This window comes from Prosthecobacter vanneervenii (genome assembly GCF_014203095.1).
In the GTDB taxonomy this organism is placed as follows: Bacteria; Verrucomicrobiota; Verrucomicrobiia; order Verrucomicrobiales; family Verrucomicrobiaceae; genus Prosthecobacter; species Prosthecobacter vanneervenii.
The window spans coordinates 1-461,373 of record NZ_JACHIG010000005.1 but is presented as its reverse complement, the minus strand read 5'-3'; the positions used below and the strand labels follow the sequence as shown (position 1 = coordinate 461,373).

Here is a 461,373-nt window from a genome sequence, read left to right as displayed (position 1 = left end):
AGTGTGCGTGCCATCAATCATTTTGCCATCGGTGGCACGCTGCCTGCCCTGACGCTGCTGCTCGACATGGACAGCACCATCGCACGGCAGCGCATTCACCAGGCGGGACGCGCCTTGGATCGTATCGAAAGCCAGCCGATGGAGTTCTTTGAAAAGGTCCGCCAAGGCTACCTTGATCTGGCGCGTGCCGAGCCGGGTCGCATCCGCATCATCGATGCAGCGGTTGCGCCGGAGGCCGTGCACGAAAACATCTGGCAGATCATCACCGCGCAAACCCATGCCGTTTAAGAGCGACCATGCCCTAGAGCTCCTCGGCCGTGCCCGTGACAACGGCCGTCTGGGACACGCCTACCTGATCACTGGGCCGAAGGCGGCGCAGCATGAAGTTTTTGCCGCCAGAGCCTTGGATCTCCTGGTGGGCACCAAGATGGGCTCCCTGGAAGGTTGGGAAGGGCAGGGGGCTGTAGTCCTCCGCCCGCAGAGCAAATCCCGCCGCATCACCATCGGCGATGATGGCGACGATCCCGGCACCATCCGCTTTCTGGAAAAGATGATTCACCAGACCGCCGCGCCCAACGGCTGGAAGCTGGCCGTGATCGTGGATGCCGAGCGCATGAACGTGCAGGCGCAGAACGCCTTTCTCAAGACGCTGGAGGAGCCGCCGCCGAACACACTGCTCCTGCTGCTGACCACGCAGCCCGAGCAGCTGCTGCCCACCATCCAGTCTCGTGTGATCGAGATCTCTCTGCTGCCACCGGATGGCGCGCGCATCTTTACCGAGCACGAGGGCAGGCTGCTCTATGTGCTCAAGCGCATGGCCTCCAAGCAGGGCGGCAGCATCGCGGAGGCGCTTTCGCTCAAGAAGGATTTTGAAGACATTCTCGAAAGCCTGCACGACTCCATCAAAAAGGAGCAGGAGGCTGAGTTTGAGCGTGAGCAGGAGCATTACGCCAAGACCACCGATGGAACTTGGTTGAAGCAACGCGAAGAGCAGGTGGAGGCGCAGATCGAGGCCGAGTATCTGCAGCAGCGCACCTCGCTGATGGAGCTGCTGCTTTCATGGATGGGTGATGTGGCGCGTCAGCAGGCTGGGGCCGTGAATCTGGATCTGCCAAAATTTCAAGATGCCACCGCCGCCCTGGCTGCACGCTGGCAGCCCGGAGATGTGACCAAGCGAATCCGCGTGCTGCGTCAGCTGGAAAGCCACCTGCATACCAATGTGAATGAAGGGCTGGCGCTGGAGGTGTGCTTCATTGAGGCGTTTGGAGCCTAGGGTTCTTCACACCGTCTCGCCACGTCGCAGGTCTGGCATCAGTCTCGCGGGCTTGGTGCTGGTGTGGCCGGTCTGCGCAAGTTGCAGCACCAGTTTTGCGAGACGACGGGCAAATTTGGCGGCATCGGCGGAGTAACGTGTCACCTTTGGCGAGACATGGTCTAGGAAGGCGTCGTCATCGCGGGAGACGACAGCAAAGTCTCGCGGCAGGCGGTGGCCGAGGCGAAGCAGATGCGTCACCACTGTGAGTGCATGGATGGAGCGCGCGACGAGAAAAGCCGTGGGGGCCGGTTTGCGCTTGAGTGCTTCACTGAGTGTCGCGATCACCTGTTCGGCTGTTTCATGGTGAGGCAGTACGCAGGGCTCGGCATCGCGGGTGGCAAAGGCTTCACGAAATCCCAGCGCGCTGTCCACATCGCCGCCATGAGAGGAGTCAGGCAGCAGCAGCGCGATACGGCGGTGCCCTTTTTGCATCAACATCGTGGCGGCGTGGCGGCAGGTGGCGCGGTAGTCCAGATCCACGGAGGGAAGAGAAAGCCCCTCGGCGCATGAGCCTGCGATGACCACAGGCATCTGCTGCTCGGCAAACCAGCGCTGCATGACAGGAGTGGATCGGAAAAGCACCCATGCTGCGGCCGGTGCGCGTTGTGTCAGTTTTTTCAAGCCACCTGCCGGCTTGGCTGTGAAGCAGTGCGTGCTCACATGCACCTCCAGCTGATAGCCTGCCTCTGCGAGGAGCTCGCGCAGGGAGTCCATCCAGAACAGCACAAACGGAGGCATGGCCTGCTGCGGGACGGGTGATAAAAGCGCTATCAGATGCGAGGCGGCGGGCTTTCCACTTGAGCTGGCGGATGGCGCGAGGATCTGCCGCCGCTTGTTCACCACGGGCCCGATCACACCTTCCTGTTCCAGTTGTGAGAGCACCGCGCGCAGTGTGGGGCGGCTGATGCGCAGGCGCGTGCAGAGCATGCGCTCAGATGGCAGCACGTCCTGCCATTCTCCGCGCAGCAGGGCTTCGCGGAGAAAGTCGGCGCTGTGTGTCACGAGTGAAGGGCGGGGCGGTACGGCGTGCATGGCAGGAGTGTTACATGATGCCGTGGTCAGCTGAAATGACCACAGAGAATTCGCGTGCCGCTGCGTTCATGAAGGGCCAACCTTCATCCTCATGCTTCCTCATTCCGAACTCCTCCAACTCAAGCGCTGGAACACACCCACCATCTACAATGGCTGGGAGCAGATCACCAAGCGCGATCCTGCGGCCGACGGCTTCAACCTGGAAGAAGTCCGCGACTTCATGCCGCAGATGGGGCCGATGGTTGGCTACGCCGTCACCGTGGTGGTGGAGCCGAGCAACAAGGCGCACCGCGAGGCCAACGCGAACGCCTGGAATGAGTACCGCCGCTACGTGGCCAGTATCCCCGGGCCCAAGATCGTCTGTGTGCAGGATCTCGACAAGCCGCGCACCATCGGCTCCTTCTGGGGCGAGGTGAACAGCAACATGCACCGCGCACTGGGTTGCGTGGGCACCATCGTTGACGGTGCGATCCGTGATGTGGATGAAATGAACAATGCAGGGTTCAAAGCCCTGGCACGCCGCATGTGCGTGGGCCATGCGCATGTGCATCCCGTGCGCTGGAACTGCGAAGTGGAAGTTTTTGGGCGCAAGGTCAACCCCGGTGACTTGATTCATGCCGACAAGCACGGCTTCCTCGTGATTGAGCCTGAGGCGCAGCCGCAGATCCTCGAAGCCTCACGCTTCATGGATGCCAATGAATGCCAGACCGTCATCCCTGCTGCACGTGGCAGTGCGGGTTTGAGCAGCGACGAGGTTCTGGCCAATCTGGCCGCCGCTGGCGCGCAGTTTGGCAAAAACGCCAGGGCCAAATTCCAGCGGGAAGGGGAGTGGTAGCCGCCCTCTGAGACCCGCAAACTGTGATCCTTTACCATACAGCCACCTAACCATGACAACCATGAAACATCTCGCCTCACTCCTGCTGCTTTGCAGCACGCTCGCTGCCGCCGAACCCTTCATCGAAAAACAGGATCTTTTCATCGTCGGAGACAATCCCGCCTATCAGCTCTATCACATTCCCGGAATTGTAGTGACAGCCAAGGGCACGGTGCTGACCTGGTGTGAGGCGCGTAAACGTGCCGCCGGTGTCAGCGACTGGGATGACATCCGCATCCTGCTCCGTCGCAGCACGGATGAAGGCAAGACCTGGAGTTCACCTCAAAGTATTGCCAATGTGGAGGGACCAAAGGAGAAAAACCCTTTCGCGCTCAAAATGAAGAACGTTGATCCCAATGACGTGACCTACAACAACCCTGTGCTCATCTCTGACAAAGACGGTACGGTGCACATGCTCTTCTGCCTGGAGTACGAGCGCTGCTTCTACCAGCACAGCGTGGACGATGGTCTCACCTGGAGCAAGCCCGTCGAGATCACAGCCGCCTTTGACGCCTTCAAGAAAGACTATGACTGGAAGGTGCTGGCCACCGGGCCGGACCACAGCATCCAGCTCAAGAGCGGCCGTCTCGTTGTCCCTGTGTGGCTTTCCACCGGCACGGGTGGAAACGCACATCGCCCCAGTGTCACCGCCACCATCTACAGCGATGACCAGGGCAAAACCTGGAAGGCTGGCGATATCGCCGTGCCCTGCACAGAAGAGTGGATCAATCCGAATGAAACCGTGGCCGTCGAACTTAACGACGGCAGCGTCATGCTGAATGTGCGCAGTGAGTCCAAGGCGCACCGTCGCCTCATCACGATCAGCAAGGATGGTGCCACAGGCTGGAGCACGCCAAAGTTTGATGACGCGCTGCTGGAGCCCATCTGCATGGGCGGTATTGTGCGCTACGATCACGACGGACAAAGCCTCATTCTTTTCTCCAATCCGCACAATCTGGAGAAAGCAAAAGGCAAAGCAGAACCCGGCAAAAACCGCGACCGCAAAAATGTCAGCGTGAAGCTCAGCCGCGACGAGGGCCAGACCTGGCCGGTGAGCAAGTCCATCGAACCTGGGCCGAGCATGTACTCAGACATCGCGGTGACCAAGAGTGGTACCATCCTCTGCTTCTACGGCCGCAGCGGTGACGGCTCTGTGCTGGCCCACTTTGCCGGAGGTCGCCTGACTTTGGCCCGCTTCAATCTGGAGTGGCTCACGGCTGCCCAGTGAGGGCAAGGCAGCGCCTCACAATCCGCGAAGTGTATTTCGAGAGTGGCTCGGAGGTACCCCTATGCTGAAGACCAAACGAGAAAACATGAACGGTGAAAAACCGGCTGACAAAGCTGTCTTTCTCCCGTTCATGAACTCCTTAACTTATTCATCATGCGGTTGTTTGCCATTGGAGACATTCATGGCTGTGCCGATGCCCTGCGGCGTCTGGACCAGGAGCTGAAGTTTGACGCCTCAGACACGGTGGTGACTCTGGGGGACTACGTTAATCGCGGGCCAGCCACGCATGCAGTCATTGAGCATCTGCTGGAGCTGCGGAACCGCTGTCGGCTGGTGACGCTGCGAGGAAACCATGAGGTGATGATGTTGCGGGCACGTGATGACAGTTCTTTTCTGTCCAAGTGGCTTACCTATGGCGGCACCGAAACGCTGGACTCCTATGCTGCCACTACTTTTGCGGACATTCCGGATGTGCACTGGAATTTTCTAGAATCCACGGCGCTTTATCACGAGGAGGCGAATGATTTTTTTGTCCATGCGAATGTCGTGCCGGAGCTGCCGATGGCTGAGCAGTCTGAGAAGACGCTGCTTTGGGCGCACTTCAGTGCAAAGCATCCGCATGTTTCCGGACGACGCATGATCTGCGGCCACTCAGCTCAGAAAAGCGGCAGACCGTTGAATTGTGGACATGCCGTTTGCATCGACACCTACGCTTACGGCGGCGGGTGGCTCACCTGCCTGGATGTGGAGGCAAACGTTTGCTGGCAGGCTTCACGAGACGGTGAGTTCAGGCAGGAGCCGCTGGCTGAGCCAGAGTGTGGTGAATAGAGCGGGGCTCACTCTCCGTGCTCACGCCGCCATGCTTTGAGAATGGCGTCCAGCAGGCCAGGAAAGCGGCTATCCAGCTCTTTCCGGCGCACCTTGCTGGTGAGCTCCACGCCACGGCGCTCGCTGTGGATGATGCCGGACTCGCGCAAAATACGGTAGTGCTGAGAGCAGGTGGACTTGGGCATGGTGCACTTCAGACGTCCGGTGGTTTCCACGCAGTTCAGGCCCTCCTCGGCCTTGCGCAGCTCGGCTACAATGCTGAGACGCACCGGGTCTGACAGGGCATGAAGGATGCCCGCGACGGTGAAACTTTCGGCTGGAGGATGGTGGAGGGGTCTGATGTGCGGAAGCTACATTAATTTCACTTGCAGTTCAATAATTCTATTGTTCGGTATTTATGAACAAAGGAACTAACTGTTTATGCCTACTCTCTTTGACCCCCTCCAGCTCGGCTCTCTGACCCTTGCCAACCGCATTTTCCTGGCCCCTCTGACCCGTGCACGAGCCGGGCAGCAGCGTGTGCCGAACTCCCTCATGGCCGAGTACTACCGCCAGCGTGCTGGCGCTGGACTCATCCTCACCGAGGCCACCTCTGTGACCCCAATGGGCGTCGGTTATGCAAATACACCTGGCATCTGGTCGGAGGAGCAGGTGACTGGCTGGAAGCTCGTGACCCAGGCCGTGCATGAGGCCGGAGGGCGCATTTTTCTCCAGCTCTGGCATGTGGGGCGTATTTCGGACCCAATGTTCCTGAATGGCGCTCTGCCTGTGGCCCCCAGTGCCATCGCAGCCGCAGGGCATGTGAGCCTGGTGCGGCCTGAGAAGCCTTTTGTAACACCGCGTGCTTTGGAACTCGCCGAAATCCCGGGCATCGTCGAAGCTTTCCGCAAAGGCGCTGAAAACGCAAAGCTAGCCGGGTTCGACGGTGTCGAGATCCACGGTGCGAATGGTTACCTGCTGGATCAGTTTCTTCAGTCCAAGACTAATCTGCGCACGGATGAGTACGGCGGCACAGTGGAAAACCGTGCGCGGCTGATGCTGGAGGTCGCAGATGCGGTGATCTCCGTCTGGGGCGCTGACCGTGTGGGTATGCACCTGGCGCCGCGAGGAGATGCGCACGACATGGGCGATGCGAACCCTCTGGAAACTTTTGGCTATGTAGCGCGTGAGCTTGGCCGTCGCAAGATCGCCTTCATCGCGGCGCGTGAGCATCAGGCACCCGACAGCATCGGCCCAGCGCTCAAGAAGGCCTTTGGCGGCGTGTATGTGGCCAACGAGAAGTTCACTCTGGAGTCTGGGAATGCGATCCTTGCTGCTGGAGATGCAGATGCCGTGGCCTTTGGGGTGCCCTTCCTGGCCAATCCCGACCTCCCGAAACGCTTTGCTTCAGGTGCCGCCCTGAACTCTCCTGATCCCTCCACCTTTTATGGAGACGGGGCCAAAGGCTACACCGATTACCCTGCGTTATGAATGCGCATGACGGCCTCCTTTACTCCGTGCTGGATCTTTCCCCGATACTGGAGGGAGAGACTGCGGCGCAGTCCTTTCGCCACTCGCTGAGTCTGGCGCAGCATACGGAAAAGTTGGGCTATCACCGCTACTGGGTGGCGGAGCATCACAACATCCCCGGTGTGGCCAGCGCGGCCACGTCGGTGGTCATCGGGCACATTGCAGGCGGCACATCCACCATCCGCGTGGGCTCCGGCGGCATCATGCTGCCTAATCACGCGCCGCTGGTGATTGCCGAGCAGTTTGGCACCCTGGAGTCGTTATATCCCGGCCGCATTGATCTCGGGCTTGGTCGTGCGCCGGGCGGGGATCAACTCACTGCCCGCGCGCTAAGGCGCGGTCTCGGCAGCAGTGGCGATACCTTCCCGGCGGATGTGCAGGAACTGCTGGGCTTTCTAGGCCCACCGGTGCCGGGGCAGAGAGTGCAGGCTGTGCCAGGTCAGGGGCTGAATGTGCCTCTTTACCTTCTCGGCAGCAGCACCTTCAGCGCCACGCTGGCAGCGGAGCTGGGGCTGCCGTTTGCTTTTGCCTCTCATTTTGCGCCGGAGCTGCTGCATCAGGCGCTGGACATCTACCGCAGCCATTTTCAGCCCTCCAAGGTGCTGGAAAAGCCACATGTGATGATCGGCGTGAACATCTTTGCTGCAGATACAGATGAGGAGGCACGGAGACTATTTACCTCATTGCAGCAGGTGTTTCTCAATCTCGTGCGCGGTAGACCGCGACAGCTCCAGCCGCCTGTGGATGACATGGGGCGTCTGTGGACTCCCACGGAGGCTGCGCAGGTGGACCGCATGACACGCTGCTCTGCCATAGGCGGACCGGCCGCTTTCCGACGACAGATCGAGATGCTGCTCAATGACACGGGGGCTGATGAGATCATCGCCACCGCGCACATTTACGATCAGCAGGCCAGGCTGCGCTCGTTTGAGATTGCAGCGGGCGTTTTTAAAGAACTGCGGCAGTTCAATTCATAAGCTTCTTGGCTCCTTTTCACCCCAAACTCACACACCTATGGAATACAGACAACTCGGCGGCTCCGGCTTCAAAGTGCCGGCTCTCACTCTCGGCACCGGCACCTTTGGCGGCGGCACGGAATTCTTCAAAGAATGGGGCGCGTCTGATGTCGCGGAAGCCTCCCGCCTCATCGACATCTGCCTGGAGCATGGGCTGACGATGTTTGATTCAGCAGACATTTATTCGAATGGTCTGGCGGAGGAGATTCTGGGGCAGGCCATCAAAGGTCGTCGCGACCAGGTGCTCATCTCCACCAAGGGCACCTTCCGCTTTGGCGAGGGGCCGAATAACGTCGGCTCCTCCCGCTGGCATCTCATCCGCTCCGTGGAGGGCAGCCTGAAGCGCCTGGGGACCGACTACATCGACCTCTATCAACTTCACGGCTTTGATGCCATGACTCCAGTGGAGGAGGTCGTCGGTACCCTGGACGATCTCGTGCGTGCAGGAAAGATCCGCTACATCGGCGTCTCAAACTTCTCCGGCTGGCATCTCATGAAATCTCTGGCGCATGCCGACAAGTTTGGTCTGACGAAGTATGTGGCCAATCAGACCTACTACTCGCTGATCGGTCGTGAGTATGAGTGGGAGCTGATGCCGCTGGGACTGGACCAGAAAGTTGGCGCGGTCGTCTGGAGCCCGCTCGGCTGGGGCCGCCTGACAGGCAAGATCCGCCGCAATCAGCCACGCCCAGAGACGAGCCGCCTGAACCACAAACTTAGCGCCTCAGCAGGACCTCAGGTGGATGATGAATACCTCTACAAAGTAGTGGATGCCCTGGATGAAGTGGCCGCCGAAACCGGCAAGACCGTGCCACAGGTGGCGCTGAACTGGCTGCTCCAGCGGCCTACCGTTTCCTCGCTTATTATTGGCGCGCGCAATGAGGAGCAGCTACGCCAAAACCTCGGTGCCGTGGGCTGGAACCTCACAGCCGAGCAGGTGGCCAAACTGGACGCCGCCAGCGACAAGCCAAAGATCTACCCCTACTGGCATCAGGCGGGCTTTGACGAGAGGAACCCGTTTCCGACGAAGTAAGCCAGGGCATTGATAGATTCCATGTGGCAGCCATCTCAGCGTATGAGGTGGCTGTTTTTTTGTTTGATGGCTGCCCGCAGCAGAGAGGTTGCAATCTGTGTCGTGCCAAAGACATTCGGAAAAGACCAGAGACGACGCCATTGCAGCTGCATGAAGAATAATCCCCGATTTGAAAAACCATCTCAAAGAGCCGGCGTCACAAGGCGTGATTGTCTCAAGGCCGCAGCGGTCCTGCCATGGATGACTGGAGCAGCAGAGATACCACGTGGCGCGCCGCGCGTGCTCTACAGCAATGACCTGACCAACATCACCTCCTGCGTCAGCCCTTTTCACCGAGCACGGGAGCCGTTTCGGACGGAGATGCTGGAGGCTACGGTGGACGAGGTGGCGGGGCTGGTGGATGCGCATTTGCTGCAGCCCGGCCTGGGCATGGTGCCCCTCTGGCCCAGCAAGGCGCTGCCTCTGGCGGAGCACTACGCATGGATCAGGCAGCGCTACGGCCAGAAGCCCGATTCCTTCGGACAGTTTGTGCTGGATGGTGGAGATGTGGTGCAGGTCTTCATCGACCGTTGTCGGCAGAAGCAGCAGGCGGCGTTTATCTCGCTGCGCATGAATGATGCGCATCACAAGGAGTTCAGCGATCCCAAGCCTGGAGACAAACCTGGCAGCAGCATCGGCATGAGTGTGACGAAATTTTACGTCGAGCATCCTGAATACCGTCTCAAGCCCGGCTCTCTGCGAGGTGCCGACCTCGTTCAAAACTGGGCTGTGCCGGAGGTGCGTGCGCAGAAGATGGCGCTCATTCGTGAACTGTGTGAGAACTACGATCTCAACGGTCTGGAACTCGATTTCCTTCGCTTCTACAGCTACTTCCGCCCTGAAGAGACGTCACTTGAGCAGCGCCGTGCCATCATGACAGCCTTTGTGCGCGAGGTGCGCACCTTGATGAATCAGACGGCGAGGATTGGGAAGCGCCGCTGGCTCTGCGCGCGTGTGCCCTGTCACCTGCCCGCGCTGGATGTACTGGGACTTGATCTGAAAGCCCTCGTCGCTGCGGGCCTCGATATGGTGAATGCCTCCGAGCATTACTTCACCACGCAGCAGCATGATCTTGCTGCCATCCGCACGCAGACGAAAGGAGCGGCGCTTTACTTTGAACTCTGCCACACGATCTGGAAGGGCGACAAAGTTCTGAAAGGCTACGATGTCTTTCCCTTCCGCCGAGCGACGCGGGAGCACCTGCACACCGCCGCGCATCTGGCTTATGCACGCGGTGCCGATGGCATCAGCCTCTTCAATTTTGCCTACTATCGCCAGCATGGCCAGGGTGAGGGACGCGGAGTGTTTGGTGAGCCACCTTTTGAGGCGCTGAAAGCTGTGCGCGATCCCCAGGCGCTCGCGCAGGGGCCGCAGCACTGGTTCATCGCCCAGGGCTGGCGTGCTCCCGGCATGAAGCCGTTGCCCGTGCCGCGCAAGATCGAGGTGGGCAAAGCGGCCAAGTTCATTTTTGATCTCGCCCCGCCTAGCGGCGGCTGGAGGCAGGGGGCGCGTGTGCGAATTCAGGCGGACAAGGCGCTCGGCGCCAGCGAGTGGGCCGCCACATTCAATGGCGAGCCCGTTGTAGCGACAGACGATGTCTCGGAGCCTTTCCGCGTTCACTACCCATCCATGCTCGGCAAGCCGGAGGAACTGCGCGCGTGGACCCTTCCGCAGTCACTTCTGCGTGCGGGCAAAAACAGCCTGGAGGTCACGCTCAAGGCGGGAGAGCCTGTGGCGGTGATCTTTGTGGATCTGGTCGTTGGTCAGACTTCCTGACCAGCAAGGAGTGCGGCATTGCATCGTCTGCTTTCAGATAACCCATGAAGTCCTTTCTGCTTGCTCTTGCCTTGTCTTCGTCTTTTGTCACCGCCGCTGTGGTGGAAGCCGATGTGTGTGTCTATGGCGGCACCAGTGGTGGTGTAGCGGCTGCAGTGCAGGCGGCGCGCATGGGAAAGAGTGTGGTGATTGCCGAGCCTGGTCGTCATCTCGGCGGCATGACCAGCGGCGGTCTCAGCGCCGTGGACATCGGCGATCCACGCTCCGTCGGTGGCATCGCGCGCGAGTATTTTACCAAGCTGGCTGCGACCGTGGGAGTGACACTGGCCTGGGACAGGCCCTTTGAGAGCAAGGGCGGCGGCCCAGCCACCGGTGGCGCGTATGCAATCGAGCCGCACAAGGCGGAGCAGGTTTTCAACGACCTGACTCGCGAGGCCGGAGTGAAGGTGCACTTCGGCGCGCGCCTGGCCTCTGTGAAAAAGAACGGGTCGCACATCACGGAGTTCGTCTGTGAAGACGGCACCGTGTTTCGCGCAAAAGTTTTCATCGACACCACCTATGAGGGCGATCTGATGGCAAAGTCGGGCGTGGCTTATACCCTGATGCGCGAAGGCAATGCGAAGTATGGAGAAACCTACAATGGCATCCACTACGCGGAAAAGTTTCTGCCCCACACCAGCTACGCACAGCCCGGAGAGAGCGGGCGGCTCAAAGGTGGCCAAGGCGTGTGGGATCGGGATTTTCCACTCGATCCCTACGTGGTGAAGGGAGATCCCCAAAGCGGTCTGCTGCCTCTCATTCAGCCCGGAGAGCCTGGTGCCCCCGGCGAACCTGCACCTGGCGTGCAGGCCTATTGCTATCGACTCTGCCTCACCACGAACCCGGCCAACATGATTCCCATCACGCCGCCTTCGGATTACGATCCTAAACGTTACGAGATCGTGGTGCGCTTTATCGAAGCCTGTATCGCCAATGGGGATGACATGGACCTGCGCTGGTTCTCCAAGCATGACGCGCTGCCGAATGACAAGTGGGACTTCAACACCGCGACTTTTGGCGGCAATCTGCCCGGTGCCTCGCACGCATGGCCTGAGGCCAGCTACGCGCAGCGCGGGAAGATCGGAAAAGAACATGAAAACTACCACCGCGGCCTGCTGCACTTCCTGGCTACTGATCTGCGCGTTCCGGAGAAGGTGCGCAAGGACATGCAGCGTTTTGGCCTGCCCAAGGATGAGTTCATCGACAACGGCGGCTGGCCGCACCAGATTTATGTGCGCGAGGCCCGGCGCATGATCAGCGAGCTGGTGATGACCGAACATCACACCTTTGGGCGGCTGGTGGCGCCCAAGCCTGTCAGCCTTGGCAGCTACGGCACGGACACGCACGAGATCCGCCGCATCGTGAAAGAAGGAGTGGTCGTGCGTGAGGGCAAGACCGCTGGCGGTCGTGATGGCGCGCCACCTTATGGCATCGGCTATGCGGCCATTGTTCCCAGGCAGGGCGAGTGCGACAATCTCCTCGTCACCTTCGCGCTGAGTGCCAGCCATACCGCCTACAGCAGCATCCGTATGGAGCCCGTCTTCATGTGCACCAGCCAGAGCGCGGGCACCGCTGCTTGTATGGCCGTGAATGACAAGACCCCGGTGCAGCAGGTGGATTATGCGAAGCTGAAAATACGGCTGGAGCAGGACGGGCAGGTCATTGAGTGGAAGCACCCAGCCACTAAGAAAAGAACCGCGCATTGAAGCGGCGAAACCTCTTGCCGAGCCACGGGCGGCGGGGATGTATCCTGCCACGAATGGAACGCGACAATCTGCCTCTCGACCGCCGCCTGCGTCAGGAAATCCTCTTTGCGCGAGAGCGCGTGTATCGCTTTGGTCAGCCCACGCCGATGGAACGGCTCATCCTGCCCGGTGCCGAGCCCGGGCCTGAGATCTGGGTGAAGCGCGAGGATCTATCCCCCGTGAAATGCTACAAATGGCGCGGTGCATGCAATGCCATGACGGAGCTCACGCCGGAACAGCGCACGTGTGGCGTCGTCACCGCCTCTGCTGGAAATCACGCACAGGGTGTGGCGCTGGCGGCGCGTACGCTCGGCATTCATGCGCGCATCTACATGCCGCGCTCCACACCCCGGGTGAAGCAAAACGCCGTGCTGCATCATGGTGGCGAATTTGTCCGCATCGTACTGGCCGGAGACAGCTATGATGAAGCCGTGCAATCGGCGCGTGAAGACGAACGCACGAGCGGCGCCACCTACGTGCATGCGTACGATAACCTCAAGGTCATGGCTGGGCAGGGGACTCTGGCGGACGAGGTGGTGCTCTCCGGGCATGGCCCCTTTGATGCCGCGTTTCTGCAGATCGGCGGCGGTGGCATGGCCTCGGCTGTGTCCTGCTGGCTGGAGACTTATTGGCCGGGCATCGAGATCATCGGTGTGGAAGGCGTGGGACAGGCTTCCATGAAAGCCGCGCTCGCTGCAGAAAAGCCCGTGGAGCTGCATGACGTGGACATCTTCTGTGATGGCACCGCCGTGCGCAAAGCCGGGGCGCTGCCCTTTGCCATCTGCCAGCAGACGTTTGACCGCGTGGAAACTGTCACCAATGCCGAGGTCAGCGCAGCCATCCGCGTACTATGGGAGACGCTGCGCTGTGTCTCGGAGCCATCTGGTGCCATGGGGCTGGCTGCTGTGCTGAAAAATCGTGCAGCCATGGTAGGGAAAAAAGTGCTCATTGTCATCACTGGGGCCAACATCGACTTCCTTCAGCTCGGTCTCATCGCGCAGTCGGAGGGCTCCGGCAATGCGGTTTCGCGAGCCCTGCGTGTGCGCATCCCTGAGCGGCCCGGCGCCATGCTCGCGCTGCTGGATTCGTGTTTCGAGGGGCTCAATATCGCCGATTTCCAGTACGGCCTGCATCGTCCGGACGAGGCTTGGCCGGTTTTCTCCGTGACGTCTGACAGTGTCGAAAAGCTGGCCGCGTTGCCTGCACGACTTGATGCAGGTGGCTATGTCTGGGAAGATATGACCGGCGCTGTGGATGTGGCCTTCCGTGCCATCCCCCTCCGAGGCGATCTGCTGGCGCATCCGGTGTTTCTGCGGCTGGATTTTTATGAACGTTCCGGTGCGTTGCACGACTTCCTCTCCCGCCTCATCCGTGACCGCGCCAGTCTCTGTTACTTCAACTATCGCCAGTCTGGCGAGCGCATCGGACGTGCGCTGATCGGGCTCGATTTTCAAAGTGCTGATGCTCGTGCAGCCTTCCTTGCAGAGCTGCCCGAGCACGGCGAAGGCTACCGCTCGTGCAAGCCGGTGGAGCATGAAGTGATGGCGCGCATGACGGCTTGAGAACTCGATGGATCCCGGAAGCCTGGCGACGAGCGGAATCTTGGAGCGGGTGATGGGAATCGAACCCACGTATCAAGCTTGGGAAGCTCGTGTTCTACCATTGAACTACACCCGCGACTCGCGGTTGGCGGTGCGTGAGACGGAGTGTGGCTGGCGGTGGCGGAGTTGTCAAATGCGCCGCGCTCAGATTGTGGGGGGCATCGGGGGCATGAGCTGGGCTTTGTTGATGCCGCCGCGTCCGTAACTGGAGAAGGGGGCTGCAAGCATGGAGTTGCGCTTGGCGGAGTAGATGTAATAAAGCCGGGCGTACGTGCGCGAGAGGCGTTGACGCAGGTCGGAGCCCTCTCCGGTTTTGGGCAGCTTGCGCACATTTCGACGCAGGTAGTACATGGCCTGCTCCATGTTTACAAAGCGGATGTCCGGACCTTCGGTCGGGGGCGTGATGCGGGTGGATGCAAAGCGAGTGACGACCTGCGTGTCCTTCCCCCTGGGGCCAAGCAGGCGGGTGGCCATGGGCTCGGGCCCAAAGTCGTCATACGCAAAAGTCATCTCCGGTGTGATGTAGAAGGCATCGCTGCAGGAAGAGAGAAGCAGGAGCGAGAGACCGCAGGCGAGAAACAAAGCGAGGGCAGAGAGCTTTTTCATGCGGCTCTGGTGTTATCACACCCAGGCGCAAAAGCGAACGCTGGTATTCAGAATCGTTCGGTGCAGGAGAAATAAAAAGGCGGATGGTGCTGCCACCATCCGCCGAGAGCAAACCACGATCAGTTCGCGCCGGGCAGGGACGCGCGCTGTTTGGTCAGCATGCCCATGAGGGCATCGAGCACGCCGCTGGTGTTCTGGCCGCTATTCACCAGCACGTCAGGTACTACGCGGAGATTTTTTTCCGCGATGATCTGGAAGGCTTGCAGCATGCCGTAAACATCAGGGCCGAGCGCGTTGACGCCGGCTTGATAGGCATCGGCCTTAGCCTGGCCGGTGGCGCGGATGGCCTCGGCCTCACCGCTGGCGCGCAGGCGTGTGGAGGCGGCCTCGCCCTCGCTCTTTTTCACGGAGGCGGTGGCGTGCAGTTCAGCAATGTTGACCCCCTGCTCCGCGCTGACCACCTGGTTCTGGATGTCGGCGAGGGAGGTCTGGCGCACGAGCTGCTGGCGCTGCTTTTCGGCGGCTTCCTGCATCTCGTAGGTTTTGCGGCTTTCCTCCGCCAGCTTGCGGTCGGTCTGGGTTTTCATCAGGGATTCCGGCGGTGTGATGTCGCCGATGAGCGTGTCGATTCCCTCCACGTCATACTCGCGCAGCGCCGCCTCGATGTGGCTGGCGGCTTCGCCCTGCCGCTGGCTGCGCGCGCTCAGGAAGTCCAGCACGGTGTAGTCCTGTGCGGAGTTGCGGAAGTAGTTGCCAACGATGGGCTGCAGCACGTGGTCGATGAGGTTCTGCAGCGAGCCCGCGCGGCTGATGACCTTGGGGGCTTCGTTGGCGCCGATATGAATGATCTGCGACACGTCGAGATTGAAGGCAAAGCCATCGCGTGAGCGCACGGTGATGCTGCTGAGCTTGGCGTCAAAGTGGTGGGCCTCGGTGCGGGTGGCCCAGTTCAGCACGATGTTGGTGGTGGGCACCAGCTCCACGCGCATGATGCGTGTATTAATGGGGTGCTTGCCGGGCAGCAGAGGCTTGCCCCACACGCCTTTGTGGCCCACATCCACGAGGTCGCCGTGCTTGAATTCCGGACCACTGATGTCCAGGTGCGCCTTGCCGACGTAGGAAATGACCACACCGACATGGCCGATGGGAATCTCAAACATGGGCACCTGCTCGATCTGGGCAAACCACGGGTTGATGTTCCACTGGCCGCTGAGCAGCACCTGCTCCTGCAGGCCGCGGCAGCCGCCTGCGTCCAGAAAGGCTTGCGAATTCTGGAAGTTGTCATGCCCGGTCACCACGGGGCCAGCGATCTCATTGGCCTCGATGGGAATGCCGTCGAGAGTGGTCACAATGCCGACGAGATCAGGGTCTACATGCTGGATGCGCAGCAGGCGCGGGTCCAGCCCATGCTGGGGAGCGCTTTCCGAGGTGATGACAGTGAAGAGCGCTGGATTGATGCGGTAGGAGCCTGCGGTGATGACGCCCAGCTGGCGGCCCTTTTCACCGCCATTTTTGAGGAAGGCGCGGGCGTCCTGAAAGTGGTCACACACGACAGTGCGGGCCAGGATGCGGCCTGGCGGAATGGCGGCTCCGGTTTTGGCCACGATAAGAGCCAGCTCTCCCTGCGGGACGCGGACCATGGGCACTTTCTCGATGTGGTACTGCACGATCCAGAAGCCAAAGTGCAGGCCCGGGGCCAGGGTGTCGGCCTGGTAGCCAGCCTCGCCATTGAGGGCGATGATTTCTCCTGGAGGCAGGTTCTTGAACGCAAAGCGTTTGACCACGACGCCGACTTTGCTCTCAGGGATGTAAACGCATGAGACAAAGTAGAGCACTAGCACTCCCAGGACTGAGAGCGTGATGAGCCAGTGCTCGATGGCGAAATGAAGAAGAGTGTTCATGATGATTGCAAAAAGAGTTTCTGATTTGGATAAAGCATTGGTGACGGTGTTCAGTATCAGGCGTGGAGGCGGTCGCTGACAGCGCGTACGAAGGCCTCTGGATCGTCAGGAGAGAGCACGGCGGTGCGGTTTCTCAGGCGCACGACCACCGTGCGATTCAGGTCCGTGACGTAGGCGCGAAAGTGCCCAAGCTGCCTGTTCCAGTAAAAGCCTGTGAAAGAGTAGAGGCCGCCGTTTCCGCAGGTGCGGAAGCTGTGGCTCAGAGCGTGCGGCTCCACCTCCACGGAGAGCATGTCGGCAAAGGGCAGCACGGTGTTCCACCACAGGCGTCGGATGAGGATGCCGTCTTTGGTCAGGACGTAGCCGCGAATGACAAATGGCAGGGCACCCAGTGGAATGAGAAGCACGGCAGATGTCACGATACCGAATCCATCAGCCCGCACAGGCAGGCTGATGAAATCTGGCAGCTGGCGGCCAAGGAGAAGCATGCATGCCACGCCACCCATAAGCAGCGTGATGAACATGGAGACAATGAGCAGGGTGCGGCCCCAGGGGGCGCGGAAGTGTTGATGAGTCATGGGAGTGTCGGGAGTGGGAGATTGGGTTTCTATCGGGTTCATGAGGCGTGGCGGAGGCGGGCGCATTCTTCTGAGTCGGCGTCCATGAGGTGATCATCGTTGTTTTCCTCTGTGCTGAGGTCCGCCTGGTAGATGACATTGAGCCAGTGCAGAGGGGTGAATACTGGCAGCGCTGGTGCGCACCAGAAGGAGGGATGGGCCAGGCTCTCAGTCTCGGAGACCGGTCCTTTGTGGCAGTTCATGGGTATGGTTCTCGGTGCCCCCGGGGAGTGAGGACGGTTTCCCGTCCACACGCGGGTGCGGTGGTTCTGGGGAGACCATGGTCCCGGAGCACTCGCGCCGGGCATAGGATCGCCCTTCCAATGTCGCCTGCGAGGTTAGCTGTCGGACTGGTCCTTGGAAGTGGACTGGTCGGTGGTTGCCCACCTTCCTTCGCCCCGCCCTGGGTCTTTCGACTCAGGGTTTTTGGGTCCCCCGCGCCACCGCTCTGGAAGGAGCGGCAGCTTCGGCTGCGGTATTATTCACGCATGGGAGAGGGGTTTTGTCAAAACGGCGGACCAAGATATACTGCTTGACAGAGGAGGTGAATTTTCTGCCCCTAGGATAAAGGAGGGTCTCGTAGCTTGGGGGAACTAGGGGCTCCGCCAATTTGCTGCGCCCCTGCATTTTGATGGTTGAGACGGCTTCTGCCGGACGTAATCTCTTTTCCCATATGAAGCGCGCGTCCCTTCCCATTCTCCTAGCCGGGCTTTTTTCCGTTTTGATGTCTCCTGTTCTGGTCGTACACGCGCAGCAGGGGCAGGGTGGAGATGAAAAAGAACTGCGCGAATGGGCTGACCGTGGCGATGCCGATGCTCAGTTTGAGCTGGGGCTGCGCATGATCACCGGCGAAGGGGTGAAGAAGAATCTGGAACAGGGGGTGAAGAACCTCGAAAAGGCCGCCAAGCAGAAGCATCTGCGTGCTCAGCATGTGCTGGCCACCCTCTATGAAGATGGCGTGGGCGTGAAGAAAGACCTCTCCAAGGCTGCTGAATGGTACCGCTCAGCGGCTGACATGGGATTTGCGCTTTCCCAGCACAGCCTGGCTGCGCTCTATGAGGAAGGAAAAGGCGTGAAGAAAGACACCGCCAAGGCCACCGAGTGGTTCAAGAAAGCCGCTGATCAGGGGAATCCGCCTTCGCAGACGGCGTATGCCTCCAAGCTGGAGCGTGGTGATGGTGTGACCAAGAGCACTGCCAAAGCTGCCCTGTGGTACCTAAAGGCAGCCCAGCAGGACTTTGTGCCCGCCATGACGCGCCTCGCCAATCTCTATTACACCGGCCAGGGCGTGCCGGTGGATTTCCGCCGTGCGGGAGCTTGGTACCGCCGGGCTGCACGTTCGGAGGATCCCTGGGCTTCGAACAACCTGGCTTGGTTCCTGGCCACCTGCCCTGAGGACAACATGCACAATGGTGAGAACGCCGTGCTGCTGGCCCGCCGTGCGCTCAAACTCGTGGCCGAAGTGGTGCAGAGCGACGAGCAGCCGTATGAAATGATCGACACCATGGCCGCGGCACTGGCTCGCAATGGCGAATTCAAGGAGGCGGAGCTGTGGCAAAAGCGCTGCATCACGCTTTTCAACGAGGACAAAGACCTCTCCGAAGAGGAGCGCAAAAAGCTCAAGGATGAGTTCGACGGCCGGCTCAAGCTTTACCAGAAATCCACCCCCTTTGCCGAGCCCGAGCCCAAAGGTGAGGAAGGCTCCGAGCCTCTGCCGCAGGATACGATTCTCCAGGATGAGGGCCTGCCCGAAACCTCCCCCAAGAAAGGATCATCCAAGGGAGGGAAAGGCACAGTGGTCTGACTCTGGTTTGATCTGCCGACAAGGTCCTTCCCACTCCACTTGATTGCTCTAGCAGCGCAAGATTCGCACAATTCATCGCAATATCCGCAAGACCAAGCCCTTCCTGTACGGTTAAAGCGCTTAGTTCTCTTCTCAGGCCCACCGCCACACTTCGTATTATTTTCTCATGTCTGCCGTCGTCCGTTCTGCCGCCCTGCCGCCGCCCATCCCTGGCCTGAACCGCCGTATCCGTCAGCCCAAAAAGAACATCCCGCAGACGAAGCAGGACCGGGATCAGATCTTGGGTTGGGTGCGTGCCTACGCCGAGGAGCAGAAGCTCGTGCCCCCGGTGCCGCTCGCAGATCTGCAGGAGCACACAGACAAAATCCTGACCATCCACGCCATCGACAAAATTCATCGTGACTATGTGGGTGTGCTGCTGGCCAACGAAACGTGGCGGGAATCCCTGGCCACCGTGCCGTTTGAGAAGCGCCTGCTGCTCATGCCCAAGTGCCTCCGTGTGGAGAGCAAGTGTCCGGCGCCCTTTGATGAATTTGGCCTGCTCTGCAAGCAGTGCGGCCTCTGCTCCATCCAGGACTTCCAGAACGAAGCAGAAAAGCTTGGTTACGCCGTGCTGGTGGCCGAGGGCAGCGCCATCGTCATGTCTCTGATCCAGACTGGCAAGATCGAGGCCATCGTGGGCATCTCCTGCCTGCCGGTGCTGGAGCGCACCTTCCCCTATGTGGAGGCCGCAGCCATCCCCGCCGTAGCTGTGCCCCTGCTGCAGGATGACTGCATTGACACCCTCGTGGATATCGACTGGGTCTGGGATTACATTCACCTGACGAGCGATGACAAAACACGCCGTCTCAATCTGAATGCGCTGCATGACGAGGTGAAAACCTGGTTCACCGTGGAGTCTCTCAATGCGCTCATGGGGCCATCACGCGGCCATAGCGATGACATTGCCCGCGAGTGGCTGGCCCGTGCGGGCAAGCGCTGGCGCCCCTTCCTGACCGTAGCTGCCTACCAGGCACTGCGTGAGGATCCGGAAGGCCCGATTTCAGACACCGTCAAAAAAGCTGCCATTGCCGTCGAAATTTTCCACAAGGCCTCGCTTGTGCATGACGACATCGAGGACGGAGACGCCGAACGCTATGGCGAAACAACCCTGCACACCGAGCACGGCGTGCCTGTGGCGCTCAACATCGGCGACCTTCTCATCGGCGAGGGCTATCGCCTGCTTGCCGACAATGATGCTGCAGCCCATGTCCGCAGCGCTGCCATCCTGGTGGCCGCCGAGGGGCAGCGGGAACTTTGCATTGGCCAGGGTGCCGAACTGCTCTGGACGCGCCACCCCGTGGCCCTCAGCAGCACGCAGGTGCTGGAAATCTTTCGCAGCAAAACCGCGCCTGCCTTTGAGGTGGCCCTCAAGGTGGGGGCTGCGCTCGCAGGCCGTCTGGATGAATGCGCCGACGCATTGCACACTTACAGCGAGAATCTCGGCATCGCCTACCAGATCCGCGATGACCTGGATGATCTGGGAGAGGATTCCGCCGCAGGCAATGAATGGAACATGCGTCCGAGCATTGTGCTCTCCCTCCTGCGAGAGAAGGGCAAGGGCGAGGTCAAAGACCAGATGGAGGCGCTCTGGAATGGAGCCGCCAAGACGAAGCCTGACAACGCCACGATCCGCGAATGGGCGATGGACAGCGGCGCGCATGAAAAGGCCATGACGTTGCTGGAAAGCTACAAGGAGGCTGCCATCCGTTCGCTGCAGGAGGTGGAACTGCCCAACCTGAAAGGACTGCTGCGCCGCGTGATCGGCAAAATTTTCAACGAGTTGGAGATCAAAGGCTGGTGCCGCGAGTTTGAGCAGAAGAACCTCAATCCAGAGCTGCGTGCAGAGGCTGCCAAGGCGGCCGAGCATCTGGTGCCGAAGGTGGCATCCTGAATCAGGATAGGGTATTTCTTTGCCTCTGCTTTCCGCTGCTATTTCATCGGTGTGGGCTCCGTTTTGTTGGCCCAGCCATGAAGTTGCTACGAATCTTTACCGCACTCCTTTTTTCCCTGCCGATCCTTCATGCCGCAGATTCGCGGCCCAATGTGCTCTTCATCGCCATCGATGACCAAAACGACTGGATTGGGTGCATGGGAGGACACCCACAGGTCAAGACACCGGCGATCGATGCCCTGGCCAAAAGCGGTACGCTGTTTGCCAGTGCGCATTGCCAGGCACCCCTATGCAATCCATCCCGCAGTTCGCTTCTCACCGGACTGCGTCCGTCCAGCACAGGCATTTATGGCTTGGCTCCAGGCATTCGTGAGGTGGAGCAGACCAAGCAGCACGTGACTCTGCCGCAGACCTTCACCCAGGCGGGTTATTACACCTTCAACAGCGGCAAAATCTACCACGATGGCTCCATGCGTGGGGGAGATCAGAAGGCGGAGTTCACTGAATGGGGGAATCGCGGCCCCATGCCCAAGCCGAAGACGCCTATCGCCAATCTTCCCGGACCGGATCGTCATCCCGCCATGGATTGGGGCGTATTTCCTGAAAAGGATGAGGACAATGCCGACTGGAAGATCGCCGACTCCGCCATCGATGCACTGAAGCGCGCGCCTGCGGACAAACCGTTCTTTGTAGCCGCAGGTTTTCGCCTGCCGCATGTGCCATGCTTTGCATCACAAAAGTGGTTTGATCTCTATCCAGATGCCACCCTGAAGATGCCGCCGGTAAAGGAAGATGACCGCGATGACCTGCCAAAGTTTGCCGATTTTCTGCACTGGAAACTGCCAGAGCCACGCCTGAGCACGCTGCGGAAATACAACGAGTGGCGTCCTCTGGTCCGCGCCTATCTGGCCTGTGTCAGCTTCATGGACAGTCAGGTGGGCCGCCTGATGCAGGCGCTCAAAGAGACAGGTCGTGCAGAAAACACCATCATTGTTCTCTGGGGAGATCACGGCTGGCATTTGGGGGAAAAACTCATGACCGGGAAAAACACTCTGTGGGAGCGCAGCACACGCGTGCCTCTCATCTTCGCCGGGCCGGGCATCAAGGCCGGACAGGTGTGCGAAAGCCCTGTGGAACTGCTCGATATTTTCCCCTCGTTGCTGGCACTTTCCAAAATGCCTGCCCGCAAGGATCTTGAAGGCCACAGCCTGGTGCCGCAGTTGCAGGACGCCTCTGCACCGCGCGAGTGGCCAGCCATCACAACCCACAATCAGGGCAACCATGCCATTCGTGCCAAGGACTGGCGCTACATCCGCTACGCCGATGGCAGCGAGGAGCTTTACGACCTGAAAGGCGACCCCAACGAATGGACCAACCTCGCCAAGGATGCGCGCTACGTCGGTAAAAAAGCCGAGCTGGCCAGGTGGCTGCCGAAGATAGACAAGGGACCCGTGCCCGGCAGCAAGAGCCGGGTTCTGACCTACGATCCTGCGACCAAGGAGGCGATCTGGGAAGACAAGCCGATTGATAAAAGCGCTCCTCTGCCTGAACCGTAGGCAGTGTCCGCCTCTCCTCACAAGCTCCGCCTCAGCCTGGGCCTCGGCTTCCTCGCCTTTATTATAGCAGGATCCCTGCTGCTGCTGGCGTGGCTGCGCCAGCGCGAGCGCGAAGAGTCGAACCGCCTGTTTCTCGCCCTTGCGAAGGCCGACGCCGAGTCTGTGCGGCACATGAACCTGCCTCGTAGTGAGAAGCTGGCCAGGAGCCTGGAGGAGCTGCTGGGAATGCGCATTGTGTTCCTGGACCGCACCCTCATGCTTCCTGCGGTGGATGAATTGATTCAGTCTGATATTCAGAGCGGCCTGGTCGAAGACACGAACGACCACCAGCAGTCGGTGGTCGTGGAGCTCGATAAAAATCACTACATGCGCTTTTCCAGGGACACGCCTGCCTCGTCTCTGTCATTGCGCGATCCCGCCACGCGGAATGCCTTTCTCGCCTTCTGGCTGGTGTCGGGCTTGATCGGCTGGCTGCTGGTGCGGGAAAGGCTCAAAAGAGCCCAATCGGAACGCCTGGCCATGCTGGGGCGTGTGGCCACCAGTCTGGCGCATGACATCAAAAACCCGCTGGCCTCGATCCAGCTGCACGCACAGCTCATGACGCCGCAGAACGAGGAGGATCAGCAGGCGGTCAAGATCATCGAGAATGAATCCGAGGTGATCTCAGGTTTGGTGAACCAGTGGCTTCATCTGGCGAATCCTCTGCCGCCGCGGCTGGTGAAGCTGGATGCGACGGAGTGCATCCAAGGCGTGGTTAGAAACACGGAGGCGCAGGCCCGGCACGCCGGAGTGGAGGTGCACATGGATCTGCCCAGTCCGGCATGGATCATGGGAGATGCGCAGCGGCTGGCGCAGGCGGTGCGGAATCTGATCATCAATGCCATCCAGGCCATGCCGCATGGCGGCCTGCTGAGGCTTCAGGGACGGAAGACAGGCGAAAAGCTGGAACTGCTGTTTGCCGATGCGGGCTCCGGTTTCTCGGATGAAGCGCTGGCCCGTGGCACAGAGCTCTTTTTCACCGAAAAAGAAGGAGGCATGGGGGTGGGGCTCAATATTGTGTCCGGCATCATTGCTGCGCATGGTGGGACGATCCTTTTTCAAAATGACCCCAAGGGCGGGGCGCATATCACCGTGACGCTCCCCTTACTTCCCGCATGAATTCCGCCATCCTCATCATCGAAGACGAATACGCCCTGGCCGCCGCTCTCTCCACCGTGGTGCGCCGCTGTGAGGCCACGCCGGTGGTGGCAGCTTCCGGGCAGGGGGGCATCGAAAAGCTGACAGCCCAGGAATACGTGCTCATCATCCTGGACGTGGGGCTGCCTGATATAAGTGGTCTGAAGGTGCTCGAAAAAATCCAGACGCTGCCTCAACCGCCACCGGTCATGATCATCACGGCGCACGGCACGCTGGACACAGCCCTGGAGGCGCGGCGGCTGGGAGCCCGCGAATATTTCCTCAAGCCGCTGAACCTGGCTGACATGCAGCGGGCGATTCGCGAAGTGCTCACCCCGGTGAAGAATCTGCCACGGGCCGAGACCACCATGATCGGGAACAGCGAGCCCATGCAGCGTGCGTTTGCCATCATCGCCCAGGCAAGCAGCGGCGATGCTCCGGTACTGCTGCAGGGACCACCTGGCAGCGGCAAGAGCCTGGCCGGGCAGGTGATCCACCGCCACAGCGCCCGCGCGGAAAAGCCGATGGTCGAATTCCGCGCCGATGAATGGCAGGCAGACCGTGTGGAGGCAGCGCTGGATGAGGCCATCGCCAAAGCAGGAGACGGGGTGCTGTTTCTCGATGAAATCAGCGCCTGGTCCAAGCCGCTGCAGGCTGCACTCATGCATCGCTTGAACGCCGGTACGGTGAAAGCGCGGCTTTTCAGCGCAGCCAGCACGGAGGCCGCGCCACATCTGCGAGAAGATCTCTTTTATGCCCTGGCCGTGCTGCAAATTCACCTGCCCTCACTGTGTGATCGCACAGCAGACATTCCGCAGCTGGCAGCCGCATTCCTCGGAGAGCAGGTGCTTTCCGCCGAGGCTCTGGCCGTGCTGAAGGCCCACAGCTGGTCAGGCAATGTGCGTGAACTGAAGGCGGCCATGGCCCATGCCGCCGCCGTGTGCGGAGGCAGCACCATCCTGCCTCATCACCTGCCTGCCAGCATGGTGAAGCCGGATCAGGCAAGTCATCTTGAAGAAACGATGAAGCGCAGCCTGGCCGCGTGGCTGGATCAGAAAACCACAGGCGCTGACGAGACCATGCCCATCTACGACCATCTGCTGGAGACGGTGGAGGCCACCATGCTGGAGACGCTGCTCAAGCGCTTTGACAACAAACCTACGCGCATGGCGGCGGCGCTGCGAATGAACCGCGCCACCCTGCGCAGGAAACTGCGGGAGGAGTGATCATCATTTCCCCTCTGCGCTGCCCGGTACACGCGGATCATGCGCTGGGAAGAAGAGCTGCCTGCCCGCGTCAAAGCTGATCGCCTGGCAGGCACCGAAGCTCTCAGATTCGGCGAGTTTGTGGCCGAACGCCCTGACCTGCGCCAGTGTCTCGGCACCAAAAGTCTTTTCGATTTTGAGTTCATCCGGATTCCACTGATGGTGAAAGCGTGGCTGAGCCAGCGCCTCTTCCGGGAGCATGCCGTCATCAATGATGTGTGTAAGCAGCAGCAGTGCCTGCGTGATGATGGTGGGGCCGCCGGCGGCTCCGGTGACGATGACTGGTTTGCCATCTTTGAGCACGATGGTGGGGCTCATGCTGGAGAGTGGGCGCTTGCCGGGAGCAACGGCGTTTGCCTCAGCACCGACGAGTTTGAAGGCGTTCGGCACCCCGGGCTGCACGGCGAAGTCGTCCATTTCATCATTCAGCAGCACGCCTGTGCCTGGAATGACGACTTTGCTGCCAAAGGCGGTGTTGATCGTCTGATTGAGCGCCACCCAGTTGCCCTCGGCGTCAGCAGTGCATAGAAAGGTGGTGTGCTTGCCAAAGATGTCCCCCTCCCAGTGCGGAGGCATGTTGTGGGAGGGCACGGCGGTGGTGTGGTCGAGATCGATTTTCTTCGCCAGTTCTGCCGCATAGGCGGGATCCACCAGACCACGCGGCACCGGAGCAAAGTCGGGGTCTCCCAGCCAGTAAGCACGGTCGGCAAAGGCCAGCTTCATGGCTTCTGTGATGACATGCACGCGGCTGCTGGCGCGGAAGTGTCGGATGGGGAAGTGCTCCAGAATATTCAGGATCTGCGCCACATGCACACCGCCCGAACTTGGAGGTGGCATGGTGATAAGGTCATAGCCACGGTATTTGGAGCGGATGGCCGCACGTTCAGGGGCTTTGTAGCCGGCGAAGTCCTCCACCGTCATGATGCCTCCATTGGCCTGCATCCATTCGGCAGTTTTACGGGCATACTCTCCGCCGTAAAACCACCCGATGCCGTTTTTGGCCACTTCGCGGTAGGTATTGGCCAGGTCGGTCTGGATGAGCTGCTGGCCCTTTTGCAACGGTTTGCCATCCTTGAGGAAAATCGCAGCGCTGGCGGGGAACCTGGCGAGTTTGGACGCTGTTGCGGCGAGCTTGCGTGCGTACACTTCATCTATCGGGAAGCCTTTTTCAGCGATCTCCGCAGCTGGGAGCAATACATCCGCGAGCTTGAGCCTGCCGTGCTTGCTCTGTGCTGTCTGGCAGGCCTTGAGGTACCCCGGGATGCCGGAGGCCAGGGAGCCTGTTTTACTGGCCTCATTATCGAGCTTTCCGTTGATGATGTACATGTCGCGATGTGCCTTGGCTGGGGCCATTTCCCGACCATCGATGCAAGTGACAGTGCCGTCGGCCGCATGGATGACGAAAAAGCAGCCGCCACCAATGCCTGAGTTGTGCCCATCCACCACCCCGAGAGTCAGTCCGGCCGCTATGGCGGCGTCGATGGCATTGCCACCTTTTTCAAAGGCCTGCATCCCAGCCTGGGTGGCCAGCGGGTGCACGGTGGCGATCGCATGCTTTGGAAAGGAGGCATCGGCTGCGAGCAGTGCCGAGGGTAGGAGAAGGACGAGGATGGCCAGGACTTTCATGACACAGATGCTAGCCAAGGCATCTGAGGCGTCGAATCAAAACGGCTCGCTAGAATAGGCGGGAGGAGGAGGTCTCAGGCGGCGCGTTTCCAGCTTAGCCAGGCACGGCGGTAGGTGAACGCCATGGCCATGATTCCGGCAAACAAAAGAAGTGCGCGACTAGGCTCCGGCACCGGGGCGATGCTGCTCACGACGGCACCTGTCAGCGTAAGATCTGCGGTGGGTTCACTGGCGCCCACGGCAATGGCTGCAGCCACGCTGCACGCGAACCAGTAGCTAAAGGAGCGGATAAACATCGAATTAGAAAAAAACCTATCAGATTCGGGCTGGGGTAAACAAGACATTTCTTGTGCCGATCTTGACGCAGTCTCCTGATTTTGAGCAGTCAGCCGATGACGTTGATTGTTGAGTAACTTTCTCAATAACATCCTTCCCACTTGCGAGTTTCTCTCAACACCGCCATGACTACGGCCCTTCAAGTCAGGCCCCACATCCATCATGTCCTCCGTCAGTTCTCCTCGCGTCATCAACATAGGTTTGGCCGGTTTAGGCAATGTGGGGGCTGGAGTGTTCAAGAATCTGGAAAAGAATCGCTCCCTCATCAGTCAGCGCATAGGGGCGGAATTAAGGGTCACAAAGGTGGCTGTGCGTGATCTCTCCCGTCCTCGCGACGTGGAGGTGCCTGCCGCCATGCTCACCACCGACTGGAAAGAGCTGGTCAATGATCCCGCCATCCCGGTGATTGTGGAGCTCATCGGCGGGACGATCACCGCCTATGATATGGTGGCTTCCGCACTGCGCGCCAAAAAGATTGTGGTGACGGGGAACAAGGCCCTGCTGGCAGAGCGCGGCAAGGAGCTCTTTGCCCTGGCCGAAGAGTGCGGTGTGCCGATCTATTTTGAAGCCGCCGTCGCCGGGGGCATACCGATCATCCAGGTGCTACAGGAGGGGCTGGTGGGGAACCACATCCGCTCCATCCATGGTATCATCAACGGCACCTGCAACTATATCCTCACCCGGATGTCCCAGGCCGGGCTGAGCTACAAGGACGCATTGCAGGAGGCTCAGGAAAAGGGCTACGCCGAGGCCGACCCCACGCTGGATGTAAGCGGCTGGGATGCCGCACACAAGGCCATCATCCTGGCCTCCCTGAGCTATGGTTTCTGGATCCCGCAGGACAAGGTGTATGTGGAGGGGGTGGACCGTGTCAGCATCACAGATTTCCGCTTTGCCGAGCGCCTGGGCTACACGATCAAGCTGCTCTCCGTGATTCGAGCGGATGAAAACGGCCTCGTCGAGGTGCGCACCCAGCCCACGCTGGTGCCGCTTTCCCATGTGCTGGCAAACGTCAGTGGTGCCTTCAATGCCGTGCTGGTGAATGGAGACGTGGTGGGGGAAACCCTGTTCTACGGACGCGGAGCCGGCCAGGACCCCACCAGCAGCAGCGTCATCAGCGACATCTGCGAAGCTGCCGCCGTGCTGATGCATGGGGCTCGTAACAGCGGATTCGTGCCGCATGGCCTTTATGGCAAATCCAAGCCGGTGGAAGACACCGTTTCCCACTACTACCTGCGGCTGACTGTGGACGACGTGCCCGGAGTTCTGGCCCAGGTGGCCACGGTGCTGGGAGAGCGCGGCATCGGCATCTCCTCCATGATCCAGCCTGAAGACTTGGAAGACACCAGCGGTGAGACTTCACTCGTGCTCATGATTCACGATGCTCGTCTTGGCGACATGACGGCAGCGCTGACAGCCATCAGCCAGCTTGATTGTGTGCGTGGAGAGCCCAGCTGGATGCGAGTGGAAACGCTGCAGGGCTAGCGAGGCTAGATCCAACCAAAATGCGTCTGTGAAAGCCGGCGTGGAAACCAAAACACCCGCCACAGACCATGCCCCTTATGAAAATTTCCCTGACCGACCTCGCAGCTCTAGTTGGGGGGACAGTCCTGTGTGGCGATCCTGCCGGACAGATCACAGGCTTTGCCTCCCTCAAGGAAGCCATTGCAGGAGACCTGAGCTTCTTTCATGACTCCCGCTACAACGAGCGCCTGGTGAATACCAAGGCCAGCGCCGTGCTGGTACCACTGGGATGGACGGAGCTGCCGCAGCATGTGGCCTGCATTTCCGTGGCAGACCCTTCACGCTCGTTTGAGCAGATTGTGGAGACCTACGGATTCCAGCCGGAGCCGTTTACCCCCGGTGTGCATGCCTCGGCCGTCGTGTCGGATGGTGTCAGGTATAACCCCGGGCACGTAGCCATCGGAGCCAATGCGGTGGTGGAAGCGGGAGCGGAGCTGGGGGACGATGTTGATATCGGCCCCGGCTGCTTTGTCGGGCGTAATGTCATTATTGGAAAAGGGGCCAAGCTGCATGCCAACTGCACGGTACATGCCGAGTGTCTTTTGGGAGACAGGGTGTCTCTGCATTCAGGTGTGGTCGTTGGTGCCGATGGTTTTGGCTATGAATTCAGCCAGGGACGCCACCGCAAGGTGCGTCAGGCAGGCATCGTCCAGATCGACAACGACGTGGAAATCGGAGCTGGCAGCACGGTGGACCGCGCGCGTTTTGGTCGCACATGGATTGGTCAGGGAACTAAAATCGACAACCTCGTGCAGATCGGTCACAATGTGGTGATCGGCAGGCATTGCATCATCGTGGCGTGTACTGCCATCGCGGGCAGCGCCGTCATTGGAGACTATGTGGTGATCGCTGCGCAGGTGGGTATTGCCGGGCATGTGCATGTGGGGTCACAGAGCACGCTGGCCGCTCGCTGCGGGGTCACCCGTGATTTGCCTGCGGGCGGGAAGTATCTGGGATTTCCCGCCAATCCAGCAGGGGAGGAAAAGCGCCGTATGGCAGGCATTAACCGCCTGCCGCAGCTGCTTGCCCGTGTTAAGGAGCTTGAGGCGCAGATTGCTGCTCAAAAAGAAGATTGATCCCTCACCAGAAGCCCCACTGTTGGGTCTTCATCACATAAAGGCCTAGGGCTAGGTTGCCCACAGCGTGCATGAACACGCAGGCTCCCAGGCTCTTGGTGCGCACCGCCACGAGATACATCAGAGCGCCCCAGACGAAGGCGCCCAGGTAGTCTTCGCTATTATGGATCAGCATCACCGCCAGGGTGACGATCCAAAACACCCTCCAGCGGTGTATGCCAAAGGCCACGCGCTCAAACCGCCCGTCTTCTGTCATCAAGTAGCGCATAAGAAAGCCGCGCCAGAAGAGCTCCTCGACAAACGGCACCACCAGCACCATGCGCGCAAACCGCATGCCCACCACGAGGCTGAACCACAGCGGTGAATCCTGCGCGATGGTTGGATCAAAGCCCTTGAGCCGCTCAGCCAGCCCCAGCCACGGCCACCAGAAGGCAGCTTCATGGCCGTGCCTGATCAGGGATTCACGCAGCAGCGCAGGAGCCACCCAGATGGCGATGCTCACAATACCCAGCACGAAGGCAAGCCCCAGGCCGCGCCATGGCTTGAACGCATAATGACGGCGGAAGAAGAGCAGCACGGCGGCACAGAGGATCGTCTGCAGCGGATACACCCAGTGCTCCGGTGCACGCACATGCCAGGGCAGCTCCGAGTTGTTGATGCGGAACATGCCCGGCAGCGAGCCCATCAGGGTGAAGAGCAGCAGCGGCAGCACATACGCAGCCGTGGCCGAGGAACGCAGGCGGGAGAGCATTAGGTCAGGTATGTTTGGGCAGAGCCAGATCCTGCGCACGGCCAGGGATCAGCAGCCATTTGGAGCAGCATTTGAGATACATCCGGCTGAAGGTGGACGCCGTCGTCGCACCGGAGGCCATGAGTGCCAGGATCCGGGAGCTCATGCGCTCCATCATGTTGCTAAAGGCGCCGGGATGATCTGCCTTGAGCTTGGTGCCGCGCTCATAGAAGGCCACGATGCGGCCATCGTAGAAATACTCGATGAATTCATGCCAGGCCTCATGCCAGCCGCGCTGGCGCTGCTCATACCGCCCCAGCTCCTGCTGCAGTTTTTGCGGCTGATCCAGCAGCTTCTCCCCGTGGCGGGCAAACATGGCATTCAGAGACTCAGCTGCATCCAGCGCCAGAAAGACACCGGGGGACAGCATGGGGTCCACAAACCCGAAGGCGTCTCCGGCGGACACCCAGCCGGGGCCGTGAGCGCGGTCGGAAATGAGCTGGTAATTGGTGTAGGTGTAGGCCTCGCTCACACGCTTACGATGGGCGGTCAGAGGCGCGAGCGTGGGATCTGTGGCCAGCACCTGGTCGAGCCGTTCTTCAGCACTGGCTCCGAATTCCGAAAGCGACTTCGGATGCATCACCATGCCAAAGCTCAGGCTGTCCGGCAGCGGGATGCGCCAGCTCCAGCCCCAAGGGTGGTAGGTGATCACGATCTGCCCTGCGGGGTAAGGATGATCAATGCCGGTAAAGTGGGCGAAGTGCGCCGTGTCCCTGCGCGGTCCTGTCTCTGCACCGATGCCTAGCAGTCGTGCCGAGGTGCGCGAGCGTCCGCTGCAGTCGATGATCAGATCCGGTTTGCAGCCGTCTGGATAGCCACCAGCTGCGAGCGCTGCGGCATCCAGTTCCAGCTCTGGAGTGCCGCCTGGGTGTGCCACCAGCCCGGCGCGATGTTTGACAAAACGCACACCCAGCGCCCTGGCGTGGTCTTTGATCACATCGTCAAACGTGGGGCGCGGCACATTGTAGGCATAAGGGGGCAGACGGCCGGTCACCGTGCGGAAATCAAAATGCATCTGCGTGCCACGATGATGGATGAAACTGGCTCCGGGTTTGAACTGTGCGATGGCCGCCACCTTGTCCTCGATGCCCATGCGCTGCAGGATCTGGACGATGCCGGGAATCAGTGACTCGCCCACGAGCATTTCCGGGCGCTTCTCATCATCATAAACGAGTGCTTGGATATCTTGGCGGGCGAGCATGGCGGCCAGTGCGCACCCGGCGGGGCCTGCTCCGAGAATGGCGATGCGTGGATTCTGGCTCATGAGTGGATTCAGTATCTGCGGAGCTTGCCGCTGGCGGTCAGGGGCAGTTCGGTGACAAAGGTGTAAAACAGCGGCACTTTGTAGGCGGAGAGGCGCTCCTGGCAAAGTTTTCTCAGCTCGACCACAGGCGGAGGTGAGCTTGCATCCTGGGGGATGATGTCTGCCGCAGGCATGGCTCCCAGAGCGGGGTGTGCACGTGCGGACACGCGTGCAGCCTTGACTCCGGGATGGCTGCACAGCACGGCCTCCACCTCCTCAGGGAAGCATTTCAGCCCTCCTACATTGATCACGCTGCGTACCCGGCCTCGGAGGTAGTAGCAGCCGTCTTCGTCCGCTTCGGCAATGTCTCCTGTGGCAAACCAGCCTTCTTTCAGCACCGCCTCGCGTGGCTGCCAGGGGGTTAGGTAGGCGTCAAAGATGCCTGGGCCGCGCAGCATCAGTTCGCCATCGTCCAGCTTGACTTCAAAGGCTGGCAGTGGCTGGCCGATGGAGGTTGGTTTGTCCTTGGCGTGCTGCAGGTTCAGAATCGGCAGGCCGGCTTCGATGATGCCCATGCCCTGGGTGAGGTGCAGGCCGGTTTTTGTGGCAAAGAGATCCGCCACTTCCTGAGTGAGCGCAAAGGCTGTGGAAACCGCCAGCCGCAAAGTGCCGAGGCGGGCTGCGTCTGGCTGGCCGGAGAGCATCGTGTAGTGGTAGGGCGAGCCGTACATGACCGTGGCTGTTTGCTCGTGCATCATCTCAATCATCACCTTGGGATCGCTCGCCGGTGCGAGGATGGTGGTGGCTCCGTAGTAGAGATAGAGAATGATGGACACCGCAAAGTGGTGCGCCATGGGCAGCACCCAGAGCACGCGATCGTCCGGACCGATGCGCAATCCCTCGTTGGCCGCCGTGATGCGGGCCAGCAGCGTTTCGTGAGAGATGACAATGCCTTTGGAGGCTCCCGTGGTGCCGCTGCTGAAGCGGATGAAGGCCGGGTTCAGCGCGGCCAGCGCAGCCTCATCAAAGGCCGGAGGTGCCTCGTGTGTCACGGACTCGATGCGCCACTCCTCGGCATTTTGCGCATGCACAATGGCGTCCAGCGCCGTGGATCTGGCCAGCTGCGCACGCTCGGCGGTCGTCAGTTCATTCGGAATGGGCACAAAGCAGGCGTTTTGCTGCAGGATAGACAGCGCTACAACGATGTAATCCGCACTGCTGGGCGCGTTCAGGCCGATGCGCGGGCGCTCTTTCTGCGGCCAGCTGGCGTCTTCGCTCAGGCGCTTCGCATAGGCATTCATGCGTGTTTGCAGATCGCCGTAAGTCAGTTGCAGTTCTGGGCTGACCACGGCTGGATGCGTGGCATTGCTGCGTGCAAAGATGAGATCGACAATGTTCACGAGGCTGTTTCCAATTGGCTCAAAAAACTGCGCACCTGCCATGCCAGTGCTGTGGTGTCTTGATCCGGCAGTGATGCGGCGATTCCGGCGGCCTGTCCGGTAGCCAGAGCGGTGCCCATGACGCGCGTGCTAGCCTGGGCGCGGTGGGTGGCTGAGAGGCAGCGCCCTGCAAGAAAAACATTCTTCAGATCACGCGCTCGCAGTGCGCCCAGTGGGATGCCGCATGCTTTCGGCTCTCGAGGGTAGAGCAGGCGTGGGCCGCGTGCAGTTTCGCGCAGTTCGATGGGCCATGTGGCATTGGCCACCGCTGTTTCATCGCTGCGGCTTTCCAGGATGTCCTCCTCAGTCACGATGTCTTCGCCCATCCACCGGCGGCTCTCACGGATGCCCGCACGCACGGGCAATGTGGTGACTCGCGCTTGGGCAAAGCCTTCCATGCTGGCTTTCAGATGATCAACAATGGCCGAGGTGACTTCACGTCCTTGCATTTCGATCCAGGTCAAGCTGCGTGGGTCAGTAGAGTCAAAGGGGCGCTCGGACGAGTCGCCGGGAAGATCGAGCGTCAGGAAGACTTCCTGCAAAGCCGGGCTGGCGCGGAAATGAGCTCCGGCGGCTGTAGCAGGCAGTTTTTTCTCCTGAATGGCACGTGCCAGGCATCCGGCGATTTTCAGCGGACCATCGCCCGTGAGCGCAGACGCTTCGACACCACCCATGCCGACGATGTAGGCCGGACGCTGCAGTTCATCGGCTGGGCTCATTTCAAAGGCATGGCCGGTCAGTGCCGCCAGTTCGGCATCTCCACTGGCATCCACCAGTGTGCGTGGGCGCACTTTCCATGAACTGCCACGGCATTGCAGAGTCACTTCCACGATGCGACTGCTATCCACGACGCAGCCGATGGCTTCAGTGTGCAGCATCACCTCCAGACTGGGCTCCTTGCGGCACCAGTGATCGAAGAAAACAGCCAGCCGCTGTGGCTGATGCATCAGGACATCGACTCTGCCCATGCGCACCGGGCCATGGGCGATGCCATGGGTCAGAAGCTGCCGCTCAAGCTCGACCGGCAGTCCTGGATTTGCCACCCGTGGTGCTGCATCTGGTGTGAGCTGCAGATCATACAATCCGCAAAACGAATGCACCAGCGAGGCCGTGCCCGCACCGCCCAGAACTCCATGGCGCTCCACCAGCAGCGTCTTGGCGCCCCGGCGTGCGGAAGCCAGAGCTGCCGCCACACCTGCGCTGCCACCACCGATGATAAGGACGTCGGGATTCATGAACATATCATTCACCGAGAAGATCAGAACGCCAGCGCTCACGCATCAGTTCGGTTTCCGCTTCGCTGAGGCAGGTGTCGAGATAGCTCACGGTCACTGTCAACTGGTCCCGGCATTCAGAGACAAACAGCCCGCTCCCAGGAGGGGCGTTGACCGTGGGCATGTGGATGGCGTTGAGGATTTCGCCGCCGCAGAAGGAGGTCATGCCTTCGCCGAAGCTGCCCGTGTAAGCATGGTAGCAGGAGGCGATCTCTCCACGCTGCGCCAGCCGCACAAGGTCCAGCATGGTTTTTCCTGGCATGTGGCGCGTGAGAAGCTGCATCGAGTTGAAGGACAGATGCCGCTTGAGCTTCAGGTGCTCCATGTGCTGCTTCATCAGCGCTTTGCTCGCTATGGCCAGATTAGTCAGGTCGGCATCCTTCAGGATGTAGAAAAACATCGACATGTGGTTCTGAAAGATCGCTGTGAGTCCGTTGCCGTCCTTCGGGCGCTGCTGCACCGGCATGGGCACGGCGTAGGGAATGCCCAGCTGTCCACGCGACTGAAACACGGCCTGGTGGCAGCGAGCCGCCAGACCCGCATAGAAGAACGTGCGCATCATGTCTCCGCCTATCTTTCCGAGCGTGAGTCTGATCCGTGCCGTTTCCTCCTTGGAGAAAGTTTCCCACAGGCAACAGCGGCGACCGCTGGCGACTCTACCTCGACTGGAGGACACAAATGGCTCAGCTCCCAGGTTCATGAGATGGGTGCCGCAGCTCTCGCTTTCCTGAAACAGCTTCCACCAAGGCTTGTCATGGCGCACCATGGGCTGCTGTGGGGAGGCTGCCTGCGGATCATGCCATAGCTCATCCATGTGCTTGAAGAGCAGCTCCACTCCCGTGCCATCCAGCAGCAGATGGGACCAGTTCATGAGCATGGTCCATGTTTGATCGCTCGTGCGCACCACATCCAGCCTGATGTGTGGCGGGCCCAGCGAGGTGCGCTTGCGGCCTTGCATGCGAAGTCTTCGCAAAGCAGACATGGATTCGACCACGGAGTTTTCTTCGCCTTCAACACCTGCGACGCGATGAAACTCGATGGGGATGGGCGCAGCCTCGCCCGAGAATTCCCAATAAGGCACTCCGAAGACACTGTCCTTGCGCAGGGTGGCATGCAGCAACGGCATGCGTTGGGGTAGCTCGGCCGCCAGCCAGCGCAGGCGTTCTGCGTTTGACTGCCCGCACACTTGAATCTCGCTCAGGGCATCCAGGCCCCGGCCATCAGCGGAGCGCGCTAGGTAATCCAGAGCCGCCACGAAGCCATCGGTGCCCGTGAGGGGAAATTGACAGATGGATGAATCGCTGGAGCTCATGCACCTTTCGCTTGGCCCATCACCAGCGCCGCCATGGCCTGCCCGCTGCGAAAGTTGGCGCGGCTTAGCTCAGAGGGCTCGACTTTCTTGCCAAAGCGCTCCTCTAGGTACATTACCAGCTGCATTACTCCCATGGAGTCGAGTCCTGCTTCAAAGAAATCAGCCTCAGGGCTGAATTCAGCAGGCAGGTCTGGCAGCACGGTTTCACGCACGAGTTCTATCATGGCGCCGGGGGATAGGTCGGAGGCAGGCAGCATGAGGGTCTATGAACTCGGCAGGGCTGGAACGCAAATTGCCGCTTAGGGATACTCGTGCCCCAGGTTGTCATCCGTAATGATTTTCGTGGTGCCCCAGGCGGCCTGCATGGCGGGGCGGCGACACCAGTGCCACATGTCGCCGGGCACGGGCAGGGTTTCGCCTTTGAGGAAATCGAGCACGCCTTCGATTTGATCGGGGGCGATGACGGGCTGGCCGTCGATATGATAGGTGGAGAGAATTTTCTGCCAGCGGTCGCGGTCTGGTTCCATCGGCATGTTGCTGGCCAGAGAGTGGTTCATGACCATCATTGTGTGTGGAAAGACCTCCATGCCGGTGCGTGCGGCACGTGGCGACTCGGTGCAGTTCCAGAAAGCGAGGCCCTCTGGCTTGAGGTGGGCTTTGACCTCCGTCAAAAACTCACGCGAGAGCAGGGCTGAGGCAAACTCACGCCAGTGGTGCGTGGTGTTCATCACGATGGCGTCAAAGCGCGCATCGGGATGCTGCCGCAGCCAGCGGCGGCCGTCGTCGATGACGAGTTCGAGCTTGGGATTGGTAAGCAGGCTAGAGACCTCCGGGCGTGCGCGGATGAGATCAAGGTAACCGTGGCTCAGCTCGATGGCGGTGACCTTTTTAACCTGCGGATGATTGGCGAGAATCTGTGTCCACGATCCGCTGGCCACGCCTATGACGAGCACGTTTTCAATGCGGTCCCGCACCGCAGAAAGGAAGTAGGGCCGTACCAGCCAAGACTTCGGCTCCAGCTTGGTGCCGATCATGCCATCGTAGGCTCCATTGCCATAAACAGCATTGCTGGTGTCCACCGTGATCACGCCGTGGCGCGACTCGATGATCTGCGCGAAGCGCATGCCGGGTTTGAATTCGTGCTTGTACTGCAAGCGCTCGTAGAAACCCTGAGACTGGCTCAAAGTAATGATAACTATGCTCAGCAGTTGCCAGCGTGTTACGGGGGGCAATTGGAAACGGCCAATCGATTCGGCCCACAGCCATGACGCACCCAGCAGCAGGACGCTTAGCTGCTGCAGGCTCAGCCACTCCATGAAGGCAAAGCCGGTGAGCAGGCTGCCTGCACCAGAACCGATGATGTTGGCGAGATAGAGCAGCGAGAGCTGGCTGCCGGTGTCGTTGCCGGGAGGTATCGCTGCATGACAGAGCAGCGGAAACGTGAGGCCGAGCAGCGCCCCGGCGATGATGACAAAATAGTAACCGCATTCCCAAAACATCTGCGTGGCAGCGATTGCGGTGAGTGGCGCGACAAAAAAAGCAGCCAAACTCGAAAACATCACCCAGCGCGTGAGTTTGCTGCGCAGTTGGCTTCCTTGCTTCAATAAGCGTGGACTCAGGAGTGAGCCGATCGCGAGTCCCAGTAGATAGCTGCCCAGCATGTAGCCAAAAACAGGGGCGAGGGAGGCGCTGGCAAAATTGAAAACACGCGACCAGATGATCTCCCAAGAAAGGGCCAGGAAGCCAGAGAGCGCGGACCAGAGCAGGGCGGTGCGAAAGGGGATCTCGCATGGCGCGGCATTCGTCACGGTAACGGGTGTTTCCGCTGTTTCTGCGGGAGGTTTTCTCAGCACCACCAGCACGATGAAAGCCGCCGTGGCATTCAGTGCGGCTGCGATGTGAATGGTGCCGCTCATGCCAAAGCCTCCGAGCAGCCAGCGCGCGGCGAGGTAGGCCCCAAGGGCGGCCCCGAGCGTGTTTACGAAATACAGGCGGCTCACACTGTGGCCCACATGCGCAGTATCCCGCACTTGATGCGCCACCAGCAGCGGCAGTGTGGCGCCCATCAGAAGGGTGGGAAGAAACACGAGCAAAAAGACCAGTGCACCCGTGGTGAGGCCGTGGGCCTGCACAGAGGTCACTGCACCCACGACATCAAAGAGCTTGAGCGAAATGAGTCCGTAAGCTCCTACGCCGAGCTCCGCCAGACCAAAGAGCAGCACCAGTGGAGCACGGGCGGACTTGGAAATCCATCCACCCACGATGCTGCCAATGCCCAGTCCCGCCAGGAAGGCCGCCACCACCATCGCCACGGACTCGACATTGCTGCCGTAGATCGTCAGCAGCGCACGCTGCCATACAAGCTGGTAGATCAGCGCCGATATGCCAGAGAGGATGAAGACGCCATGTAGAACCAGGGCGTGGAGGCGGCGTGACATGAGATCACTCGAAGCCGTTGGCGCGCAGGTACTTCAGGCTTTGAGGAATCTGCTCCAGAGAGGTGGAGGATTCGTCTTCGATGAAGTAGTGCTGAATGCCGTTTTTACGTGCGGCGGCGAAGATGCTGGCCCAGTCCATCTGGCCGGTGCCGAGCGTGACGTCGTTTTCCACATCCGTCTTGCCGGTGAGGAAGCCGGTGGCCACACCCTTTTTCAGGTCCTTGAGATGCATCAGCTTCCAGCGGCCGCTGTACTGATTCAGCAGTTTCACCGGATCCTGGCCGGGGAAGATGATCCAGAGGATGTCCATCTGCATGGAGACAAATTCAGGCTTGGTCTCGCGCAGGAAGAGATCGAGCAGGGTGCCGTCGCCATAGGGCTCAAACTCAAATCCGTGGGCGTGGTAAAACATGGTGATGCCTTCCTTGGCCAATGCCTCACCTGCTTTGTTGAAGACCGCGATGGCGTCACGGCACTCGGCTTCGTCGAACTTGTCCTTGTGGTCGATCCAGGCGCAGCCTGCATATTTCAGGCCGAGGGTCTTGGCCTCTTTCACAACGTTGTCGAGATCGTTCTTGTAGCGGGCGTAGGGAAAGTGGCTGCTGATGGCCTTGAGACCACGCTGCTCCAGCTCTGCTTTGAACTGCTCAGCGGTCAGATCATAAGTGCCTGCTAGCTCCACCTCCTTGACTCCAAACTGCTTCACCTGATCCAGCGTCCACGGCACTCCACGCAGTTTGAACTGGCTGCGCAGGCTGTAGAGCTGCAGGCCGGCGGTATTAGGGGAGTCGGCAGCAAAGGCAGGAGCCACGAACGCCAGGGCGAGGAGGAGGGAGGTGAATTTCATGGGAGGTGAGATTGTTGAAGAAGGGAAGGGGGGATGTCACGCACGAACTTCACACCCGTCGGATCGCTGCCGCGAAGGCGCCATCCATCTGGTCCTCGGGTGGAAAGCTGCGGCGGGTGGAGACGAACTCGTAGCCAGGCGTTGATTCAAGCACGCACTCCACAAGCCGCTCATTCTCGGCAGGCTCGATGCTGCACGTACTATAAACAAGGGTGCCGCCAAGTTTGAGAACACGGAGGCAGTTCTTCAAGAGCTGAGCCTGGGTTTCCATCTGCGCAGTGATGTCTTCAGGCTGCAGCCGCCAGCGTACATCCACGCGGCGGCGCATCACGCCGGTGTTGGAGCAGGGGACATCGAGCAGGATGCGGTCAAACCCCGCTTCGGCAAAGGCGGGCACCTGCGGGTCTGCCCAGTCGTGCAGCTCAATCTGGGCATTCGTCACATGGAGGCGCCGGAGATTGCCCTCGAGGCGGCGTAGGCGGGCGGGTGAAACGTCACAGGCGATGATCTCACCTGTGTTTCCCATGAGCTGGGCCAGCAGCGCGGTCTTGCCGCCAGGGGCTGCGCAGGCATCCAGCACGCGCTCTCCGGGCTGCGGGGCCAGCAGGCGAGGGGCCAGCGCGGTGCTGGGGTCCTGCATGTAAACTTTGCCGTCACTCAGTTCCTCACGCGGCAGCTGCTCACAGACGATGAAATCATCCGCCGAAGCGGCCATCTCAGGGTGCAGGTGATTCACCCGGGCGCACATCGGGGCTGGGATCTGATTCCACTCGCATAAGGCGGTGGTTTTGGCCTCGCCATGCAGGCCTAGCCAATGCTGGATGAGCCACTTGGGGTGGGAGGTGCGCGTCTCCAGCGGCAGGGTGGCAGGCATGGCCAGCAGGGACTCGGTTTCCCGGCAGGCCCGGCGCAGCACGGCATTGATGAGGCTGCGCGCACGGCCGGTGGCGGCCACCGTTTCATTCACTGCTGCATGCTCTGACACCTTGAGAATCAATATCTGGCATAGGCCGATGCGCAGCCCCCAGCGGCTCCGGTGGTCCAGGTGCTTGTCCTCGGTGAGCACGGCGATCCAGTGGTCAAGCAGCGAGAGATTGCGCAGGGTGGTCAGCACGATGTCCCGCAAAAAGGCGGCGTCTGGCTGGCTGAGGTAGTTCTCCCGCTGCATGCGGTCCATGAGGTCGGCGGCAAAGCGGTCCCCCGCAGCCCATTCTCCCAGCACATCCAGCGCCATGCCTCGGATGGGGACGGCTGACTGACGGGCGGAGGTGGGTTTGGGGCGTGACTGATTCATGGACTGCATGACTAAAACGGCCCTGCGCTGCGCACAAGCCGCCCTTTGGCGGTGGTGGGAGGAATGATTGACAAACATCCCGCCCCCGCCTTTATAGACCGCCCCCAGCTTTTTCACCCGTTCAACCACCTCTGACCATGGATTTTATTGCCAAGAACATCGCCGAAGTAGCCCCTTCAATGACCCTGTCCATCACCGCCCAGGCGAAGGCATTGAAGAAGCAGGGCGTGGACGTGCTGAGCTTTGGTGCCGGTGAGCCCGACTTCAACACCCCCGCCCCCATCATCGCCGCCGCCACTGAGGCTCTGAATTCCGGCAAGACCCGCTACACCGAGAGCGCCGGCATCCTGGAACTGCGCGAATCCATCGCCGCCAAGCTCATGGTGGACAACAATGTGCAGTACGACCCCTCCCAGATCAGCGTCAACTGCGGTGCCAAGCATTCCTGCTACAACGCCATTCTGGCTTGCGTGAATCCCGGAGACGAGGTCATCATCCCCGCCCCCTACTGGACCAGCTACCCTGAAATGGTGCGCATCGTCGGCGGAATCCCCGTGATCGTGGAAACCAAGCGCGAAAACGGCTGGAAGCTTACCCCCGAGGAGTTCGAGGACGCCATGTCCCCGATGACCAAGATGATCATCCTTAACACCCCTGGCAACCCCACCGGTTCCATCTACAGCCGTGAAGAGCTCAAGGCTCTGGCCGAGATCGCTGTGGGCGAGGGCATCGTGATCCTCTCTGACGAAATCTATGAGAAGCTGGTGTATGGCGGCCACGAGCATGTCAGCATCGCCTCCCTCAGCAAGGAGATCTACGATCACACCATTACCATCAATGGCTTCTCCAAGGCCTACGCCATGACCGGCTGGCGCCTCGGCTACACCGCCGCTCCCAAGAAGATCGCCGACGCCATCGACACCATCCAGAGCCACACCACCAGCAACCCGACCAGCTTTGCCCAGTATGGTGCTCTGGCCGCCCTGCAGATGGATCAGCAGATCGTCAGCGACATGCGCGATGAGTTCGACGTCCGCCGTCAGTACATGCTGGGCCGTCTGAACAACATCAAGAACATCCGTGTGGTGGAGCCCATGGGAGCATTCTACTTCCTGGTGGACATCGAGCCTACACAGATCAAGAGCGTGAACTTCTGTGAGAAGCTCCTGAGCAAGCAGAAAGTCGCCATCGTTCCTGGCGTGGCCTTTGGTGCCGAGCACACCGTGCGCTTCAGCTACGCCACCGGTCTCGACGTCATCAACGCCGGCATGGATCGCTTCGAAGAATTCTGCAACCAGCACTAATCTCGTACAGCCGCCGGCTTTTCCGGTCACGTTTCCACCGCTAACTCCAAACTCATCATGGGCATCTACAACAACATCGTCGAAACCGTCGGCAAAACACCGCTGGTGAAGCTGAACAAAGTGACTGCTGGCCTCAATGCTACGATCGCTCTGAAGTGCGAGTTCTTCAATCCGCTCGGCAGCGTGAAAGACCGTATCGGCATGGCCATGATCGAGGACGCAGAAAAGCGCGGCATCCTGACACCGGACACCATCATCGTCGAGCCTACCAGCGGCAACACCGGTATCGCTCTTGCGTTTGTCGCCGCCGCCAAAGGCTACAAGCTCATCCTGACCATGCCTGAGACGATGTCTCTGGAGCGCCGCACGCTGCTCGCCCTGCTGGGTGCTGAGCTCGTGCTCACCCCAGGTGCCCAGGGCATGAAGGGCGCCATCGCCAAGGCTACCGAGCTCGTGGCCAGCACTCCCAATGCCTGGATGCCGCAGCAGTTTGAAAACCCCGCCAATCCGGCCATCCACTCCAAGACCACTGCCGAAGAGCTGTGGGCCGACACCGATGGCAAGATCGACATCCTCGTGGCCGCTGTGGGCACGGGTGGCACGATCACCGGTGTGACGGAAGTCATCAAGCCCCGCAAGCCCAGCTTCACCGCCATCGCTGTGGAGCCTGAAGCCTCCCCGGTCATCAATCAGACGCTGGCAGGCCAGCCTGTGCAGCCCGGACCGCACAAGATCCAAGGCACCGGCGCAGGCTTCGTCCCTGCCAACCTGCACCTGAAGGACAGTGCTGGAAACGCACAGATCACCGAGTGTATCAAAGTCAGCAATGATGATGCCTTTGCCATGGCCCGTCGTCTGGCCAAGGAAGAGGGTATCCTCGTCGGTATCAGCACCGGTGCCAACGTCTGCGCCGCCATCGAGGTGGCCAAGCGTCCGGAAAATGCCGGCAAGCTGATCGTCACCGTCGCCTGCTCCACCGGCGAGCGCTACCTCTCCACCGCTCTGGCTGACGAAGCCCGTGCGAAAGTGGGTGCGTAAGCGCCGTTACGACAAAAGTCGAATGAAGAGAGGCCCGGAGGCGGAATCCTTGAGCTGCCACCCCAGCCCTCGTCATTCAATGTTTGTCCCCCTTTGAGCCTTTCGCTCACCCGATTCTCCCCAACCTATCTTCTATGTCTCAACTCGACTACGCTTCCCAAGAACTTCCGGCCACCGGTATGGAAAAGTTCATGGAGGACAACCTCCGCAAGATCGTCTGGCTCTTCATCATCGTGGTGGCTGGGATCATCGCCTTTGGATTCATCAAGCATCAGGGCACTCTCAAGGCGAACGAAGCGGCCGAGGCCTTTACGGCAGCCAAGACAGTTGAGGACTGTGATCTCGTGATCTCCCGCTACCCCGGCACCAATGCCGCTGCCAACGCTCTGCTGCTGAAGGCGGACCTGCTGTGGGACCAGAACAAGAAATCCTCCGCGGTGGAAGCTCTCAAGGAGTTCACCTCCAAGAATGCCAGCCACCCGCTCGCTGTCTTCGCCCTTCTGGGCCTCGGCACAAAGCTGGATGCCATGGGCGAAAGCAATGAGGCGCAGGCCGTCTTTGAGCGCATCGTGAACGAATCTGCTTCCAGTGAAGCTGCCCCTCTGGCGCAGGTGCGTCTTGGTGATTTGCTCTGGGCACAGGGCAAGGCCGACGAAGCCAAGAAGGCTTACGAAGACCTCGCCGCCAAGTTCCCAGACGCGCAGGAGTACCAGACCATCAGCCAGAATCGCCTCGGCTGGATCGCTGCTTCGCTGCCGACCAAGGAAGTCGATCCTCCCCCGGCTCCGAAGGTGGAGCCCAAGCCTGCTGCGGCTGCTATTCCTGGCGTGCCAAACATCAAGCTGAATGCTGCTGACGGCGGCCTTCGCCCCACCATCGCTCCTCAGGCCGCACCTGCTCCAGCCATGGCTCCTGCACCACAGGCTGCTCCTTCCTTGCAGCCTTCTGCTCCTGCCCCAGTCCCTGCACCTGTGACTCCGGCTCCGCTTCCAGTGCCCTCGGCGCCTGCACCAGCTCCAGCTGCTCCTACAGTACCAGCTCCTTCCGCCGCTGCCCCGGCTGCGCCTGCGGCTCCCGCCGCTCCAGCTCCAGTAAAGCCCTGATTGCGTTCGCTAGGGGCTCGAAATCGAGCCCTTGTAAAATACAGATGTGGGCAAAATGGCCCGCATGAACGAGGTGAGAGGCGAGTGGCTAAAACCGCCCAATGGGATGACTCTGCGAGCCATCTCTGCGTCATCCGTGCCGCTTCTTAGCCTTGGCGATTTTCAGGCCAGCCACTCGTGAATGGCGGCCACCACTTCCAGGCGTTGGGCCTCGGTAAGCTCTCCGTAGATCGGGATGCTCAACACCTCGCCAGCCACGCGATGTGCCACCTCGCAGCCTGAGAGTGACGCCGCTGGCAGATCAGCAAAGCACTTCTGCTGGTCCAGTGTGACGGGGTAGTAGATGTCGCAGCCGATCTTCTTGGATACCAGGTGGTCACGCAGCGAATCACGGCGTCCGCCGAGCACACGGATGGTGAACTGGTTCCAAATGTGCTCGTTGTGCGCGTAGCTCACCGGTAGCACGATCTTGGCATCCTGTGCCACCAGCCATTCGTCCTGGGAGGTCACGCATTTGCAGTGGGCGGGATCCGCCTGCACCACCCCGGGCAGCTTGGTCAGTTCTGAAATGTAGTGGGCCGCATTGCGCTGGCGGTCTGCGGTGTACTGGGCATAGCGCTTCAGCTTCACGCTCAGCAGGGCGCATTGCAGCGTGTCCATGCGGAAATTGCCCCCCACATAGTGGTGGTAGTATTTGGGCTTGCCGCCGTGCACACGCAGTACGCGGGCGTATTCGGCCAGGCCGTCGTCATTCGTCACCAGCATGCCGCCATCGCCGAAGCCGCCGAGGTTCTTGCTGGGGAAGAAGCTGTAGGTGCCAAAGTCTCCCATCGTTCCGCTGCTCGTCCCGCGATACCTAGCTCCGATGGACTGTGCGGCATCTTCGATCACCTTCAGCCCATGCTCCTTGGCCAGGGCCAGGATGGGGATCATGTCAGCGCACTGGCCAAAGAGGTGCACGGGGATGATCGCCTTGGTCTTGGCGGTGATCTTCTTCCGCGCATCGTTCACATCCAGGTTGAAGCAGATCGGGCACACATCAGTGAAAACCGGCACGGCACCCAGACGTGATACCGCTCCCGCCGTGGCAAAGAAGGTGAAAGCAGGGCAGAGCACCTCGTCCCCGGCCTTGATGTCCAGCGCCATGAGGGCCAGCAGCAGAGCATCGGTACCGGAGGAGACCGACAGGGCATGCTTCACGCCCACCATTTCAGCGACTTCCTTTTCAAAGGTCTCCATTTCCGGCCCCATGATGAACCTGCCATGATGCAGCACCTGCGTGAAGGCAGCCTGGAGTTCGGATTCGAGGGGGAGGTTCTGGGCGTTGACGTCGAGAAGTGGGACGGGCATGGCGGGAAATGACGAGGAATGAATGATGAATGACGAATGGCCGGCATGCCAGCGATTCCTTACTCCGTCAGGCTGGGCCAGCCGCCCACCTCATCCTGAGATCGCACGATCTTCTGGAAGCGTTTTGCACGGACATCAGAGATGATGCGCTGATCTACGGCATCGCGTTTGTGGGAGCAGCCGGCGCTCTCCAATACCCCGCGCAGCACCTCCTCGGCTTTTTCAGGCTGGATCGGGGCGGGGGAGGAGAAGACAGGAGCGTGCCGCAGCTGCTTCAAGGCATCCTCCATCAGATTCTCTCTCCCCTTGGTGTCGCTGAGACGCACCTGCTTTGGATCATCCACAAAGGCACGCACCCCGGGGTGTACCCCATGCTTCATCACGGCCGAGATGGCATCGCGCTCCGGATTGCCCGGTACACATTCCCGATGAACTGAAAAGCATAGCCCTTGGGCGTCGCCTCATCCTTGTGGTCTTCCACGCCCGTGGTGAAGCGCGATCCCGATTTCTGGTAGTCAAACATGACGTTGTTCACCGCCTCCATCTGCACCGCGTAGTCATCGCCTTTGCGCATGTCATTGGCTTCAAACTGCGGGCCACGCATCACGTAACGGGCGAAGAGGCAGTGATGCACGCTCATCGTGTCCGCACTGGAGTTGAAGCAGAAGGCGTGGTTGTCGCCATACGGATGCAGCTCGGGATTGCTCAGCGGTTCCGCCAGCAGGCACCACTGCACTGTCACGTTCTGGCAGTGCACCACGCTGAAAAGCTCATCGCAGCTCCAGGAGGTGGAGACATGATCGATGATCGCATCCCGACAGCGGGTGAGGCCGATACAGTCCAGCGCATTCGAATGCTCCGGCCTCTTTAGCTTTCGCTCACGGTTTTTGCGCTTCGTCGTCTCATCGCCCAGCCGCACGCGGATGTTTCTCACGATGATGTCATGCGTGTCCTTGAACTCCAGCGACCCGCCCCGCAGGCACACGCCCATGCCCGGCGCATCTCCCCCGTCGATGGTGATGAACGGCTCCCGGATCTCCACCGCGTCCTGCAGCACAATCGTTCCTGCCACACGAAACTTCACCACCCGCGCACCCTTCTGCAGCACTGCCCAGCGGAAAGAGCCTTCCGGCGGATTTTTCAGATCATCATCCAGCCGGGTGACTTCGATGACTTTTCCTCCTTTGCCACCCTTGGTGAAAGCGCCGAATCCTGCTGCGCCAGGGAAAGCCAGTTCGGGTGTGGCAGCGTGTGACAAGCTGGATAATATGAGCAAGGCGGTGATGAGGCGTAGCATGCCTCGTAAACGAAGCTGCAGAGACGAAGTTCCACATTTCCCCTCAGAGAGGTGAATCAGGAGATACTACCAATTCTCCAGTCTGCGGAAAGAATCGCTGCATTCGCAATCGACTCCTGTTAAGTCTATTTGCAGCTATCTGGCTTTTGAACATAGAGCCGAGCTGGAGTCTGCACCTCGGTTGTCCGCCCTTGGCAGCACGATTAATCGAGGATGTACTGGAAAAACAAGATCTGAAGGCGGTCGTCCTTGGAATCCTGGGGGCGGAAAATCCATATGAGCCTTGCGGTGCCAGGTGACATCGTGACTGCAGAGGTGAGTTTGGAGACAGGAACCTCGATCAGAGGAAAGTCGAGCTTTCTGCCGTGAGTGTCGATCAAGTGTTCCTGTCGTTGAACAGGATCAGTGTCACCAAACTCCAAGGTGAACTCCATGACGGCGGCTTCTTCGTCGGCGCGGATTTTAGGCTCCAAAGTGAGAAGATGCCCATGCTTGCACATTTCCATGATGAATTCAGCACCTTCATTTTCCAAAGGTCGGATGCCCGTGAGCTGTTGTATCTGGCGCACTTGTTCTGATTGTGTTCTGACGCCCCCCTTGGTTTCGACCCGGAGGGTTGTTACATATTTCACCTTTCCTATTTTGGCATCGGTTTGCAGCTTGCTCAGCAGCCCGGAGTGGTCGGCTTGACGTCCCACACTTTGTGCCGCGCTACGTACGTATGATCCGGGGCCTTCAAAAAGATGAGCATGCACAACGACGGTCTGGCTGAGGTGGTCTGCAGTTTTCTTGAGGGCGGCATCGATCTGATCGAGGCACGTACTGGTGGCCTTGACTCGCAGAATGCCAGAATCATTCGATACGTAAACATCCGCTTCTGGATCCATGCTGACGCCAGCAGCTGCGAGTGCTTGCCTGGCTGCTTCTGCGGTGATGGGACCCCACCCCGGTGAAGCTGAAGAAAAAAAGCCCTGGGGCGTCTTAAACACACGAGTTTCTAGTTTGTGTTTGGCGATTTCTCCCTGCTCAGATGTGCTGGAGAAAAGCGGGGTGCGCTTGGATGGGATGTGCGGCACAACTTCGCATGAAATGAATGTAGCCCACAGCACATCAGACTTCACCTCGCCAGTTGGACGGCAGATGGACACAAGTCTGATGCCGCCGGGTGTCATGGAAAAACTGTGGGTGGTCCTGGCTGTGTGCTGGGCCGGCAGTGGCAGCTCAAATGACTGACCTGACGTGGGTTGTTTAAATGCGTGATGGACCATGGTCATCGGTCCGGTCTGCAAGTCATGAGTGAGATGAATTTGAATGTGCTCATCCTGCTCTGGCAGCCATGCCTCCAGTTCGATCATGCTCCCGGTCTCGTGCTTTTCAAAGTCGACTGATACCTGCTCGTCTTTGTTGATGGAAAATTCGCTGATCCATGTGCCTTCGCTTCCTGAATGGTGGAATGAGCGAATACCCGAGTCAGTGGTGATCTGTGTGGTATTGATATACGAAGCCGCTCCTTTTGAAACAGTTGCCTCCAGCGCACGCCATAGTGCCTCATGGTCACCATGCATTGCGTGGGCTCGTGTCAGGTCACGCAGCAGATCGGCTGGCGCCTGAATGGTATTCAAGGTGAAGGTTGCTGTTTTGGGCAGGGAGCGCCTCATTTCACGCAGAATGCCATGGATGCGTTCTATGTTTTCCTGGGTGTTGATGACTTCCAGTTTGGCATCTCTTTCGCAGGCGCTGGCTCCATGGATTTTTTCCAGACCATTGCTTTCCAGCCACCTTTGCAGGTATTCCGGAGTCTGCTCCTTGAGAAAGAACGACAGGAAGCCTTGCGGGAGATCAAAAACAATCTTTTTGAGCACAGCAGCCTGGTGGCTGGAGCCTGTGAGTTCCACGGCTGAAGCAAAAGGCTGCCCGGTAGTTGAGATGCGCTGGCGGCAGACGGTGAGAAAGACTGCCCAAAGCGTATTATTATCCTTTGGGCCCTGAGGTTTGGTCACGGAAACCAGTCGCGTATGTCCTGATTCACAGTTGAGGTAGGTGGCCAAATTTGATTGCCAGATGGAAGTCGCTGGAAATGTGCCTGCCTCGTCTTTCGCCGAGTGGCCGAAGGCCAGCATCTTTGTGGATGGCGGGAGGCTGTTTACTTCGAGAGTGATGCTGATCTCCTGCTCTTCCTGTCCAGTTTCGACTTCAAATTTCAGGCCAGATCCCAGCAAATCCAAGTCGAGGCTCATGCCACTTTTTGACTGGGTTGTTATGCCTGTAGGGATGATGTGTTGCTGAACGCTGGAGAAAGTGGAGCGGTGACCGCTTTCTGATTCGAGAAAGGCATCTCCGACTACGCGTACGTTTGAGCCAGGTTGCTTCGTTGCCGTGAGCAATGTCGAGAGCTGACTGCTGCATTCCTGGGCGTTTACCGCAGCAGCGCTGGCCTGGCGTATGACTTCCCCCGGTGCCTCGATCACCGTGACTAGATAAGAGACATTGAGCGGTAGATCAGGCTCAAATGACTCAAGGAAAAGCCGCGTGTGCTTCAGGTTCTCGGGCGTATTGTGCACAGAAATCAGTCCGCTTTGCGGGTTAAACTCCGCCGTAGCTCCCGGGGGGAAAGGAATGCCTTCGTTAAGCAGCACGGCTTTGGCCGTCTGGCGTGGCGCCGTCGCTCCTACTGCTTCATCTGGATCGATCCCCTCAAATGGTGTCCGAGGATTTTGAAAACCTATGGGGTTTAGTTGCTCAAGCTGGTTGGGGCGGACAAATGTATCTCCGCCGATCAATTCCTTCTTGAGCGGAAAGGTCTGGGTATGCATGCCATCCTTCTGCGCGGAAACAGATGTGGCAAAGAGCACAAAACAGCAGAGCGCACGCATGCGGCGAAGCTACTGGATGCCGCCTGGAAATGTCGAGACCGAAAGCACAAAGAAGAGCTACATCCTCTCCGTCGTCTGAATGCCCAGCAGCCCGAGGCCGGTCTTGAGCACGCGGCCAGTCGCCTCGCAGAGAGTCAGGCGGGTGTTGCGCACGGTGCCTTCGGAGCGCAGCACATTACAGGCCTCGTAAAAGCTGTGGTAGGTGTTGGCCAGTTCGTAAAGGTAGTTGGCCAGCAAGTTCGGGCGATGATCGTCCAGGAGGTCGTGGGCGTTTTCGGCAAACTGCGCCAGCTTCATCGCGAGGGCACGCTCAGCAGGCTCGGTTATTGCGAGGTCGTCAGTCAGAGTCACCTGACCGTCCAGCTTGCGGAAGATGCTGCGGGTGCGCACGTAGGCGTTGATAAGGTAAGGCGCAGTATTGCCCTGCAGGCTCAGCATCTTGTCCCAGCTAAACTTGTAGTCGGTCAGGCGGTTCTGGCTCAGTTCGGCGTACTTGACGGAGCCGCCACCGATGATGCGGGCGATCTCGTCCTTCTCCGCATCGCTGAGACCCTGTTCCTTTTCATCGGCAGCGGCTCGGGCGCGTTCGATGGCTTCATCAATCACTTCCAGCAGGCCCACCGTCTCGCCGCTGCGTGTTTTGAACATCTTGCCGTCCGGCCCCAGGATGCTGCCAAAGGCGATGTGGATCATCTTGGTGGTCACGCCGCGACGTTGTGCGGCGGCGAAGACTTGACGGAAGTGCAGTTGCTGTGGCGCGCCGACGACGTACCAGATTTCGTCGGCCTTCCACTCCTTCACGCGGTAGTCGATGGTGGCTAGGTCGGTGGTGGCATAGAGGAAGCCGCCATCGCCTTTGCGGATGATGCAGGGCGCAGCCTTCCACTCATCTTTCTCACGGATCAGGAAGGGGTCGTTCTCTGGCTTCACGCTGCCATCACTGAAGATCACGGTGGCTCCGTCGCTGATGGTGGCGATGCCTTGATTCAGCATGTCTGCGACCAACGGAGCGAGTGCGTCGTTGTAGAAGCTTTCGCCAAGGTAGTGGTCAAACTTGATGTCTAGCGCACCATACACCTTTTCCAGCTGCTCCAGCGTGAGGCGCACGCACTCCTTCCAGATCGAGAGATTTTCAGCATCGCCCTGTTGCAGCTTCACCAGCTCACCCTTGCAGATTTCGAGCACGGCTTCGTCCGCCTTGGTGGCAGCGTTCACGGCTTTGTAAACACTGACCAGCTCATGGATCGGGTCGGCTTTCAGCTTGGCTTGATCGAGCTGCGTCTTCCAGCCGTGGATGATCATGCCAAACTGCGTGCCCCAGTCGCCCACATGGTTGTCGGTGATGACCTTGTGGCCGATGAAGCGTGCCACACGGGCCAGCGAGTCGCCGATGAAGGTGCTGCGGATGTGGCCCACGTGCATGGGCTTGGCGATGTTCGGGGCGGAAAAGTCCACCACAATGGTCTTTGGCTGTGCTACTGGGGGCACACCCACGTGATCGTCTTTGACGATGACGGAGAGCCTCTGGGCCAGCGCGCCAGCACTGAGCGTCAGATTCAAAAAGCCGGGGCCGTCCACTGTTACCTTTTCACATAAGTCCTCCACCTGCAGCGCCGCCTTGATCTGCTCTGCCAGGGCACGCGGATTCATCTTCAGCTGCTTGGCTAGAATCATCGCCGCATTGCTCTGGTAGTCGCCAAAGCGCGTGTCGGATGCGATGACGACACCAGGGGTGAAGCCCTCCGGCAGGGCGATGCCTGCGGCGGTGAAGGCTGCTTGAAGACGGGACGTGAGTAGAGCGCGGAACATGGGCGGCCAGCCACATAGTCTGAGGTGGCGTGCAGTTCAATCAAGAACACACCCGGCTCGGCTGCGGCCGGGTCAAAAGCGCAGTACTGGCTCCCCCACTGCTGAGAGCTTTTTGTCATAGCATTGGTCCGCCTTAAGCGTCTTCACCAGATCAGGCAGTTTTTCCACACTGGCCGAGGTGGATTTGGTGAAAACGATCTCCCCTTGCGGGCTGAGCACCTGCACCACCCAGCCAGAGTATTTGTAGCCAAACTTGGCCCCGGTGGTGTCATATTGGGTGGTCACAGTGGGCAGCTTGTTTTCAAAGGTCTGCCGGACGGGCAGACTCACGGCAAAATCCACGCGCTGCAGCACCTTGAAGACTTTCATGTCGATGGTGCTTTCTCCCAGGAGCATGAAATTGACTGTGTAGCCGTCGTAGCTTTGGGAAGTGGAATTGTTGGTCAGTTTCACCCGCGGATTCATCACCTGCATTTCATCGTCCAAGTCACCGCCTTCGATCTTCGAGGGCCGTCCGATGGCGACCTCCAGCCGTACATTATTCGCAAAGGGGGCTTTGGGAGCTGACGCAGCGGGTATTGGCACTGTAGGCTGGCGCACAGGCGGCGTCACAGCAGCCACGTTCTTTGGCGCGGCAGGAGCCTTTTCCACGGCGCTCTCTGCCACAGAGACTGGCGCAAAAGCAGAGAAGGATTTAGGCATGGCCAGGCTGGCCAGCAGGGCGGCACAGCGCGCCTGCCCCATTCTGTCTCTGCTCTGCTCACGGCTCGTGGAAAGGGGCTGCACTGCGGCTTCGAGGGATTTGAATGCAGTATTGAGCGCCTCAGAGCGGCGCTGCTCCATTTGTGCAATCTGCTGGCGGTAGATCCCACGCAGGCGCTTATGCTCTCCAGTGGTGGCGGAGTCTGTTGCTGGGCCTGGCACAGATTGGCCAGCTGCGATGGCATCTGCTTCTCTGAGCATGGCCTGCTGGTCATTCGGTGGCGCTGTGGCTGCTGTCCTTTTCAGTGCAGCACCGTATTTGCTGGTGAGATCTTGAATCTGAAGCAGCACCTGCTCGTCATTGGCCAGCGAGTCGCTCGGCACTGCCTTCTTGCGCAAGGCGGCCAGCTCGGGGTCAAACTTTTCCAGCATGGCATTCTGGCGTTTGGCCAGATTGCGAAAACTTTGATCTGAGCCCAGATTGTTCAGCTCCGGCAGACGTATGACGAGCACGTCAAAGTCATTGGGGCCCGGGTTTTTGACATCCATGGGGAAGGCCGAGACCAGCAGCCAGGATTCGTCCTGAGAGATCTTGATCGAGTTGGCGCGCAGCTCGATTTTCAATGAGGCCAGTTCCACTCCTGTCTCCGCCTCGCGGATTCGCAGACTGCCGTCTGAATACGCGGCGATGACCAGGCGACCGGCTGCCGCCCAGGCGCTGGCACTGCAGCCGATATTTCCTGTGACAGGCATCATGAAGCGTGTGGTCAGCGCCGGCACATCCAGAAGAAAAAGACTGCCCTGGCCCGCCAGCACGGTGGTGCCATCGGGAGAGAGGGACATGCGGTTCCGGATGCTTGTGTAATCCGGCAGATCTTTGATGATGCGGTGCCCGGGCTCGGTGAAGAGCGCCGCCCAGGGCTTGTCCATCACGAGAGGCTGGTTGGAGTTGGGGCCCAGGTTGGGATTGGGCTTCATTGTGCTGCCCACCACCAAAAGCTGGGGTTCATTGGCAGGTGGCTGCGCCGGCAGCGTGATGATGGAGTAGGCAGCCCGGGGCCATTCTGAGAACTGCTTCAGCACACCATCCTGGGACAGGTCCCAGACATAGACACCGCCGTTGGGTTTGTTGCAGAGCAGATAAGCGCTCTTCTGGTCTGCCGCCCAGGTGGCGAGGGTCAGACGGTTGTCCGGTGCTTTGATGCTCGCGAGGGTTTTGCCCTCATCGAGATCAAACACCGCCACCTGCTGGGTGCGCATGGAATAAAGCAGGACACGATGGCCATCCGACGCCGCCTCAATGCCATGAATATCTCCCACGGGCGAAGGAAAGCGTTTGATGGCAGCTCCTGTGGCCACATCCCACATGATCAGCGTGTCATCATGTCCTCCCGAAATGGCCCGGCGCTGATCCGGCAACACTGCGCTGGCATAAACCATTTCACGATGACCGGTGAGTCGTTTGAGAACGGAGAAGTCTCCGGCTGGTGGCTTGAAAGGTCCTGCGGGCGAGTCGCTGATCACGCTGGGTGGTACGGCTTTGCCCAAGTTTGCAGATTCCGATGATGCGGCGGAATTTGAAGCCGCCTGTGTCTGTGGTGCGTTCGGCCCAGAGGAAGATTGCTGCTGTTTGACATACCAGCCACCAGCTGCTGCCAGCAGGGCCAGGCAGGCTGCCGCCCATACCCATCCGGGCATACCTCCCTGGCGCATTTGTACCGGCGGGGCGCCTGGCTGGCGGATTCTGGCTTGGAGCTGTGCTGGTGGTGGACGATGCACCGGCGCAGCCGGGGCTGGAGCTTTGGCTGCAATCGTGGCCGCATTCAGGAAAGCCTTGATCTCTCCGCATCTCTGGAATCGCCGTGCAGGGTCTGTCATCATGCACCGGCTCACGATGCTGGCATATTCCGGAGGCAATCCCTGGCCGGCGGCTGCACCAGCGCCTCGTGGCGTGAGCTTGGTGAACATTTCATGAATCACCACTCCGAGGGAATAGATGTCTGCACGGTGGTCCACCTGGGCATCCGGCTGCAGGCGCTCAGGGGCTGCATAGTCAGGAGTGCCGTATTCAGACGCGTCCCCGGTCTCTTGGTTCTTGTCTTTGGCCAGGCCAAAATCCACGATCTTGGGCTGCCAGTTCGAAGTAATAAGAATGTTGGCGGGCTTGATGTCGCGATGAACGATGCCGTGGGTGTGGGCATACTCCAGCGCATCGCATATCTGGGGCACGAGACTTCGGATGCGTTCGGCGGGCAGCTCCTCGCTGTGAATGAGACGGTGCAGGTCCAGCCCATCCACATACTCCATGACGAGATAGAGGTGGCCCTGCGCTGTCTGACCAAAGTCATACACCGCCACGATGTTGGCGTGGCTCAGTCTGGCCATGGAGCGTGCCTCTGTAATGAACCTCTGGGCGTCCTCCTCATTTTGAGCGGCGGAGACAGGAAGCATTTTGATGGCCACCCAGCGGTCCAGAGTCGCCTGGCGTGCGAGGTACACCGCCCCCATGCCACCGACGCCGAGTACGTTGTGAAATTCATACTGGGGCAGCAGTTCCGCCATTTCCTCCAGAGTGGGAAATGCGGGGGGATCAATCATGTTCTCCTCTTCTGGGATTGGGAAGTTTGCGTCATCGCTCATGGGAAAAGAATGCCTGTTGAAGGCTCGCATCCTAAATATGACGCGGCTAAATTCTCAAGTGGGTAATTTAGCAGAGATTGTATTACTAAGAAATAAATCTTAGTATTGTGTGGGTGCCATTCTACGCGCTGGCATCTCTCACCTCTTCAGCGCTGGTTAGCGTGGCGGTTGTGCCGTCCGGCATAGCGATGATGAGATGTCCTTCTTCATTCAGATCCAGCACGCGCCCATGGGTGGGGTGTCCCTCCACACGACAGCGGATCTGTCGGCCAATCAGCCAGCTGCGCTCACGCACCTCGGCGATCGCTGAGGTGTAATCTTCGTCGATGCGTGAAAATTCCGCATGGAGTGCTCCCAGCAGGCGGCAGCCCAGGGCATTGCGGTCGATCTCATGCAGTACTGGGCTGGCAACCGCACGCAGCAGGGAGGTGGCGTTCAACTCAGGCGGGAAATCCAGCGCGTTCACATTCAGGCCGATTCCCAGCACGATTCGCATGCCTTCGCGTGTGGAGACGGTTTCTGCCAGCAGGCCGCTGACCTTGCGGTCTTGTAGATAGATGTCGTTTGGCCATTTGATGCGCGGCTGCAGCGGCAGCTCGGCCTCGATGGCTTTGCAGATTCCAAGTGCAGCCAGTGTGGTGATGCGGGGCCACTTCTCCAGCGGTGCCTCTGGCTTCAGCAGCAGCGAGAACATCAGGTCTTTCCCGCGTGGCGCGATCCAGCGGTTCTCGCGCCTACCTCTACCTGCAGTCTGTGATTCGGTAAATACCACTGTCCCTGTCGGCAGCTCAGACGCATTTTGCTTCAGCCAGTCACTGGTGGAGCCCACCTCATCCAGCACTCGGACATGCCAGGGCAGCCCGGAGGCGTTCAGGGTGCTGGCATCCAGCGGGATCATGCGCGGATGCGGTGAGGGTCGCTGGATTCGCCATGCTGATGAAGCTCATCGTGATCGCCCTGGCATTCCAGATGTGTGGTGATGAGCACGGGGTTGGTCACACTGGCCTGCACGGCAGTTTCGATCTCTGTGGCGATGCGGTGCGCATCGCGCAACATGATGTCGTCGTCAAAAAGTAGGTGCACTTCCACATAGTGCATTTCTCCGGCGTCACGGTGGCGCAGGGCATGGAATTTGAGGCCGTGTTTTTCCGTCTCGCGGCGCAGGGCGGCGTCCAGCGCGGCATTGAGGTTCGCATCTGCGGTATCCATCAGTCCGCCGATGCTCTGGCGCATGAGCCCGTAGCCTGTCCAGATGATGTTGGCAGCCATGAGCAGGCCGCAGATGGAGTCCCAGCTGTGCCAGCCGGTCAGCGCCACCAAGCCCAGTCCTACGATGGCTCCCAGACTTGTCCATACATCCGTCAGCACGTGCTTGCCGTTCGCTTCGAGAATCAGCGAGCCCTGCCTTCTTCCTGTGCGGATCAGGTAGGCGCCCAGCGCCGCATTGATGGCGATCGTGAGCGCTGTCAAAGCCAGGCCCTTGTCCAGATTGGCTGGGGGCAGGTGCAGCAGCAGGCGGCGCACGGACTCATAGATGATGAAGAGGGCGGCCACGATGATCAGTCCCCCCTCGATACCGGCGGAGAAAAACGCGATCTTGCTATGCCCATACGGGTGGTCTTCATCCGCCGGCTTGTTCAGCAGGCCGAGACTGAAGGCGGCAAACATCACTGCCGCCACATGCACCACGGACTCCGCTGCGTCGCCGAGAATGGCTGCCGATCCCGTCAGCACGTAAGCACCTACCTTCAGCACGAGCATCAGGAAGCCCACGGCGAGCGAGAGCCGCATGGCACGCGTGGCGTCTGAGGTGGCGCTCATGAGAAATCAGTCTCGTAGCAGCAGATCCACCGTCGCAGGCACATCGGCAAACGACTCCACGCAGCGCCAGGGATTCAAAGCGCTGAGCTCTGCGTACGAATACTGGCCGGTGGCCACGGCGAGGCACTTGGCCCCAAAAGCTTCGGCACAGCGGATGTCCTTCGGCGTGTCACCGATGACGATGACATCGGTGATGTCATACGTGGTGCCGGTGGCATCCTGCATTCGGCTCAACGCCACGGGACCGAGTTGGTTGCGGTCATGGTGGTCGCTGCCAAAACCGCCTTCAATGAAGTGTTCGTAAAGACCATGGCGCGAGAGCTTGATGACCGCACCGCGTTTCACATTGCCGGTTAGCAGGCCCAGATGCGCTGTGCTTTCGCCGCGCAGGGCTTCCAGCAGCTGAGTCACTCCAGGCAGGGTGTAGCCGGCGAAATCCTCCGCCTGCAGGCGGCGCTGCAGGTGGGACAGATAGCGGTCCAGAAATGCGGTGATCTCTGCTGGGGTGTGCTCACGGTTCATGTGCCCAAAGACGTCCATGGCGATGGCTGGGTCTGTTGACCCTGCCAGATGCAGCGGTGGAAGCTGCTCGCGCTGGATGCCGAAGTGGTCTTCCGCTGCATCAAGAATGGCTGCACCGCCAGCGCCGTTGCTGTCGATCAGTGTACCGTCAATGTCGAAAAGGAGCAGTCGCGCCATCTGGGATCAGTGAGGCTTGGAGGCTGCAGGTGCGTGGCTGGCAGCGCCGGTATTGGAGGGAGCATACTTGGCCACAAGGAAGGCACCACTGGCAGCCATGACGCAGCCGATGATGAAAGGAATCGGCAGAGACTTGAAGCCCCCTTCTGGCGGATGCACCAGCATGGCCGTGATGGTGTTGACGATCGGGGCGCCTGCAAAGACGATGGGCATCACAGCCGCCGCCGCAGCCACGCCGAAGCCGCCGCCACCTTTGATGAGGGGAGTCGCTGCCGCACCCAGGGCGAGCACCAGTGTCAGCGCTCCAAGAGCGCCAGCCATGCCGGCCACGAGGCTGAGCGGGATGCCGTTGCCGGTCTCACCAGTAAAGCTCCAGTTCGTGCCACGGGCTTTCAGCACAAAAGCTGTCACTACTCCGATGAGTGCATAAGCGATGCAGACAAAGAGGAAGGCCTTCAGGCTGGCATTGGGCGTCTCAGCACCCATGGGCATCTTGGAACGTGCGGCGTGGAGAATGACGCCATAAACACCCCAGGAGAGCACGGTGAGGAGAGCATAGATGAGCCAGGTCTGCATGATTTTGGGTTGGGGGCTGGAGTTCACGTTGAGGTGGGAAGTAGGGGAATGAATAGCCTGTGAGAAACGCCTGACACAACGGCTTTGTTCACTTTTTGTCGGCGGGCGAAGCCATCTTCTCAATAGGCGGATGACTGCTGCAAGCCCTCGATTTAACCAGGAATGATTTTCTCCGGCCTTTTCAGCAGTTCCGGTGGCGCGGCTTCGATCTTGTCCACAAAGCGCTGCGGAATGGCCACCGCCTTCATCTGGCCTGTAGTCGGATCTTTGCGCACACAGGCGGCGGTGATGCGGCCTTCGGCGGCCAGGGTGCCGTCCTTTTTCCAGAAGCGGATGAGATGTCGCAGCACTTTGCTGCGCACCTCCTCCACGATGAGCTCGCACTCAAACTCCTCTTCAAACCTCAGCGGCGCCATGTAGTCACAGGAGGCATGCACACGCGGCCAGCCTACGCGCTCCTGCCCTGGCTCCAGCGGGTCCACGATGGAGAAACCCAGGCTGCGGAAAAAGGCATGCTCCACGCGCTCCATGTAGCGAAAGAAATTGGAGAAATGGACGATCCCGGCCATGTCGGTGTCAGAAAACTGGACGCGTTCGGTGCAGGTAAAGCGGTGGGCCATGAGACCGCATGCTTAGCTGCGAAATGAGGCAATCTCAATCCCGCATCTGCGGCATCAAATCTCTGGCGGCGGCAGGGCCGGCAGCATCAGCCTGCGGTCCATGCCGCCAAAGGGCTGAAGAAATGAGCCGTTCAGCGCATTGTTGTAACGTCTGAGCTGCAGCGGGTAAAGCCGGGCATAGGTGGAGCGCAGACGCTGCCGCAGCGGCTCATTGGCGGCTGTGGCAGGCAGGCTGCGCACCTGCTGGCGCAGGTAATTCAGGCTCTGCAGCACATTCACATAGCGCACGTCTTCGGGGCCGGAGGGGGTGATGTTGTTAAAACCATAATGAGCAATGATGGCCGTGTGCGCACCACGAGGCCCCAAAAACGGAGCGGCCATCGTTTCGGGGCCAAAGTCGTCATAGCTCAGTGTGAGCGACTGCCCCGGAAAAGCTTGGCTCAGTCCTCCGGCGGTGCAGCCTGCGAGCAGCAGAGAAACCAGCAGGATCCGCAGCAAGTGAAATTTCATGGCAGTGGATGGTTCAGTGGGAAAGGACGGCAAACTCGCACCCCTGCGCTTCGCGCATTTTGCGGGCGCATTCGATCACGGCATGTGCGGCGGCTTCGGCGTCGGCTTTGGTGTTGAATCGGCTGAAGGAGAAACGCAGCGTGCAGGCGGCATCGCGTGGGCACACCCCCATGGCCTCCAAAACATGGGACGCATGCAGCGTTCCCGTATGACAGGCAGAACCCGCCGAGCAGGCGATTCCCTCCTTGTCCAGAAGGATGAGCATGCCCGCGGCGTCTGTCTCAGGCAGGCAGATGAAGCTGGTGGTGGGCAGGCGGTGCGTGGGGTAGCCGTGCACACGCACTTCCGGCAGGGCGGCATGCACCAGATGCTCAAAGCGGTCGCGCATGGTCTTGATGCGGGCCTTGGTGCCATCTGCCAGATGCTCGGCGGCGAGTGCGGCGGCCTTTCCCAGGGCCACGATGCCGGGCACATTTTCCGTGCCGCCGCGGCGCTCGTTTTCCTGGCCACCGCCCACGAGCAGCGGAGCAAACCGGGCGCGCTGGCTGAGGTAGAGCGCGCCGATGCCTTTCGGCGCATGCAGCTTGTGTCCGCTCAGGCTCAGAAAGTCCACCGGCGTGGCGCGCACATCCAGGTGCATTTTTCCCACAGCCTGTACGGCATCCGTATGAACTAGTGCTCCGGCTCCGTGGGCCAGCGCCACGATTTCATCCATCGGGGCGATGACGCCGGTTTCGTTGTTCGCCCACATGATGGAGACGAGCGCTGTGATACCCGGCCGCACCAGCTTGCGCAGGGCATCGAGATCCACTCGGCCATCTGGATGCACAGGGGCGGTCACCACTCTGCCCCCTTGGGATTCCCAGCGGTTGGCAGATTCCAGGACGGCGGCATGTTCTGTGCCCGTAATGATGAGCTCTGGCTTCTCCGGCCAAAGGGCCCGTACGGAGGCGTGCACTGCATTGATGGACTCCGTGCCGCCGCTGGTGAAGACGATCTCTTCTGCCCCTGCACCCAGCAGCGCAGCCACCTGGCCACGTGCCTGCTCGATGGCACGGCGCACCCGCCGCCCCCCCGCGTAGCTGGCGGAGGGGTTGGCATACTGCTCGCGCAAATACGGCAGCATGGCCTCTAGCACGGCTGGATCGACCGGCGTGGTGGCGTTGGCGTCGAGGTAGATCACAGCCGGAAGGTCGGACTGACATCCCGGCTGTCAATGCCTCCTTCAAGCACTCGACAAATCCATACCTCCCGCTAACCTCCACGCCCCTATGCTCGACATCCGCCTCATTCGTGACAACCCAGATCAGGTCAAACAGCGTCTCGCCAACCGCAGCGGGGACTACGCTTCTGTGGTGGATGAGGTGATATCTATCGACACCCAGCGCCGCGCCGCCGAGACCGAGCGCCAGAAGCTCCAGAGCGACCGCAACCGCATCAGCAAGGAGATCGGGATCGCCAAAAAGAACGGCCAGGACACCAGTGCCATCGAGGCGGAGGTGCGCGGCATCGGCAATCGCATCGAGCAGATCGGCCACGAAGCCGATGCAGCAGATGCCCGCCAGCGCGACCTGCTTCTCAGCCTCCCTAATCTTCCCCACGAAGCCTGCCCTGTGGGCCACAGCGCCGAAGAAAACCCCGAAGTGCGCGTCTGGGGAGAGAAGCCCGTCTTTGCCTTCCAGCCCAAGGATCACACCGCCCTCGGAGCCGCTTTGAACATGATCGACTTTGAAGCCGGTGCCAAGATTTCCGGCAGCGCCTTTGTGGTGTATCGCGGTGCTGGCGCACGTCTGGAGCGCGCCCTCATCAGCTTCCTGCTGGACCTGCACACCACGCAGCATGGCTATGAAGAGATCAGCCCGCCTCTGCTGGTGAAGTCGGAGTGCCTCGTGGGCACCGGTCAGCTTCCGAAGTTTGGCGACCAGGTCTATCACAGCGCCACGGACGACCTCTATCTCATCCCCACCGCCGAGGTGCCGGTGACGAATCTTCACCGCGATGAAATCCTGCCGCTTGAAAAGCTGCCGGTGAATTACGCCGCATACACTCCCTGCTTCCGCCGCGAGGCCGGCAGCGCAGGTCTCGGCACACGCGGCCTCATTCGCATGCACCAGTTTGACAAGGTCGAGCTGGTCAAGATCACCACCCCGGAAACGAGCATGGCCGAGCTGGAAAGCCTCACTGCCAATGCAGAGAAAGTGCTGCAGCTTCTCGGTCTGCACTATCGCGTGATCGAGCTCTGCACCGGAGACATCGGCTTCGGCTCGGCCAAGACTTACGACATCGAAGTCTGGGCGCCGGGGCAGGGGACGTATCTGGAAGTGTCGAGCTGCTCGAATTTTGGCGACTACCAGGCCCGCCGCATGAACCTGCGCTACAAGGATGAAAACGGCAAAAACCGCATCCCGCACACGCTCAACGGCTCCGGCACGGCGTTGGCGCGTCTATTTGTGGCCTTGGTGGAAACCTACCAGCAGGCAGATGGCTCCATCAAAATCCCAGAAGCCCTGCGCGGCCACTTCGGCTCGGAAAAGATTGGCTGATCGCGAGCCATGAAGACCGCCTGCGCTCTTTGGTTTCTGCTGGTCTCCGCCAGCATCGCTGGTGCGCAGGCTCCCGGTGTTCCGGTCTATCCGGAGGGCCGGGGCGCGCGGACTAACGTCTCGATTACTGAGCAGGCGAAGAAGCTGCAGGCCGCCTCCGAGTTGATCTCAGTGACCAAGGCGCTTGAGCAGGCGGAGCGTACGCATTGTGACATCACTCTGCCTCCGGCAGATTCCACGCCCCTTCCGCCACGCGAGCGCTGGCAGCGGGCTCGCAAGGCGCACATTCGCGTGGGGCAGTTTTACCTGTGCTCCAAATGCGACCGCTGGCACCTCGATCTGGCTGGCGGTTACGCCATCACGGCAGACGGCGCTGTTGCCACCTGTGCGCACGTCATTGCGCCGCCGCCCAATATGAAGGAAGGCTGGCTCGTGGCCGCTAACGAGGACGATGTTCTTCTTCCTGTCACAGAGGTGCTGGCCTGCAATCCGGGTACTGACTGCGCCATTCTCAGAGTCAAATCCCCCCAGCCTCTTGTGCCACTGCCGCTCAGCCTGGATGTGAGCCCCGGAGACTCCGTGTGGTGCTTCAGCGACCCTGCAGGCAAGCGCGGCTATTACAGCGAGGGCATGGTCAGCCGCTTCGTGAAGCGCCCCTTCATGAGCAAGAAGGAGGCGGACAAACTGCCCGAAGGTGCCGAAATCCCCAAACCCGTATGGCTTGAAGCGACCACGGACTGGGCGCCCGGCTCCAGCGGTTCCGCTTTGATCGATCAATGTGGCAACGCTGTTGGCCATGTGTCCGAAATCCAGACCGTTCTTGAGGAACCGCTGCCGGCGAGGAAAAAGAAAAACGAAGGCACCGTCATCCAGCAGCTTGGCACACAGATTGTTTTTCATCAGGCCATTGGCGCGGTTGAGGTAAAAGTACTGGTGAAAAAGCCGTAAAACTTTTTTCGCAACTCCGCTTCGTTGGATGGTTGAATGCTTCGCCCCTGAAGCATCATGTCCTCCCTCATTCGCCAGCTCAGCTCCTTGCCCACGCGTGCAGCAGACTCCCAGACTCCTGCAGGGATGTCTCCTTTGGATGATCTGCCGGCGCTGATTGCGCAGACCAACATTCACTTCCAGGCTCTGGTGGAGCGCACTCTCGCGGAGTTGCAGCTGGACAAGTTGTTGCGGCCAGGCATGGCACCGGTGCTCTTTGCACTTTACGAGCAGGACGGCTGCATTATCAAAGATCTCGCCGTGCGCACGCGGCGTTCGGCTGCGGCTTTGAATTCTCTGCTCGGACGTCTGGCCAAATCAGGCGTGGTAACTCTGCGTGCGTGTCCGCAGGACGGGCGCGCCGTGCGTGTGCGTCTTACAGCCAAGGGGCGCAAAATCGAGCCGCGTGTGCGCGAGCTGCATCGCCGTGTTCAGGCGGCTGTGGAGCATGGGCTTGGAGCTGGAGAGGCAGCCCTCGTCTCCACCATGCTGCGCCGCGTCGTCGCTGGGCTTCAGCAAAACGAAACTCTGCAAAACTGATTCTGATTCGGATCCGAGCAACGCCTTGCCTGCATCAAGGGAAGTCAGGAACAGCTCTGTCTTATCAGCGTCCGCTCTGAAGAATCTGAAGGATGTCATCTGTGTGTGAAACTGGCTGCTATCATTTTGACTGTTTGTTGTAGCTGTTTTGGTTATTACAGCGAGCAGCGGTAATACATTGCAGCATGCCTTTCGAAGCATGCCAAAAACCGCGCTTCTGAGTGTGCGAGATTTCGCTTCCCAAGTTTTTTTGAACCATTACCATGCGCTGATAACAAACAGGCCATGCATCAGCACCGATTCCTTTTTGTCGCAGCAGCTCTTATGAGTTCGGTTTTGTGTCCCAAGCTTCGTGCTGACGCAGATATGCATGTCAAAGTGGCTGAGAAACCGAAGGTGGCCATCTACGCTGAAGACGTGACCGTGGACGGCACCCGCCGCCCAGACCTCGGCAGGGCTCTGGCAGACAGCCTCAGCACCAAACTGCTGCGACGCGGACAAATGCGCGTCTTCAATCTTAGCACCGAAGAAACAGAGAGAGGCACCCAGACCCTCGTCATGGCCAAAGATGACAAGAGTGGCGCCCCGGTGCTCGACAAGGACATCGACTATCTCCTGAGCTTCAACCTATTCTCCAATGCCAGCGAGCACCGTCTCACCCTCAAGAAGACGCGGGTCTCCACGTCTGAGCTGCTCGATTCCCACCAGTTCTTCACCTATGGCCGGATGAGCGATGTGTTCGCGCTGGTGAACAAAATCGTGGAGCGCGTGGACCCCATGCCGGTGCGTCATGCTTTTCCGGCTACTCAGTCTCCTGCCGCCATCCGTGCTGCTCAGCCAGACCCTCTCCCCTATCAAGGTTTCTGGGCCGGGGACTATACCAATCCAGGCAGCCCTGCCTATGACCCTTGGCGCGCAAATATGACGGCGCAGTATGATCTCAAGAATGTCCCCAAGGCGCTCGTTTACCGGGAGCTGGGTTCCATCCAGCACATTGACACCACCTGGCGGTTCACCGTCGTCAAGCCAGTGAATGGAGTGCAGCTTAGCCCTCGCGATCCACTCCACGTGCTCTATGACGAAGGGGACGTTTACGCCAACCTGCGCGTGGGCACGGTCGAAAAAGCGGGCGTCATTGCCGACTACGGCGGAACAACGCCTGTGCACCACAAGCTCTTCAATGGGGACAAGGTCTTCGGCTGGTATGCGCCCCCGCAGCAGAAGCCGGCGGTGACGAAGTAGGGTTGATATGACGTAGGCGTGGGCTATTGGCACTGCCGCCAAACCCACCCCTTCCATGCTGCAGCTCTCCCAGGTTCTTCTCCCCGTCGATCATCAGGTTGATGACCTGCGCCGCATGGTGCTCAAGCTCCTGCGCGTGCGAGATGAGGAACTCCTCACTCTCAAGGTCAAACAGCGCGCCATCGATGCCCGGCGTGGCCATGTGGAGTTCAGCTTCACGCTGCTGGCGGAGGTAAAGGATGAGGCTCGAGTCCTCAAGCGCATCGGCAAAAATCCCCGCATCGGTCCTGCGGCTGATGAGACTTATAAAGAGATCGCGCAAAACTTGGCCCATCCCCAGGCCGGGCGTCCGGTCATCGTGGGCACTGGCCCCTGCGGCCTCTTTTGCGGCCTGCTGCTGGCCCGTGCCGGGCTCAAGCCGATTTTGCTCGAGCGTGGCAAGGCAGCGGGTGATCGCGCGCGAGATGTCACCGGCTTCTGGCGCCGCGGCTGGGATTTCAATCCGGAGTCGAATGTGCAGTTTGGCGAAGGCGGTGCGGGCACCTTTTCCGATGGCAAGCTCTACACCCAGATCCGCGACCGCGAGCACCGTATCCCCTGGCTGCTGCGCGAGATGGTGGCTGCCGGTGCTCCCGAAGACATTCTGGTCAAAAGCCGCCCGCACATCGGCACGGACCGGCTCATTAAGGTGGTGCGCCATGTGCGCGAAGAGATCATTGCTCTCGGGGGTGAGGTGCGTTTCGGAGCCCGGGTGGCAGATGTGGTCATTGAAGACGGCGTGATGCGCGCTGTCGTGCTGGCAGACGGGCAGACCATTGAAGGCTCCCGCTTCATTTTCGGTATCGGCCACAGCTCTCGGGACACTTTTTACATGCTGGAGAGGCACGGGGTGCCCTTTGAAGCCAAGCCCTTCTCCATCGGGGTGCGTATCGAACATCCCCAGCAGTTGATCGACCGCAGCCTCTATGGGAAATGGGCTGGGGATGCGCGGCTGGGGTCGGCACCGTACAAATTTGTGGCCCACTGCGGCACGGGCCGGGCAGCCTACAGCTTCTGCATGTGTCCCGGCGGACTCGTCGTCGCCGCCACATCAGAGCCCGGTATGGTGGTGACCAACGGCATGAGCAGCTATGCGCGTGCCGAGGCCAATGCCAACAGCGGCTTCATGGTGGATGTGCGGCCGGAGGACATGCCCTCAGACAGCGTACTCGGAGGGGTGGAGTTTCAGCGCAGGCTGGAGCGTCGCGCCTTTGAGCTCGGTGGCGGCAATTACCACGCGCCCGCGCAGCTTTTGGGAGACTTCCTGGCTGGCCGTGCCTCCAAAGGTCCCGGCAAAGTCCTGCCCTCCTACCAGCCCGGCGTTTTGTGGACGAATTTGTGCGAAATCTTGCCGGAATACACCGTCGAGACGTTGCAGGAAGCCATTCCGCATATCGACAAAAACTTGCCCGGCTTCTCTTTGGAGGACGCCGTGCTCACTGGGGTGGAGACGCGCAGTTCTTCTCCTGTGCGCATCCCGCGTGATACCCAGACCCTAGAGTGCCTCGGGGTGAAGCAGTTCTATCCAGCCGGGGAAGGTGCGGGCTACGCCGGCGGCATTATTTCCGCAGCAGCGGATGGCATGCGCGTGGCGGAGGCGATCCTACGTCAGGGTTGAGCGGATGTGCGCCAGCACACCCCGGCAGCCGTCTTCCAGCAGATCCAGCACCAGCTCAAAACCCTGCGCCCCGCCGTAATAGGGGTCCGGCACCTCGGCTTCTTCGTGCTCGGAGCAGAAGTCGCAGAACAGGCGGATTTTTTCACTAAACTGGCTCGCGCGGTCAATGCTGCTCACATCCCGCAGGTTTTGCTTGTCCATCACCAGCACGAGGTCGTTTTCTCGCAGCGCATCCTCATTCACCTGCCGGGCACGGCTGCTGAGGTCATACCCCCGATTTTGTGCTGCACCGCGCATTCTTTGGTCTGGCAGCTTGCCCGTGTGCCAGCCAGCCGTGCCTGCGGAGCGGATCATGATGCGGTCAGCCAGCCCCTCAGCCTCCACCAGAGCCCGCATGACCCCCTCTGCTGCGGGAGAGCGGCAGATGTTGCCCAGGCAGACAAACAGGACTCGGTAGGGTGCGGTCATGACCGCAGCTAGGCCACGCCCACCCTGCGCACAAATGAAAAACTCCTCCTGTCGGCAGGGGATGGCAGGCATCCCCCGGTGAAAGATTTCTTTTCCTGTGAATGACTCTTTGGTTGAGGCGTAGTTTGAGCACGCTATTTGCTAACCATTCAATAACCCCCACGCCCAATACCCATGTCTGTCGTATCCAAAGGTCTTGAAGGAATCGTTGCTGCTGAAACCCGTCTCGGGGAGGTCAAAGGCGCTGAAGGTGTGCTTTTCTACTGCGGCTACGACATCAATGAGCTGGTCAAGCTGACCTATGAAGAGGTGGTTTACCTGCTTTACTACAACAAGCTCCCCAACCAGCACGAGCTCGACAAGCTCACCACCGCGCTGCGTGCCGAGCGTGAGCTGCCCCAGGGCGTGATCGACTTCCTCAAAACCGCTCCGAAAACCGCCAAGCCCATCGACATCATGCGCACGGCTGTTTCCATGCTAGGCTGCTATGACCTGAGCCGCCACGACATCGAAGTCAGCGAAAATCTGGCCAATGCCATCCGTCTCACCTCCCAGATTGGTGTCATCGCGGCCTACTTCCACCGCGCTCGTCAGGGCCTGGAGCTTCCTCCTGTGCGCAAGGACCTCAGCGAAGCCGCCCACTTCCTCTACCTCATGAACGGCGAAGTGCCGAGCAAGGAAGCCGAACGCACCCTCGACATCGCCTACATCCTGCATGCCGAACACGGCTTCAATGCCTCCACCTTCACCGCCCGTGTGGTGGCCTCCACCCTCAGCGACATGTTCTCCGCCATCAGCGCCGCCATCGGTGCTCTCAAAGGCCCCCTCCACGGTGGTGCCAACGAAGGCGTGATCCACATGCTGGAAGAAATCGGCTCACCTGACAAGGTGGACGCCTGGGTGGCAGACGCCCTGGCCCAGAAGAAGAAGATCATGGGCATCGGTCACCGCGTTTACAAGGTGCTCGACCCCCGTGCCCCCCACCTTCGCGAGATGGCCATCAAGCTCACCAGCGAGCTGGGCGAGTCCAAATGGATCCAGATGTCCGAGCGCATCGCCCAGATCATGCGCGAGCAGAAGGGCCTCAACGCCAACGTCGACTTCTACAGCGCCACGGTTTACTACAGCCTCGGCATTCCGACGGACCTCTTCACACCGATCTTCGCCATCGCCCGCATGAGCGGCTGGACCGCCCACGTGCTGGAGCAGTGGAGCGAAAACCGCCTCTTCCGACCGCTGAGCGAATACGTCGGCAAGCCCTACGGCCAGAAGTACGTGCCAATCAGCGAGCGCTGATCCACCCGTCTGGGAGGGGGCGAATTGATTTTTGCGCACTGCAATAGTGGCAAATCCAAGGATTTGCCACTATCGTAAGAGTTTCATGCGACTCCTCCCAACCATCGGAGCCGTCACTGCGCTGCTTTGTGCGCAGGCGATGGCGCAGCCGGCCACCCGTCTGGTGTGGCAGCCGGTGCAGGAGTATTTCATTCATCGGGATGAAAACCAGCAGGTGCAGGCCGGCACCAAACGCCTGAACTCATTCACGGCTTACACCCACCTCGGCACCGACTTCGGCTTTCACGGCCCGGCGGAGCATGAGATCGAATGGACCACCGATGAGATCGTGGTCCACCTCAGCCAGCAGCCGGAGGCCTGGGCCGGCATGTGGCACAGTCTGGCAGGTCAGGCGCGCAATCCGAAGCGCGTGATGGATTTTACCCACGCTTTTCCTGAGCCCGTCACTCCCAGATACCAGCCACGTGTCACCGGGGTCATGATTGAGGCCGCAGGCCGGGGTCGTCTCAAGCTTGAGATCAAATCACCCACCGACGAGCTGCTCTGGACGCATATGATCGACCTGTCAGAGCCGCAGTACCGCATGTTTGTTCACCCTGTGGCTCCTGAGGCTGTGCGGAATGGCAAGGCCATCGTCTGGACGGCGGAGCCCGGCTCCGATGTCAAGGTCTCCAGCCTCTTCCTCGGCATTGAAATGCCTCATATGGAATGGGACGCTTACACTTTCCTGGCCTCATTTGCCAAAATCGCGCGCTGCTACTCTATCGAGACGGGTTTTGTCAGTGACCGTGCACATATCGACGAAGGTGCCTTTGAGTCCGTCTCCGCCACCGGGATGTATGTGCTGGCCTCGGCTGCCGCTGCCCAGAATGACCTCGGCATCGTCACAAAAGACTACGCACGCTGGGTGCTCACCCGTACGCATGAGGCCATCAAAAAGCTCAAGACTGGCCGTGGCCTGCTGCCTCACTTCGTCCACAGGCACGATGGTGCCTACTGCATCCATCCCAACACCGAGTACAGCACGGTGGACACCGCCATCTACGCGCAGGCCATGCTGCTCGCTGCCATTATGCTAGAGGAGCCCACGGTGGCCGAAGATCTGGTCATGCAGCTCAAAGACATCGACTACAACCTGCTGCATCTCCCTGGCGGGGAGCTCTCGCATGGACTGGCTGATGACGGCGTCACACTGCTGCAGCATGGCTGGCAGGACTGGGGGGGCGAAACCGCCCTCGTCATGCTCATGGAAGGCATAGCCAACCCAGCCCACCGCCCGCCGCCAATGCGCAGTCCGGGCAAGGCCTGGCAGGGCACCGGCTTCATCACCGAGCTCCAGAGCCTGTTTCATCCCGACTTTGACAGCGACGCGCCAGACGCCCATGACGGGGTGCGTTGGCTGAGTGTGCGCCGTGCCATGCTCGGGGCGCAGCGGGCCTACCTCCCCAAGCGCTGGCCTCATTCTCAGGCTGCCCTGAATGGCATCTACGGCCTGTCTGCCGGCGAAAACAAGGTGGGCAACGGCTACTACGTCGGTGGTGTGGAGCTCCCGGACCAGAAACTCGTCCACCCGCACTACATCCTGATGTCTGCCTCGCTGACCCCTCAGACAGATGAGCTCTACCAGTTGCTGGAGCGCATGGAAAAAGCCCGCTACTTCCCTCCATGGGGCATGGTCGAAAATCTCGATGTGGACGGCCGCACCTATCTGCCTATGGACGGAGCCCTGAACGCTGGATTTGAGGCTCTCGGTGCCTATCACCTCTATGCCCGGCACCGTCAGGTCCCAGACGCTATTTATCAGGCCAGCCTGAAATGCCTGCAGATCCGGCGGGCCATGCAGTTGTTCTACCCGTCCGTGGCCAGAGTGTCCTCGGAGGACAAGGAGGCGGCTTCACAGTAGCCACAGCCGCTGAAGCTAGGCCTTGCTCCCGTGCCCATCCCCGGCTAACTGAACCGTCCCATGTTTGTCGATCAAATCAAAGTCCACGCACGCGCCGGAAAAGGTGGCGATGGCAGCGCCCATTTTCATCGCGGAAAGTTTCGTCCCAAAGGCGGCCCTGACGGCGGCGATGGCGGAAACGGCGGCAGCCTCATTTTGCTGGTGGACCCCAGCACCGACAGCCTGCGCAATTATGTCTTCAACAACCGACTCCTGGCCGAGGACGGCGCCAAGGGCGGAGCCCAGCAGTGCACCGGACGCAGCGGCAAGGATGTGGTGTACAAAGTCCCCCCAGGAACTCTGGTCAGCCGCGTCATTCAGGAATACGACAACGAAACCAATGAACTCGTCACCCGCTACGAACCCGTGGCTGACCTGACCGAGACCAACTCCACCTACGTTCTCTGCAAGGGCGGCAAGGGCGGCAAGGGGAACGTGCACTTCAAGACCTCCACCCATCAGGCTCCGCGCGAGTTTACGCCCGGCACCCCCGGTGAGGAGGGCGACTTCCACTTTGAAATGCGCAGCATCGCGGACGCCGGCTTTGTCGGTGTTCCCAATGCTGGCAAATCCACGCTGCTCTCCAAGCTCAGCGCCGCCAAGCCCAAGATCGCCAACTATCCCTTCACCACGCTGCAGCCCATGGTCGGCGTGATCGAGTTTGGCCCCAACCGCCGCGGCAGCCTCGCAGACATTCCCGGTCTCATCGAAGGAGCCCACGCCAACATCGGCCTCGGGCATGATTTCCTCCGCCACATCATGCGCTGCCGTGTGCTGCTCTTTGTGGTGGACACCGCCGGCACCGAAGGCCGCGACCCCGTGTCCGATCTCGAAATCGTGCGCAAAGAAGTCTCCCTCTATTCCAAAGAACTGGCCAAGCGCCCTTGGTGCATCATCGCCAACAAAGTGGACCTGCCCGAAAGTCAGGAGCACCTGGAGAACCTCAAGGAGCGTTTCAAACGCATCAAGATCCACCCCGTCTCCGCCGAAACAGGCGAAGGTCTCGACAAGCTCCGCAAGTGGCTCGACGAGAAGATCGGGCAGGATGTCGAGTGGTGATCGCCATGCGCCTGAACCGTTCCAATCTCTGCTGGCTGGCTCTGGCTTTGATCGCGGTTGGGTACCTCGTTTTCTGGGCGCTCCTTCTCGGAGCCACAGCCACCTACAGCACGCCAGATTCATGGCTGAATGTGCTGCGCTCTGCTGAGATCCGGCATGCGGCGTTTTTGAGTTTGCTGACCTGCACGTTGGCGGCTGCCTTCGCTCTGCTGCTGGCCGTACCAGTAGGCTACCTGATGTCGCGGCTGGAGTTTCGTGGCAAGGCCTGGCTGGATGCGGCGCTGGATGTCCCCATCATTCTGCCACCCCTGGTGGTCGGGCTGTGCCTTCTTATCTTTTTCCAGACCCAGATCGGAAAGATTATCGAGAATGGGGTCAATAAAGGCGATTGGATTTACATCCTGCGTAGTTTGGACGACCACGGTAAGGAGTTGTGGGCATGGAAGTTCCGCGCGCCGTTTTCTATTCCAGGCATCATGCAGTTTACCTATCAGCTTGCAGGTGTGGTGCTGGCACAGTTCGTCGTCGCCGCCGCCTTCGCCATTCGCACCATGCGAGGCACTTTCCAGCATCTGCCTGCCCGGCCGGAGGATGTGGCGCTGACGCTGGGCTGCACGCGCTTTCAGGCGCTCTGGCACGTGGCTTTACCCGCAGCACGGCGTGGCATGGTGGCGGCCTTTTGCATCGCCTGGGCGCGCAGCCTGGGGGAGTTTGGCCCCATTCTGGTCTTTGCCGGTGCCACGCGCATGAAGACAGAGGTGCTGCCCACCACCGTCTGGCTGGAGCTCAGTGTGGGAAATCTCGATGCTGCGGTGGCCGTCAGCCTTTTCATGGTGCTGCTGGCCGTGCTGGTGCTGGTGGCTGTCCGGGCCACGGGGGAAAAAGTATGATTCAACTCGAGCAGCTCACCTGGCAGACCGCAGGCCGCACCATCTTGGAGCAGGTCAGTGTTTCCATTCCCTCCGGTGCCTACGCCACGCTGATGGGGCCTACCGGCTGCGGCAAAACCACACTGCTGGAGATCATCTGCGGCCTTCGCCAGCCTTCTGCGGGCAGGGTCCTGCTGGATGGCAAAGACGTCACCGGTTTGGAGCCTCGTGAGCGCGGCATCGGCTACGTTCCCCAGGATCTGGCGCTCTTTCCAGGGCTGCGTGTGCGCGAGCAGATCGGCTTCGCCCCGCGCCTGCGGGGAGCCAGGCAGGCTGAGGTGGACAGCCAGGTGAACGAACTCGCCGCCCAGTTCGGCATTTCTCACCTGCTGGACCGTCTTCCAGACCTGCTCTCCGGTGGTGAAAAGCAGCGCGTGGCCCTCGCTCGTGCTCTTGCCGCTCGCCCCAGCCTCCTGCTGCTGGACGAGCCGCTTTCTGCGCTGGACGAAGGCATGCGCGCAGAGGCTGTGGCGCTCCTGCAGCGTGTGCAGCAGGAGCTGGCCCTCACCGTTTTGCACGTCACCCACTCCAGCAGCGAGGCCGCTGCCCTTGGCACCCTGCACCTGCGCATGACGGCAGGGAGGATCGAAGTCGTCTGATTCTACACTGTGAGATTGGAATCCTGCCAAAGCTGCGTTTAGTCTGCCGAAAACAACCCCGCATGGATTGGAATGACTGGCAGCGCGTGCTGAAATGGCGCGCACTCGAAGAAGGCGATGCCGATGGCGTTCTCGTCAACGCGGAGCGTCGTCGCGAGGCCACAGCCCACACCCGTGCCGGACTGGCTTCCGAGGAGATCACTGGCGAAGGACTCGATGAACGGTCGCAGTCGTTTCTGGACAAACGTTCCGAGTGGCTGGAGCGCGAGGCCGTAGGCTGGCGCGGCGGGCTCATCCACGTGCTGGAGCTGCTGCGCGTGCCCCAAGGGCGCTGGTCCTGGGCCTTGGTGGGCTGGGCGCTGGCGCTGCTCACCGGCTACTGGCTTTCAGACCTGGGGCAGGTGGGCGAGTTCAACCTTCTGGCTCTGCCGCTGGTCGGGCTGCTGGCCTGGAATGCGGTGGTCATTGTGCTCGGTATTTTTTATGAGCTGATGCCCTCCACCGCTGCGAGCGGACGCGGCGGCTGGGTGGCGGAATTTCTCGCTCACGGCATCTCGCGCATGAGCAAGGCTACCAAAGAGGCGGAAAGCGGCGTGGCCGAGACGGTGCGTGCGCGCTACGAGGAGCTGGCGTGGCCGCTGGCCTGGCGGCGTTTGCAAATGCGCCTGCGCATGTGGCTGCATGTGGCGGCGGCGCTGCTGGCCATCGGCGGTGCTTCCGCACTCTATACTCGTGGCTGGTCGCACGAATATCGCGCTGTCTGGGAGAGTACGCTGCTGGGTAAGGACGACGCTCGCGCCTTCTTTGAAACCTTGTTCAAACCTGCCTCCAAAGTGCTGCACACCTCGGTGCCTCTGGATCAGATCGAGGGAATGCACCGCACTCTGGGCCGGGTGGAGAAACCAGCCCCGGCACTGCCGTGGATCCATTTATACGCTGGCACACTGCTGGTGCTGGTCGTCCTGCCACGTTGTTTGCTCGCAGGGCTCGGCGTGGCGCGTTGCCATCAGGTCATTGGCCGGCAAGTGCGCGCGCTGAGCTGGGGCGGCTATCTGCGTTCCCTGCTGCGCGCCGTGGAAGGGGGCAGCGAGCGCATCCAGGTGCTGGTGCATGCCGTGGAGCCCACCCCGGCTCATCGCGAGGTGTGGGACCGCGGCATCCGCGAGCGCTTTGGCGGCATGGCGCGCGCAGAGTACCTGCGCATACCGGCGGGAGATGAAGATGAGTTTGCCGCCTCCTGGCAGCCCGCAAGCAGCCAGCTCGTGATGCTCTTCAACATGGCCACCACGCCCGAGGCCGAGGTGCAGCGCCGTCTCGTGGCTGATGTTCGTCAGCGCCTGCTCACCCGTCACGCCGAGCCAGAGCTCGTGGTGCTGCTGGACGGCACCAGTCTGGCGGGGCGCTGGTCTCCTGAAAAAATCGCCGGGCGTGAGCAGCTTTGGTCCCAGATGGTCGAAGGCCTTGCCTCTGAAGTGATCGTGGCCGTGCGCAAAGAATCCGCACGCGCAAAGCCTCCTGCTGCGTAATGTTCATGAAGTTTTTGTCCCTAGTGCCTGCTCTTTTCTCCAGAAATAAATCCGCCAGCCCTCCTGACAAACAGGCGGCGGAGCTGAACGTGCGCGATGCCTCTGACATCGTCACTCTGAGCCTCATTTCCCACACCAATGCTGGCAAGACCACACTGGCCCGCACCCTCCTGCGCCGTGATGTGGGCGAGGTGCGTGATGCTCCGCACGTCACCTTGTTTAATGAATCCCACACATTGCTTGAGACGGGCGGCTTCCTGCTCCGTCTCTGGGACACACCCGGCTTTGGCGACAGCGCCCGCCTGATGAAGCGCCTCAAGCGCGAGCGTAGTCCGGTGCTGTGGTTCCTTTCCCAGACTTGGGACCGCATTACCGACCGGCCTCTTTGGTGCAGTCAGCAGGCATTGAAAAATGTGCGTGATGAAGCGGACGTGGTCCTCTACCTCGTCAATGCCGCTGAGCCTCCCGAGGCCGCCGCCTACATCGGTCCTGAGATGGAAATTCTCAGCTGGGTGGAGAAGCCGGTCGTCGTGCTGCTGAATCAGACCGGTCTCCCGGGCGGCTCGCCCATGGAGGAGGCGGAGCTTGCCTCCTGGCGCACGCACCTGCAGCAGTTTGAGATCGTGCGGGAGGTGCTCACGCTCGATGCCTTCGCCCGCTGCTGGGTGCAGGAGGATATTCTCATGGAGTCGCTGGCTCCGCTGATGCTTGGGTCCAAGATCCCCACCTTTCAGCAGATCAAGCGCGCCTGGTCGCGCCGCAATGTGGAGGTGTTTCAGACCTCCGTGCGGCTGATTTCAGAGCAGCTCACCGCCGCGCTCCTGGACGGTGTGGAGGTGCGCTCTGAGACGCTGCTGGAGCGTGTCGGCTGGCAGCGCGACCAGCTTAATAAAGAATACAATGACGCTCGGCAGAAACTGGCCGCGCAGCTCGCACACCGCACTGAGCTGACGACCAATCACCTGATCGAGGCCCACGGACTGCAAGGACAGGCCGGACAAGAGCTTGGCGAGGTGGCGCGCGAGAATTTTCATGTGCCGCAGGTCGTTTCTGAAAACATCTGGGCCGTGCTCGGCAGCTTTGCCGGCGGGGCCATGGGCGGCCTCATTGCCGATCTCAAGCTCGGCGGCATGACCTTCGGCGGTGGTGCTCTTCTCGGCGGTCTGGCCTCCGGCATTGGTGCCTATGCGCTGATCCGCAGCTACAACCTCGTGCGCGGCAGCGATCAGCGCCTTCGCTGGTCACGCGAGCATTTTCGTGAGCAGGTAAAGCTGGCCTTTCTCACCTACCTGGCCGTCTGCCACTTTGGCCGCGGGCGTGGAGAGTGGAAAGAAAGCGAGCAGCCCCAGCTCTGGCGCGAAGCCGTGGATGAAGTGACCAATCTGCACGCCGATGCCCTCGATCATCTTTGGAAATCCGGCGTGCAAAAAGACACCCAGCCCGCCACCCTTTCTCGCCAGTCTCGTCAGCTCACTGGCGACTGCATGGTGGCATTGCTGGAGCGGCTGTACCCAGGCGTGGATTCGGCACTCTGGCGCGCGTGAGTCTCATGCTCCTGCAAGCGCCGTTCCAGCCGTGACTGGAAGCTCTCCCAGCAGCGCGCGGCTCGGCCGCGAAAGGCCGCAGGAGTCACGTCCAGGCTGCGCAGGCAGTCGCGGTGGTCCCAGGACACGACCCAGGCTGTGGCCATGTGAATGGCGCGGAACTGCCAGCGCCACACGCGCTGCATGGCTGGCGTGAGTGTGATCAGGCGCTCGAAGAGGAAGTCTCGCTGAAAGGAGAGATGCCCCATCTCATCTCTCAGCAGCTTGCGGGCTACGGTTTGCACCACGGGATCACTGCAGCGCAGGGAAAGCAGGCCGAAATACACCTCGGCGATGAGTTCTGCGGTGAGCAGTACCTGGATGTTGAATTCCAGATTCACTAGGTTGCGCATCCAGCGGAAGACCGAGTTGCTCCACTGCTTTTTCAGCAGTGTGCCGCGCAGATGCACCACGGTGCGTGCCAGCAGCGCGGCGTGGCTCTGTTCCTCGGCCACAAAGAGATCGACGGCACGCTCGTAGCCCTTCAGCCGTTCCAGTGAGGCGATGCTGCGCGTGTAGCGCCGTAGACGTGTGCCGCCACCACTTTCTCCCAGCTGAAATATGGCGATGGAGCGTGCAAGTGCATCCCGTGCCGCTTCAGGCAGTGCGCACGCTGTGTCCGGCAGTTTCAGTTCGTGGTTGAGGCGTGTGTTCGTCTCAAAGTGTTGGATCCATTTTTGGGTGTTCATGGGTGTCGTTGGGTGTTGGGTTGTCTCAGGCGGCCTGGAGCATGGCTCTCAGAAATTCATGGGCTGGGCTGCTGCGCATCTCGGCGGCGATTTGCCGGAGCCGCTGCATCACAGCATTCACGGTTTCATCCAGCGTGGAGGTTCCGGCAGTAACACCGACATTCCGCGCCCTGCGAAACCACTCGGGGTCGAGTTCATCGGCATGCTCGATCTGCAGCACGGGCAGGCCGAATGCGGCGGCTTTTTGCGCCAGTTGCCGGGTGTTGTTGCTGTTACGCCCTCCAATGACCACGATGTGGTCGCAGTCACGCAGCAGCTCATCCATCGCAGTCTGGCGTTGCTTGGTAGGATGGCAGATGGTGTCGATGAACCGCACCTCGGAGCTGCGGTGGTGGCGCTTGATCGCCTCCACCAGCCGCAGGGCCAGATCCACCGGCTGCGTGGTCTGCGAGATGATGCCGAGCCGTGCATGCGCTGGCACGCGATCGAGATCCGCCTCTTCGAGCACGACGACGGCCGAGGGAAAGTCGCCTATGAGCCCGCGCACCTCCACGTGCTGGCTCTGGCCGATCACCACTGGCTGATAGCCCTCAGCCACCAGCATGGCCAGTGCATGATGGGCCTTCTTGACCAGAGGGCAGGTGGTGTCGATCACCGTGTGGCCTGCATCATGCCATGCCTGGCGATGCTGGTCTGAAGCCCCATGGGCAGTGATGGCCACCTGCTGCGTGGCCGCGCTCTGCAGATCATCCAGCTCTCCTCGCGCCGCGCCGAGAGCTGTCAGATGGCTGTCCACCAGCGGATTATGTACAAGCTGGCCGAGGATGGTCAGTGGTGCGCGCTGTGCTGCTGCATGAGTGGCACGCAGGGCGTCGCGGACGCCGAAGCACATGCCGTGATGTTGAGCGAGGATGATGTTCATGGGTTTCAGTTCTGGGTTCGTGGTTAATTAACTTTGCGGCACAAAGTGAATAGGCAAAAAAGGAGCGCAGGCTCAGCCCTGCTGCGCGGCTTTGACGATCTCTCCGAGCACTTCGACGTAGTCCTTGAAGGCCTTCCGCCCTGCTTCGGTCAGCTCGTAGCTCGTGCGCGGTCGGGTGCCGGACTCATCGCGATTTTCCTTGATGTAGCCGGCGGTGCCGAGCGTGCGCAGGTGGGAGATCAGGTTGCCGTCACTCATGTTCAGCTCCGCCTTCAGCTCCTGAAAAGCCCACTCTCCGCGCGTGGAGAGCAGCGTCATGATGGAGAGGCGGCCCTTCTCGTGAATGAGCTTGTCAATCTGATCAAAGTCGATCATTCCGCATTCACCTCCGCAGGTTTGGCGCTGAAGAAAACGGCTGCGGCATACACCACATGCAGCACACCAAAAGTGAGACCCATCACGAGAGAGGCGGGACCTAGATCGCTCGCCAGCAGCCGTACATCGCTGCAGGCAGCCCAGGCAAAAAAGGCCGCCAGACCGGTGAGCACAAAGGCCCAGCCCAGACGCACCAGCGAACGCGGTGAAAAGCTGGCCGTACTCAGCAGCGCCAGCCCATAGCACAGCGCCCACACCAGCGCAGCGAGAGTGAGATTGTGCAGAAACACGATGAGGCCGATGCCCACACAACCGCCCACAAGAAGGGGAGGGGTGAAGGCGCGCAAAGCCATGCGCATGTCTGCCGAAACGAGCGGCTGACCGCGACGCTTCGCTTCTTTGGCCAGAAGGAGAACATTCAATGCTGACGCGATTCCCAGAATGACCAGCCACATCTGCAGAAAACATGGGTCGCACATCACAGCATCGCCCTGATGAGTGGCCGCATGCCATACCGGCCAGCCGGAGGCGATGAGCGCTAGCACGCCGCCTGTGAGCGCTGCCGGTGCAGAGATGGCCCGGTAGATGTGCGCCTTCTCCATCAGGGAACGGATGATGCGGAGGTGTTCCAGGGCGGCTTCTGTCGTGCTCATGGTGGTTACTTTGTGGGCCAAAGTGAATTATGCAAGCGAAACTTTGCGTGACAAAGTGACTGCTTAAGAGTCGCTGAACGAATCGGACTTGGCATGTGTCTATAATTACTATAATTTAAGATACGTGAATCATTTTTCCCCAGTTCATCCCACCACACGCATCCGCGCATGGCGCGGATGGTGCATGGGCTTGTTCTGCGTGGCGGCATTGCTGCTCTCGCAAGGCTGGGCAGCTGACCCCACGGCTGAGCAGCAGTACATGCTGGAACTGATCAACCGCTTTCGCAGCGATCCACAGAACGAACTGTCCAATCTCGTCAATTTCTCTTCGCCCGGTGTCTGGGACACCCCGAAGTCCAATGACCCCAGCATTGCCTATGCTCTGAATTACTTCGGCACCAGCGCATCGGATCTGGCCGCGCAGTTTGCCAGTCTCACCGCCGCGCCGCCTTTGGCATGGAACAGCGCGCTGAATGTCTCGGCTGCAAATTACTCCAATCTCATGGTGTCCGCAGATCAGCAGTCCCACACACTCGATGGCCTGAGCCTGGACCAGCGTATTCAAAACGGCGGCTATGGTGCCAACTGGCTGCAGGTGGGGGAGAACCTCTTTGCCTCAGCCCAGTCTCCGCTGCATGCGCATGCGGCATTCGTCATTGACTGGGGAGATGGCAACGGCTCGACCGCTGGCTATGGCAATGGCATTCAGAGTCCTGCCGGTCATCGCGATCTGCTGCTGAACTCTGGTATGAAGGAAATCGGCATCGGTTTCCAAAGCGTGTCTATTCCTGGCACAAACGTGAATGCCACCGGCCCCTACGTCGTCACCGAGCATCTGGCCTCCCAGTTCCGCTATGATGGTGTTCATTACATCTCAGACGCCATCCTCACGGGATCGGTCTATCAGGACACCATTGTGCACGATGCCTTTTACGAGCCCGGTGAAGGGCTCGCGGGAAGGGCCATCAATGTTTACAACGACGCCACGGGGATCCTCGTCGCCAGCGGCTTCAGCAACAGCGCCGGTGGTTTCAATATCACACTCACAGGCCTCACCGATGGCGTGGTCTATCGCGTGGAGGCGCCGGACACTGGCCTGGCCGCCAAGACCTTTACTCTCACAGAGCACACCGATGACTACGGCGTGCCGGTGATGATGTATGACAACGTCTATCAATCTTTTGCCGTGGTGCCTGAGCCTGGCAGCCTCTTGCTCTGCCTCGCTGCCGGATTATCGCTATGGCACCGTCGCTCCCGTCGTTTTCCCTGTTGATTGATTTCCCATGAAATCCCTCCTCATCCTCCTGCTGTCCGTTGTTTCCGTTCTGGCCCAGGCCCCAGCCTCACCTCTGGCCACCGAAATCCGCGCCATCATCGATGAATACGAAAACTCCGTGCGCGCCAACACGCAGAAACTCATCGCCGCAGCCACTGAAGAGGAGAAGAACAAATACCGCGCCAGCATTCCCAGCGCCGGTCCCTATGCCACCAAGATGATGAAGCTGGTGCAGGCCAATCTGGACCAGCCCGATGTCGTCAAAGGCGTAAACTGGCTGGTCACAGGGGCGGCGGGCTTTCCGGAAGGCCAGGAGGCGCTGAAGATGCTCGGCAGCACCTTTGTGGACAAGCCCGGCATCGCCGAGGCGGTGAAGCAGCTCGAATATCACGGCCTCCCCGCTGAACCGGTGCTGCAGGCCGTCATCGACAAGAACAAGAACCGTGATGAGCGCGCCTCCGCACTCTATGCCCTCGGTGCCATTCATTTCAAAAACTTCGACGCCTCCGCTGATCGCGCTTCCGCCGAGGCCTCCAAGCCCAAAGCGCTGGAGTGCTTCCAGAAGCTCTATGCCGACTATGCGGACGTGACCATCCAGGGCTTCAAGCTCTCGGACTTCGCCGCCAAGATGTTCTTTGAAATGACCAACCTGCAGCCCGGCTGCGAGGCTCCGGAAATCGAGGGCAAGGACGCCGACGGTGTCAACTTCAAGCTCAGCGACTACCGCGGCAAATACGTCATCGTCATCTTCTGGGGTGGCTGGTGCCACGCCTGCCACGGTACTCTGCCGCTGATGAATCAGGCGGCCGAGCAGCTCAAAGACAAGAACGGCGTGGTCATCGGGGTGAACACCGACATCGAGACCGAGGCCAAAAAAGCGCTGGCTGATTACAAGGTGGGCTTCCGCAACATCCTCGACAACACCAGCAGCGGTCCCAACACCACTCTCTACAATCTGCGCAACTTCCCGACTCTCTACCTCATCGACCCCAAAGGGGTGATCGCCATCAAAAACGGCACTCTGGACTCGATGGTGGCGCAGATTCTTGGGGCACAGGGAACAGCAAAATAGGCATGTTGCATGCAGTCCCAGGTGCTCCCTGGGGCGCATGTTTTTCCAACCGAAGACTGGGGCTCTTGCTGGTCTTCGGTGTGGTGCTCCATACCGGTATTCTTCTGGCCGAGCTGAATGCCTCAATAAGGCTCATTAGGTTACCCCATCACTCTTTTTGTCAGCAAGCTCTTGGAGCCTGATATTACCCTCATTTGGAGGTCTAGGTTAGCGGTCAAATATTGACTTTCAGGGGATATAAATGGTTTGGGGGTATTAAAAACTTGCCATTTCTATAAAAAACCATAAATATATGGTATTATAAGGCTGGATTTAGCCAGCTAGACACATGCTTCCACTCATCGATCAGATCCTGAAAGACTCGGGTTGTGCCGATCTTCCTGCCGTGCGGCAGGCGGTGGAGGAGGCATGCTTCAATCAAACGTCTTTTGTGGATGCCGTGCTGGATTGTGAAGGTGTGCGCGAGCGCGATTTCCTTTCCGCACTGGCCAAGACTCTGAGCCTGCCATGGTGGGAGCCTAAGGAGGAAGAGCAGCCAGCAGAGCAGGGGCTGCGTCGCCTGCTGCCAGCAGAGATAGCCCTTCGCCACCGCCTGCTGCCCATCTTTACCGAAGAAACGAAGAGCGATGATGGAACAGAAGCGGGGCGCACGTTGCACATCGCCACCTTTGATCCGCTCAGCCTAGTGGCGCATCAGCGCGTGGCCGCCAGTCTGACCATGCCCGTTGTCTGGCACGTGGGGCTGCGCACCCGCATCGTGGAAGGTTTGCAAAAACTCTACGGTCTCGGTGCAGATACCTTTGAGAAGATCCTGCGTGGTCGTGCCGACTGGGGTGCGGAAGATCTGCGCGATGAAGTCACCGTGCTGGATGAACCCGAGGACGAGGAGGCCTCGGTGGTCCGTTTTGTGAATCAAATCATCCGCCGTGGTCTGGAGCAGCGCGCCACGGACATTCACGTGGAGCCGCAGCAGAATCACCTGCGCATCCGCTACCGTATCGACGGCCGCCTGGAAGAGCTGCCAGTACCGGAAAACATCAAGTCTCTTCAAGCCTCCGTGATCGCTCGCCTCAAGATAATGGCACGTCTCGACATCGCGGAAAAACGCCTGCCGCAGGATGGGCGCATCAATCTCGAACTCGACGGCATGGCCATCGACGTCCGCGTGGCCACCATCCCGTCTGTGGAAGGCGAGAGCGTCAGCCTGCGTCTGCTGGCCCAGCAGCAGGTCACAGTGAATCGCCTCGGACTCACGGATAACATCCGTCCTGTGGTGGATGAACTGCTCAAGCTGCCCAATGGCATTGTCCTCATCACAGGCCCCACAGGCAGTGGTAAATCGACCACGCTCTACGCCTTCCTCACCGAGCTGAACCAGACCCACCGTCGCATCGTCACCATCGAAGACCCGGTGGAGTACAAGATGCCAGGCATCGTGCAGATCGCGGTCAAACCGGAGATCGGCCTCACCTTCAGCACCGGCTTGCGCAGCATCCTGCGTGGAGACCCCAACGTGGTCATGATCGGGGAAATGCGCGACCTGGAGACCACCGAGATCGCCGTGCGCGCAGCCCTCACCGGTCACCTTGTTTTCAGCACGCTGCACACCAATGACGCCATTGGCGGCATCACCCGTCTCATTGACATGGGGGTGGAGCCCTTCCTCGTCTCCAGCGCGGTGCGTGCCTTCTTTGCCCAGCGCCTGGTGCGTAAGCTCTGCCCCTCTTGCAAGGCCCCAGCAGAGGTGGAGGCGGACTATCTCAAATCCATCGGCTTCCCTTCGCACCTCAAAGGCCAGATCATGCGCGGTGTGGGCTGCGAGGCCTGTCGTGGCAGTGGATTTCAGGGCCGCCTTTCCATCTACGAGGTGTGCCTCGTAACACATGCGCTCCAGCACCTCATCAACAGCCGCGCTCATCCCGCAGAGTTTCTCAAGCAGGCGGTGAAGGATGGCTACATTCCTATGCGCGGCTACGGCTTTCAGAAAGTGCTCAGCGGAGAGACCACCATCGAGGAGGTCCTCAGCGTCACCGCTGCCACTGACCGCAATCACACACCGCAGTCTTCAACCGTGCCTCTGATTCCAGCCCGCCTCGCAGCCTAAGCCATGCCCACCTTCGTTTACAGCGCCCAAGGCCCTTCCGGTGTCATCACCGGGGAGCTGAGCGCGTCTGATCGCAGCGAGGCCTTTGCTCTGCTAGGAAAGAAAAAGATCCAGCCCTTCAAGCTGGAGGCTGCAGGAGAAATGAAGACTGCCGCTGGCAGCTCTGCCAAAGCCAGGCAGACGGCAGCGTCGGTCCCGGAGACGATCTCCGGCCCGATCAAACTGAAGCTGCCGCAGGTCGTGCTCTTCATTGAGGAGCTGGCCGACCTCGTCGGTGCAGGCATCCAGCTGGAGCCCGCTCTGGCCACCATGGAGCGTCGTCGTGAACTCTCCGGCATCAAGACTCTCGCCACCGTGCTGCGTGGCAAGGTGCGTGATGGCATGGCTTTCTCCAAAGCCATCGCTGCCACTAGCCCCAGCTTTGGCAGGCTTTTCTGCGCCCTAGTTTCAGCAGGGGAGGCCAGCGGATCGCTCAGCATTGTCCTGAAACGTCAGGCTCAGTACATGCGCTCCCTGCAGGCGCTGAAGTCCAAGGTGCTCTCCGCGCTGATGTATCCGGCCTTCCTCATCGTCGCTGCCGTGGCGGTGACGCTGCTGTTTGTCGTGTATCTCATTCCCAAGCTCACCGAGATGCTCGACTCCACCGGCGGCTCGCTGCCCATGGCTGCGCAGATCATCCTCAGGTTCAGCGATGCCTTTAAAAGCTATTGGTGGATGGTCCTGCTAGGTGGCACGGCTGCGTTTATTCTCGTCAAGGCCTGGATCTCTCGTCCAGAGTCCGCCATTCCGTGGGCTCGGTTCAAGCTCCGCCTCCCGCTGTTCGGCAGCATCTTTCGCGCCCGCTTTTACGTGCAGTTTCTGGAGACAATGGCCAACCTCCTCGGCAATGGCCTGACCATGGTGCAGGCCATGCAGCTGACCCACGAAGCCACTGACAATCCCCACCTGCGCCGCGAGTTTGAAGGCGTCATGCGTCATGTGGCCGAAGGTGTGGCCCTCTCCCGTGCACTGGATCGCAGCGGCCAGTTTCCGCCTCTTCTCATCGACATGGTGAATGTGGGTGAGCAAACCGGAGACATGTCCGGTGCTTTGTCCCGTGCCGCAGAGCGCTTTGACCGCGAGTTGGGCAAAAAGATCGACACCCTCGCCGCGCTCATCCAACCCGTCATCGTTTGCCTCATGGCCGGCATGGTGGGCACCATGGCCTACCTCATGATGACCACCATCTTCCAGACCATTTCCAGCATCAACAAATAGCCGCTGCCTTTCATCCACACCACCTCATGAAATACACTCAGCTCCAGCCTCGCAATCCGGCTTCCGGTTTCACCCTCGTCGAGATGATCCTCGTGCTCGCCATCGTGGCGCTCCTGGTGGGCGCTGCCATCGTCAACTATGGCGGCGTGCTTGAAGGCGGCAAGAAAACCACCGCCAAGGGAAACATCAGCACTATCACCTCAGCGCTGCGTGCCTATGAAGTGGACAACATGGTGCTGCCCACCACCGACCAGGGCCTCTCCGCACTCGTGGAAAAACCCACCAGCCGCCCAGCTCCCCAGAGCTGGAGCCCCAAGCTCAAAAAGCTGCCCATCGATCCCTGGGGCAATGCCTATCACTACCGCCGTCCCGGCGTCAAAGACAAGACCGGTTTCGATGTCTATTCCGCCGGACCGGACGGCGTCGCTGACAATGCCGACGACATCGGCAGCTGGGACAACTGATGAATGCCAGATGATGACACCCGAATGACCAAGGTCAGAAACATTGCGAATCCGACACCAGCCGTGCTGAATCTTCAGCGCGGCTTTGGTCGTTCGCATCCTGCGGGTTTCACTCTGCTTGAGATCATCGTTGCCATGGCGCTCACGCTGCTGATCATCGGCATTGCTGCTGTCAGCATCTCGGGCGTGCGTGCGGAGGACCAGTTGCGCCGCGCAGCCGCCGTCATTGAAACCACGGCTCGCCAGAATTTGATGCAGGCGCTCAACAGCCAGCAGACTGTGCGCATGGATCTTACCAGCGGTGCTTTTGGGGCAGGGGATGAGTTTGGCGGCATGCTGCTGGTGCGTCGCTATGGCGAATCCGCCTTCCGCAAACCCCGCCGTGGCGAGGCCTGGGAGTTCAGTCCTACCGGCATCTGTGAGCCTATTGAAGTCCGCATCAGCGGACCCGCAGGGCAGATCGAGATCGGCTTCGATCCTCTCACCGCCTGCGCCCGGCGCAAATCCATTCAGGTCAACGGATGAAACACACTCGCACATCCTCCGCTGCGCATGGTTTCGCCCTGTTCGAAATCATCCTCGCACTTGCGCTGTTCTCGCTCGTGGCCGTCAGCATGACTCGCGCCATCGAGGAGATCGCCAAAGCGTCCACCTCCGCGCGCCAGGAGGCGCAGGTGCTGCGCGTGCTGGAATCCGTGCTGGCCGAGGTGGCGCATCAGCCCGAGTTCAAGGCGGCCAGCATCTCCTTCCATCCCACGGCTGACCACATCGACGCCAGCGCCACGATCGAAAAGGTCAAACTCATCACCAAAGACAAGGTCGAGCTCGACCACATGTTTCGCATCCGCGCCGAAGCATGGATCCAAGACGGGCGCACGCGGCGCATGAAACGCAGCATGGAAACCTATGTGTATTCGCCCCGCAGTCCCATCTAAGGCCGCGTTCACGCTGATCGAGGTCATCATGGCCATGGCGCTCATCGGGTTCATTCTGAGCGCCGTCTATGGCGTGGCCAATGCCGCGCTGCAGCTTGGCAAATCCATGAGCACCGCCCGTGTGGCGGAGACGCGTATCAGCAATTTCGTCACCCAGTGGCGCGACTATTTTGAAACCATGGATCCTGGCGTGCAGATCTCTGCAGGCCTGGAGAAGGTGGCCCGTGGTGCTTCGGGAAATCTCTTCATTGCCGGTGGCCACATGCCCTTCGCCTGGCAGCGCCAGCTGTCCCTGGCTGATGCCGTCGAGTTCGGCGTCGTGCGCAATCGGGAGAGTAAAGACCTCAGCCTCATGGTGCGTCATTTCAAGATCAACCCCAAGGCACGCACACCGGGAGAATATGACCTCATCGCTGAGCTGCCGGTTCTCGAAGGGCTCAAGCAGATGCAATGGCAGTTCTATGAGCCGGTGGAAAAGAAGTGGTTCACCAGCTGGGATCCCAAAAAGAACCCGCAGCCTCCTCTCTTCATGAAGCTCAAGTTTGCCTTCAATGCCGATCCCCGTGAGCACGAATACACTTTTTGGATAGCCAATGACCTCGCCCAGGTGAGCACGCCTCAGGCAGCTCCTGCCGGGCCGCAGTGATAAAATAAGAATGACGATAGAACTTCCAATGACCGAAGCCACGACACGCCGATCCACAGGATCAGGCGGCGGCTTTGTCGTTCCTTCGGCATTCGTTATTCGTTATTCATCATCGCAGCGCGGCTCAGCCCTCATCGTGGTTTTCTGGATGATTGCCATCCTCGGCATGGTCATGTTTGCCGGAGCCAAATCGCTGCAGGCGGACTCTCAGTTCACCCGCATGATGCGCGGGCGCATTTTTGCCAAGCGCTACGCCGAGATGGGCATCGAGGTGGCACGCCATCCGGCCATCAAGGAGGACGATCCTCTGCTTCACTTCAGCGCCGACAATGGCGGCGGCTACAACGTCAAGCTCGTGGCCGAGGAGGCTCGGCTGAACATCAATCATCTCATTCAAACCGGTGACAAGGTGCTGCTCCGTCGCCTCTTCACCGCCTGGGGCTTCAAACCCGAATTTGTCTCCGCCCTGTGCGACGCCCTCAAAGACTGGGTGGACGCCGACAGCCATGTGAGTCTCAATGGCGCCGAAAAGCGCGACTACCAGAAGATGGGATACGAAGGCATGCCCTTCAATCGTCCCTTCAAGGAGGTCGAGGAGATGCTGCATGTGCGCGGCATGGACGTCGTCAACATCGAGCGCCCGGACTGGCGCGAGTGGTTCACCGTTTATGGCGACGGCCGGGTCGATGTGAATGACGCACGCCCGGAGCTCATCGCCCTGCTGGCAGATGTACCTATGGAGCGCCTCACCCCGCTGCTGACTCTGCGCGCTGGACGCGATGGCGTGCAGCATACCCAGGACGATGTGCGGCTCAGCAGCGTCCCGCAGGTGGCGCAGCTCTTGGGAGTATTTCATCCACAGACCGTCGAGCAGCTTACCCATTGGATTCAATTCGCAGGCCCCATCCGTCGCATCGAGAGCGTCGGAGCCCTGGGTCCTCTGCAGCGCAAACTCATCCTGATCACGCAGGACGGCAGGGCCGTCTGGCGTGGCGAAATCCCCGCTCATGGCAAAAACACGTAAACCTACCTGTGAACTGCTGATTCCTGGCACACACATCTGGCAGAGCTGGATGGGTGTGGAAGCCGGTGCATGCGTGCTGCAGGCGGAGCACAGCGCCGAGGGCGCCCGTTTTGGCAAGGAAGCCGCGCGTCGCGTGCTGGCTCTGCCTGCCATGCATTTCTGGGCGCTGCCCGCCTGGCTCAAAGGCCAGCCGGAGCATCTGCGCAGCATGGCGCTGCTGCATCTGGAGCGCCTGGGTATCAAGGCCGCTGATGACGAGGCCACCGTGCAGGTGCGTGAGATGCAGGGAAAAGAAGGGGCATACCTCACACGCATCCTGGCGCTCAAAGACCTGCCTGTGCCGCTCTCTGACACGGCGCGTCTTCCAGACGAGGTCACGCTGCACGCCCTGTGCTACCCGCTGGTGCACAACAGCCTCACCATTTTTCGCGAACTCGGCCGCCTCGTCGTGGCCATCACCAGCGGCTCCCAGCTCATCTACTGCACCCCTCTCTCCGCCAGCAAACTCGACACCAACGCGCTCGCGGAGCTTAACAACATCTGCCTCCAACTCGGCTTTCAGGGCGTGCTGGGCAGGCTGGAAAGTCTCGTGCTCTGGATCGATGAAGGCGACACCGCCCAGATCCAGCGCGTCACTGGTCTCACGGCTTATCGCTGCGAGATGCCCGCCCCCACCATGCCCGAGCGTGGCTCCTGCAAGCTCATGCCGCAGGACATCATTGCCGAGCGTCAGAGTCAGACGGGCCGCGCCAAGACCCGCTTCATCGCCCTGGCTGCTGGCACGCTGATCGCCGCAGCCATCGCCGTCGTGGCCACGATGACATCTCTTGTCCTTCAGGAGCGCAACATGCTGCGCGAGAAAGTCGCCAACCTCACGCCTCGCTCCTCAAAGGTCATGGACCACAAAAAGGCATGGCGCGAGGTCTCGCCTGCGGTGGATCCCACTTCATGGCCGCAGCAGATCCTGCTGCACTGCATGGAGCCCGCCGCCTCCAAGGAGGCGTCCATCACTCATTGGGAGTGGACTCCTGATCGCATGAACATTCGCGGGCGCATGCCCAGTGCATCTCTCGCGCTGGAGTACACCCAGGCCCTTAAGGAGACCGAGGCACTCGCATCGTTCGAACTCAACGGCCCGCCTCCCGTCATCGCCAGCGACAACAGCGCCACCTTTGAGCTGAAAGGAGGAGCGGCAGAATGAAGAAGAGCGAGAAAATTCTGCTCGGCGTCTTCGCCTTCCTTTTCCTCGCCATCGTAGGCGGCGGAGGACTCATGTACGCTTTTAATAATTACATGGCCATTCGTGAGGAGAACGACACCTTGCGTGACCGCCTGGGCGAGATGAACCTCGCCATCTCCCAAGGCGCGGACTGGGCGGACAAGTACGGCTGGCTGGAGGAGCACTGCCCCAATTTTGCCAGCCGTCAGGAGGCTTCGGCCAAACTGCTCGAAGCGGTGAGCGCCGAGGCTGAAAAGCTCAGTCTCACCATCGGTGGCAAGGAGTTCATCGAAGAAGCTCGCGTGCTCGGCCCAGACGGCTTGCCGCTGGAGGAAAACCTCGGCTACTTTGACAAGGCCACGGTCAAGATCACCCTGGCCAGTGTTCAGGAGCGGGCCTTCTTCACCTGGCTCCATGCACTCCAGCAGCCCAACAGTTTCATCGGCATCACCCGCATGCAGATCAATCCCAGCGGCACCAACAAAACCATCAATGCCGAGGTCGAGTTCACCCAGTTCTACCGCGAGAAATCCACGCCCAAGGTCAGCAAAGCCCACTAAGCCATGAAACCACTTCACCTTCAGCTTCTGGCATTCGGGACGGCAATGATGGCTGTGTGCGCATCTGCCCAGGAGCCGCAAAAAAAGAACGAACATCCCGTGCCCTTTCCCGCGTTGGAGCACTTCGCTCCGCTTTGGGAGCGCTCCATCTTCACCACCAAGGACCTGCCATCTCCAGATGCCCCCTCAGGTCCAAACTTTGTGGACAATCTCAGCCTCTCCGGCATCTACGAGATCGATGGCGGTGTCGTGGCCGTGTTGGTGGACCGCACCACCTCGCAGGTCATGGAGGCCCGCATCGGTTCCGAAAACGAACTGGGCATCAAGATCCGTGCCGTGAAACCCGGCGAGAGCGTTGAACGCACCAAGATCCAGCTTCAGAAAGGCGACCAGGCCGGATGGGTCAGCTTTGCCGAGCCGGCTGCACAGCCCCCCGAAGTCGTGCAGCGCGCCGTCATCCCCACCCAGCAGGGCGCAGTGCCCAATCAAGCTCCTGGTGGTCAGCAGCGTCGCAATGTCAATGCTGCCCCCGGCGGCCTGCCCCCCAATCCCATCCTTCCCCCTCCTTCTGTAGCTGTTCCAGTTGGAAACCCGAGACCCGCGCCACCCAAGATCAACGACGTGCCGCTCCCGCCACCATGAGGTGCTGATTGGCTTCCCGGCTTGCCAAAGCAGGGAAGTCCGAGAATGAGTGTCTTCATGCCCCACGTCCCAGGTCTTCGCAGCTGTTACGCCAAAGTCGGCCGTTTTATCTACTTCGGCCGCATGCTCGACAAGATCCGCCTGCATGCCGAGGGCCAGCTTCCTGAGGACTATCACGCGCAGCTCGGAGACGGGCAGTTCTACACACTCGATGGCCGCTGCTGCCGCTTTCTCGGCGTGCCGTATGCTGAAGTCAGGGAGCGCACACTGGCAGGTGGCACGGACGAGGAAATTCTCGCCTGGGTGCATTCTCACGGCACCACACGCACAGACGAGGAATGCCATATGTGGAACCGCTTCATCGCCAAACTCGGCTGGCGGGATGAGCGCTCCGCCGTGCTCCCTCAGCGCATTCTCGACAGCGGCCTGACTGGCAAACCAATCGAGACGCTCATCGACCACATCGAATACGATGAAGGCCGCGATCCTGTGGCTGAACGAGCTTGGGAGGGGATATGAAATCTATCACTGCGTTTACTCTCTGGTGATCGTCTCATCCAGATTCAGCATCACACGAGCCACAGCCTGCCATGACTGGGTCTCGCTGGCCTTGGCTTGGCGTTCGCTTTCGAGCAGGCGGGCGATGGCCTTGCGCTCTCGCTCCTGCGGCGCGCGTGAGAGGCAGAGCTGGTAGGCGCGCGTGATCCGTGCGTCGTCGCTTTTGGCTTCCTTGATCAGGCGTGCCGCCAGGGCTTGCGCAAATTCCACATACGCACTGTCATTCAGCAGCGTCAGCGCCTGCAGCGGGGTGTTGCTGCGGATGCGGCGTGTGCAGGTGCTGAATCCATCCGGCGCATCAAAGACGCTCAGCGCAGGTGGTGGCGTGGCGCGAAAGATGAAGGTGTAAAGTCCCCGGCGGTAGCGGTCGCTGCCTTTGCTCAGCGGCCAGGCGCGCTTGACCTGCCCCAGCGACATCACTCCATCCGGGATCGGAGGATACACCGGCGGCCCGCCCATCTTGGCAGAGAGCAGCCCGCTGGTGGCCAGGCACACATCCCGCACCACCTCCGCATCCAGGCGCAGGCGGTTCTGCCGCCATAGCAGGTGGTTGTTGGGATCTGTCTGTGCAGCGGTTTTGTTCCCCTCCACAAAAGAACTCTGTTGATACGTCGCGCTTGTCACAATGAGCTGGTGCAGGTGCTTCAGGCTCCAGCGGTGCTCCATGAAATCCACTGCCAGCCAGTCCAGCAGTTCGGGATGGCTCGGCGGGCGGCCCATGGTGCCAAAGTCGTTGTCCGTCTCCACCAGCCCGCGGCCAAAGTATTGCTGCCACACGCGGTTCACGATCACACGCGCAGTGAGCGGGTTTTTCGGATCGATGAGCCAGCGTGCTAGAGCCAGGCGGTCAGCCTTTGTGCCGGAGGGCAGGGCTGGCAGCACTGCTGGCACACCCGGCTGCACTTCGTCAGAAGGGCGTGTGAAGTCTCCTTTGATATACAGCGTCGTCTTGCGCGGCTGCGGCAGCTCTTTCATCACCAGTGTGGTCGTGCCATTTTTGAAAATGTTCTCCAGTTCCAGGTGGCGGTCATACAGCGGATTAAAGACGCTGTCAGAGGTTCCCGTCATGGCTTTGAAAAGCGCACGCTGGTCCGCAGTGCTGCGCTTGGCCGAAGGCTTGGCCAGGATCTTGGTGGCTTCGGCATCCACCAGCTTGCGCGACTGCTCGCCCAGCGTCTTCTCCCATTCCTGCAGCACAGGAATGCGTTCTTTGATGTGTGCATCGATCTGCTTCAGCAACTTCGCATGTTCCGCCTTCAGCTTGTCGAGGTCCTGCCCCGGATCGGGCACCGGCATCGTGGGTTCGTCCTGGTTGTTTAAAAAGGCAAGGAGCTGGTAGTACTCCCGCTGGCTGATCGGATCAAACTTATGATCATGGCACTGTGCGCAGCCAATCGTGAGCCCCAGCCACACTGTGCCGGTGGTGGCCACCCGGTCAAACACGCTCTCGATGCGGAATTGCTCCTTGTCGATCCCGCCCTCTTGATTGATCTGCGTGTTGCGGTGAAAGCCGGTGGCAATGAGCTGCTCCCGCGTGGGCTTGGGCAGCATGTCTCCTGCGATCTGCTCCAGCGTAAACTCGTCAAACGGCTTGTCCAGGTTCAGGGAGTTCACGACGTAATCCCGATACGGCCACATGCTGCGCGGAGCGTCGATGCTGTAACCGTTGCTGTCGCCATAGCGCGCCTGGTCCAGCCACCACCGTGCCCAGCGTTCGCCATAGTGTTTGGAGGCCAGCAGGCCTTTGATCACATCTGCTTTTTTGGCCTCTGGAGTCTGAATGAAAGCAGCCACTTCGGCAGGCGAAGGCGGCAGGCCGATGAGATCCAGGTAAAGTCGGCGGATGAGCGTGGCTGGCGCTGCCTGTGGGGAAGGGGCTAGTTTTTCCTTCGCAAGTCGTGCGCGGATGAAGGCATCGATGGGGTGTTGGGCATCTCCCTGCGGCAGCGGTGCCTTCACGGGCGCTACGAAGGCCCAGTGCCTGTCGTCGCTGGGCTTCTCATCCGCAGGTGCATTTGCCCCTTCAGCCACCCATTGCTTCACCAGCGCGATCTGCGCCGAGTCCAGCGGACCTCGCTTGTACGGCATCTGCGGTATTTCAGCATGCGTGCCGGACACGACCTGCACGAGCAGATCCGGCAGCGCCGTTCCATGCTTGCCACCAGCGCGCGCAGCATTTGCAGTGTCCAGCTTGAGCCCAGCCTTCTGGGTGTTGGCACCATGGCATTTCACACAGTGCTGCTGCAGCAGCGGCTTGATCTGTGTGGTGTAGTCCACCGCTGCCTGACTCGCGGTGGCACTGAGAAGAAGGTGAATGATCTGGCGTCGTAGCATGAGAAACTGAGACTGCGAAAGGGTACGTTGGCGGGCAGGGGGCTTCTTCCGCATTCTGGCAAGCACAGATGCAAAAAAAAGCCGCACCCACATTGCGCGGGGGCGGCTGGGTTTGGCTGAAAAATCAGCGCTTCAGACGCATCAGGCGTCTTTCTTCTTCTTTGGGGTCAGTTCCTCCACAGTCAGGAAGCCGTCGCTGTTTTTGTCAAACTTGCCAAAGCGCTCGGTGGCCTTGGCTTCGTCCTTCTTGGCCTGCGGAGATGCCAGCCACTCGGCTTTGGAGACTTTGCCGTCCTTGTCGGTGTCCAACTTCTTCAGCAGTTCTTCCGGGTTCATCTTGGGCTTGCCCTTGTCGCCTTCCGGCTTCTTGGGGGCATCGCCATCAGCGGCGAAGGAGGTGACTGCGGAGAGTGCCAGGATGGCGAGGATGGATGTGATAGCTTTCATGGGATCAATGGTGCTTGGTTACGATATGAAAGCGCGGAAATCTGGATGTCCCAGTCCGGCGCGTGGCGTGTTAAACGAAAAGGGGCTCGATTCGTTTCGATAAATTACCTCTGAATTTTTATATCGACAAACGCACCTGTTGAGCATCCAGCCCAGGTGCAAAAACGCCGCACCAGCGCGGAGCAGGTGCGGCGTTTCGGATCAGATCAGCTTAGAGAGGATCAGGCTGCTTTCTTCTTCTTGGGAGCGGCGGTGAATTCCTCCTTGGAAAGAGAGCCGTCTTTGTCCTTGTCCTTCGCGGTGAAGGCTGCTTCGGCCTTGGCGGCGTCTTTGGCGCCCTTCAGGAATTCTTCCTTGCTGAGCTTGCCGTCCTTGTCGGCGTCCTTCTTGGTGAACATCTGCTCTGGAGTCATCTTGGGCTTGCCCTTGTCACCTTCCGGCTTCTTGGGGGCATCGCCATCTGCGGCGAAGGAGGTGACTGCGGAGAGGGCCAGGATGGCGAGGAGAGAGGTGATAACTTTCATTGGAACGATTTGGCTTGGTTATGATTTGTGAAAACGCGGCAGTCTGGTGTTCCAGTTCTGCTCGTGGCCTGTTAAACGGAAAGAGGTCCTTTCCGTTTCAATTTTTCTCGCAGAATTTTTTTCAGGGCCCTTTTCCGAGGAAAACGTCACTCAAACCGTTCCTCACGAACGGTGCCTCCTGCGGAAAGCATTCTTACGACACCTAGGCCCGGCAGCGCATGCCAATCCGCCTTTGAAAAATGGATAGGCAGGCGGCCGGTGCCGGGCCGGACCGGTTCGCGGCCCGGCTCATGAGCTTGTCTGCCGAATTTACAGCAGCTTTGCCGCCGCCTCTGCCAGGGCGCTGCGCTCGCCTTTCACCAGCGGCACGTGCGCTGCAAAGGGCTGGCCACGCATGCGCTGGCGGGTGTAAACGAGACCGTTGCTCCGGCTGTCCACATACGGATTGTCGATCTGTGCGGGGTCGCCCACCAGCACCAGCTTGGAGCCACGGGACATGCGGGTCACGATGGTCTTGGCCTCCAGCGGCGTCAGCTGCTGCGCCTCGTCCAGCACAAAGAAACGATCCGGGATGCTGCGTCCGCGGATGTAGCACAGCGCTTCCACCTCGATCACCCCCTGTTGGATGAGAGGGTCATAGGGTGCCGCTGGCGCGCTCATCTGCTGCTGTGGGTCGGGCATGAAGCGGTTCTTTTTCCTCGCCGGGCCCTGCTGCGTTCCCTCCATCGGGCGCATCAGCAGATCCAGCGCGTCATACACCGGCTGCAGCCAGGGCCTCATCTTTTCCTGCAAGGAGCCGGGCAGGAAGCCCACCGTCTGCCCCATGGCCACAATCGGGCGGCTCACCGTCAGTCCGTGATAGGTGCGGTTGAAAACCTGCTGCAGCGCTGCTGCCACTGCCAGCAGCGTCTTGCCCGTGCCTGCCTGGCCGTAGCATGTCACCAAGCTGATGTCTGGATCCAGCAGCGCATCCAGAAAGCAGGCCTGCCCCAGGTTCATCGGCTTGATCGCACGGCCTTGGCCCACCTTGAGGGATTCCGGCGTGTGGTGCAGCCGCACAAACTCCCCGCTCGCGCTCAGCTTCGCAGGCATGGTGGCCTTGTCTCCGGCGCTCAGCAGCGCGTAGTCATTCACCACCATGTTTGGCAGGCGGCTGTCGGCTACGGTCAGCTTGCCACTGCTGGCAAATCGCTGCAACTCATGCGGCGTCACCTCCACTCGGGCGATGTCAAAGTTGGCTACTTCGCGCGGCTCCACCTTGTCATGCAGGTAGTCCTCGCACTCGATGCCCACGGCGCGTGCCTTGAGCTGCATGTTCAGGTCCTTGCTCACCAGGATCACCGGCGGAGAGACCTGCTCCCTCAGCCACAGCGTGCAGGCCAGGATGCGGTGGTCGGCCTTGTCCAGATCATGGAAAATACGCTCAAAACTCTTCACGCAGGCATGTCTGCGTGCTTCCTCAGGATCATACACCGCCACGCGGATGCTGCCGCCGCCTTCCGTCGGCACGCCCTTCGTTACAGAGTCTCCTTTGTTCGCAAAGATCTTCATCAGCGCCCGATGCACCTCGCGTGCGTTCGATCCCCGCTCCGTCATCTCGTTTTTAAAGCCGTCCAGCTCGCTCAGCACATCCACCGGGATGCAAATATGATGCTCTGCAAAGCGGTGAATGCAGGCCGGGTCATGCAGCAGCACGTTCGTGTCCAGCACGAAGGTCTTGGTGGCTGTCGGGGTGGCGGTGTTCGCTCGGCGGCGGCGGGATGAGGCAGTGGAGGCTGCGGCGGATTGAGAGGGCGGGGGAGAGGAGTTCGTAGAGGCAGGACCAGGATCGGAGATGCGGTTGGAGACGGTGGTGGAGGAAATTACCGATGCTGAATGGTCGTCACGGTCCATGATGGTTTAGTGGTTGTTGGGGTTGCCTGCGTTGAAAACGGCGGGGACAGCTTTTCTTTGGCGCGGGGTAGTGCCAAGCATACCGATCCCGAAGTGTGATTTTTGATATGAATCACGGTAATTAACAAAGAGTGTCAGAGCGTGGAGAAACTGGCAAGAACTTATTCACAAAGACGAACTTTATTCACAATTGACCGCACTTCTCGTCCCTCAGTCCGCATGTTTGCCCGGCCTTCGGGCTCACAGCCTCATGGGTGCGCCGCGAGCGGCACCTCAAAGTACTCCAAAGCCCACTCTCGCATGTAGCGTGCCCGATTTGGCACAAATCGGTAAATAATGAGTTCCGGATTGTCGATGCTGCCCAGATACGCACGCAGCAGCGGATTCGAGTTCCAGATTTCCTCCAGCAGCGGTCGCTCGGTCACCACCTCTGCTGTGGCCGTGATGCGCACCTGGTTGTCCTGCTCATCTTTGTAGCACAGTTCCGCCTTCGCATTGGCAGCCAGTTCCTGCGTTTTGCCATAGCGGCGCAGGTTGGCCACATACACCGTGAAGCCATCCGTGCGCACCGGAGACACCGGGCGCACACGCGGCTGGTCTCCATCCACTGTGGCCAGCATGGGAAACTTGGCCGCACGCATGGTGGCTTGCGCTAGCTGGGGCACTTCAGCGGGATCAACGGGCTTGGGTTGGGGGCGTGACATGATGGGCCATGATACGGTGCGGACAGTCCAAATTGCATCCATTTTTGGAGTATCCAAACTTTGGCCGCACGTTAGTCTGCGCGCCGTTCGCTCCATGAAAAATCTTCCCACTGCATTTCAGCGTCAGGTGTTATGGACTGCCATCACCGCGCTCTCGATCGCTGTCATTGGCTGGTTGGCTGTCACACTGATCGACAAGGTCACGCAGGTCCTCGCTTTTTTGCAGCCTATTCTCGTGCCCTTTGCCGTGGCAGGCGTGCTGGCCTACCTGCTTGAGCCGGGCGTTGAGTGGCTGGAGCGCAAAGGCCTGAGCCGGCATAGATCCGTGCTGCTGGCGTTTGCGGTCTTCACGCTGGCTATTGGCGGCTTGGGCTGGTGGATCGTGGTGAAGCTGGGAGACCCCACTCGCCACCTCGCAGAGCGTGTGCCGGTTTACTACTCCAAGGCCCAGCATGCGGTGGTGAATTTTGCGGCGAAGATCGAAAAAGAATACAGCATCAAACTCCTGCCTGAAGCTGAGCCTGCGTTGGACAAGGCCACTCCTGAAGCGTCCTCAGCAAATACTGCGCCTGCTCCTGCAACCACGGCTCCTCTGGCAGCTGCTACTTCTCAGCCGACCACGACTGCGAACAGCGCTGCGGCCGAAGGTGATTTTGATTTCCAAGCCCTGCTGCGTGGCGACTGGGTTAAGACAAATCTGCCCAAGGTTCCCGGCATCATCTGGGGCTTTGTGCGCACCAGCGTGGGCGGGTTCCTCGGCGTGTTCGGCTTCGTTCTCTCCTTCATCATCGTGCCGCTGTATCTCTACTACTTCCTTATCGAGAGCTCCAAGATCCAGAAACAATGGTCAGATTACCTGCCGCTGCGCGCATCCGCCTTCAAAGACGAGGTGGTCAGCTGCCTCAATGAGATCAACAGCTACCTCGTGGCCTTCTTCCGCGGCCAGCTCTTTGTCAGCGTCATCAATGGCATTGCCACAGGCATCGGCCTGATGATTGTAGGACTGGACTTCGGGCTGCTGATCGGGCTGGCCCTCTGCGTGGCGGGCATCATTCCCTACGTGGGCATTGCCGTCTGCTGGATCCCGGCTGTCGTCATTGCCTCCGTGCAGGGTGGCAGCGCCCTGGTCCCTGCGGACCCTTGGTGGGTCATGCCGCTGGTCGTCACAGGGGTCTTCGCCCTCGTGCAGCAGATTGATGCCCTCTTCATCACCCCGCGCATCGTAGGAGAGGCCGTGGGGCTGCATCCCATGACGGTCATCGCCTCCGTGCTCGTTTGGGGCCTTCTGCTAGGCGGTCTCCTCGGTGCCATCCTGGCGGTGCCCCTCACGGCTTCGGTCAAGGTGCTCTTCCAGCGGTATGTCTGGCGTGCTCGCATCGCCCCGCAGACGATCGGCGGCTCGCGCCGCGAGGAAGAGGTGTCTGTCTAAAGGCCCGCAGATTCTCCGCCGGAAAGGTTGACACCCGGGCTGCATCGCCACCTTGATCAGGCATGAAAAACGTTGTGTTGATCTTCCTTGGCGGGGGCTTCGGCTCGGTGCTTCGCTATTACACCGTGATCGGCATGGCCCGTCTGCTGCCCAAGGCGGCCTTTCCCTGGGGCGTGCTCACCGCCAACCTCTGCGGCAGCTTCATCCTCGGTTTCCTCTTTGCGCTCCCTGCCATGAAGGACAAAGGCAGCGGTCCCTGGCTCTTTGCCGCCACGGGCGTGCTGGGCGGCTACACCACCTTTTCCACACTGGCCAATGACTCCTGGCTGCTGCTGCTCAACCAGCATTCCTGGCTGGCACTATTCAATGCCATTGGCAGCATTCTGCTTGGCATCACCGCCGCCGCCTGCGGTTGGTGGGCGGGCAGTCGGCTGGCTTGAAAAAATTACGCCTCAGTTTGAGGCGTTTCTCCATCCCCGGCGGCTTCCGCATCTTCTTCGCGTGCGGAGCCGACTTTCAGGGAGATTTTGATACCGTGCTTGGCGGCAGCGGTGTTCAGCAGGGAGCGCAGGGCGCTGATGGTCATGCCGTTTTTGCCAATGACATGACGCACATCTTCAGGTGCTAGTTGCACACGATAAGTAACGGCACCGTTGGTATTGGTGCCGATGGCAATCGTCGCCTGCTGAGGGTGGTCGATCAAATTCGCCACCACGTAGGAAAGGAACTCGCGGAGGGCTTCCGGCGCGTCCATGGCAGTTTAAGCCGAGGCTGCGGCGGCGTGCTTGATCAGGCTCTTGACTGTGTCAGAGGGCTTGGCGCCCTGGGAGATCCAGGCGTTTACGCGGTCCAGCTTCACAGTGGCTGCCTTCGGGCCCTTCTGGGGGTCATAGGAGCCAAGCACTTCGAGGAAACGGCCTTCCTTGGGGAAGCGCTGGTCAGCCGCAACGATACGGAAGACGGGACGGCCTTTTTGGCCTTCTTGACGGAGACGGATGACAACTGCCATGGTGCGGGTTCGGGTAAAGAAATCAGGTTTTGGGGACGGTCAAAATGGAGACTCTCACCGGGAAAGCAAACGGTTTTTTCCCGGCTTTCACCGGCTGGGCTCAGGCCAGCACCTGCTTGATCACGTGCCCATGCACATCCGTCAGCCTCCGTTCGATGCCATTGTTGTAGTAGCTCAGGCGCTCGTGATCAATGCCCAGCAGGTGCAAAATCGTGGCATGCAGGTCATAGATGGTGCTCACGTTTTCGGCCGCCTTGTAGCCAAATTCGTCCGTCGCCCCGTAGCTGAAACCCTTTTTCACCCCGGCCCCGGCCAGCCAGACGGTAAAGCCCTTCGGGTTGTGGTCACGCCCGTTCGCCCCCTTCTGAAAGGTGGGCATGCGCCCAAATTCCGTCACAAAGGCCACCAGCGTATCCTGCAGCAGCCCGCGCGCTTTCAGGTCCTTCAGCAGCCCGGCCACCGGCTGATCCAGGATGGGGCCGTGCATCGAGTACTGCTTCTCAATCGTCTTGTGCCCGTCCCAGTTGCCCACTCCTTCGCCCATGGCGTAGGAGCCGTTGAAGAGCTGCACAAATCGCACCCCGCGCTCGATCAGCCGACGCGCCAGCAGGCAGTTTTTGGCAAACCCGGCCTTCGTCTCGTTGCTGTCGTTCACGCCGTAGAGGTCCAGCGTGGCCTTGCTCTCGCCTGTCAGATTTCCCACCTCAGACGCAGCGATCTGCATGCGTGCCGCGAGTTCATAGGAGGAGATGCGTGCCGCCAGGTCACTATCTGCCGGATGCTCCTGCGCCTGCCGCTTGTTCAGCAGATTCACAAACGCCCGCGTGTCACGGTCGGCCGCCTCGCTCACGCTCGTGGGGCGGATCAGATTCGGGATCGGTTTGCTCGCATTAAAGGCGGTGCCCTGAAACGCCGCAGGCAGGAATCCCGAGTTCCAATGCCTCGGCCCGATCTGCGGCACACCGCGCGGATCAGGAATCGCCACAAAGGCTGGCATGTCATCGCACTCCGAGCCCAGCGCATACGTCACCCAGGAGCCGATGCCGGGGAATCCATCCAGAATGTAGCCCGTGCTCATCTGATTCTCCGCCGGGCCGTGCGTGTTCGATTTGGCCGTCATCGAGTGGATGAAGCACATGTCATCCGCAAACTCTGCGATGTTCGGCACCAGGTCGCTGATCATCTTGCCGCTCTGTCCGCGTGGCTTGAAATCCCAGATCGGCTTCACCAGATTTCCCTGTGCGCCTTGAAAGGTGATCAAATCCGCCGCCCCTGGCAGCGGCATGCCGTGGCGCTTCACCAGCTCCGGCTTGTAATCAAACGTGTCCACATGACTCAGCGCTCCTGAGCAGAAAATGACCAGCACATTTTTCGCACGCGGTTCAAAGTGCGGCGGACGCGGCGCATACGGGTGTGCCGGATCAATGCGCGGGCGGATCGGATCATTGGCCAGCAGGCCCTTCTGTGCCAGCAGAGAGGTTAGTGCGATGCCGCTTAGACCGCTGACACTTTGCCCGAGGAAATTCCGGCGTGAGAGAAGATGGTTTTTCATAGCAGGGAATCAATACAGGGTCATGAACTCGCTCGTGTTCAGCAGCGCACGACAGAACATCGCCAGCCCATGCGCAGAGATCAGCTCCACTGCGGCTGTCAGTTCCTCCGCCTGTGGCTCGCGTTGGTAAGCCAGCGCAAAGGCGCGCTTCACCTGCGCATCCGCCTCTTTGCCCGCCTCCTTTTCCAGCCGCGCCGCCAGCAGTTCGCTCTGCTGCATGGCAAAGCTGCTGTTCAGGAAATTCAGTGCCTGCAGCGGTGTGGTGCTCGAAGTGCGTCGTGGTGCTATCTGCCCCGCATCCGGCACATCAAATGCGCCAAAGGTGTCGTCCAGCTGCACGCGTGGCTTGCTCTGGTACACCATGCGCCGGAAAGTGTCGGGGCCAAACTCCTGCTTCGACTGGTACACCTTCACGTAGTTGTCATTCGGCACGAAGAGATCAAAGCCCGGCCCGCCCATCGTCAGATCCAGCACGCCGCTCACCATGAGAATGGTATCACGCAGCGGCTCCGCCTCGATGCGCCGCGTGGGAAAGCGCCACAGCAGCCGCGCGGAGGAATCCGCCTTCAGCCCCGCGTCGTTCGCGGCACTCGACTGCCGGTAAGCCGCCGAGTTCATGATCAGCCGGTGCATCTCCTTCAGGCTCCAGCCATGTTGTATGAACTGTGCCGCCAGCCAGTCGAGCAGCTCCGGGTGCGATGGCTTTCCACCATTGTAGCCCAGATCACTCGGAGTATCGACAATGCCTGCACCGAAATGATAATGCCAGATTCGGTTCACCATCACGCGTGCGGTCAGCGGATTCTGCGGATCGCTCAGCCATTTCGCCAAAGCCACGCGCCGTTCGGCTTCCGGTGTGTCCTTGGCCAGATCCAGCTTGGTGCCGAACTGTGTCAGCGCACCCGGTGTCACCTCTTCCTGCGGTGTCATCGGGTCGCCACGTTGCAGGCGGTAGGTCGGTCCTGGCTGCTCAAACTTGCCGAGATAAGCCATGGGGAAATTTGTCAGCTCTTTCAGCCTGCGCTGCAAAACGGCCCGCTGCTCACTGTGCTTCTTCACCGTGGCCGCATCTTCTGCCGAGACACCGCTCAGCGTGGGGATGTCACGAATGCGGTCCCGATACTCCGCGCCCAGCCTGTCTGCCGAAGATGCCACAGCCTGCCATGTTTGGCCATTCAAGGAAGTCTCGATCACATACTCCGTGGGCAGCCGGTCCTGATACACCTTGCCCTTCTTGCTGTCCCCGCGATCCCGGCTCCACACCACGCTGTTGATCCTTTCTTCGCGTGGAAACTCGATCTGCAGCCAGCCCTTGCCTGCGTTCTTGGAGATCCAGCTCTTCGCATTGCCATACAGCCCGTCATTCGCATGCGCGATCTGATGGATGGGATTCGCGCCATCGCTGAACACATCCGAGGCCGTCACCTTCGCTCCGTTGCGTGCCAGCGCCACATTGCGCGGCTTCGGGCTGGCGGAGAAGACTTCCAGTTCATCAATGCAGGGCTGTGCACCTGCCGTCGCACGAATGGTGAATCGCACAAACTTCGCCTTCACCGCATCAAAACTTTCATGATTGGCCAGATGCGTCACCGGCGCTCGCAGATGGGGCTGTGAAGCAGGCTGATTGCCATCCGCTTCCTCAAACAGCACCGCATCGGCCACGGTAGGACCACCGAGCTTGCCGCTGCGCAAGATGAGGATGGAGTCCTTCGTCAGCGCATGCGTCCCCGCATACTTGAAGCCGCTCCAGCGCTTCTGCCCGGGGATCGCTCCGCTGCCATCGGCGAACTTGCTTTGATCCACGCTGGCGATTTCTTTCTGGTCCTCCTGCGTGTTCGCATCTCCATCCAGATCCAGGATGTAGCGCGCATCCTTCGCATGCGTCGTCCACGCCGCCCAGGAGATCCACACGCGCTGCTTGCCGGTGACACGCGGATTCCATGAAAAGAAGTCCTTTGCCGCTGCATCCTTCTCCGCCTTCCAGTAGCGGTAGCTTTCGCCCAGATTCGGCAGCCGCGTGGAGTCACCGGGATCATTGGCCTGGCCAAACTCGGTGCCCGGCGAGTAGTCGATCGGCTTGCCATTCGTCGGCTGCTCAATCTGCACACAGCCGATGGCGTCCGGCTTTGTGGGCGGTGGCAGATCATCATCCAACAGCACCCGCCGTGTCAGTTGCGCACGTGGCTGGAAACGCGCCAGCGCCTCATCCAGCGCCGCGATCTCCGTCTTCAGTCCTTCCGCTTGTTTGAGGCGCTGCTCCGCATCTGTCGGTTTCAGCTCCCGCTCCGCATGCTGCACGCCCTCAAAGATGGCGCGCACGCGGTAGTAGTCTGTTTGCAGAATGGGATCAAACTTATGGTCATGGCAGCGTGCACAGCCAATCGTCATCCCGAGGAAGGTGCTGCCCGTGGTGCTCACCAGATCATGCATTTCATCCGCGCGCTGGTTGGCTCTCAGCACCGGGTCCGCGCCCTTCACCTGATCCCATGCGCCCGCCACGAGGAATCCTGTGGCAGCATCCGCACCCAGTTGATCTCCGGCAATCTGTTCGCGCACAAACTGATCATACGGCTTGTCTGCATTAAACGCCTGAATGACGTAATCCCGGTAGGGCCACGCATTGGGCCGCGCGCGGTTCATTTCAAAGCCATGGCTTTCCGCAAAGCGCACCACATCCAGCCAGTGCCGCGCCCAGCGCTCGCCATAGCGCGGAGAGGCCAGTAGGCGATCAATTAGCCTTTTGGTGGCACCTGCTTGATCCTGCGCAAATTCCTTCTCAAAAGCCGCTGCTTCTTCGGGCGTGGGTGGGAGTCCGATCAGATCAAAGCTCGCGCGTCGGATGAACGTGCGCGCATCTGCCGCCGGATTCATGGTGAGGTTCTTCTCCTTCAGCTTGGCGTTGATATAGCCATCAATGGAACCTTGTGCCGCAGGCTTCAGCGGCAGCAGCGACCAGTGCGTCACGTCTCCCTTCGGCTTCTCCTTGAGCACGATCTCCGTGGGCCACACTGCGCCCATGTCGATCCAGCGTTTGATCAGGTCCGTTTCTGCCGCTGACAGCGCGGGTTTTTTCTTCGGCATCTCCGGTTTCTCTCCCGCCGTTTCCGGCACGATCATCGTGTAGAGGGACGACTCCGCCGCCTTGCCCGGCACCAGTGCCGGACCATCATCACCACCTTTGAGCACATCCGCCAGCGTGCTCATGTTCAGCCCGCCTTTGGTCGTCACATCATTGTGGCATTCCACACAGTTCTTCACCAAAACCGGTGCGACCTGCTCATGAAACAGCTTTGCGCCGTCTGATTCCACCGCCTGCGTGCTGCTGCCTGCGATCAACAAAATGAGATAGGGAAGGGGCTTCATGTCAGGCGGCTTTCTTGGATTTTTTCGGCAGGGCCAGATCAGCCTCAGCAGTGATCAGGTGTTCGCGCATTGCTTTCGCCGCTGCGGAGGGATCTCGTTTCTCGATGGCGTTGAGCACGGCTGCATGCTGACGCACCGCGTTGTCCGTGGAGGTGCGGCTGTAGCCATGCGTGAGACTGGCCTGCATCAGCTCAGAGAGCGAATGCAGCAGCAGCGTGGCAATCTGATTGCCCGAAGCCGCCGCCAGCTCTCGATGAAACGCCATGTCCGCCTCCACCGCCGTGGAGAAATCCGTGGTTCCTTCCAGCTCTTTCAAAGCCGCGCGCAGCTTGCGAATCTGTGCAGCCGTGGCGTTTTCCGCCGCCAGACGCGCATTCTCCGGCTCCAGCATGAAACGCACCTGCACCAGCTGCCGCAGCCGCTCCGCCTCATCCGGAATCAGCAGCGCCAGCGATCCGTTCAGCGGCTTGTGCAGCTTGTCCACCACCTTGGTTCCTACGCCATGCTTCACCTCCAGCAGCCCCTGCAGTTCCAGCCGCTTCGTCGCCTCTCTCACCACCGGCCGGCTCACGCCCAGCTTCAGTGCCAGATCCCGTTCCGGCGGCAGCCAGCCATCGCCAGTCCCTCCTCCGTCACGAACTTCCGTGGCAATGCGTGCACACACCTCCTCCACGAGGCTGCGCTGAGGTTTGATGGATGAAAAAGCCATGTGGTTAGAGGTCTTACCACTGGCATTACGGGCAGGCTTTGGTGCTTTTTTCAAGAAAGACGCACTTGTGACCAACGAGCCTGCTTTTGATGTGGTGGTCTCTTGCTCTCAGCAGAGATTGATCAGATCATGACAACATGAAATCTCCACTCGTCCTCTTTAAGGCATGCATGGCTGTTCTGATCTTTGGACTGGCGAGCTGTACTTCGAACGAAAACGACCTCGGCAGCATGCTACAGACTCCGGATGAAGTTTTTGTGCATAACGATTTACGAATCAAATCTTGGAAAAGCCCTGCCATCGAAGAGAGAGAGACTCAGCCCAAGCAAAAGCTGGAAATCCTTTTAACCGGCCCCCGACAGCATCCAAGGCGATGGCTCAAACTTTGTCAGGGGGAGTCTTTCGAGGGACTGACCTTGGAAAGTGTGGACATCAGCGGCGACGCCATAGGTGACCCAAAAATAGGGTTGGCTCCTGTGCTTGTAGAAGACTTCAGTTTAAAAATCGTGGATGGAGTGCCGAAGCAGTACCTGATTCTGCGCGACTTCAGCGGGGGAGACGCAGTCGTCTTTTATTCGGACGAAGCACACCCTCCGTTGAAGCATTGAAGTAAATGGAGCTGCAGTTTTAGCTTCAGATCGTCTGCGACGAATAGCCGCCATCCACGACCATTTCATGGCCGGTGATGAAGGAACTGCCAGCGCCTGCCAGCAGCAGGGCTGCGGCGACAAGTTCCTTGGCCTCTCCAAAGCGGTTCATCGGGGTGTGGCCCATGATCTTGGCCACGCGGTCCGGGGTCAACACCTTCTTGTTCTGCTCGGCGGGGAAGAAACCGGGGACGAGGGTGTTTACGCGGATGCCCAGCGGGGCCCACTCACGGGCGAGGTTCTTGCTGAGGTTGTGCACCGCGCCCTTGGACATGGAGTAGGTGAACACGCGGCTCAGCGGCAGCAGGCCGGACATGGAGCCGAGATTGATGATGGAGGCGGGGATTTTGTTCTCCACGAAGTATTTGCCAAACACCTGGCAGGCCAGGAAGACGCCCTTGGTGTTGATGTTCATGATCCGGTCATACTCCTCTTCAGGAATGTCGAGGAACGGCGTGGCAGAATTGACCCCGGCACCGTTGATGAGGATCTGGCAGCCGCCGGAACGCTCCTGCACCTGATCGAGCAGGATTTGAAGGTCGGCTTTGCGGCTGGCGTCCGCGGAGAGGAAGTAGGCGCGACCACCTGCAGCCTGGATCGTTTCCAGACGCTTGTCCGCCTTGGATTGATCACGGCCGACGAGCACGACTTCCGCGCCTGCGGAAGCATAGCCTTCGGCGATGGCGCCGCAGAGTTCGCCGGTGCCGCCAATGATGACAGCGGTTTTGCCTTGGAGAGAGAAGAGTTCGAAAATGGAGGACATGGTCTGGTAGGTGCGCATCTATGGCGTGTCATCCCGCCGCCGCAAGCGGGCTGTCTCGCCACTTTCGTCATCTTGACACCCCGCCTGCAGTGCTCTCCGGTAGGCGCATGCCTTGGGGCCACATCATGACCTTTCTAGCCGGAGCCCTCGTCGGCGCGGCTTCTATCGTGATCTGGAAGCTGCTGCGCTTTGCCGCCGACCTGCGTGCCGCCCGGCACGCGCTTGCCAGCTACGTCTATCCCGAGTGTGGTCTGGCGGACGAAAAGGCGCATGAAGCGGTAGAAGCCTGTAAAAACCGCCTGCGCTGGCAGAAAAACCTCAATCCCGAGTGGCTGCCGCCGTTGGTGGACGAGGTGCCCAAGCTGGTGCGCGAGATCGCGGCCATCTACCACCCCGGCAAGCAGGAGGCGCTGCTGGCCCCAGGTTTGAGCCAGTTTTCCCGCGCCGTGCATCTGGCTGCCATGGATGTGGCTGATTTTCTCCAAACGCGCTCCATCGGCCGCCTCGTGGACGTGAGTGCCAGCACGGCGCTGAAAACGTGGGAAATGACGCATAAGATCGCCACGCACGAGAAAATGCAGACCGCCAACAAATGGTACAAGCGCCTGCTGCCCTGGTGGCAGGTGCTGCGTATCAATTCTCCCATGATGTGGGCCAGCATGGCTGTCTCGAATGTGGCGGCCCGCACCCTCCAGCCTGCCGTGATCGACATCATCGCCAAGCGAGCCATCGACCTCTACAGCGGCCGTCTGGGCAAAGGCTCTAGTGCACCCAGCGTGGCCATCGTCCCAGTGGCAGAGCAGGAAACGCCGCCGGGAGCGATGTGAGAGGGGCCTGGGTGTCACCTTGACCTTGTCAGGCTCTCAGAGAGTAATAGGGGCATGTCCGCGAGAACCATGCTGATTGAGGAACTGGCGCGAGCGCCCGAAGGCGTGGCGCGGGTTCTACTCACGCAATTGCGGCAAATGATGCCTGCAAATGGCACTGCCAACCTGCCCGGGCAGGATCACTTTGAATCTTACTGGAGCCAGTTTTATGGCGCATTTGAAGGTGCGGAATGGAATGAGCCCGCAGAGCTGCCTTTTGAAAAGCGGGAGGCATGGTAATGCCCTGGCTTCTGGATACCAACCACTGGATCTATCTGCTCAAGGGACGGTGCCTTCCCTTGCAGGAGAAGCTCGCAGCGTCTCTCCTGATGAGGTCTGGTTGTGCTCTGTGGTGAAAGAAGAGCTGTATTATGGTGCCGAAGGGTATGACGACAAAGCTGCAAGACTGAGCAAGCTGGAGAATCTTTTTGCACGGCATGCCTCGGCACCGTTTGATGACGAGGCGGCTTCCGTAGCTGGTCGGATCAGAAAGGAGCTGGAGGCGCAGCGGCAGGTCATCGGGCCACACGATATTCAGATAGCTGCGATTGCACTACAGCACGGATGGACGGTTGTGACGAACAACACCGATGAGTTCAAACGTGTCGCAGGTCTCGCCGTTGAAGACTGGACTGTCTGATCCTGGCTTCAGTGGGAGGATGGTGCGCTTTTCTTCCCTGATTTGCCTTTCAATCCAGCCAGATACGCCACGACGTCGCGGATTTGCGGTTTGGTGAGGATGCCGAGCATGGGGGGCATGACGGAGATGGGTGGGGGGAGGGAGGCGATCTGGTCGCGGGGGAAGGTTTGTTTTTTGCCGTCGGGGAGGCGGAGGATGACTTGTTTTGCGTCTTCCTTCTCCAAAACGGCGGCGATGGTTTTGCCGTCCTTGGTGGTGAGGCTGACGAAGCCGTAACCGGGAGCGATTTTGGCGACGGGGTTGAGGAGGGATTCGAGGATGTAGGGGCGGTCTTTCTGGCTGCCGATAGTCTTCAGATTGGGGCCGACCTGGCTGCCTTCCTTGGCTTCGACGGTGTGGCAGGCGAGGCAGTTGGCACCGAGGTTGTTGGTGACGATGTCTTTGCCTCGCGCGGCATCTCCTCCTTCGAGGAGCTCAGATGCACCGAGCTGCAGGGAGGCGAGCCTGGGCTTGAGGGATTCGCGGGTGGAGGCGGCTTCGAGGATGTCGAGCTGGATGGCGGCGGGGGCTTTGCCTTCGGCGAGGCGGTCGAGCCAGCGGGTGATGAGGGTGTCGTCTTTGGAGGTGGAAAGGAGGTTTAATGCGAGCTGCTGCGTGGTGGTGTCGCCTTTTTCCAGGATGGCGGCGGCTTCGGTGATGGCGCGGTCGGGCTGGTGGGTGAAGAGCTGGCGGAGGGCCTCGCGGCGGAGTTCGGCGGGGGAGGTGTCCTTGAGGGCGAGGTCGAGGGTGGTGGCAAACTCGGGGGTGGCGGCGTGCTGCGATGCCATGAGCTTGAGTGCTTCTGAGCGCAGGGTGGCGCGTGCGGTGGTGTCTGAGATGATCTGCTGGAGTACCGGTGCTGGGACTTGCAACTGGAGTTGGGTGAGGAGCTCGACGGCTTTGGCCTTGAGGCCGCCGTCCTGGATGGCGAGAAGTGCATCGAGGTGCGGCTGAACGAGGGCTGCGAAGGCTTTGGTGTCGCGTGGTGCAGCTTCGTGCGCCATGCCGTCGATGCGGTCGAGGCGCGGGGGGGCGGTGAAGGTGAGGAGGACATCCAGTGCCTCTCCCTGCAGCGGGGTGCTCTTAAGTGCAGCCTGGATGACGGGCTCGGCGATGCCGAGGCGGAGGCAGGCATTGAGGCCGCGAGGGGTGGAGCGGGTGGTGAGCTTGGGGAGGGCGGAGGGGATGCCTGTGTCGTCGTGGATGGCGCGCTCGGCTTCGGCGGCATAGGTTTTGTGGGTGAGGAATGCTGCAACGAGTGGCGAGTGGTTGCGTGCAAGTGCAAGGAGACAGCAGAGGGACTGCTTGTCGTTGGTGTGTTTGGCGAGGGTGGCTTCGTCGGCGCAACCGGCGAGGCCGGTGACGATGGCGTGGCGCATGTAGGGATCTGCGCTTTCCTGCGCTGCCATGCCGAGAAGTGCTTTGACGGCGGTGGGTTCTGCGAGCTTGCCGAGGGCGATGGCGGCGTGGAAGCGGACGCGCTGGGAGGAGTGGGTGAGGAGGGGGACGAGAGGGGCTCCGGAGGTCTTTACATCGCTGAGCATTTTGACGGCGGAAATGACGATTTCTGTGTCGGATTCCGCAATCAGGGGCAACAAAGTTGCGGCTTCGACTTTTCCGAAGCGCATGCCCTGGCCGAGGCCCCAGATGGCGTGGATGCGGGCAAGGCGGGGGGCTTTTTTGTCGAGGGCTGTTTTTTGCAGCACAGCATAATCACCCTTTTTGACGAGGGTGAATTGGGCCTGGAGTCGGACGCGCTGGTCGGGGTGTGAGAGGTGGGTGGGGTCGAGGTTTTCGGAAGTGAGGAGTTTTTGGGTTTCCTGGCGCTCGGTGCTGTTTTTGCCGGTGGGGTCGTCGGCGAACCAGATGGCGCCTTTTTCATCGAGGGGGTAGCCGCCGTCCCAGTCGGCGATGATGAGCTCTCCGGTGGGGGCGACGGCGAGGCCGATGCCCATGAGGCCGGAGTGAATGAGGCGCTCGTTCTGCATCTTGAAGGTGCTGCCGGAGGGGACGATCTGGAAGGCGGTCATCTGACCGGAGGGGAACTGGTCGAGGATGAAGTGGCCGCGCAGGGAGGTGCCGAGGGCGGTGCCGGGCTCGTGGATGAAGCCGGCGGGGCCGTTGGAGTAGTTGGCGAGAGGGGGCGTGATGAAGAGGGGCTGGCCGGGATGGGCGGGCTGCCAGATGCCGTCGCGGATCCAGCGGCTGTGCTCTTTCTGGTACTGGTGGCTGCAGCGCCAGCCGGAGTCGCTGAGCTCGGTGATGTAAACGAAACGCTCGCGCTCGCCGGGGAGGTCGGCGTCGTTGTCCACGCCGAACATGTTGCCGTAGTCGTCGAAGGCGATTTCCTGGATGTTGCGGAGGCCGTGGGCGAAGACTTCGAAGTGGGAGCCGTCGGGCTCGCAGCGCATGACGCAGCCTTCGTGGGGGTAGTAGAAGTGTTTCCCCTCTTTGCTGGTGACGTTGACGCCTTTGTCGCCGATGCTCCAGTAGATGCGGCCGTCGGGGCCGATGCGGGGGCCGTGCATGTCGTGGCCGGCGTAGGCGATGTGCATGCCGAAGCCGTGGGCGACGATCTCGCGCTCATCGGCGACGCCGTCGTCATTGGTATCGCGAAGGCGGACGAGGTCGGGGGCGACGGTGACGTAAACCCAGCCGTCGTGGTAGAGGATGCCGGCAGCGATGCCGGTGACGACGCTGTTGAAGCCTTCGGCGAAGGTGGTGATTTTATCGGCGGTGCCGTCGTGGTCGGTGTCGCAGAGCTGGTAGATGCGCTCGGAGTGGACGGTAAGGTCTTTCCAGTCGATGGAGCCGTCTTTGTTGTGGTCGGCGAGGCCGCCGCGAGGGAGGCGTGTTTTGCCGGGGGCGAGCTCGCGTTTGAGGAAGGCTTCTTTTTCTTCGACGCTGGTGAGGGCGACGTCGTCGGGGATCCACTGGGTGTGCTCGCGGATGTCGAGGTCGGCGACTTTGCGGCGGGTGGTGGCGGAGACGTAGATGCGGCCCTGGGGATCGACGGTGACAGCGACGGGGTCGGGGACGTTGAGGGTGCCGGACCAGCGGTGGAGCTCGAGAGGGGATTTGATGGGGGTGGCCTTGGGGGCCTTGGCGGGCTTTTCGTCAGCGGCGAGGCAGGGGAGGGGGAGGAGAAGTGCCAGGGCGAGGTGGCGGAGGTTTTTCATGAAGCGGGGCTGAGGGGGAGGGCGGGGAGTTTACCGTGGTTTACGGTTGGGGAGGGGAATTTATGATTTATGATTTACGATTTATGATTTCAGAGGGTTCGGCTTTGCGGGTCTTGCAGGGCTGGCGTGGATGGCGCAAAGAGGCGGAAGTGTGGAGTGGGATTTTCAAACGCGAATGGGCGCGAAGAGCCGCGAATTTTTTGGAATGAGGGCGAGGGAGCGTTGGTCTTGCACGGCTGGCTTGGGTTGCCGCAAAGAGGCGCAAGAGGGGCGCAAAAATGGGAGGCGGGAAAATTTATGATTTATGATTTACGATTTATGATTTCAGAGGGGTTGGCTTTGCGGGTCTTGCAGGGCTGGCGTGGATGGCGCAAAGAGGCGGAAGTGTGGAGTGGGATTTCAAACGCGAATGGGCGCGAAGGGCCGCGAATTCTTTGGAATGGGGGGATGATGAGGTGTGAAAAAATTGCGGGGGATTTCTTGATAATTGCGCTCAAAAAATGGGGATGGAGCGTTTGTTCTTGCCGCTGCTGCGAGGGGCCTTCAGAGTTGGGGGCTCGTTCGCTGCTGCGAATGGTCACTGAATCCTAATCCAACCACTCCCTTATCCATGAGCCAGATTGTTCCTCTTATCAGCTCCGGCATCGCCGGTCCCCTTGGTGTTCTTCATCTTCCGCGTCTGTGGCAGAAGGCCTCGCTGGCTGCTGCGGGGAAGCTGCACTCTGAGTATCCGGGCGTGGGCTGCGGGTATGACCAGATGACGCTGGATGCGCTGGGCATCAACATCGACACGTTCAAGGCGTTCATCGCGACGAAGCCGAGCTATCCGCAGCTGGAGAGCTGGATCAAGGCGCAGCCGGGCGTGAACCTGACGAAGGGCAACATCTACAAGCACAACCAGGCGATCTCGGGCTACATCCATGCTGATGACACCCGCAAGGCGATCCTGGCGGCAGATGGCATTGCGGATGACGGCAGCGTGAATCCGGGTGCGGTGGATCTGAACAACCTGGACGACTGGCACATTTTCTGGGCGCAGGAGATCAAGTAACGTTTTTTGTTCTCTGTTCGCGGTTCTCTGTTCTCGGTTGTTTTGGCCGAGGGCAGGGAGCGTGGATGGAATGACGAATGAGTAAGCCCGAATGACGAAAAAATGACGAAGGCCGAATGACGGAATGCGCGGGGGTAGTGAGGGGGAACAGGGCCTATGGGGGGAGAGCCGGATTTTAACCGCTGATGAGACGCTGATATGACGCTCATGCTGAATCAGAATTGGCCGAAAGAGGGGAAAGAGGAGGAAAAAGGGATGAGGGTTTGCGACTGGGGGCGGAGGAGAGAGGGGCTGGTCAAAGATTCAGAGGCTGGTTTTAACCGCTGACTTGCACTGACTGACACTGATGGGATTGGGGGGAGTTTGCGGTCCATCTTTCGCTAAAGCTTCGGAGGTTGCATGGTTGGCCGTAGTTGCGGAGGGGAGGGCTGGTAAAAGATGGATGGTAAAAGATTCCGAGGCGGGTTTTAACGATTGATCTGCGCTGGCTGACACGGATGGGAGTGGGGACTGGGCTGGGGATGTTTGAGTTTGTTGCAGAGGAGTGGATGGTGGGAGTCGGTGTTACTGTGTCGTCGATGATGAGAGGATGTTCATGCTAGTGCGCGCTGTGGTGTGGAGGACCGCTGCCGACCACGGTTTGCCCGCTTCTCTTTTTTTGAGTGAAACGAGGCTTGCTTGCAGTCTTGGTTTTTGGTTAAAGGCAGGGGCATTGAAATGATGGATGAGCATGAAACCAGCCTGTTTCTGGCATGCCGTATGCCTGTGCTTTGGTTGATTGTTTGCGTCCTGAGCACGCTTGAGCCGGTGATGTTGTCTGCGGTTCAGGAAGTGCCGTGGACGCCTGCTTTGATCAGGCAGCTCTATGCTGCCGACAGGGCCAAAGCCGAGGCGGAAAACCTGGTTCAGCTGTGGTGGAGGAAATCACCCCAATGAAGTTTCTTCAATTCTTTTTCATCGCCTTAGCGCTGTTGTTGACTTCGGTTAATGCGGCTGAGGATTTGTTTATGCTGCAAAAGCAAATCAGCGACCAAGGCGACATGCTAATTGTTCGCCGCATTCAGAATGGCTTCACATACGGGGTGAAGATGCCGCTGCTCCTTTATTCTTTTGCTTATCGAGACGCTGGCGGTCAGGAGTATGCACTGGGCACTCTGCCGAACTATCCGGCAATTGTGCGGCCAGGCATGTCTGAGTTTGATTTGTCGAAAATACATACTGTGGTGAATAGCCCAGATGGAGGTGTTGGCGTCTATCTTTCTGGAAAAGCCTACTCCGTGCTTCATATCTGCTTTCAAAAGAGCGACCCTGAAAACACTGCTGCGTTGTCATACGTAAAAATATTTGGCCTGCAGCCGAGGCGTGCGGGTTTCAAGCTGGTGGCTCCTGACAGATTTGATCTGACGATGGATGAGGAAGGTTCCAGTGAGCGCAAGACGCACGTTTTGGCTCTAGGTGCCGACCACAAGTGGACATTGGACGGAGCCGAATACTTTGGAAATGCTTGTGTGAGTTATGGCGGCCATCCGATTACTTACACGGAAACGAATGCCGATGCCGCAGGAAAAGCACCCAATGCAAACGAAGGAGCCGTCCTGGCAAAATCCGCAACCGCGCAGAATGCAGATGTCACTTCCGCGCAGAAGCCCAGGGTCACAAACTCCTCCTCTGGCGACCTCGCCTGGGCATTGGCCGCTGCCGGGCTGCCTCTGCTGGCCTGGTTGTGGTATCGGCGGCGCAGTAGACACAAATGACAATGTGCCCGTTGCATCCGAGAATACGCCTGCTCAAGCTTGCCTTGCTGTACCTGATCGTTTCATTCTCATATGCTTTCCCTGCGGAAATCATCGACAGAAAGCCTGTCCCCCACGCGCTCAGGCTGGTTGGCCGTCACCACCCAGCCTGAGTTCCAAGCCTCTGTCACTTCGCAGCGCCCCGAAATCAGGACGTTCCCAACATGCAAGGTGTGTCTATCGCACCTCAGATGCCGGCGGCCATGACTTTCATCCAGCGGGTGCGGAAGGAGGAGTTTTCTTCCATGAGCTGGGAGGCGATGGTGGTGGAGAGCTGGAGGAGGCCATTCAGGCGGGCGAAGGCGGCGGTGTTTTCCTGACGGCGGTAGTAGTCGGTAGAGTCGGTGATCTGGGTGCCGAGGGACTGGGCGATCTCGACGAGGGACTCGGGGGTGAGGCTGGAGAAGGGGAGGGAGAGGGTGCCGCGATCGAGGGTGATGGTGATGGTGGTGCCGGCGGGGTCTGTGGTGATGCGGCCGGTGAGCTGGCCGCCCTCCCGCCGGGTGATGGTGCCGGTCCAGCCTTTGGTGGAGAGGTCGGCGGTGAGCTGGCGGATGAAGTCGCGGGACTGGGTGTAGAGGTAGAGGCGGCCGTCGAGGGCGGTGCGGACGTCGGTGGTCTGCAGCCGGGTGCCGGTGAGCATGTCGATGGCGCGGGTGTAGTCGTAACCCTGGACGAGGGAGGGGACGAGGGCGTTGACCTCGGAGAGGATTTCGAGGTCGGCCTGGCGGTGCTTTTTGTCCTCGTCCATCTGGCGCTGCTGGTCCTGGAGGGTGAGGAGTGAGATCTCGCGCTGGAGGCCGGATTCGAGGCCTTTGATCCAGCTGAGGAAGGCGCCGCTGGTTTTGAGTTTTTTGCGGGTCTGCTGGACGAGGGCGAGGGAGGCGCGGAGCTCGGCGAGGGTGCCGGAGTTTTTGGGTTTGAGGGCGCTGCGGACGAGGGGGAAGTCGGGCTTGTAGCGGTCGACGAGGGTGCTGTAGCGGGTGATCCAGTCGAGGGAGGTGGCGGGGGTGGTGTCTGCGGCTTTTTTGAGGAGGGCGAGGTGCTCCTGGAAGTATTCGAGCTCTTTGGCGCCGAGGAGGGCATCGCCAAAATGCCATTCGGCGAGGCCGTGGAGGAGGTAGCCGAGGATTTCTTCGTTGGTGTCTTTGTAGCCGAGGGTGTCGGGGTTGAGGCCGAGGCCGAAGCCGACGGCCATGCGGTCTTTGATGCGGGTGAAGAAGGGGGCGAGGCCGTTGAGATCGGGGGTGGTGGCGAGCTGGGCGAACTGGGCTGCGGCGTCTTTTTTCTTGTCGAGCATGATGCTGCAGAGGGCAGCATTGAAGCGGGCCCAGTTTTGGGTGGGCTGGATGAGGTCTTTGGATTCGAGGAGCTTGGCGAATTTGTGCTGGGCGGTGGCGAACTGGCGGTCTTCGAGCATGTCCTGGCGGGCTTCGGTGAAGCGCTCGGAGATGGTTTTTTTGCCTGATTTGTCGGCGGTGAGGGTGACGCCGGTGCCGTCGAGGTCGAGCTGGCTGGCGGTGGTGAGCTGGAGTGCGCGTGCCTGGCGGCGCTCTCCGCTTTCGCGGACGAGCCAGCCGATGACGTAGGCGGCGATGATGGCGGCGGCGATGGAGCCGATGAGGCGTGCGCGGCGGGAGACGAGGCGGCGGCGGACGCTGCCGCGATCGAGGAGGCCTTCGGCGAGGCGCATTTCGTCGACGACTTCGGAGTAGTTGGCGAAGCGGTCTTCGGGGGTGAAGGAGAGCATGCCATTGATGACGTGCTCTGTGCGGGGGGAGAAGTGGAGGCCGGACTCTCCGAGGGTGACGCGCTTGGATTTGATGCGGCGGAGGTCTTCGATGGAGGCGGTGTCGGCTTTGTGGGGGGGGCTGCCGGTGAGGGCGTGGTAGATGGTGGCGCCGAGGGAGAAGATGTCGCTGCGGTAGTCTTCTTTGTTTTCGATGACTTTTTCGGGGGCGACATAGTAGGGGGTGGCCCAGATCTCGCCGGACTGATCTCCGCCGCGATCCATGAAGAGTGCGAGGCCGAAGTCTACGACCTTGGCGGTGCCGGTCTCGGTGAAGAGGATGTTGGCGGGTTTGACGTCGCGGTGGATGAGGGTGAGCTGCTGGGCGGCGCGGAGGCCTTCTGCGACTTCGCGGCCGATGCGGAGGGCTTCGGCTTCTTTGAGGTGGCCCTCGCGACGGATGCGCTGCTCGAGGGAGCCGCCGCCGACGAGCTCCATGGCGATGTAGAAGTAACCCTGGTCGTAGCCGACGGAGTAGAGCTTGATGACGTTGGGGTGGGTGACGTTGGCGGTGATGTGGGCTTCGCGCTGGAACTGCTCGAGGCGGACGGAGTCGCGGGAGTACTGGCGGTTGAGGATTTTGAGGGCGACGCGGCGGCCGAGGGTTTCGTCTTCGGCCTCGAAGACGCGGCTCATGCCGCCTTCGCCGATCTGGCGGACGATCATGAACTGATCGAAGCGGCGGCGGACGCGGACCATCTGGCCGCAGAAGGGGCACTGGAGCTTGGTGAAGGGCTCGAGGGAGGTGACATCGATCTGCCGCTGACACACGGGGCAGGTGCTCAGGTAGGACTGTTCTGGGGGGGCGAGAATCAAGGTGTCAGAGCTTGGATGGTAGAGGGACGCAGTGGATATGCCAGAAATTACAGTTTGCCTTATTAATTCGAAACTTGAGTTTGTGGGGTGGACTGGACCATTACTGAAACACTGGATATCGGAGATCGTTTCGACAAGCACCTGGCGCGCAGGCTGCCTGAGATGTCGCGCTCAAGGCTGCAGGACCTGATCAAGGAGGGGCATGCGACGCTGAACGGGAAAGCTGCGAAGGCGGGGGTGGCGCTGAAGAGCGGGGATGTGGTGAGTATCACGATCCCTGAAGTAGCGGAAGTGGAGATCAAGGCCCAGAACATTCCGCTGACGATTTTGTATGAGGATGCGGACATCGTGGTGCTGGACAAGGCGTCGGGGCTGGTGGTGCACCCGGCGGAGGGGAATCCGGACGGGACGCTGGTGAATGCGCTGCTGCACCATATCGAGGACCTGAGCGGGATCGGCGGGGAGATGCGGCCGGGGATTGTGCATCGTCTGGACAAGGACACGAGCGGCTGCATGGTGGTGGCGAAGAATGACACGGCGCACCGGCGGCTGACGGAGGCTTTTTCGGAGCGGAGGATCGCGAAGATCTACCTGGCGGTGGTGAATGGTGTGCCGAAGGAGGAGGGCGGGAGGATTCAAAACTACATCGGCCGGCATGCGGTGGACCGGAAGCGGATGAGCATTTTGCTGGATGGTGCGGGGAAGGAGGCGATCACGGAGTGGAAGCGGCTGGCGGTGGACCAGGGATGCGCGCTGATCCAGTGCCGGCTGCTGACGGGGCGGACGCACCAGATCCGCGTGCATATGCGCGAGGCGCTGCAGTGCGCGATTTTGGGTGACCCGATCTATGCGCAGCCGAACAAGCAGCGGGTGCGGGTGCCGCGGCTGATGCTGCATGCGTGGAAGCTTTCGTTCAACCACCCGATCCATGACCAGCCGATGGCGTTTGAGGCGAAGGTGCCGGCGGAGTTTGAGCCGTGGATGGGGAAGGTGGAATGAAGGTGGCTGAACGTCGTTGACGATGGTTTACGGGTGTTGGCGGCGGGGGCCGTTTCAAGTTTAAGGTTTCAAGTTTAAAGTTCTGGCGGGTGAAGTCGCGGGTAGTCTTTTTGTTTGGCTTTGGTGGTAGCGGGGCTTTTGTGGGGGAGACTGATCTGAGAACCTTTTTTCGTTTTATTTTATGCTCAAAGTTTATGCCTACTCCGGATGCTCGACGTGCAAGAATGCCCTGAAGTGGCTGAAGGGGCGCGGGGTGGCGTATGAGGAGAAGGCGATCCGGGAGACGCCGCCGAGTGTGGCGGAGCTGAAGATGATGCTGAGCGCGTACGCGGGGGATGTGCGGCGGCTTTTTAATGTGTCGGGCATGGATTACCGCAGCCTGGGACTGAAGGACACGCTGCCGGGAATGAGCACGGATGAGGCGCTGGCGCTGCTGGCGGGGAACGGGAATCTGGTGAAGCGGCCCTTTGCGCTGGATGCGAAGGGGAAGGTGTGCCTGGTGGGATTTAAGGAGGCGGAGTGGGAGGCGGCTCTGGGGAAGTGAGGAGGGGAATCTGAATGCCGAGGAGCATGCGATGACTGAGATCGAGGGGCGCTGGCGCTTCTGTCTGCAGCCGGATGGTGGTGAGCATGTGTTTGAATCGGCGTGGCCGGAGATTGTAAAGCGGGTGTGAGAGCGCTTTTGCCCGCTGGTGTGGTTTGCGGGAGCGTTGGGAGAATGAGCTTGGAAGCACGTGCTCATGCTGTGGCGCGGGCTTGGTTTCCTGGCCCATTCTTGCGCAGGCAACTATCCTATTGCCATCTGACCGGGGGGCTGGCTAACCTCGGGCATGAAAATATTTCGTGCGTTTGTTTACCTGGCTGTGCTGCTGGCGGGGCTTACGGCTGGCAGGTTGATTTCGGCCACGGGGGCGGCGTGTTCTGAGGTGGTGAGGGCCTGGCAGCAGCGGGATATGGAGGCCTGCTCTGCGGCGCTTGCCCGTGTGGCCGGGGCGAGCCCGGCGCAAGCTTTTGAGACGCTGCTGAGCCTGGAAGGAGATGAGGCGGTGAGATGGGAGCTGCTGCGGCAGCTGCTCAAAGACTGCCCAGAGGCAGGCCCCGCAGTGATGGATGAGTACCTGAAGCACCCGGAGCTGCATCGTGACTACACCTTGGGCGACGTCTGCTTCTCTGGCTGCGCGCGGGTCGCGCCTGATCGTGCCTGGCAGGCCATGATGGAGCAGCGGGTGCTGTTCATGCCTGCTTTTCTGCCGGGCATCGCGCGGGGCATGGCGCAGAAGGACGCGAAGGGGGCGATGCGCTATGCAGAAAAAATCTCGTGCGCCATGCAGCGGGAGGCCTTTGTGCATGAGCTGCTGCAGGAGTGGTCCGCGCATGATGCGGAGGGCCTGCTGGCATGGCTGCGCGCACAGCCCGATGCTGAAAAACTGGCCCGGCATGTGGGGTGGTTTCAACTCAAGATCAAAGATGCTGCGCAGCTGGCGGTCATTGCAGAGCTGATGCCGGAAAGCTTTGCCACAGAGCGCTCCTCGCTGCATTCCGGAGTGCCAAGACCTGCAGCCGAGGGCAGGTGGATGCAGCAGACCGGCTGGCTGCTGGCCTTTCCAGCAGGGGAGAAGCGCACGATGCTGTGCACTGCCGCCGCGCGGGGGCTGATGCAGATCGATCCTGAGGCTGCGCTCAAGCTGCTGCCGGAAATCAGAAACACAAACGTGCGCCATCAGGTCATGAGCACGGTCTCCGCCTTCCGCGCAGCCGTCTCGCCGCAAGAAGGGCTGGCGTTTGCCAATGCGCTCACGGATGCCGTGGAGCGCCGCAATGCCAAAAACTCTGTCCTTCTGACCTGGGCGCAAAATGATCCTGCCGGTGCTGCGCGGCATGCCGTGGAGTCTGGCGATCCGGACGCAAAGATCATTCTGAGCCAGGCAGCCTTTCAATGGGCCCTGGCCGATCCTGAAAACGCCTGCCGCTTTGCGCTGGAGCATGAGAAGCCGGACGAAGCCAGTGCGGTGAAAAGACATGCCATGCTGAAGTCCGCCGTCAAGATTTGGGCTGGCAAGGAGCCGGTGGCTGCGGCGCGGTGGGCTGAGGCCCTGCCTGCGGGCAGCGCGAAGGACGCGGCCTGGTATGGGGTGGCCACGGCGATGGCTTTGAGGATGCCAGAAGAGGCCCTGCGCCGGGCCCAGGACATTCAGGATGCAGCCGTGCGCAGGCAGGCGCTGCAGCTCTGCCTTATGTCCTGGCTCTACAAGGACAACGAAGGGCCGGTAAAATGGCTGCAGCAGGCCAGTCTGGATGATGAGACACGAAAGGCGCTCGATGCTTATGTGAAAACCAGAGTCGCGGCTACTCGGTCGGGCCATTCAGAAAGCGGCGGATCCTTCTTCATCAGCGATGCGATCTCCATCTTCCACTAACCTCTTTTTGCGATGAAAACTGTCATCTGGTGCACCAGCTTATTTGCATGCGGCCTGCTGGGCGGCGTGCTGTACTCCTACAGGCCGCTTCTCATGCCGGCCGGACCTTCTGCCGCCTTCAGCCGGTGGCAGGAGGCGGCCTCGGGAGGGCGGATGGAGCCTCAAACCCGTGAGAAGCTGCTGCTGCAGATGGCGCAGGGCGACGCACCGCGTGCCTGGCAGGTGCTGACGAAGAGCGGCGTAAAACCGCGCCTGACGGAGATGGAGCTGGTGGCACGTGAATGGGGGCGACAGGACGGGCATGGAGCTGCCGCTTTTGGGCAGGCCATCGAAGATCCGATCGAGCGCCATGCCTTTCTGAGTGTGGCCCTGGCGTGCTGGTTTGGCAGCCAGCCGCAGGTGTTTTTGGAGTGGCTCAAGACGCAGCCAGACAGGGAGCGGATCGTGGGGGACATGTCCTATCTGGAGTATGGAAAGGTCATCAAACCCGAGGTGGCGTCTCTGGACGCCCTGGTGGCGCTTTACGCAGGAGGGCAGGAGCAGCGTGCGCAGATCAGAAATCTTGTCAGCCACGTCTGGCAGCGTGGTGGGCAAAAAGAAGCCGTGCTGGCCTGGCTGCGCCGACAGCCCAAGTTTGAACAGTGTGACTATGCCTGGAGCTCCATCGCCACCGATCTGGCCCCCACGGATGCGCGTGCGGCGGCTGCGCTGGCTGTGGAGGTGGCCTCTCCGAAGATCCGCCGGGGCCTGACCAGCACCGCTGCCGCGTGGATGGCGAAGGCGGATGCTTCCGCTGCGCTGGCCTACGCTGAGAGCCTGCCGGATGAGGAGAGTCGAGATGCCGCGTGGCGCAGCGTGCTGGGTACATGGCTGAAGAATGATCCCGCCGGGGCGCTGGGGTATGTGCGGCAGCATCTCGACACGATCACCACGGACAAGGTGCGCACGGTGCTGGGAAATGAGCCGGCAATCGCGGTGGATGTGATCGGTCTTGTGCGGCTGATGAAAGGGACGGAGGAAAGCCGGGATGCCGTCCTGAGTAGCATCATGACTCAGTGGAAAGATTATTCACGGGAGGATATGAGCCGCTGGCTGGCCAGTCCGGACGCGGCGTGGATGCCTCCGGAGGCACTGAAAAGATACCGGAAGATGGCCGAGCAGCCGTGGCCATTTTCAGCCGGCAACCAGACGATTCAGGGACGGCGTGTTTGGATCAGTGGCTGATGACGAGCCGTGGGGACGCCGCTGAGTGTGGCGGAGCTGGAGATGATGCTGAGCGCGTGTGAGGCGGACTTCCATGAGCGCTTGTTAATTATGCTTGTTTTGGCCGCGTTCTGCCGGGTAACTTCGGGTACATGGTGATGCGCAGGAAGGGTTTCATTTTGCTGGCGCTCGTGGCACTGCTGCCTCTGGGCATGAGAACGCAGGTGGAAGATTACACCGGCGCGCATCGAATCTGCCTGACGTGGGCCTTCATTCGAATCAGCCCTTATCTCGTTGAAGCCCCTACCGAAATGACACGCTGGTTTACCGAAAAGGCTGGGGCTGGAACGCACTCACCTGTTTGGTGCTTTGAGGGGAACAGCATTCTTGGATTCCAAGCCTATCGGCAAGGGCCAGCGCCAGGCCGACACAGACAGCGCTTTCTATTTTACTATATGTATCTGAGCGTCGGAAAAGAGGACAAGGAACGGGTGATTGCCAGTGCTCGTCGTTATCTCGACGCCTCTGATCCAGGGTTGTGCAACGCGATCTTTGCTGAAGCCTACAATGAGTGGGGCCGGCTGATTTATTCCCCCTGAGCAAGGGCCGTGCTCGTGTATGCGCAAGCTGGCGTGCGCGCTGAGGGGGGAGGGGAAGGGTGACCTGCTCGAAAAGCGGTAGCTGCGATGCAGGCTTGCGCCTTGCATCTTCGCGACCGCAGTCCAAAAAGCTGGCGTGCTTGATCACGCGCCTTCGGGCAGGGCGACGTAGGGTTCTTCGTTGAGGACGGGTTTTTTGGCGCCGCTGAGGAGCTTGATCCATTCGCTGAGGCAGCCGATGAAGATGATGGCGACGGCGAAGAGGAAGAAGGCGGTGACGGCGGTGTCCACGTTGAAATTGAACTGCTGCGCGGCCCAGGTTTTCATCTCCACAGGGGTGCCGCCTTTGGCGAGCTTTTCACCGTACATTTTTGCGCCTGCGATGAAGCCCATGCGCGGGTCTTTGTCGAAGAGCTTGATGTAGCCGGCGGCGAAGGTGGCGCTCATGAGGAAGATGAGCGGGATGACGGTGACGAGGAGGTAGCGGGCCTTGCCCATCTTGATGAGGATGGTGGTGCCGAGGCAGAAGGCGATGACGGCGAGGAGCTGATTGGCGATGCCGAAGAGCGGCCAGAGGGTGTTGATGCCGCCGAGGGGATCGACGACGCCCTGATAGAGGAAGTAGCCCCAGGCGGCGACGAGCATGGCGCTGGCAAAGACGTTGGCGGGGAGGCTGCGGGTGTTGCCGAGGGGTTTCCAGATGCCGCCGAGGAAGTCCTGCAGGATGAAGCGGCCCACGCGCGTGCCGGCGTCGATGGTGGTCAGGATGAACAGCGCCTCAAACATGATGGCGAAGTGGTACCAGAAGGACATCCACGCGGGGCCAAAGGCGCGGGCGAACATCTGCGCCATGCCGACGGCAAAGGTGGGGGCTCCGCCGACGCGGCCAAACATGGTTTTTTCGCCGATGTCGGCGGCCAGTTTGTCCATGCCTGCGACGGTGACGGGGAATCCGGCATTGGAGATGACGCCGACGACTTCGGTGGGAGCCATGGTCTTGTTGATGCCAGCATTGATGGCGAAGTATTCGCCGGGCTGAAGGGCGCAGGCGGCGACGAGGGCCATGAGTGCGACGAGCATCTCGGTGATCATGGCACCGTAGGCAACGCTGCGGATGTCGGCTTCGTTGTCGAGCAGCTTGGGGGTGGTGCCGGAGGAGATGAGGGCGTGGAAGCCGGAGATGGCTCCGCAGGCGATGGTGATGAAGACGAAGGGGAAGACGCTGCCGAGGAAGACCAGGCCGGTGCCATCGACGAACTTCGTGAGCTTGGGCATCTGCAAATCGGGGGCGACCCAGATGACGACAACGGCGAGGACGGCGACGGTGCCGATCTTCATGAAGGTGCTGAGGTAGTCACGCGGGGCGAGGAGCATCCAGACGGGGAGCACGGAGGCGGCGAAGCCGTAGATCATGATGGACCAGGCGATGGTTTCGCCCTTGTAGTCGAAGTAGTGCTCGATGCCCCAGGCTTTGAGATTGCTGCCCGCCCAGACGCTGACGAGCAGGCCGATGATGCCGAAGATGGTGACGCTGCGCACGCTGGCACCGAAGATGGTGTGACCAAAGCCCATGATGAAGGCCAGCGGGATGGTCATGACGATGGTGAAGAGACCCCAGGGGCTCTCGGCCAGGGCCTTGACCACGACGAGGCCAAGCACGGCGAGAAGGATGGTCATGATGGCGAGGACGGAGATCATGGCGACGAGGCCGACGATCGGGTTCACTTCCTCCTTGAGCATCTGGCCCACGGATTTGCCGCCACGGCGGATGGAGGCAAACATCACGATCGCATCATGCACGCCACCGCCGAGTGTGGCGCCGATCAAGATCCAAAGCATGCCGGGAAGGTAGCCGAACTGCGCCGCGAGCACGGGGCCCACGAGCGGGCCGGGGCCTGCGATGGCGGCGAAGTGGTGGCCGAAGACGACCCACTTGTTGGTGGGAACGAAGTCCTTGCCGTCCTTGTGCGTGACTGAGGGCGGGGCGCGATGGGCATCGAGCACGAGCACCTTGGTGATGAGCCATTTGCTGTAAAAGCGATAGGCGACGGCAAAGGAGCACAGGCCAGCCACCACGAGCCAGAGCGCATTGATGGTCTCTCCTTTGTGCAATGCGGAGAAGGCGACGGAGCCAGCTCCGAGAAGGGAGACGGCGATCCAGGCGAGGACTTGAAGGGGCTTGGGCATGGTGGTGGAGAGAAGTCATCCAGTCGTGCTGCGACTGGATTTGGACAGGGAATTTGAGAGGGAGGGGGGACGGACTAAACGGTCGAAGAAAGGCTCTCGTTGCGGCGCAACGAAACTACTTTGCAGGAGCGGCGTCGGTCTTGGCGGGCTTGGGCGGCGGCGGGGCCACGTAGGGGGGATTGGTCATGGCGCCGGGGGCGGTTTCCTTGAGGTTTGGGGGCACGTCTGCCTGGACATCTCCCAGCGCCCATTTGATGCCGCCGATCAGGATGTTCTGGAAGGTGGGATTGGTCCACACGTCCTCGCGGTGGCCCATGGCGGTGTACCAGACGCGGCCTGCGCCTTCTTTGCGTGCCCAGGTGCTGGGGTAGGCGGGGCGTTCGTATTCCTTGCCCTCCATGGCGGGGGCGTCGATGACGCTGAGGACGTGGATGTCAGGCGTGAAGTCTTTGAGCGAGTACCACTCCTCCATGAAGCCGTAGGTGGCACCGACCTTTTCAAAGCCGGGGAACTTGGCGTCGGTGACGGTGTTTTTGGCATCCTGCTGCTTGCCGTGCTTGATGAACTCGGCGCCGAGGAAGCGCACGTAGGCGTCGGCTTTGTCGCCGTGGTTCACGTAGCGTTCGGGGCCTTTCAGGGCCTCGTTGTCGGTGTGGAAGGTGTCGCTGGCGGAGTGGGTGCCGATGAAGCCCTTGCCGCTCTTGACGTAGTCAAAGAGGGCCTGCTTGCCCTCGGGGCTCATGGGCGGATTTTTATCGGTGCCTTCGCTGCAGAGGTCTCCGGTGGTGTAGAAGAAGACGGCGTCAAACTGGGCGAGGTAGTCCTTGCTGAACTTGGAGCCGTCTTTGGAGAAGGTGAAGTCCCAGCCGTTTTTTTCGCCGAGCTCCAGCAGCACTTTTTCGGCATAACTGGGCTGCCCATTTTTCCAGGAAATGACGGCATGCTCATAGCCGCTGGATTTGGTGAAGAAGAGGATCTTGTGCTTGGCGGCAGGAGCGGAGAAAGCCACGGCACAAGCAGCGGCGGCCAGCATCAGAGGGGCGGCGAGTTTTCGGATCATGGGGGCGGATTGTGGCAAGTATTTGAAAACAAGGCAAGACGGTGTTGCGCGCCTTGTCATTTCCGAGAGGCTGAATACGATGGGCCAGATGATGCGACTTTTCCCCCTCCTGATGCTCCTGCCTCTGTGCGTGCTGCTCTGCCAGTGCGGATCCAGTGCGGGCTCGCGCTGGGAATACAAGTATGCTCCCGGAAAGACGGCGGTGATCGTAGGCGGGCGGGCCGTGCCACCGGCGAATGCCCCGCCGGAAGTGATGAGGGCCATCTCCGCCGGGAACCGCATCTGCACCAAGCCGTACCGCCGTGGCGGCGGGCATGCGCATTTTGAAGACTGGGCCTATGACTGCTCCGGCACCACCTCGTATGTGCTGCATGCCGCTGGCAGGCTGAGCAAGCCCACGGTCTCCGGGGCCTTCCGCAGCTATGGCAGCAGCGGTCATGGCAAATGGATCACGGTGTATGCCCGCAAGGGGCACGTCTTTCTCGAAGTGGCCGGCCTGCGGCTGGACACCGGCTACAGCGATGCGGACAGCGACGGCCCGCGCTGGAGCAGCCGCTCTCGCCCAACCAAGGGCTACACCATGCGACATCCTTCCGGCCTGTAATGATCCCACCTGAAGCCATCGTCTATCGTCCAAATGTCGCTGCGATTTTGCAGCGTGAGGATGGCTGTATTTTTGTGGCGGAGCGCCTCAACATCAAAAACGCCTGGCAGTTTCCGCAGGGCGGCATTGATGAGGGAGAGGATGCCGAGACGGCGCTGTTTCGCGAACTGGAGGAGGAGATCGGCGTGAAGCGCGAGCAGCTGCAGATTTTGCAAAGGAGGGAGGGCTACCGCTACTCCTTCAGCAAAGGTCGGCTGAAATACGGCTTCTACGGCGGGCAGGAGCAGACCTACTTTCTCTGCCGGTTTGACGGAACGGACGCTGACTTCAATCTGGATGCGACCCACCGCGAATTTTCCACCTTCAAGTGGATCAAGCCGTCTGAGTTTCAGATGGACTGGGTGCCGAAATTCAAGCGCCGCGTGTACCGCCAGGTGATGCACGACTTCTTTGGCGTGGAGCTGGAGTGAGCACAGAACGGAGCTGTCAGTTTAACCCGAAGCTCTGATGACCGCCCAGCCGTGGGCGAAACCAGCGCATTTTGGAGCGGGTCTTGGCTGGCTGAGATTCCTCCGCGTGAGCCTGCAGCACGAGGAGGGAAATTTTGAAGCCGGATGAGCCATCGGCGCGCCGCTGTGGGAGGCCGGCGGCCACCAGGCACTTGAGCATGACCCACTTTGAGGTGGTGTCTGTCATGGCCAGGATGGCGGGGGTGAGTGCGGAGCGCTCCACACGGACCTGGAGCTCGGAGCCGATCTCGAAGCGCTGGCGGGACCAGAAGACAAGACCGCATGAAGTGACCTCGCAGAGCTCGACGACGGCCTGACGTCCTCCACATTCCGGCTTTGAGTCGCCTGCGGAGGTTTCCTGCTGCTGGTGCTGGCCGTGCTTAGCCATACTCGTCGCGGAATGACCGCGAAAAGAGGCGCACGGGGCGGTAAATGTCAAACGACGAAGGTACTGGAACGTGAAAGGGCGGGGGCACATTTCACGTGCAGCCGCTTACTCTTCGTCCGAAGAGGAAGCGGCGGCGGCAGCGGCGGCTCCTTTGGCCGGTGATTTCTCATTGGTGGCGTTCTTCTCCGCCAGCTTGGCCTTCACGGCGGCTTCAATCTCGGCGTAAACGGTGGCGTCGCTGCGCAGCACTTCTTTGGCGGCGTCGCGGCCCTGGGCCAGCTGGGTGCCCTTGTAGCTGATCCACGATCCGCGCTTCTGCAGGATTTCGAAGTCCATGGCCAGATCCAGCAGGGAGCCGACATTGGAGATGCCTTCGTTGTACATGATGTCGAATTCGGCCTCGGTGTAGGGCGGGGCCAGCTTGTTCTTCACCACTTTGACCTTGGTGCGGTTGCCGGTGACGGTGCCGTCGGTGGTCTTGATGGCGCCGATGCGGCGGATGTCGAGACGCACGCTGGCGTAGAATTTCAGGGCCTTGCCGCCAGGGGTGGTTTCGGGGTTGCCAAACATGACGCCGATTTTTTCTCGGATCTGGTTGGTGAAGACGCAGCAGGTACGGGCCTTGGAGATGATGGCGGTGAGCTTGCGGAGCGCGGCGCTCATAAGGCGGGCCTGAGCACCCACGGTGGAGTCGCCGATGTCGCCGTCGAGTTCCTGGCGGGTGACGAGAGCGGCCACGGAGTCGATGACGATGACGTCGAGAGCGTTGGAGCGGACGAGGGTTTCGCAGATGCGCAGGGCTTCTTCACCGGAGCTGGGCTGGGAGACGAGCAGCTCGTCCATCTTGACGCCGAGGCGGCGGGCGTAGCTGGGGTCGAGGGCGTGCTCCACGTCGATGAAGGCGGCCAGGCCGCCGGCCTTCTGGGCCTGGGCGATGACGGTGAGGGTGAGGGTCGTCTTACCGGAGGATTCCGGGCCATAGACCTCCACCACACGGCCGCGGGGGAAGCCGCCGGTGCCGAGTGCTTGGTCGATAAGGAGATTGCCGGTGGGGATGACACTGACGTCGATCTTGGAGCTGTCGTCGCCCATGCGGAGGATGGCGCCTTCGCCGTAGTCTTTCTGAATCTGCTGGATGGCCAGATCGAGATTGCGGCTGCGCGCCTCGGCGATTTTGTCGGTCTTGGCGGAGGAAGTGTCGGCGGATTCTTTGGGAGCGCGGGCCATAATCAGGTGTGGTGTGTGGTTAAAAAAGATGTTCGGGTGAACAGAAAACGCATTTCGAGGGGGCTGTAAAGGACTTTTCGTCGTTTTGGGGCCAAGGACTGAATGAATTTACTCATCGAATAGCCTGTTGCGTTATTATACAGTAATTATGTATGTCGTTCGCTTAAGGTCACGGAACGTGAATTTTGCGGGGCTGTGATATGCTGCTCGTTATGATATGGTTGACAGAGGCTGCTGGTGCCAAGACGACTTGACTGGGGCCCGTATCACGCTGATTGGCGATAAGTCGCATCTCTCGTGCTGAGTAGTCGGAGATATTTCGAACGAATACTCTTTCTTAGCCATTGGCCATATCAGCTGGGTATTTTATTATTCAAGATAGATTCTATGGCTAGCTTTACCATGATCCATTGATATCAAAACGCGAAAATGCAACGCAAGAGTGTTCACCATCTTGATTGCATAAAGTGAGTTTAGGATGCATTTGCTTTGGGGGCATCACAAACCATTGCCTACAAATCTCTATCACATCTTGATGGAGCGGAACTGCAGCGAATTTTTTCAATGTGAATTCTGTAAATTCTGCGCTGCGATCAAGAAAAAAATCGCCGGTTACGAGTAAGTCATTGAGTGCTTTTTTTGCTCTGCTGCGTTTGCATTGCATCATTTTGCAGCCAGGTGTGGGGAAGTTTCGCTCCCTCGCTATCATGGGAAATAAAGGAGTGCTAAAATCAATAATCCAATCATCCGTTTCGATCCAGCAATGAAACCCTCTGTCTGTAGGCACTGAATAATCCATATTCTCATCAGCGAATACCAGGACTGACTTGGGTTCGGTGCTAACGCAGTATGCAGCTATGCCGACAAATGGTTGCGCTTGAATTTTGTAAAATTCATTCAGGAGCACTGCTCCTATGACGTTAGAGCCTGTTATTAACTTTGAAAAGCGCTGTACACCTGTGAGATTCCAAGCCATACGCTTGGAATGGAACCCTCGACCAACAAGCCAAGAGCCGCCTACACCAGTGACGTCAGTGATGCAGAATGGGACTTTTGCCGCCCCTATCTGGTGCTGATGAAGGAAGATGCGCCCCAGAGGGACTATGCATTGCGAGAGCTTTTCAACGCCTTGCGCTACATCGTGCGCTGCGGATGCCAGTGGCGGATGATGCCGCATGACCTGCCGCCATGGCAGAATGTTTACCAGCAGGCTCAGCGCTGGATGAAAGCGTGCTGCTTTGAAGCCATGGCCCATGATTTGCGCGAACTTTCACGTTTGTCCAAGGGGCGAAAGGCCCAGCCCACAGCAGCCATCATGGACGGACGCACCTTGCAGTCCTCGCCTGAAAGTGGAGGGCGGGCAGGATATGATGGCTACAAGCGCCGCAAAGGCAGCAAGGTGCCTATTGCTGTGGACACTCTGGGGCATCTGCTGGCCGTGAGAGTCACGGCAGCCAGCGAGCAGGAGCGGGCACAGGTCGGAGTGCTGGCGGCGCAAATCCAGCAGGCCACTGGAGACAACGTGGAACTTGCCTACGTGGACCAGGGCTACACTGGCGAAGAGCCCGCAGAGGATGCGCAGGCTCACGGCATCCGCCTTGAAGTGGTCAAACTCTCGGAAGCCAAGAAGGGCTTTGTGCTGCTGCCGAAGCGCTGGGTGGTGGAACGCAGTTTTGGCTGGGCCGCACGCTTCAAGCGCCTCTCCAGAGACTACGAGCGTCTGGCCTCGACGCTGACCGGCATGCATTGGCTGGCCTTCGCCACCCTCATGCTCTCTTCTCTATTCGGCAAAAGTTAATAACAGGCTCTAAATGCAACACAAGACCTAGGAAGGTCGGCTTTTACATATAAAAGCACTGAATAAATTGTTCGGAATATCTGCTGATAATCCACCTTTGGAATTAACAGTTTGCCCATTGAGAAGATTAAGTCATCAACTTTAGTGTGATTGGTGCATGAGTTTGTATGATTCAATCTTTTTAGACAAATGCTTCTCTTTAAACTTCTCCATTATCGTTGGTTCTTGTCTCTGCGAGCTTTAGTCGTAACAGTTCTGTCTCGTATACTCTCACAACAAAGTCACATGCCGAATGCAAACGAGTAGATGACTGTCTGCCTTTTTTCTCGGGTGGAGATCCTCTGATTATATCAATTGCCCCAACGCTGCACTGCTTGGTCTTAGCATGGTCAACGCTTGGAATAAAGTCTGCATCGCCTGACATGAGTAAAATTACATCTAGAAACTCGGCATGAGTCGCAACGCCGACGGCAATCCCAGTGTCTAAACCTTTTTCTTCGATATAAGATTTTAAAATGTTTAGCTTCCAGTAACCACACGGAACGACCTGCAAAAAATCACAAGACTCTTGAACTGCATGGTTAAAACTGAGAACGCCTTGAAGTATCCCTTTTCTTTTGGCGTACCAATTTTCTCGGTCTTTCCAATACATTTTCCATGCTTCCAAATGGAGTTCGTCGTTTTGTAGATTTTGGAGCTTTATTCCAGCCTCCCGCATAAAGTGATTTTTAACCTCAGGGGAGCGGTCAAATAGCTCCCGCTGGTTTGCCTGTAGTTTTGGGTCGCTAAAATCCAAATAGTCCATTTCACCTAGTTGGTATAGCATCACCCTATGTAAGCGAGCATCCAAACGAGTCTGGGCGCTGTGGAAAGACTGCGCCCAATGTGAGGCACCTTCTCTGAAAACATACTTATAAAAAGATTCATAATCTGGAATTTTCAGATTAAGCTTTCCAAGTGATCCTGTGAGATTGGAGCCATCGACGAAAATTCCAAATTTGTGCATTTTGTGGTGAAAAATTAAATAGTATGACTATGCAATAGTAGTCTGCATCGTGGATTAAAATTCAAGGTAATTGTCTAAAAAATGTTTGATGAACAACGCTCTGGCGAATGTGGTAAATGAGAGTAAAAATTAGGACGATTAAAATGGTTTAAACTTTTTCCATCGCTAGTGTAAATATTAGTCGACTCACATCCGCTCAATTTCCTTCAGCATCTGACCATAACCGGCCATCAGGCCGATGATGCGCCAGGCCACGTAGAGGACGACGATGCCGTAGGCGATCTTGGGTAGCCACTGGGAGGCGCGCTGGACGGCGTCTCCGGCCTCGATGGTTTCGGCGGCGCTCCAGCGGTTGATCTCGTGGTCGAGGGTGCCGGATTCCTCGGCGGTGGCCACGCCGTGGACGAAGATGAGGGGGAAGCCGTGCACGTCTGCCATGGCACCGGAGATGGTGGCCCCTGCGGCGATGCGCTGGGCGGCATCCTGCGCGGCCTGGCGCAGCAGCCCGCTGTGGGAGGCACGGCCAGCCAGCAGCATGCTCTCGGTGATCTGCATGGAGGCGAGCAGGCAGGCATGAAAGACCTGGCAGAAGCGCGCCAGCGCCCAGTGCCGCCGCACGCTGCCGATGAGCGGCAAGCGCGACAGCCAGAAATCCACCGCAGATGACGTGGCCCCCAGACGCGACAGCCAGCGCCAGAGCAGAAAGAGGGAGAGGATGATGAGCCAGAGGACGGCCAGTGGCAGGAAGACACGATCCATGCCTGCGGGCTTGTCCTCCATGGTGGCCGTGACCATGGTGGGCAGCTCTGGCAGCACGATGCCGAGGTGGGCGAGGAGCAGGGGGTAAATGAGGGCTCCGAGCGCCTGCTTTACGGCGATGTTCCAGGCCTCAAAGTAGCGGGAGAGGTGGCTGAAGGCGTCTCCAAGGCGGCCGCTGCGCTCTCCGGCGTCGATGAGAGCAAACTCCAACTCGTCGGAAAAGGCTCCGCAATTTTCGGTGATGGATGCGGCCACGCCCTTGCCATCCTTCAGCCCAGTCTGCAGGCCTTCGAGCCAGGTGCGGCGGGCGTGGGAGGGGTGCTGCTTGAGCAGGAGATCGAGGGAGCGGTCGAGATGAAAATGGGCACCTACCAGCTTGGCCAGTTCGCGGTAGAGCAGGGCTTTTTCAGACAGTTTCATCGGCAGTGGAAGATTAAGGCCTGCGCATGCGCGGCGGCGAGCACAAAAAGCCTCTGCTCCCTGTGTGTGGCTGTGCATTCTGTGACACTCTTATTGCTTCTCAGAAGCGATTCGCTGCTTATTCTCCGGCCTCTCCCGCATGCCGCCGCCCATCGCCTACAAAGAAACGCCCGACCAGCACTGGATGCACCTGGCCCTGGACCAGGCACAACAAGGAGTGGGGCTGACGAGTCCCAACCCACCCGTGGGCGCTGTCATCGTGGCGCAGGAGAAGGTCATCGGGCGCGGGTACCATCACCGGGCAGGCGAACCGCATGCAGAGGTGGAGGCGATTCGGGATGCGCAGAAGACCCACCCCAAGCTGCTGCGGGGGGCGACGATCTATGTGACGCTGGAGCCGTGCAGCACGCACGGGCGCACGGGGCCGTGCACGGAGGCGATCAAGGCTGCGGGCATCAAGCGCGTGGTCTTCGGTGCGTATGATCCCAACCCGAGCCATCGCGAGCAGTCGCGCAACATTCTCCTGCTGGCTGGCATCGAGGTGACGGCAGGGGTGCTGGAGGAGGAGTGCCGGGCGATCATCCGGCCTTTTTCGAAGTGGATCACGACGGGTATTCCGTATGTGATTGCGAAGGCCGGACAGAGTCTGGACGGACGCATCACCCGTCCGGCGGGAGAGAGCTCATTGATCACGAATGACGCGGCACGTGCGCATGGGCGCAGGCTGCGCATGCGGGTGGACGCCATCATCGTAGGTGCAGAGACCGTGCGCAAAGACAACCCCCAGCTGACCCTGCGGGATGGCAGCGCTGGAAGCGGCAAGGTGCAGCCCTGGCGCGTGGTGATGACCCGCAGCGGTGACCTGCCCCAGCATGCGCATCTTTTTACCGATGAATTCAAGGACCGAACGGTGATTATGAATGACAAAAGCCTGCCGGATGCGCTGGCGATTCTGGGCAAGCATGGAGTCGTGTCTGTGCTGATCGAGGGGGGCGGCATCATTCTAGGGCAGGCTTTCCGCGAGAAGGTGGTGGACGAAGTGTACTGGTACATCGCCCCGCGCCTGTGTGGTGGCGGGCGGCCATCCATCGCAGGGCCGGCGCTGCCGGACTCCATCGAACTGAAGGATGTGGAGCTCCGCACGATGGGGGACAACGTGTGCTTCCATGGGTTTCCGGTGTGGCCGGAGACGGGGGCGCAGGTGGAGCTGCTGCAAAGAGCGGTTTCCATTTGAGGGCAGTGCGGCTATGCGTGCGCACTCATTTCTCCATGCCAGCCGCCCAGCCTCTTCGTCCTGCCGTTTTCTTTGACCGTGATGGTGTCGTGAATGTCTCCCCTGGAGATGGCTATGTGCTGCGCTGGGAGGATTTTCAGTTTGCCCCGGGGATTGTGGAGGCGCTGGCGCTGTGCAAGCAACGTGGGTATGCGACGATTCTAGTGACGAGCCAGCAGGGGGTGGGCAAGGGGCTGATGACGCAGGCTGCGCTGGATGATCTGCACGCGCGCATGCAGGAGCATCTGGCAGGACATGAGGCTACGCTGGATGGCATCTATGCCTGCACACATCTGGCGGGAAGCTGCACGTGCCGGAAGCCGAGTGCGGAGATGATCCTGCGTGCGCGAGATGAGCACGGACTCGATCTAACACGGAGCTGGCTGGTGGGGGATCATGACCGCGACATCCAGATGGCGATCAATGCCGGGGTGCCAAAGACGGTGCGTATCCTGAGCCATCATGAGCCGAAGGTGCAGGCGGATTTTACGCTGGAGGAGACGAGTGAGCTGGCGGGGCTGCTGCGGGAGAAGCTGCCGGTGGTTTGAGGTGGGAGCGCAGCAACTGCTTTCTCACGAGGGAGCAGTGGGAAAGGGGCCTGCGTGAACCGAGGAGGCTCAGAGGGCTGCAGGGTGGGGCATGCTGAAATGGCCAGCGAAAGCGGTAGCTGCGCTCGATCCTCGCTCCGCGACCGCACTCCAAATGGAACGGGATCAGCGCTTGGCCATCGCAGACTCGAGGGCCTTGCGGTAGTTGAGCACGGCATCGCCGATGGCGGCGGAAACCTGCTGGCGGTAGGTGTCTGAGGCGATGAGCTGGCACTCGGGGCCGTTGGTGACGAAGCCGCCTTCAAAGAGGATGCCGGGGCGCTTGCAGCCGGTGAGCACGCTCCACTGGGCGCGCTTGATGCCGCGATCGACAAACTTGAAGCGGCTGATCACGCTGGCGTGCACGGCGGTGGCGAGGGCGATGTTGGCGGAGTCCTGCTTGTTGCCAGTGACGCCGTTGAGATTGTAACCACCGCCGCGGCTGATGGTGGCGGCTGCGTTTTGAGGAGTCAGCGCCCAGGTTTCGATGCCGTTGGCGGAGGTGCTGGCGGAATTGAAGTGCAGGCTGATGAAGATGCTCTTGGGGGTCTGATTGGCGATGGCGACGCGACCACCGAGGGAGATGAAGGTGTCGTTGGCACGGGTGAGGATGACCTTGAAGCCGCGCTGCATGAGGGCTGTGCGCACGGTCATGGCCATCTTGAGGGCGAAGTCCTTTTCGTAGCCGTAAACGCCGCGTGCACCGGCATCGTGGCCGCCGTGGCCTGCATCAACAACCACCGTGTCGAAGTACTCGGCATTCTGGATGTGGCTGGGGTAGAGGACGGGGTCGATGAGCTTGCAGAGATCCAGGCGGGAGAAGAGCACCTTGCCATTGTACTCCTGCACGGGGAAGCTGAGGATGAACTTGATGTTGTTGATCAGCATCTCCTGGGAGCCGATCTGCGCCTTAAGGATGAGCTTGGAGGAGCCGAGCCAGAAGTGCGTGCCCTGAATGCGGAAGGTGGTGAAGCCGTAAACGGGGTTGTAGAAATTGCGGATGCTTTCGGCGGTGACGTAGTCGCGCCCGCCGATCTTGATGATCTCCCAGCCGCCGTTGGCGGGCAGGACTTCCACGGTCTTGGACTTGTCTGCCGGTGCGGGCTTGTCGTCATCGTCCTCCTTGAACTCGCCCTTCATGGCGTTGGAGTCGCCGTCTCTGGCGGCGCTTTTCGTCACATCCTTGATGGGCTCCTCCTTGGGTTGGGGAGCGGGGGTGGACTTGGGAGTCTCCGTCTTGGCGACCTCCTTCTTGGGGGTGCTTTTGGACGGTGTGGATTTCTTGCCGATCTCGACCTTCTTGCCGCCGGTGGTGGTGATGATGACGCGGGGTGCTTTGCCGGTCTCGGCCTTCTTGCTGGAGGTGGTCTTCTCGGGCTCTGGAGCGGGCTTGGCCTTGGGCTTCGGCTTGCTCTCCGTCTCAGGCTTGGGCGCGGGTTTCTTTTCCGGCTCGGGCGGGGTTTCGGTCTTGCTGCCACCGCCGAAGATCTTTTTGAAGAAGCCGGGCTTCTCATCGTCTGCACGCGTCACGTCAAACGGCGTCGTGGCCATGGCGAGTGCCAGGGTGGCGATGACGGCTTTGGGGAAGGTGAGTCTCAGTCCGGAAGTCATGGAGAGAATGACGGCTGTATCGGGGAAAGGGCGGCCTTTTATACCCTCAGTCGGGCCGGAGCGCAAATCTTCTGACGATCCGGGCTGGGGGGAGGGCTGGGATTTAGGCAAGAAATGGTGAGGGTGGTCAAAAGAGTGCTCCTTTTTTAGCCCACCTGGGGGGCGGTGCTGCCACGATGCCGCCCTTGACGCCGCCCCGGCTTTGACCCATTGACCACTTATCCATGACCAAAAAACCTGTTGTTCTGATCATCCGTGACGGCTGGGGCATCAACCCCGGCGGTAAAGCCCAAGCTGAAGCCAATGGCGACGCCACCCTGCTGGCACGCACCCCCTTCCATGATCGCCTGTATGCCACCTACCCGATGGGCACCGTGAGCGCCAGCGGCGAGGACGTGGGCCTGCCTGACGGCCAGATGGGCAACAGCGAAGTGGGCCACCTGAACCTCGGTGCGGGCCGCATCGTCTATCAGGACCTGACCCGCATCAACAAGTGCATCCGCGACGGCGAACTGGCCAAGATGCCGGTGCTGGTGGAGGCCTTTGAAAAAGCCAAGGGCAAGCGCCTGCATTTCCTGGGACTGATCAGCGATGGCGGAGTGCACTCCCACCAGGACCACCTCGTGGCGCTGTGCGATGCCGCCAAGGCCGCAGGCGTGAGTGACCTGATGGTGCATGCGATCACCGACGGCCGCGACACCTCCCCCACCGGTGGTGCTGCCTACATGGCCAAGCTGGAAAAGGACCTGGCCCCCAGCGGTGCCAAGATCGCCACGGTGATCGGCCGCTACTACGCCATGGACCGTGACAAGCGCTGGGAGCGCAACAAGCTGGCATGGGACGCCATCGTGCTCGGCCGTGGTGAAGTGCGCAACGATCTGCCCAGCGAGGCCGTGAAGGCCGCGTATCCGAAAGACCCGCGTGGAGATGAGTTCATGCAGCCCATGATCTTCTCCAACGCGAACGAGCAGCGCATCCGCGATGGCGATGTGATCCTGTGGTTCAACTTCCGCGCCGACCGCGCCCGCCAGCTGAGCGATGCCTTCCTGAAGTCCGGCTTTGACGGCTTTGACCGCGAGGTGACTCCGAAGACCGGCTACTACACGCTGACCGAGTACGACGCCAACTACACCGCGCTGGGCGCACGTGTGATCTTCGGCACTGAGAGCCTGAACAACAACCTGGGCCAGGTGGTGGCCGCCGCAGGGCTGACCCAACTGCGTGCTGCTGAGACGGAGAAGTACCCTCATGTGACCTTCTTCTTCAATAGCGGCGTGGAGGAGCCGAATCCGGGCGAGGACCGTTATCTGGCGATCAGCCCCAAGGAAGTGCCCACCTATGACAAGAAGCCGCAGATGAGCGCACCGGATCTCACCTTTGAAGTGCTGCGCCGTCTGGAGAAGTACGACCTCGTCATCATGAATTACGCCAATCCGGACATGGTGGGCCACACCGGCATCGTCGAGGCGGGCATTCATGCCTGCGAGACCATCGACCTGGGCGTGCGCTTGATCGTGGAAAAGGTGCTGGAACTCGGCGGCAAGCTCTTCATCACCGCCGACCACGGCAACTGCGAGCTGATGCGCAATCCTGATGGCAGCCCCAATACCGCGCACACGACCAACCTCGTGCACGGCATCTATGTCTCGGCTGATTCTGCGGACTACACTGTTGCGAATGGCCGCCTCGCGGACATCGCGCCGACGCTGCTGGACATGCTGGGCGTGAAGCAGCCTGCGGAGATGACGGGGCAGAGTCTGCTGGTGAGGAAGTGAGTCTATCTAGTGCATGTCTTTTCTGCTTTCAGAGAACCGAGAGAACGATTTTCGCGGCTACTGGAAACGTTACGAGGAGTATCTGAAAGCAGAGAGACATCGCATGCCACCGGGGGGCGCTGAAGCTTGCGCTGTCTGCAGAGTGGTATGATTTTTCCATTCATCAGTGTCCACACGATGCGTGGCTTGAGGAATGCCGGATCATTGAATCTGATCCAGGTGCCGAGTCATCTCGATGCTGCAGCCTTGAGATCAGATTGCTCGGTGCTTATCACGATGGCACGATTCATCTTCGCTACCCGCGTCTCTATCGTTACAGCGTGCAGTCTTCGAATTGTGAGAAGGGCATGAATGACTGGCGCTATGATGAGTTTCGCCTCTCAGAGAATGGTCATCTTTTGCACGAGATCGAATGGGCTGGTGGAGACCGCTGGTTGATCGAGGCTGACGATATTGAGTTTGAATGGCGGCCGTTTGAGGCGAAGGCCGGACCATCATGAAAATCCTCTTCCTCTGCTCCCGCAACCAGTGGCGCAGCCCCACGGCGGAGAAGGTGTATCAGAATGATCCGCGGGTGGAGGTGCGGAGTGCTGGCACCAGCGCCTCGGCGCGCTGCCGGGTTTCGGAGAAGCTGCTGCGGTGGGCGGATCTGGTGCTGGTGATGGAGCACGAGCACAAGCGGAGGCTGCGGGAGATGTTTCCGGAGATCGTGCGGGATCTGCGCATCGAGGTACTGGATATACCCGATGATTATCCTTTCATGGATGCGGAGCTGATGAGGCTGATCCGTGAGCGTGTGGAGCCGCTGCTGGAGCCGTAGAACGAACATCCATGGTGGCTGTTCAGGCTCTTGGGGCGTTTCAAGAAACGCGTGGGGATTGATATGGAGTGCGGTCGCGCAGATGCACGGCGCAAGCCTGCATCGGAGCCACCGCTTTCGAGCGTCTCGTTATCTGCATCAAAATGCACCGCCTGCGCGTGCCGGGGGGGCGGATGCTGGCGAGAAGATCTACGGTGTGATGGTGAACCGTCCTGCCAGCGAAAGCGGTAGCTGCGTTCGTTCCTCACTCCGCGACCGCACTCCATATCAGAACAGAGGCTGCGAGACTGCTTTGCTGCGCTATCATAATTCCATTCTCAAGCTGGCGCTGAGGTTCGGAAGCGCATGGTGAAAATCATGATATGGAGACCGAACATGGAGGTTCGTTCTACGCCCTCTTCACCGGCAGCAGCTGCCACAATCCCTGCACGTGCTCCCAGCGGCGGATGCCGGTGTCGATGAGGAAGAGGAAGAGGAGCAAGATGAGAAGGTCGGGCCAGAGCTCCACGTACTGCACGGCCTTGGTGGTTTCCAGGTTTGGCAGGCTTTGGCCGGCGGTCAGGTAGTCGCCGCCGGTGGTGTGGGCGGCTTCCTTGAGCAGGTCTTCATTCACGGTGCCGAGGCTGGATTCGGTGGAGGGATTGTGGATGAGGCCGGTGGTCACCATCTCAGCACCGTTCTGTGCGCGGATGAGGTACACGCCGGGCAGGGTGGGTTTGAAGTCGCCCTCATAGGAGCCCGGGGCATCCTGCCGCAGGGTGAGCTTCTGCACGCTTTTCATCGGTGCACCGAGCGCGTCTGCGGCCACGTGGAAGACCTCGGCGGTGACGGCGGCATTGTTGGCGCGGGTGCCGGCATCAGAGAGCAGATCGACACTGATGTGTGCGTCATCTCCCTGCATGCGGGTGGAGAGATCCATGAGGCGGCCCTGAGGGGCGCGGGCGGTTTCCCGCAGCACCTGGGACCAGAAGCGGCCATAGCCCGGCCAGCGTGCGATCCATAGCGAGGCCCAGCGGCTTTTGGCATCGGAGGTGAAGGCGGTGGCTTTGCCAAGACCAAAGCGCCAGTGTGCCAGCAGCGGGTCTCCGGCTTCGGTGACGAGCGGCACGCGTGCGGAGGTGCGGCGTGTGGTTTTGACGTAACCGAGCAGCGTGGGCGAGTCCCATTTTTCAAAGCCTGCCAGGATGGGATCTTTCTCCTTCAGCTCAGGGATGAAGGGCTCCTCGCGGATCATGCGACCGGTGTGCATGAGGGTGTCCTGCGTGAAGATGCGGGTGATGCTGCTGGCATCCATGGTGGAGTAGGACTGCCCGCCGCCGCTGGAGGCGATGGCCTGCAGCAGCGCCACGTGTGAGCCCTCGCCGATGGCCACGGTGGAAATCGTGAGCCCTTCGCCGCGGCATTGCGTGGCCAGCTGTTCGTACCCGGTGCCGGCAGTCTGGCCGTCGGTCAGGATGATCATGTGTTTCACGCGCGCCTTGGTGTGCAGCAGGGCCTCGCGTCCGAGCTGAAAGGCGGGTTGCAGATTGGTGCCGCCACCAGAAGCCACGGCGGCGATCTGGCCGGAGACTGCATTGGTGGAGGTGAGGCGCGTCATCGGTGCGACGACGTGCGCCTCGGAGTCAAAGGCCCAGACGCCGAGGGAGTCATTGTGCCCCAGCACCTCGGCTGTGGCGATGGCGGCGCTCTTGGCCATCTCCAGCTTTTCACCGGCCATGGAGCCGGAGCGGTCCATCACGATGGCCACGGCGGCGCTTTGTTTTTCCTCTTCATCCGGAGCCTTGAGCCGAACAGGAAGCACCTCCTCGATGGGCGTGCGGTAGTAGCCGCCGACGCCGAAAGAGCCCGGACCGCCGAGCATGATCAAGCCGCCGCCGAGTTTATCGACGTAGTCGTGCAGCGCGTTCATGAGCGGCTCGCCGAGCTGATGGGCGGGTACGTCGGAAAGGATCACGCCATCATAGCCGCCGAGCTGCTCAAAGCTGAGCGCCAGATTGCCGGGCTGGCGCATGTCCAGCTCGATGCCCTCCTTTTCCATGGCCTGCATGAGGTAGCGGCCCTCGGCGGCGTCGGACTCGATGTAGAGCAGGCGCAGGCGGCCGCGCACATCCACGATGGCCAGCGCGCTGTCATTGCCGGGCAGGGTGTCTCCCTGCACGCCTTCGAGCACCGCACGGTACTGGAAGGTGTTGCGGGTGGATGGCGTGCGGTTGAAGACGATCTCTTGTGTAGCTCCGGGCTTGAGGGTGACGGGGCGCTTTTCCACCTCGATGCCGTTTTCGTAGAGCTTCAGAGTGCCGGTGCCTTCCAGCGTGCTCTCAAAGACAGCCTTCAGGCTGAGGCTGGCGCCTTCAAAGAGGCGGGTGCGGTTGGGCGTGAGGGAGAGCAGTCGGGCATCTGGGCGGCGCGGTCCGGCCACGGGCAGGGCGTGCAGCTTGATGCCGGAGACTGCGGCCTCGCGTGCGGCATCCAGCAGGCTGCCGCGTGTCTCGTGCCCGTCGCCGATGAGGAGGATGTTCCGGCTGGCCCCGGGTGGAAAAAGCGCCTCGGCATACTCCACAGCGGCGGCGTAGTGGCTGTCTCCGCCGTGCTGGGTCTGCCAGGCTGACTGCATGTCAGGAGTGCTGCCAGCGGGCATGAGCTCCGGCTCGGAGCCGAGCTGCACCACAAAGGAGTCGATGCCGCCGCCAAGCGACGAGCGCACGCGGTCGGCTTCGGCCAGCGCCTTTTTCAGCCCCTCCTCTCCCATGCTCTGGCTGGCATCCACAATGATGCCCAGGGCCTTGCGGCCCGTTTGCGTCACCCGCGCCGGGCCTGCCAGCGCTGCGAGCGCGAGCATGACGCCGAGCGCGCGCGTGACGAGCAGCAGCCTCTTCCGCAGCGCGGACATGGGATGCGATGAACGCGACTCGATCCACAGCAGCAGTGCGACTGCGGGCAGGATGAGCAGGAGGAGTTTTGGCGATTCCCAGTCCAAGGTGGCGGAGGATAGGCTGGCGGCGAAACAGGGCAAGGGGTGGACGGAAAAAAGGCTGTCTGGAGTAGTGCGGGCAATCTTGCCCGCCGCTGAGCGCCTTCTTCACGGGCAGGATTGCCCGTGCTACTTCAGAGCGCTGCGCAGGGTGGCCAGCAGCTTCTCGATGTCCTCGGCGGTGGTGTAGCCATGCACGGCGATGCGGATGCGCCCCACCTGGTGCATGACGTGGATGTTCTGCGCCAGCAGGGCGTCATTGATGGCGGCGGTGTTTTCGTGTTTGAAAGCCACGATGCCGCTGGAGCAGCCCGGCTGCGCGGCGCTGAGCGCGGTGATGCCCAGCTCCTGCAAGCCCGCATGCACCCGGGCCACGAGTGGGTCGGCGTGGGCGATGATCTTGTCCATGCCCACCTTCTCCAGGTAGCGCAGCGAGGCATTCAGTGCATAGAGTGCGGCAAAGCTGGGCATGCCTACGGAAAAGCTCAGAGCGCCGGGCTTGATCCGGGCGCTTTCAAAGCGGTCGGCATCAAACGCATTGGCGATGTGATACCACCCGCCTGCGCGGGTGGTCAGGCGTGCGGCGGATTTTTTCGGGATGCCGATGACACCGCCACCATGGATGCCGAGCGTCCATTTGTGCGTGCTGGAGATCATGATGTCCGCCTCCTGGCAGTCCAGCGCCACGCGGCCGAGCGCCTGCGTGACATCCACGGCGATGACTGCACGCGGGGCCAGCCTGCGGATCATGTCGCGCAGCGGCGCAAAGGCGATGCGGTGGCCGTTGTAGAAGCTCACGAGGCTTACCTGCACCAGCGCGGTGCGTTCATTGAGCAGCGCAGCGAGGTCTGTGAGGTCCAAGGCACCTTCACGATTTTTCCACAGTCGTGTGACAGGGCGTGAGGCCTCCGGCGCGGTGAGCCAGGGCGTGGCACCGGCGGGGAAATCGAGATCCGTAACGACGACTTCGTCCTTGGGCGTCAGTTGCAGCGCGTTGGCCAGAAGGTTGTAAGCCTCGGAGCTGCAGGAGCAGAAGGACACCTCGTCTGTGGCCAGCCCGAGATGGCGTGCGGTGATCTCCCGGCACTCCTCCACGCGTGGAAAGTGGAAGTCGCGCCCACGCATGCCGAGGGACTTGTGGTGCATGTACTCGGCCACGGCTTCATTGACACAGAGAGGTGGGATGCTCTCGGCGGCGGTGTTGAGGTAATGAATGCCTTTGAGGCTGGGGAAATCGGCGGCGCGGGAGGATTCGGTGAGCATTGCGGGAAACAAACGCAGCTCGCGCGGCTTTTCACGCTTGGTTCTCCTGCTTCATAGGGGCGGGGCAGGAATGCCCCGGTTACTTCTCCTGCTTCAGCGCGGGGGCGTTCTCCGGCAGTTTGATCGTGGGCTCGCCGCCCAGGTAGCCGAGGGAGGTGAGGAACTCGTCCATCTTCTTTGCCGTCACCTGGATCCAGGGCTCTTTGTTGAAAAAGCCGTGGGGCTGGTCTGCGGCGGTCCACATCTCGGCGCGCAGGCCCAGAGCGGTGGCTTTCTTCACATACTCGTCGCCGCCTTCCTTGAGCTTGTCGGCGGTGCCAAAGAAGAGGATGGCGGGCGGCGTGTCTTTGCTGACAAAGTTGTTGGGCGTGATGGCCTCCGCCATCTCCAGCGTCATGGGGCCTTCGCCGGTGCTGCGCTGCTTGAAGAGCGTGGCGATGTTCATGGCCGGATTGAAAAGCACCAGGGCGTTGGGTTTGGCGGAGATGTTTTTGTCATCGCCCTCCGCATCATAGGCCGAGGCAAGCGCCGTGCAGGCCGCGAGGTGTCCGCCTGCCGAGCCACCGCCGGCAATGATCTTGGTGGGGTCGATGCCCAGCTCCGCCGCATGGCCACGCACCCAGCGGATGGCGCTCTTGGCGTCCTCCACCGCCTTGTCCGGCGAAGTCTTGTGCACATTCAGGATGCGGTAGTCCGCGCTGATGGCCACGATGCCGCGGCTGGCCAGATATTCGGACTGTGGCACAAACTGGAGATACGAGCCGCTCTTCCAGCCGCCGCCAAAGAAGAACACCACGCAGGGCCGCAGCACCGCTGCCTGCACCTCGCCTTTGGGAGAGAAGACGTGCAGCTTCAGCTCGCCCTGCGGCGTGGTCTTATAGACGATCTCCCTGGTGGCCACCTCGGTGGTGGTCAGCTTGATGAGGGGCTTGTTTTTCCCAGCCTTCTGGGCGTGCAGCGGCAGGGCGATGGCGAGGAGGACTGGAAGGAGGAGACGCATGGCTGCGGCTGAAACGCAGCGGATGGGGGAAAGTTGCAGCGTCAGACACGGGCATCTGCCCAGCAAGAGCTGGCGTGGTTTGTGCGTAGGTTAAAGCAGTGATGAAATCCTCGTCTCCATTGCCGTCCTTCAGCCGCCGTGAGATGCTGCGCAGTTCCTGCGCGGGCTTTGGCTATCTGGCACTGCAAGGGGTGCTGGGCCTCGAATCTGCCAAGGCCGCCGTGGTGGATCCGCTGGCCCCCAAGCAGCCGCATTTCCCGGCCCGGGCCAAGCGCGTGATCTTTCTCCTGATGAAGGGCGGACCCTCGCAGGTGGACACCTTTGACCCGAAGCCGCTGCTGGACCGTGACAACGGCAAGCCGCCGCCCTTTGCGCTGCCGCGCGTGAAATTTGCCGAGACGGGAAATCTGCTGCGCTCGCCGTGGAAATTCCGCCAGTATGGCCAGAGCGGCCTGCCGGTCAGCGATCTCTTCCCGCATGTGGCCAAGCATGTGGACGACCTCTGCGTCATCCGCTCCATGCATGGCACCAATCCCGCGCACGGAGGCGCGCTGCTAAAGCTGCACACAGGCAGCGACACCTTTGTGCGTCCGAGCATGGGCTCGTGGGTCAGCTACGGGCTGGGCACGGAAAACACCGACCTTCCGGCCTTCATCACCATCTGCCCCACACTGGCCCACGGCGGTGTGAACAACTGGGGCTCCGCCTTCCTGCCCGCCCATTGCCAGGGCACGCCGCTGGGAAACGCCAGCATCCCGGCAGACCAGGCGGTGGTGCGACATATTCACAACAAAATGCTCTCCCCGGAGATGCAGCGCGCGCAGCTGGATCTGGTGTCGCAGATGAACCACGCGCACCTGGAGCAGGCCGGGGCCAATGCGGCGCTGGAGGCTCGCATCAATTCCTTTGAGCTCGCCTACCGCATGCAGTCCACCATGCCGGAGCTGCAGGACATCTCAGGTGAAACCGAGGCCACACGCAAGATGTATGGCCTGGATGACCCGGTGACGGCCAACTTTGGCCGCCAGTGCCTGATGGCGCGGCGCTTCGCCGAGCGCGGCGTGCGCTTTGTGCAGGTGACGCATAGCGACAGCTTTGTGCAGTGGGACCAGCACAGCGATCTTCTCAAAGGGCACACCAAGAATGCGGCGGAGGTGGACAAGCCCATCGCCGGACTTCTGGCAGATCTCAAATCCCGTGGACTGCTGGACGACACGCTCGTGGTATGGGGTGGCGAGTTTGGCCGCACGCCGGTGGCGCAGGGCAGCGATGGCCGCGACCACAACCCGCACGGCTTTACCATGTGGCTGGCCGGTGGCGGCAGCAAGCCCGGGACGGCCTACGGTGCCACGGACGACTACGGCTACTACGCGGCTGTGGATAAGGTGCATATTCACGACCTGCACGCGACGATCCTGCACCTGCTGGGGCTGGATCATTTGAAACTGACCTACCGTTACGCCGGGCGGGATTTCCGCCTCACGGACATTGCGGGAGAGGTGGTGAAGGGCGTGATCGCGTAAAGTAGTCCGGTTGCGCCGCAACCGGAGTTCCCAGACCAGTTGCGGCGCAACTGGGCAACTCACTGAATGAAGAAGAACTGCCTCGTGTTCAGCACGGTCCAGAGGACGTCTCCACGGTCGGTGGCGTCGGCGTTGTCGGCGATGGGCTTGAGCAGGGCGTGTTCCTCGGGGGTGGCTTTGCGGCTGAGCAGGCTGAGATAGACAGTGTCAATAACTGCCTCGGGGCCTTCGGCTTTGGCCCGGTCCATGGCGCGGGCGATGACGGTGTAACGGTTCATCAGGTTGCCGAAGACCTTGCCATTGAGCAGCATGAGGGCCTGGCCCACGCTGGCGTCGTCATTGGCATTTTCCACCAGCTCGCGGTCGCTCTGGCCGAATTCGCGCAGGAAGTGACCGTTGGGCGCAGGACTGCGCAGGTCGGCGGCGCGGAGCATGTAGGTGTCGCGGAAGTTTTCCCAGGCGGTGAGGGAGGCTTTTTCGCTCTTGTCATCGACGGCAAAGCGCTGGGCATCGGCGGCATAGCGGGCCTTGGCCAGTTCGGTGAGCTTGGCGCGGCGCTGCTTGGCCAGAATGGCGAGGGCCTCGTCCATGCTGAGGTCTTCACCTTCCTTTTTCAGCTTGAGCACGGCGGCCACTTCCTTGGCAAAGTCTTCGTCCTTGGTGAACTCGGCCAGCTTGCCTTCGCGGGCCAGTTCGGCAAAGCGCTTGAACCCGGCGTCATAGACCACGGCGTCCACCGCTTCGTCGATGTGCTTGCGCTGGTTCTTGATGAGATCCCGTGCTTTGCGGATGGCGGCCTCGTCCTTGGCCTTGGTGGCGGCCTCCATGCTCTCCTGGGCGGCGCGCACTTCGGCGGCCAGTTCCTTCTGCTTCTGGGCCACTTTGATGGTGCACTCCTGCAGCTGCTGGGGTGTCATGCTTTCCAGCGCACGGTCCAGCCATTCGACGCGGCGCAGGGCCACCTCGGCCTCCACCTTGGTGGCGATGCTGGGCTGGTCGGCGTTGGGTTTATAGAGGGCCACCATGCTGTCCCAGATCTGCTCGGCGCTCATGCGGCGGAGGAGGGGGCCGGGGAAGTGGTAGATCTCGCCGAGTTCGACGTCCTTGGTGTAGGCCTCGCGCTGGTAGGCCTGGGAGTTCAGGATGGCGCGCAGGACCACCTTCATGTCGTAGTTGGCCGCCTTCATGGTGTCCTCCAGGAAGGACATGAGTGCGGGATTGCTCGGCACGGTGCTGTCGGTGATCTCATCGACAGGCTCGATGATGCCCTGGCCCATGAGCTTTTTCCACAGGCGGTTGGCAATCACGGTGGTGAAGCGGGGATTGTCCTTGCTGGTCATCCAGGCGGCGTAGGAGTCCACGGGCTTGACGCCGTCCTTCACGATGCTGCCGTCCTTGCTGAAGGAGGCGGGAATAACGGGGGAGACTTTCTGCTTGGGCTTGGCGTCGGTGTATTGGTAGTCGTGCGGGAGGAAAAGCGGCTTTTTATCTGTCTGATCGAGGACGGTGTTGTAACGCAGCGGGCGTAAGATCTCGGTCATGGCGCGGCCTACATCCTTGCGCTCGATGCCCTTGGGCAGGGGGAATTTGGAAACGGCACCGCCGTAGCGGTTGCTCTTGTTTTTAGCAGCGCCGCCGCCGTAGATGGCCTGGGCCAGCAGCGGGTTGGTGAGGCCGTTGGTGCTGGTCATCCCGTAGGTGTGGGAGGCCATCTGGTAGTAGTCCATCTGGGTCCACTTGTCGAAAGGGTGGTTGTGGCACTGGGCGCAGACCATGCTGGTGCCGAGAAAGATCTGGGTGGTCACCGCCATGTTATCCAGCGGCATGTTGTAGTCGCGGATGTAAAAGCCGATGGCACCATTCTCATAGGATTTGCCGTCGGCGGTCACCACTTCGCGCACCATCTGGTCGTAGGGCTTGTTTTCGCGCAGGCTGTCCTTCAGCCACCGGGAGTAGCCGTAGAAGGCGGGCAGGCTCTGGCCGCCGCCGACCATCTGGCTCTTCATGCGGAGGATGTCGGCCCAGTAGTTGTAGAAGTTCTGCACATAGCCGTCGCTGGCGAGGAGCTTCTCGATGAGCTTGGCGCGCTTGTCGGTGTCGCTGCTTTTGAGAAACTCGGTGGTCTCATGCAGGGTGGGGATGCGGCCGACCACATCCAGATACACACGACGCACAAAGACCTCGTCGCTGGCGGGCTTGTTGGGCTGGATTTTCTCCTTGGCCAGCTTGGCATTGACGAGTTCGTCGATTTTGGCTGCGGTGGCCTGGAGGTCGGGGGCTGCCTGGGCCATGAGAGCCGAGGTGGCGAGCGAGGCAAGGAGGGCGCAGAGGGGATTCAGCTTCATGAGGGCGCGTGGGGGAGGGGGATGGCGCGATAACGACCTGATGAGAAGTGTCTTTCAAGCTGATGCTGCCTTTCAGATTGAATTTAAAACCGATTGGCGGATTTTAGCTTTGACAACCTGACCCACTTTCCGACAGAATCGCCCCTTATTCTATGAAATTGCTCCTGCCCCTTGTTCTGCTTTCCACACTCGCATCCTGCACCTTCGTAAAGACCAATTCTCGTCCTACGGCTGCCGTGCCCTGCATTGCTGCTCCGAACGCAAACCAAGGCCTGTCCTATGTCAGCCAGGGCACCAATCTGGCTGTGAACGGAGTCTCCGACGGCGTGGATGACGTCAGCAACGGCATCGGCAAAGTGGCCGACCGCCAGGCTCGCGACTACACCAACATGGGAGAAAACGTGGTGTTCCGCGCTGATGACGTCGTCTATCGCGAAGCCAACCGCTACACCGACTACGGCATGGACACCATCGACGACGGCGCCACCTTCGGTGCCCGCGCCCTGCGCCGCTGGCCTGACTATGTGACCGGCACTGTGCAGCGTGGCATGGTGGCCACCAAGAAGGTCTATCAGAGCGCCATGTACTCCTACGGAGACGCTGTCAGCCGCGGCCTCTTTGGTGCTGTGGACATCATCACTCCTCCTGAGCCCAAGCCCTACATGGTGGGCAGCCTGAACGAACTGAGCCCCGGCTATGCTCTTCCCGGCTCCAGCTGGCATTGCCGCCTGCCTCAGATCCCCGTCGAGCCTGAGCAGGAAGTCACCGCTGGCAAGAACCCGAAGAATCCGGTCACGGCTTCCAAGTAATTCTATCTGATTTCTCCAGGGGAGCGGCTGCGAAGCCGCTCCCTTTTTTTATGATGTCATGGCACTGAGCACCTTGTTTTTTGATGCGGCAGGCACGCTGATCCGGCCTGCAGAGTCCGTGGGCCAGACCTATGCGCAGCATGCGCAGAAGCTGGGCATCGAGGCTGATCCTGAGACCCTCATGCAGGCCTTCCGCGCAGTGTGGAAGCAGACACCGCCGCCGCTGTACCCGGTGGGGCAGCCGTCTGCGGACGATGACCGCGGATGGTGGCGCACGCTGGTGGGCGATGTCTTTGGCCGGGTGCATGGGGCGCCGCTGCAGGAAAGCGTGCTGGACGAGCTGTTTGACGGGCTTTACCGGCACTTTGCCAAAGCCGAGGCCTGGCACGTGTTTGATGATGTGCTGCCCGCCCTGGAGGATCTGGCACGGGATCACCGGCTGCTGGTGCTGTCCAACTTTGACCGCCGTCTGCACAGCATTCTGGGAGGGCATGACCTGCTGCGCTTTTTTGATGGGGTGGTCATCTCCAGCGAGGTGGGAGCGGCCAAGCCACATGCGCGCATGTTTGAGACAGCGCTGGAGGCTGCGGGCTGCCAGCCGGGGCAGGCGCTGCACATTGGCGATGATGTACGCTGCGATCTCGGAGGGGCGCAAAGCTGCGGCATCCATGCCTTTCAAGTGAAAAGACCTGAAAGCGATCTGGGCGTTTTGGTGCAGAAAGTCCGCTCCGGGGCATATTCTGGCTTGCGCAACCCTGACTTATGAATACATACCCGCCCCCTTATTCAGGGATGCGCAGGTAGCTCAGCGGTAGAGCAGTTGGCTTTTAACCAATTGGTCGAGGGTTCGATCCCCTCCCTGCGCACCACTCTCAAAGAGAGTGGTTTATGAAAAAATAAGGTAACAAACGCTCTCTCTGGGAACATTATGGGAACAGATTCCCCCGTTGTTCGCCATGTTCCATCTTTGTCCAAGCGCTGGCTGCATGGGTTCTTGCCAGGCTTGGGGCAAATCTTCACGGCGGCTAACTCAATGCAATGGCGGTTCAGCCTTTCCGGGGCTATGCAGACCAAAATGGACGAGCTAACCCTATCTCCGCAGCAGACGCTAAGCCTGCGATCTCAGATCCGTTCGCAAAGCTGGGCGGGCGACGGCAGCAGAGGCGCTAGCTAAGGCGCTGCGGATTTACGGCAACTCTTCAGTTCGCCCCCGGCAATGCTTGCTTTGGCGACCGAACACAGGTGGATTATCAACCTGGAAACTATCGCACGACTTCGTGAAAAATATTGAACCATCAAATGCAGTTGCCAATAGCGCTTCAGACGCGGTTACGGCATCGCCGAGTCCGAAGCCTGCCATTTCGGAACCTTCCGATCTGTTGACATTGTCCGAGCTTGATTCCTTGCGGCAGGACATGGATGAGGCCCGTCGGTTCTACCTGGCAAAAACACGCCAGAGCATTGGGAAGGACTTCGCCGTTCACACGCAGCCGCCTACTACCCCTTGACGAAGGCAGGACGGTCCCTTTCATCGTCTGCACAATCCATCAAAGACTCTCAGCGGACATAAAGCGGGTTGACGTCCCATCTCTAGGAACATGAATTTGGACCAAATGGACAAGCTTGCTACAGCACGCCAGCAACAGACTGATTTGCCTCATGAGCGTGTGATCACGATGATGAACTTCAAGATCATGGCTGCCGTTCATGGCAATCACGACATCCCGGAAGGAAAAGGCAAGGTGTATCCCATGACAGCAGGCGGCTTTATCCAGCTCGACAGCCAGTGGGACAGTTGGATACCCTTGGAGAACGAAAACTTCTACGACCAGGTTTTGAGGGTTTCCTTCACACCGGAATTTTTGGACCGGCGAGAAAGATCGAGGCAAAAGCAGATCGAGCTTTATATGCAAAGTCCCTCTTGGCGAAAACGCTGGGAGAAAAATCCACGTTATTTCGATGAGTGGGACCCTCCTGGTGTGTGTTGGATCGAGGAGAAATGAGATCGTGGGTTTATGTCAATGAGACCGGGCCGCAGGCTGTGTAGGCGTGTAATGCCAGGATGCGCTTATTGACTGCGGCCGCGATTTCTTGGGCATCGTGTAAACTTGTGATTTCCCGATGAGGCTGGGGCGACAATTGGTGCCTTGATCCGTCCGCAGCATCCGCAAAACAGCCATCAAATGGTTGCCTTTTGCCGATCCAAGAGCCGCTGGGGTGGCAGTGGTATAGCGAGGATGGCTCTAGGCTCCTAGCAAGCTACTGGCAACCGGCCTGATACCTCCTCGCCGATTTTGCTACCCGATCAGCTTTTTAAGTCAGGGGTTGAAACTGCGACAGCTTTAAATACTGTTCTTTAGAACAGCATGAAATTCCTGCCCAACCTGCAAGTCCTGGCCGTGCTCTGGCACGCCGATACTCACCCCTGGATACGCCAGCAAGTGCCGCTACTAGGCAGCATCATCGCCGGGAGCCCCGAGGTGCAGGAGGGTAGGATTGATACCTGTGTGGACATTGACCCCTCAACCTTCAGCCTGCCGGGGAATGCGCGCACCTTTGCCCTGAAGGTGCGGGGTGACTCGATGCGCAATGCTGCCATTCTGGAGGGTGACATTGTCATCATGGAGTTTAGAGAGCCCAAGCATGGGAATGTGGTGGCTGCGCTGATCGACGGGGAAACCACCTTGAAGCGCTACGTGCTCAAAGATGGCGTGCCGTATCTGCGGGCCGCGAATCCCAAGTACCCCGATCTCATCCCGGCCCGCGAGCTGGTGATTCAGGGGGTGATGGTGGGGCTGCTGCGGCTGCCGAAATGAATCCCGTCTTCGCAACTTCACTCTCTTCTGAAAATGCGAACTATGGCAACTTTTGCCCTCTCATGTTGATGGAGCTTTTGCCCAGCATTGAAGCCCTGAAGAAGCCGTGATTCTGCACTTTGATGCCGATGCCTTCTTTGCTTCTGCCGAGCAGGCAGCGGACAAGCATCTGCGCGGGCGTCCGGTGGCCGTGGGCGGAGAGCGGCGCGGTATCATTGCCTCTGCCAGCTATGAGGCGCGGCGCATGGGCGTCTATACCCCGATGCCCACCGCTAAGGCTAAGAAACTCTGTCCTGGCCTGATCGTGCTGCCGTGCAATTTTGACCTCTACGAGCGCTTTTCGCGGCTGATGTTCAGCTATGCGTATGACTTTACGCCCCTGGTGGAGCAGGCTTCCATAGATGAATGCTACCTGGACCTGAACGGGGCACGGCATATCCGGGCGGGGAGCGCTGCGGAAAAGATGCAGCGGGCGATAGCTCAAAGTCTCAAGCTGTCGGTTTCCGTGGGCGTGGGCAGCAACAAGCTCGTCTCGCAGATTGCGAGCAAGCTGCGCAAGCCGCACTGCTTCATTGAGATTTCACCGGGGCACGAGCAGGGCTTTCTGTGGCCGCTGGAAAACAAATGGCTGCCGTCGGTGGGGCCGCAACTATCCACCACGCTGAACACGGCAGGCCTGCGGCAGATTGAGCACATTGCCAGAACACCCGTGGAGGAGCTGGCGCTGCTGGTGGGCAAAGGAGCCCCCGCCCTGCATGGCTATGCGCTGGGGCTTGATCCCCGCCCCGTTATCTGCGAGCCACCAGAGGCCAAGAGCTACGGCGAGCAGGAAACCTTAAATGCCGACACCACCGATGAAGCCTTCATCCTGGCCCGGCTGCGGGCAATGGCGGATTCTCTCATGCGGCGAGTAAGGAATGACCGGAAGAGCATCCGTAGCGTGACCCTGCGGCTGCGATACAACGACATGGACGAGGTGCAGCGCTCCACCACACTGGAGGAGCCCACGGCGCTGGAAAACGATGTTTATCCCCTCATCACCGGCTTGCTGAAAAGAGCGTGGGAAAGGCGCGTGAGCGTGCGGCTGGTGGGGCTGAAATTCAGCAAGGTGTATGAAGCCAGCCTGCTCTCGGTGCTGCTACTGGAGCCTGCGGACATGGTGCGCTGCCAGTGGTACAAGCTGGCGGGTGTGGTGGATGCTCTGCGGCATGGCGGCCATAGCGTCATGCGCGGGCATGACCTGTGGCTGAAGATGAACGGAAACACGGGGCGCGAACTGCTGCCCAAGACCAAACCTGTGGCAGGCCAGACCGTGCAGACCACGAACCGCGTGCTGCGAGAGCGCCCGAGCACGGACCAGGTCATCGTGCGGACTCCGGCAGACTGCCGGGCCGTTCCTGCGCTGAATGTGCGGAGCTGTTTCAGCTTCATGGATTCGGCTTTGACCATCCCGGCCATCATCGAGACTGCCGCCGCGCATGACGTGCCTGCCGTGGCCATCACTGATCCGGGGCTCTATGCCGCCGTGCCGTTCTTTCAGGCGGCGAGCGCGGCGGGGATCAAGCCCATCATCGGCGCGGAGCTGACCTGCCAGAAGCGCAGAATGCTGGCCTATGCGCAGAATGTGCAGGGGTATCGCAATCTCTGCCGCCTGCTCTCCGCCCCCGTCACACCTGCCGCGCTGCACGAGCACGCGGAGGGGCTGCTTATCGTGCCTGCCGATAGCGAGGCCGTGGCGCTGCCTGAGATCCGATACAGGAGCCGGGAGGACTTGTCCTTTTTCAACGTGCTGCAAAGTATGAAGACGCTCACGCTGCTCAATGAGCGGCACCCGGAGAAGCGGCGCGGAGACTTCGCCTTTCATGTCCCCGGAGAGTGGGGGCAACGCTTCACGCCAGCGGCCATGCAGGCGGCGAGAGACATCGCGGAGCAGTGCGAGTTTGCCTTTGATTTCAAAACCCTACGCTTTCCCCGCTACTTGCCGCGAGATGGCAGCACGCCTGCCGCTATGCTGCACCAGCTGGCGCATGAGGGCCTGCAGCGGCGCTATGGCAGCAAGGCACCAATGCATGAAGCGCAGCTACGTGAAGAACTGGCCATCATCGCGGAGGTGGGGTACGAGGACTACTTTCTGACCGTGTGGGACATGCTGCAAGAATGCCATGCGCAGGGCATCGGCTGGATTACCCGAGGCAGCGCGGCGGATTCGCTGGTGTGCTATGCGCTGGGCATCTCGAATGTCTGCCCCATCCGCTTCGAGCTTTACTTCAAACGCTTTCTCAACCGGGACCGCATGGCGCTGCAAAAGCTGCCAGACATCGACATCGACTTCGCCCATGACCACAAGGACGACGTGGTGCGCCTGTTGCTCTCGCGGCACGGGCCAGAGCACGCGGCCATTGTGGGCGGGTTTAACACCTTTCAGGCGCGGGCCGCCGTGGCGGATGTGGCCAAGGTGCTGGGCGTGGCGGAAAACGAAATCCGCCGCCTTACCGAGCATCTGCCGTGGACAGATGCCAGCCATGTGGCCGATGCGGTGGCGCTCTCCCAGGAGTGCGCAGACCTGCCTTGGCAGGAGGAGCCGCTGCGCACGGCGCTGCTCATGGCGGGTCGGCTGGATGGCTTCCCCCGCTATGCCAAGATGCACCCCTGCGGCGTAGTGCTCTCGCGTGATCCCATCCGGGACCACTCCCCCACCTTCACCAGTGCCAAGGGCTGGCCTACCACGCACTTTGACATGGATGCTGTGGAGGCCGTGGGACTCATCAAGCTGGACATCCTGGCGCAGGGCGGGCTCGCTGTGCTGCGGGACGCACAGGCGGAGCTGCGGGGAACGGCTCAGCATGTCGATCTCGCGGCGCTGGAGGTTGGCGGCATTGGAGGCACCGAATCCCCCGCCCGCACGCACGATGCGGCCCCGTGGAGTGATTCAGGCGTTTGGCAGATGATTGCCAGCGGAAACGCCCGTGGGGTGCATCACATCGAAAGCCCCGCCATGACGAGCCTCGCCTGCATGGCCGGAGTGCGGGACATCGACTGCCTCGTGGCCATCGTGTCGGTGATTCGTCCCGGCGCTGCGAATGGATTGAAGAAAGCGCAGTTTGCCCGCCGTGCGCAGGGCTTGGAGCCTGTGACCTACACGCACGAGAGCCTGGCCCCTGTGCTGCGCTCCACCTTTGGCGTGGTGGCCTATGAGGAGCACATTCTGCAAATCTGCGAAGCGTTCGCGGGTCTGGCTCCGGGGCGGGCCGATGTGCTGCGGCGTGCGCTGGTGAAGCTGGACGCCCGCAAGGTGCAGGAGGTGCGCGCCGAGTTCATCGCCGCAGCGCGAGAGCGAGGGCGCACGGACAAAGCGATTGCCGCCGTGTGGGAACTCGTGGCGGGTTTCCAGGGCTATGCGTTCTGCCGTGCTCACAGCACCGCCTACGCCGTGGAGGCCTATCAAGGGGCCTACATGAAGCACTATCACCCGGCAGAGTTTCTGGCTGCCGTGCTCACCAACGGCAGGGGCTTCTACTCCCCGTTGGTCTATACCCTGGAATGCCGCCGCCTGGGCATCGGGTTTCTGCTGCCTTGCGTCAACATCGCCGGCGATGGCTTCCGTGTGGAAGCATCGGACACTCCGCACGGGACGCCCACCGCATCGCGGGGCAAGGCCATTCGTGTCCCTCTGCGCTGCATCAAGGACTTGAGCGAGGGAATGCTGTTCCGCTGGCGCATGGAGCTGGCGCTGCAGCCTTTTGCGAGTGTGCGGGACTTCTGCGAGCGTGTGCAGCCAGAAGGGCAGGAGGCGCTGAACCTCATCCGCTGCGGAGCGTTTGACGGCTTTGGACCCTCACGCACAGCGCACTTCTGGCATTGCCTGCACAGCACGCATGACCGCAAGGCGGGCGAAGGCTGGCTCTTCAGCCAAGGAGAAGAGCACAAGCTGCGCGCCACCTTCCGCGCAGAGCCGGGCCTGCAACAACGCCTGGACGATGAAGCGGAGCTGCTGGGCTACACCGTCACGGGGCATCCCCTGGACCGCTTCCCGAATGTGGACTGGCGCACCTACTGCCCCATCTCCGAACTACACCACTACAAGTACCAGCGCGTGACTATCTGCGGCCTCATCATCGTCAGCCGCTCCCACCTGCAGCAGGACGGCCAGCCGATGAAGTTCATCTCCATCTGTGACCGCACCGGCATCGTCGAATGCGAAATCTTTGCTGCCGCCTACCGCGCTCATGGCCTGGCTACCGTGCGGCATCCTGTGGTGCAGGTGACTGGCGATGTGAAGCCCTTCGACAACGGCCAGGGCTTTACGCTGGATGTGTGGCGGGTGGCGGGGCCGCGTTTGTTGTAAGGGAAACAAAGAAAGTGCTGACGGCGAGATTGAGGCTGGGCGCTGTCTTCACAAATAAAACGCCTTTGTGGCAAGGAGAGAACCTGGGTGAAATTGCCGCAGCCTCACCAGCTACTCGATGGCCTTGAGTTCGCCCTCGACCTGCACACGCCGGGGTATATAGTAGCACTTCGGACTCAGTCAATGTGGGCAAGATCTCCTTGGCGCTTCGGATCGCGGAGTTGATGCCGGCGATGCTTTTGTCCATTTCTGCCAGCCGTTCTGCGACAATATGTTGATCGCCGGGAACGAAATCAAAGACATAAAGTTGGTTCAGCAGCTTGCGTTCCATTGAGACGCTGATGAGCTGATTGATGAGCAGGTCTCTATTTCCGCTTCCAACTCGCCCAAGTTGATTTGATTCGAAATCTTCTGCCACCGATCCGCCGTCTCCACCGAGTCGAGCGCGAACGAAATATCATCCAGCAGCAGCTTGTCCTTATGCTTCTTTTCGTTGTGACACTCGACGCAGTAGTCTTTGAAAATGAGCTGTGCTTTCCAGCCATCCGCGCCGTCAGGGGCATCGGCGGCGTGCAAAGAAGCGAGCGACGTGAGGAGTTGGAAGATGAAAAAGGTGGGTTTCATGGCAAGGGATATTGATGTTGGATTCATCAACCATTGGGAATGATGGACATCAAAAGAGCAACTTCCCCAGAGCCTTGATTGCCGCGCCATATGGTGCGTCAAGCCAGAGAATGCTCTGCCCATTGCGACCGCGACTAGCGTTGAAGCCCCAATTTTCGCCGGGCTTGGGTGCACCGCCGAGGTCGGTGAAGGGAATCTTGAACCATGCGGTCCAATTGCGGTCGGGGAGCGTGTAGGGTCCCTTTTTGCCGGTGACGCTGAAGCGGACCTGCCAGGTGCCGTTCCAGGCTTTGTCTTCGACGAGGTCGCGTTTACCCGGGGTGAAAACGGCGTCGTAGCGCGAGCCTTCGACGGGGTTCGCGGCGATGCGATACAGCTTGCCTCCGGCACTCGGCGGAGCGATGGCGAGTTCGACATACTCTTGGTCGAAGGTGTCTTTGTCCGGCTCTCGCTGGTAAAGATCCTCCGGGTGCGCGTGCGGATGCAAGCTCTCAATGCGCACATAAAGATGCGTTTGATCACGAAACAACTTCATGCGTGTGGAGATGTTAGCGAAAGGCATGGACTCATGCACGCGGAAGAAGGACTCGGGCACGGTGTCCCAGGCTTTTGAATCAATCGCTGGCTCATTGTCCACGCTGGCGACCTTGAGTTCGTGCTTGTCGGACAAGACACCGGCGCGGATCGCCTTCGTGTCCCAGTTGATACAGGACTTGTTCCACTGCTGCTGGTAGCCTTCGTTCTCCAGCACCGCGTGTGTGTAGAAGTGGCCGCAGAACGGTGTCATTTGAGGCCAATCGGAGAGTGGCTTGAAGGACGAGCGACCACGCCCGCCGGCCATCTTTTCCAAGCCCGCGTGCCATTCATCAATCGCGTCCATGAGCGGATCCAGGTTCACTTGCGAGGGATTCATGGTCCACGCATTCTGAAGATAGAAGATGCGCGAAAGCTGCCTCGCGTAGTTGAATTCAATGCGGATCAAATGCAGCCGCGCGAGCACATCTGCGTCCTTTGTGATGGATTCCGCGCGAGTGAGCAGGCGATCCGCATCGGTGCAGAACTCCGGCGTGTAGAGGTTCATCACGTGCCACTTGCTGTCGTGATACAGCGAGCGCGAATACTTGCGATCCCACGCGGACATGAAGACACCGAAGAAGTCGGAGTAGATCGCCATGTTCGTGTGCAGCAGATTGAAGAAGTCGTTCATCGTTTTCGCTGCGTCGCCGAAGGCTGCTTCGCAAAATTCGTCCTGCAGCGCGCGCCAATCCGCCGCAGGATCATCCATCAAGCGACCATAGACGTAGTAAGCCGGGGCTTGCAGACCTTTGACATAACCCAGCAGACCATCGCGATGCGACCACTTCACCTTGTTGCGCTCAATGGTTCGAACGACTTCCGCCATATGCTCCGGCGTGCGTTCGGCGATGTATGGTCCGGCTTGTCCGAAGCCCGTAAAGGTCTCTTCAAAGCCGCTGATGCCAGCGGGAAACTCCACGCCCGCGAGCTTGTCGAAGTCATGCTGCGAGGCGAACTGGATATCCGGGATCACATTGTCCGGGAATCGCTTGATGATGTCCGCAGAGATGGGCGTGTCTTGGTAGTTCAGCACCACAAAGCGCACGTCTGGATGCTTCGCACGAGCGCGCTCCGCGATGCGGAAGTAGGCTTGCCAGAGCTTGCCACTGGTGCCGCGTGCGCGGACACCATCGAACGATGTGACCTTTGAACCAAAGAGCTTAACGCAGTCATCGCAGTTGCACTGATCGAGCCGGAAGCCATCCATGGATTTCAGGTGAATGAGCTTGTGCCCCTCTGCGATGCGCTTTTCCACCTCCGCGAACATAAGGTCCTGCACGCCACGATTCGTAGGGCAATGCGGCACGAGGTAATCGGATTCGAACCTCAGCTCGCACGCACGCTTCCCTTCGCTTAACAAAGCGAAAAATTCCGGGTTCGAATTCGCATACTTCTCCATCGGCATGACGTGATACCACGATACCTCGCCTCCCTGGAGCGAACCGAGACACGGAAAAAAATTGTTCGCGATGTTGAAGAGCGTCTCGTGCGAGTTGTCGAAGTTCGCCAGCATCAGCGGCACCTTCTTGCGATTCAGATCAGCAGGCAGCGTGATCTTCGTCATTGGCAGGACGGCGATGCTGCGCAGGTCGATCGCCAGCGGTTCTGCGTCCTTCGCGTGCTGCGCTTTCACGTTGTCGCTGGGATACATGTTTGGCTCGGAGTTGATGAAAAGGAACCTCACGCCCATGCGCTCACGCAGAAAGTCGCACACGCCCTTCACCGTGCCGAGCAAGGCCAACGGCATTTCACCGCCATCGCTCTTCCTGGCGGAGTCACGCTTGTCGCGACCCGCGATGATCACATCACGCCCGATCACCTTTTGGAAATACGTCCAGTCCTTAAGCGACTCCAGTGCCACGCCATGCGCCTTCGCGAACTGCGTCGCGCCGAGATACAGCCCGGGCTTGTCCTTCGCCTTTGCGCCTTCGGTCGTGATCGCGATCTCAAAGCCATTCTTCGCGAAGGCCGCCTGCGTCAGCCGCGCCGACAACCTCAGCCATCCGTCCACCAATACATCGCCAGTCGGGTCCGGCACGATGATCTGGTAGTCGCTGACCTTGTGCTCCGCGATGACGAGGTCTTCTGCATACAATGCTGTCGCGAAAAACAACGCGGCGAGGATGAGCAAAATTTTTTTCATGGGTGAGTTTGGAAGTTGATAGTGCTTTTACCCAAGCCGGATCAGGGCAGCGGTCGAAATTTCTGTCGAGTGCATCGCGTTGGTCTTCGAGTCTTCTGGCCACTCCTCGGCGAGCTTTGCCAGCATTTAATCACTGATGACAACATAGCGACCATATGGCAACCGCAGGATGTCAATGGCGCGATTTTTCCCGGTGAGCCATGCCCAGCTCATGAGAATTAAGGTCTGATCAGTCAATTTTTGTTGCCACACTTCCACGACAAGCGGCCATATACACAATGAATGGTCAAGATGACGCCTTCCCCAATTCCAAACGACATCACCCTCGCTAGGCAAGCCGAAACGGGGGACGAAAGCGCATTCCGTCATTTGATGCAGCGGCATTTACAGTCGCTGCGTGCCTTTATTTCGTTACGCGCTCCCATCCCCGATTTAATCGATGAAGTGGCGCATGACGCCTTTGTCTTTGCGTATCAAAACATGAAAGACTTCAAGGAAGGCTCCTTGCAGCCTTGGCTGCGCAGCATCGCTCACAACATATTGCGTGACCGCATGAAAGCCTACGCACGGGACTGCGCCAAACACGAGCGGTATTCTGAGCAGGTCCGCTGGGAAATGGCGCTCGAGGATTCTGACAAACCCGTGAGCGACGAGTCAGACCATCTGGCCACATGCATTGAAAAGCTGCGCTATCATCAGCGAACCGTCCTTGATCTCCGTTACGAGGCGGGACTTAGCAGCGAGGAGATTGCCCGGCGCACCGGGCGCAGCACGCTCGCGGTACGGACCCTGCTGATGCGTGTGCGTCAACAGCTTCGCAAATGCATTGAATCCCAGATGGAGCAAAAACCAGCATGAACAGCGACCTTTCCATCGAAAAGGCCCTGGAAGGAGTGCTTTCTAATGAAGAATGGAGGCTTCTTGCCAGTGACCCTGATACGCTCAAAGAGCTGGAGCAGCAGCTACGCATGGACGCATTGCTGCGTGTGGTGATGGATAATAGTGATGCCTCCGCCGCACTTGAGGATGCCGTGCTTGCCAGCATCAAGCTAGCTCCAGCGAATGATCTAATCCGTGAAATCGAGGCGGCTACGACAGGTCGCCGCAGACACCGTTGGTTCATCCGTATGCCACACTGGGGCGCGGCTGCGGCTGCAGTGTTCGTCGGTTTAATGGCCGGAATGCTGGCGTGGCCGCAGATCTTTCTGTCATTAGATCTTGCTCCTACAGTAGCCGTTCGCACCGGCAGGCGTGTGATATTGAATGGCCGTATCATCGCCACCCCTCTGGATCATCCTGCAGCCCCCCCCAAGCCGGCTCCCACCATTACTGCCCCTCCCGTCATGGCCGAGACGCCGGTCGTAATGGAGAAGAGCCCTGAGCCTATGGCTGCTTCTTCCTCCGCACGAGATCAAGCTCCTGCTCCTGCTTCCCTCGTGGCCATACCCTCGCCCAAAATGGACGCAGCTCCTGTGCCTCCCAAACCCATATCTATGGAAACCGGGGTCGTGCCTGCGATGAATCTGGCATCAAAGCCAGCCGCTGAGGGCGGGCCAGAGGAGATGGCTATTTCATCAAAGATCGATTTTGAGCGGCAGATACTTCCGATTCTGGAACGCTCCTGCTTCGAATGTCATAGCAGCAAGCTGCCAAAGCCCAAAGGGGGCATCCGTCTGGATGACCTCGAAGCCATCCGCGAAAAAAGCCAGACCGACAACCTTGTGCTGCCTCACAAGTCCTCCAAGAGTACATTGATCAAGTCCATCTCGCGCAGTTCTGACGATGAGGATCTCATGCCTCCGCCCAACGAAGGCAAACCGCTGACCAGCGATGAAATCAGGCTTTTTCGTCGCTGGGTCGATGAAGGTGCGAACTTCGGTTCATGGACCTCAATGCGTGCAAAAGAAGTTTCTATAACAACAGTCAACGAAGCCGTCGATTTGACACGACTGCAGCAGGTGGCTGCCCGCATTGATCAGCTCATTGAGCTGGATCTCGCCAAGCATGCGGAAGAGGCTCGTCCGATGGCCGGCGAATTCACCTGGCTGCGTCGTGTTTATCTCGATCTCATCGGACGGATTCCCACCAGTGAGGAAATAGGCCGTTTTATCAACTCCAAGAACCAAGCCAAGCGCGGCCTTCTTATCAACGAGCTGCTGGCCTCCAACGGTCATGTCAGCCACATGTTCAACTATTGGTGCGATCTGCTCCGGGCCAAAGACAAGCTGGCCGAAGGCGTGCAGGGAGACTTTTATCTCGCCTGGATCAAACAGAGCGTGCGAGACAACAAGCCCTATGACCAGTGGGCGCGTGAGCTCCTCAGTCCACAGGGTTATGGCTGGCGCGCACCTGCAGCAGGCTATTACCTGCGCGACGGCGAAAACCGCGCCGCCAATATTGAGAGCACTGCTTCACTCTTCCTTGGCGCTCAGATCTCCTGCGCGCAGTGCCACGACCATCCCTACAATCGCTGGACGCGCAAAGAATACCATCAGTTCCTCGCTTGGACATCCGGCATACACACGGCCACGGAGGAGGATGCCGTGGGAGATGTCGATAAAAAAGCAATCAAAGAAGCTGTCGAGCACTATTCGCATCTGGCTGATGCCAAGAGATCAGATGACTATGAGCGTACGCAAAAATACGCACGCATCAGAGATGCGCTGCTCTCACTTCAGAGAGCGGCCGGTGGCTCAGGCGTAGTCAATGGAGAGGGTGGTCATGCCAGACTGCCGGATGACTACCAGTACCCTGACGGCAAACCGGGAGAGCTTATTCCTGCAGCCACTCTTTACGGGACAACACCTGCCGCCGGCACGCGGCCTGCGGACACACTGGCCGCCTGGGTTACTTCCCCAGACAACACGCGCTTCAGTCTGACACTGGCCAACAGGCTGTGGGCCAGGCTGTTTGGAGCACCTTTCGCAGGCAGAGTCGATCAAGTGCGTGAAATATCCGACTGTGCCAATCCCGATCTGGCCCAATACCTTGTGAATGTGGTACGCGAGACCAAATACGATGTGCGACAGCTCCTGCGCATCTTCTGCCTTACCAAGGCGTACCAGCGTGAAGCGGGGCTTCCGCCACAGGACGCCACCGTTGCATATCGATTTCCTGGACCTGTGGTGCGCCGCCTGACTGCGGAGCAGATCTGGGACTCCATGATGGCTCTGGCTGTTAAAAATCTCGATGCCAGCCTTGATTTCGAAGCCCCTGGTGTTGCCGCACTTGAAGCCGCCGTCGCTGCAAAAAATGTCGGCGATGTGACTGCCGTGGCGCGCAAAATTGCTAGTTTGGAGGAACGCGAAATGCGTGCCGAGGAGCGGCGCTCACGCCTGCGCAAGGAAATGGCCAGGGAGTTTTCAGGAGGAGGATTGGAACGCGCATCCGAACTGCCCCAGCCAACTCCCGACGGCCATTTCCTGCGAATGTTTGGCCAGGGCAGCCGCGAATTTATAGGCGATGGATGGAGCGCCTCCACCGTTCCCCAGGCTCTGCTCATGCTAAACAGTGATTTTTTTGATTACGTCGCGCGTTCCGGTAGTCCTCTCTCGAACAGTCTGCGGGGACTCAATAATATTCACGATGCCGCCCGCGGTTCCTTCCTGGCAGTGCTGACCCGCGAGCCAACCCAGGCAGAACTCGACGAGTGTAAAAAAATCCTCGGCGAGACACGCAGTGCAAAGGCACTCGCGCGCATGCTGCTTTCCACCGCTGAATTCGTTTTCCAAAAATAACCTGCCGCTTTTATGAAGAGCTCATTAAACCGTCTTGATGACATCTCACGCCGTGAATTCATCACCAACATGGCGCGCACCTGCCTGGGAGTCAGCCTGATACCGCCTACGGGACTGGCACGCGCCCTGGAAACCAGCGCGCCAAAGTTCGCCAGCCATGTCATCTATCTCTACATGCGCGGTGGCATGAGCCACATTGATACGTTTGACACCAAACCTGACGCCCCTGCGGGACACCAGGGCCCGGTCAAAACAATCAAGACCAAGGCTGATGGACTGACACTTTCCGGTTATTTACCAAAGCTGGCGGAACACAGTAAAAAGCTGGCCGTTGTGCGTTCAATGCATCACACCCAGGGGGCTCATGAGCCAGGGCTCTACAAGGTGCTGACGGGCTATGAGCTGTCCGCTTCAGTGCGCCATCCTGCCCTTGGTTCCTGGGTGGCCAGGCAGGTTGTCCAGGGAAGCTCCACACTGCCTTCTTACATCCGTCTCGCCGGGCTGGCAGGTCATCCTGGCAGCGGATTTATGGACGCACGATATGCCCCTGTGCCGGTGCTGGACGCCAGCAAAGGCCTTGAGCACACCGCCCTCCAAAATGGCGACTCCATGTCCAGCTTGCGCAAGCGCAGCGGCCTCGCCGAAAAACTGAACCAGGACTTCTTCTCCCGCTACCCCATGGCTGATGTCAAAGCCCATGCAGATGTCTATGCCGATGCCATCAAGCTCATGACAAGCAAGGATCTGGAGGCTTTTGACATCACTCAGGAAAAGAGCCGTCAGTTGGAAGACTATGGAGGCGATGATTTTGGGCGGGGGCTTTTGCTGGCACGAAGGCTCGTTGAGCGTGGCACCAAGTTTGTCGAGATCGAACTCGGCGGGTGGGACACTCATACGGACAATTTTGTGCAGGTCGAATACCTTGCCGGTCGTGTAGATAGTGGAGTGAGCGTCCTGCTGGAAGATCTGGAGTCACGGGGTTTGCTTGAGAGCACATTGGTGGTGCTTACCACGGAATTTGGTCGTGGCCCCAAGATCGAGGGCACCGGACGTGGTCACCATCCCATCGCATTTTCATCCTTCATCGCCGGCGGGGGAGTGAAAGGCGGCCAAGCATACGGCAAGACGGACGAAACCGGCACGCACGTGATCGAAAATCCTGTGACCGTTCTCGACTTCCACGCCACCATTGGTGCCCTGCTGGGGGTCCCACCGCAGGAGATCATCTCCGCAGGAAGCGGAGGAAGTTTCAACATCTACGGCGGTACCGGTGCCAAACGAGGGGTTCCCATTGCCGCGCTGCTTTAACTACAGAATATCTTGGGGCGAAATGGATTGAATCCGTCGCCAAGCTGCGCTGATGTCAGCCTTTGAGTTTTAATTCAAGCAGTTTTCGGTGTTTGGTGACTCGACCGCTGACGCGCTTGCGCCAACAGCGGAAGCTGGAGGATTTCAGCTCTCGCGGTAAGCGACACGCGGTTTGAGCAAAAATGACAGAGGTTTGCGCATTGGGCCACTTTTTACCCGACCCTTGCAAGGCCGGTGCAGGCCTTATGCAGGCCACCAGCCAGCGGGGCATTTCTCGGTCTTGAGCCACCATTTTAGGCTGGTACACCCGCATTTTGGATGCCCGCACCGGCCCAGGCCAGCCCTCGCCTCACTATCCCAGGCAGGGCAGGCCTCGCAGACCATAGCCCGCTTCTGCCGGGTCGTCTCATCCACCAAAGGCAGCCCAGCGGCCAGCCAGCGGCCAAAGGCAGCCATGCCACGCGCCGCGATCTCAGCGGCCGTAGGCAGCTCCAGCCGCGCCAGGAAGGCCGCAAAATCCCCGTCTATCGCTGCGCTTTCGGGCGAGAGCTGCGTCACGCCAGGCTGTAGGCCCCAGGTCGCGCTGCTACCGTCCCACATCGCCCAGACCTCAGGGCTGTGGTAGTGGCCCGGCGCGGGCTTCCAGGAGCCTTGGAAAAGCTGCGAGAGCTGACCAAACGTGACGCTGGTCACCATGCGACAGCCTCCACGGTAAAGGTTGCGGTGATCTGGCCATAGTCGCTGCCTGGATGGGGCAACCGGCCAAAGGTCAGCAGGAGCTGAGTTCCGCAGTGCACGTCCGCCGTACCGTTTGTCGCCCCAGTGAGAGGCCCGGTTGAGCAATAATCGGTCGAACTGCCACCCCCTGGTGATGCCCGACTCACGATCGTAGGTCCGCTCACGACGGCGGCGGTACACGTAGTGGCCAGCACGTTGTATTTATAGCCCGTGCCGCTCACAGTGACTTTGACCTTGCCACATGCTTTGACGGTCAGACGGCATACACCTTGATCTTGAGTGCCCGATCCGCCGCAGGCCCCTTTGCCCACGAGGGTCACGGTAAAAATCCCTGTGCTGCCATTCCACGTGCCTGCCCCGGTGATGTTCGAGACAAAATTGCTGACTTTGAGGCAATCTCCAAATACGTCGGCCATAGGTGTTATGCGGGCGCGGTGCCGAGCAGCTTTGCGGTCATTTGAGTGCCGCCAACACAGATCGTGTAAGAACGAAACATGACAGTCCCTGAGGCGGGCAGATCATTGAGATTGATCGTGACGCTTTTCCCTTCTCCCTCCAAAGAAAGAAATTTCAGGTTTGGGGCGAGTTTAACGGTCACCGTTCCATCAGTGCTCTCAAAGGCTCCATTCTTGGTATTCGTCGTGATCGAGCCTGAATCATCGACATCCTGGCTCTCCTTCACAATGGCATTCCGTCGCACACCGCTGCGGATCGCCGCGATTGGGTGCTTCATCGGGATGCTGCTGTCTCCCCCAGGTATGTTTCCGGTGGCTCGTGTGTCCAGATTCTGGCTTGGCTTCAGCCGCTGAAAGGCCCGCGACATCTCCAGATAATCCTGTGCCGCCATGTGGTTGGGCGGCCCAAAATTAAAAGTCGTGGTGCCGTAGTGCAGCTGATGCGACACGCCCTGGATCTGGGCATTCATCGCAGCCCACTCAGCCCGCTGTCCGGTGATGTTCACCACACGTCCTGGGATCATCGTGAGGTCGCATTCCTCATCGGTCACAGTGATCGCTCCTTGGTAATGGAGCACACCCAGAGCAGCCAGCAGCTTCACCGCGATGCCAGTAGGCATGGCCTCAGGATCAAACGTGCCGCCTGCATAGCCGCCCATCACGAGAGTATTCTCATACGTGTTCGTGACCAGATCAGTCGCCGTGCAGTCCACTTGCACCACCTCTTTGCTGAGCTTGTAGCCCTTCTCGGTATGGTCAGGGTCATTGTAGGTGCGGATGGTCAGATATCCGGTAGCCCGCACATAGCGCAGATGAGCCGACTGATTCATCCAGCTGGGAATGCTCCCCTCCAGGATTTGATTACTGCAGCCGTTGATGTCTGTCAGATCTTCTGCATCAGCATTCTCAGGTGCGTCCGGGTCCAGCTCCAGGGTTGATCCCTCTCCGACCACGACATCAGCAGGATTTGCGTTGATGTTTGCATTCCGCACCCACCATGCGGGATCTTCAATGTCGATCGCTTCCACCGCGATGTACTGCTGCTCTGTGACCGGCTGTTGATAGGTAGGCAGCTCAGTGGGCGGATTCAGCTGTAGCTCAAAGGTGAGCACCCCGGGTCCGGAGGCATCGCCAGCCTGGTCGATCATTCGGGACGGCGTGCCATCGAGCAGATAGCCGCTATAGGTGATCTTCACTCCGGTAAAGAGCAGATCGGGTCGCGCCTGGATTTCCTGACTGATCAGCACACCTGTTCCGAGCGAAACCGTCTGTGCCGTGGCAGCGCTTCGCTGTGTGAAATTCAGCGTGGGAGGATCTGTCGTATAATCAAACCACGGCACCGCATCCGGCACATAGCGCAGCACCTCATGCAGCGCCGTCGCAAAGGTTCCCACCACGTCCACCGGCTGTGGCGTGATCAGAAAGCCCGCGCCATAGCATTCCCCCATCTGCATCTTGTCGCCGAGGTGGAACCGGTTGCAGCTTGCCAGGATCCACGCCAGCGCCGTCCTAGGCGTCATTGGCAGCACTGGCAGGCCCGGCGTGATGCTGGCAAACAATGCCACTGTGGTCGAAGCACGCGGCACGAAAAATTTCAGCGCACTCGTGCCTGAGATGGTGGCCGCATTGTTCAGCGTCACCGTCGTTCCGACGATCGCCGTCACATACGTCAAAGCTGGAATACCCGTGCCGGTGACGCTCATCCCAGCAGACAGGCCGGTCGCAGACACCACCACCACGTCATACGATCCATTGGTGAGAGTGGAAGAGCGGGAAAAAACCGCCACCCGTGAATCAAAGACATTCTGTGTGATGGAGCCCGTATTCAGAAAAAACCACGCATCCTGAAACTGCACCGTGATTCCCTCAGAGATCCCTTCCCCCGTCCGGCGCGGTGCCATCGCATGCCCACGGAATACGACAGCATCATCACGCCGAAGAATGACCTTGTCCTTGTAGCTGAACGGCACATCGGCATCCAGCATGCCCGGGAAATGCAGCGTCAACACCCCGGGCTCAAAACTCGTGAAGGCAAGCGTGGACGAATCATCAGCCCCCCATTCAGCGAGAGTCTGAATTGTTCCTTCATGCTCCAGAGTCCAGGTGGCCACGGCTCAGATCCTCAAGGGGTGATTGTGACGGTGCCGTCCTGATGCACCGTGATGGGCAGAGCTGGACTGCAATACTCATCAGGCAGGAAATCAGACCGCTGCTTTCCCAGCATGGCGGCACATTGTTCGATGTGCGCCACATTCAACGCCGCAAAGGCAAACACCTTGGCCGCGTCCGTGCCCATTTTCTCCAGAATGGCCGCAGGGGTGGCACCCGGGCGCGGATTGCGCCACAGATCATTCCATTTGCCGATGTGGTCAGCAGCTCGGGCCTTGATCTGGTTCACGATGCCCTCGCCCATGGCCTTGGCAGTCAGCTCAGCAGCAGATGGCGGGGTGGAGGTAGAGTCAAAAATCTGAGCCTGCATAGACGATGCAGACAGCATGCAGAAGATGACGATCAGTAGTGTTTTCATAGGAGGGTTGAGTTTGGTTTGAGGTTGGAAAATCAGTGAACAAGCCAGTTGGTCCCATCCGAGATGACTTCGACGAAATAAGACCCGCCACCACTCACGGTGGTGTATGGGGTCCGGCTCGTGGCATCTGTTACACAAGCCTTGCTGCCTGCTCCGCAGGTGCTGGCGCTGGGCAATCCTGCTACCGTATAGCTCTTGATCTTGAGAGGCTGCATTAAATCGGTGGTATTGGCTCCGATCTTGATCTTGTCCGCACCGCCGCGCATCAGGTACATATCACGCGCGGTGCCGCCGCCGCTTCCCACCTGAGTTCCCACATGGCACTCATTCGCCGTAGTCTGCCAATCGGCAACGAAGGCCTCCCAGCTGGTGCCGTTCGACCATGTATTATAGACAGCGAGATTGGCAGAATGCGAATTGCTGAAAACATCGAGCACATAAGATGCCGTGCGCACAGCGTTACTCACCGCACCTGTCTGGCCGGAATACATAAGGCCAAAAGTGACTACGCCGCCATTTTCAAAGGCGAACTGGTTTCCGCCATTGGCTTGATTGCGGCCAATGACTGTATTCGCGTCCCACAAGACACTGTTGTAGGCGTCAGTGCGGAGATAATTCCCGCTGTATCCGAGATGAAGGCCGTAACCGGTGCTGATCGTAATGTCATTCCCAAAGGTATTCACTCCGCTGAAGGTATTGCTGCCGTTAAGCAGCGGGACCGTAGCACCGCTTGTGCCGATGATCCCGTAAGTCAGAAACCCGCTTGCTCCATTCACCGCATTGGCAAGAGCGCCTTTTACGCCACTACCAGGCGTGAGCTTCTGCACCCAGACGCCGTCTGTGATCAGAATGTCATCCGCGCCAGCTCCGCTCGTGGTCGTAGTGCCAATGGTGATCCCATTACTCGGCGTCACCCACACCGGATCAAAGCCAGCTCCCTGCGTCTTCAAATACTGCCCATTGGTACCTGGAGCCAGAGCTACCCATCCGGATGCGCCTCGATAAAGAACCGTGCCACGGGTGCTGCTGATGCTGTCGAAAATGGCACTGGCGGTGACAGATCCACCCAAGGCCACAGTATTACCACCCACAGTCACGTATGGATTCAGCAGCTTGGAGTTAGCGATGTTTCCTTGAAGCATCGTATTCGTCACGGTCCCCGAGTCAGCTGACGTAATCACCGTGGCATTCACGCTGACATTCGGCAGGCTGATGACGCGGTCGGCGCTGATGCTGTTCGGCGGCTGTAGGCGCATTGTATGCCCGTTGTTGAGCCACTGGATATAGCCGGGCTGCAGCTGCGCAGCGGTGCCAGCAATACCCGCGTATGAAATGAATCCAGCCCCTGTAAGCGATCCGTCAGAGGCGAAGATTGTCAGCTTGCCAGCATCCGCTGTCCCTGCGCCGCCCGTTGAGGTGCCACCCAGAGCGCCAAGGAAGACATCAGCACCTGTGATGCTCATGCCGCCCTCAAAGATCAAAGCCCCAGAGCTGTTGATGCGGATGGAATGATTGCCCGTGGCAATATCTTCAATGAGCATGCCGGTATCGGCATCCTTGAAAACGGTGCGTGTGCCTGCATGAGCCAGGCAGGCAGAGATAGCCAGAGCGGTGATGATGAGGAGTCGGATCATGTTCATAGGGAATGGGTCAAACAGCCTTCCAGACTTTGGCATTCGTGCCTGCGTCGTAGTCGAGCGGCCTCACCACAAGCGTGCCTGCGGTGGGATCGGTCTGGGTCGCATCGTTGCCAGCGAAAAGCCGGAAGTGGATCGCCTGGGCAAAGCCGCTGATCTCAGGCACGATCAACATCGTGAAGCCCACGGCAACGTCAGTAGTCGTGTAGCCGTCCAGATTGTTGGGTGCGCCGCCTTCAAGGCCGGTGATAGCGGGCACGTTGGCGATCGATCGATAGTCCATTTGCGCGAGTGTACTGAGGGTTCGGCTGGTCGGATTGACGGCCAGCATGGAGAAGACGAAGCGGTTGCTGACCCCGAAGTTTTCACAGGTCACATTGCGCACCCAGGCCTGTGAGTAGGTGCGCAGCTCGGCATCCCGCTGGCCTGTCAGCACGCCGCCAGTCGGGCATTGCACAGGAATATCCAGCGCCTGCATGGCTGCCTCTTCCAGGGATGCGCAGGGAGGGAAAAACACCGGGATGTCAAAAGACAGCGCACGCGTTGACCGGTCAGGAAAGGCTTTGGGCCACGGTTCGCGCATTGGTTGTGATACCTGCGTGGTCTGCGCCAGCTGGCCTGTCAAGGCACCCGCTGCCTTGTACACGCGGCTGTAGCCATCCGTGATCGGGAAAATCGTATCACCGTCTGTCAGCGTCCAGATCATGCGTTGCCGAGCCTCCCGTTGAGCAGCTGCTGCTTGAGCAGCTGCACTTCCTTGATCACGTCGGCTACCTTTTTATCGCTGCCTTGGAACTTCTCCCGAATGGCGGGGATCAGCTCCATCATGGCCTTGAGCACTCCATCCAGCTCCGCAGGGGTGGCACCGTCCTTGAGCTGCTCGGCCGCCTTCTTCAGATCCTTGCCGGTCTCTCCCAGGTTGTTTGCCAGGTTGCCGGTGCGTTCGCCGATATCTTTGGCCTGCTGCTGCTGCTGATAGCCGGTCTGCCTGCGCTCGCCCTCCATCAGCCGGTCGCGGTTCAGCCGGTCCAGCTCACGGCGCTGCTCGGGGGTGGCATCGGGGCCAAGCTTCAGCCTGGCCGCTTCATTGCGGTTCTTAGCGGCACCGGTGTAGTCGTGATTCTTTTCCGCTTCAGCCGCATCGTTCTCTAGTTTCCGCAGCTGCTCCTCACGGGCTTTCTTTGCAGCCTTCTCCGCCGCCTCACGCTCAGCCTCGGCAGCAGCACCGCCAGCCTTGGCGAACGATTCGGCCTGCTTCAGCGCAGCCGCTTCGACTTTGAGCAATGCCAGCTGGATATCCTTCTCGATTTCCGTGATGCGTTGGCTTGCCTCGGTCTGCTCTGTTTTCGTTTTAACGAGCAGCTCCTCTTGTGCTTTGAGCCGCGCTTCATTTTCTTTCTGCCGGTCCAAGGCCGAACTGAGAGCATTTGCCGGTCCAGTATCACCCGCATCAGCAGCTGTCTTTGCTTCACTCTGCCATTTGTCAAATTTCAGGCCCTGGCCACTTTCCATGGCCTCCCTGTCTGATTTTAGCGATGGCAGTTTGCTATCGCGTTCTTTGACGGCAGCGTCGATTTTAGCAGGGATTCTCTCCAGCTCACCAAGCAGGGCACGCAGATCCTCTTCATCACCGAACTTGTTGCTTTCGATCAGTTCATTAATTTTCCTCTGTCTGGCTTGAAGCTCGAATATTTGACGCTGTGCCGCTTCCGCAGCGGCCACGTTACGGCCCTGATCAGACTGACTTCCATACTCACGCCCAAAATCTTGCAGATCCCGCTTGGCTGTGCCGACTGCGCCTTCAGTGCCGCCCACCTGGTCGCTCACATTGCCAAACTGCTGCTTGAGCAAGTCTAGTTGAGCCCTTTTCGACTCCAGATCAAAGTTTGCTTTGTCCAGTTCATTGCCGCTGTTCAGTGCGGCTTTCCTCGCATCATACTGGCTGTTGATGGCTTTCTTTTGATCAGCGTCCTTGGCGTTAGCCAGCGCGGCCTGGCGCTCCAGTTCCAGCTGGCTGTTAGCAATCTGGTTTTGGATGTCGCGCAGTTCTTTCTGCCGATCAACGATGGCGCTGATCTCGCTCTTGATGTTGCGCCAGCTCGTCGCTGCTTTTTCGACTTCAGCAACGTACTGCGACAGATCCTTTTGGAAGGCCTTGTCAGCGGCTTCTGAAGAACGTTTCAGCGCATCCTCCAGATCCTTCACGGAGCTTGTCACCTTCTCCGTCTCAGCCTTCGCCTCCTTGGCCTGGCCAAACTTTTCCCAGAGCAGATTCAGTGCGACCGCCGCAATGCTGATGGAGCCCGCCAAGCCGCTGCCCATACCAAAGGCCAGGGCCAGCTGCGGAATGTTGTTCATGATGCCCCGCAGGCCATACTGCGCGTCATCCACAAACTGTGCGGCCACGAGGGCTGTATCCCCGATGCTGCGCTTGGCGCCATCAAAGGCCTTGCCCATGGCCTGCGTGCTCTCAACGGCCTCACGCGCCAGGCGCTCCTGACGCAGCCGCGCCATGATCTGCTGTTCCAGCAGCTGCGTCTGCTCTTTCAGGCGGATGCCTTCCAGCTCCATCGCCAGCTGATCTTCTTCACGGCGGATTCGCTTCGTTCGCGCCGCTTCTTCCTCGGCCTCTTTAATCTGAAGCGCATACTCAAAATCCACCTTGCGCTGCTGGATGCGCTTTTCCTCGGCGGCGGCATCCTGCATCAGCCTCTCTTGCAGCTGCGCAATTTTCTGCGCCACCTCATCCCCGCTGGCTCCGGATTCTTTGAGAGACACATTCAGCCGCTCAAATTCATCCACCACATGCCCGATGAATTTCTTGTCCGCTCCGCCTGCTTGCAGCGTGTCTGCAATGCCTTTTTTGAGATCAGCAAAAAGCTCGTCATAGTCATTGCGCGCCTGCTGCACACCCGAGGGGTCGGCAGTAGTGACGATGCTGATTTTGACCTGGCTTTCGTCGGACATGATCGGGGATTGTCCTGGACCTGATTAGTTGGCGGGGGCGGGCGCGGGATCGGCTTTGCCTCCACGCTTGGGTTTTGTGGCAGCCTCGTCTGGCGCGGCATCAGCAGCGGGCGCAGAAGCCGCCTGTGCAGGATTGAGCGCCTGCTCATAACGCTGCACATCTTCAGGCTTCAGCGTGCTGCCCAGAGAGATCAGCAGGCGGTTGGCCGCACTGGCCAGAGCCGCAGGCTCATGGCTGGCATGCCGCGCCAGACTCGTCGCCAGCAGCATGGAGCATAGCTTGGGCAGATCAGCAGACTGCTTGCGCGCCTGCGCTTCGATCTTCTGCCAGCGGGCGTCATCAAACAGAGCTTTGATCTTGGGCAGCGCCGATGCGTCGATCTCATTGAGAGGAGTGGTAGTGTCAGCCATGGTGGGGATGAGTTGAGGTTGCGTGCTTCAAAAGAATCATGCCGGGGCCGAGGTGCCGACGTAGAGCTGGGCCACTTCCTCGCCTCCGCTGAAAGAGCGGATGCTCTGGAGCTTGAGCTTGCCCACGCTGCGCTGCTGAGCGGCAAAGCTGAAATTCTGCCCGGGCACCAGGGCGGCATTGCGCACCGCGATGTAGATGCCCGATGCCTGGGCAATGAAGTCATAGGCGGTCGTACTCTTGCGGCCTCCCAGCGCTGTGCCGTATCCAGCACGGGCCATCACCGCCGCACGTGTGATGTTCATCGGCTCAATATCCACACCCACGCCGTAGTCTGTGAGCACCACGTTTGTCACGCCGATGCCATTCACCTTGTCCTCGTCATACTTCGGTGCTGGCTTGATGGAGAATCCGCTCTCGCCCAGATCCAGGCTGTCCCAGGGCGCACCGCCCCAGGTCACCTGCCAGGCCGGATTGATGATCTCGGCAGTATCAAAGAGGTCATCGCCAGGATAGGCCACGCTCGTTTCGCTGAAGAACGAAGCCAGGCTGTTGGCATTGCCATTGAGCGGGACGACCCCCCAAAACTCCACTTCGCCGATCGGCGTCTTGCGGATGTCACCTCGGATCTCCGGCTCAGCATACACAAACGCATTCGGGATGCGGCAGCGTTTGCCGGTGGTGGTATGGATATCCAGCGTCTCATCCGTGCTGGGCAGCAAAGACGCCCCGCGCTTTTTGGCAGCGAAGGGGAAGAGCTTGGCGATGGCCCCAGCGCTGAACTGCTGAGGAGTTCCTTTGATCTTGATCATGCGACCTACCGGCACACGGTCCAGCTCTCCAAACATCGCCGAAGGGATCGGCACCACCTCTTCGGACATCTCCACTGTCCAGGGAGTTTCAGAATACAAGACGGCAGGAGTGCCAGCGGCATCGAGAACGATGTGACCTGGCTCGCGAAGAATGAGGGTGCGGTTCTGAGACATAACGTGGGTTGCTTATTCGATGGTGATTTCTGCGATGAGATCATTGCTGGCCTGCATGCCATCCTTCTGCGCGCAGACGCGCATTTGATGAATGCCAGACTCAAGGGAGATGGGTGCGGTGTAGAGGCTTGCAGCGGCATTGCCTGAGCCCGGGAAGGTGCCATCCAGCGTGTAGTAAATACTGGCACCGGCAGTGGTGCAGGTGAGAGCAATGGCCGCGCCCTCCTGTGTGACTGTCGGCGTACTGACCTTCACCAGGGCATCAGGAGTCACATGCTGGATCAATGTCAGCTCATGGCAATTCTCGCCATCTGGCAGCGGGATCTCGGTGATCATGCGCTTGAGATCCGGATACAAGGCGGAGCGGCCGCGAAAACTGCGACGGTTCAGCACCTGCAGCAGATGGGTGCACAACAGCGATGCTGTGATGCCCGTTCCTGTGCTGCCCTCATTGACGAGGCGGTTTTCGATCACCCGCACTTTCGCGATCAGCTTCATTGCAGGCGCTGCGCTGTTCACGCTTTCGCCTTCCACATCTGGCAGCATGATCACCACGGCGATCCCGCATTTGCCATTCTTCAGCTCCAGGCCGGAAAGCGCCTTTTTGATCTCTTCTTCGATCATGGAGGTTTGCCCCACAATGGGGTTTCCCTCTTCATCCTTGGCCAGCGGTGTGCGGCTCTGATAGACGGGCACATACAGCATGCCCGGATCGGCGCTTACCGCGCCAAACAGATCATCGTGCAGCTCTTGAATGAAGTCGTCTATCACAGCCGCACTTCACCACAGCCTCAGCATGCAGGCACCCCGCCTTACCCGCCTTTGCCGCACATCATCAGGCCGCTGCTGCCGTGATCTTGCGCAGATAGCCACGTGCCCCAAACTCTGCTGCCTGGGCATACTGAGCCACGGTGGGCAGAAGGCCGGTGTCCTGTGACAGCACCACAATGCTTTTGAGCAGGTAGTAGAGCTGAATCTTCTTTCCTTCTCGGCGGGCCAGAAAGGCCATGCCATTCCCGCGCCTGCTCACATACACAAACAGATTGTCAAACTCACGAGCCCGCTTGCCATAGGCCTCAGCCCGCCAGGGGATCGTCAGCATCTTGGCGGCCACAGGCTTGATCACCACAGGCCCAAAGACGCGGCGAAAGATGGCACCCGTCACAGCCAGCTCCACACCGCTGGCAGAGGCCGTGTAGCTCACCAGCTCGGCCCGCTTGGTCAGGTAGCCTGTGGGGCTGGCTCCGAGCTGCTCAGCCGTCGTATGGCGCTGCTCTGCTGCGCTGCGGATGTGCATCCGGGTGCCTTCGGCTGCCGCTGCGCCGATATAGTCATTGAGCGGCTTCAGATCGCTGAGTTCCTTCAGCAGCTCCTGGAGCACCGGCGTGCTGTCATCCGCCTTGATTTCGATGTTGAGAAGTCCGCTCATGGCTGTAACGTAACGGCATGACACTCGATGAGCTCCAGACACTCAACCCAGAAGCAGATGCAGAGCTGCTTTCCATGGTCGTGGAGTGCTCGCAAGCCGGGGAGGAAGAGCTGCCGCTTCCTGCCGAGGCCTATGAACGGTTCTAAGATCATGCCTCTTCAAGAATGGCTGCAAACGTGTAGCCTGAAGAAGTGCGGATCATGCCCGAGTTTTTCACCTTCAGCTTTGGGCTGGCAAGAAACATCACTTCCTCCTGATGAGAGAATCGCGGCGCTGCCTCATCAGCCAGGGGCCGCATATCCCGCCCGCTTTTGCTGCCACTGATTTGCAGCACTGCCTGAAAAGGCTGGCTTGAGGCAAATTTTACGGCCACTGATTTTTTATGTGAGAAAGCATTAAGCGGCTTGTCCGGCCACTTCCCTGATTTAATGATGGAGGCAAACGAGGTCAGCTCATCCAGGGTGGCAAACCCAAGCCCGCGCCAAAGCGGGCCTGCCACAGGCGTGGGCTGCACACGCTGCAAAAATTTCACTAGCTGCTGAGTTTCCTTTGAGGAGATTTCTTTGTTGAGCCGCTTGTAGCTGCCGTCAAACCAATGACGCAACACCTTGCTCATGTGATGATGCGGTGCCTGGTCAAGTGCATCTGCCGCCTCCTGAGAGGTCAGCATCTCAGCTCCAGACAGCACATCCACAGCTTTGCGGCACACTTTGTCATGGGCGATATATCCCCTCCCGCACCGTTTACCTTTATGATCCTGATGCATGCGCTTGGGCACATGCTCCGCATTGAGGCGTGGATCTTCCAGCAGCATGCTCAGGCTGTCCAAGGCATCACAAAGGCTGTCAGTATTCTTCCGCACTCCATGCGCGTATTTGCCCAGCCAAGCCAGAGGATCTGCGGCAGGGCTGTCCGGCTGCTTCACCTTCCGTGGAGGTGGTGGCGCATTGCCAAACGCAGAGTCCAGCGTGAGCTTTCCATCCTTCGCCTCCGCATTGGCGAGCACTTTCTTCAAGCGCTCCAAGGTGGCAGCGGAAAGCCCGTGGGTGCTGACAGTTTCAGGTGGCAGACTTTTCACTTCAGCAGGCACCTTTACCGGCTTGCCATCCACCTTCAACCCCCACTTGAGTGCTGCTTCACGATCTCTCACCTGCCAGCCCATGCCGCTGTTGAATCGGAAGGGCGGATGACTCACATCCAGCGCATCATTAAAGAGCGCGCTGCTGCCTATCGCTGCCCAGATGGGCGAATTCTTCAGCGCGATCATCCGACCTTCGGCGAAGGCGCTTTTACTCACGCCTTCCCATTCGATGTTCTCAGCTGCTTCCTTCCAGTCCTTAAGCCACTCACGTGGCACGCGGCGGGATTCCAGGCGCACCAGCTCATAGGCGGGGAAGAGATCCAGCGCAGCCTCGCTGAGCCCCTGTTGTTCCTGCCCCTTGCCAGCCATCAGCTGCACCTGCGTATTCAGGATGAGGTTGATTCTTTTGTCGCTGCTCAGGTCTTGCAGGCTGCCTGCACGCGCTGGTGGAATGCCAAGCGATTCATCACCGGGAAATCCTTTCACGGGATCGTATTGCAGCCGCGTCAGGATGTCTTTCAGCTCCAGCCTGAGCTTGCCCATGTCGCCGTCGTAGCCATTGGCAATGAAGCGCTCAATACGCTGCTTCAGCGCATCCAGATAAACAGCATTGGTGGTGCGTGCCGAAAAGACAGCTCGTTCACGGATACCCTTTTCCAGGTCGCGTATCTCCGCCGTCCCCATCCAGGTGGGGAAAAGGCCGCGCTTCTTGGCCAGCGCAAAGGCTGCACTAAAGGTGCTGTCGTAGGGGTTTGGAATCAGCAGAGCCATGCATCAAAACAGCCCCCCAAGCTTTTTCCGCGTGGCCCAGCGTTTAGCCTTGTTCACCACCTGCATGCTGCCACCACCGGCCTGCTGGTCAGGATCGGCGGGCGTGATGGGCTGCACCAGCTTGAAGGTGCCGTTGGACACATCACGCAGTTTGCGCATGGCCTCGTCATATTCTTTGACGCGCAGATCATCCAGCAGCGCCTTCATTTTAGGCAGGCGTGTGAAAACGCGATGGCGGATGATCACCAGCACCGAAGCCCTGAGTTCATCCGGCACCGTGCCTTCGATGCCGAGGATGTTCTCGCTGTTGGCGGCGATGTAGCCGCGTGCTTCTGCCACCGCATTGGCAATCACCTGCGCCACGACTTGAGCACCCGTGACACCATCAGGAAGAGATACCGCTGTGATGCTGGCGTATTCAGAGGCGCTGATGATGCCCTCGTCTTTGAGAGCGTCCGCTGTGATGGAGGTCCAGGCCATAGTGTGGTGTGTATTTGAAGGGAGGCTCAATGCTGCGCTCTTTGCCGTGGCAAAGAGCGCAGAGGTTGAGACACCGCTTAGCCGATGGTGAAGCTGCGAATCGCCAGATTGCTGGTGAGCACCATCTTCTCATAGTGCTCCACAGCGATGATCCACTGCTTCACACCGTGAGGGATGGAATGAACCGCGTAACGAGTGCCCTGATCAGTCGGGCTCCAGAAGTCTTTCACGTTGGAAGGATCTTCGGTGTCCGCATTTTGCAGCGCGGTGAACATCATCACCAGCGTGCCGAGAACCTGAGCCTTGGCGGTGGTAGTGGAGGAATACCGCGCATTGCTGTGCAGCACCTGATCTACACCCAGGAGTCCGGCCAGAGCCTCAGGAGTCATGCCCGCAGAGGCAAAGCCGCCGGCAGAGTTCTGGGCGCGGTGGGACAGGGCGCGCTTACTCCACGCTGTGTCACCATAGCCCACACGATTGGGCTTCATGCCGAGGATGTCGGCGGCAGTCACCAGCTCCAGGATCACGTCCTGGTCGGGATCTTTGCCATCCGTGGTGTCCCACGTCTTGCCAGTGTTGACGTCAGCGGCAGTCAGGAGGGCGATGGCGCGGCGGAGCTTGTTGATCATCAGGCGGCGCTTCAGCTTAGCCACGCGTTTCTGCTCCCAGTTCGGCTCTTCTTTGACCTCATCAAGATCCACCAGGATCATAAGACCACGGTTATCCGTCTTGCCCAGCTCCTTTTTGGAGTTGTACTTCACGCTCTTGAAGTCGGCACCCATGGCGCGCAGATCCTCTTCCGTGCCAGAGAGAAAAGCCTCCCAGTTGATGTTTTCGAGATACTCGAATCGGCGGCCCACTTCGACAGAAGGAGCGAAGAAATCCAGCTCCTGTTGCAGAATGTTGCCGCCATCCTGCCAACCGGTAGCATAGGTGGTCAGCGGCTCGGAGAAGCTGCTCTGCGTGATGAGAGAGGCATTGAGACGAGTCTCTACCTCTTTCTGCCCTGCAAACTCGGGGGCGTAGTTGACCGCCATCGCGGCGGCGACGGCGGCAGTCATGGCCTCAAAGGCCTTCTGGGCGTTGAGGCGGGTGGTGCGTTTGATCATAATAGGATGATGAGGGGTGCGTTGTTGGATTGACTTGGATTTTCAGGGCAGGTTAGGCACCAAGCACGATCACCACGGCTCCGTTGACCATGGCGGCCTGGGTGGTGGCCAGGGTGGCGGCATTGGCCACCACTTTCGTGAGACGCGGTTGGCAGGGCTCAACCTCGATCTCAAGGCCTGCGGTAGATGCGGTGCGGGACTTGCCCACCTTCCAGTAGGTGCCGGTTGCGGCTGGCGTCGTAGTCACCGTGCCGTCACCATAGCTGTACACATCCACATCTGCGGCGATGGTGCCTTGAGCCACCATCAGCACAGTGCGCTTGGCCACGCCCAGAAGGATCACGTCGATGGGATCTTCGGCGGCGTCCGCTTCATCTGGGCATACACCGAGGGGTTCATCGGAAGCAGCCGCCACCACGGCGGCATGATTGGCATCGCTGCCGCGCTTGACGAGATAGTTCTTGGTGCCGATCGGGGCGTCAGCTCGCAGGCTCAGATGAGCATGCGTGCCATCCCCTAGGGCATTGTGGCGCACGCGGCGGCGCGCCGTGGGACTGAAGGCCAGCTTAATCATGGGGATCATGATGGCGGTGACAAAGGCTGCGAGAATGAGGCAGCCCAGAACGAGTTCGATTTTCATTTTGGTTTTCTGACTTGGTTCGGTTTGTTGTGAGCTGCCTCAAAGCGCATGCCGTGAGGCAAAGGGTTGTTTACGCGGCGGCTTTTTTCAGGCGGGCGTCGTGAGCCTTCTGGGCGGCGTGGGCCTCCTCGGCCTGCTTGCGCGTCAGACCGGCGCTCATGCGGCGGCGCACCTCGTGTTCATCCGGGCCGCTCGGGAAAGGCGGCTTTTCCTTGCCGCTGGCGGCGAGGGCTTTTTGCAGCTCATCCACCTTGACGGTGAGAGCTTCATTGTCTGCGCCCAGCTTCAGATTGTCGCTTTCCAGCGTGGCAATCTTTTTGAGCGCGTCTTCAAGCTCGGATTCGAGCTGCTGTTTGGTTTTCTCGGCCATAAGTGTGAGGGTGGTGTGTGTTGGTTTGTGCGTGTGCTGTTCGGTCAGAATGATTGGCGGGTTAGGATTCAGGCTGCTTCATCGCATCAAAGAGAGGCTTCAGCTCCGGGCAGGCCTGGGCGGCTTTGTAAGCGTCGTCATAGCCGACTTTGTTTTTGACCATGTAGTCATCCGTCCACGTGTTGATGCGGGAGCGGCGCTCACTGGCATCCATGATGGCCTCTTTGCTCCGCCCCAGATTCAGGCCTTGATTGTTCAGCCTGCACGGCTTTTGCAGCATCTCTGCCAGCACTTTGTCAGGCTCGGCATTCAGACGCGTGGAGAGTGCATCATCCCCCTGCGCATCGGCCTCGGCCTTGGTGATGCGCCCGCTTTCCACCAGACGGTCAAGGATGGCATTGCAGCGGGCCTTGCGTGCCTCATCACGCTCGGAGGTGAGGGCGTTCACACGCGTTTCAAGACTGGTCTTTTCACCGTTCAGCGCATTGATGCGCGCCAGAGCGGTCTCGATGCCGGAATCAACATCGGTCACATCGCAGTTGAGCGCCGTTTTCATTTTATCGGCGCGGGCCTTTTCCTGGGCGGCCCATTGTTTCTGCTGTCCAATGTTGGCGATCATTTGCCCCACATGGGTTTGAATGACTTCATCGGGATCATCCGCATTGCACAGACCAGCGCCGCAAAGCGCATCTTTGATTTTCTTGATCATGGGTGGTTCGGTTTGGTTTTCAGTTTCGAGTTCGGCTTCAGGTTCAGCACAGGCATTGATGGCGCTCTTCACGCCTTTGATGTTGGGTCGGCTCGTCATGCCCACACTCCACAGCATCACCGGGCGTTCCCGCCCTTCGGATTGATCCTCGGTATCCCAGGCCACACTCGGGAAGGGATTCTTCTTCAGCAGAGCTTGCGCATCCGAGTTCCAGCGCATCCGGCCATTAAGGCCTTTGTCATCAGCACTCAGCTCCAGCACATCGCCTAGCTCCTGACGCTTGGGCCAGATGTCAGGCGCAAAGTCAGGATGCCCCACATAGACCTTGCAGCTGTTGATGCGTGCCAGGCGTGACAGCCTGCGGTGCCAGGCATTGAAGCGTTTTACCAAGGCCTCGGCGTCATCCTTGCCAAAGACCTGCACCGCCTCAGGCGTGCCATCAGCATTCTTTTCGCTGGTGGGCCATTCTCCATAAGGCGCGAGCTGAATCCACTCCGGCAGCTCGGCATTGATGTGGGTGCGCAGACCGGAGGCAAAGACGCGCTGGATCTCGGCGTTCAGACGCACGTTGGAGATCCGGACAAAGAAGGAATGAAGAGCGTGTTTCATGATCGTTAACGGAGAGCCCAGCCATTGACCAGGGCTGAGGCGAGAAGGGTTTCCCAGGCGCTCACCTGGGCTGAGTCCTGGCCGATGCTTTCGGGCAGATGCTCTATAAAGGAGGCCAGCGCATTCAGCCGCGTGGCATCCGGGGCACGCAGCACGTCTTTCATCTGCGCCACCAGATCAGCCCTGTCTTCAGTGGCTGCCTTGGCCAGCAGGCGGCTGGCACCAGCAAGGAATCGTTCCTCTTCAGCATCAGCATTGGCCCGCTGATTCATGAGGCTGCCAAGATCCTGCGGAGCTGGCTTGGCACCGGGATCTTGCAGCAGATCCGCGCCCGCTTTGGGCTGAGCCAGGCCAAAGCGCTCCTGGATGTCTGCCACCGCCATGGGCACACCCATTCCCACCAATGTCTGCACCACCTGCAGCAGAAGCTTCAAGTCCTCGCTCTGTGGCACGATGATTCGGATGTAGGCTTTGGGATTGGCAGCGGCCTTGGGGCCAAAGTGGAAGCCGAGCACGATGCGCTCGATCTCGTTGAGCTTCTCGCTGATGGTCAGGGCATCATCCTGCTCGATGATGTCAGTCTCTCCATCCTGGAGCGATGCGCCCGCGCTGTCCTTCGCACTCAGGGTGCCGAGATCCGCGCCACGCCACAGCGCGGTGAAGCGTCGATCCACCCGCTCCATGATGGCAGGCATGGGCAGAGATCCAGTGCCGCCCTCAGCACGGATGAGCTGGATGGGATCTTTGACCATGCCGTCATCTCCATACAGCACCGCCGCCCAATCCTGCCCAAAAGCCTCCACGGCCTCGGCCATGGCGCGGCCGGCATCGGTATCCTTGCCATGCTTGGTCCGGCCCAGCATGCCAGGCATGCCGAATTTGTCAGAGAAGGCCAGCAGATCTGCCAGCGCATTGCGCTTGGCCAGGTAGCCAATGGAGGCGGCCACCATCAGGCCGTCGCTCACCGTTACCATCCATTCACCCTCTGCCAGGGCGTTGCCTTCATACTCCAGCCCCGTGGGCAGAAAGCGCAGCAGTCCGGTGCGGTTCTCAAAGAACTGGAGGGGCACATACTCAAAGGTGCAGCCGAGCTGCTCACGCGCCGGGCTCCAGACCAGATGATGAGAAGCATACTTGTAGCTGACCGCCTCCATCATCTGCCGGATCAGCAGGGCGATGCCACCCCGGTGATTCATATCATAGGCGTTCACCGCCTTCACATTGCCCCAGAACTGCGTCAGCACGGCCTTCTGTTCCTTGGCCTCGCTGGAGTCATCCACCTGAAGCACCTGCCAGTCTCGGCGCGCCACGGTCTTTTCCCGCTTGGGCTTCACGATGCTGATCGTGTCATCCCTGAGTGCCATGGGCTGCCAGAAGGCGGCAGCCTGGCGGAAATCCCCGCGCTCAAATCCGTCCAGGGCACAGGCAAGCGTTTCGCCGGATAGACCGCGCAGCTGGGCATTGCGGATCTCACGCACATAGCGGAGAAGCTGCTGGGAGAAGATGGAGGTGCCTGCTTTCAATGCAGCCATTCAGCCACACCAGACCCCTTCAATCACCCCGCCTTAGCCGCCTTTACCGCGCCCCAAACGACCCTGCACTCCCACCCCCGCCCCCCGGGCCAAAAACGCCCACGGGTGAAAAATCGGGGTGGCGGCAGCCCACCCCGGGGCCTTTGCAACGCGTTTGCAACGTTTTTGAGCCGCCAAAGAGGCCCGGATGCTGTGATGACAGCACCCCACCCCCCTCAAAACGCCAAAAAACGGGGTTTCCGCGTTTTCGGCTTCACCCCCGCTTCAGAGCCCCAAAAACTGCTTCATGCGGGCCTTGATCCCGGAAGCCGAAGATCCTGACCCCGGCTGCGTATTGACCCGGCTCCAGCCGAAGGCGGCCGCTGGCGCATCAGCAGCCCGCACAGCCAAAGCCAGCGCCGTGCATCGGTCACTATGCCCTTCTTTGGTTCGTGGGCTCCAATAGTTGTACTCTCCATTGGAGATCACCTGCTGCATTTGATGCAGATCCTCACGGATCTCCCGGCTCACAGGCACACGCAGCTTGGTGGGGGCCTCAAACAGACGGCGCATGCGCGGGAAGATCTCGCGCTTGAATCCAGCCGTGAAGGTGCACAGCTCCACTTTTCCCATCTTGTGTTTGGTGGGCTCCCACTCGCCATGCTTCTCCACCACATAGTCCCCCAGTCCGATGCCGGGTCCGGTATAGTCAAAGCAGACGCGGCTCGCTGCTTTGATGCGGTCACTCAGAATGCGCTCTTGATCTGGAGTGGGCACGTTTTTCAGCACCAGCACCTCCCGCGTCCAGAGGATGTCTCCCACGCGTTGCAGCGTCCAGCAGACAGTCGGGTCATTGGTCCGGCCAAAGTCGATTCCTAGATAGGTAGGATTCAGCGTGCCTGCTTCAATCAATGACCAGCTCTCCGTTGCCTCAAAGGATTCAGCCAGGCTGATCACGTCATACGGCAGCAGCACATTACTGCCATCCAGGAATCGGCACTCATACTCCTGACCGAAGCCCTCGTCGTCATCCATTGCGGAACGCAGTTCCTCGATGTTCACCGGCAGCCCCATCAGCACCGCATGATAGATGGTGATGAGATGCTTGCTCCAGACCATCTTGCCCTTGGGCGGCTCATTGAAGATCTTATCAAGCATGCGCCCCTTGCCATTCGGCGTACTCACCACGCGGATTTTCTTCTCGCCACCACGCAGGGGATTGGTGATGCTGGGGAGGATGGCGCGCCAGGTGGCATTGGGATCATCAAAGAAATCAAACTCTGTGAGGATCACGTTCCGGCTTTCACCACGCACGGTGTCAGGCCTTCCAGGCACCGCCATGGCCGAGCTGCCATTGCTGTAGATGATCTCTGAGGACTTCAGCAGGGTCTCTCCGTGAATGCCTTCACGGGTGATCTTTTCATCCTCCATCACCAGGCCAAAGGCCTCAGCCCAGAGTTTCTGTTGATCCAATGAGGACAGACTTTGACGCTCAGACGGAGCCGCGATCATCCAGCCATGCTTGGGATTGATCGTGCAGTCCTCAGCCGCTTCGCCTTCGGAGTTGAAGTCCTTCCCACTCTGACGGCTGGCGCACATGGCCTTGAAGCGGGCCGTGTCATGCCAGTATTCAAAGCCATACTGAAGCAGCTGGCTCTTGGGGTTGGTTTCAGGAAAGGGGTTGCGCCAGCCGTTGGCATTGGCTCCGAGGTTGTGCTGCACGCAGCGTTCTCGCAGCTCTTCCAGCTGCATCTCATGCAGCGGGTTGCCTTTGCGATCGGCAGCCTTGGCCACAGCGGCGACGAACAGTTCAGCTTCCTCTCGCGCCGTGCGTTTGCATACCTTGACCTGCTCATGGAGCTGCTCAATGGCATCGCGCTGACGTTTGTCCGGCTTCATCGTCCAAAGACCTGTTTCCAGCGGGCCACTTTTTCTTCATCGGTCAGCTCCGCGCTTTCCATGGCTTCCTTGGCGGTTCCGACCTTCGACTCAAGCAGGGCCAGCTTGCGCTCCGCCTGCTCCAGCTTCACCGCATCCTGCTTGAGCTTTGCCATCTGGATTTCCTGCTCGCGCATTCGCAGCACATCCTTGGTACTGGTCTCCGGAGACGCAGCATCCTGGAAGATGCGCATGGCCACGAGCTTGCGTGTGGCTTCGTCCATATCCGCGCCATGGCCTTCGAGAAACTCGCGCTCCTGGCGCATGGCCCGCTCCATGGCCCAGGGTCCGCCTCGGCTGGCCTTGTAGCGGCTCAGCGCCCCCAGGCTGGAGCTGATGCTCCACTTCTCCAGCTGCTCCAGCAGATCCGTATAGTGCATCTTCTGATCAAACATCAGCGCCTCAAATTCATCCTGCACCTCCGCTTTTTGGAGGCGCGATAAAAGCGATTCGTTGGTGTCTTGAGCAGGCATAACGGTGGAGATCACAGGCGCTGCTTGGCCGCGAAGGCCTCGCCTTTCTCATCGAGCTGATAATAGGGATCGGCGTCATCCAGCTCGTTCGGAGACTCGATGATGTAGCCTTTGGCGCTGAGATTGGAGAGCGCGTCATCCACCACGGCTTTGAGAGGACGGGGGCGCACGCGCACGTCCACCTGAGCGCGTAGCACACTCAACAGCAGCGGATGCCCCACGGCTTCACGCAGGATGCGGATGATTTCGATTTGCAGGTTCATGGTCGGAGGGATGAGATTAGTTTTTGGCCTTGCTCTTCATGAGATCGTCAAAGCGTTGATGGAGCCGGGAGACGTTGTCATTGAGCGTCCGCTCCAGACTGGCGAGACGCGTTTCGTGGCCCGCCAGCGATGCCTTGTGACCGGCCACGGATTCACTGACAGGATTAAGCCGATCATGCAGACCTTTAACCTCGTTGATCATGAGCTGGGTGAACCTCTTCTCCATGTCATGCACGGCCTGCATTAGTCGCCCTTCGCGCTCTGCACCCGCCTTGGCCACGGAGGCCAGCTCCTCGCTGGTGTGCTGAGCCTGGCGCACGCTCTCGCGGTTCATCGCGTTCAAGGTGTTCTCAAGCTTGTCCAACTCTGACTGAGTCTCCTCTTTGCGTGCATACTCAGTGCGTTTCTTCACCTCCAAAGGCTGAGCCACGTTCAGCGGCTCATCCTTGGTGCCTTTGGCTGCGGTGCCTTTGCGGTAGGCCAGCAAGCCCGTGATCACAAAGCCCACCATGATCATGAAGTACTTCACGAAGTCAGCAGGCACAGAGGAGATATCGGTAGAGGAGGCGAGTGTGATCATGAGCGCGTTAGAAAGAGGGTTAGGCCCACCGCCATTCGGCATCGACAAGAGCAGGCGGCTTGATGCCGTAGAGGAGGCAGGCGGCGGGATTGAGATCAATGCGGCCCCGCTCGCTGATGCGATCACCTACCTTGATCTCTTGGGTCTTGCCTTTGATCCGCACCAGCACCGGCCTGCGAGCCGCCGCATGCACACTGCCCCAGCGCGATATCATGTAGTCCGCATGCACAGCGACGAATGGCGTGAGGGTCTGCGCGGTAACGTCGCCGAACTGACCAATGCCATTGTCTCCGACGCGGGAGCAGGCGATATCAGACTTGCCTGTTTGCTTGCAGGCTTTGAAGCGTGCCACATCGACAGGATCGGCAAAGGTAGAGGCCTTGCCCTTCACCCAGGCCGTTGTGCAGGCCTCACAAGCCGACACAAGAGCATTGAGTGCATTCTGAGACTGCACCCCCCACCAGCCATCCACTGTGACACCGAGGATCTTCTGGATCTTCTTTTTCACCGCCGCAGAGGCTTTGATGAGCGCCTCCTGATCCGTGGGGCTCCACGTTGCGTCATCAGGCACGCCGAGCAGTGCCTGGATGCCTGCGACGATTTGATAGTTCATGGCCATGGGTTCAGCGGGCATAGCGGTTATTGAGTTCATCCACGGCCCGGTCTTCCACCGCATCCCCACGCCACCAATGATAGTAGGCGCATGAAGAGCATGAGATCAGGCAGGCGGCAGCGAAGAGGAATTTCATGGAGTCCTTTCATCCGAGATCCCCCCGCCATGGCCGCATGTGGCAGCATGCTTTCCTATGGCCATGGCAGGGGTTGCGCGGCGTGGGGTGGGTTAATAAATTCATGAGGCAGGCAGCACGCTTGCAGGCGCTTTGCCGGAGGGCTGCACCGGCACCGCTGGCGGCTGCACGGCACTTTGCACGATGGCGCTGGCCTGCTGGATGATCACCGCATCTCCGGGCTGGAGCTTGCCGGTCTGCACCGCCGCCTTGAGGCCCAGCTCTTCGAGCTTGAAAACCTTGCTCACAGTGGAGTCGCTCGGATCGGTGACGACCGCGATGCCCTGCTTCACATTCACCACCTGGCCGGGGCTGATCTTGCCTTTGGCCGCTGCCACATCCAGCCCCAGCTCAGCGAGAGAGACAGTGGCACGCCCGGCGGGAGAGGCCAGCCAGGTCAGCACATTGGCGCAGGAACTAAGCATGAGCACCGATCCCAGAGCCATGGCCTTGAGCGCCGTGGCCACTTCCAGCGGCGTCTGATGCGCGATCTGCTGATGCACGCCATAGCGTGATGCGATCGCATTGATCACGGCCACAGACAGCGCAGCTGGATCATTGGCATCCACTGCATAGTAGGTGCTCGCGAAGGTGATGAGCTGGCTGACAAAAGAACCCAGCGCTGTACGCAGCACCTCCTGGCGCTTCAGCGTCAGCATGGATGGATCAAGATGCAGCAGCTTCGCCACCCATGACCAGACGCACACCGCGCCAAGGATGAGCAGCCCGAGGAGCAGGCTGTGAGAGTTGGGCAAGGTCTCAATGCCATGCGCCGAGATGTAGGCAGCCAGCGCCACAAAGAGATGACGCAGCAGAAGGTTGAGGGATGAGATCATGATCGTGGTGGGGATAAGGATGGAAGCGAGAACTCCAGCCGCCATGCCCCGCCAGAGTGCGCGGCACATCAGCCACCTGGACCGATGTGCCGCACGTCCCCGACCAGGAACACACGGCTTCGTGCACCGCCATTGAGCCACACCCACCCACCATCAGCACCCCGCCTTACCCGCCTTTACCGCACCACACCGGCACAAAAAAGCCGCGCATCTCTGCGCGGCTTTTATCAGGCATCAGACTTTGTGGCTCACTCACTGCATCTTGCGCGGTGCAGTGACGGAAATAAGCCAAAGCATCAGAGCCGTTGCGCCTGCACTAACCGCAAACCACAGGCCGTAAACCCCAACGATAGCCGCCGCCACTAGACCAACTCCCATAGCGATGAATGCAAAGAGGATCGCAAGGTTTTGCAGCCATTCCACCACCACCTCAACCGTGAAGGGGGTAACAGGTGGCACCACTTCAACCGCCTCTTTTTTCTCCGGCTCAGCAGCTGGCTCAGAATCTGACGCGTTTGCTTTTTCTTCATGATGCCGCCTCACAGACATCGCGGCTTCACAGAGCGGCCGATTTTCCAGCTCTGAGTAATCCTGGATCGGCTTCCACTCATCGCTGCCTTCTTTGGCAGCGAGAGTGGCCGTTGTCACCCTCCCACGTTGCAGCATGAGCTTGATGACTGCCGTGGTGTAGGGGCCGATGCTTTGGCTGTTTTGCCAGATGAAAAATTGGAGTGATTTGGACGGCGTCATACTCACATGTCTTTTGTAATTTTAGCCACAGGATAGATCCATGCAAAGTCACCACGGTGAAACTGCATCGGTGGATAGGCCCCATGGTTGTAGGAGCTGAGGGTGATCGTGTCGCCATTGGCTTGGTACACCTTCACCAGTACATCACCACCCTTGTCTTCATTCAGCCTGGCCAGCACCACCTTGCCATTCTTGGGCTGCTGGCTGGGATAGATCAAGGCCACATCTCCAGGCTCTATCCTTGGCATCATGCTGTCACCCGCAAGAGTCACCGCAAATGCCTTGGGATCTTCAGGATTGAACGCCAGAAAACCCTGATGCGTGTAACCTCCATCATCCCAAGCCATATTGGGGCCGCACTGCGCCATGGCCAGCAGCGGCACATACTTGGCCGTCATGCCAGGCGGCAGATGAATGTCTGGCACAGCTCCAAAAGTGCCGACTACAGCGCCGCGTTCGATGGGATGATCTGAACCGCTCATGAGTTCTGATACGTCTAGATCGAGAATTTCTGCTGCTTTGCGTGCCATTTTCTCCCCCATCTGGCTCCGCCCCTCTTCAATGTCGATGTAGGTTCCGACCTGACTATATCCCATGCGCTTTGCCATTTGAGCTGGTGTGTACCCCTTAGCTTCGCGTGCATGCCGGAGCTTTCCACGAGCACCCGTCACATACGATGCCACCTCTTCAGTCGTATGGCCTGCCTGATGCCGCTCTGCCCATTCGCGCTCAATCTTCTCAAAGAGGCCAACCAGCATTGGGGATGGCTCCTCTCCTTTTTCAAGCTGGCTCATCCAGCTTCTACCGATGTGCAGTAACTCTGCAAATGCGGACTGACTGAGCTTCATTTCTCTGCGTAACAACAGCACTCTGTCGGCAAATGTTAATTTTCTGGTCATTTTTATGTTGAAATGTTTAGTGAGTGTGCAATTATCATTTGTGCATAGCGACTGCTTACTCAGTAAACATGAAGCCACAACCTCAAAATTTTAAAACCCTCGTCAAAAAGCGCCTCATCGACCTAGGCATGACCACAACCGGCTTAGCTCGCCGCATCGGCAAAGAGCGCAACACGGTGAGCATTGCCATCAATCACGAGTCGATGTTCCACCCGACCAAAGACCTCATCCGAAAGGAGCTCGGCCTGTCATGAATATCGCGATCCGTCGCATTCGCATTCATGCCTTGGTTGAGGCCGTGCTGCCCCACTTGGCAGACATGCCTCCAATGAAGCGCGCTGATGTCTATGAGGGCATTGCGGAAGCTACCCGCGACACCTCACCGGCTCTGCATGCCAACGCTCAACGGATCGCCTCACAGCTTCGCGACGCTGATCTAGCCCAGATGCAATTCCTCAATCTTTGCAATGAAGAAAGGAGGGAAGCATGAGCCGCCTCAAGTCCATTGATCCTGAGATCACCGTTGATCAACTCAACGAGTTACGACGCGAACTGTTCAACAGTCACCCTGTGCGGCTGGCACTGGCGGCTTCCATCATTGCCAAGATCGCCTCATCAGATGTGGTCGTCTCCTTTTGGGCACCGTCACTCGTCTGCACTGACCGCGACCACCGCGTCCTCAGCACCGCCTTCACGCTCATGATCAATGAAGGTTGGCAGTTCCAATGCCTCACACCCGCTGCGCCGACACGTCCCGCATCCACCATACCCACACTTCGCGCCGCCTGATTTCCCACCCCGACCACCCACCGCCATGAAGCTCACCGTTGATCAGATGTTCCTGCTGCAAGAGGCCTGCACGCTGCGTGCAGAGCAGCTGCTGGAGCGCTCCCATCTTGCCGCCACTGCCAAGGATGGCACCAGCGCCGACTACTGGAAGCAGGAAGCCGCCGCCGCGCATCAGCTCTCCCTGCTCTTCAAGGACGCCATCAAGGTGGAGATCACCACCGCAGCCCTTGAGCCTGCTACTCCAGCCAGTCAGGAGGTGGCACGGGCCGCGCTGCAACGTTCCCAGGCCCGGCTTGAAGCGCAGCTGCAACCACTCCGTCAACGTGCAGCGGCCAAACATCCACTAGCAGCCAGTCAAGAGCCTGCTACTCCAGCCAAGGAGGCACATCCGCAGATAGGCCAGGCACAGGCAGCTTGCCCGCCATCTGCAGCAGCAGCACATCCAGCGCCTTTGGCAGAGAGCCCTGAGGCTCAGGAAGGCGATGCAGCGCGGCATTCCCTGCATAAGCAAGTGCAGCACGCGCTCGCTGAAGGAGACCCCAACGGATCTCTGGAGGGATGGTCTGCTGAAGATCAGGCCCAAGCTTCTTCCGAATCCACAGATCAATCTGCGCCTCTATCCCAGCCGTCACTGGCACCGCAGCGGGGGCCTGCATCCCTGCCTCAGTCTGGCAGCAGCATAGTATCAGCCTCCGCAAAAAGTCAGCAGTCTCAGCCCAGGTCGTCTTCGCATTCATCAGTCCACCCTGCCGAGCCCTGCGGTGACATCAACTGCGACGGCTGCTGCCGCGCTGCCGCCTGAGCCCACCCCATCCACACGCCACCGCCATGAATGCCACCATTGAACGACTGATGGAGATGCCCCGGGAGATGGGCATCGCTCAGGCTGCCTATGTGCTGGGGCGCAGTGAGGACCACATCGCCCGGGCCATCGCAGCAGGCCGCATTGAGGCCCAGGCCGATGAAGGCCGGGGCAGCGGCGCGAAGCGGCGCAACATCACCATCACACGTGAATCGCTGCTCATCTACATCGTGCGCAGCACCACGGGGGACAAGCTCACCCTCATGCGCAGCATCAAGCAGCGCATGCCCGCCAATCTCGTGGCCCTGGCGCAGCTCGTCGCAGCACCACAGCCGCTTTCAGATGCCACCGCCGCGCCTGCACCGCAGACCCAGCGCCGCCCGCGCAACATCATTCCCCATCCGGCTCTCGCTGATCACCCGGAGTTCGATTTCGCGTCCCGCCTCAAAACGGGCGCTTAACCCCAGACCAAACACAGACACCACCCCACACACACGCCATGCACCCGACCCAGCACAGCACCCATACGGCCCGCCGCGCTCCACGCGCCGCCGTGCAGATCCACACCGGCACCATCAGCTGCACCGCAGATGATGTGCTGGACTCCATCGCCCGCCTCGCCAGCAATCAGGCCACAGTCTATGTCCTGATCGCCCACGTCCGCGTGGATCTCGGGCTCACTGACGATGACCTGCCCTGGCTGCAAGAGACACTCAAGCAGCTGGATGAACAGGACCAGATCCGCCTCAGCCCCTATGAGAAGCCGCAGGATCTGGCCCTCTACATCGCGCCCTGGTGTGTGCGCAATGCCAGCGGCATCCCCTGCCACGAGGTCGCGCTGAACGCCGACGCTCCGCCGCGCCACCGCATCGCCCCGCTGATGCGCAAGCACGCGCCCACGCTGCCGCTCTACCCCAAGGCCCAGGAGCGCAGCACGCTCAACCCCATGGTGCGCGCTGTGCGTCAAACGCAGCTCGTCGCCGCGATTGCCAACGACCTGCAAAACATGGGCCGCGCCAGTGCACGCCTGCCTCTCAACCAGCGCCTGGCCAAGCTCTTCACCACCACTCAAACCGGGAGGGCTGCGTAAGTATGACATCACCATCCACACTTATCTGCTTACTCACAGACGCAGAAATAGAGACCATCAATAAAGCGATGATCGACAACATGGAATGCCGCCTTGTGAGACATTCCACGGCAACTGTGATGATCTATGAGCCACTCAAAACCACGAGTGAAGGCTGCACCATCAAGCTTTGTGTCAACCGCACCATCAATGATGCCTGGAAGCTCGCTGAAGCACTCTGGGCAGCCACTAACGAGCCCGGATCATAACCGCCAATCTCACCCATTTTGCCATGAGCCCTCTCCACTACACCGTCCTCAGCGCCTCCTTGGCGCTGCATCTCATCGCGCTGGCGTTCCTCATCCGCCATCTGCGCGCCGAGCGCCGCCGCAGGCTCCCCGGCCTCATCGGCTCCCATCCGCGCCTCACAGAGACGCTGTATCAGCGCCTCAGCCACCGCCAGCCGCAGACCGACTGGCTCAACCCGAACGTCATGCGCCGCAAGGTGCGCGCCTGGCTCAACCGCAACCGCTAATCCCCAACCCCCACACGACTCATCCCATGCAAGACATCACCCCAAATCCCACGCCCCGCGAACGCGCCTCCCAGCTCATCAATGATTACGCCCGCAAACGTGCTGCGCTGATCGCTGTCACCTCTCAGACGCAGGCCGAGATTACGGCGCTGACTGCTGCGCTCAACAAAGTCGCCTCGCCTTACCAGCTGGAGCTTGATCAGCTCGAAGCCGAGGCCAAGCAGCTGGCTTTGGAACATGGCGACGACATCTTCGCCGACGCCCGCACGCTGATCGAGAACGGTTACTGCCTCGGCATCCGCGAAACCAGCGCCGTGCAGGTGGAGGACGAAGAGGTAGCCATCCAGATGCTTCAGCGCGATGTCAAAGTCGCCGAGACCAACAAGGCCACAGAAACAGCCCTGGCATGCAATGCCTGCCTCCGCGTCCATGTGGAGCTTGACCGCGAATACATCGCCCGCCACTACGACGAGGCCCCGGCCTGGTTTGATCAATACGGCATTAAGATGGTGGACAAAGTCAGCGCCAGCCTCAAGCCCGCCCCCAAGCCCCGCGCCAAAAAATCCACTGCAAAGCTTGCCACCAAAGAGGCCGCTGAACTTGCCAGCATGAAGGAGGCCGCATGAGCAATAAACCCGAGCATGCGACTGACTGCCCCGGATGCCCAAGAGGGTGGGTTGTGGGAGCCTTGCTGTGCCCCCTATGCGCCCAGCGCGTGAACACAGCGCATCCAGATCTCTATGACCGCTGGCTGACAGCACGCGGAGAAAAAGACAGGTTTCACCAATCCCCTGAACGCATCGCCACAGAGGCCTATCTGCGCGGCTTCATTGTCGGCACCGCCAAGGCCACCTGGAAACCTTTCTCAAAAGCGAAAGGAGTTCGTAAGGCGTGAACATCAACGATCTGCTCACCTTCGCGCCGCATGGCCGTGACCGTGAAACACTCCCCTGTTTCCCGATCAGCATCGTGGGCAAGCCCATCGAGTGCTCCGACCAGAGCGGCACGATGCGCCTGCTGCCAGGGGATCGCGTGCGCCTTGAAGAGATCCGCAATGACCACGCCCTCGTCTCGCATGTCTCGCTGAAAGGTGGCGTGCTTCTCACCAGCCTGTCTCAGCTCCAGCCCATCGCCGTGGCCAGAGACACCACCCATGATGATGACGCCCTATGAGTGCTGAGGCCACCAAGCTCCGCTCCGAGATCGCCGAGGCCGAGAAGCGCCTCGCTGCACTCGAAAGCCGCCCCGGCCTCACGCCTGTCATTCGGCATCAGATCGAAAAAGCTAAAGAGGGGCTGCGAGACATGCGCATCAAGCTGGCAGGCATGGAGCCACGCAGCACGCCACCATGCCACATCTGCGGCGGCAAGGTGCCTGCTGGCTGGCTGGTGTGCGAGGCTTGTACCCGTGAGGTGCCTGCACGCCTCATGATGATCTGGAAGAGCGCCAGCCACTACCACCACGCCGCCGCCGCCAACAAACAACCCACCATCCAGCTCGCCGAGCGCGAGCGCCTCGCCGCCGAGGCCATCTACAGCCATCTCCGCCAACACAGCTCCGCCATTCTATGAGCAAGAAAACGCCATCCCTTTCCACCCCATCCACAGCCCAAGATGACGCCCTCATGGGACGCCAGCTCACCGAGCAATACAAGCTCGCTACAAGCGGCATGCAGCAGGTCGTCATCTTCGGTGCCATGATGATGCGGCTTCGTGAGCTGCACCCCGAAATGACCCAGCGCGGCGGAGATCGGAAATCAAAGTCCAACGTGGACAATGATCGCCTGACTCTTGCCAAATGGCTCGAAAAATACGCCCCAGAAGTGAAGCGCCCCACCGCTCTGCGCTTCCTCCATGTCACCGAGGCCATCTGCGAGGACTACGCGCAGATCGTCGGGGCCAAGACCGCCAAGCTCATCTCCCTCCCCGACCTCGTCACCACACCAGCCAAGCAGCTGCCCAAAGGCTGCGAAGAGAAGCAGCTCAGCCTCTTTGAGTACATCAACGGCACCAGCCAGAAGAGCTGGCTGGACCGCTTCAGCCCTGAGAGTCCGCAGAAGCGTGGCAGCTCTAGCCGTGGCAATGACAAGCCCCGCGCTAAAACAGCAGCAGAGCTGAAACAGGACGCCGCCAACGAGCTGACCATTTTGCTTAACACCTTCGATGCCTGGTTTGTCGCTGGACACCACACACGCATTGACCCGGATCTGCGCACCACCGCCGACGCCGCCCTCGAAGCAGCCAGGAAGAAACTTCAATCCGTGAAGTAATCATGAGCACTCCCAAAAAAGGCCAGACCTGGATCAATGAAGGTAAGCGCGTGAAGATCACGCGAACGACACGCCATCAAGTTTGGTTTGACTGTGCTGATGGTGGCAAGGGCTGGGCCATGATCCGCTGGTTCCAGGAGAATTTCTGCCAGGTCAAACGCGCTCCTCAAAAGTGATTGCCACCACCATGTCATCTCTTGCCCTCCAGACTTCAGACCACGACGCCATCGGCCAGCTACCGGCCAAATGGCGCGTGCTCTTCAACACGCGCCATCTGACTCTGACGCAGTTTCACAACGGTCAGATCACGAAGCTTGAGGCCATGGATAGGCTGCATGTCAGCCGTGCCACCTTTGATCGTCTCTTGGCGCGTGTGGCAGAGCTTGGCTGGGCTGGATTGGTGCCTCAATACAAGGGCGTCGGCCTGGCAGCTGATAACGGACTGCCCGCTGAGTTCATCAGCTTCTGGAAGCGTTTGGTAGAGAGCTACCAGCGAAAAACCGCCCCGGCCTACAGGCACCTGGTCAGGATCTGGCGCGCCCATCAGCCGTTTGAGCTTCAGGACGAAAAATTCACCCATGTGCCCGGCTATGCAGGCTGGCCAGGCTGGCCCAATCTGCCCGCAGGATGGGGAGGGAAGGGACGCAACCTCTACAGGCATCTGCCAAAGAAGCTGGAGCTGACCGCGCTCCGCCAGGGCCTCGGCGCTGCGCAGGCCCGCTTTGCGCCCAAGGTGCTGAGCACACGCGTCGGTCTCTGGCACATGAGCCATGTGGTGATGGACGATGTGAAGCTCGACTTTAAAGCTCACCTGGTCGATTCCAGCAAGCTCGTGGTGCCGATGCAGCTTGGCGCTCTGGATCTGCTGAGCGGTTCCCGCTTTGCCTATGGCATGAAGCCCCAGCTCTACCGCGCTGATGGTACCAAGGCCGGGATCAATGAAGGGGACATGCGTTTTCTCCTCGCCAATATCCTGACCACCCACGGAATCAGCCAGCGCGGCACCACCTTTGTCATTGAGCACGGCACCGCCGCCATTCGCGGCCCCGTTCGTGACATCCTCACGCGGGCCTTTGGTGACCTGGTACAGTTCAGTGACTCCGGCTTCCGTGGCAAGATTCAGGCGCTGGCAGGCATGACAGATGGGCGCGGCGGCGGTGGCAATCCGAACCATAAAGCCGCCCTGGAAAGCCTGCATAATCTCATTCACAACGAGCTTGCCGCGCTGCCAGCCCAGACCGGCCACGACCGCACCGAGCCCGAATGGCTGGGCGTCATTGAGCGCGCTGATGAGCGCCTCTTGGCACTCGCCCGCCGCCTGCCTCCTGAAGTCATGAAGATGCTGCGATTCCGCACCTTTGAATGGCACTCGCAGCTGGTGCCAATGGTCGCAGCCGTGCTGGACGCGATCAACAAGCGCGATGATCACGACCTGGAAGGATGGGCCGAGCTGGGATTCATCACCCGGCAGTATCGCCTCATGCCCACCAGCTCCGAATGGTGGACCGAATCTCAGCTCATGGAGCTGGCACCGGCCTCCCGCCAGGCCATCCTTGCCCAGGCCGATGCCGACCAGCGCTGCTGGATGCCGCGCCGCCTCAGCCCGCATGAGGTGTTTGAGATGGGCCGTGCCAAGCAGAGCGAGCTGATCAAAGCCCCTGATTCAGTAGTAGCAGAGATCCTTTACTCTGACCTGGCTCAGCCCCGCCGCCTCGGAGACGACGGCATGTTTGAGTTTGAGGACAAGGAGATCGCCCCCGGTGTGCTCACCTTTGAAGGCCGCGTGCTCTGCCCCAATGGCCGCGAGCAGGAGCTGCAATGGGGCGAGACCTACGAGGTCGTCATCAATCCCTTCAATCCCCGCGTGCTCTGGGTGTATTCCGGCACACGCCAGCGCGGCGCATTCCTCGGCATCGCAAAGGCCGTGAAGCGCCACAGCAGGGCTGATGCAGAAGCCGCGAAAGAAGCCTTTAAACGCAGCAATCAGCGCCTTGCCGAGGCCCTCGCTGAAACACGAGACCGCAACTCCCACATCACCCGCCGCGAAACGCAGCGCAACGCGCACAACCGCCGCGTCATCACCGCCCACACCCAGGCCCAGCAGGACTTCACCCGCCGTGCCACGGCCCTGGTGAACGCCTCCACATCCATTCCCGCCCAGGAAACTCAAACCACACACGACCATGAAAACACAGAGCCCGACTGGTAAAGAGGCCGCGCCCAGCGCCGCCACTGCCACCCGCAATGAACAGCTCGCAGCGCGTCTTTTCGCGCTGCAAACACGCCTCAGCCTGTCTGATGACAAGCTGGGCCGCAAACTCGGCTACCAGGCCACCTATGTGAGCCGCTATCGCGGCTACGCCGAGGGTAAATGGCAGGGCAACCTGCAAAACTTTGAAGACGCGATCGCCAATTTCCTCCTGAAGGAAGAGCTGATGCAGGGCGATGACATGCAGCTGGCCGAAGAAGGCTTCTGTGTGAAGTCCGTTTTTGAATACCTCGACTTCATCCACCAGAATCGCCACATCGGCGTCGGCTATGGCCCTGCTGGCAAAGGCAAGACCTGCGCAGCCAAGCTTTACGCCTCCAAGAATCCCACCTGCGTGTACCTGCACATCTGGGACTGGACCACGGGGCGCGACAAGCTCATCAGCGAACTCTGCACCATCGCCCGCGTGCGTTGTGCCAAAGGCGAAAGCAAGGCCGAGGCCCTGGTGCGCACCTTTCGCGATTCCGACCGCCTCATCATCATCGACAATGCCCAGCGTCTGACATCGCGTTCCCGCAAGTTCATCATGGACTTCTTCGACGCCACGCGCACACCCATTGCCCTCTTTGGCAATCCTGAAATCGTGCGCCTCTTTGAGGCCAATGACCAGCACGCCAGCCGCCTGGGCCGCTGCATTGATGTCACCGATGCCGGAGGCGAGGCCCGCTCCGATGTGGACAAGGCCAGCGTGCTGACCCTGCTCAAGGCCTACATGCCTGAAGCCGCCAATGACAAAGGCGCACAGAGCCAGGCTCTGGAGATCCTCCGCGCCAAAGACGGCGGAGCCAGCCGCGCCGTGAAGATGACTCTCAAGCTAGCCGAACGCATCAGCAAAACCGCCACGTCCATCTCTGCCACCGACGCCATCCGGCTGGCCAAGACCCAACTCATTCACCAGGAGGCCGCATGATGAAACTCGCCGGAGCTTATATTGAAGACGATCAGCACCAAAAGCTGTGCGACTTGGCCAAGTCCAAAAATATGACACTGGCAGGTTTTTGCCGTAGACTTTTTGCGGCGGCTTTGGCTGAAGCTGATTCACCTATTCTTGAGCACCCTTCATACGTGCCTGACACCGGTGGCTGCAAAAGCGACTGCGGCCACTCTGAAGAAGAGCATATCGCCTTCGACATGGGACTTTATGACGGTGAACAGGGCAACGAAAAACACCTGCCCCAGCTCATCACCGCCTACACGCCTCGCTGTGTTCTTTTGCTGGAAGCCTGGCACACAGGACACTCTGTCGGAGTAATCAACCGTTCAAAGAGGGAGGGCGCGTAAGCCATGAGCCGCTACTGCACCATTCAGATCAACGGCAAACTGATCCGCATCCGGGTGGATAAAGACGGCGTTCAGCGCCTTCCACGCCTCCGCGCTCTCGACATGCTCTTCTACTGCGGGGCTCTTGATCTCAACAAGCTTGCCACCGCCGTCAAAAGCGAAGGCACCTGCACTGTTGAAACCCGCCGCTGGGTCTATCAGCACCTCGGCTTTTCCGTCTCGGCATACGCCGATGTCTTTCCCCAGGACACCATCATCAACCCTCTCTGGAGCAAATCAAACAAGCCCAAGCCATGAAGTCTCCAAACACCCCATGCCCGCACTGCGGCGACAAATCCCTGATGCCATTCTGTGACTGCCCCATGTCCCAGGACGAACGAGACGGCGCACATTCTACCCATACCATCCAATCATGCGGAGATCCTATTGTTGACCAGGTCAGAGCCAAAATGCTCAGCGGCCCAGATCCAGATGCTGAAGCTGTGGCTGTTGCCCAAAAACTCGCCTAACGCTCCAAAGCTGGGCAGCTCAAATACGGCACCAAGCTCACGCGCACAGACCTGAATCAGCTCGCCTGGCTGATCCACGCCCAGGAAGAAGCCATGGACCTGGCCAATTATCTAGAGGTTCTTATCCAGCGCGCATTGCCTTGGTGCACGAGCTTTGATGAAATGCAGGTGCAGGCTTTGCCATGGCCTGCGAGTTGGAGATGCTCATTCAGAAATGCAGGCCATGAAACAGCCCGAGAGCCATCACTTCCACAACGGCAAAGCGGCCCGCGCTGCTGGCAAACCCTGCCACATCTCCGACGCCCGCATGTCCCACCAGTCACGCACCGAATGGTACGCAGGCTGGAACTATCAGGATGCCGCCATGCGTCCCGCTCCGACTGCTGAAGAGCTGTACCAAAACGAAGGATTCTTCTCTGAACTCAAAGCTTCACTGCGAAAGGCCCCTTGAAATCTACTCAGCCCCCCTCAGACTCACCATGATGAACCAGCCATTTCCATGCGCCAAATGTGGCAAGCTCTCCCGTGAGAGGTATTGCACCGACTGCAGCATGGTCCCCGTCAAGACTTCGGTGTCCATCACCTATGGAGATCTAACTATCCCCTTGGTTCCAGGCTCCAAGATTCATGTGCAGATCACCCAAAAAAAAGTTAGTCTTCACCCATCATTTGTGTGGCGTCACTCGCACCTAAGAACCGGGAATGCAGCTGGCTAAATAACACTTTTCCCACCCACGATGACCTACGATCCACGCACCCGCACTGTTCAATGAGCCCCTCGCAGCGCAAAACCTATTTCGGCACTCTCTGGCCCGATGTATGCCGAGCCCAGGGCTGGAATGTGAAGGACGAAGAGCGCCGCCGCGATGTCACCTTTGCGGCCACCGGCCAGGAGAGCACCAGCAAGCTGAATCAGGATCAAATCACCCTCCTGTGGATCAAGCTCAAATGGCTGGCCGATCCCGCCAACTTTGACAAGGCCTATGCCGACGCCAACCCCGAGATCGCCCTGGCCGAGCACAAGCGCCAGAACGTCATCTGGCGCATTGAGAAGGCTGCCCAGGCCAAGGGCTTGAATGAGGCCTATCTCACCAAAGTCGCGGAGTACAAAGTCGCTCGCCACCGCGTCAAATCCTGGCGCGATTTCCCGCTTCACGAGCTGGTCAATTTCAGCAAGACCATTGCCGCCCGCAAAAAGCATGCAGCCCCTGTGCAGGATAGCTGCACAGAGGCTGCAAAGGACGATAATATTCCGTTCTGATCGCTACGCGGCCAGGAGCTTCCTAGAGGCTGTCTGGCTGCGTTTGATGCGTCTTCGGATGATCACTTCACCAAAGGTCGCATCGGGCCTTATGCGCCGGTTTCCAGCTCCAGAAGGCGTCTCCACGGCCTGGATCTCATGCCCCTTGAAAAGGGCGCGGTTTTCCGGTGCATCGTTCACCGTCACAATCCAGTCCCCTTGCAGGCCGGACACGACACCGGCAAAAGCTGCCATTTCCTCGTGGTTCCAGACCGCGTACATGCCTGTATCCCCAGCGGTATAGGGCGGATCAAAGAACCAGAGCGTGCCTGGGCTGTCGTAGTTCTTCACCAGGCGCTCATACGAGAGGTTTTCCACGGCTACCTTGTCCAGGCGGGCGTTGAAGTCCCGTAGCTTCTCTAGCACCGCAGCCCGGCTGGGCTGGGCATGCTTCCGGCACACCGCAAAAGAGGTGCCGCTGCCGCCAAAGCTCAACCGGTTCCGCAGCAGATACCGGGCGGCCTGCTGGAGCCCTGTCAGACCAGGCTGCTCAATCAAGGCCTCCAGCTCCGCCCGGGCATTGAGCGTGAACTCAACCTCCTGGATCAAGGCGTCCAGGTGATACTGCGCGTGCCGGTAGAGGTTGACCAGCTCGCCGTTGATGTCGTTGATGACTTCTACCTTTGACGGCTCCTTGGCGAGGGTGAGAGCGGCTCCCCCGGCAAAAGCCTCTACAAAGATGGTGTGGGGCCTCAGGAGGGGTAGCAGGTGCGAGAGCAGCCTGGTTTTTCCGCCAGGCCAGCGGATGATGGGTTTGGTATTCATACCCCCCTACTCATACACAGCTCGCTTGCCACCGTTACAAGGCCGTGCAATGTGCCTGTAAGACACCTACAGGCCACTTTCCAGTTGATCGTCCAATGCGCAAACCGCTGTCAAAACGCCTCTTTCAGCCCCAGGACTGCTCAAACCTGCCCTGGGCCGTTAGAATGCCCTGGAACCCTTGATTTTCGGGCCTTTCCGGCGATTTCCGCCCTTTTCCGGCTCTGCTCAAACCCTCTGTCAGATTGCGCTCGGCGCATGAGGTCGATCACCTGACTTTCCACCAAGCCGGTCCGCTCTCGGATCTCTTCAAAACTCGTGCGGTCCTCCCATGCGAGGCGGACGACGAAAGAGGCTTGTTCACTGCTGAGGTGGGTCTTCATGCACGAGTGACGATGGTTTCGATCTGCCATTGGAGGCGGGTGGCATCGTCGATGCCATCAATGTACCTTTGAGGCATCTTTGAAATGCCCACAGCTCCGCCAATTAAAGTGCCTATCACCGCTCCACGATGGCAGTTGTCACCACCCACATTCGCATTGGCGGTGATGCCTTTTTCAAAGTTATCGGCATATTTCCATGCCAGATACAATGATGCGGGGAATGCTTCAGCAATGTAGCAAGCCGGGCTGACACGTCTGCCGATCACGACCTCGTCGGGATCTTTGGACCATTCCAGTGCTTTGCGTTGAGAGAACCAAGCGCTGCCATGGTTGAGTATGGCTTCACGCAGGGGGGTGCCAATGAGCAGGTCACAAGCCATCCTCGCCAGGGCGTCCGCTGCTGCTAGCACCTCAGGAGATTGGTGTGTCAGGCTGACGTGCTCACGAACGGCTTTACGTGTGGCCTCCAGGTCGCCCCGGAAATAGGCGCTCAACACACCGACATGGGCCAGGCCGCCGATGTGGATGTCTGTGCCAGCGCATTTTCGCGGTGCAGTGCCACGCGCATAGGCGGTGAAGAATTTGCGATGACACTCCTCGACGTAAGTGTCCCGATGCTTCCCGGGCGTGAGCATGAAGTCGATGTAGCGCGTAAGGTAGTCATCCGCATCGTAGCCGCCGCTGTGAATCAGGGAGTCCATCAAGACCTTGGCAAGCTGGAGGTTCAGTGTGTTTTCACCGGCCCGCAGGAATTGGTGATAGTGGATGCCACGTTGTCCCCAATACCGCGCTTGATCATGCAGAATGTTCCCGCGCTCGTTGATCGGGGTGTATTCAGAGCGCCAGAGAATGCTGCCAGGATGCGGAGACTTGGGGGCCGTGTAGTCGCGGATGGTGCCGTAGTCATGGTGCAAAGCGGAGCGGTCGTAATACCAATGCACAGGCATTGATATGGCATCACCGATGAAACCGCCCATGGCGAGGCCGGTGAGTGATTCCGCAGCCTTTTCCATGATGATCAATGCGTGATGACTGCGCTCGGCTTGGCGGCCTTGCGGGTCCATTCGACGAGTTTTAAATCACGAGAGGTCAGACCACGATTGCTATCCAGGCCGCGCAGATTCCAATGATGGGCGTGCAGCTTGAATGGGCTGCGGATTCGCTCATCAAAGTCGGTTGGCCAAAGGACACCGTCTATTTTCTTGAAATCACGAAACGTCACATCCACCTCCGCTCCACGGGTGCTGTCCAAGCCGTTGAGTGTGAGGCGCACCCTGCGCAGCAGCTTGCTGCTGCGGTCGATGTGGAGGATCACGCGGTCCTCTTCTGACATGCCCAAACCTGGGCGCAGAATGGCCAGCACCTCATCACACAGAGCCTGATCTACATAGGATTCACCATTCATGGCTAAGACTGTGCCGCTTTGCTGAAAGTAAAATGGGCCAAGCAAAAAGAGTGCGTAGGCATCCGCCACGAGCGCTGCGGCCTGCCCGGTCTCGTCGTCATCAGTGGGCCTGCCATTGTATGCAATGGCGATTTGACCGGGCGAACGCAGCACTTTCTTCACCCCTCCCGGTCCGGTGTGAGATTGCGCGATGATTCTGGGGGAGAGTATCATCCTCTCCTCCGACCCACCACGGAACTTTGAGTCCACTAGCACAGGCTGAAAGCGTGGCCCGATGGAAGCCCACTTGCCTTCATAACGAACACTCAGATCCTTGATACGATCAAAGGCGAATCTTCCATGAGCCTCCTGCGAGGCTGCCACAAGGGCGAGTGCTTCAGGTTCGGAGGTGTTGATGGCACGGGGGCAGATCTGCTTTGAAGCGCAGGAGCTGATGAGCCCCATTAGAAAGATGAGCAGCAGAGTTTTTTGTTTCATGGCATTGGATGTGGGGAAATTGCCATCGTCTTTACGGACGGCGTCACCAGTGTGGACGATGTTAAGCAAAACTTGTCAGAATGGCAGGTCGGGTGGATGCGCCTCGCCAGCTCCGATAGCTGATGCCAAAAGAGTGAAGCATCATGGCCCGCAGTTCCTCAACTCGGCAGGTTGGCGAGCACAATCTCTGCTGCGGCCATTCCCGAGAGCGCCGCACCTTCCACGCGCGGCCCTGCAAAGGCGTCTCCTGCCATCACAAGGGGCGGAGATGCCTGTAACAGGGCGCAGGGATGCATGTCGACTTGAATGGGCTTGCTGTAGCGCCAGCCGTGGACCTGGTAGCTCAGCACCTCGGCGCCCAGCCACGGTTCGGCGGCATCAAGGAGCAGCCGCCCGACCTCCATGCGATCCTCATCCCAGTGCTGGAGACTGAATTCATGATTGGCATGAATCGTGACCGCTGGCTCCGTGGAGATGCCTTTGAGCTGATTGTCGGCGATCCATGAAACCGGTCCTCCAGCTGGCGCAATTCCACCTGGAGGAGGAATTGACGAAAGGCCTTTGAGCACGGCCATGACGGCCAGGCAGCGTTCGTATTGAATGTCTTCAAGACGTTTTTGCATCTCAGGGTCAAGGGCGATTTCACCCGCTGTCAGGAGCCCAAGAGACTGTGGCACCGGTGGCGTGAGCAGCACTGCCCTTGAGGAGTAAATCTCTCCAGTGCTGGTCTCAGCAGAGTAGCAGTCGCCGGTGTTCCTTACCGCTACGACCTGCTTTTCCATCCGTGCTTCCAAGCCCTGTGCCAAATACTTGGCGACAGCCGTCATGGCTGGCTGGCCGCGCCAGCGCGTGTGCCCGTCAGCTGCCGTGGAGAAGCCTTGGCACCATTCCCTTATCATGCCCGCATCCTTGCCCTGTTTGAGGATCTCTTCAAAACGGGCATCTCGGGCGGTGATGAACTGCGCCCCATGATCAAAGGAGGCAGCACCGATGCGACGAGTGGCCAGCCTGCCACCAAGACCGCGTCCTTTATCCAGCAAAACCACGCTGCGGCCAGCGTTTCTTATCTCACGTGCTGCGATTAGGCCTGCAACACCTGTGCCAATGATCAGCACATCAATGATAGGTTCATGAGTCGGCATGGAGATTTTGACAAATTATTAGGTGAATATGGAACTCGATAGTCGCGAGGATATGGAAAAGCCCTTCTTCGAACGCGAGCAGGCCAGCTAGTGAATGAACACTGAGTGGCTGGACATCCGCGAAACTGTGCGAGCTAAAGACTGATTTCAAAAGGCTAACTTGGGTGACTGACTGGCTGTGGAGATGCAATTTACGCCTGAGGCTTGAAAACAGACTTTTGGAACATCTAAACCGAAGTCTTTGCCCCGATTTCAGCAACCCTGCCTTTACCCAGATGTCAATTCATCGTTTGCCGACCGAGTCTACCGACATGTCTTCGAGCAGAGCACTTTTAGTGCTCATGTTGGAATGTTGGCATTGATGATGTGCCAAAACTTAATGCATAAAAAGCCCATACCACACGTTCCCACCACGCGCCCTACACTCCGAACCGCAAGCCCCTTTCCACATGTGGACTGGCGCACCTACTGCCCGATTTCCGAGCTTCACCACTACAAGAACCAGCGCGTGACTATCTGCGGCCTCATCATCGTCAGCCGCTCCCACCTTCAGCAGGACGGCCAGCCGATGAAGTTCATATCCATCTGTGACCGCACCGGCATCGTGGAATGCGAAATCTTTGCTGCCGCTTACCGCGCTCATGGCCTGGCTACCGTGCGGCATCCTGTGGTGCAGGTGACTGGCGATGTGAAGCCCTTCGATAACGGCCAGGGCTTTACGCTGGATGTGTGGAGGGTGGCGGGGCCGCGTGTGTTGTAAGCTCTAATGGCTCTCCAATCTCACGCCGCCGTCTCGTAGAAGTGCTCGAAGACCGCCTCCACCTTCGCCTCGTAGAGGGGCTTGTCGTAGGCTCTGGGCAGACCTTCATCGAGGGTGTCCTTGATCACGTCTTGCAGCTTGGACCGTCCTTGCTGGGTGCCCTTCCACATTGTTCCGAGGAGAGATTGAACTTTGGAGAGCAGTTGCTTCGCCACCTTCTTGACCTCGTCACGCTCGGCATCGCTGAGTTCGGGCGCGGGACGGGTGAGAATGTCGAAGATCACGAGTTCAGCAGGCAGGAGATTCTCCCGCACATGCCGTGTTTGTTCATCGGTGAGTTTTCGGCTTTGCTCCAGCAGGGCCGCAAAGAGCTGATCAATGTTCAGGCTCCCCGCGTTGTAGCTCGCGATGAGTTCCTCGAACTTCTGCTGGTAGTCCGTCCGCAGGGCACGGTGCATGTGGACGATCTTATCCAGGGTGGCGCGGATGGCGGCTTTGAGCTTTTCGATGTCGAGGTTCTTCTGCTTCGACTCCTTGAACTTCTTTGCCAGGGCTTCGAAGTTGATCTTGGAGAGATCAATCACGCCATGCCGGGCTCCCGCCTGGCCCTCGGCAATGGTGAAGCCTTCCGCGCCGATGGAATCGTCGAGCAAATCGTTTAACCTGCCCATGATGGGCGTGATATCGGGCGTTTCGCCCTCTCCAGTCTGCAATTTGATCGAATCCGCCAGTGTCGCGAGCAGCGAGCACATCGGGGCAAACTCAATGGCGGCTTTGTCGGGCTTCACGGCCTGGTAGAGAGCCCGCACGAGCTTCTCGTGGGCGAGGAATTGCTTCCGCAGCTCGTCCGGGGAAATCAGCGCATTCACTGCCTCGCCTAGGAGGTGCAGCTTTTCCATGCCAGATGCCTCATGGATGGCGGTCAGATTCACCGCTTGGCGCTGGCAAAACTCCATCGCTTCCTGCATGGCAGCACGCAGTTGCTCCACCAGTTCCTGTTTGTCACGCACAGGCGTCTTGCCGTCCTTTCCGGCTCCGTAGATGGCCAGGGCTCGCTCCAGCGAGGCAAAGACATTCGCATAATCCACGATCAGGCCGCTCTGCTTGCCGGGATAGACACGGTTTGCACGGGCGATGGTCTGCATCAGCGTGTGGTTCCGCATCGGCTTGTCGAGGTAGATCGTGGAGCAGCTCGGCGCATCGAATCCGGTCAGCCACATGGCACAGACAAAGACGAGCCTTAGCTCTTCCTTCGGGTCTTTGAACAGCTCGTCCAGCTTCTCCTCGTTCATCCGCTTGCGATGCGGCACGATGTCGATGCCCTTCGCCGCCATCTTGGCAACCTCATTTTGTTCGGCGGAAACGATCACTGCCATGTCGGTGTGCTCCAGCAAATCGAGCCGCCTTTGCAGTTCCCGTACCTTCTCGGCGTCGTAGTCGTCTTTGAAATCCCGTTTCGACTGGCCGGGCTTGAGCGGCTTCATCTTTGAGGCCGCCTCCAGTTCTTTCCAGACGCGGGTTTGCTCTGCCACCCAATGCTTCTGCACCTTGGCGTGCATCTTCAGCGCAGTCACTTTGTCGATGCTCACCACCATGGCCTTGCCTTGGAAGCCACGGCCCAGGAAATGGTTCATGATGTCCTTGGCCACCGTTTCCAGCCGGTCGTCGCGGGTGATGAGGTGGTATTGATTGCCCAGCTCCCGTTGCAGCTTTTCCTCGGCCTCCGGGCTCAGTTCCGCTTCCTCGATCAGGGCGTAGATGTCCTCGTTCAGGTTGGGATTGTCCAGGTGCAGCTCAGGTGTGCGGTTTTCATAGAAGAGCGGCACCGTCGCGCCGTCCTGCACGCTTTGCTGAAAGTCGTAGATGGACACGTAATCGCCAAAGACCTCCCGCGTCCGTTCTTCGCCTGCGATCAGGGGTGTGCCGGTGAAGGCCACAAAGATCGCGTTCGGCAGCGCGGCCCGCATGTTCATGGCCAGGGTGTCATACTGGCTGCGGTGCGCCTCATCGGTCAAAACGATCACGTCCCGCCGGTCTGTGAGCAGCTCGTCCGTTTGGAACTTATGCACCAGCGTGAAAACATAGCGGTGATTCCCACGCAGCAGTTCGCGCAGATGTCCGCCGCTGTTGGCGTGGCAGACTTCGCCTTCGGACTCGCTCACAGCGCCGCAGGCTTTGAAGGTGGTGGCGATCTGCTCGTCCAGTTCCACGCGGTCCGTCACGATGACAAAAGTCCAGTCGCCGGGCACTGTGCGCAGGATCTTCTGGGAGTAGAAGACCATGGAGAAGCTCTTGCCACTGCCCTGCGTCTGCCAGAAGACCCCGCCGCGCCCGTGGCCTTCCGTGCGGGCTTTCAGGCTGGCGGCGATGGCGTTGTTCACGCCGAGGAACTGATGGTTCTGCCCCACGATCTTGACCAGCCCGGCCTTGTGCTCGGAGAAGAGGATGAAGTTTTCCACCAGATCCAGCAGGCGCTTTTTGTCGCAGGTGCCGCAGATCATCACCTCCAGCGAAACGCGGCGCGGCTCGTTCTCGCTGGCGATGCGCTTCCACTCAAAGAACCGCTCCCAGTCGGCTGTCAGCGAGCCCACACGGCTGTCCGTGCCATTGCTGGCAATCATGAGCGCATTGCCCCAGAAAAGCTGGGGGATGTCCGCCTTGTAGCAGGTCAGGTTGTCCGTGAAGGCCTGCTGCGCCGGCACGCCCGGCTTCTTGAGTTCCACCACCACCAGCGGCAGCCCATTGACGAAGCCGATCAAATCCGGCCGCCGCAGGTACAGCGGCCCCTGGATGGACATCTGGCTCACGAGGAGGAAATCATTCGCCACCGGGTTCTGCCAGTCGATCACCCGCACCAGCTCCGTCTTCTGCCCGCCATGTTCCTTGTCTGGTACGCTGACCTTGACGCCCTGCTTCAAAAGCTCATGCATTTCCCGGTTCGCCGCTGCCATGCTCATGGCCGAGCGGTTCCGCGTCAGCTCTTCGAGTGCCCCGGTGATTGCCTCCGGCGGCAGCATGGGATTCACTCTTTGCAACGCAGCCTCCAGCCGCTTCGGCAACACCGCCTCCGACTTCGCCAAACGTCCCAGCGTGCCGCCCGCACCCAAGGTTTCCTCCGCTGCCGACAACGTCTGCCAGCCAAGCTCCACAAACAACCCGATGGCGGGCTGCTCGACGAGCTGGTCCTCGGTGTAGGCACTAAAGCTCATTCGGAAGCGGTAGGGCTAGCAGTTTCACACACACCGTCATGCGTTGAGTTTAGCGGCTTAGATTCAATTGCGATATTGGTCTTAATCTCCTGGTTTGAAACTGCTGCCGACTCTATTTCCGGCAAAACCACCTTCTCCTCAACTGCATCGTTCGAATTGGGCTTGTTATCTACTCCCCTTGCATGAGAAGGCGATATTTCAGGTGGTTCGGCAACGCCCTCATCAACAGGGGGTGCATCAACAGGAGAAGCTGGCACTGATGCTGCAATTGGCCAATGACAATCGGGCCAACCTTGTTGGCTGTAGTCAGTTCTAAGACCGCTATATCCAATTAAGTGGAGTACTAGTGAGTAGAGAAGCATTCGAACTTCATCACGAAGTCGAATGACATCCTCAATTTCACGGCCTCCTAAACCTCCACCATGCGCTGCGGCGTTTCGAAGACGACTCCATGATTTATAGAGTGCTGGCGGCAGCTGCTGCTCTGCCAGAAAAATCCGGAGCAAATCTGAATTCCGAATTTTAGTCATCGCATCAAGAGCGCCAATGACTCTTGCTCGAGTTGAATCGGACAAAGAAACTCCAACCAAAGCTTTTTTGACAGCATTTAACTCTTCCGAAATGGCTACCGTGTTGGACACCTGTGCTGATGTGGTAAGGCCGGCCAACCCTTCAACTGCAACGGTTAAAGCCAAAACTTCAGCACCCAGTGATGCAACCGTTGATTCAATTACACTCCCGAGGTGCTGAGAAATTGGATGTGGTTCAGAGCTCGTTGCCGTTATGACTGCGCAAAAATAGCTGGCAAACATCATCCAGAATTGAGACTGTGGATCAATTTTTTGGAATCGAAGAGGGGGCGGGATAGACCCTTTAATTTTAGAATTCGAAGCTGATCGCAGCATGGTCGTCATCTTCCCGTCGCCAATTGTCTCAATGACAAGAAGGTCCAATTCCAGGCCCAAAACAAACTGAAGAGACTCATGAAGCCTCCGAGCCATGACTAATGCATCAGGCCCCTCCTTCATGGAAATTTGTGCAACCGTATGATCACCCTCGGGGTGAATTCGAAACATGAATTTTTCATGTATATACTCCGCAGAATTCAGGTTCCATGAGTTTCCCGCTTCTTTATCGCCTCTCTTGGTAACTGTTTCTGTTCCCTGGTTACATGGGAACGAAATCTTGTCAGGCAGTCTGATTGTTGCTGAAACTGCCTTTGATTCGACCGGAACCGAGCACTCATAAAGTAGTTCGTGAATGGTCCCGTATGCGATTCCGCTGGCCAAACCACCCCGCCTGTTGGGAAAAACAGACTCAGAGGTCCAGACAGGTCCAGAAAACGTCTGTGCCACAAGAGTGAAGCAGTCTTCCTCTTTAACCAACTGCCCAAGAACCCGTTTCGTTCCATTACGGTGTGTGTTCAGGGCTTCGTAATGCTCCTCGGAAACAAATATTTTGAATTGAATGTGTCCATCGTCGTCTTGCCAAAGTTCGCCAGGTCCTCCAATAACCAAAGATCCCTGACCACCTTGCCGCAAAGTGATTTGACTGCACTCAATCTTAAAATTTCGGTCTGCGAATTCGGCCGGTGTTTTCATGTTAATAAGTATCAACTGCACTCGATGCGTGATAGCAGCCTGGGCAGTAGCAGGTCACGGGTGCGGCGGAGGTTTTCGATGCGGCGCTCATATGTTGCAATGGTGGCACTCATTGGCTTAACTATCTCCTCGAAGCGCTGGAGAATTTTTGATGGCGGCGAGAGCACCGGATGAGCCTGGAGCTGGGGTCCGGTCCAGCTTGGGAAGGTCGATCCGCTTGTTTGGCCAAGCAGCCGGGGCAATTCAGAAATAAAGAGAAGGTCAACGTAAGCCTGGTGTTTGCCGCTCATTCCGCATACCCCACGCCCGAGGCAATACGTACCATCACTTTTGACGTATTTGCCAGTCGTTGAACCTCTGACACAAACGACAAGATCGCCTTCGTGACAAAGCTTGGTCGGTGCAGTTGTCCATTTCACCTGCTTCGTAAACCGTTCTCCAAATTCCACAGGACCATTGACCAGAGGTGTCCCGTCTCCGTCTTCATTGTAGGTGTCGCTTTTCGGTGAGAGCCCCATCGTGATGGACGCCACTTCTCCGAGTTTCTTCACCTCCCAGCTCTGCGGGATGTCGCCGAGGGCGGAGGGGATGCGGGGGACGGATTCGTGGCCGGGGAAGCGGAAGTGGACGAACCACTCGCGGTAGAGGGCGCGGGCCATGTTCTCCAGCAGTCGGATGCGCCGCTGGCTGTTCTCGATCAGCTCGTCGTAGGCCGACAGGATGCCCGCGATGCGACGCTGGACGGAGAGCGTGGGGACGTTGATTTCCAGGTTCGGAATGTCACCAAGACGCATATGCTCGACGGTCGATCCAGACCCAAAGCCTTTGATCTGACCTTGGAGATCGGGTGCCATAAGCGCATAAAGCAGGAAATCGGCATCAAGCTTATCGGGATGGGGCCTGAAGTGGTAAAGCCGTTGCCCAAGAAAGATATGATCGTCAGTCCTTAGCTTTCCGACGTCACCTAGCGGGGCTTCACGGGTGAGGATCACATCTCCACGCTTGGGAACTAGACGCCGCGTCCACTTTTTATATGTGGCTTCAGAGACGTAGCGGACGTTCTCTGTGTCGATGTACCCATTCCTCACATTTGTGGTTCGGATCATCTTGAATGGCGTTGGCTCACTAAGCACAGGCGCAGTGCGGTTTACGCAATCCACATGCTTCTCGCACAACTCCACGACAGGCACCCTGCGCCATTTGGCTGCTTCAGCTTTCATCGCTACACATCCAAGAGTTCCGCCACGTTGGCAGCGATGGTTTGCTCCAGGTCGCGGGCCTGGGCGTTGAGGGTTTCGAGTTCTTCGTTCCAGGTGCCAAGCTGGGTCTTGAAGTCTTCATCACTGACTGCCTCCCCAGCGGCGACGCCGACGTAGCGGCCAGGGTTAAGACTCCAGCCTTGCGCTTCGATGTCCTTGAGAGACGAGGCTTTGCACAGGCCAAGCACGTCAGTGAATTTCGGCTTCGAGCCAAAGACCTCCTTGATCTTGGACTCGGCTTCACTGCCGCCGAGGGTGAAATCGAGGGCTTCACCGCGATAGAGGCGGACGAGGTTGGCGAGGAAGCTGATCTGAGCCTCGTTCCAGTCGCGGTGGGCGCGGTCGATCTGGCGGTAGATGTGGCGGGCGTCGATGAAGAGGACGGTGTCGGCACGGGGTGTATGCACCTTCCCTTTGTCGAAGAACCACAGCGTGCAGGGCAGGGTGACGGTGTAGAACATGTTCGGCCCAACGGCGATCATGACATCGACGGCCCTGGACTCGATGAGCTTCTGGCGGATGTCCTGCTCAGAGGAGCGGGCATCGGAGGCGGAATTGGCCATGACGAATCCGGCGCGGCCCTGGTCGTTGAGCGCGGAATAGAAGTCCTGAATCCAGAGGTAATTGGCGTTGTCCGTACGCGGCAGGCCGAAGGGGTAGCGGCGGTTCTTGCCGACTTCTGAAGTGAGGCGTTCCTTGTCCACCTGGCTGACATTGAAGGGAGGATTGGCACAGACGAAGTCGAATCTCCCCACCGTGGAGTGCAGGTCTTCGTAGTAGGTGTTGCCGTGCTTGATGTCGCCCTCCAGGCCGTGGACGGCGAGGTTCATGCGGGCGAGGCGGACGTTTCCATCCACACGCTCCTGGCCGTGGATGCTGAGTTCGGCGCTGGGGCTCTTTTGGTGGGCGGAGACGAAGCGGGCGCTCTGCACAAACATGCCACCCGAGCCGCAGGCGGGATCGAGGATGCGCCCGTGGAAGGGCTCCAAAATCTCTACGATGAGGCGGACGATGCTGGTGGGGGTGAAGAATTCGCCCCCCTTCTGTCCCTCGCTCATGGCAAAGGTGCCGAGGAAGTACTCATAGATCTTCCCGAAGGCGTCTCCCTCCAGATCGGCGGGGATGGTGGAAAGGGTCTTGAGCAGGTTGCTGAGCAGGCGGGAATCAAAGACCTGGTAGCCCTTGGGCAGCACCCCGGCCATCTGCGGATTGTCCCGCTCAATGGTCTTCATGGCCTCGTTCAGCGCTTTCCCAATGTCCGCGCCCTCAGGGAGCTGGAGCAGCTCCGCAAAACAGGCACCTGGTGCTAGAAAGAGCACGCCCTCGGCATGGTAGGCGGTGGGCTCGTCCGCCTTTGAACCGCGCCGCGAGGAAGCGCCCGCCTTTTCCAACACTGCCCTCCGGGCATTGAAGCGCACCTCCGCGAAGCGCAGGAAGATTAGGCCGAGAATGGGCTCGGAGTAGTCCGACTGCTTCAGCCCGGCCCCCGCCCAGAGCTGATTGGCGGCATCCCAAAGTTTTTTCTCCAAGGTGTCGGTGGCTAGATTCTTTTCAGTCGGAGCAGTCCAGAGCATGCGCGGGGGAATGGGCGTAGAGGTTTCGCTGATTAAACGTCGGGAGCCATCTGAAGGCAAGTACCTTGGCCGGTCAACCTTTCCACAACCTCTGACAGTGGTTTTTGCCAGCTATTTATTCCCGCCTGACAGGTGCCACGCCAACCGGCCTGATTTGTGAATAATGGTGTTCTTCGCCGCGCAGGCTATCGCGCATGTCCTTCTGCAACTATGTCCCCTGTCGCAATGCCATATCAGGATAATAGCGGTTTTACGGGCTTACAGTCCGCTGCCTCCTCCGCTCCCAAGTCCTGCGAGAGATGCCCTGCTCAATCCAAGGCCTCATTGCAGTTAGCGTGGGACTCGCTGCCCACCGTTTCAATGCCCTGGCGCGTTGAATTTTGGCAAAGCCTTCGAGGGTGAACTTTTTCCAAACCCATCTGGCCACTGACTGAGTCACGCCACTGATTTCGGCATGTGACAAGCGGACTGGAAAAGTGGCGTTTATAGCCTCCGCCAGCTCATGAAGCATGCATTCAAACTCGTCCCGAGTTCTGCCTTCCTTTGCCGTTCTGAACCAATGCCTGTACGCCCATTTGCTCAACTGCTCGAACAAGGTGGCATTGCGCCCCACGGCTGACATTTCGCGAGCCAACTTTTTTCGTTTGTCTGTCTTGTCGAGATAGTCGTTGAGCGTTTCCAGGCGATACGGTCTCACTGCCTGCCAGTCTGTCTCCCAGCGCGAGCAAAGCGGATTTTTGGAAAGGAACCCTGGGTAAGCGTGATCTGCCCCCAGCCGGTTGGTCATGCCTCTCTCGACGTCCTCAAAGAATTTGATGGCGCGGCGGCTGGATGTGTCAAAAGCCGTGACGGCTGATTCCAACAAGTAGCCTGCATGTCCATGCCCATTGGCCGGATTCAAAGCGATGAAGTTGGGTGGCGGGCAACCGCGAGTCTCCGCCCGTGTGTAGGCATCTTCACCGTCGATGTCGAATACCAACCAATGCCAGACAAGAGGCATGTTGTGCTGGATGTTGGCAAAACCTGCCGCTCTCGCAGCATCAATAATCCGAAGCCTTCGGCCAAGGTGGTTCGTGCAGTACGGGCGTTGGGGAATCGTCTGCAAATAGACTTCACGCATTGCTTGAGTAGCAATCATGGTGCGACGTGGTTATCGCTTGCCAGTGACGCTTCAATGACTACCTTTTGCGGCATCTGAACTCCGCAAAACAGCAGCCAGTATTCCGCCACTGGAAGCGGGTTTGTTGTTTGATGCGGAGAGGTTAGGAAAGTGAGCGGAGGTATTCGCGGATGCTGCTACAGTCGAAGAGTCGGCGGCCTCTTTTGTTCCCTCGCTTGCGAAGACTGACCGAGCGGATTTTGCCCTCAGAGACGAGGTTGTAGAGGGTGCTGCGAGGTAGATTAAAAAGGGCGCGGCAGGTGCGGTGGTCGCCGAACTCTGGCAATGAAGCAACTTCGGCAGATTGAACGATTTGAAGAGATGTGGACATGGTGGTGCAAGGAATGGGGATGCGGGGTGTCCTGACCGCGACGTGACGGCCAGGGGCGGGAATGAGCGTTTCCCAAACAGACACAATGGCCCATTGGTCTGCGGCGGTGACGCTGCTAGGCTGCCAGGAAGGGCACTGCTGTAGTTTGCATCAGAGCGGGCTGGCTATGGATGTTTTGCGCATCTTTTGCCTCCGGCGTTATTCACAGTCCTTGCGGCGAGATGTAAAACTGACCCTTCATGCGTTCTCCACGTCAATCAGGATAGAGAAGGGGGTCAGGGGGAGTCAGTCAAAATGCAAGCAGAAACTTTCTTGGACATCGACAGACCCTCAATTTACCCCTTGGCCTTCTTCAACTTGAGCCCTGGAACGGCATCCACCGCCTTTCGCAGGGCGGAGAGTTCGGCGTGGGTGTAGCTTTCGTTTGTTTTGGCGTCGGCATGACCAACGATCTTCATGCGTAATTCCTGCGAGACGCCGCCATTGAACATGCTGCTGTTGAACGTGTGGCGGGTGCTGTGAAAGGAGCGGGCGTGAGAAGACCTGCCCGCCTTGCCTTCGACATGGTCGCGAGTCTGGCCACGTGATATGCCAGCGTCTTCCATGATGCGCACAAAGCGCGCTGAAAGGCCGTTGTTGCCCGCAATACTGACACGGGAGAGGGAAGTGAAAACGGGTGCCGTCAAATCGGCGGGGAGGTCGATGCCTTGAAAATAACGCACAAGTTCGGCGTGCATGGGCAGGATGATCGCGGCTTTTCGGGCCTCCTTTTTGCGTGCGGTCTTCTGCGGTTTGAAACGAATGACTCTGTCTTGAAGGTCGATGCAGCCACGTGTGATCTGGGCGGCATCGCCCAGACGCATTCCTCCAAAGGTGCCTAGCAAAATTACACCCCGCCAGTCCTCAGAAGGTGCGGCGGCGAGAAGTTTGGCAATTTCAGCAAAGGTGAACGGCTCTCGGCTGGTGGAATCCTCCTCGGGCAGTGGCTCCAGATTTTCAGCGGGAGAGCGCTGGATATGGCCTTCCTTGGCTGCGGCGAGGAGGGCGCTGTTCACGTCTTTGAGGTAGTGGTTGGTGGTCTTGGCCGTGCGTCCCTCGGCTTTGAGCTTGTCGCGGAACTCGCGCAGTTTTCCGATGGTGAGAGAGTCGAGAGGGAGCGCTGCCTGCTCTTCGCCCAAGTAAGTAATAATGGCCTTCATGCTGGCCTTGTAACGCGCCTGTGTGGCGGCTTTGGTGGTGCCTGACTTCTGCTTAAGCCACTCACTGAACCAGCCTGAAATCGTCTTTTCTGCGGGCAGTGCCTCCCCGGTGCTGGCCTCCACCAGCCTGCGGATGAAATCACGTCCAAGGTTTGCGGTGAGGCGCTTCTGTGCGGCAAGATCGCCAGCTTCACGAAGGATTGCGAGGATGCGCTGAGAACCTTTCTCGCCTGCTCCTGCTTCAGTGAATGCGTTCCTTTCAAACTCCAATGCCACCTTGAGCGCTTCCTGCTGGGCTTTCTCCTGCTCCCGAAGGCCCGTTGGAACAGCGATTTTTGTGACCTGCTTCTTTAGCTTCCACACCTTGTTGCCACTGGCATCCTTGGTGGGCAGCCGAAAAGCGGCGTAGTAGAAAAGGGAACCGGGACGGGTAAAGACGCTGGCCATGTGGGAACATTGTGGGAACATCCCGGGATGTCCAGCCATGTTCCCGCAAATCTACTCTCCTAGTGAAATGGGAACAAAAAGGTTAAATACACCCCCTTGTATCGAATCGAGGGTTCGATCCCCTCCCTGCGCACCACTCTCAAAGAGAGTGGTGTTTCAATGGTGGAAGTTCAGCTTCTCATCAACAGTGCACCGTTGCTGCTGCCGACACGCAGGCTCTCTTTGGCCGTGCCCTGGCGGATCATTGCCAGACCTATGCTGCGGCCTGTGACAGGATGTTGGGTGACGCTGGTGACGGTGCCCACGGCTTTCTCGAGCCAGAGCTCGTCTCCGGCCTGCACTGCTGCGGCGGATTCAAAGGAGATCAGCTCGCGGGGCATCTTGCCGGTGGTCTTGATGCGGGAGAGCACCTCCTGGCCGATGTAGCAGCCTTTGGCGAAGTCCATGGCCGTGCTTTCCAGACCGGCCTCAGGAGGGAAGGTCTCGGCATTCAGCTCGTGCGGCCAGCGCGGGATGTGCTGCAGGATGCGCCAGGCTTCGAGATCGTGCGCGCTCAGGACAGGGAGTGCGTCAAAGGTGGGTGCGGCAGCGGAGGCTGGCAGCCAGAGGTCCAGGCCGGGTGCGCCGTAGCGGTTGGTGTGCAGGGCGTGAGTGTGGGCGGCCTCTTGAGAAAGAAGGCCTTCATTGCGGGCAGGAGTGCTCGCATCACTCCAGACATGCCAGAGCTGCCAGTCATCGGTGACGTCGGTCAGCTCCACATCATCGGCCACGATGTAGCGCTCCAGGCGCATGCCGAGGGGCTCGCGTAGGTCGGGCTCGGCATCCAGCAGCAGGGTGTCGTCGTGGGCATGAATGTGGATGTCTGCGGCGATGCGGCCTTTGGCATCCGTCACGCAGGCGTAGAGGGCGGCGTCTGTCTTGGCACGGCGCACATCATTGGTCACCTGGCCATTGAGGTAGCGGGTGCGGTCCGCTCCGGTGAGGCGGAATTTGGCATGCGCGGAAAGATTCACGGCGGCTCCGTGGGCGAGGATCTGCTGGTACAGCTCAGGGGTCATGCGGCATGAATGGGCAGACGCAGCGCCGTCGCAAGCCTGCAAAGCAGCGCCGGGGGGGATCGTATTGACGGGGGCGGAGGGCGCGGCAGTGTGGCGGCACCCTTTATGCGTCTCTGGCTCCTGCTCCTCCCGGTGGTTTGTTTGTTCAGCTTGGCCTCCTCTGCCGCAGCGCAGGCGGTGGAGACTGCAGCCAGCGGCGGAAAGATCCGTGTGGTGACACGCAACCTGGAGCCGTTTTCGTTTGATAAAGGCGGCCGGCGTGCGGGCTATGCGGCGGAGCTGTGGGAGCAGCTGGCACGCGAGATGAAGCTGGACTACGAGGTGCAGGTGGTGGGCAGCGCGCAGGAGGTGATCGATGCGCTCAAGAACAAAACGGCGGATGTGGGCGTGGGGGCCATCAGCGTGACTTCAAAGCGCGAGGAGGTCATCGATTTCTCGCAGCCGTTTTACGAGTCGGGGCTGCAGGTGCTGGTCGCTTCCGCCAGCGGCAGCTTTGCCGACAACATCCTGGCCATCGTCAAAAACTTGTTCAATCTGGAGCTTATCGGCGCGTTTCTGCTGCTGATGGCGGCCATGTTTCTCATCTCCCATCTCGTGTGGAAGTTTGAGCATCGGATCAACAGCGACATGTGGCCCAAGGAGTACAAGTCGGGCATCTGGGAGTCGTTTTGGTGGACGATCAGCACGCTGCTGGTGGGCGGTGCCGACAACAAAGGGCCGGTGGGTGTGGGCGGGCGCATTGTGGCCATCGTTTGGATGCTCTCGGCCACGGTGCTGGTGTCATTGCTCACGGCGTCTTTCACCACCACGCTGACGATCAACACGCTCAAGGGTGACATCAACGGCCCCGCCGATCTGCCCGGGCGCAAGGTGGCCACGGTGAAGGGCAGCACGGCAGAAAACTGGCTCAACATCAAAGGCGCCAAGGTGGTGACTGCGGCCGATGCTGCGGCATGCATCGAGGCGCTGAAGAAAGAAGAGGTGAATGCGGTCGTGTATGACGCGCCGGTGCTCAAATACGAGGCGGGCAAGCTGCACGATGACAAGCTGCAGATGGTGGGACCCATCTTTGAGCGGCAGAACTACGCCTTTGCGCTGCAGCAGGACAGCCCGCTGCGCGAGCGGCTGAACCAGGCGCTGCTGAAGCTGACCGAGCAGGGCGTGGGCGCTGAATTGCGGCAGAGGTTCTTTGGAGAAGAGCCGTAATCATCCTCTCCGCCGTACACTTTTTACTCTCATTCATGTCCGCCCAGCCAGATTCCGCCCCCGGTATTTTTTCCACCATCGGTGCAGTGTTTCGTCAGAATCGCACGCCGTGTCTTGTGCTCAATACCATCGCGGTGGCGCTGGTGGTCAGCTACTACCAGGTGCCGGCGCTGGCGGGCTTTTGGGAATCGCTGGCTGCTTTCAAGACACGGTGGTCCTTTGGCTTTTCGTGCGCCTCCACGATGTTTGCTGCGGCGCTGCTGCCCACGGCCATCCAGTTTTTCATGGGCACGCTGGAGCAGCAGGGCCGTGGAAAGAGGCTGCTGCTGCTCATGCTCTTCTGGGGGTATCGCGGCATGGAGATCGATCTCTTCTACCATCTGCAGACCTGGCTTTTTGGTGGCGGGCATGATGCCGCCACGCTGCTCAAGAAGGTGCTGGTGGACCAGTTTGTGATGAGTCCGGTGTGGTTTGTGCCCACCTACATCATCGCGCTGCGCTGGGTGGAGCTGGGCGGCTCCTGGGCGCGCACGCGGCCCACGCTGGACCGCGAATTCTGGACGCGTACCTGCCCCACGGTGCTGATCACCAACTGGCTGGTATGGATCCCTGCGCTGGCACTGGTTTACAGCCTGCCGCCTGCGCTGCAGTTCCCGCTGTTTTCCGTCGTGATGTGCTTCTTCACCCTCATCATCACGGTGATGACGAAGCGGGGGAAAGCATGAAAACGTTGCTTCGTCGGGTGTATGTCTTACCATGAGCCAGCTTATGAGCCGAACTGTTCAACTCACTGTGCCGATGCCCAGCAAGCTGGCCAACCTGCGTTTCCCCAAGGCGCTGGATGAACGGCTGCAGTTCCTGCTTGATGAGCAAGGCCGCAAAGGGCGGCTCACGTCGGGAGAAAAAAAGGAGGCGGACGCCCTCGTGCAAATGGCCACGACCCTTTCGATCCTGAAACTGGGTGCGCAGGTCAAAACTTTGAAGGATTGACTGCATAGCCGTCCCTGAGAGCCTGCGCAAGCGTGTGGCCCGGCGGGCAAAAAATCGCTGCGAGTACTGCGGGCTTTCGCAGATCGGTCAGGCGGCGACTTTTCATGTGGATCATGTGCTGCCGCAGTCTGCTGGTGGCGAGACATTGATGGAGAATCTCGCACTGGCCTGTATTCACTGTTCGCTTCGGAAAGGTGCACGCGTGCAAGCCAGGGACCCCCAGACCGGCCGCAGCGTGCGGTTGTTTCATCCCCGTGAAGATTCTTGGAACCAGCATTTTCGATGGATGGCGTTCCGCTTGAAGGGCATTACAGCCATTGGGCGGGCCACCATCGATGCACTGAGTGTGAACAGCAGCGAGCATCTGATCATTCGGGGCTTTGAAAAAAAGCTTCGCAGGCATCCGCCGACCGGGCACTTGTGAATTTGTTGTGTCTTTTCATCCATTCCTACCGGGATGATTTCGCAGCAGTTCCACCAGCCGGATGAGGTCGTCCTCGCTGATGTCCACGAAGGAGTCGAGAGAGCGCAGTGCGGCCAGGATGTCTTCGTGTGTGGGTGGCGGAACTACGGCTGCACGTGACTGGGCGGGTTGGTGGAGGGCATTGGGGTAGCGCCGCCAGCGGAAGGCGTAGTTGATCAGCGCGGCCAGCAGCACCATGACGGTGGCATTGGCCAGCACGGGAAAGACCACGAAGCCAAAACCGAGCTGCCGGACGGACTCGCCACCGAGCACGGCGGTGAGTGCGGTGGCGCCTCCGGGCGGATGGAGGCATTTGAGCTGCTGCATGGCTCCGATGGAAAGACCCACGGCGCAGGCTCCGGCAAGGGCGGGATGAGAGATGCCCTGCGCACAGAGGACGCCGATGAGCGCTGAGATGCCATGCCCGGCGAGGACCGGCCACGGCTGGGAGAGCTGCCCGTGTGGCATGCCAAAGAGCAGCACGGCGCTGGCTCCCATGGAGGTGATGATGACAGGCGCACCGCCCGCTGGCAGGGCGCTGGTGGAGATGGCGATCAAGGCCAGGATGGCAAGCGCGCCGCCGAGGGCGGAGACTGCTTTTTCCGTGAGGCTGATCTCGATGAGCTCGATGCCAAGCCAGCGGCGGATAGGAGAGACGGACATGGTGGGTGGAAGACTGCGGAGGCCGGTGAGCGCGTGTCTGGCGCGGGGCTCAGGCCCGGCTGCCATGTGTGGCGGCAGGGCAGGAGGCGTAGTGGTGCCGCCACCAAAGGGCGGCCAGGAGCGCCCCTGTGCTGTAGGCAGCCACGTCTGCCAGATCTCCGGTGCTGCCGGGGATGAGGCGTGGCAGGATCCACTCAAACAGCAGGGACCAGAAGACCAGATGCCCCACGATCTCTGTCATCTGCGGCGGTGCCCCCGGAGTGCGCAGGCCGAGGCGCTGATGCAGCCAGAGCACCGGGGGCAGCACGCAGGGGATGAGCCAAAGGTCATTGAAGTGAAACATCAGGAAGCCGGGCGCAGCATACGGCTTGATGAGGAAGCGGTTGGCGCTGTAGGCGGCGCAGCCCGTCAGAAAGAGCGGATCGCGGAAGCAGCGGAAGGGGCGCGGCTCAGCACAAGGCATAGATGGCACCTCCGGCCATGGCGGCGATGAGGAGCTTCAGAAGCAGGGATTTGATGATGAGCAGCATGATGGGGTGGCGGCTCCTGGGGGTTGATTGCTGCTGGAAATAATATCGTAATGCGATATATGTCAAACGGGGATGGCCTGCTAGGCCCGAAAAATGCTTCAACTGCCATGATGCCCAACCGCAGACCCATCTCCAAATCGCAGTACGAAAGCCTGGCGGCCTTCCGCTTTTCGCTGCGGAAGTTTTTGCGCTTCAGCGAGGAGGCTGCCGGCGCGGCAGGACTGACACCGCAGCAGCATCAGGCGCTGCTGGCCATCAAGGGGTTTCCAGGGCGGGATTATGTGACGATCGGTGAGCTGGCGGAACGCCTGCAGATCAAGCACCACAGCGCGGTGGGGCTGGTGGACCGGCTGGTGCTGGAAAAGCTGGTGCAGCGTGTGGCCTCCGCCGAGGACCGCCGCTGCGTGAACATCCGCCTCACGAGCCGTGGGGAGGCCGTGCTGGAGGAGCTCTCCGCCCTGCACCGCGAGCAGCTGCGCCGCATCGGGCCGGAGCTGAGCACGCTGCTGCAGGGGCTGGGGCAGTGAGGGGCAAAGGATGGCGGCGACATTGTCGATCCTGTGGCTGGGGACTCGGGCCGCAGAATGGCTTCCACAGACCCGTCTGCGGCTGTTACGCAGGAGGATTGCAGCTTGTTCATCAGCATGCTTGCGAGCCGCACAGAGGATTGCCTTCGGCTGGCTTCGCGTTGTGCGGCCCCCTATGCTGGCATTTTCGCCACGCCTACTTCCAGTACTTCTCCACCGCTGCCACCAGCCCGGGGATGCTGTTTTCGGTGGCTTCCACGTCCACCTTGAAGCCGTGGGCTTTGATGGCGGCGCTGGTGATGGGGCCGATGCTGGCGATCTTGATGCCTTCAGGGAGATCGACCTTGAGATTGAGGAAATGCTCGAAGGTGGAGGCGCTGGTAAAGGTGATCATGTCCGCGCCTTCTTCCTTGAGGCGGGCGAGGGCTTCGAGGTTGTCCTCGGTCTCGGCCACGGTGCGGTAGGCGAGGCATTCGTCCACGATGGCACCCATGCCGCTGAGTTCGTTGGCGATGACCTCGCGCGTCTCCGCAGCACGCACCCACAGCACCTTCACGTTTTCCATGTTCTGGTGGTCCTTGAAGGCTTTGACCAGGCCCTCGGCCACGTAGTTCTTTTTGTCGGGCATGAGGTCCACGGCCAGATGGCGGGCCTTGAGCTTTTCCGCCGTGCCGGGTCCGATGCACGCAATGCGCGCCCCACCGATGCTGCGGGCATCGTTGTAGAGCTTGTCAAACATGGTGAAGAAAGCGTCCACGCCGTTCGGGCTGGTGAAGATGATCCAGTCGTAGGTGTGGCAGTCCTGCACCAGCTCGCCAAAGGAATACTGGTCCTCCACCGGGGCGATGCGGATGGTGGGGATCTCGATGACGTCTGCACCGAGCTGGGAGAGCTGACGGCTCAGCACGCTGGCCTGGGCACGGGTGCGGGTGACGACGATCTTTTTGCCAAACAGCGGGCGGTCTTCAAACCAGTTCAGCTCAGGGCGCTCGGTCACCACGTCTCCGACGACGGCGACGGCGGGTGCTTTGAAGCCGACTTCCTTGACCTTGGCGGCCATGGTGGCCAGCGTGGCCACGAGCGTCTGCTGGTGCTTGTGCGTGGCCCAGCGCACGAGGGCCATGGGGGTGTCCGGGCTGGCGCCGTGCTTGATGAATTCGCGCGTGATCTCGTCGATGCGTTCCACGCCCATGAGAAAGACCTTGGTGCCGTCTGCCTGCGCCAGCTTGGCGTAGTCGAGAGAGGTGTCCGGCTTGGTGGGGTCTTCGTGGCCGGTGAAGATGGTGAGCTGGGAGGCGTGGGAGCGGTGTGTGACCGGGATGCCGGCATACGCAGGCCCGGCGATGGCGGAGGTGATGCCGGGGACGATCTCAAACTTCACGCCCGCAGCGCGCAGCTCGGCGGCCTCTTCGGCCCCACGGCCAAAGAGCACGGGGTCGCCGCCCTTCAGGCGCGTGACGGTCTTGCCCTCGGTGGTGAGCTTGACGATGAGGGCGTTGATCTCATCCTGCTTGAGGGTGTGGTCGCCAGCTTTCTTGCCCACGTAGATGCGCTCGGTGCCGGGCTTGGCATGGCGCAGGTGCTCGGGGTTGCAGAGGTAGTCATAGACCAGCACATCGGCGGCCTCGATGCATTCCTTCCCTTTGAGCGTGAGAAGTCCGGGATCGCCGGGACCGGCGCCGACGAGATAACAGATGCCAGGGGTGGTTTGCTTGGTGGCCATGATGGGAAGGGGGCGTGCAAGGTGTCGAAACCACGGCTTACCGCAAGGCTGGATGACATTTCACTTTTTGGTAATCTTTGCTGATGGATTGATGCCGTGAGTTCGTTAAGAATTCCCGCTGTGCCTGAGATCCATCTGAACCTGCCCGCTGCCTGTCATCCTAATGAGCCTGTGATGCTCGCGATTTCTGGCGGGCGAGATTCGGTGGCGCTGCTGCATCTGCTGCGGGACGCCGGGTTTACCGAGCTGATCCTCTGCCACCTGAACCACGGCCTGCGGGGCAAGGAGTCGATCGACGACGCAGCCTTTGTGCGCCGTCTGGCCAAGAAGCTGGGGCTGAAGTGCGAGATCGAGGCCGAGGACGTGGCCGCCGTGGCGGAAAAGAAGCGCATCTCCACCGAGATGGCGGCACGCGAGGCACGGCACGGCTTTCTGCTGCGCATGGCGGAAAAATATGACGTGTGGGTGGTGCTGCTGGCCCATCATGCGGAGGATCAGGCGGAGACGATCCTGGGAAACCTCTGCCGCGGCAGCGGCATGGCGGGGCTGGCGGGCATGCACACGGTGCAGCGGCTGGACTCCGGCCTGCATCTGGTGCGCCCGCTGCTGCACGTGCGGCGCAGCGAGATCGATGCCTACCTCAAGTCCAAGCGCGCCAAGTTCCGCGAGGACTCCAGCAACACCTCGCCCAAATACCGGCGCAACCGACTGCGGCATGAGGCGCTGCCTTTGCTCAATGACATCTGCGCCCGCGATGTGGTGCCGCAGATGCTGCGCCTGGCCACGCTGGCGGAGCAGGATGACGACGCGCTGCAGCGGCAGGCCATGGACTTTCTGACAGCGGAGGGCCGCGTGCTGGAGGACCGCTCCCTGGTCATCTCTCCAGAGCTGCTGGCGCTGCACCCGGCGGTGTCCTCACGCGTGTTTGCCTTCTGGCTGCGCGAGGTGTGGGAGCTGCCAGGCGTCGAGTACGAGGTGATCGATGCCGCGCTGAGCATGCTGGCTGCGGACGGCCCTGCCAAGATCAACCTGCCCGAGGACAAGCACCTGCGCCGCAAGGCCAAGCGGCTGTGGGTGGAGTAGCGGAGAGTGTTGGTTTTTAGCCCACTCTGAGAAGTGGGATGGGTGTGGCGCTAGCCCGCCCGTCCATCAGCGTGCTGCAAATACTGAGGGGCAGGAGCGTCCTCGTGGTCGGGCGGTTTGGCGAGGAGGTGTTCGTGCGATAAAGAGGGGCTTGGACGCCAAACACACCCCAACCTACATGCCGGAAAGCACGCCGCGCTCTCCGAGAACATGTGCTATGCCATTCGCATGCCACATGACCTCTCGCGGCTGGTGTGGAAAGCCAGCCCTGCCTTGAGAGGCCTGTCTTACCAGATGTGGCGGAAGATGCGGCCAACCATGCTGCGGGCGGCGTCGGGCTTGACGTAGCGTGCGCCTTCCTGGGCGGTCATGGTGGGCAGCTGCATGGGGCCTTTTTGATTCACCACCTTGATGGACTTGATCTCGATGCGGGCCACCGGGCAGTCGTTGGCGTCCACCGGCATGAGGGAGATGCGCTTGATGGTTTCCAAGCCTGAGACCACCTGGCCAAAGACGGTGTAATTGCCTTCGAGAGCCTTGTAGTTGCCGAGGGTGATGTAGAACTGCGATCCATTGGAGCGGCGCTCAGGATTGACCTTGTCAGAGCGGCGGGCCATGGCCACGGCTCCGATGCGGTGCGGCAGCTTGATCTCGGCAGGGAGGGTCTTGTCCTCGCCACCGGTGCCCCACTTGGTGCGGGCGGATTCATCGGAGGTCAGCGGGTCTCCGGTCTGGACGATGAAGCCCTCGATGGCACGATGGAAGGCCAAGCCTTTGTAGAAGCCGCTGTCGCATTTGTCGATGAAGTTGTTCACCGTCTGCGGCGCGTCATTGGGAAAGAGCTCGATCATCACGGTCTCCTTGGAGCCGCCCAGTGCCACTTCCATCACCGCGAGCTTGTGCACCGAATCCTTGGCCCAGAGGGAGGGGTCTTCCAGGCGCTGCGCAGGGAGGCGCAGGGGACCGGAGAAGGTGGTCGTGGTGGGGGCTGAGCCTGAGGAGGATTTGTCCACAGACTGGAAGAGGGACTTCTGCGCCTCCTCAGCCAGCTTGTCCACCTCCTGCGTGGTGGAGGGCGCGGCAGCAGGAGCCGCGGCCACCATGTCCTTTTCATCCTTGGCCTTAGCCTCCGCAGGGCGGATGCCGTCGCGCAGGGACTGGGGGGCGTTCAGGGTCTGGGCGTGGAGTGCGGAGTGGCAACCCAGAGCCAGAAGGCAGGTCAGAAGCAGGGGCTTTACGTGACGATCCATTGAGAAAAAGGAAACCTTCCTGTGTTTTTAGCGCAGGCCAGCCGGGGCGACGGGATTGATCGGGGCGGGGGCGGCTGCGGGTGCAGCGGCAGGTGCTGCCGCAGGAGCGGGGGCGAGTGCGGCCGGAGCTGCAGGGGCGGAGCTGGCAGCCTGCTCGGCGCGGGAATTGACCTGATAGCGCAGCTTGGGATTGCCGCGTGCTTTGCGCGCAGGCAGTCCCCAGCTCACGTCATAGGCATCCTGCTGAGAGACGGTGGGGTATTTGGAATCGTAGTGCTCTCCACCGAACCCGCACGATGCGAGGACAATGGATGCAGTCAGAGCAGCAAATGGCAGGCGCAGGAAAGTCATTGTTGGGCGGAATTGGAATTCTCGATGAGCCGCGATACTAGGCGCGGTGGTTCAGGCTGGCAAGATCGAAGTCTCAGACCTCCGGCGCGGGTTTCCGTTCACTCGCCGCGCGTCAGGCGCACGGCCACGTGGTCGGTGCCGGGCAGGATGTGCTTGCGCAGCTCGATGCTGACCCCCGCCGCGCCAAACTCCTCCAGCGCGCACGCGGCCATCTCGGCGGCCAGCGTCTCGATCAGCCTGCGGGGCCGGGCCCCTGCCAGCTCCCGCATGCGCAGCGCTACGGCGGCGTAGTCGATCGTGGCAGCGATGTCGTCCTTCATCTCCTCAAACCGCCGCGCCACCCGCAGGGTGATGTCCGCCTCCAGCACCTGGCTGGCGGCACGCTCCTCCTCCGGCACACCGATGAAGGTGGTCAGGCGCAGGGCGGAGATGCGGATTTCGTCAGGAGAAAGCATGGGGTGGGGCCGATGGGCGTGGAGGAGTACTTAGCGCAAAGAATGACGAATGAGTAAGCCCGAATGACGAAATAATGACGAATGCCGAAACAACGCGTGTGAGGTCTCGGAGCACGGGGGCCGGCCATCCTGCTACGCGGCGCGCTTTGTCATTCGAGCTTCGGCATTATTTCGTCATTCGGATTTCATCATTCGTCATTGTGCCTTTCCCAGCAGCCCTTTCCGCACACACTCATCAATGAGCACCCTCGTGGGGATGTTCAGGTCCATCTCCAGCGCCTCGGCCAGAGGCACCCAGCGGAAGGCCTGCGCCTCCTCATTCAGCACCACCTGCGGCTGCGCCTCGGTGCAGCGGGCGATGTAGTTGAGCAGCAGGAAGTGGGCGGAGCGCTGAAACTCGGGCGGCTCGATGCAGTCCTGCACCATCACAAAGGCGATGTCCTTCAGCGTCAGGGCGGTTTCTTCCTGGATCTCACGGATCAGCGCCTCCTCGCAGGTTTCCCCGCGCTTGATCTTGCCGCCGGGGATGCCCCAGCGGTGACTCCATTTGTGCGTGCGGATCAGCAGCAGCTCGCCTGCCTCATTTAAAATCAGCGCGCCCACCGTGGCCACGGGGTAGGCCTTGTCAGCCGCGCCTAGGCCGCCCAGCAGTGCGGGCAGGCGGGAGAGATCTGGCACCAGCATGTCCGGCCCGGAGGTCAGCAGCTGGGCTGCCGTCTCATACCCCGTGCAGGTGGCGATGCTCACCACCCCGGCGGCGCGTCCGGCATCGATGTCATGGCGCATGTCGCCGATGAAGGCGGTCTCCTCCGGGGCCATGTCCAGGTCTGCCAGCAGGCCGTGGATTTCCTCCCGCTTGTCCACCACACCGCAGCGCAGCAGCTCAAAGGCATCCCGCACACCCAGCGCCTGGGCCTGGGCGGTCACGTGCTCCAGCGGGGCGCTGCTCAGCACCACCATGCGGCGGCCGGTGGCGGCGGCGTACTGGATGAACTCCAGCGCATGCGGCAGCAGGTGCAGGTCCTCATGCGCGTGGGTGAAGTGCTCCAGGTAGAGCTGCTGCAGGCGCTGCAGCGGCACGTCTGGCAGCACCTCGGCAAAGAATTCGGTGTAGGGCAGGCGGAAGCGCGCACGGAATTCCTCCCGCGTCAGCTCCGCCGCACCGGCGGTGCGCAGCATGCCATTCACGGCGGAGATCACTCCCGGCAGGTCATCCACCAGCGTCCCGGACCAGTCGAACAATAGATTCCGAATCATGTGCCGCCCGCCTTAGCCGCTGCCGCCCTGCTTTGCAAACCCATCTACCGTCTGCGCCTGCGCAGCAGCCACAGCCCCGCCGTGCCCAGCAGCAGTGCGCTGCCTGGCTCCGGCACCGGGGAGGTGACGAAGTCGATATTGTACGTGATCTGGTCTGAGCCCTCCTGGATCCAGAAGGTGTAGTTGCCAGCGGGCAGCGGCCCATTGAACCCGATGCCGCCAAAGTCCGGCCCTGCGTCCAGCAGCGCCAGCAGGTCATTGTAGGTATTGCCAAAGCCGTCCGTGGCATAGCCCCAGAGCGCATTGCTCAGGTGCAGGGAGGGGTCGGAGGTATTGATGGTGCCCCCGTTGGCGATGGCCATGAAGGACTCATTGGTGAGACTGCCGCTGGCTGCGGAGTAGCCGTACAGATTGATGCCTGTGAGCGCGTATCCCGGTGCGATGGTGAAATTCCAGATGTCGGCGTCCAGCGGCCCGGTGCCGCCCAGGGAGCCCATGGTGCCGGAGAAGAAATTGTCCCCCGGGTCCAGGGTGCCCACCAGGGTAGGGGAGTTGCCATTGCCAGACAGTTCCCCATTCAGCGTCTCATTCCATGTCAGCGCCTGTGCCGTGCCCAGAGGCAGGGCCAGAGCGGCGAGCAGGGTGAGAAGACGAGGGAAGGGCATGTTATTGTAATTATATTGAATATTGCAAATAATGTCAATGCTGCTGGTTATTTTAGTTTTCTGAAGTTTTGCCCGCATTTCGCGCTCGCTTCGCCCTCCACCCGCCTGCTATCTGGCGGCATGCGCCTCCTGCTCTGCTCACTGGCCCTGCTGCTGCTGCCCAGCTGCATCCACACCTACACCACGCACTACGACTACCAGGCCACCGGCCCCGCTCCCCAGGTGGGCGGCGCGGCCTTCCGGGCAGAATTCATCCCCAAGGGCACCGAGTCCGGCGTGGCCCTCAGCGCCATGGTGGTGGGCGGTGCCCTGATCTCCGAGGTGGGCCCCTACCAGGTGCGCCTGCACGCCTTTGGCCAGCCGGGGGATCAGCAGTGGTTTGAGGTCAAAAGCCTGCGCCTCACCGGCACGGAGGGCTTTGATGCCGCCATGCAGCCCCGTGGCTTCATGGGCCGCCCCACCTTTGCCCCCACCCAGACCGCCACCACCACCCGCGCCACCCTCCTGCTGGGCCCCTACATCAAGCTGGACGACCGCAAGCAGCGCCAGATCACCCTGGAGGCCGAGGTGGCCGTGATGCGCCGCAGCGGCCTCACACGCGGCACCCTGCGCCTGCCGCTCAAGCTCACCAAAACCAAGCGGCACGAGAGCACCAACGTCATCGCCGAGATCGCCCACGACATCCGCCACCGTGACACCCCCGACATCCCCGCCGGACTGCCCCCGCCGCCGGAGGCACCGTGAGGGCTGCGATCGGCACCTCTCAAATCGGCAATCGATTGTTCGACAACGTGTCCTCCGTAGCAGGAACTGCGTAGGATGGATCGTCAATCACGTGCGGCCAGGACGCTCTGGAGCCGGAAAGATTGACGATTGTCGAGCCATCGATTTTTGATTTGGGAAGTTCCAAACCTCCGCCCCCTCTGCCTCTCTGCCCCCCTGCGGCAAAAACGAACGTCCCCACAGCGCCCCTACCTTCGCACTACACGCACCACTTTGCCACTGGACAGTCCGCGCTCGTTCGTCTCCAATGCCGCGCCTCCGGTTTCTTTTCTCTAAAAAACAGGCCGGGGTGATTTCCATCTAGAAACGCAAAATCCAACAACCACACACCACCCATGGGCAAAATCCAATTCGGCTCCGAGGTCTACACCTGGTTCATGCAGGGGACCGGCAAAGGCTACGACAACAAGCTCGACCACATGATCAAGGTCGCCTCAGAAGCAGGCTTCACCGGCATCGAACCGATGGTGCTGGAGATCTCCCAGAGCGCCCTCGGCTGCTCCAAGTACTGGCTTGGCCCGCAGATCGACCCCATCAAAATGAAGGACACCCTGCAGCAGTACAACATGAAGCTCTGCGGCCTGGCCCTCGTCTGCGCCTGGGACGGCGAAACCGAAGCCCCCAACGAGCGTGAAGCCGCCGACTTCACCATCAACTACCTCAAGCACTTCCCCGGCGCCATGCTCGGCACCGTGACTCTGCCCTCCGGCCGCACCAAGGACCTGCAGAAGCGCCGCCTCAACGTGGCCAAAAACATCAACGCCGTCTCCCAGCGCGCGCACGATGCCGGCCTCGTCTGCTCCTACCACCCCAACTCCCCGCCCGCCTCCCTCGTCCGCACTCAGGAAGACTACGACGTCGTCCTCAGCAGCCTCGACCCCAAAGTCACCGGCTGGACCCCCGACGTGGGCCACATCATTCGCGGCGGCATGGACGTCATCGCCACCCTCAACAAGTGGCAGCACTTGGTGAACCACATTCACTACAAGGACTTCTCCGGCAACGGCGCCGAGCCCTGGGCCCAGATGGGTACCGGCAAGCTCGACTTCCACAAGATCACCGAATGGCTCGTCGCCCGCAACTACTCCGGCTGGATCATCTGCGAAGACGAAGCCCACTGCGCCGTGGACGATCCCGATGGCGTGACCAAGCAGAACGGCCAGTGGTGCAAAGACAACCTGCACCCGATTGCGGGGCTGTAAGGTGAAGCGCGAAAGCGCACCATCGAGCCCTCAGGCCAAGGAAGCATCTAGAAACAACGAACGCCTTCTCCGTGATGGGGAAGGCGTTTTTTGTTTTTGTATAAAAACAATTGCCGTGATTGCCAAGCAGTCACTGCAAAATCCCAATTTCGCACATTGTAAATTAAGCAATAAACTTATGATTTAATTTTGTTTGATTGAATCAATTTGCAATCTAATAGCATTAAATCCGAGCAATCATATGACGCCGAAAGTTTTTATTTCTTACAGTTGGGCAAGTCAGTCGCACCAGGAACGAGTAAAAGAATGGGCGGATCGATTACTCGCTGACGGCATCAATGTTGTGCTGGACCTCTATGACCTCAAGGAAGGACAGGACAAATATGCGTTCATGGAACGCATGGTAACAGACGCAGAAGTCACACATGTTCTTGTGATATCTGACAAGTCATATACTGACAAAGCTAACACTCGTCGAAAAGGGGTTGGCACTGAGTCACAGATCATCTCGAAAGAAGTTTACGAGAAAGTCGAACAATCTAAGTTTATTCCCATCGTCTGTGATTTCAAAGATTCCGACAACCCATGCTTGCCTGTGTTTTTGGAAACACGTATTTGGATAGACTTCTCAAGCCCTGAAGCTGTCAACAGTAATTGGGAGAGATTGGTCCGGCTTTTATATGGGAAACCACTTCACGAAAAGCCGCAGCTTGGAAAAGCACCAGCTTTCATTACCCAGGAAAGCAAGGTCCCAAGCACACCCGCCCTCGCTAAATTTTCCACTTTGCGACAAGCAATACTTCAGGGAAAGCCAGGCCTTAGAATGTATCGTTCAGAGTTTCTCGATCAGTGCATCGCATATGCTGACGCAATGCGAGTCAGGAAAGAACCTAACCTGAACAATTTTGGAGAAAAGGTTTTGGAGGATTGTGCCAAACTCATCCCAATTCGTGACCTAATTGTAGATTGGGTCTTACTCGAGGCAGGGACAACTCCATCGAGTGACTTTAGTGAGTCATTAATATATTTGCTTGAACGCCTCCTCGAAATTAAAGCTCGCCCGGAAGAAGTGACAACATGGAACGAAGTATGGTTTGAGGCTGCCAAGCTATTTGTCTATGAGACTTTTCTTTACATAATAGCCTCGCTGATAAAAACTCGCGCTTATAGCGACTTAAACAATATATATACGTCTCATTATCTCCGTCCATCGACGGATCGGTATGGATCCGAACGCTTTAACAAGTTCGACGATTTTTATAGCAGCTCAGGAACCTTAAACGCTGTCTTGGCCCCCAAAGGACATACGCTTTACAGTCCTGCGGCTGCATTAATCAAACGTCACGCAACACGAAAAGATCTCCCATTTTCCGATATCATCCAAGCAGATCTGTTAACTTTGTTAATGGCTTTCATAACACCAGAAACGCAATGGTATCCCCAGTTGATGCACTACGCTGAATTCTCTTCGGAATTCCCATTCTTCATCAGAGCAGCACAACACAAAAACTTTCAAAGTCTTGCTACTATTACGGGAATAGCAGATGCGAAAATATTGCGTGAATCCGTATTAGCCGGCCATAAGCGCTTAGATAGCTCCCGGTGGCACAACTTTTACTCACGTAATTTCTCTGGGCCGATGAATCTTGAGAATCTCGACACAATTAAGTAAATGACAGTGAGATAGGAATGAGTTCAGCTTGCAAATAATTGACAAATTCCTGCCTCGAGAGGTGCCTGCTTTCGCATTGCATTGGCAGATAGGCACGGCGCAGCCCGTCGTCCCAACCGCCCCCCCCCATCCCCCAGCACCAAAGGTGCGGCCTAGCGTAGCCCAGGGCAACGCCCTGGGTTTGCCATCACCCGTTTCCCAGTTCTATTGCGGGAGCCCTGAAGGGGCGGCCTAATTCTATACGTTCCCGGCCCTTCAAAGCGCATCGCCCCCGCCCATGCCGCAATCGCTCGCGAACCTCTACATCCACCTGATTTTCTCCACGAAGGAACGGGTTCCCTGCCTGTCCGCCTCGGTGCGTCCGGATCTGCATGCGTACATGGCCACGGTGCTGGCCAATCTGCACTCCCCGGCGGTGCTCATCAACTCGGTGGCGGACCATGTGCATCTGCTTTTCAACATGGGCCGCACGGTCACGCTGGCGCAGGTGGTGGAGGACGTGAAAAAATCGTCCTCCAAATGGATCAAGACGCAGAATGCAGCACTCGCGGGCTTTGCGTGGCAGGCAGGATACGGCGCGTTCTCAGTGAGCGAATCCAACGTGCCCAAGGTGGCGAATTACATCCGCAATCAGGAGGAGCACCATCGCGTGAAGACGTTTCAGGAAGAGTACCGGGAGTTTCTGGCCAGGCACAAGATGCCGTTTGATGAACGGTATGTGTGGGATTGAGGCAGCGCGTGAGGGGAGGGTTTCGGATGGCCCAGGAGTTAGTCCGCCCTTTCAGGGCTCTCCCTTGAGGAGAGGGATCGTGGGTCTGCACACCCAGGGCGCTGCCCTGGGCTGCGCTAGGCCGCGCCTTTGGCGCTTCGGAGGGCGGCGCCTGGGCGAGTCACGGGCTTGCCGCGACGTCAGAGCGCGCCTCACATGTGCCGCTTGACGAGAAGGCACAATGATGGTCACTGCCACACGCCATGAGTCAGACCACCGCATGAAAACCATCGCCCATCGTGGTGGCATGGGCCGGGGCCTGCAAAACAGCCCTGCCGGGGTGCGCCTCGCTGCACAGCATCAAGCAGACTATGTGGAACTCGACGTGGTGCGTGCTGCTGACGGCGAATTCCACTGCGCGCATTTTGGGTGGAATACGAAGAGCGCGCTGCGCGAGTGCCTGGCGGAAATCGGCCCCCACATGCGCCTCATCGCCCATCTCAAGGGCGATTACACTGAGGCAGATCTCATCTGCGTGACCGAGTATCTGGCAGCGCATCTACCATGGGAAAAGGTGGTCCTGGCTTCGCACAGGAGCCGTGTTTTGTGGAGAATGCGGCAGCTGATACCCGACATCCGTTTGGCCCGCTTTGGCCTCCTGCCCGCCCTGGCGGCGCTCTGGCGGCGGCAGCCGTGGGACTGCTGCATGGTCAATCAACTGGTGCTGACCCGCTGGCTCGTGCAAGCGCTCCAGAGACGCGGCTATGAGGTCGTCTCCAGCTGCGTGTGGGAGCTGCGCTCAAGGCAGAGCGTGCGGCGGCTGGGCGTGGACGGTGCCTTTGTGAATCTGCACGAGGGGCAGACCATGCCGCTTGTAAGCGGCACCCCATGAAGCAGTGCTGTAGCCAGGCCGGGAGAGGGGCAGATCTGTCAGTTCGTTTTCCAGCGAGAGATTTTTCTGCGGGCCGCCGCTTGGGCGCAGAGCATGGGGGCTGGTCCTATGGCAGGAAGACGCATGCCGTGGCAGCAGAGTGCAGCACTCTCCCTGTGATGGAGCGCGGAGGAAAGCGCACCTGGCTGCGACACAAAAAACAGACGCTCAAAAGGTACTGCCAAAACTGCCGAAATACCCAGCCTCGGTAATTTCGGCAGTTTTGGCAGTACGTTTTTGAGTGCAGAATAATTTTTTCAACCCGCCTGTAGGGGGTGGTGATGGGAGGGCAGGGGAGGTTTTGTTGGTTTTGCTGGTTTTGTTGGTTCGTTTTCCAAGGAAGAGTTTTTGTTTTACGCCGCCCGGTGGGCTGCTGCTGCCATCAGAGGGCGTAGAGGGTCAGGCCAGGTGAGAGAAGCACGGTGATTCCATGAAATGGAGACATCATGCGATGATGCATGATGAAATACCATGGTATGCCAACTCCAAGACACCTCCCTTGTCATTCACAAGATGGAATCCAAGGGCATCTTGAGTGATGTTCTACGGGAAGGAAGCACCATCCAGCGCTGGATGGCACCTCATGGCATCCATTCAGAGAGAGTATGCCAAGGATAAAAATTCATATTCCTGGCCCACCTCGGTACCCCATGCCAGAGCATGGCCCACAGGTACTCCACCCCTGGCAGCCACTTCCACCACCCAGATCCCTTCGTGGCGGTCCTCTCATACTACGAGCCGTTGAAAACGGTCTCGGGATCTCGGGGGATAAACGTTATGGCGGAGCGATACCAGCTTGTAGCGAGGGGTTGAGCGTAGCGACACCCCTCGAGATGAGAACCCGCGTACAGCCAAAGAGGGTTGCATCACGGAGTGATGCCAGCACTCTTTCGACACGGCACCGCAGAGGCTGGCATCGCTCCGCGATGCGACCTTGGGTTCACTGGGGGCGACGGATACGAGGGGTGTCGATACGCTCAACCCCTCGCTACAGGCTTTGATGGCTACGCCATCACGGATGCCCAGGTCATCGAGAACAGCCCCGTTTTCCAAGGCCTTTGGTATCATTCGAGAGAATGAAAAACACGTCGTGGCTCTCAAAACAAACCAACAAAACCAACAAAACCCCACCCCTATGCCCCGCCAGCCCACCGACCAGCGGGGCTGGATGAAAACGCTTCCTTGAAAAACGAACCAGCAAAACCAACAAAACCAACAAAACCTCCCTCCAGGCCGTATGCTGACCGCTCCTGGCCGCAGGAAAAAATACGCTCCTCAAAACGTACTGCCAAAACCGCCGAAACCTGGAAGCCATCAAGAAGACGGAAATCGCCACCGCCGCCATGTCCATTCCGAACCGGCGAAAAGCAGCGACAGCCTTTGACGCATCGCCCTGATTTGGGCTCTGAACGGGATCATTGATCCATCCGCCAGGACCTCTGTGGATGGTGACGCCACTGGCTTCATGCACGAAGTCAAGGGTGCCCTCGTGCTCCGAGAATCGACCCATCCCATCATGGGGGGCGGCTTCCTGACGACCGCAGAGTGCGTCGTCAAGGCCCGGGGGGCGCGTCGTGCTTTTCAGCGAATGTCATCACGGTCCTGACATCCGTCTATTGCGGACGGTTCAGAGCGGGTGTTCCTGCCCGCACTGAGATCGTCCTGGGACCTTTGATGCGGGCAGGTGTGCCCGCATCACTGCACTAAGCCGCTCTTTGCTGCAGCTCCATCACCGCATTGAGAATCTTCACACGGTTCATCTCATGCACTTCCAGCTTGGTGCCGATCTCCGGCACCAGGGTCACGGTGAGTTCACCGCCGAGATGCTCGCGGAATTCTTCCAGTCCTTCAAGAATCGCAGGCTCGCCGCTGCGGCCGGTGTTCATCAGATGAGGCGATGAGGTGGCAAAGCCGATGCGCTCGATCAGCCGCAGCACGCGCTCGCAGGTGTCTGCATCCAGGATGCCCTGCATGCGGGAGTACACGAGGTCCACGGCCATGCCGATGGCCACGGCCTCGCCATGGGTGACGGAGAATTTGGAGATCTGCTCCAGCTTGTGTGCGGCCCAGTGGCCAAAGTCCAGCGGGCGGGCGGAGCCCAGCTCAAAGGGATCTCCGCCGGTGGCGATATGCTCCACATGCAGCTCGGCGCTGCGCTGGATGACTTTTTCCAGCGCCTCCTGCTTCAGCGCGGCCAGGTCGTCGGCCATGGCCTCGATCTGCTCAAAGAAGGCGCGGTCGCGAATGAGGGAGACTTTGATGGCCTCGATGATGCCATTGCGGCGTTCGCGCTCGTGCAGGGATTCGAGGAAGGCGAAGTCATTCACCACGGCGTAGGGCACGGAGAAGCTGCCGACCCAGTTCTTTTTGCCAAAGTAGTTCACGCCATTCTTCACGCCCACGCCGCCGTCTCCCTGGCTCAGCGTGGTGGTGGGAAAGCGCACATGGCGGATGCCGCGGTGCGCGGTGCTGGCGGCAAAGCACACGAGGTCCAGCGCAGCGCCGCCGCCGATGACGAAGACGTAGCTGTGGCGGTCCAGCGCGGCTTCGTTGATGGCATCCCAGCAGCACTCGACGAGGCGGAAGTCGTTTTTGCAGGGCTCGCCGCCGGGAATGACGATGGGGTCGTCCACCATGGTAAAGGTGTCGGCGTGCACGTGGCCATAGGCCATGATGTCGTCGATCAGGTCCTGATTGGCGGTGGCGACGGCCTGGTCCACAAAGACGAGCACGCGCGGCAGCTTGTGCGGCTGGTCGAGTTTGAGGAGGTCGCGGATGGTGTGGTTCTTGGGCGCGAAGACTTCTCTCGTGAACAAGATACGGTGGGTGTGCTCGAGCCTGATTTTTTTCTCCAACATTAACGGGGGTCGGTTCTTTGGCCCCAACCGGGTGGGAGGTCAAAGGGAAAGGGGGGACGGAGCATACGTGCTGGGGGGCTGATTTCTAACCTCCTACGCACAGATTTCGCGCCGTGGAGGGCATCTTTTCAGCGGAAAGGTGCGTCATCCGGGCTGCCGGGCACCCTCCTGTGCCGCAGCGTGTGCAATTAGCCTGCTGGGGTGATTGAGAAGGTGCCCCCCGACGAGCCACTGTGGAGGCCAACCATGACCACCTTGCATCCAACCATGCACAGGACAGCCCCGCTTTTACCGCAGTGACTTTTCCCCCGCCACTACGTTTCCTCATCCCTGCCCTGCTGCTGGTCCTGGGGCTGCTCTCCGCATGCCTGGACTATGAGCTGGATCTGCGAAACGACCTGGAGCGCGATTTCAATGACGTGACCACCCAGGCCTCCGCCACCGGCACACGCCTGACGAGCCTGCTGCGCCAGCACCTGGAGGCCGGAGACATGAAGGCGCTGAATGACAGCCTCTCAGGCTGGAAGCACGAGGTCTGGCTGCACCTGGCGGCAGTGGTGGATGCCAAAGGCCTGGTGCTGGCCAGCACCGCCCCGCAGTGGGTGGGGCGCCCGGCAGAGGCGTCTCCCGCAGCCACCGCCTGGCGGCACTCGCGCAAGAAAATCGGCGTGCTGATGGAGTCCGGCACGGTGGATGGTGTGGACTTCATGGTGCAGGCGGCCTTTCCCGTCGAGGTGAAATCCCAGGAGCAGTACTGGCTGCTGCTGGTGTACAACCGCGCCAATGCCGTGCTGCATGCGCATGAGGATGCACGCAAGCGCATGGCGTGGTCCGCATCCGTGATCGCCCTCATGTGCCTCAGCCTGTGGGCCACGCTGCACTTTGGCGTGGCGCGGCGTCTGGAGCGGCTGGCACGGTATGTACGGGAGTTTGGGGAGGGGCGGGCCATCAGCTTCAGCGGGGTGGAGGGAAGAGACGAGGTGCACGAGCTCTCCGTGGCGTTTGGGAAAATGACGCAGAGCCTGGCAGACCGTGAGCGCGAGCGCATCGAGCTGGAGCGCGCCGTGATCGAGTCTGCGGAAAACGAGCGCCGCCGCATCGGGCATGAGCTGCATGACGGCATCGGCCAGCAGCTCACCGCCGTGCTCCTGGCCATGAATGGGCTGAGTGAAGAGCTGCAGACCAAATTTCCCGCCCTGGCTGAGCGTGCGCAGCAGACCAGCCAGAGCCTGCGCGACACCATGGCGGAGGTGCGCGGCCTCTCCCATGGACTGGCGCCCGTGCCCCTGTGGGAGCAGGGCCTGGAACTGGCGATGCAGGCGCTGGCAGAAACCACGACGCGCAGCTCCGGCATCCGCTGTGTGTTTGAGTGCCCCGAGCACATCCCTGAGGTGGATGAAGCCACCGCGTGCAATCTCTACCGCATCGCGCAAGAGGCGGTGAACAATGCCCTGAAACACGCCGACTCCCAGGAGATCCGCATCGGCCTGGAATGCCGCGACGGCACCCTGGCCCTGGAGGTGGACGACGACGGCTGCGGCCTGCCTGAAGGCCTGGCCGAGCGTGGCGGGCTGGGCTTTCGAATCATGCAGCACCGCACCGAAGTCATGGGCGGCAGGATGGAGTACGGCGCTCCTCCGGCTGGTGGCACACGTATCGCCGTACAAATACCGCTCAAATCATGAACACCGTCGAAGCTCCCGCACGCACCTGCCGCATCATGCTGGTGGATGATCATCCCGCCGTGATCAACGGCTACCGCTTCATGCTGCAGGCCTATCCTCAGTATGAAATCTGCGGCACCGCCACCAATGAGGCGGATGCCATCAGCCTCGTGACGCACGAAAAGCCCGACCTCATCATCACCGACCTGAACATGCCCGGACGCGGCGGCCTGGAGCTCATCAAGGACCTCGCAGCCCTGCACCCGGGCGTCAAGATCGTCGTCAGCTCAATGCATGATGAGATGCTCTTTGCCGCGCGTGCGCTGCGTGCCGGAGCCTGCGGCTACGTGAGCAAGGACAGCCCCGGCAACGCGCTGATGGACGCCATCGCCCGCGTGATCGACGGCGGTGTGTACGTGAGCGACAAGCTGGCGGCACATCTCGCGGCCTCCTTTGCCTCTCCGCGTCCGCGCGGCTCCTCGGAGTCTCCGCTGAAAAAACTCAGCGACCGCGAGTTCCAGGTCTTTGAGCTCTTTGGCCACGGCAAGACTGCCAAGGAGATCGCCGCACAGCTTCATCTCAGCCCCAAGACTGTTTCGGTGCACCGCGATCACATCAAAGAGAAGATGGGCTTTGTCACCAGTGCTGAAATGATCCGCCAGGCCGTGCGCTGGGTGGAGACGCAGCGTGAGGTGATCAAATGATGAACGCCACGAGCTTTTAGGCCCGAGGCCTAAACGTAAGAGGACTCGCTGCTGATACCGGAATCTGGTGCATGCGCGCATGATGGTGCTGCCCGATCAACCCATCACGACCATGTAACCGGCAAGACACAACCCCATGTTCATCATCCCAGCCCAGCGCACCTCCACCATGAACTCGTCCCACGTTTACCCTCAGACCAAGACACCAGGCACAGGCAGCACTCACCTGGGTTTTTATGAAGTGCATCAGCACCTGGACGAAGACCTGCATCTTGCTGATGACATGTCCCGGGATGCGGACGCCCGCCCAGTGCACAAATCCGCCGCCGGCCTCCAGCCGAATGCGAAGGTTTTGTTCCAATTCTTTGATGGATGGAGCATGGTTCACTCATGAATGTCCGGCACACCAACCCCCGACCCAGTGCCAGACATGAGCTCCCCCAACCGCATCGTCATCGTGGCTGATAATCCTGAGAGCACCGCCAGCTTTCGCGCTTCGCTGGCCTCGCAGCCAGACCTCTCCTTTGCCGCAGCAGTCACCTGCGCATCATGTTCCTTTGCCGCCGTCTCCCAGCAGCGGCCCGCTCTGGTCCTCATTGATCTTAAGCTGCAGGAGCACCGCCTCCTGGAGCTGGCGCGGGATCTCACCGTGCTGCATCCCAGGCTCAAGATTCTGCTGGTCTCACGCCACGGCCAGGAGCTGGAGTCAGACCGCGTGCTGCGCTCTGGCGCTCATGGCTGCATCAGCACCGGCAGCAGTGTGACCAGCCACCTGGCAGCCGTGCGGCAGGTGCTGCGCGGCACGCCTTTCTTTCCCCCCCAAAACACGGCCCATCCAGAAGCCGCAGCCGCCAGCCTGTGCCAGGCCGCACTGGCGCTGAACTAGGCTCCAGCCTCGAAGGCGGAGCCGGAGATCCACCGCTCCCGGTGCCCCAACCCACCGGGAGCGGCCACGGCAGGGGAGGAAGACTGCAAGGCCTTGCATCGCAGCCAGCAGATCATCCGCTGCATAAAAAAAGTTGCAGGGGCATGCTGCGCTCCGTTCAATGCATCACCGCATGAAGAAAGAGGTCTTGCAGCACCTTTACAAGCTGGTGGAGCCGCATCGTGGCCGCTTCCTGCTGGTGGCTTTCATCACCCTTCTCAGCACCGGCGCGGGACTCATCGAGCCGCTGATCTACCGCGAGGCCATCAACGACATCGCCGGCCTCTTCGTCAAACACGCCAACGACAAGGCCAGGGCCGCTGCTGGAGAGGAGCTGGAGACCAGCGACAATCCGGTGGAGGATTTTCTGCGCCAGAAGATCCACTCCGCGCAGCACCCCAGCACCCACCACCTGCCCGCGCCCACCAAGAAGACGCACGAGAAGAAGCCCCACACCCAGGAGCACGTGGCCGAGCGCACACCGGGAGAGGCCATCTACACCCTGCTCTACGCCGTGCTGCTCATGCTCGGCGTCAATGTCATCAGCTACATCCTCTGGCTCTATGCGGAGAACAAGAAGGCGCAGCTCGACTGCGACATCGAGCAGGAGTTCATCCAAGGGGCCTTTGCCCATGTGCTGAAGCTGCCGCTGGGCTTTTTTGGCAAACGCGCCCCGGCGGCCATCGCCAAGCAGATCGATCAAAGCGAGGAGGTCAGCGCCATCGTTGGTGCCTTCTCCCAGGAGATCCTGCCGGAGTTCATCAGCCTCTTTGGCATCATGGCCATCATGTTCTACCAGAACACCACGCTGGCGCTGATCTCCATCTCCCTCATTCCCATCTATCTCATCATCGCGTGGCGCTCTTCACAAAAACTGGAGACCGGACTCAACACCTACTACGAGCGCTGGGAGGATGTCAGCGCCCGCATCAACACCGCCCTCGAAGGCATCAAAACTGTGAAGCTCAGCGGCGCTGAAACGCGGGAGGTGCAGGAGTACCGCCGCATCTCCAGCGGCGCGTATGACAACTACGTGGAGCGCAGCAAGCTCGCCAACAAGTTCGCCTTCTGGGAGGGCGTGCTCAGCCACCTGGCCACCGCCATGGTGCTGGGCTGCGGCGGCTACCTCGCGCTGGTGCACAAGCTGACGCCTGGAGACGTGGTCATGTTTGTCGCGTATCTGGACCGTCTTTACTCACCCATCGACGAACTATGCAGCCTGTGGGTCAACATGCAGCAGCACATCGCCTCCATCTCCCGCGCCTTCCGCCTGCTGGAAAACAAAAGTGGAGAGAAGCCCGGCCAGCCGCTGCAGATCAGCCAGGGTCGCGTGGAGTTTAAGGACGTGTGCTTCTCCTATGTGGAAGACCATCAGGTGCTCAAGTCCGTCTCCATGACCTTTGCGCCCGGCACCATCACCGCCATCGTGGGCGGCAGTGGCACCGGCAAGACCACGGCGGTGGACCTCCTGCTCAAGCTCTATGCACCGCAGCAGGGAGAGATCCTCATCGACGGCCAGCCTCTCAGCGCCCTGGACTCCTCCAGCGTGCGCGGCCACATCGGCATGGTGGCGGCAGACGGCGCCATCTTCCGCGGCACTCTTGCCTACAATCTGCGCTACAAGCGGCCTGACGCCACGGATGCGGAAGTGATGAAAGTGGTGGAGCAGGCCGGGCTCAAGAACTTGGTCGACCGCCTGCCCGAAGGCCTGCAGACCCAGATCGGCCAGAACGGCATGGGCCTCAGCGTGGGCGAGCGCCAGCGCGTACAGATCGCCCGCGTGCTGCTCAGCCGCCCCAAGATCCTGGTGCTGGACGAAGCCACCGCCAATCTCGACTACAACACCGAGGCAGAGATCCGCCACGCCATCCACCAGATGCGCAGCACCTGCACCATCATCATCATCGCTCACCGGTTCAGCATGGTGCACAATGCCGACCACGTCTATGTGCTGGGCGGTGGCGGCATCCTGGAGCAGGGCACGCCTGAAGAACTCATCGCCGCCGAAGGCTGGTTCGCCGCCTTTGCCCACGCCGTGGAGGAGGATGTCGAAGAAGAGGAAGCTGAGGACGCGGAAGAAAGCGAAGAGGAAGCTGACGAGGAGGAAAGCGAGGAAGAAGAAGCCGAAGAGGACGTTGAAGAAGAAGCTGAGGAGGAAGACTCCAAAGACTGAAGGAGGCTCACCCCATGTCAGACCACCCTGTTTCTCTGAGCAAAAAAGCCTGGCCCTATGTCGCCACGCTCAGCAGCGCCTCAGTCATGCTCCTGGCGTTTTTCATCCCATCCATCCAGGACCAGTATGACCGCTACCAGTCGCGCAAGGTCATCGGCAAATACGTGGCGCTCGGAGACGAGCTCATGGACGAGGAGCGCTACGACATGGCCGAAAAGGCGTATGAAAAAGCATTCGAGCTCTCCCTGCAAAGCCGTCTGGAGATCGAGATGAAACGCCTCAAGGCCCGTGTGCACCGCATGAGCCTGCTGGTGGAGTGGGGTGCCAAGCCCCCCGAAGACCTGGAAGAGGTGGATTTCCAGCTCCTGCTCCACCTGCAAAAAGGCCCCGAAGCTGCCAAAGAACGCAGCTTCACGCTCAACAGCTACGCCTCCTATTTGGCAGGCTCCAAGAAATACCCGGAGGCCGAAGCCGCACTCACTGAGGCCCTGCGCATTGATCCCGCCAGCGCCATGTTTCATCTCAACCTCGGCAACCTGCAGGATCAGCGTGGCAAAAAAGACGAGGCGATGAAGTCCTACCTCAAGGCACGGGAACTCGATCCCAAAAGCCTGAACGTCCACTACAACCTCGGCCTGCTCTACGTCGAGATGGGAAAGAACACGGAAGCGAAGCAGGAGTTTGAAGCCGCCCTGAAAATCTCCCCCGACGACGCCGACACCCAGAAACAGCTCAAGCAGCTGAACAGAAAGACGAACGAAGCGCCGCCGCCGTGATCATGCTTCAAGTCGCCGCCACCCAACGCTGCCACAGGCGCAGCAGGGGAGTCAGCACCACAAAGCCCAGCGCCAATCCCGGAGCCACCGAGGCCACGGCCAGGGCATCCACCACGGCGATGCCTGCCAGCAGCCAGCCCACCGCCTGCCCGATGGCGGGCCCTCCCTTGCGCAGCGTCTGCGTGGCATAGGCCACCAGCATGGCAAACACCCCAAGCACCACGATCTGCAGCGGGCTGCCGCCTGCGGAGGAAAAGCGCATGGCACAGACGATAGCCGGTGTGTAAAGCAGCGCAAAAGCCAGCAGCGAGGCTGGCACCGGCATCTGCTCATTCTTGTGCTCCAGCCGCGCCGCCACCGTGATGCCCACAATGTAGCAACCCAGCGCCAGCGCAAAAGGCAGCACCAGCATGGGCCCTGCCGGGAGAAAGCCCGTCTCATAGCGCCACTCGGCACCGAAGAATGACAGAGCCCCCTTTTGACTGGCCACGGTAAAAGGTGCCACCGCCGATGCCGCCACCATGTAAAGCAGCAGCCTGCAGGCCCCCATGATGATGACCGAGCCCGCCCATCGTTTGTGGTAGAGATCATAAAACACAATGGCCCCCATCATCAGGGCAGTGAGCTGCGGGTTGGCTCCATACCCCACCGCGCTCACCGAGCCCATGAAAAGCATCACGCCGCCCACCACCCATGCTGTGCGCAGCCCCACCTGCCCGCTGGGAATCGGACGCTCTTTGCGGTGCTCCGCATCAAACTTCGCATCCGCCGCATCATTCAGGATCATGCCCCCCGTGTAGAGCAGCGAGCCCGCGATGAGCAGCCACACCAGACGCACATCCGTCAGCGGCCCTCCCGCCAGCAGCCACGCTGCAGTGACATTGGTCCAGACAGTGGGCAGATTGGAAATACGGGCAAGATGAAGCCAGGGGCGCATGCCCCCAGTCTTCCGACAGCAGCAGCCGGTGTCGAACGGTTATTTCAGCATGCTGCGCACATAGGGCAGCATGGAGGAGTACAGCGTGCTGCCATGGAAGCGGGAAAGCAGCTCCGTCACCAGTTCGGCATCGGTGTCCACATCGGCGGGCAGCAGTTCTTCACGCGTCTGCTCGCCGCAGGTGGAGCTCACTTTCACAAAACACGACTCGCACTCACGCCGCACTTCGCCGCGCACGCCCGGGCCTTCCAGCACCAGTCCTTGCAGCGCAGGGCCGGTTTCTTTCTCGATCAGTTCCAGCTTCAGCTCGCCTTTCAGCCGCTGATTGATCCACACCGCCAGCAGCAGCGCCGCAGTGCGCTGGCCTTTGCGATGCGTGATGCGGATGGTCTGAAGCTTGGAGAGATTGTGGCAGGCGGTGGCATCCTGAAAGCAGGTGGCCAGCGCCGTGCGCATGAAGTGGGAGCGCGTCCAGGCCAGATCACGCACATCAAAACCGCCGGTCTCGGAGTTCAGCGCTGCCAGCAGCACATCAAACTGCCGTGCAGGATCCTCCCAGCGGGAGCTGTCGATGATCAGCGTGTCGATGCGGCTGTAGAAGTGCTCCTCAAAATTCTTGGCCAGGTCCGCCTGCCACCAGACGACGAGCGGCAGGTCCGAGTCCAGATTGGCAAAGACGATGTTCTGCACCTGCGTGGCGTCTCCGCCCTCCAGCACAAAGCTGATCTGCTCGCTGCACACCACCTGCTTGCCTTGGTAGGGGCGGCACAGCGCCTGGATCCACGCCCGCGCACGCGGTGGCTGGCTTTCCGGCAGCGCCAGGATGAGCAGCGCCCGGCAGGCATGCTGCGCAGCCACATGGTCCAGCAGCTCATTGTCCGCCATCAGCTGGCAGCTGTCCTCGGTGTAGATGGCCAGATTGGTGATGGACGCACGCGTCTTGGCTTCATCCCCCTCCCAGAGCTGCTTGAGCGCACGATCAATGCGCGAGATGGGCGTCTCAAGCCCAAGGCGGTCGAGTTCGATGTCGTTGAGAGTCACAGGAGGCATGATGATGTTCCTCCAGGATTAGAGCAGCCGCCACTCACGGCCGTCGGCGCGCAGCAGATCATCTGCAGCCTTCGGCCCCCAGCTTCCGGCGGGGTATTCGTGCATCGTCGGCGGTGTGTCGGACTTGTGCCAGGCTTTCTCGATTTCGTCGATGAACTTCCATGCGTTCTCCACCTCGTCGCGGCGGGCAAAGAGCGTGGCGTCTCCGGCCACGGCGTCCAGCAGCAGGCGCTCGTAGGCCTCGGGGCTGGCTTTGCCAAAGCTGGAGGAGTAGCGGAAGTCCATCTTCACCTGCTGCATCCTCATGGCCTGCCCCGGCTGCTTGCACAGGATTCGCAGTGCGATTCCTTCATCCGGCTGAATGCGGATGACGAGCGTGTTTTCGCTGTTCTTGAGCATGCCTGCGGTGGCAAAGGGCACCTGCGGCGGCCTCTTGAAATGCACACTGATCTCCGTGGCCTTCTTGGGCAGCTGCTTGCCCACACGGATGTAAAAAGGCACGCCCTGCCAGCGCCAGGTGTCGATCATCAGACGCAGCGCCACGTACGGCTCGGTCTGCGATTCCGGATTCACACGATCTTCCTGGCGGTAGCCCACACGTGCCACGCCATTCACGCTTCCGGCGGTGTATTGCGCACGCACCACGTTCTTGCCCACGGCTTCGGGGCCCACCAGCGGGCGCAGGGCGCGGATCACCTTCACCTTCTCATCGCGCACGCTGTCGGCGCTCAGGTCGGTGGGCGGCTCCATGGCCACCAGCGTGAGGAGCTGGAAGAGGTGATTCTGCACCATGTCGCGCAGCGCACCGGCGGTGTCGTAGTAGCCGCCGCGTCCGCCTTCCATGCCGAGGTTTTCGGCGCAGGTGATCTGCACGTGGTCGATGTAGCGGCTGTTCCAGTTGGGCTCAAAGATGGAGTTGGCAAAGCGCAGCACCATGATGTTCTGCGCGGTTTCCTTGCCCAGATAATGGTCGATGCGGTAGGTGTCCTTTTCCGCAAAGGTGGCGGCCACCACGGAGTTCAGGCTCTGCGCGGAGGCCAGGTCTTTGCCAAAGGGCTTCTCGCACACCACACGGGCCCACTTGCCGCCTTTCCCTTCATTGAGTCCAGCCGCACGGATCATCTCCAGGATGGGCTTGAAGGCCTCCGGCGCTGCCGCGAGGTAGAAGAGGCGGTTGGCAGGTGCTCCGCGCTCCGCATCAAACTGGTCCAGCAGACGGCCCAGGGCCTTGTAGCCTTCCAGGTCCTCAAACTCGCTGCGGTGGTAGTGGATGCTCTGGGAGAAACTTTTCCACAGCTCATCATTATGGCCCTGGCGGCTGTTCTGGCGGTTGCCCGTCTCCAGCTCAGCGCGGAAGACCTCATCCGTCTTGTCGCGGCGCGCAAAGCCCACCACCTTGAACTGCGGCGGCAGGTCGCCCTCGGCGGCGATGTTATAGAAGGCGGGGATCAGCTTGCGGTGCGTGAGGTCTCCGGTGGCACCAAAGATGACCACGGTGCAGGGTTCCGCACGGTGACGTGAGAGCAGGGTCTCTTGAAAGGGGTTTTCCAGTTCGGACATGACTACGTATGAGCAAAGACTACGCCACAAATGCAGCGCTGGACTGCCAGACTAGCCCACCCCCCGGCGATGGCAACCAACGATGCCGCCGGGGTGTTCCCAAGTCCATGAAATGACTTCATGAATCTCATGAATCGCATAACAACGTTTAAAGGCCCACCCCCGCAAAAAATAAGCGTCTCTTTCGCCGTTTTTCTCTACATAAGCTGGGTTTCAAAGGTTTGACAGCATGGTTCATCCGCAGAGAATCAACCCCCATAATGAGCAAACCGGCACCAGAACCAGACATTCCGATTCCGGAGGACGTGAAGAAAGACAAGGGCTTGTGGGAGAAAACCCGCAAGAGCTTGATCGAGCGTCTCAACAATTGGGAGGATCAGAAGACCTGGAACGAGTTTTATCAGACGTACTGGCGCCTCATCTTCAGCGTGGGCACCAAGGCCGGCCTCACCCGCGAGGAGGCCTTTGACGTCGTGCAGGAGACGGTCATCGCCATCGCCCGTCAGGTGCAGAAGGGCCAGTATGACCCCCGCGCAGGCTCGTTCAAAGCCTGGCTGCTGCAGATGACGCGCTGGCGCATTCTCGACGTCTTCCGCGCCCGCAAGCGCCAGCCCTCCCTGGCCGATCAGGGCAATGCCGACACCGAAGACACCAGCGGTCAGGTCATCGACCGCCTCTCCCAGGACAAGGACAACCTGCTGGAAAACATCTGGGACCGCGAGTGGCGGGACAACATCACCGCCGCCGCCCTTGAGCGCGTGAAAGCCAAGGTTTCCCCGCGTCAGTTTCAGATTTTTGACTGCTATGTGATGAAGGGCTGGGGGGTCAAGAAGACCTCCGAAGCGCTCGGAATCAATGCCGCACAGGTCTATCTGGCCAAGCACCGCGTGGGGGCTTTGGTAAAGAAAGAAGTGCAGGCGCTTGAGAATACGATGCTTTAGTGGGAGAATTCCGGGCGCTGGCTGGCTTTGCCCCATCCAGGACTTTGACGCCCAACCTCCTCCCACGCCAGCCTCATGAGCGATTCCGCTGCTTCGCCTGCCGAAATCCCGCCTCCCTCGGAGAGCGTGGACGAGGCAGACGACATTCACCTGGCTGAAGAAGTGGCGGCCCATGTGCCGGAGTCAGATTCCTTTGAGGTGGACCTGCCCGCCCCGCCCATCGCTGCGCCCACAGCGCAGGAGAAGGTCAAAAGCCGTGAGAAAAACGGCCCGCCCTCCCACCGCGACGACATCGTCATCCCCGACTACACGCTGCTCAAGCGCATCGGTTCCGGTGCCTACGGAGAGGTCTGGCTGGCCCAGAGCGTCACCGGCGCGCTGCGTGCGGTGAAGATCGTCTGGCGCGAGGACTTTGAGCTCACCCGCACCTTTCACCGCGAGTTTCAGGGTATCCAGCAGTTTGAGCCCATCTCCCGCGGCCACCCCTGCCTGGTGCACATCCTGCACGTGGGCTGGAATGAGAAGCGCGGCTTTTACTACTGTGTGATGGAGCTGGCGGACGATGCCGAAGACGGCGCGCACATCAGCGATGTGAAGACCTACGTGCCCCGCACGCTGACCACGGACATGAAGCGCCACGGCAGGCTGGATCCCTTCTTCTGCCGGGATGCGGGCGTGTACCTGGCCGATGCGCTGCACTACATGCACAACCACGGCCTGACGCACCGCGACATCAAGCCCTCCAACATCATCTTTGTGGGCGGCGTGTGCAAACTGGCGGACATCGGCCTCGTGGCAGCCTTTGGCGAGCGCACCTTTGTGGGCACCGAGGGCTTTGTGCCACCGGAAGGCCCCGGCACCCCGCAGGCGGACATCTACAGCCTCGGCAAGGTGCTCTATGAGATGAGCAGCGGCAAAGACCGCATGGAATTCCCCGAGGTGCCAGACAATCTCTCCGACGAGGAATGGCCCTTCTGGCTGGACCTCAACCGCGTGATCTGCCAGGCCTGTGAGGCGGATCTGGAGCGCCGTTTTACCAATGCCTCCGACTTTGCCGAGGCGCTGCAGCATGTGGGCACCGCCCGGCCTGAGAGCTTTGCGCGCCGCTTCAGCCGCGCTGCCATCATCACCACCTTTTCCTCCTTCCTGGTGGCCGGTAGTCTGGTGATGGGCAAGCACCAGCGCGACTGGAGCTACCAGATTCCTCTGCCTGAAAAACCGCTGCCCGTGCTGCCCGCCCGGCCGCAGCAGCCCACGCCCGGCAAGCCCTGGGAAAACTACCGCAAACAGTGGTTCACCTACAAGCAGGACCGCCACGTGGCCGACCTGCCGCTGGATGGCGTGCTCTTCCGCACCTTCCTGGAGGCTACCAACCGTGCCGCTGAGTATGAGGTCATCCCCATCACCCTGCCGGACAAGACGCCCTTCTTCCCCGCTTTGATCCCCGCTGCCGAGGCAGATGCCTTCTGCGCCTGGATGACCGCCGCCGACCGCCAGAGCGGCCGCTTGGACCCGGGGCACGAGTACACCTGGCGCGCCGCCAGCATCCCTCACACCGCTGGCACCTCCAAGCCCAAGCAGGGCCACAGCGCCATCCGTTGCGAGATCGTGCAGGTGAAGTTTGGCAGTCTCAACATCGCCAGCACCCCGGCGGGTGCGGAGATCTATGATGGAGAGCGCCTCGTGGGCCGCACGCCACTGTCCCTCTCCAAGGTGCGCGCAGATACCTTCAGCTACCAGATCATTCTCCCCGGCTACAAGCCCGAGGTGGCCGGCGGCAAACTCAAGGAAGGGCAGAGCATCAGCTTCAATCTCCGCCTCAAGGCCACCGGCGCGGTCGTCTTTGGCAAGCCCTGGCAGAACAGCCTGGGCATCAAGTTTGTGCCGCTCGGCAAGGCCATGCTGGCCAGCATCGAGACACGCCGCAAGGACTTCGCCGAATTTGCCAAGGCCACCAACCAGCCCCCGGTGGATGGCCGCGTGCTGGATGCCGAGCCCGATCTGCCCGTCAATCTCGTCACCCGCTCCGAGGCCGAGCAGTTCTGCCGCTGGCTCACCGACCGCGAGCGTGCCCAGGGCCTGCTGGAGCCCGACCAGGAATACCGCCTGCCCTCGGACGACGAGTGGAGCATGGCCGCCTACCTTTCCCGCGAGATCGGCGACACCCCGGCCGAGCGCAGCCTGCGCATCGAGGGCATCTACCCCTGGGGCTTCATCTGGCCGCCGCCTGCCCGGTCTGGCAACTTCCTCGACAAAGCAGCCGACAAGACCGGCAAGCTGGCCATCCCGAAATACGAAGACGGCTTTGCTGGCCTCGCCCCCGTGGGCTCCTTCCGTGCCGACGGCCGTGGCCTCCATGACCTCTCCGGCAATCTCTGGGAGTGGGTCTCCGACTCCTGGAACACCATGCCTGACCAGGGCGTGCTGCGCGGAGGTGCCTATACCACCGCCGAGCGCCAGGAACTGCTAGCCTCCTACCGCCGCCATGCCACCGCTGCCGAGCGCTACCCCGATGCGGGATTCCGCCTGCTGCTCTGGAACATCGGCCAGATGGCCCGTGAGGACGACGATTGACGCACGCCCTCAACTTTTGCGGGAATACGCAATCTTTGGCCATCCTCTCACGTATCAGCAGCAACCCAACGCCCATGAAACTTCGTATCGCTCTCATCCCCCTCCTCGCCGCCGCCTTCTGCATCTCCCTGGCCGAGGACAAATCCGCCGCCGATTCCCAATCCATGTCCAAGCCCGAAGTCGTGAAATCAGAAGATGAATGGAAAAAGCTCCTCACCCCGGAGCAGTTTCAGGTGACCCGCATGCGCGGCACCGAGCGCCCCAATGGCGCCATCTACCACGAGTTTGAGGCGCAGGGAGAAGGCACCTACTACTGCGTGTGCTGCGGTGCGGAGCTCTTCACCTCCAAGGAGAAATTCCACTCCGGCTGCGGCTGGCCTTCATTCTACGACAGCTCCAAGGCCAAAGGCGTGCTGGAAAAGCCCGACAACAGCCATGGCATGCGCCGCATCGAAACCGTCTGCAAGCGCTGCGACGCCCACCTCGGCCACGTCTTTGAAGGCGAAGGCTTCAAGACCCCCACCGACCGCCGCTTCTGCATCAACGGCATCGCCCTGAAATTCGTCCCCAAAGGCGGCGAAGCCCCCAAGCTCCTCGACCTCGGCTCCGCCGCTGTGCAGCAGAAGAAGGACGAAGTGGCCAAGGAAGGCGGCGTGGAGAAGAAGTAAAAGTGATGCGGGCACTCCTGCCCGCACCTTCAGCTCCCGACTGCAGAAACGAACGCCCATCGCTGGCGAGCACCCGTCGTCTGGTCTGCCGTGACTTCCTGGCGCACCATGAGCGCCAGAAGTGTTGTGCCCCGACCTGTCAATCTGCCGTTTCGGACCTATCTCCAGAAGATCCCGACTAGGAACATCATGATCAATACGATCAATGGATAAACCCAGGTGGCAGGACGAGTCCGGATTTCGGGTGTTTGCAGAATCATGCGCTGATAGTTGCTGGAAAACACCCTCCGCGCACTTTCGCTGAGAAAAAAGCGCAGGATGACCGCCTGGATCAGCAGCTGAACAATACTCCCCGGCAGCTGCATCAGACTGATTAACACCGCTGTAATCATGATAATCCACGCCATCATGCCGGCCCAGCGCTTGAGAAAATAAAGTCCGGAACCAACCGCAAGTTGAAGGCTCAATAGTGAGATCTGAGTCCAAGGCAAAAGACCAGCGCTCAATCCAAACTCCCGGGCAATGATCCTCCTTTGCATTACGACGGCGATGATACCCATCACGCCTCCCGCCAAGACCAAGATACCGCACGCCTTCAGGTGCGCCTCGGTCCGCAGAAATTCATAGCGTGTGCGTGCGGCATCTTCATGATCCAGCACCAGCTGTGCCCGCGGAGCGGCATAGGGATTGAGCTCCGTGTCCATGTGGCTGGAATCGAAGGCTCAGAAACTCACATCTTCCCCGTCTTCACATACTCGATGATCTTGCGGTCATCGTCTCCGGCGGCCCAGGCCACACGGAGGAAGTCGGCGGGGTGCAGCTTGTGCTGGGTGAAGAACATGCGGTCTCCGCCGCAGCCGTACATGGTGTCCGGGTCCATCTCTCCGCGCAGCTTGGCGCGTGCCTTTACGATCAGGCGCGGCAGCCAGGGGATGCCGTCCACCGCAGCGGGCTTGGGCGGCAGATCTCCGGGGGGCACGGTCTTGCCAGTGCGCTGGCTGTTCTGCACCACGCGGAAATAATCCCGGCGCACGGCCGCCACCAGCAGGCTGGTCTCCAGCGAGGGGCCCTCGGCACCGTAGCGGCAGTGGTCGTCCACAAAATCAAAAAACTCCTGCTCTGTGTAGCCGATGCTGTCCAGAAAGGCCTTGTCAGCCGCTGCGTACCAGCCAGCCGCGCGGGTGTCGCCCCCACGGTGAAGTTTGGCGCAGCGCTCGAAGAGTTCGCGGAAGGTCGTGTCCCAAGTTTGGTCGTTCATCATGATCTTCTACGGATAACGACGGCTATTTGAGCGTCAAATATTCGCGCAACCATTCCCGCCCTCCGGTGGTTTACATCGCTCATGACCCTCGCTAGCATGGCGGTCACACTGCCAGCCTACCTCATGCCCGAACCGGAACGGAACGCTCCTCACCAACCGCCGCAGGCTGCTGCCGACGGTGCCGAGGAGTCTGCCGACCAGGAGAGCGTACGCCTCATGCTCCGCGTTAAGGAGGGAGACGTGCAGGCCTTTGAGCGCCTCGTGGAGCTGCACCAGAACGCCGTCGTGGGCACCTGCGCCCGCATGCTCAACAACATCGACGACGCGCACGACATCGCCCAGCAGGTCTTTCTCCGCGTCTGGCGCAGCGCGCCGCGCTATGAGGCCACCGCCAAGTTCACCACCTGGCTCTTCACCATCACCCGCAATCTCGTCTTCAACGAAACCCGCCGCCGCTCCCGCCGCAAGGAGGTCAGCATGGAGCAGGAAAATGAGGACGATCCGCCCAAGCACTTTGTGGACCACAGCACGCCGGGGGCAGACCACCTCACCCAGCAGGCGGAGCTGGAGCAGGCGCTGGACAAAGCCATCGCCGCACTGCCGGAAAAGCAGCGCATCGCCGTCATCATGCGCCGCCACCAGGATCTGCCGTATGAGGACATCTGCAGCGTGCTCAAGATGTCTCTGCCTGCCGTGAAGAGCCTGCTCTTCCGAGCGCGCACGGAGCTGAGAAAGCACCTCGCGGCGTATTTGGGGGAAGACGTGGAGTAGCACGGGCAATCCTGCCCGTGAAGAGAGCGCTCGCTGCGGGCAAGATTGCCCGCACTACTAAGAATTGCCCGCCATCCTCCATTTTTCAGGATTGAAGTTTCCCACGGCCTCAGGCGTACTCTCCGCCCCAACCGCATGAAACTCTTCCTGCTCGCCCTTTTCACGCCAGCGCTTCTCCTCGCCGCACCGAAGCCGCTGTTTCAGTCCAAGCTCATCTCCAATGCCACGCCCGGACACAGCGTGGACATCGACGTCTCGCTGGAAGGGGCCAAGGAGATGTATCTCGTCGTCACCGATGGCGGCAACGGCTATGGCGCTGACTGGGCAGACTGGGCCGAGCCACGCCTCGTCCTGGCAGATGGCAGCGAGAAGAAACTCACCGAGGTGGAATGGAAAGCCGCGCAGAGCGGCTGGGGCAATGTGCGCGTGAATGCGAGTGCTGGCGGCACCGAACTGCGCAGCGCAGGCAAGGCCATCGACTACGGCATCGGCACGCATGCGAACAGCGTCATCGCATTCAATCTCCCTGCGGGAGCCAAACGCTTCAAGGCACGCGGTGCGCTGGATGAAGGCGGCACCAAGCAGGGTGGCGACAGCGTGGAGTTCCGCGTGTACACCGAAAACCCCGGCACGATCGTCGCCAGCGACAACGCCTCGCACGATCCTGAAACCGCCGTCGATTCCCTCGATGTGCACCCCGAGCTGAAGGTGCAGCTCTTTGCCAGCGAGCCCATGATGGCCAGCCCCTCCAGCATCGACATCGACGCACGCGGCCGCGTGTGGGTCTGCGAGGTGGTGAACTACCGCAAGCATCTCGGCGAGCGCGCCGAAGGCGACCGCATCCTCATCCTCGAAGACACGGATGGTGATGCCAAAGCCGACAAGTCCACCGTCTTCCACCAAGGCCACGATGTGGACAGCGCCCACGGCATCTGTGTGCTCGGCAACAAGGCCCTCATCTCCTGCGGCGACGACGTCTTCTGGCTCATCGACGACAACGGCGACGACAAAGCCGACCGCAAAGAACTCATGTTCACCAAAATCGGCGGCGCACAGCACGACCACGGCATCCACGCCTTCCACTTCGGCCCCGATGGCCGTCTCTACTTCAACTTTGGCAACGCTGGCAAGCAGCTCTGCGACAAGGACGGCAAGCTCATCACCGACATCCACGGCGTCAAATGCACCAACCAAAACAACCGCCCCTATCAGCAGGGCATGGTCTTCCGCTGCGAACTGGATGGCAGCAACGTCGAGGTGCTGGCGTGGAACTTCCGCAACAACTGGGAGGTGGCCGTGGATAGCTACGGCACGATGTGGCAGTCCGACAACGACGACGACGGCAACAAAGGCGTGCGCATCAACTACGTCATGGAGTTCGGCAACTACGGCTACTCCGACGAAATGACCGGCGCTGGCTGGCAGACGCCACGCATCGGCTGGGAGAGCGAGATCCCCCTGCGCCACTGGCATCAAAACGACCCCGGCGTCATCCCCAACCTGCTGCAAACCGGCGCCGGCAGCCCCACCGGCATGCAGGTCTATGAAGGTGATCTGCTCCCCAGCATCTTCCACGGCCAACCCATCCATTGCGATGCCGGCCCCAACGTCGTCCGCGCCTACATCACCCAGCCCGACGGTGCAGGCTATAAAGCCGAGATCGTCAACATCCTCGAAGGCACCAAGGACCGCTGGTTCCGCCCCAGTGACGTCGCCGTGGCACCGGATGGGTCATTGATTGTGGCCGACTGGTATGATCCTGGTGTCGGTGGACATGGGATGGGAGATGTGACGCGGGGAAGATTGTTCCGCGTGACAACGAAGGCGGCGGAGAAGTATCAGACCCCGAGTGTGAAGCTGGACACCGTCGAAGGAGCCGTGGCTGCGCTGAAGTCACCGAATGAAGATCAGCGTTATCTTGCATGGAAGAAGCTCGAAGAAATCGGCTCCGAAGCTGAGCCCGAGCTTCACAAGCTCTTCCGCGACACCAAATCTGTCCCACAGCATCGCGCCCGTGCCCTGTGGCTGCTCTCAGCTCATGAGTGGGAGCGCCTCAATCCCGGTTCCGACAAACCCAACCCGCACGACCTGACCCTTCCCGAGTGCCTCACCCAAGCCCTCGCCGACACCGATCCCAACATCCGCATCACCGCCATCCGCGTCGCTCGCCGTCTGCTGCAGCAAGCGCATCCTGAGATGTTGCGCGAGGCGATCGCAAAGGTCGTGAAAGACGCTTCGCCTGCGGTTCGCCGGGAAGCGGCGATTGCATTAAGGTTTGATGGAAGTGAAGCAGCATCCAAACTTTGGGGTGAATGCTCAGATCGCACTCCGTTGGGAGACCGTTGGATGTTGGAAGCTGCCGGAATCGGAGCGAATCAGCACGCAGATGAACGCATAAAAGTGTCCGGAGCGAACACCGAACGAACGTTCAACGCGAGTATCGACACGACTATCGATTTGATGTGGGTGGTTCAATACCGAGCCAAAGCTGAGCAAACCGCAGGCCTGATCACGAAGCTCGCTGGTTTGGGCGATAAAGGAGGCTTGCAAGCATCATTCAATCCGCTCAAACACCTTCGAGCATTGCAATTGATGCAGTATCACCACCGCGAGGAAGTCGCCAAAGCCGCGCTGACCATCTTCCTCAAAGCCGACGCCGAAACCGCCCTCGCCGCCACCGCGCTGCTCGACCGCAACACCATCGCCTCGAATCCCGAGGCCAAGGCGCGACTGGACTCGCTGCTCAAGCCCGTTATCGGCAAACCGGAGTTCATCTCCCTCGTCGAGCGTCTGAACCTCACTGGCTTCGAAAAGGAACTGCTCGACTACATCGTCGCCAATCCGAATGCGCCGGAGTCGGTGAATGCGGCGCGCCTCATCGCCATGAATCGCGATGGCGCGCTGCGTTTCCTCAAGACCGCCGATCCTGCTGCGGCCAAGACACTCGTCACCGCGCTGGGCCGTGTGAGCGACCGCGCCTCGGTGGCCGTTTTGAACCAAGCCTTCTGGCAGGAGAAAGACCTGAGCGTGCGCCATGCCATCATCGACTCCCTCGCGCTCAGCGGCGAAGGCGGGCGCAACATTCTGCGCTGGCACAGCGAAGGCAAACTGCCTGCCGACTTCAAAGACCAGGCCGCGCTGGCGCTCAGCCGCAGCACCGATGCCGGGCTGCGGAGCGAGGCCGCGACAGCTCTGCCACTCCCTGCCGCACAGGGTTTGGAAAACTTCCCCAAGCTGCCCGAACTCGTAAAGCTCAAAGGCGATGCCGCCAAAGGCCCGCAGATGTTCATGCAGGCCGGGTGCATCGCCTGCCACCGCGTCAAAGGCCAGTACATCGACTTCGGCCCCGACCTCTCCTTGATCGGAGCCAAGCTCTCCGCCGAAGGCCTCTTCACCGCCATCATGTATCCCAGCGCCGCCATCGAGCACAGCTTCGTCGGCCGCCAGATCACGATGAAGGAAGGCTACGTCGTCACCGGCTATCCCATCAGCGAAACCGACACCGAACTGACCCTCCGCATCGCCGGCGGAGCCTCCACTCCGGTGAAGAAATCCAGCATCGCCAAAAGCGAAGAGCTCAAGCAGTCCCTCATGCCCCCCGGCCTTGCCGGAGCCATCGGCCCCCAGGGGCTGGCGGATCTCGTCGCGTGGCTGCAAACGTTGAAGTAGCTGCATCAGCCTTCGTATTTCCCCCTCGCAAACCCTGCACACCACGTGCTAGTTTCCGCGATGCCCCGACCAGCACCTACACCGACCTCCACCCGTGAACGACTTGGCTTTGTACGTGTCGCCGCTGTGTCCCCGGAGCTGGTGCTGGGAGATGTGGGCAAAAACGTCGCCATTATCGCCCGCGAGGCGCGCACGCTGGCACAGCGCGGCTGCAGGCTGGCGGTGTTTCCAGAGCTGAGCCTCACCGGCTACTCCTGCGCGGACCTGTTTCACACTTCGGTGTTGCTGGATGCCGCCCTGAAGGGCCTGGGAGATCTCATTCAGGCCACTCAGGATCTGCCCTGTGTGCTCGTGGTGGGCCTGCCGCTGCGTGTGCAGGACCGCCTCTACAACGTGGCCGCCGTGCTGGCCAAGGGCCGCATCCTCGGCCTGGTGCCCAAGACCTTTCTGCCCAATTCAGCGGAGTTCTACGAGCGGCGCTGGTTCTCCCCCGCACACACGCTGACCGCCACCTCACTGCGCCTGCATGATCAGGAGGTGGCCCTCGGCAATCTGCTCTTCGAGGCGCTGGACGTGCCGGGCTTTGTGCTCGGCGTGGAGATTTGCGAGGACTTGTGGACGGTCATCCCGCCTTCCAGCCATCTGGCGCTGGCCGGAGCCGTGCTGCTGGCCAATCCCTCCGCCAGCACGGAGGTGCTGGGAAAGGCCCCCTACCGCCGCCACCTCGTGGCGCAGCAGTCGGCGCGCTGCCTGGCCGCCTACCTCTATGCCGGGGCAGGCGCTGGGGAATCCACCACCGACGTGGTGTACTCGGGGCATGGACTCGTGGCGGAAAACGGCAGCCTGCTGGGCGAGACCGAGCGCTTCTCTTTTGAAACCCGTGCCATCATCACCGATGTGGATGTGCAGCATCTGGCGCATGACCGCCTGAAGAGCACCGCCTTCCGCGATGAGGCGGGCAGCATCGGCTTCCGCCGCGTGGCTTTCAGCCTCGGTGCTGCGCTCGGAGAAGCAGACACTCTTCTGCGACCCGTCACCGCTCATCCGTTTGTGCCCTCGGCCAAAGCGGACCGTGCGGCGGTGTGCGAAGAGATCTTTGCCATCCAGGCCACCGGATTGGCACGCAGGCTCAAGCAGGCGCGGGCCAAGACAGCCGTGCTGGGACTCTCGGGCGGGCTGGACTCCACCCTGGCGCTGCTCGTGGTGCTGGAGGCGCTGCGCCGTGCAGGCATGCCATCTAGTGCGGTGCTGACCATTACGATGCCCGGCTTTGGCACCACCACCCGCACGAAGGGCAATGCCGAAAAGCTGGCCGAGGCGCTGAATGTGGAGCTGCGCACCATCTCCATCAATGAGGCCGTGCATCAGCACTTTGCGGACATCGGCCACTCCGAGCATCAGCACGATGCCACCTATGAAAATTCGCAGGCCCGCGAACGCACGCAGATCCTGATGGACGTGGCCAACAAGACCGGCGGCATCGTCATCGGCACCGGAGACCTCTCCGAGGCGGCGCTGGGCTGGTGCACCTTCAATGGCGACCACATGTCCATGTACCACGTGAACACCGGCGTGCCCAAGACACTGGTGCGCTACCTCATCGAGTGGTGCGCCGCAGGCCCCTTTGCGGAAAAGGCGGGCGAGGTGCTGCGCGACATCGCCGACACCCCCATCACCCCCGAGCTGCTGCCGCTGGCGGCCGATGCCTCCCTGCAGCAGAAGACCGAAGACACCATCGGCCCGTATGAGCTGCATGACTTCTTCCTCTTCCACTTCGTGCGTCATGGCAGTAATGCCGAGAAGATCCGTTGGCTGGCCGCTCAGGCCTTTGCCGGAGTGTATGACGACGCCACCATCTCCAAATGGCTGGCGCTCTTCTTCAGGCGTTTCGCGCAAAATCAGTTCAAGCGCTCCGTCGTGCCCGACGGCCCTAAGGTCGGCTCCGTGGCCCTCTCTCCGCGCGGCGACTGGCGCATGCCCAGCGATTACGCGGGAGAGCTGGGGTAAGAACCAAAAACAAGAACCACTAATCTCACACTAATGGAACACTCATAATTCAGACTCTGGCATTAGTGTCTGATTAGTGTTCGATTAGTGGTTCAAAAAAACCGATTCCTCATGAAGCACCTCCTTTCCGCTTTCTTCCTCTGCCTGCTGCTAAGTGCCTGCTCCCGTGGCAACAAGCTCATCATCGGCACGGATGCCACGTATCCACCCTTTGAGTTCGTGGATGAATCCGGCAACATCACCGGCGTAGACATCGAGGTAGGGCGCGAGATCGCCAAGTCGCTCGGCAAAGAAGTCGAGTTCCGCAACATCAACTTCGACGGCCTCATCACCGCGCTGCGCTCCGGCTCCATCGACCTCGTCATCTCCTCCATGACGGCCACGCCTGAGCGCCGCCAGTCCATCGACTTCTCCGAGCCCTACGTGAAGACCGGGCTGGCCGTGCTCGTGGCCAAAGACTCCACGCTGCAAAACGCCGACGATTTGAAAGCACCGGGCCGCAAGATCGCTGTGCGCCTGGGCACCACGGGAGAGAGCTGGGCACGCGCGAACCTCAAGGAAGCCAAGATCATCGCCCTGGATGCCGATGTATCCTGCGTGATGGAGGTGGTGAATGGCAACGTGGACGCCTGGATCTACGACCAGCTCTCCATCATGAACTACCACGCCAAGCACGCCGCCAAGACCCGCGCCCTGCTGGCCCCGCTGCGCGAGGAAGTCTGGGCCGTGGCGCTGAAACAGGGAAACACCGAGCTCAAAGCCAAGGTCAACGAAGTCCTTTCCCGCATGCGCACCGACGGCACCTTCTCCAAACTGGCCGACCGCTACATGGCCAAGGAAAAAGCCATGATGACCGCCCAGGGCCTGCCGTTTGTGTTTGAGCTGAAGTGACCAGGGAGCTGGCGCTGCCCGGAAAGTAGGTTGGGTGTGTTTGGCGGCGGCAGCTTTCGTTGCTCCAACGCGCTCTACGCCAAACCGCCCGACAATGAGCGTGTTCGCACGCCATGATGCTTGCCGTACGCTGATGGACGGGCGGGCTTACGCCACACCCATCCTACTGCTAGCGCAACGCAGGCCATTCGTAGGTTGGGTGTGTTTGGCGTCGAAGACTTTTCGACGTCTTGAGACGATCTTCGCCAAACCGCCCGACCACCAGGACGACCGTACGCCATGGTGTTTGCCGTACGCTGATGGACGGGCGGGCTTGCGCCAAACCCGTCCTACGAAGGGCGATTTGCATCTTGAATCGACTGGCAAAACCACACGGAGGCTTCATGTGCGGTCAACTTGGCTTTGATGGGATTCTTGGCGATGTAGCGGACGGTGGCCTGATAATGTTCTGCATCACGAATGATGCGGTCAAAGTTTTCATCCTGCCACAGAGGCCCTTTCCGGCCGAGGCTCCGCTGGATGTGCTGGGCGGTGAACCACTTCCATGAGTTGCACACATCCTCCAATCGATACCCGCCTGATAATCGGCACATAACATGGACGTGATTGGGCATCACCGCATAGGAAAGCATTTCGCAGCGCTGGCCTTCGAAATGATGCAGCGCCTCAACCACCACGCGTCGATGCCGCGCCTCTCGTAAGAGGCATTCGCCATGACCTTCATCGAGCAACCGTTCCAGTTTGCGCTGGCGGGTACGTTGAAAATCCTGCCATTCTGCCCGTTCGTCGGCAGACATCGGAATGGAGCGATCAGTCAATTTCTGCCGCCATGATTCAGCCTCACGCTGCATCTCTACCAAGATGGCCTCAGGGATTGAATCAGCGAGCCTGAATGTGACAAAGTAAGCAGCACCCGGCAGCCTCCAGTGCGGGAGATGGCGCTCATACTTGGTGAAGTCTCCTGATGGTATTGAACTGCGCGGATCAAACCCTTTGAAATCAACCGGCAAAGGAATGATGGAGGGAATCGTCCATGGCATAAACGGAGAATTGGATGTCGAATGGCGCAGTGCAAGCCATTCGTAGGTTGGGTGTGTTTGGCGCGCAGGGTGCTCTTCATCACACGAACACTCCTCCGCCAAACCGCCCGACCACCAGGACGACCGTACACCGAGGTGTTTGCCGTACGCTGATGGACGGGCGGGCTGTCGCGACACCCATCCTACTGCTGGAGCGGTGCGCTTCGTCGTAGGTTGGGTGTGTTTGGCGCACAGGATGCTCTTCATCACACGAACACTACTCCGCCAAATCGCCCGACCACCAGGACGACCGTAAGCCATAGTGTTTGCCGTACGCTGATGGACGGGCGGGCTTACGCCACACCCATCCTACGACAGCACACACGCCACGAGACGCTCGGAAGCGGCAGCTTCACTCTTTCGTCGTTGCGAAGCCTCGCTCGAAATCAATCCCTCACTTCCCCATCACAAAGTCATCCGGCTTCAGTCCCTTCTTGAACTCGCCGAAGCCGTACATCGTGGGCTTGTACTCCCCCACGGGGGTCACGTCGGCCTTCTCGGGCACGTTGAGGCCCAAACCCCAGTACACGCCGTTCACCACCATGCGGCGGAGGCCTTCGTTGGTCAGGTCGGTGGCGGCACCCATCGTAGTGGCCAGGATCTTGTTTTCGGTGCCGGCGTCGTTCTTCACCACGCGCAGCCAGGCCACGGGCATCATGGGGCTGTTCACCTCCTGCTCCACCTTGGCGGCGGTGGCTTTGCGGTAGCTGGCGGGGGCGGTGTCGGGCGTCATGCCCTGGAGGATCTGGCCGCGCACCAGGATGATGGAGTCGGCAGGCGGGGCGGCTTCATACACATCCGTGTTGGCAAAGAGATCGCTCACGGCGGTGAGCACGGGATGATTCGCATTGGCAGCTTCGATGACGCCACGAGTGGCCTCGACCTTGTGCTTGCCCCAATGGCTCACCCAGGTCTCGCCGAGGAATTTTTTACCCCAGCCGCCGTTGTTGTTGAAGTTCCACGCGGCATAGGGGCTGTCCTTCGGGTAGCCGTTGAAGGCATGCGTGCTGGTGCGCAGGGCCACGATGGGGATGCCGCGGTTCACCGCAGCTTCAAATTTCTTGGTGGTGGCCTCGTCCCAGTGGCGGAAGCGCAGCAGCATCACGATGGCGTCCGCGCTGTCCAGCGCCTCGGGGTGGGGCAGGCTGGCTCCGTTTTTGGGATCGATGGTGCCGTCTGCGCCCAGGCTGAAAAGCACGGTGCATTTAAAGCCGTGGCGCTGGCTCAGGAGCTTGCCCAGCATGGGCATGGCCTCCTCGCTGCGGTATTCCTCGTCGCCAGAGAGCAGCACGATGTGCTTTCCTTTAGCCGCACCGGCGGGTTCATAGACGACGTGATCAGCGGCCATCAGGCCGGACGCGGCAAGCAGGGAGAGGAGCAGATGTTTCATGAACGTTGGTTGGAAGTGGGCGAGAATGAGACATACGTCGGATAATGCCAGCCATTTCCTCCGACCTGCGACAGGCGTAACTTGCAGCCCCCCCATTCCCTCATGCCCCCCAAATTCCCCCTCATCCTCACGCTGCTGGTAGGCGGTGTCTTCGTCTGGCTATGGAGCACCGATCACGTGTTCCGCTCTGCCAGCATCATGCTGCTGGTGCCGCTGTACCTTCTGCTCATGGCCCTCTGGTGGGCGCTGCACAGGAAGGGCATGCGGCTCCGGCGCCTGGGCGTATTTGCGGTCGGCATCGCCTGCATCTGGGGTTTGTTCAAGTATGTGATCCGCTATGACGGCAGCGCCGATGGCTCGGCCATGCCCAGCCTGGCGTGGCGCTGGCAGAAGCCGGAAGCCCTGCCCGCATTAAAAGCGGCGGCGGCAGACGCAGGTGCGGCCCCCACCCCCATGCCTGCGGGTGCGGCGGACATGCCGCGCTTCTTTGGTCTCAAAGGAGACGGTGCCTACCCCGAGCCTGACTGGCAGACCGACTGGGCCGCGCATCCTCCGCGCGAGGTCTGGCGCATCAAGGTGGGCGATGGCTGGGCGGGCTTTTCTGTGGCAGGCGGTCGTGCCCTGACGCAGGAGCAGCGCGGCGAGGAGGAGTATGTGACCTGCTATGACCTGGCCACCGGCAAGCTGCTCTGGGCCCATGCGGACAAGGCACGCTTTGATGAGCCTATGGGCGGCATCGGCCCGCGCGCCACCCCCACCGTGGATCTGGCGCACAATGCTGTGCTGGCGCTCGGTGCCAAAGGCCTGCTGAACTGCCTGGACCTGACCACCGGCAAGCCGCGCTGGAGCAAGGACGTGCTGAAGGACTGCGAGAGCACCAAGGACCCCGAGTGGGGCAAGAGCACCTCCCCGCTGATCGTGGGGGAAAACGTGATCGCCAGCGGTGGCGACAAGGGCATCACCCTCGCGGCCTACCGCATCGCCGACGGGCAGCTCGTGTGGAAGGCAGGCGAGGACGGCGGCAGCTACAGCTCCCCCGTGCTGGCCACCGTGGCCGGGCGCGAGCAGATCGTGAGTGTGAACGCCAACTCGGTGACCGGGCACGATCCCGCCACAGGTGCGGTGCTGTGGAAGTTCGACTGGCCGGGCTTTTTCCCCAAAGTCTGCCAGCCTGCCCAGGTGTCGCCGGACCGCATTCTCGTGACGAGCAGCTACGGCCTGAAAAGCAACCTGCTGGAGATCAAGGCGGATGCCGCAGGCAAGATGGCCGTCTCCTCCGTTTGGAGCAGCAGCGCGCCGCGCACCAAATTCAGCAGCCCCAGCGTGCTGGGCGGCCATGCCTACGCGCTGGATGAGGGCACCTTCTGCTGCGTGGATCTGGCCACCGGCGAGCGCGTCTGGCGCGATGGGCGCTACGGCTTTGGCCAGCAGATCAAGCTGGGAGATCACTGGCTGCTAGTGCAGGCCGAAAAGGGTTTCGTAGCTCTGGTGAAAGCCAATCCGGCAAAGCTGGAGGAAGTCGCGAAGCTGCAGGCCCTGAGCAGCAAGACCTGGAATCCGCCCACCCTCGCAGGCCGCTGGCTGCTGGTGCGCAATGACAAAGAAGCCGTGTGCTACGAGCTGGCTGCGAAGTGAGGCAGCGAATCAGCCGAAAGCGGGGCATCCATGCACCATGGCGCATGCCGTGCGCTGGCAGGCCTGTCTTCAACGCGAGCTCACTGGTCTTTGCGAGAGCGTGAGGGATCGGGACGATCCCTCTCCTCCAGAGGCTTCGCCAACGGAAGCTTCGTCCCAGCTTCGGAGGGGGATCATCTTGATCCCCACACGAGGCGTGTGTTTACGGAGATGCAGGAACAGCGTGCACCGCAAGGCGGGTGATGCGGGGATTGCAGTGCTGGCGGAGTGCTGCGGGCCCGGAGGCCCGCGCTCCTTTGTCGCCTCAGCCCTCCAGCGTGTGGATGAACAAACCGCTGCGCAGCTTGGGCTCAAACCAGGTGCTCTTAGGCGGCATGATCTGGCCGACGTCTGAGATGGCCATGAGCTGATCCACGGTGGTGGGGTACATGGAAAAGGCCACGGTGTGCTCCTTGCCGTTCACCAGCTTTTCCAGCTCGGCGGTGCCACGGATGCCACCGATGAAGTCGATGCGCTTGCTGGTGCGCGGGTCGTCGATGCCAAGGATGGGCTTGAGCAGGCGGTCCTGCAGAATGCTCACATCGAGCTGGTCGATGGGGCTGGCGTTTTTGTCCGCCTGCCAAGTGAGCTCATACCACTGGTCCTTGAGGTACATGCAGCACTGGCCGGGCTGTGTGGGGGATTTGAGCGTGGTGGGCTTGAGGGTGAAGACTTCGCCGACCTTCTTGATAAACTCCTCGCGGTCATTGCAGTTCAGGTCCTTCACCGCGCGGTTGTAGGGCAGGATTTTGAGCTCGTTGCCGGGGAAGAGCACGCTGAGGAACCAGTTGTAGTTTTCCTGCCCGGTGTGGTTCGGGTTGGCCTCGCGGCGCATCTTGCTGACGCGGAAGGCGCTGGCGGCGCGGTGGTGTCCATCGGCCACGTAGGCGCAGGGCACCTGGCTCTCAAACAGGCCGGTGAGAGAGACGCAGAGGCCCAGGGAGAGGCGCCAGACCTGATGACGCACGCCATCGGGGGCGGTGAAGTCATTGATGGGCTTCTCGTCCTTCATGAAGCTCTCGATGAGGGCGGTGATGCCGGGGCGCTGGCGGTAGGTGAGGAAGATGGGGCCGGTGTTGGCGTCCAGCTTGTCCACCAGATTGGTGCGGTCGTCTTCCTTGTCCTGGCGGGTCTTTTCGTGCTTTTTGATGATGTCCTTCTCGTAGTCCTCGGTGTGGCAGACGGTCACGAGGCCGGTCTGGCTATGGCCGGCGATCACCTGGCGGTAGAGGTACATGCAGGGCTTGCTTTCGCGGACGAGGATGCCGTCCTTTTGCAGGCGGTCAAAGTTCTCACGGGCCTTGGCATAGACGGGGGCGGAATAGGGGTCGATCTCGGGGTCCAGGTCGATCTCGGCACGGTCCACATGCAGGAGGCTGAAGGGCTTGCCTTTGGCAAGGGCGGCTGCCTCCTCGCGGTTCACCACGTCATAGGGGACGGCGGCGACTTCGGGGGCGTTTTTCTGGGTGGGGACGAGACCTTGGAATGTGCGGATGCGCATGGGGCGGGATAGAACGCGGGGGGGCGCTTGTCAAACGGCACTCGTGGGCGGATTTGCTTCATGATTCCGAATAAAGCTGTCGGCTGATCTCGCTGGCACCGAGGTGCTGGTAAAAGTGCCCCTCCGCTGCTATGCATGGCGCGTGGAAGATGATCTGACGCTCTTTGATCGCGAAAAGCCGCGCTACCTGCTGCCTGAGGGCTGCAAGGATCTGTATGATGTCATCCGCCAGCAGGAGCAGGCGGCGGCGGATCTGGCTGCCAAGCGGAAAACCGCGCTGATGCATGCGGATCTGATCACAGCCTGGCTGGAAAAGCATGTCCCAGCACCTCTTTCCGAATCTCTTCCTCCGCTGCCAGCATCGGTGCTCCTGCCAGACCTGCTGACGATTGGAGCCCTGGCGGATCTGCTTCATCTCAAGCCCTACAAGCTCATCTCCATGCTGATCCAGTTGAAGGTCTTTGCCTCCGCCGATGAGGAGATCGGCTTTCCCCTGGCCTGCGCCGTGTGCCGACATCTGGGGGTGGAGGTAGGGAGGGTGGGAGACTGACGAGACGCCTGGCGCGTAACATCGCCCCCCGGTTGGCTCCGCCATCCAGAGCAGATGGCTACGAGAGTCTCGTGTATTGCGCTTTCTGTTTCCACCGCAGGCCCCACCTGCCGCATATCACCCCACTGCGGCCTTCTCCTTCGCCTCATGATTCTCCCGCGCTACTTTGCGCGCTGCGGAGACGACATGCGTGCAGGCTTCAATGCAGAGCAGGGGGATGGCGTTGTCGGCGTGGCTGGGCTGTGTCTTTGAGGCGGCGGCTCCGGCCATGGGCTGGGTGGCGGTGAGGGGCCAGAGGATGCGGCGCAGGCACTTGGTGTTGGCGCAGGTCTTGCCGATCATGGCATGGGCCTGATCGTCGGTGATGTTGTTGGCAAAGCGGTACATGCCGGTCTGGCGACCGAGGAGATCGCGCAGCGGCACGGCGGAGAGTTTTTCCTGCTCAAGCGCACGCGCCATGCCGATGGCGGCGGGGTAGAAGAAATCCAGCGCGAGGCGCAGCTCTTCGAGATCAGCGAGGTCGAGCCGCCAGCCGCGATTCAGCGTGGGCGCGGAGTGCAGAGGGCGGAAGGTGCCAGCAGCGTCGTTGCGGGCGATGTAGAGGGCATCGTGTGCCTCGTGGTGCACCTGCAGGCCGTCTTTGCCACGATCTGCCGTGTGGCAGAGCGAGTAGCTGCCGTCTGTGTTCGTTATGATGGCGATCTCGCCGATCTCATCGATGCCGGAATTGAGCCAGTAGGCGAGGGAGGATTTGATCTCGTCATTGGCCATGCCGGGTGTGTCTTGCACGCCGTGCTTCACGTCGAAGTCGTGCACCTGATCGAGAATGACATCGGCCATCAGAGACTCGGTGCCGATGGCGCCGCTGTAGTAGATGCTGCGGCCCTGGAGCAGGTGCGGGTTCTGGTGGAAGACGCCGCTCTCGCTCAGTGCCTCGCCCACCTCCTCGCGCATGCCGAGGAGCACGGGGATGTCCTGAAAGCTGTGCAGGCCATCGGCGATGAAGAAGGGCACCACGACGACATTGGGCGCGGTGGTGAGCGTGGCCCAGTCCTTCACAAAGGGGGCCTCCTCCATGTAGGCGTCCAGCACTTCGGCAAAGCCATAGTGCCCGGCGCGGATGAGCGCCACCTGGTCTTGGATGGCCTTGGTGGAGTTCTCATTCAAACTGGTGCCATGGCCCACGATGACGAGGCTGGTCTGCTCTCGCGGCACGTGCGGGGCCACCTCGTCGGCGCGCTGCAGCAGCAGGCGCGTCATGTTGGGGTGGATGCCCACGGGGTCGCAGTAGCGGATGGTCTTGCCATCGCGCTGCGTGGTGGGGCCATCGAGCCGGAGCTCGCGCGGGAGCACCTGCTGGCAGAAGTAGCCCTCGCTGATGAAATTGGGCACGATGTAGATGACGTCGCTGTCCACCATCTCATAGACCTCGCGCATGTTGGGCTCCTCTTTCCAGAAGCAGCAGGCCACCTCGCGGAAGAGGCCCCGGCGGCGGATGGTGTCGGCGTGGCGGTGCGTGGGCTCGCTGGAGTCCGGGTTCGTGGTGGAACCATGACCGACGACGATGAGTGCGGCGTGTTTGTGTGAGGTCAAAGCGAAGAAAGTGAGAAGTGATTGATTCGTCCTCGTCCTCCTACTCGAACTCGTCCTCGATCAAAGCGCGAACGCTGGCTGATTCATGATGAGTTGGCCGAAAAAGAGGAAAGAGGAGGAAAAGGAGCAGAATAACGGGCTGGCGTGACACTCTTCTACGTCAGCCGCCCGCAGTTGGGAAACAATTCGTCATGCCGTCTTTCTCACCCGTGCCGGAATCTCACGTCCTTGATCTTGGCATCGGGCAGCTTTTCCTGCAGGCGGCGGAGGATTTTCACCTTTTCCTGCATCAGCGCATGGTGCGCGGTGGGCTGGAGCAGGCGCACGGTCAGCACGCCGCGCTCAAAGGTGTCCGGGCGGGTGAGCTTGAAGAGAAAGGCCCCCACGATCTCCTGCCAGGCGGCCAGGATGTCCTCCAGCTTCACGCGATTGGCCAGCCCGGCCTGGGCTACGATCTGCGCGGCCAGGTTTCCCACCATCAGGGTCGGCAGGTCCATCAGCGGCCCGTCCTCCACCCCCCGCCATTCGGCGATGAGGTTGTGGCGCCGGCGCATGGCGGCGGTGGGCTTGCGGTGGTCCATGGGCGGCATCCTAGACGGCAATCGGCGCATGCTAAATCACAAATTTCAAATCTCGCATTCCTTCGGGGCGTTGTTAATGGTGCCTCTTTCCTACCCGCCCCCCCAACCCCCCGCCGATTTTCCCAGCCATGTCCGTCGCCACCGCCACTCCCCCTGCCGCCGTCCCCACCGAGCACACCGACCCCGTGAACGCCCAGATCCTGGCCGTGAGCGAGGACCGCATCAAGGGCTTCACCCCCACGCCGTTTCAGGACATCGCCGAGGGCTGCGGCCTGCCGCTGGAGACCGTGGTGGAGCGCATCCGCGCCATGCTGCGCGCAGGCGTGATCCGCCGCGTGCGCCAGACCCTGCTGGCCAACAAGCTGGCCGAAGGCGCGCTGGTGGCCTGGAAGGTGCCCACCGAAAAGCTGGAGGCCGCCTTTGAGTTCCTCTTCAAAGAAGACCCCTTCTCCGGCCACGTGGTGCTGCGCTCCACCGACCGCGAGGTCAGCGGCAGCGACTACCGCCTGTGGACCACCCTGAAGGTGCCGCAGGATCGCAACATCAATGACCACTGCGATGTGCTGGCCCGCCTGATCGGCGCGGAAAACTACTACACCATGCAGGCCCACGGCATCTTCGCCCTCGGCGTGGGCCACGTGCGCCGCAAGACCATGGAACCCGGCGAGAAAGCCGACGAGCCCGCCAAGATGATGACCACCAACATCGCCGAGCTGGACGAGGAGGAGTGGAATGTGCTGCTGCATCTCAAAGGCGACCTGACTCCCGAAGAAGTGGGCCCCAACCCCTGGGAAGGCCGCGCCAAGGCCGCCGGTGTCTCGCTGGAAAAATTCTGCGAAGTGGCGAAGCGTCTGGACAAAAAAGGCGTGATCGGCCGCTTCTCCACCTTCCTGGAGCATGTGAAGCCCAGCGCCGCAGGCGTGCGCGTCACGCGCTTCAATGCACTCTTCCACTGGAAGGTGCCCAAGGGCATGGAAGAACGCGCCGGTGGCGAGGTGGGCCGCCACCCCATCATGACCCACTGCTACTGGCGTGAAGGCGGCGACCGCTTTGCCAATGTGAACATCATGGGCGTCATCCACGGCACCGACAAGGAAACCGTGCTGGCGCACAAGGCCGCCATCGACAAGCACCTGGCCGATGTGGGCATCCCCCTGGAATACACCAACGTCTTCTGGGGCGGCCGCAGCGAGATCAAGCCCAGCGAGATCTCCCCCATCGTCTTCAAGGAATGGCACGCCAAGTGGAAGGATGTGGCAGGACCTGTGGTCTAAGTGACACCGCTGCGTTTGATCTCATGAGATGAACCCTGCGCCTGTGCACAGGGTCTGGAGTTGTTTCGCGGGCTGAACATGAAGAGCTTTTAATCTGCTTTCCCGCGTGGTTGCAGATTGATTCATGGCAGGTGATCCATGAAACGAATCCTCTTCCTTTCCGTCTTGCTCCTGCGTGCTGAATGGCCGTCTCTCGCGGAGAATCCCAATGCGGCCGCTGACTTCACCATCAACACCACGGTCGTCACGCAGAGCCCTGACCGCTACGGCACAAACATCGCGATCAACGGCTTTCCAGACTACAACAACAAGGCCATGGACCCGGGCTTTGAGCCGTTCGTGCTGCGCAAGATGGGCACGGCCACGGGCGGCGGTGCGGACTACCTGATCAATGCCGCAAATGCCACGACCACGGTGTATGACCTGCTGGGAGACGGTTTCTTCGACGGTGCAGGCATCCGGGTGTATCGCGTGGTTGGCGGGCAGGTGACGCTGCTGCGCACGGGGACGATCTCGCAATACATCGGCGGCTTCAACCGGCTGATCAGCAACCGGCTCACGAGCACCACCTTTCATGATGGCGGGCTCGTCGCGGGAAAAACGTACTACTACACGGTGCGGGCCTACGATTCGTCCGGCAACACCTCGGGAAACTCCAATGTGCAAAGCATCGTGGCGCTGGCAGGCGGCGGCGTGGCGGATGCGGTGACAGGCACGGTGACACAGACGGTCACGGACTCCACCGCCCCTGCGGCACCGACGGGGCTGGTGGCCACCGCCAATGCCAATGGCACGGTGACGCTGACCTGGAATGCGAACAGCGACCCCGATCTCTATGGCTACTGGGTTTACCGCGCGGAGTCAGATCCGGCGCTGCACAATCGCATCTACCTCAGCGGCAGCGGTGCCACGCTGGCGGCTGGGGATGTTTACATCATCGACTCCAATCCGGACAATGTGCCGATGAACAAGATCAGCCCCCGGGTGCAGAGCTTTTTCAATGGCAATGACACCTGGCGCGAGGTCGGCACAGGGGCGACGAAGATGCGCGACAGCAGCACGACCTGCCCGGAAAACGGAGGCAGGACAAGCATGAAGCTCAGCGCCAGCGGGGCAGGTGAAGTCAGCGTGCGGCAGTTCCGCCTGGCCGCGCCAGATGGCTACTACGGCGCGCTGGCACCTAATACCACCTACTGTGCCGAGGTGTGGCTGAAGCAGCAGGGCGTGCCCGGTGGTGCTGTGACCTTCCGGCTCACGGGCCCCTACAGCGGCATCTCAAACACCTGGACGGGCGTCTCCGGCACCTGGCAGAAGTACAGCTGTCAGTTCACCACGTCGGGCAGCTATCCCATCCAGAGCCAGGGCACCTCGGAGATCGTGCTGGCCTTCACCGGGCCGGGCGATGTGTGGATGGACAACTTCTATCTCTATGACCCGACGAAGCCGAAGTTTGAGCTGCGTGCGGAGGCAAAGCAGCAGCTGGTGGATTTCTCGCCAGGCTGGATCCGCTCCCACACCGGCCACACGGACGCGACGTGGGGATCGACCATGGAGGACTGGACGAATGAAGACGCGCTGGCGCAGAATCAGTTTGCGAACGGTGGTGGCCGCTCGCGCCCGGAGCAGCCCTACCATCTGCCCTTTATGCTGCAGCTGGCCAAGGACAGCGGCGCCAATCCCTGGCTCATCGTGGGCAGCTACATGAGCGAGCAGGAATGGGCCAATCTCATGGAATATCTCGCCGGTCCGGCGGGCACGCCGTATGGGGACAAACGCATCGCCCAGCGCGGCGGCAACACCACGCCGTGGACTGCGGAGTTTCCACGGCTGCGCATCGAGTATGGCAATGAGATGTGGAACCCGGCCTTTGAGTGGGGCCTGGGCGGCGTGGCGAACGGGCAGTTTGCCGAATACTTTTTCAACCAGGCGCGGCAGAGCCCGTACTATGCGGCGATCGCGGGAAAGGTGGATTTTGTGCTGGATGGCCAGCTGGTGTCCGCAGCCACGAATGGCTACGCCGCCTCCGGCATGCAGGTGGCACCGGCAGCAGGCGCGCCGGGCCGCCTGGCCACGTATGCAAACCTCGCGATGTACATCGGCGGCTGGGATGCGAACATCATCATCGGCGGCGGGCAGGTGAATCCCGCAGGCTTTGCCGACTACCTCATGTATTCAGGCACGTATGGAAAGTACTGGTTTGATCAGCAGGCGCAGACGCGGGACACGATCACCGCGCAGGGGCGGGCCTACAGGCTGGGCAACTACGAGTGCGGACCCGGCTACGGTCTGCCCAGCGGGGGCAGTCTTTACAACCCTGTCTCAGAGGCGTATGGCAAGTCTCTCGCCGCCGGCGTGGCCACGCTGGACTGTTTTCTCTATGGCACCTGCAAGCGTGTGGATCCGCAGTGCTACTTCACACTGCAGACAGGCGTGAACTGGGCCTCCCACGCCTACCTGAACAACGGCAACCACCCCTATGCCAGCTGGCTGGCGCTGCAGATGAGAAACCGCTACGCCAGCGGCGACATGATCGCCACCTCGATCAACACGGTGCCCACGCATGACCAGCCTGCGTGGATCAATTCGACCAACGGCGGCGTGGCCGCACCCGCCGCGCCCAGCACGCCGCTCACGGCATGCTACGCCTTTCGCGATGGTGCCAAATACTCCGTCTTTGTGCTCTCACGCAAATACAGCGGCGACACACCCGTGACGCTGCGCCTGCCCTTCAATGCCGTCTCCAGCGCCACGCTCTACAAGCTCACCGGCGCGCCCGACGCACGCAATGACCAGGGAGTGTACAACATCCAGGAGCAGCAGCAGACGGTGACTGACTTTGCGCAAAACTACGCCTTCACCCTGCCCGCGAGCTCCGCGTATCTCTATGTCTTCAATGGCGCGAGCACCGTGACGGAGACGAACCCTGCCTGCACCATCACGCAGGCGCTGGCACAGGCCGACCCCACCTCCACGCAGAGCATTTCTTTCAACGTCCACTTCAGCCAGCCGGTCACCGGCTTCACCGCGAGTGATGTCATCGTGGGTGGCACCGCCGGCGCAAACACCGTGACGGTGACGGAGATCGCGCCGAATCTGGGGACGGATTTTCAGGTGGATGTCATCGGCATGACCAACAGCGGCACTGTGACCATCGATGTGCCGGCCAACGCCGCCTTCAATGCCAGCGCACAGGGCAGCATGGCTGCGTCAGTCATCGACAACAGCGTGCAGTTCAACCTGGCACCGTTCGTCGCGTATGAGGATTTCAATCTTGCGCCATCCAGCGCCCCCACGGCTCCCTTCCTGAATGCCGTGGGCACCGGTGCGGGCTTTGCCGCCGGGTGGCAGGTGACGAACTTTAACGCCGCCACGTATGGGGACGGCTACAAGCTCGCCACCACCACGCCGCTCTCCTATCTCAATCTCCGCCGCACCGGCAGCTATGCCGCAGGCGGCAAGAGCTTTGATGTGGCCGCACGCCAGCTGGATGTGGACAACACCTTCGCCTTTTACAAGATCGGCGGCAGCTCGCCATCCGCCATCGGGCGCAGCGGCACCACGCTGTGGATGAGCGCGCTGTTTCGCAAAGACACCGCTGACAGCAACCGCCTGCTGCTCTTCACCCTGCCCACCACCAGCAACCTCAGCGTGGGCGGCAGCAATCTCGGCCTCGGCTTCTGCGGAGACATCCCGGCGGTGTCCATGGTCGGCAGCACGCGCTACTGGTCCCTGCAGGTGCGCAATGCCGCGAACAACGGCTTTGACTGCGTTCGCAGCAATGTGCCCGTCGTCTCAGGGCAGACCGCGCTGCTGGTGCTGCGGTGCTCGTTTGGTGCCACGGATGCCTTTGATCTCTTCGTCAATCCGGCCTCCCTGGGCGGGGCCGCGCCAGCCACCGCCGATGCCAGCTGGACCACCACTGGCGTGACGAATATCAGCATGGCCATGCTGGGCTACAGCGGCGGCACCACCGGAACGAACCAGTCTGGCATCGACGAGATCCGCTTCGGGCAAAGCTTTGCCGATGTGACTCCGGCCTTCACGCCGGTCGAGTCGTGGCGCATGACGTATTTCGGCGCAGCCGCAGCCAGTGGCAGCGCCGCCGATCTGGCCGATCCCGACAACGACGGTGCGCCCAATCTCCTGGAGTATGCCCTGGGCTCCCTGCCGATGAACTCCAGCGTGCGCAATGCCCCGCTGCCCGCCACCACCGCTGTCAATGGCCAGGATTACCTCACGCTCAGCGTGCCCTGGAACACCGCCGCCACGGATGTGACCTTCACCGTCGAAGTCTCCGGCGATCTCGTCACATGGAATTCCGGCCCCGCCTACACCACGGTCGTCAGCACCGGCAGCAGTCTCATCGTCCGCGACAACACCCCCATGACCGCAGCCGTGAAACGCTTCATGCGGCTGCGGGTCGCGCGGTGAGGAGTGCCGTTTCATGCAGGCTGGTGCGACAGATGGTGGCAGGCTGACTGAAGATCATCATCATTCCTCGCAGAGCCGTGTTTTAATGCACTGTCGTAGGATGGGTGTGGCGACAGCCCGCCCGTCCCTCAGCGCACGGCCACCGCCATGTGCCTGCGAGCGGCCTGTGCACTCCCGTGATGGAGCGTGCTGTCAACGCCATGGCGTACGCGCACGCTCGTGGTCGGGCGGTTTGGCGGAGAGGGCCCGGGAGCCAGGAGAACTCCCGACGCCAAACACACCCCAACCTACTTCCCAGCAAGCCCGCCTGCCTTGCGGGCTCAAGCTCACTCACTCCCCTTTGGCATTCAGATACCGCAACTGCAGCCTCTCGCCTTTCTGCAGCGAACGGAATATCCATTGTTCGAGGCTCTTCCGCTCGCGCAGAGCCTGGAGCACGGCGCGGGCGATGGCGCGGTCATTGCTGCTCTCGGGCAGGAAGTTGTTCCAGAGGGAGGTGCTGCGCTTCAGCGAGAGATTCAAGATTTCCGTCTTCTTCCGGCCATCGACACAGCCGGTCACAGTGGCGTGGACGGGATTGGGCCATGTGTGCGGGATCAGGCCCAGCGTGAGAAACGTGGCAAAGAGGTCCATACCACACTGTGGAATGTGCCTGATGTGATCCACGCTGGAAAGCGTAAAGCCGTCCTCCGTGCAGCCGGTGATGTAGCTGGCCACACGAGCCTCCTCGCTGCCGTCCTTGGGCGTCGGCGCGTGCTTCCTCGGCAGCCTGGGCGCGGAGGAGTTACACACCAGCCGGGTGGCGCACGACGGCATGAGGAGCGGCAGAAGCAGGGAAAGGAGCAGCAGGCGGGGCTTCATGAAGAGGTCTTTGTCGGGTATCCTGCAGCAGTCCTACTTCCTCCCCACCTTCTTCGGAATCGCAATCGTCACGGAATAGGTGTCTGCGCCATTGGGGGCGTCGTCAAAGTAGAGCACGAAGCCGTCGGGCGTGGGCTCCAGGGCCACGAGGTCGCGGCCTTTGCGTTTGGTGATGGTGGCGTGGGGAAGGTCCAGCGAGGCGTATTGGGACCACCGAGCGGGGGTCTTGCGTGGGTTATACCACGGACTGCCATCAAAGACCATGTCATCCGGCTCGGACCAGTGGCGGTGCACCCACTGTACGCCTGCCGGGCTGAAGGTGAATTTTTCGCTGCCGTCGATCAGGCCGGAGATGGTCAGGTACTCATAGTGATCTGCCGGTGGCTGGGGCGTGGTGCAGCAGGAGGTGGAAAAGAGCAGCGCCAGAGCGCATGCGGAGGCGAGGAGGGGCTTCATGGAGTGTGAGGATGAATGGGGTGGGAGGTTACCCTGCGGCTGTTTCCGGAGACACTGGCACAGCGTCTGCCGCAGGGGCTTTCTGCGGGCGTCTTCCCGCGTAGCGGATGCAGGAGGACCACCTCTGGGCTGGCAGTTCCACATACCGCCAGAGCAGCCAGGCTGCACCGATGGACACGGCCAGCGCGGCCAGCATGCCCGGCATGAAAAGAAACAGCCAGTGAAAGAGGTGCTGCTCCGCCAGCAGCAGCACCGCCAGGAATGCCACCGCCGCAAAGGCACGCAGCATGTCCACCACCGGGAGTCTGGGAGGGGTGGAGTTCATGCGTTTCAGGTGGTCACCCTGCAAGACTCACGTGCATCGAGGCATGCGCTTTCTCGCCCTGAACGAATGAAGTCTTTTCTGAACATGACTTAGTCTATTGAGGGGCTTTGAATCCGTGCAACCATTGTACGCAGCACGTTGGATGGCGCGCTCCAGTCAGGCTGGAGTCTTATCTTGGCTCAGCTCGTTGTGCAAGGGAGAGGTATTGTGGCTGCCACTGTCTTACCGAGGACAATCTGTCCCTCACTCCGCGAGCGCATACCAAAAGGGACGCTTCTTACAGCCTCGGCTTCTCGGGCTTGATTGGCGCATCTGCTGAGCGCACGCCTTTCACCTGGGTCTTGCGTTTGAAGACCTTGTCGCCGTTGCAGGCGTAGAGCTCGTCGAAGTTTGAGCCGCCGAAGACCACATTGGCCAGCCACTTGCGCTGGGGCTTGGCGATGATGCCGTTCACGCGCCCGGCCTGGTCGCAGAACTGGATGCCGGCGTGGGTGGTCACGTAGAGGCGGCCTCTGCTGTCCAGCGTCATGCCATCAGCGCCGCTTTCCATCAGGCCATCGACGATGCGGAGGTGGTGGTAGGGCTGCTTGGCGGTAAGCGTGCCGTCAGGTTGGATATGGTAGCTCCACACAAACTGGCCGCGCATGTCGGCCACCAACAGCAGGCTCTGGTCGGGTGAAAGGCGGATGCCATTGGGGAAGGCGATGCCGCTTTTGTCATTGGTGTCCACCACGCTCTTTTCGCCATTGGGCTTGATGAGCCAGACCTGCTTGTGCGGCGGATCGGTCACGTAGAGATTGCCGTTTTGGCCGATGCAGAGGTCGTTGGACTCAATGCCCTCGGCGATGACGCTCATCTTACCGGCTTCATCGTAGGCGACGATCTGCTTGTTCCCGTTCGCGCAGGCGAAGAGGCGGCCATCGGGGCCAAACATGAGGCCATTGGCCTTGCCGGTGTTTTCCGCGAAAACGCTCACCGTGCCGTCCAGCGCCACCTTGTGGATGCGGCTGTTGGGGATGTCGGTGAAGAAGACCTCTCCCTTCGCATTCGCCGCCGGGCCTTCGGTGAAGCCGTAGCCCTCTCCCACGAGCTGCCATTCGCTACCAGCTCCCAGTACTTCCATCACCGGAGCGCGTGAGCCTGTGCCCTTGGTCACCGCCTTGGGCCAGTCCTTCCAAAGCCAGCGCATGGCATCGGGGAAAATAGCGGTGGCATGCTTGCCATTGTGGCCGCCGTCTCCCCACACGTGATTCACTTCATAGCCTGCGAATTCAAAGGCGGAGAGCATCTCCTGGTTGGCCAGGAACCAGTTGCCGCCGGTGCCGTTCGCATCATTGCTGCCGTCTTGCAGAAAGACGCGCAGGGCCTTGGGCTCGGCTTTGCGAATCATCACCGGGTAGTCATTGCCGCCGCGCTGGTCCACGTAGGTGCCGATGCTGCTGAACACGCGGCTGAAGGCCTCGGGGCGCTCCCAGGCAGCGGTGAAGGCGGCGATGGCCCCGCTGCTGCTGCCGCCGATGCTGCGGTCATTGCCATCGTGCGAAAGGCGGATGGGGCGGCCGTCCGGCAGCGTGATCTTTTCCACCTCAGGCAGCAGTTCTTCCAGGATGAAGCGCGCGTAGTTCTCGCCCAGGCCGTCGTATTCCACGCTGCGGTTGTAGCGGTCCAATTGTGTGGCGGGATCTCCCGACGGCACACGGCCATGCATGACGAAGACGCCGATGATGATGGGGATCTCTTTTTTGGCGATGAGATTGTCAAAGACCACAGGCGCGAGGTTTTGGATGCCGTCCTGGTTCACATGCACACAGGCGGGCTTGTCGGGAGTGTATTGCTTGGGCACGTACACCCAGTAATCGCGCACGGTGCCGGGGAAGATTTTGCTGTTTTTGAATTCAAACTTCAGCACATCGCCTTTCGGCACGCCTTCCTGAGGTTTGGAGTCGGGGCCGGGCTGGTAGTCGTCTGCCGCAGAGCAGAGAACCGGGGAGAGAAGGGAAAAAACGAGAGCGAGCAGGCGGGTCGGGTGCATGGCGTGGAGTCTGAAAAATGCGGCGGGTGATGTCAAAGAAACATCCGGGCTGCAAGCGGGCAAAAGTGGGCCATGATATACGCGTGGATTCAGCATCTCCTCTCTTCGACCAACTCATTCTCCATTTTGATCCCGTGCCGCATGACGGCCCCTGGAACATGGCGGCCGATCAGGCCTGGCTGGAGCTCAGCGAGGTGCCCGTGCTGCGGGTGTATCGCTGGACGGAGCCCACGGCGACCATCGGCTACGCGCAGAGTCTGGCAAAGCTGGGCGATTCGCTGCCGCGCTGGCCGGTGGTGCGGCGCTGGACGGGAGGCGGCGTGGTGCTGCATGACAACGACTACACCTACTCGGTCATCGTGCCTGCGGTGCATCCGTGGTCGCAGACCAATCCGCTGGAAAGCTACCGCCTCATCCATGAGTCGCTGGCGCGTGCGCTGTGCGACGGCAGCCGGCTCGCAGGCATGGAGGACCTGATCGAGGCGCCGTTTTGTTTTGTAGCTCCCGCCATGCATGATGTCATCCGTGACAAGGTGAAGGTGGCCGGGGCAGGGCAGCGGCGTGGCAAGCTGGGGCTGCTGCACCAGGGCAGCGTGCAGCAGGTGACGCTGGGCGATGACTTCTGGCCGCGCTGGGCGGCACAACTGGCCAAAAACGTGCTCGTTCATTCCGAGATGACTCCTGCAATGAAAGAGCGAGCCGATGAACTGACGCAGAAGCGCTACAGTCTGCCTTCTTGGCTGAATGAAAGGGAGGATGCGCTGTGAAGACGCTGGTCTTTGTGTACGGCACGCTCAAGCGCGGTGGCAGCAATCACTCGTGGATCGAGAAGCAGCAGTTTGTGGCTGAGGCGCGCACGGCACCGAAGTATCGCATGTATGACCTGGGCGGTTACCCTGGGATGGTGCGGGATGACAACGGCCTCTCCATTGAAGGCGAGGTGTGGAGAGTGGACGAGGCGGGTCTCGCCCACCTGGATGTGCTGGAAGACACTGACGGAGGCGAATACGAACGCGTCAAGATGGAGCTGGCAGGCGAGTGGACAGCCCAGTGGACAGCCCAGTGTGTGGAGGGGTACATCTACCTCCGCAGTGTTGAAGGCAGGCCCGAGGTGGGCGTGTGCTGGTGAAAAGAACGACTGGCACTCCTGCCTGTCGGCGAGAGCGTGCGATATGGGCGAGATTGTCCGTGCTACAGTTGGCTTGGCAGGCGTGATGTATTTCCAAAGTATAGACTGCAGAGCCTGCAAATGACCCAGCGTTGGCGGAGCGGATAGGTAGCGCGGGCAATCTTGCCCGCAGAGAGTGCTCTACACTGGCAAGTTTGCCTGTGTTAAAGCTGACTTCTAAGTGAGCAGTCGTTTTGAGCATTGGAGGCAGGCGCGATATTGAGGGGCGCTGCTACTGAATGCGATGGGCCGGGCTTTACGGGCAGGATTGCCCGTGCTACTTCAGATCATTCATGCTCTCCATCGGCCCGAAAGATTTTGTGCCTTTTGACTGGGATGCTGTCGCTCCGGGTTATCAGAGAAATCTTCCTCATATCACCCAGCCGGGTGTCATTTACTTCATTACATTCCGGCTGGCGGATGCCGTTCCTGCACATGTGGCAGCACGGTGGAGGCAGGAAAGAGATGCCTGGATGCAAAGTCATCCCAAACCGTGGGGTGCGCAGGAGGAAGCCGACTTCAGGCGATTGTTCACCCGCAGGATGGAGCGGTGGATGGACGCCGGGCACGGTTCCTGCCTGCTCCGCCAGCCCATTCACCGCGAAGAGATGCAGCGCTGTCTCCTGCACGGTGATGCAGTGAACTACGTCCTCGGTGATTTCGTCATCATGCCAAATCACGTGCACATGTTGTTAAAACCGAAGTTTTCCGAACAGCTTCAGATCCTCCTACGTCCCATCAAAGGAGTGAGCGCACGTAACATCAATCGAGCCTCGGGCGTTACGGGCACCTTGTGGCAGGGCGAATCCTTCGACCATATCATGCGCAGCTTGGACCAATTGGAGCGTGTGCAGGAATATATCCGCCATAATCCAGTCAAAGCGGGGCTGAGACCGGACGAGTTTACTTATGTCCAGCGCTGGCAGGTCATGAGGTAGTGCGGGCAATCCTGCCCGCAAAGAGCGCGCCCAACACGGGCAGGATTGCCCGTGCTACTACACTCAGCTGGCCCCAAAGAAGCCGCCCAGTTTGCGGATGCGGGTGGGGTGGCGGAGTTTGCGGAGGGCTTTCGCCTCGATCTGGCGGATGCGTTCGCGCGTGACCTGGAACTGCTTGCCGACTTCTTCGAGGGTGCGACCTGCACCGTCTCCGAGGCCAAAGCGCTGCTCCAGCACTTCGCGTTCGCGCGGGCTCAGGGTGTCGAGCACATCGCGCAGCTTGTCGCGCAGCAGGTGCATGGCGGTCAGCTCCATGGGGTTGCTGGCCTCCTTGTCCTCGATGAAGTCGCCAAATTCGGTGTCGCCTTCGCTTTCGCCCACCTTGGCCTGCATGGAGACGGGCTGCTGGGAGAGGCGCAGCACGGCGTTCACACGTTCCACAGGCAGATGGATTTCCTCGGCGATTTCCTCCGGAGTCGGATCGCGGCCCAGCTCCTGCAGCAGCTGCTTGTGCACGCGCATGAGCTTGTTGATCGTTTCGATCATGTGCACCGGGATGCGGATGGTGCGCGCCTGGTCCGCGATGCTGCGGGTGATGGCCTGGCGGATCCACCAGGTGGCGTAGGTGCTGAACTTGTAGCCGCGCTGGTACTCAAATTTTTCCACCGCACGCATGAGGCCCATGTTCCCTTCCTGGATGAGGTCGAGGAAGGACAGGCCGCGATTGGTGTACTTTTTGGCGATGGAGATGACGAGGCGCAGGTTGGCTTCGATCATCTCCGTCTTGGCGCGGGTGGAGTCGGCCACGTGCTTGAGCGTGTCGGTGATGAGCGCGCGGTAGTCGGCGGCGGTCATCCAGGAGTCGAGCTCAAAGCTTTTGATGGCTTCCTGGGCCTCGGTGCTGCGCGGTTTGTCCTTGAGGCTGCGTTCCAGATTGCCGAGTTCGCTCAGCTTCTGCTGCAGCAGCGTGACGAAGTCCTCGCTGATCTTGGTTTTGAAATAAAACTTCTCGCAGGTGCGGAAGAAGGTGGTGCGGAGGGTCTCAAATTCCTCCTGGGCGGCTGGGCGCTTGCGCGGGCCGGCCTCGATCATGGCGGTGAAGGCCTTGGTGGTCTTTTCGTGAATCTCACGCGCCTGATCCAGCAGGGGCTTGAGCTTCTTGAAGTAGGCGTCGCGCTCGTCGGCCTTGCGGTCGCTCACGAGGCGGTCAAAGCGCTCCACGCCGGTGCTGAGCGCCTCGGCAAACTGCAGGTAGGCCTGACCGATGAAGCCGATGGTGTGCAGACATTGGCGGAGGCTGAGGTCCGCCTTCTCGATGCGCTTGGAAATGTGGATTTCCTGCTCGCGGGTGAGCAGGGGCACCTGGCCCATCTGGCGGAGGTACATGCGCACCGGGTCGTCAAAGACGTCCAGCTTGGCGGTGGCGGCCTCGCGCTCGGCGGCGATGCGCTCACGGGCGGCGGACTTGGACGCGATGCCGTCCACGTCGTCGGTGATCTTGATCTCCATCGCGCGGAGGCGCGTGATGAGGGCGTCCATCAAATCCGGGGTGACGAAACCGGCAGGCAGGGCCTCATTGATGTCGTCCCAGGTCAGGTGATCGTGCTCGCGCGCGGTGCGGATGAGGTCGCGCAGGCGGGCCTGCACGTCCGGAGAGTGGATGTCGTCGTGGGTGATGCTGGCCAGCTGGGCCAGACTGCCCGGCTGCCCCCCCTTGGGCGGACGGCCACGGCGGCGCTTGAGAGGCTGGCCATCCGGGCCGATCTGCACGGCGGGCTGCTCTTTGGGCGGGTGAATGCGCGGTCTGCCGCGGCCACGTTTTGCCGGGGCGGCAGCATCGTCAGCAGCCGCAGCGGCAGCCTTGGCGGCGGCGTTGCGAGAATGGGATCCGTTGATAGGGTTTTTGGAGACGGCCATACAAACCTCGGTGGGGGTCCACGCCTGCGGTCAGGGGGCGAAACTATTCGGGGTGGGTTTCGTGCGGTCAAGGCAATCTTTGTGCCGGGCGGTGAGTTCCCGGATCTGCTCCCAGAGGTGGGAAATTTCACTTTCGGAGAGGTTTGGAGCCCTCAATTTGGCGTTCACGCTCTGGAGGCGATTCTGCAGCCGGACCAGCTCCAAGGTGTCCAGCGCCCGTTTGGCATCGGCGAGCCCGGAGGGTTCCGGGGTGCCGGGACGGCGAGAGCGGCTCTGCAGCTGGGCCAGCGCCGCCTCCTGGTGGCGCTCCAGCCCGGCCATAAAGGCCAGTTTTGACGCCTCCTCCACGGGATCATGGCGGCTGCGCACCAGCAGGGCCAGCAGCTCGGTGCCGGGCACCTCATTGAGAAGGTCTCCGCAGTCGGCCTCTTCCCGCAGCCAGTACATCACCTCGGCGTCAGCCAGGGCCATCTGGCAGAGGGTCACGGCGGTGCGGTGCTGGGAGGCGAGGAGTTTTTTGGCCTCATCCACCACATTGGCCTGTGAGGGGGCGGCGTCTTTGGCACCTGCCGGGGCGTTTTTAGCCTCCTTGGCGGCCCGGTTGACCATGGCCGTGAGCTGTTCCTCGGAGATTTCCAGCAGCTTGGCCACCTTGTTCACGGCTGTGATACGCTGGGCCACTCCGCTGAAAATGCTGATGGCGGATGCCACCTGCTCCGCCATGCGCACGCGCTCCACCATGCTGTCAGACTTGGCACTGGCACGCAGGCGGCGGATCTGGTACTCCAAAAAGTCTGTGGCACCACCCAGCACGGTCTGCAGCGCCTCGGTGCCCTGCTTGCGCAGCAGGGAGTCGGGGTCTTCTCCCTGAGGCAGGGCGGCCACCTTCACCGTCAGGCCGATGGGGGAGAGGATCTCGAAGGCGCGCTCGGCCGCTTTGTAGCCCGCGTTGTCGGAGTCGTAGCAGAGCACCACTTCATTGCATACGCGCTTGAGCAGCTTGGCATGCAGCTCCGTGAAGGCGGTGCCTTGTCCGGCCACCACGTTTTGGAATCCGGCCTCATAGACCATGATCATGTCGATCTGCCCTTCGCATACGATGGCCTCGCCAGCCTTGGAGATGGCGCGCTTGGAGCGGTCAAAGCCGAAGAGCACCTTGCTTTTGCTGAAGAGCGGCGTCTCGGGGGAGTTCAGGTACTTGGCGGTCTTGGCGTTCGGGTCCAGCACACGTCCGCTGAAGGCGATGACATCGCCATGGTCATTGCGGATCGGGAACATGAGCCTGTCGCGGAATCGCGGGTAGGTGCCCCGGCGACCGGAGTCTTCATCGGCCTGAACAAAAAGGCCCGCCTCCACCAGCACGCTCTCGGGGATGCGCGCTTGTGAGGCCCACTCGCGGAAAAAGGCGCTGTTTCCTGGTGCGTAGCCCATCTGCCAGTTTTTGGCCACCTGCGATGAAATGCCGCGTGATTTCAGGTAATCGCGCGCTGGAGCGGCGATTTTGTGTTTCATGAGCAGCAGGTGAAACCACTCCGCGATCTCGCGGTGCGCACGCAGCAGCAGGCTGCGGTGCTTGGCCTCGGCCTCGGCGTTGGCATCCCACACTTCCTCCTCAATGCGGATGCCCGCCGCATCTGCCAGGCGCTTCACCGCCTCCACAAAGGAGAGGCCGTCGTGCTCCATGACGAAACGGATCGCGGTGCCGCCCGCACCACAGCCAAAGCAGTGGTAGGTGTTGCGCGAGGGGCTGACATTGAAGGAGGGGCTCTTTTCATTATGGAAAGGGCACAGTCCGATAAAATTCGTTCCCGCCTTGCGCAGCTTCACGGAACGGCCCACCAGCGCCACGATATCCGTGGCGGCAATCACTTGCTGGATGGTTTCTTCCGGGATGCGCGACATGTCTGGGAAAGTGTTGAGCCGGGGCGAGCCCGCAACTGTGGATGCGGTTGTATGCTGAGTTCCAAAGCCCCGCTGAAGTTGCGAGCCATGGCATGACAAGTCATCGGTGCAGAGGCGCTACAGTTATTTCTTTATTCGAATTAAAGTTTCGAGCCAGTCCGGGTTCGGGTCCTGTTTACACAACAACAAGCCATTCGGCAATGGCTCTGAATGAGGGGGTTAGGACAAGATGAAGATCACTTCAGCCAATTAATTGCAGATTTCCCGCCCTGCATTGATCGCGCTCCAACCGCCTCCCGCAGCCCCCATACACTCAACCAACCGATGAAGAAATCCAGCGTGCTCTTGGACACATTGCGTCGTCGTTTTAAGCGTCCTGTCGCCACCGCAATGGCAGTGATTCTTCCTCTCTGGGCCATGCAGGCACAAGGTGCCACGCTCTACTATCAGGGATACGACGGCCCCTGGGATCAGACGACAGCGCAGTGGTCCACCACCAGCAGTCTGCTTGATGCCGTTACGTGGACAAATGGTGATGTGGCCGCATTTTTCAGCCCGCCAGGCGTTGTGACATTAAGCGGACCGCAAACGGCAGGGGGGCTTGTTTTCGGCTCGGATGGTTTTGTCATCACCGGTGATGTGCTGACGCTGAGCTCAGTGGCTGGACTGAATCCTTCTCCGGTCATCTACGTGGCCCCGCAGAAGCGCGCTGAGATTGATTCCGTCATCGCGGGTACATCCGGACTGACAAAAACCGGCAATGGCACGCTGAAGCTGGGAGCTGCCAATACCTTCACGGGAGATGTGGTCATCAACGGTGGTGCTGTTGTCATTACTGACCAGGCTCAGCTTGGTGCGGGCACCAAGGTGATTTCTGTCAATGGTCTGGCCAATACGGGGAATCCGGGCTTCAGCGGCGGCAGCTTGGTGCTGCAAGGAGGCCTGGCTGGCATGACACTCAGCCGCGACATCAGCCTCGCCGGACGTGGTCCAGGCGCAGTGAACAACGGCGGCGCGCTGATCAGCGTGGGCAACAACACGATCTCTGGAAACGTCGTGCTCGGCGGCACAGGATCGCAGGGGAATATTATCTCAGCTTATGGTGTCACGACGATTTCAGGCAGCGTGCAGCTGGGCAACGGCACCACGCAGACCCTGCTTGGCAATGGCAACTTCATCATCTCCGGCCCGGTGACAGGGTATGAAGTGGCCAACGACCGTTTTGCCAAATCGGGCAATGTCTATGGTACGACGCTCTGGCTGCAGAATGCGAACAACAATTTTGGCGAGTCCGTCCGCATTGATTCCGGCACCGTGCGTGTGTCCACCAACACAGCTCTGGGCAACAACACCAGCACCCAGGCTGTGGACCTCAACAACGGCATCCTGGAAGTGCGCACGGACACTCCTGGCGTGGGCAATGCGGACTTCTCGACGAGAAAGATCTTCAACCGTGACAATACGAACACGGGCATCTTTGTCAGCCGTGCCAGCGATGGCAGCGCAATCAACAAAACCGTGACCTTCGGGGAAACACGCGCCACTGGCACCAACACCAACTTCCGCATTACTGGACGAGATGGATTTAACGTGACCCTGCTGGGGCTGAACAACTCCGCCACGGGCATCATGGGGCAGGGCGGTGCCAACAACGCCCTCATTGAAAACAACTCCAACGGCCTGCTCACGCTGGCCACCTCCAGCCTTTGGAACCAGACAGACACCACGGCACGCACTCTGACCATCCAGGGAAATGGAGACACGGTGCTTACAGGTAATCTCACGGCCTCAGGAGCCGCACATGCGGTGACCAAGGCGGGCATCGGAACGCTGACCATCAGGGGGACGGCGAGCAATTTCCTTGGCAGCTTCAATGTCAACGCCGGGACCGTGGCGATCAATTCATTCGGAGCCATCAACAGTGGTGCCAGCGGCGCCCTGCAGCTTAACAGCGGCGCTCTCAGCTACCTGGGGGCTTCCGGCACCGGGGCTGGTGAAATCGTGACCAAGGCGGTCAACCTGACTGGCACGACCGGCTCGGGCATCATTCTGGCCAACCAGTCGGGCTCGGCACCCACAGCGCTGGTGATTGCCAACAACATCGCGGCCACGGGTGGAGGAAGCAAAAACTTCTACCTCGGTGGCACCAGCACCCTGCAAAATGAAATCCAGGGCGTCATTCAGGACAATACCACGACCAACAAAACCTCACTGGTCAAGATCGGCTCCGGTACCTGGCTCTATGATCCTGCTGCCAGCAACTTTGTGACCACGCCAGCAACTGGTGTGACGACGACTGGTGGTGGAGCGGCCCAAAGCAACACCTTCACGGTTTCCAGCACGACGGGTCTGGTGGTGGGACAGACGGTTTCAGGCACCAACATTCCTTCTGGATCCATCATCACGGCGATCAGCGGCAGCACCATCACCATCAACAACACGATCACCACGGCTGTGACATCCAGCACGGCGCTGACATTTGGGGCCGTGACCGGCTTTACAGGCAGCGTCACAGTTGCAGGAGGCACCCTGCAGATCAAAGCGACCGCAGGCAGCGGCAATGGCTCGGATGTAATCAACAATGCGTCTGCGCTTGTTTTCAATGCCGACCCGCTGAACACCAACCAGGTGGCGGGTGGCACCTTTGAATACCTTGGCTTCAGTGGCGGGGCCATCACAGAAACTCTGGGTGCTCTGACCATGACGGCGGGTGCCGGGACCATCAAAATCACCGCTGGTGGTGGTGCCACCGGGCTGATCTTTTCTTCTCTGGCCACACCTTCCATCGGCACGGGCCTGAATGTCATTGGCAACGGCACGGTGACACTGACTGGTGTCGCGACTAGCACCGCCACGACGCTGCCGGGCAATGGGCATATCTATTTCAACGGGTCTGATTTTGCGCGCTCTAACGGCGGGGTGCTGGTGGCACCCGTGTATGGCACGGATGCGGGCTTTGTGATCGCGGGCGCTGGTCTCACGGCCACCAGCCACAACCTCGTCACCGCCAACACCAGCACCGGGGCGCTGACGATCAGTTCCCTGAAGATTCTGGGCAGCCAGACCGTATCGCAGACCGGGCTTCTAACCATCAATGTAGGCAGCAACACCTCCGGGGGCATTTTGCAGACGGGCGGTGCAGGCACGATCAGCGGCACTGGCGTAACGACCAACGGCAACCAGGATCTGGTGGTGCGTGTGGATGGCCTGACGGATTCGCTGCTGATTTCTGCACCGATTACATCCACGACGACCGGCGGTCTGACCAAAAATGGCCAGGGCACTCTGGTGCTGAGCGGTGCGAATGCTGAAACAGGCACCGTCACCGTCAACGAAGGTACTTTGCAGATGGCTGGCTCTGGTCTGCTGGGGGCCACCAACATCAACCTGACCATCCGGCAGGGGGCCACCTTTGACCTCAATGGAGTGAACGTGGGAACCGTGGCCTCTGGCAACAACTCGGTGAATGCGCTCAATGGAGCGGGCATCATCACCAACAGTGCCGCGAGCGGAACGGCCGCCCTGCGCTTTGGCAACAACAACTCCGGCGGCGTTTTCACCGGCCTGATTCAAGATGGTGCCTCGGCGACGGTTTCTCTCGTGAAGGCTGGAAGCGGAACGGTCAGTCTTACAGGCGCTAGCACCTTCAAGGGATCCGTGACGATTCTGGGAGGCAACCTCGACATTCCCAACATCGCTGACATCGGTGTGGCCAGCGGCATCGGCATGGGGGATGCCACCAGTGATGCGACCAACGCCGCCAGCCTTGTCCTCAACGGTGGAGCTCTGCGCTATGTGGGCACCAACTCCGGCGGTGCGGTCACGGCCACGCAGTCGCCTTCGGTAAGCATCAATCGTCTTTTCACCCTGGCAGGGAATGGCACAATCGCATCCTACGGCAGCTATGGAAACCTTTCGGCTTCGCGTGCGAACAACAACGCCACATTGATCTTCAACAACACAGCAGATCTGGCTTTCAGCGGCACAGGGGCCCGCACGCTGACGCTGGATGGTGACTCCCAGGGGGACAATGAGATCGACATCCATCTCATCAACAATCCGAATGGTGGAGGGGCGCTCTCCCTGACCAAGACCAACTCCGGCCTGTGGATTCTCAATCCCGCCACGGCCAACACCTACTCTGGGACGACCTCGATCAACGGCGGTGCGCTACAGGCGGTGGATGGTTTCGGGCTCTCCGGCAGCAGCAATCTCTTGCTCAATGGTGGTGTGTATCAGACCTCCGGGACCTTTAACCGTGCTCTCGGCAGCGGAGCCGGGCAGTTCCAGTTTGCGGCCACGGCCAACGGGGGCTTCTCCTCTGGCTCGTCCAAGCTGACCGTGGACTTTAGCGGGCTGGGCACACCTACCTGGGGCTCGACCGCGGGCTTCCTGGGGGCAGGTGCGCTTATCCTGAACAATGCCACCTCGATCGCCGATGTGGAGATCAAAGGGAATTTCAACCTGGCCCCTGCTGGCAGTGCTGCCTCGCTGACCGTGACGACCACAAACGGCAGCAATGCCATCACTGTCACCACGGGAAACACCACAGGACTGACTGTGGGACAGACGGTGACAGGCACTAATATTCCAGCGGGCTCCTTCATCAGCGCCATCACCGGAACGAGCACCTTTACCATCAGCCAGAATGCAACGGCATCTGGAACGAGCATTACAGCATCAGTGCTGGCGGGTGAATTCCGCCAGATCCAGGTGGATGACAATGGCAGCACCAACCTCGACTTCGCCACCGTCTCAGGAGTGATCGGCGGCACTGGCGGCCTGGGGAAAACGGGCTCCGGCAGCCTCATCCTGGGAGATGCCAATACCTACAGCGGCAAGACCGTCATTCGTCAGGAAGCAGTCTTTGCGACATCCATCGGTGCTGCGGGTGCCACCTCCTCCAGCTTTGGCACCAACGTCTCAGGCGGCGCGCTGCAACTGGGTAACCCGGGCACCAACACCACCGTCAGTCTGATGTATGTGGGGGCAGGTGAGACGACGACACGTGAGATCGATCTGATCGGCACGACCGGCACCCGGCGCATTGATTCCAGCGGCAGCGGTCCGATCATCCTCACCAATGTGGTGAATACGACCGCCACATCCGTGGTGACCACGGGAGGGGACAAGACTCTGGAAATCCGCGGTACGAACACTGATGGCAACATGATTACGTCGGTGCTCGCAGACAATGGTGCGGGGCTGACCACCCCCTTTGGAGGTGTGGGCTCGCTGCGTCTGCTCAAGGCGGATGGAGGTGTCTGGATTTTGAATGCAGCGAATACCTATACGGGCGGCACCCGTGCGGACGGCGGCCTGCTGGGCATTGGGACCTCTGATTCTCTGGGCGCGAACGGCATCGGCGTCTCTGCCGGCCTGGTATCCGCCGCCGTGAGCAACTCCGGCACCATCACGCTTTCCAGCGGTACTACCGCGGGGCTGGTCGTGGGCATGAACGTCAATGGCACCGGCATCGCTTATGGTGACGTCATCACCAGCATTACCAGTGCAACAACCTTCACCATTTCCGCATCCCGCACTATTCCTGCCGGGGCGCAGCTTGTGTTTGGTGGTCTTCTGATGTCCAATGGCGGCATCTTTGCCACTGATCCTGGGGGCTTGACGCTTTCTCAGCCCGTAGTCCTTAACAACAACTCCTCGGCCGTTTTCAGCGGCTCCAATTCCATCACGATCAATAACGATGTGATCAAAAATTCGGGAGGCAATGACCAGACCTTCAGCAACAATCTCGACAGCGGCGCAGTGCTGACCATCAACGGCAACTTCCTCAACTTCCAAAACGGGGCTAATGCCACCCGCACATTCAACGTCCGAGGCAATGGCTCGACGGTGTGGAATGGTGACATCAAGGACAACACCCTTGTGTCCACGTCACTGACGCGTTTCGACATCCGCATCGCAAATACAGCATCATTTACCCTGAATGCCGCGACCACGCTTACTGGCGGCATCTTGCTCGGTCAGGGCACTCTGGTTGTAGGAAATGCCAAGGCTCTTGGGACATCCGCCTCGAACGCCGTTATACTTAATGGCGGCGTCCTCACATCGACCTTGGATCTCACTGGCACCAACAAGGTGATCAATCCGGTGACGATTGCTGGCGACCCCGCCGTCATCAATGGTACGAACAGCATTGAGTTTGGCGCGGCCCTCACGAACAACGGCGGTACGCGTGTGCTGCAGAACGACCTCAGCGGCACAGCAGTGCTGACACTCTCCGGCGGCGTCAATCTTGCGGAGGCGGCCACCAACCGCACCATGGTCATTGCTGGTTCCGGCACGACCAACATCACCAGCGCCATAGTGAACGGCGGCACCGCCACGGCTTCCGCGTTGCAGTTTCAGGGCAATGCGCTGAACCTTTCCGGGACCAACACTTTTGCGGGTGCCTTGACGATCAATCGTGGCACGGTCACCATCAGCGGTAGCAGCGGCAGCGTCAATTCTGCCTCAGGCATTACGTTGAACGCAGGCGGTACGCTGGTGCTGGACAGCAGCGGCGGCAACAATGCCAGCGGCCGCGTGGCCGGGCGTGCGTTCACCTTCAACGGCGGTGCGCTCAACCTTGTGGGCAGCAGCGCCGGCACCACGGAAACGATGGGCAACGCCACGGTGAACAACATCATGGGCACCCTGAGCATGTCAGGTGCGGGCAGCAACACACTGTCCTTTGCCACGGTCAATTTTGCCAACTCAGGCTCCTCCTGGGATCTCAGCGGCATCAGCGGGCTGGGCAGCACGAACAAGGTCAAGATCACCACCTATCAGCAGGGGGGCAGCACCTTCACCAATGCGATTCTGCCGCGCATCTACCTGGCCAACAATTTTGCCGCCTATGACAGCACCAATGGCGTGGTGGTCTTCAGCGCCTACAACAACAGCAACAACCTGAACACCGCCGCCTCCACGGACACGATGAACGTGACGAGCACGGCCAACATCACGGCCTCGCGCACGTTGAACGCCATGAAGATCAATGGCAGCGGCCTCTCCATCACCAGCACTGCCAATAATGTGCTCACTCTGAGCACCGGCTCCGTCATCAGCACCGGCGGTGACAATACGATCGCTGTTTCCCAGCTCAATCTGGGCGGGCAGTCTGGCTACATCCAGGTGCAGGGCGGCACAACTCTGCATCTCACCTCAACCGTGATCAATGGCCAGATCACGAAGGTGGGTGATGGTGTGCTGAGCCTGGAAAGCACCAGCTTCTTCAACAGCACCACCAACGTGATGGGAGGCACTCTGCAACTGAATGCCGGGCTGAACGCCATCTTCCCTGCAGTGAACAGCCTCAACATCGGCATTGGTGCCACGGTGGATCTCAACGGCAGCTCGCAGTATCTGGGAAATCTGACAGGCAGCGGCGTGATGCCGAACACCGCCGGCACCCTGACAAACACCTCTCTGACCGCCAGCACCTTTGTGACAAACGGTGGCGGCACCTTCGGCGGCATCATCTCGGGCGCTATCAACCTCGGACGTGTGGGTGGCAACACGCTGACTTTGGAAACGGCACAGACTTACACTGGCCGCACCTGGCTGCTGGGCGGCACCACGCAGTTGGAAAATGACGCCACGTTGCAAAGCACCTCCGCCATCGACATCAATGGTGCCACCTTGGTCGTCACCAGCAACACCAGCCTGCAGACGCAGAACAATGATCGTATTGGAGACGGCATCGCGATCACCTTGCGGGGTGGTTCCCTGCAAGTGAACGGCCGCGTGAATACAGTGGCCACAGAAACACTGGGAGCCATCACTCTGGCCCAGGGTGCCAACTCCATCCAGGCTGCGACCGGCGGCACCGGCACGGCTGGCGCCTTCTCATCCATAGATCTGACGATTGCCAGCCTGACACGTGCGGCTGGCACGACGGTGAACTTCCAGAACTCCACCGCGCTGGGAAGCATCGGCAATGTGCCGCGAATCGTGTTCACGACGGCGCCGACCACCTATGGTGATGGAGTTCTTGGCGCCTGGGCCATTTCAAATGCGAGCGACTATGCCGCCTACAATGCCACGAATGGCGTAGGCACGGTGGGCAACGGAGGTTTTGCTGGTTATTCGCCGGATTTCGGCAGCGGAAACATCACCGGCATCGGCACGCTGGCCACCGCCCCTCTGACCACGACTCTCTCCGGCACCACGACCACGGGGATGCTGCGCATCGCAGGCAACTTTACCAACAACATCGCATTTACCAACAACTCCAGCGTGCTGAATCTGGAGCTGGGCGGCCTGCTGCGAAGCAACAACGTTTTCGACACCTCCATCGGCACCTCGGCCGTGCGTGGCACACTCACTGCGGGCGGCACAGAGACCAGCGGAACGCGTGAACTGGTGGTGTACCTGAATGCCACGGGCAACCCAACCTTTGGCGGTGGTGCCACGACCAGCGGCTCCGCTGTGATCACCATGAGCTCCACCGTGGGTCTGCAGCCTGGAATGACGATCACCAACGCCGGCCTGCCTGCTGGCACGACGATTGTGTCTGTGGACAGTTTGACCCAGGCGACCGTCAGCATCCCTGCGACAGCGACGGCCACCGGCCAGACCTTCACGGGTGGTTCCTTTGTCAGTGGTGCTACCACGGCTGGTTCTGCCGTCGTCACCATGAACTCCACCACGGGCATCGCCCCGGGAATGACGCTCACCGGGACAGGCATCCCTGCCGGCACCTATGTGGTGTCTGTGGACAGCCCTACTCAAGTGACCCTCAGCCAGGCTGCGACAGCGGCTGGCAGTGCGCTCACCTTTACCGTGGGAGTAAGCAACATGATCATCAATTCGGTCATTGCAGACAATGGCTTTGGCAACAGCGTCTCTCTCGTCAAGTCTGGCACGGGCGTGCTGAACCTCTCTGCCAGCAACACCTACACGGGTGGCACCGTGGTGGATCAGGGAACACTGAATCTGATTGGCAATGGAGTGGTCATCCCGGCTGGTGGGCTGACCATCAATAATGCCGCGGTCACCATGCTGACCAACAGCGGGCAGATTGCCGCAGCGAATGATGTGACGCTGGTGGGCAGCTCCACGCTCACGCTCGCTGGTGGTCTGGGCTTTAACAACACGCTCAAGAGCATCACCTTCAACAACAACGGCGGCTCCGGAACGCCGACGGTCAGCATTCCCACCAACAGCATCCTGACGCTGACATCTTCGACTCCAGTCACGGTGCTCAACAGCAATGCGGCCACGGTGCCGACGATCAGCGGTGGCTTCCTGGCGCTGGCCAGCGGTGCCAATACCTTCAGCGTTCAGGGGCCGACCCTGGATGGCCTGCTTTATACGCAGATCGGTTCTTCACTGAGCATCTCGTCAGTCATCACCGGCACCGGGTCCAGCATACTCAAGACGGACACTGGCCTGCTGCAGCTCAGTGGACAGAACACGTTTGACGGTGGCATGACAGTGCAAAGCGGCGGCCTGATTCTCTCTGCCAACAGCACCTCCACGGTGCCAAACAGTCTGGTCTCGGGCCCTCTTGGCATCGGGTCTGTTTCCTTTGCCAGTGGCACCACACTGCTCGCGGACAACAACAGCCGAACCGTGGCCAATGCCATGAGCTTTGCCGACGCCCCCATCTTTAACAACACCGGCACGAACCTGGTCACTCTGACGCTCAACGGTGCGCTGACTTTTGCCACGCAGACTACAACCGGCTTGGTGGTGAATATTCCGACACCGTTTCTGAATGTGGTGCTCGGTGGCCCGATCGCGAACATCGGCACGATCACCTCTATCGGCGGAACGGGAGCCAACACGATCAGCAAGACCGGCACCGGCAATATCACAGGACTGAACCTGACCGGCCTTGGCAGCACGGTGCCGATCAACATCGGGGCACTTTCCAACGGTGCCTTCTCCATTCTGCATGACGGGGATGGCACGGGCTCCTTCCAGACGATCAATCTGGGCACCATTACCTGGGAGCCTGCAGTGACTGGAACAGCCCTGGCCCTGACCATCGGTCGTGCTGGCACGCAGCTTTATTACCCGCAGGCGGTCAACAAGATCATCGCACCTGCGGCCCTGGTCTCCTCGCAGCTCGGCAATGGCATCAATTTGACCAACAACAACAACTACGGACTGCTCCTGTCAGACAACATCGTCTTCAACACGGTTTCCTCCAATCAGGGACCCACGTTCACTGTGGCCAATGGCAGCACTTCACTGCAGCTTGACGGGCTGATACTCAACGGCCTGCTCACGGGTGGCCCGACTGGCGCGTCTGCTGTGGTGCTGACCAAGGCGGGTTCAGGTGTTCTGACCCTGGGCAACGCGGGCAACTCCTTTGGCGGTGGCGGTTCCATCATCGACATCACTGCAGGCTTGATCGCAGCCTCGTCCGATGGTGCCCTTGGCAATGCTGGCAACATCGTCCGCCTGAGCACCAACAATCTCGGTTTCGGCTTCCGTGCCACTGGGACATTCACCACCTCGCGCACCTTCAACCTCAATTCAGCTGCAGCTGAATTTGAAGTCACGCAGGGCAATACGCTGACGCTGAACACCGCCTTTACTTTTGCCTCGGCCAACAACGCCTTGAGAAAATACGACCTCGGCACGCTCGTGCTCACCCAGCCTGAGACGGGCTGGAATGGCGTCATGTTTGTGCAGCAGGGCATCCTGAGAGTTTCCAACGGCGCGCAGCTGGGCAATGCATCTTCCACCACGGCATCCACCGCCACGACCGGGGCTTCCGGTCAGGCGGTGCTCACGCCCGCCGGCGGCACGGCCAACTACGGGGTCGGTCAGCTGGTCACTGGTGCTGGCATCCCTGCCGACACGATCATCAATTCGATCACGGCAACGACGATCACGCTCAGTCAGAACATCACCTCCGCCAATCCCACCATCACCTCGTCTGCGGGCGGCGTCGTCCTTGGCAATGTGGGTGCCGCCCTTGAGCTGACCGGAGGAGTCACCGCGGCGGATTCGATCTTTGTCAACGCCAGCAACAATGCCACCAGCGCCGGCATCAATGGAGCAGGTGCCATCCGCAGCACAGCGGGTGTGAACACGGTTTCCGGGCAGATCATCATCGCAACCTCGACCGCCGACAATCAGATGCGTGCGGTGACCCTGGCGGCCGATGCAGGCTCCACGTTGAACATCACCGGCGGTGTGCTGGCCCAGGTGGGCACGGCGGGCACCAACCGCCACTCCTGGGTGGGGCTGGGTGGTGCAGGCACCATCAACATCACCACCAACGGATTCACCAACACTGGAACCTTGGGCATCTTCCAGCTCAACAAATACGGCACCGGCACCCTGAATCTTCAGGTGGCCAATGCCTTCTCCGGACGAGATATCATCGTGAAGCAGGGCACGCTTTCCATGAACGGCGCAGGCACCTTTGGTGCCCTGGGCACCGGCCAGGGATCGACACGCGCCGTCATTGTGCATGATGCCGCCACCCTGACCTTGGACAACACGGGCACCAACGTGAGCAACCGTCTGGGTAATGCCACGCTGTCATTCCAGGGCTCTGACTTCGTCTTGCTGGGCAGCAGCAGCGCCACCACCACGGAAAACACCACCGGCACTCTGACCTTCAATGCAGGCGCGACGGTCTTTACCCTCGATGCCGGCACCGGACAGCAGCTGAACTTCACCACGGGTGCCGTCACGCGCAATGCGGGCTCCACGCTGCTCATCCGTGCGGATGGCTTTGGCAGTGCGGCAGGTGCTAATGTGGCCACCATTCAGGGCAGTGGCACCGCCTACGCGTTTACCGGCCAGCTGGGCGGCACGGGTTCCACCAACAAATCAATCCTGCCCTGGGCTTTTGGAAATAATCTCAGCCTCTCTGGTGATGCGTTGGGCTTTGTGACAGCGGACTCTGCCGCTTCCGGTGCCAACACGGGCACCAACCGCCTCCGCCTTCTCAGTGCGTCTGAGCAGGTCACAGGTATCACGGCACCGGTCACACTCAATGCCTTTGAAAACCTGAACCTCTCAACCGCCGTCTCTGGCGCGACCACCTACAACATTCTCAATGCCTGGCAGGTGAACTCCCTGCAGCTCAGCAGCGGCGGCAGCCTCTCCATCGACAGTCATCTGCGAGCCTTCACCATCGAGAGCGGCGGCCTGCTGGCGCTGGCTGGAAACGGTGGCATCAGTGGCAACGGCTACCTGACCACTCTCTCCAACCGCGAACTGATCATCTACAATGCCGGTGATCTGAACATCGGGGTGGCCATTGCAGGAACCAGCGGCGGCCTGACCAAGTCTGGCAGCGGCAAGCTCACTCTGACAGCTGGCAATGTCTTTACCGGAACCGTCACGCTCAATGACGGCACCCTCAAGCTGGACGGCGGAGACCAGACCATCCTGCCCAACCAGGCGCTGCAGCTTCTCGGCGGGTATCTTGACCTCAACGGCAACGTGCAGAATTTCAATTCTGTTCAGGCCCAGACGGGATCACTGGCGGTCAATGACGGCTTTGCTGTAAACACGGGTGGTGTGGTGATCAACACCTCCGCTTCACAGGCCACCCTGGGGATCACCACGGGCAACGTGAGCTTCCGCGGCAGCATCGGAAGCAGCAACCCCGCTGAAAGCAACATCGCCGTGGTGCGCTCTCAGAGCGCTGGTGCCACGACGGACTGGAACCTCTACAGCAACAACACCTACACGGGTCCCACGCTGCTCAATGGCGGTCGCACGCAGCTGATTGACGGAGGTGCGCTCAGCGGCACGTCCTCCATCGAGCTCTCCAATTCTACATTGCTGGTCTCTGCCAGCAACACCAGCACCGAGCCAGTCAGCCTCACCGACCGCATCAATGACGCGGCCATGATCACTCTGAACGGTGCCATGCTGCAGTGGCGCAGCCGTGCGGCGCTCTACACCACGGAGCAGCTCGGCGCAGTCAAGATCGGCTACGCCAGCAGCATCATTGATTTTGCCGAGCCGGGCACAGGTGTGAACCAGTCTGACGTTACCATGGCCAGCCTGATCCAGGTGGCAGGGCAGCACGGTACGGTGCGCTTCCTGAACATCGACGGCAATCTCTCCGCCCTGCAGCGCCTGTTCATCAGCAACATCAATGGAGTGGCCACCACCAACCTCGGTGACGGCCTGACCAACAACATCATCGGCGGCTGGGCCACGTTTGAGCGTGAATTTGCCACCTATACTCCCAGCGAAGGTCTGGCTGGTCTGACCAACAACGGTTATGCAGGCTACTCCCCCAACAGCATCTTTACTGCCACGGCTACAGACAACATCCGCATCCTTCTGCCAGTGGCAGGCTCCACGACGACGCTCACGGCAGACACCACGCTCTATACGCTGAATCTGCAGGCCAACACAGGTGCCACTGGCAACAGCACCCTGGACCTGGGCGGCAAGACTCTGACGGTCGCCAGCGGCGGCCTGATCGCATCCCCCATCGCTACTACGGCCTCGGCCAACAGCATCAGCATCGTCAATGGCAACCTGACGGCCGGCACCACCTCCAGTCCGGCGGACCTCTACCTGCATGCCCTGAGCTGGCTTAACAACCAGGCGGACAATACCGGTAATGCGGACGTCACCTTCTCCGCCAACATCACGAACAACTCCGCTGGTGGTGCAGTGACGCTGGTGATCGATGGCAACAACGGCCGCGGCACTCTTGCGGCCACGAATGATGTTTTTATCACTGGTGTGAACACCTACACGGGGGGTACTTACGTCAATTCCGGCCGTGTGGTGCTCAACACCACGGGCGCGGACGGAGTCAGCACCACCGCCACAGGCACGGGAGATGTAACAATTGCAGGCGGCTACAGCAGCAATCCGGGCGTCTTCTCCGACCGCAACACCCGTGTGGTGCTTGGGGCTGCCAGCCAGATCAAAAACACAGCCACTGTCACGATTATGGGTGGAGCCACGCTGGACCTGAATGGGTTCAACCAGCGCGTGGGAGGCCTCGTCTTCAACAACAACGGTGGTGATTCCCCCACAGTGACCACCGGCACGGGCAACCTCATCCTCGGGGGCAACGTGCAGGCCAGCGGGCAGAACCTGGGCTCCGTAGCCACCATCAGCACCACGGGCTCCGGCAGCATCAATCTCGGCGGCAGCACCCGCACCTTCACCGTGGACCCGGTGCAGTGGAACGGTGAAAGCCTGAACTACCTGCTGCCAAATCTCAATGTCTCAGGAAACGTGGTGGGAACCGGCTCCGAAGGCATCATCAAGGATGGCACAGGGCTGCTGCAGCTCAGCGGCCAGAGCACCTTCACCGGCGGTGTCAATCTCACTGCGGGTGGCATCGCCATCGGTGCCAGCACCAATGTGACCTCCCGCGACTCTGTCACTGGTGTGGCCAGCATCTTCTCCAGCGGGCCGCTCGGCACCGGAGTGCTGACCCTCAGTGCAGGCACCTTCCTGACCTCATCCTCCTCTGCAAACATCGTCAACAATGACTATGTGACTGCTGGGAACTTCTCCATGAAGGGGAACCAGAGCCTGACGCTCAACGGGGCCACGACGCTGCCCAGCGGTGCCACCACTATTACGGTGGACATGTTGCTGACCAACCTGACAATGAACGGCATCATCTCCGGAACAGACAACACCTCCGCGCTTATCAAAGCAGGGCAGGGAACTCTGACCCTGGGGAACAACAACACCTTCCAGGGCGGCATTACCCTCAATGGAGGCAATCTCGTGCTCTCGGGCCTGAATGGCGGCTTTGCCTCGCCGATCCCAGGGGGTGCCGCCTTGATCAACAGCAGCAATGCACTTCTCAGCCTGCTCAACAACGGCGGTGGTAACGGCACCGTCATCACCTACAACAATGACATCACGCTTGCCGGCGCCATCAGCGGAGCTGGTCTGACGATTGGCAACAACGGTGCCAACACCAATAACGTGATGGAAGTGGCCAACCTGAACATCGCAGGCGGGCAGACATTGGATGTCAGCAGCGCAAACGGCTACCAGCTGCGCCTGCTTAATGTCAACACCACGGGCGCTGGCGCCGCACGGCTGAACCCTGCGCTGGGCACGACGATCTACGTCTTCAATTATGGATCGGTCAAACCGGTGAACGTTGGTCTTGGTACGGTCATCTTCCCTGAGATCCCCACCATCAATACCACGACCCCGCTGGCCAATGGCAGCATCCTTACGGGGCTGAATCCGGTGGTGCCGCAGGCAGCCACGCTCAGCACACTTCCGGGAGATTATGTGTCTGGCGGTCTCTCGGCCAGCTACTACCAGTTTGCCACCTCGGTCGCCATCAATTCTGCCATCGCATCAGGCGCCGGCGCCTCCGGCACATTTGCCCAGGTGGGCCTTGGTGACATGGGCGGTTTTGTTCATCCCATCGGAGTCACCAGCACCAACTTCAACGGCGGCATCTCCGTGCAGAACGGCTATCTGCAGATCGTGACGGGTGGCAGCTACACCTTCCGCACGGCGGCTGACGACAGCTCCATCCTTTACATTGATGGCAAGGCCATCATCTCAAACGCCACTGGTGGCGCGGCTGAGTCTGCCACCGGCACCACGGTGTTTCTCAGCGCGGGCTATCACAGCATCGTGTTCAAGCAGCAAAATGCCTCCGGTTCCACCAACGCCGGCGGTTTCCATGTGCTCTACTCCGGACCGGATACGGTGAGTGACCAGGGGGCAAACACCACGATGGGCAATTTCCAGGCCATACCCGCCTCCAGGCTGTATTCTGCGGGACTCAGCCTGGCCACTTCTGGTAACGGCTATCTCACTGCGGCTCAGCTCACCGGCGGCTGGAATCTGGCCGGTGGTGACAGGGCCACCGTGGACACCCTTGGCTCTGTGCTGAACTCCACGATCGACACACTTTCGATCGGTAATGGCAGTGCAGCCACTCCCTCCATCCTCAGCATTGTGAGCGGAACGGGCGGCAGCATTGGCACTGGATGGTTTGGTGTCACAGGCACCACCACCATCGGCTCCAATACGATTCTCAATGTGGGGCTCAATTCCACCAGCGGAGCCGGCATGCTCTACCTCATCGGAGGAGTCAGTGATAGTGGAAATGGATTCGTCAAGACGGGCTCCGGCAGCCTTATCTTGGGGAACAGCAGCGCCTTCTCCGGAGGTCTCACCATCCAGGCGGGCACGCTTGTCGTCGCTGGAGCCAATGCTCTGACCAGCGGCACCACCACCATTGCGAGCAGCAGTGCCACCGTCACTTCTGGAATCACTTCCGGCTCCACTCAGGTGACCATGTCCACCACGGCCGGTCGCAGTGTAGGCGAGCTGGTCATCGGCACTGGCATCCCTCAGGGTGCCTTCATCACACGCATTGTGAATGGCACCACGGTGGAGATTTCAGACGCGGCCACGGCCACCAATGCCTCTTTGAGCGCTGTCTTTGCCACCGGAGCCACGCTGGATCTGAATGGCACCACGGGTGTCACCGGCTCCATCGTTCTCAATGGCACGGGTCAGGTGAATCCGACCACTGGCACCGGCACCTCGCTGACCACGGGTTCCAACGTGAACAACATGCTGGGTGGCGCAAATGCCGCCCTGTGGAACAGCAGCCCCAATGCTGCCAGCGTGGTGGGAGCCATCACCATCAACAGCAACAATGTGCAGATTGGCGGGCAGGGGGATATCACGCTGAGTGGCGCGATCACAGCCAGCGCGTCCAATCCGTTGACCAAGATCAGCGGCAATACGCTGACCCTCACCGCGGACAACTCCACGACACTGCTTGGAGCCATTGCGGTGAATTACGGCACGCTCAAAGTGGGCAATGCCAATGCCCTCGGTGCCACCACTGCAGGAACGACAGTGGCCAGTGGAGCTGTGCTGGATCTCAATGGTTTCTCCATCGCGGAACCGCTTACCGTTTCCGGCACGGGGTTGACCAATTTCGGCCTGGCCGTCAACAGCCTGGGGTCTCTCATCAATACCTCAACCACCGCCGCCACCCTCTCCGGTGCCGTGACACTGGCTGCGAATGCAAGCATCGGCTCAAGCGGATTCAATCCGCTGAGCGGTGTGACCGAAGGGGACATCCAGGTGGATGGCGTGATCAGCGGGAATTTCACCCTTACCAAGGTCGGCACCGCCAAGCTCATCATCACCAACGGCGGCAACACCTTTGATGCCACCAATGTGAATCAAGGCACTGTCATTGTGCGTGGCAATGGACGTCTGGGTGATGCCGGAACCGTCACCATCAACGGCAGCGGCTACAGCTCCGGAGTGATGGGCAGCCAGCTGATCTTGGACAACACCACCACCGCCAGCAGCACCCGTCTGGGCGGGCGTCCTGTGGCGCTGACCGGCGGCCTGCTGGAAATCGACGGCAATTCCACCACGGCGGTGAATGAAACACTGGCCACTGATCAATCGATCTCCATCAACAACCTCTACAACATCATCACGCTCGTGAACAACGGCGCCAATGTGCGTGCCAGCACCACGGGCTCTGGAACGCTGACGCGTGTGTCCAATGGCACTGTGTTTATCCGTGGCACCAATTTGGGATCTGCCGCACCGGCCGCGAACAACACCAACATCATGCTGGCTACGGCACCGACCTTTACCGGCCAGAGCAGCAGCACGAACGGCAGCAAAAACATCCGCGTGCTGAGCTGGGTGGTTGCAGATCCGTCCGCCACTGGAGACGGCACCAGCGCGAACGCCACCTTTGCCACCTACGACGCCACCACGGGTATCCGTCCGCTGAATCTCACCACGGAAATGGACACCACCTTCACTGCGAACAACAACATTCGCCTGATCGGTGCGCTCACCTCGGGTGCTGATGCCACTGTTTTCAGCAACACCCTGGTCAACTCGCTGACCTTTGAAAGCGGCGGCAGCCTGACCATCAACGCCCTGAGAAACGTAACGGTGGACAGCGGCGGTATCCTGGCCAAGGCCAGCGCCACGATTTCTGGCACGGGCTCCCTGACCGCCACCACCGCGAACAACCTCTCCATCTTCACCATGGGCAGCGGCACGATTCTGGAGGTGGACGTTCCATTGGGCGGATTGTATGGCGCTGCCTCCACTGGCGGCCTGACCAAGAGTGGAGACGGTCAGCTGATGCTCAATGCCCAGAACAACTACATCGGCGAAACCCGCCTGAACCTTGGCACGCTTCAGATTGGATCTGCAGCCCCTGCGAATAATCCGCTCTTCTTCCGCTTCACCGAAGCGCCTGCTCCCACCACCACCGCCACCACGTTGCGTGCTGATAACTTTGTGGTGCAGCAGGGGTCTGTCTTCGATCTCAATGGCCATAACCAGGTGGTGGGATCTCTGGCCAGCACTGTCACGCAGCCAGGAGGTGGTGGCATCATCACCAACATGGCTGCTGGCTTTGCCAATTTCCATACTCTGATGACTGCCAGCTTTACCTTTGCCGGAAGCATCAATGACAATCTGAATTTTGTCCGCAGTGGCGGCAATACACTGACCTTGACGTACAACAGCAACTACTCTGGAAGCACCCTGCTCATGGGTGGGGTCACGACTCTGCAGGATCAGGGACGGCTCTCCGGCGGCGGCACCATCACGATCAATCGTGCTGTGCTGCGCTGGGATGACAGCGGCATTCAGGCGCTGAGCAACCGTCTTTCCACCTCGAGCTATGCGATGAATGCAAACTCCAGCAACATCATCCTCAACGGTGGTGCGCTGTATTACGTCGGACGCGGTGGGGCAAATACGGTGGCCACCTTTGGCGATCTCACGCTGGCATCGAATGCGTCCTTTGTGCAGGTCAACGTTGGAAACAGCAACGTGGGAACCGCCACGATGTCTTTTGGCTCTCTGATCCGTCAGGGCACCGCCTCGGTGACTTTCTCCACGGCCAACGGAGGTCTGGGAGACAATCCGTTCATCACCTTCGCCACGGCGCCGACTCTTACCAATGGCATCATTGGAGCCTGGGCCACGGTCATCACTTCCACCCCCAGCAGCGGTGCGGCCTTTGCCACCTACGATCCGGCCACAGGCGTCCGCCCGCTTGCCTCCTACATGCAGACAAGCAGCTTTGCCACCTCCACAGCTAACGACAATCTGCTGCTGCGAGACGGCACTGGCATCGCCGTTACAGCCGGGGGAGCGGCGGTCAATACTCTGACTTGGAACGGTCTCACTGTGGCACGCACCCTGACCTTTACGAATGCCAACGATGTACTGACGCTGACTGCGGGTGGCCTGCTGGGTGGTACTGAAAACTTCAGCAAGACCATCGGCACCACCGCTCTCCCAGGCGTCATCACCACAGGCGCACCGCAGCTCTACATCAGCAATGCTGAAAACTTGCTGCAGATCAATTCCGTCATCACCGGCAATTTTGATCTCATCACCACGGGTCTGGGCCGTGCCGATCTGGCGCCAGAAATCACGTTTGGCAACGCCAATACCTATGTGGGCACCACCTATGTGAATGGTGTCATCCTTAATCTTAGCAACGGCACAGGCAGCGGCAATGCCATCACCGGAAACCTCGTCATCTCTGGCGGCACCACAACAAGCAACGGTGCCTTGTCAGACTCCGCCCCGATCACTGCATCTCGTGTGATTAATCGCGGGTTCAGCGATCAGATCGCAGACAGTGCCACTGTGACCGTCAACGGTGGCGGCATGTGGGCACTGAACGGCTACAATGACACCGTGGCCAATCTCGTTTTCACCAGCGATGGCGGCAGCAATGGCAATGAAGGAGCCCGCGTGGAGACTGGCACAGGCGTGCTCACGCTGACGGGCAATATTTCTGCCAGCAACCTGCAGCAGCTCGGAGTCATTCCTTTGCTCACCGGGAATGTGAACATGACCGGCACCCACACTATCACGGTTGACACGGTGGCAGCCAGCGTGGTCAGCGGCAACAGCCAGATCGGTCTGGCTCTGAACACGAATTTCGTGGGGGGCACCACCAATCTTCAGAAGCTTGGTGCTGGCGTGCTGGCGATCGGCGGGCAGGGCAATCCCAACACCCTCGTCAATGTGGACGTCATCACGGGCACCTTGGTGCTGACAGGAACAACCTCCTACACACGCATGGCCATCACCGTGGAATCCGGCGCTACGCTGGACATGCGCGGCCAGACCAACCTCGCCGTCGGGTCTGTCACTGGTTCAGGTACGATCCGCAACTTCAGCCCCAACTCGGGAGGGACGCTCGTCCTGGGCTTTGACAATACGAATGCCGCATTTGACGGCATATTCACGAGCGACTTCACCAGCGGACTGCTGAACGTCACCAAGGCCGGCTCTGGCAGCTGGACGCTCACGGCGGACAACAGCACTCAGCTCATCGGCAATCTGGCCATCAACGCGGGCAGCGTCATTCTGAGCGGTGTCACTGCCAAGTCCGGATTCAGCGCCGTGCTGCTGGATGAAGGCGGCACTCTCACGCTCGACAACAGTGTCAATGTGCTCAATGACCGTCTCGGTGGAGCCACGGGCATCAGTGGTGGCCGCACGCTGAGTATGCGCGGTGGCGTGCTTAATTACATCGGCAGCAGTGCATCGAATGTCTCAGAAAGCCTGGGCACCGTGACATTCCTTGAAGGCCAGAGCCAGTGGAATCTGACTGGCAGCTCGAACCGCACGGTCATCAACATCTCCGCACTTAGCGTGTCCAACACGGGCAACCGTGGCACGGGGGTCATCAATGCAGGTTCAGCGATTCTTGGCGGTCCGATTGGGGCTGGATCGGTGAATATTGTGCCTGCAGCTGCCAATCTGACTGGTGGCGGTGGCGGCCCAGGCACGGTCACCATGAGCATCCGTCCGGATCTTATCGGCATCGACAGCACAAACACGACCGGCGGCCTCGTCACGAGCGTGACCAGCACCGGAATCCGTCTGCTGACTGCGGCTGAGTACCAGACGCTTCCTAGCACGGGCAGCGGTCTCGGGGCGGTGGTGGCAGGTGTCACCAGCAATGGCAGCAACGTGGTTCAATTCTCAGACATCACCGGTCTTGTCACGGGGCAGAGCCTGGTGGCGGCGGTCAATGGCATCACCGCCAACAGTCTTGTCAATGCCCTGGGAACTAACACACTCACCTTTGGCAGCTCGGCCACCAGCTCGGCGGTGGGTCGCTTTAACTTTAGTGTGCCTGCCACGGCCAACGTCAGGACCGGGGCTTTGACACAGCTCTATCAGGCCACAACGGTCAACAGCCTCACGCTGGACAGTGGCGGCGGGCTGATTTCCAATGGCAACCTCATGAATGGCACCAGCAGCCCGCTGGGCCTTGACTACGGCATTGCTGGCACGCTCAACACACTGACCATCACCAGCGGAGCACTCGTGGCAAACGTTGGCAATGTGGGCATCAGCAATGGCGCGCTCACCGCAGGCGGCTCACTGCTGATCCTGCACACTCTTGGAGACCTTGCCATCAGCAGCTCCATCCTGGGCAGCGGCGGCATTGTCAAAGCAGACGACGGCATGCTGACACTCAGCGGCTACAGCTACAATACCGGAGCTACTTTCGTGAATGCCGGCACACTGAAGCTCAATGCCGGCGCAAACACGCTGCTCGTCGCACCCACGGCCACCGTTGCCACGCTGGCAGATCTCGTGGTCAATGCGGGCACCTTTGACCTCAACGGCTACAACCAGGCCGTGCGGCAGATCACGGTCACGAACAACAACCTCCTGCCTAACTCAGGCGGCTCCATCGTGAACACCAGCGCCACCACGGCCACGCTGTTCACTGCCCAGACCGGCAGCACCACCTTTGCAGGCGTCCTCGGCGGCACTGGCGGCAACAACTTCAATGTGGACAAGACTGGCAATGCCACATGGACGCTCACCAGTGCGGCCACCTACACGGGATCCACCACGGTGCGGGCCGGTACTCTGCAGCTCCAGGACAGCGCCTCCATCCAGAACACCTCGGCCATCAATGTCAATTATTCCACCCTCACGTGGAATGACACCGGCATCTCTTCGGTGCTGAACCGCTTTGGCTCGGCGCCCATCACGCTGACCGGGGGCACCATCTCCATCCTCCCGCGTCAGGAAGGGGAGATCAACAACACCTTTGGCACAATCACTCTGAACGCCGGTGTCAATATCTTCAACTTTGCCACGCCGGAACGCGGCGGCGGTTTCAACATCACCTCCCCAAGCCTGACGCAGCTGAACAGCTCCATCTTCTACGTCGTCAATGGCAGCTTCCAGATCGGCCGCAGCCCGCTGAGCGTGGAAGGGGGCCAGGGACCGACGATGGTTTTCACCACCGCTCCGACCCTGATCAACAGCATCATCGGCGGCTGGGCCATCTACCAAGGCACAGACTACCTGACCTACCTGCCCACACAGGCTGCCGCTGGTGGGCTGGGTGTGGGGGTGCTGGGAGACACGGGTGCAGGCTTTGCCAACTACAACACCAACAGCACCATCACCGCCACGACCAACCTGAGCGGTGCTGGTGCGACCAACAACGTTAAGTACGTCACCACGACCAACAGCATCAATTTCAACATCAGCGCCGCCTACACCGTCAACTCGCTGGTGATCAACAGCACCCAGTCAGCCACCCCGCTGACCTGGACCACTGCCACGGATCTGCTCACGCTCACCAGCGGCGGCTTCCTGAAAACCGGCAATGCCAACTTCTCCCTTGGTGGCACGCTTGATTCCGGACGTGTCACTACAGGCACGGCCTCGCAGACCCTGTATCTCTACAACAATCAGGCTGCGCTCACGCTCAATGCACGTGTGGTTGATAATGGAAATCCAGTCACCCTGGTACTGGCCACGGCCAATGGCGGTACATTCGTTCTACCAAACCCGAATCAGAGCTACACAGGCGGCACTATCATCAACAGCGCCACCACATCCATCACAGCCACCACGGCTGGCACCGTGATCCCGGCGGGCGGTCTTACCATCAACAACGCAGCGGTGAACTTCAGCGGTGGCAGCACCACAGTCTATGGCCTGATTGACTCTTCAAATGTCATCACGCTCAATGGCGGCGCCACGCTGACCTTCCCGAATTACACGGCCAGCGGCACCAACACCTTCAACAGCATTGTCTTCAATGACATGGGCGGCACCACCACGCCTCTGCTTGCACTGGGTGCTCCTGGAGCTGGCACCACCGCCAGGGTTGTCCTGAGTGCAGCCAATGCCATCACAGTGGTGAATGACAACCTGGGCACCACGCCCACGATTAGCGGCACCTACACATCCGGCACGCAGTTTGCGTCCTTGGAATTCAGCAATGCCAATCCGGTGATCAATGTCTCCGGCCTGTCTCCGATGGGACTCATCATCAGCGCCGCCATCACCCAGAATGCGGGCATGACCGGAGCCATCTCCAAGACGGGCTCCGGCTCCCTGGTGCTCAACAGTGGCAGCAGCAACTGGACCACCGGATTCAATCTGAATGCGGGTACTCTCATCCTCGACGCCGCCACCACAGGCACACCTCCCGCCATCACCAGCGGTCCGCTTGGCACGGGCACGCTGACGATTGCGGATGGCACCACCATCCAGGCTGGCACTGCGGCGCGCGTCATTGGAAACGCTGTGACGGTGAATGGAGGCTTCACCTTTGGTGGTACCGCCAGCACGCACAACCTGACCCTCAGCGGCACGGTGAATCTCGGCACGGCAGCACGTACCATCACCGTCTCCAGTCCGCAGGTGACGGCCACCCTCAGCGGCAAGCTCACCAGCGGTGCAGGGTCTGGTCTGACCAAGGCTGGCGATGGCACTCTGGTGCTCTCCGGTGCTGGCAATGACTATACGGGAGCCACAATCGTAAGCGGCGGTCTGCTGAAATATGGAGCCACCAACGCCATTCCGATACTCTCCGCTGTGTCTGTGCTTGCTGGTGCCACACTGGACATCAATGGCGGCGGCAGCACGGTCACCTTTGCCTCTCTCTCCGGCAGCAGCAGCACCACGGGTGGCCTGATCACCACCTCCGCCACCAGCGGCACCGTGACACTCATTATAGGCGATTCCACCAGCACCGCTTTCGGTGGTGCCATCACCAACAACGTGGGCTCCACCCTCAACCTCGTCAAGGTGGGCACGGGCACCCTCACTTTGGGCGGACCCAATAGCTACAGCGGCAGCACTACCATCAATGCGGGCGGCATCACCACGGCGGCCAGCAATGTGATTCCGGACACCACAGCGGTCACCGTGGCTTCCACCACTGCCTCCAGCACCGTGACGCTGGATCTCAATGGCAACAACGACGCCATCGCCTCCCTGACGTATGCAGGTGCCGCTGGCAGCCTGGGTGTGGTGCAGACAGGTGCGGGCACCCTGACCCTGCTTGGCAACGTGACCTATGATGCCACCAGCAATCCCGGTGCCGCGTCTCTCTCCGGCAAGGTGAATCTCGGTGGTGCCACCCGCACCTTTAATGTGGGCGACAGCACGGGCACCACGCAGGAGCTCACCGTCAGCGCCGTCATCTCCGGAACTGCTGACACGGATGGTGTGACGAAAACCGGCGCAGGTACTGTGGTCTTCTCAGGGGCCAACACTTACGCTGGAAAGACGGCGGTAAATGCCGGCACGCTCAGCATCTCGGCAGACAACAACCTTGGTGCAGCTCCGGCTTCTGTGGTGGCGGATCAGCTCTCCATTAACGGGGGAACGCTGCAGACCACAGCTGACGTCAGCATCTCCAGCAACCGCGGCATCACCGCGGGCGCAAGCGGTGCCACATTCGAGACGGCGGCCAGCACCACCACGACCGTCAGCAGCGTCATCACCGGTGCTGGAGACATCAGCAAAACAGGCGCGGGTACGCTGCTGCTGAACGCCATCAACACCAACTCCGGGGCCATCAACGTCAATGCAGGCACGCTGGGTGGCACGGGAGTGGTGGGCGGAAATCTGAACATCAACAGCGGAGGCACATTGGCACCGGGTGTTGCAGTTGAAGGATTGCTCACTGTGGGTGGGAACCTCACCATCAACAGCGGCGGTACCCTGCTCATGCAACTGGGTGGTGCATCACTCAATGATGCTGCTTCCATCCAGGGCAATGAAAGCTCTCTGGATACTCTCAGCCCCTCCATCATCGCCACCTGGGAAAGCGCCAGCACGAGTCTGCATGACCACATCGTTATCAACGGAGCCAATGCGCCGGTGATCGATGGCACGGTCAAGATCGACTCCACCTTCCTGAATGGCTACACACCCGTCTATGGGGATGTGTTTAACCTGCTTGACTGGGCCAGCCTCAGCAGCGCCTCCGGTGCCACCAGCTTTGACTACACCGGTGTGGTCCTCGGGGGCGGACTGGCATTTAATTCCCAGCTTTTTGCCAGCAACGGCATCATCGTGGTGGTGCCTGAACCGGCCCGCCTGCTTCTGCTCATGCTTGGCCTGTTCGGCCTCTGCATGCGCCGCCGCCGTCGCATGGCAGAGGATTGATGGTGCTTTTCACCTGGAGGTCAGGTGCTTGATGTGTGTGCTCCCACGGGTTTGGCAGACTCGTGGGAGTTCTGCGTTCCCATTCCTTCTTCAACACGCTCGTGCCAGGATGTCCTGAATTTCAGCTCCGCGTGGTGTCAGATCTTGGAATGTCTTTTTACTGCTTGGACACAGTGTTTCCGTATCATCCTATGTCGGATGATCTGCACCGTTGTTTTTCGGGGCTGACGACTGCGTTACAGCCCCTGGCTGCATCACCGTTTACTTTTGACGGTCTGAGGTGGTCTTCTGCCCCTCAGCCCAGCGGATGGCAAAGTAGGCCAGCTCTCCGCTCTCGTTCATGCCCAGCTTCGTGCGGATGTTCATCTTGTGCACATCCACAGTCTTGGTGCTGATGCGCAGTGCTTCGGCTATCTGGCCGGTCGTTTTCCCCTGGCCGATGAGCACAAACACCTCAAACTCGCGGTCACTAAGTTCAGAGATGGAATCTTTGGGCTCGGCGGAGTGGCCGGAAGAGAACGCCTTGAGGATTTCTTCGGACATCTCCTCGCTGACGGCAATGCCACCTGCCGCCACACGATGTAGTGCCTGCTCCAGATCTTTCTGAGGCGCACTCTTCATGACGTAGCCCCGTGCTCCGGCCTTGAGGGCGCGTTGCGCGTAGAGTTTCTCATCATGCATGGAGATGGCGATCATGGGCATCTTTGGGCGCAGGAGGCGGAGATCCTTGATCAGTTCCAGTCCTGAGCGGTCTGGCAGTGAGATGTCCACCACCAAAACATCCGGCGTGTCTTCGTCCACTTTGCGCATGGCTTCGGAGGCATCTCCCGCCACCCAGGCAAAGGCGAGATCGGTGGCGTTTTCGACAAAAAGGCGCCAGCCTTCACGCATCATGGTATGGTCATCCACAATGGCTACACGGGTGACGTTCGAGGGCGATTTTACTTTCATGGGCGCGTTGGGTTGGAGGTTTGCTGTGACGCGGTGTTCAAGGATTGTTTAACGGAATGCGCACGATCGCAATCTGGAAATCCTTTGTTCCCGTTTCACTCGTTCTTTCCAGTGTTGCAGATAGGGTACGCAGGCGCTGGCTTAGCAGATGCAACCCCATTCCATTCCCACCCTCGGCAGGCTCGGAAAAGGCGGAGCCATCATGAATGATGCTCAGCACAATGTGGTCATCCTCAGTTCTCACAGTGATGCTGACGACTTGGGGGCTGGAATGTTTGCAGGCATTGACCACCAGTTCCTGTGCGATGCGGAAGAGCAGTTCCTTGGAGCTGTTGGTCAGACTGCTGCTCACATCGGTATAGTCCAGGGAGCAGCGCACGTTGTATGACTTTTCGGCAAATCGGATGATGTTTTCCAGGGCGTCCTTCAGGCCATGTTTTTCGATGCTCACCGGCGCCAGGCCCCAGGCCATGCTGCGTGCGATGACGGTGGATTCAGAGAGCTCGTCAGCCACCTGTCCGGCCAGGCTGGCTATCTTGCCCTCGCTGTCCTTGATCATTCCGCGCATGACCTCGGCTTTCATCTTGGTGGCTGAGAGGCGCTGACAGAGGTCGTCGTGCACATCTTTTCCAATCTTACGTCGCTCCTGCTCGGCCGCCTCCAGCACCATGTTTTCGGCGATGCGCAGCTTTTCCATGGTGCCTGCAAACTCGCGGGAGATCAGCGAGAGTTCGTCTTTTCCTTTCAGCACTTCGGGTGGTCCTTTGCCGCTGCTGGCATCTCGCAGGATGTCCACGACTTTTCTTACCCGGCGTGTCACCAGTTCATCCAGCACAAACCACAGAAGCATGCAGGAGCCGAGCAGCACCGCGGCCTGTCTCACAGACTCGTGCCAGGCCTCCTCGCTGACGCGTTCCAGCGCCAGGGTGGAGTTGTAGCGGATCAGCACCGCCGCCCGGCTGGTGGTCTCGTAGGTCTCAAAAAAGGGCACCATCACAAAGAGGTTTTTCTGCTCGGAGTCCCATTCCACGGCGGGCTCCATCGAGGTGAGCACACTGCTGTGCTGACGCCACTCCTCCGCCAGCGGTGTCTGCTGCACATTCATGTGATACCACTGCATGTGCGTGGCGCATGTCACCTGGCCCTCCTTGTTGCACACCAATCCCAGATCCACATCCGGGGAGAGTGAGACGTAGGACATCTCGAGTTCGGCGGCACGTTCCTGCTGCTTGCGCGAGAGATGCTGCAGCAGGCCCGCCAGACGGCTGCCGGTGTCGGCGGCTTCCTGCGTCATGCGCTCGATCTGGCGCTCTGTCAGCCAGTCCTTGTTTCTCCAGTTGTTAAACAGGATCATCAGCAGGCCGAAGAGCAATACGCTCAGGGTGATTCGGCTTTGAATGGAACGGAAAAAGATCAATGGAATGCCTCCTCGCTGATGGAAGTGTTGATCCATTCGCCCTTGGCGGGCCGCGAGAGGATGACGCCGTCTCTGAGCAGAGACTCCTGCATCTGCTTCGCCATTTCCGGCAGTCTTTGCATCATCGCCTTGTTTTCGTCCTTGCTCACTTTGTGTAGCTTGCTGAGGCATGACTTCAGTTCGCCCGCATCCAGTCGCTCCCGGCGTTGTACCACATCCATGCCCGGAAATGACGACTGAGCCCAGAGTTGTTCCGCCATCTCAGACTGGATTTTGAGCAGGGATACCAGATCCTCCCGGGATCTGGCACAGGCGCGTTCGGAGGCCACCAGGAGGTAGATGATGGGAACTTTCAGCTTGGTGGAGTCATAAAGACTGTGCAGGTCAGAGCGTTGCAGTTTGGTGAGCCATGGTTCTGTGGCCACTGCGGCATCCACCTGTCCGCTCTGCAGCGCCAGCTCCATTTCAGACTGCAACATCGGCACAGGCTCGATGTCCTGCATCGTCAGACCTGCGCTTTCCAGGGCGCTGATGAGGATGTAGATGCCTGAGCTGCGCTCAATGCCCACGCGTTTGCCTTTGAGGTCTGCCAGCTGCTGCATGGGCTCCCGGGTCAGGATGGCATCTGCTCCGACGGACTGATTGAGCACCATGAGCGCCTTGAGCTTCTGCCCGGCAGCCCGCATGCGCATCAGCCCCTCCAGCGTCACCACCACCACGTCCGCTGCCCCGCTGCCAAAAGCCCGCATCACTGCGGACGACCACGGAATTTCCATGATCTGGAAGCGGTCCGGCGGCAGCATCTGCATGTCTCCCGCCAGCAGCAGAGGCTCTGCAGCCGGCCACATGCCTGGTGCGATCCTCAGGCGGTGCTTGTTCTCTTCATACGGAAAAAATGCCGCCACAATGAGCAGCAGCGCACAGATGGGGATCAGCAGGCGCATAAGAAGAGCCTTCGAAATATTCATCGGTTCATCTTGCTATAAATGCGGCGGGGCTGTCCATCTTTGCTTGCACACGAGGCGCGGTTTGTGATTTCTTTCTCGCCTAAGAATGAGCATTCTATAAGCTGTTACTTTATGAGCACTGTCCCCACCGCCTTTACCCGCCGCCGTTTTCTGGTTTCCAGCGCTGCCGCGCTTGGCTTTCCCACCATCATTCCTGCCACAGCTCTCGGCAAAGGCGGACGCCCTGCGCCTTCGGAACGCATTACCGTAGGGGCCATCGGCTGGGGCACGATCGCCAGCGACTGGACGCCTACTTTTCTCAACAACGACAAGTGCCAGGTCATTGCCGTGGCGGATCCCATGAAGGAATACGGCCACTACGGCTACGATGGCAAGAAAACGGGTGGGCGTGAGGCGGGGCGGAAAGTCATCGATGCACACTACTCCCAGTCTGCCAGCAAGCCTGCGAAAGGCTGCGTGGCCTACGCTGATTTTCGCGAGATGATTGAAAAGGAAGATCTGGATGCCGTGCAGGTCTCCACCCCGGACCACTGGCATGCCTACATGGCCATCTACGCCGCACGCAAGGGGCTGCACATCTACGGCCAGAAGCCGCTGGCGCTGAATGTGGCCGAAGGCCGCCGCATGAGCGATGAAGTGGCCAAAGCCGGAGTCACCTGGCAAACGGGCAGCCAGCAGCGCAGCGACCAGTACTTCCGTCTCGCCTGCGAGCTGACTCAGAATGGCCGCATCGGCAAGCTCAAGCGGGTGCGAGTGGGCCTGCCCGGCGGTCACAGCAACTGGAACGGCATGGCCGACCAGATCAACCCCGCGCCTCTGCCTCCCGACTTTGATTATGAAATGTGGCTTGGCCCGGCGGAGCAGATCGATTACCGCCCGGCGCTTCTCCCGCTCAACTGGCGGCACAATTTCAACTTTAGCGGCGGCATGATCACCGACTTTGGCGCGCATCACATCGACATCGCCCAGTGGGGCATGGGCACGCAGCTCACGGGTCCGGTGGAGCTCAGAAATGTCTCCGGTGTCATGGACAAGACCGCGCTCTACAACACCGCCACGGAGTTCTCCTTTGAATGCGTGTATGAAAACGGCGTGGTCATGCATGTGGCCAGCCCCACTCACAAGCTGATGCCTGAAGTGGAGGCAGTCCTGCAAAATCCAAACGCCAAGAAGCCCTTTGACCACGTGGGTGTGATGTTTGAGGGCGACGAGGGCAAGTGGATCTACGTCAACCGCGGCAAGATCACCGCCAGCAATCCCGACATTTTGCGCGAGAAGACCCGTCCTGAAGAGATCCATCTCTACGAGAGCAAGGATCATACGGACAACTTCCTCTCCTGCATCTACGACGGCAAGCCGACGGCCACCCCCATCGAGGTCTCGCACCGCAGCATCAGCATCGCGCATCTGGCCAATGTCGCCCTGCGCAGCGGCAGCACCAGCCTGAAGTGGGATCCGAAAACAGAAACGATCGCAGACAACATGGCGGCCTCAAAACTGCTCTCCAAGGAGTGGCGCAAGCCCTGGGCTCTCTGATCCTGGCGCGATTTGTCACACCCTCATCATATATCCTCGCATGCCCAAATTCTTCCCGACAACTGATTGGCGCGGTCTTGTCCTGGCGGTCACCCTGGCCCTGGGAGCAGCCGTGCCGGTGGGCATGCGGGCGCAGGATACCATCAAGGTAGGCCCTTTGAAGCCGCTGGAGACGCTGCCATCACTGGGTGGGACGGGCGCGGTGCCCAAGCCCTCAGGCGATTTGGGGCTGTCTTCTGCTCCTGTGATGCCGCCGCCCGCTGCCACAGTGCCGGCTCTGGCTCCGGTTCCGGTTCAGGCCGCTGCACCAGCTCCCCAGGCTGCGCCATCCACTGAGGCGCAGGCACCTGCCGCACCGCCTCCGCTGCCCACCAACAGCACGGTCACCATCTCGGGCCCCATCGCGCAGGCCTATCTCTACATCGAGCCGTTTCAGACCCGGTTTGAGGTGATCTTTGATGCCGCCACCGTGATGGACTGGCTGACCCCTGGAGTGGCTCTGCCGGAGGCGCTCGCCCCAGATCAGCAAAAGCAGCTTGCCGACACCATGGTGGCCCGTGCTTCGGCCTGGTGCAGCATGAGCGCCGGAGATCAGCCTCTGCCTGTGCCCCAGCCGCTGGCTTCGGTCATCAAAGGTCTGCCAGGAAACACCCTGCCAATGAAAGAAGGTGACTCCGTGGCCATGAATCAGGCGCTTGTCGGCCTGATGTGGGAGTTTGCCACGCCACCGGGCCCGGAAGAGCTGAATGTCACCTGGAAAGGCTGGATCAAAGGCACCACCAAGCTGCCGCTGCGTGTCTTCTTTGGGTCCCAGAGTGAGAGCGGTGAGCTGCTCGCCGCCCTCAAGAGCTACCGCTGGCGCAATCAGGGGCGCATGCCGCGTCCTGCGCCCTTGGCCGCCGTGCCGCAGATCCTGCTGCAGGAGCCTCTGCTTGTGCCTGCCGGGGGCATTTTTTGGTTTCTGGCCGGCCTGCTCTTTTACATTTTCCTCAAGGTCAAGGATCGCAAGCTCCCCGGCGGCAGCCTGCCTTATGTGTTTGTATGGCTGCTTGGCGCGGTGCTCATGAGCCAGATGCTGGTCATCCCCATCCAGACCGGCTCGGGCTCGGCACCCGCCATCACAGAGGTTTCAGAGGCGCAGAAAATCGTTTCTCCGCTGCTGAGAAATGTTTACCGCGCCTTTGACCACCATGCCGAATCCGAGGTGTATGACGTCCTGGCCCGCAGCGTGGACGGCGAGCTGCTGCGCCGCCTTTACTTGGAAACCATCCAGGCGCTGACTTTGGATGGACGCGAGGGAACGCGTGTGACCATCGCCGAATTTTCCGCCACAGTGGACAAAGTGCTGCCCAATCCCAAAGGGCCTGGCTTCATGGCAGATTGCAACTGGATGGCACGTGGCATCGTCGGCCACTGGGGGCACAGCCACCCTCGGGTGAACATTTACAATGCGCGCATCACCGTCACCCCGATGAAGGAAGAATGGAAGCTCACCGGCCTGGAGGTGCAGGAAGTGCGGCGGCTCTAGTACTGTTTGAGCTGGCTGAGGCTGACGGAGATGATGATGCCGAGAAGGATGATAAAGAGCAGCGCCAGGGCAATCTTCATGACGATGGAAGTCTTTCGCTTCACATGCGGCGTGGCGGCGACGATGCGCTGATATTCCGGCGTCAGGATAAACTTTCCCTGCTTGCCCGCCACCTTCACAAGGATGTAGAGATTGATCAATGTCCCCAGAGGAAAGCCGAGAAGACCGATGCAGGAAAGAATGATGGTGGGTACGCGAGCCCAGCTTTGCAGCCGCCTCAGGCCGTAGGCCGCCACACCCTGGGTGACGCCGATGATGAGGAAGAACAGGCCGAGCAACACGGAGGCCGTTTCCCCGTTCATAAGTGAGCCAAAAAGGGCCATGCCACCCATCAGGGTCAAAACGAATGCGCCGAGGTAGTAGAGAATACCCACAGACTTGAGCGTCGCCTCAGTATTGATGTGCTCCTGACGGATGAGCTCGTCCGAAGAAGTCGCTTGGAGTATCTGGGATTGGGGAGCTGCGTAAGGATTGATTTCCATTTCCATGGGGTTGTATGTGCTTTTTTGTTAAGAAAGTCAATGGGTGTGTGAATGCGCCGACACAAGCTGTGTTTTCGCTGCGTACATGCCCCATGCGCCTGCCGTTTTTTCTCCTTCTTGCCGTCCCCGTCATCGCCGCCGACCTGCCGCCGGACAAGGGCGGCACCATTCCTGAAAGCGGCATGCGGCCTGTCGTCATCTCCGGCAAATCCTCACTCGCTTTGCCCAAGCATGATCTGCCAGAGGGCTATCAGCTGGAAGTCGTAGCCGCCTCTCCGCTCGTCACTCATCCCATCATGGGCTGCCTGGATGACAAGGGCCGCCTCTTCATCGGCGATGCCGTGGGCGTGAACTGGAACAAGGCGCAGCTCGAAGCAAACCCGCCAAACCGCGTGCTGCTGCTGGAAGACACCGACAAGGACGGCAGCTATGACAAGAGCACGGTCTTTGCCGACAAGATGACTTTTCCCCAGGGGGCCTGCTGGCTGAATGGCTCGCTCTATGTCGGCTCGCCACCCGGCATCTGGAAGCTCACGGACACCGATAATGATGGCGTGGCCGATCAGCGCGAGATGATTGTGGGCGGCTTTGATTACACAGGGAACGCCGCTGACATTCACGGTCCCTTCCTGCATCCAAACGGTCGCCTCTACTGGTGCCACGGGCGCAAAGGCCACAAGGTGGTGCAGAAGGACGGCTCGCTGGTGGATGAATCACTCGCCTGCGGCATTTGGAGCTGCAAGCCTGACGGCAGCGATGTGGCCTGGCACTCGCTCGGCTGCGGAGACAATCCGGTGGAAGTCGATTTCACACGCGATGGCGACATCATCGGCGTACAAAATCTCTACTACTCCCAGCCGCGTGGAGACACCATCATCCACTGGCTCTACGGCGGTGTGTATGAGCGCAGCGACCAGCTCAAGGCCATCTCCCACCTGCCACGCACACTGGAAACCATGCCCGTGATGTACAATTTCGGCCACGTGGCGGTCAGCGGTTGCTGCTTCTGGAAGGGTTATCCGACGAAAAACACGAGCGCACAGCAGTTCATGGTCACACATTTCAACACCCAGCGCCTCGTGCGCATGGAGCTGACCCCCAGCGGCAGCACCTACAAGGCCGTGGAGAATGAATTCCTCAAGCTCTACAACCCCGACATCCATCTCACCGATGTCATGGAAGACCCGCGCGACGGCTCTCTCATCCTGCTGGACACCGGCGGCTGGTTCCGCATCGGCTGCCCGTCGAGCCTGATGGCCAAGTCGGATCTGCTGGGTGCGGTGTATCGGATCAAATCGGTGAAGCCTCAGGTGGTAGCACCCAAGCCGTTGGTCATCGAATATCCAGGAGATCTGAAACAGGCTCTCGTGGATCTCCAATCAGCCGACGCACACACGCGGCTGCATGCGCTGGCCGTTGTGGCACGTGCTCCGCATGGAGACAGCGCCGCCAAGTCTGCGCTGCTGAAGCTGATGAATGAGAAACTGGATCCTTCGCTGGAACACGCGGTGATCTATGCGGGAGAAAAACAGAAGGCTGTGAACGTCCAGGCACTAAAAGACTGCACCGAGCCGATGGCGCTGCGACGCATGCTGCAAGGTTTCAATGCCGAAAGCGCGGCGGATCAAGATGCGGCACTGGAGGTGGCCATGAAGGCGCTGGATTCATCGGATGCCGATCTGGCCGCCGCGGCGCTGGCCTTTGCCGTTTCTCAGCCAGATGCTGACAGCAAGGCCGCCGCTCAGATGAACGCGTGGTTGGATGGCGTCCGTCTGACACCGCATCGTCTCAAGGCTCTTTCCGGTTTTTGCTCCATGCTGGTGATGAAGCCAGGCGCGCAAAGTCTCATCACTAAAATGCTGGTGCATGCTTCACCCGAGGTGCGCGGCACCGCCATTGGCATTCTGGCAGTACAGACCACAGGAGCCATCAATGAGGCATGGCTTCCGGCATTGGACAAACTGCTCGCCGAAGCACCTGCACCTGCTGTTTTTGATGCCATCAAGAAACTCAAAACACCGCGTTTCGACGCCGCGCTTCAAGCTATTGCCAACGACACCAAGCGCCCTCTCGCCATCCGGCTCAAGGCGCTGGATGCGGCTAAGTCCGTCAAACTCACCGGCGAAACCTTCACGATGGTCAAAGGGGTGCTGGCAGATGCTGCCTCTTCCTCAGCGGCAAAAATTCAGGCGGCAGGTATGATCGCCAGTGCACCCTTGGCTAAGCCTCAGCTTCTAGAACTCGCGCCGCTGTTTGCCACGCTGGGGCCGGTCGAGCTCAAGGCGCTGCTGGGCATCGTGCGCAAATCGAAGGAACTGGAGGTCGGTCGCGCATTGGCCACTGAGATCGCCAAAAATCCGGTGATCGCCAGTCAGCAGGAAAGCGTGTACCGCACCGCCTTCAGCGATCAGCCGCCGGAGATTTTTGAAACCATCCTCCTGCCTGCCTACAACGCGGCTGTGGCGGCATCTGAGGCCAAAAAGCGTCAGCTTGGACCGCTCGCGGATAAAGTGGTCGCCAGCGGCAATGCGGAGAAAGGGAAGAAAAACTTTGAAATGGGGAAGGGCACCTGCATCGCCTGCCACAAGATCGGCTCCGCGGGCCGCCCCATCGGCCCTGATCTCTCCCACATCGGCGCCATCCGCACGGAGCGCGATCTGCTAGAGAGCATCCTCTTCCCCAGCAACACCCTGGCGCGCGACTACGAGGCGCACATCATCGAAACAAGTGACGGCCAGCAGACACTGGGCGTGATCAAATCTCACACCGCCGAAGGGCTGCTTGTGGTGGACATCGCCGGTCAGGAAAAGACCATCGCTCACCAGACCATCGCTGGCGACACCACGCTCACCACCAGCCTCATGCCCCAGGGCCTGGACCAGACCATGCCCGAAGCCGACTTGCTCGACCTCGTGGCCTGGCTGCGGACTCTGAAGTAGCACGGGCAATCTTGCCCGTAAGCGATGCGGTGTTGTGGCGGGCAGGATTGCCCGCACTACTCTGCCAGTAGCATGCGCTTGGCGGCCTGCAGGTGCTTCTTCTGCTCGGGCGGCAGTTCGGGGTATTTGAGTTTCATGCTCTTCATCTCGGCCAGGATGGCGGCGCTGACGATGAGGCGCATGTTCTTCTTGTCGTCTGCCGGGATGACATACCAGGGGCACTCTTCTGTGGCGGTGACGCGGATGGCATCCTCGTAGGCTTCCATGTATTCTTTCCAGTGGGCGCGCTCCCCCACGTCTCCCTCTTCAAATTTCCAGTTCTTGCTGGGCGTGTTGATGCGGGCCAGAAAGCGCTTCTTCTGCTCGAACTTGGAGACATTCAGGAAGAATTTCAGCACCAGGATGCCGTTGCGCTGGCAGTAGGCTTCAAAGTTGCGGATGTCCTTGAGGCGATCAGCAAAGAGCTTGTCCAGATTCTTCGTCGTGCTCTCCGGCAGGCGCTGGATCTTGGTCACGATCTCCGGGTGCACGCGGCAGATGAGCACCTCCTCGTAGTAGCTGCGGTTGAAAATGCCGATGCGGCCGCGTGCGGGCAGCACGCGGGTGGTGCGCCACATGAAGTCGTGGTCCAGCTCGGCAGAGGTGGGGCGTTTGAAGGCATGCACCTCCACGCCCTGGGTGTTCACGCCGCTCATCACATGCTTGATGGTGCTGTCCTTGCCGGCGGCGTCCATGGCTTGGAAAACAAGCAGCAGCGCCTGCCGGTCCTGCGCATACATTTTCTGCTGCAGGTCGTCGATCTCCGTGCGGAATTCGGCGATGAGGGACTCGTAGTGCGCGTCATCCCGGTAGAGGCTCTTCACCTTCGTCTTCGCCTTCTTGATGCGGAATTCCTTGCCGTCGGGAACGCGGTAATCATCGAGGTCGAGCTTGAGCTTCATAGGGGAAGAAAATGGAATTAAAGTACGATTAAGCGCAATGCGATGCAATGAACAGAGAGAAGTGACTGAAGGTTGGCTGGTCTTGACACATCCCGGTCCGGCCTGCACGCTGCGCAAAGCAGGCGCGCTCTATGCCAAGCTGTGCAGAGAGTCCGCCGCCCGCCTGTGGAAAGTGATGATGTGATGAACGCGCCTCACAAATCCCTTAACTGCACCCATTGCGGCTCGCCGGTACCGGCAGGGCGCGACGATGGGTTTTGCTGCGCTGGCTGCAGCTATGTTTATGACCTCCTGCATCAGCAGGGGCTGGACTACTTCTACAATCTCAAAGGCTCCGCCGCCCTGCCGCCCGTGGCACCGCAGGCTTTGCGGGAGCGTGACTACGAGTGGCTGAACCTGATGCAGACCACGGCCGATAGCACCGGGGAAGGGGACGTCGTGGAGCTGCGCCTTGCCGTGCAGGGGCTCTCCTGCGTGGGCTGCGTCTGGCTCATCGAGAGGCTGTTTTCCCGCCAGCCAGGCGCCCTGCGCGTGATGGTGGACGTGGTGCATGGGGAGATGCGACTCATGTGGCAGCGCGGGCAATTTGATGCCGTGACTCTGGCGCGCGAGCTGCAGAGCTTTGGCTACCTTCTGGGGCCTCCGCTGCAGGATGCCGGGCGCAAGGAATCCTCCGGTCTGGCGCGGCGTATGGGCGTGTGCGGTGCCTTTGCCATGAATGCCATGGCGTTTTCCGTCCCCAGGTATTTCGACATGCCGCCGGACTTTGCCTTCGCGCATTGGTTTGAGCTCATCGCGGCCTTTTCCGCCACGCTGTCCATGGCGGTGGGCGGCAGCTACTTCATCGAGCGCTCCTGGCGCAGCCTGCGTGCGGGCGTGCTGCACATCGACACCCCTATCGCGCTCGGCGTCACCGCCGCTTATGTGGGGTCCATCGGCGGTTGGATCGGTGGCGTGGAGGGGCTGAAGTACTTCGACTTTGTCGCCATCTTCATCTTCCTCATGCTCACGGGCCGCTGGGCGCAGCAGGCTGCTGTGGAGCGCAATCGCCGCCGCCTTATGCGAGACACCTCCATCCCTGAGACGGTAGGCGTTTTGAATGATGAAGGTGCCGAAGAAATGAAGCCAGTGGCGGATCTGCGCGGCGGCATGCCCTTTGTGGTCAAACCCGGACAGACCGTGCCCGTGGCAGCCAAACTGCTCAGCCGGGATGCCTCCGTGAGCCTGGAGTGGATCAATGGCGAGAGCGAGGCGCAGGCCCGCGAAGAAGGTCAGTTGCTGCCCTCTGGCGCGCTCAATATCGGCACCGAGGCCGTGAAAGTGGAAGCAGTCGAAACGTGGGAGGACTCCACCCTGCGGCGTCTGCTGGATGCGCGAAAGGAGGCCGAATTCCGCGATCTCAGGCTGGAGCGGCTGCTGCGGGGCTATCTGGCCGTGGTGGTCGTCGTAGGCGCTGCGGGTGCGCTTTGGTGGTGGTGGCATGGGGCTGCGGTGGCGCAGGCGCTGCAGGTCATGATCTCCATCTTTGTGGTGTCCTGCCCCTGCGCGCTGGGCGTGGCGGTGCCGCTGGCGGAGGAGATGGCTGCCTCTCGTGCCGAAAAGCTGGGCGTCTTTGTGCGCACGCTGGGCCTTTGGAAGCGGCTGCTGCGCGTGAAGCGCGTCGTGTTTGATAAAACCGGCACCCTCACTCTGGAGAATCCGGTGCTGGAAAATCCCGAGGTGCTGCGTGCTCTGGATGCCGAGGCTCGTGCGGCCCTGCGCCATCTGGTGACAGGGAACCTCCATCCGGTCAGCCGCAGCCTGTTTGATGCCGTCGCCTTTGCTGCTGATGCCACCACGCCCATGACGGGCATGGTGAAGGAGACGGTGGGCCACGGGCTCTCGTTTGTGGATGCAGCCGGGTGTGAGTGGCGGTTGGGCAGACCCGAGGTGGCGGGCACCGGAGATGCCGTGCTGACGCGGGCTGGCGCTGTCTGCGCCGCCTTCCGCTTCCGCGACGAGCTGCGTGCGGAGTCTGTGCAGGAGGTGCGCCAGCTCAGGTCGCAGCAGATCGAGGTCTGCGTGCTCAGCGGCGACCGTGCGCACAAGGTGGCTGAAATCGCCCGCAAGCTGGAACTGCCGACTTCCTGCTGGCAGGCCGAGCTGACGCCTGAGGCCAAGGCCGCCTGGCTGCGCGAGCGCAACCGCGATGACACCCTCTATGTGGGAGACGGGGCCAATGACAGCCTGGCCTTTGATGCCGCGCTGTGTGCGGGCAGTCCAGTCACGGGGCGCAGCTTTCTTGAGCAGAAGGCGGATTTCTTCTTCCTGGGCCACAGTCTGCGGTTTGTCAGTGGGCTGCTCACGGTGGCGCGCATGCACCGCGTGGCCACGCGCCGCGTCTTTGCCTTCTCGGTTAGCTACAACATCGCCACCGCCATCGTGGGGCTGGCCGGGCATCTGGACCCGCTGGTGGCGGCGGTGCTCATGCCGCTGAGCTCCCTGTGCACGCTCTCCCTGGTGGCCCTGACTTTCCGCCGGGCCACGGCCCAGGCGCGCAGAGTGGGAAGCCTGCCTGCCGAACTGGAGCCCGTGCCTGCGGCCGCCTGACCGGCGCTGAGATGAAGGCACGAAAAAGGGCGGGTTTGTTCACCCGCCCTTTTAAATGGATTCTTTTCCCTAGGCTGGATTAGACAGCGGCGGTGACGGCAGGAGCTTCAGCAGCACCAGGAGCCTTCGGCATGGTGAAACGGTAGCGGATCTTGCCACGCTTGGCTGCGGCACGGGCCTTGCGCTTGGTGCGCTCCTTGGGGGTCTCATGCGCACGCAGGCGGCGGACTTCTTCAAGGATGCCGTCCATTTCAAGGCGGGTCTTGAGGCGTTTGAGAGCGCGGTCAACGGGCTCGCCTTTACGGATCTGAATTTCGGTCATAGACGGGGTCTGGGTAGGTTTGGGAAAAGGGCCGAGAAAGTAGGGGAATGAGGGCGGACGTCAAATGGAATGTGACCTCAAACGATGAGAGTCTGTTCGCGGTCCGGACCCACGCCAACGAGGGAGATGCGGGCACCGGTCAGCTCCTCCATGCGTTTGAGGTAGGCCTTGGCCAGCGGTGGGAGGTCGGAGAACTTCTTGATGCCGCTGAGATCCTGCTTCCAGCCCTGGTGGGTTTCATACACCGGCACGCAGGCAGCCAGATCGGCGGCGGTGCTGGGCGGATAGTGGATGGTCTTGCCACGCAGGGTATAGGCGGTGCAGATCTGGATGGTGTCCAGACCGTCGAGGCCGTCCAGGTTGGTGATGGCCAGCTCATCCGCGCCATTGAGCATGACGGCGTAGCGCACCAGCACGGCGTCCAGCCAGCCGCAGCGGCGGGCACGGCCGGTGGTGGCGCCAAATTCGCGGCCCATGTTGTGCAGCATGTCGCCGATGTCGTCGTTTTCCGTCACAAAGGGACCGCTGCCCACGCGGGTGGTGTAGGCCTTGCCCACGGCCACCACCTTGTCGATCATGCGCGGAGGCACGCCAGAGCCGGTGCAGGCCCCGCCGGAGGTGGTGTTGGAGGAGGTGACGAAGGGGTAGGTGCCGTGGTCGATGTCCAGGTAGGTGCCCTGCGCGCCTTCAAAAAGCAGGTTTTTACCGGCCTTGATGGCTTCGTGCAGATACACGGTGGTGTTGGTGATGTGCGGGGCCAGCGTGCGGGCTGCTTCGAGCATGACCTTCACGGTTTCCTCCACTGGCACAAGATCGACTCCCAGCTCGGCAAAGGTGGCATTGTGGCGGGCCAGGCGGTCGCGCAGCTCTTCTTCAAAGATCTCCGGCTGGGTCATGAGGACGGTGCGCAGGCCGTCGCGCTCCACCTTGTCGGCGTAGGCCGGGCCGATGCCGCGTCCGGTGGTGCCGATCTTCTTGTCGCCGCGCTTGGCTTCGCGGGCCTTGTCCAGACCACGGTGGTAGGGCATCACCAAGTGGGCGGTTTCGCTGATGAGCAGGTTTTCAGGCGTGATGGACACGCCCTGGCCGCGCAGTTTGGCCATTTCTTCCAGCAGGCCGATGGGGTCCATGACCACGCCGTTGCCGATGACGCAGACCTTGTCCTTCCACAGAATGCCGGAGGGAATGAGGTGCAGGATGTACTTGGTGCCGCCGCTGATCACGGTGTGGCCGGCGTTGTTGCCGCCTGCGGCGCGCACGACGACGTCTGCTCCTTCGGTGAGGTAGTCAACGATTTTACCTTTTCCTTCATCGCCCCACTGGGCGCCGACAATGACTGTATTGGACATGGATTCTTTTTTCAGGGGATGGCGGTGCCTTGGGGAAGGGGCCCGCGAGGGGTTTTTTGTGACGCGCAGGCTGTGCCACGGCGGTGTAATGACCGCTGGAATATCCAGGCGCAAAAAGACCCGGAAAGCGAGCGCGTGCTCAGATGATGTTTACGGATGTTTCGGTCTCAGTTGACTCCCATTTGATTGGCAAAATAAACAGCGGCACCGCATGCCAGAAGGCCCACGACGCCCAGCAGGGTCAGCAAGGCGCCGCCGGGGTTCTTTTCCTTCACCTTCGGGCCAAAGCCCTGGCGCAGCTTTCCGTTGTAGGGCTGGCTGCCGTAGCCGCCGCTGGCTGGTGCGGAGACCATGATCGTGGGGGCGGAATAGGCATCCTCCTCAGCGGCTTCGTCTCCGATAAACACGCAGTTGACGTTTCCGAGCTGGAAGGCACCACCTGCGGTGAGCTGAATGCTTTCCACACGGGAGCCGCCGAGTTTGGTGCCGTTGGTGGAACCGAGGTCGGTGAGGGTCCAGCCGCTGCCGTCGAAGGAGACTTCACCATGATGACTGGAAACGGATTCATCTGCGATCACGAGCTGATTGTCGTCAGCGCGGCCCAGGGACATGCGTTCAGAGTCGAGTTCGAGTGTGCCGGAAGCACCTTCAGGAGTGGTGAATTGAATTCGGGGCATAACAGCGCAGTTCTAGCAGGCCGGGGCTGGAGTGGCAAGAGGGATTCACAGGACCTGGCTGCGGGCTTGCGCGGGGCGGTGTTCTCCGCTAGGGAGGGGGCAACCATCCCCGCCACCACTGTGACCCAAATTTTTGAAATCCTCGGTAAATTCGACACTGAAAGCGACTGCCACAAGCTGCTGTATGCCCCGCATCCGCTGCCGCTGAAGTACCGCGAGGGCCGGGTGTACAAGATCGAGTTTGAAGGAGACGAGGCCGCGCTGAAGGCCTTTGTGGACAAGGTGCTGATCGACTCCATCAGCCAGGAGGCCCGCGTGGGCGGAGAGCCCGCGTTTGCCAAGGCCGCCTTTGTGCTGGAATACGGCATGAAAGGCGCGGCGCTGGACCTGGAGAAGGAGATGATCCTCAACTACTACCGGGGCACGCCAAATCCGGGCTTTGAGATCAAAAAGCTGACGCTGCGCACCCGCATCTACGTCTTTGGCGAAGGCGCGGAACCTGCCCAGTTTGTGCGCGACATCGTGAATCCTGCGATCCACACGCACGAAGTGCTTAAGGCAGCCGCCTGATTTTGAATACCTGAGCCGCGCCCGATAGCAGGCGCGCGCAAGCGGCGTTGGTGGTTCACGCCATGAATCCAACCACCACCAACCAACGACTCCTTTCCCTCGATGCGTTTCGAGGGTTCATCATGCTGCTGATGGCCTCCTCGGGCTTCGGCATTGTGCAGATGGCCTCCGCGCATCCGGGCACCCTCTGGGAGTTCATCAAGCCCCAGTTTGCCCATCAGGACTGGCAGGGCTGTTCGTTGTGGGACCTGATCCAGCCGAGCTTCATGTTCATGGTGGGCATGGCGGTGCCGTTTTCCTACGCCAAGCGGCGCGAGCACGGGCAGTCCTACATTGGCATGGCCTGGCACGCGCTCTCACGCTCCATCCTGCTGGTGGCACTGGGGGTGATGCTGGCCACGCGCTCGGCGGACAAGCACACGGTTTTTGCCTTCACCAATGTGCTGGCGCAGATTGGCCTGGGGTACTTCTTCCTCTTTCTGTTCACCCGCATGGGCTGGGAGTATGTGCTCTCTGCCATCATTCTTATCCTGGCGGGATACACCTGGTTCTTTGTGAATCACCCGCTGCCCTCGGCTCAGGATCTGGCCGCCATCTCCGGCATGAAGGGCACGGAGCGTGCCGTGCTGCAGGGCTTTGCCGGACACTGGAGCATCCACACGAATGCCGCCGCGGCGTTTGACCGCTGGTTCCTCAATTTGCTGCCGCAGGCGCAGCCCTTTCAATACAATGCCGGTGGTTATCAGACGCTGAATTTTATCCCCGCACTGGCCACCATGCTGGGCGGCGCACTGACCGGCAGCTTCCTCATGCGCAGCACCAAGTCTGACAAGAGCAAGTGTGCCACGCTTTTCATTATTGGCATTCTGCTGTTGGTGCTGGGCACCGTGCTGGATGTGCGTGTGCTGCCCTTCGTGGGCCCGCAGCTGGACCAGTACACACTTCTGCCCGTGGTGAAGCGCATCTGGACGCCCTCCTGGGCCGTGCTTAGCGGTGGCTGGGTGCTCATCCTGCTTTCCATTTTTTATCTCGTGGTGGAGATCCTCGGCATGCGGCGGCTGGTGTTTCCACTGGTGGTCGTGGGCATGAACAGCATCATCATCTATCTGCTTCACAGCCTGTGCGCAGGCTGGATCCTGGAGAACCTGCACAAGCACCTGCCAGAGACGGCCTTCCCGGCCTATTGGGCGCCTGTGATTGATCGTTGCGGCGTGCTATTTGTGCTTTGGCTCATCTGCTGGTGGCTGTATAAGCAGAAAGCATTCCTCAAACTGTGACCCTCAGACTCTTCCTCCCACTCTCTGTGTGCGCCTGTCTGGCTGCCTGCCAGAGCAAGCCAGCAGCCTCTGCCACGACTGCGCACAATCCGAACGAGGATCGCTACCATCAGGCGGGTCTGGTCACGGCCACAGATCTGCAGCATGCCGCCGAGTGGGAGAAGCTCATCCATGAGGGCATGGGTGTGCCGGCCAGCAAGATCGAGGTGCAGCCGGGCGTGGGTGTCACCACCCTGACCATTCACGATCTTGCCAACCGCGCCGATGCCGAAAGCGTGGCACAGGAGCTGCGCGCCCTTGCAGAAAAGAAAAAGGATAAATTTGGGGCCACCAAGGTGGAGGTGCGGCTGACCAACGCTCCGGCCACCATCAATCCTTTCGTGCTGCCCACAGAGTCGCCTCCGGTGGTCAATCCAAGCTCGGATCTCCCAACGATTTCATTACCGCCATTCCGCACCGACGGCCGCTGAGCAGCGCGCCGTTGATGGAGACGTTTTCGCACCAGTCGCCGCAGCGGTAGAGGCCGGGCTGGATCACGCTGGAGAGCGGGCCTGTGCCCAGGCGCAGCTGGCGGCTTTCCGGCTGGGCGTGGCGGATCTGGTAGGTGCGCAGGTGGCGCCAGCGGGAGACGACCTTGTCGCCAAACCAGCGGCACATCTGCTCACGTACCACCTGCTCCAGCTCGGTGCTGGAAGGTGCTCCGATGATGGAGGCGGAGATCAGATGCTGTCCGGGCGGAGCATAGTGCGGCGAGACGCGGGAGAGTACCAGCACGCTGTTCACCGGTCCGCGTCCATCGCCGTCCAGATGCAGGATGGCATCTCCGGGCGGCAGCTCATCCGTGGCAAAGTAGAGGCAGGTGGTGGAGCGGCTGGGCAGCAGCGGAGCGCTGTTTTCCTCGGCAGGAAGAAGGCGGCTGGCCACCTCCTCGCCCACGGCCACGATGACGTGGTCTGCCTGCAGCACCTCTCCTGTGTCCAGCGTCACCTCTCCGGCACGCACGGCGGAGACAGGTGCATTCAGCCGCAGGCTGCCGGGAGGCAGGGACATGGCCAGCTGCTCGGGGATGGACTGCATGCCGCGTGCCGGCAGGGCGGTGCCTGCGCGGTCAAACATGGAGAACAAAAACAGCATCATGCGTGCGCTGGTGCGCAGATCCTTCTCCAGAAAGATGCCGCCGAAGAAGGGGCGGAAGAAGCGGTCGATCATGTTCTCCGAGAAGCCGAAATCCCGCAGATAATCCTCCGTCTCCATTTCAGGCAGCTCCAGCGGAGGCTCGCGCATGCCAAAGACCTCCTTGCGCAGCAGCAGCGTGGTCCATTTGTCACGCAGCGTGGCCACTTCCTCGCCCATGTTTTTCAGGGCTGCGAGCGGGTGTGCCAGCGGATCCGCCATGCGGTGGAAGCGGTTCTTCACAAAGACATCGGCACCACGGTAGATGGGCCGCAGGTCCAGTGCCTCGTAGTCGAGCACACGCCGCGCTTCGGGGTAGGCTGGCAGGAAGATCTGAAAGCCACGGTCCAGCAGAAAGCCATCCACCTTGTCCGTGCGCACGCGGCCGCCCACGGCATTGGAGGCTTCCAGAATCATGAAGGGACGACCGGCAGCCGCCAGCACGCGAGCACAGGCCAGCCCCGCAAGGCCGGCGCCGACAATCACGATTCTGGGCTGCACATCACTCATTCTGAACTATGGCGCGCCCATCTATGGAGATGCCTTTTAGCTTTGCAAGCGCCGGAGGCGTGGCAAGCATGGGGCATGCCAGCACCTCGCATCCTCATCCTCGGCGCCACCGGTGGCCTGGGGCGTGCCTTGCAAAGCCACTTTTCACCCAGATTTCAGACCTCCACCCTGGGGCGTGCCGAGCTGGATTTTGAAAAGCCGGACACGGTTTCAGCGGCTCTGGCTGGCCGTGACTTTGATGTGCTGCTCAATGCAGCTGGTATGACCAGCCCTGATGTATGCGAAGTGGAGCCGCAGCGTGCTTTTCTGGCCAATGCCGTGACGCCGCAGGTCCTGGCGGAGTGCTGTCAGAAGCGGGGTGCCCGCATGGTCCACTTCAGCACGGATTACGTCTTCAGCGGCGAGCCTCATGATGTATTGACCGAGCAGGATGAGACACTGCCTGTGAACGTCTATGGCCGCACCAAGCTCGCCGGAGAGCAGGCGGTGCTGCAGGCCTCTCCCCGGGCGCTCGTGGCGCGTGTGTCGTGGCTGTTTGGACATTTCAAGGCCAGCCATCCGGACAACATCATTCAAAAGGCGCTGCAGACCGATGATCTCGCGGCTGTGGTGGACAAAGTTTCCGCGCCGACCAGCAATGCGGACATCTGCCGCTGGGTCGAGCAACTCATCATCAGTCATCCCGATGTCTCCGGGCCGCTGCACCTGTGCAACAGCGGCATCGCCTCCTGGCATTCCTGGGCCGAGGCCGCGCTGGAGATCGCGCACCGCCTGGGGTTGCCGGTGAAGACCACGCGTGTGCAGCCCATCCCGCTGGCCAGCCTGACCCAGCTCAAAGCCCCACGGCCGCTCATGACGCTGATGAGCAATCAGAAGCTGGGCGGCCTGCTTGGAGCAGAGATTCGCAGCTGGTATGATGCGCTGGAGGAATACCTGGTGGAGAAGTATCAGCCGAAATGACAACGCCTGCCTCCGCCATGACCCGCTGCGATGTGCTGCATGAGGATCGCTTTCTCATCGTGGTGAACAAGCCGCATGGAGTGCTCTCCCATCCCAATCCGAAAAGCGGCAAGCCGCAGACTTCGGCCTTTGAGGGCAGCTACGATGCCGACCGGCGCTGCTTCAAAACCGCCGCCGGAGTGGTATGGCTGCTGCACCGTCTGGACCAGGACACCTCGGGCGTGCTGCTGGGGGCCAAGGATGAAAAAACGGCCGCTGCATGTCGTGCTCTCTTTGAAGCCGAGCAGGTGCGCAAAAAATACCTGGCCCTGTGCAGCGGCGGTGGCGCGCTGAAGCCAGAGGGCGTGTGGTTGGATCACCTCGTGACCGCCCACGAACGCAATCAAGTGCGCAGCACTGTGCGTCACGGTCAGCGCCCCAATGCCGAGGCGAAATACCGCGTGCTGGAGCGCAGCGCGCTGCATCGCATCTTGCTGATCGAGGTGGAACTTATCACCGGCAAGACGCACCAGATTCGTGTGCAGGCCGCCTCACGCCAGATCCCGCTGGTGGGGGACGATGTGTACGGCTCCTTTGAGCTCAACCGCAAGCTGCGCAAATCCATCCTGGCCAAGCGGCTCTTTCTCCACGCGCATCAGCTCAGCCTGAAGCATCCCGCCTCAGGCCAGCCGCTCACCATTACTGCGCCGCTGCCCCCAGACCTGAGTGCGGTGCTGGAGGCGGCGGGGATGAAGGCGGTTTAGGAACGCTTCAGCAGGAAATACTCAATGCCATCCACCAGCGCCTTCCAGCTGGCGTCGATGATGTTGAAGCTCACGCCCACGGTGCTCCAGGTGGCGTTGCCGTCGGTGCTGGTGATGAGCACGCGGGTCTTGGCCGCCGTGCCGGTGCCTCCGTCGATGATGCGCACCTTGTAGTCCGCCAGGCGCATGTCCTTCAGCGCGGGGAAGAGAGGCAGCAGGGCTTTGCGCAGCGCATTGTCCAGCGCGTTCACAGGGCCGTCTCCTTCATCCACAGTATAGACGCGGTTGCCGCCTGCCTCGATCTTGATCGTGGCCTCGCAGGTTTCAAAGCCGTGCTCGCCGCCGTGGAAGCGGTGCGTGGAGTGGTATTCGATGAGGTTGAACAGCGGCTGGTACTGGCCGAGCTGCTTGCGGATGAGCATTTCGAAAGAGGCCTCCGCAGCTTCAAATTCATAGCCTTCGCTTTCGAGGCGCTTCACCTCGGCCAGAATGGTCTGCACACGGGCGTCTCCTTTGGCAAACTTGAAGCCCATGCCTTCGGCCTTGATGAGCACATTCGACTGACCGGACATGTCCGAAATGGTGATGACGCGCTGGTTGCCCACCAGGGTGGGGTCCACGTGCTCATAGGTCCGCGCTAGCTTCTGCACCGCGTGCACATGCAGGCCGCCTTTATGCGTGAAGGCCGCCACGCCCACATAGGGCGCACGGATGTCGTGCGGCACATTGGCCAGCTCGTCCACAAAGTGGGCCAGATCACGCAGGTGGGTGAGGTCGAGGCCGAGATCGATGCCCATCTTGATCTGAAGATTCGGCATGATGGTGGTGAGGTTGCAGTTCCCCACGCGCTCGCCGTAGCCATTGATGGTGCCCTGCACCTGGCAGGCGCCGGCGCGCACAGCGGCCAGCGCATTGGCCACGCCCACACCGCCGTCATTGTGCGTGTGGATGCCCACCGGGCGGCCCAGATGGGCGATGACCTGACGCGTGGTCTCTTCGACAAACTCCGGAAGTGCGCCGCCATTGGTCTCGCAGAGCACGATGAGGTCGGCTCCGGCATCCTGTGCGGCCTTGATGGTCTTGAGGGAGTATTCCGGGTTCTCCTTGTAGCTGTCGAAGAAATGCTCCGCATCATACAGCACTTCGCGACCGTGCTTTTTCAGATAGGCAACGGTGTCGGAGATCATGGCCAGGTTTTCCTCCAGCGTGACTTGGAAGACCTCCGTCACGTGCAGCGCCCAGGTCTTGCCCACCACGGTCACGGCGGGGGTCTTGGCATCCAGCAGCATCTTCACCTGCGGATCGTCCTCCACCTTCATTTTGCCACGGCGGGTCATGCCAAAGGCCGTGATCTTGGCCTTTTTCCACGAGCGCTTGGAGGCCTCCTCAAAGAAGGCGGCGTCCTTGGGGTTGGAGCCGGGCCAGCCGCCTTCGATGTAGTGCACGCCAAAGTCATCGAGCTTTTCCGCCACGCGGATTTTGTCGAGGGTGCTGAAGGAGATGCCGGTGCCCTGCGTGCCGTCGCGCAAGGTGGTGTCATAGATGGTAACAGGAGACATGAGGGGAGGGGAAATGAAGTGGGGAAGGGGGAGGTGCAACGAGAAAACAGTCCGGGCCTGTGATGGAGGTGGAATCCCGGGACGCCGGATGCCGGTGGCGCCTGAAAGCGCGGGGCATGCATGACAACGGACTCTTCCGGCGGCGTCAGGCGCGGATGAGTCCGTGGCTAATTCGGATAATCAGGCGGTTGTCAGGGCGGTCTCCCATGAGCAGCGTGCAAAATACGCCGGGCCTGCCCTGCTGGCAAAGAGAACTTTTTAAGGGGGCTGGCTGCCGGTAGACTCCGGCGGCCGGGCCTGCAAAGTCTGAGATATGGGGCTTACTGGCCCAGTTTGCCTTTGTCTCCCGACTGGACTGCCGGAGCGGCCTTGTTCGCGCTGGGACCTCCCTGCTGGTTGCTGGCTGGGAGCGAGGATGAATTGCCAGGCACCTTCATGAGCTTGTCCTGCTGGAGAGGCTTCTGCTGGGGCTTGCTCTTTTCTGCCAGGCGCTCAGGCGGCAAGTCGCTGAGATCCATCTTGGGCACAAAGGGCTTCTCTTGGGCGGCGGGTGCAGCTGTGGTGGCTGCTGTCGCGGAATTCGTTTTTGCGGGCTGTGCGACCATCCACACGCTCACGGCGCACACGGCGGCGGCGGCCATGGCCACGCCCCATTTTGGCACCAGAAGATTTTCCCACCAGGTGCCCACGCGTTCCATGAACAGGGCGAGGGAGGATTTTTGCAGCATCTCAGCGCGCTGGCGCTGATGGAACTGCTCCAGGAACTTCTCAGTGAAACCTTCCTCGGGCTGCTCATAGCGCTTCAGCCGAATCAACCGCTGGATGTCTTCAAACTCACTCATGGCGTGCTGTGGATTGTTGTTTCTACTGTCGTGTTTCAAGGTGCGTTATTTGACAAAGTCTTCGAGGTAGGTCTGGAGCAGGCGATGTGCGTAAAACAATCGTGATCTGACAGTCCCTTCCGAGACTCCGAGCACCTTGCTGATTTCGGCATGCTGGAGACCTTGCACATCGTACAAGGTCACCACCGTGCGATGGTCTTCTGACAGCTTCATCATGGCTGCGTTCAACCTTTTTTGCAGCTCATGGATGCCCACCTCTCGTAAGGTACCAGAATTGGCCGTGGTCACGCGGATAAATTCCGGATCGTTCTCAATGCCTGTATCTACATCGTCAAGACTCACCTTGTGATGACGGCCACGCTTCTTTAAAAAGTTCAGCGTCATGTTCACCGCGATGGAGTAGATCCATGTGTAGAAAGATGACTTGCCCATGAAGCGCTTGATGGAGCGGTAGGCTTTGGCAAACACATCCTGCAGCAGGTCGGCAGTGTCCTCGCGGTTGGAGGTCATGTTATAGATCAGACCATAGAGCTTGGGCGTGTACTTGCGCACCAGATCATCAAAGGCACGTGTGTCGCCCGCCTGAGCTCTGTCCACCAGGGCACGGTCTTCTGCAGAGCTGCTGCCGGCTGGTGGTTGGTTCAGCGATGCGGCGGGAGCCGCTTCGGCGCTGAGGGATGAATCTTCCATTTAGGTAAGAGAAACATTCGTTCCATCAGGAGACAAGCATTTCTTCCCAAGGTGTAAAATTCAATTATTTTTGAACGCTCCAGAGGTGATCGACACAAATCTGCGACCACGTCTCCAGCTGATCGCGCATGGCATGCAGCTCCTCCAGCGTGTGAAAGCGCAGGTCCTGGATGGCGTCTTCATTGGACTTCACATCAGAGCTGCTGAGGTCAAAGAAATGCACCACGCCCAGATGCACGCTGCCGACTTCTGTCGCGTCGTCATTGATCAGGCCGATGACCTTCTGCGTGTGCGTGCCGCCGATGACGAGCTCCTCGGCCATCTCGCGCTCCACGCCGTTGTAGTACATGGTTTCTCCCAGCTCATCCTGGCCTGCATCCACGGGATTGATGTGGCCGCCGATGCCGATGGAGCGTTTGGCCACGAGTCGCTTCTCTCCGGAGCTGCCGCCGCGTGTGTAGCTCAGGTAGCTGCCAGCGTGGTGAAAGATGGCGTAGGGGATGAGCTGCTTGTGCGTGGGGTCCTTCTCAGCGGCCGGGCGCTCCATGAAGTGATTGGCCCCGGGGGCCAGCATGGCATGCAGGTAGCGTGGGGCATCGGGCTGAAAGCCCTGGAAGCTGCCGAGTTGATCAAAAAGCGCGCGGGTGATGACGAGGACGTGTTCCATGAGTGAAGCGCCAGCATGGATGGCGGCGGGGTGCGCGCAACCTCTCACTCAATGAATCAATCCAGCAGCCACACATCTGCTGCTTCTCCCGCCTGCAACTCCTGACCAGCCTCCAGCCGCAGCAGGGCATTGGACCGGCTGAGGGAGAGCAGCGCATGGCTCTGCTGCAGGCCGAAGGGCATGAACTGCCCGCCTGCCAGCACGCCACGCAGGTAGTGCGGGCGGTCGCCGGGATTGGTCAAAGCGGCTCCGGCTTTCGCAGGAATAACACGTGGCTGGATCAGGCTCTCCGCAGCACCCATCAGGCGCAGCAGGGCCGGACGCACAAAGAGCTGGAAGGTGACAAAGGAGGACACCGGATTTCCCGGCAGGCCAAAGATATGGGACTGCGCACTGCGGGCAAAGAGGAAGGGCTTGCCGGGCTTCACCTTCACACGCCAGAGCCCGGGCTCGATGCCGAGCTCTTTCAGGGCGGGCTTGATCTGATCATGATCTCCCACCGACACGCCGCCGCTGATGAGCACCACATCATGCGTGCTCAGCAGGCTGCGCAGAGTTTCGATGGTGGCCTGCAAATCATCGCGGCAGTGCACCTGCGTGCTGCCAGGTATGCCGAGCTGCGCCAGCATGCCGCAGAGCATGGGGCCGTTGGTGTTGTAAATCTGTCCGGCCTTCAACGGGCCTGCGCCCGGCGGTACCAGCTCGTCTCCGGTGCTGAGCACGGCCACGCGCGGCAGCGCATGCGTGGAGATCTGCGCCAGCCCCTGAGATGCCAGCAGCGCCACGCGTCCCGGTGTGAGCTGCTCTCCACGGCGCAGCACAAACTGCCCACGGCACAGATCCTCTCCGGCGCGCCGGATGTTTTCTCCTGGCACGACGGGATCGGTGCACACGATGGTGTCGCCCTCGCGCCGCACATCCTCCTGCATGATGACGGCATCGGCCCCGGCTGGAATGGGCGCCCCGGTAAAAATGCGGATGGCGCAGCCGCTTTGCAGATGCAGCCCGGCATCCAGACCTGCGGCCTGCTCTCCGGCGACGCGCAGTGGCTGGGCTGTGGCACTCTCAGCGGCAAGGATGGCATAGCCATCCATGGCGGACTGATCGAAAGCCGGAATGGGCACGGTGGCCATGGCATCCTGCGCCGCGTAGCAGCCCAGTGCCTCCAGCAGTGTGCTGCTGCGTGGCGGCAGCGGTGCCACCGCAGCCAGAACTCGTGCGCGTGCCTCGCTCTCAGAGATCATCGGATCACAGGCGGCAGTTTGCTCAGGTCGGCGGCAGGTTCCTCAGGCTGCTGAGGCGGGGCTGCAGGTGCCTGGGCGGGGACGGGTGGCATCTGGCGCAGAGGTGGCATCTGCGGCTGCGCAGAGGGCTGCACTGGAGCCATGGGCTGAAAGGGGGCGTTCAGCGGCGGGATCACATCGGCCTGCATGATGGGCGTCAGGGGAGCTGCGGGGCCGGTGGCCGCCGGCGCTGCCTGCTGAGTGGCCACGTTGCTGGAGTCCACTTTGTAAACCACCAGATCGCGCAGCTGCGGGGTGCCTTCCACGATGTCTGCCGTGATGTAGTTGCCCTTGCGCTCAGGAGTCACCTTGAGCTTGCCGTTGGTGCCGTTGACACCTTGGGAAATGATCTCTGTCCCGGCCGGGATGTCCAGCTGCTGCTCACAATTGATCAGCACGTAGTTTTGTTCCGGGTTCACCATCTCGATGACGCCGATCACCTTGGCCTCACGGATGCTCTTATCCAAAGCCGACTTCTGCGATCTCAGCTTCGCGGCAGCATATTTGGAAGCAAGGTAGCTGCAGCTGGACAAGCCCAGCAGCAAAGCGGCGAGGCACAGATGGCGTAGTGACAACATGTCTGTATTGATGCGCATCTGCCGCCGCATGTCCAGCCTGCAACAATGCGGCATTTGGGGCTGGTGCACGCTGCGGGTGTTCGGGTAGAGTGGCTCCGTGAGTCAAGACTCAGCATTCAATCCCTATGCACCGCCGCAGTCGCAGCAGATGGTGGATGAGACATCTCCGGAGTCTGTCCGGCGGGCACACCTCTGGTACGAGGCCGAGATCAAAGGCGTGGGGCTGCTCTATGGGCTGTTTGGCGGGCTCATGCTTATCCCGCTCTTCCAGGCCATAGGAGAGGGGATGATGAGACGAGGGCCTTCTGCCTGGTTCTTTGCCCTCTTGATTTCAGTGGGCGCTCTGATTCTGGGGGCGGGGCTGAGGCGGCTGTCCCCATGGGTGCGAGTTCCGATGGCTGTCATTTCCGGCCTCCTGGGAGTCATTTCCTTTTTCACCATCGTGGGACCGCTGCTCAATGGCTATGTCTTGTGGCTGATGCTTTCTGCAAAGGGGCGCACGGTGATGTCTCCGCAGTATCAGTTGCTCGTGAATCTGACACCTCATGTGAAACAACGCACCTCGTCCACCACGATAGTCTTGACGCTTCTGCTGGTGGTGATCCTCGGTGCCTGGGTCGTGCGGCTGGTGCTGTCATACTCTTCCTTCAGGCAGTGACATGGCGGTGACTGACACATGCCTGCGAGATGCTAATCATCTGCGAATACTTGAAAATGCCACGCCGCTGCTCAACTCAGCGATACAGCGCCCGGTAGAAGCCATGACAACCAAGCAACACTCCATCGATTTTCGCCGCCTCTGGCTCGCTGTAACGCAAGCTCCGCACCATCGCGATCCCTATTCAGCACACGGACCGGACCACTGGCGGCGCGTGGAGCGCAACGGCTGCATCCTGGCTGCGCGGACGGGAGCCAAGGTCCATGTGGTGCGCTTGTTTGCCTTGTTTCACGACAGCCGGCGCGAAAACGAAGGCTGGGACCCAGGGCATGGAGAGCGGGGCGCAGATTTTGCCGACACCTTTCGCGGCCATCTCTTTGATCTCTCAGACTAAGACCACGCGCTTCTTCGCCACGCCTGCATCTGGCACACCGAGGGCGAGCACCATGAAGATCCCACCATCGGCACCTGCTGGGATGCCGACAGGCTGGACCTCGGGCGTGTGGGCATGATCCCGAACGCACGGTTTATGAGCACTGCCTTCGGCAAGGAGATCGCCGATCACGGCGTCATCCACCCCTGGCTGCACCTGGCGGAGCCGTATCTGGGCGATGCGGGCTGAAGCAGATATTGATAGTGGTCCGCACAGTCCTCTGTGCGGCACGCAGGCTCCATTTTTTCACAAACCACGCAGCGCAGAATCCAGCATTCCACTTTAGAGCACGCCGTGCGGCTGGAACTGGTACGCGGAAGTTTGGGTGGAAATTGATTCTGGGTAGCCCGAACCGCACAGAGGATTGCCTTCGGCTGGCTTCGCGTTGTGCGGACCACTATGCAAGCTGGCTGCGCCCGGCAATGCCTTACCCAATGATGCCCAGCTTCTTCAGCGTGGCGGTCAGCTCGGCGACTTTCTCCTTCTCCATGCCCACGAGCGGCAGGCGCAGCTCGTCAGTGCAGTGGCCGGCGAGGGCCATGGCCGTTTTGATCGGGATGGGGTTGGTGGCCAGCTTCAGGAAGGCGGCAAAGAGCGGGTAATACTTGGTGTGGATCTTCAGCGCACTGGCGTAGTCGCCTTTGAGGGCCAGCTGCACCATCTCGCTGATCGGCTTTGGAATCAGGTTGGAAGCCACGCTGACAATGCCCACGCCGCCCACAGACATGAAGGGCAGGGTCAGGCCGTCGTCGCCAGACATGATCTCAAAGTCTGCCGGCAGCAGCTGCTTCATCTGGCTCACGCGCTCGGGGTTGCCACCAGCTTCCTTGATGGAGCGGATGTTCGGGCAGCTTTCTGCGAGGCGCACAAGCACATCCAGGCCGATCTCAATGCCGCAGCGCCCGGGGATGCTGTAGAGCATGAGCGGGAGCTTGGTGTTGTCGGCGATGGCCTTGAAATGCTGATACAGCCCCTCAGGGGTGGGCTTGTTATAATAGGGAGCCACCTGCAGGGACGCCGTGGCACCTGCGGCTTCCGCCTCCTGTGTCAGCTCGATGGCCTCGCGGGTGGAATTCGATCCTGTGCCCGCCATGACCACGCCGCGGCCTTTGGCAAACTCAACAGTCAGCTTAACCACACGGGAGTGCTCTTCATGATCCAGCGTGGGAGACTCGCCCGTGGTGCCGCAGGGCACAACGCCCGTGACACCGTTGTCGAACTGAAAGTCGATCAGCGATTTGAGCGCGGCTTCGTCAATCTGGCCGTTGCGAAAAGGGGTGACGATGGCGGTGTGGGTTCCTGCGAACATGGGGCGGTAGAGGGAAAGGGCGTATACCTTAGAGTTGAACTGTGCCTTGGAAAACGAAATCTGCGGGTCCAAAGAGCGTCACATTGGTGTATTCGCTCTTGTTGGGCTCTTCGAAGCCCACCTTGAGGGTGTCGCCGCCTTTCACCAGCACGCTGATGGGGCCGGGCTCGCCGGTCAGCTCGTGGTAGATCAGGGCGCAGGCCACCATGCCGGTGCCGCAGGCCAGGGTCTCATCCTCCACACCGCGCTCATACGTGCGGATGGCGATGCTGCCGGGGGCCACGACTTTGGAGAAGTTGGCGTTGGTACCTTTGGGCTTGAAGGCTTCATGGTAGCGCAGGGCAGCACCCCACTCGCGCACGGGCACGGTCTCCAGGTCGTCCACCATCACCACGGCGTGGGGCACGCCGGTGTTCACGCTGTGCACGGTCAGCCCGGCGCCAGCCACTTCGAGGTGGTTGGACAGCTTGAGGTTGTGCGGGGTGCTCATGTTGATGCGCACCTGACTGCCCTCAAACTCGGCGGAGATGATGCCGGCCAGGGTCTCAAAGCGGATCTTCGTGAGCTTGTCGCCATGCAGGTGGTTTACAAAACGGCCAAAGCAGCGCGCACCGTTGCCGCACATCTCGGCCTCGCCGCCGTCGGCATTGTAGTAGCGCATTTTGAAGTCGCCGTCCGCCGTGGCGGGCTCCACGCAGAGCAGGCCATCGGCACCGATGCCGCGATGGCGATCGCACAGCTTCTCGATCTGCTCCTTGGTCAGGGAGATGGAAAGATCGCGATTGTCCAGCATGACGAAGTCATTGCCGGCGCCGTTCATTTTGGTGAAGTTCAGAGTCATAAGAGAAAAGTGGTCAAAAAAAGGGGCAAGGAATCAAGACGGTCAGAGCGCGTGGACGGCATCCACCAGCGGTTTGACGAAGGCTTCCACCTTGGCGGCGCAGTCGGGCGCGGTGCCGTTCTGCTCAATGAGTTTTACGATGGCGCTGCCCACCACGACGCCGTCGGCTTTGCTGGCGATCTCGGCGGCCTGGGCGGGGTTCGACACGCCAAAGCCCACGCACACCGGCACATCGGTGGCCGCCTTGATCACCGCCACCTGCTCGGCGATGCCCGTGGCGACCTCCGCCTGCGCGCCGGTCACACCGAGGCGGCTGACGTAATAGACAAAGCCCTCGGCCGATTTGGCTATGCTGGCGATGCGGTCCGCCGGGGAGGTGGGGGCGATGAGCTGGATGTGGCGCAGCTCCGGGGAGGGCTTCAGCTCGGCATTTTGCGCGGCCTCATCCGGCGGCAGGTCCAGAACGAGCACGCCATCGGCTCCGGCAGCAGCGGCATCGATGTGAAAGCGCTCATAGCCGTAGGCATAGACGGGGTTCAGGTAGGTGAAGAGCACCAGCGGGATCTGCGACTTCGTGCGCAGCTGGCGGATCATCTCCAGCACCTTCGGCGTGGTGGCACCGGCCTTCAGCGCGCGGTCCGCCGCCATCTGGTTTACCACTCCGTCTGCCAGAGGGTCAGAGAAGGGCACGCCCAGCTCCACCACATCCGCCCCGGCACGCTCCAGGCCCAGCACGATGTCGATCGTACCCTCCAGCGTGGGGTCCCCGGCGCAGACATAGGCAACGAAAGCCTTCTTCTTCTGGGCACGAAGCTGGGCAAAACGGGCGTCAAGACGGTTGGTGGTGGCAGACATGGGGCGGGGTGTTTAGCATGCAATCCCCTCGCTGTCGACTGGCGGAATGGGCTCCAGAATCCAAAAAAACTGGCTCAGCGGGCCGCCAGATACTTCTTTTGGAATTCGGCGCTGGCGTCCAGACCAGCGGCGATCCAGTTCATTTCGTCTTCCCGAATCGTTTGAAAGTAGGAATTGCCCTCCTTGAGTCCGTACAGAAGCTGACTTTTTACTAAATCCATGCTGAAGTCGGGTGTAAATCGGCCTGCCATCTTGCATTTGGCCTGCATGGCAGCCTTCTTCTCATCATCAGTCGACTGCTGAGCTGCCTGCATGTAGCAAATCGAGGCTAGCTGCGCTGCATTTCTTTTCAGTTCTCCTACGAGAAGCAAATCTCCCATGGCTTCCTGCAGCAGCGGGTTGTCAAAATCTGCAAACCGCATCATGCCTGAGACACCACGTATGGCGGCCAGCGCCTGCTCAGGAGAAAGCGCGAGGTCGGAGTCATAAGACATGGTGTCCATGCCGGATTCTTTGCTGGCCACGAACCGAGCAAAGCCCATCAACGTGTTGTGTGGTGATAATCTTGGTTGGGGTTGGCTGTCATTTTCTCCCCTGGGTTTTTTAAGGTCGATCTGCCATTCGACCAGCCACTTTTGATATTTCTCCCTCCCAAAGTGCGCGTTGGGATTGATGGCCAGCGCCTTGCTGATCCATTTGATGGCTTCTTCGAGTTCACCGGTGTAGATGTAAAAGGTGCCCAGGTTCGAATAGGTCTCATACACACCGGGCTTGAGCTTTTCCTTGGCCAGCATTGTGGCAATGGCTGCCTTGTGATCGCCGAGCTTGTGCTGCGCTACGGAGAGATCGTCATACAAGGCAATAAGGGCCGGGTTTTTGGCCAGCTGTTGCTCGCAAGTTTTTCGCCGCCATTCATAGAACTCCTGCGAATGACGAGGGAAAGCTCCGGTGATGAGCTGAGAGATGCCGGGGAACCGGGCGCTTTCTGCGGCCAGTGTGTCGCTGTCCCAAAGGCATGCCGTGGCAGCTGTGGGCGAAAGTGCCAGTGCTGCAGCCAATAGCAATGTTCTGGCGTCGTTTTTCATGCGCTTTTTTATGCTGGCGGACGGTTCTTGGTCAATGGTATTAAACTGCATTCTTAACCTGCTGGCTTGCCATGAAAGACTCTGAATTAGCCTTCACCGAACAGTCACCTCAGCAGCAAGTCGTTGAGGCGGCATCTGCCATGTTGCGTGGCGAACTGGGCATCATTGAAGGTTCAAGGCTTCTTGCTGGTCTTTGCTGCCGAGTGTCCTCATTGGAGCACGATCCGGACTTCCTTTGCTTCGTCGGTATCGATAGCGAAACCGACCATCTACCCATCGGGGAAATCCGTCAGCATTGGGCGTCAGAGGCTCTGGCGGTCAAAGACGCAGAAATCAGAGCTGCTGAATCATTTCATCGCGATCATGCCATTGCAGCCTGTCAGGTGCTGCTCCGCCGCTTTCACGGGGGAGGGCTCGCTTGACCTCCGGCATGAAATGAAAATATTGTACTTAGCCATGATCTTCCTTTGGGGCCTGCTGATGGCCCTGATGTTCCTCCGCCATTGCTGGAGAACGATTCAGGTGAGGCCGGCCATTCGTCGGCTTTTGGAAGTGGACTCAGTCAAGGTTTTGAAAATCAGCCGAGCTGGTGTGTGGCGTGACTGTGGTTCCATCCGCGCAGCATTCTATGCCAGCTTGACGATCAAAGACTACCATGTGGATTGTGAGGCACCCAATGGCACCAAACATTGCGTGACCGTTGAGGCTCATTATCATCCCGTGTGGGCCACTTTGCTAAATATCAAAATATGGGGCTCCGATGATCAAGTGAAAGGCTGAGATCTTTGTCTTCCCACAGCCATGCCCGGAATCTACATCGCCGCCATTCTGACCAGCCTGATCGCCAGCGCAGGTTTTGGCGCGCTCATTTATAAGCTGCCCAAGCCTGCCAATGGCTGGCTGCTGCTGGCGGCGGTGCTGATCTGTCTGCCGTTGCAGCCACTGGCTTTTTATTTGGTGCGGCTGCCGCTGGATCACTGGCTTGCCGGATGGCTGACGCGGAAGTCCATGGCGTATCAGTGGCTGGCCACGCTGTATGCGCCGCTGACGGAGGAGCCTGCGAAGCTGCTGGTGCTGCTGATTCCGGCGGTCTTTCGCGACATTCGGCCTGAAAACTTCAGCCGCTACGCCCTCGCCATCGGGCTCGGGTTCGCGCTGGGGGAGATGTGGTTCATCGCCGAGCGCGTGTCCACCCAGCCTGCTTTGGCCAAGCTGCCGTTTTATCAGTTTGGCGGCTACATCAACGAGCGGCTGATGACCTGTGTGTTTCACAGTGCTTTCGTGGCCATCACCCTCTCCCGTCTGCGTCGTCGGCTATGGCTTGGGCTTGGCGGGGCCATGGTCGCGCACTGGGCGGCGAACTTTCCGATCAGCCTCATGGCGTGGAATGTGGGCGGCCTGGGTCGCTCGGCGTGGGAGGTGATCGTGGTTCTGTGGCTGGTGGCGCTCTTCGTGGGGGCGCTGGCCTTGCTCACCCGCTACACCACCGGCCGCAAGTTCCCCTGGCACCTCCTCTACGGCATCCGCCACTGCCCGGAGTGCGGCACCGACTTCGAGCCTTCGCCGATGGCGGTTAACATGGGAAGTAAGCGGTATGAAAAATGCCCACATTGCCGCAAGTGGCTGTGGACAGAGAGAAGCTCTACCAAATGACGATGAATAAGCCCACCGACGAAGAGATCCGGAACACGCTCGTTGGCATCATCAGCGATGGCTTCAATTGCTCCATGCTGGCGTTGGAAAAGGAGGGTGCCATCGACCGGACCGAGATGAACAAGCGTTACCGTGGTATCGGCAGCAAGTACTACGACTTGGTTACGGATCAGATGGTTTACACCGCCCGGTATGCGACTCCGGCGATAAGACAGCTTTTTCATGAGGCAGCACAGACTTTAGGTGGTAATCCCGACTCCTTAGGCAACACCACGCGCATTGAGACGCAACGTCAGGAAGCCTACCGCCATCTGCTCTACACAGTCTTGTGTCACCTTCGCTCAGGTCATTGCGATACTGTTTGGTGGAATCCAGTAAGCTGGTGGCGCAGGGCTTCAGACCTGCGGCTGTGCCGAGATGTGGCAGACTGCTTTCATAATTTGGCGCTCTTCTCGGTCTGGAACTTTGAGGGATTTGAGGAGGCGCGATTTTGGCATGACATTGATCGTCTTGGGCAGGCGCATGGAGCGTACTTAGCTGAGCGATACCGAAGGATTTTCGACGGATATCTTTCAGGTCATTCAGCACCAGTCTGGTGACCTATCTGCAATAACACCATAATGAACACTGTTTTCCTCCTTCACCATGTGCACGAGTTTGATGACGGTCACGAAGATGTGAAACTGATCGGTGTTTTTTCGACCGAGGCTTTTGCGCGTGCTGCCCAACAGAAAGTAGCCGACCTGCCGGGATTTAGAGAACGGCCTGCAGGCTTCTCGATCGATGAACACCAAGTGGATGACCACATAGGCTGGCTGGAGGGGTATGTGACCATTCAGCAAGTAGGGGAGTGATCGAGCGTGCAAAGCTCACTCACCCCACCTCATGCCCCAGCCGCTTATCCGGCACGAATCCTGATCATCGGGGGCGACGTTGCCCCACCTGGACGAGTGCTAAATGCCATTGGCGAATATTTGATGGCAGGTGGTCTGCTTGTGCCTGAACAACGATACCCCGATTTTGTTGATGATAGAGATGTGATTTTTTGCCCGATTCAAAACAGACATTTTTACGATTATCTAGGCTGCGCAAACTGGGTCTACCGGCCGCATCCAGACGGGTATCCCGCCTTGCAGTGCCTATGGCCTGATCTGAACGGCGTGTTCCCTCGCGAGGACGGGTTTGACGAACGATTCAAGGGGCTTCAGGTTGACCTCTCAAGCTAGCCAGCTCCGGAAAATGAAACTTTTACGATGTGCATTCTGGACCCTTCTGGTTTTCGGCATCGCCTTTGCCTTGCTTGTGCCTGGTTACATCGGCTGTGGCTCGGCGTGGGTTACCGTTAGCGTGCGAGCTATCGATGCCGTCACAAAGCAGCCCATTGCCGCAGCGACCGTGACCTTGATTTCTGAGCGCCGGGCCAGGGCACCCGAGATGCTTGTTTCCCCTCCAACGGTTCTTACCGCGCTGACTGACAGCGATGGCCAAGCAACCGTCAAAGACAGGTTTGGCGCGGGTTTCGATAATACAGGCACCAGCATCAGCGTTGGTACCTCGACGGTTCGCTGCGAGGCTCCAGGTTACTTGCCAGCCGAGGCCCGCATCGCCTCAAAAGGCCGTTTGCGATTCATTGACTTTCTCATCTACAAGCAACGGCGCATCGTTGATCTGACCCTTCTCTTGACGCGCATGTGACGACATGCCGCATCGTTCAGGACACCTCATCCCCAAGCCGCTTATCCGGCACAAGATACCCCTGCACATAATCCCGCACGGCTTCCGCCAGCGGCGTAATCTCCGTCTTGAATCCTGAGCCGCGCAGCTTTGCGATGTCGGCGCAGGTGTAGTACTGGTACTTCGACTGGAGGTGCTCGGGCATGTCGATGAACTCGATGTTCGGCTCCTTGCCGAGGGCGGTGAAGATGGCGGTGGCGAGTTCGACCCAGGTGTGGGCTTTGCCGGAGCCGAGGTTGAAGAGGCCGCCGGCGCTCGGGGTTTCGGCCAGGTGCAGGGTCATGCGGATGGCGTCCTTTACGTAGAGGAAGTCGCGCATCTGCTCGCCGTGCTTGTAGTCGGGGCGGTGGGACTTGAAGAGCTGCACCTTGTCGGTGGCGAGGATCTGGCCGCAGGCCTTGTGCACGAGGCTGCGCATGTCCGCCTTGTGGTCTTCGTTGGGGCCATAGACGTTGAAGTACTTGAGGCCGACGATGTGGGGCAGCCAGCCTTCGCGCTTGGCGTGCAGGTCAAAGAGGTGCTTGGAGTACCCGTACATGTTCAGCGGGCGCAGGGCGTGCAGGTCGGCCATCTGGTCGTCCATGCCGTGGGCTCCATCACCGTAGGTGGCGGCGGAGGAGGCGTACACAAAGCGGGTCTGGCTGGCGAGGGACCACTGGCAGAGCTGCTTGGTGAACTCGTAGTTGTTCCGCATGAGGTAGTCCGCATCCCGCTCGGTGGTGGCGGAGCAGGCACCTAGGTGCAGGATGTGGTCAAAGCGGCCGATCTTGGCAGGACTGTGCTGCACGGCCTGAAGGAGGTCGTTGCCGTCGATGTAGTCGGCAAATTTCAGCGGGACGAGGTTTTTCCACTTCTCGTCGGTGCTCAGGCGATCGCACACCACGATGTTTTCGCAGCCCCGGCGGTTGAGTTCCCAGACGAGGGCGCTGCCGATGAATCCGGCCCCGCCGGTGATGAGGATGCGACTTTCCGTGTTTTTCATGAGCCCGTCCGGTAACGGGGGATGCGACGGGATTCAAGCCGGAGCTTGCGCCAGCCGCCTTTACGCCGCCACAGCCTCGGGCTGCTGAGGCGTGTGCAGCACGGGGAGCTGCTCGCGCCAGAGGGCAGGGTGCAGGAAGGTGCTGCGGGGATCGCGGTCCCACGTGCCCTGCCAGCCGATCACGGTCTCCATCACCACAGGATTGGGGCACTGTACGGCGGGGTAGAGCCACTGCTGGTCTGCCACCACGAGTTTGGGGATCAATGCGTGGCCGTGGAATTCGATCTCCCAGCCGAGGAGCAGGGGCTCCTCATCGGTAAATCCGGCCAGGCCAAGGGGATGCTCCACCCAGCCGACGAGGCCGCTTTTGTTCAGGGCGTCCCAGACCTCGCGCATCTCCAGGTCCACCTTCACCGCAAAGCCGCTGGTTTTGGCATGGCTGCTGTTGGCGGGGTCCCGGCTGACGATGCCGAAGATGATGCTGTTGGGGCAGTTCTCAGGAACAATGTCCACCTGAAAGCCGAAACGGATGGGGTGGTCTGGCAGCAGCAGGCTACCGTAGCTCTGAGTGTGGAAGCCAGCAAAGGCTGGATCAGCAGCGGCGGTGGAGACAAGTGATTCCATCGGTTTCTAAAAATTTCAGGTTAGTTTATTAAATTTCCACTGAATTATAAAAATTTCAACGATATTATTAAAACGAGTGAAGCTTGTCACGCTTTATCTTAAAAACTTGTGGCGGACAAAAGAAGCCGATCGGATGCCAGTTGCGGCTAGATTTCGTCATTTGTAGAGGAATCCTTACCGCCGCGCTATTGACGAAACTGTCGCCATAGATACCAAGTATGCCTCGTGGCACTTGCTTCATCGATCAACTGCGCCGAAACCGACCTGACGGCCGATTTTCGCGATCAATTTCTACAGACCTTCCAGCACATGATGCTTTCCAGAGTGCTGGAGGAGAAGCTCGGGTCTCTCTACCGTGCCGGCGGGCGTATCGTGGGTGGAGTGTACCTAGGCAAAGGGCAGGAGGCCTTCAGCGCCGCGCTGGGGATCCAACTGCGTAAGGGTAAAGACGTCTATGCTCCGCTGATCCGCGACCAGGCGGGCCGAATCGCCTTTGGCGAACCCATCATCGACACCGTGCGCACCTACCTGGGTGCCGTGACCGGGCCGATGCGCGGGCGGGATGGCAACATCCACCGTGGCCGCCCGAAAGAGGGGCACATGGCCATGATCAGCCACCTGGGCAGCATGCTGGCAGTGGCGTCCGGGGCGCTCTTTGCCCGGCGGCTTGCTGGGACATTGGGCGACAGCGTGGGTGCCACGAGCATCGGCGATGGCGGCACCTCCACCGGGGCTTTTCATGAGGGCTTGAACATGGCCGCCGTGGAAAAGCTGCCCATGATCGTGAGCGTGGCCAACAATCAGTACGCCTACTCCACCCCCAACACCCGCCAGTACGCCTGTGAAAATTTGGTGGACCGCGCTGCGGGCTATGGTGTGGAGGGCGTGACCGTGGATGCCACGGACCTGGCCTCCTGCCTCAAGGCCTTCCGCGCTGCCGTGGCCCGTGCCCGTTCCGGTGGCGGACCGCAGATGGTGGTGGGCACGCTGCTGCGCCTCTCCGGCCACGGCGAGCACGATGACGCCTCCTACATTCCCGACAAAGCGCGCCATGCCCCCAATGCACGCGACTGCCTGCAGGTGGCGGAAGAATTTGCCTGCGCCCATGGCTGGATGACCCCCGCCGAGGTGCGCGAGCTGCATGAAGAGGTGCGCCGCACCGTGGATCAAACCGTTTCCAAAGTGTCCAAAGAACCCACCCCAGACCCCTATAAAGAAAACTGGCAGGCCTTGTCTTGCGCTGAGCTGGTGGAAGGGCAGTACAAGGCATGAGCATCACCTACCTCGAAGCCATTCGGGAGGCCCAGTACGAGGCTTTGCGCAGTGACCCCTCCGTTTTCCTTTACGGGCAGGACATCGCCACCTTTGGCGGTGCCTTCAAGGCCACCAAAAACCTGAGCCGGGAATTCCCCAACCGTGTCTTTGACTCCCCCATCAGCGAGGATGCCATGATCGGCATGGCCGTGGGTGCGGCGGTGGAGGGCGCGCGCCCCATCGTGGAGATGCAGTTTGCGGATTTCTCCTCCATCGGGTTCAACCAGATCATCAATCAGGCGGCCACGCTCTACTGGCGCACCAATGTGCCGTGCCCCATCACCATCCGCATGCCCTCCGGCGGCACGGCTGGCAGCGGCCCCTTCCACAGCCAGTCCATGGAGGCCATCTATGCGCACTATCCCGGCCTGGTGATCGTGACGCCCGCCACCGTGGAGGACGCCTACTGGATGCTGCTGGACAGCGTGGAGATCAATGACCCCGTGGTCTTCTGCGAGCACAAGTTTCTCTACTACCACCTGAAGGCAGACCGCATCGGCGATCGTGAGCTGCCCATCGGCAAGGCACGCATCGCACGCCCGGGCCGCCACGCCACCATCGTGACGTACAGCGCCATGGTGCACGAGGCCCTGCGCGCGGCTGAGGAGCTGCAGCTCGACGGTTACCAGATCGAGGTGGTGGATCTCCGCTCCGTGAAGCCGATGGATACGGACACCATCCTGGCCTCTGTGGCCCGCACCGGCCGCCTGCTGGCGCTGGGAGAGGCATTCCCCTGGGGCGGTGTCACGGCGGAAATCATCGCCCGTGTGACCACCGAGGGCTTCCACCTGCTGGATGCGCCGCCCATGCGGCTGAACTCCAAGGACACGCCCATCCCCTACCACCCCAATCTCTGGAAGGCCCACCGGCCTACCACGGCCACCATCGCGGCCGCACTGCGCACTCTGCTGCGCCATTAATCCCACTTTCAGCCCCGTTTTCTTTTTCAGCATCCAGTCATGCGTACCATTCCCATCCTGATGCCCCAGCTGGGCGAGTCCATCGCTGAAGCCACGATCATCCGCATCTTGGTCGAGCCCGGGAGCGTCGTCGAGGCAGGCTGCGATCTCTTTGAAGTGGAGACCAACAAGGCCACCATGGCCGTGACGGCCCCGTGCGCCGGCAAAGTGGGCCAGATCGTGGCTGCGGCCAAGACCAGCTACGCCGTGGGCGCCACGCTGGCGGCCTTTGAGATCAGCGCCGAGGACGCCCAGCTGCTGGGCCTCAGCGACGAGCCATCTGCCAAGGCCGATGCCCCCAGTCACAGCCACTCGGGCGGAAGCTCCGAGGAGGTGGAAAATCTGCACTTCAAGATCAGCGACAACGACGTGATCTCCACCCGTCAGCCCACCGTGGAGCCGGTGGTGGGCGGCCTGCCGGTGCCTGCGGGTGCGGCTGGGGCCACCTACATCTCTCCGCGCATGCGTGCACGCATGGCCGAGCTGGGGCTGAATGCCTCCGACCTCGCCGGCGTGCCCGGTACAGGTGCGGGCGGCCGTGTCACGGTGGAGGACTTTGAGTCCTTCCTGCGCGGCTTGGAGCAGCACCGCATGACACCGGCCTCGCCCATGCGCATCGCGGTGGCGGATTCCATGCGCCGGAGCTGGACGCGCCCGCTGGCCACCGTGGGCAGCCCCATCATGTTGGACGCCATGCTGGCGCACCGCAAAAAGGCCGACCCCAAGCCCGGCCCCGCGCTCTATGTCATCCGCGCGCTGGCCATCGCGCTCTCTGAAAACACCGCCTTTGCCGGACGCCTGGTGGGCAACCGCATCGTGCATCCGCTGGCCATCGACATCGGCTTTGCCGTGGAGGTGGACGATGGTGTGATGGTGCCCACGCTGCGCGAGGTGGAAAAGACCCCGCTCATGAAGCTGGTGCCCACCTACAACAAGCTGGTGGAGCAGGCCCGCGCACGCCGCCTGCCCAATGATGTGAAGCGCCCGGGCATCGCCACCGTGACCAATTTTGGCACCTTTGGCATCGTGTGGGCCACCCCCATCCCGCTGCCAGAGCAGAATCTCGTGCTGGGCCTCGGTGCCGGCAGCAAGGTGCCGCACTGGAGCGATGAGGTGAACCAGTTCATCCCCGTGACGGAAGCCGAGCTGACCCTCAGCTTTGACCACCGCGTGCTGGATGGCGGCGGCGCCGGACGCCTGCTCAAGCGCGTGGCCGAGCTGCTGCAGAAGCCCGAGCTGCTGTGAAGAAGGTAGCGCGGACACTCCTGTCCGCTCCATTGATCGAAGTGTCATGACAGACAAAGCCACGCTGCGCCAAACTCTGCGCGAGCGCCTGCGTGCGCTGGAGGAACCCACGCGCGCTGATGCCAGTGCCAGGATCTCCACGCAGATCCTGCGCTATGTGGGGAATGATCGCGCTGGCCAGACCTGGGCGCTGTTTGGTGGTCTGCGCAATGAGCCCGATCTCGTGACGCATCTGCTGCCCGGGCTGCTCGCACGCGGTGTGCGCGTGTGCTTTTTCCACATCGAGAAAGAAGAGCTGCAACCGCGTGTGGTGCGCTCAGCGGAGGATCTCAAACGTGGCACGATGAATGTGTGGGAGCCGCAGGAGCATTGCACGCCGGTGCAGGTGGCGGAGCTGGATGTCATTCTGGTGCCCGGGCTGGCATTCACACGCACAGGAGCGCGTCTCGGGCGCGGCGGTGGTTATTACGACCGCCTGCTGGCTCGGCCGGAGTGCCGCGCGCGACGTCTCGCCGTGGCGTTTGAGATGCAGATCATCAATGACATTCCGTGCGAAGCCCACGACCAGCGTGTGGTGCAAATCATCACGGAATCCGGCTTGATCGAGGCCGTGGCGTCTTGATTAGTGCGCAGCGCTTCGGCCTGTGCCGCGTGCCGTTTTGCCTTTGCCCCATCTCCCTCCATGAAGCTCATCCTTGAAATCATCCAGTCCGGCACCGCCTACCTGGAGAAGCGCAAGATCGAGGAAGCCCGGTTGAACATGGAGCACCTGCTGGCCCATGTGCTGCACTGCCGCAGGCTGGATCTGTATCTGCGCTTTGGCGAATCCGTGCCCGAGCCCGATCTGGTAAAACTGCGCGACCTGCTGAAGCGCCGTGGGGAAGGGGAGCCGCTGCAGCACCTGTTGGGCACCGTGGAATTCTGCGGCCACGAATTCGTGAGCGACCACCGTGCGCTCATCCCACGCCCGGAGACGGAGACGCTGGTGGAGATGATTTTGAAAAAATGCCCCAGCGCGCCCGCTCGTGTGCTGGACATGGCCACCGGCTCCGGCTGCATCGGCCTCAGCCTCGCCAAAGCCTGGCCGCTGAGCGAGGTGGTGCTGGCAGACATCAGCGAAGACGCTCTGGATCTCGCCCGGCTCAATGCCTCGCGTCTGGGCTGCAACGTGAAGTTTCTGCGCAGCGATCTCTTTGAAAAAATCACCGGCACCTTTGACGTCATCGCCGCCAATCTGCCCTACATCCCCACCGCTGAAATCCCCACGCTCAGCGCCGAAGTGCAGCGCGATCCCATCCTCGCCCTCGATGGCGGCCCGGACGGCCTGCGCATCGTGGAGCGTTTTCTGAAGGATGCCCTCGCTCATCTCAACACCGGTGCGCTCATCGCCCTCGAATTGGGCCACGATCAAGGTGCTCCCGTGGTCACCCTCTGCACCGAGCTGGGCTACCTGAATGCCAGCACTGCGGCAGATCTGGCAGGCATTCACCGCTTTGTGTTTGCGGTGGCACCGCAGAGGGTGGTGCCAGAAGAGGCAGTTGCCGAGATCGATGAGGTAGCTGGAATAGAGTAAAAGTTAAAGCTGACCCTCACTGCCGCTGGAATCCCAGCTTCATGAGCAGTCTTGAAATGACATCTAGCGCGTAAGCGTGGCCTTCTGGCCGTTTGCTGCCACGCGGACCAGCGACGTTGAGGCTGCTGATATTACGGCTGCGGATGAATCGAAGGGCAAGATCAGAGGCTCTCTCGGCGCTGATTTCTGCTCCATCCACAAGCACGTAAGGGCGATGCAGCTTGATGCACCGATAGAGCGTCTGCTCCGTGCCTCCTTCCAGCTCTTCGAAATACAGAATCAGCGTGCCATCGGCATCACTGAGATTTTGAATGGTTCTCTGCCTGTAGCCCCCTTCCTTCAGCTCCTGCACCGGATAATCTGGAGGAATGACGCCGTCCTCGTCGCGCCTGCCTGCTGGCACCCAGCCGCCACAGGGCACGCCAAAGGCCAGAGCTGCGTCCAGTGCAGCCCGGTCCACCCCTGTTTGAGCGCCGGATATGATTTTGAAACCGGGATGCGTCATTTTTCCTTCCATGGCTGACAGACCTATTTTTGCAGTTTTCAAAACTATTAATCGGTGCGGAGGTAGTAAAAGACACCTTTGTCGCTGTCGATGATGATCATGGGCGTATGGCTTCCGCTGCGGCCCCACATTTCTCCACTGGTCAACTTATCTGGCTCAAACCAGGAAGCACGCGCAGCCTCCGCAACTTGATCACGAACATAATGGCCTATCACGGTGGTTGTCGATTGGTCCAGAGGGATCGGACGAACTGGCAAAGGCGCTTGATTGGATTTTTGGGTCTCGTTGTTCCGTGCATTAAATGCTTGGATCAGCTGGGCGGCATGCTCCCTGCAGACGGAGAGCGGGGCTTCAAAACGCATGCAGTGCATGAATCCACCGTATTCGTAGAAATCAACATACTGAATATGGCGGGCTCCTTGAGGTAGCGGAACTGGACACTTTTTACGAGCTACTGATTCCTCAAAGCCAAGCGGGATGTCTGCCCGCCAGATGGTGTTTGCATCCGTTATGTCGTTGATGGTGTGTGCTGCAGGACGTTCCAACGAGTTGGAAATTGTCGACATCAGCCCGTAGGCAACAAGCAGCATACCCAGTGCGATAAGCGCCGTGATCATGGGCGGACGTATTGAAAACATGGAAATGGACTTCACTGCTCACCATTGCCGCCCTGCTTGATTGATGCATCAAGTGGAGCATGCTGAGGAAGCTATTTGGGAGTCACGGCAAATCCAGGATGCCGTTTTGTTATGCCTTTATCAAATGTTGCCACTGTCTTGCAACCCATGTCGCGACAGCGATCAATGATGAGTTCGTCAGACAAATCTGCACCTTGGCGCATAGCACGCAATGCGGCGCGTATTCTGCCCTCGTTCTCGAAGGTCAGATTGTGCACATTTAGCAGGCGGCCGAATGCTTCAGCGACTTCTTCTGGCGTCCACTCATAGAGTGTGCTGAGCACCCAGTCAGTTTCGACCAAAACGAGATCCGGGACAAAGAAAGTCGCGCCCTTCTTCAGCAGTAAAGTCAGCACGCTTCGTAGCTGGGGCTCGTCATCTTGTGCGAGGTATCGCACAAGGACGTTCGTATCGAGCCCCGTCATTTTACAGCTTTCTTAAAACGTTTTGCAGCACCTTGGGCGACGGCTCTTTTCATGTCTTCAATGCTGATAGGTTTGGTTGCTTTTTTCTTCGGAAAGGTGTCGGCGATGTCCTTGAAAGTCGCAGATTTGGCTGTGAGCAGAACCTTGCCGTCTTCCAGAATTTCATAGGCGAGGATCGATGAAGGCGTGGCGCCTAGCAAATGAACGACGGCCTTGGGCAGGGTGGTCTGATTTTTCGACGTCAAAGTGGAGGAGTATGTCATGCAAGGAATTTTGTTGGATTCCGTGATTTCGTCAAATCACATTCATTACAACTCCCCCATCCCACCCCGCTTGATCCAGTCATTCAGGGGCTCAAACTGGGTCACATCCAGCGTGATGCCGCAGCCGAAGGGGGCTGAGTTGACGGTGGAGACATCGAGCGTGCCGTTCTGGATCTTGAGCGTGGGGAAGCCCTGCGGGTGGCGGTGGTAGAGGCCGGTGTGAGTGCTCAGCACGGCCTCCTGCGTGGCCTGGGAGTGCATGCTAAGGCCGCGGAAGTAGTGGTGGCCATTGCGCTCCACGTGAGTGACGCCCAGCAGAGCCATGACGCTGAGATCCTGCAGCAGGGCCACGGGGCCCACATTGGCCAGGTCCTCGCCACTGAGGATGGGGCCGCCACGGATGACGGGGGTGCGTTTCTTGAGCAGCGCGGCATTGGCCAAGCCTTTGACGATGCCTTTGCAGTTCTTGTGGCTGGTGCCGCGGTAGCCGAGATCCAGCGCGAGTGGCAGGTCGGCCAGGGAGGCATCGCTTTCATCAATGATCATGCCGGGGCCTTCGGTCCAGGTGCTCAGCGTGGCGGCTACATCTTCATTTAATGCCTGGGAGCGGTGCAGCGGCTGCTCGATGAGGAGCAGATTTTGGAACAGCGGGGCCAGGGCGGCATCGGCGCGCAGCGTGGCGTAGAAGTCGCGGAAAGAAGCCAGATCGTAGAACTGCTCGTTGCCATCCAGCGTGGCGTGGAATCCTGAGGGGCAGTTGGCGGTGATGACGCGGGTGATCTCGCGCAGGCGTGGCAGATCCTGCTCTGGCTTGCCGCAGACCTTGATCTTGAAATAGCGCAGGCCGTAGGCGCGGATGGTTTCCTCCAGCGTGTAGGGCAGGCCATCGTCCAGCGTGCCATCGGCGGCGCTGAGGGCATCTCCCAGGCCTACCGTGTGACGTGCGTGGATGCGCGAAAGCGGTGCAGGAGCGATGACGTCCGCCACGCGCATGCCGCGCAGCTCCTCGCGCACAGCGCCGAGGTCGATGCCGAGCACATCGGAGCGCAGCACGGCGTGCAAAGGCTGGCCCAGGGCCTTGCACAGGCCGTCAAGCACGGCGCGCTCGATGAGGCTCACGCCCAGGTTGGCCAACAGCGCGGGCTGTTCCTTGATCTTGGCCCAGCTGGACTGCTCAGCATACAGGTTCTGCCACCACTCAAAAAAGCTCGTGGGTTTCTCCGCGGCCAGCCTGGCGATGCGAGAGGCGTTCTGAATGACCGAGATCATCTCCGCCAGATCGATCTCGAAGGGCGTGTCCGGATTCTTGGTGAACCACTTGGGCGGCAGGCCTTCGCTGGCCAGCCCGCTCACGGCTTTGCCATCCACCACCAGATTCGCCGTGACAAAGAGATGCGGCAGGGCGCTCATGCTGGCGATGCCGTATTTAAACGGAAAGCGCGTGCGCATGGGCAGCACGTGGAACTGGAAAGAAGCGATGGTGAAGGTCATGCGGCGGGGGGATTCGTCCTCTTACTCGTTCTGGCCCTCGATCCTAGCTCATTGTTTCAAGTTTCAGGTGACAAATTCCATGCCATTCATGCTCATGCACCTGCTAACTGCACGAAGGATTCTCGCCTGCATCGCCCTGCTGGCGAGCGTGTGGCTGATGATTGTGGCGCTGAGATCGAGCTGGCTGGCGGCGGCGTTTCCAGTGATCGGGAGCTTGCTGCTGTTTGTCGCATCGGTGATGCTCACGGCACCGGACACGGCGGTGAAGATCGCCGAGTGGATCGCACGGCCGTTTGCGGCGCTGTTTTATCCCGACGATGAGTTTGAGAAGCCGCCGCTTTCCTATGTGCTGGCGCGCAAGTACAGCCAGGAGCGCAAGGTGGACGCCGCAGTGCAGGAGTATGAGAAGATCCTGTTTTACTATCCTGAGGAGCGGGACGCGTATTTGGAACTCATCGAGCTGGCCCAGCGAGTTGGAGATGAGGAGCTGCGGGAGAAGTATGAGGAGGCGATGAGGGAGTGGGAGCTAAAGGCAGACAACGTGGCAAACACGGAGCAGGTGTAAGCGGGCTGCGGATTGGGGGCTCGATAGTGAGTGCACTGTTTCTCATCCTGCAGGGCACGGGAATTATTCACCATTGCTCCTCGTGCTGCTTTTTGTTAAGCCTCGCTGCATGACGAGCACATTCAAGGCGGAGCATCAGATCGTTCGTGTGGACGAACTGGATGGACTCAGAGGTCTGCTTTCCTTGTGGGTGGCCCTGGCGCATGTCTTTTGCTGGACAGGGTTCTGGGATTCTGTCACCGGGCCGCGTCTGCTCACAAGCAGCTGGGCAGGATTTGTCGAGGCTGGTGCGGCGGTGGACACCTTCATCATCCTCAGCGGATTTGCCATTTCGTTTCTGATCGCCCGACGCCAGGAGTCCTACGGGCACTTCATTCGAGGGCGTTTCTTTCGCATTTACCCCGTCTATCTTGTCTGCCTGACCCTGGGCACGGTGGCTGCCATTTTTTGGACTCCCTATGTGCTGAACACTGCCGCGTGGCGGGATGCGACTGTTTATTTCGAGTGGAACCGCAACCTTTCTCTGAGCGAGACCTCCGCGACCGCCCAGCATGCATTCTGGCATTTGACGCTGTTGCACGGTGCCGTTCCGAAATCGGTGCTCAGCGACAGCACCGGGACTCTGCTCGGGCCTGCATGGAGTGTCTCGCTGGAGTGGCAGTATTATCTTGTGGCCTCGCTGCTCGCCAGAGTGGTTCGTTCGGGTGCTGGGGTGCTGTTTCTCGTGGCGCTGAACTGGCTCTGTTTTCGTTTCTACAGCACTGGCAATCCCAATCATGCTTTTCTGCTGCATCAGCTTCCTCTTTTTCTCATCGGGATCGGGAGCTTCCATCTGTATGAGGCTTTTGCCGCCTCCCGGCGTGAACGATCCAGCCTCAACCCCATTCTTGTGGCTGTGGTGCTTTCCCTGGCATTCATGACACGCTGGCACGCAGTCGCGCTCACTCTTTGGGCGCTGGCTTTTGGATGTGTTTTTGCACAGGGAGATGATTTGTTTTCCCGGGTGCTTTCCTCGATTCGTATCTTGCTGCGCCATCGCTGGTTGCAGCGGCTGGGGCAGATTTCTTATCCGCTGTATCTCGTGCACTGGCCCATGATCATCGGCTTTCTGGCCGTGATATTGCATTGGAATCCCCAGGTTTCATCCGGCGACGCCCTGCTCCTCCTGATGTTACTTGGCCTGCCTTTGATCCTGCTTGCGGCGGTGGTGCTGCATCTGGGCATTGAGCGCCCCCTGATGAACTGGGAGCGGCGGATGAATGCCAGGGCATAGAGCCGTCGGCAGGCGTTGGCCTTCCGATGGCGCTTGGAGGAGGGCTGAAGCCTGCGAGTACTCTGGCTACACCAGCACCGCAGGTGTCTGCTCCTCCTGTTCCTCGATGGCGGTCAGGCGGGCCTGTTCCTGGTCGAGGTCTTCCTGGATGGGAGCATTGGCCTCAGGGGCTTCAGCGGCGGATTCGCCTTCGGCGGCAACCTCTGCCTCATCAGCATCAGCCCCCTTCTTCTTGCGCTTGTTCTGGTTCGGCGCTTCGAGGGCCAGCTCCTGCGCGGACTTGGCCAGGGTGCGGGTGTCTTCGGTAGTCATGCGCACGCCGACCGGCTTGCTGACGCCAAATTCCTGCATCGTCACACCGTAGATCACATCGGCGCGGCTCATGGTGCGCTTGTTGTGCGTCACGATGATGAACTGCGAGTTGTCGATGAAGCTGTCCAGCATCTTGAGGAAGCGGCCGATGTTGGTTTCGTCCAGCGGGGCGTCGAGCTCGTCCAGCACGCAGAAGGGGCTGGGCTTCACCTGATAGATGGAGAAGAGCAGGGCTACGGCGGTCATGCTGCGCTCGCCACCGGAGAGGAGGCTGATGGTCTGCAGCTTTTTGCCCGGGGGCTTGGCGATGATTTCGATGCCTGACTCCAGCGGATCGTTTTCATCCACCAGCATGAGGTCGGCCTTGGCAGCGGGGCCGAAGAGCTCGCGGAAGTTGTTGTTAAAGAAGCCGCGCACCTGCTCAAAGGTCTCCACAAACATGGTCTTTGTGGTGTCGTTGATCTTGGCGATGACCTGCAGCAGCTCCTCCTTGGATTTCACGAGGTCGTTGTGCTGGGTGTCGAGGAAGTTGTGGCGCTCTTCGAGTTCTTCAAATTCCTGAATGGCGTCGAGGTTCACCGGGCCGATGCCTTCGAGCTTCTGGCGCAGCTCATAGACCACCTCCATGACAAAGGCCCAGTCGGGCTCGGCCTCCTGGCCGGGGATGACGACGTCGTCGATGTCCACCGCATCGTCGTCGCGGTTGGAGACGGCGCGCACCTGCGTTTCCTCGACTTCCTCGGCTGCGGCTTCGGGCTCGGCAGAGTCATCGGCGACGGCTTCTGCACCTTCGTTCTGGCTGCTGCTGTCCGCTGCGCTGGATGCGCCTTTCTTGCCTCGATTGCGGTTCTTCTTCTGCTCCTCGATGGTGAGCATGAGCACGTGGTAGTCGGGCTCAAAGGCTTCGATGTGGAAGCTGTAGCGCTCCTGCACCTGGCTGATGAGATTTTCCAGACGCAGGTCCACGCGGGTCAGGGTGACCTCGGCGCGGTTGCGCGATTCATTGAGGCCGTTGAAGCTCTGGCGCAGCTGCGTCAGCTGGGCTTCCAGCTGGCTCACCTGTTCAAACAATCCGGCACGCTCTTCGGTCTTGGACTGCAGGTGCTCCTCGATGGCGGCGATGGTGCCGCGCTGGGACTGGATCTGCTCCTCAAAGCGGGCGCTTTCAGCCTCATTCTGCTGGATCCGCATGCGCCAGGTGTTCATCTCCTCCGCAAAGCGGTTGATGCCCGCCTGCAGCTCCTGCAGGCGCATGGCCAGCGGGGCCTTCTGGCGTTCGATGGACTGCAGGGCGCTCTGCTCCAGGGCCAACGCGGTGCGCAGCTCGTTGAGGCGCTCGCTGGACTCCAGCTCGCGGCGCAGGAAGGACTCCATCTCCGTCTCCAGCTCCGCCTCGCGGATGCGGGAGGTTTCCAGCTGCTCCTGGGCGATGACCACGGCCTCGCGCAGCTGCTGGATCTGGCTTTCAGAGCCGCTCATGCGCTCCTGGATCTGGTTCTGGTCCCACTCCACGCTTTCCAGCTTGGCGGTGGCCTGCTGCAGCGCACGCTGCACCACGCTCATCTTGCCCTGGAACTGGGAGAAGCCTTCGCGCGCGCGCTGGGCCTGCTCGCGCAGGGACACTTCCTCGCGCTGCATTTCCTCCAGCTGCGTGCTGGCGGTATTTACAGCGTCCTCCTTCTCCATGTACTGGTATTCCAGCGCCTCCACCTCTGAGCGGAGCTGGCGCACCTCGGCCTCGCGGCGCAGGGTGGAGGAGCCCTCCTCCTTGGTGGCACCACCGGAGATGATACCATCATGGGTGATGAACTCTCCGCGCATGGTGGCGATGGCCAGGTGCGGCATCTCGCGCTTCATGCGCAGGGCGGTGTGCAGGTCGTCCACGATCACCACATTGTGCAGCAGGTGGTCCAGCAGGCTCTGCACGCCGGTTTTCACGCGCACCTTGTCCGTGGCCCAGGTGATGGCACCTGCGGGCAGCAGCTCGCGGTCAGCGGCGTTGCGCAGGTTGCAGAAATCGTGCGGCACCAGTGCGGCGCGGCCCATCTTGTGGTCCGTCAGGCGGTCGATGATCTGCGCGGCCAGCTCGCTCTCGGTGAGCAGCACCGCCTGCAGGTGGTCTTTCAAAGCGGCCTCGATGGGGGTGATGAAGGCGGGCTCCACCTCGATGCTGCTGGCCAGCAGGCCACGCACACCGACGGAGTACACCTCGGGATTGTCCAAGCCGCTGATGACCTTCTGCGTACCGGCTGAGAGGCCCTCGCCTTTCTGCAGCAGCTGCTCGATGATCTCCAGGCGTGACTTGCGCTGCGTCAGGCTGCGCTGCAGTTCGTTCAGCTCATTGCTCAGGGCATCGCGCTGGCGGCGGCGCTCGATGATCTCGCGAGCGCAGTCCTTGGCCTTTTCTTCGAGCTGGTTGCGCGTCTCTTCCAGTTCCTGGATGTTGCGCTGCAGTTCGTCGAATTCGATCTGGCTCGTCTCACGCGCCTGCTGCGCCGTCATGCGGTCATGCGACAGGGATTCAAAGCGCTGGCGGTCACCGGAGATCTGATTGCTGAGAGACTGCGCGCGTGCCTCGCTGGCGGCGATCTGGCCTTCAAACTGGCGGATGGACTCGCGGATGGCGCGGCGGTCGCTTTCCAGGCGGTTGCGCTCTGGCAGGATGTTCTGGTGCTGGCTGGCGTGCTCGTTCACCGCCATCTGGCGCGTCTGGATGTTTTCGGCGATGGCGAGCAGCTGCTCGTCTGCATTCACGAGATCGCGGCGTGCCTGATCCAGCAGCTCTTCATTGGCGGCGATCTGCTCCTCATTCTGGCGCAGGCGGCCTTCCAGCTCCTCATTGCGCTCGCGGTTGAATCCGATGCGGCCTTCCGCGTTCTGCATCTGCGAGCGCAGCTCCTGCGCCTGCTGGCGTGCCTGGCTGATCTGGGATTCCAGAGAGTGGTAGGCCTCGCGCGTTTGTGCAGCCTCGGTCTCGGCGGTTTGCAGTTTGCGCTGCAGTTCCTCGATCTGCTGCGTCATCATGCGCACCGTGTTTTCAGCCTCGGACTTCTCTCCGCTGAACTCGGTGTACTGCTTGTGCGCCAGGTGGGTGTCCAGCAGTCGGGTGTCTTCCAGCAGGGCCTGGTAGCGGCGGGCCTTGGCGGCCTGGCGCTGCAGCGTGCCCATCTGGCGCTTCACTTCGGCGATGATGTCCGCCACGCGCAGGAGATTGGCCTCGGTGTATTCCAGCTTGCGGAGAGCTTCGCGCTTCTGGGATTTGAACTTGGTGATGCCCGCTGCTTCTTCGAAAACGGTACGACGGTCTTCCGGCTTGGAGCTCAGCAGCATGTCGATCTGGCCCTGCGCCATGATGGAGTAGGCAGCACGACCAATGCCGGTGCCCGCGATGAGATCGTGGATGTCTTTGAGGCGGCAGACGGTGTTGTTCAGGCGGTATTCGCTGCGGCCATCGCGGAAGACGCGGCGGGTCAGGGCCACTTCGTTGAAGTCCACGTTCAGGGACTGCTCGCAGTCCGCCATGGTCAGCGTCACTTCAGCGAGGCCCACGGGCTTGCGCTTGTCGGTGCCGTTGAAGATGACGTCGGCCATTTCATCGCCACGCAGCGCCTTGGCGGAGGTTTCCCCCAGCACCCAGCGGATGGCATCCACCACGTTGGACTTTCCGCAGCCGTTCGGCCCCACGATGCCGGTGACGCCTTTGTGGAACTCAAAGTGGGTCTTGTCCGCAAAGGACTTGAAGCCGTGAAGGGTGAGGCTCTTGAGATACATGGCAGGAAGGGCTAAAAACGGAATGACGAAGACGGAACACGAAAGGCACGGCGGGTGCCGGGTGGGACAGAACCATTTCACGCCAGATGCTCGCAAGAATGAAGGCAAAAATCCACGCTATCTTGTGGTTATTTAAGTTGTCTTAAACAAGATGTGGGATTTTTGAGCACGTTTTTCCTGTGAATAATCGTGCCCGCTGTGAACAAGTTTTCGAGGGGGGAAGGAACAGCCACTTGCCATGCGATGGCCGAAGCAAACGAGTCCAAGGCGCAGCGACCTGGAAACCTTCGGGCCTGCTTTTTGAACGAGCCTCGGTGGCTCTTGCATGTGTTGCCAAGGGAAGGCTGGCTGGATGAAACTCACCCACGCCGTAGCCACCCGTTTAACGGTTCCACAACAGCAACCCTTCGCGTCCGGCGGGAATCAGGGCGTGGCCTTGGTGCACAACCACCCGGCCGGGATGGCCTGTGAGATGGAGTTCGGCTGTGAGCTTGGGATTCGCGGCGTCAGACATGTCAAAGGCAGACACATCGCCCAGGAAAGGATCAGCGATGTACAGCGTGGCGTTCGAGAGGCTCGGCTTGCCGGGGAAAATACGGTCTGCAGGCTTGAGCAGGCCTATTTTCTCGGCGGGGCGAGTTTCACCTTCAGCGAGAGTGAAGAAACCCCGGTGCGAAGTGGCGAGCCAGGCGTCTTGCCAGGGGGTGGCTCCGCATTCGGTGTCCATCGCGTGCGGGAAAGTCCAGCTGCCGCGTTTCACGGTGCCGTTTTCGATGATGAACTCGTGCAGCCCGGTCACATGCCATTGCACCAGCACGCGGCGGCCATCGGCGGAGAGCGGCGAGATGGGATCGCGGTAAAACAGACCGGTGTTCATCACTGGAGGCATGACGAGCTCTGTTTTGCCGTCATGGGAGATCTTGATGACGTGCAGTGCATTGGCTCCCACCGCGAGGAAGGCAATGCGCCCTTCATCCGCGAGCACGACCTGATGGATGGACTTGCCGGGCACTTCGTAGGCTCCTAGGCGCTGCAAGCCGCCAGATGGCTGCTTTTGCCAGATGGACAGCCCGCCAAGGGATTCCGCAACGAAAACATGATCGCCCTCAAAGGCCACATCGCGTGCAAACCCTCGTGTGGGGTGCTGCGAGACCGGCTCAAAGCCCGCGCTTGTTTGCCGCACGATATGCCAGCCAGCCGATCCGGCCGCCACCAGCAGCAAGTCGTCTTTCCATGGAACGACGCTGCGAATCGAGCCCTCGACGACGTACTTTGGCAAACCGTGCGCAGAGACTTCGGCGGGTTGTTTGGGCACCTGCAGTCCACCTTCAGTCAAAACGGGTTCAGCATCGCGGATTCCCGTCTCCACGAGATGCAGGTCATCGAAGCCGCCTGCGAGAAAAACTCGACCTTGAGCGACGGCGAGGCCTGCCACGGGGCTGGGATCGCCTTTGATTTTGGGGAGCTGCGTCCAGCCGATGTTTCGCGGCTTCGCGGGATCGCGCACGTCGATGAGGAAGAAGCCGTTGTGCGTGTCATTCACGAAAGCGTGCCCGCCCGCAAGCACCACGCCCCACATGTCCATGCCGAGCCGGTAGAACGGAGGAAACTTCACGCCGGAAAGACGCTGCGGATCTGCGGGATTCGTGATGTCAAAGAACTCCACCCCATGTCCGCTGCCATAAGCTGCACCGCCGGGTTTGGGAATGCCCTTTGTGCGCGCATGATGGCCGGTGGCCACTGCGAGCATGTTGCCGCTGACATCGAGACCATCGCCCTTGCCATCCAGAGGCACCATTTTCACCAGCGCAGGCTTCCACGGATCGCGCGCATCGATCACCGCCACCGTTTTCTCCGACCATGTGCCCGCACAGAGCCACGTGCCATGAAACACGAGCGACTGCACCTCTCCACAGCGGATCGTTGAGAGGTGCCTTGGCTGCTCAGGATGCGAAACATCCAGCAGCTCGATGCCAGCAAACCGGTTCCCAACCGCCGCGACATCTCCCGACACCGCCACTGCCGTGGCCAGCTCCGCTGTGTCATAATGATGGACAAGTCTCGGTCCGGATGGCTCGCGCACATCCACGATGAACATCCCATCCTCGCGAGACGTGATAAACGCGTGTCCGCGAGAGATCGCGATCTGCCGCGTGTTGCCGAGTCCTTCCAGTTTTCCAATCAAGGCCGGTTTGCCCACACGGGCATTCGAGAGGATGCGCAGCTCGCCTTTGCCAATGGCAAACACATGGTCACCCGCAACGGCCACGTCCATCGTGTCACCGAGATGCAATGCCTCGGTCTGCAACTCCTCACCAAATTCCGGCCCCGGTCTCTGAATGGGAGTGGAGGCATGCTGAGCATAAGCCTGTGCGGCCAGAAACATCATCAACAGAAAGCAGAGAGGGCGGGCAAAACAGCGCATAGGAGCCTTTTGAAACGAGAAAACACGTATGAGAGGGGCGGATTGATTTCGCAAAAGCAAATTCAACCAAGCAGCCACTGTGCGAGCATCTCTCCATGGACAGATGCGAGTCACTTTAATACACCGCCCTGCGGTGAAACAAGAAGCTCTCCACCAGCAGCACACCGAGCACCAGCCAGATCAGTCTCTGCGGCCAGGTGCTGAAGGCGCTGGCGGTGATGACGGGCTGTGCAGGCTGGAGGCTGTGTGCGGCGCTGGGGGCAGGCGGGGCGGGCAGGTTCGTCTCGGCGGCGGAGATGAGGGCGCAGGTGCCGCTGCGGTCGGGGGCGGTTTCCCAGCTGCCGATGCGGCTGAGCATGAGCAGGCCGTGGGCGGGATCGTCAGACACATCGGTGAATGTCTCGCCATTCCACGCATGCCATTGCACCAGGCTGTCGGTGTGCAGCAGCTCTCCGGTATGCAGGGTGCGGGTGTCGGTGAGGGCATCGCTGTCTTCAGCACACCAGTAAATGGCATTTCCCAGCAGGAGGGGGAAGGAGGGCAGCAGGGCGAGCTGCTCTGACTGTGCGGGGGAGAAGGCGGTGGCCACGAGGCGCTGGCCATTGTACTCACCGGCGGCCAGCACGGGCTCGGCACCGGCCATCCACAGCGGCTCGATGGAGGCGGGCAGGCTGAGCAGCGTGGTCTGCGTGACGGCAATGCGGCTGCTGCTGGCACGGAAGAGCACGGGGTGGTCTGGCTGCACGCCGCGCACGGCATCGTGCGGCACGCCACGAATGGCACGGGTCTTCAGCGGGCCGGAGCTGCTCTCCGGGGTCAGGGCGATGACGGGCCGGTCGGCGGGCCATTCCTTGGGCAGCCAGTGCTCAAAGATGTACACATCCGGCGTCTCCTTGGACGGCCAGGCGGCGGGTGCGCCTTTCTTCATCTCGATACGGCCGTTTTCGATGAGCGCGGAGAGCGCCAGCTCGGTGAAAGGATCGGGCTTCTCCGCAAAGTAGGCCACCCGCAGCGGCTTCAGCTTGGGCAGTGGTGCGGCGATGCCATCATCCCAGCTGAAGCAGTCTCCGGGTGTCTTGAGGCGAATCTCCAGCAACTGGCCGCGCACGCCCTCCAGCGGCAGGATGAGCGCGCTGCTGTCTCCAGGGGCGAGATCGAGCTCGCGCAGCTGGGCGATGCGGCCCGAGATGCTGACCTCCAGCGTGGCGGTAGTTTTGGCCTTGTTGCTGGCGGCGGCGCTGACCTTCACAAAAGCCTCGTAGCGGTCGCGGGTGAGCGGGCTGTGGCGGATCTGAAAACCGGTGATGCCCACATTGAGCGGCTCGGTGAGCGCGGCGGGGAGCCAGTCGATGGCGGAGGCCTTGGCGCCTTCGGCGGCAGGCGGGGCTGCATCGCTGGCCAGCCAGATGCGGGAGCGGGATTCCAGATCGGCCAGGCGCTGCGCCACAGTCAGCGCGGCCTCGGGTTTGCCTTCCACCGGCAGCGGGGTCAGCTCCTCCAGCAGGCGCAGGCACTCGCGGTGGTTGCGGCTGCGGGAGAGCAGCACGCGGGCGCGTGAATCAAAGGCGATGAGAGATACCACAGTCTGGTCTGGCAGCGAGCGCAGGCGCTCCCGCACACGCAGGCGTGCGGCCTCCAGCCGGGTCTGGCCCTGCACATCTTTTGCGGCCATGGAGGCGGAGCAGTCCACCACCACGACGATGGCGCTGGTGGCGTCTGCGGAAAGATTCCCGCTGGGCCGCGCCAGCGCCAGGATGGCCCCCAGCAGCACCAGCAGCGTGAGGATGAGGGAGAGCCACTTTTTGATGCGCCGCAGCCATGCGGACTCCTGATGCTCCCGCGCGAGCGATTTGAAGAAGAGCAGCGTCGAAACCGGCACCCTGCGCGCCTGCCTCTTGTAAAGCCACAGCGCCAGCGGAATGAGCAGCAGCCAGAGCAGGTGGAGATTGGCGGGTGCTAGGAGGCGCATGGTAGGGGGGGCTGGGATTCGTCCTCGTCCTCCTACTCGAACTCGTCCTCGATCAAGACGCGCCGAATGCAGAACAAGAGATGAATGGCAGGGGATGTGTAACGGCGAAGTTGGTGGGTACTCCATCTCGCGTCATCAAGATTGATGAAAAAATGCGGGCAGTGTCATGGCCGCCGTGAAGGGCGCATGCATGTGGGAAATCTTGAGCAGGCATCCACGCAGAACGCAGAGGAGTTAGGCCGCCCTTTCAGGGCTCGACCTGGAGATCGAGGTGGTTTTGCATCCTACCCAGGGCGTTGCCCTGGGCTTCGCTAGGCCGCGCCCTTGGCGCTCCGGAGGCCGAAGTGTGGACAGGTGCTTTGCGCCTCCCCCGCGCACCTCAGGCCAAGCCCTGACCACTGACCACTGACCACTGACCACTGACCACTGACCACTGACCACTGACCACTGAGGCGGCCACCCCATCCGGCTCGTCACTTCCTCAGCTCATCCAGCGCCTGCTTCAGGTGGCCTTCCATCACATCCTTGCTGACGTAGGCGTCGCCTATCTTGCGGAGGAGGACGAAGCGGATCTTGCCGTTCTCGAATTTCTTGTCGGTGCGGGCGATGCGCATGAGCTCCTCGGTGTCCAGATCATCCGGCAGGCGGGTGGGGAGGTCGCAGAGCTTGAGCAGGGCCACGATGCGTTCGTAGTCGTCGGAGGTGAGGTCGGACACCTGGGCGGAGAGCCAGGCGGCGGCGCGCAGGCCCAGGCTGATGGCCTCTCCGTGCAGCAGCCTGCCGTAGCCTGCAGCGGCCTCGATGGCGTGGCCGAGAGTGTGGCCAAAATTCAGCAGCGCACGCGTGCCGATGGTCTCGTGCTCGTCGGCCTCGACGATGACGGCCTTGATGGCGATGTTCCGCCGGATGAGGCTGACGATGTCTCCCTTGCCGGCGGCGATGTCTTCGATGGCCTTGAACATGGAGGCATCGCGGATGCAGGCGTGCTTGATGATCTCGGCAAAGCCCTCATTCCACTCGCGGGTGGGCAGGGAGTTCAGCGTGTCCAGATCAGCGATGACATGCACGGGCTGGTGAAAGCAGCCGACCATGTTTTTGGCGTCGGGGAGGTTCACACCCGTCTTGCCGCCCACGGAGCTGTCTACCTGGGAGAGCACGGTGGTGGGCACCTGCACATACGGAATGCCGCGCTGGTACACGGAGGCGCAGAAACCGGCCAGATCGCCGATGACGCCGCCACCCAGGGCGACGACGAAGCTCTTGCGGTCCAGCCCGGCGCGCACCATCTCGCCCAGCACGGACTGGCTCCAGGAGAGGGATTTGGAAGACTCGCCTGCAGGCACGGTGATGAGGCAGGGCTTTTTCCCGGCGGCGCGCAGGCTGGCCAGCACCGTCTCGGCATAGAGCGGGCCCACATTGCTGTCTGTCACCACGGCGCATGAGGTGCGGTCGGGCAGCTTTTTGTTCACCTCTTCACCGAGGGTTTTCAGCAGATCACGACCGACCTGGACCAGGTAGCTGCGGGGGCCTAGGTTGACGAAGACGGGGCGGACTGGCTGGACGGGCGGAGGCATGGAAAGAGATCGAGGAGATGGGGGAGCACGCACTGTGCCGTGGGAAGGGAATCGAGGCAAATCGTTTGGAAGCAGCGTTCGCGGCGGAACCAGGTGATCTGGCGCTTGGCGTAGTGGCGGGTGGCCTGCTGGATGGCGGAGATGGTGTCTGGCAGCGTGGTCTGCCCGGCCAGATGGGCGCGCACCTCGCGCACGCCGATGGCCTTTTCTGCCGTGGGGGAGAGCGGTCCCAGCGCGGCCACCTCGGCCACCAGCCCGGCTGCAAACATGTCCAGCGTGCGCTGATTGATGCGGCGGTAGAGCGTCTCGCGGTCCCACTGGAGGATGATGCCATTCACCTCCGGCTCGGCCTGCTCAAAGGAGCGGCGCAGGCCGGACTGCGGGCGGCCGGAGAGCAGGCAGATCTCCAGTGCGCGCTCCACGTAGCGGGGATTGCGCAGATTCACGGTGGTGGCGGCCTCGGGGTCCCGCTGCAGCAGCCACACGATCTTTTCTCCGGGGGAGAGGTGCTGAAACTGGGCGCGAAGCTGCGGAGACGCCGCAGGCAGGGGCGAGAGGCCGTGGGTGAGCGCCTTGATGTACAGCCCAGACCCGCCCACCACGATGGGCACGCGGCCACGCGCGGCGATTTCCTGAATGACAGGGACTGCCAGCGCATGGTAGCGCGCGGCATCGCACGACTCGGAGAGAGGCAGCACGCCGTAGAGATGGTGCGGCACGCTGGCCAGCTCGGCGGCGGAGGGCTTGGCCGTGAGGAGGTCCATCCCGGCGTAGAGCTGGAAGGCATCTGCATTCACGATCTCCCCGCCCACCTGCTGCGCCAGGGCGATGGCAAGCGCCGTCTTTCCCGAGGCCGTGGGCCCGGTGATGAAGAAGGTGCTGTCTGGGAGCATGGCTGTGCCCGGGAGGCCGGGCATCAGAAAGTGTGCTCGATCTTGCGACCGACTTTGGCGATGCCTTCGCCCGTCTTTTCAAAGGCGTGGTCCACGCCACGTCCGGCACGGGTCATGGGGCCGCCGCTGCCACGGCAGGCGGTGATGGAGAAAACGACGACAGCGAGGAAGGAGGCGAAGATTTTCATACAGGGGGCAGAGTAGTGCAGGCGGTGGAAAGAGACAGTGAAAAAGTGAAAAGCGCTCACTCAAAAAACGAAAAGAATCCTGCGATGGAATGGCAAGGCCGCACGTAGGCGCGGCGCTGAGGTCGAGACTGCGCATGCGAAGCCGGGGCCGTTTGCCCGCATTCAGGCGTGGAAACTGTGGCAACTTTTTGAGAGGCAAAAGTTGCCGTCGTCCATGCTTTCAGGGCTCCAAAAGTCTTCCACAGGGTGCGCGCTGCTGCCACGCCATGCCTTTGGGGGCTGGCTCGTGCACAGTCTCAAGCCAGCGTGAAAGAGAAAGTTGCCGAGTTGCCGCACCTATACACGGCAACTTGGCAACTTTTCGGGGGCCTAGGGGGCGGGCAGCGATGGGGCATGCCCTGCGAGTGCGCTATGCGTTTTGGAGTGCGGTCGCGGAGCGAGGAACGAGCGCAGCTACCGCTTTCGCAGGCCGGATGATTTGGCGAGGGGCTCAAGGCAAACGAACACCCCACCACTCACGGCGCACGCCAGCCATGGGAACCTACGCCTGCCACGAGACGCTCGAAAGCGGTGCCGCCGATGCAGGCCTGCGCCGCGCATCTCTGCACCGCATTCCAGGATGCTGGCGCGTGGTGGGCGTACCTGATTTTGTCTGAAGGCCTTGGTGAGTCCGTTCTTGCTGGGCCACTGCAAGTTGCCACCGAGGAGTGCTCATTCTGTGCTACCGCTGAGTTTTTTGATCTCAGCGAAGGCATGTGCCAAGGCTTTGTTGGCCAGAGTTTCAGCCTCGTCTGGGAGGACGGGCTTGTTGTAACGCCTTCGGATTAAGTCCTGTCCTGCAAGATTAAGTGCGTATTGGCTATCATCGAAGGTCATAGTTGCAGTAACTGAGACGTTGAACGGCTGGGGAGCTTTAGTTAAATAACGCAGGAAAACATGCTGCATGCTGAATGAAGATACATGTTCAGTTGCTTGAATCATGAGTTCCAAGGCCTTCACTGGATTGCCTTGAGCGGCAGGCAAATGAGGTTGAATCGTCACACGATGATCTCTGAAAAGAGGGACTAATTTACTGAGCTTCGTCTCCACCCTTTCAACAAACTCACGAAGTCCCAAATCAAAAAGCTGGCGCAAAACCTCCTGGGACCGAAACACAACCTTGTCCTTACTTTCCTGCTGATTCCGCACAAAGATCGCCACTTCCTTTTCCAGATCGCTTGGCTCTTCGATGCTCTCTCCCTTGGCGGCTTTGATGCCGATCTGCATGGACCACTCCAGGCGGCGCTGGAGGTAGGTCATGAGGGCGGAGAGTTCGCCGGCATCGGCCAGGCGAAGTGCGGTAAGGTAGTCTTCTTTCTCCTCGGTGTGGACGATGAGGGGCAGCCAGCCGCCGCGCATGAGCACGTAGTTCACCAGCAGGCGGGCCACACGGCCGTTTCCATCCTCAAAGGGATGAATGATGATAAAGTCGTGATGCAGCTTGGCGATGCATGCTGCGACGGGCAGGGTGGGGGATGTCAGCTCCGCTCGCAGCCATGCCACGAGATCGCTCATGCGTGCAGGTGTTTCCTCCACGCTGGCAAAGCTCAGGATCTCCCCTGTGGCCTGGAGCACGCTGTTGGGGGTGGTCTTGTACTCGCCGGGGATGATCTCCTTGCGAGTGGTCTGGCCGTTTGCGGTTGTTGCTTGTTTCCAGAAGGGCTCCTTGAGGATGATGCGGTTCAGGTCACGGATGTCGCCTTCGGAGATGAGGCGGTCTTTGTCGGCGGCGAGGGTGCGCACGTGCTCGATGCCCACATCGTGGGCTTTCATCTCCAGATACTCGCGATGGCTGTGGTTGCCGTGGGTGCGGTCATGCAGCAGGAGCAGCTCTGTTTCACCGTAGGTCAGCGTATTGCCCTCGATGTGGTTGGAGTGGTAGTTCCACTCCAGGCGCAGCTTTTTCCACAGGCGTGCCTCGTTTTCCGCCGTCAGTGGCTGGAGGGCCCGCCAATCATCCCGCAGGGCTTCGAGGGTCTGGATCTCTGTTTGCATGGGGCAAGGGAAGCCGGAGATGGAAACAGACGCTACTGGAAAAGTAGAAAAAAGGAGGACTTCTACGGGGCTTTAAGAGGGGGCATCGACCGCAAAACCACGGCAACTTTCAGGGGTGCGAAAGTTGCCGTGCATCGGCTTTTCAGAGTGCAATGAGATGTCTCTATTTACCATGAGATACCACGCCATGCTATCCTGTGCTTGTCGATTTGAGGGGGCTGGGAGAAAGTTGCCAAGTTGCCGTGCATAGGTGCGGCAACTCGGCAACTTTGCGTCCGGGCGGGCAGGGAAGGGCGGCTCACGGCGGCAGCACAAAGGTGCCTTCGCAGGCATCGGCGATCTGGTGCAGGAGGGAGAGCTCGCCGGGGGTGGGGCCGGGCTCTTCGCCGATGCTGATGGTGTGGATGCGGACCTTGAACTGGGTGTGGATGCGGCGGGCCAGATCCAGCACCTGGGCGGGGGTGCCGTCGCTGGGCTGGCCGTCGCTGAGAAAGTAGATGGCGTCGATGCCGCCCTCCGGCAGCATGCGGGTCAGGGCGTGGTTCAGCGCCTCGCACATGGGGGTGCCGCCACGGGCCTGCAGGCCTTCCACAAACTGCACGGCCTGTTTGTGGTTTTTGTCATCGTTCACCGAGATGCCGCGCCCGGGAAAGCACGAGTCCACATCCTCTCCAAAGCTGAGAATGCCGTAGCGCAGCTTGCTGGACTTGGTCTGCAGCACGGCCAGGAGGTTGCTCATCTGCGCGTGCAGCTTGCCGATGCGATCGTCGGCGTTCATGCTGCCGCTGACATCCAGGATGAAGAGCGCGCCTTTGCCACGCACCTCCAGGCCGTAGAAGGAGGCCATGTTCATGGCGGGGTCGTCATCCAGCGGCTTGAGCAGCTTTTGCAGCTTCAGGTATTCGGCGTATTCGGAGCGCGGCAGCATCTTCCACGGGATGCCGTCCTGGTGCTCCTTGAGCCAGGTGTCCCACTTGGATAGGTCCTGGCCAAAGTCCTGCCCGGTAAGCTGGAAAAGGGAGGCGCGTGCGGAGTCGCCGATGGCATCGTCTCCCAGGCAGGACAGCAGGGCGCGCAGGCCGGCGGTGCTGCGCATGCCGCCCAGGGCCTCGGCGGCACAGGCGCGGATGACGTGGGGATTGGCCGCATCCAGCAGCGCAGCGATGCGGGCCACCACGTTCTCCGGATTGTCCTGGTAGGGTCCCAGTGCCCGCACGGCCAGAGCCACGCGCGTAGGGTCTTTGAGAGCAGAGAGCGGCGGCTTGGCCTGGGTGATCAGGCTCCAGAAATACCCCCGTGCCTCCATCAGGCGGATGCCTGAGAAAAACATCAGCGCGTCGTCTTCGCAGGCGGGGTGCCTGGCCAGCCATTCCGCCAGCACCTGACGGGCCTCGCCAGCAGGCCACTCGGCCACGATTTCGGCCAGGCGCAGCTTCATCCCGTAGCCCACACGGCGGTCATTGATCAGGCTCAGCACGGCCTCAGCGGCCAGTTTGCCACCGGGGAGGTCTTTCAGCGGCTCCAGCGCCTCTTGTTTGCCGCCGCGCACCTCTTTCACCAGCGCCTTGAGCATCACGGTGGCATCCTCCGCCGCAGGAAGGGCGGCGGTGTGCAGCAGAAGCAGAAAGGCCAGGGCAGGGGAGCGCATGGGGAGGCTGTGAATGACGAAGGGTGTTGTCTAAATAATGGATGGTTAAAACACTATAAGCGAGTGGTTTAGATAATTCGCAGGAAGGTTTTGAGCGTTTGGGCATCAGGGTTGCTACGATAGTTGTTCTACCGTTTTCGTCCTTCTGCATCAGCAACCCCTAAAAACGCTGTTTCATGCCCCAAATGTGCTTTGAGGGCGGAGAAGATCGTTGATTTCTTTCCAAAAGAGTGGAAAAGTCTTTGACAGGCGGGCGTGCTGTCCTAACATCGCGCCACTTTTTCGGTCCAAGGCCGGGGTGCATTGTCTCTTGATGCCAGTTGTCAGAGGCTTGTGTGTCCCGGTTTTCTTGTCGAAAGAGGAGGAGGTCCCTTTGGCGGGCCGCCGCCGGTTACGCTGTTATAGCTCAGTGGTAGAGCACGTCCTTGGTAAGGACGAGGTCGAGGGTTCAAGTCCCTCTAACAGCTCCAGTGGCGTCGCCGTGGGGGTCTTTCGATACAAGACAAACGAATCAGTCAAGCGCACCCCCTCAACTAATCCACCCACATGGCTAAAGAAGCATTCCAACGCAACAAGCCGCACGTCAACATCGGCACCATTGGCCACGTTGACCACGGCAAGACCACCCTGACCGCCGCCATCACGACCGTCCTTTCCAAGAAAGGTTTCGCTCAGGCCAAGGCTTACGATCAAATCGACGCAGCTCCTGAAGAAAAAGAGCGCGGTATCACGATCAACACCGCCCACGTGGAATACGAAACCGACAAGCGCCACTACGCGCACGTCGACTGCCCCGGCCATGCTGACTATGTGAAGAACATGATCACCGGTGCTGCCCAGATGGACGGAGCGATCCTCGTGGTCTCCGCCGCTGACGGCCCGATGCCCCAGACCCGTGAGCACATCCTGCTCGCCCGTCAGGTGGGCGTGCCCGCCCTCGTGGTGTTCATGAACAAGGTGGACATGGTGGACGATCCGGAACTCCTCGACCTCGTCGAAATGGAAGTCCGCGACCTCCTTTCCAAGTATGACTTCCCGGGAGACGAAATCCCGATCGTGAAGGGCTCCGCCCTGAAGGCCGCTGAAGGCGACCCGACCCACGAAGCCAACATCCACAAGCTCATGGACGCTGTGGACAGCTACATCCCCCTTCCTGAGCGTCCGATCGACAAGGACTTCCTCATGCCTGTGGAAGACGTGTTCGCCATCGAAGGTCGCGGTACCGTCTGCACCGGCCGTGTCGAGCGTGGCATCATCAAGAAGATGTCCGAAGTCGAAATCGTCGGCATCCGTCCGACCGTCAAGACCACCGTCACGGACATCGAAATGTTCCGCAAGCTGCTCGACGAAGGTCGTGCAGGCGACAACGTGGGCCTTCTGCTTCGCGGCACCAAGAAGAGCGACATCGAGCGCGGCCAGGTCATCGCCAAGCCCGGCTCTGTGACCCCGCACAAGAAGTTCACCGCTGAAGTGTACGTCCTTTCCAAGGACGAAGGCGGCCGCCACACCCCCTTCTTCAACAACTACCGCCCGCAGTTCTACTTCCGCACCACGGACGTGACCGGCAGCGTGAAGCTTCCTGAAGGCGTGGAAATGGTGATGCCTGGTGACAACGTCTCGATCGAAGTCGAGCTGATCACCCCGATCGCCATGGAAAAGACCATCCGCTTCGCCATCCGTGAAGGTGGCAAGACCGTGGGTGCCGGCCGCGTGGCCAACATCCTCGACTAGTCCCCGCGCAGTTCGTTTGTCTCGAATCCCGCCGGGTCTGGCGCACAGGCCCGGCGGTGATTTCGTCTCCTAAAGTGAGATGAGCGAGGCAATGAACTTGCAGACAGCCCAAGTTTTTGTTAAACATTCCGGGAAGCCTTTCTCGCTTACACAGGTCAGTAGCTCAATTGGTAGAGTAGCGGTCTCCAAAACCGTCGGTTGGGGGTTCGAGTCCCTCCTGGCCTGCCAGCGAAAGTCCCGGAAATCTCCGCAGATCAAGAAACGCTTCACATGAGCCGCATCCGCAAATACATCAGCGAAGTCGCCCTGGAACTCAAAAAGGCCACGTGGCCCTGGGACCCCAAGGAAAAGGGCTTTGCCAAATACCGCGAGCTGAATGAATCCACAGTGGTGGTCTTCATCGCGATGATCCTCCTCGGAGGTTTCGTGGCAGCGTTTGACGTCACCTTCAAGTGGGCCTTTGAGGCCGCTCAGAAGATTGGCATGTAATTTCCCCCCTCAACCACCTTTCTCCTCCGAATCTTATGGGAGCCATCCCCGCACCCCGTGATCAGTGGTTTGTCATCCACGTCCGCTCAGGCCTTGAACAAAAGGTCCGCGACAACATGCTCCGCCGCATCGAAAAAGAGGAGATGGGAGACTTTGTTTACCAGGTGCTCGTCCCGATGGAACGTGTGGCCGAGGTGAAGAAGGGCAAGCGCTCTGAGAGCAACCGCAAGTTTTTCCCCGGTTACGTCATCGCCAACTGCCACCTGCTCGACGAGCACAACCGCCTGGTGGACAAGACCTGGTACTTTGTGAAGGACACCGACGGCGTCCTCAACTTTGCCGGTACCAAGGACCACCCCATTCCGATGCGCGCCAAGGAAGTGGAGGCCATGCTGGCCCAGGTGCGTGACAAAGATGACGGCGCCGTGCCCAAGATCTCCTTCAGCCCCGGCGACACCGTGCGTGTGGCGGACGGTCCCTTCGAAAGCCAGAACGGCGTGGTGGAGGAAATCGATCCCGAACGCGGCACGCTGCGCGTCTCCGTCAACATCTTCGGCCGCTCCACTCCGGTCGATCTCGAATACTGGCAGGTCGAGAAGGCGTAAGCCGCGCACCGCCGCACTGAATCTCATCTTAAGCAAGCAAGGAAAACAAACACATGGCCAAGGAAATCATCAAACTCATCAAGCTCCAGATCAAAGCTGGTGCCGCCAACCCCGCACCGCCCATCGGCCCTGCTCTCGGTCAGGCCGGTGTGAACATCATGGCGTTCTGCAAGGAGTTCAACGCCGCGACCGCCAAGGCCGGTGGTGAAGTGCTGCCCACCGTCATCACGGTGTTCAAGGACAAGAGCTTCACCTTTATCACCAAGCAGCCCCCGGCTTCCAACCTTCTCAAGAAGGTGGCCAACATTGCCAGCGGCTCCAAGGAAGCCAACAAGACGAAGGTCGCCAAGATCACCAAGGCCCAGCTCCTCGAAGCCACCAAGATGAAGCTCGCGGACCTGAACACCACCAATCTGGAGCGCGCCTCCCGCATCATGGCAGGCACCGCCCGCCAGATGGGCATCGAAATCATCGACTAATCACCCTAACCCACAGCAGGAGAACGTCACAGTTCGCCACCACTGCACATCCACCATGCAAAAGAGAAGCAAACGCTACAAGAAGGCCGCCGAGATGGTTCCGGCGGGCAAGGTATTCTCGCTCGAAGAAGCGGCCGAACTCCTGCGCAAGCTGCCCGGCACCAAGTTCAACCAGACCGTCACCCTGTCCTTCCGCATGGGTGTGGATCCGAAGAAGAGCGACCAGATGGTGCGTGGCACCTGCCCTCTGCCCCACGGCTCCGGCAAGACCGTGCGTGTGGCCGTCTTCGCCCAGGGCTCCGCTGCTGAGGCAGCCAAAGCCGCCGGCGCTGACATCGTCGGCAACGAAGACCTCATCGCCAAGGTGAAGGATGGATTCCTCGACTTCGACGTCGCCATCGCCACCCCCGCTGCCATGAATGAAGTGCGTAAGCTGGGTAAGCAGCTCGGACCTCGCGGTTTGATGCCCAATCCTCGTACCGGCACCGTCACCGACGACACCGCTGGTGCTGTGAAGGCTGTGAAGGCCGGCCGTGCCGACTTCAAGCTCGACAAGAACGGCAACATCGCCTCCTCCGTCGGCAAGACCTCCTTTGAAGTCAATCAGATCGCTGAAAACGCCACCTCCCTCATCGAAGCCGTGGTTCGCGCCCGTCCAGCTTCCGCTCGTGGCCGCTACGTCGAAACCATCACGCTGGCCGCGACCATGTCGCCCGCGCTCCGCATCGATGTCTCCAAGTACATCAAACTCTAAACCTCGTAGCAGCACAGCAACATGAAAGAACTCAAAACACTGCTCATTGACGACCTGCTGCAACGGGTCAATGCCTCCCCCTTCCTCTTCGTGGTGGATTACACCGGTCTGAAGGTGGACAAGTTTGCCGAACTGCGCAAGCGCCTCAGCGCCGTCGGATCTGAGATCCACGTTTACAAGAACAACCTGGTGAAGAAAGCCGCTGAAAAGGCAGGCTACCCTGGTGGACTTGGTGATCACCTCACGGGCCAGAGCGCCTTCGTGACCGGTGAGAAGGACGTCTTCGGCGCGGCCAAAATCCTCAAGAATTTCCAGGCTGAATTCGAAAAGCCGGTGATGAAAGTCGGCGTGCTCGACGGCAATCTGCTGGACACTGCGGCCATCAAAGTGCTGGCCGATCTGCCTTCCCGCGAAGTGCTGCTCGCCCAGCTCCTCGGTGTGCTCCAGGCTCCTGCTTCCGCCCTCGCCCGCGTCCTCAAGGCCAAGGCCGACAAGGAAGGTGGCGCTCCTGCTGAGGAAGCCGCTCCGGCTGCCGCTGAAGAAGCTGCCCCCGCTGCCTAATACAACCCATTTGATCAGATGGCCCGTTACACGGCCTGAATACCCCAACACCCAATGGTCCCTCTCCGGGGCGAAAGCTTTCGCTCTTAAATCATCCGATGCTTCGGATCGCGGCGATACCGACAAAATACTATGGCTGACCTTAATAAAATCGTTGAAGAACTGAGTGGCTTGACCGTCCTGCAAGTCGCTGAACTCGTGAAATCCCTCGAAGAGAAGTGGGGCGTTAGCGCCGCTGCTCCTGTCGCTGCCGCCGGTGCTGCTGGTGGTGGTGCTGCTCCTGCAGCCGCTGCGGAAGAAAAGACCGAGTTCGACGTCATCCTGGCCGACGCTGGCTCCAACAAGATCGGCGTCATCAAGGAAGTCCGCGGCGTCGTCGCCGGCCTTGGCCTTGCAGAAGCGAAGAAGCTCGTCGAGAGCGCTCCGCAGACCCTCAAGGAAGGCTGCAAGAAGGAAGAAGCCGAAGAGATCAAGAAGAAATTGGAAGCCGCTGGCGCCAAGGTCACGATCAAGTAATCTCTCGTTCCTCATCTGCTCTTTGCCGCGCGGTGTCTGCTCTCCGCAGCGCCGCGCGGTCAGAAGCTTCCTTTGGTCAGTTTCGTTCGTTCCCTCTGTTCGTTTTCGTTACATAGCAATGCCCGCTCCCGCCCGTGTCTCCCTTCCGAACCTCCGCAGCCTCTGGCACGGTTCTGGGACACACCACGAGAAAAGGCATGCGTCCTGTCATTTTCATGGCCTGAATCCCGGCAAAAACCTGGGTTCCGGCTGCTTCGTTTTCGCGACAATCGCTGGTGTTGCCGGGCTGGCTGCCTGACATCACCCCTTTGCCGCTCCGCGGGCCTCACCTCCCGCACACCTTGCCACGCCCACCGCCCCCTAACCGCCTCATCACTGCCTTATGTCCCAGCGCACCAACTTTGGCAAAATCCACGAAGTCGCCGAGCCCCCGAATCTCATCGAGATCCAGCTCCGCTCATACGAGGAGTTTCTCCAGAAAAACATCCTCCCCTCCAAGCGCAAGGACCTCGGCCTGCAGGCGGTTTTCCGTGAAGTCTTCCCGATCACCAGCTATGACGAGAAGATGACGCTCGATTTCGTGATGTACGAGATCGGCGAGCCCAAGCTCTCCTCCCTCGAAGCCATTCACGAGGCTGAAACCTACAGCGCCCCCCTCTACGTCACCTTTGAGCTCAAGGACGAGCAGGGTGCCAAGCAGGAGCGCGTGTACATGGGCGAAATCCCCCTCATGACCGTGCGCGGCACGTTCGTGATCAACGGTGCCGAGCGCGTCGTCGTCTCCCAGCTTCATCGTTCCCCTGGTATCTGCTTTGAAACCTCCCAGCACCTCAATGGCCGCTGGCTGCACGGCTTCCGCATCATCCCTGACCGCGGCACCTGGCTGGAAGTGCAGTTCGACACCAACGACCTGCTCTATGTCTATCTCGACCGCCGCCGTCGTCGTCGCAAATTCCTCGCCACCACGCTTCTGCGCGTCATCGGCTTCCCCGGAGACGAGGACATCCTCAAGCTCTTCTACGACATCCAGGACCTCAAGCTCAAGGACAGCCTCACGGAAGAAGAAATCTCCTCCAAGATCCTCTTCAAGGACATCCTCGACGGCGAGCTCATCGTGGCCCGTGCCTACGAGCCCCTGACCTCCGGCGTCATCCGCCAGCTGATCCAGCTCGGCCACAAGTCCATCAAAGTGGTCACCGCCTCTCCGGACGACCTCCTCATCACCTCCCTGCGCAAGGACACCGCCAAGGACGAAGACGAAGCCCTCAAGGAAATCTACCGCCGTCTTCGTCCGGGAGATCCGCCCACCACTCCGAACGCCCGCGCGCTCGTCAAGCGCCTGTTCTTTGATCCGAAGCGTTACGACCTCACCCGCGTGGGCCGCTACAAGATCAACCAGAAGCTCTCCCTCAAGATCGACACGGAGACCCGCATCCTCACCGCTGACGATGTCATCTCCGCGCTGCGCTACCTCTTCCACCTGCGTGAAGGTCAGGGCATCCTGGACGATATCGACCATCTCGGCAGCCGCCGCGTGCGCGCCGTGGGCGAACTCCTTGCCAACCAGTGCCGCGTGGGCCTGTCCCGCACCGAGCGTCTGGTGAAGGAGCGCATGACCCTGTTCGACGTGAACATGGACACCATGACTCCCGCCAAGCTCGTCAATCCGAAGGCGCTTTCCGCCGTGGTGCGCGACTTCTTCGGCCGCAGCCAGCTTTCCCAGTTCATGGACCAGATCAATCCTCTGGCCGAACTGACCCACAAGCGCCGTCTGTCCGCTCTCGGGCCTGGTGGTCTGAACCGTGACCGCGCCGGCTTCGAAGTGCGTGACGTTCATCCGTCCCACTATGGCCGTATCTGCCCGATTGAGACTCCTGAAGGTCCGAACATCGGTCTGATCAACTCCCTGGGCAGCTATGCCCGCATCAATGAGTTCGGCTTCATCGAGACGCCATACCGTCCGGTGAAGGACAGCGTGGTGGCCGACAAGATCGACTACCTCACCGCCGACCAGGAAGAGAAGCACTACATCGCTCAGTCGAACAATCCGATCGACGAGAAAGGCCGCTTCAAAGGCGCCAAGGTGACCGTCCGTTACCGTGGTGAATTCATCGAAGTGGAGCCCTCCGTGGTCACCCTCATGGACGTGTCTCCGAAGCAGCTGGTCTCCGTGGCCGCCGCTCTGATTCCCTTCCTCGAGCACGATGACGCCAACCGCGCTCTGATGGGCTCCAACATGCAGCGCCAGGGCGTGCCGCTTCTCGAAGCCGACTCCCCGCTCGTGGGCACCGGCATGGAAGGCAAGGCCGCTCGTGACTCCCGCTCTGTGATCGTCGCTGACGCCAACGGCACCGTGGCCGCCGCCACCGCCGACGTCATCGTCGTGACCAAGGACGGCAACCTGCCTGTCAAGGACGAGAAGTTCCTGGAAAACCAGCTCAAGTCTGTGCAGACGGATGAAGAGAAGGGCACCTACGTGTATCCTCTCCGCAAGTTTGGCCGCAGCAATGCCGGCACCTGCATCAACCAGAAGCCTCTGGTGAAGCGTGGTCAGAAGATCAAGAAGGGCGACGTCATCGCCGACGGTCCTTGCACGGATCAGGGAGAGCTCGCCATCGGAAAGAACATGCTCGTGGCCTTCATGCCCTGGAACGGCTACAACTTCGAAGACGCCATCACCATCAGCCGCCGCGTGGTCAAGGAGGACATCTACACCTCCATCCACATCGAGGACTTTGAAGTCATCGCCCGCGACACCAAGCTCGGGCCTGAAGAAATCACACGCGACATCCCGAACGTGGGTGACGAGGCCCTCAAGAACCTCGACGCCCAGGGCGTGGTGCGAATCGGCGCAGAAGTGAAGCCTGGCGACATCCTCGTCGGCAAGATCACTCCGAAGTCCGAGACCGAGCTGGCTCCTGAAGAGCGCCTCCTGCGCGCCATCTTCGGTGAGAAGGCCGCTGACGTGAAGGACACCTCCCTCCGCGTGCCCTCCGGCTGCACCGGCATCATCATGGATGTCCGCATCGCCCAGCGTGGTGCGAACGGCGACTCCGAGAAGGAGAAGCTCTCCCCCGCCGAGTACAAGAAGCAGATCAAGCAGATCGAAGAGGACTACCGCTCCAAGAAGGAAGACCTCACTGAGCAGCTGACCGAGCGCCTGTCCGACATCCTTCTCAATGAGAAGATCCCGCTGGACATCGTGAACGGCCAGACCGGCGAGCCCCTCGTCGGCGCGAACAAGAAGATCACCAAGACGATGCTTCGTCACGTGGCCGAAAGCTACGACACGATCGAAATCGACCCGAGCCCGATCCGCAACAAGATCTTCGACATCATCCAGACCTTCGAACAGAAGTTCTCCGATGCCGACATGGAACGTGAGCGCAACCTCGACAAGATCGAGTCCAGCGAAGACACCGCCGACAGCGGCGTGGTCAAGCAGGTGCGCGTCTTCCTCGCCTCCAAGCGCAAGCTCTCCGTGGGTGACAAGATGGCCGGACGCCACGGCAACAAGGGTATCGTGGCCAACATCGTCCCTGAAGAAGACATGCCGTTCCTCGAAAACGGAACTCCGGTGGACATCGTGCTCAATCCTCTGGGCGTGCCTTCCCGAATGAACGTCGGTCAGGTGCTTGAGACCCACCTTGGCCTCGCCGCCAAGGCCCTGGGCATGAAGATCGCCACCCCGGTCTTCGACGGCATCCCCGAGACGAAGATCATGGAGTACATCAAGGAGGCCAAGAAGGTCCCAGGCTACGAATGGATGGGCCTCAACGGCAAATCCAGGCTGTTTGACGGCCGCACTGGCGATGCCTTCAATCTCGACGTCGTGGTTGGCTACATCTACATGCTGAAGCTGAACCACCTTGTCGCCGACAAGATCCACGCACGTGCCGTCGGACCTTACTCCCTCGTCACGCAGCAGCCTCTGGGTGGTAAAGCCCAGTATGGTGGCCAGCGCTTCGGTGAAATGGAAGTGTGGGCGCTCGAAGCCTACGGTGCTGCTTACACGCTGCAGGAGCTCCTCACCGTCAAGTCTGACGACGTGCAGGGCCGCACACGCATCTATGAGCAGATCGTCAAGGGCGACCACGCCCTGGAAGCCGGCACGCCGGAATCCTTCAACGTGCTCATCAAGGAAATGCAGTCCCTCGGTCTGGACGTGAAGGTGCACAAGCGCTCCAACGCCAATGCCGACGCTGAAGCTCTCGATGGCTTTGTCTCCACGGTGGGTGCCTAACCTGCCTTCCCCTAGAAACCCAGCGCACAATACTGCCACCCATCTCCACACATCATGAATGCTGACGCGAGCTTGAAAGAAATCTTCGGGGAACCCCAGCACGGCGAGGAGTTCGACTATGTGTCGATCTGCATCGCCTCGGCGGACCGCACCCGCTCCTGGTCCTCCGGCGAAGTCAAGAATCCAGAAACCATCAACTACCGCACCTTCAAGCCTGAAAAAGGCGGCTTGTTCTGCGAGCGTATCTTCGGGCCCACCCGTGACTGGGAGTGCGCCTGCGGCAAATACAAGCGCATCAAGCACAAGGGCGTGGTCTGCGACCGCTGCGGCGTCGAAGTGACGCTGTCCCGCGTGCGCCGCGAGCGCATGGGCCACATCGAGCTGGCCGTGCCTGTGACCCACATCTGGTTCTACAAGTGCATGCCCTCCCGCATCGGCCTGATGCTGGACATGACCGCCCGTTCCCTCGAGCGCGTCATCTACTATGAGGACTACATGGTCGTCGATCCCGGCAACACCCCGCTGCAGCGCGGTCAGCTTCTCACCGAAGTGGACCTTCGCGAAGCCGAGGAACAGTACGGTGCAGACGCCTTCCGCGTGGGCATGGGTGCCCAGGCCATCCGCGACATCTTCTCCCAGATCAACCTGGCTGAAGTGACCAAGGAGCTGGAAGAGGCCATGACGAAGACCCGCTCCAAGCAGATCCGCAAGAAGCTGGCCAAGCGCCTCAAGCTCTGCCAGGGCTTTGCTGAAAGCCACAGCCGTCCTGAGTGGATGATCTTGGAAGTGCTGCCCGTCATTCCGCCGGACCTCCGTCCGCTGGTGCCTCTCGAAGGCGGCCGCTTTGCCACCTCCGACCTGAACGACCTCTACCGTCGTGTCATCAACCGCAACAACCGTCTCAAGAACCTCCTTCAGCTCCGCACGCCGGATGTCATCATCCGCAACGAAAAGCGCATGCTGCAGGAAGCCGTGGACGCCCTGTTCGACAACGGCCGCCATGGCCGCCCGGTGACTGGCGCTGGCAATCGTCCTCTCAAGTCCATGTCCGACATGCTCAAGGGCAAGTCCGGCCGCTTCCGTCAGAACCTGCTCGGCAAGCGCGTGGACTACTCCGGTCGTTCCGTCATCGTGATCGGTCCTGACCTGAACCTGGGTCAGTGCGGTCTGCCGAAGAAGATGGCCCTCGTGCTTTTCGAACCCTTCATCATCCGCCGTCTCAAGGAGATGGGCCTGGTGCACACCGTGCGCAGCGCCAAGAAGATGATCGAGCGCCGCACGCCCGAGGTGTGGGACATTCTGGACGAAGTGACCAAAGGCCACCCCGTCCTCCTCAACCGCGCTCCGACGCTGCATCGTCTGTCCATCCAGGCATTCGAGCCGAAGCTCATCGAAGGTGAGGCCATCCGCGTGCATCCCCTCGTTTGTACGGCCTACAACGCCGACTTCGACGGTGACCAGATGGCCGTGCACGTTCCGCTTTCCATCGAGGCCCAGATGGAGGCCCGCCTGCTCATGCTGGCGCCGAACAACCTCTTCAGCCCAGCCAGCGGCAAGCCGGTGATCAACCCCTCCCAGGACATTCCTCTGGGCTGCTACTTCCTCACCTACCTGCGCGACTTCCCCCAGCACGACGCCAAGGGCAAGAAGGGCGAAGTGGAAGGCCGCGTGCCGGTCTTCAACAGCGCTTCCGAAGTCGAATTCGCCATCGCCGAAGGCGGCCTGAGCGTGAACGACAAGGTGCGCTTCCGCAATCCTGACCACGGCCTGCCCAAGCGCCCCTACGGCGACCCGAGCAAGGCAGTCATCGAGACCACCGCTGGTCGTGTCATCTTCAATGAAATCTGGCCCGAAGGCCTTGGTTTCATCAACACCACCGTGGGCAAGAAGCAGATCTCCGACATCATCTGGCGCTGCTTCCAGACCTTTGGCCAGAAGGAAACCGTCTCTGCTCTGGACCGCCTGAAGCAGCTCGGCTTCCGCGAAGCCACGCGCTCCGGTTGCTCCATCGGTATCACGGACATGGTCATCCCGCAGGCCAAGGCCGGCGGACTGGAAAACGCCTACAAGCAGATCGAGGAAATCGAGAAGCAGTATCGCCGTGGTATCATCACCAATGGTGAGCGCTATCAGAAGATCATCGACATCTGGACGCAGGTGGGTGAAATCGTCGCTGACGAACTCTTCCGCACGCTGGAGCACAACGAAGGCAAGAAGCACCACAACCCGCTCTACGTGATGGTGAACTCCGGTGCCCGAGGCAACCGTACGCAGATCAAGCAGCTCGCCGGCATGCGCGGCCTTATGGCCAAGCCCTCCGGTGAGATCATCGAGCGCCCGATCACCTCGAACTTCCGCGAAGGTCTGAGCGTGCTCGAGTACTTCATCTCCACGCACGGTGCTCGTAAGGGTCTGGCAGACACCGCTCTGAAGACCGCTGACTCCGGTTACATGACCCGTAAGCTGGTCGACGTGTCCCAGGACGTCATCGTCACTGAGGAAGACTGCGGCACTGCCAACGGCATCACGCTTTCCTCCATCTACCAGGGCGACGAAGAAATCGTCGATCTCAAGACCCGCGTCTATGGCCGCGTCTCCTGCGAGACCATCCATGATCCCGTGGACAAGAGCACCATCGTCAAGGCTGGTCAGCTCGTCTCCGAGAAGGAGGCCGCCCACCTGGCAAAGATCGGTGTCGAGAAGCTCAAGATCCGCTCCGTGCTCACCTGCGAAAGCAAGCGCGGCTGCTGCTCCAAGTGCTACGGCCTCCACCTCGGCACGCACCGCATGGCCAAGATCGGCGAAGCGGTCGGCATCGTGGCCGCCCAGTCCATCGGCGAACCCGGAACGCAGCTCACCATGCGTACGTTCCACGTCGGTGGTGCTGCCACCAGCTCCTTCAAGCAGCCCTTCATCAACGTCAAAAACGCCGGTACCGTCAAATACACCGACATGCGTTCGGTGCAGACCATCGAAGGCACCTGGATCGCCCTCACCAAGAACGGCGTCCTGTCCATCCATGACGACGAAGGCCGCGAGCTCGAAAGCCACAAGCTGGTCACGGGTGCCGTTATCGCCGTCGAAGACGGTGGCAAGGTCAAGAAGGGCCAGCAGGTTGTCACCTGGGATCCCTATAACGTGCCGATCATCACCGAGAAGGCCGGTAAGCTGGAATTCCGCGACATGATCTCCGGCATCACGATCACCAAGGAAGTCAACCAGAGCACAGGCAACGAAGAAACCGTTGTCATCGAGCACAAGGAAGACCTCCATCCGCAGGTCGTGGTGGTGGATCCGAAGACGCACGAAGTCCTCGCCAGCTACACCATTCCTGCCGGTGCTCACCTTAGCGTGAAGAACAACGAGAAGGTGGAAGCCGGTACCACGATCGCCAAGACGCCGCGCAAGGCCTCCAAGACCAAGGACATCACCGGTGGTCTTCCCCGTGTGGCCGAGCTCTTCGAAGCCCGCAAGCCCAAGGACGCGTGCGAAATCGCCCGTATCGACGGCACCGTGGAAATCGGCGGCCTCGTCCGTGGCAAGCGCCGCGTGATCGTGACCGACAACAAGACCGGCCAGCAGGAGGAGCACCTCATCCCCCGCAGCAAGCACATCTTGCTGTTCAATGGCGACCACGTCAGCAAGGGCGACCAGATCACCGATGGTCCTGTCGTTCCGCATGACCTCCTCGAAATTCTTGGCCCGCAGGCGCTGCGCGAGCACCTCGTCAACGAAGTGCAGGAAGTGTACCGCGCCCAGGGTGTGGAAATCAATGACAAGCACGTGGAGATCATCATCCGCCAGATGCTGCGCAAGGTTAAGATCACCGACACCGGCGACACCGAGTTCCTCTGGGGCGACCAGATCGACCGCACGGAGTTCGACAAGGAAAACGCCCGTGTGGCCGAAGAGGGTGGCAAGCCTGCGGAAGCAGAGCCTGTGCTCCTCGGCATCACCAAGGCGTCCATCGAGACGGAGTCCTTCATCTCCGCCGCTTCCTTCCAGGACACCACCCGTGTGCTCACCGAGGCCGCCACCCTTGCCAAGTCCGACCTCCTGCGCGGCTTCAAGGAAAACGTCATCATGGGTCACCTCATCCCTGCCGGCACCGGCTTCATCAACAACCGCAACTTCGAGCTGCACGAAACGGAGCGCCCTGTGCTGCCCGCCGGAGCCGACGAAGACGCGGCCTGATCCGCCCCGCCAGCATAGCATCAACCATCACCCGCCTCCTTCGGTGCAAGCCGTCGGAGGCGGTTTTGCGTATGGGCGGATCATGTGACAGTGCCTTGGGTTGCCCTCATTAGGCTGCCAGCTAAAGTTATCAGACTTTTTCATGAAACATCTCCTCACTACAGCCCTGCTCTTTCTGCTGGTTGCAGTCTCTCAGGCAGGCAAGCCTAAGCACTTCATCTTTATTCCCAAGGATGTCTCCGGCGACCTGCCTGTGGCAGTTTGGCTTCATGGTTATCGCGGGTATTCGCCTTTGGGTCCAATGCCAGGAGAGACTGCGGAATCCATGCAGAAACTGGCCGATGCGCTGGGCGCTGTGATCCTCGGTTTTCCCGCTACGACAGACCTTGGAGATGACACTCAGCAGTGGTCCGAGGAGCCGGTGGCTGACCATGCTTACATTCAGGACAGGCTAAAAACTCTGACATCGGATTTGAAGCTGGATTTGAAGCGGGTCGGATTGTTTGGCTTTTCTCAGGGGGCCATGGTGGCGGCTGATCTTGCCACTCTCTATCCCGAGTCCTATCGGGGTGCCATTTTGATGTCACCTGGAGGCATGGGTGCACCAAAGGCTGCTGAGCGAAGGCTGCCACTGCATGCCACGCAGGTTTATTTTTGCTTTTGCGGTGCCGAAGAGCATCCGGGCAATGTCGGCCTCACAAAGGCTTATGCACAGCATCTAGAGCGGGTGCTCGGTGCCCACGTCACCCTGAAGCTCTACGAAGGTGTCTCCAAGCACACGCGGCCGCCGGATTTCATGACCCAGTTTACTTCTTGGATGGGAGCTATCCTCAAGCCGATGGAAAAGAACTGACCGTCTGCCACCGCCTGCCTCACCTCGGCACGATTCCCAGATAATTCCGCACGGTGCTCCAGCCGGGGTAGGAGCGTTCGTGGCCGTCCACGGTGCGGTAGTAGATCGCGGAGGAGTGGCCGCCGTCGAGATTGAGGGCGCGGTGCACGGTGAAGGCGGGCATCAGGCCGGGCGTGGAGAGCAGATCGCCCAGGTCACTGAGGGTGATCTCTTCCGCCGTGCCGATGAGCCACTGCGTGCTGCCATCGTTGGCGATGAACGTGCGCGCACTCTGCTTGCGGTAGTCCAGGCCTGGAACGACCTGGCCGTCATCGACGAGGCGCGGGCCCGCCTGCAGGAACTGGCTGGCTTCGGAGGGGCTGACTTCGTGATTCCACTGGATCTGCGGATGGGTGGTGACGGCGACCGCGCCGGTGAGGAGCGATCCCGTCTGCCATTCACCTGTCTTGCGTCCGTCTGCGATCATGAGGCCCATGGGCTTGAAGTCGCGGGAGAAGAATCCGCCATTCACCCCGGCGATGGCTCCGGCGGCCTGCAGGCTGTCTTTGATATGACTGCCGCCCGCCCAGTCGTTCGGCTGGTCGATCACCTTGAGCTCAAACTGCCGGCTGTCGAAGACCACGACCCGGATCTGATAGGTGTGCCCTTTGTGACCGATCTTGTATTCGATCAGCGAGGCATTGCCAAACAGCGGCTGGCCTTTGAAGTCGGAAATGGCAGTCCATTCGGCGGCCTTGGAGGGCGGAGCCGCAGGCTGGGCTGGCTGAGCTTCTTCCGTGCCTGGTACTGAAAGGCCCGACTCCGATTCCGTCGTGGGTGTCAGCGGGCGTGGCGGTGGCGTCGTGGCGCAGGAGGCCAGCACCAGAGTCAGAATGAATGCCAGTGCGCGTTTCATGGGCTCAGGCGAGGGTGGCGAGCTGCTCCTTCATGGCCGCCAGCGCACGCGCGCGGTGGCTGAGCTGGTTCTTGGTCTCGGCGGAAAGAACACCAAAGGTGTCAGCATAGCCGTCGGGGATGAAAAGGGCATCGTAGCCAAAGCCGCCCTCTCCCACCTCTTGCGTGAGCAGGCGGCCCTCGACACTGCCGTGCGTGATGTGCAACACCTTGCCATCTCGTGCCAGCACCATGCAGCAGTGAAAGCGGCCGGTGAAGGGGACGTCCTGCGGCAGCTTGGAGAGCTCGGTTTTCAGCTTGGCGCGGTTGTCGGCGGAGGTGGCGGTTTCTCCCGCATAGCGTGCGCTGCGCACACCGGGCGCGCCGCCCAAAATGTCCACCTCCAGGCCGGAGTCGTCCGCCAGCACCAGCAGGCCCGGCGCACCACGGCTGCCGCTCACGGCCTTGATGATGGCATTGGCTTCAAAGGTGTCACCAGTCTCCTCATCCAGCGTTACGCCGGGGTGAGCACGGAGATCCGCCACCTGCCAGGCATCTCCGAGGATGGCGGCGACTTCTTCAGTCTTGTGGGCGTTGGAGGTGGCGAAGACGATGGATGGCATTGGGAGGGGAAAGTTTACGGTTGTTGACCGTTGTTTACAGTGGTTGACGGTTGTCTCAATCCACTGTCAACAACCGTAAACAATCGTCAACTACCGTAAACTCCTGCTCAGTGCATCAGCGGCTCCAGCAGCCGCTCTTCAGTGATCAGGCCGAGAGGAAGCTGGCGCTCATCGAGCACGATGGCAAGGCGGCGGCCGGATTTGCGCAGGCGCTGCAGGGCGTGCAGGGCAGACAGGCTGGCGGGCACGGTGTCCAGAGTGCGCATGTGCTGGCGCACGAGGCGGTCGGGCGGGAGCGTGGCTGGCAGGTCGGTGGTGTCCAGCATGCCAATGAAGCTGCCGTTGTCTCCCAGCACGGGCAGCAGGGCGCAGTTCTGCTCGCGTGCGGCGATCAGCGCCGTGCTCAGCGGGATCTCCGCCGCCAGCGCCACACTGCGTGCCAGCGGCTGCATCACATCTGCCGTGCGCAGTTTTTTGTAGTCCAGCACACGCTCGATGAGGTGCGTGGCGTTGGGGGAGAGCTGCTGCTTGGAGGCCAGCTCCTGGGCCAGCGCTTTGAGGTCCTCCCGGCCGCGTGTCTGGCGCGCTTCATTGCTTTCGTCATCAGCTTTGCTGGAGGGCTTTCCGGCTACCGCACGGAAGAGCGGGCGCGCCAGCCCCACCAGATGCACCAGCGGCGAGACACTGCGCAGGGAGCGGAAAGGATAGCTGCGGAAGAGCTTCTTGGGCATCACCTCCAGCCCGATGAGAAACACCGGCAGCACAAAGACAAAAGCCAGCACATAGCCCCACAGGGTGGCATGATGAATGACGGGCAGGGCGATGAGCAGGAACGCGACGAGGTTGGTCAGGTGATTTGCCACCGTGATGCAGCCGATCAGCGCATCGCGGTCCTCCAGCAGCGGCAGCAGCCCGCGTGCGCGGCGGTCTCCGGCGCTGGCGGCGTGCCGCACGCGCACACGGCTCACGGCCATGACTGCGCTTTCCAGTCCGGAGAGCGTGAAGGAAAGCGCGAGGCAGAGGATGAGAAGAAAAGGCGTCATGCAGCAGGTCGTGGTATCGGCTGGCAGCGGGTGGTATTATTCAGCTTCCGGGCTGGGGGCGGGTTTGGGTTTCAGGCGCAGCTCCACCTCCTGGATGCGGGCCCGCACGATGCGGCGCACCTTGATGTCCGCCTCCTCCAGGCCGATGCGCTCTCCGGGCTTGGGCACATGGCCGAGCTGATTGAAGACCAGCCCACCGATGGTGTCGATGCCGTCTTCGTGCAGTTCCACGCCCAGCTCTTCGTGGATGTGGTCCAGCCGCGTGCCGCCATCCAGCAGAAAGCGGCCGTGGCCCAGGTCGCGGATCTCAGAGGCCTCCCCATGCCAGGGCGCGGCCTCATACAGCAGCCAGTCGGCGATCTCGCGGCGGGTGATCATGCCCTCCAGCCCGCCGTATTCATCCGCGATGAGCACCGGTTGCACATCGCCCTGCAGATGATGCTCCAGCGCCTCCAGCACGGGCATGGTCTCCGGCACAAAGGCAGGTGTGCGCATGAGTGTGCGCCAGTCCGGGCGGTTGGCCAGCTTCCATTCGCTGGTGTCGATCACGCCTTCCACAGAGTCGGGGGTCTCGCCATAGACGATGACAAACCTGCTGGCCGCCTTTTCCAGCGTGGCGGTGATTTTATCCGCAGCGTCCTCGCTGCTGATCAGCGCCAGATCCACGCGCGGCACCATGCAGTCGCGCACGGTCAGCGCCTCGATGTCCAGCGCCTCGTGGATCATGGAGCTCTCGTCGCTGTCCAGCAGGCCCTGCTCCTGGCGCATTTCCACCAGGGTCTCAAATTCATCCCGCGTCACGGGCATGCGCATCTTCACATGGCGCGTCACAAATTTCTGCAGCAGCACATCGGTGGTGCGGTCCACCAGAGCGGCCAGAGGATCCAGCACATTGCGCAGCGGGTGCAGCAGACGCAGGCTGCCGAGCAGAACCACGGAGGGATTGCGGGCGGCAAAAAATTTAGGAGCCATATCTCCTAGCAGAACCGTTGCCAAAAATAACACGGATGATGTCAGCCACGCATTCCATCCCAGAGCACGCAGCGGACCCGTCACGATCCAAAGGCCCAGCGCGGCCAGGGCGAGGTTCAGCCCCGCTGAGAGCAGCAATGTGCGATGCAGCTGCGCAAAGGGATTGGCCGTGATGGCGCGCAGCTTTTGCGCCACCGCACCTTCACCGGCAGCCAGCAGCTGCGCCTCGATGTCCCGCGCACTATGGATGGCTGTCTCCGTGGCGGAGATGGTGGCAAGAAGCAGCAGCAGAGCGAGGTAGATGGAAAAAGCGACCAGCAGGGACATCGAAAAACGGAAGGGTTTCAGTGTGGGAGGAGGGGGCGCTCGGGGTCAAGGTTAATTACGGAACAGCATCGCGTCTTCGTTCTTGCCAAGAGCCTGGCATCCTGATAGCACGGGGCTTTATGCGCATATTCCTTGCCACCCTGCTTTGCATCTCCGCCCTCAGCCTGCACGCCGCAGACAAGCTGAAGGTTCTCATCATTGACGGACAGAACAATCACAAATGGGAGATCACCACGCCCGTGCTGCGGAATGCGCTGGAGAGCAGCGGAGCCTTTGCCGTGGAGGTGAGCACCACTCCGCCCAAAGGCTCTCCGCCTGAGGCCTGGCATGCGTTCAAGCCGGTCTTCACCGACTACCAGGCCGTGGTAAGCAACTACAACGGCGAGCCCTGGCCGCAGAATGTGCGAGATGCCTTCACCAAGTATGTGGCCGATGGCGGCGGTTTTGTTTCCATCCATGCAGCGAACAATTCCTTCCCCGAGTGGAAGGAGTACAATGACATGATCGGCGTGGGTGGCTGGGGCGGACGTAATGAAAAGTCCGGCCCCTGGCTTTATGTGAAAGACGGCAAGCTCTTCCGCGACACCTCCGCAGGGAATGGCGGCGCGCACGGTCCGCAGCATGAGTTCATCGTGGAGGTGCAGAATGCGGAGCACCCCATCATGCGTGGTCTGCCCAAGCGCTGGCTGCACGCCAAGGACGAGCTTTACAGCAAGCTGCGCGGTCCTGCTGAAAATGTGGATGTACTGAGCACGGCGGTGTCTGATCTCACCTCCGTCAATGAGCCCAACAACATGGTGCTGGCTTATCATAAAGGCCGTGTCTTTCATACCACGCTCGGCCATGCGGACTACTCCATGCTGGATCGTGGCTTTTACACGATCGTGCAGCGCGGCACCGAGTGGGTGGCCACAGGCAAGGTGGAACGCACGGCAGCCGTGCCGGCAGATTTCCCCACGGAGACGGCTGTCAGTACGGTGAAGCTGGAAGGGTATCCGAAGCAGGAGCCCCCGAAGCCGAAGGCAAAGTAGACCGGTTACGCCAAAACCGGCGAGAAGAGTCCAGTTGCGGCGCGCAACTGGACTACTTTGCCGCCTCAATATCCCGTGCGATCTGCGCCTTCAGCTCTTCCAAGCTGGCAAATTTCATCTCGCTTCGCAGGTGGCGGGTGAAGCGGACTTCCATGTCCTTCCCATAGATGTCGCCGCTCCAGTTCAGGAGGTGTACTTCCAGCGAGGGATCGGCATCTGCTGCCACCGTGGGGCGGCGGCCGAGATTGGCCACGGCGGGCAGCCATTCGGAGCCAATGCGAGCCTCCACGGCGTACACGCCCAGAGGAGGAAGCAGTTCATTTTCCACCGCCACATTGGCCGTTGGAAAGCCGAGCTGGCGGCCGAGCTTCTGTCCTTCGCCCACGGGGCCAAAGACGGAGTAGCCCCGGCCCAGCATTGTGGCGGCGCGGGCAAAGTCGCCGTTTGAGACCGCCTCGCGGATCAGTGTGCTGCTGACCACCTGACCGTCGATTTTCAATGGCGGCACGCCATACACGGCAAAGTCGTGTTCCTGCCCCAGCTCCATGAGGAGGTGAATATTTCCCTCCCGCCCCCGGCCAAAGCTCCAGGTGTAGCCCACGGAGATGCAGCCCAGCGGGCGTGCGGCGCGCACCAGCTGCTGGATGAAATCGCGCGCCGGGGTTTTGGCTGTCTCAGCCGTGAAGGGGCAGGCCAGCAGGCATGAGATGCCGTTTTGCTCCAGGATGAGCTGCTGGTGGCGCGGGCCGCAGAGCAGGCGGGGGGCGGCGCCGGGGCGCAGCACCTGCGCGGGGTGGGGATCAAAGGTGACCACGACGGCGGTGCCGTGGTGCTGCGTGGCGTGCTCCTGGGCCGCGCGGATGACCTCCTGGTGCCCGAGGTGGATGCCGTCAAAAACTCCTACGGCGAGGGCGAGCGGGCCCGGAAGTGAAGAAAGAGAATCAATGGAGCGGAGAACCTGCATGCACGTGGTGGGGAGAATCAGCCATACCAGCGGCCATGCAGAGCGCAAGGCGAAGAGGGCGGAGCGCACGACGCTGTGTGCGGCAGCCCTGTGTAGAGGGGCGGATTACTTCAGGTTGCTCAGGGTGCTCCAGAAGCTCTGCAGCACGCTCTTGGTGCCCACGTTCATGCTGCTCTTCACGTCGGTGTGGGCGGTGCCGATCATGTGGGGCATCACTTCGCCGTAGGTGGGCATTTTGGTCCAGCCGAGAGCGATTTCCTGGGTGGCGGCGGCGGTGGTGGAGGTGTTGTTGGTATTCATATGATTCGTAAGTTTGAGAATTTCGGGGTGATTTAGGCGGTGAGATTCAGTTTTGAATGAAGCTTTGTTTATGGGTGTGAGAATCGAGTCACAAAAATGAGAATTACATGCCAAAAGGATGGCGGGGGAAGAAGCCAGCATAGTTGCGGCCCTTGGTGCGCCAGCGGGGACCTTCGCCGGTATACTGGCCGGAAGTGTCCATGCGAAGACCGCAGATGGTCATGAAAACGTGCTCACCAGGCTTCACCCAGATGGTGATGAAGCGGCCTTCGCCAGGCTGGCCATAGCTGGCGAACTCCTTGCTGGACAGGCAGCGGTTCAGCAATCCTGCCTTGATCAGCACATAAGAAGTGCTGCTGCTGCAGTCATAAGCGCTGTCCTCAATGTTGCGATGGCCGCCGCCCAGGACGTAGGGCTTGTTCTGGAGGGTGTTGGCGGCATAAACGGCATACTGAAGGGCCTGGGGGGCGGTTTGGCCCACGGTGGCAAAGCGGCCGTCAAAGCGGATCTGAGAATTGCCGACGCTGTTGGCAGCCTGCTGAGCTGCAGCGGCGCGCTCGGCGTTGGCCTTGGCTGCGGCCTGGTCGGCGTAGTAGCGGGCCCAACCTTCAGCGTAGGCCTGCTGCTGAGCGTTGTAGGCAGCCCAGGCCTGCGCATTGGCGGCCTGCTGTTCGTAAGCAGCCTGTGCTTGGGGGGCGGCATAGTAGCCGGCGGCATAATAACCATTCTGAGCTTTCGCGGCGGTGGCAACAGCAAGGAGGCTGACGGCAAGTGCGAGGCGGATGATCGTTTTCATGGCTGCGTGAGTGATTCTCGTTTCTTCTGGTATTTATAACAGAAATTAGAATCGTTGCAACAGCCATATCAAATTTTGATCATAAAATTGTAAAATTGATAATTCTCATTGAGAAAAAGCTTCATAAACCATTCATTATCAACGGTTATCAATATTGATAATTTCGCCTTCAGGGCTGATATTTCGGGCTTCTAAATGATAAAAATGGCGAAAAACGTCTAAAAAACCGGCATGTAATCGATATTTTCCGAAATTCCGATCATTCTAGAGAGGGTGGAAAAAATGACTTTCTTCTAATTCTTGCGCATGAGAGTTCTTCTTTGAGAATGCGGGCCGAATGAACCTGCGACATCGCTCACTCATGGTCTTGGAATTGGTGCTGGCTGCGGCCTCGGCGGGCACTCCTGAGCACGCACGTGCTGCGGAGGTGCCGCAGGTGGCGCGCTATTATGATGAGGAGGGCATGCGCTACCTGACGCTGAGAAACAACTCGGCCACGGGTGTGGAGGTGCAGGTGCGCTGGGCCTCGGAGCCAGGAAGCACGGGCACCTGGCTGGGGCAGGGGACCCGCAAGGACAATGTGGTGACCTTTGCCGCCTCGGTGGATGAGGGGCAGGAGCGGGGCACGTATTTCATCGCCAAGGGCGGTGAGTCGAAGATGGAGATCCTTTACAGGCCCGGGCAGAAGATGCCGCAGGATGCAGGATTGCTGGGCCTTTACCGCCGCATCAGCGATGAGAAGCGCCTGCAGCTGGCGCGCAAGGAGGCGCAGGCGGCTGAGGTGCGCCTGACCGAAACGCTGAAAGAGGCCGCTCGCAGCTGGCCTGCGGTGGACAAGGCGGTGCCTGCCGACTGGAAGGCGCGCTGGCCCGGACTGCTGAGCCGGTGGATGAAGATCGCCTACCAGCCACCGGAGGCACCCAAGCCCAAGCCCGGGCAGCCTGCGCTGGCACCGGCTGCGGCCAAGGACGCCGCCTCTCCGGAAAAGGATGCGGAGTACTGGCTCAAGATCGCGCAGGCCACGGCGCTGGGGTTTGGCTTCCTGCAGCAGTTGCCGCCGCTCAAGAGCACCTCATGGGATGGCGAGTATGACGACGGCTTTGGCGGTCATGTGAGCATCCGTGCCACGAAGGAAGGCAAACTTCGCGTGAACCTGAACTGTACCCGCGTGAATGAAAACCAAGGCAGCGACCTCCAGGGGCAGATCCTGCCTGAGGCGCTGAAAAAGCAAGGAGACGAAACCACGGCGCAGGCCGTTTTCATCGAGCCTGATGTGCCAGAAAATGCCAAGGAGGTGAATGTGACCCTGAAGCGCAAAGGCGGCTTCCTCTGGGTGGAGGTCCGCCGCAAGGCCGCCCTTCCCGGCGTCTTCTCCTGGCACGACGGCATCTACCGCTGGGGCCCGGTTCCCACGGAGTGAGGGCGGGGCTTTAAATATGGAGTGCGGTCGCGGAGTGAGGCACGAACGCAGCTACCGCTTTTGAGGGCCGGTAGGTTTGCGTGGAATGTGAAGACCTGCGGGAGGCACACGACTCACGTCATGCGCGGGGCTCATAGCCACAGGCGCATCACGAGACGCTCGAAGGCGGCAGCTCCACTTCCTCCTCCGCTCTCTGAGCTACGAAGGACCGGCCGTTCCTCGTTGCGCAGTCGCACTCCAAATACGCTCTGACGCATTGCGCGCTGCTTACGCCTTCTTCTCCGCCGTCGGCGGTGTCTCAAAGAACGAAGCCAGGGCCAGCAGGATGGCGGCGCTGACGACGCAGGAGTCGGCCACGTTGAAAGAGGGCCAGGGGTGGAAGGGCGGGAAGCCGAAGTCGAATTTCAGGAAGTCCACCACGTAGCCGTCGAAAAGCTTGCCATCCAGTAGGTGGCCGCCGTCGTGGCTGCGGAAGAGGCGGTCGGTCAGGTTTCCAAAGACGCCGGAGACCAGCAGCGCCACGGCCGTGCGACTTAGAGCGCCGGGGAAGTAGCCCTTCACATGCATGTAGCGGATGAAGGCCAGCGCCCCCAGCGACACGGCTGTGAAGACGTAGTTGGCATACTGCGTGCCGTTAAACATGCCAAAGGCCACGCCGGTATTGGCGGCATGGTGCAGCCAGAACACACCGGGGATGACCTCCTGCTCCGTTTCATACAGCCTGAAGTGCTGCACGATCCAGCTCTTGCTGAGCTGGTCGAGGATGTACAAAGGCAGGGAAAGGAGCAGGAAGAGGCGGATCATGGCACTAGGTGGAAAATCACGCGGGCTGCAGCACGACCTTGAGCAGGCCTTCCTTGTTGTCGTAAAGGCGCTTGAACCAGCCGGCACCTTCCTCCAGCGGGGCCACGGCGCTGAGCAGGGGCTCCACCTGAATGCTGCCGTCCTGAATGCGGCGGATCGCCTCGGGGTACTCACCGGCGCAGGAGCAGGAGCCCTTGATGGTGAGCTGGCGGGTCACGACCTCCTGGAGGGGGAAGGGGGTGTTGGGCTGCAGATTGCCAATCAGCACGACCTGCCCGCCCTTGCGCACGCTGCGGATGGCGAGGTCCAGCGGCGCGCCTGCGCCCACGACTTCAAAGCTAGCGTCGGCACCGTCGCCGTCGCAGATCTTGCGGATGTGCATGGCTAGGCCTTCCTGTTTGGCATTGAAGACCTCGTCTGCGCCCAGCTTGCGGGCCAGCTCCAGACGGCCGTCATCCAGATCCACGGCGATCACCTTTTCCCAGCCGCGCGCCTTGAGCGCCTGCACCACGAGCAGGCCGATGAGGCCCGCGCCGACGACCACGGCGGTGCCGCCTTTGGCTTCCTCGCCTTCGCAGTGGCAGTCATGGCCGCACTCCTTGGAGCCGCAGTCTTCTTCTTCCGCAGCCTGGGTGAAGGCCTCTCCCACTTCGATGCCATCGGCCAGATTCACCGCATGCAGGGCGATGGACACGGGCTCGGCAAAGGCGGCCTTCTCATAGGAAAGCTCGTCCGGGATGCGGTAGAGGATGCGGGTGGGCAGCGCGATCTTTTCCGCAAAGCAGCCGTGGCGGCGATACTCGCCGGGGGAGACGCCGAGCACCTTGCGGTTGGGGCAGAGATTCACAAAGCCGGACTGGCACTCGTCGCACTCGCCGCAGTACTCGGTGGAGTCAAAGGTCACGCGGTCGCCGAGGCTCCAGCCCTGCACGCCTTCGCCCAGGCCGATGATTTCGCCTGCAGCCTCATGGCCCATGACGATGGGCATCTGGCGGCGGCCGCTGCGGCCGTCCATGCCGTGGATGTCGCTGCCGCAGATGCCGCAGGCCGCCACCTTCACCAGCACCTCGCCAGCGGCGGGCGTGGGGTCGGGGAACTGGGTGTCGAAGTTGAACTCAGAGGGGGCGGTAAGGACGAGCGCTTTCATGGGAGCGCGGATCATGCCTCGGCTGGGGCGGGAGGCAAGGGGGGAAGTGTGAGTTCGTCCTCGTTCTCGTTCTCCTGCTCGTCCTCGATCATTGCGTGTGCGCAGGGGCTTTGGGGGCAAGCACTGAAAACTGAAAAATGAAAACTAAAAAATGCCGGGGATGGCCTCCGCTCGCTGATAAAGAAAGACGCAGCGTCCAAAAGCCCCATTCGTTATTGGAGATTTGGGTTTATTTCGTCATTCGGACTTTCTCATTCGTCATTTTCCCTCACTCCTCCCCGCTCACCTTGCCACGACCTTCCTTGATCCCCGCGCGGTGCCTCTTTCCGGCCACAAAGCGGCGTTTGAGCCCCCGGGGGCGGGCGCGGGTCTGGCGGCGGACTTTCTCGCGGTCGTTTTGGATCTCCATCTGTGCGGTCTTGAAGGCGGCTTCCAGGCGGTCGCACAGTTCCTGGCGGGCGATCAGGCGGTTCTGCGACTGCGAGCGCTCGCGCTGGCAGCGCACCTCCAGGCCGCTGGGCACGTGGCGCAGCACCACGGTGGAGCTGGTCTTGTTGATCTTTTGCCCGCCTGCCCCGCTGCCACGGATAAAGTCCTCCTCCAGATCCTCCTCGCGGATGCGGAGTCTCTGCATGCGTGCGCGTAGCGCGGGATCATCAGGCAGGTCGGCCATGGAATGAGTATCGGACCGGGTGATGGGGGCTGCAACTGGTGCGTGCATGGGGCGCGGTTAAGGGAACGGCGGTCAAAAATGACGAATGAGTAAATCCGAATGACGAAATAATGGCGAATGACGAAGATCGAAGCAGCGGCCCATATCCGCTACCCCTCCCGGCAAACGCACGCCCTCCGGGCAGCTGAATTCATCATTCGAGCTTCCTCATTTTTTAGACATTAGGATTTACTCATTCGTCATTCCTTGACGCTCCCATCCCGAATGCCGTCCGCGCAACCCGTTTGCATCCCCCGCGCAGCCCGCTATGGCTTGCCGATGGAAGAATACCACCGCCTGCTGCGCAAAGTGCTCGAACACGGAAGCTACCGTGAGGACCGCACCGGCACGGGCGCATACTCCGTCTTTGGCGAGCAGAGCCGCTACGATCTCAGCAGCACCTTCCCGCTCGTCACCACCAAGAAGCTGCACCTGCGCTCCATCATCCATGAGCTGCTGTGGTTTCTCAAAGGCGACACCAACGTCAAATACCTGCAGGACAACAAGGTGACCATCTGGGACGAATGGGCCGACGAAAACGGCGACCTCGGCCCCGTGTACGGCGCGCAGTGGCGACGCTGGCAGGGCGCACCGGAGGCGGAGACGCACGACCAGATCGCCCGGCTGATCCACGGCATCAAAACCAATCCCTACAGCCGCCGCCACATCGTCAGCGCGTGGAACGTGCCGCACATCGAGAAGATGGCGCTGCCACCCTGCCACTGCCTGTTTCAGTTCTTTGTCGATCGCGGCCGCCTGAGCTGCCAGCTCTACCAGCGCAGCGCGGACCTCTTCCTCGGCGTGCCGTTCAACATCGCCAGCTATGCCCTCCTCACGATGATGGTGGCCCAAGTCTGCGATCTCCAGCCCGGCGAATTCGTCCACACCTTCGGTGACCTGCATCTCTACAAGAACCACCTCGATCAGGCCAAGCTCCAGCTCACCCGCGAGTGCCGCGCTCTGCCCGTGATGAAGCTGAATCCCGACGTGAAGGAAATCGACGCCTTCCAGTACGAGGACTTCACGCTGGAAGGCTACGATCCGCATCCGAGCATCAAGGCGGAGATTGCGGTGTAGGTTTGGATCAAGTTAAGGCAGACATCTGCGTGTTGGGGGCTCTAGGCTTAGGAAAATTGCACAATTGCTAGTTGGATGCCCGATTTATTGTGCTCATGTTGGGCATGGCCTCTGAAGCTCGAGATGACAGTGCGCTAAAATTTGATCGCGATGCCTTTCACAAGGAAGTTCGGTCAAAGATCAATCTTCTTCCGCGTGAGGCACAGGTCGCCATTGCGGCACGAGCGGCCTGGCGTGTCGTGCCTCTGATGTTTACTGGTTGGAAAAGTCAAGATCGGCTCATTGAATGGTGGACTAAAAACAGCCATTCCATCCTGAGCGCCCTGATTCTGGCTACTCTTGAAGGCGTGCAAGCCGGTAAAGTTTCACGTGCTTCCGCTTCGGCTTCTTCCGCCTCATCGTCCGCTGCTTCCGCTGCTTCTGCTGCCTCCGCCGCAGCATACGCTGCAGCTTACGCCGCTGCCGCCGCTGCCGCGTACGCCGCCTCCGCGTACGCTGCCGTCGCTTACACCGCCGCCGACGCCGCAGCTGCAGCCGCCGCCTACGCATATGCTTACGCTGCCACCGCAGACGCTGCAGCCGCGGCCGATGCCTATTCTACCGCCGCCGCCACATCCAGAGCTAGACGTGCTCAGTTGGTCCAAGAGATTCGTGAGGATCTGGATTGTGCTGATGCACGGGGGGCATCTTTGATAAATACCCCTCTTTGGCGGAGCTTTTCCATAACAGGGGGTGAATCGATGTTACTCGCGCCGGAGACCATGCGCGGTCAGAAAGAAAAAGACATGTTATCTTCTTGGTACTCGGCCTTGGCGCACGGTGTTCCCCCAATTCAAGAAATGCGGCAGTGGTTCAACGAATGGTGGCTTGGTCATCCAAAAAATACGGAGCATGAACCTGCATTTGAGGACGAGTCATTTGAGCTGCACTCATCTCAAGTTCATGATTTTGGAGAGCCTTCCGTTCTGAGGCGCATCTACAAAGAACCGATTATCTCCAGCTCTTTGGCTAGCGATGGCGCAGCCCCGAAGCTCACGGACACGGCGGAGAAGTGCAAGGAGGCGCTGAGGGCCTTTGTGGCCAGTGGTGAGACGGAGGCTCCTATCACGGTCTCGGTGGAGGCACCTTGGGGCGCTGGGAAAACCTCGTTCCTCCATCATCTGCGCATTGCTTTGGAAGAGAAAGACCGCATCCCCACCGTGTGGTTTAATCCCTGGAAGCACGAGGCCGGGAAGACGCTCTGGGCGGCCTTTGCCGTGGCCTATGAGCGGCAGATGGCAGAGAAGCTTTCCTGGCTGGGGCTCTGGCGACGCAGGCTGTCGCTGAGCTGGCAGCGCCTCTCGACAGCAGAGAGGATTTTGCTGCTGTCTCGGCTGGCCTTGTGGCTGCTGGGACTGGCAGTGCTGGTATGGCTTTGGTGTCATGGCGAGGACTTCGCCAAGGATGCCGAGTCGAAGCTCAACACGCTCCTGGCCAGCAAGCTGCCGCTCGTGGGCATCCCCCTGCTGCTGTGGGGTTTTGTGAAGGACCTCGTGGGCAGCTTCGGCAGTCCGCTGAAGATCGACATGGTCAGTGTCTTCACCCGCAATCAGCATGAGGATGGCGTGGACGACCTGCACCGTTTTCACGAGGACTTTGAGCGTCTGATGTGTGCCTACACGCCTGGCAGCGGACCGCTGGAGCGCTTCATGGCGGACCTGCGCAGCCACACCGACCCGAACTGGCCCGACCAGTGGAGAGCCATCGCGCGGGCGGTAGTCCTGGGCATCTGCCGCTGGGTGCGGCGAGTGCTCTACACCTACAGCACTCCTGCGCCGGAGAAACTGAGCGTGTCTCCACGCCCTCTCTGGAGCCAGAACCGTGTGGTGGTCTTTATTGATGATCTGGACCGCTGTGAGGCACCGAAGGCAGCCGAGGTGCTGCAGAGCCTGCACCTGATGCTGAGCGGTGGCGGCCATGAGCGGCGCAAAAATGCGCCCAAGCCGCCCGGGGTGATCTGCGTCCTGGGCATGGACCGTGAGAAGGTGGCCGCCGCTGTGGCGGCCAAGCATGAGAAGCTGCTGCCCTTTCTGCTGCTGCCGAATGAAAAAGATGGCAAGCTGGCACCGCATCAGGCGCTGGGCTTTGGGCATGAGTTCTTGGAAAAGTTCATCCAGATCACCTTGCATCTGCCGGGGCTGGCGGGGCAGGATCAGGAACAGTACCTACGAATGATCACTGGATGGGAAGGTGAGGAAAATGCCGCTGCCTTCTCACCGGAAACTACACCGGGCAGCGCACAGCCTGCGGCAAATACAACTGCCACAACGCGCTCTGATGGCAAGCGCATGGTCTCCTCAAACCAGGATGAAGCCGAGCGGCTCAAGGCCGAGGAAGCTAAGAGAACACGAACGGCCGTGACAGTGGTGGAAGTTAAATTGAGAGACGGGCAGGCTGCCTTCCTTTGCGCCAGCTATGTGATCGAAGCCCTGGAGCGCAATCCAAGGAGGCTGAAGCAGTTTGTGAATCTCTTTCGCCTGCGCCTCTTCCTTGCCACTGCAATGGAGCTGTTGGACAGAACCTCACTCGATCCACAAGAGAAGCATCGTCATTTCCCCGGAACACTCAGCGTGCATGACATCGCCAAGCTGGTGGCGCTCGATCTTTGCTGCCCGCAGACCATGAGTGGTCTGCGCGAGGAGGCTGGCGTCTCCCTGGAAACAATCAAAGAGCGTGTCAAGAAGGAGCATCCCGAGCCGAGACAGGCGGTCATTTTGAAGATGCTCGACTCAGGTATTAACGGTGATCCTGAATCCAACTCCGCTTATGACCTGAGCAAGGCTCCGCTAGAAATGTACTTCCAGCAGCTTGCCTCAGTGGCGCAAGCGCCTGAGGCTCCGGCTACCAAGTAGCGATTTGGGAATTCTGAGCACCCAAGGTGAGGCCTGCCTTTGGGCGCAAAATAGAAACGGTGGTAAGGGGGCACGAGCATGCGCAAGGATTGTGGTCCGCACAGTCCTCTGTGCGGCTGATGCCACACGGCGCTTCCTTTTTTCCAGATTCTCCACGCGTGTTCTCCATCGCTCCGTCATGAAACGAGCGTTGGGTTTCTGCGCAGGCAGTTCATGGCCCACAGCTCAGGGGGGGGCGAGCCGCACAGAGGATTGCCTTCGGCTGGCTTCGCGTTGTGCGGACCACTGTGGGGGACTGCCTTCAACGAATGTAATCTGCATGGCTGTATACCGCATGACACCCGGCGGAGGCTGGGAGGCAGCCTCCTTGGTTTGCGCTGAGCTGCTGCGTGTTTACCTTCCTGTCTCCACCATGCGTGCGAACTCCGAGAAGAAGTACTTCGCATCGTGCGGGCCGGGGGCGGCTTCGGGGTGGTATTGGACGCTGAGCACGGGGGCCTCGCGGTGGCGCATGCCTTCCACGGTGCCGTCGTTGAGGTTGATGTGTGTCACCTCCACGTTGCTGGGCAGGGAGGAGGGGTCGATGGCAAAGCCGTGGTTCTGGCTGGTGATGGACACCTTGCCATTGCGCAGGTCCTTCACGGGCTGGTTGCCGCCGCGATGGCCGAACTTGAGCTTGAAGGTCTTGCCGCCGTAGGCGTGGCCGAGGATCTGGTGGCCCAGGCAGATGGCAAAGATGGGCTTCTTGCCGATGAGTTCCTTCACTTCCTTGTGGATGTAGTCGAGCGCGGCGGGATCGCCAGGGCCGTTGGAGAGGAAGATGCCGTCCGGATTGCGGGCCAGCACGTCCTTGGCGCTGGTGGTGGCGGGCACCACGTCCACGCGGAAGCCCTGCTGGCGCAGGCGGCGGAGGATGTTGCGCTTTACGCCGAAGTCATAGGCGATGATGTGGTGCTTGGCCTCGGGAAGGGGGTGGCGCACCACGCCATCGGCGCCGGGCTCGCGGTTCTGGGAGGGGCTGGGGATGTCCCAGTCGCCGCTCTCAGTGCTCTCGGGGTCCCAGAGGTAGGGGGCCTTGGTGGTCACTTCCTTGACGAAGTCGCTGCCTTCCATGGGGGGGCTGCTGGCGGCCTGCTTCACGGCTTCCTCCGCCGTGGCGGTGGTGGTGATGACGGCGCGCATGGCGCCGCGGGAGCGCAGGTGGCTGGTGAGGGCGCGGGTGTCCACACCCTGGATGCCGGGGATGCCCCACTGCTTGAGGTAGGCGTCCAGGCTCTGGGTGCTGCGCCAGTTGCTGGGCACTTCGCAGAGCTCCTCGATGACAAAGCCGCGCACGTGGGGCTGGTCGCTCTCCGTATCCAGGGGATTCACGCCGTAGTTCCCGATCATGGGGTAGGTCATGGTCACGATCTGACCACGGTAGGAGGGATCGGTGAGAACCTCCTGATAACCGCTCATGGAGGTGTTAAAGCAGATTTCGCCGGTGTGGGTGGCATCGGCGCCGAACGCCGTGCCTTCAAACACCCGGCCGTCTTCGAGGGCGAGGAGGGCTTTCTTCATCAAGGTTGCTCCCGTGGTCATAGCCAGAAGGGCGGGGGGTGCAAGAGGGAAAGGGCGGCAGGGGGGAAGGGAATCGTCCTCACTCTCTTCCTCGATCCCTGCGCGTCTCTCATGGAAGCCGGGTGGAAAATGACGAATGAGTGAATCCGAATGACGAAATAATGCCGGAAGAGGCATGCGCGGGCGAGTGGCTGCAAAAGCCGTGCAGGGCGCAAAAACGGGCTGGATGCGTTAGCGCTCAAGGCTCCACCCACAGATGATCGCAGGTGATGAAAAGCATCTGCAGGATGTCTTGTTCTTCAAATTCGGGCTTTCCCACGGGCTTCCAGAGGCCGACGAGGTGTGCGGTGCCGCTTGGCATGGTGGGTCCTGTGCTGAGATGGACGACCTGGTAATCTGTGAGAGGCAGCTCCAGTTTATGGTCTTGGGAGTCGATGATCTGCTCGCGATGCTCTTTGGGCTCGGCGGTGTGAAATTCTAACGAGAGGGTGGATTCGATCGCACGATTGTCGGCCCGTCGTTTGGGCTCGATTGAGAGGGTGAGACCGACCTGCCTGATATCCTGGTCAAACTCCGTCACACCTTTGTCATTCACTTTCACAGTGCTCAGGGAGGTGTGCTCACGCGCCTGGGTGGTAGTGGCCTGGGTGCCGAACCGGGTCTCGATGCGCGCTGTGTCGAGCGCCTGCACGGTGCCGGACTGCACCGCAGCCAGCAGGGCATCCAGCTCAGCACGCTGATCGCATTTGACTGCGGCCTGGGCGGTGAGCTGGCGCAGCAGCGGGCCCGGGCCCTGAAAGATCTGGGCGGTGTAGGCCACGGTGCTGGGACTGCGGCTGTCATCGAGGCCTGTCACATAGGCTTCCACGAGGTCGAGGTTTTCCTGAGTGCTGTGCACGATCAAAAGAGCGTGTGCGGGATCGAAAATGGCTGTGGCTCCTCTTGGAAAGCGAATTCCGGCAGCTTCGAGCACAGACTGTGCGGTGGGCTTTTTCTTGCCTTCTACGTTGGCGGAGGAGAGGAAATCAGGCGGGGCTTTGTAGCTCTGTGTGTGCCAGGATTTGGGATCGAGTGGTCTGGTGGGCGCTGCAATGCGCGGGTTGCTTTTGCGCGGCTTTACCTGCGTGACCACATCGCACTTCAGAAATGTGGCCCACAGCATGCCCTCGGCATCGCGTCCGGTGGGAGGGTGCAGGCTCAGCAGCCGGGTGCCGCCCGCAGTCATCACGAGTTTGGTGGTGGTTTGCGTGGCATGAAAATCCGGCACGGGGAGGTCAAAACGCAGCCCGGAGGCGGGATCGCGAAAGGTCTCGCGGCGCATGGCTGGCGGGGCGGGATGAAGCATGCAGGAAAGGATGACATCGAGTGTGCGGCCATCTCCCCGCAGCTCGGGCTCAATCTCAAAAACGGAGCCGACATCGCGATAGGCGATGCCGGGAATGGAGCGGCCTTTGGCATCCAGGCCAAACTCCTGCACGAAAAGGAGTTCGCTGCTGCTGCTGTGTTTGGCACGGACTGCGGATGGAGTCTCGATGAAAGCGGAATTGATGAATCTCCCTTCGCCGCGTGCCACAGCGGCCTCCACCTGGGCCCACATCCCAGCATGGTCGCTGGCTGCTGCAGAGGCGTGGGCGAGATGGCGCAAGAAGGCTGCAGGAGCCTGCACTGTGTGGAGTGTGCAGGCGATGGATTTGGGGGCCGCTTCCAGCGCTTCATCTACGAGCATGACAATACGTTCGATGTTGTCTGGAGTATTAATGAGATGCAGCACGCCGTCTTGCTGCGCCGCGCTGGCACCCTGGATGGCGGGGATTCCTTTTGCCTCCAGCCACTTTTGCAGCGGCTCAGCGGGCTCTCCCCATTCATTCACGAAGACTCCATCTGGCACACGGAGGGAGGCGGCCTGCAGACCTTTTGGGGTGTTTTTGGGGATTGGTGGCGACTGCAGCGGAGCCGCCGGCACGGGCTCCTGCGCATGAATCGTGGTGGTGAGAAAGACGGCCCACAGCAGATCTTGCGGGGCCTCTGCCTGCCCACATGGAGCAGTGACGCCGATCAACTTGGTGCTGCCATTGGCGCTGGAGATTGTCGTGGTAAACTCCGCCTGGGAAAAGCTGGTCGTGGAATATTCGGCGGCATTGCCGGTGCCAGGATCGGTGATGCTGACTGGCCTCAGCTGCGGCGGTGCCAGAGTCAGCTGGAGTCTCAGGGTGGAATCGAGGGCGGTTTTAAGCGCGGTGTCGCCAGAGTGAATGAGGGGTTCTATTTCAAGCTGCATTCCGAGCGGACGCATCTCCCGTTTCAATGTGGCGTGGCTCCTGGCATCAAAGCTCAGTCCCAGGGTGTGGATGCGCTCTTGTGCGGACGTGGATGTGGCACGTGTGCCGGACTGGATCTGCATCCAGTCATCGCTGATCACACGTGCTTTGGAGCCGGGCTGCTGCGCCTGTGCCAGCAGCGAGCCGAGCTCTGCGCCAGAATCTGCTTTGTGTGCGGCGGTTTCATTGATCCGTCGGATGATTTCTCCCGGGCCCTCGATGACCGTGAGCGAGTATACGACGTCGCGGGGGAAGTTTTCTCCTGCGGAATCCGCCAGCACCTGGATGAGGTGGAGCATCTCGGGCGTGTTGTGCACACGCAGAGTTCTGGTGCAGCTGTCATAGAATGCTGTGGCACCTGGCGGAAAGCTGATGCCCATTTGAGATAAAACATTCTGGGAAGTCAGGAGGGGCGGCGGTTTGAGCGGCAGCCCGGGTTGGCTGGCAGGGATGAAGGGATCCTTTGCAGCCGCAGAAGATGGATCTGATCCATCGGCAAGGGGATCGGCAGCTGGCTGACTCGCCGCCAGACTGCGGCTCATGGCGCGGAGGTCGAAATCGAGTTTGAACTCGCGCGTCGTCATTGCCACGGGCTCGGCGCAAAAGACGGAGGCGAATGCGAGTGGCGTGAAGAGACTGCACACACGGAACATTTCACGAGACTACGGGGGGCGGCGATGCGATGTCGAGCCTGGAATGCTGCACTGGGTGGGGGTGCCGAGAATCTGCCAGCTGCTGCATGCCGTGAATGGAATGAATCAAACGCGTTGCAGCCTGCGTTGATGAAAGCCAGCCTCTTATATCCACTTCATGACCACGCTCCGACTTCTCGCCGCTTTCCTCGCCCTCGTCTCCTCCGCTGCTGCGGCGCATCCGTTTCTCTGCTGCGACTATGGCGGCGGCAAGGTGTGTGTGGTTTCCGCTGAAGGAAAAATCGAGTGGCAGTGGGACTGCAAAGCCCCGCAGGACTGCTGGAAGCTGCCGAATGGAAATTACCTCTTCTGCTTTGTCAGCGGCGCGCTGGAGGTGACGCCTGACAAGAAGGTCGTCTGGGAGTACAAGGCTCCCACGGATGTGAAGGTGGAGGTGCATGCCTGCCAGCCGCTGCCGGATGGCAAGGTGATGTTGGTGGAATGCGGAACCAGCCGCATCATCGAGGTGGATCGCGCAGGCAAGGTCGCCAAGGAGATCAAGCTGAGCACCGCGCCGGAGATCAAGCTGCACAACCAGTTCCGTGGCACGCGCAAGCTGGCCAACGGCCACTACCTCGTGACCTTCAAAGGCGAGGGCAAAATCGTCGAGCTGGATGGCGAGGGCAAAGTGCTGCGCCAGATCAAGGTGCCCGGAGATCCGCATGAGGTCGTGCCGCTGCCGGAGGGTCACCTGCTCATCACCTGCGGCGACGGCCACCAGGTGCGCGAGATTGATGCCAAAGAGAACATCGTGTGGGAGCTCGGAGAAAACGACATCCCCGGCTACACCCTGCGCCTCATGGCTGGCTGCCAGCGCCTGCCGAATGGCAACACTGTCTTCTGCGTCTATCTCGGCCACGGCCACATCGGCGAGCAGGCCCAGGTCATCGAAGTCACGCGAGACAAGAAGATCGTCTGGAGCGTGGCTGACCACACGCAGTTCAAGACCATCAATCAGATCATGCTGCTGGACGTGCCCGGAGATGTGGCGAAGGGCGAGATTCTGCGCTGAGGTGCAGGCGCGTGCGCGAAGCGTCTTGGAGTGCGGTGCAAGCCTAGGCGCAGCACCGCTTTCGAGGCGGTGAAGAATGCGCACAGTTCGACAAACGTTTGTCCGGCTGACGAAAGCGGTGTCGTCGATGCACGCTTGCGCCTTGCATCTCTGCCACCGCACTCCACGACGCTGTCGCGAATTTCGTCAGCCTGTGACCTGCCTCAATAACTCCGCGCAAACACCACGCGGCGGGTGCTGGGCTTGCCGGTGAGGAAGCATTTTCCTTCTTCGGCAAACTGATCGCCGTGCGGGATGCAGCGGATGGTGACCTTCATGTCCTTGCTGAGAGTCTCTTCTTCCTCGCTGCTGCCAGCCCAGTGCATGAGTGCAAAGCCGCCTTCGGAGCCTTCGGCAAAGAAGGCTTTGAACTCCTCCAGCGTCTCCAGCTTCTTCATGTTGGCATCCCGCAGCGCGGTGGCGCGTGCGAGCAGGGCGTCCTGGATCTCCTGCAGGCGCTCGGTCACGGACTGGATGAGGTCTTCCTTGGGCACAAATTCCTTGGCCTTCGGTCCCTGGTCGCGGCGGCACACGGCCACGCTGCGGCTGGTGATGTCGCGCGGTCCCATTTCCAGGCGCATCGGCACGCCCTTCTTGATCCATTCCCAGTTCTTCGCGCCGCCCTGCAGGTCGCGTTTGTCCACGTGCACGCGCAGCGGCTCGCCGGCAAAGGTCTGTGTGCGCAGCGTCTGCGCCAGCGCCTCGCAGGCGTCGATGACTTCCTGACGCGTGTCGGGCTTCGGAGTCACAGGCAGGATGACGATCTGCGTGGGGGCCACACGTGGTGGGATGATCACGCCGTCGTCGTCGCCATGCGCCATGATCAGCGTGCCGATCATGCGGGTGCTCACGCCCCAGCTCGTGGTGTAGGCAAGCTGGCGGGTGTTGTCGCGGCCGAGGAACTGGATGTTCGCGGCCTTGGAGAAATTCTGCCCCAGGTAGTGGGAGGTGCCGGCCTGGATGGCCTTCTTGTCCTGCACCATGGCTTCGACGGTGAAGGTCTGCACCGCACCGGGGAAGCGCTCGCGCTCCGTCTTTTCGCCAGGGATCACCGGGATGGCCAGATGATCGCGCAGGAATTCCTCATACACCTTGTGCATGGTGCGGGTTTCCACGATGGCCTCTTCTTCCGTCTCATGCGCGGTGTGGCCTTCCTGCCAGAGGAATTCGGCGGTGCGCAGGAACAGGCGCGGGCGCATCTCCCAGCGCATGACGTTGCACCACTGGTTGATCAGCAGCGGCAGGTCGCGGTAGCTTTCCACCCAGCGGGCGAAAGCAGCACCGATAATTGTCTCGGAAGTCGGGCGAATCACGAAGGGCTCGGCCAGTTCGCCGGTGGGGATCATCTTGGTGGTGCCGTCCGGCTGCTTCTGCGCCTCCAGGCGATGATGCGTGACGACAGCGCACTCCGTGGCGAAGCCTTCCGCATGCTGCGCTTCTTTTTCCAGGTAGCTCAGGGGGATGAGGAGGGGGAAGTAGGCGTTCACATGGCCGGTGGCCTTGAACTTGGCATCGAGCTGGCGCTGAATGCTTTCCCACAGGCCGTAGCCCCAGGGCTTGATGACCATGCAGCCGCGCACCTCGGAGTTCTCCGCCATGTCGGCGGCACGAACGACCTGCTGGTACCATTCGGGAAAGTCTTGGGCACGTGTGGGGGTGATGGCGGTGGCGTTGCTCATGGGAATTGGGGTGCGCAGGATAGAAGCATTCGGCGGGCGGTCAATGGTCTGCTAGCCTTACGTCGAGGACCTTCAGGTGCCGGTCGGCAAAGTCCTCCCAGAAGGCAATCGCATAGCCTGCATGGACGTGCACGTCGAGCCTGCGCCCTGCGGCATCATGTTCTGAATAGTCGGCATAGTTCGCCGGGTAGCTGGTGATTTCCAGGAAGCGTTTGATCAAGCGCTTCCGATCCGCAGCCTTGAGGGAGTCGAGAAACACGATAACCTCATGCGCCACCAGCAGCCGATATTCGATCATGAGTCAGCCGCGTATCGCGCGGCCATCTCCTCCACTGTCACCCAATGCCCAGGCGTGGTGTCATCAATCCTGCGGGCCATCTCTTCAGCAAAGCCCGGCTCGCCCGGCTCCCTAAGCGTGGTCAGAAAGGCCGCCAGACGGCGACGATCCTGAGAGCCCAGCTTGCGGGCTTCTTGCATCAGCGTTTCCAGGCTCATGCTGGAAAGTCTATTCCTCCAAGGGGCGAAGGCAATGGGAACTTTGGTAGGGTGTTCAGTGAAAAAATCATGATTGCCCTGCAAGACTCGGCCCGCATAGACTGACTATCTCGTTTCTCTTATGCGCTCCCTGCTCTCCCTTGCCCTCCTCGTCGCTGCTGGCTCTGCTGCTCTGGCGGCCGATACCCACAAGCTGACACGTGTTTATGAAAAGCTCAAAACGGAGCGCCCCATCGCGGTGGTGGTGCCTGAAGACGGCAGCGGCCGTGAGTTTCTGGCGCTGCAGCGCGGGCAGATTTTGATCCTGCCGAAGGACGAGGCCGGCAGCGAGGCCAAGACCTTCCTCGATCTCTCCCCGCGTGGGATGGAGGCCAAGGACGGCCTGTTTGAAGAAGGGCTCAACGGCCTGGCCTTCCATCCGAAGTTCAAGGACAACGGTCTCTTCTACCTCTGCTACACACTGCAGAAACCCAAGCGCCTCGTCATCACCGAGATGAAGGCCAATGGCGACAAGGCCGATGAAAGCACCGAGCGCTCCCTGCTGGAGATCCCGCTGGTGAACTGGAACCACCACGGCGGCAACATCGTCTTCGGCCCGGATGGCTTCCTCTACATCGGCGTGGGCGACAACTCCAAGCGCAACGGCGAGCTCAAGATGTCTCAGCTCAATGCCACGCTCTACGGCAAGATCCTGCGCATCGACGTGGACAGCCGCGACTACTCCAAGGCCTACGGCATTCCTGCCGACAACCCCTACGCCAGCGGCGTGAATGCCCTGCCGCAGATCTATGCCAATGGCATCCGCAATCCCTGGGGCCTGAGCTTTGATGCAAAGGGCCACCTCTGGTGCGCCGACGTGGGCCAGGACATCTATGAGGAGATCAACTGGATCACCAACGGCGGCAACTACGGCTGGAACTTCCGTGAAGGCCCCGCCGCCTTCCCGCTGATGACCGACACCCCGCCCGCCGACGCCAAGTTCATCGAGCCCATCCACTCCTACACCCACGCCGACGGACTCAGCATCACCGGCGGCATTGTCTATACCGGCAAGTCACTGCCAGAGCTCCAGGGCAAATACGTGTATGGCGACTTCGTGCTCGGAAAGGTCTGGGCGCTCAAGACCGACGACAGCGGCAAGGAGCAGAGCAATGAGCTGCTCTACACCAGTCCGCAGACCCCTGCCGCTGATCCCAAGAAGAAGCCCACCATCCTGGTCAAGCCGACCGCCTTCTGCGCCAATGCCGCCGGAGAAATGCTCGTGCTCGACTGGAACGGAGGGATCTACAAGCTGGGCAAGTAACATCCGCTCCTTCACGCTTTCCGGCGTAGAGCGAATTTCCCCATTCGTTTTACCGCCGGGCTGCAGCGCAGGCTCTCAGGAGCGAGCTGGGGAATCGGCTCTGCGTAGCGGAGCCGCGCTCGTCTTGGCCGAATGATCGTGCAGCGGGCGGCCGTCCATGAGGTTGGCCACGTTGTTGGCCACCATCATCAGGACCACCAGCCCCAGCATGCCCCAGTGCACCACCATCATCAGCAGCTCCATGCAGCACAGCCGGGCCTGGCGTGAGGGCCTGCTGATGAGCTGCCAGCTCAGAAAGGCCAGCAGCGCACACTGGGCCAGCAGCAGGGGGTAAAAGGCCAGCAGCACCGTCTGCTGCAGCCACACGGGATACCCGCCGGCGTACGTCCAGAACCGGGGCTCCTCCCGCAGCCAGACAAAGAGCAGCAGCACCCCGGCCAGCAAAAAAGCCGCCACGTGTTGCAGCGGCCTTAGCGGGGCAAAGGGCCGGGGTCCGTCAGAAATCATCCTGCAAATGAAGCACTGGACCGTGACTTGGAAACTGTCTGCTGAAAAAGATGTACCCCGCTGCCATCGCGCTGGCTGCGCAATGTGTGCTTGAAATCCGGACCCGCAGACGGCATCTGGGCGCAATTTTCACACACCTGCCGCAAGGGAAGGCGCGAAAGGCTTTGAGCCTATGCAGCGTATTTCAGGGCAGTATCCCCAACTATGCTGCCTAAAACCACCCTTTCGCTGACATGCGCGGCCCTCGCCGCCGTGTCTCTTCGTGCCCAGGATTCTGGCGAGAAGATCACGTATCAGGACCACATCCGCCCGCTGCTGGAGAACAAATGCTTCTCCTGCCATAACCCTGATAAGAAGAAGGGCGATCTGGACCTGACGAGCTTTGCCGCGCTGATGGCCGGCGGCGGTGGCGGCTCCGTGGTGGATGCCGGAAACTCCGACAGCAGCCGTCTCTGGACCACCTGCGCCAAGAAAGAAGAGCCCTTCATGCCGCCGGAAGGCGCGCCGCTGGGCCAGAAGGATCTCGACCTCCTCGCCGCATGGATCAAAGGCGGCATCCTGGATACGAAGTCGAGCATCGCCAAAAAATCCAGCAAGCCCAAGGTGGACATGGCTGTGGCCGTCACCGGCGGCAAGCCCGAAGGCCCCATCGCCAAGCCGGAGCACGTGCTGCTGGAGCCCGTCATCGTCACGCAGCACACCACGGCCATCACCGCCATGGCCGCCAGCCCATGGACATCCCTGATGGCATTGGCTGCGCCCAAGCAGATCCTGCTTTACGACACCGATACCAAGCAGCTCGTGGGCATCTTCCCCTACACGGAAGGCTACGCGCACAGCCTGCGCTTCAGCCGCAATGGCTCCCTGCTCGTGATGGGTGGCGGCCGTGCCGGCAAAAACGGCCACGCCATTGTGTGGGACGTGAAGACCGGCAAGCGCATCACCGAAGTGGGCAAGGAGTTTGATCAGGTGATGTCTGCGGACATCAGCCCGGACCACAAGCTGATCGTCATCGGCAGCCCGTCCAAGAAGGTGAAGGCCTACGACACCGCCACCGGCGAAGAGGAGTACGTCATCAACAAGCACACCGAGTGGGTCATGAGCACCGCCTTCAGCCCTGATGGCGTGCTGCTGGCCACCAGTGACCGCAATGGCAACGTGAACGTGTGGGAGGCGGCCAATGGCGGCGAATTCTACATCCTGGGCCAGCACAAGGCCTCCTGCGTGGACGTGGCCTGGCGCGCGGATTCCAACATCCTCGCCTCATGCGCCACCGACGGCACCATCATCACCTGGGAGATGAGCGAGGGCAAGCAGGTGAAAAACTGGACCGCGCACAACGGCGGCGTGCAGTCCGTGTCCTTCACTCCGGACGGCAAGCTCGTCTCTTCTGGCAACGACGGCCTCGTGCGCGTCTGGGACATCAATGGCAACAAGCTGGCCGAAGCCCCGAACCAGGGCGACCTCGTGACCAAGGTGGTGGCGCTCTTTGACTCCAAGTCCGCCATCTCTGCCAACTGGCGCGGTGAGATCAAGCTCTGGAACCTCGGCACCCCTGCGCTCACGGAGGCCGGGCAGCTTAGCAGCAATCCCTCGCTGATCGCGCAGCGCATCGTGCAGACGGAGCAGCGACTGGCTGAGCTGACCGCCAAGCTCCCCTCTCTGAAAACCGCCGCACAGGCCGCCGAGGCCGATGCCAAGGCACGCGAAGAAGCCCTGGCCAAGGTGAAGGCTGAAGTGGCCGCCACCGAAGCCCGCAGCAAGAACCTGCCTGGAGAAATCGCCGCCGATGAAAAGGCGCTGGCCGACCTCAAGGCCGCACGCACCAAGGCAGATGCTGACAAGGCTGCACGCACCGCCGCCATCAAGGCGCATGCGGAAAAGTCCGCCAAGATCGCCGCTCAGGAGAAGGAACTGGCGCCTGTGGCTGCCGAGGCCGCCAAGCTGCCTGCCGCTGACAAGGCCGTGGCAGACACCACCGCCGCACTCGAAGCCGCTCAGAAGGAACTGGCCGCCAAGGCCGGAGACGCCGCCCTCACCGCCAAGGTGAAGGACGCTGAAGGCAAGCTCGCCGCCGCCAAGGCCGAGCAGCAGAAGATTGCCCCCGCCAAGGCCAAGGCCGACCAGCTCGCCGCCGCACTGGCCAAGGCCAAGTCCGAGCTGGGAGCCGCCCCCGCAGCTCCGGCAGATCTGGACAAAATCATCACTGAAACCGACGCCAAGATCAAAGCCACTGCCGATGGAATCGCCGCCAAGAAGGCCGAACTGCCCAAGCTGCCCGCGCTGGTGAAAGCAGGTCCTGATCGCCTCAAAAACGCCGAGTCCAACGCCGTCACCGGCCGCAACAACCTCGCCGCTGCGCAGTTTGCGGTGAAGTCCGCCAGCGACGAGATCGGCGTGCTGCAAAAAGTGCCCACCGCGCTGAAGGCCGCCCAGTTCAACACTGGCGTGCTGGCCGAGAAGGAAAAGCTGGCCAAGCTGGAGGCGGATTTCAACGACTTCACCGAAGCCAAGAAGGACGCCGAAGCCGCCAAGACGTCTGCTGCCGCACGTATCGAGGCTTCCAAGAAAGCCATCGCCGAATCCACCGCCGCACAGCCTGGACTCGAAGCCGCGCTGAAGAAGGCGCAGGGAGAGCAGGCTGGTCTGGAAACCGCCATCAAGCCCACGCGCGATGCCGATGCCGCCGCTGCTGCCAAGGTAAACGAGCAGAAGACCATCATCGCCACCAAGGAGGCCGAGATCGCCGCCGCCACGAAGGCCAAGGACGAAGGCATCGCCGCTGCCAAGAAAGCTGCCGAAGACATCAGCAAGCTCATCGAGAGCAAGAAGAAGAGCCTCGCCGAAGTGGCTGGCAAGCTGGACGCCCCTGAGAAGGCCGTGAAGGCCAAGCAGGATGCTATCGCTCCCAAGGAAGCCGCCGTGGCCGCCGCCAAAAAAGCGCATGCAGACGCCACTGCCGATCTGGCAGCCAAGGCCAAGGCAGACAAGGACGCCGAAGCCGCCCTGGCCGCTGCCAACGCCGCCGAAGATGCGGCTGAAAAAGCCCTCAAGGACACGCGCACCAAGCAGAAGACCGCGGCAGACGCCCTGGCCGCTGCCAAGAAAGAGCTGGCCGCCAAGTCTGGAGACGCCGCTCTCACCGCCAAGGTGGCCGAGGCCGAAAAAGCCGCCGCCGATGTGGCTGCCGCCATCAAGGCTGCTGAAGGAGAGCTGAATGCCAAGCGCACGGCCAAAACCCAGGCCAACTCCGCCAAGAACACCGCTCATGCCGCCAACAATCCGCAGGGCGTGAACAAAGCGCAGAACGCCGTGAAAGCCGCCGAGCAGCAGCTGGAGCAGGCGAAGGGCGAGCTGGCGAATGCTGACAAAAAAGCCGCCCCGCTGCGCGCCCAGCGCGACGCCATTCAGAAGGAGATCGAGGCCCAGGGCAAGGCCCTCGCTGAAAAGCAGGCCGCCCCAGCCGCGCTGGAAAAAGCCCTCGCCGAAAAGGTGGCGCCGCTGAATGCCGCCATTGCCGCCGCCAAGACCGCGCTGCCTCCGCTGGAGCAGGCCTACGCCGCCGCCCATGGCAAGCTGGACGCCGAGCAGAAGGTGCTCGACGCCAAAAAGGCTGAGGTCGCCAAAGCCAGCGCCGACTTTGAAGGCGCCAAGAAGAAGAAAACCGACGCCGAGGCCTCCATCGCCGCCGCCACCAAGGAGATCCCCGAGAAGGAAAAAATTATCGCCGAAGCCACCGCTGAGCTGGCCAAGCTGCAGCCGCAGCTGGAGCCCATGCGCACCAAGGTGAAGCAGATGAACGACCAGTATCTCACCATGCTGCCGAAGTAATCCGTCTGGCAATCGTGTTGCAGTATTCTGACTAAAAACAACTCGACTCCCGTGCCGTGCTCCAGTAAAAAGTGCGCCACGAATGAGCGAATATCTGATCACCCGCGAAGGCAAGGAAGTCGGCACCTACACTCTGCCCCAGATTCAGGATGGACTGAGATCCGGCCACCTGCAGCCCACGGACTGGGGCTGGCAGGAAGGGATGGAAGACTGGAAAGTGCTGGCTGACATCGCCGGTCCTGCACTGCCCCCGCCTGGAGGGCTGCCCAAGCCTGCCAACGCCATTTCATCTCCGCTCAGCGCGCCGATCAAACGAATGGATGTTCGTGCGCCGGATGGGGTCAATCCTTATGCCGCACCGGTGGCCAACATCGACATTACGGGTACCGGTGGTTCCGTGCCCCCGCTGGTGGTGCTGGAGCTGAAGGGCACACGTTTCTGGGTGCGGCTCATCTCCATTTTCATGTGGCTGGGCGTGCTGGCCATGGTGGGCGTGTGTGTGATCAATATTTTGTTCAGCGGAGCCATCGCCCAGGCATCTGGTGCCACGTCTCTGGGCAGCGCCTATGTGATGGGCACCACGGTGGGCTATGGCCTCATGACGCTGCTGTTTCTCTACCCCACGCTGCGGCTGACCAAGTATGCCTCCCGCATCACCTCGCTGGTCAGGACACGCTCCTACCTTGACCTGACCCAGGCTCTGTCTGAGCAGCGCCGCTTCTGGAAGTTTTACGGAGTCATCGCCCTGATCTACATCAGCTGTGTGGTTCTGGCCGTCGTGGTCGCGCTGGTGTTCATGCCCAAGAACTTCAAGCTCCCCACCCCCGGCGGTGGCTCCGCTCCCTCCGCTCAGCAGAGCATGGATCTTCCTGCACGTTGAGTCTTCGCAGGTCAGGCACGGCATAGGAGGCCCCTTGAGCACGGGCGCCGCCCCGCATGCTCGACACACATGCGCTAAAACACGTCACTGTCTGGGCATGCTCGCTGCTCATTGCCCGGCAGCTATGATGTCCTATTTGGTCACGCGTGAAGGTCAGGAACTCGGCACCTTCAAAACCTCCAAGATCGAGAAAGGCCTGAAGACCGGCTTTTTTCGCGTGTCGGATCTGGCCTGGCATGAAGCCTCCGGCTGGCAGGGGCTGTTTGAAATCGTTGGTTCTGACAAAGCTGCAGCGTCTGCCTCCGGTGCATCTCTTCTGAAGTCAGCGGCGCTGGATCTTCCGCTTTCCGCCAGGCACCGCGCTGCCTCCTGCGGTGTGGTGGCTCCCGCCGTGCTGGCAGCGCTTTCCGCCACGCGCCCTTGGGTGCGGTTTATTGCCGCCATGATGGGGATCGGTTGCGGCCTGGTCCTCGCCGCCTGGTTTGCCCTTGTTGCAGAAGGGGCGCATGCTACGGGAAACCGCCTTGCCCTAGGGGCTCTCTCAGCCCTTTTGTCCCTCTATCCGGCGCTGAAGCTGACGCAGTATGCCATGCATATTGAGCGGCTGGTTAAATCGCAGTCCCATGCCGATCTGGCGGCAGCGCTCACGGAGCAGCGGCTCTTTTGGAAGTTTCACGGCATCCTGCTGGTCGTCTTCATGGTGCTGCTTTTTCTGCTCATCGTTGCAGGCTCGGGTTTCATCGGGCAGGGACTTTTCTAAACCCCGGCGACTGCGCTTTCACCCGCACCGGCACTTGAATTGCGCGTGGAAGGGCGGCATGTGGAGGACTGAGCCTGACCATGAAGCCCTACTACATCACCACCGCCATCGACTACACCAACGCGCCGCCGCACATCGGCCACGCTTATGAGAAGGTGCTGGCGGACGTCATGGCCCGCTTTCAGCGGCTCAATGGACGTGAGGTGTACTTTCTCACTGGCGTGGACCAGCACGGGCAGAAGGTGCAGAAGAGCGCCGAAAAGGCTGGGCTGACACCGCAGGCGTTTGTGGATGGCGTGACGCAGCACTTCACCGCACTGTGGGAAAAGCTCAACGTCCGCTACGACGGCTGGGCCGCCACCACCGACATCAAGCACAAGCGCGTGGTGCAGGCCATGCTGCAAAAGCTGCACGACGCCGGCCAGCTCTACAAAAAGAGCTACTCCGGCCACTACAGCGTACGCCAGGAGCAATTCCTCACCGACAAGGAGCGCGGCCCTGATGGCAACTTCGGCGAGGAATGGGGTGAAGTGGAATGGCGTGAGGAAGATGCCTGGTACTTCAAGCTCAGCGAACACACCGAGTGGCTGAAAAACTTCATCCGTGGCAATCCCGAATTCATCTACCCGCCGCACCGCGCCAATGATGTGCTCAACGCTCTGGAGGGCTCCGGCGGCATTGACCTTTGCATCTCGCGCCCCAAGGACCGCCTCAGCTGGGGCATTCCTCTTCCCTTTGATGAAGATTCAGTAAACTTCGTCTGGTTCGACGCGCTCTCCAACTACATCAGCTTCGCCGGTTATCTGGCCGATGAAGTGGGCAACGAAGGCATGCCCGATTTTAAGAAGCTCTGGCCTGCGGATGCCGAGATCATCGGCAAGGACATCCTCATGCCCGCGCATGCCGTCTATTGGCCCATCATGCTGCACGCACTCGGCTTCACCGACGCGGAAATGCCCAAGCTCGTGGTGCACGGCTGGTGGAATGTGAAGGGTGCCAAGATGAGCAAGAGCCTGGGCAATGTGATCGACCCCAACGTGCTCTCCGGCACCTTCACGCCCGATGGTCTGCGCTACTACCTCATGCGCGACATCGCCACCGGCTACGACGCCGACTTCAGCGAGGAGCGCATCATCATGTCCTACAACAAGGAGCTGGCCGGCGGCCTGGGCAATCTGCTCAACCGCTCCATCAACATGGCGCAGAAGTACCGCAACGGCCTGCTCACGCCCGGTGATTACGATGACGAGATCAACCAGGCGCTGCGCCAGACCGTGGCCGAGGCCACGCCGCTGTACCTGGAAAAGATGAACGGCTGGGACATCCACGAAGGCATCGCCGCCGCGTGGAAGATCGTCACGCATGCGAATGCGTTTGTGGACAGCACCAAGCCTTTCACTCTCGCCAAAGACCCCGCGCAGGCCGCCCGCCTGGACAGCGTGCTCTACCACCTGGCCGAGGCGCTCACGCATGTCAGCGTGTTGCTAAGCCCCATCATGCCCACTGCCATGGCCACCGCCCGCGCGCAGATCGGCTGGCAGATGCCCGAGGGCTTCCTGGTCAGCGACCTCAAATGGGGCCTGCTGCCCAGCGGCCACCAGCTCGGTGCGCCCGTGCCGCTCTTTCCGCGTCTGGAGATCGCGGAGGAGAAGTGATGCTGTACACCTGGGCTGCTATCAGCGGATGAAGTAGCTCAGGTTCTCCAGCTCCACGGCCAGATCCACGCTGTTGACCACCACGTTTTCCGGTACGTCGAGCACGGTGGGGGAGAAGTTCAGGATGGCTTGGATGCCATGCTGCACCAGGTCATTGACCACCGACTGCGCGCCGCTGGCGGGCACAGAGAGAATGGCCATCTTGACATGCTGACGGCGGATGAACTCAGCCATGTCTGCCATGTCCAGCACCGGCACATTGACTCCGGGCACCTTGCGTGGCGCGAGGTCAAAGGCGGCGGCGATTTCAAAGCCCTCCTTGCGGAAGCCGCCGTAGCGCAGCAGAGCGGAGCCCAGATTCCCCACGCCCACGAGGATCACGGGCTGCAGTTTGTTCTGCCCCAGCACATCGCCGATGGTGCCGCTGAGGGCGTCCACATTGTAGCCCAGGCCGCGTGTGCCCAGCTGGCCAAAGTAAGCCAGGTCTTTGCGCAGCTGCGTGGACTTCACGCCGGCGGCCTTGGCCAGCGCGGCAGAGGACACCGTGTCCACCTGATTCTCACGCAGACGCTGCAGGCAGCGCTGGTAGATCGACAGGCGGTAGATCGACTTGCGGGGGATGTCTACTTTGGCGGGCATTTTGGGGGAACAATGTGAAAATTCACCCAAACATAACGAATGTCAAACGGGGCTAGGTTACAGGCCTATCACCTCAGGGGTCCAGCCTGAGGATCTGCTGTCTTCCGGACCGGGGCCGCATCGGGAATGCGCTGGGCGGCGGGGATTTGCAGATTTTGCTCCAGCATCTTGAGGTATTCGATCAGCCCCGGGGTGGCCTTTTTCTCATCGTAGAGCTTTTTCAAAATGCTGTAGCCCTTTTGCCAGGAGGCCGTGTCGGTGGACTGCGCATAGGCATAGGCAGCAAAGCGCTGGGTGAAATTCAGCCCGCCGTGCTGGAAGGAGCTCAAATAGGCGTCTCCGGCGGCCTTGAAGTCCTTGCTGCGGTTCCAGTGGATGTCCCCCAGCTTCTGCCACAGGCGCGGATTGTCGGGCAGGAATTTGAGGCCTTCGGTCAGGATGTCGATGCCGCGCTGCACGTGGTCGTGGTAAAGCTGGCCGCGCAGACCGGGCTTCAGGTCTTCGCTGTAGAGGTAGTAGGAGGCGGCATTGTAGGCCATGTGCCAGGAGGCCTCCTCCCAGTAGCGGGCATTGCGCGGCTGGAGGCGTGTCACGAGCTTGTAGTAGCTGTCCACCTGGGCCCAGTTCACATCGGTAAAGGCCACATGCGCACGCAGCTGGAAGATGCTGGCCACCAGGCCGCGCAGCCCGCCCAGCGTGGCGGCCAGGCCCATCTGGCCCATGTTTTCCTCCGTGCCCAGATGCAGGGGCTCGTCCACCAACCGCATGCGGCGCAGATCATGCGTGACGTGCTGCTCCAGCGGGAGCTTCAGCACGCCAAAGACCAGCAGCACAGCGAGGGCCTGGAGTTTTCGTTTCATGAAGGAGGGAAGGGATGGCCGCAAAGAGGCGCAAAAAGGAACAAAAAATCAGAGTTCCTTCTCAACAAAGACGAGGTGGGTGATGAAGAGGTAGGCGGCGAGGTAGAGAGCGGCGATGCCGGTCATGTCATAGACTGCGGTCCAGGGGACGATCTGGCCGTTGGCCACGCTGTCCACGATGTCGAACTGCGAGAGGTCCGGGCAGATGGCGGCGAGGATGAGGGTGGCGGCGCGCTTGGCGGTGCTGCCGAGGTAGGGCTGGAAGAGGAAGTCGCGGATGAGCGATTCGCCATGGCCTATGATGGTGATGCAGAAGGTGATGACGATGGTGAAGAGTGTGGAGCTGGCGATGCAGGAGAGCAGCAGCGCCACGGTGGTGACTACGGCGGCTTTCAGAAAGATAGCCCACACAGCCCAGTGCAGATTCCAGGTGAGCCCCTGTCGGGCCACGATCTCGCGCAACTGCGTCAGCGCCTCGGGGGTGTCCTGCTTGTCCTGGTGCAGCTGTGCGACAGCGGCGTCAAACAAGGAGGCCTGCTGGACCCACAGCACGAGGCTGAGCAGGGCGTCCATGATGACCAGCCCGCTGGCGATGAGCATGAGCACACCGCAGAGCTTTCCCAGCAGGTAGTCAAAGCGCGGCACGGGCTTGGACAGGATGGTGTAGAGCGTGCGGTCCTCCATGTCCTTGGGCAGCAGCAGGGCGGTGGACACCACGCCGATGACGATGCTGAAGATCTGCAGCGCGGCGAGGGACACCGTCTTGAGCTGGCTGAGCTGCTGCTCCGGATTGATGACGGAGAAGCCGAAGCCCACCACGACCACGAGCACGCAGAAGACCAGCAGGAAGGGCAGGATCTTCATGCGCATGAGCTGCGTCATGGTGGCGTGGGCCAGCGTCCATACGCGCGCGGGGGAAAAGCGCACGGTGGGTGTGCTGATGGAGGCGGAAGTCTGTGTGGCGGCCTGGCTCATGGTTTTTTCGGTTCGTTGGTGGCTTCCAGAAACAGGCGCTCCAGCGTAGTGCGCGGGTGGCCGCTGCGCAGCAGCCGGGTGTCTCCGCCCTCGGCCTTCACCAGCGCATCAATCTTGGCCAGCAGGGCGGGGGAGGCGTTTTCCAGCACCATCTCAGTCTGGTTTTCCACGGCGATGAGGTCCTCCAGCCGCCCCTCGCGGACCATGCGTCCGTGGGCCATGATGCCCACGCGGTCGCACACCTCCTGCATCTGCTCCAAGAGATGGGAGGTGACGAGCACGGTGATGCCACGTGCGCGGAATTCGATGATGAGATCGCGGATGATGCGCGAGCCCGCAGGGTCCACACCGGCGGTGGGCTCGTCCAGCACGAGGAGGCGTGGCTCATGGATGAGGGCCTGCGCCAGCCCGAGGCGCTGCAGCATGCCTTTGGAGTAGCCGCCCACACGGCGCGTGGCTGCATCTTCCAGCCCGGTCAGCGCCAGCATTTCATCGGCGCGGGATTTCAAGGCAGCACCGCTCATGCCGCAGAGCCTGCCGTAAAAGAGCAGCGTCTCGCGGCCGTTGAGGTGCTTGTAGAAATACGGGTTCTCAGGCAGGAAGCCCACGCTGTGGCGGCTGGCCACCTCCGTGCTCGGGATGCCGAAGATGCTGGTCTCTCCGGCGGTGGCCTTCAGCAAGCCCAGGATGACCTTCATGGTGGTGGACTTGCCGGAGCCGTTCGGACCGATGAGACCATAAACCTCTCCGGCCTCCACGGTGAGAGACACATCGTGCACGGCACGGAAGGCACCTTTGCCAAGACTGCCTTTGAAGATCTTGGTCAGGTTTTTGACAGAGACTGCAGGCGTGGTGCTCATGCGGGTGGATGGGGCTGGTTTACGCCACGATGGAAAATCCACGCAGTCCGGGCTGCGCGGCAATGGAATTCACTTCTCTTTCTTTGATGTGGGAGCCCAGGCTGCTCGTCTGGATGTCTTCCAGGAAGGCGTCCAGCTCATCGGGCTCAAAGGACTGCGCCAGCATCTCCACGCGGCCATCGGGCAGGTTCTTGACCCAGCCGGTCACGTCAAAGCCGGAGGCGATGCGCTTGGTGCTGTAACGAAAGCCCACGCCCTGGACGCGGCCTGAATAGAAAACATGTTTGGCGGTCATCATTTCATCAAAAGCTTGAGTGCGGCGCGGGCCTCCTCGCTGGCGGTCTCCAGCAGAACGACACCGGCATCGCCGCGGTTGCGCAGCAGGCTCACATGGCGGCCCTGTGCGGTGAATTCATTTTCTCCACTGGTCTTGTAGGTCTCGCGGAGGGAGTTGAGCATGGCCTTGTAGAAGGCGTCGGCGGTGGACTTGTCCATGAAGACGGTCTGCCAGGCGGCGTGGTCGCGCTTGGCACCGCCATCAGCGGCCCAGACCAGCAGGCGGTCAGCTACCAGACCACGTGCACCGAGGGCTGAGTCCTCATCATTGTTGTGCATGCGCAGGGCGGTCACGCAGGCAAATTTGCCCAGGCTGTCGTCCAGGTAGGGCAGCGCGCCTTTGAGCTTCACATCGCCCAGCGTGATCTCCACCGGCGCGGGGCGCTCGGGATCGAGATAGACCTCGGGCTCGATGACCTCCGCCGTGCTGATGGGCGGGCGGCTGTAGGCGGCATTGAGCTGGGGAAAATTGCCCGCGCTGTGCAGCGTCTGCGCAAACTCAAAGCCACGGCTGAAGGGGAAGAGCGCCAGCTCACGCAGATACGCAGGCATGGGCACCTGGTTCAGCGGGTGGTCGGGGTCTTCGGAGGGGAGCTCGTCCTTCGGCGCAGCCGCGGGATTTTGCAGCGAGAAAAGGAAGCGCGTCAGCCCCGCATCTCCGGCGATCAGAGACTCGCGCGCCAGGCGCATGTCCGTCTTGAGCGGGCCGTGCTGCGGCTGAAAGAGCGTGCTGCCGTACTCGCGCAGCAGCTGGCCAAAGGCGATGCCCATTGGCTCATTCGCGGTGACCTCGGGTCCGCTGGCTGTGGTGGGATCGATGGTGAACATGGTCTCCGATTCCGCGTCATACCAGCCGCCCAGCTGGCGTGCCAGCAGCGCCGCGCGCAGCGGCAGGGGATCGACGGCCTCGGGGATCCAGCCCAGTGTGGCCAGACCGCGAGCGAGCTTTTTGGCCTCGTCATTCGGCTGCTGGCGCTTGAGCCAGACGAGGATCACGGCCTCCACCTCCTCCTGGCTCACCTTCGTTGTCACAAGCGGCAGCGCATGCAGCTTTCGCATCTTCATCATGTCCAGGCCCATGCCAACAAAGTCGGGAGCCACATCCTCATCCTTCACGGGCGTGGCGGTCATTTTCTGCGCGTCCTTCACGCCCAGCATGCCCAGCTTCTGGATGAGCTGTGCGTTTTCATCCTTCAGCACATCATTCTGGCCCTGGAGGTACTCGATCTGTCCCTCCAGCAGCACGATCTGCTTTTTCAGGTCTTCCACCAGCGCCACCTCTTCGACAGGCACGTCGCGTTTCCCCACGGGCGTGGATTTCTTGGCGGGCTCGGCCTTCACCGCGATCGGCGGCGTTGCCTCCGGTTTCATCCCCGCCAGATACAAGGCCGCAGCGCCTCCGAGCGAAAGGAGGATGAGCAGCAGGATGGCGGGGTTGGGCTTCATCGGTGCAAATCATGCAGCGGAAAAGCAGCGCGGGCAATATCACCCGCTGCTTTCCCCTCACTTTTCCGCTTGGCGCAGCGCCGATCCACCCCAACATACCCGGCAGCGGGCTCAGCCGCCCGGCATCAACCATGTTCCGCTGGCGATTCGGCAACCACGATCTCGATCTCACCCATCGCGGGCTCATCATGGGCATTGTGAATGTCACGCCCGACAGCTTTTCAGATGGCGGGCGTTTCAACGATCCCGGACGCGCCGTGGAGCATGCCTTCACGCTGCTGGCAGAGGGGGCTGACATTCTGGATGTGGGCGGCGAATCCACCCGCCCAGGTGCTGAGCCAGTGAGCGAGGCCGAGGAGCTGCGCCGCGTGCTGCCGGTCATCCGCGCCGTGCGCTCACAGACGAAGGCGCTTATTTCCATCGACACCATGAAGGCCGTCGTGGCCCGAGCCGCGCTGGATGCCGGGGCCGACATCATCAATGACGTGACCGGCCTGCGCGGAGACGCCGCCATGCCGCGCGTGGCTGCGGAGACCCAGGCGGGCCTCGTGGTCATGCACATGACCGGCACGCCTCAGACCATGCAGCACCAGCCGCAGTACGATGACGTGGTGGCGGCTGTGGGTGACTACTTTGACAACCGCCTGCGCGTGCTGGAAGGCGAGGGCATCGACCCCGAGCGCATTGTTTTGGACCCCGGCTTTGGCTTTGGCAAAACCCTGGAGCACAACCTCTCCCTCATGCGCGCCCTGCCGCAGCTCAGCACCCGGCGCCCGCTGCTGGTGGGCGTGTCCCGCAAATCCATGATCGCCCGCGTCATGCACTCCGACGCCATGGAAGACCGCTTCTGGCCCACGATTGCGCTGAGTGCCTATGCCCGCGAGCATGGTGCGAGGATTGTGCGCGTGCATGATGTGAAGCCGAACTGCGATGCGCTGCGGATGATGGAGGCGATTTTGGGCGGGGTGTGAAAGACGCGACAGCTTTTTTGATGCTTGGATCGACTTAACTATCGTCTGGCATGAATGTTCACCGCATTACGCGCAAAGATCTATATACAAAACTCGACACGCCCTATAACCCGCCTGCTTGCAAGGCAGAGGACGAGTCCGCATGTGAAGAGTTTTTTGAAGAGTGGCATGACGTCCGCAACGGATTGCAGACTGTGCTCGAGCGTTTTGGTGAGCACGACGACTTTGATGATAAAGACTTCAATCTTGGAGACACCGCCATGTTGTCGCGTGGTATCGGAGTGACTTTCACCCGTGAGACGATGTTTAAGTCCCAGGTTCTGGAAGCCGTAGCCGCTTATATGGCTGTTCTTCCAAAAGATTATGAAGTGCACATCACTCTTCAACGAGATGGCGAAGAGGATCATGATCTTTTCGTTTCACGGGATACAGTTATGGCAGAGCTTCCTGAGGATTTGATGCGTAATCTGATGCCTGACACGTGGATGTGACAGTGGCAAAAGTTTGAATTTTGTCGAACATGCTGGACTGTTTTTCCATCACACCCCAAACAACGGAATCCCCAGCTTCTGCGCCACGCGTTTGGGCCGGCGCATTGCTTCGGCCATGCGGGCTGCTTCATCGGCGCCGCGCAGGTCTTTGCAGTCGGGGTGCGCTTCAGGTGACTCGATGAGGCCGAGCTGGTGCAGTACGTGGGCGGTGCTGTGTTTGTAGGGGGAGGCGCTCATGCGGTCGTCGAGGCGGAAGACCATGTCTTCAAAAGACTGGAAGGCCTCGAAGAGCTTGTAGACGCGTGTGTCAAAGCGGCCGGTGCCGGTCTTGAATTTCTTGTCGGCCACGCTGTCCAGCAACCACATGTCGCGGGCGGCGCAGATGAGCGGGCAGGCGCTGACGCCTGCGCCGATGAGCAGCGGCAGGCCGAGCTTGATGGCGGTGGCGATGCCGTAGTCGTCTCCGCTGTGCGGGGAGAAGGGCAGGTTCAGCCCTTTGCACATGGCGGCCCAGTAGTGGAAGTGCGGCTCGTCCAGCGTGCTGACCTTGCCGCCGACATACGCCGGATGCAGCGCGATCTGGTGGAACAGCCACGGATCAAACGGCGTGGCCCAGGGCACAAAGGAGGGCTCCAGCGCATGCGCGATTCCGGGGCGGATGAGGTGCTCGGCGATCTGAAAATAGGCGTCGCGTCGGGGCTCGTTTTCCAGCGTGTTGAGCAGCTTGCTGGTCATGATCATCATCTCGCAGTTGTCGTGCTCTTGCGCGATGTCGAGCAGCGGCCAGTAGCGCTCGGCTTTGAAGGCGGTGTCGTTTTCCGCGCCGCGTGCGGTCACTCCGGCAATGAAGCGCTGCGTGGGAAACTCCGCACGGAAGCGCCGCAGCACCTCGGCGTACAGGTCGTTGCTGAGGTCAAAGATGTAGCCGGTGTCCGCATTGAGCACGAAGACCATCTCCACGCCGTAGTGCTCGCCACACTGCTGCATCCAGCGTACGCTTTTTGTGAAGCCGTCCCAGTCAGGCTTCTTGTCCTTGAAGGGCAGCAGCGTGGCCACGCAGAGGCGCGCCTTGGTGGTATGATCCACCAGCTCCTCCTCGCTGGTGTAGGCCCAGACGGTTTCATTCCAGGCGGTGGAAGGCTGCAAGTCTGCGGGATTCGAAATGAGGGCGCGGTGGTCTGCCATGGGGGCAGTAGAGCACGCACCGCCATGCGCACCAAGACGAAATCCGAATGCCGACTATCTGAAAATGTGATTCAGCGGATGATCTTCAAAGTGCCCGCCTTGCCCGCAGGCCAGGCCGCGCCTTCCTTCACCCACTTGTTGATGATGGCGTATTCATCAGCGGTCAGGCGCTCGCCCACGGCGGGCATGACGCTGACTTTCTGGTGCACGGTCTTCACATTGACCACCATCAGGCTGGTCTCCGGATGGCCGGGGACGATGTAGGTGCCAAGGGCCTTGGTGCGCAGGGCTTCCTTGTGGCTGGCCAGACTGATATGGCCGGGCAGCGCCTGGCGGTTGTGGCACATCACACACTTGGCCTCCAGCACCGGCTTCACATGTGCTGCGAAATCGACAGGGCCATGCCTGGCGGCATGGATGGCTTCTTGGCTCAGCACGTTCTCGCCCAGCGGCTTGGTCTCCGAATCAGGAGGCGTGGCGCAGGAGGCAAGAGCAAGGACGCAGAGCAGGGCAGGGAGGCGGCGGATGTTCATGAGCATACAGGAGTACGGAGCTGGGCCGTGCGCAATACGCATGTCTGCTTCTTTTTTGAGGGATTGCCTTTCAGCCGCTCTTTGCGCTAAAACCATTCAAACATGAACCGCCGCCATTTCATCCGCTCCGCCGCCGCCCTGCCATTCATCTCCGCCATTGCCGCCGAAAAGCCGAAGAGGCTCATCCTGCGCTCGTCGTGGCAGACGGTGAACATTGGCGACATCGGCCACACGCCGGGTGTGCTGGCGCTGCTGGAGAAGCACCTGCCGGAGGTGGAGGTGCGCCTGTGGCCGAGCAAGCTGGACAATGGCGTGGCCGAGATGCTGGCGGCGCGTTTCCCGAAGGTGCAGGTGATCCAGGGAGAGGCGGTGAAGAAGGCCTTTGAGGAATGCGATTTCCTCCTGCACGGCTCCGGCCCCTCGCTGGTGGCGCAGGCGGATGTGGTGAAATGGAGCCAGGCCACGGGCAAGCCCTATGGTGTGTACGGCATCACCTTCTCCGGTCAGCAGAGCTCCAAGAGCAAGACGCAGCCGCAGGTGAAAACGGTGGATGTGCTCAGCGGCGCAAAGTTTGTGTATTTCCGCGATTCCGTTTCCCTGGAGCTGGCAAGGAAGATGGGCTGCACCTGCCCGCGCATGGAGTACGGGCCGGATGGAGCCTTCGCCGTCGACCTGAAGGATGACGCGAAGGCCGAGGCCTTTCTGAAGGAGCACGGACTGGAGCAGGGGAAATTCCTCTGCTGCATCCCGCGTCTGCGCAACACGCCCTACTGGACACTGCCGGAGAAGAAGGCGACCATCGATGAGAAGAAGGACGCACGCAACAAGGCCATGATGGACCACGACGGCAAGCCGCTGCTGGATGCCATCGTGAGCGTGATCAAGAACACCGATCTCAAGATACTGCTCTGCCCGGAGGACAAGACGCAGATGAAGGTGGGCAAGGAGATGCTCTATGACAAGCTGCCGGAAGAAGTGAAGGCGCGCGTGGTATGGCGGGAGAGCTACTGGCTTACGGACGAGGCCATCAGCACCTACCGCCGCAGCGCCGGGCTGTTTGGTCATGAGATGCACAGCCCCATCATGTGCATCGGCAATGGCATCCCTGCCATTGTGTGCCGCTGGGCCGAGCAGACCAGCAAGGGCTACATGTGGCGCGACATTGGCCTGGGTGAGTGGCTCTTTGACCTCGATAAAGAAGATGAGGTGGCAAAGGTGGCTGCCGCCGTGCTCGCGATGGCGAAAGATCCCGAGGGCTCCAAGGCGAAAGCCGCCAAGGCACGCGAGCTGGTGATGGCCAAATTTGCCGCCAGCATGGGCGTGGTGAAGGGATGCTTGTCAGTGGGCTGAGAATCAGATAAGTACGGTATTTTTCGGGAAAATACCGTCATATTCATGCGCATATTGGTGATCGAGGATGAACGTCAGCTGGCCCGGCATATCTGCTCGGCACTGACGAGGAACGGGCATGCCGCCAGCGCTTTGCATGATGGGGCGGAGGGGCTGAAGTTCGCGCTGCTGGATCCGCCCGATCTCATCGTGCTGGATCTGAACCTGCCCACGCTGGACGGCTTCAGCGTGCTGTCGCAGCTGCGGCAGAAACAGTGCCCTGCGCGGGTGCTCATCCTCACGGCACGCGGCGAGGTGGAGTATCGCGTGAAAGGGCTCAAAGCCGGTGCGGATGATTATCTGGGCAAGCCCTTCTCGATGGATGAGCTGGTGGCGCGCGTGGAGGCGCTGGGGCGCAGAGCAGCCACGCCGGAGGCCGGCGATCTGCTGAAGGTGGGCGATCTCCTGCTGGATGTGCACCGCAGACGCGTCACGCGTGCAGGGGAGGAGATTCCGCTTTCGCCGCGCGAGTTTGAGCTGCTGCAGGTGCTGATGGCGGAGCCGGGGCGGGTCTTTTCACGCACCGAGCTGTGCGACCGCGTGTGGCAGCGGGATCATGGCTATGACACGCGCACCGTGGAGATCTTCATCGTGCGGCTGCGCAAGAAGCTGGATGCCGGCTTTGACCATCCCCTCATTCACACCATCCGCGCCGTCGGCTACATGATCAAGGCGCAGGGCTGAAGAAGCCTGATTCATTTTAAAAGCACCCATTTTGAAAACGCATGAACGCTGCAATTTTCTGGCTGGCCTTGTTACTCCTGATGCCCTGCGGCGCGCTGGCTCAATCTGTGGTGGAAGGAAAGGTGGCCCTGCCCAAGACGAGGTCCACGCCGGTGATGAACAAGCGCTACGAGATCGTGACCAGGGGCGGTGTCATGTCCACCAACCCGCCGCTCGCGGTGGTGTACCTCGAAGGCGCTTTTCCCAAACCGGCCGCGCCGCCGGTCAAGCAGGTGATCCAGAAGGACTTCATGTTTTCGCCCACGCTGCTGCCAGTGCAGACAGGCACCAAGGTGGAGTTTCCAAATCTCGATGACACCTACCACAATGTGTTTTCGTTTTCACCGGCCAAGCGTTTCGACCTGGGCCGCTACCGCTCTGACGAGACGCCGATCCCTTCGCAGCTGCTGGACAAGGCAGGACTCATCACGCTGCGCTGCGACATCCATGAGCACATGCGCGGCATCATCCTCGTGCTGGACACGCCCTACTTTGTGGTGAGCGAGGCAGATGGGAGCTTCAAGCTGAGCAACCTGCCCGCAGGGAACTACAAGCTCAAGGCCTGGATCAGCAGCCGCACGACATTGGAGAAACCCATCACCCTCGGCAGCGGAGCTGCGCTGCGAGTGAATTTTCCGTGAGCAAAGCAGCACAGCAGCCAAGGCAGGATGTGGCGGGCTTTCGCTCGCGTCTGCTCGTGGGCATGATGCTGGTGGTGGTGGGGCTCACTGCGGTGGTTTTATATGTCGCAGAGCGCCGGGTGGTGAGCGACACCGAGCAGGCTTCGAGGCTGGCCTATGTCAATGAACTGGCGGCCATGCACCGGCTGCAGGAGCTGAGGCATACGGCGCTGGCGGAACGCTGCAAGACGCTGGTGCACCGTCCGCGCATTCATGCCGCGCTGGAGGACAACGCGCTGGATCTGCTCTACCCGAGCGCTCGCGATGAATTGCGGGACGTCATGGATGCGGCGGATGAGGTGGGCATCTTGCATGCGACCTTTTACCGCTTTCTCGATGCCAGCGGCCAGGTGATCAAACCGCCGCCGGAAGAGAATGTGGGAAGGCTCAGTGAAGAGGAGGAAGCCCGGCTGACGCTCAAGCAGGTGCCAGCGACGCAGCAGACCGGCTATCTGCTGCGCCGTGATGCCGAGGGGGCTGAGACGGTGGATGCCGTGATCGCCGCGCCGGTCATTTCCACGGAGACGCACGAGGTCATTGCGGCGCTGGTGCTGGGCTTCAAACCTTTTGCCGACCAGCCGCAGGATGCGGGCACCCAGCGGGCGATTTGGGTGGATGGGCGGATGAGTCCGGCGCTTGTGGATCCAGCAGGGGCTTCTGCGCTGGCTTGGAAGGTGGCCGAGGCGCTCTCACTGCCAGATGCTGCGATCAGCAGTTTGAAGATCGATGTTCAGGGGGTGCCACATCAGGCGTTTCTCACGCGGCTGAATCCAGGCTCGATGTTTATGCCTGCGTTTGAGGTCAGCCTGCATTCGCTGGCGCCGTCCATGCAGCGCCTGCAGCAGCTGCGCTGGCAGATTCTCACCGCAGGCGGGCTGCTGCTGCTGCTGGGGCTGGCGGCCAGTCATGTCATCGCTGCACGGCTCTCCGTGCCGGTGGAAAAGCTGGCGCTGGATTCTGCGGTGAACTTCGCCGGGCGTGAGCAGGCCGAGGCTGCGCTGGTGATGACGAGTGTGGAGCTGCAGCGCTCGGTGCGTTTTTCAGCGGATGCCTCCCATCAGCTGAAGACACCGGTGACCGTGCTGCGCGCCGGGCTGGAGGAGCTGCTGCAGCAGCCGGGGCTCTCTGCGCAGTCGCGGGAGGAGATCGAGGCGCTGATCCGCCAGACCGTGCGGCTCACCAGCATGATCCATGATCTGCTGCTGCTCTCGCGCATGGATGCGGGCAGGCTGCGGCTGGATATGGAGAGCGTGGATCTCTCGCAGCTCGTCGCTTCACTGGCGGATGACCTGAGCGTGCTGCCAGATGCTGCGGATGTAGAGGTGGAGATGGACGTGCCTGCAGGGCTGCACATCCAGGGGGAGAAGCGCTACACCTCCATCATTCTGCAAAACCTGCTGGAGAACGCCTGGAAGTACAACGAGCGCGGCGGGCGCATCTGCATTGCCGCCAGGGTGGAGCAGACACGAGTATGCCTGAGCGTGGGAAACAGCGGCGACGGCATCCCGCAGCAGGCGCAGCCACATATCTTTGAGCGCTTCCACCGCGCTGCAGCCAATGAGGGCACACCCGGACATGGGCTGGGGTTGGACCTGGCGCGTGAGCTGACGCGATTGCATGGCGGCGAGCTGCGCCTCGTGCGCTCTGCGCCGGGCTGGACCGAATTTGAAGCCACCTTTCTCCTCGCCACTGCGGCGTCATCATCATGAGTCGTTTGCTTGTCATCCTTCTCTCCCTGCTGCTCGTCTGCGGTGCCTGTGCTCATGCCGAGGACATTCTCGATCGCGTGGAGGAGGCCTCGGCGTTCAGCATCCTTGATGGTGACGTGCATGGAAAGATCAGCGGACTGGCCAATCTGGAGGCCTATCGCTTCAGCGGCACGCCGCTGGGTTCGATCTTCACCTCCCGGCGCGACTTCTTCAATCCGCGCCTCATCTTGTTTGCCGATGTGCAGATGGGGGAGCATCTGTATGGCTTTGTGCAGTCACGCTTTGACCGTGGTTTTAATCCACGGGACAACACCACGCAGCTCCGCCTGGATGAATACGCACTGCGCCTCACACCATGGAAAGACGGGCGCTTTAATTTCCAGGTGGGCAAGTTTGCCACCGTGGTGGGCAACTGGGTGGGCCGCCATCTGGCGTGGGAAAATCCGTTCATCAATGCGCCGATGCTGTATGACAACTTCACCGCCATCTATGACGCCGAGATCCCCGCCTCGGCGAAGCAGTTTCTCTCCGGGGCCACGGATGACCGCTACGACTACAACCCGGTCGTGTGGGGACCGTCTTATGCCACAGGGGCGTCTGTTTCTGGCATGCTGGGCAAGTTTGATTATGCGGCGGAGATCAAGAACTCCAGCCTGTCATCGCGTCCCGAATCCTGGGAGCTGCGGAACATGAATTTCGCACATCCCACGCTCAGCGCGCGTATTGGCGTCCGCCCGGATCAGGCATGGAATCTGGGCCTCTCCTACAGTGAGGGCGCTTATCTGGTGGGACATGCGTTTGCCACACAGCCTCCAGGCACAGGGCCGGGGGATTATCACCAGCAGGTGATCGCGCAGGACATCAGCTTTGCGTGGCATCATCTGCAGATCTGGGCGGAGGTCTTTGAGGCACGGTTTCAGGTGCCGAATGCCGGCAATGCCGACACGCTGGGTTATTACATTGAGGCCAAGTACAAGTTTACCCCGCAGCTCTTTGGTGCGCTGCGCTGGAACCAGATGCATTTTTCGAGAATGTCTGACGGAGCAGGCGGCAGCTCGCCGTGGTTTCCAGACATGTGGCGCGTGGATGCCGCCGTGGGCTTCCGCATGACGGCGCACACCCAGCTCAAACTGCAGTACAGCCTGCAGCACGAGAACGTCACCCACGAGCCGCTCTCCCACATGCTGGCAGTGCAGCTCACGGTGCGGTTTTAAGCGCAGCGCTCCTGCGCAAGGAGCAAAGCGTAACAGTTTGGAAGGATGGTAACAGCCACGTTACGGTCATGTGCTTCCGGTTTCGCTGTCGTGGGAATATTAATTCACATGTCATTCATCACCGCGGTTGGTGATGAGAAAAAGTCAGCATTAACACCGAAACCAACAAGCATATGAAACACATCCTCCCCGTTCAGAAGCTGATGGCATGCCTCACGCTCAGCGGCCTGCTCTTCTCCTCCATCGCCCAGGCCAAAAATGGCGCGACAGATCCCATCCCAGGCACCAGCAAAGGAGCCACAAACACAGGTGGTGGCGGCGGTGGTGGCGGCAAAAAATCAACGACGCCTGTGGTGCTGCCTCCGATCCCCAGCACGCCTGTGCAGCCGCTGGTCACCGGCACGCTGACCTTCACCGCCAGCAGCTACAATGGCACCACTCCGAACTGCGGCGGTACCTATCGCATTGATCCCTACTATCCCACGCTCTCTCTGATCACGGTGGATGTTTCGGTGAGCTCTCTGAGCACCACTGACGGCTCGCCTCTCTTCATCGTCGTCAATGGCGCGGGTGGCACCTTCTATCCGTTCCTCGGCGGTTCCATGACTGTGACCGGCGGCAGCGCCACCGGCACCTCTCAGATCTACTGCACCCCTGGCTCCACCATCACCAGCGTCTCGATTGTGGACCTGAATGGAGTGGTCGTGGCCACCGGCAAGTAATCCAACAGCCCAGTGCATCCATCCGCAGAGGTCATGAGGCCTCTGCGGATTTTTTGTGTGCAGATGGGATCCTACGCTGAGGCGGTCTGGCAGATAGGCATAGCGCCCAGGCGTGGAGGATTGATGGAAAAATGTAATCGCCCGTGCGCGGTCGGAGGCTGATACGCGGTTGTGAATCTTGCAAAGTTAGTCTGGACTAATTTTGCAGGCTGTGAAAAAACATCCACCCCAACGCGCCCATGATTGTTTCCTTCCAGGCTTTCCCTGTTCGTCGTCTTGTCATTTTGGCAGCGCTGTCCTGTTGTTGTCCGGGGCATGCTCACCAGGCTCCTGGCTTGCTTGCGCCTGCGGTGAGCCCAGAGGCTGCTGCGGCGGATGTGGAAAACTGGAGCATCCATATGCAGAACACCAATGTGCTGCAGGGGCACACGGGCATCCGCTCGCCCTACGCCGGGCAGGACAGCCTGAACTCCGCACCGCAGATGCGGCAGACGGTTTCGCTGGACCTCCTATTCGGCCTGCGGCTGTGGGAGGGGGCGGAGATGCATCTGGATGGGATGATGTGGCAGGGCTATGGCATGAGCAATGCACTCGGCATGGCGGGCTTTCCGAACGGCGAAGCCTTTCGCAAAGGCACCAGCGAGCCCAATGGCAACATCTCACGCGCTTTCATCCGCCAGACCTTTGGTTTTGGCAGCGAGATGGACGATGCCCCCTCGGGTTCGCTCTTTCTCAAAGGCAGGCAGCACAAGTCCCGCCTCGTGGTCACGCTGGGCCGCTTTGGTGCGAAGGACATTTTTGACGGCAATGCGTATGCCAATGACGCGCGCACGCAGTTCATGAACTGGAGCCTGATGGCGAATGGCGCATGGGACTATCCGGCGGACAGCTTGGGCTTTACCACCGGCGGGGCGGTGGAGCTGTACTTGACGGACTGGGTGCTGCGCTACGGCTTCTTTCAGGTGCCGAATGTGTCCAACGGCATCGCCATGGACCCGCATGTGTTCAAAGCCTGGGCGCAGGTGCTGGAGCTGGAGCACAAGCATCAGCTCGGCGGGCGTCCCGGAGCGGTGCGTCTTCTGATGTATGCCAACCGCGCACACATGGGCAGCTTTCAGCAGACGCTGGCCAATCCCATCCGGCCGGCAGACATCACCAACAGCCGCGCCTATCGCCTGAAGTATGGCGTCTGCCTGAATGCGGATCAGGAGATCGCGGATGGCGTGGGCATCTTCACCCGTCTCGGCTGGAGCAATGGCAAAGATGAGGCCTGGTCCTTCACCGATGTGGACAGCTCAGCCTCCCTGGGCATCAGCGTCAAAGGCAAGTCCTGGAACCGCCCGGCGGACACGCTGGCGATGGCGGGCATCGTCAACGCGATCTCCAGCGTGCATGCGGCCTACCATCAGCAGGGAGGTAATGGCATCCTGGTGGGAGACGGCACGCTGTCCTATGGCGCGGAGAAGATCATCGAAACCTACTACGACATCGCCGTGGCCTCATGGCTGCATCTGGCCTTTGACTACCAGTTTGCCATGAATCCAGCCTACAATCGCGATCGCGGCCCGGTGCATGTGTTTGGGGCGCGCCTGCACTGGGAGTTTTGAGAGGGCCGCAATGGAGAGGGTGGGCTCCAGTTGCGGCGCAACTGGGCAGCTTTACGCGTGGCGTCCTTTGAAGGTCAGTTCGGCGATGCCGGACTTGTCCAGGCCACCGAGGCCGAGAGATACCATCTTCTCATACTGCGCCTTGGTGGCGTCGTTGAGAGGCAGGCTGAGGCCCACGGTCTTGGCCACATCGGCGGCGATGCCGCTGTCCTTGGCGGCGTGCTCGGCGGAGAACCAGCAGTCGTGCTCGCGGGCCACCATGTCGGCGCTGTCGGTTTCCAGCACGCGGGAGTTGGCGCCCGTCTGGCTGAAGACCTCGCGGATCATGTTCAGGTCATGGCCCAGCGCGGCGGCGAGGCCCAGGCCCTCGGCCAGACCGGCGGTATTGATGTTCATGACCATGTTTACCAGCGCCTTTACCTCAGCAGCACGGCCGGGGCCGCCGATGAAGCGGCGGTTCACGCTCATCTGCTCGATCATCGGCTGCACCTGCTGGTAGATGGCCTCGTCTCCTGCGAGCATGAGGTACAGTTTGCCCTCGCGAGCATGGCTGATGGAGGAGGCCATGCAGGCCTCCAGGCTGTGGGCGCCGGCTTTTTCAGCGGCGGCATACACCTCACGGTGGATGGCGGGGGAAAGGGTGGCGCAGTTGATGAAGATCCTGCCCTTGGCGTTGGTCAGCAGGTTGTCTCCGCTGCCGAGGAAGATGGCGCGCATGGCGGCGTCATTCGTCACCACAGTGAAGATGACATCTGCTGCGGCGGTGACTTCTGCGAGGCTGGTGCAGGCTTTGCAGCCGAGCTCGGCGGCCAGTTCGGCGGCGGCCTGGGTGTTCACATCGAGCACGGCGGTGACGCTGTAGCCACAATCTTTGAGACGACGGGCCATGTTGGCCCCCATTTTACCGACTCCGACAAATGCAACGGTCTGGGACATGAGGATGAAAAATAAAGCTTGGGCTGGTTGGTTGGGTTTACTTGAACTCTGGATAGAACGGATTGTGCGCCTTTTCCTCTCCAACGGTCGTCATGGGACCGTGGCCGGGGCAGATGACAGTGTTGTCTGGCAGGGAGAAGATTTCTTTGCGGTTGGTGGCCAGGGCATCCGCATAGGAGACCATGCCGCCACCCATGCTGGAGGCAAAGAGGGCGTCTCCCACCACGGCCACAGTGCGCTTGAGGCCGGTGACGACGTAGGTGATGCCGCCCTTCGAGTGGCCCCGGGTGCTGCGTGGCTCGATGCGCAGGCCGCCGGACTCCCAGGAGTCGGTGTCGCCCAGCTTGAAGGTCTTGGCCCCGGGGCAGGACTCCGCTTCATTCACAAAGACGGTCACGGCACCATCGGCGGAGAGCCTGGCCAGATCGGCAATGTGGTCTGTGTGCGTGTGGGTGATGAAAATGAGGCTGAGGTTGAGCCCCTTTCGCTGGATGAAGTCGATCATCGGCCCGGCATCTGCCCCGGTGTCAAAGGCCACGGCGTTCTTGGTTTCGGAGTCCCACACGAGGTAGGAGTTCACCGTCATGTCGTGATAGGGGGTGTTAAACTGCTCCACGCCGGTCAGCGTCACGGGCAGGGGGCGCCACTCGTTGTGCGCCATGGCCACCAGGGAGAGGCCATCCAGGTGCAGGTGGGGGGCGATCTTGCGCAGCACGCGGTCGTCCACCTTGCCGTTTTTGGCCTCGGCGATTTCCTCGGCGCTGATGCCGGAAAGGGCTGCGAGGTCGGCATCGCTGATGCCCTGGCCGCGCATGGATTTGGCGATTACGTCATTAAATAGGTCTTCGAGGGGGATCTGCATGGGGCGAATTCAAGGCGGTTTGCCATCGGATGGCAAGGCCTATGTGCCACATCAGCAAAGCACAAACTTTGTCAGCGGGGAGTCCTTGCCTCCTGCGGACTCGCTAGTAACATCGGCGCGCCATGACCGATCTCGACATCCGTGAAATCCACTTTCTGCGCGGCCCCAACATCTGGACCAATGACCCCGTGATGGAAGCCTGGGTGGATCTCGGCAGCTTGAAGGACACTTCGTCAGACATCGTCCCCGGATTCTCGGAGCAGATCAAGAAGTGGTTTCCCGGCATGATCGAGCACCGCTGCAGCATCGGCGAACGCGGCGGCTTCTTTCAGCGCCTCGACACCGGCACCTGGCCGGGGCACATCCTGGAGCACGTGACGCTGGAGTTGCAGACGCTGGCGGGCAATACCGTCGGCTTTGGCAAGGCACGCGAAACCTGCGTGGAAGGGTTGTACAAAGTCGTCATCGAATACCTGGACGAAAACGTGGCCGAGGCCTGTCTGCATGAGGCACGTGAGATCCTGCTGGCTGGCTACGCTGGCAAAGACTACGACATCGAGGATGCCGTGGCGCGCATGAAGCGCGTGGTGGACCGCAACGCCCTCGGCCCCAGCACCAATTCCATCATCGCCGCCGCGCAGCAGCGTGGCATCCCTTTCCGTCGCCTACGGGAAGGGCGCAGCCTGGTGCAGTTTGGCCAGGGGGCCAATCAGCGCCGCATCTGGACGGCGGAGACCGACCGCACCGGGGCCATTGCCGAGCACATCGTGCAGGACAAGGACCTGACCCGTCAGCTTCTCAAAAAAGCCGGCGTGCCCGTGCCCGAGGGCCGAGTGGTGGCCAATCCGGAGGACGCCTGGGAGGCGGCTGAGGACATCGGATTCCCCGTGGTGGTGAAGCCGCAGGACGCCAACCATGGACGTGGCGTGTTCATCAATCTGACCACGCGGGAGCAGATCGAGAGCGCCTTCCAGACCGCCGCCAATGAAGGCGAAGGTGTGATGGTGGAGCGCTTCATCCCCGGCAACGATCACCGCCTGCTGGTGGTGGGTGGGCAGCTCATCGCCGCCAGCCGTGGCGACCACGCCGTCGTCGTGGGCAACGGCACCGACACCATCGCTACACTGGTGGAAAACCAGCTTAACACCAATCCGCTGCGTGGCACGAGCGACTACTGCCCCTGGTCCAAGATCGACACCGAGGAGTGGGACGCTGCCATCCTCTCAGAACTGGACAAGCAGGACTACCAGCCGGACTCGATCCCCAAGGACGGTGTGCGCGTGCTGATCTCCCGCTTTGCCAACTGGTCCACGGAGGTCACCGGGCTCGTGCATCCGCGCAATCGCGATCATGTCACCATCGCCGCGCAGGTGGCGGGGCTGGACATCTGCGGCATCGACGTGGTGTGCACAGACATCAGCAAGCCGCTGGAAGAGCAGGGCGGCGCCGTGGTGGAGCTCAATGCCAGCCCTGGGCTCGTGATGCATCTGCGCCCTGCCACCGGAGAGGTGCGCCCGGTGGGAGAGGCCATCATCGACATGATGTTCCCCGCAGGGAAAAACGGCCGCATTCCTGTGATCGGCGTCACCGGCACGCATGGCAAGACCACCACCGTGAAGCTGCTGGCGCATCTGATGAAGGCCACGGGCAAGTTCCTGGGCGTCTGCCACAGCGAGGGGCTGCAGTTTGGCGAGCGCTTTGCCGCCACCAAGACTGGCGACCGCACCAGCGGCACTCGCGGTGTGCTGCTGCACCCGTGGACGGAGCTGGCCATCTGCGAGAGCAGCGCGGAGTCTATCATTCTTGAAGGACTGGGCTATGACCGCTGCCAGATCGGCGTGGTGCTGAATGTGGGCACCGAGCATCTCGGCCTCGGCTACACCGACACCATGGAAAAGATGGTGAAGGTGAAGCGCTGTGTGGTGGATGTGGTGCTGCCGGAAGGCGTGGCCGTGCTGAATGCCGACGACGCCCTGGTGGCGGAGATGGCCGAGAGCGAGCACTGCCTGGCCAGCGTCATGTTCTTCTCCCACGTGGCGGACAATCCCATCATCGCCGCGCATCGTGAGAAAGGCGGCAAGGCCCTCTTTGTGAAAGAGGATTCCATCGTCTTGGCCGAAGGGGACAAGGAGCGCGTGCTCTGCGCGCTCAGCGCCGTGGCTCTGCCGCATACGGGGCATCTGGCGTTCAATCTCCAGAACGTGCTCGCTGCCGTGGGCGCTGCGTGGGCCTATGGCCTGCCAGACCAGACGATCGTCGAAGGTCTGGGCAGCTACGCCTGAGCTTAGATGCCGGAATGACACCGCCAGAGCCCTGGCGGAGCATCGAGCCTACAGTCGGATGTAGATCTTGCGGCGGTACATCCAGAAGGCCACCAGCCAGAAGAGCGCAAAGGTGCAGGCCCCGATGGTGACCGGCTGCAGCTCAGGACCGAAGATCTGGAAAATACGCGTACCAAAGTGCTGCCGCAGCGTGGCGGAGCACCACACATCCAAAGTGTGGCGCATGACATAGAAAGCCAGGGAGTTCACCCCTACCACGAGGAAGGGAAAAGCCCAATCTCGCCGCTGTTTGACATCCACGATCTGATACAAGCCGGAGAGGATCAGCAGGGCGCAGCCACCACTGAAGAAAACCCAGGCCGGAGTCCAGAGCCGCTTCACGATGGGGCAGATGCCGGCGAAGTGCAGGAAAAAGCTGAAAAGCAGGCAGGACAGACCGGCGATCCAAAGCTTCCGGGTCGGGTTTCCACCCTGCTTGAGCCAGGTGCCCGCCATCAGACCCAGGGTGATGGTGGCGATGGTGGGGATGAAATTCAGCGTGGTGTAGCCGCCGAGATAGCCCACATAGGGACGCTCGCGGGGGAACTGGTTGAGCAGCCACATGTCAAAGCTCCAGCCGGCGTTGCGGTTGTGGTTCCAGTGCGCGTAGAATCCGGTGAAGTCGTGCTGCCAGCCCTCGGGCGTGTTGAAGGCCTGCGGGTCCGCATGCGGCGGGATGACGGGATAGAGCGCGTAGATAAGCCAGGTGCCGATGAGGATGATGGAAAACCAGATCCAGCGCGTGCGCTCCGTGCAGTAGGCCAGGGCAAAGACGGCCATGTAGCCCAGCCCCGTCTGCGTCAGTGTTTCATCAAAGGTCCAGTGCGTGATGTCGTGGTCCACGCTGCGCAGGAAGATGCCGATGAGGATCAGCGCCACGGAGCGCCACAGGGCGTGCAGCGTGGTATGCCACTGGGACTGCCCCTTGTTCTTGCGGGATGAAACGGAGAACACCATCGACGCCCCGGTGAGAAAGGCGAAGGACGGATGGATCAGGTCATTGAGCGAGCAGCCGACCCACGGGATGTGGGAAGAATGATGACCGAGAAACTGCCAGACGAAGCTGTCCGGGAAGTTCTTGGCCACCTCGTCCAGCTCCAGCAGGCGCAGTCCCAGCAGGAACATGACGATGCCGCGATAGACATCCAGGGAACCGATACGCGGGGACGTTGCGGGAGAACTCGTGTTCAAGCGGGGGCGTTAATAGTAGTGCTCCAGCTTGCGTTTGCTCACGCGGTCGAGGCTGGGTACGCTCGGAATTAGATAGCGAGTGTTTCGTCTGTCCACTATTACCAGTCTGCCGTGGCCCAGATTTTGGATGCTCTCATCCGTCTCCACTTCAAACGTGGTGTCTCCACGGTCTGTGGTCACATGCCACTGGTGGCCGTCCGCCATGCGCACGATGCGGTGGATCACCTGGATGATGGGCACGAAGTCGCGCCGCGCCAGCGCGCCGAGCAGCAATGAGCGCGAGGGCTCTGGCAGAGTCTGGGGGTCCTCCACACAGAGGATTTCACGTGAGTTTTCAGACTGGATGGAGATCCAGTGATCTTTCTCCGTGAGCGGGAACATCTTGGCGGGATGCACATTGACGTGACGTGTGCCGCCGGGGGCGATGAGGATGAGGCGGCCCAGAGCGTCCTGCTCAAAGGAGATGTCTGGTGGTGGCGTCGTGCTCATGCGTTGTTCACCTCCAGCATGGCCTGGTGCAGGCGGGCATAGCTGCCGCTGCGCTCAAGCAGTTCCTCATGGGTGCCGATTTCCTTGATGCGCCCTTCTTCAATGACCACCAGGCGGTTGGCCTTGCGCAGGGTGCCCAGGCGGTGGGCGATGGCGATGGTCGTGCGGCCTTTCACGAGGTGGTCCAGCGCGGCCTGGATCTCGCGCTCGGTCTCCGTGTCCACGGCGGAGGTGGCTTCATCGAGAATCAGAATGGCGGGGTCCACCAGCAGCGCACGGGCGATGCTGATGCGCTGGCGCTCGCCGCCAGAGAGCGCCTGGCCGCGCTCTCCCACCATGCTGTCGTAGGCATCCGGCAGGCGCATGATGAAGTCGTGCGCACGTGCCGCATGTGCGGCGGCTACGATCTCGGCGCGCGTGGCGTCCGGCTTTCCATAGGCGATGTTTTCGGAGATGGTGCCGTAGAAGAGATAGGGCTCCTGCAGCACGAGGCCGAGGTTCCGGCGGTAGGCCATGACGTCGATCTCGCTCAGATTATGGCCATCCACCAGCACGGCGCCTTCGCTCACCTCAAAGAAGCGGCAGGCCAGGTTTACCAGCGTGGTCTTGCCAGCGCCGCTCGGGCCCACAAAGCCCACCATCTCCCCGGGGGCGATCTTGAGGTTGATGCCGCGAATGATCTCACGTGAGCCATGGCGGAATTTCACCTCCTTGAACTCGATCTCCCCGCGCAGGCGGCCCACCTTGATGGGGTTCAGCTGCGCAGGCACGTCCGGCTTCACATCCAGCACGTCAAAGATGCGGTGCGCACTGGCGGCCGCGCGCTGCATGGAGGCGGTGAAGCGGCTCATGGAGTCCATGCGCTCGTAGAAGCTGCTGATGTAGAGAACAAAGCCCGTCAGCACCCCCACGGTGATGCTGTCATGCGCCACGCTCCAGGCACCCACGGCCCAGACGATGAGCAGGCCGATGTCTGTGAGCAGCTTGATCATGGGCGTGAAGAAGGACCAGGTCTTGTTCACGCGGTCATTGGTGTCAAAGATGTGCTTGTCCGCGATGCGGAAGCGCTCGATCTCCCGCTGCTCCTGCGCAAAGGCCTTCACCACGCGCACGCCGGGGATGGTGTCTGCCAGCACGCTGGTCAGCTGGCTGCCCGCACGGCTGGCGGCGGCAAAGCCACCACGTAGGTACTCGCGCACACGCTGCACCATCCACGCGATGATGGGCACCGGGCCCAGCGCGGCCACGGCCAGCAGGGGATTGATGCTGAAGAGAATGACCGCCGTGAAGAGGAACTGCAGCACATCGCAAAAGAAGTCGATGAAGTTCACCGAGATGAACAGGGAGAGATGCTCCGTGTCCGAGCTGATGCGGGAGATGAGGTCTCCGGTGCGTTTGCGGTTGAAGTAGGTCAGGGAGAGCTTCTGAAGGTGCTCAAAGGTCTCCCGCCGCATGCGGCTGGTCACCAGCTCGGCGATCCGTGCCACCACAAAGGTCTTGCCCCAGTTCAGCGCCCAGGTCAGCAGCGCGGCCAGCGCCAGGGCGGAGATGAACATATAGACCTTGTGCACATGCACATGCTCCGTCTGGCTCTGCAGCGGGATCAGCACATCATCCACGAGGGACATCGTCAGCCAGGGGGCGATCATCTGCGCCCCCGTGCTTGCCATGGTCAGCGTCAGCCCCAGCAGCAGCAGGCGGTACCATGGGCGGCAGAAGGTCAGCAGGCGGAAGAGTGGCTTGGCGGCGGGGATGTTGGCGCTGTCGGAAACTTCAGAGTCAAAAAGCTCTTCTTCCTCCTCTTCGGCTGCTTCGGCGCTTCCGGCCTCTGCACCGGCGTCCTCTCCGCTGAGGATGCGGCATTGCTCGCGGAAGCGTGCCACAAAGGCCTCCGCCTGACGCAGGCAGCCGGAGGTGACTCGCCACTGACCCAGCAGGGTGCCCCCGCCGATGAGGTGCAGAGCGATGGTGGCCCCCATCTCCTCCAGCTTGAACTCCTGCAGGTCCGCGAGCTTCCAGGAAACAAAGCGCGGCTGCTTGGAACCGGAGTCCTCAAAATGCAGCAGGCGCATGTTGGTCAGAACGATCAGCCCATGGCGAAAGTGCAGCCCAGCATCCAGGTCCGTCATCAGACGGGCCACCGTGCGCTCCCCGGATGCCAGTCTTGATTCGGCATGCTGAAGCAGGAGATCGGGAAGGTCTTGGAGGTAGGAAAGGGGCAAGTTTAGGGAGACGGATCGTAAAGCCGCTGAAAGTCCCGTGTTAAGAGAGCTTGTCAAACTGACGCCGTTATTTCCCAAAACGGGTGCAACCAGTCTGATTCTGACTGGTTTAAGGCCGATCTTTCCCTTGACCTTGCGCAGGTCTGGGGACTATTCCGCGTTTTCCATTTTCCTGCTTGCCAAACTCTGCTCCATCCAGCGAACTCCGCTCCACCCAAGTGCGCAAAATCCTGGCTCTGCGCGGCCCCAACCTCTGGGCCCGTGAAACGGTCCTCGAGTGCCGGGTGGAATTCCCCGAACTGACCGACTACGTGCCCAACTGGCGGTCCTGGCTTCTCTCCTGGCTCCCCGCTCTGGAGCCGCAGCTCAGCTCCATCGATGCCACTCCGCAGCCTGAAGCACTGGCTTCTCTGCTGCTGCACATCACGCTCAATCTCCAAAGCCGCTCTGATCTGCTGCTGAGCTTTGGCAAGATCATGCCCACCGCTGAGCCGCGCACGCTTCGCATCATCATCCAGTATGATGAGGAGGCTGTGGCACGCCCCGCCTTTCAGCTTGCTCGTCGGATGCTCGATGCAGCTCTTTACGGACAGACGCTGGATGTGAACGCCGCCATTACGGAGCTGAATGACCTGGCGAATGACATCTGCCTGGGACCGAGCACCCGTGCCATGGCGGACGCCGCGCGCGTGCGGGGCATCCCGGTCACCCGCCTCACAGAGGGCAGCCTGGTGCAGCTGGGCTGGGGCTCCAAGCAGCGGAAAATCCTGGCCGCCGCCACCAGCCACACGAGCGCGATCGCCGAGGACATCGTGCAGGACAAGGACTTCACCCTCAAGCTGCTCAATGAGATCGGCCTGCCGGTGCCGCAGGGCCGTCCGGTGAAAAACGCCGAGGACGCCTGGGCTGCCGCCAATGAGATCGGCCTGCCGGTGGTGGTGAAACCGCAGGACGGCAACCAAGGCCGTGGTGTGGCGCTCAATTTGTACACCCGCGAGCAGGTGGTCACCGCCTATGCCGCCGCACGCGAGGAAAGCCGCTCCGTGATTGTGGAGCAGTTTGCCGAAGGGGAGGACTACCGGGTGCTCGTGATCGGCAAGGAGCTCATCGCCGCCTCCCGCCGCTACCCGGCGCATGTGATCGGGGACGGAGTGCATACCATTCAGGAGCTGGTGGCTGAGAAAAATCGAGACCCGCGCCGAGCCGCCGACCACGCCGCCGCGCTGAGCCGCATCCGCATTGATGCCGTGGCGCTGGCCGTGCTGGCAGAGCAGGGCGTCACGCCTGAGTCGATCCCTGAGAAGGACCGCATGATCCTCATCCGCCGTAATGCGAACCTCAGCACCGGTGGCACTGCCGTGGACTGTACTGCCGAGGTGCATCCCACGATTTGCGCCGCCGCTGTGGAAGCCGCCCAGATGGTCGGGCTGGACATCTGCGGGCTCGACATGATCGCCCCGGACATCACGCAGCCGCTGAGCCCGAAGAACGGAGTCATCATCGAGCTGAACGCACGCCCCGGGCTGCGCATGCATCTTTACCCCTCAGAGGGCGAAGCCCGTCCGGTGGGCAAGGCGGTGATCGACACCATGTTTGCCCCCGGCTGCCGTGGCCGCATCCCCATCGTGGCGGTGACCGGCGTAAACGGCAAGACCACCACCACACGCTTCATCGCGCATCTGCTGACCCAGAATCAATGGTGCGTGGGGATGACGAGCACGGACGGTGTTTTCGTCGGCTCCCGCATGATCGACACCGGCGACTGCAGTGGCCCCAAAAGCGCCCGCAGCATCCTTTCCTATCCGCTGTGCGATGCCGCCGTGCTGGAAACCGCCCGTGGTGGCATCCTGCGCGAAGGCCTGGCCTTTGACCACTGTGACGTGGCCGTGGTGACCAACATCGGCTGTGGCGACCACCTGGGCATCAATGACATCAACACCCCCGAACAGCTCGCGGAGGTGAAGCAGTGCATCGTGGCTGCCGTACCCGCAGACGGCCATGCCGTGCTGAATGCCGCTGACCCGCTGGTGGTGAAGATGTCTGAAACCTACCCGCGCAAGACCATCTTCTTTGCCCTGGATGGCGAGAACGCCGTCATCGTGCGGCACCGCATCAAGGGAGAGCGCGCCATCTTTGTGCGCGACGGCAGCATCGTCCGCGCCTCCGGTCCCAATGAGGATGTCTTCATTTCGCTGAGCGAGGTGCCCCTCACCCACGGTGGGCGCATCGGCTTCCAGGTGGAAAACACGCTGGCCTCTGTGGCCGCAGCCTGGGCGCTGGGCATCGACGACGAACTCATCCGCCAGGGCGTGCGCAGCTTTGTGCCCAGCCTGGATCAGAACGCTGGCCGCTTCAACGTGCTGGACCTCAAGGGCATCACCGTCATCGTGGACTACGGCCACAACGTGGACGCGCTGCGTGCGCTGCTGGATGGCCTGCGCCAGTTTGAAAACAAGCGCCGCATCGTGGTTTACAGCTCTGCGGGAGATCGCCGCGACAGCGACATCGTCGAGCAGGGCCGCATGCTGGCCTCTGAATTTGACGAGGCCTGGCTCTACGAGGGCGACTATGTGCGCGGCCGTGAGTCTGGCGAGATCATGCGCCTCCTGGCCCAGGGGCTGGAGAACGCCCCGCGCACCCGGCGCGTGGAGTCCATCATCGGTCACCTGAAATCGGTGGATCTGGCCATGGAGTCCGCACAGGCGGGAGATTTGGTGATGATCCAGGCGGATACGGCGGATGAAACCGTGCAGTATCTCAAGGAGAAGTACGGCGCGTGCTGAGGTGAGTGGTTTCCGATTCGATGAATCGCTTGCCACAGCACGCAGAATTCGGCTACTAGGGGCGTTGATTTCAACCCATGACCACGACCACTGCCATCATCCTTAGCATTGCCTCCGGTTATCTCTGCGGCTCGGTGCCGTTTGGCTACCTCGCAGGAAAGCTCAAGGGAATCGACATACGTCAGCATGGCAGCGGCAATATTGGTGCCACCAATGCCATCCGCGTGCTGGGGAAGGGGATCGGCATCCCGGTGTTTATCCTGGACATGGTTAAAGGCTGGCTGCCGGTGTGGCTGGCGGCGGGCTGGATCGCCCAGACCGGAGCTACGGTGGAGGTGATCTCCATCGGCAAGGTGCTGGCAGGTTTTGCTGCCGTGCTCGGCCACATGTTCACCTTCTGGCTGGGCTTTAAAGGCGGCAAAGGCATCGCCACCACGGGTGGTGTGCTCTTTGGTATTTCCAAGGCGGGCATGCTTGGCGGCTGGATCGGCTTCCTGACCTTTCTCTTTGCCTTCCGCTATGTGTCGCTCGGCTCGCTGGCGGCGGCGGTGGGCGTGCCCACGGCCATGGCCATCCAGATGTATCGTGAGGGACAGTGGGACTTTGTCATGCTGGGCTTTGGCATCGTGGTCATGATCCTCGCCTTTGTGCGTCACCGCTCCAACATCCAGCGCCTGCTCGCAGGCACGGAGAGCAAAGCCTTCACCAAAAAGAAGCCGCAGCCATGATCCAGAGCGCCACCGTCATCGGTGCCGGGAGCTGGGGCACCGCACTTGCTGCTTTGCTGTCCTGGCGTGGCCTGGACGTGCAGTTCTGGGGCCGCGATGCCGAGCTGATGGCTCAGCTCCGCGACACCCGCCGCAGCTCACGCTACCTGCCAGATCTGGAGTTGCCGAAGCAGGTGCGGGTCACGTCTGATCTTGCTGCGCTCCAGCCTGCAGACATGCTGGTCTTTGTGGTACCTTCCAAAGCCATGCTCGGCACGGCGAAGCTCGTGGCGCAGTGTGGCGCGGCGTCTCGCGCCAAGGTGCTGGTATCATGCTCCAAGGGCATCGAGCTGGAAACCGGCCGCCGTATGACGGAGCTGATCGGCTCCGCCATCCCCGGCGTGCCGCTGGCCGTGCTCACCGGGCCGAATCATGCGGAGGAAGTGGCACGCCAGATGGCCACCGCTGCCGTGGTGGCCTGCGCAGATGCCGAGATGGCCAAGGCGGTGCAGGCCTGCTTTACGCTGCCATTTTTCCGCAGCTATACGACGGATGACATCGTGGGTGCTGAATGGGCTGGCGCGATGAAGAACCCCTACGCCATCGCGGCGGGCATCGCCCAAGGACTGAAGATGGGGGACAACACCCTCGCCGCCCTCGTCACCCGCGCACTGGCGGAAATGGTGCGCCTCGGCGTGGCTGAAGGCGGCAAGGTGGAGACTTTCTATGGCCTCAGCGGTGTGGGTGATCTCATGGGCACCTGCTACTCCGAGCACAGCCGCAACCACCGCGTGGGCATGATGCTGGGGCAGGGCCGCCCGCTGGATGAGATCATCTCCAGCACACGCATGGTGGCCGAGGGCGTGCTGAACACCGCCAGCCTGCACCGTGCGGCCCAGGCACGCGGCGTGCGCATGCCGCTGCTGGACGAGATCAACGCGGTGCTGCATCAGGGCAAATCCCCCATTGAGGGTATGCGCGCCCTCTTCTCACGAGATCCCCGCCCTGAGGCGGACTGACTACCTTTCCATGGCTGATACTAACGGTTACGAACTCCTCGACAGCGGCTCTTTCCAGAAGCTGGAGCGCTTTGGCAATGTGGTGCTCTCACGCCCCTGTGCGCAGGCCGTCTGGCGGCAGACGCGGCCCAAGGCGGACTGGCAGCAGGTGACCGCCACCTTTTTCCGCGACGGCGGCAACCAGTGGCGTGGCCGTGACAAACTGCCGGAGACCTGGGCCATCGAGGTGGACGGCACCAAGTTCCAGCTCAGCTCCACCGACTTTGGCCATCTGGGCATCTTTCCCGAGCAGCGCGACCAATGGCAGCGCATCCGCGCCGTGTGCACGGAATACGCCAAAAAGCACAACCGCCCGGCGCGGGTGCTGAACCTCTTTGCCTACTCCGGCGGCAGCACGCTGGCCGCTGCGCATGCCGGGGCGGAAGTCTGTCATGTGGATGCCTCCAAGGGCATGGTGGACTGGGCGCGCAAAAACGCCGCGATCAACGGCCTGGAGGAAAAGCCGGTGCGCTGGATCGTGGATGATGTGACGAAGTTTCTGGAGCGCGAGCTGCGGCGCGAGCGGCAGTACGACCTGCTGATCCTCGACCCGCCCAGCTACGGGCGCGGCGCCAAAGGCGAAGTCTTCAAGATCGAAAACGACCTGCCTCCGCTGCTCACGCTGCTGGGGAAGCTCATCTCCCCCGAGCCGCTCGGAGTGCTGCTCTCCTGCCACACGCCTGAGCTCACGCCCATCTCTCTGCATCATCTGCTGCTGCAGCAGTTTGGCCGCAGCGGCGGCAAGGTGGAGCAGGGTGAGATGCAGCTGCGCGGCGGCCCTGGTGTGCTGCCCGTGCCCAGCGGCAGCTACGCCTGGTGGCTGGCCTGATTGAGCATTCGACATTCTGCCTCCGTCATCCGACATTGCTTTGATGACTGCGTTTCTCCTCCGCCGCGCCTTCAGCAGCGTGATCGTGATCTTCTGCGTGATCTCGATCACCTTCGTGCTGGCGCGGATCACGCCCGGGGGCCCCTTTGACAGGGAGAAGGAGCCCCCCAAGCACGTGAAGGAGGCGCTGGAAAAAAAGTACAAGCTCAGCGGCACCCTGTGGCAGCAGTACACCTCCTATGTCTCCTCCCTGGTGCATCTGGACCTGGGGCTTTCCACCAAGTACCGTGACTGGAGCGTGGCCGAGCTGCTGAAGCAGAAGATGCCCAATTCCTTTGCGCTGGGCGCGCTGGCCTTTGTGATCGCGAGCTGTGCCGGCGTCACGCTCGGCAGTCTGGCGGCGATGAAGCGCGAAACTTGGATCGATCGCTCGGCGATGTTCGCTGCACTGCTGACCATCTCCATCCCTTCCTTTGTCAGCGGGCCGTTTTTGATCGCCCTCTTCGCGCTAGGGCTGGGCTGGCTGCCGGTGGGCGGCTGGGGCACGGTGCAGCAGATGATCCTGCCCGGGCTCTGCCTCGCCGCGCCCTACATCGCCTACGTGGCGCGGCTGATGCGCAACAGCCTGCTGGACGTGCTGAAGAGCGACTTTCTGCGCACCGCGCGCGCCAAGGGGCTGAGCGAGACGCAGGCCGTGGTGCGGCATGCGGTCAAGGTGGCCATCCTGCCGGTGATCACCTTTCTCGGGCCGCTGGCGGCGCATCTGCTCACGGGCTCGATGATCGTGGAAAGCGTCTTCAACATCTCCGGCGCGGGGATGATCTTTGTGAACTCGATCCAGAACCGCGATGTCTTCCTGCTCGGTGGCGCGGTCATTGTGTACTGCGTGCTGCTCGTGCTTTTCAATCTGCTGGTGGACGTGATCTACACGCTGCTGGACAAACGCATCAAACTCTATGCCTGAAGCCGCCGCTCCAGCAGCCATCGCACGGCCGGACGGCTGGCAGATCCTGAAGCGCAACCGCGCGGCGCTCATCGCGCTCGGGTTTCTCGCGTGCCTGTCCCTCATCGCCATCGTGGTGCCCCTGCTGCTGCCTGAGGCGCTGAAGCTCACCAGCAGCAACTCCTTCGTGCCTCCTTCATCGGCGCACCTGCTGGGCACCGACGTGAACGGGCAGGACATGCTCTACCGCCTGCTCTCCGGCGCGCGTGTCTCGCTCGGTGTGGGCTTGGTGGGCGCGCTGATCAGCCTCGGCATCGGCACGCTTTATGGAATGATCAGCGGCTACGCGGGCGGGCGTGTTGATGGCGTGATGATGCGCACCATCGAGGTGCTGCAGTCTGTGCCGCGCATCCTCTTCATCATGATCCTCATCGCCGCGCTGGATGAGTATGTGAAGGAATGGGTGGATGGCTGGCGGCTCTCTGCCGAAGCGCATGGCTGGGGATGGACAGCCAAAGTGATGACGGACTTGAAGGCCTACTCCAAAGTGCTGGTGATGGTCGTTTCACTCGGCCTCGTCGAATGGCTGACGATGGCGCGCATTGTACGCGGACAGGTGCTGGTGCTGCGGGAGATGACCTTTGTGACAGCCTCCCGCGCCATGGGCCAAAGCGCCTGGGGCGTGCTGTGGCGGCACCTGCTGCCCAATCTGAGCACCATCATCCTCACTTACCTCACGCTCACCATTCCCGCAGTGATTTTGGATGAGTCCCTCCTGAGCTTTCTCGGCCTCGGCATCGAAGATCCCGCCGCAAGCTGGGGCTCTCTGCTCAAGGATGGCGCGCAGGTCATCAATCCCATCGAGAGCAAGTGGTGGCTGCTCGTCTTTCCCGCCCTGCTCATGTCCGCCAGCCTCCTTGCCCTGAACTTCCTCGGCGATGGCCTGCGCGATGCGTTTGACCCGAAAAGCAGAGAGTGAAAGAGGCCTCAGGACGCCGTCTCATCCTGCTCGCTGTCGTCTGCAAAATCTTCCATGCTCAGGGCGTCTCCGAGCTTTTCCATGTAGGCGTCCATGTCTGCTTCATTGATGGCCTGCTGTGCGGCATGCTCGTCTTCATCCAGCACCCACAGGCGCTCGGAGATCGAGATCTCAAACTCGGTGGTCTGCACCACCATGCGTCCGTTGAAGTCGCTGAACCATTCCAGATAGAGGGCATTCGCCCACACCCAGGGGATCTCGTGCAGCCGCTCTTCCTTGATTGCCTGCATCCATTCCTCCTCGGGTGCCAGAAGCTTCTTCACCCGCTGCGAGGCGGTGATGTCTCCAACGGAGCCTGTCTGCACCAGACGCAGCCCCTCGTCATACTCCGGCTGGGCTTCAGGATGCGGATTCACAAAGCTGAGCTTTGAGCCCGCCACATCCGGCCAGGCATCGCCGATGAGGTCCAGCATCATCGGTTCCTCGCGCCCCAGCAGCCAGATCCTCCCGGTCACACGGCCTTTGGTCGTGTTGTCGATTTCACCACGCACGATGCATTTGTTGGGTCGCCAGGCCATGGGGGATAAAGTTGGATTACTCTCGTGTTGGATGCAGATCATCAAGCATCTGCGAAACGGATGGATGATTGGTGCCGCGTGCTTCTGCCTCCATTTTACGCAAAGGCTGAAGGATGAGTTTTTCCACATCTAGGCTGCGCCCAAAAAGGTTGGGCCACAAGTCCAGCACATTCAGGCGGAAGTGATTTACATCATCATGCTCAGGCAGGCGGAAATAAGGGCCGCACTCCAGCAGGTCACTGATGAGATCATCTTCATTGGGATGCCCTCCGCAGAGCTGGCGAACGCGTTGAAAAGCACGCAGGTCTTTGAGGACTATGCCTTCCTGCTCCGGCATGCGGCTGCGATGCAGTTTGCCGATCAGCACGTCTCGCACATGGGGCACGACAATCCTGATGCCGTGCCTTGTTTCCATGTGGGCTCGGTGGAGGTAGTGCGCAGTGGTGCGGAAAAAATGGCTCGGGCAGAGTTGAAGTCCAAATGCCGGGCGCAGAGATCCTCCGGCTGTGAGCTCCAGCTTTTTGGCCACGGCACGGAGAGGTGCAGGATCTCCTGAAACCATGATGTCCGCATCTGCGCTGGTGAAGGAGTCATCGAGGCAGAGCTGGATGGGTACTGAGCCAAACAAGGTGAGAGGGCCGGTGAATTCCGGCAGCTCCTTACGCAGGCCGGCGAAGAACGAATCCAGCACAAGGCCTGCCGCACATGACCAGTTGGGAGGTGGAAGAAGCCAGTCCATCATGAGGCCTCGGTTTTTCCAGGTTGAACCGAAAGCCAGCGCATGGCCTGGCGGACCAGACGGTCCTCCACACAGGGATCGGCCGCCACGCCGCGAGCCACGGTGCACCACTTGCGGCGCTCCTTGAGTCTCCGGCTCACAAGCACCCGGGCCACCAGCCTTGCCAGCCGCTGCGGCGTATCCAGACCACCAGCCGCAGAAAAGCGCCTGAGCCGCTCCAGCACCTGGGCGGATTCAGACGGCGTGGCAGTGGGGGGCTGCATGTGCAAAAATAGCTGCTGAAACCTTCTGTATCAACCGTGAAGAGGCGGCTGTATTCGAGGCTCTCGACAAATGCCGCTCCTAAAGTAGGTTGATTCCATGACAGCCACTGTCGAACGCATCAAACAGGAAATCCGCAGCCTTGCTCCTGAAGAGGTGGATGAACTGCTGCGCGATCTTCAAAACGAATACTCCATGCCCTCTCCCGCTGGAGACGACGAGGCCTCCATCGAAGCCGAGTGGGATGCCGAGATCGACCGCCGTGTGCGGGAGATTGAGGAGGGTAAAGTGGAGCTGATTTCTGGAGAAGAACTACGCCGCAGCACGGATGCGCTGATGGAAGAGCTTGGACTCAAGCGTCTTGCATGAGCGATGATTTTAATATTCATCCTGCAGCTCGTGAGGAACTGCATGACGCCATTCGCTATTATGCCAGCGTTGCTGAAGATCATTCGCTAGCCATTGATTTTGAAACAACGTTTTATCGTTACACTGACGCCATTGTGGCTAGTCCGCTTCTCTACAACATCCGCCGCATGTCTGTGCGCCGTGCCAACCTCAAGCCCCGGTTCAGCGAGTACTACATCGCCTACATGATCTGGCGGCAGAAGGTCGTCATTCTCGCAGTCGCACACGCAAAGCGCCGCCCCTATTACTGGCGGCAGCGCATTGGAGAAGCGAAGGACATGTTTTGATCCGGGCGTTCAATGCGCCTGCAGCCAGTTCAGGCCAGTCCCTGCTTCCACCTCCACCGGCACGCCTTCCAGCGACAGGGCGTTTTTCATGGCTTCGAGAATGAGGGGGCGGGCCTGCTCCACTTCGCTGGCGGGCATTTCGAAGAGGAGTTCGTCGTGCACCTGGAGGAGCATGCGAGCCTGCAGTCCGGCCTTGGTCAGGGCGGCGTCCACGTGGATCATGGCCAGCTTGATCATGTCGGCGGCGGTGCCTTGGATGGGGGTGTTCATGGCCACGCGCTCGGCCTGGCCGCGCACGGTGGCATTGGCGCTGGTGAGATCGCGGATGACGCGGCGGCGGCCGGTGAGGGTCTCCACGTAGCCGCTCTTTTTGGCGTCTTCGACGATCTTCTCCATGAAGCGTTTGATGCCGGGGAACTGCTTGAAATAGTTCTCGATGATGGTGGCGGCTTCACCGCGCGGAATGCCCAGTCGCTGGCTGAGGCCGAAGGCGGAGATGCCGTAGATGATGCCGAAGTTCACCATCTTGGCGGTGCGGCGCATTTCGGGCAGCACGCCATCCAGCTCCACACCATACACGCGTGCGGCGGTGGCTTGGTGAATGTCGTGGCCGTTGGCAAAGGCCTCCATCATGGCCTTGTCCCCGCTGAGGGCGGCCATGACGCGCAGCTCGATCTGCGAGTAGTCAGCGCTTAGAAGCACCCAGCCATCAAAGCCCGGCACGAAGGCCTTGCGGATTTCGCGGCCGAGATCGCTGCGGATGGGGATGTTCTGCAGATTGGGGTTGGTCGAGGCCATGCGGCCCGTGGCGGCCATGAGCTGGTGGAAGGTGGTATGCACCCGACCCGTGACCTTGGAGACCGCATGCGGCAGCGCTTCGACATAGGTGCTGTTCAGCTTGGTCACTTCGCGGTAGTCCAGGATGTCCTGAATGATGGGGTGCAGCCCCATGAGTGACTGCAGCACCTGCTCATTGGTCTGATACTGACCTGTGGCGGTCTTCTTGGGTTTTTCGAGAAGTTTGAGGCGCTCAAACAGCACTTCGCCGAGCTGCTTGGGGCTGTTGAGATTGAAGGGCGCGCCTGCATATTCCTGAATGCGGCGCTGCAGCTCCTGCGCCTTCTTTTCCAACTCCAGACCATACTCGCGCAGCGCCTGCACATCGATCTTCACGCCAAAGTTTTCCATCTTCGTCAGCACGGGCAGCAGCGGGCACTCGACTTTGTCGAAGACATACTGCTGCTCTTTCAATTCAGGGCGCATTTTGGTGGCCAGCTGCCACGTCACATCCGCATCTTCGGCGGCGTAGTCGGCCACCTTGCGGGCGTCCTTTTCAGCCACGTCGGCCATGGTGGCCTGGCTGAAGAGATCATCTTTCTCCGTGCCGATGAGGCTGGAGATGGGCACGGGCGTGTAGTGCAGATACACCTCCGAGAGGTAGTCCATGCCGTGGCGCTGCTCGGCGTCGATTAGCGAGTGCGCCAGCATGGAATCAAAGAACGGTCCGCTGACCTCCACGCCATGCGCGAGCAGTACACTCAGATCAAATTTCAGATTGTGCCCGATCTTCTCCACCCCGGGCCGTGTGAGCACCTCGCGGAATTCTTCCAGCACTGCCTTGGCCGCCGCTTTGTCGCGCGGGAAATGCACAAACCAGCCCTCATGAGCCTGCCAGGAGAATGCGATGCCGACGATCTGCGTGTCGCGCGGATCAAGGCCTGTGGTCTCCAGGTCAAAACAGAAGGATGAAAGTGAAGCAAGCTGCGCGATGAGCTTCTGCCGCTCCTCCGCAGTCTGCACCAGATGATAGGTGTGCTGCGTGTCAGCGATGGTGCTGAGCTTGGCTGGGGTGGCTGCGGCAAAGAGATCGTCCTGCGCAGGCGCCTCTGCAGGCGCGGAGCCCGCGGCCTCCATCTTACGGCTGCGGCCTGCTTTGAAGTCATCGCCATACAGGCGACGGCCCAGCGCGTTGAATTCAAATTCGGTGAAGAAGGCCTTCAGCACTTCATCGTTGTGCGGTTTCACCACGAGATCCGCCACCTGCACCTCATAGGGGGCATCGTGGAAGATGGTGGCCAGTTTCTTGGAGAGCATAGCATCCTCCTTGCTGGCCTCCAGCTTCTCCTTCTGCTTGCCTTTGAGCTGGCCTACGTTGGCCAGCAGATTTTCCACGCTGCCAAACTGCTGGATGAGAGAGGTGGCGGTCTTTTCGCCAAAGCCTTTCACGCCGGGGATGTTGTCCACCGCGTCTCCCATGAGCGCGAGAATGTCGATGACCTGTTCCGGGCGCTCGATGCCCCAGCGCTCGCACACTTCCTTCACACCAAGGATCTCTGTATCCGCTCCGGAGCGGCCCGGCTTGTAGATCTTCACATGCTCGGAGACGAGCTGGCCAAAGTCCTTGTCAGGCGTGACCATGAAGGTCTCGATGCCTTCCTTCTCGGCACGCTTGGCCATGATGCCGATGATGTCGTCCGCCTCGTAGCCGTCGCGCACCAGGATGGGTACGTTCATGGCCTCCATGAGCCGCTTGATCTGTGGGATGGCCATGCTGATGTCCTCGGGCATCTCCTCGCGCTGCGCCTTGTAGGCCGGAAACATCTCGTGGCGCGGCGTCGGCGCGGAAGTGTCCAGCGCCACCGCCAGATGCGTGGGCTGCTGGTTTTTCAGGATGTCGAGCAGCGTGTTGGCAAAGCCGTAGAGCGCAGACGTGTTCACGCCGTCGCTGGTGCGAATGGGGGCTTTGATGAAGGCAAAGTGCGCGCGGTAAAGCAGCGCCATGCCATCGAGGAGGAAGAGGCGTTGGGACATTGAGCCTCAGACTAGAGAGAGGGATGAGGGGCGCAAATGAAGGTCTGGGGAGGTTTCGCGCTTTGTCTGAAAAGAATGACGAATGTCGAAATCCGAATGCCGAAATAATGATGAAGGCCGAATGCCGAAATTCCGGCCATTCGTCATTCGGATTTACTCATTCGTCATTCGCCCGCGCCGCGGACACCAGTGTTTCCATTCGGCACCTCACGCTCCTTGCAGTGTGATCGCCGCATCCTCCATCGCGCGGCTGGCTTCGGTCTCGTCATTGATCACCTGGGTGGCGCCGAGGCGCTTGAGCCGTTCTACGTCCGAGCTAAATCGGGCGCGGGCCAGCACGGAGATGTCCGGGCGGTGCTCGCGGATCATCGCGAGCGCCTGCGCATTCACCGTGGCGTCGGGAAAGGTCAGGGCCACCATGCGTGCGTGCTTCAGCTTGGTCAGTTCCCAGGTCTCCTCGTGGCTGGCATCAGCAAAGAGCACGGCCTGCCCCTGGCGCTGCAGCTGCTGCACCGTCTCGGCGTTCAGCTCCACCACGAGCGTGCGCACGCCGGAGTCGAGCAGGGCTTTGTTTACTTTTTCGCCCACCGGGCCGTGGCCGCAGACGATGGCATGGTCCGTGATGCCGCTGATGCGCTGGCGCAGATTGCCGGGATCGATCTTTACCGGCTTGCGGCGGCCCCAGCCACGCTTCACCAGCCAGTCACCGAGCGGGATGCCAGACTTCAGCAGCGCAGGGAGCAGCCCCATCGAGAGCGCGCTGGCGGCCAGCAGCGTCTGCTGCGTGTCGTGGCTCCAGAGATGCGCGCTTCCTGCATTTTGCAGCAGCACCAGGGAAAACTCACCCGCGCTGCACAGGCCGATGCCTGCCAGCAGCGCCTGCTTGTGCACGAGCCCGAGGTAACGCGCGATGAAGGTGATGATGACGGCCTTGCTGAGCATCAGCACGGCAGTGATGGCGCAGATGGGCAGCCACAGCGCAAAGGCGGCCTTCACATCGATCATGAGACCCACGGAGACAAAGAAGAGCGTGAGGAAGAGATCCTTCAGCGGCATCACATCCGCCAAAATGCGGTGCTTGAAAATCGACTCGCTGACCGCCAGCCCGGCCACAAAGGCACCGAGCGCCAGCCCCAGTCCTAGCAGACCACCCACGAAAGCCAGGCCCACGCAGCTGCCGATCACCGTGAGGGTGAAGAGCTCGCGGCTGCGAGTGCGCGTCACCGCATTCAGCAGCCAGGGGATGACCCAGCGCGCGGCCACGCCCGCCAGAATGACGAAGGCACCTCCACGCAGCACCAGCGAGCCCAGCCGCGGCATCAGTGCGGTGGATTCTCCCTCATGCGGCAGCAGCAGCGGCAGAAAGAGGAAGAAGACGATGATGAAAAGGTCCTGAAAAATCGCCACGGCCAGCGACATTCGCGCACCCGGGCTGGCCTCCAGCCCGAGATCCTGAAAGCTCTTCAGGCTCACCGCCGTGGAGCTCATGGCCAGAGACACGGCCAGCAGCACCGCTCCCTGCCAGGTGGTGGAGTGCAGCGCCAGAGAGGCTGCCGCCGCAGCCGCCATGCACAGCACCATCTGCCAGCCGCCGCCCACAAAGGCCAGACGGCGCAGAAAGCGCAGCTCTCCGAGGGAGAACTCCAGCCCCAGCGTAAACATGAGCAGCACCACGCCAAACTCCGCCATCTGCGACACCTGCCCATGCGACTCCCCGCCGCCCAGCACGTTCAGGATGCCGGAGTTCGCGATCAGCACGCCGCAGATGAAGTAGCCCGCCAGCAGGGACTGCCTCAAATGCAGCAGCAGCAGCGACACCAGCACCACGCCCGCAAGCATCAGCGCCAGCAACGCAAAGAGCGGCGGGATGGCGGCGGCGGCTATGGTAAAAGCTGGTATCATGTGGTGATTTCTCCTTCGCTGTTCAGGTTTGGGAGATCAAGCGCGGATGCAGGTATTGTGCCTCATGAGGATAAATGAGCACGACTAAAGAAATCATTTATCCCACGAGGCAAACCGCCGCTCTCACCAGCGTCGGTTGCATCGATCATTTCCGCGCCGATACAGGCTTCGTACTGTCTCAGCTCTCACGGCGTTCGTCGGAGCTGTACTGCAGGTTGTAGAGATTTTGGTAGATGTCATTTCGGGCCAGCAGTTCGGCATGCGGTCCACGGTCAACCACGCGTCCTTGCTCCATGACGATGATCTGGTCTGCTTCCAGGATGGTGGAAAGACGGTGCGCGATGGCCACCACCGTCTTGCCTGCTGACAGCGTGTGGATGGCCTCCTGGATGATCTTCTCGCTCTCGGTGTCGAGCGCTGAGGTGGCTTCATCGAGAAGCAGCACCGGCGAGTCGCGCAGGATGGCGCGGGCGATGGAGATGCGCTGCCTCTGGCCGCCGGAGAGATTGCAGCCGCCCTCGCCCACGATGGCGTCGTAGCCGTTGCTGATCTGCTCGATGAACTCATGCGCATGCGCTTTCTTCGCCGCAGCGATGATCTCCGCCTCGGTGGCGTCCAGACGGCCATAGCGGATGTTTTCGCGGATGGTGTCGTGAAAGAGGAAGGTGTCCTGGCTCACGATGCCGATGTTGGCACGCACGGAGTGCTGCGTGCAGGTGCGGATGTCGCGGCCATCCAGCAGTACGGAGCCTGCATCAGGATCGTAGAAGCGCAGCATGAGAGAGAAGAGCGTGCTCTTGCCCGCGCCACTGCGGCCCACGAGGGCGTAGAATTTCCCGGGCTCAAACTGCAGGTTGATGTCCTGCACTGCGGGTGTGTCTTTTTTGACGTCGTCCTTGTCGCGGTAGTAGAAGGTGATGTCCTTGAAAGTCACCGCACCCGAGCTGCGGCCGATGGCCAGTGCATCCGGCGCATCCTGAATGTCCGGCTGGCGGTTCAGGATCTCAAAAACCATGCCTGCGGCGACGGTGGTCTTTTGCAGGAAAAGCTGCACGCGGCTCAGCTCCTTGAGCGGCGGATAGATCTGCGTCAGCGCCATCACCAGCACAAAGAAAGTCTGCGCCTCCACGCCGCGGGACCACGCATACACCAGCCCGGCGGCGATGCCAAAGGAGGCCACGGTTTCCACGATCGGCCCGATGAGTTCCAGCGCCTTGCCCCAGCGCACCATATTCTGCGTCATGCTGGCATTGGAGCGGTCAAAGCGGTCCATCTCATGCGCTTCGCGGCCGTAGGCTTTGACGAGACGGATGCCGGCAAAGGACTCCTGCATGGAGGACATGAGCGCACGGGAGTCGTACTCCTCCTTGGCACCCACTTTGCGCACGCGCTTGCCCAGGCGCAGAATCGGGTAGAGGCAGGCCGGGAAAATGACCAGCGACATGAGCGTGAAAAACCAGTCGCTGGCAAAGAGGGGGATCAGAATGGCGATGATGGACACCGGGCGCTGCGCCACCGTCTGGATAAGCTGCATGGCATTGCGCTGCACCACGCCGGTCTGGCTGATCACGGTCTGCATCAGCTCGCCGGTGCGGGCGTTGTTAAAATAACCCGGAGACTGGCGCATGATGCTGCGGAAGGCGTCATTGCGGATCTGATATACCACCTTGCTCGTCACCCACGTCTGCATGTAGCTGGAGAGATAACCGAGGAAGCCACGGCAGAAAATGAGTGCAGGAATGAAGGCGCACGCGATCGCCACCCCCGTAAAGCCCACGGGCGTGTCTGAGGACACACCGAGAATTTCCGCCGGATTCAGTTCACCAATGAGCGGCAGCTTGATGGTCTCTCCCAGCGTGGTGGTCTTGCCCCGAAGCACCAGCGAGAAGATGAGCTGGAAGCCGATGATCATCACGCCATTAAACAGGCCGCTGAGGATGCCGAGCACGCTGCTGAGGATGAAGCGGCCTTTGTATGGCAGCACATACTTCCAGATGGCCTGCAGGGTGCCCGCCACCACCGCACGGATTTGGGGATCGGACAGGTTGATCTTGGCCGGGGGAGGTGGTGCGGAAGGTTTGGACATGAAAAAGGAAGGAACCCGACTAGTGCCGCATCGGCATCATTCGCACAACCGGGAAGTCTGTCATGCCTTTGGCATGCATTGCGTTGTGCCGACCTGTTTTTGCGCTGCCGGATCTATCCCAGATGGCGGTGGTAGATGGCCTCCAGGCGGTCCAGCATGGTGTCCAGGCTGTGCTCACGCATGATGAAGCTGCGGCCTTCGGCGCACATCGCCTGCGTTTTCTCACGCTGCTCCAGCGTCTCGCGGATGGCTCTGGCCAGCGCCACAGCATCCTGCATAGGCACGAGGCGGCCGGTCTCGCCGTCTTTGATGATACTCGGTATACCTCCCACATTGCTGGCCACCACCGGAACACCGCTAGCGAGCGATTGCAGTCCGGACTGTGGGATGGCCTCGTGAAAGGAGGGAATGGCCACGATGTCCAGTGCACGAATGATGTCCGGCACGTCCTCGCGGTGCCCCGCCAGGGTGAAGAGGTCCTGCACACCCAGCTTTTCGAGGACTGCCTCCAGATAGCTGCGCCAGGGGCCGTCTCCCGCGATCACGCAGTGGATGCGCAGCCCCTGATCACGCAGCAGCCCTGCGGCTTCGGCCAGAATCTGCGTGCCCTTGGCATATCGGATCACGGTGATCATGCCCACCAGCGGCGTGCCGGCTGGCAGTGCAGGCAGCGGCAGCGTGGCGCGCGGCCCATCCGGGCGGAAGCGTTCCACATCCACGCCCGTTGGCAGAGTGGTCACTTCATCGGGATCCAGGTTAAAGGTGGACAACAGCGTGTCCGTGATCTTCGGGCTGGTGGTGATGATGTGGTGGCTCCACTCCTTGTACATCAGCCGGCTGAGCGACTGGTTGGGAATTGGCACGTCAAAGTGGCGGCTGCGGATGATCAGCGGCACACGGGCCACACGCGCCGCCAGCGTGAGCATCCAGCCATCGCGCGAGCTGTGGGGGTTCACGATCTCGATGCGGTTTTGCTTCAGCCACCAGGCCAGCCGCATTACGTAAAATGGCAGCAGCAGTCGCCGCCGGAAATTCTGCGCCAGCACGGGCACGCCTGCCAGCTCCGCACGACGGTAGATCTGGCTGTTTTCCGGAGCCACCAGCCAGACCTCGCTGCCTCGGCGGCGCATGCCGGTCATCTCAGCCAGGATCCGGTGCTCCTGCCCGCCCCAGCCGAGGGAGGCTTCAGAGTGAACGATGCGCCATTTGCGATGTGAAAGGGGATTGTCTGCCATGTAGTCCGCACTGCTCTATTGCCCAAGCAGCGGCGAACTAAACTTTTATTTTGCGCGCAAGTTTCAGCAAAAAGCCCGGCAGGGGGGACGAGACGCGCTTTTTTCTGTGACCTCCTGCTCAAGATGTCGCCGGTAGATCACGTCCAGACGATCCAGCATGATTTCCAGGCTGTGCTCGTTTTCCACCTTCGCCCGTCCGGCCCGGCACATCTGCTGTGTGCGCTCAGGTTCGTCGATGGCCTCTGCAATCCGTGCCGCCAGGGCGGTCGCGTCGCCTTTGGGGAAAATACGCCCGGTCCTCCCTTCCTGGATGATCTCCGGGATGCCGCCGCAGTCGCTGCCTACCACAGCCGTGCCGCAGGCCAGCGCCTGCAGGCCGATCTGCGGCACTCCTTCATGGGCCAGCGAGGGGATGCACAGCACATCGAGCGCGCGCAGCACATCCGCCACATCCTCACGATGCCCGGTGAATTGCACCTGATCTTCCACCCCAAAAGCGCGCGCTTTCTCCCGGTAGATCTCCACGGGCACACCCCCGCCCACGACGACAAACTGGAAGTTGCGCCCTGCTGCACGCAGTTTTTGCACAGCCTCAAAAAAGGTCGGGTGGCCTTTCCAGGAGCGCAGCACGGACACCATGCCGACCACAGGCGCCGCTTCTGGCCCGGTTCGCACGGGCAACTCGGCACGCGGGCCCTGCTGCTCATAGAGTGCGGTGTCGATTCCTGTGGGCAGCGTTGTCACACGGTCATCCGGCAGGCGGAAGGTGCGGCGGATGTAGTCGGTGATCTTCTGGCTGGTGGTCAGGGCGTGGTCCGCCAGCGTGGTGAATTTGTATCGGCTGAACTTGGGATTCCGATCAATCACATCGATGTGGCGGGTGCGCACCACCAGCGGAGTGTGGCTCAGTCTTGCTGCCACGCCCAGCTGCAAGCCATCGCGTGAGCTGTGGGTGTTGACGATTTGAATTCTTTCCCGGCGCAGCCAGCGGGCCAGGCGCAGCACCTCCCAGGGCAGCCATTTGCGGTCAAACGTGCAGGGCATGGTGGGAATGCCTGCTGCTTTGGCGCGTGTCATGATTTGGCTCTGAGGATCCGCGACCAGGAAAACAGAACAGCCCCGACGCTGAAAGCCTGTCAATTCTGCCATGACACGATGCTCCTGCCCACCCCAGCCGAGAGAGGCTTCTGAATGCACGATGCGCCAAGGTTCGGGTGATGAGGTTTTCATGGTTTAAGAAAATGAAAATCAATGGTTTGCATTGATATTTTTGGGTTGGTCAATGCGGTGGGTTGGGTGTCTTTTTCCCGTTTTTAGGAAAAAGCATCTAAAAAATCAATACCAATTTAAGGTAGTGCAAAATGCTTCACAAAAGTAGCGCTTAGTTTTTCATGGTTGTAGCGCTATGAAAATCAAATCGTGGTTCTCAGCACTACGGACTAATGAGGTGAGGCCGCTTTTTGGAAAAAAGTTCTGGCATGCCTCCAGCCTTGCCTTCATATCCGTTTTCACCTTTCTGACTTACTGCATGACGTCATCCACCATAGGTATCATCGGCCTGGGCTATGTGGGCCTGCCATTGAGCCTCCAATTTGCCCGGACGGGCAGCACCGTGCTGGGATTCGACATTGATCCCGCCAAGATCAACAGCCTGGAAGCCGGAGAGAGCTACATCCTGCACATCACCGGGGAATCTGTGAAGACGCAGCGGGATGCAGGCCGCTTCTCCGCCACCACGGATTTTGCCCGGGTGAAGGAGTGCGAGGCCATCATCATCTGCGTGCCCACTCCCCTGGCCAAGCATCGCGATCCCGACCTGACCTACGTCCTCAACACCGGCAAGGCCATCGCCCCGCATTTGCAGCCGGGTCAGCTCGTGGTGCTGGAATCCACCACCTACCCGGGCACCACCGACACCGAACTGCGTGAGGTGCTGGAGGCGGGCTCAAACCTCAAGGCAGGCGTGGATTTCCATCTGGCCTTCTCTCCTGAACGTGAAGACCCGGGCAATCCGCAGAGCGATGTGGCGGTGATCCCAAAGGTCGTTGGTGGTCTTACCCCCGAGTGCCAGAAGCACGCCCTGAGCGTGTATGGCCGTGCCATCAAGACTCTCGTGCCGGTGGAGTCCTGCCGTGTGGCGGAGGCGGTGAAGCTGACCGAAAACATCTTCCGTGCGGTCAACATCGCCATGGTGAACGAGCTCAAGGTGGTGTACGCCGCCATGGGCATCGACATCTGGGATGTCATTGAGGCAGCGAAGACCAAGCCCTTTGGCTTCATGCCCTTCTATCCGGGCCCCGGTCTCGGCGGCCACTGCATCCCCATCGACCCTTTCTATCTCACCTGGAAGGCGCGCGAGTATGGGCAGGAGACGCGCTTCATCGAACTGGCTGGCGAGGTGAACACCGCCATGCCCTCCTACGTGATCACCCGTGTGGGCGAGGCGCTGTCCTCCCTCCACCTGACCATCCGCGACAGCCGCATCCTCATGATCGGCATCGCCTACAAGTCCAACGTGGACGACGATCGCGAAAGCCCCGCCTACGTGCTCTGGGAGCTGCTGGAGCAGCAGGGCGCCCAGGTGGACTACCACGACCCGCATGTGCCTGTGATCCGCCCGTCCCGCGAGCACGCCCACTTTGCCGGAAGGAAGAGCGTGGCGCTCACGGCTGCGGCACTCTCTGAATACGACCTCGTCCTGGTGGCCACCAACCACAAGGCGGTGGATGTGGCTCTCGTGGCCGAGCATTCCCGTCTGGTGGTGGACTCCCGCAATGCGCTCAGCGCCCTGATGAAGGGCAAACCAAACTATTTTAAAGCATGAAAGCTCTCGTCACAGGTGGTGCAGGTTTCATCGGGTCCCACATCACGGAGGAGCTCTGCCGCAGAGGGGCGGAGGTTATCGTGCTGGACAATCTCTCGCTCGGCAATCCCAAGAACCTGGACTGGAAAAAACCCGGGGACAAAGTCGATCTCGTCGAGGGAGACATCCGTGACCGCGACCTGCTGGCCAAGCTGATGCCGGGCGTGGATTGGGTGTTTCACCAGGGTGCGCTGCCCTCGGTGCCGCGCTCCGTCGCCGAGCCGCTGGAAAGCAATGCGCAGAATCTGGACGGCACACTGAATGTGCTGCTGGCCGCACGTGATGCCGGCGTGAAGCGCCTGATGTTTGCTTCTTCTTCCTCCATCTACGGAAACGCGGATGCGCCCTCCAAGCACGAAAGCCTTCCCGTGCAGCCTCTTTCCCCTTATGCGCTGCAAAAGTACGGCGGTGAGCGCTACTGCCAGCTTTTCCACCAGCTCTATGGCTTTGAAGCCATCGCGCTGCGCTACTTCAACATCTTCGGTCCGCGTCAGGCCTTTGATTCGCCGTATTCGGGCGTGATCGCCAAGTTCTGCACCCTGATGCTCGAAGGCAAAGCCCCTGTCATCTTTGGAGACGGCAGCCAGGCGCGTGACTTTACCTTTGTGGACAATGCGGTCTCCGCGAATCTGCTGGCGGCGGAGGCCCCGGCGGAGAAGGCGGCGGGCAAAGTTTTTAATGTGGCCGCCGGTCATTCCATCGACCTGATCCGTCTGGTGAAGGACATCAACCAGCTCACGGGCCAGCAACTGCAGCCGCGCTTTGAGTCTGCACGTGCAGGCGATGTGCTGCACTCACTTGCAGACATCAGCGCAGCGCGCGCCGGACTCGGCTATGAGGTGAAGGTGGCCTGGGAGGAAGGTCTGCGCCAGACGCTGGAGTTTTACAAGCAGGTCGGCAAGGCAGGTTGACCGACCGGCTACGCTCTCCCATGGCTCAACTCCGCGACATCAACGACCTTTGGCAGAATCCTGCTGCACCAAGCTTCATCATCGCTGAAGTCGCGCAGGCGCATGACGGCAGCCTCGGCACCGCGCATGCCTACATCGATGCTGCTGCGGCAGCAGGTGCTGATGCGGTGAAGTTTCAGACCCACATCGCGGCGGAGGAAAGCTCCGCGCTGGACACCTGGCGTGTGAAATTCAGCAAACAGGACGCCACGCGCTACGATTACTGGAAGCGCATGGAGTTCACCGAACCGCAATGGGTGGAACTCAAGCAGCATGCGGAGGAAAAAGGGCTCGTGTTTTTGAGTTCTCCTTTCTCGCTGGCCGCCATCCGGCTGCTGGAGCGCATTGGCGTGCCTGCTTGGAAGGTGGCCTCCGGTGAAGTGACGAACCGGCTTTTTTTGGATGCCATGATCGATACGCGCAAGCCGGTGCTTGTTTCCAGCGGCATGAGCTATCTGGAGGAAATGGATGCCACGGTGGCGCATCTGAAGGCAGCAGGATCTCCGGTGGCGGTGTTTCAGTGCACCACGGCTTATCCATGCCCTGCGGAAAAGATCGGGCTGAACCAGATCTCCGAACTGATGCAGCGCTACGACTGCCCGGTGGGGCTTTCGGATCATTCTGGAACGCCGTATCCTTCTCTGGCAGCGGTCACCCTGGGCGCGAAACTGATCGAAGTGCACATCACCTTCAGCCGTGAGATGTTCGGGCCGGATGTGTCTGCATCGCTCACGACCGATGAATTCAAGCAGATGGTGGCAGGTGTGCGCTTTATCGAGACGATGAAGGCAAACCCTTTCCCCAAGGACTCGGTGGCTGAGACGCTGGAGCCGCTGCGCCGCATGTTTGGCCAGAGCCTTGTGGCGGCGGCGGATCTGCCGGCGGGCACGGTGCTCAAGCGTGAAGACCTTTCCTGCCGCAAGCCGGGGCATGGCATTGCCGCAGCGGACTACACCTCCCTTATTGGCCGGAAGCTGAAGCAAGCGGTGAAGGCCGCGCAGTTTTTGCAGCCGGAAGATTTTGCGTGATGAACCTGATCCTGATTGTCGATACCGTTCAGTTTTACCGGGATGTGTTCCGTTCCCGGCTGCTGGAGGAGCTGCTCGCAGATGAGAGCAGCCGCATCACGCTTTACTGCACCTTCAACCTGGAGGCGACGCAGAAGGAATTTGAGCACGAACGCGTGCGCATCGTGGCGCTGAAGCGCAAGAAGCCGACCTGGTTTTCCTCCTTCCTGTTTTCATGGGCCAAGGACCTGTGGACGGTGGAGCAGCCGGAGAGCAGCTTCACGCAGAAGCGCATGATCGAAGCCCTGGCCAACAAGCGCAAGAACCTGCATTTCCGGCTCGGCATCGCACGAATGGCCATGCAGATGGGCATCACCTCGCAGGGGATCATCCGCTTCATGGAGCATTTTGGCCATGATGCTGACTTTGAGAAGCTCATCCGTGAAGTGAAGCCGGATGCGGTGGTGTTTGCCAACATGATCCCTTCCGACCTGGAATGTCTCAAGGAGGCACGCAGGCACAAAATCCCGCTTATTCTCGCAGTGGCCAGCTGGGACAACCCCACCTCCAAGGGGCCGCTGACGGTCATTCCTGACTACACGCTCGTCTGGTCCACGGAAATGACGCAGGAGATGGCGCAATGCCACGGCATGCCACAAGACAGCATGTCTGTCGTGGGAGTGATCTATTTTGAGAACTACTTCTCCCCGGAGAAGCTGATGACACGGGAGGAGTTCTGCAAGCAGCTCGGCGTGGCGCCGGAGACGAAGATCATCCAGTTTGCCACCGGAGACAGCGCCGTGATCCGCTGCAACCAGCCCTTCGTCCGCCTGCTGCAGCGCATCATTGCAGAGCAGCCGTTTGAGCATCCCTGCCATCTGCTGGTGCGGGTGAGCCCGAAAGACATTTACACGCTCTACAAGGAATTTGAAGGACTCCCGCATACCACGGTGCAGTATCCGCTGGGAGAGGGAAGCGCCTTTGGCCGCCACTCCTGGATCCCTCAGGCAGATGAGGACTATGAACGAGCCTCCACGCTGAAAAACACCGATGTGCTCCTGACGAGCGGATCTTCGATCATTTTGGACGCTGCGTGCTTTGACATTCCAGTGGTGAACCTGGCTTACGACTGCGACCTGGATCTGCCGCCGTGGCTCTCTGTGGTGCGGTTTTTCAAATATGTGCACGCACAGCCGGTGCTGCAGGAAGATGCCACCTGGATGGTGCACAATGACGAACAACTGCGCACCGCACTGGCCGAGTGTGTCAGCCATCCCGAAAAGCGCCGCAAAGAACGCCGTGCCCTGCTGGAGCGTGCCGTGACGCACACAGACGGCCAGACCTGCAGGCGCTGGCGCGAAGCTGTGGCTGGCTACCTGGCCAAAGGGGCGCCGAGGAGGTAAAAACGGCTTATCCAATGGAATGCCGCAGCACTGACGGGCCTGATGAGGCAGATGTCAGCAGAAGTGTGTCTGCGGTGGCGCTGATCGACGGGCAGGAGTGCCAGTAGTGTTCGGCATGGTGTTTGAGGGGGGTATGTGACAAAAACGTTGCTGTACCTTTGGGCCAAGGGTGGCATGAAGTTGCTGATGGCTG

General features: G+C 60.5%; 398 protein-coding genes, 4 tRNA genes and 1 riboswitch (1 of these 403 only partly in view). Of the genes, 200 read left to right on the top strand and 202 right to left on the bottom strand.

Translation table 11 applies throughout. The features are described from left to right. Together tmk and HNQ65_RS14305 are read left to right on the top strand one after the other, a co-directional pair. Positions 1–288 carry the final stretch of a dTMP kinase gene (gene tmk, locus HNQ65_RS14310; protein WP_184340229.1) on the top strand. 348 nt of this gene lie to the left of the window's left edge, so only the last 288 of its 636 coding nucleotides appear in the window; the start codon falls outside the window, past its left edge; the stop codon is at positions 286–288. Next, positions 278–1,273, top strand: coding sequence for a hypothetical protein (locus tag HNQ65_RS14305; RefSeq protein ID WP_184340228.1), 996 nt, complete (start codon positions 278–280; stop codon positions 1,271–1,273). The genes tmk and HNQ65_RS14305 overlap by 11 nt, the downstream gene beginning before the upstream one ends. A 6-nt stretch (positions 1,274–1,279) precedes the next feature. On the opposite strand, the gene HNQ65_RS14300 is transcribed toward HNQ65_RS14305, so the two are convergent. Then, positions 1,280–2,347, bottom strand: coding sequence for a substrate-binding domain-containing protein (locus HNQ65_RS14300; protein ID WP_184340227.1), 1,068 nt, complete (start codon positions 2,345–2,347; stop codon positions 1,280–1,282). Positions 2,348–2,438: 91 nt separating this feature from the next. On the opposite strand from HNQ65_RS14300, the gene HNQ65_RS14295 reads away from it, so the two are divergent. The 3 genes from HNQ65_RS14295 to HNQ65_RS14285 all read left to right on the top strand — a co-directional run bounded on the left by HNQ65_RS14295 (position 2,439) and on the right by HNQ65_RS14285 (position 5,277). Next, entirely contained in the window at positions 2,439–3,182 is a 744-nt protein-coding gene (locus HNQ65_RS14295; protein ID WP_184340226.1) for an RraA family protein, read from the top strand. Positions 3,183–3,243: 61 nt separating this feature from the next. Next, complete coding sequence (locus tag HNQ65_RS14290) at positions 3,244–4,449, top strand: sialidase family protein (RefSeq protein ID WP_246438219.1); 1,206 nt, start codon at positions 3,244–3,246, stop codon at positions 4,447–4,449. A 153-nt stretch (positions 4,450–4,602) separates the two neighbouring features. After that, the gene (locus HNQ65_RS14285) at positions 4,603–5,277 is read left to right on the top strand and encodes a metallophosphoesterase family protein (protein WP_184340224.1); all 675 of its coding nucleotides are present in this window, start codon (positions 4,603–4,605) and stop codon (positions 5,275–5,277) included. 8 nt (positions 5,278–5,285) lie between these two features. Here the strand turns inward: HNQ65_RS14285 and HNQ65_RS14280 are convergent, their stop codons facing one another. Continuing rightward, positions 5,286–5,546: an ArsR/SmtB family transcription factor gene (locus HNQ65_RS14280; protein WP_343076562.1), complete on the bottom strand. Its 261-nt coding sequence runs from the start codon at positions 5,544–5,546 to the stop codon at positions 5,286–5,288. Positions 5,547–5,697: 151 nt separating this feature from the next. On the opposite strand from HNQ65_RS14280, the gene HNQ65_RS14275 reads away from it, so the two are divergent. The 6 genes from HNQ65_RS14275 to HNQ65_RS14250 all read left to right on the top strand — a co-directional run bounded on the left by HNQ65_RS14275 (position 5,698) and on the right by HNQ65_RS14250 (position 13,996). Then, the gene (locus HNQ65_RS14275; protein ID WP_184340223.1) at positions 5,698–6,747 is read left to right on the top strand and encodes an alkene reductase; all 1,050 of its coding nucleotides are present in this window, start codon (positions 5,698–5,700) and stop codon (positions 6,745–6,747) included. Beyond that, positions 6,744–7,763 carry an LLM class flavin-dependent oxidoreductase gene (locus tag HNQ65_RS14270; protein WP_184340222.1) on the top strand — a complete coding sequence of 340 codons (1,020 nt, stop codon included), beginning with the start codon at positions 6,744–6,746 and terminating at the stop codon, positions 7,761–7,763. Before HNQ65_RS14275 ends, HNQ65_RS14270 begins: the two co-directional genes overlap by 4 nt. 37 nt (positions 7,764–7,800) lie before the next feature. Then, positions 7,801–8,835, top strand: a complete 1,035-nt coding sequence (locus HNQ65_RS14265; RefSeq protein WP_184340221.1) for an aldo/keto reductase — start codon at positions 7,801–7,803, stop codon at positions 8,833–8,835. Positions 8,836–9,114: 279 nt separating this feature from the next. After that, entirely contained in the window at positions 9,115–10,650 is a 1,536-nt protein-coding gene (locus HNQ65_RS14260) for a hypothetical protein (RefSeq protein ID WP_221306163.1), read from the top strand. A 44-nt stretch (positions 10,651–10,694) separates the two neighbouring features. After that, entirely contained in the window at positions 10,695–12,395 is a 1,701-nt protein-coding gene (locus HNQ65_RS14255) for an FAD-dependent oxidoreductase (protein WP_184340219.1), read from the top strand. 53 nt (positions 12,396–12,448) lie between these two features. Further along, on the top strand, positions 12,449–13,996 hold the full coding sequence (locus HNQ65_RS14250; RefSeq protein WP_184340218.1) for a pyridoxal-phosphate dependent enzyme: 1,548 nt from the start codon (positions 12,449–12,451) through the stop codon (positions 13,994–13,996). A gap of 41 nt (positions 13,997–14,037) precedes the next feature. Here the strand turns inward: HNQ65_RS14250 and HNQ65_RS14245 are convergent. From HNQ65_RS14245 to HNQ65_RS14225, 5 genes are all read right to left on the bottom strand, one after another. Next, positions 14,038–14,111 (bottom strand) — tRNA-Gly (locus tag HNQ65_RS14245). A 68-nt stretch (positions 14,112–14,179) separates the two neighbouring features. After that, entirely contained in the window at positions 14,180–14,641 is a 462-nt protein-coding gene (locus tag HNQ65_RS14240; RefSeq protein ID WP_184340217.1) for a hypothetical protein, read from the bottom strand. A 119-nt stretch (positions 14,642–14,760) separates the two neighbouring features. After that, positions 14,761–16,542, bottom strand: coding sequence for an SPFH domain-containing protein (locus HNQ65_RS14235; protein WP_184340216.1), 1,782 nt, complete (start codon positions 16,540–16,542; stop codon positions 14,761–14,763). A gap of 56 nt (positions 16,543–16,598) precedes the next feature. After that, positions 16,599–17,120 carry a PH domain-containing protein gene (locus HNQ65_RS14230; RefSeq protein WP_184340215.1) on the bottom strand — a complete coding sequence of 174 codons (522 nt, stop codon included), beginning with the start codon at positions 17,118–17,120 and terminating at the stop codon, positions 16,599–16,601. A 38-nt stretch (positions 17,121–17,158) separates the two neighbouring features. Further along, complete coding sequence (locus HNQ65_RS14225) at positions 17,159–17,362, bottom strand: hypothetical protein (RefSeq protein ID WP_184340214.1); 204 nt, start codon at positions 17,360–17,362, stop codon at positions 17,159–17,161. Between the two features lie 109 nt (positions 17,363–17,471). Further along, positions 17,472–17,641, bottom strand: a riboswitch (cyclic di-AMP (ydaO/yuaA leader). A 191-nt stretch (positions 17,642–17,832) separates the two neighbouring features. Between HNQ65_RS14225 and HNQ65_RS14220 the strand changes: the two genes are divergently transcribed. The 5 genes from HNQ65_RS14220 (at position 17,833) to HNQ65_RS14200 (ending at position 24,854) form a co-directional block, all read left to right on the top strand. Further along, positions 17,833–18,963 carry a tetratricopeptide repeat protein gene (locus HNQ65_RS14220; RefSeq protein WP_184340213.1) on the top strand — a complete coding sequence of 377 codons (1,131 nt, stop codon included), beginning with the start codon at positions 17,833–17,835 and terminating at the stop codon, positions 18,961–18,963. A gap of 166 nt (positions 18,964–19,129) precedes the next feature. Then, complete coding sequence (locus HNQ65_RS14215; protein WP_184340212.1) at positions 19,130–20,896, top strand: polyprenyl synthetase family protein; 1,767 nt, start codon at positions 19,130–19,132, stop codon at positions 20,894–20,896. 77 nt (positions 20,897–20,973) lie between these two features. Next, on the top strand, positions 20,974–22,452 hold the full coding sequence (locus HNQ65_RS14210; RefSeq protein ID WP_184340211.1) for a sulfatase: 1,479 nt from the start codon (positions 20,974–20,976) through the stop codon (positions 22,450–22,452). Between the two features lie 3 nt (positions 22,453–22,455). Then, entirely contained in the window at positions 22,456–23,610 is a 1,155-nt protein-coding gene (locus tag HNQ65_RS26990; RefSeq protein ID WP_184340210.1) for an ATP-binding protein, read from the top strand. Further along, the gene (locus HNQ65_RS14200) at positions 23,607–24,854 is read left to right on the top strand and encodes a sigma-54-dependent transcriptional regulator (RefSeq protein ID WP_184340209.1); all 1,248 of its coding nucleotides are present in this window, start codon (positions 23,607–23,609) and stop codon (positions 24,852–24,854) included. Before HNQ65_RS26990 ends, HNQ65_RS14200 begins: the two co-directional genes overlap by 4 nt. Before the next feature lie 3 nt (positions 24,855–24,857). Here HNQ65_RS14200 and ggt read toward each other — a convergent pair whose 3' ends face one another. Next, on the bottom strand, positions 24,858–26,519 hold the full coding sequence (gene ggt / locus HNQ65_RS14195) for a gamma-glutamyltransferase (protein WP_184340208.1): 1,662 nt from the start codon (positions 26,517–26,519) through the stop codon (positions 24,858–24,860). A 74-nt stretch (positions 26,520–26,593) separates the two neighbouring features. Beyond that, positions 26,594–26,815, bottom strand: a complete 222-nt coding sequence (locus tag HNQ65_RS14190; protein ID WP_184340207.1) for a PEP-CTERM sorting domain-containing protein — start codon at positions 26,813–26,815, stop codon at positions 26,594–26,596. Positions 26,816–27,017: 202 nt separating this feature from the next. On the opposite strand from HNQ65_RS14190, the gene HNQ65_RS14185 reads away from it, so the two are divergent. Both HNQ65_RS14185 and lpxD read left to right on the top strand, forming a co-directional pair. After that, the gene (locus tag HNQ65_RS14185) at positions 27,018–28,340 is read left to right on the top strand and encodes a homoserine dehydrogenase (protein ID WP_184340206.1); all 1,323 of its coding nucleotides are present in this window, start codon (positions 27,018–27,020) and stop codon (positions 28,338–28,340) included. Positions 28,341–28,417: 77 nt separating this feature from the next. Next, positions 28,418–29,455 carry a UDP-3-O-(3-hydroxymyristoyl)glucosamine N-acyltransferase gene (lpxD, locus tag HNQ65_RS14180; RefSeq protein WP_184340205.1) on the top strand — a complete coding sequence of 346 codons (1,038 nt, stop codon included), beginning with the start codon at positions 28,418–28,420 and terminating at the stop codon, positions 29,453–29,455. A gap of 4 nt (positions 29,456–29,459) precedes the next feature. Here the strand turns inward: lpxD and HNQ65_RS14175 are convergent, their stop codons facing one another. The 9 genes from HNQ65_RS14175 to HNQ65_RS14135 form a co-directional block, all read right to left on the bottom strand. After that, positions 29,460–30,206 carry a CAAX prenyl protease-related protein gene (locus HNQ65_RS14175; protein WP_184340204.1) on the bottom strand — a complete coding sequence of 249 codons (747 nt, stop codon included), beginning with the start codon at positions 30,204–30,206 and terminating at the stop codon, positions 29,460–29,462. A 4-nt stretch (positions 30,207–30,210) separates the two neighbouring features. Continuing rightward, a complete protein-coding gene (locus tag HNQ65_RS14170) occupies positions 30,211–31,509 on the bottom strand; it encodes an NAD(P)/FAD-dependent oxidoreductase (protein WP_184340203.1) in 1,299 nt (432 codons plus the stop codon). 8 nt (positions 31,510–31,517) lie between these two features. Next, positions 31,518–32,888: an AMP-binding protein gene (locus tag HNQ65_RS14165; RefSeq protein WP_184340202.1), complete on the bottom strand. Its 1,371-nt coding sequence runs from the start codon at positions 32,886–32,888 to the stop codon at positions 31,518–31,520. Next, positions 32,885–34,162 carry an FAD-dependent oxidoreductase gene (locus tag HNQ65_RS14160; RefSeq protein ID WP_184340201.1) on the bottom strand — a complete coding sequence of 426 codons (1,278 nt, stop codon included), beginning with the start codon at positions 34,160–34,162 and terminating at the stop codon, positions 32,885–32,887. Before HNQ65_RS14160 ends, HNQ65_RS14165 begins: the two co-directional genes overlap by 4 nt. A gap of 7 nt (positions 34,163–34,169) precedes the next feature. After that, complete coding sequence (locus HNQ65_RS14155) at positions 34,170–35,513, bottom strand: hypothetical protein (protein WP_184340200.1); 1,344 nt, start codon at positions 35,511–35,513, stop codon at positions 34,170–34,172. After that, positions 35,510–35,737: an acyl carrier protein gene (locus tag HNQ65_RS14150; RefSeq protein WP_221306162.1), complete on the bottom strand. Its 228-nt coding sequence runs from the start codon at positions 35,735–35,737 to the stop codon at positions 35,510–35,512. Before HNQ65_RS14150 ends, HNQ65_RS14155 begins: the two co-directional genes overlap by 4 nt. Positions 35,738–35,812: 75 nt before the next feature. Then, a complete protein-coding gene (locus tag HNQ65_RS14145) occupies positions 35,813–37,951 on the bottom strand; it encodes a fused MFS/spermidine synthase (protein ID WP_184340198.1) in 2,139 nt (712 codons plus the stop codon). 4 nt (positions 37,952–37,955) lie between these two features. Continuing rightward, complete coding sequence (locus HNQ65_RS14140; RefSeq protein WP_184340197.1) at positions 37,956–38,798, bottom strand: sugar phosphate isomerase/epimerase family protein; 843 nt, start codon at positions 38,796–38,798, stop codon at positions 37,956–37,958. Positions 38,799–38,847: 49 nt separating this feature from the next. Beyond that, the gene (locus HNQ65_RS14135; RefSeq protein WP_184340196.1) at positions 38,848–40,092 is read right to left on the bottom strand and encodes an RsmB/NOP family class I SAM-dependent RNA methyltransferase; all 1,245 of its coding nucleotides are present in this window, start codon (positions 40,090–40,092) and stop codon (positions 38,848–38,850) included. 137 nt (positions 40,093–40,229) lie between these two features. Here HNQ65_RS14135 and HNQ65_RS14130 point away from each other — a divergent pair, with 137 nt between their 5' ends. From HNQ65_RS14130 to HNQ65_RS14120, 3 genes are all read left to right on the top strand, one after another. After that, complete coding sequence (locus HNQ65_RS14130) at positions 40,230–41,396, top strand: pyridoxal phosphate-dependent aminotransferase (RefSeq protein ID WP_184340195.1); 1,167 nt, start codon at positions 40,230–40,232, stop codon at positions 41,394–41,396. Positions 41,397–41,453: 57 nt separating this feature from the next. Continuing rightward, positions 41,454–42,434 carry a cysteine synthase A gene (cysK, locus tag HNQ65_RS14125; protein ID WP_184340194.1) on the top strand — a complete coding sequence of 327 codons (981 nt, stop codon included), beginning with the start codon at positions 41,454–41,456 and terminating at the stop codon, positions 42,432–42,434. 134 nt (positions 42,435–42,568) lie between these two features. Beyond that, positions 42,569–43,537, top strand: coding sequence for a tetratricopeptide repeat protein (locus HNQ65_RS14120; RefSeq protein ID WP_184340193.1), 969 nt, complete (start codon positions 42,569–42,571; stop codon positions 43,535–43,537). Positions 43,538–43,699: 162 nt separating this feature from the next. On the opposite strand, the gene HNQ65_RS14115 is transcribed toward HNQ65_RS14120, so the two are convergent. The 13 genes from HNQ65_RS14115 to HNQ65_RS14055 form a co-directional block, all read right to left on the bottom strand. Continuing rightward, positions 43,700–44,887 (bottom strand): DegT/DnrJ/EryC1/StrS family aminotransferase, encoded by a 1,188-nt coding sequence (locus HNQ65_RS14115; protein WP_184340192.1) that lies wholly within the window; start codon positions 44,885–44,887, stop codon positions 43,700–43,702. A gap of 59 nt (positions 44,888–44,946) precedes the next feature. Further along, the gene (locus HNQ65_RS14110) at positions 44,947–45,267 is read right to left on the bottom strand and encodes a hypothetical protein (RefSeq protein ID WP_184340191.1); all 321 of its coding nucleotides are present in this window, start codon (positions 45,265–45,267) and stop codon (positions 44,947–44,949) included. Next, positions 45,267–46,145, bottom strand: coding sequence for a hypothetical protein (locus HNQ65_RS14105; RefSeq protein WP_184340190.1), 879 nt, complete (start codon positions 46,143–46,145; stop codon positions 45,267–45,269). The genes HNQ65_RS14110 and HNQ65_RS14105 overlap by 1 nt, the downstream gene beginning before the upstream one ends. Before the next feature lie 242 nt (positions 46,146–46,387). Further along, positions 46,388–49,057 carry a hypothetical protein gene (locus tag HNQ65_RS14100; protein WP_184340189.1) on the bottom strand — a complete coding sequence of 890 codons (2,670 nt, stop codon included), beginning with the start codon at positions 49,055–49,057 and terminating at the stop codon, positions 46,388–46,390. A 57-nt stretch (positions 49,058–49,114) separates the two neighbouring features. Then, positions 49,115–50,866, bottom strand: coding sequence for an arginine--tRNA ligase (gene argS, locus HNQ65_RS14095; RefSeq protein ID WP_184340188.1), 1,752 nt, complete (start codon positions 50,864–50,866; stop codon positions 49,115–49,117). Positions 50,867–50,938: 72 nt separating this feature from the next. After that, complete coding sequence (locus HNQ65_RS14090) at positions 50,939–54,208, bottom strand: WD40 repeat domain-containing serine/threonine protein kinase (RefSeq protein WP_184340187.1); 3,270 nt, start codon at positions 54,206–54,208, stop codon at positions 50,939–50,941. A gap of 121 nt (positions 54,209–54,329) precedes the next feature. Then, positions 54,330–55,106, bottom strand: coding sequence for a biotin--[acetyl-CoA-carboxylase] ligase (locus tag HNQ65_RS14085; protein WP_184340186.1), 777 nt, complete (start codon positions 55,104–55,106; stop codon positions 54,330–54,332). Next, on the bottom strand, positions 55,103–56,029 hold the full coding sequence (locus tag HNQ65_RS14080; RefSeq protein ID WP_184340185.1) for a cation diffusion facilitator family transporter: 927 nt from the start codon (positions 56,027–56,029) through the stop codon (positions 55,103–55,105). Before HNQ65_RS14080 ends, HNQ65_RS14085 begins: the two co-directional genes overlap by 4 nt. A 6-nt stretch (positions 56,030–56,035) precedes the next feature. Further along, entirely contained in the window at positions 56,036–56,728 is a 693-nt protein-coding gene (locus tag HNQ65_RS14075) for an HAD family hydrolase (RefSeq protein WP_184340184.1), read from the bottom strand. A gap of 6 nt (positions 56,729–56,734) precedes the next feature. Further along, entirely contained in the window at positions 56,735–57,304 is a 570-nt protein-coding gene (locus HNQ65_RS14070) for a hypothetical protein (RefSeq protein WP_184340183.1), read from the bottom strand. Between the two features lie 152 nt (positions 57,305–57,456). Further along, a complete protein-coding gene (locus tag HNQ65_RS14065) occupies positions 57,457–57,924 on the bottom strand; it encodes an acyl-CoA thioesterase (RefSeq protein ID WP_184340182.1) in 468 nt (155 codons plus the stop codon). Between the two features lie 54 nt (positions 57,925–57,978). Then, positions 57,979–58,434 carry a hypothetical protein gene (locus tag HNQ65_RS14060; RefSeq protein ID WP_184340181.1) on the bottom strand — a complete coding sequence of 152 codons (456 nt, stop codon included), beginning with the start codon at positions 58,432–58,434 and terminating at the stop codon, positions 57,979–57,981. Positions 58,435–58,447: 13 nt separating this feature from the next. Further along, the gene (locus HNQ65_RS14055) at positions 58,448–59,617 is read right to left on the bottom strand and encodes an aminotransferase class V-fold PLP-dependent enzyme (RefSeq protein ID WP_184340180.1); all 1,170 of its coding nucleotides are present in this window, start codon (positions 59,615–59,617) and stop codon (positions 58,448–58,450) included. Positions 59,618–59,705: 88 nt separating this feature from the next. On the opposite strand from HNQ65_RS14055, the gene serS reads away from it, so the two are divergent. The 5 genes from serS (at position 59,706) to HNQ65_RS14030 (ending at position 65,403) form a co-directional block, all read left to right on the top strand. After that, entirely contained in the window at positions 59,706–60,977 is a 1,272-nt protein-coding gene (serS, locus tag HNQ65_RS14050; RefSeq protein ID WP_184340179.1) for a serine--tRNA ligase, read from the top strand. A 9-nt stretch (positions 60,978–60,986) separates the two neighbouring features. Next, a complete protein-coding gene (locus HNQ65_RS14045; RefSeq protein WP_184340178.1) occupies positions 60,987–61,925 on the top strand; it encodes a S1 family peptidase in 939 nt (312 codons plus the stop codon). A gap of 57 nt (positions 61,926–61,982) precedes the next feature. Next, positions 61,983–62,504: a MarR family winged helix-turn-helix transcriptional regulator gene (locus HNQ65_RS14040; RefSeq protein WP_184340177.1), complete on the top strand. Its 522-nt coding sequence runs from the start codon at positions 61,983–61,985 to the stop codon at positions 62,502–62,504. Between the two features lie 366 nt (positions 62,505–62,870). Next, positions 62,871–63,746 (top strand): hypothetical protein, encoded by an 876-nt coding sequence (locus HNQ65_RS14035; protein ID WP_184340176.1) that lies wholly within the window; start codon positions 62,871–62,873, stop codon positions 63,744–63,746. 55 nt (positions 63,747–63,801) lie between these two features. After that, on the top strand, positions 63,802–65,403 hold the full coding sequence (locus HNQ65_RS14030) for an NAD(P)/FAD-dependent oxidoreductase (RefSeq protein WP_184340175.1): 1,602 nt from the start codon (positions 63,802–63,804) through the stop codon (positions 65,401–65,403). Here the strand turns inward: HNQ65_RS14030 and HNQ65_RS14025 are convergent. Continuing rightward, the gene (locus HNQ65_RS14025; protein ID WP_184340174.1) at positions 65,389–65,871 is read right to left on the bottom strand and encodes a low molecular weight protein-tyrosine-phosphatase; all 483 of its coding nucleotides are present in this window, start codon (positions 65,869–65,871) and stop codon (positions 65,389–65,391) included. The two genes, HNQ65_RS14030 and HNQ65_RS14025, sit on opposite strands and share 15 nt — an antisense overlap. A 174-nt stretch (positions 65,872–66,045) precedes the next feature. Between HNQ65_RS14025 and HNQ65_RS14020 the strand changes: the two genes are divergently transcribed. From HNQ65_RS14020 to HNQ65_RS13990, 7 genes are all read left to right on the top strand, one after another. Next, positions 66,046–67,167 (top strand): citrate synthase, encoded by a 1,122-nt coding sequence (locus tag HNQ65_RS14020; RefSeq protein ID WP_184340173.1) that lies wholly within the window; start codon positions 66,046–66,048, stop codon positions 67,165–67,167. Positions 67,168–67,252: 85 nt separating this feature from the next. Further along, on the top strand, positions 67,253–69,070 hold the full coding sequence (locus HNQ65_RS14015) for a hypothetical protein (protein WP_184340172.1): 1,818 nt from the start codon (positions 67,253–67,255) through the stop codon (positions 69,068–69,070). 60 nt (positions 69,071–69,130) lie between these two features. Then, entirely contained in the window at positions 69,131–70,168 is a 1,038-nt protein-coding gene (gene obgE / locus HNQ65_RS14010) for a GTPase ObgE (protein ID WP_184340171.1), read from the top strand. Between the two features lie 5 nt (positions 70,169–70,173). Continuing rightward, the gene (locus tag HNQ65_RS14005; protein ID WP_184340170.1) at positions 70,174–71,058 is read left to right on the top strand and encodes an ABC transporter permease; all 885 of its coding nucleotides are present in this window, start codon (positions 70,174–70,176) and stop codon (positions 71,056–71,058) included. Beyond that, positions 71,055–71,696, top strand: a complete 642-nt coding sequence (locus HNQ65_RS14000) for an ATP-binding cassette domain-containing protein (protein ID WP_184340169.1) — start codon at positions 71,055–71,057, stop codon at positions 71,694–71,696. The genes HNQ65_RS14005 and HNQ65_RS14000 overlap by 4 nt, the downstream gene beginning before the upstream one ends. A gap of 62 nt (positions 71,697–71,758) precedes the next feature. Further along, complete coding sequence (locus HNQ65_RS13995) at positions 71,759–73,222, top strand: DUF2868 domain-containing protein (RefSeq protein ID WP_184340168.1); 1,464 nt, start codon at positions 71,759–71,761, stop codon at positions 73,220–73,222. A 5-nt stretch (positions 73,223–73,227) separates the two neighbouring features. Beyond that, positions 73,228–74,766 (top strand): GTPase domain-containing protein, encoded by a 1,539-nt coding sequence (locus HNQ65_RS13990; RefSeq protein ID WP_184340167.1) that lies wholly within the window; start codon positions 73,228–73,230, stop codon positions 74,764–74,766. Here HNQ65_RS13990 and HNQ65_RS13985 read toward each other — a convergent pair. The 4 genes from HNQ65_RS13985 to HNQ65_RS13970 form a co-directional block, all read right to left on the bottom strand. Then, positions 74,688–75,494 (bottom strand): hypothetical protein, encoded by an 807-nt coding sequence (locus HNQ65_RS13985; RefSeq protein ID WP_184340166.1) that lies wholly within the window; start codon positions 75,492–75,494, stop codon positions 74,688–74,690. The two genes, HNQ65_RS13990 and HNQ65_RS13985, sit on opposite strands and share 79 nt — an antisense overlap. Before the next feature lie 25 nt (positions 75,495–75,519). Continuing rightward, positions 75,520–76,416: a 4-hydroxy-3-methylbut-2-enyl diphosphate reductase gene (ispH, locus tag HNQ65_RS13980; RefSeq protein ID WP_184340165.1), complete on the bottom strand. Its 897-nt coding sequence runs from the start codon at positions 76,414–76,416 to the stop codon at positions 75,520–75,522. A gap of 72 nt (positions 76,417–76,488) precedes the next feature. Further along, the gene (locus tag HNQ65_RS13975) at positions 76,489–76,791 is read right to left on the bottom strand and encodes a winged helix-turn-helix domain-containing protein (protein WP_184340164.1); all 303 of its coding nucleotides are present in this window, start codon (positions 76,789–76,791) and stop codon (positions 76,489–76,491) included. After that, positions 76,788–77,444, bottom strand: a complete 657-nt coding sequence (locus HNQ65_RS13970; RefSeq protein ID WP_184340163.1) for a hypothetical protein — start codon at positions 77,442–77,444, stop codon at positions 76,788–76,790. Before HNQ65_RS13970 ends, HNQ65_RS13975 begins: the two co-directional genes overlap by 4 nt. A 124-nt stretch (positions 77,445–77,568) precedes the next feature. Here HNQ65_RS13970 and HNQ65_RS13965 point away from each other — a divergent pair, with 124 nt between their 5' ends. The 13 genes from HNQ65_RS13965 (at position 77,569) to HNQ65_RS13905 (ending at position 89,162) form a co-directional block, all read left to right on the top strand. Further along, positions 77,569–78,717 carry a CAP domain-containing protein gene (locus tag HNQ65_RS13965; protein ID WP_184340162.1) on the top strand — a complete coding sequence of 383 codons (1,149 nt, stop codon included), beginning with the start codon at positions 77,569–77,571 and terminating at the stop codon, positions 78,715–78,717. Between the two features lie 10 nt (positions 78,718–78,727). Next, on the top strand, positions 78,728–79,792 hold the full coding sequence (locus HNQ65_RS13960; RefSeq protein ID WP_184340161.1) for a peroxiredoxin family protein: 1,065 nt from the start codon (positions 78,728–78,730) through the stop codon (positions 79,790–79,792). Positions 79,793–80,120: 328 nt separating this feature from the next. Beyond that, positions 80,121–81,896 (top strand): GspE/PulE family protein, encoded by a 1,776-nt coding sequence (locus tag HNQ65_RS13955; protein ID WP_184340160.1) that lies wholly within the window; start codon positions 80,121–80,123, stop codon positions 81,894–81,896. Between the two features lie 3 nt (positions 81,897–81,899). Beyond that, complete coding sequence (locus HNQ65_RS13950; RefSeq protein ID WP_184340159.1) at positions 81,900–83,153, top strand: type II secretion system F family protein; 1,254 nt, start codon at positions 81,900–81,902, stop codon at positions 83,151–83,153. A gap of 26 nt (positions 83,154–83,179) precedes the next feature. After that, entirely contained in the window at positions 83,180–83,617 is a 438-nt protein-coding gene (gene gspG / locus HNQ65_RS13945) for a type II secretion system major pseudopilin GspG (protein ID WP_184340158.1), read from the top strand. A 24-nt stretch (positions 83,618–83,641) separates the two neighbouring features. Further along, a complete protein-coding gene (locus HNQ65_RS13940; RefSeq protein ID WP_184340157.1) occupies positions 83,642–84,142 on the top strand; it encodes a pilus assembly FimT family protein in 501 nt (166 codons plus the stop codon). Next, positions 84,139–84,552, top strand: a complete 414-nt coding sequence (locus tag HNQ65_RS13935) for a PulJ/GspJ family protein (protein ID WP_184340156.1) — start codon at positions 84,139–84,141, stop codon at positions 84,550–84,552. Before HNQ65_RS13940 ends, HNQ65_RS13935 begins: the two co-directional genes overlap by 4 nt. Continuing rightward, positions 84,524–85,198: a prepilin-type N-terminal cleavage/methylation domain-containing protein gene (locus tag HNQ65_RS13930; protein WP_184340155.1), complete on the top strand. Its 675-nt coding sequence runs from the start codon at positions 84,524–84,526 to the stop codon at positions 85,196–85,198. The genes HNQ65_RS13935 and HNQ65_RS13930 overlap by 29 nt, the downstream gene beginning before the upstream one ends. 28 nt (positions 85,199–85,226) lie before the next feature. Next, on the top strand, positions 85,227–86,222 hold the full coding sequence (locus HNQ65_RS13925; RefSeq protein WP_184340154.1) for a type II secretion system minor pseudopilin: 996 nt from the start codon (positions 85,227–85,229) through the stop codon (positions 86,220–86,222). Then, on the top strand, positions 86,206–87,423 hold the full coding sequence (locus tag HNQ65_RS13920; RefSeq protein WP_184340153.1) for a hypothetical protein: 1,218 nt from the start codon (positions 86,206–86,208) through the stop codon (positions 87,421–87,423). The genes HNQ65_RS13925 and HNQ65_RS13920 overlap by 17 nt, the downstream gene beginning before the upstream one ends. After that, positions 87,420–88,001 (top strand): hypothetical protein, encoded by a 582-nt coding sequence (locus HNQ65_RS13915; protein ID WP_184340152.1) that lies wholly within the window; start codon positions 87,420–87,422, stop codon positions 87,999–88,001. Before HNQ65_RS13920 ends, HNQ65_RS13915 begins: the two co-directional genes overlap by 4 nt. A 3-nt stretch (positions 88,002–88,004) precedes the next feature. Further along, a complete protein-coding gene (locus HNQ65_RS13910) occupies positions 88,005–88,643 on the top strand; it encodes a hypothetical protein (protein WP_184340151.1) in 639 nt (212 codons plus the stop codon). 57 nt (positions 88,644–88,700) lie between these two features. After that, a complete protein-coding gene (locus HNQ65_RS13905; protein ID WP_184340150.1) occupies positions 88,701–89,162 on the top strand; it encodes a DUF5069 domain-containing protein in 462 nt (153 codons plus the stop codon). 15 nt (positions 89,163–89,177) lie between these two features. On the opposite strand, the gene HNQ65_RS13900 is transcribed toward HNQ65_RS13905, so the two are convergent. The 5 genes from HNQ65_RS13900 to HNQ65_RS13880 all read right to left on the bottom strand — a co-directional run bounded on the left by HNQ65_RS13900 (position 89,178) and on the right by HNQ65_RS13880 (position 95,103). After that, positions 89,178–91,535: a PSD1 and planctomycete cytochrome C domain-containing protein gene (locus tag HNQ65_RS13900; RefSeq protein ID WP_184340149.1), complete on the bottom strand. Its 2,358-nt coding sequence runs from the start codon at positions 91,533–91,535 to the stop codon at positions 89,178–89,180. A gap of 141 nt (positions 91,536–91,676) precedes the next feature. Next, complete coding sequence (locus tag HNQ65_RS13895; protein WP_184340278.1) at positions 91,677–91,982, bottom strand: EF-hand domain-containing protein; 306 nt, start codon at positions 91,980–91,982, stop codon at positions 91,677–91,679. Between the two features lie 221 nt (positions 91,983–92,203). Further along, the gene (locus HNQ65_RS13890) at positions 92,204–92,506 is read right to left on the bottom strand and encodes an EF-hand domain-containing protein (RefSeq protein ID WP_184340277.1); all 303 of its coding nucleotides are present in this window, start codon (positions 92,504–92,506) and stop codon (positions 92,204–92,206) included. 309 nt (positions 92,507–92,815) lie between these two features. Beyond that, on the bottom strand, positions 92,816–94,399 hold the full coding sequence (locus tag HNQ65_RS13885; RefSeq protein ID WP_184340148.1) for a PhoH family protein: 1,584 nt from the start codon (positions 94,397–94,399) through the stop codon (positions 92,816–92,818). A gap of 248 nt (positions 94,400–94,647) precedes the next feature. Next, on the bottom strand, positions 94,648–95,103 hold the full coding sequence (locus HNQ65_RS13880; RefSeq protein ID WP_184340147.1) for a pyridoxamine 5'-phosphate oxidase family protein: 456 nt from the start codon (positions 95,101–95,103) through the stop codon (positions 94,648–94,650). A 94-nt stretch (positions 95,104–95,197) separates the two neighbouring features. On the opposite strand from HNQ65_RS13880, the gene HNQ65_RS13875 reads away from it, so the two are divergent. Further along, positions 95,198–96,532 carry an AI-2E family transporter gene (locus HNQ65_RS13875; RefSeq protein WP_184340146.1) on the top strand — a complete coding sequence of 445 codons (1,335 nt, stop codon included), beginning with the start codon at positions 95,198–95,200 and terminating at the stop codon, positions 96,530–96,532. Between the two features lie 62 nt (positions 96,533–96,594). After that, a complete protein-coding gene (crcB, locus tag HNQ65_RS13870) occupies positions 96,595–96,972 on the top strand; it encodes a fluoride efflux transporter CrcB (RefSeq protein WP_184340145.1) in 378 nt (125 codons plus the stop codon). Positions 96,973–96,977: 5 nt separating this feature from the next. Here crcB and HNQ65_RS13865 read toward each other — a convergent pair whose 3' ends face one another. From HNQ65_RS13865 to HNQ65_RS13845, 5 genes are all read right to left on the bottom strand, one after another. Then, on the bottom strand, positions 96,978–97,286 hold the full coding sequence (locus HNQ65_RS13865) for a KH domain-containing protein (protein WP_184340144.1): 309 nt from the start codon (positions 97,284–97,286) through the stop codon (positions 96,978–96,980). Between the two features lie 6 nt (positions 97,287–97,292). Then, positions 97,293–97,541, bottom strand: coding sequence for a 30S ribosomal protein S16 (rpsP, locus tag HNQ65_RS13860; RefSeq protein WP_184340143.1), 249 nt, complete (start codon positions 97,539–97,541; stop codon positions 97,293–97,295). Positions 97,542–97,641: 100 nt separating this feature from the next. Continuing rightward, positions 97,642–99,093, bottom strand: coding sequence for a DUF1501 domain-containing protein (locus HNQ65_RS13855; protein WP_184340142.1), 1,452 nt, complete (start codon positions 99,091–99,093; stop codon positions 97,642–97,644). A gap of 9 nt (positions 99,094–99,102) precedes the next feature. Further along, positions 99,103–102,456 (bottom strand): DUF1553 domain-containing protein, encoded by a 3,354-nt coding sequence (locus HNQ65_RS13850; RefSeq protein ID WP_184340141.1) that lies wholly within the window; start codon positions 102,454–102,456, stop codon positions 99,103–99,105. Between the two features lies 1 nt (position 102,457). Further along, entirely contained in the window at positions 102,458–103,165 is a 708-nt protein-coding gene (locus tag HNQ65_RS13845; RefSeq protein ID WP_184340140.1) for a FadR/GntR family transcriptional regulator, read from the bottom strand. Positions 103,166–103,302: 137 nt separating this feature from the next. Between HNQ65_RS13845 and HNQ65_RS13840 the strand changes: the two genes are divergently transcribed. Further along, on the top strand, positions 103,303–103,773 hold the full coding sequence (locus HNQ65_RS13840; protein ID WP_184340139.1) for a hypothetical protein: 471 nt from the start codon (positions 103,303–103,305) through the stop codon (positions 103,771–103,773). 25 nt (positions 103,774–103,798) lie between these two features. Here the strand turns inward: HNQ65_RS13840 and HNQ65_RS13835 are convergent, their stop codons facing one another. Next, positions 103,799–104,575, bottom strand: a complete 777-nt coding sequence (locus HNQ65_RS13835; protein ID WP_184340138.1) for an SDR family oxidoreductase — start codon at positions 104,573–104,575, stop codon at positions 103,799–103,801. A 125-nt stretch (positions 104,576–104,700) separates the two neighbouring features. On the opposite strand from HNQ65_RS13835, the gene HNQ65_RS13830 reads away from it, so the two are divergent. Next, positions 104,701–105,402 (top strand): hypothetical protein, encoded by a 702-nt coding sequence (locus HNQ65_RS13830; protein ID WP_184340137.1) that lies wholly within the window; start codon positions 104,701–104,703, stop codon positions 105,400–105,402. A 151-nt stretch (positions 105,403–105,553) separates the two neighbouring features. Then, entirely contained in the window at positions 105,554–106,081 is a 528-nt protein-coding gene (locus tag HNQ65_RS13825) for a type II toxin-antitoxin system VapC family toxin (protein WP_184340136.1), read from the top strand. An 8-nt stretch (positions 106,082–106,089) separates the two neighbouring features. Here the strand turns inward: HNQ65_RS13825 and HNQ65_RS13820 are convergent, their stop codons facing one another. After that, the gene (locus HNQ65_RS13820) at positions 106,090–109,299 is read right to left on the bottom strand and encodes a PVC-type heme-binding CxxCH protein (RefSeq protein WP_184340135.1); all 3,210 of its coding nucleotides are present in this window, start codon (positions 109,297–109,299) and stop codon (positions 106,090–106,092) included. Positions 109,300–109,909: 610 nt separating this feature from the next. Between HNQ65_RS13820 and HNQ65_RS13815 the strand changes: the two genes are divergently transcribed. The 3 genes from HNQ65_RS13815 (at position 109,910) to HNQ65_RS13805 (ending at position 112,104) form a co-directional block, all read left to right on the top strand. Next, positions 109,910–110,350 carry a DUF5069 domain-containing protein gene (locus HNQ65_RS13815; protein ID WP_184340134.1) on the top strand — a complete coding sequence of 147 codons (441 nt, stop codon included), beginning with the start codon at positions 109,910–109,912 and terminating at the stop codon, positions 110,348–110,350. A 678-nt stretch (positions 110,351–111,028) separates the two neighbouring features. Beyond that, positions 111,029–111,286 (top strand): hypothetical protein, encoded by a 258-nt coding sequence (locus HNQ65_RS13810; protein WP_184340133.1) that lies wholly within the window; start codon positions 111,029–111,031, stop codon positions 111,284–111,286. Then, positions 111,283–112,104: a hypothetical protein gene (locus tag HNQ65_RS13805; RefSeq protein WP_184340132.1), complete on the top strand. Its 822-nt coding sequence runs from the start codon at positions 111,283–111,285 to the stop codon at positions 112,102–112,104. Before HNQ65_RS13810 ends, HNQ65_RS13805 begins: the two co-directional genes overlap by 4 nt. 226 nt (positions 112,105–112,330) lie before the next feature. Here the strand turns inward: HNQ65_RS13805 and HNQ65_RS13800 are convergent, their stop codons facing one another. Next, the gene (locus HNQ65_RS13800; protein WP_184340131.1) at positions 112,331–114,748 is read right to left on the bottom strand and encodes a serine/threonine-protein kinase; all 2,418 of its coding nucleotides are present in this window, start codon (positions 114,746–114,748) and stop codon (positions 112,331–112,333) included. 87 nt (positions 114,749–114,835) lie between these two features. On the opposite strand from HNQ65_RS13800, the gene HNQ65_RS13795 reads away from it, so the two are divergent. The 5 genes from HNQ65_RS13795 (at position 114,836) to HNQ65_RS13775 (ending at position 119,966) form a co-directional block, all read left to right on the top strand. Beyond that, positions 114,836–115,747, top strand: coding sequence for an RluA family pseudouridine synthase (locus HNQ65_RS13795; RefSeq protein WP_184340130.1), 912 nt, complete (start codon positions 114,836–114,838; stop codon positions 115,745–115,747). Between the two features lie 181 nt (positions 115,748–115,928). Beyond that, positions 115,929–116,291 (top strand): arsenate reductase family protein, encoded by a 363-nt coding sequence (locus tag HNQ65_RS13790; RefSeq protein ID WP_184340129.1) that lies wholly within the window; start codon positions 115,929–115,931, stop codon positions 116,289–116,291. Positions 116,292–116,577: 286 nt separating this feature from the next. Beyond that, positions 116,578–118,164: a hypothetical protein gene (locus HNQ65_RS13785; RefSeq protein ID WP_184340128.1), complete on the top strand. Its 1,587-nt coding sequence runs from the start codon at positions 116,578–116,580 to the stop codon at positions 118,162–118,164. A 12-nt stretch (positions 118,165–118,176) separates the two neighbouring features. Further along, positions 118,177–119,388: a hypothetical protein gene (locus tag HNQ65_RS13780; RefSeq protein WP_184340127.1), complete on the top strand. Its 1,212-nt coding sequence runs from the start codon at positions 118,177–118,179 to the stop codon at positions 119,386–119,388. Between the two features lie 191 nt (positions 119,389–119,579). Beyond that, positions 119,580–119,966 (top strand): hypothetical protein, encoded by a 387-nt coding sequence (locus HNQ65_RS13775; protein WP_221306161.1) that lies wholly within the window; start codon positions 119,580–119,582, stop codon positions 119,964–119,966. Between the two features lie 144 nt (positions 119,967–120,110). On the opposite strand, the gene HNQ65_RS13770 is transcribed toward HNQ65_RS13775, so the two are convergent. Then, complete coding sequence (locus tag HNQ65_RS13770; protein ID WP_184340125.1) at positions 120,111–122,153, bottom strand: carbon starvation CstA family protein; 2,043 nt, start codon at positions 122,151–122,153, stop codon at positions 120,111–120,113. A 115-nt stretch (positions 122,154–122,268) separates the two neighbouring features. Further along, entirely contained in the window at positions 122,269–123,213 is a 945-nt protein-coding gene (locus HNQ65_RS13765; RefSeq protein WP_184340124.1) for a ThuA domain-containing protein, read from the bottom strand. A 112-nt stretch (positions 123,214–123,325) separates the two neighbouring features. Between HNQ65_RS13765 and HNQ65_RS13760 the strand changes: the two genes are divergently transcribed. After that, complete coding sequence (locus tag HNQ65_RS13760; RefSeq protein ID WP_246438206.1) at positions 123,326–123,817, top strand: peptidoglycan endopeptidase; 492 nt, start codon at positions 123,326–123,328, stop codon at positions 123,815–123,817. Then, a complete protein-coding gene (locus HNQ65_RS13755; RefSeq protein WP_184340122.1) occupies positions 123,817–124,287 on the top strand; it encodes an RNA pyrophosphohydrolase in 471 nt (156 codons plus the stop codon). The genes HNQ65_RS13760 and HNQ65_RS13755 overlap by 1 nt, the downstream gene beginning before the upstream one ends. Positions 124,288–124,303: 16 nt before the next feature. Here HNQ65_RS13755 and HNQ65_RS13750 read toward each other — a convergent pair whose 3' ends face one another. The 3 genes from HNQ65_RS13750 to HNQ65_RS13740 all read right to left on the bottom strand — a co-directional run bounded on the left by HNQ65_RS13750 (position 124,304) and on the right by HNQ65_RS13740 (position 126,917). Continuing rightward, complete coding sequence (locus HNQ65_RS13750) at positions 124,304–124,714, bottom strand: hypothetical protein (RefSeq protein ID WP_184340121.1); 411 nt, start codon at positions 124,712–124,714, stop codon at positions 124,304–124,306. Positions 124,715–124,819: 105 nt separating this feature from the next. Continuing rightward, positions 124,820–125,941 (bottom strand): recombinase RecA, encoded by a 1,122-nt coding sequence (gene recA, locus HNQ65_RS13745; protein ID WP_184340120.1) that lies wholly within the window; start codon positions 125,939–125,941, stop codon positions 124,820–124,822. 397 nt (positions 125,942–126,338) lie between these two features. Continuing rightward, a complete protein-coding gene (locus HNQ65_RS13740; protein ID WP_184340119.1) occupies positions 126,339–126,917 on the bottom strand; it encodes a DUF2026 family protein in 579 nt (192 codons plus the stop codon). 9 nt (positions 126,918–126,926) lie between these two features. Here HNQ65_RS13740 and HNQ65_RS13735 point away from each other — a divergent pair, with 9 nt between their 5' ends. Further along, the gene (locus tag HNQ65_RS13735) at positions 126,927–127,739 is read left to right on the top strand and encodes an IS5 family transposase (protein WP_184340118.1); all 813 of its coding nucleotides are present in this window, start codon (positions 126,927–126,929) and stop codon (positions 127,737–127,739) included. Positions 127,740–127,938: 199 nt separating this feature from the next. Here HNQ65_RS13735 and HNQ65_RS13730 read toward each other — a convergent pair whose 3' ends face one another. Further along, positions 127,939–128,745, bottom strand: a complete 807-nt coding sequence (locus HNQ65_RS13730; RefSeq protein ID WP_184340117.1) for an NYN domain-containing protein — start codon at positions 128,743–128,745, stop codon at positions 127,939–127,941. A 186-nt stretch (positions 128,746–128,931) separates the two neighbouring features. Further along, positions 128,932–129,924: a type II secretion system F family protein gene (locus HNQ65_RS13725; protein ID WP_184340116.1), complete on the bottom strand. Its 993-nt coding sequence runs from the start codon at positions 129,922–129,924 to the stop codon at positions 128,932–128,934. Between the two features lie 139 nt (positions 129,925–130,063). Here HNQ65_RS13725 and ribD point away from each other — a divergent pair, with 139 nt between their 5' ends. Continuing rightward, entirely contained in the window at positions 130,064–131,158 is a 1,095-nt protein-coding gene (gene ribD, locus HNQ65_RS13720; RefSeq protein ID WP_184340115.1) for a bifunctional diaminohydroxyphosphoribosylaminopyrimidine deaminase/5-amino-6-(5-phosphoribosylamino)uracil reductase RibD, read from the top strand. Between the two features lie 35 nt (positions 131,159–131,193). Further along, positions 131,194–131,745 (top strand): D-glycero-alpha-D-manno-heptose-1,7-bisphosphate 7-phosphatase, encoded by a 552-nt coding sequence (locus tag HNQ65_RS13715; protein WP_184340114.1) that lies wholly within the window; start codon positions 131,194–131,196, stop codon positions 131,743–131,745. Between the two features lie 165 nt (positions 131,746–131,910). On the opposite strand, the gene HNQ65_RS13710 is transcribed toward HNQ65_RS13715, so the two are convergent. Beyond that, positions 131,911–133,395 carry an N-acetylmuramoyl-L-alanine amidase family protein gene (locus tag HNQ65_RS13710; RefSeq protein ID WP_184340113.1) on the bottom strand — a complete coding sequence of 495 codons (1,485 nt, stop codon included), beginning with the start codon at positions 133,393–133,395 and terminating at the stop codon, positions 131,911–131,913. 224 nt (positions 133,396–133,619) lie between these two features. Between HNQ65_RS13710 and gpmI the strand changes: the two genes are divergently transcribed. The 3 genes from gpmI to HNQ65_RS13695 all read left to right on the top strand — a co-directional run bounded on the left by gpmI (position 133,620) and on the right by HNQ65_RS13695 (position 135,990). Further along, complete coding sequence (gene gpmI, locus HNQ65_RS13705; protein WP_184340112.1) at positions 133,620–135,170, top strand: 2,3-bisphosphoglycerate-independent phosphoglycerate mutase; 1,551 nt, start codon at positions 133,620–133,622, stop codon at positions 135,168–135,170. A gap of 347 nt (positions 135,171–135,517) precedes the next feature. Continuing rightward, a complete protein-coding gene (locus HNQ65_RS13700) occupies positions 135,518–135,670 on the top strand; it encodes a hypothetical protein (protein WP_184340111.1) in 153 nt (50 codons plus the stop codon). Continuing rightward, the gene (locus HNQ65_RS13695) at positions 135,667–135,990 is read left to right on the top strand and encodes a low molecular weight protein tyrosine phosphatase family protein (RefSeq protein ID WP_184340110.1); all 324 of its coding nucleotides are present in this window, start codon (positions 135,667–135,669) and stop codon (positions 135,988–135,990) included. The genes HNQ65_RS13700 and HNQ65_RS13695 overlap by 4 nt, the downstream gene beginning before the upstream one ends. Before the next feature lie 388 nt (positions 135,991–136,378). On the opposite strand, the gene HNQ65_RS13690 is transcribed toward HNQ65_RS13695, so the two are convergent. From HNQ65_RS13690 to HNQ65_RS13680, 3 genes are all read right to left on the bottom strand, one after another. Further along, positions 136,379–139,003 carry a VWA domain-containing protein gene (locus HNQ65_RS13690; RefSeq protein WP_184340109.1) on the bottom strand — a complete coding sequence of 875 codons (2,625 nt, stop codon included), beginning with the start codon at positions 139,001–139,003 and terminating at the stop codon, positions 136,379–136,381. 87 nt (positions 139,004–139,090) lie between these two features. Beyond that, complete coding sequence (locus tag HNQ65_RS13685) at positions 139,091–140,224, bottom strand: aminotransferase class V-fold PLP-dependent enzyme (protein ID WP_184340108.1); 1,134 nt, start codon at positions 140,222–140,224, stop codon at positions 139,091–139,093. 79 nt (positions 140,225–140,303) lie between these two features. After that, positions 140,304–141,224: an alpha/beta hydrolase gene (locus HNQ65_RS13680; RefSeq protein ID WP_184340107.1), complete on the bottom strand. Its 921-nt coding sequence runs from the start codon at positions 141,222–141,224 to the stop codon at positions 140,304–140,306. Between the two features lie 101 nt (positions 141,225–141,325). Between HNQ65_RS13680 and HNQ65_RS13675 the strand changes: the two genes are divergently transcribed. Then, positions 141,326–142,747, top strand: coding sequence for a DUF1501 domain-containing protein (locus HNQ65_RS13675; protein ID WP_221306160.1), 1,422 nt, complete (start codon positions 141,326–141,328; stop codon positions 142,745–142,747). A gap of 59 nt (positions 142,748–142,806) precedes the next feature. Here HNQ65_RS13675 and HNQ65_RS13670 read toward each other — a convergent pair whose 3' ends face one another. After that, complete coding sequence (locus tag HNQ65_RS13670) at positions 142,807–145,092, bottom strand: DUF1549 domain-containing protein (RefSeq protein ID WP_184340106.1); 2,286 nt, start codon at positions 145,090–145,092, stop codon at positions 142,807–142,809. 152 nt (positions 145,093–145,244) lie between these two features. Here HNQ65_RS13670 and HNQ65_RS13665 point away from each other — a divergent pair, with 152 nt between their 5' ends. The 6 genes from HNQ65_RS13665 (at position 145,245) to dnaE (ending at position 153,062) form a co-directional block, all read left to right on the top strand. Beyond that, entirely contained in the window at positions 145,245–145,901 is a 657-nt protein-coding gene (locus tag HNQ65_RS13665) for a hypothetical protein (protein ID WP_184340105.1), read from the top strand. A 58-nt stretch (positions 145,902–145,959) separates the two neighbouring features. Then, positions 145,960–146,667 carry an HAD-IA family hydrolase gene (locus HNQ65_RS13660; RefSeq protein ID WP_184340104.1) on the top strand — a complete coding sequence of 236 codons (708 nt, stop codon included), beginning with the start codon at positions 145,960–145,962 and terminating at the stop codon, positions 146,665–146,667. Between the two features lie 28 nt (positions 146,668–146,695). Beyond that, positions 146,696–146,770 (top strand) — tRNA-Lys (locus HNQ65_RS13655). Positions 146,771–147,499: 729 nt separating this feature from the next. Continuing rightward, positions 147,500–147,904: a hypothetical protein gene (locus HNQ65_RS13645; protein WP_184340102.1), complete on the top strand. Its 405-nt coding sequence runs from the start codon at positions 147,500–147,502 to the stop codon at positions 147,902–147,904. Between the two features lie 363 nt (positions 147,905–148,267). Next, a complete protein-coding gene (locus tag HNQ65_RS13640) occupies positions 148,268–148,717 on the top strand; it encodes a LexA family protein (protein WP_184340101.1) in 450 nt (149 codons plus the stop codon). A gap of 106 nt (positions 148,718–148,823) precedes the next feature. Next, positions 148,824–153,062 carry a DNA polymerase III subunit alpha gene (gene dnaE / locus HNQ65_RS13635; protein ID WP_184340100.1) on the top strand — a complete coding sequence of 1,413 codons (4,239 nt, stop codon included), beginning with the start codon at positions 148,824–148,826 and terminating at the stop codon, positions 153,060–153,062. Here dnaE and HNQ65_RS13630 read toward each other — a convergent pair. From HNQ65_RS13630 to HNQ65_RS13620, 3 genes are read right to left on the bottom strand one after another with little or no spacing between them, the layout of a single operon-like run. Continuing rightward, positions 153,019–153,393, bottom strand: coding sequence for a hypothetical protein (locus HNQ65_RS13630; RefSeq protein ID WP_184340099.1), 375 nt, complete (start codon positions 153,391–153,393; stop codon positions 153,019–153,021). The genes dnaE and HNQ65_RS13630 overlap by 44 nt on opposite strands. After that, positions 153,375–153,686, bottom strand: coding sequence for a hypothetical protein (locus HNQ65_RS13625; protein ID WP_184340098.1), 312 nt, complete (start codon positions 153,684–153,686; stop codon positions 153,375–153,377). Before HNQ65_RS13625 ends, HNQ65_RS13630 begins: the two co-directional genes overlap by 19 nt. Before the next feature lie 49 nt (positions 153,687–153,735). Continuing rightward, a complete protein-coding gene (locus tag HNQ65_RS13620) occupies positions 153,736–156,405 on the bottom strand; it encodes a DUF4838 domain-containing protein (protein WP_184340097.1) in 2,670 nt (889 codons plus the stop codon). A gap of 291 nt (positions 156,406–156,696) precedes the next feature. Here HNQ65_RS13620 and HNQ65_RS13615 point away from each other — a divergent pair, with 291 nt between their 5' ends. The 3 genes from HNQ65_RS13615 to HNQ65_RS13605 are packed head-to-tail and all read left to right on the top strand — an operon-like array spanning position 156,697 to position 161,450. Further along, positions 156,697–157,263, top strand: a complete 567-nt coding sequence (locus tag HNQ65_RS13615; RefSeq protein WP_184340096.1) for an RNA polymerase sigma factor — start codon at positions 156,697–156,699, stop codon at positions 157,261–157,263. Beyond that, positions 157,260–160,142 carry a DUF1549 domain-containing protein gene (locus tag HNQ65_RS13610; RefSeq protein ID WP_184340095.1) on the top strand — a complete coding sequence of 961 codons (2,883 nt, stop codon included), beginning with the start codon at positions 157,260–157,262 and terminating at the stop codon, positions 160,140–160,142. The genes HNQ65_RS13615 and HNQ65_RS13610 overlap by 4 nt, the downstream gene beginning before the upstream one ends. A gap of 12 nt (positions 160,143–160,154) precedes the next feature. Next, complete coding sequence (locus tag HNQ65_RS13605) at positions 160,155–161,450, top strand: DUF1501 domain-containing protein (RefSeq protein WP_184340094.1); 1,296 nt, start codon at positions 160,155–160,157, stop codon at positions 161,448–161,450. A 55-nt stretch (positions 161,451–161,505) separates the two neighbouring features. Here HNQ65_RS13605 and HNQ65_RS26985 read toward each other — a convergent pair whose 3' ends face one another. The 12 genes from HNQ65_RS26985 to HNQ65_RS13545 all read right to left on the bottom strand — a co-directional run bounded on the left by HNQ65_RS26985 (position 161,506) and on the right by HNQ65_RS13545 (position 172,598). After that, complete coding sequence (locus HNQ65_RS26985) at positions 161,506–161,721, bottom strand: DUF2805 domain-containing protein (protein ID WP_184340093.1); 216 nt, start codon at positions 161,719–161,721, stop codon at positions 161,506–161,508. Beyond that, entirely contained in the window at positions 161,694–162,146 is a 453-nt protein-coding gene (locus HNQ65_RS13595) for a hypothetical protein (RefSeq protein ID WP_184340092.1), read from the bottom strand. Before HNQ65_RS13595 ends, HNQ65_RS26985 begins: the two co-directional genes overlap by 28 nt. Further along, the gene (locus HNQ65_RS13590) at positions 162,140–162,604 is read right to left on the bottom strand and encodes a hypothetical protein (protein WP_184340091.1); all 465 of its coding nucleotides are present in this window, start codon (positions 162,602–162,604) and stop codon (positions 162,140–162,142) included. The genes HNQ65_RS13595 and HNQ65_RS13590 overlap by 7 nt, the downstream gene beginning before the upstream one ends. A gap of 5 nt (positions 162,605–162,609) precedes the next feature. Continuing rightward, complete coding sequence (locus HNQ65_RS13585; protein WP_184340090.1) at positions 162,610–164,754, bottom strand: hypothetical protein; 2,145 nt, start codon at positions 164,752–164,754, stop codon at positions 162,610–162,612. Positions 164,755–164,765: 11 nt separating this feature from the next. Beyond that, on the bottom strand, positions 164,766–165,170 hold the full coding sequence (locus tag HNQ65_RS13580) for a hypothetical protein (RefSeq protein ID WP_184340089.1): 405 nt from the start codon (positions 165,168–165,170) through the stop codon (positions 164,766–164,768). A 32-nt stretch (positions 165,171–165,202) separates the two neighbouring features. Continuing rightward, entirely contained in the window at positions 165,203–166,804 is a 1,602-nt protein-coding gene (locus HNQ65_RS13575; RefSeq protein ID WP_184340088.1) for a hypothetical protein, read from the bottom strand. Positions 166,805–166,820: 16 nt separating this feature from the next. Further along, positions 166,821–167,513 carry a hypothetical protein gene (locus HNQ65_RS13570; RefSeq protein ID WP_184340087.1) on the bottom strand — a complete coding sequence of 231 codons (693 nt, stop codon included), beginning with the start codon at positions 167,511–167,513 and terminating at the stop codon, positions 166,821–166,823. Beyond that, positions 167,510–169,774 carry a coiled-coil domain-containing protein gene (locus tag HNQ65_RS13565; RefSeq protein ID WP_184340086.1) on the bottom strand — a complete coding sequence of 755 codons (2,265 nt, stop codon included), beginning with the start codon at positions 169,772–169,774 and terminating at the stop codon, positions 167,510–167,512. Before HNQ65_RS13565 ends, HNQ65_RS13570 begins: the two co-directional genes overlap by 4 nt. A 24-nt stretch (positions 169,775–169,798) precedes the next feature. After that, complete coding sequence (locus tag HNQ65_RS13560; protein WP_184340085.1) at positions 169,799–170,185, bottom strand: hypothetical protein; 387 nt, start codon at positions 170,183–170,185, stop codon at positions 169,799–169,801. A gap of 36 nt (positions 170,186–170,221) precedes the next feature. After that, positions 170,222–171,169, bottom strand: coding sequence for a hypothetical protein (locus HNQ65_RS13555; protein ID WP_184340084.1), 948 nt, complete (start codon positions 171,167–171,169; stop codon positions 170,222–170,224). A gap of 12 nt (positions 171,170–171,181) precedes the next feature. Next, the gene (locus HNQ65_RS26980; protein WP_184340083.1) at positions 171,182–171,940 is read right to left on the bottom strand and encodes a chitobiase/beta-hexosaminidase C-terminal domain-containing protein; all 759 of its coding nucleotides are present in this window, start codon (positions 171,938–171,940) and stop codon (positions 171,182–171,184) included. A 64-nt stretch (positions 171,941–172,004) separates the two neighbouring features. Continuing rightward, positions 172,005–172,598, bottom strand: coding sequence for a hypothetical protein (locus tag HNQ65_RS13545; protein ID WP_184340082.1), 594 nt, complete (start codon positions 172,596–172,598; stop codon positions 172,005–172,007). Positions 172,599–172,615: 17 nt separating this feature from the next. Between HNQ65_RS13545 and HNQ65_RS26835 the strand changes: the two genes are divergently transcribed. Beyond that, positions 172,616–172,744 carry a hypothetical protein gene (locus HNQ65_RS26835; RefSeq protein WP_281382095.1) on the top strand — a complete coding sequence of 43 codons (129 nt, stop codon included), beginning with the start codon at positions 172,616–172,618 and terminating at the stop codon, positions 172,742–172,744. Positions 172,745–172,746: 2 nt separating this feature from the next. Here HNQ65_RS26835 and HNQ65_RS13540 read toward each other — a convergent pair whose 3' ends face one another. The 16 genes from HNQ65_RS13540 to HNQ65_RS13470 all read right to left on the bottom strand — a co-directional run bounded on the left by HNQ65_RS13540 (position 172,747) and on the right by HNQ65_RS13470 (position 186,405). Continuing rightward, positions 172,747–174,450 (bottom strand): hypothetical protein, encoded by a 1,704-nt coding sequence (locus HNQ65_RS13540; protein WP_184340081.1) that lies wholly within the window; start codon positions 174,448–174,450, stop codon positions 172,747–172,749. A gap of 3 nt (positions 174,451–174,453) precedes the next feature. Further along, positions 174,454–174,930 carry a phage protein Gp36 family protein gene (locus tag HNQ65_RS13535; RefSeq protein ID WP_184340080.1) on the bottom strand — a complete coding sequence of 159 codons (477 nt, stop codon included), beginning with the start codon at positions 174,928–174,930 and terminating at the stop codon, positions 174,454–174,456. Positions 174,931–175,007: 77 nt separating this feature from the next. Then, positions 175,008–176,039 carry a hypothetical protein gene (locus HNQ65_RS13530; protein ID WP_184340079.1) on the bottom strand — a complete coding sequence of 344 codons (1,032 nt, stop codon included), beginning with the start codon at positions 176,037–176,039 and terminating at the stop codon, positions 175,008–175,010. Between the two features lie 52 nt (positions 176,040–176,091). Continuing rightward, positions 176,092–176,679 carry a hypothetical protein gene (locus HNQ65_RS13525; RefSeq protein ID WP_184340078.1) on the bottom strand — a complete coding sequence of 196 codons (588 nt, stop codon included), beginning with the start codon at positions 176,677–176,679 and terminating at the stop codon, positions 176,092–176,094. A gap of 70 nt (positions 176,680–176,749) precedes the next feature. Then, positions 176,750–177,049: a hypothetical protein gene (locus HNQ65_RS13520; RefSeq protein ID WP_184340077.1), complete on the bottom strand. Its 300-nt coding sequence runs from the start codon at positions 177,047–177,049 to the stop codon at positions 176,750–176,752. Between the two features lie 61 nt (positions 177,050–177,110). Next, entirely contained in the window at positions 177,111–178,367 is a 1,257-nt protein-coding gene (locus HNQ65_RS13515; protein ID WP_184340076.1) for a phage protease, read from the bottom strand. 5 nt (positions 178,368–178,372) lie between these two features. Beyond that, positions 178,373–179,899, bottom strand: a complete 1,527-nt coding sequence (locus HNQ65_RS13510; protein ID WP_184340075.1) for a phage portal protein family protein — start codon at positions 179,897–179,899, stop codon at positions 178,373–178,375. Positions 179,900–180,163: 264 nt separating this feature from the next. After that, positions 180,164–181,777 carry a terminase large subunit domain-containing protein gene (locus HNQ65_RS13505; protein WP_184340074.1) on the bottom strand — a complete coding sequence of 538 codons (1,614 nt, stop codon included), beginning with the start codon at positions 181,775–181,777 and terminating at the stop codon, positions 180,164–180,166. Beyond that, positions 181,774–182,289 carry a hypothetical protein gene (locus HNQ65_RS13500; protein ID WP_184340073.1) on the bottom strand — a complete coding sequence of 172 codons (516 nt, stop codon included), beginning with the start codon at positions 182,287–182,289 and terminating at the stop codon, positions 181,774–181,776. The genes HNQ65_RS13505 and HNQ65_RS13500 overlap by 4 nt, the downstream gene beginning before the upstream one ends. A gap of 11 nt (positions 182,290–182,300) precedes the next feature. After that, positions 182,301–182,552 (bottom strand): hypothetical protein, encoded by a 252-nt coding sequence (locus HNQ65_RS13495; RefSeq protein WP_184340072.1) that lies wholly within the window; start codon positions 182,550–182,552, stop codon positions 182,301–182,303. A gap of 16 nt (positions 182,553–182,568) precedes the next feature. Continuing rightward, positions 182,569–183,132, bottom strand: a complete 564-nt coding sequence (locus HNQ65_RS13490) for a hypothetical protein (RefSeq protein ID WP_184340071.1) — start codon at positions 183,130–183,132, stop codon at positions 182,569–182,571. Between the two features lie 19 nt (positions 183,133–183,151). Next, entirely contained in the window at positions 183,152–183,766 is a 615-nt protein-coding gene (locus HNQ65_RS13485) for a hypothetical protein (protein ID WP_184340070.1), read from the bottom strand. After that, entirely contained in the window at positions 183,756–183,881 is a 126-nt protein-coding gene (locus tag HNQ65_RS26830) for a hypothetical protein (RefSeq protein ID WP_281382094.1), read from the bottom strand. Before HNQ65_RS26830 ends, HNQ65_RS13485 begins: the two co-directional genes overlap by 11 nt. A 101-nt stretch (positions 183,882–183,982) precedes the next feature. Then, positions 183,983–184,756 carry a hypothetical protein gene (locus HNQ65_RS13480; RefSeq protein WP_184340069.1) on the bottom strand — a complete coding sequence of 258 codons (774 nt, stop codon included), beginning with the start codon at positions 184,754–184,756 and terminating at the stop codon, positions 183,983–183,985. A gap of 252 nt (positions 184,757–185,008) precedes the next feature. Beyond that, positions 185,009–185,506, bottom strand: a complete 498-nt coding sequence (locus HNQ65_RS13475; protein WP_184340068.1) for a DUF4339 domain-containing protein — start codon at positions 185,504–185,506, stop codon at positions 185,009–185,011. Positions 185,507–185,508: 2 nt separating this feature from the next. Next, the gene (locus HNQ65_RS13470; RefSeq protein WP_184340067.1) at positions 185,509–186,405 is read right to left on the bottom strand and encodes a S24 family peptidase; all 897 of its coding nucleotides are present in this window, start codon (positions 186,403–186,405) and stop codon (positions 185,509–185,511) included. A gap of 68 nt (positions 186,406–186,473) precedes the next feature. On the opposite strand from HNQ65_RS13470, the gene HNQ65_RS13465 reads away from it, so the two are divergent. From HNQ65_RS13465 to HNQ65_RS13375, 19 genes are all read left to right on the top strand, one after another. Next, entirely contained in the window at positions 186,474–186,659 is a 186-nt protein-coding gene (locus tag HNQ65_RS13465) for a hypothetical protein (RefSeq protein ID WP_184340066.1), read from the top strand. Then, positions 186,656–186,895, top strand: a complete 240-nt coding sequence (locus tag HNQ65_RS13460) for a hypothetical protein (RefSeq protein ID WP_184340065.1) — start codon at positions 186,656–186,658, stop codon at positions 186,893–186,895. Before HNQ65_RS13465 ends, HNQ65_RS13460 begins: the two co-directional genes overlap by 4 nt. Continuing rightward, positions 186,892–187,194 (top strand): hypothetical protein, encoded by a 303-nt coding sequence (locus HNQ65_RS13455; RefSeq protein WP_184340064.1) that lies wholly within the window; start codon positions 186,892–186,894, stop codon positions 187,192–187,194. The genes HNQ65_RS13460 and HNQ65_RS13455 overlap by 4 nt, the downstream gene beginning before the upstream one ends. A gap of 25 nt (positions 187,195–187,219) precedes the next feature. Then, positions 187,220–187,996 (top strand): hypothetical protein, encoded by a 777-nt coding sequence (locus HNQ65_RS13450; RefSeq protein WP_184340063.1) that lies wholly within the window; start codon positions 187,220–187,222, stop codon positions 187,994–187,996. Between the two features lie 26 nt (positions 187,997–188,022). Continuing rightward, the gene (locus tag HNQ65_RS13445; RefSeq protein ID WP_184340062.1) at positions 188,023–188,457 is read left to right on the top strand and encodes a hypothetical protein; all 435 of its coding nucleotides are present in this window, start codon (positions 188,023–188,025) and stop codon (positions 188,455–188,457) included. 38 nt (positions 188,458–188,495) lie between these two features. Continuing rightward, positions 188,496–189,086, top strand: coding sequence for a hypothetical protein (locus HNQ65_RS13440; RefSeq protein ID WP_184340061.1), 591 nt, complete (start codon positions 188,496–188,498; stop codon positions 189,084–189,086). 271 nt (positions 189,087–189,357) lie between these two features. Next, the gene (locus tag HNQ65_RS13435) at positions 189,358–189,600 is read left to right on the top strand and encodes a hypothetical protein (protein ID WP_184340060.1); all 243 of its coding nucleotides are present in this window, start codon (positions 189,358–189,360) and stop codon (positions 189,598–189,600) included. A gap of 26 nt (positions 189,601–189,626) precedes the next feature. Further along, a complete protein-coding gene (locus HNQ65_RS13430) occupies positions 189,627–190,226 on the top strand; it encodes a hypothetical protein (RefSeq protein ID WP_184340059.1) in 600 nt (199 codons plus the stop codon). An 89-nt stretch (positions 190,227–190,315) separates the two neighbouring features. Next, positions 190,316–190,495 (top strand): hypothetical protein, encoded by a 180-nt coding sequence (locus HNQ65_RS13425; RefSeq protein ID WP_184340058.1) that lies wholly within the window; start codon positions 190,316–190,318, stop codon positions 190,493–190,495. After that, a complete protein-coding gene (locus HNQ65_RS13420) occupies positions 190,492–190,773 on the top strand; it encodes a hypothetical protein (RefSeq protein WP_184340057.1) in 282 nt (93 codons plus the stop codon). The genes HNQ65_RS13425 and HNQ65_RS13420 overlap by 4 nt, the downstream gene beginning before the upstream one ends. Further along, positions 190,770–191,171, top strand: coding sequence for a hypothetical protein (locus HNQ65_RS13415; protein WP_184340056.1), 402 nt, complete (start codon positions 190,770–190,772; stop codon positions 191,169–191,171). The genes HNQ65_RS13420 and HNQ65_RS13415 overlap by 4 nt, the downstream gene beginning before the upstream one ends. Continuing rightward, positions 191,168–191,869 (top strand): hypothetical protein, encoded by a 702-nt coding sequence (locus HNQ65_RS13410; RefSeq protein WP_221306159.1) that lies wholly within the window; start codon positions 191,168–191,170, stop codon positions 191,867–191,869. The genes HNQ65_RS13415 and HNQ65_RS13410 overlap by 4 nt, the downstream gene beginning before the upstream one ends. 2 nt (positions 191,870–191,871) lie before the next feature. Next, a complete protein-coding gene (locus tag HNQ65_RS13405) occupies positions 191,872–192,045 on the top strand; it encodes a hypothetical protein (protein WP_184340054.1) in 174 nt (57 codons plus the stop codon). Positions 192,046–192,056: 11 nt separating this feature from the next. Then, complete coding sequence (locus tag HNQ65_RS13400; protein WP_184340053.1) at positions 192,057–194,078, top strand: hypothetical protein; 2,022 nt, start codon at positions 192,057–192,059, stop codon at positions 194,076–194,078. After that, positions 194,053–195,048, top strand: coding sequence for an AAA family ATPase (locus tag HNQ65_RS13395; RefSeq protein WP_184340052.1), 996 nt, complete (start codon positions 194,053–194,055; stop codon positions 195,046–195,048). Before HNQ65_RS13400 ends, HNQ65_RS13395 begins: the two co-directional genes overlap by 26 nt. Further along, positions 195,045–195,419 carry a hypothetical protein gene (locus tag HNQ65_RS13390; RefSeq protein ID WP_184340051.1) on the top strand — a complete coding sequence of 125 codons (375 nt, stop codon included), beginning with the start codon at positions 195,045–195,047 and terminating at the stop codon, positions 195,417–195,419. The genes HNQ65_RS13395 and HNQ65_RS13390 overlap by 4 nt, the downstream gene beginning before the upstream one ends. A gap of 3 nt (positions 195,420–195,422) precedes the next feature. Then, the gene (locus HNQ65_RS13385; protein WP_184340050.1) at positions 195,423–195,716 is read left to right on the top strand and encodes a hypothetical protein; all 294 of its coding nucleotides are present in this window, start codon (positions 195,423–195,425) and stop codon (positions 195,714–195,716) included. A 435-nt stretch (positions 195,717–196,151) separates the two neighbouring features. Then, entirely contained in the window at positions 196,152–196,379 is a 228-nt protein-coding gene (locus HNQ65_RS13380; protein ID WP_184340049.1) for a hypothetical protein, read from the top strand. Between the two features lie 318 nt (positions 196,380–196,697). Next, a complete protein-coding gene (locus HNQ65_RS13375; protein ID WP_184340048.1) occupies positions 196,698–197,189 on the top strand; it encodes a hypothetical protein in 492 nt (163 codons plus the stop codon). A gap of 3 nt (positions 197,190–197,192) precedes the next feature. Here HNQ65_RS13375 and HNQ65_RS13370 read toward each other — a convergent pair whose 3' ends face one another. The 5 genes from HNQ65_RS13370 to HNQ65_RS13350 form a co-directional block, all read right to left on the bottom strand. After that, positions 197,193–197,993 carry a DNA adenine methylase gene (locus HNQ65_RS13370; RefSeq protein ID WP_184340047.1) on the bottom strand — a complete coding sequence of 267 codons (801 nt, stop codon included), beginning with the start codon at positions 197,991–197,993 and terminating at the stop codon, positions 197,193–197,195. 140 nt (positions 197,994–198,133) lie between these two features. Beyond that, on the bottom strand, positions 198,134–198,373 hold the full coding sequence (locus HNQ65_RS13365; RefSeq protein WP_184340046.1) for a DUF2805 domain-containing protein: 240 nt from the start codon (positions 198,371–198,373) through the stop codon (positions 198,134–198,136). After that, positions 198,370–199,437: an ADP-ribosylglycohydrolase family protein gene (locus HNQ65_RS13360; RefSeq protein ID WP_221306158.1), complete on the bottom strand. Its 1,068-nt coding sequence runs from the start codon at positions 199,435–199,437 to the stop codon at positions 198,370–198,372. The genes HNQ65_RS13365 and HNQ65_RS13360 overlap by 4 nt, the downstream gene beginning before the upstream one ends. Next, positions 199,392–200,255: a hypothetical protein gene (locus HNQ65_RS13355; protein ID WP_184340045.1), complete on the bottom strand. Its 864-nt coding sequence runs from the start codon at positions 200,253–200,255 to the stop codon at positions 199,392–199,394. The genes HNQ65_RS13360 and HNQ65_RS13355 overlap by 46 nt, the downstream gene beginning before the upstream one ends. Before the next feature lie 158 nt (positions 200,256–200,413). After that, the gene (locus HNQ65_RS13350; RefSeq protein WP_184340044.1) at positions 200,414–201,397 is read right to left on the bottom strand and encodes an NAD(P)/FAD-dependent oxidoreductase; all 984 of its coding nucleotides are present in this window, start codon (positions 201,395–201,397) and stop codon (positions 200,414–200,416) included. Positions 201,398–201,848: 451 nt separating this feature from the next. Here HNQ65_RS13350 and HNQ65_RS26825 point away from each other — a divergent pair, with 451 nt between their 5' ends. Beyond that, positions 201,849–202,157: an OB-fold nucleic acid binding domain-containing protein gene (locus tag HNQ65_RS26825; RefSeq protein WP_184340043.1), complete on the top strand. Its 309-nt coding sequence runs from the start codon at positions 201,849–201,851 to the stop codon at positions 202,155–202,157. Positions 202,158–202,177: 20 nt separating this feature from the next. Here the strand turns inward: HNQ65_RS26825 and HNQ65_RS13340 are convergent, their stop codons facing one another. The 8 genes from HNQ65_RS13340 to ygfZ all read right to left on the bottom strand — a co-directional run bounded on the left by HNQ65_RS13340 (position 202,178) and on the right by ygfZ (position 213,994). Beyond that, positions 202,178–205,366 carry a type I restriction endonuclease subunit R gene (locus tag HNQ65_RS13340; RefSeq protein ID WP_184340042.1) on the bottom strand — a complete coding sequence of 1,063 codons (3,189 nt, stop codon included), beginning with the start codon at positions 205,364–205,366 and terminating at the stop codon, positions 202,178–202,180. Then, entirely contained in the window at positions 205,363–206,967 is a 1,605-nt protein-coding gene (locus tag HNQ65_RS13335) for a hypothetical protein (RefSeq protein ID WP_184340041.1), read from the bottom strand. The genes HNQ65_RS13340 and HNQ65_RS13335 overlap by 4 nt, the downstream gene beginning before the upstream one ends. 11 nt (positions 206,968–206,978) lie before the next feature. Then, complete coding sequence (locus HNQ65_RS13330; protein WP_184340040.1) at positions 206,979–208,187, bottom strand: restriction endonuclease subunit S; 1,209 nt, start codon at positions 208,185–208,187, stop codon at positions 206,979–206,981. Between the two features lie 2 nt (positions 208,188–208,189). Next, a complete protein-coding gene (locus tag HNQ65_RS13325) occupies positions 208,190–209,800 on the bottom strand; it encodes a type I restriction-modification system subunit M (protein WP_184340039.1) in 1,611 nt (536 codons plus the stop codon). Positions 209,801–210,050: 250 nt separating this feature from the next. After that, positions 210,051–210,938 (bottom strand): replication initiation protein, encoded by an 888-nt coding sequence (locus HNQ65_RS13320; RefSeq protein ID WP_184340038.1) that lies wholly within the window; start codon positions 210,936–210,938, stop codon positions 210,051–210,053. Positions 210,939–211,062: 124 nt separating this feature from the next. Beyond that, positions 211,063–211,290: a helix-turn-helix domain-containing protein gene (locus HNQ65_RS13315; RefSeq protein WP_184340037.1), complete on the bottom strand. Its 228-nt coding sequence runs from the start codon at positions 211,288–211,290 to the stop codon at positions 211,063–211,065. 335 nt (positions 211,291–211,625) lie between these two features. Beyond that, positions 211,626–212,936, bottom strand: a complete 1,311-nt coding sequence (locus HNQ65_RS13310; RefSeq protein WP_184340036.1) for a tyrosine-type recombinase/integrase — start codon at positions 212,934–212,936, stop codon at positions 211,626–211,628. Positions 212,937–213,106: 170 nt separating this feature from the next. Continuing rightward, positions 213,107–213,994 carry a CAF17-like 4Fe-4S cluster assembly/insertion protein YgfZ gene (gene ygfZ / locus HNQ65_RS13305; protein WP_184340035.1) on the bottom strand — a complete coding sequence of 296 codons (888 nt, stop codon included), beginning with the start codon at positions 213,992–213,994 and terminating at the stop codon, positions 213,107–213,109. A gap of 105 nt (positions 213,995–214,099) precedes the next feature. Between ygfZ and HNQ65_RS13300 the strand changes: the two genes are divergently transcribed. Genes HNQ65_RS13300 through HNQ65_RS13285 form a run of 4 tightly spaced genes read left to right on the top strand, consistent with a single transcriptional unit; the run spans position 214,100 to position 216,614 of the window. Next, positions 214,100–215,200, top strand: a complete 1,101-nt coding sequence (locus HNQ65_RS13300; RefSeq protein WP_221306157.1) for a transporter substrate-binding domain-containing protein — start codon at positions 214,100–214,102, stop codon at positions 215,198–215,200. Between the two features lie 35 nt (positions 215,201–215,235). Beyond that, positions 215,236–215,925, top strand: coding sequence for an Mpv17/PMP22 family protein (locus HNQ65_RS13295; protein WP_184340033.1), 690 nt, complete (start codon positions 215,236–215,238; stop codon positions 215,923–215,925). Between the two features lie 43 nt (positions 215,926–215,968). Beyond that, a complete protein-coding gene (locus HNQ65_RS13290; RefSeq protein WP_184340032.1) occupies positions 215,969–216,190 on the top strand; it encodes a hypothetical protein in 222 nt (73 codons plus the stop codon). A 34-nt stretch (positions 216,191–216,224) separates the two neighbouring features. Continuing rightward, positions 216,225–216,614 carry an HNH endonuclease gene (locus HNQ65_RS13285; protein ID WP_221306156.1) on the top strand — a complete coding sequence of 130 codons (390 nt, stop codon included), beginning with the start codon at positions 216,225–216,227 and terminating at the stop codon, positions 216,612–216,614. A gap of 15 nt (positions 216,615–216,629) precedes the next feature. On the opposite strand, the gene HNQ65_RS13280 is transcribed toward HNQ65_RS13285, so the two are convergent. Then, a complete protein-coding gene (locus HNQ65_RS13280) occupies positions 216,630–217,316 on the bottom strand; it encodes an HPP family protein (protein WP_184340031.1) in 687 nt (228 codons plus the stop codon). A 49-nt stretch (positions 217,317–217,365) separates the two neighbouring features. Further along, complete coding sequence (locus HNQ65_RS13275) at positions 217,366–217,779, bottom strand: hypothetical protein (RefSeq protein WP_184340030.1); 414 nt, start codon at positions 217,777–217,779, stop codon at positions 217,366–217,368. A 174-nt stretch (positions 217,780–217,953) separates the two neighbouring features. Here HNQ65_RS13275 and HNQ65_RS13270 point away from each other — a divergent pair, with 174 nt between their 5' ends. Further along, positions 217,954–218,373 carry a MarR family winged helix-turn-helix transcriptional regulator gene (locus tag HNQ65_RS13270; protein ID WP_184340029.1) on the top strand — a complete coding sequence of 140 codons (420 nt, stop codon included), beginning with the start codon at positions 217,954–217,956 and terminating at the stop codon, positions 218,371–218,373. Positions 218,374–218,569: 196 nt separating this feature from the next. Here the strand turns inward: HNQ65_RS13270 and cobA are convergent, their stop codons facing one another. After that, the gene (gene cobA / locus HNQ65_RS13265) at positions 218,570–220,096 is read right to left on the bottom strand and encodes a uroporphyrinogen-III C-methyltransferase (protein WP_184340028.1); all 1,527 of its coding nucleotides are present in this window, start codon (positions 220,094–220,096) and stop codon (positions 218,570–218,572) included. Positions 220,097–220,270: 174 nt separating this feature from the next. On the opposite strand from cobA, the gene tilS reads away from it, so the two are divergent. Continuing rightward, positions 220,271–221,179: a tRNA lysidine(34) synthetase TilS gene (gene tilS / locus HNQ65_RS13260; protein ID WP_184340027.1), complete on the top strand. Its 909-nt coding sequence runs from the start codon at positions 220,271–220,273 to the stop codon at positions 221,177–221,179. A 287-nt stretch (positions 221,180–221,466) separates the two neighbouring features. Here tilS and HNQ65_RS13255 read toward each other — a convergent pair whose 3' ends face one another. The 5 genes from HNQ65_RS13255 to HNQ65_RS13235 all read right to left on the bottom strand — a co-directional run bounded on the left by HNQ65_RS13255 (position 221,467) and on the right by HNQ65_RS13235 (position 225,157). Next, entirely contained in the window at positions 221,467–222,429 is a 963-nt protein-coding gene (locus tag HNQ65_RS13255) for a peptidylprolyl isomerase (protein WP_184340026.1), read from the bottom strand. 27 nt (positions 222,430–222,456) lie between these two features. Beyond that, positions 222,457–222,780 (bottom strand): hypothetical protein, encoded by a 324-nt coding sequence (locus tag HNQ65_RS13250; RefSeq protein ID WP_184340025.1) that lies wholly within the window; start codon positions 222,778–222,780, stop codon positions 222,457–222,459. A gap of 98 nt (positions 222,781–222,878) precedes the next feature. After that, positions 222,879–223,235: a dihydroneopterin aldolase gene (locus HNQ65_RS13245; RefSeq protein ID WP_184340024.1), complete on the bottom strand. Its 357-nt coding sequence runs from the start codon at positions 223,233–223,235 to the stop codon at positions 222,879–222,881. Positions 223,236–223,430: 195 nt separating this feature from the next. Then, positions 223,431–224,492 (bottom strand): NUDIX domain-containing protein, encoded by a 1,062-nt coding sequence (locus HNQ65_RS13240; RefSeq protein ID WP_184340023.1) that lies wholly within the window; start codon positions 224,490–224,492, stop codon positions 223,431–223,433. Positions 224,493–224,536: 44 nt separating this feature from the next. Continuing rightward, positions 224,537–225,157 carry a PEP-CTERM sorting domain-containing protein gene (locus tag HNQ65_RS13235; protein ID WP_184340022.1) on the bottom strand — a complete coding sequence of 207 codons (621 nt, stop codon included), beginning with the start codon at positions 225,155–225,157 and terminating at the stop codon, positions 224,537–224,539. A gap of 120 nt (positions 225,158–225,277) precedes the next feature. Between HNQ65_RS13235 and HNQ65_RS13230 the strand changes: the two genes are divergently transcribed. The 5 genes from HNQ65_RS13230 (at position 225,278) to HNQ65_RS13210 (ending at position 230,415) form a co-directional block, all read left to right on the top strand. Further along, positions 225,278–225,901, top strand: a complete 624-nt coding sequence (locus HNQ65_RS13230; protein WP_184340021.1) for a hypothetical protein — start codon at positions 225,278–225,280, stop codon at positions 225,899–225,901. A 374-nt stretch (positions 225,902–226,275) separates the two neighbouring features. Next, positions 226,276–227,142, top strand: a complete 867-nt coding sequence (locus HNQ65_RS13225) for a sugar phosphate isomerase/epimerase family protein (RefSeq protein WP_184340020.1) — start codon at positions 226,276–226,278, stop codon at positions 227,140–227,142. Between the two features lie 241 nt (positions 227,143–227,383). After that, positions 227,384–228,814, top strand: coding sequence for a toll/interleukin-1 receptor domain-containing protein (locus HNQ65_RS13220; protein ID WP_184340019.1), 1,431 nt, complete (start codon positions 227,384–227,386; stop codon positions 228,812–228,814). Between the two features lie 277 nt (positions 228,815–229,091). Continuing rightward, positions 229,092–229,544 (top strand): IS200/IS605 family transposase, encoded by a 453-nt coding sequence (gene tnpA / locus HNQ65_RS13215; RefSeq protein WP_184340018.1) that lies wholly within the window; start codon positions 229,092–229,094, stop codon positions 229,542–229,544. A 259-nt stretch (positions 229,545–229,803) separates the two neighbouring features. Further along, positions 229,804–230,415 carry a glycerophosphodiester phosphodiesterase gene (locus HNQ65_RS13210; protein WP_184340017.1) on the top strand — a complete coding sequence of 204 codons (612 nt, stop codon included), beginning with the start codon at positions 229,804–229,806 and terminating at the stop codon, positions 230,413–230,415. A gap of 1,066 nt (positions 230,416–231,481) precedes the next feature. Here HNQ65_RS13210 and HNQ65_RS13205 read toward each other — a convergent pair. Together HNQ65_RS13205 and HNQ65_RS13200 are read right to left on the bottom strand one after the other, a co-directional pair. Then, a complete protein-coding gene (locus HNQ65_RS13205; protein ID WP_221306155.1) occupies positions 231,482–231,964 on the bottom strand; it encodes a hypothetical protein in 483 nt (160 codons plus the stop codon). 193 nt (positions 231,965–232,157) lie between these two features. Then, positions 232,158–233,312, bottom strand: a complete 1,155-nt coding sequence (locus tag HNQ65_RS13200; RefSeq protein WP_184340015.1) for a 3-dehydroquinate synthase — start codon at positions 233,310–233,312, stop codon at positions 232,158–232,160. A gap of 296 nt (positions 233,313–233,608) precedes the next feature. Here HNQ65_RS13200 and HNQ65_RS26975 point away from each other — a divergent pair, with 296 nt between their 5' ends. The 6 genes from HNQ65_RS26975 to HNQ65_RS13170 all read left to right on the top strand — a co-directional run bounded on the left by HNQ65_RS26975 (position 233,609) and on the right by HNQ65_RS13170 (position 239,554). Then, positions 233,609–234,997: an ATP-binding protein gene (locus tag HNQ65_RS26975; RefSeq protein ID WP_184340014.1), complete on the top strand. Its 1,389-nt coding sequence runs from the start codon at positions 233,609–233,611 to the stop codon at positions 234,995–234,997. Further along, entirely contained in the window at positions 234,994–235,680 is a 687-nt protein-coding gene (locus HNQ65_RS13190; protein ID WP_184340013.1) for a response regulator, read from the top strand. Before HNQ65_RS26975 ends, HNQ65_RS13190 begins: the two co-directional genes overlap by 4 nt. Positions 235,681–235,816: 136 nt before the next feature. Then, positions 235,817–236,074, top strand: a complete 258-nt coding sequence (locus tag HNQ65_RS13185) for a hypothetical protein (RefSeq protein WP_184340012.1) — start codon at positions 235,817–235,819, stop codon at positions 236,072–236,074. Positions 236,075–236,110: 36 nt separating this feature from the next. Continuing rightward, positions 236,111–236,566: a response regulator gene (locus HNQ65_RS13180; protein WP_184340011.1), complete on the top strand. Its 456-nt coding sequence runs from the start codon at positions 236,111–236,113 to the stop codon at positions 236,564–236,566. Between the two features lie 172 nt (positions 236,567–236,738). Further along, positions 236,739–238,778: an ABC transporter ATP-binding protein gene (locus HNQ65_RS13175; RefSeq protein ID WP_184340010.1), complete on the top strand. Its 2,040-nt coding sequence runs from the start codon at positions 236,739–236,741 to the stop codon at positions 238,776–238,778. Positions 238,779–238,792: 14 nt separating this feature from the next. Then, on the top strand, positions 238,793–239,554 hold the full coding sequence (locus HNQ65_RS13170; protein ID WP_184340009.1) for a tetratricopeptide repeat protein: 762 nt from the start codon (positions 238,793–238,795) through the stop codon (positions 239,552–239,554). Positions 239,555–239,561: 7 nt separating this feature from the next. Here the strand turns inward: HNQ65_RS13170 and HNQ65_RS13165 are convergent, their stop codons facing one another. Genes HNQ65_RS13165 through zwf form a run of 3 tightly spaced genes read right to left on the bottom strand, consistent with a single transcriptional unit; the run spans position 239,562 to position 243,101 of the window. Further along, on the bottom strand, positions 239,562–240,491 hold the full coding sequence (locus tag HNQ65_RS13165) for a UbiA family prenyltransferase (protein ID WP_184340008.1): 930 nt from the start codon (positions 240,489–240,491) through the stop codon (positions 239,562–239,564). A gap of 39 nt (positions 240,492–240,530) precedes the next feature. Then, the gene (locus HNQ65_RS13160; protein WP_184340007.1) at positions 240,531–241,541 is read right to left on the bottom strand and encodes a glucose-6-phosphate dehydrogenase assembly protein OpcA; all 1,011 of its coding nucleotides are present in this window, start codon (positions 241,539–241,541) and stop codon (positions 240,531–240,533) included. 18 nt (positions 241,542–241,559) lie between these two features. Beyond that, positions 241,560–243,101, bottom strand: coding sequence for a glucose-6-phosphate dehydrogenase (zwf, locus tag HNQ65_RS13155; RefSeq protein WP_184340006.1), 1,542 nt, complete (start codon positions 243,099–243,101; stop codon positions 241,560–241,562). A gap of 260 nt (positions 243,102–243,361) precedes the next feature. Between zwf and HNQ65_RS13150 the strand changes: the two genes are divergently transcribed. The 3 genes from HNQ65_RS13150 to msrB all read left to right on the top strand — a co-directional run bounded on the left by HNQ65_RS13150 (position 243,362) and on the right by msrB (position 247,284). Further along, positions 243,362–244,042 (top strand): RNA polymerase sigma factor, encoded by a 681-nt coding sequence (locus HNQ65_RS13150; RefSeq protein WP_184340005.1) that lies wholly within the window; start codon positions 243,362–243,364, stop codon positions 244,040–244,042. 75 nt (positions 244,043–244,117) lie between these two features. Further along, positions 244,118–246,616: a bifunctional serine/threonine-protein kinase/formylglycine-generating enzyme family protein gene (locus tag HNQ65_RS13145; RefSeq protein WP_184340004.1), complete on the top strand. Its 2,499-nt coding sequence runs from the start codon at positions 244,118–244,120 to the stop codon at positions 246,614–246,616. Positions 246,617–246,690: 74 nt separating this feature from the next. Further along, complete coding sequence (msrB, locus tag HNQ65_RS13140) at positions 246,691–247,284, top strand: peptide-methionine (R)-S-oxide reductase MsrB (RefSeq protein ID WP_221306154.1); 594 nt, start codon at positions 246,691–246,693, stop codon at positions 247,282–247,284. A gap of 158 nt (positions 247,285–247,442) precedes the next feature. Here msrB and HNQ65_RS13135 read toward each other — a convergent pair whose 3' ends face one another. Further along, positions 247,443–247,988 carry a hypothetical protein gene (locus tag HNQ65_RS13135; RefSeq protein ID WP_184340003.1) on the bottom strand — a complete coding sequence of 182 codons (546 nt, stop codon included), beginning with the start codon at positions 247,986–247,988 and terminating at the stop codon, positions 247,443–247,445. A gap of 26 nt (positions 247,989–248,014) precedes the next feature. Continuing rightward, positions 248,015–248,545: a DUF5069 domain-containing protein gene (locus HNQ65_RS13130; protein WP_184340002.1), complete on the bottom strand. Its 531-nt coding sequence runs from the start codon at positions 248,543–248,545 to the stop codon at positions 248,015–248,017. Positions 248,546–248,626: 81 nt separating this feature from the next. Here HNQ65_RS13130 and HNQ65_RS13125 point away from each other — a divergent pair, with 81 nt between their 5' ends. The 4 genes from HNQ65_RS13125 (at position 248,627) to HNQ65_RS13110 (ending at position 255,883) form a co-directional block, all read left to right on the top strand. Continuing rightward, positions 248,627–249,316: an RNA polymerase sigma factor gene (locus HNQ65_RS13125; protein ID WP_246438199.1), complete on the top strand. Its 690-nt coding sequence runs from the start codon at positions 248,627–248,629 to the stop codon at positions 249,314–249,316. Between the two features lie 135 nt (positions 249,317–249,451). Continuing rightward, positions 249,452–252,985: a PVC-type heme-binding CxxCH protein gene (locus HNQ65_RS13120; protein WP_184340001.1), complete on the top strand. Its 3,534-nt coding sequence runs from the start codon at positions 249,452–249,454 to the stop codon at positions 252,983–252,985. A gap of 60 nt (positions 252,986–253,045) precedes the next feature. Then, complete coding sequence (locus HNQ65_RS13115) at positions 253,046–254,992, top strand: NAD(+) synthase (RefSeq protein ID WP_184340000.1); 1,947 nt, start codon at positions 253,046–253,048, stop codon at positions 254,990–254,992. Positions 254,993–255,103: 111 nt separating this feature from the next. After that, positions 255,104–255,883: a transporter substrate-binding domain-containing protein gene (locus tag HNQ65_RS13110; RefSeq protein WP_184339999.1), complete on the top strand. Its 780-nt coding sequence runs from the start codon at positions 255,104–255,106 to the stop codon at positions 255,881–255,883. A 329-nt stretch (positions 255,884–256,212) separates the two neighbouring features. Here HNQ65_RS13110 and HNQ65_RS13105 read toward each other — a convergent pair whose 3' ends face one another. Both HNQ65_RS13105 and HNQ65_RS13100 read right to left on the bottom strand, forming a co-directional pair. Then, the gene (locus HNQ65_RS13105; RefSeq protein WP_184339998.1) at positions 256,213–256,923 is read right to left on the bottom strand and encodes a transposase; all 711 of its coding nucleotides are present in this window, start codon (positions 256,921–256,923) and stop codon (positions 256,213–256,215) included. A gap of 433 nt (positions 256,924–257,356) precedes the next feature. Beyond that, on the bottom strand, positions 257,357–258,352 hold the full coding sequence (locus HNQ65_RS13100; RefSeq protein ID WP_184339997.1) for a ThuA domain-containing protein: 996 nt from the start codon (positions 258,350–258,352) through the stop codon (positions 257,357–257,359). Between the two features lie 102 nt (positions 258,353–258,454). Between HNQ65_RS13100 and HNQ65_RS13095 the strand changes: the two genes are divergently transcribed. After that, on the top strand, positions 258,455–259,987 hold the full coding sequence (locus HNQ65_RS13095) for an outer membrane protein assembly factor BamB family protein (RefSeq protein ID WP_184339996.1): 1,533 nt from the start codon (positions 258,455–258,457) through the stop codon (positions 259,985–259,987). A gap of 304 nt (positions 259,988–260,291) precedes the next feature. On the opposite strand, the gene HNQ65_RS13090 is transcribed toward HNQ65_RS13095, so the two are convergent. Continuing rightward, entirely contained in the window at positions 260,292–261,527 is a 1,236-nt protein-coding gene (locus HNQ65_RS13090; RefSeq protein WP_184339995.1) for a DUF1015 domain-containing protein, read from the bottom strand. Positions 261,528–261,669: 142 nt separating this feature from the next. On the opposite strand from HNQ65_RS13090, the gene HNQ65_RS13085 reads away from it, so the two are divergent. Continuing rightward, positions 261,670–262,077 carry a hypothetical protein gene (locus HNQ65_RS13085; protein WP_184339994.1) on the top strand — a complete coding sequence of 136 codons (408 nt, stop codon included), beginning with the start codon at positions 261,670–261,672 and terminating at the stop codon, positions 262,075–262,077. Between the two features lie 117 nt (positions 262,078–262,194). Here HNQ65_RS13085 and HNQ65_RS13080 read toward each other — a convergent pair whose 3' ends face one another. Together HNQ65_RS13080 and HNQ65_RS13075 are read right to left on the bottom strand one after the other, a co-directional pair. Continuing rightward, a complete protein-coding gene (locus HNQ65_RS13080) occupies positions 262,195–263,670 on the bottom strand; it encodes a CbiX/SirB N-terminal domain-containing protein (RefSeq protein ID WP_184339993.1) in 1,476 nt (491 codons plus the stop codon). A gap of 203 nt (positions 263,671–263,873) precedes the next feature. Beyond that, on the bottom strand, positions 263,874–264,251 hold the full coding sequence (locus tag HNQ65_RS13075) for a DUF721 domain-containing protein (protein WP_184339992.1): 378 nt from the start codon (positions 264,249–264,251) through the stop codon (positions 263,874–263,876). 128 nt (positions 264,252–264,379) lie between these two features. Between HNQ65_RS13075 and HNQ65_RS13070 the strand changes: the two genes are divergently transcribed. Both HNQ65_RS13070 and HNQ65_RS13065 read left to right on the top strand, forming a co-directional pair. After that, the gene (locus HNQ65_RS13070) at positions 264,380–265,525 is read left to right on the top strand and encodes an Lrp/AsnC family transcriptional regulator (RefSeq protein WP_184339991.1); all 1,146 of its coding nucleotides are present in this window, start codon (positions 264,380–264,382) and stop codon (positions 265,523–265,525) included. Between the two features lie 138 nt (positions 265,526–265,663). Beyond that, on the top strand, positions 265,664–269,956 hold the full coding sequence (locus HNQ65_RS13065; protein ID WP_184339990.1) for a hypothetical protein: 4,293 nt from the start codon (positions 265,664–265,666) through the stop codon (positions 269,954–269,956). A gap of 330 nt (positions 269,957–270,286) precedes the next feature. On the opposite strand, the gene HNQ65_RS13060 is transcribed toward HNQ65_RS13065, so the two are convergent. The 4 genes from HNQ65_RS13060 to HNQ65_RS13045 all read right to left on the bottom strand — a co-directional run bounded on the left by HNQ65_RS13060 (position 270,287) and on the right by HNQ65_RS13045 (position 273,630). Beyond that, complete coding sequence (locus HNQ65_RS13060; RefSeq protein WP_184339989.1) at positions 270,287–270,817, bottom strand: hypothetical protein; 531 nt, start codon at positions 270,815–270,817, stop codon at positions 270,287–270,289. A 33-nt stretch (positions 270,818–270,850) separates the two neighbouring features. Further along, positions 270,851–271,273, bottom strand: a complete 423-nt coding sequence (locus tag HNQ65_RS13055) for a hypothetical protein (protein ID WP_184339988.1) — start codon at positions 271,271–271,273, stop codon at positions 270,851–270,853. A gap of 28 nt (positions 271,274–271,301) precedes the next feature. Beyond that, positions 271,302–271,598: a hypothetical protein gene (locus HNQ65_RS13050; protein ID WP_184339987.1), complete on the bottom strand. Its 297-nt coding sequence runs from the start codon at positions 271,596–271,598 to the stop codon at positions 271,302–271,304. Between the two features lie 277 nt (positions 271,599–271,875). Next, positions 271,876–273,630 carry an SMP-30/gluconolactonase/LRE family protein gene (locus HNQ65_RS13045; protein ID WP_184339986.1) on the bottom strand — a complete coding sequence of 585 codons (1,755 nt, stop codon included), beginning with the start codon at positions 273,628–273,630 and terminating at the stop codon, positions 271,876–271,878. Positions 273,631–273,713: 83 nt separating this feature from the next. Between HNQ65_RS13045 and HNQ65_RS13040 the strand changes: the two genes are divergently transcribed. From HNQ65_RS13040 to HNQ65_RS13030, 3 genes are all read left to right on the top strand, one after another. Then, complete coding sequence (locus HNQ65_RS13040) at positions 273,714–274,397, top strand: lipoate--protein ligase family protein (protein WP_184339985.1); 684 nt, start codon at positions 273,714–273,716, stop codon at positions 274,395–274,397. Continuing rightward, a complete protein-coding gene (locus HNQ65_RS13035) occupies positions 274,394–274,759 on the top strand; it encodes a gamma-glutamylcyclotransferase (protein ID WP_184339984.1) in 366 nt (121 codons plus the stop codon). Before HNQ65_RS13040 ends, HNQ65_RS13035 begins: the two co-directional genes overlap by 4 nt. A gap of 332 nt (positions 274,760–275,091) precedes the next feature. Further along, entirely contained in the window at positions 275,092–275,736 is a 645-nt protein-coding gene (locus HNQ65_RS13030) for a transposase (RefSeq protein WP_184339983.1), read from the top strand. A 63-nt stretch (positions 275,737–275,799) separates the two neighbouring features. Here the strand turns inward: HNQ65_RS13030 and rpoD are convergent, their stop codons facing one another. Further along, positions 275,800–277,653 (bottom strand): RNA polymerase sigma factor RpoD, encoded by a 1,854-nt coding sequence (rpoD, locus tag HNQ65_RS26970; protein ID WP_184339982.1) that lies wholly within the window; start codon positions 277,651–277,653, stop codon positions 275,800–275,802. 30 nt (positions 277,654–277,683) lie between these two features. Next, positions 277,684–279,555, bottom strand: a complete 1,872-nt coding sequence (dnaG, locus tag HNQ65_RS13020; protein ID WP_184339981.1) for a DNA primase — start codon at positions 279,553–279,555, stop codon at positions 277,684–277,686. A 390-nt stretch (positions 279,556–279,945) separates the two neighbouring features. Between dnaG and HNQ65_RS13015 the strand changes: the two genes are divergently transcribed. Further along, positions 279,946–304,965 (top strand): beta strand repeat-containing protein, encoded by a 25,020-nt coding sequence (locus tag HNQ65_RS13015; protein ID WP_221306153.1) that lies wholly within the window; start codon positions 279,946–279,948, stop codon positions 304,963–304,965. Positions 304,966–305,226: 261 nt separating this feature from the next. On the opposite strand, the gene HNQ65_RS13010 is transcribed toward HNQ65_RS13015, so the two are convergent. From HNQ65_RS13010 to HNQ65_RS13000, 3 genes are read right to left on the bottom strand one after another with little or no spacing between them, the layout of a single operon-like run. Beyond that, positions 305,227–305,916 (bottom strand): response regulator transcription factor, encoded by a 690-nt coding sequence (locus HNQ65_RS13010; protein ID WP_184339979.1) that lies wholly within the window; start codon positions 305,914–305,916, stop codon positions 305,227–305,229. A gap of 37 nt (positions 305,917–305,953) precedes the next feature. Then, positions 305,954–307,333, bottom strand: a complete 1,380-nt coding sequence (locus HNQ65_RS13005) for a sensor histidine kinase (RefSeq protein ID WP_184339978.1) — start codon at positions 307,331–307,333, stop codon at positions 305,954–305,956. Next, positions 307,330–308,301, bottom strand: coding sequence for an ABC transporter substrate-binding protein (locus HNQ65_RS13000; protein ID WP_184339977.1), 972 nt, complete (start codon positions 308,299–308,301; stop codon positions 307,330–307,332). Before HNQ65_RS13000 ends, HNQ65_RS13005 begins: the two co-directional genes overlap by 4 nt. Positions 308,302–308,412: 111 nt before the next feature. Between HNQ65_RS13000 and HNQ65_RS12995 the strand changes: the two genes are divergently transcribed. Together HNQ65_RS12995 and HNQ65_RS12990 are read left to right on the top strand one after the other, a co-directional pair. Then, entirely contained in the window at positions 308,413–309,837 is a 1,425-nt protein-coding gene (locus HNQ65_RS12995) for a Gfo/Idh/MocA family protein (RefSeq protein WP_184339976.1), read from the top strand. A 40-nt stretch (positions 309,838–309,877) separates the two neighbouring features. Next, positions 309,878–311,365: a hypothetical protein gene (locus tag HNQ65_RS12990; protein ID WP_184339975.1), complete on the top strand. Its 1,488-nt coding sequence runs from the start codon at positions 309,878–309,880 to the stop codon at positions 311,363–311,365. Here HNQ65_RS12990 and HNQ65_RS12985 read toward each other — a convergent pair. Then, a complete protein-coding gene (locus HNQ65_RS12985; protein WP_221306152.1) occupies positions 311,362–311,907 on the bottom strand; it encodes a hypothetical protein in 546 nt (181 codons plus the stop codon). The genes HNQ65_RS12990 and HNQ65_RS12985 overlap by 4 nt on opposite strands. Positions 311,908–311,999: 92 nt before the next feature. Between HNQ65_RS12985 and HNQ65_RS12980 the strand changes: the two genes are divergently transcribed. Beyond that, on the top strand, positions 312,000–314,846 hold the full coding sequence (locus tag HNQ65_RS12980) for a PVC-type heme-binding CxxCH protein (RefSeq protein WP_184339973.1): 2,847 nt from the start codon (positions 312,000–312,002) through the stop codon (positions 314,844–314,846). A gap of 56 nt (positions 314,847–314,902) precedes the next feature. Here the strand turns inward: HNQ65_RS12980 and HNQ65_RS12975 are convergent, their stop codons facing one another. After that, complete coding sequence (locus HNQ65_RS12975) at positions 314,903–315,787, bottom strand: polyphosphate kinase 2 family protein (protein WP_184339972.1); 885 nt, start codon at positions 315,785–315,787, stop codon at positions 314,903–314,905. A gap of 183 nt (positions 315,788–315,970) precedes the next feature. On the opposite strand from HNQ65_RS12975, the gene HNQ65_RS12970 reads away from it, so the two are divergent. Next, entirely contained in the window at positions 315,971–318,376 is a 2,406-nt protein-coding gene (locus HNQ65_RS12970; RefSeq protein ID WP_184339971.1) for a heavy metal translocating P-type ATPase metal-binding domain-containing protein, read from the top strand. Positions 318,377–318,455: 79 nt separating this feature from the next. Here the strand turns inward: HNQ65_RS12970 and rpsU are convergent, their stop codons facing one another. From rpsU to HNQ65_RS12955, 3 genes are all read right to left on the bottom strand, one after another. Beyond that, complete coding sequence (gene rpsU, locus HNQ65_RS12965; RefSeq protein WP_184339970.1) at positions 318,456–318,698, bottom strand: 30S ribosomal protein S21; 243 nt, start codon at positions 318,696–318,698, stop codon at positions 318,456–318,458. Between the two features lie 77 nt (positions 318,699–318,775). After that, positions 318,776–320,047 (bottom strand): adenylosuccinate synthase, encoded by a 1,272-nt coding sequence (locus HNQ65_RS12960; protein ID WP_184339969.1) that lies wholly within the window; start codon positions 320,045–320,047, stop codon positions 318,776–318,778. 167 nt (positions 320,048–320,214) lie between these two features. Further along, complete coding sequence (locus HNQ65_RS12955) at positions 320,215–320,724, bottom strand: FHA domain-containing protein (RefSeq protein ID WP_184339968.1); 510 nt, start codon at positions 320,722–320,724, stop codon at positions 320,215–320,217. A 120-nt stretch (positions 320,725–320,844) separates the two neighbouring features. Between HNQ65_RS12955 and HNQ65_RS12950 the strand changes: the two genes are divergently transcribed. From HNQ65_RS12950 to HNQ65_RS12940, 3 genes are all read left to right on the top strand, one after another. Then, positions 320,845–321,294, top strand: a complete 450-nt coding sequence (locus HNQ65_RS12950; protein WP_184339967.1) for a hypothetical protein — start codon at positions 320,845–320,847, stop codon at positions 321,292–321,294. Between the two features lie 62 nt (positions 321,295–321,356). Further along, positions 321,357–322,571 carry an acyltransferase family protein gene (locus HNQ65_RS12945; RefSeq protein ID WP_184339966.1) on the top strand — a complete coding sequence of 405 codons (1,215 nt, stop codon included), beginning with the start codon at positions 321,357–321,359 and terminating at the stop codon, positions 322,569–322,571. Next, positions 322,568–323,041, top strand: coding sequence for a hypothetical protein (locus tag HNQ65_RS12940; RefSeq protein ID WP_184339965.1), 474 nt, complete (start codon positions 322,568–322,570; stop codon positions 323,039–323,041). Before HNQ65_RS12945 ends, HNQ65_RS12940 begins: the two co-directional genes overlap by 4 nt. On the opposite strand, the gene HNQ65_RS12935 is transcribed toward HNQ65_RS12940, so the two are convergent. Further along, on the bottom strand, positions 322,980–324,230 hold the full coding sequence (locus tag HNQ65_RS12935; RefSeq protein ID WP_184339964.1) for an FAD-dependent oxidoreductase: 1,251 nt from the start codon (positions 324,228–324,230) through the stop codon (positions 322,980–322,982). The two genes, HNQ65_RS12940 and HNQ65_RS12935, sit on opposite strands and share 62 nt — an antisense overlap. A gap of 99 nt (positions 324,231–324,329) precedes the next feature. Here HNQ65_RS12935 and rfbD point away from each other — a divergent pair, with 99 nt between their 5' ends. Both rfbD and HNQ65_RS12925 read left to right on the top strand, forming a co-directional pair. Further along, complete coding sequence (gene rfbD / locus HNQ65_RS12930; RefSeq protein ID WP_184339963.1) at positions 324,330–325,214, top strand: dTDP-4-dehydrorhamnose reductase; 885 nt, start codon at positions 324,330–324,332, stop codon at positions 325,212–325,214. Beyond that, a complete protein-coding gene (locus tag HNQ65_RS12925; protein ID WP_184339962.1) occupies positions 325,211–325,957 on the top strand; it encodes an RluA family pseudouridine synthase in 747 nt (248 codons plus the stop codon). The genes rfbD and HNQ65_RS12925 overlap by 4 nt, the downstream gene beginning before the upstream one ends. On the opposite strand, the gene cimA is transcribed toward HNQ65_RS12925, so the two are convergent. The 6 genes from cimA to HNQ65_RS12895 form a co-directional block, all read right to left on the bottom strand. Further along, on the bottom strand, positions 325,954–327,516 hold the full coding sequence (gene cimA / locus HNQ65_RS12920; protein ID WP_184339961.1) for a citramalate synthase: 1,563 nt from the start codon (positions 327,514–327,516) through the stop codon (positions 325,954–325,956). The genes HNQ65_RS12925 and cimA overlap by 4 nt on opposite strands. A 320-nt stretch (positions 327,517–327,836) precedes the next feature. After that, positions 327,837–328,358: a hypothetical protein gene (locus HNQ65_RS12915; RefSeq protein ID WP_184339960.1), complete on the bottom strand. Its 522-nt coding sequence runs from the start codon at positions 328,356–328,358 to the stop codon at positions 327,837–327,839. Positions 328,359–328,403: 45 nt separating this feature from the next. Further along, a complete protein-coding gene (locus tag HNQ65_RS12910) occupies positions 328,404–329,048 on the bottom strand; it encodes a sigma-70 family RNA polymerase sigma factor (RefSeq protein ID WP_184339959.1) in 645 nt (214 codons plus the stop codon). A gap of 64 nt (positions 329,049–329,112) precedes the next feature. Beyond that, positions 329,113–329,715, bottom strand: a complete 603-nt coding sequence (locus HNQ65_RS12905; RefSeq protein WP_184339958.1) for an NUDIX domain-containing protein — start codon at positions 329,713–329,715, stop codon at positions 329,113–329,115. Between the two features lie 56 nt (positions 329,716–329,771). Next, positions 329,772–330,959 carry a molybdopterin molybdotransferase MoeA gene (locus HNQ65_RS12900; RefSeq protein WP_184339957.1) on the bottom strand — a complete coding sequence of 396 codons (1,188 nt, stop codon included), beginning with the start codon at positions 330,957–330,959 and terminating at the stop codon, positions 329,772–329,774. Beyond that, positions 330,956–331,576 carry a hypothetical protein gene (locus tag HNQ65_RS12895; RefSeq protein ID WP_184339956.1) on the bottom strand — a complete coding sequence of 207 codons (621 nt, stop codon included), beginning with the start codon at positions 331,574–331,576 and terminating at the stop codon, positions 330,956–330,958. Before HNQ65_RS12895 ends, HNQ65_RS12900 begins: the two co-directional genes overlap by 4 nt. Before the next feature lie 97 nt (positions 331,577–331,673). Here HNQ65_RS12895 and HNQ65_RS12890 point away from each other — a divergent pair, with 97 nt between their 5' ends. Together HNQ65_RS12890 and HNQ65_RS12885 are read left to right on the top strand one after the other, a co-directional pair. After that, entirely contained in the window at positions 331,674–332,234 is a 561-nt protein-coding gene (locus HNQ65_RS12890; protein WP_184339955.1) for a hypothetical protein, read from the top strand. Between the two features lie 103 nt (positions 332,235–332,337). Beyond that, positions 332,338–332,628, top strand: coding sequence for an HD domain-containing protein (locus HNQ65_RS12885; protein ID WP_184339954.1), 291 nt, complete (start codon positions 332,338–332,340; stop codon positions 332,626–332,628). Between the two features lie 466 nt (positions 332,629–333,094). Here the strand turns inward: HNQ65_RS12885 and dapA are convergent, their stop codons facing one another. From dapA to HNQ65_RS12865, 4 genes are all read right to left on the bottom strand, one after another. After that, positions 333,095–333,976: a 4-hydroxy-tetrahydrodipicolinate synthase gene (dapA, locus tag HNQ65_RS12880; RefSeq protein WP_184339953.1), complete on the bottom strand. Its 882-nt coding sequence runs from the start codon at positions 333,974–333,976 to the stop codon at positions 333,095–333,097. A gap of 28 nt (positions 333,977–334,004) precedes the next feature. Further along, positions 334,005–334,817: a diaminopimelate epimerase gene (gene dapF, locus HNQ65_RS12875; RefSeq protein ID WP_184339952.1), complete on the bottom strand. Its 813-nt coding sequence runs from the start codon at positions 334,815–334,817 to the stop codon at positions 334,005–334,007. Positions 334,818–334,859: 42 nt separating this feature from the next. Next, on the bottom strand, positions 334,860–335,672 hold the full coding sequence (gene trpA / locus HNQ65_RS12870; RefSeq protein ID WP_184339951.1) for a tryptophan synthase subunit alpha: 813 nt from the start codon (positions 335,670–335,672) through the stop codon (positions 334,860–334,862). Positions 335,673–335,746: 74 nt separating this feature from the next. Then, positions 335,747–336,757 carry a tetratricopeptide repeat protein gene (locus tag HNQ65_RS12865; RefSeq protein WP_184339950.1) on the bottom strand — a complete coding sequence of 337 codons (1,011 nt, stop codon included), beginning with the start codon at positions 336,755–336,757 and terminating at the stop codon, positions 335,747–335,749. 71 nt (positions 336,758–336,828) lie between these two features. Between HNQ65_RS12865 and HNQ65_RS12860 the strand changes: the two genes are divergently transcribed. The 7 genes from HNQ65_RS12860 to HNQ65_RS12830 are packed head-to-tail and all read left to right on the top strand — an operon-like array spanning position 336,829 to position 340,105. Next, a complete protein-coding gene (locus tag HNQ65_RS12860; RefSeq protein WP_221306151.1) occupies positions 336,829–337,179 on the top strand; it encodes a DUF2489 domain-containing protein in 351 nt (116 codons plus the stop codon). Between the two features lie 34 nt (positions 337,180–337,213). Next, positions 337,214–337,537, top strand: a complete 324-nt coding sequence (locus HNQ65_RS12855; RefSeq protein WP_184339949.1) for a hypothetical protein — start codon at positions 337,214–337,216, stop codon at positions 337,535–337,537. A gap of 21 nt (positions 337,538–337,558) precedes the next feature. After that, a complete protein-coding gene (locus HNQ65_RS12850) occupies positions 337,559–338,410 on the top strand; it encodes a PrsW family glutamic-type intramembrane protease (RefSeq protein ID WP_184339948.1) in 852 nt (283 codons plus the stop codon). Positions 338,411–338,412: 2 nt separating this feature from the next. Further along, positions 338,413–339,009, top strand: coding sequence for a hypothetical protein (locus HNQ65_RS12845; protein ID WP_184339947.1), 597 nt, complete (start codon positions 338,413–338,415; stop codon positions 339,007–339,009). Between the two features lie 21 nt (positions 339,010–339,030). After that, positions 339,031–339,264, top strand: a complete 234-nt coding sequence (locus HNQ65_RS12840; protein ID WP_184339946.1) for a DUF7336 domain-containing protein — start codon at positions 339,031–339,033, stop codon at positions 339,262–339,264. Positions 339,265–339,270: 6 nt separating this feature from the next. Then, a complete protein-coding gene (locus HNQ65_RS27105; RefSeq protein WP_184339945.1) occupies positions 339,271–339,636 on the top strand; it encodes a DUF4262 domain-containing protein in 366 nt (121 codons plus the stop codon). Positions 339,637–339,649: 13 nt separating this feature from the next. Then, positions 339,650–340,105, top strand: a complete 456-nt coding sequence (locus HNQ65_RS12830) for a carboxypeptidase-like regulatory domain-containing protein (protein ID WP_184339944.1) — start codon at positions 339,650–339,652, stop codon at positions 340,103–340,105. A gap of 16 nt (positions 340,106–340,121) precedes the next feature. Here HNQ65_RS12830 and rfaD read toward each other — a convergent pair whose 3' ends face one another. Beyond that, the gene (gene rfaD / locus HNQ65_RS12825; protein WP_184339943.1) at positions 340,122–341,126 is read right to left on the bottom strand and encodes an ADP-glyceromanno-heptose 6-epimerase; all 1,005 of its coding nucleotides are present in this window, start codon (positions 341,124–341,126) and stop codon (positions 340,122–340,124) included. A 60-nt stretch (positions 341,127–341,186) separates the two neighbouring features. Then, positions 341,187–341,750, bottom strand: a complete 564-nt coding sequence (locus HNQ65_RS12820) for a hypothetical protein (protein ID WP_184339942.1) — start codon at positions 341,748–341,750, stop codon at positions 341,187–341,189. Positions 341,751–341,975: 225 nt separating this feature from the next. On the opposite strand from HNQ65_RS12820, the gene HNQ65_RS12815 reads away from it, so the two are divergent. From HNQ65_RS12815 to prmC, 5 genes are read left to right on the top strand one after another with little or no spacing between them, the layout of a single operon-like run. Next, complete coding sequence (locus HNQ65_RS12815) at positions 341,976–343,022, top strand: thiamine pyrophosphate-dependent dehydrogenase E1 component subunit alpha (protein WP_343076561.1); 1,047 nt, start codon at positions 341,976–341,978, stop codon at positions 343,020–343,022. Continuing rightward, the gene (locus HNQ65_RS12810) at positions 343,019–343,984 is read left to right on the top strand and encodes an alpha-ketoacid dehydrogenase subunit beta (RefSeq protein ID WP_184339941.1); all 966 of its coding nucleotides are present in this window, start codon (positions 343,019–343,021) and stop codon (positions 343,982–343,984) included. Before HNQ65_RS12815 ends, HNQ65_RS12810 begins: the two co-directional genes overlap by 4 nt. A gap of 39 nt (positions 343,985–344,023) precedes the next feature. Then, complete coding sequence (locus HNQ65_RS12805) at positions 344,024–345,268, top strand: 2-oxo acid dehydrogenase subunit E2 (protein WP_184339940.1); 1,245 nt, start codon at positions 344,024–344,026, stop codon at positions 345,266–345,268. Positions 345,269–345,314: 46 nt separating this feature from the next. Then, a complete protein-coding gene (locus tag HNQ65_RS12800; protein WP_184339939.1) occupies positions 345,315–345,890 on the top strand; it encodes a 5-formyltetrahydrofolate cyclo-ligase in 576 nt (191 codons plus the stop codon). Between the two features lie 60 nt (positions 345,891–345,950). Next, positions 345,951–346,841: a peptide chain release factor N(5)-glutamine methyltransferase gene (gene prmC / locus HNQ65_RS12795; RefSeq protein ID WP_184339938.1), complete on the top strand. Its 891-nt coding sequence runs from the start codon at positions 345,951–345,953 to the stop codon at positions 346,839–346,841. A gap of 16 nt (positions 346,842–346,857) precedes the next feature. On the opposite strand, the gene HNQ65_RS12790 is transcribed toward prmC, so the two are convergent. From HNQ65_RS12790 to HNQ65_RS12770, 5 genes are all read right to left on the bottom strand, one after another. After that, complete coding sequence (locus tag HNQ65_RS12790; protein WP_184340266.1) at positions 346,858–347,346, bottom strand: putative molybdenum carrier protein; 489 nt, start codon at positions 347,344–347,346, stop codon at positions 346,858–346,860. A 47-nt stretch (positions 347,347–347,393) separates the two neighbouring features. Beyond that, entirely contained in the window at positions 347,394–347,963 is a 570-nt protein-coding gene (locus tag HNQ65_RS12785) for a hypothetical protein (protein ID WP_184339937.1), read from the bottom strand. A gap of 92 nt (positions 347,964–348,055) precedes the next feature. Next, the gene (locus tag HNQ65_RS12780) at positions 348,056–348,448 is read right to left on the bottom strand and encodes a PIN domain-containing protein (RefSeq protein ID WP_184339936.1); all 393 of its coding nucleotides are present in this window, start codon (positions 348,446–348,448) and stop codon (positions 348,056–348,058) included. Next, positions 348,445–348,711: an AbrB/MazE/SpoVT family DNA-binding domain-containing protein gene (locus HNQ65_RS12775; RefSeq protein ID WP_184339935.1), complete on the bottom strand. Its 267-nt coding sequence runs from the start codon at positions 348,709–348,711 to the stop codon at positions 348,445–348,447. Before HNQ65_RS12775 ends, HNQ65_RS12780 begins: the two co-directional genes overlap by 4 nt. A gap of 45 nt (positions 348,712–348,756) precedes the next feature. Further along, positions 348,757–350,202, bottom strand: a complete 1,446-nt coding sequence (locus HNQ65_RS12770) for a hypothetical protein (protein ID WP_184339934.1) — start codon at positions 350,200–350,202, stop codon at positions 348,757–348,759. A gap of 94 nt (positions 350,203–350,296) precedes the next feature. Here HNQ65_RS12770 and HNQ65_RS12765 point away from each other — a divergent pair, with 94 nt between their 5' ends. Together HNQ65_RS12765 and HNQ65_RS12760 are read left to right on the top strand one after the other, a co-directional pair. Further along, on the top strand, positions 350,297–350,767 hold the full coding sequence (locus tag HNQ65_RS12765) for a hypothetical protein (protein WP_184339933.1): 471 nt from the start codon (positions 350,297–350,299) through the stop codon (positions 350,765–350,767). 109 nt (positions 350,768–350,876) lie between these two features. Next, the gene (locus HNQ65_RS12760; protein WP_184339932.1) at positions 350,877–352,040 is read left to right on the top strand and encodes an acyltransferase family protein; all 1,164 of its coding nucleotides are present in this window, start codon (positions 350,877–350,879) and stop codon (positions 352,038–352,040) included. Positions 352,041–352,106: 66 nt separating this feature from the next. On the opposite strand, the gene smc is transcribed toward HNQ65_RS12760, so the two are convergent. The 6 genes from smc to HNQ65_RS12730 form a co-directional block, all read right to left on the bottom strand. Then, positions 352,107–356,123, bottom strand: a complete 4,017-nt coding sequence (gene smc / locus HNQ65_RS12755; RefSeq protein ID WP_184339931.1) for a chromosome segregation protein SMC — start codon at positions 356,121–356,123, stop codon at positions 352,107–352,109. Between the two features lie 382 nt (positions 356,124–356,505). Continuing rightward, positions 356,506–358,548 carry an LVIVD repeat-containing protein gene (locus tag HNQ65_RS12750; protein ID WP_184339930.1) on the bottom strand — a complete coding sequence of 681 codons (2,043 nt, stop codon included), beginning with the start codon at positions 358,546–358,548 and terminating at the stop codon, positions 356,506–356,508. 115 nt (positions 358,549–358,663) lie between these two features. Then, a complete protein-coding gene (locus tag HNQ65_RS12745; RefSeq protein ID WP_184339929.1) occupies positions 358,664–360,517 on the bottom strand; it encodes a vWA domain-containing protein in 1,854 nt (617 codons plus the stop codon). A 473-nt stretch (positions 360,518–360,990) separates the two neighbouring features. Beyond that, complete coding sequence (aroB, locus tag HNQ65_RS12740) at positions 360,991–362,091, bottom strand: 3-dehydroquinate synthase (protein ID WP_184339928.1); 1,101 nt, start codon at positions 362,089–362,091, stop codon at positions 360,991–360,993. Continuing rightward, complete coding sequence (miaA, locus tag HNQ65_RS12735; RefSeq protein WP_184339927.1) at positions 362,046–363,008, bottom strand: tRNA (adenosine(37)-N6)-dimethylallyltransferase MiaA; 963 nt, start codon at positions 363,006–363,008, stop codon at positions 362,046–362,048. Before miaA ends, aroB begins: the two co-directional genes overlap by 46 nt. After that, entirely contained in the window at positions 363,008–363,172 is a 165-nt protein-coding gene (locus tag HNQ65_RS12730; RefSeq protein ID WP_184339926.1) for a hypothetical protein, read from the bottom strand. Before HNQ65_RS12730 ends, miaA begins: the two co-directional genes overlap by 1 nt. Positions 363,173–363,705: 533 nt before the next feature. Here HNQ65_RS12730 and HNQ65_RS26820 point away from each other — a divergent pair. Beyond that, positions 363,706–363,828: a hypothetical protein gene (locus HNQ65_RS26820; protein ID WP_281382091.1), complete on the top strand. Its 123-nt coding sequence runs from the start codon at positions 363,706–363,708 to the stop codon at positions 363,826–363,828. A gap of 55 nt (positions 363,829–363,883) precedes the next feature. Here the strand turns inward: HNQ65_RS26820 and HNQ65_RS12725 are convergent, their stop codons facing one another. Both HNQ65_RS12725 and HNQ65_RS12720 read right to left on the bottom strand, forming a co-directional pair. Further along, positions 363,884–365,206 (bottom strand): Fic family protein, encoded by a 1,323-nt coding sequence (locus HNQ65_RS12725; protein WP_184339925.1) that lies wholly within the window; start codon positions 365,204–365,206, stop codon positions 363,884–363,886. Between the two features lie 298 nt (positions 365,207–365,504). Continuing rightward, positions 365,505–366,854, bottom strand: coding sequence for a VWA domain-containing protein (locus HNQ65_RS12720; protein WP_184339924.1), 1,350 nt, complete (start codon positions 366,852–366,854; stop codon positions 365,505–365,507). Between the two features lie 395 nt (positions 366,855–367,249). On the opposite strand from HNQ65_RS12720, the gene HNQ65_RS12715 reads away from it, so the two are divergent. From HNQ65_RS12715 to HNQ65_RS12660, 12 genes are all read left to right on the top strand, one after another. Beyond that, positions 367,250–367,324: transfer RNA gene (locus HNQ65_RS12715), tRNA-Thr, on the top strand. A 76-nt stretch (positions 367,325–367,400) separates the two neighbouring features. Then, positions 367,401–368,585: an elongation factor Tu gene (gene tuf, locus HNQ65_RS12710; RefSeq protein WP_184339923.1), complete on the top strand. Its 1,185-nt coding sequence runs from the start codon at positions 367,401–367,403 to the stop codon at positions 368,583–368,585. Positions 368,586–368,737: 152 nt separating this feature from the next. Then, positions 368,738–368,813: transfer RNA gene (locus tag HNQ65_RS12705), tRNA-Trp, on the top strand. Positions 368,814–368,855: 42 nt separating this feature from the next. Beyond that, positions 368,856–369,074 (top strand): preprotein translocase subunit SecE, encoded by a 219-nt coding sequence (locus tag HNQ65_RS12700; RefSeq protein WP_184339922.1) that lies wholly within the window; start codon positions 368,856–368,858, stop codon positions 369,072–369,074. 35 nt (positions 369,075–369,109) lie between these two features. Then, positions 369,110–369,679: a transcription termination/antitermination protein NusG gene (gene nusG, locus HNQ65_RS12695; RefSeq protein ID WP_184339921.1), complete on the top strand. Its 570-nt coding sequence runs from the start codon at positions 369,110–369,112 to the stop codon at positions 369,677–369,679. Between the two features lie 53 nt (positions 369,680–369,732). Next, entirely contained in the window at positions 369,733–370,158 is a 426-nt protein-coding gene (gene rplK, locus HNQ65_RS12690) for a 50S ribosomal protein L11 (protein WP_184339920.1), read from the top strand. A 55-nt stretch (positions 370,159–370,213) separates the two neighbouring features. Beyond that, the gene (rplA, locus tag HNQ65_RS12685; RefSeq protein ID WP_184339919.1) at positions 370,214–370,912 is read left to right on the top strand and encodes a 50S ribosomal protein L1; all 699 of its coding nucleotides are present in this window, start codon (positions 370,214–370,216) and stop codon (positions 370,910–370,912) included. 21 nt (positions 370,913–370,933) lie between these two features. Further along, positions 370,934–371,473: a 50S ribosomal protein L10 gene (gene rplJ / locus HNQ65_RS12680; protein WP_184339918.1), complete on the top strand. Its 540-nt coding sequence runs from the start codon at positions 370,934–370,936 to the stop codon at positions 371,471–371,473. Between the two features lie 132 nt (positions 371,474–371,605). Further along, positions 371,606–371,989, top strand: coding sequence for a 50S ribosomal protein L7/L12 (gene rplL, locus HNQ65_RS12675; RefSeq protein ID WP_184339917.1), 384 nt, complete (start codon positions 371,606–371,608; stop codon positions 371,987–371,989). Between the two features lie 382 nt (positions 371,990–372,371). Continuing rightward, positions 372,372–376,232 (top strand): DNA-directed RNA polymerase subunit beta, encoded by a 3,861-nt coding sequence (gene rpoB / locus HNQ65_RS12670; protein WP_184339916.1) that lies wholly within the window; start codon positions 372,372–372,374, stop codon positions 376,230–376,232. 54 nt (positions 376,233–376,286) lie between these two features. Continuing rightward, the gene (rpoC, locus tag HNQ65_RS12665; protein WP_184339915.1) at positions 376,287–380,426 is read left to right on the top strand and encodes a DNA-directed RNA polymerase subunit beta'; all 4,140 of its coding nucleotides are present in this window, start codon (positions 376,287–376,289) and stop codon (positions 380,424–380,426) included. Between the two features lie 100 nt (positions 380,427–380,526). Beyond that, positions 380,527–381,279: an alpha/beta hydrolase gene (locus HNQ65_RS12660; RefSeq protein WP_184339914.1), complete on the top strand. Its 753-nt coding sequence runs from the start codon at positions 380,527–380,529 to the stop codon at positions 381,277–381,279. Positions 381,280–381,298: 19 nt separating this feature from the next. Here HNQ65_RS12660 and HNQ65_RS12655 read toward each other — a convergent pair whose 3' ends face one another. From HNQ65_RS12655 to HNQ65_RS12640, 4 genes are all read right to left on the bottom strand, one after another. Next, entirely contained in the window at positions 381,299–382,174 is an 876-nt protein-coding gene (locus HNQ65_RS12655) for a phosphodiester glycosidase family protein (protein ID WP_184339913.1), read from the bottom strand. Between the two features lie 4 nt (positions 382,175–382,178). Beyond that, positions 382,179–382,775: a non-canonical purine NTP pyrophosphatase gene (locus HNQ65_RS12650; protein WP_184339912.1), complete on the bottom strand. Its 597-nt coding sequence runs from the start codon at positions 382,773–382,775 to the stop codon at positions 382,179–382,181. Positions 382,776–382,882: 107 nt separating this feature from the next. Next, positions 382,883–383,818, bottom strand: coding sequence for a CNNM domain-containing protein (locus HNQ65_RS12645; protein ID WP_184339911.1), 936 nt, complete (start codon positions 383,816–383,818; stop codon positions 382,883–382,885). A 36-nt stretch (positions 383,819–383,854) separates the two neighbouring features. After that, positions 383,855–385,117 carry a CNNM domain-containing protein gene (locus HNQ65_RS12640; RefSeq protein ID WP_184339910.1) on the bottom strand — a complete coding sequence of 421 codons (1,263 nt, stop codon included), beginning with the start codon at positions 385,115–385,117 and terminating at the stop codon, positions 383,855–383,857. A 119-nt stretch (positions 385,118–385,236) separates the two neighbouring features. Between HNQ65_RS12640 and HNQ65_RS12635 the strand changes: the two genes are divergently transcribed. Next, a complete protein-coding gene (locus tag HNQ65_RS12635) occupies positions 385,237–386,148 on the top strand; it encodes a ThuA domain-containing protein (protein WP_184339909.1) in 912 nt (303 codons plus the stop codon). Positions 386,149–386,200: 52 nt separating this feature from the next. On the opposite strand, the gene HNQ65_RS12630 is transcribed toward HNQ65_RS12635, so the two are convergent. The 3 genes from HNQ65_RS12630 to HNQ65_RS12620 form a co-directional block, all read right to left on the bottom strand. After that, on the bottom strand, positions 386,201–387,112 hold the full coding sequence (locus tag HNQ65_RS12630) for a bifunctional riboflavin kinase/FAD synthetase (protein ID WP_184339908.1): 912 nt from the start codon (positions 387,110–387,112) through the stop codon (positions 386,201–386,203). 105 nt (positions 387,113–387,217) lie between these two features. Further along, entirely contained in the window at positions 387,218–387,412 is a 195-nt protein-coding gene (locus HNQ65_RS12625; RefSeq protein WP_184339907.1) for a hypothetical protein, read from the bottom strand. A gap of 103 nt (positions 387,413–387,515) precedes the next feature. Further along, positions 387,516–388,208: a hypothetical protein gene (locus HNQ65_RS12620; protein ID WP_184339906.1), complete on the bottom strand. Its 693-nt coding sequence runs from the start codon at positions 388,206–388,208 to the stop codon at positions 387,516–387,518. 361 nt (positions 388,209–388,569) lie between these two features. Here HNQ65_RS12620 and HNQ65_RS12615 point away from each other — a divergent pair, with 361 nt between their 5' ends. Further along, positions 388,570–389,628, top strand: a complete 1,059-nt coding sequence (locus HNQ65_RS12615; protein WP_184339905.1) for a hypothetical protein — start codon at positions 388,570–388,572, stop codon at positions 389,626–389,628. A gap of 267 nt (positions 389,629–389,895) precedes the next feature. On the opposite strand, the gene lspA is transcribed toward HNQ65_RS12615, so the two are convergent. The 3 genes from lspA to HNQ65_RS12600 all read right to left on the bottom strand — a co-directional run bounded on the left by lspA (position 389,896) and on the right by HNQ65_RS12600 (position 392,252). Continuing rightward, positions 389,896–390,432 carry a signal peptidase II gene (gene lspA, locus HNQ65_RS12610; protein ID WP_184339904.1) on the bottom strand — a complete coding sequence of 179 codons (537 nt, stop codon included), beginning with the start codon at positions 390,430–390,432 and terminating at the stop codon, positions 389,896–389,898. A gap of 16 nt (positions 390,433–390,448) precedes the next feature. Further along, the gene (locus HNQ65_RS12605; protein ID WP_184339903.1) at positions 390,449–391,579 is read right to left on the bottom strand and encodes a galactitol-1-phosphate 5-dehydrogenase; all 1,131 of its coding nucleotides are present in this window, start codon (positions 391,577–391,579) and stop codon (positions 390,449–390,451) included. A gap of 268 nt (positions 391,580–391,847) precedes the next feature. After that, complete coding sequence (locus HNQ65_RS12600; RefSeq protein WP_184340265.1) at positions 391,848–392,252, bottom strand: peptide chain release factor family protein; 405 nt, start codon at positions 392,250–392,252, stop codon at positions 391,848–391,850. A 318-nt stretch (positions 392,253–392,570) separates the two neighbouring features. Here HNQ65_RS12600 and HNQ65_RS12595 point away from each other — a divergent pair, with 318 nt between their 5' ends. Then, positions 392,571–393,368, top strand: coding sequence for a thymidylate synthase (locus tag HNQ65_RS12595; protein WP_184340264.1), 798 nt, complete (start codon positions 392,571–392,573; stop codon positions 393,366–393,368). Between the two features lie 1,004 nt (positions 393,369–394,372). After that, on the top strand, positions 394,373–396,259 hold the full coding sequence (locus tag HNQ65_RS12590) for a KAP family P-loop NTPase fold protein (protein WP_184339902.1): 1,887 nt from the start codon (positions 394,373–394,375) through the stop codon (positions 396,257–396,259). A gap of 393 nt (positions 396,260–396,652) precedes the next feature. Here the strand turns inward: HNQ65_RS12590 and carA are convergent, their stop codons facing one another. Then, positions 396,653–397,819: a glutamine-hydrolyzing carbamoyl-phosphate synthase small subunit gene (carA, locus tag HNQ65_RS12585; RefSeq protein ID WP_184339901.1), complete on the bottom strand. Its 1,167-nt coding sequence runs from the start codon at positions 397,817–397,819 to the stop codon at positions 396,653–396,655. Between the two features lie 238 nt (positions 397,820–398,057). Next, on the bottom strand, positions 398,058–400,790 hold the full coding sequence (locus HNQ65_RS12580) for a hypothetical protein (RefSeq protein WP_184339900.1): 2,733 nt from the start codon (positions 400,788–400,790) through the stop codon (positions 398,058–398,060). Between the two features lie 157 nt (positions 400,791–400,947). Here HNQ65_RS12580 and HNQ65_RS12575 point away from each other — a divergent pair, with 157 nt between their 5' ends. Next, complete coding sequence (locus HNQ65_RS12575; protein WP_184339899.1) at positions 400,948–401,841, top strand: beta-propeller domain-containing protein; 894 nt, start codon at positions 400,948–400,950, stop codon at positions 401,839–401,841. A gap of 203 nt (positions 401,842–402,044) precedes the next feature. Here HNQ65_RS12575 and proS read toward each other — a convergent pair whose 3' ends face one another. Genes proS through HNQ65_RS12560 form a run of 3 tightly spaced genes read right to left on the bottom strand, consistent with a single transcriptional unit; the run spans position 402,045 to position 404,054 of the window. Continuing rightward, positions 402,045–403,559, bottom strand: coding sequence for a proline--tRNA ligase (gene proS, locus HNQ65_RS12570; protein ID WP_184339898.1), 1,515 nt, complete (start codon positions 403,557–403,559; stop codon positions 402,045–402,047). A gap of 40 nt (positions 403,560–403,599) precedes the next feature. Then, the gene (locus tag HNQ65_RS12565) at positions 403,600–403,857 is read right to left on the bottom strand and encodes a hypothetical protein (protein WP_184339897.1); all 258 of its coding nucleotides are present in this window, start codon (positions 403,855–403,857) and stop codon (positions 403,600–403,602) included. Further along, on the bottom strand, positions 403,854–404,054 hold the full coding sequence (locus tag HNQ65_RS12560) for a hypothetical protein (RefSeq protein ID WP_184339896.1): 201 nt from the start codon (positions 404,052–404,054) through the stop codon (positions 403,854–403,856). Before HNQ65_RS12560 ends, HNQ65_RS12565 begins: the two co-directional genes overlap by 4 nt. Positions 404,055–404,175: 121 nt before the next feature. Here HNQ65_RS12560 and HNQ65_RS12555 point away from each other — a divergent pair, with 121 nt between their 5' ends. Then, positions 404,176–405,357, top strand: a complete 1,182-nt coding sequence (locus tag HNQ65_RS12555) for a PQQ-dependent sugar dehydrogenase (RefSeq protein ID WP_184339895.1) — start codon at positions 404,176–404,178, stop codon at positions 405,355–405,357. 75 nt (positions 405,358–405,432) lie between these two features. Here HNQ65_RS12555 and HNQ65_RS12550 read toward each other — a convergent pair whose 3' ends face one another. Next, a complete protein-coding gene (locus HNQ65_RS12550) occupies positions 405,433–405,864 on the bottom strand; it encodes a hypothetical protein (RefSeq protein WP_184339894.1) in 432 nt (143 codons plus the stop codon). A 204-nt stretch (positions 405,865–406,068) separates the two neighbouring features. Here HNQ65_RS12550 and HNQ65_RS12545 point away from each other — a divergent pair, with 204 nt between their 5' ends. From HNQ65_RS12545 to metG, 4 genes are all read left to right on the top strand, one after another. Beyond that, positions 406,069–409,695 (top strand): c-type cytochrome domain-containing protein, encoded by a 3,627-nt coding sequence (locus tag HNQ65_RS12545; protein WP_184339893.1) that lies wholly within the window; start codon positions 406,069–406,071, stop codon positions 409,693–409,695. 82 nt (positions 409,696–409,777) lie between these two features. Next, the gene (locus HNQ65_RS12540) at positions 409,778–410,575 is read left to right on the top strand and encodes a DUF4339 domain-containing protein (RefSeq protein WP_184339892.1); all 798 of its coding nucleotides are present in this window, start codon (positions 409,778–409,780) and stop codon (positions 410,573–410,575) included. A gap of 124 nt (positions 410,576–410,699) precedes the next feature. Beyond that, positions 410,700–411,335 (top strand): DUF5362 family protein, encoded by a 636-nt coding sequence (locus tag HNQ65_RS12535; protein ID WP_184339891.1) that lies wholly within the window; start codon positions 410,700–410,702, stop codon positions 411,333–411,335. Positions 411,336–411,415: 80 nt separating this feature from the next. After that, positions 411,416–412,990 (top strand): methionine--tRNA ligase, encoded by a 1,575-nt coding sequence (metG, locus tag HNQ65_RS12530; protein ID WP_184339890.1) that lies wholly within the window; start codon positions 411,416–411,418, stop codon positions 412,988–412,990. Positions 412,991–413,011: 21 nt separating this feature from the next. Here the strand turns inward: metG and HNQ65_RS12525 are convergent, their stop codons facing one another. The 6 genes from HNQ65_RS12525 to HNQ65_RS12500 all read right to left on the bottom strand — a co-directional run bounded on the left by HNQ65_RS12525 (position 413,012) and on the right by HNQ65_RS12500 (position 418,106). After that, entirely contained in the window at positions 413,012–413,629 is a 618-nt protein-coding gene (locus tag HNQ65_RS12525) for a redox-sensing transcriptional repressor Rex (RefSeq protein WP_184339889.1), read from the bottom strand. Positions 413,630–413,697: 68 nt separating this feature from the next. Then, entirely contained in the window at positions 413,698–414,489 is a 792-nt protein-coding gene (locus tag HNQ65_RS12520) for a hypothetical protein (RefSeq protein ID WP_184339888.1), read from the bottom strand. A 48-nt stretch (positions 414,490–414,537) separates the two neighbouring features. Then, a complete protein-coding gene (locus HNQ65_RS12515; protein ID WP_184339887.1) occupies positions 414,538–415,464 on the bottom strand; it encodes a hypothetical protein in 927 nt (308 codons plus the stop codon). Continuing rightward, positions 415,461–416,324, bottom strand: a complete 864-nt coding sequence (locus HNQ65_RS12510; RefSeq protein ID WP_184339886.1) for an ABC transporter ATP-binding protein — start codon at positions 416,322–416,324, stop codon at positions 415,461–415,463. The genes HNQ65_RS12515 and HNQ65_RS12510 overlap by 4 nt, the downstream gene beginning before the upstream one ends. A gap of 19 nt (positions 416,325–416,343) precedes the next feature. Next, on the bottom strand, positions 416,344–416,622 hold the full coding sequence (locus tag HNQ65_RS12505; protein WP_246438181.1) for an acylphosphatase: 279 nt from the start codon (positions 416,620–416,622) through the stop codon (positions 416,344–416,346). Further along, positions 416,619–418,106 (bottom strand): hypothetical protein, encoded by a 1,488-nt coding sequence (locus HNQ65_RS12500; protein WP_184339885.1) that lies wholly within the window; start codon positions 418,104–418,106, stop codon positions 416,619–416,621. Before HNQ65_RS12500 ends, HNQ65_RS12505 begins: the two co-directional genes overlap by 4 nt. Positions 418,107–418,237: 131 nt before the next feature. Between HNQ65_RS12500 and folP the strand changes: the two genes are divergently transcribed. Together folP and HNQ65_RS12490 are read left to right on the top strand one after the other, a co-directional pair. Continuing rightward, positions 418,238–419,077 (top strand): dihydropteroate synthase, encoded by an 840-nt coding sequence (gene folP, locus HNQ65_RS12495; RefSeq protein WP_184340261.1) that lies wholly within the window; start codon positions 418,238–418,240, stop codon positions 419,075–419,077. A 50-nt stretch (positions 419,078–419,127) separates the two neighbouring features. Next, the gene (locus HNQ65_RS12490) at positions 419,128–419,568 is read left to right on the top strand and encodes a hypothetical protein (protein WP_184339884.1); all 441 of its coding nucleotides are present in this window, start codon (positions 419,128–419,130) and stop codon (positions 419,566–419,568) included. 48 nt (positions 419,569–419,616) lie between these two features. On the opposite strand, the gene HNQ65_RS12485 is transcribed toward HNQ65_RS12490, so the two are convergent. Together HNQ65_RS12485 and HNQ65_RS12480 are read right to left on the bottom strand one after the other, a co-directional pair. Beyond that, a complete protein-coding gene (locus tag HNQ65_RS12485) occupies positions 419,617–420,753 on the bottom strand; it encodes a hypothetical protein (protein WP_184339883.1) in 1,137 nt (378 codons plus the stop codon). A 71-nt stretch (positions 420,754–420,824) separates the two neighbouring features. After that, a complete protein-coding gene (locus tag HNQ65_RS12480) occupies positions 420,825–421,286 on the bottom strand; it encodes a c-type cytochrome domain-containing protein (protein WP_184339882.1) in 462 nt (153 codons plus the stop codon). A 102-nt stretch (positions 421,287–421,388) separates the two neighbouring features. On the opposite strand from HNQ65_RS12480, the gene HNQ65_RS12475 reads away from it, so the two are divergent. From HNQ65_RS12475 to HNQ65_RS12445, 7 genes are all read left to right on the top strand, one after another. Beyond that, entirely contained in the window at positions 421,389–422,636 is a 1,248-nt protein-coding gene (locus tag HNQ65_RS12475; protein ID WP_184339881.1) for a polysaccharide pyruvyl transferase family protein, read from the top strand. Between the two features lie 45 nt (positions 422,637–422,681). After that, on the top strand, positions 422,682–423,359 hold the full coding sequence (locus HNQ65_RS12470) for a response regulator transcription factor (RefSeq protein WP_184339880.1): 678 nt from the start codon (positions 422,682–422,684) through the stop codon (positions 423,357–423,359). Positions 423,360–423,400: 41 nt separating this feature from the next. Beyond that, the gene (locus tag HNQ65_RS12465; protein WP_184339879.1) at positions 423,401–424,039 is read left to right on the top strand and encodes a hypothetical protein; all 639 of its coding nucleotides are present in this window, start codon (positions 423,401–423,403) and stop codon (positions 424,037–424,039) included. Further along, complete coding sequence (locus HNQ65_RS26965; protein ID WP_184339878.1) at positions 424,036–425,787, top strand: ATP-binding protein; 1,752 nt, start codon at positions 424,036–424,038, stop codon at positions 425,785–425,787. Before HNQ65_RS12465 ends, HNQ65_RS26965 begins: the two co-directional genes overlap by 4 nt. Beyond that, positions 425,784–427,001 (top strand): hypothetical protein, encoded by a 1,218-nt coding sequence (locus HNQ65_RS12455; RefSeq protein ID WP_184339877.1) that lies wholly within the window; start codon positions 425,784–425,786, stop codon positions 426,999–427,001. Before HNQ65_RS26965 ends, HNQ65_RS12455 begins: the two co-directional genes overlap by 4 nt. Before the next feature lie 173 nt (positions 427,002–427,174). After that, entirely contained in the window at positions 427,175–427,723 is a 549-nt protein-coding gene (locus HNQ65_RS12450) for a hypothetical protein (RefSeq protein ID WP_184339876.1), read from the top strand. A 335-nt stretch (positions 427,724–428,058) separates the two neighbouring features. Further along, positions 428,059–429,330, top strand: coding sequence for a carbohydrate porin (locus HNQ65_RS12445; protein WP_184339875.1), 1,272 nt, complete (start codon positions 428,059–428,061; stop codon positions 429,328–429,330). A gap of 51 nt (positions 429,331–429,381) precedes the next feature. On the opposite strand, the gene HNQ65_RS12440 is transcribed toward HNQ65_RS12445, so the two are convergent. Further along, positions 429,382–430,320 (bottom strand): NAD(P)-dependent oxidoreductase, encoded by a 939-nt coding sequence (locus HNQ65_RS12440; protein WP_408004803.1) that lies wholly within the window; start codon positions 430,318–430,320, stop codon positions 429,382–429,384. Then, a complete protein-coding gene (locus HNQ65_RS12435) occupies positions 430,304–431,128 on the bottom strand; it encodes an MBL fold metallo-hydrolase (protein ID WP_184339873.1) in 825 nt (274 codons plus the stop codon). The genes HNQ65_RS12440 and HNQ65_RS12435 overlap by 17 nt, the downstream gene beginning before the upstream one ends. 122 nt (positions 431,129–431,250) lie before the next feature. Here HNQ65_RS12435 and HNQ65_RS12430 point away from each other — a divergent pair, with 122 nt between their 5' ends. Next, on the top strand, positions 431,251–433,410 hold the full coding sequence (locus HNQ65_RS12430) for a cyanophycin synthetase (protein ID WP_184339872.1): 2,160 nt from the start codon (positions 431,251–431,253) through the stop codon (positions 433,408–433,410). A gap of 48 nt (positions 433,411–433,458) precedes the next feature. Here HNQ65_RS12430 and HNQ65_RS12425 read toward each other — a convergent pair whose 3' ends face one another. From HNQ65_RS12425 to HNQ65_RS12415, 3 genes are read right to left on the bottom strand one after another with little or no spacing between them, the layout of a single operon-like run. Beyond that, positions 433,459–434,640, bottom strand: coding sequence for an acyltransferase family protein (locus tag HNQ65_RS12425; protein WP_184339871.1), 1,182 nt, complete (start codon positions 434,638–434,640; stop codon positions 433,459–433,461). A 9-nt stretch (positions 434,641–434,649) separates the two neighbouring features. Next, complete coding sequence (locus tag HNQ65_RS12420; protein ID WP_184339870.1) at positions 434,650–435,129, bottom strand: DUF1854 domain-containing protein; 480 nt, start codon at positions 435,127–435,129, stop codon at positions 434,650–434,652. Beyond that, positions 435,126–437,351: a cyanophycin metabolism-associated ABC transporter gene (locus HNQ65_RS12415; RefSeq protein ID WP_221306149.1), complete on the bottom strand. Its 2,226-nt coding sequence runs from the start codon at positions 437,349–437,351 to the stop codon at positions 435,126–435,128. Before HNQ65_RS12415 ends, HNQ65_RS12420 begins: the two co-directional genes overlap by 4 nt. Positions 437,352–437,527: 176 nt before the next feature. Between HNQ65_RS12415 and cphA the strand changes: the two genes are divergently transcribed. The 6 genes from cphA (at position 437,528) to HNQ65_RS12385 (ending at position 444,650) form a co-directional block, all read left to right on the top strand. Continuing rightward, positions 437,528–440,134: a cyanophycin synthetase gene (gene cphA, locus HNQ65_RS12410; protein WP_184339869.1), complete on the top strand. Its 2,607-nt coding sequence runs from the start codon at positions 437,528–437,530 to the stop codon at positions 440,132–440,134. Positions 440,135–440,211: 77 nt separating this feature from the next. Continuing rightward, on the top strand, positions 440,212–440,862 hold the full coding sequence (gene plsY, locus HNQ65_RS12405; RefSeq protein WP_184339868.1) for a glycerol-3-phosphate 1-O-acyltransferase PlsY: 651 nt from the start codon (positions 440,212–440,214) through the stop codon (positions 440,860–440,862). Next, on the top strand, positions 440,859–441,860 hold the full coding sequence (locus HNQ65_RS12400) for an NAD(P)H-dependent glycerol-3-phosphate dehydrogenase (protein ID WP_184339867.1): 1,002 nt from the start codon (positions 440,859–440,861) through the stop codon (positions 441,858–441,860). The genes plsY and HNQ65_RS12400 overlap by 4 nt, the downstream gene beginning before the upstream one ends. A 10-nt stretch (positions 441,861–441,870) precedes the next feature. Then, positions 441,871–442,728, top strand: coding sequence for a class I SAM-dependent methyltransferase (locus tag HNQ65_RS12395; protein WP_184339866.1), 858 nt, complete (start codon positions 441,871–441,873; stop codon positions 442,726–442,728). A 43-nt stretch (positions 442,729–442,771) separates the two neighbouring features. Further along, complete coding sequence (locus HNQ65_RS12390; RefSeq protein ID WP_184339865.1) at positions 442,772–443,692, top strand: ABC transporter permease; 921 nt, start codon at positions 442,772–442,774, stop codon at positions 443,690–443,692. Continuing rightward, positions 443,685–444,650 carry an ABC transporter permease gene (locus tag HNQ65_RS12385; RefSeq protein WP_184339864.1) on the top strand — a complete coding sequence of 322 codons (966 nt, stop codon included), beginning with the start codon at positions 443,685–443,687 and terminating at the stop codon, positions 444,648–444,650. Before HNQ65_RS12390 ends, HNQ65_RS12385 begins: the two co-directional genes overlap by 8 nt. An 8-nt stretch (positions 444,651–444,658) precedes the next feature. Here the strand turns inward: HNQ65_RS12385 and HNQ65_RS12380 are convergent, their stop codons facing one another. The 3 genes from HNQ65_RS12380 to HNQ65_RS12370 are packed head-to-tail and all read right to left on the bottom strand — an operon-like array spanning position 444,659 to position 446,230. Next, a complete protein-coding gene (locus tag HNQ65_RS12380) occupies positions 444,659–445,228 on the bottom strand; it encodes a hypothetical protein (RefSeq protein WP_184339863.1) in 570 nt (189 codons plus the stop codon). A 16-nt stretch (positions 445,229–445,244) separates the two neighbouring features. Beyond that, entirely contained in the window at positions 445,245–445,970 is a 726-nt protein-coding gene (locus tag HNQ65_RS12375) for a hypothetical protein (RefSeq protein ID WP_184339862.1), read from the bottom strand. After that, entirely contained in the window at positions 445,967–446,230 is a 264-nt protein-coding gene (locus HNQ65_RS12370) for a hypothetical protein (protein WP_184339861.1), read from the bottom strand. The genes HNQ65_RS12375 and HNQ65_RS12370 overlap by 4 nt, the downstream gene beginning before the upstream one ends. Positions 446,231–446,327: 97 nt before the next feature. Here HNQ65_RS12370 and HNQ65_RS12365 point away from each other — a divergent pair, with 97 nt between their 5' ends. Further along, a complete protein-coding gene (locus HNQ65_RS12365; RefSeq protein WP_184339860.1) occupies positions 446,328–446,597 on the top strand; it encodes an addiction module protein in 270 nt (89 codons plus the stop codon). Then, positions 446,594–446,923, top strand: coding sequence for a type II toxin-antitoxin system RelE/ParE family toxin (locus tag HNQ65_RS12360; protein WP_184339859.1), 330 nt, complete (start codon positions 446,594–446,596; stop codon positions 446,921–446,923). The genes HNQ65_RS12365 and HNQ65_RS12360 overlap by 4 nt, the downstream gene beginning before the upstream one ends. 9 nt (positions 446,924–446,932) lie before the next feature. On the opposite strand, the gene polA is transcribed toward HNQ65_RS12360, so the two are convergent. From polA to HNQ65_RS12335, 5 genes are all read right to left on the bottom strand, one after another. Then, positions 446,933–449,734 carry a DNA polymerase I gene (gene polA / locus HNQ65_RS12355; protein ID WP_184339858.1) on the bottom strand — a complete coding sequence of 934 codons (2,802 nt, stop codon included), beginning with the start codon at positions 449,732–449,734 and terminating at the stop codon, positions 446,933–446,935. Positions 449,735–449,941: 207 nt separating this feature from the next. Beyond that, positions 449,942–451,636 (bottom strand): cation:proton antiporter domain-containing protein, encoded by a 1,695-nt coding sequence (locus HNQ65_RS12350; protein ID WP_184339857.1) that lies wholly within the window; start codon positions 451,634–451,636, stop codon positions 449,942–449,944. Between the two features lie 178 nt (positions 451,637–451,814). After that, on the bottom strand, positions 451,815–453,722 hold the full coding sequence (locus HNQ65_RS12345) for an ABC transporter ATP-binding protein (protein WP_184339856.1): 1,908 nt from the start codon (positions 453,720–453,722) through the stop codon (positions 451,815–451,817). A 113-nt stretch (positions 453,723–453,835) separates the two neighbouring features. Then, positions 453,836–454,957: a glycosyltransferase gene (locus tag HNQ65_RS12340; protein ID WP_184339855.1), complete on the bottom strand. Its 1,122-nt coding sequence runs from the start codon at positions 454,955–454,957 to the stop codon at positions 453,836–453,838. A gap of 63 nt (positions 454,958–455,020) precedes the next feature. Continuing rightward, the gene (locus HNQ65_RS12335; RefSeq protein ID WP_184339854.1) at positions 455,021–456,187 is read right to left on the bottom strand and encodes a glycosyltransferase; all 1,167 of its coding nucleotides are present in this window, start codon (positions 456,185–456,187) and stop codon (positions 455,021–455,023) included. Positions 456,188–456,485: 298 nt separating this feature from the next. On the opposite strand from HNQ65_RS12335, the gene HNQ65_RS12330 reads away from it, so the two are divergent. The 4 genes from HNQ65_RS12330 to HNQ65_RS12315 are packed head-to-tail and all read left to right on the top strand — an operon-like array spanning position 456,486 to position 461,180. Next, positions 456,486–457,781, top strand: a complete 1,296-nt coding sequence (locus HNQ65_RS12330) for a nucleotide sugar dehydrogenase (protein WP_184339853.1) — start codon at positions 456,486–456,488, stop codon at positions 457,779–457,781. Beyond that, entirely contained in the window at positions 457,778–458,731 is a 954-nt protein-coding gene (locus HNQ65_RS12325; RefSeq protein ID WP_184339852.1) for an SDR family oxidoreductase, read from the top strand. The genes HNQ65_RS12330 and HNQ65_RS12325 overlap by 4 nt, the downstream gene beginning before the upstream one ends. A gap of 20 nt (positions 458,732–458,751) precedes the next feature. Continuing rightward, the gene (locus tag HNQ65_RS12320) at positions 458,752–459,798 is read left to right on the top strand and encodes an N-acetylneuraminate synthase family protein (protein WP_184339851.1); all 1,047 of its coding nucleotides are present in this window, start codon (positions 458,752–458,754) and stop codon (positions 459,796–459,798) included. Next, a complete protein-coding gene (locus HNQ65_RS12315) occupies positions 459,798–461,180 on the top strand; it encodes a hypothetical protein (protein ID WP_184339850.1) in 1,383 nt (460 codons plus the stop codon). Before HNQ65_RS12320 ends, HNQ65_RS12315 begins: the two co-directional genes overlap by 1 nt. Positions 461,181–461,373: the final 193 nt, after the last annotated feature.

Excerpts from the sequence above, each read along its gene's own strand:
- HNQ65_RS12615 (WP_184339905.1), top strand. The coding sequence starts at position 388,570 with ATGGTCTTGGAATTGGTGCTGGCTGCGGCCTCGGCGGGCACTCCTGAG.
- HNQ65_RS13990 (WP_184340167.1), top strand. The coding sequence starts at position 73,228 with ATGAAGTTTTTGTCCCTAGTGCCTGCTCTTTTCTCCAGAAATAAATCC.
- HNQ65_RS13515 (WP_184340076.1), bottom strand. The coding sequence starts at position 178,367 with ATGAAACACGCTCTTCATTCCTTCTTTGTCCGGATCTCCAACGTGCGT.
- tuf (WP_184339923.1), top strand. The coding sequence starts at position 367,401 with ATGGCTAAAGAAGCATTCCAACGCAACAAGCCGCACGTCAACATCGGC.
- HNQ65_RS13335 (WP_184340041.1), bottom strand. The coding sequence starts at position 206,967 with ATGAAAACACCGGCCGAATTCGCAGACCGAAATTTTAAGATTGAGTGC.
- HNQ65_RS13320 (WP_184340038.1), bottom strand. The coding sequence starts at position 210,938 with ATGATTGCTACTCAAGCAATGCGTGAAGTCTATTTGCAGACGATTCCC.
- HNQ65_RS14020 (WP_184340173.1), top strand. The coding sequence starts at position 66,046 with ATGTCTGTCGTATCCAAAGGTCTTGAAGGAATCGTTGCTGCTGAAACC.
- HNQ65_RS13470 (WP_184340067.1), bottom strand. The coding sequence starts at position 186,405 with ATGACCAGAAAATTAACATTTGCCGACAGAGTGCTGTTGTTACGCAGA.
- HNQ65_RS12810 (WP_184339941.1), top strand. The coding sequence starts at position 343,019 with ATGAGCATCACCTACCTCGAAGCCATTCGGGAGGCCCAGTACGAGGCT.
- msrB (WP_221306154.1), top strand. The coding sequence starts at position 246,691 with ATGAAACTTCGTATCGCTCTCATCCCCCTCCTCGCCGCCGCCTTCTGC.
- HNQ65_RS13010 (WP_184339979.1), bottom strand. The coding sequence starts at position 305,916 with ATGAAAGTAAAATCGCCCTCGAACGTCACCCGTGTAGCCATTGTGGAT.
- tnpA (WP_184340018.1), top strand. The coding sequence starts at position 229,092 with ATGCCGCAATCGCTCGCGAACCTCTACATCCACCTGATTTTCTCCACG.
- HNQ65_RS12760 (WP_184339932.1), top strand. The coding sequence starts at position 350,877 with ATGACGAGCACATTCAAGGCGGAGCATCAGATCGTTCGTGTGGACGAA.
- HNQ65_RS13555 (WP_184340084.1), bottom strand. The coding sequence starts at position 171,169 with ATGTCTCAGAACCGCACCCTCATTCTTCGCGAGCCAGGTCACATCGTT.
- HNQ65_RS14145 (WP_184340198.1), bottom strand. The coding sequence starts at position 37,951 with ATGTCACGCCGCCTCCACGCCCTGGTTCTACATGGCGTCTTCATCCTC.
- HNQ65_RS13805 (WP_184340132.1), top strand. The coding sequence starts at position 111,283 with ATGAAGTTTCTTCAATTCTTTTTCATCGCCTTAGCGCTGTTGTTGACT.
- HNQ65_RS13100 (WP_184339997.1), bottom strand. The coding sequence starts at position 258,352 with ATGAAACATCTGCTCCTCTCCCTGCTTGCCGCGTCCGGCCTGATGGCC.
- HNQ65_RS13685 (WP_184340108.1), bottom strand. The coding sequence starts at position 140,224 with ATGCTCACCGAATCCTCCCGCGCCGCCGATTTCCCCAGCCTCAAAGGC.
- HNQ65_RS14005 (WP_184340170.1), top strand. The coding sequence starts at position 70,174 with ATGCGCCTGAACCGTTCCAATCTCTGCTGGCTGGCTCTGGCTTTGATC.
- HNQ65_RS14060 (WP_184340181.1), bottom strand. The coding sequence starts at position 58,434 with ATGAAATTTCACTTGCTGCGGATCCTGCTGGTTTCTCTGCTGCTCGCA.
- HNQ65_RS12970 (WP_184339971.1), top strand. The coding sequence starts at position 315,971 with ATGAACGCGCCTCACAAATCCCTTAACTGCACCCATTGCGGCTCGCCG.
- ygfZ (WP_184340035.1), bottom strand. The coding sequence starts at position 213,994 with ATGACCCCTGAGCTGTACCAGCAGATCCTCGCCCACGGAGCCGCCGTG.
- trpA (WP_184339951.1), bottom strand. The coding sequence starts at position 335,672 with ATGTCTGCCACCACCAACCGTCTTGACGCCCGTTTTGCCCAGCTTCGT.
- HNQ65_RS13525 (WP_184340078.1), bottom strand. The coding sequence starts at position 176,679 with ATGAAAATCGAACTCGTTCTGGGCTGCCTCATTCTCGCAGCCTTTGTC.
- HNQ65_RS13145 (WP_184340004.1), top strand. The coding sequence starts at position 244,118 with ATGAGCGATTCCGCTGCTTCGCCTGCCGAAATCCCGCCTCCCTCGGAG.
- HNQ65_RS13380 (WP_184340049.1), top strand. The coding sequence starts at position 196,152 with ATGAAACAGCCCGAGAGCCATCACTTCCACAACGGCAAAGCGGCCCGC.
- HNQ65_RS13865 (WP_184340144.1), bottom strand. The coding sequence starts at position 97,286 with ATGGACGCGCCGGAAGCCCTCCGCGAGTTCCTTTCCTACGTGGTGGCG.
- HNQ65_RS13935 (WP_184340156.1), top strand. The coding sequence starts at position 84,139 with ATGAAACACACTCGCACATCCTCCGCTGCGCATGGTTTCGCCCTGTTC.
- HNQ65_RS13200 (WP_184340015.1), bottom strand. The coding sequence starts at position 233,312 with ATGTTGGAGAAAAAAATCAGGCTCGAGCACACCCACCGTATCTTGTTC.
- proS (WP_184339898.1), bottom strand. The coding sequence starts at position 403,559 with ATGAGCAACGCCACCGCCATCACCCCCACACGTGCCCAAGACTTTCCC.
- HNQ65_RS13350 (WP_184340044.1), bottom strand. The coding sequence starts at position 201,397 with ATGCCGACTCATGAACCTATCATTGATGTGCTGATCATTGGCACAGGT.
- HNQ65_RS14135 (WP_184340196.1), bottom strand. The coding sequence starts at position 40,092 with ATGAATCAGTCACGCCCCAAACCCACCTCCGCCCGTCAGTCAGCCGTC.
- HNQ65_RS12510 (WP_184339886.1), bottom strand. The coding sequence starts at position 416,324 with ATGAGCACCACGCCTGCAGTCTCTGTCAAAAACCTGACCAAGATCTTC.
- HNQ65_RS13545 (WP_184340082.1), bottom strand. The coding sequence starts at position 172,598 with ATGAGCGGACTTCTCAACATCGAAATCAAGGCGGATGACAGCACGCCG.
- HNQ65_RS12420 (WP_184339870.1), bottom strand. The coding sequence starts at position 435,129 with ATGAGCACGACGCCACCACCAGACATCTCCTTTGAGCAGGACGCTCTG.
- crcB (WP_184340145.1), top strand. The coding sequence starts at position 96,595 with ATGAAAAACGTTGTGTTGATCTTCCTTGGCGGGGGCTTCGGCTCGGTG.
- HNQ65_RS12655 (WP_184339913.1), bottom strand. The coding sequence starts at position 382,174 with ATGAAACGCGCACTGGCATTCATTCTGACTCTGGTGCTGGCCTCCTGC.
- HNQ65_RS13110 (WP_184339999.1), top strand. The coding sequence starts at position 255,104 with ATGAAGCACCTCCTTTCCGCTTTCTTCCTCTGCCTGCTGCTAAGTGCC.
- HNQ65_RS14265 (WP_184340221.1), top strand. The coding sequence starts at position 7,801 with ATGGAATACAGACAACTCGGCGGCTCCGGCTTCAAAGTGCCGGCTCTC.
- HNQ65_RS12830 (WP_184339944.1), top strand. The coding sequence starts at position 339,650 with ATGAAACTTTTACGATGTGCATTCTGGACCCTTCTGGTTTTCGGCATC.
- HNQ65_RS13540 (WP_184340081.1), bottom strand. The coding sequence starts at position 174,450 with ATGGCTCTGCTGATTCCAAACCCCTACGACAGCACCTTTAGTGCAGCC.
- HNQ65_RS13370 (WP_184340047.1), bottom strand. The coding sequence starts at position 197,993 with ATGAATACCAAACCCATCATCCGCTGGCCTGGCGGAAAAACCAGGCTG.
- tilS (WP_184340027.1), top strand. The coding sequence starts at position 220,271 with ATGCTCGCGATTTCTGGCGGGCGAGATTCGGTGGCGCTGCTGCATCTG.
- HNQ65_RS13175 (WP_184340010.1), top strand. The coding sequence starts at position 236,739 with ATGAAGAAAGAGGTCTTGCAGCACCTTTACAAGCTGGTGGAGCCGCAT.
- HNQ65_RS12455 (WP_184339877.1), top strand. The coding sequence starts at position 425,784 with ATGAGTCGTTTGCTTGTCATCCTTCTCTCCCTGCTGCTCGTCTGCGGT.
- HNQ65_RS14150 (WP_221306162.1), bottom strand. The coding sequence starts at position 35,737 with ATGATAGAACTCGTGCGTGAAACCGTGCTGCCAGACCTGCCTGCTGAA.
- HNQ65_RS12370 (WP_184339861.1), bottom strand. The coding sequence starts at position 446,230 with ATGCAGCCCCCCACTGCCACGCCGTCTGAATCCGCCCAGGTGCTGGAG.
- HNQ65_RS13615 (WP_184340096.1), top strand. The coding sequence starts at position 156,697 with ATGACGCCTTCCCCAATTCCAAACGACATCACCCTCGCTAGGCAAGCC.
- HNQ65_RS12820 (WP_184339942.1), bottom strand. The coding sequence starts at position 341,750 with ATGGAATCACTTGTCTCCACCGCCGCTGCTGATCCAGCCTTTGCTGGC.
- HNQ65_RS12555 (WP_184339895.1), top strand. The coding sequence starts at position 404,176 with ATGCGCTCCCTGCTCTCCCTTGCCCTCCTCGTCGCTGCTGGCTCTGCT.
- HNQ65_RS14175 (WP_184340204.1), bottom strand. The coding sequence starts at position 30,206 with ATGCTCTCCCGCCTGCGTTCCTCGGCCACGGCTGCGTATGTGCTGCCG.
- HNQ65_RS12725 (WP_184339925.1), bottom strand. The coding sequence starts at position 365,206 with ATGCAAACAGAGATCCAGACCCTCGAAGCCCTGCGGGATGATTGGCGG.
- HNQ65_RS12325 (WP_184339852.1), top strand. The coding sequence starts at position 457,778 with ATGAAAGCTCTCGTCACAGGTGGTGCAGGTTTCATCGGGTCCCACATC.
- HNQ65_RS12730 (WP_184339926.1), bottom strand. The coding sequence starts at position 363,172 with ATGAAAATCTTCGCCTCCTTCCTCGCTGTCGTCGTTTTCTCCATCACC.
- HNQ65_RS14275 (WP_184340223.1), top strand. The coding sequence starts at position 5,698 with ATGCCTACTCTCTTTGACCCCCTCCAGCTCGGCTCTCTGACCCTTGCC.
- HNQ65_RS13665 (WP_184340105.1), top strand. The coding sequence starts at position 145,245 with ATGAAATTGCTCCTGCCCCTTGTTCTGCTTTCCACACTCGCATCCTGC.
- HNQ65_RS13225 (WP_184340020.1), top strand. The coding sequence starts at position 226,276 with ATGGGCAAAATCCAATTCGGCTCCGAGGTCTACACCTGGTTCATGCAG.
- HNQ65_RS13520 (WP_184340077.1), bottom strand. The coding sequence starts at position 177,049 with ATGGCCGAGAAAACCAAACAGCAGCTCGAATCCGAGCTTGAAGACGCG.
- HNQ65_RS12500 (WP_184339885.1), bottom strand. The coding sequence starts at position 418,106 with ATGAAGCCCAACCCCGCCATCCTGCTGCTCATCCTCCTTTCGCTCGGA.
- HNQ65_RS13595 (WP_184340092.1), bottom strand. The coding sequence starts at position 162,146 with ATGGTGACCAGCGTCACGTTTGGTCAGCTCTCGCAGCTTTTCCAAGGC.
- HNQ65_RS14080 (WP_184340185.1), bottom strand. The coding sequence starts at position 56,029 with ATGAGCGCCACCTCAGACGCCACGCGTGCCATGCGGCTCTCGCTCGCC.
- folP (WP_184340261.1), top strand. The coding sequence starts at position 418,238 with ATGTTCCGCTGGCGATTCGGCAACCACGATCTCGATCTCACCCATCGC.
- HNQ65_RS13095 (WP_184339996.1), top strand. The coding sequence starts at position 258,455 with ATGCCCCCCAAATTCCCCCTCATCCTCACGCTGCTGGTAGGCGGTGTC.
- HNQ65_RS13950 (WP_184340159.1), top strand. The coding sequence starts at position 81,900 with ATGCCCACCTTCGTTTACAGCGCCCAAGGCCCTTCCGGTGTCATCACC.
- HNQ65_RS13830 (WP_184340137.1), top strand. The coding sequence starts at position 104,701 with ATGACCTTTCTAGCCGGAGCCCTCGTCGGCGCGGCTTCTATCGTGATC.
- HNQ65_RS13625 (WP_184340098.1), bottom strand. The coding sequence starts at position 153,686 with ATGAAACCCACCTTTTTCATCTTCCAACTCCTCACGTCGCTCGCTTCT.
- HNQ65_RS12955 (WP_184339968.1), bottom strand. The coding sequence starts at position 320,724 with ATGCCCCGAATTCAATTCACCACTCCTGAAGGTGCTTCCGGCACACTC.
- HNQ65_RS12770 (WP_184339934.1), bottom strand. The coding sequence starts at position 350,202 with ATGACCTTCACCATCGCTTCTTTCCAGTTCCACGTGCTGCCCATGCGC.
- HNQ65_RS12520 (WP_184339888.1), bottom strand. The coding sequence starts at position 414,489 with ATGAAACGAAAACTCCAGGCCCTCGCTGTGCTGCTGGTCTTTGGCGTG.
- HNQ65_RS13230 (WP_184340021.1), top strand. The coding sequence starts at position 225,278 with ATGCGCCTCCTGCTCTGCTCACTGGCCCTGCTGCTGCTGCCCAGCTGC.
- HNQ65_RS12320 (WP_184339851.1), top strand. The coding sequence starts at position 458,752 with ATGGCTCAACTCCGCGACATCAACGACCTTTGGCAGAATCCTGCTGCA.
- HNQ65_RS14100 (WP_184340189.1), bottom strand. The coding sequence starts at position 49,057 with ATGCGTGCGCTCTGCTGTTTTGTGCTCTTTGCCACATCTGTTTCCGCG.
- HNQ65_RS12345 (WP_184339856.1), bottom strand. The coding sequence starts at position 453,722 with ATGTCCAAACCTTCCGCACCACCTCCCCCGGCCAAGATCAACCTGTCC.
- nusG (WP_184339921.1), top strand. The coding sequence starts at position 369,110 with ATGGGAGCCATCCCCGCACCCCGTGATCAGTGGTTTGTCATCCACGTC.
- HNQ65_RS12980 (WP_184339973.1), top strand. The coding sequence starts at position 312,000 with ATGCGCCTGCCGTTTTTTCTCCTTCTTGCCGTCCCCGTCATCGCCGCC.
- HNQ65_RS13765 (WP_184340124.1), bottom strand. The coding sequence starts at position 123,213 with ATGATCCGAAAACTCGCCGCCCCTCTGATGCTGGCCGCCGCTGCTTGT.
- HNQ65_RS12775 (WP_184339935.1), bottom strand. The coding sequence starts at position 348,711 with ATGACATACTCCTCCACTTTGACGTCGAAAAATCAGACCACCCTGCCC.
- HNQ65_RS13340 (WP_184340042.1), bottom strand. The coding sequence starts at position 205,366 with ATGAGCTTTAGTGCCTACACCGAGGACCAGCTCGTCGAGCAGCCCGCC.
- HNQ65_RS13275 (WP_184340030.1), bottom strand. The coding sequence starts at position 217,779 with ATGCCTTGTGCTGAGCCGCGCCCCTTCCGCTGCTTCCGCGATCCGCTC.
- HNQ65_RS13500 (WP_184340073.1), bottom strand. The coding sequence starts at position 182,289 with ATGCCTGCTCAAGACACCAACGAATCGCTTTTATCGCGCCTCCAAAAA.
- HNQ65_RS12340 (WP_184339855.1), bottom strand. The coding sequence starts at position 454,957 with ATGGCAGACAATCCCCTTTCACATCGCAAATGGCGCATCGTTCACTCT.
- HNQ65_RS13695 (WP_184340110.1), top strand. The coding sequence starts at position 135,667 with ATGAAAATCCTCTTCCTCTGCTCCCGCAACCAGTGGCGCAGCCCCACG.
- recA (WP_184340120.1), bottom strand. The coding sequence starts at position 125,941 with ATGGCCCGCGCTCCCAAAGAATCCGCCGACACTTCCTCCGCCAAGACC.
- HNQ65_RS12330 (WP_184339853.1), top strand. The coding sequence starts at position 456,486 with ATGACGTCATCCACCATAGGTATCATCGGCCTGGGCTATGTGGGCCTG.
- cimA (WP_184339961.1), bottom strand. The coding sequence starts at position 327,516 with ATGTCTCCTGTTACCATCTATGACACCACCTTGCGCGACGGCACGCAG.
- HNQ65_RS12565 (WP_184339897.1), bottom strand. The coding sequence starts at position 403,857 with ATGATCGAATATCGGCTGCTGGTGGCGCATGAGGTTATCGTGTTTCTC.
- HNQ65_RS13855 (WP_184340142.1), bottom strand. The coding sequence starts at position 99,093 with ATGAAAAACCATCTTCTCTCACGCCGGAATTTCCTCGGGCAAAGTGTC.
- smc (WP_184339931.1), bottom strand. The coding sequence starts at position 356,123 with ATGTATCTCAAGAGCCTCACCCTTCACGGCTTCAAGTCCTTTGCGGAC.
- HNQ65_RS14305 (WP_184340228.1), top strand. The coding sequence starts at position 278 with ATGCCGTTTAAGAGCGACCATGCCCTAGAGCTCCTCGGCCGTGCCCGT.
- HNQ65_RS14200 (WP_184340209.1), top strand. The coding sequence starts at position 23,607 with ATGAATTCCGCCATCCTCATCATCGAAGACGAATACGCCCTGGCCGCC.
- HNQ65_RS13235 (WP_184340022.1), bottom strand. The coding sequence starts at position 225,157 with ATGCCCTTCCCTCGTCTTCTCACCCTGCTCGCCGCTCTGGCCCTGCCT.
- HNQ65_RS14075 (WP_184340184.1), bottom strand. The coding sequence starts at position 56,728 with ATGGCGCGACTGCTCCTTTTCGACATTGACGGTACACTGATCGACAGC.
- HNQ65_RS12975 (WP_184339972.1), bottom strand. The coding sequence starts at position 315,787 with ATGAAGCTCAAGCTCGACCTCGATGATTACCGCGTTCCCGACGGCAAG.
- HNQ65_RS13000 (WP_184339977.1), bottom strand. The coding sequence starts at position 308,301 with ATGAATATTTCGAAGGCTCTTCTTATGCGCCTGCTGATCCCCATCTGT.
- HNQ65_RS13070 (WP_184339991.1), top strand. The coding sequence starts at position 264,380 with ATGTCCGTCGCCACCGCCACTCCCCCTGCCGCCGTCCCCACCGAGCAC.
- HNQ65_RS13770 (WP_184340125.1), bottom strand. The coding sequence starts at position 122,153 with ATGCCCAAGCCCCTTCAAGTCCTCGCCTGGATCGCCGTCTCCCTTCTC.
- HNQ65_RS13365 (WP_184340046.1), bottom strand. The coding sequence starts at position 198,373 with ATGAAGACCCACCTCAGCAGTGAACAAGCCTCTTTCGTCGTCCGCCTC.
- HNQ65_RS13115 (WP_184340000.1), top strand. The coding sequence starts at position 253,046 with ATGCCCCGACCAGCACCTACACCGACCTCCACCCGTGAACGACTTGGC.
- HNQ65_RS14090 (WP_184340187.1), bottom strand. The coding sequence starts at position 54,208 with ATGAGCGATGACGCAAACTTCCCAATCCCAGAAGAGGAGAACATGATT.
- HNQ65_RS26835 (WP_281382095.1), top strand. The coding sequence starts at position 172,616 with ATGACACTCGATGAGCTCCAGACACTCAACCCAGAAGCAGATGCAGAG.
- HNQ65_RS12960 (WP_184339969.1), bottom strand. The coding sequence starts at position 320,047 with ATGTCCAATACAGTCATTGTCGGCGCCCAGTGGGGCGATGAAGGAAAA.
- HNQ65_RS13480 (WP_184340069.1), bottom strand. The coding sequence starts at position 184,756 with ATGATCTCATCCCTCAACCTTCTGCTGCGTCATCTCTTTGTGGCGCTG.
- HNQ65_RS13135 (WP_184340003.1), bottom strand. The coding sequence starts at position 247,988 with ATGGACACGGAGCTCAATCCCTATGCCGCTCCGCGGGCACAGCTGGTG.
- HNQ65_RS13845 (WP_184340140.1), bottom strand. The coding sequence starts at position 103,165 with ATGGCTTTTTCATCCATCAAACCTCAGCGCAGCCTCGTGGAGGAGGTG.
- HNQ65_RS14190 (WP_184340207.1), bottom strand. The coding sequence starts at position 26,815 with ATGTTTATCCGCTCCTTTAGCTACTGGTTCGCGTGCAGCGTGGCTGCA.
- plsY (WP_184339868.1), top strand. The coding sequence starts at position 440,212 with ATGACCACGACCACTGCCATCATCCTTAGCATTGCCTCCGGTTATCTC.
- HNQ65_RS13310 (WP_184340036.1), bottom strand. The coding sequence starts at position 212,936 with ATGGCCAGCGTCTTTACCCGTCCCGGTTCCCTTTTCTACTACGCCGCT.
- HNQ65_RS12805 (WP_184339940.1), top strand. The coding sequence starts at position 344,024 with ATGCGTACCATTCCCATCCTGATGCCCCAGCTGGGCGAGTCCATCGCT.
- HNQ65_RS12925 (WP_184339962.1), top strand. The coding sequence starts at position 325,211 with ATGACAACGCCTGCCTCCGCCATGACCCGCTGCGATGTGCTGCATGAG.
- HNQ65_RS12485 (WP_184339883.1), bottom strand. The coding sequence starts at position 420,753 with ATGGCAGACCACCGCGCCCTCATTTCGAATCCCGCAGACTTGCAGCCT.
- HNQ65_RS13015 (WP_221306153.1), top strand. The coding sequence starts at position 279,946 with ATGGCAGTGATTCTTCCTCTCTGGGCCATGCAGGCACAAGGTGCCACG.
- HNQ65_RS12540 (WP_184339892.1), top strand. The coding sequence starts at position 409,778 with ATGAGCGAATATCTGATCACCCGCGAAGGCAAGGAAGTCGGCACCTAC.
- argS (WP_184340188.1), bottom strand. The coding sequence starts at position 50,866 with ATGTTCCGCGCTCTACTCACGTCCCGTCTTCAAGCAGCCTTCACCGCC.
- dapA (WP_184339953.1), bottom strand. The coding sequence starts at position 333,976 with ATGTTCGCAGGAACCCACACCGCCATCGTCACCCCTTTTCGCAACGGC.
- HNQ65_RS13590 (WP_184340091.1), bottom strand. The coding sequence starts at position 162,604 with ATGGCCGACGTATTTGGAGATTGCCTCAAAGTCAGCAATTTTGTCTCG.
- HNQ65_RS12395 (WP_184339866.1), top strand. The coding sequence starts at position 441,871 with ATGGCTGATACTAACGGTTACGAACTCCTCGACAGCGGCTCTTTCCAG.
- HNQ65_RS13495 (WP_184340072.1), bottom strand. The coding sequence starts at position 182,552 with ATGAACCTGCAAATCGAAATCATCCGCATCCTGCGTGAAGCCGTGGGG.
- HNQ65_RS13700 (WP_184340111.1), top strand. The coding sequence starts at position 135,518 with ATGAATGACTGGCGCTATGATGAGTTTCGCCTCTCAGAGAATGGTCAT.
- ggt (WP_184340208.1), bottom strand. The coding sequence starts at position 26,519 with ATGAAAGTCCTGGCCATCCTCGTCCTTCTCCTACCCTCGGCACTGCTC.
- HNQ65_RS14255 (WP_184340219.1), top strand. The coding sequence starts at position 10,695 with ATGAAGTCCTTTCTGCTTGCTCTTGCCTTGTCTTCGTCTTTTGTCACC.
- HNQ65_RS13900 (WP_184340149.1), bottom strand. The coding sequence starts at position 91,535 with ATGCTACGACGCCAGATCATTCACCTTCTTCTCAGTGCCACCGCGAGT.
- HNQ65_RS12470 (WP_184339880.1), top strand. The coding sequence starts at position 422,682 with ATGCGCATATTGGTGATCGAGGATGAACGTCAGCTGGCCCGGCATATC.
- HNQ65_RS14225 (WP_184340214.1), bottom strand. The coding sequence starts at position 17,362 with ATGAACTGCCACAAAGGACCGGTCTCCGAGACTGAGAGCCTGGCCCAT.
- HNQ65_RS14160 (WP_184340201.1), bottom strand. The coding sequence starts at position 34,162 with ATGAATCCCGACGTCCTTATCATCGGTGGTGGCAGCGCAGGTGTGGCG.
- HNQ65_RS12390 (WP_184339865.1), top strand. The coding sequence starts at position 442,772 with ATGACTGCGTTTCTCCTCCGCCGCGCCTTCAGCAGCGTGATCGTGATC.
- HNQ65_RS12635 (WP_184339909.1), top strand. The coding sequence starts at position 385,237 with ATGCGCATATTCCTTGCCACCCTGCTTTGCATCTCCGCCCTCAGCCTG.
- HNQ65_RS14220 (WP_184340213.1), top strand. The coding sequence starts at position 17,833 with ATGAAGCGCGCGTCCCTTCCCATTCTCCTAGCCGGGCTTTTTTCCGTT.
- HNQ65_RS14250 (WP_184340218.1), top strand. The coding sequence starts at position 12,449 with ATGGAACGCGACAATCTGCCTCTCGACCGCCGCCTGCGTCAGGAAATC.
- HNQ65_RS13030 (WP_184339983.1), top strand. The coding sequence starts at position 275,092 with ATGCTCTCCATCGGCCCGAAAGATTTTGTGCCTTTTGACTGGGATGCT.
- HNQ65_RS13410 (WP_221306159.1), top strand. The coding sequence starts at position 191,168 with ATGAGCAAGAAAACGCCATCCCTTTCCACCCCATCCACAGCCCAAGAT.
- HNQ65_RS13160 (WP_184340007.1), bottom strand. The coding sequence starts at position 241,541 with ATGCCTCCTGTGACTCTCAACGACATCGAACTCGACCGCCTTGGGCTT.
- HNQ65_RS13840 (WP_184340139.1), top strand. The coding sequence starts at position 103,303 with ATGAAATCTCCACTCGTCCTCTTTAAGGCATGCATGGCTGTTCTGATC.
- HNQ65_RS13240 (WP_184340023.1), bottom strand. The coding sequence starts at position 224,492 with ATGATTCGGAATCTATTGTTCGACTGGTCCGGGACGCTGGTGGATGAC.
- HNQ65_RS13915 (WP_184340152.1), top strand. The coding sequence starts at position 87,420 with ATGAAGAAGAGCGAGAAAATTCTGCTCGGCGTCTTCGCCTTCCTTTTC.
- HNQ65_RS26985 (WP_184340093.1), bottom strand. The coding sequence starts at position 161,721 with ATGCCCCGCTGGCTGGTGGCCTGCATAAGGCCTGCACCGGCCTTGCAA.
- HNQ65_RS13060 (WP_184339989.1), bottom strand. The coding sequence starts at position 270,817 with ATGAAGCCCCGCCTGCTGCTCCTTTCCCTGCTTCTGCCGCTCCTCATG.
- HNQ65_RS13130 (WP_184340002.1), bottom strand. The coding sequence starts at position 248,545 with ATGATGAACGACCAAACTTGGGACACGACCTTCCGCGAACTCTTCGAG.
- rpsU (WP_184339970.1), bottom strand. The coding sequence starts at position 318,698 with ATGACCGAAATTCAGATCCGTAAAGGCGAGCCCGTTGACCGCGCTCTC.
- HNQ65_RS13490 (WP_184340071.1), bottom strand. The coding sequence starts at position 183,132 with ATGATCACACTCGCCTCCTCTACCGATATCTCCTCTGTGCCTGCTGAC.
- HNQ65_RS12645 (WP_184339911.1), bottom strand. The coding sequence starts at position 383,818 with ATGACGCCTTTTCTTCTCATCCTCTGCCTCGCGCTTTCCTTCACGCTC.
- HNQ65_RS12505 (WP_246438181.1), bottom strand. The coding sequence starts at position 416,622 with ATGATGACCGCCAAACATGTTTTCTATTCAGGCCGCGTCCAGGGCGTG.
- HNQ65_RS13170 (WP_184340009.1), top strand. The coding sequence starts at position 238,793 with ATGTCAGACCACCCTGTTTCTCTGAGCAAAAAAGCCTGGCCCTATGTC.
- HNQ65_RS13630 (WP_184340099.1), bottom strand. The coding sequence starts at position 153,393 with ATGGAACGCAAGCTGCTGAACCAACTTTATGTCTTTGATTTCGTTCCC.
- HNQ65_RS12600 (WP_184340265.1), bottom strand. The coding sequence starts at position 392,252 with ATGGCCGACCTGCCTGATGATCCCGCGCTACGCGCACGCATGCAGAGA.
- HNQ65_RS13435 (WP_184340060.1), top strand. The coding sequence starts at position 189,358 with ATGAGCCCTCTCCACTACACCGTCCTCAGCGCCTCCTTGGCGCTGCAT.
- HNQ65_RS14290 (WP_246438219.1), top strand. The coding sequence starts at position 3,244 with ATGAAACATCTCGCCTCACTCCTGCTGCTTTGCAGCACGCTCGCTGCC.
- HNQ65_RS14120 (WP_184340193.1), top strand. The coding sequence starts at position 42,569 with ATGTCTCAACTCGACTACGCTTCCCAAGAACTTCCGGCCACCGGTATG.
- HNQ65_RS13620 (WP_184340097.1), bottom strand. The coding sequence starts at position 156,405 with ATGAAAAAAATTTTGCTCATCCTCGCCGCGTTGTTTTTCGCGACAGCA.
- HNQ65_RS13090 (WP_184339995.1), bottom strand. The coding sequence starts at position 261,527 with ATGCGCATCCGCACATTCCAAGGTCTCGTCCCCACCCAGAAAAACGCC.
- HNQ65_RS13150 (WP_184340005.1), top strand. The coding sequence starts at position 243,362 with ATGAGCAAACCGGCACCAGAACCAGACATTCCGATTCCGGAGGACGTG.
- HNQ65_RS12575 (WP_184339899.1), top strand. The coding sequence starts at position 400,948 with ATGACCACGCTCCGACTTCTCGCCGCTTTCCTCGCCCTCGTCTCCTCC.
- rfaD (WP_184339943.1), bottom strand. The coding sequence starts at position 341,126 with ATGAAAAACACGGAAAGTCGCATCCTCATCACCGGCGGGGCCGGATTC.
- HNQ65_RS12365 (WP_184339860.1), top strand. The coding sequence starts at position 446,328 with ATGACAGCCACTGTCGAACGCATCAAACAGGAAATCCGCAGCCTTGCT.
- rplJ (WP_184339918.1), top strand. The coding sequence starts at position 370,934 with ATGAAAGAACTCAAAACACTGCTCATTGACGACCTGCTGCAACGGGTC.
- HNQ65_RS13710 (WP_184340113.1), bottom strand. The coding sequence starts at position 133,395 with ATGACTTCCGGACTGAGACTCACCTTCCCCAAAGCCGTCATCGCCACC.
- lpxD (WP_184340205.1), top strand. The coding sequence starts at position 28,418 with ATGAAAATTTCCCTGACCGACCTCGCAGCTCTAGTTGGGGGGACAGTC.
- HNQ65_RS12350 (WP_184339857.1), bottom strand. The coding sequence starts at position 451,636 with ATGATACCAGCTTTTACCATAGCCGCCGCCGCCATCCCGCCGCTCTTT.
- lspA (WP_184339904.1), bottom strand. The coding sequence starts at position 390,432 with ATGATCCGCCTCTTCCTGCTCCTTTCCCTGCCTTTGTACATCCTCGAC.
- gpmI (WP_184340112.1), top strand. The coding sequence starts at position 133,620 with ATGACCAAAAAACCTGTTGTTCTGATCATCCGTGACGGCTGGGGCATC.
- HNQ65_RS13295 (WP_184340033.1), top strand. The coding sequence starts at position 215,236 with ATGTCCGCCCAGCCAGATTCCGCCCCCGGTATTTTTTCCACCATCGGT.
- rpoD (WP_184339982.1), bottom strand. The coding sequence starts at position 277,653 with ATGGCCGTCTCCAAAAACCCTATCAACGGATCCCATTCTCGCAACGCC.
- HNQ65_RS14170 (WP_184340203.1), bottom strand. The coding sequence starts at position 31,509 with ATGAGCCAGAATCCACGCATCGCCATTCTCGGAGCAGGCCCCGCCGGG.
- HNQ65_RS13405 (WP_184340054.1), top strand. The coding sequence starts at position 191,872 with ATGAGCACTCCCAAAAAAGGCCAGACCTGGATCAATGAAGGTAAGCGC.
- HNQ65_RS13975 (WP_184340164.1), bottom strand. The coding sequence starts at position 76,791 with ATGATCGACTTTGATCAGATTGACAAGCTCATTCACGAGAAGGGCCGC.
- HNQ65_RS13185 (WP_184340012.1), top strand. The coding sequence starts at position 235,817 with ATGTTCATCATCCCAGCCCAGCGCACCTCCACCATGAACTCGTCCCAC.
- HNQ65_RS13930 (WP_184340155.1), top strand. The coding sequence starts at position 84,524 with ATGTGTATTCGCCCCGCAGTCCCATCTAAGGCCGCGTTCACGCTGATC.
- HNQ65_RS12995 (WP_184339976.1), top strand. The coding sequence starts at position 308,413 with ATGAGCACTGTCCCCACCGCCTTTACCCGCCGCCGTTTTCTGGTTTCC.
- HNQ65_RS13875 (WP_184340146.1), top strand. The coding sequence starts at position 95,198 with ATGAAAAATCTTCCCACTGCATTTCAGCGTCAGGTGTTATGGACTGCC.
- HNQ65_RS13785 (WP_184340128.1), top strand. The coding sequence starts at position 116,578 with ATGAAAATATTTCGTGCGTTTGTTTACCTGGCTGTGCTGCTGGCGGGG.
- HNQ65_RS14115 (WP_184340192.1), bottom strand. The coding sequence starts at position 44,887 with ATGCCCGTCCCACTTCTCGACGTCAACGCCCAGAACCTCCCCCTCGAA.
- carA (WP_184339901.1), bottom strand. The coding sequence starts at position 397,819 with ATGAAGAAAGCCCTCCTCGCCCTCGAAGACGGCCGGGTGTTTGAAGGC.
- metG (WP_184339890.1), top strand. The coding sequence starts at position 411,416 with ATGAAGCCCTACTACATCACCACCGCCATCGACTACACCAACGCGCCG.
- HNQ65_RS13210 (WP_184340017.1), top strand. The coding sequence starts at position 229,804 with ATGAAAACCATCGCCCATCGTGGTGGCATGGGCCGGGGCCTGCAAAAC.
- HNQ65_RS13895 (WP_184340278.1), bottom strand. The coding sequence starts at position 91,982 with ATGAAAGCTATCACATCCATCCTCGCCATCCTGGCACTCTCCGCAGTC.
- HNQ65_RS13750 (WP_184340121.1), bottom strand. The coding sequence starts at position 124,714 with ATGGCTAAGCACGGCCAGCACCAGCAGCAGGAAACCTCCGCAGGCGAC.
- HNQ65_RS13735 (WP_184340118.1), top strand. The coding sequence starts at position 126,927 with ATGGAACCCTCGACCAACAAGCCAAGAGCCGCCTACACCAGTGACGTC.
- HNQ65_RS13050 (WP_184339987.1), bottom strand. The coding sequence starts at position 271,598 with ATGAACTCCACCCCTCCCAGACTCCCGGTGGTGGACATGCTGCGTGCC.
- HNQ65_RS12885 (WP_184339954.1), top strand. The coding sequence starts at position 332,338 with ATGACAACCAAGCAACACTCCATCGATTTTCGCCGCCTCTGGCTCGCT.
- HNQ65_RS14015 (WP_184340172.1), top strand. The coding sequence starts at position 67,253 with ATGCGACTCCTCCCAACCATCGGAGCCGTCACTGCGCTGCTTTGTGCG.
- rplL (WP_184339917.1), top strand. The coding sequence starts at position 371,606 with ATGGCTGACCTTAATAAAATCGTTGAAGAACTGAGTGGCTTGACCGTC.
- HNQ65_RS13045 (WP_184339986.1), bottom strand. The coding sequence starts at position 273,630 with ATGCACCCGACCCGCCTGCTCGCTCTCGTTTTTTCCCTTCTCTCCCCG.
- HNQ65_RS26830 (WP_281382094.1), bottom strand. The coding sequence starts at position 183,881 with ATGAAATTCCTCTTCGCTGCCGCCTGCCTGATCTCATGCTCTTCATGC.
- HNQ65_RS13450 (WP_184340063.1), top strand. The coding sequence starts at position 187,220 with ATGAAGCTCACCGTTGATCAGATGTTCCTGCTGCAAGAGGCCTGCACG.
- HNQ65_RS13055 (WP_184339988.1), bottom strand. The coding sequence starts at position 271,273 with ATGAAGCCCCTCCTCGCCTCCGCATGCGCTCTGGCGCTGCTCTTTTCC.
- HNQ65_RS14070 (WP_184340183.1), bottom strand. The coding sequence starts at position 57,304 with ATGCAGACCTGGCTCATCTATGCTCTCCTCACCGTGCTCTCCTGGGGT.
- HNQ65_RS12465 (WP_184339879.1), top strand. The coding sequence starts at position 423,401 with ATGAACGCTGCAATTTTCTGGCTGGCCTTGTTACTCCTGATGCCCTGC.
- HNQ65_RS13940 (WP_184340157.1), top strand. The coding sequence starts at position 83,642 with ATGACCAAGGTCAGAAACATTGCGAATCCGACACCAGCCGTGCTGAAT.
- prmC (WP_184339938.1), top strand. The coding sequence starts at position 345,951 with ATGAAGCTCATCCTTGAAATCATCCAGTCCGGCACCGCCTACCTGGAG.
- aroB (WP_184339928.1), bottom strand. The coding sequence starts at position 362,091 with ATGCCTCCGCCCGTCCAGCCAGTCCGCCCCGTCTTCGTCAACCTAGGC.
- HNQ65_RS13255 (WP_184340026.1), bottom strand. The coding sequence starts at position 222,429 with ATGGATCGTCACGTAAAGCCCCTGCTTCTGACCTGCCTTCTGGCTCTG.
- rpoC (WP_184339915.1), top strand. The coding sequence starts at position 376,287 with ATGAATGCTGACGCGAGCTTGAAAGAAATCTTCGGGGAACCCCAGCAC.
- HNQ65_RS14215 (WP_184340212.1), top strand. The coding sequence starts at position 19,130 with ATGTCTGCCGTCGTCCGTTCTGCCGCCCTGCCGCCGCCCATCCCTGGC.
- HNQ65_RS13825 (WP_184340136.1), top strand. The coding sequence starts at position 105,554 with ATGGCACTGCCAACCTGCCCGGGCAGGATCACTTTGAATCTTACTGGA.
- gspG (WP_184340158.1), top strand. The coding sequence starts at position 83,180 with ATGAAATACACTCAGCTCCAGCCTCGCAATCCGGCTTCCGGTTTCACC.
- HNQ65_RS12625 (WP_184339907.1), bottom strand. The coding sequence starts at position 387,412 with ATGAATACCAACAACACCTCCACCACCGCCGCCGCCACCCAGGAAATC.
- HNQ65_RS26820 (WP_281382091.1), top strand. The coding sequence starts at position 363,706 with ATGGGAACCTACGCCTGCCACGAGACGCTCGAAAGCGGTGCCGCCGAT.
- HNQ65_RS12790 (WP_184340266.1), bottom strand. The coding sequence starts at position 347,346 with ATGACGCATCCCGGTTTCAAAATCATATCCGGCGCTCAAACAGGGGTG.
- HNQ65_RS12430 (WP_184339872.1), top strand. The coding sequence starts at position 431,251 with ATGACCGATCTCGACATCCGTGAAATCCACTTTCTGCGCGGCCCCAAC.
- HNQ65_RS13440 (WP_184340061.1), top strand. The coding sequence starts at position 188,496 with ATGCACCCGACCCAGCACAGCACCCATACGGCCCGCCGCGCTCCACGC.
- HNQ65_RS13290 (WP_184340032.1), top strand. The coding sequence starts at position 215,969 with ATGAGCCGAACTGTTCAACTCACTGTGCCGATGCCCAGCAAGCTGGCC.
- HNQ65_RS13645 (WP_184340102.1), top strand. The coding sequence starts at position 147,500 with ATGAATTTGGACCAAATGGACAAGCTTGCTACAGCACGCCAGCAACAG.
- HNQ65_RS13740 (WP_184340119.1), bottom strand. The coding sequence starts at position 126,917 with ATGGCTTGGAATCTCACAGGTGTACAGCGCTTTTCAAAGTTAATAACA.
- HNQ65_RS13180 (WP_184340011.1), top strand. The coding sequence starts at position 236,111 with ATGAGCTCCCCCAACCGCATCGTCATCGTGGCTGATAATCCTGAGAGC.
- HNQ65_RS13910 (WP_184340151.1), top strand. The coding sequence starts at position 88,005 with ATGAAACCACTTCACCTTCAGCTTCTGGCATTCGGGACGGCAATGATG.
- HNQ65_RS13790 (WP_184340129.1), top strand. The coding sequence starts at position 115,929 with ATGCTCAAAGTTTATGCCTACTCCGGATGCTCGACGTGCAAGAATGCC.
- obgE (WP_184340171.1), top strand. The coding sequence starts at position 69,131 with ATGTTTGTCGATCAAATCAAAGTCCACGCACGCGCCGGAAAAGGTGGC.
- HNQ65_RS12895 (WP_184339956.1), bottom strand. The coding sequence starts at position 331,576 with ATGTTGTCACTACGCCATCTGTGCCTCGCCGCTTTGCTGCTGGGCTTG.
- HNQ65_RS12490 (WP_184339884.1), top strand. The coding sequence starts at position 419,128 with ATGAATGTTCACCGCATTACGCGCAAAGATCTATATACAAAACTCGAC.
- HNQ65_RS12910 (WP_184339959.1), bottom strand. The coding sequence starts at position 329,048 with ATGGAAGATTCATCCCTCAGCGCCGAAGCGGCTCCCGCCGCATCGCTG.
- HNQ65_RS13820 (WP_184340135.1), bottom strand. The coding sequence starts at position 109,299 with ATGAAAAACCTCCGCCACCTCGCCCTGGCACTTCTCCTCCCCCTCCCC.
- HNQ65_RS13315 (WP_184340037.1), bottom strand. The coding sequence starts at position 211,290 with ATGTCCACATCTCTTCAAATCGTTCAATCTGCCGAAGTTGCTTCATTG.
- HNQ65_RS13510 (WP_184340075.1), bottom strand. The coding sequence starts at position 179,899 with ATGGCTGCATTGAAAGCAGGCACCTCCATCTTCTCCCAGCAGCTTCTC.
- HNQ65_RS12515 (WP_184339887.1), bottom strand. The coding sequence starts at position 415,464 with ATGAGCCAGGCCGCCACACAGACTTCCGCCTCCATCAGCACACCCACC.
- HNQ65_RS13995 (WP_184340168.1), top strand. The coding sequence starts at position 71,759 with ATGGATTGGAATGACTGGCAGCGCGTGCTGAAATGGCGCGCACTCGAA.
- HNQ65_RS13670 (WP_184340106.1), bottom strand. The coding sequence starts at position 145,092 with ATGAAGCTGAATCCCCTCTGCGCCCTCCTTGCCTCGCTCGCCACCTCG.
- HNQ65_RS13355 (WP_184340045.1), bottom strand. The coding sequence starts at position 200,255 with ATGAAACAAAAAACTCTGCTGCTCATCTTTCTAATGGGGCTCATCAGC.
- HNQ65_RS12380 (WP_184339863.1), bottom strand. The coding sequence starts at position 445,228 with ATGGCCTGGCGACCCAACAAATGCATCGTGCGTGGTGAAATCGACAAC.
- HNQ65_RS13360 (WP_221306158.1), bottom strand. The coding sequence starts at position 199,437 with ATGGACCCGCAAGGCCGCCAAGCCGAGCGCAGTCATCACGCATTGATC.
- HNQ65_RS13760 (WP_246438206.1), top strand. The coding sequence starts at position 123,326 with ATGCTCCTGCCTCTGTGCGTGCTGCTCTGCCAGTGCGGATCCAGTGCG.
- zwf (WP_184340006.1), bottom strand. The coding sequence starts at position 243,101 with ATGTCCGAACTGGAAAACCCCTTTCAAGAGACCCTGCTCTCACGTCAC.
- HNQ65_RS14185 (WP_184340206.1), top strand. The coding sequence starts at position 27,018 with ATGTCCTCCGTCAGTTCTCCTCGCGTCATCAACATAGGTTTGGCCGGT.
- HNQ65_RS14085 (WP_184340186.1), bottom strand. The coding sequence starts at position 55,106 with ATGATCCCGCTGGATGCCAGCACCCTGAACGCCTCCGGGCTGCCCTGG.
- HNQ65_RS12375 (WP_184339862.1), bottom strand. The coding sequence starts at position 445,970 with ATGATGGACTGGCTTCTTCCACCTCCCAACTGGTCATGTGCGGCAGGC.
- HNQ65_RS13640 (WP_184340101.1), top strand. The coding sequence starts at position 148,268 with ATGAAATTCCTGCCCAACCTGCAAGTCCTGGCCGTGCTCTGGCACGCC.
- HNQ65_RS13605 (WP_184340094.1), top strand. The coding sequence starts at position 160,155 with ATGAAGAGCTCATTAAACCGTCTTGATGACATCTCACGCCGTGAATTC.
- HNQ65_RS13385 (WP_184340050.1), top strand. The coding sequence starts at position 195,423 with ATGAGCCGCTACTGCACCATTCAGATCAACGGCAAACTGATCCGCATC.
- HNQ65_RS12640 (WP_184339910.1), bottom strand. The coding sequence starts at position 385,117 with ATGTCCCTGCTGGTCGCTTTTTCCATCTACCTCGCTCTGCTGCTGCTT.
- rfbD (WP_184339963.1), top strand. The coding sequence starts at position 324,330 with ATGCCAGCACCTCGCATCCTCATCCTCGGCGCCACCGGTGGCCTGGGG.
- HNQ65_RS12905 (WP_184339958.1), bottom strand. The coding sequence starts at position 329,715 with ATGGAACACGTCCTCGTCATCACCCGCGCGCTTTTTGATCAACTCGGC.
- HNQ65_RS13205 (WP_221306155.1), bottom strand. The coding sequence starts at position 231,964 with ATGGGTCGATTCTCGGAGCACGAGGGCACCCTTGACTTCGTGCATGAA.
- HNQ65_RS13105 (WP_184339998.1), bottom strand. The coding sequence starts at position 256,923 with ATGCCATGGACGATTCCCTCCATCATTCCTTTGCCGGTTGATTTCAAA.
- HNQ65_RS13955 (WP_184340160.1), top strand. The coding sequence starts at position 80,121 with ATGCTTCCACTCATCGATCAGATCCTGAAAGACTCGGGTTGTGCCGAT.
- HNQ65_RS14155 (WP_184340200.1), bottom strand. The coding sequence starts at position 35,513 with ATGAGCTCCAGCGATTCATCCATCTGTCAATTTCCCCTCACGGGCACC.
- HNQ65_RS14240 (WP_184340217.1), bottom strand. The coding sequence starts at position 14,641 with ATGAAAAAGCTCTCTGCCCTCGCTTTGTTTCTCGCCTGCGGTCTCTCG.
- HNQ65_RS13755 (WP_184340122.1), top strand. The coding sequence starts at position 123,817 with ATGATCCCACCTGAAGCCATCGTCTATCGTCCAAATGTCGCTGCGATT.
- HNQ65_RS13725 (WP_184340116.1), bottom strand. The coding sequence starts at position 129,924 with ATGAAACTGTCTGAAAAAGCCCTGCTCTACCGCGAACTGGCCAAGCTG.
- HNQ65_RS13190 (WP_184340013.1), top strand. The coding sequence starts at position 234,994 with ATGAACACCGTCGAAGCTCCCGCACGCACCTGCCGCATCATGCTGGTG.
- HNQ65_RS13905 (WP_184340150.1), top strand. The coding sequence starts at position 88,701 with ATGCCCCACGTCCCAGGTCTTCGCAGCTGTTACGCCAAAGTCGGCCGT.
- HNQ65_RS12745 (WP_184339929.1), bottom strand. The coding sequence starts at position 360,517 with ATGCGCCTCCTAGCACCCGCCAATCTCCACCTGCTCTGGCTGCTGCTC.
- HNQ65_RS12580 (WP_184339900.1), bottom strand. The coding sequence starts at position 400,790 with ATGTTCCGTGTGTGCAGTCTCTTCACGCCACTCGCATTCGCCTCCGTC.
- HNQ65_RS13505 (WP_184340074.1), bottom strand. The coding sequence starts at position 181,777 with ATGAAGCCGGACAAACGTCAGCGCGATGCCATTGAGCAGCTCCATGAG.
- HNQ65_RS13960 (WP_184340161.1), top strand. The coding sequence starts at position 78,728 with ATGAAATCCCTCCTCATCCTCCTGCTGTCCGTTGTTTCCGTTCTGGCC.
- HNQ65_RS12315 (WP_184339850.1), top strand. The coding sequence starts at position 459,798 with ATGAACCTGATCCTGATTGTCGATACCGTTCAGTTTTACCGGGATGTG.
- HNQ65_RS12605 (WP_184339903.1), bottom strand. The coding sequence starts at position 391,579 with ATGAAAGCGCTCGTCCTTACCGCCCCCTCTGAGTTCAACTTCGACACC.
- HNQ65_RS12450 (WP_184339876.1), top strand. The coding sequence starts at position 427,175 with ATGAAACACATCCTCCCCGTTCAGAAGCTGATGGCATGCCTCACGCTC.
- HNQ65_RS13835 (WP_184340138.1), bottom strand. The coding sequence starts at position 104,575 with ATGTCCTCCATTTTCGAACTCTTCTCTCTCCAAGGCAAAACCGCTGTC.
- HNQ65_RS13415 (WP_184340056.1), top strand. The coding sequence starts at position 190,770 with ATGAGTGCTGAGGCCACCAAGCTCCGCTCCGAGATCGCCGAGGCCGAG.
- HNQ65_RS13120 (WP_184340001.1), top strand. The coding sequence starts at position 249,452 with ATGAAACTCTTCCTGCTCGCCCTTTTCACGCCAGCGCTTCTCCTCGCC.
- HNQ65_RS14210 (WP_184340211.1), top strand. The coding sequence starts at position 20,974 with ATGAAGTTGCTACGAATCTTTACCGCACTCCTTTTTTCCCTGCCGATC.
- HNQ65_RS13465 (WP_184340066.1), top strand. The coding sequence starts at position 186,474 with ATGAAGCCACAACCTCAAAATTTTAAAACCCTCGTCAAAAAGCGCCTC.
- serS (WP_184340179.1), top strand. The coding sequence starts at position 59,706 with ATGCTCGACATCCGCCTCATTCGTGACAACCCAGATCAGGTCAAACAG.
- HNQ65_RS13250 (WP_184340025.1), bottom strand. The coding sequence starts at position 222,780 with ATGACTTTCCTGCGCCTGCCATTTGCTGCTCTGACTGCATCCATTGTC.
- HNQ65_RS13530 (WP_184340079.1), bottom strand. The coding sequence starts at position 176,039 with ATGATCAAACGCACCACCCGCCTCAACGCCCAGAAGGCCTTTGAGGCC.
- HNQ65_RS12800 (WP_184339939.1), top strand. The coding sequence starts at position 345,315 with ATGACAGACAAAGCCACGCTGCGCCAAACTCTGCGCGAGCGCCTGCGT.
- HNQ65_RS12915 (WP_184339960.1), bottom strand. The coding sequence starts at position 328,358 with ATGAGTGAGTTTGAAGACATCCAGCGGTTGATTCGGCTGAAGCGCTAT.
- HNQ65_RS12720 (WP_184339924.1), bottom strand. The coding sequence starts at position 366,854 with ATGCGCTCCCCTGCCCTGGCCTTTCTGCTTCTGCTGCACACCGCCGCC.
- HNQ65_RS12535 (WP_184339891.1), top strand. The coding sequence starts at position 410,700 with ATGATGTCCTATTTGGTCACGCGTGAAGGTCAGGAACTCGGCACCTTC.
- HNQ65_RS13535 (WP_184340080.1), bottom strand. The coding sequence starts at position 174,930 with ATGGCCTGGACCTCCATCACAGCGGACGCTCTCAAAGACGAGGGCATC.
- HNQ65_RS14035 (WP_184340176.1), top strand. The coding sequence starts at position 62,871 with ATGCATGTCAAAGTGGCTGAGAAACCGAAGGTGGCCATCTACGCTGAA.
- HNQ65_RS14130 (WP_184340195.1), top strand. The coding sequence starts at position 40,230 with ATGGATTTTATTGCCAAGAACATCGCCGAAGTAGCCCCTTCAATGACC.
- HNQ65_RS12545 (WP_184339893.1), top strand. The coding sequence starts at position 406,069 with ATGCTGCCTAAAACCACCCTTTCGCTGACATGCGCGGCCCTCGCCGCC.
- miaA (WP_184339927.1), bottom strand. The coding sequence starts at position 363,008 with ATGCCCGGCCTCCCGGGCACAGCCATGCTCCCAGACAGCACCTTCTTC.
- HNQ65_RS12945 (WP_184339966.1), top strand. The coding sequence starts at position 321,357 with ATGAATCCAACCACCACCAACCAACGACTCCTTTCCCTCGATGCGTTT.
- HNQ65_RS12985 (WP_221306152.1), bottom strand. The coding sequence starts at position 311,907 with ATGGAAATCAATCCTTACGCAGCTCCCCAATCCCAGATACTCCAAGCG.
- HNQ65_RS12595 (WP_184340264.1), top strand. The coding sequence starts at position 392,571 with ATGGAAGAATACCACCGCCTGCTGCGCAAAGTGCTCGAACACGGAAGC.
- HNQ65_RS14000 (WP_184340169.1), top strand. The coding sequence starts at position 71,055 with ATGATTCAACTCGAGCAGCTCACCTGGCAGACCGCAGGCCGCACCATC.
- HNQ65_RS13580 (WP_184340089.1), bottom strand. The coding sequence starts at position 165,170 with ATGAAAACACTACTGATCGTCATCTTCTGCATGCTGTCTGCATCGTCT.
- HNQ65_RS13330 (WP_184340040.1), bottom strand. The coding sequence starts at position 208,187 with ATGAAAGCTGAAGCAGCCAAATGGCGCAGGGTGCCTGTCGTGGAGTTG.
- HNQ65_RS12385 (WP_184339864.1), top strand. The coding sequence starts at position 443,685 with ATGCCTGAAGCCGCCGCTCCAGCAGCCATCGCACGGCCGGACGGCTGG.
- HNQ65_RS14300 (WP_184340227.1), bottom strand. The coding sequence starts at position 2,347 with ATGCACGCCGTACCGCCCCGCCCTTCACTCGTGACACACAGCGCCGAC.
- HNQ65_RS13885 (WP_184340148.1), bottom strand. The coding sequence starts at position 94,399 with ATGGACCGTGACGACCATTCAGCATCGGTAATTTCCTCCACCACCGTC.
- HNQ65_RS13245 (WP_184340024.1), bottom strand. The coding sequence starts at position 223,235 with ATGCTTTCTCCTGACGAAATCCGCATCTCCGCCCTGCGCCTGACCACC.
- HNQ65_RS12860 (WP_221306151.1), top strand. The coding sequence starts at position 336,829 with ATGAAAGACTCTGAATTAGCCTTCACCGAACAGTCACCTCAGCAGCAA.
- HNQ65_RS12780 (WP_184339936.1), bottom strand. The coding sequence starts at position 348,448 with ATGACGGGGCTCGATACGAACGTCCTTGTGCGATACCTCGCACAAGAT.
- HNQ65_RS13780 (WP_184340127.1), top strand. The coding sequence starts at position 118,177 with ATGAAAACTGTCATCTGGTGCACCAGCTTATTTGCATGCGGCCTGCTG.
- HNQ65_RS14235 (WP_184340216.1), bottom strand. The coding sequence starts at position 16,542 with ATGAACACTCTTCTTCATTTCGCCATCGAGCACTGGCTCATCACGCTC.
- ispH (WP_184340165.1), bottom strand. The coding sequence starts at position 76,416 with ATGAACATCATCCTCGCTCAACATCACGGCATGTGCTTCGGCGTCCGC.
- HNQ65_RS14270 (WP_184340222.1), top strand. The coding sequence starts at position 6,744 with ATGAATGCGCATGACGGCCTCCTTTACTCCGTGCTGGATCTTTCCCCG.
- HNQ65_RS13925 (WP_184340154.1), top strand. The coding sequence starts at position 85,227 with ATGACCGAAGCCACGACACGCCGATCCACAGGATCAGGCGGCGGCTTT.
- HNQ65_RS13300 (WP_221306157.1), top strand. The coding sequence starts at position 214,100 with ATGCGTCTCTGGCTCCTGCTCCTCCCGGTGGTTTGTTTGTTCAGCTTG.
- HNQ65_RS14040 (WP_184340177.1), top strand. The coding sequence starts at position 61,983 with ATGTCCTCCCTCATTCGCCAGCTCAGCTCCTTGCCCACGCGTGCAGCA.
- HNQ65_RS13565 (WP_184340086.1), bottom strand. The coding sequence starts at position 169,774 with ATGTCCGACGAAAGCCAGGTCAAAATCAGCATCGTCACTACTGCCGAC.
- HNQ65_RS12750 (WP_184339930.1), bottom strand. The coding sequence starts at position 358,548 with ATGCGCTGTTTTGCCCGCCCTCTCTGCTTTCTGTTGATGATGTTTCTG.
- cobA (WP_184340028.1), bottom strand. The coding sequence starts at position 220,096 with ATGGCCACCAAGCAAACCACCCCTGGCATCTGTTATCTCGTCGGCGCC.
- HNQ65_RS12865 (WP_184339950.1), bottom strand. The coding sequence starts at position 336,757 with ATGAAAAACGACGCCAGAACATTGCTATTGGCTGCAGCACTGGCACTT.
- HNQ65_RS13395 (WP_184340052.1), top strand. The coding sequence starts at position 194,053 with ATGAAAACACAGAGCCCGACTGGTAAAGAGGCCGCGCCCAGCGCCGCC.
- HNQ65_RS13730 (WP_184340117.1), bottom strand. The coding sequence starts at position 128,745 with ATGCACAAATTTGGAATTTTCGTCGATGGCTCCAATCTCACAGGATCA.
- HNQ65_RS14025 (WP_184340174.1), bottom strand. The coding sequence starts at position 65,871 with ATGACCGCACCCTACCGAGTCCTGTTTGTCTGCCTGGGCAACATCTGC.
- HNQ65_RS13455 (WP_184340064.1), top strand. The coding sequence starts at position 186,892 with ATGAGCCGCCTCAAGTCCATTGATCCTGAGATCACCGTTGATCAACTC.
- HNQ65_RS12550 (WP_184339894.1), bottom strand. The coding sequence starts at position 405,864 with ATGATTTCTGACGGACCCCGGCCCTTTGCCCCGCTAAGGCCGCTGCAA.
- dnaG (WP_184339981.1), bottom strand. The coding sequence starts at position 279,555 with ATGTCGCGCATCCCGGAAGAAACCATCCAGCAAGTGATTGCCGCCACG.
- HNQ65_RS13325 (WP_184340039.1), bottom strand. The coding sequence starts at position 209,800 with ATGCTCTGGACTGCTCCGACTGAAAAGAATCTAGCCACCGACACCTTG.
- HNQ65_RS13970 (WP_184340163.1), bottom strand. The coding sequence starts at position 77,444 with ATGAGCACGACAGAAGCCGCCCTGGAACACCTCCGCATCATCCGTTCC.
- HNQ65_RS14285 (WP_184340224.1), top strand. The coding sequence starts at position 4,603 with ATGCGGTTGTTTGCCATTGGAGACATTCATGGCTGTGCCGATGCCCTG.
- rpoB (WP_184339916.1), top strand. The coding sequence starts at position 372,372 with ATGTCCCAGCGCACCAACTTTGGCAAAATCCACGAAGTCGCCGAGCCC.
- HNQ65_RS13715 (WP_184340114.1), top strand. The coding sequence starts at position 131,194 with ATGCCAGCCGCCCAGCCTCTTCGTCCTGCCGTTTTCTTTGACCGTGAT.
- HNQ65_RS12785 (WP_184339937.1), bottom strand. The coding sequence starts at position 347,963 with ATGATCACGGCGCTTATCGCACTGGGTATGCTGCTTGTTGCCTACGGG.
- cysK (WP_184340194.1), top strand. The coding sequence starts at position 41,454 with ATGGGCATCTACAACAACATCGTCGAAACCGTCGGCAAAACACCGCTG.
- HNQ65_RS14030 (WP_184340175.1), top strand. The coding sequence starts at position 63,802 with ATGCTGCAGCTCTCCCAGGTTCTTCTCCCCGTCGATCATCAGGTTGAT.
- HNQ65_RS13475 (WP_184340068.1), bottom strand. The coding sequence starts at position 185,506 with ATGACGCCGTCCAAATCACTCCAATTTTTCATCTGGCAAAACAGCCAA.
- HNQ65_RS14230 (WP_184340215.1), bottom strand. The coding sequence starts at position 17,120 with ATGACTCATCAACACTTCCGCGCCCCCTGGGGCCGCACCCTGCTCATT.
- HNQ65_RS13575 (WP_184340088.1), bottom strand. The coding sequence starts at position 166,804 with ATGATCCGACTCCTCATCATCACCGCTCTGGCTATCTCTGCCTGCCTG.
- rplA (WP_184339919.1), top strand. The coding sequence starts at position 370,214 with ATGCAAAAGAGAAGCAAACGCTACAAGAAGGCCGCCGAGATGGTTCCG.
- HNQ65_RS12840 (WP_184339946.1), top strand. The coding sequence starts at position 339,031 with ATGAACACTGTTTTCCTCCTTCACCATGTGCACGAGTTTGATGACGGT.
- HNQ65_RS12855 (WP_184339949.1), top strand. The coding sequence starts at position 337,214 with ATGATCTTCCTTTGGGGCCTGCTGATGGCCCTGATGTTCCTCCGCCAT.
- HNQ65_RS13065 (WP_184339990.1), top strand. The coding sequence starts at position 265,664 with ATGAAACGAATCCTCTTCCTTTCCGTCTTGCTCCTGCGTGCTGAATGG.
- HNQ65_RS13775 (WP_221306161.1), top strand. The coding sequence starts at position 119,580 with ATGAGAACGCAGGTGGAAGATTACACCGGCGCGCATCGAATCTGCCTG.
- HNQ65_RS12560 (WP_184339896.1), bottom strand. The coding sequence starts at position 404,054 with ATGAGCCTGGAAACGCTGATGCAAGAAGCCCGCAAGCTGGGCTCTCAG.
- HNQ65_RS13680 (WP_184340107.1), bottom strand. The coding sequence starts at position 141,224 with ATGCGTCTCCTCCTTCCAGTCCTCCTCGCCATCGCCCTGCCGCTGCAC.
- HNQ65_RS13890 (WP_184340277.1), bottom strand. The coding sequence starts at position 92,506 with ATGAAAGTTATCACCTCTCTCCTCGCCATCCTGGCCCTCTCCGCAGTC.
- HNQ65_RS13375 (WP_184340048.1), top strand. The coding sequence starts at position 196,698 with ATGAGCCCCTCGCAGCGCAAAACCTATTTCGGCACTCTCTGGCCCGAT.
- HNQ65_RS13270 (WP_184340029.1), top strand. The coding sequence starts at position 217,954 with ATGATGCCCAACCGCAGACCCATCTCCAAATCGCAGTACGAAAGCCTG.
- HNQ65_RS13445 (WP_184340062.1), top strand. The coding sequence starts at position 188,023 with ATGAATGCCACCATTGAACGACTGATGGAGATGCCCCGGGAGATGGGC.
- HNQ65_RS13920 (WP_184340153.1), top strand. The coding sequence starts at position 86,206 with ATGGCAAAAACACGTAAACCTACCTGTGAACTGCTGATTCCTGGCACA.
- HNQ65_RS12900 (WP_184339957.1), bottom strand. The coding sequence starts at position 330,959 with ATGATCTCTGAGAGCGAGGCACGCGCACGAGTTCTGGCTGCGGTGGCA.
- rpsP (WP_184340143.1), bottom strand. The coding sequence starts at position 97,541 with ATGGCAGTTGTCATCCGTCTCCGTCAAGAAGGCCAAAAAGGCCGTCCC.
- HNQ65_RS12525 (WP_184339889.1), bottom strand. The coding sequence starts at position 413,629 with ATGCCCGCCAAAGTAGACATCCCCCGCAAGTCGATCTACCGCCTGTCG.
- HNQ65_RS13125 (WP_246438199.1), top strand. The coding sequence starts at position 248,627 with ATGACCCTCGCTAGCATGGCGGTCACACTGCCAGCCTACCTCATGCCC.
- polA (WP_184339858.1), bottom strand. The coding sequence starts at position 449,734 with ATGTCCCAACGCCTCTTCCTCCTCGATGGCATGGCGCTGCTTTACCGC.
- HNQ65_RS14110 (WP_184340191.1), bottom strand. The coding sequence starts at position 45,267 with ATGAAGCATGGGGTACACCCCGGGGTGCGTGCCTTTGTGGATGATCCA.
- HNQ65_RS13570 (WP_184340087.1), bottom strand. The coding sequence starts at position 167,513 with ATGATCTGGACGCTGACAGACGGTGATACGATTTTCCCGATCACGGAT.
- HNQ65_RS12990 (WP_184339975.1), top strand. The coding sequence starts at position 309,878 with ATGCCCAAATTCTTCCCGACAACTGATTGGCGCGGTCTTGTCCTGGCG.
- HNQ65_RS12400 (WP_184339867.1), top strand. The coding sequence starts at position 440,859 with ATGATCCAGAGCGCCACCGTCATCGGTGCCGGGAGCTGGGGCACCGCA.
- ribD (WP_184340115.1), top strand. The coding sequence starts at position 130,064 with ATGCCGCCGCCCATCGCCTACAAAGAAACGCCCGACCAGCACTGGATG.
- HNQ65_RS12845 (WP_184339947.1), top strand. The coding sequence starts at position 338,413 with ATGAATAAGCCCACCGACGAAGAGATCCGGAACACGCTCGTTGGCATC.
- HNQ65_RS12335 (WP_184339854.1), bottom strand. The coding sequence starts at position 456,187 with ATGAAAACCTCATCACCCGAACCTTGGCGCATCGTGCATTCAGAAGCC.
- HNQ65_RS14295 (WP_184340226.1), top strand. The coding sequence starts at position 2,439 with ATGCTTCCTCATTCCGAACTCCTCCAACTCAAGCGCTGGAACACACCC.
- HNQ65_RS12435 (WP_184339873.1), bottom strand. The coding sequence starts at position 431,128 with ATGCAGATCCCCCTCGAAGACCTATTTAATGACGTAATCGCCAAATCC.
- HNQ65_RS12360 (WP_184339859.1), top strand. The coding sequence starts at position 446,594 with ATGAGCGATGATTTTAATATTCATCCTGCAGCTCGTGAGGAACTGCAT.
- HNQ65_RS13560 (WP_184340085.1), bottom strand. The coding sequence starts at position 170,185 with ATGGCTGACACTACCACTCCTCTCAATGAGATCGACGCATCGGCGCTG.
- HNQ65_RS13280 (WP_184340031.1), bottom strand. The coding sequence starts at position 217,316 with ATGTCCGTCTCTCCTATCCGCCGCTGGCTTGGCATCGAGCTCATCGAG.
- HNQ65_RS13485 (WP_184340070.1), bottom strand. The coding sequence starts at position 183,766 with ATGCCCGCTGAACCCATGGCCATGAACTATCAAATCGTCGCAGGCATC.
- HNQ65_RS13400 (WP_184340053.1), top strand. The coding sequence starts at position 192,057 with ATGTCATCTCTTGCCCTCCAGACTTCAGACCACGACGCCATCGGCCAG.
- HNQ65_RS12700 (WP_184339922.1), top strand. The coding sequence starts at position 368,856 with ATGAGCCGCATCCGCAAATACATCAGCGAAGTCGCCCTGGAACTCAAA.
- HNQ65_RS13460 (WP_184340065.1), top strand. The coding sequence starts at position 186,656 with ATGAATATCGCGATCCGTCGCATTCGCATTCATGCCTTGGTTGAGGCC.
- dapF (WP_184339952.1), bottom strand. The coding sequence starts at position 334,817 with ATGACTCTGAACTTCACCAAAATGAACGGCGCCGGCAATGACTTCGTC.
- HNQ65_RS13985 (WP_184340166.1), bottom strand. The coding sequence starts at position 75,494 with ATGAACACCCAAAAATGGATCCAACACTTTGAGACGAACACACGCCTC.
- HNQ65_RS14045 (WP_184340178.1), top strand. The coding sequence starts at position 60,987 with ATGAAGACCGCCTGCGCTCTTTGGTTTCTGCTGGTCTCCGCCAGCATC.
- HNQ65_RS12475 (WP_184339881.1), top strand. The coding sequence starts at position 421,389 with ATGAACCGCCGCCATTTCATCCGCTCCGCCGCCGCCCTGCCATTCATC.
- HNQ65_RS12650 (WP_184339912.1), bottom strand. The coding sequence starts at position 382,775 with ATGCCATCCATCGTCTTCGCCACCTCCAACGCCCACAAGACTGAAGAA.
- HNQ65_RS13815 (WP_184340134.1), top strand. The coding sequence starts at position 109,910 with ATGAGCCAGATTGTTCCTCTTATCAGCTCCGGCATCGCCGGTCCCCTT.
- HNQ65_RS12480 (WP_184339882.1), bottom strand. The coding sequence starts at position 421,286 with ATGAACATCCGCCGCCTCCCTGCCCTGCTCTGCGTCCTTGCTCTTGCC.
- HNQ65_RS13880 (WP_184340147.1), bottom strand. The coding sequence starts at position 95,103 with ATGTCACGCCCCCAACCCAAGCCCGTTGATCCCGCTGAAGTGCCCCAG.
- HNQ65_RS14140 (WP_184340197.1), bottom strand. The coding sequence starts at position 38,798 with ATGAAATTCACCTCCCTCCTCCTCGCCCTGGCGTTCGTGGCTCCTGCC.
- HNQ65_RS13220 (WP_184340019.1), top strand. The coding sequence starts at position 227,384 with ATGACGCCGAAAGTTTTTATTTCTTACAGTTGGGCAAGTCAGTCGCAC.
- HNQ65_RS13165 (WP_184340008.1), bottom strand. The coding sequence starts at position 240,491 with ATGCGCCCCTGGCTTCATCTTGCCCGTATTTCCAATCTGCCCACTGTC.
- HNQ65_RS12630 (WP_184339908.1), bottom strand. The coding sequence starts at position 387,112 with ATGCAGGTTCTCCGCTCCATTGATTCTCTTTCTTCACTTCCGGGCCCG.
- HNQ65_RS13850 (WP_184340141.1), bottom strand. The coding sequence starts at position 102,456 with ATGAAGCCCCTTCCCTATCTCATTTTGTTGATCGCAGGCAGCAGCACG.
- HNQ65_RS13075 (WP_184339992.1), bottom strand. The coding sequence starts at position 264,251 with ATGGACCACCGCAAGCCCACCGCCGCCATGCGCCGGCGCCACAACCTC.
- HNQ65_RS14065 (WP_184340182.1), bottom strand. The coding sequence starts at position 57,924 with ATGGCCCACCGCTTTACCTGCACCGAACGCGTCCAGTTTTCTGACACC.
- rplK (WP_184339920.1), top strand. The coding sequence starts at position 369,733 with ATGGCCAAGGAAATCATCAAACTCATCAAGCTCCAGATCAAAGCTGGT.
- HNQ65_RS13390 (WP_184340051.1), top strand. The coding sequence starts at position 195,045 with ATGATGAAACTCGCCGGAGCTTATATTGAAGACGATCAGCACCAAAAG.
- HNQ65_RS13610 (WP_184340095.1), top strand. The coding sequence starts at position 157,260 with ATGAACAGCGACCTTTCCATCGAAAAGGCCCTGGAAGGAGTGCTTTCT.
- HNQ65_RS12765 (WP_184339933.1), top strand. The coding sequence starts at position 350,297 with ATGCACCTGCTAACTGCACGAAGGATTCTCGCCTGCATCGCCCTGCTG.
- HNQ65_RS13675 (WP_221306160.1), top strand. The coding sequence starts at position 141,326 with ATGAAATCCTCGTCTCCATTGCCGTCCTTCAGCCGCCGTGAGATGCTG.
- HNQ65_RS13430 (WP_184340059.1), top strand. The coding sequence starts at position 189,627 with ATGCAAGACATCACCCCAAATCCCACGCCCCGCGAACGCGCCTCCCAG.
- HNQ65_RS12850 (WP_184339948.1), top strand. The coding sequence starts at position 337,559 with ATGCCCGGAATCTACATCGCCGCCATTCTGACCAGCCTGATCGCCAGC.
- HNQ65_RS12620 (WP_184339906.1), bottom strand. The coding sequence starts at position 388,208 with ATGAAAACGATCATCCGCCTCGCACTTGCCGTCAGCCTCCTTGCTGTT.
- HNQ65_RS13660 (WP_184340104.1), top strand. The coding sequence starts at position 145,960 with ATGGCACTGAGCACCTTGTTTTTTGATGCGGCAGGCACGCTGATCCGG.